General features: G+C 68.9%; 405 protein-coding genes and 4 pseudogenes (2 of these 409 cut by a window edge). 210 read left to right on the forward strand and 199 right to left on the reverse strand.

All coding sequences use genetic code 11. The features are described 5' to 3' along the window. A protein-coding gene (locus MKD38_RS03960; protein WP_252674760.1) for a DUF2950 domain-containing protein crosses the window boundary here: on the reverse strand, positions 1–93 show its beginning. The gene continues 825 nt to the left of window position 1, outside the view; only the first 93 of its 918 coding nucleotides appear in the window; it begins with the start codon at positions 91–93; the stop codon falls past the left edge of the window. Between the two features lie 18 nt (positions 94–111). Then, positions 112–1,467, reverse strand: coding sequence for a DUF3300 domain-containing protein (locus MKD38_RS03965; protein ID WP_252674761.1), 1,356 nt, complete (start codon positions 1,465–1,467; stop codon positions 112–114). A 337-nt stretch (positions 1,468–1,804) separates the two neighbouring features. Between MKD38_RS03965 and ppk2 the strand changes: the two genes are divergently transcribed. Beyond that, a complete protein-coding gene (gene ppk2, locus MKD38_RS03970) occupies positions 1,805–2,716 on the forward strand; it encodes a polyphosphate kinase 2 (RefSeq protein WP_252674762.1) in 912 nt (303 codons plus the stop codon). Between the two features lie 33 nt (positions 2,717–2,749). Here ppk2 and MKD38_RS03975 read toward each other — a convergent pair whose 3' ends face one another. Together MKD38_RS03975 and MKD38_RS03980 are read right to left on the reverse strand one after the other, a co-directional pair. After that, on the reverse strand, positions 2,750–3,136 hold the full coding sequence (locus MKD38_RS03975) for a hypothetical protein (protein ID WP_252674763.1): 387 nt from the start codon (positions 3,134–3,136) through the stop codon (positions 2,750–2,752). Positions 3,137–3,145: 9 nt separating this feature from the next. Continuing rightward, complete coding sequence (locus MKD38_RS03980; RefSeq protein WP_252674764.1) at positions 3,146–3,400, reverse strand: cytochrome c-type biogenesis protein; 255 nt, start codon at positions 3,398–3,400, stop codon at positions 3,146–3,148. Between MKD38_RS03980 and MKD38_RS03985 the strand changes: the two genes are divergently transcribed. Both MKD38_RS03985 and MKD38_RS03990 read left to right on the forward strand, forming a co-directional pair. Next, entirely contained in the window at positions 3,399–3,554 is a 156-nt protein-coding gene (locus MKD38_RS03985) for a hypothetical protein (protein ID WP_181461127.1), read from the forward strand. The genes MKD38_RS03980 and MKD38_RS03985 overlap by 2 nt on opposite strands. A gap of 150 nt (positions 3,555–3,704) precedes the next feature. Continuing rightward, on the forward strand, positions 3,705–4,730 hold the full coding sequence (locus tag MKD38_RS03990) for a hypothetical protein (protein WP_252674765.1): 1,026 nt from the start codon (positions 3,705–3,707) through the stop codon (positions 4,728–4,730). Positions 4,731–4,750: 20 nt separating this feature from the next. On the opposite strand, the gene MKD38_RS03995 is transcribed toward MKD38_RS03990, so the two are convergent. From MKD38_RS03995 to MKD38_RS04005, 3 genes are all read right to left on the reverse strand, one after another. Further along, positions 4,751–5,263 carry a GAF domain-containing protein gene (locus tag MKD38_RS03995; protein WP_252674766.1) on the reverse strand — a complete coding sequence of 171 codons (513 nt, stop codon included), beginning with the start codon at positions 5,261–5,263 and terminating at the stop codon, positions 4,751–4,753. Between the two features lies 1 nt (position 5,264). Continuing rightward, positions 5,265–6,233 (reverse strand): Bug family tripartite tricarboxylate transporter substrate binding protein, encoded by a 969-nt coding sequence (locus MKD38_RS04000; protein ID WP_371925643.1) that lies wholly within the window; start codon positions 6,231–6,233, stop codon positions 5,265–5,267. Between the two features lie 66 nt (positions 6,234–6,299). After that, complete coding sequence (locus MKD38_RS04005; RefSeq protein WP_252674768.1) at positions 6,300–8,129, reverse strand: gamma-glutamyltransferase family protein; 1,830 nt, start codon at positions 8,127–8,129, stop codon at positions 6,300–6,302. Positions 8,130–8,256: 127 nt separating this feature from the next. Here MKD38_RS04005 and MKD38_RS04010 point away from each other — a divergent pair, with 127 nt between their 5' ends. Beyond that, positions 8,257–9,207: a LysR family transcriptional regulator gene (locus MKD38_RS04010; protein ID WP_252674769.1), complete on the forward strand. Its 951-nt coding sequence runs from the start codon at positions 8,257–8,259 to the stop codon at positions 9,205–9,207. Positions 9,208–9,244: 37 nt separating this feature from the next. Here the strand turns inward: MKD38_RS04010 and MKD38_RS04015 are convergent, their stop codons facing one another. Further along, positions 9,245–11,455 (reverse strand): amylo-alpha-1,6-glucosidase, encoded by a 2,211-nt coding sequence (locus MKD38_RS04015; RefSeq protein ID WP_252674770.1) that lies wholly within the window; start codon positions 11,453–11,455, stop codon positions 9,245–9,247. Between the two features lie 32 nt (positions 11,456–11,487). Then, positions 11,488–12,567: a glycosyltransferase family 4 protein gene (locus MKD38_RS04020; RefSeq protein WP_252674771.1), complete on the reverse strand. Its 1,080-nt coding sequence runs from the start codon at positions 12,565–12,567 to the stop codon at positions 11,488–11,490. Positions 12,568–12,940: 373 nt separating this feature from the next. On the opposite strand from MKD38_RS04020, the gene MKD38_RS04025 reads away from it, so the two are divergent. The 6 genes from MKD38_RS04025 to MKD38_RS04050 all read left to right on the forward strand — a co-directional run bounded on the left by MKD38_RS04025 (position 12,941) and on the right by MKD38_RS04050 (position 17,849). After that, positions 12,941–13,084: a hypothetical protein gene (locus MKD38_RS04025; RefSeq protein ID WP_252674772.1), complete on the forward strand. Its 144-nt coding sequence runs from the start codon at positions 12,941–12,943 to the stop codon at positions 13,082–13,084. Positions 13,085–13,195: 111 nt separating this feature from the next. Next, a complete protein-coding gene (locus tag MKD38_RS04030; RefSeq protein WP_252674773.1) occupies positions 13,196–14,059 on the forward strand; it encodes a branched-chain amino acid ABC transporter permease in 864 nt (287 codons plus the stop codon). A 10-nt stretch (positions 14,060–14,069) separates the two neighbouring features. Continuing rightward, on the forward strand, positions 14,070–15,101 hold the full coding sequence (locus MKD38_RS04035; protein ID WP_252674774.1) for a branched-chain amino acid ABC transporter permease: 1,032 nt from the start codon (positions 14,070–14,072) through the stop codon (positions 15,099–15,101). Then, the gene (locus MKD38_RS04040; protein WP_252674775.1) at positions 15,094–15,858 is read left to right on the forward strand and encodes an ABC transporter ATP-binding protein; all 765 of its coding nucleotides are present in this window, start codon (positions 15,094–15,096) and stop codon (positions 15,856–15,858) included. Before MKD38_RS04035 ends, MKD38_RS04040 begins: the two co-directional genes overlap by 8 nt. Then, positions 15,845–16,552 carry an ABC transporter ATP-binding protein gene (locus MKD38_RS04045; protein ID WP_252674776.1) on the forward strand — a complete coding sequence of 236 codons (708 nt, stop codon included), beginning with the start codon at positions 15,845–15,847 and terminating at the stop codon, positions 16,550–16,552. The genes MKD38_RS04040 and MKD38_RS04045 overlap by 14 nt, the downstream gene beginning before the upstream one ends. A gap of 124 nt (positions 16,553–16,676) precedes the next feature. Beyond that, a complete protein-coding gene (locus tag MKD38_RS04050; protein ID WP_252674777.1) occupies positions 16,677–17,849 on the forward strand; it encodes an ABC transporter substrate-binding protein in 1,173 nt (390 codons plus the stop codon). 87 nt (positions 17,850–17,936) lie between these two features. Here the strand turns inward: MKD38_RS04050 and MKD38_RS04055 are convergent, their stop codons facing one another. Together MKD38_RS04055 and MKD38_RS04060 are read right to left on the reverse strand one after the other, a co-directional pair. Then, positions 17,937–20,630 carry a DUF6600 domain-containing protein gene (locus tag MKD38_RS04055; RefSeq protein WP_252674778.1) on the reverse strand — a complete coding sequence of 898 codons (2,694 nt, stop codon included), beginning with the start codon at positions 20,628–20,630 and terminating at the stop codon, positions 17,937–17,939. A 284-nt stretch (positions 20,631–20,914) separates the two neighbouring features. Next, positions 20,915–22,243: a putative bifunctional diguanylate cyclase/phosphodiesterase gene (locus tag MKD38_RS04060; RefSeq protein ID WP_252675324.1), complete on the reverse strand. Its 1,329-nt coding sequence runs from the start codon at positions 22,241–22,243 to the stop codon at positions 20,915–20,917. Between the two features lie 287 nt (positions 22,244–22,530). Here MKD38_RS04060 and MKD38_RS04065 point away from each other — a divergent pair, with 287 nt between their 5' ends. From MKD38_RS04065 to MKD38_RS04100, 8 genes are all read left to right on the forward strand, one after another. Then, positions 22,531–24,147, forward strand: a complete 1,617-nt coding sequence (locus MKD38_RS04065) for a methyl-accepting chemotaxis protein (RefSeq protein WP_252674779.1) — start codon at positions 22,531–22,533, stop codon at positions 24,145–24,147. A 49-nt stretch (positions 24,148–24,196) separates the two neighbouring features. Further along, positions 24,197–24,670: a chemotaxis protein CheW gene (locus MKD38_RS04070; RefSeq protein ID WP_252674780.1), complete on the forward strand. Its 474-nt coding sequence runs from the start codon at positions 24,197–24,199 to the stop codon at positions 24,668–24,670. Continuing rightward, a complete protein-coding gene (locus MKD38_RS04075; RefSeq protein ID WP_252674781.1) occupies positions 24,667–25,962 on the forward strand; it encodes a CheR family methyltransferase in 1,296 nt (431 codons plus the stop codon). Before MKD38_RS04070 ends, MKD38_RS04075 begins: the two co-directional genes overlap by 4 nt. Continuing rightward, positions 25,955–26,665, forward strand: a complete 711-nt coding sequence (locus tag MKD38_RS04080) for a chemotaxis protein CheW (RefSeq protein ID WP_252674782.1) — start codon at positions 25,955–25,957, stop codon at positions 26,663–26,665. The genes MKD38_RS04075 and MKD38_RS04080 overlap by 8 nt, the downstream gene beginning before the upstream one ends. Then, the gene (locus MKD38_RS04085; protein ID WP_252674783.1) at positions 26,662–28,971 is read left to right on the forward strand and encodes a hybrid sensor histidine kinase/response regulator; all 2,310 of its coding nucleotides are present in this window, start codon (positions 26,662–26,664) and stop codon (positions 28,969–28,971) included. Before MKD38_RS04080 ends, MKD38_RS04085 begins: the two co-directional genes overlap by 4 nt. Next, positions 28,968–30,005, forward strand: a complete 1,038-nt coding sequence (locus tag MKD38_RS04090) for a chemotaxis response regulator protein-glutamate methylesterase (protein ID WP_252674784.1) — start codon at positions 28,968–28,970, stop codon at positions 30,003–30,005. The genes MKD38_RS04085 and MKD38_RS04090 overlap by 4 nt, the downstream gene beginning before the upstream one ends. Before the next feature lie 53 nt (positions 30,006–30,058). Next, complete coding sequence (locus tag MKD38_RS04095; RefSeq protein ID WP_305882506.1) at positions 30,059–31,093, forward strand: diguanylate cyclase; 1,035 nt, start codon at positions 30,059–30,061, stop codon at positions 31,091–31,093. A gap of 316 nt (positions 31,094–31,409) precedes the next feature. Continuing rightward, entirely contained in the window at positions 31,410–32,192 is a 783-nt protein-coding gene (locus MKD38_RS04100) for a DUF4397 domain-containing protein (RefSeq protein ID WP_252674785.1), read from the forward strand. Between the two features lie 76 nt (positions 32,193–32,268). Here the strand turns inward: MKD38_RS04100 and MKD38_RS04105 are convergent, their stop codons facing one another. From MKD38_RS04105 to MKD38_RS04120, 4 genes are all read right to left on the reverse strand, one after another. Continuing rightward, positions 32,269–32,595, reverse strand: a complete 327-nt coding sequence (locus MKD38_RS04105; RefSeq protein WP_252674786.1) for a helix-turn-helix transcriptional regulator — start codon at positions 32,593–32,595, stop codon at positions 32,269–32,271. Between the two features lie 219 nt (positions 32,596–32,814). Further along, positions 32,815–34,317: a tripartite tricarboxylate transporter permease gene (locus MKD38_RS04110; protein WP_092310851.1), complete on the reverse strand. Its 1,503-nt coding sequence runs from the start codon at positions 34,315–34,317 to the stop codon at positions 32,815–32,817. A gap of 13 nt (positions 34,318–34,330) precedes the next feature. Then, complete coding sequence (locus MKD38_RS04115; protein WP_115713725.1) at positions 34,331–34,792, reverse strand: tripartite tricarboxylate transporter TctB family protein; 462 nt, start codon at positions 34,790–34,792, stop codon at positions 34,331–34,333. 438 nt (positions 34,793–35,230) lie between these two features. After that, a complete protein-coding gene (locus MKD38_RS04120; protein ID WP_252674787.1) occupies positions 35,231–36,721 on the reverse strand; it encodes an MATE family efflux transporter in 1,491 nt (496 codons plus the stop codon). A gap of 259 nt (positions 36,722–36,980) precedes the next feature. On the opposite strand from MKD38_RS04120, the gene MKD38_RS04125 reads away from it, so the two are divergent. Together MKD38_RS04125 and MKD38_RS04130 are read left to right on the forward strand one after the other, a co-directional pair. After that, a complete protein-coding gene (locus MKD38_RS04125) occupies positions 36,981–37,769 on the forward strand; it encodes an MHYT domain-containing protein (protein WP_252674788.1) in 789 nt (262 codons plus the stop codon). Positions 37,770–37,890: 121 nt separating this feature from the next. Beyond that, on the forward strand, positions 37,891–39,318 hold the full coding sequence (locus MKD38_RS04130; protein WP_252674789.1) for an NAD-dependent succinate-semialdehyde dehydrogenase: 1,428 nt from the start codon (positions 37,891–37,893) through the stop codon (positions 39,316–39,318). A 50-nt stretch (positions 39,319–39,368) separates the two neighbouring features. Here MKD38_RS04130 and MKD38_RS04135 read toward each other — a convergent pair whose 3' ends face one another. The 6 genes from MKD38_RS04135 to MKD38_RS04160 form a co-directional block, all read right to left on the reverse strand. After that, positions 39,369–39,743 (reverse strand): cytochrome C oxidase subunit IV family protein, encoded by a 375-nt coding sequence (locus MKD38_RS04135; RefSeq protein WP_111516868.1) that lies wholly within the window; start codon positions 39,741–39,743, stop codon positions 39,369–39,371. 8 nt (positions 39,744–39,751) lie between these two features. Then, positions 39,752–40,456, reverse strand: coding sequence for a heme-copper oxidase subunit III family protein (locus tag MKD38_RS04140; protein ID WP_252674790.1), 705 nt, complete (start codon positions 40,454–40,456; stop codon positions 39,752–39,754). Positions 40,457–40,479: 23 nt separating this feature from the next. Next, entirely contained in the window at positions 40,480–41,127 is a 648-nt protein-coding gene (locus MKD38_RS04145; protein ID WP_092310872.1) for a cytochrome c oxidase subunit 3 family protein, read from the reverse strand. Continuing rightward, a complete protein-coding gene (ctaD, locus tag MKD38_RS04150) occupies positions 41,124–42,881 on the reverse strand; it encodes a cytochrome c oxidase subunit I (RefSeq protein ID WP_252674791.1) in 1,758 nt (585 codons plus the stop codon). Before ctaD ends, MKD38_RS04145 begins: the two co-directional genes overlap by 4 nt. Positions 42,882–42,891: 10 nt before the next feature. After that, positions 42,892–44,250 (reverse strand): cytochrome c oxidase subunit II, encoded by a 1,359-nt coding sequence (locus MKD38_RS04155; RefSeq protein ID WP_252674792.1) that lies wholly within the window; start codon positions 44,248–44,250, stop codon positions 42,892–42,894. A 213-nt stretch (positions 44,251–44,463) separates the two neighbouring features. After that, complete coding sequence (locus tag MKD38_RS04160) at positions 44,464–44,967, reverse strand: hypothetical protein (RefSeq protein ID WP_111516864.1); 504 nt, start codon at positions 44,965–44,967, stop codon at positions 44,464–44,466. Between the two features lie 284 nt (positions 44,968–45,251). Between MKD38_RS04160 and MKD38_RS04165 the strand changes: the two genes are divergently transcribed. Further along, the gene (locus tag MKD38_RS04165; RefSeq protein ID WP_041228702.1) at positions 45,252–45,431 is read left to right on the forward strand and encodes a hypothetical protein; all 180 of its coding nucleotides are present in this window, start codon (positions 45,252–45,254) and stop codon (positions 45,429–45,431) included. Between the two features lie 43 nt (positions 45,432–45,474). Next, positions 45,475–45,639: a hypothetical protein gene (locus MKD38_RS04170; protein ID WP_252674793.1), complete on the forward strand. Its 165-nt coding sequence runs from the start codon at positions 45,475–45,477 to the stop codon at positions 45,637–45,639. A 59-nt stretch (positions 45,640–45,698) separates the two neighbouring features. On the opposite strand, the gene MKD38_RS04175 is transcribed toward MKD38_RS04170, so the two are convergent. Then, a complete protein-coding gene (locus MKD38_RS04175) occupies positions 45,699–45,896 on the reverse strand; it encodes a rubredoxin (RefSeq protein ID WP_018008339.1) in 198 nt (65 codons plus the stop codon). 106 nt (positions 45,897–46,002) lie between these two features. Then, entirely contained in the window at positions 46,003–49,965 is a 3,963-nt protein-coding gene (locus MKD38_RS04180) for a DUF748 domain-containing protein (RefSeq protein ID WP_252674794.1), read from the reverse strand. A gap of 239 nt (positions 49,966–50,204) precedes the next feature. Between MKD38_RS04180 and MKD38_RS04185 the strand changes: the two genes are divergently transcribed. Further along, complete coding sequence (locus MKD38_RS04185; RefSeq protein ID WP_252674795.1) at positions 50,205–51,131, forward strand: transcriptional regulator GcvA; 927 nt, start codon at positions 50,205–50,207, stop codon at positions 51,129–51,131. A 34-nt stretch (positions 51,132–51,165) separates the two neighbouring features. Here the strand turns inward: MKD38_RS04185 and MKD38_RS04190 are convergent, their stop codons facing one another. The 5 genes from MKD38_RS04190 to MKD38_RS04210 form a co-directional block, all read right to left on the reverse strand. Continuing rightward, positions 51,166–51,576, reverse strand: a complete 411-nt coding sequence (locus tag MKD38_RS04190) for a thioesterase family protein (protein ID WP_252674796.1) — start codon at positions 51,574–51,576, stop codon at positions 51,166–51,168. An 87-nt stretch (positions 51,577–51,663) separates the two neighbouring features. Next, positions 51,664–52,593 (reverse strand): amidohydrolase family protein, encoded by a 930-nt coding sequence (locus MKD38_RS04195; RefSeq protein WP_252674797.1) that lies wholly within the window; start codon positions 52,591–52,593, stop codon positions 51,664–51,666. Positions 52,594–52,597: 4 nt separating this feature from the next. Next, positions 52,598–53,578: a Bug family tripartite tricarboxylate transporter substrate binding protein gene (locus MKD38_RS04200; protein WP_252674798.1), complete on the reverse strand. Its 981-nt coding sequence runs from the start codon at positions 53,576–53,578 to the stop codon at positions 52,598–52,600. A gap of 46 nt (positions 53,579–53,624) precedes the next feature. After that, the gene (locus MKD38_RS04205; protein WP_252674799.1) at positions 53,625–54,857 is read right to left on the reverse strand and encodes a CaiB/BaiF CoA transferase family protein; all 1,233 of its coding nucleotides are present in this window, start codon (positions 54,855–54,857) and stop codon (positions 53,625–53,627) included. A 69-nt stretch (positions 54,858–54,926) separates the two neighbouring features. Then, the gene (locus MKD38_RS04210; protein WP_252674800.1) at positions 54,927–55,706 is read right to left on the reverse strand and encodes an enoyl-CoA hydratase-related protein; all 780 of its coding nucleotides are present in this window, start codon (positions 55,704–55,706) and stop codon (positions 54,927–54,929) included. A gap of 281 nt (positions 55,707–55,987) precedes the next feature. Between MKD38_RS04210 and gbd the strand changes: the two genes are divergently transcribed. The 9 genes from gbd (at position 55,988) to MKD38_RS04255 (ending at position 65,014) form a co-directional block, all read left to right on the forward strand. Further along, a complete protein-coding gene (gene gbd / locus MKD38_RS04215) occupies positions 55,988–57,127 on the forward strand; it encodes a 4-hydroxybutyrate dehydrogenase (RefSeq protein WP_252674801.1) in 1,140 nt (379 codons plus the stop codon). A 39-nt stretch (positions 57,128–57,166) separates the two neighbouring features. Further along, positions 57,167–58,132: a Bug family tripartite tricarboxylate transporter substrate binding protein gene (locus MKD38_RS04220; RefSeq protein ID WP_252674802.1), complete on the forward strand. Its 966-nt coding sequence runs from the start codon at positions 57,167–57,169 to the stop codon at positions 58,130–58,132. A 1-nt stretch (position 58,133) separates the two neighbouring features. Next, positions 58,134–59,324 carry a fumarylacetoacetate hydrolase family protein gene (locus MKD38_RS04225; protein WP_252674803.1) on the forward strand — a complete coding sequence of 397 codons (1,191 nt, stop codon included), beginning with the start codon at positions 58,134–58,136 and terminating at the stop codon, positions 59,322–59,324. A gap of 74 nt (positions 59,325–59,398) precedes the next feature. Further along, positions 59,399–60,391, forward strand: a complete 993-nt coding sequence (locus tag MKD38_RS04230; RefSeq protein WP_252674804.1) for a DctP family TRAP transporter solute-binding subunit — start codon at positions 59,399–59,401, stop codon at positions 60,389–60,391. 9 nt (positions 60,392–60,400) lie between these two features. Continuing rightward, positions 60,401–61,333 carry an amidohydrolase family protein gene (locus tag MKD38_RS04235; RefSeq protein ID WP_252674805.1) on the forward strand — a complete coding sequence of 311 codons (933 nt, stop codon included), beginning with the start codon at positions 60,401–60,403 and terminating at the stop codon, positions 61,331–61,333. A gap of 28 nt (positions 61,334–61,361) precedes the next feature. After that, positions 61,362–61,862, forward strand: coding sequence for a TRAP transporter small permease (locus tag MKD38_RS04240; RefSeq protein ID WP_252674806.1), 501 nt, complete (start codon positions 61,362–61,364; stop codon positions 61,860–61,862). 16 nt (positions 61,863–61,878) lie between these two features. Beyond that, positions 61,879–63,156: a TRAP transporter large permease gene (locus MKD38_RS04245; protein WP_252674807.1), complete on the forward strand. Its 1,278-nt coding sequence runs from the start codon at positions 61,879–61,881 to the stop codon at positions 63,154–63,156. Between the two features lie 40 nt (positions 63,157–63,196). Beyond that, complete coding sequence (locus MKD38_RS04250) at positions 63,197–64,354, forward strand: alpha-hydroxy acid oxidase (protein ID WP_252674808.1); 1,158 nt, start codon at positions 63,197–63,199, stop codon at positions 64,352–64,354. 54 nt (positions 64,355–64,408) lie between these two features. After that, positions 64,409–65,014 carry a PPC domain-containing DNA-binding protein gene (locus tag MKD38_RS04255; protein WP_252674809.1) on the forward strand — a complete coding sequence of 202 codons (606 nt, stop codon included), beginning with the start codon at positions 64,409–64,411 and terminating at the stop codon, positions 65,012–65,014. Positions 65,015–65,141: 127 nt separating this feature from the next. Here MKD38_RS04255 and MKD38_RS04260 read toward each other — a convergent pair whose 3' ends face one another. The 5 genes from MKD38_RS04260 to MKD38_RS04280 are packed head-to-tail and all read right to left on the reverse strand — an operon-like array spanning position 65,142 to position 71,276. Continuing rightward, complete coding sequence (locus MKD38_RS04260) at positions 65,142–65,960, reverse strand: enoyl-CoA hydratase (RefSeq protein WP_252674810.1); 819 nt, start codon at positions 65,958–65,960, stop codon at positions 65,142–65,144. A gap of 36 nt (positions 65,961–65,996) precedes the next feature. Then, positions 65,997–67,427: an aldehyde dehydrogenase family protein gene (locus MKD38_RS04265; protein WP_252674811.1), complete on the reverse strand. Its 1,431-nt coding sequence runs from the start codon at positions 67,425–67,427 to the stop codon at positions 65,997–65,999. Next, positions 67,424–68,194, reverse strand: a complete 771-nt coding sequence (locus MKD38_RS04270; protein WP_252674812.1) for an enoyl-CoA hydratase/isomerase family protein — start codon at positions 68,192–68,194, stop codon at positions 67,424–67,426. Before MKD38_RS04270 ends, MKD38_RS04265 begins: the two co-directional genes overlap by 4 nt. A 3-nt stretch (positions 68,195–68,197) precedes the next feature. Further along, entirely contained in the window at positions 68,198–70,279 is a 2,082-nt protein-coding gene (locus MKD38_RS04275; protein WP_252674813.1) for an acetate--CoA ligase family protein, read from the reverse strand. Next, positions 70,272–71,276 carry a Bug family tripartite tricarboxylate transporter substrate binding protein gene (locus MKD38_RS04280; RefSeq protein ID WP_252674814.1) on the reverse strand — a complete coding sequence of 335 codons (1,005 nt, stop codon included), beginning with the start codon at positions 71,274–71,276 and terminating at the stop codon, positions 70,272–70,274. The genes MKD38_RS04275 and MKD38_RS04280 overlap by 8 nt, the downstream gene beginning before the upstream one ends. A gap of 125 nt (positions 71,277–71,401) precedes the next feature. On the opposite strand from MKD38_RS04280, the gene MKD38_RS04285 reads away from it, so the two are divergent. Continuing rightward, positions 71,402–72,307, forward strand: coding sequence for a LysR family transcriptional regulator (locus tag MKD38_RS04285; RefSeq protein WP_252674815.1), 906 nt, complete (start codon positions 71,402–71,404; stop codon positions 72,305–72,307). Between the two features lie 207 nt (positions 72,308–72,514). Here MKD38_RS04285 and aac(3) read toward each other — a convergent pair whose 3' ends face one another. From aac(3) to MKD38_RS04315, 6 genes are all read right to left on the reverse strand, one after another. Further along, positions 72,515–73,342, reverse strand: a complete 828-nt coding sequence (gene aac(3), locus MKD38_RS04290; protein ID WP_252674816.1) for an aminoglycoside 3-N-acetyltransferase — start codon at positions 73,340–73,342, stop codon at positions 72,515–72,517. Positions 73,343–73,425: 83 nt separating this feature from the next. Next, positions 73,426–74,514: an extracellular catalytic domain type 1 short-chain-length polyhydroxyalkanoate depolymerase gene (locus MKD38_RS04295; protein ID WP_252674817.1), complete on the reverse strand. Its 1,089-nt coding sequence runs from the start codon at positions 74,512–74,514 to the stop codon at positions 73,426–73,428. A 178-nt stretch (positions 74,515–74,692) separates the two neighbouring features. Then, positions 74,693–75,571 (reverse strand): DUF2950 domain-containing protein, encoded by an 879-nt coding sequence (locus tag MKD38_RS04300; protein ID WP_252674818.1) that lies wholly within the window; start codon positions 75,569–75,571, stop codon positions 74,693–74,695. A 3-nt stretch (positions 75,572–75,574) separates the two neighbouring features. Next, positions 75,575–76,921: a DUF3300 domain-containing protein gene (locus MKD38_RS04305; protein WP_252674819.1), complete on the reverse strand. Its 1,347-nt coding sequence runs from the start codon at positions 76,919–76,921 to the stop codon at positions 75,575–75,577. A gap of 55 nt (positions 76,922–76,976) precedes the next feature. Then, on the reverse strand, positions 76,977–77,351 hold the full coding sequence (locus tag MKD38_RS04310; RefSeq protein WP_252674820.1) for a hypothetical protein: 375 nt from the start codon (positions 77,349–77,351) through the stop codon (positions 76,977–76,979). Between the two features lie 67 nt (positions 77,352–77,418). Beyond that, a complete protein-coding gene (locus tag MKD38_RS04315; protein WP_252674821.1) occupies positions 77,419–77,709 on the reverse strand; it encodes a transposase in 291 nt (96 codons plus the stop codon). A gap of 794 nt (positions 77,710–78,503) precedes the next feature. Here MKD38_RS04315 and MKD38_RS04320 point away from each other — a divergent pair. Beyond that, on the forward strand, positions 78,504–79,463 hold the full coding sequence (locus MKD38_RS04320) for a LysR substrate-binding domain-containing protein (protein ID WP_252674822.1): 960 nt from the start codon (positions 78,504–78,506) through the stop codon (positions 79,461–79,463). A gap of 419 nt (positions 79,464–79,882) precedes the next feature. Beyond that, a complete protein-coding gene (locus MKD38_RS04325; protein WP_252674823.1) occupies positions 79,883–80,548 on the forward strand; it encodes a response regulator in 666 nt (221 codons plus the stop codon). Positions 80,549–80,584: 36 nt separating this feature from the next. On the opposite strand, the gene MKD38_RS04330 is transcribed toward MKD38_RS04325, so the two are convergent. The 6 genes from MKD38_RS04330 to MKD38_RS04355 form a co-directional block, all read right to left on the reverse strand. After that, positions 80,585–81,046, reverse strand: a complete 462-nt coding sequence (locus tag MKD38_RS04330) for a MarR family winged helix-turn-helix transcriptional regulator (protein WP_062803497.1) — start codon at positions 81,044–81,046, stop codon at positions 80,585–80,587. 32 nt (positions 81,047–81,078) lie between these two features. Further along, a complete protein-coding gene (locus MKD38_RS04335) occupies positions 81,079–82,674 on the reverse strand; it encodes an MFS transporter (RefSeq protein ID WP_252674824.1) in 1,596 nt (531 codons plus the stop codon). Positions 82,675–82,797: 123 nt separating this feature from the next. Continuing rightward, on the reverse strand, positions 82,798–83,589 hold the full coding sequence (locus MKD38_RS04340) for a DUF2182 domain-containing protein (RefSeq protein WP_252674825.1): 792 nt from the start codon (positions 83,587–83,589) through the stop codon (positions 82,798–82,800). Continuing rightward, entirely contained in the window at positions 83,586–84,230 is a 645-nt protein-coding gene (locus MKD38_RS04345) for a DUF1326 domain-containing protein (RefSeq protein ID WP_252674826.1), read from the reverse strand. The genes MKD38_RS04340 and MKD38_RS04345 overlap by 4 nt, the downstream gene beginning before the upstream one ends. 223 nt (positions 84,231–84,453) lie before the next feature. After that, complete coding sequence (locus MKD38_RS04350; RefSeq protein ID WP_252674827.1) at positions 84,454–85,422, reverse strand: tripartite tricarboxylate transporter substrate binding protein; 969 nt, start codon at positions 85,420–85,422, stop codon at positions 84,454–84,456. 26 nt (positions 85,423–85,448) lie between these two features. Then, positions 85,449–86,621, reverse strand: coding sequence for a pyridoxal-phosphate dependent enzyme (locus tag MKD38_RS04355; RefSeq protein ID WP_252674828.1), 1,173 nt, complete (start codon positions 86,619–86,621; stop codon positions 85,449–85,451). Between the two features lie 160 nt (positions 86,622–86,781). Between MKD38_RS04355 and MKD38_RS04360 the strand changes: the two are divergent. Beyond that, positions 86,782–87,246, forward strand: a pseudogene (locus MKD38_RS04360) (LysR family transcriptional regulator); the annotation flags it as partial. On the opposite strand, the gene MKD38_RS31095 reads toward MKD38_RS04360, so the two are convergent. The 9 genes from MKD38_RS31095 to MKD38_RS04405 all read right to left on the reverse strand — a co-directional run bounded on the left by MKD38_RS31095 (position 87,225) and on the right by MKD38_RS04405 (position 101,293). Further along, positions 87,225–89,396, reverse strand: a complete 2,172-nt coding sequence (locus tag MKD38_RS31095) for a sensor histidine kinase (RefSeq protein WP_371925625.1) — start codon at positions 89,394–89,396, stop codon at positions 87,225–87,227. The pseudogene MKD38_RS04360 and the gene MKD38_RS31095 overlap by 22 nt on opposite strands. Positions 89,397–89,449: 53 nt before the next feature. Next, complete coding sequence (locus MKD38_RS04370; protein ID WP_111516846.1) at positions 89,450–90,106, reverse strand: response regulator transcription factor; 657 nt, start codon at positions 90,104–90,106, stop codon at positions 89,450–89,452. A 266-nt stretch (positions 90,107–90,372) separates the two neighbouring features. Then, positions 90,373–91,014 (reverse strand): response regulator, encoded by a 642-nt coding sequence (locus tag MKD38_RS04375; protein ID WP_111516845.1) that lies wholly within the window; start codon positions 91,012–91,014, stop codon positions 90,373–90,375. 132 nt (positions 91,015–91,146) lie between these two features. Then, positions 91,147–94,440: an ATP-binding protein gene (locus tag MKD38_RS04380; RefSeq protein ID WP_252674829.1), complete on the reverse strand. Its 3,294-nt coding sequence runs from the start codon at positions 94,438–94,440 to the stop codon at positions 91,147–91,149. A gap of 269 nt (positions 94,441–94,709) precedes the next feature. Beyond that, complete coding sequence (locus MKD38_RS04385; RefSeq protein WP_252674830.1) at positions 94,710–97,295, reverse strand: fimbria/pilus outer membrane usher protein; 2,586 nt, start codon at positions 97,293–97,295, stop codon at positions 94,710–94,712. A gap of 133 nt (positions 97,296–97,428) precedes the next feature. Continuing rightward, on the reverse strand, positions 97,429–98,187 hold the full coding sequence (locus MKD38_RS04390; RefSeq protein ID WP_252674831.1) for a fimbria/pilus periplasmic chaperone: 759 nt from the start codon (positions 98,185–98,187) through the stop codon (positions 97,429–97,431). 135 nt (positions 98,188–98,322) lie between these two features. After that, complete coding sequence (locus MKD38_RS04395; protein WP_115713751.1) at positions 98,323–98,871, reverse strand: fimbrial protein; 549 nt, start codon at positions 98,869–98,871, stop codon at positions 98,323–98,325. A 296-nt stretch (positions 98,872–99,167) separates the two neighbouring features. After that, positions 99,168–100,577 (reverse strand): ATP-binding protein, encoded by a 1,410-nt coding sequence (locus tag MKD38_RS04400; protein ID WP_252674832.1) that lies wholly within the window; start codon positions 100,575–100,577, stop codon positions 99,168–99,170. Next, positions 100,574–101,293 carry a response regulator transcription factor gene (locus MKD38_RS04405; RefSeq protein WP_252674833.1) on the reverse strand — a complete coding sequence of 240 codons (720 nt, stop codon included), beginning with the start codon at positions 101,291–101,293 and terminating at the stop codon, positions 100,574–100,576. Before MKD38_RS04405 ends, MKD38_RS04400 begins: the two co-directional genes overlap by 4 nt. Positions 101,294–101,538: 245 nt before the next feature. On the opposite strand from MKD38_RS04405, the gene MKD38_RS04410 reads away from it, so the two are divergent. After that, the gene (locus MKD38_RS04410) at positions 101,539–103,527 is read left to right on the forward strand and encodes a ligand-gated channel protein (protein ID WP_305882507.1); all 1,989 of its coding nucleotides are present in this window, start codon (positions 101,539–101,541) and stop codon (positions 103,525–103,527) included. A 34-nt stretch (positions 103,528–103,561) separates the two neighbouring features. Here MKD38_RS04410 and treF read toward each other — a convergent pair whose 3' ends face one another. The 3 genes from treF to MKD38_RS04425 form a co-directional block, all read right to left on the reverse strand. Beyond that, complete coding sequence (treF, locus tag MKD38_RS04415; RefSeq protein WP_252674835.1) at positions 103,562–105,355, reverse strand: alpha,alpha-trehalase TreF; 1,794 nt, start codon at positions 105,353–105,355, stop codon at positions 103,562–103,564. 109 nt (positions 105,356–105,464) lie between these two features. Beyond that, positions 105,465–106,889 (reverse strand): multidrug transporter subunit MdtD, encoded by a 1,425-nt coding sequence (gene mdtD, locus MKD38_RS04420; protein ID WP_252674836.1) that lies wholly within the window; start codon positions 106,887–106,889, stop codon positions 105,465–105,467. A gap of 101 nt (positions 106,890–106,990) precedes the next feature. After that, positions 106,991–109,180 carry a TonB-dependent receptor family protein gene (locus tag MKD38_RS04425; protein ID WP_252674837.1) on the reverse strand — a complete coding sequence of 730 codons (2,190 nt, stop codon included), beginning with the start codon at positions 109,178–109,180 and terminating at the stop codon, positions 106,991–106,993. A 303-nt stretch (positions 109,181–109,483) separates the two neighbouring features. On the opposite strand from MKD38_RS04425, the pseudogene MKD38_RS04430 reads away from it, so the two are divergent. Next, positions 109,484–109,852: pseudogene (locus MKD38_RS04430) on the forward strand (flavodoxin family protein); the annotation flags it as partial. Positions 109,853–109,859: 7 nt separating this feature from the next. Here the strand turns inward: MKD38_RS04430 and MKD38_RS04435 are convergent. The 5 genes from MKD38_RS04435 to MKD38_RS04455 all read right to left on the reverse strand — a co-directional run bounded on the left by MKD38_RS04435 (position 109,860) and on the right by MKD38_RS04455 (position 116,034). Further along, positions 109,860–111,260, reverse strand: a complete 1,401-nt coding sequence (locus MKD38_RS04435; protein WP_252674839.1) for a DUF3526 domain-containing protein — start codon at positions 111,258–111,260, stop codon at positions 109,860–109,862. Then, positions 111,257–112,675 (reverse strand): DUF3526 domain-containing protein, encoded by a 1,419-nt coding sequence (locus MKD38_RS04440; protein ID WP_252674840.1) that lies wholly within the window; start codon positions 112,673–112,675, stop codon positions 111,257–111,259. Before MKD38_RS04440 ends, MKD38_RS04435 begins: the two co-directional genes overlap by 4 nt. Further along, positions 112,672–113,388: an ABC transporter ATP-binding protein gene (locus MKD38_RS04445; protein WP_111516832.1), complete on the reverse strand. Its 717-nt coding sequence runs from the start codon at positions 113,386–113,388 to the stop codon at positions 112,672–112,674. The genes MKD38_RS04440 and MKD38_RS04445 overlap by 4 nt, the downstream gene beginning before the upstream one ends. Positions 113,389–113,408: 20 nt before the next feature. Further along, positions 113,409–115,520, reverse strand: coding sequence for a TonB-dependent receptor (locus tag MKD38_RS04450; RefSeq protein ID WP_252674841.1), 2,112 nt, complete (start codon positions 115,518–115,520; stop codon positions 113,409–113,411). Positions 115,521–115,653: 133 nt separating this feature from the next. Continuing rightward, positions 115,654–116,034, reverse strand: a complete 381-nt coding sequence (locus MKD38_RS04455; protein ID WP_252674842.1) for a DUF2946 family protein — start codon at positions 116,032–116,034, stop codon at positions 115,654–115,656. 169 nt (positions 116,035–116,203) lie between these two features. Here MKD38_RS04455 and MKD38_RS04460 point away from each other — a divergent pair, with 169 nt between their 5' ends. Further along, positions 116,204–117,295 carry a methyl-accepting chemotaxis protein gene (locus MKD38_RS04460; protein WP_252674843.1) on the forward strand — a complete coding sequence of 364 codons (1,092 nt, stop codon included), beginning with the start codon at positions 116,204–116,206 and terminating at the stop codon, positions 117,293–117,295. A 21-nt stretch (positions 117,296–117,316) separates the two neighbouring features. On the opposite strand, the gene MKD38_RS04465 is transcribed toward MKD38_RS04460, so the two are convergent. The 10 genes from MKD38_RS04465 to MKD38_RS04510 form a co-directional block, all read right to left on the reverse strand. Next, complete coding sequence (locus tag MKD38_RS04465) at positions 117,317–117,610, reverse strand: hypothetical protein (protein ID WP_252674844.1); 294 nt, start codon at positions 117,608–117,610, stop codon at positions 117,317–117,319. 3 nt (positions 117,611–117,613) lie between these two features. Continuing rightward, the gene (locus MKD38_RS04470) at positions 117,614–118,171 is read right to left on the reverse strand and encodes a DUF4105 domain-containing protein (RefSeq protein ID WP_252674845.1); all 558 of its coding nucleotides are present in this window, start codon (positions 118,169–118,171) and stop codon (positions 117,614–117,616) included. Next, the gene (locus MKD38_RS04475) at positions 118,171–118,695 is read right to left on the reverse strand and encodes a PAAR domain-containing protein (protein ID WP_252674846.1); all 525 of its coding nucleotides are present in this window, start codon (positions 118,693–118,695) and stop codon (positions 118,171–118,173) included. The genes MKD38_RS04470 and MKD38_RS04475 overlap by 1 nt, the downstream gene beginning before the upstream one ends. A gap of 200 nt (positions 118,696–118,895) precedes the next feature. Next, complete coding sequence (locus tag MKD38_RS04480; protein ID WP_252674847.1) at positions 118,896–120,233, reverse strand: aspartate aminotransferase family protein; 1,338 nt, start codon at positions 120,231–120,233, stop codon at positions 118,896–118,898. After that, positions 120,230–121,741, reverse strand: a complete 1,512-nt coding sequence (locus MKD38_RS04485) for an N-acyl-D-amino-acid deacylase family protein (protein WP_252674848.1) — start codon at positions 121,739–121,741, stop codon at positions 120,230–120,232. Before MKD38_RS04485 ends, MKD38_RS04480 begins: the two co-directional genes overlap by 4 nt. A 27-nt stretch (positions 121,742–121,768) precedes the next feature. Next, the gene (locus MKD38_RS04490; RefSeq protein WP_252674849.1) at positions 121,769–122,758 is read right to left on the reverse strand and encodes a Bug family tripartite tricarboxylate transporter substrate binding protein; all 990 of its coding nucleotides are present in this window, start codon (positions 122,756–122,758) and stop codon (positions 121,769–121,771) included. A gap of 174 nt (positions 122,759–122,932) precedes the next feature. Next, positions 122,933–124,279, reverse strand: a complete 1,347-nt coding sequence (locus MKD38_RS04495; protein WP_252674850.1) for an AtzE family amidohydrolase — start codon at positions 124,277–124,279, stop codon at positions 122,933–122,935. After that, positions 124,269–124,448, reverse strand: a complete 180-nt coding sequence (locus tag MKD38_RS04500; protein ID WP_252674851.1) for a hypothetical protein — start codon at positions 124,446–124,448, stop codon at positions 124,269–124,271. The genes MKD38_RS04495 and MKD38_RS04500 overlap by 11 nt, the downstream gene beginning before the upstream one ends. 3 nt (positions 124,449–124,451) lie before the next feature. After that, entirely contained in the window at positions 124,452–125,777 is a 1,326-nt protein-coding gene (locus tag MKD38_RS04505) for an MFS transporter (RefSeq protein ID WP_252674852.1), read from the reverse strand. A 216-nt stretch (positions 125,778–125,993) separates the two neighbouring features. Then, positions 125,994–127,010, reverse strand: a complete 1,017-nt coding sequence (locus MKD38_RS04510) for a PAS domain-containing protein (protein ID WP_252674853.1) — start codon at positions 127,008–127,010, stop codon at positions 125,994–125,996. Positions 127,011–127,245: 235 nt separating this feature from the next. On the opposite strand from MKD38_RS04510, the gene MKD38_RS04515 reads away from it, so the two are divergent. From MKD38_RS04515 to MKD38_RS04585, 15 genes are all read left to right on the forward strand, one after another. Beyond that, on the forward strand, positions 127,246–128,364 hold the full coding sequence (locus MKD38_RS04515; RefSeq protein WP_252674854.1) for an aromatic ring-hydroxylating oxygenase subunit alpha: 1,119 nt from the start codon (positions 127,246–127,248) through the stop codon (positions 128,362–128,364). A 28-nt stretch (positions 128,365–128,392) separates the two neighbouring features. Continuing rightward, positions 128,393–129,859, forward strand: a complete 1,467-nt coding sequence (locus tag MKD38_RS04520; RefSeq protein WP_252674855.1) for an aldehyde dehydrogenase family protein — start codon at positions 128,393–128,395, stop codon at positions 129,857–129,859. Positions 129,860–129,946: 87 nt separating this feature from the next. After that, positions 129,947–131,677 carry a choline dehydrogenase gene (betA, locus tag MKD38_RS04525; protein ID WP_252674856.1) on the forward strand — a complete coding sequence of 577 codons (1,731 nt, stop codon included), beginning with the start codon at positions 129,947–129,949 and terminating at the stop codon, positions 131,675–131,677. Between the two features lie 178 nt (positions 131,678–131,855). Then, the gene (locus MKD38_RS04530; RefSeq protein ID WP_252674857.1) at positions 131,856–132,743 is read left to right on the forward strand and encodes a TorF family putative porin; all 888 of its coding nucleotides are present in this window, start codon (positions 131,856–131,858) and stop codon (positions 132,741–132,743) included. Between the two features lie 46 nt (positions 132,744–132,789). Next, positions 132,790–133,101, forward strand: coding sequence for a CBU_0592 family membrane protein (locus tag MKD38_RS04535; RefSeq protein WP_252674858.1), 312 nt, complete (start codon positions 132,790–132,792; stop codon positions 133,099–133,101). Between the two features lie 337 nt (positions 133,102–133,438). Then, the gene (locus MKD38_RS04540) at positions 133,439–135,097 is read left to right on the forward strand and encodes a trimethylamine N-oxide permease (protein WP_371925629.1); all 1,659 of its coding nucleotides are present in this window, start codon (positions 133,439–133,441) and stop codon (positions 135,095–135,097) included. Between the two features lie 88 nt (positions 135,098–135,185). After that, positions 135,186–136,139, forward strand: coding sequence for a PDR/VanB family oxidoreductase (locus MKD38_RS04545; protein ID WP_252674859.1), 954 nt, complete (start codon positions 135,186–135,188; stop codon positions 136,137–136,139). Positions 136,140–136,240: 101 nt separating this feature from the next. Beyond that, the gene (locus tag MKD38_RS04550) at positions 136,241–136,705 is read left to right on the forward strand and encodes an SRPBCC family protein (RefSeq protein WP_252674860.1); all 465 of its coding nucleotides are present in this window, start codon (positions 136,241–136,243) and stop codon (positions 136,703–136,705) included. Then, positions 136,686–137,045 (forward strand): ArsR/SmtB family transcription factor, encoded by a 360-nt coding sequence (locus MKD38_RS04555; RefSeq protein WP_252674861.1) that lies wholly within the window; start codon positions 136,686–136,688, stop codon positions 137,043–137,045. Before MKD38_RS04550 ends, MKD38_RS04555 begins: the two co-directional genes overlap by 20 nt. Before the next feature lie 135 nt (positions 137,046–137,180). Next, positions 137,181–138,395, forward strand: coding sequence for an efflux RND transporter periplasmic adaptor subunit (locus tag MKD38_RS04560; RefSeq protein WP_252674862.1), 1,215 nt, complete (start codon positions 137,181–137,183; stop codon positions 138,393–138,395). Positions 138,396–138,406: 11 nt separating this feature from the next. Then, positions 138,407–139,099: an ABC transporter ATP-binding protein gene (locus MKD38_RS04565; RefSeq protein ID WP_092311041.1), complete on the forward strand. Its 693-nt coding sequence runs from the start codon at positions 138,407–138,409 to the stop codon at positions 139,097–139,099. Positions 139,100–139,111: 12 nt separating this feature from the next. Then, complete coding sequence (locus MKD38_RS04570) at positions 139,112–140,266, forward strand: ABC transporter permease (RefSeq protein WP_111516808.1); 1,155 nt, start codon at positions 139,112–139,114, stop codon at positions 140,264–140,266. 16 nt (positions 140,267–140,282) lie between these two features. Then, on the forward strand, positions 140,283–141,449 hold the full coding sequence (locus tag MKD38_RS04575; protein WP_252674863.1) for an ABC transporter permease: 1,167 nt from the start codon (positions 140,283–140,285) through the stop codon (positions 141,447–141,449). A gap of 114 nt (positions 141,450–141,563) precedes the next feature. Continuing rightward, positions 141,564–142,754, forward strand: coding sequence for a sodium/glutamate symporter (gene gltS, locus MKD38_RS04580; RefSeq protein ID WP_252674864.1), 1,191 nt, complete (start codon positions 141,564–141,566; stop codon positions 142,752–142,754). Position 142,755: 1 nt separating this feature from the next. Next, on the forward strand, positions 142,756–144,318 hold the full coding sequence (locus MKD38_RS04585; protein ID WP_252674865.1) for a TAXI family TRAP transporter solute-binding subunit: 1,563 nt from the start codon (positions 142,756–142,758) through the stop codon (positions 144,316–144,318). A gap of 17 nt (positions 144,319–144,335) precedes the next feature. Here the strand turns inward: MKD38_RS04585 and MKD38_RS04590 are convergent, their stop codons facing one another. Then, complete coding sequence (locus MKD38_RS04590) at positions 144,336–144,569, reverse strand: hypothetical protein (protein ID WP_062803537.1); 234 nt, start codon at positions 144,567–144,569, stop codon at positions 144,336–144,338. Positions 144,570–144,731: 162 nt separating this feature from the next. On the opposite strand from MKD38_RS04590, the gene MKD38_RS04595 reads away from it, so the two are divergent. After that, positions 144,732–145,205, forward strand: a complete 474-nt coding sequence (locus tag MKD38_RS04595; protein ID WP_252674866.1) for a DM13 domain-containing protein — start codon at positions 144,732–144,734, stop codon at positions 145,203–145,205. Between the two features lie 189 nt (positions 145,206–145,394). On the opposite strand, the gene MKD38_RS04600 is transcribed toward MKD38_RS04595, so the two are convergent. Then, the gene (locus tag MKD38_RS04600; protein ID WP_252674867.1) at positions 145,395–146,462 is read right to left on the reverse strand and encodes a porin; all 1,068 of its coding nucleotides are present in this window, start codon (positions 146,460–146,462) and stop codon (positions 145,395–145,397) included. A gap of 331 nt (positions 146,463–146,793) precedes the next feature. Here MKD38_RS04600 and MKD38_RS04605 point away from each other — a divergent pair, with 331 nt between their 5' ends. Next, entirely contained in the window at positions 146,794–149,409 is a 2,616-nt protein-coding gene (locus MKD38_RS04605; protein WP_252674868.1) for a penicillin-binding protein 1A, read from the forward strand. 36 nt (positions 149,410–149,445) lie between these two features. On the opposite strand, the gene MKD38_RS04610 is transcribed toward MKD38_RS04605, so the two are convergent. Next, complete coding sequence (locus MKD38_RS04610; protein WP_252674869.1) at positions 149,446–150,777, reverse strand: DUF1501 domain-containing protein; 1,332 nt, start codon at positions 150,775–150,777, stop codon at positions 149,446–149,448. 17 nt (positions 150,778–150,794) lie between these two features. Next, on the reverse strand, positions 150,795–152,396 hold the full coding sequence (locus tag MKD38_RS04615) for a DUF1800 domain-containing protein (RefSeq protein ID WP_252674870.1): 1,602 nt from the start codon (positions 152,394–152,396) through the stop codon (positions 150,795–150,797). 197 nt (positions 152,397–152,593) lie between these two features. On the opposite strand from MKD38_RS04615, the gene MKD38_RS04620 reads away from it, so the two are divergent. Next, entirely contained in the window at positions 152,594–153,517 is a 924-nt protein-coding gene (locus MKD38_RS04620; RefSeq protein WP_252674871.1) for a DMT family transporter, read from the forward strand. Then, positions 153,501–154,265: a helix-turn-helix transcriptional regulator gene (locus MKD38_RS04625; RefSeq protein ID WP_252674872.1), complete on the forward strand. Its 765-nt coding sequence runs from the start codon at positions 153,501–153,503 to the stop codon at positions 154,263–154,265. The genes MKD38_RS04620 and MKD38_RS04625 overlap by 17 nt, the downstream gene beginning before the upstream one ends. Positions 154,266–154,296: 31 nt before the next feature. On the opposite strand, the gene MKD38_RS04630 is transcribed toward MKD38_RS04625, so the two are convergent. After that, on the reverse strand, positions 154,297–154,746 hold the full coding sequence (locus MKD38_RS04630; protein ID WP_252674873.1) for a group I truncated hemoglobin: 450 nt from the start codon (positions 154,744–154,746) through the stop codon (positions 154,297–154,299). 215 nt (positions 154,747–154,961) lie between these two features. On the opposite strand from MKD38_RS04630, the gene MKD38_RS04635 reads away from it, so the two are divergent. Beyond that, positions 154,962–155,765, forward strand: coding sequence for a BPL-N domain-containing protein (locus tag MKD38_RS04635; protein ID WP_252674874.1), 804 nt, complete (start codon positions 154,962–154,964; stop codon positions 155,763–155,765). Positions 155,766–155,777: 12 nt separating this feature from the next. Here MKD38_RS04635 and MKD38_RS04640 read toward each other — a convergent pair whose 3' ends face one another. Then, positions 155,778–156,926 carry a hypothetical protein gene (locus tag MKD38_RS04640; RefSeq protein ID WP_252674875.1) on the reverse strand — a complete coding sequence of 383 codons (1,149 nt, stop codon included), beginning with the start codon at positions 156,924–156,926 and terminating at the stop codon, positions 155,778–155,780. A 190-nt stretch (positions 156,927–157,116) separates the two neighbouring features. Between MKD38_RS04640 and MKD38_RS04645 the strand changes: the two genes are divergently transcribed. Then, on the forward strand, positions 157,117–157,431 hold the full coding sequence (locus MKD38_RS04645; RefSeq protein WP_116296858.1) for a DMT family transporter: 315 nt from the start codon (positions 157,117–157,119) through the stop codon (positions 157,429–157,431). Positions 157,432–157,563: 132 nt separating this feature from the next. After that, complete coding sequence (locus MKD38_RS04650) at positions 157,564–159,420, forward strand: ABC transporter ATP-binding protein (protein ID WP_252674876.1); 1,857 nt, start codon at positions 157,564–157,566, stop codon at positions 159,418–159,420. A gap of 32 nt (positions 159,421–159,452) precedes the next feature. On the opposite strand, the gene MKD38_RS04655 is transcribed toward MKD38_RS04650, so the two are convergent. The 4 genes from MKD38_RS04655 to MKD38_RS04670 form a co-directional block, all read right to left on the reverse strand. Then, a complete protein-coding gene (locus tag MKD38_RS04655; protein ID WP_252674877.1) occupies positions 159,453–160,259 on the reverse strand; it encodes a sterol desaturase family protein in 807 nt (268 codons plus the stop codon). A 139-nt stretch (positions 160,260–160,398) separates the two neighbouring features. After that, positions 160,399–161,778 carry an MFS transporter gene (locus tag MKD38_RS04660; protein WP_252674878.1) on the reverse strand — a complete coding sequence of 460 codons (1,380 nt, stop codon included), beginning with the start codon at positions 161,776–161,778 and terminating at the stop codon, positions 160,399–160,401. A 159-nt stretch (positions 161,779–161,937) separates the two neighbouring features. Continuing rightward, complete coding sequence (locus tag MKD38_RS04665) at positions 161,938–163,212, reverse strand: iron-containing alcohol dehydrogenase (protein ID WP_252674879.1); 1,275 nt, start codon at positions 163,210–163,212, stop codon at positions 161,938–161,940. 36 nt (positions 163,213–163,248) lie between these two features. Then, positions 163,249–163,974: an alpha/beta fold hydrolase gene (locus MKD38_RS04670; RefSeq protein ID WP_252674880.1), complete on the reverse strand. Its 726-nt coding sequence runs from the start codon at positions 163,972–163,974 to the stop codon at positions 163,249–163,251. A 136-nt stretch (positions 163,975–164,110) separates the two neighbouring features. Here MKD38_RS04670 and MKD38_RS04675 point away from each other — a divergent pair, with 136 nt between their 5' ends. Further along, positions 164,111–164,824 carry a GntR family transcriptional regulator gene (locus tag MKD38_RS04675; RefSeq protein WP_252674881.1) on the forward strand — a complete coding sequence of 238 codons (714 nt, stop codon included), beginning with the start codon at positions 164,111–164,113 and terminating at the stop codon, positions 164,822–164,824. A 111-nt stretch (positions 164,825–164,935) separates the two neighbouring features. On the opposite strand, the gene MKD38_RS04680 is transcribed toward MKD38_RS04675, so the two are convergent. Continuing rightward, complete coding sequence (locus tag MKD38_RS04680) at positions 164,936–165,262, reverse strand: hypothetical protein (RefSeq protein ID WP_252674882.1); 327 nt, start codon at positions 165,260–165,262, stop codon at positions 164,936–164,938. A gap of 32 nt (positions 165,263–165,294) precedes the next feature. After that, positions 165,295–166,176 (reverse strand): helix-turn-helix domain-containing protein, encoded by an 882-nt coding sequence (locus MKD38_RS04685; RefSeq protein ID WP_252674883.1) that lies wholly within the window; start codon positions 166,174–166,176, stop codon positions 165,295–165,297. Between the two features lie 241 nt (positions 166,177–166,417). Here MKD38_RS04685 and MKD38_RS04690 point away from each other — a divergent pair, with 241 nt between their 5' ends. From MKD38_RS04690 to MKD38_RS04735, 10 genes and pseudogenes are all read left to right on the forward strand, one after another. After that, positions 166,418–167,656: an MFS transporter gene (locus tag MKD38_RS04690; RefSeq protein WP_252674884.1), complete on the forward strand. Its 1,239-nt coding sequence runs from the start codon at positions 166,418–166,420 to the stop codon at positions 167,654–167,656. Positions 167,657–167,727: 71 nt separating this feature from the next. Further along, on the forward strand, positions 167,728–168,576 hold the full coding sequence (locus MKD38_RS04695; protein ID WP_252674885.1) for a dihydroorotate dehydrogenase electron transfer subunit: 849 nt from the start codon (positions 167,728–167,730) through the stop codon (positions 168,574–168,576). Next, a complete protein-coding gene (locus tag MKD38_RS04700; protein ID WP_252674886.1) occupies positions 168,569–169,519 on the forward strand; it encodes a dihydroorotate dehydrogenase in 951 nt (316 codons plus the stop codon). Before MKD38_RS04695 ends, MKD38_RS04700 begins: the two co-directional genes overlap by 8 nt. Before the next feature lie 16 nt (positions 169,520–169,535). Then, on the forward strand, positions 169,536–170,807 hold the full coding sequence (locus tag MKD38_RS04705) for a hydantoinase/carbamoylase family amidase (protein ID WP_252674887.1): 1,272 nt from the start codon (positions 169,536–169,538) through the stop codon (positions 170,805–170,807). Beyond that, positions 170,804–171,847: a dihydroorotase gene (gene pyrC / locus MKD38_RS04710; protein ID WP_252674888.1), complete on the forward strand. Its 1,044-nt coding sequence runs from the start codon at positions 170,804–170,806 to the stop codon at positions 171,845–171,847. The genes MKD38_RS04705 and pyrC overlap by 4 nt, the downstream gene beginning before the upstream one ends. Positions 171,848–171,878: 31 nt before the next feature. Then, positions 171,879–173,300 (forward strand): aspartate ammonia-lyase, encoded by a 1,422-nt coding sequence (gene aspA / locus MKD38_RS04715; protein WP_252674889.1) that lies wholly within the window; start codon positions 171,879–171,881, stop codon positions 173,298–173,300. Between the two features lie 123 nt (positions 173,301–173,423). Then, a pseudogene (locus tag MKD38_RS04720) lies at positions 173,424–174,686 on the forward strand (malic enzyme-like NAD(P)-binding protein); the annotation flags it as partial. 60 nt (positions 174,687–174,746) lie between these two features. Next, positions 174,747–175,814 carry a porin gene (locus MKD38_RS04725; protein ID WP_252674890.1) on the forward strand — a complete coding sequence of 356 codons (1,068 nt, stop codon included), beginning with the start codon at positions 174,747–174,749 and terminating at the stop codon, positions 175,812–175,814. Positions 175,815–176,002: 188 nt separating this feature from the next. Then, positions 176,003–176,563 (forward strand): dihydrofolate reductase family protein, encoded by a 561-nt coding sequence (locus MKD38_RS04730; protein ID WP_252674891.1) that lies wholly within the window; start codon positions 176,003–176,005, stop codon positions 176,561–176,563. Between the two features lie 284 nt (positions 176,564–176,847). Then, positions 176,848–177,792 (forward strand): DUF808 domain-containing protein, encoded by a 945-nt coding sequence (locus tag MKD38_RS04735; protein WP_252674892.1) that lies wholly within the window; start codon positions 176,848–176,850, stop codon positions 177,790–177,792. A gap of 186 nt (positions 177,793–177,978) precedes the next feature. Here the strand turns inward: MKD38_RS04735 and MKD38_RS04740 are convergent, their stop codons facing one another. The 5 genes from MKD38_RS04740 to MKD38_RS04760 form a co-directional block, all read right to left on the reverse strand. Further along, positions 177,979–178,902: an SMP-30/gluconolactonase/LRE family protein gene (locus MKD38_RS04740; RefSeq protein ID WP_252674893.1), complete on the reverse strand. Its 924-nt coding sequence runs from the start codon at positions 178,900–178,902 to the stop codon at positions 177,979–177,981. Between the two features lie 14 nt (positions 178,903–178,916). Further along, positions 178,917–179,888 (reverse strand): Bug family tripartite tricarboxylate transporter substrate binding protein, encoded by a 972-nt coding sequence (locus tag MKD38_RS04745; RefSeq protein WP_252674894.1) that lies wholly within the window; start codon positions 179,886–179,888, stop codon positions 178,917–178,919. A gap of 94 nt (positions 179,889–179,982) precedes the next feature. Continuing rightward, positions 179,983–180,918: a hydroxyacid dehydrogenase gene (locus MKD38_RS04750; RefSeq protein WP_252674895.1), complete on the reverse strand. Its 936-nt coding sequence runs from the start codon at positions 180,916–180,918 to the stop codon at positions 179,983–179,985. Continuing rightward, on the reverse strand, positions 180,915–181,598 hold the full coding sequence (locus MKD38_RS04755; protein ID WP_252674896.1) for an RraA family protein: 684 nt from the start codon (positions 181,596–181,598) through the stop codon (positions 180,915–180,917). The genes MKD38_RS04750 and MKD38_RS04755 overlap by 4 nt, the downstream gene beginning before the upstream one ends. 42 nt (positions 181,599–181,640) lie before the next feature. Beyond that, entirely contained in the window at positions 181,641–182,618 is a 978-nt protein-coding gene (locus MKD38_RS04760; RefSeq protein ID WP_252674897.1) for a Bug family tripartite tricarboxylate transporter substrate binding protein, read from the reverse strand. Between the two features lie 96 nt (positions 182,619–182,714). Between MKD38_RS04760 and MKD38_RS04765 the strand changes: the two genes are divergently transcribed. Together MKD38_RS04765 and MKD38_RS04770 are read left to right on the forward strand one after the other, a co-directional pair. After that, entirely contained in the window at positions 182,715–183,488 is a 774-nt protein-coding gene (locus tag MKD38_RS04765) for an IclR family transcriptional regulator (RefSeq protein ID WP_252674898.1), read from the forward strand. 272 nt (positions 183,489–183,760) lie between these two features. After that, positions 183,761–185,140, forward strand: coding sequence for an amino acid permease (locus MKD38_RS04770; RefSeq protein ID WP_111516757.1), 1,380 nt, complete (start codon positions 183,761–183,763; stop codon positions 185,138–185,140). A 37-nt stretch (positions 185,141–185,177) separates the two neighbouring features. Here MKD38_RS04770 and MKD38_RS04775 read toward each other — a convergent pair whose 3' ends face one another. Further along, complete coding sequence (locus MKD38_RS04775) at positions 185,178–185,876, reverse strand: Crp/Fnr family transcriptional regulator (RefSeq protein ID WP_252674899.1); 699 nt, start codon at positions 185,874–185,876, stop codon at positions 185,178–185,180. A gap of 312 nt (positions 185,877–186,188) precedes the next feature. Between MKD38_RS04775 and MKD38_RS04780 the strand changes: the two genes are divergently transcribed. From MKD38_RS04780 to MKD38_RS04795, 4 genes are all read left to right on the forward strand, one after another. Beyond that, positions 186,189–187,526 carry an MFS transporter gene (locus MKD38_RS04780; protein ID WP_252674900.1) on the forward strand — a complete coding sequence of 446 codons (1,338 nt, stop codon included), beginning with the start codon at positions 186,189–186,191 and terminating at the stop codon, positions 187,524–187,526. A 31-nt stretch (positions 187,527–187,557) separates the two neighbouring features. Beyond that, a complete protein-coding gene (locus tag MKD38_RS04785) occupies positions 187,558–188,316 on the forward strand; it encodes a class II aldolase/adducin family protein (RefSeq protein ID WP_252674901.1) in 759 nt (252 codons plus the stop codon). Between the two features lie 30 nt (positions 188,317–188,346). Beyond that, positions 188,347–189,462 (forward strand): M14 family metallopeptidase, encoded by a 1,116-nt coding sequence (locus MKD38_RS04790; RefSeq protein ID WP_252674902.1) that lies wholly within the window; start codon positions 188,347–188,349, stop codon positions 189,460–189,462. Between the two features lie 96 nt (positions 189,463–189,558). Beyond that, entirely contained in the window at positions 189,559–190,701 is a 1,143-nt protein-coding gene (locus MKD38_RS04795; RefSeq protein WP_252674903.1) for a glycosyltransferase, read from the forward strand. 9 nt (positions 190,702–190,710) lie between these two features. On the opposite strand, the gene hpnA is transcribed toward MKD38_RS04795, so the two are convergent. Further along, on the reverse strand, positions 190,711–191,718 hold the full coding sequence (hpnA, locus tag MKD38_RS04800; protein ID WP_252674904.1) for a hopanoid-associated sugar epimerase: 1,008 nt from the start codon (positions 191,716–191,718) through the stop codon (positions 190,711–190,713). Positions 191,719–191,937: 219 nt separating this feature from the next. On the opposite strand from hpnA, the gene ispH reads away from it, so the two are divergent. The 6 genes from ispH to MKD38_RS04830 are packed head-to-tail and all read left to right on the forward strand — an operon-like array spanning position 191,938 to position 198,610. Continuing rightward, complete coding sequence (ispH, locus tag MKD38_RS04805) at positions 191,938–192,945, forward strand: 4-hydroxy-3-methylbut-2-enyl diphosphate reductase (RefSeq protein WP_252674905.1); 1,008 nt, start codon at positions 191,938–191,940, stop codon at positions 192,943–192,945. A 20-nt stretch (positions 192,946–192,965) separates the two neighbouring features. Beyond that, positions 192,966–194,138 carry an adenosyl-hopene transferase HpnH gene (gene hpnH, locus MKD38_RS04810; protein ID WP_252674906.1) on the forward strand — a complete coding sequence of 391 codons (1,173 nt, stop codon included), beginning with the start codon at positions 192,966–192,968 and terminating at the stop codon, positions 194,136–194,138. A gap of 10 nt (positions 194,139–194,148) precedes the next feature. Continuing rightward, positions 194,149–195,309 (forward strand): bacteriohopanetetrol glucosamine biosynthesis glycosyltransferase HpnI, encoded by a 1,161-nt coding sequence (gene hpnI, locus MKD38_RS04815; protein ID WP_252674907.1) that lies wholly within the window; start codon positions 194,149–194,151, stop codon positions 195,307–195,309. After that, complete coding sequence (gene hpnJ, locus MKD38_RS04820) at positions 195,306–196,730, forward strand: hopanoid biosynthesis associated radical SAM protein HpnJ (protein WP_252674908.1); 1,425 nt, start codon at positions 195,306–195,308, stop codon at positions 196,728–196,730. The genes hpnI and hpnJ overlap by 4 nt, the downstream gene beginning before the upstream one ends. Before the next feature lie 50 nt (positions 196,731–196,780). Beyond that, positions 196,781–197,596: a hopanoid biosynthesis-associated protein HpnK gene (gene hpnK, locus MKD38_RS04825; protein WP_252675328.1), complete on the forward strand. Its 816-nt coding sequence runs from the start codon at positions 196,781–196,783 to the stop codon at positions 197,594–197,596. A 9-nt stretch (positions 197,597–197,605) separates the two neighbouring features. Continuing rightward, positions 197,606–198,610, forward strand: a complete 1,005-nt coding sequence (locus MKD38_RS04830; protein WP_252674909.1) for a lysylphosphatidylglycerol synthase domain-containing protein — start codon at positions 197,606–197,608, stop codon at positions 198,608–198,610. A gap of 22 nt (positions 198,611–198,632) precedes the next feature. On the opposite strand, the gene MKD38_RS04835 is transcribed toward MKD38_RS04830, so the two are convergent. Then, complete coding sequence (locus tag MKD38_RS04835) at positions 198,633–199,277, reverse strand: MlaC/ttg2D family ABC transporter substrate-binding protein (RefSeq protein ID WP_252674910.1); 645 nt, start codon at positions 199,275–199,277, stop codon at positions 198,633–198,635. Between the two features lie 196 nt (positions 199,278–199,473). Between MKD38_RS04835 and hpnN the strand changes: the two genes are divergently transcribed. Both hpnN and MKD38_RS04845 read left to right on the forward strand, forming a co-directional pair. Continuing rightward, positions 199,474–202,110: a hopanoid transporter HpnN gene (hpnN, locus tag MKD38_RS04840; RefSeq protein WP_252674911.1), complete on the forward strand. Its 2,637-nt coding sequence runs from the start codon at positions 199,474–199,476 to the stop codon at positions 202,108–202,110. A 35-nt stretch (positions 202,111–202,145) separates the two neighbouring features. Beyond that, positions 202,146–202,943: an MlaA family lipoprotein gene (locus MKD38_RS04845; protein ID WP_252674912.1), complete on the forward strand. Its 798-nt coding sequence runs from the start codon at positions 202,146–202,148 to the stop codon at positions 202,941–202,943. A 5-nt stretch (positions 202,944–202,948) separates the two neighbouring features. Here MKD38_RS04845 and MKD38_RS04850 read toward each other — a convergent pair whose 3' ends face one another. Further along, positions 202,949–203,401, reverse strand: coding sequence for an FKBP-type peptidyl-prolyl cis-trans isomerase (locus MKD38_RS04850; protein WP_252674913.1), 453 nt, complete (start codon positions 203,399–203,401; stop codon positions 202,949–202,951). 208 nt (positions 203,402–203,609) lie between these two features. On the opposite strand from MKD38_RS04850, the gene MKD38_RS04855 reads away from it, so the two are divergent. From MKD38_RS04855 to MKD38_RS04865, 3 genes are all read left to right on the forward strand, one after another. Beyond that, a complete protein-coding gene (locus MKD38_RS04855; RefSeq protein WP_252674914.1) occupies positions 203,610–204,944 on the forward strand; it encodes a tetratricopeptide repeat protein in 1,335 nt (444 codons plus the stop codon). 91 nt (positions 204,945–205,035) lie between these two features. Then, the gene (locus MKD38_RS04860) at positions 205,036–205,416 is read left to right on the forward strand and encodes a DUF6152 family protein (protein ID WP_252674915.1); all 381 of its coding nucleotides are present in this window, start codon (positions 205,036–205,038) and stop codon (positions 205,414–205,416) included. Positions 205,417–205,429: 13 nt separating this feature from the next. Then, positions 205,430–205,942 (forward strand): DUF6644 family protein, encoded by a 513-nt coding sequence (locus tag MKD38_RS04865; protein WP_252674916.1) that lies wholly within the window; start codon positions 205,430–205,432, stop codon positions 205,940–205,942. 60 nt (positions 205,943–206,002) lie between these two features. Here the strand turns inward: MKD38_RS04865 and copD are convergent, their stop codons facing one another. Genes copD through MKD38_RS04885 form a run of 4 tightly spaced genes read right to left on the reverse strand, consistent with a single transcriptional unit; the run spans position 206,003 to position 210,343 of the window. Further along, positions 206,003–206,950: a copper homeostasis membrane protein CopD gene (copD, locus tag MKD38_RS04870; protein WP_252674917.1), complete on the reverse strand. Its 948-nt coding sequence runs from the start codon at positions 206,948–206,950 to the stop codon at positions 206,003–206,005. Further along, positions 206,951–207,337 carry a copper homeostasis periplasmic binding protein CopC gene (gene copC / locus MKD38_RS04875; RefSeq protein WP_305882509.1) on the reverse strand — a complete coding sequence of 129 codons (387 nt, stop codon included), beginning with the start codon at positions 207,335–207,337 and terminating at the stop codon, positions 206,951–206,953. 49 nt (positions 207,338–207,386) lie between these two features. Then, positions 207,387–208,442, reverse strand: a complete 1,056-nt coding sequence (locus MKD38_RS04880; protein WP_252674918.1) for a copper resistance protein B — start codon at positions 208,440–208,442, stop codon at positions 207,387–207,389. Next, entirely contained in the window at positions 208,442–210,343 is a 1,902-nt protein-coding gene (locus MKD38_RS04885) for a copper resistance system multicopper oxidase (protein WP_252674919.1), read from the reverse strand. The genes MKD38_RS04880 and MKD38_RS04885 overlap by 1 nt, the downstream gene beginning before the upstream one ends. Before the next feature lie 179 nt (positions 210,344–210,522). On the opposite strand from MKD38_RS04885, the gene MKD38_RS04890 reads away from it, so the two are divergent. Then, positions 210,523–211,248 (forward strand): heavy metal response regulator transcription factor, encoded by a 726-nt coding sequence (locus tag MKD38_RS04890; protein ID WP_252674920.1) that lies wholly within the window; start codon positions 210,523–210,525, stop codon positions 211,246–211,248. Further along, positions 211,245–212,642: a heavy metal sensor histidine kinase gene (locus MKD38_RS04895; RefSeq protein ID WP_252674921.1), complete on the forward strand. Its 1,398-nt coding sequence runs from the start codon at positions 211,245–211,247 to the stop codon at positions 212,640–212,642. The genes MKD38_RS04890 and MKD38_RS04895 overlap by 4 nt, the downstream gene beginning before the upstream one ends. 217 nt (positions 212,643–212,859) lie before the next feature. Here MKD38_RS04895 and MKD38_RS04900 read toward each other — a convergent pair whose 3' ends face one another. The 10 genes from MKD38_RS04900 to MKD38_RS04945 all read right to left on the reverse strand — a co-directional run bounded on the left by MKD38_RS04900 (position 212,860) and on the right by MKD38_RS04945 (position 230,862). Continuing rightward, positions 212,860–215,340: a CHASE2 domain-containing protein gene (locus tag MKD38_RS04900; RefSeq protein ID WP_252674922.1), complete on the reverse strand. Its 2,481-nt coding sequence runs from the start codon at positions 215,338–215,340 to the stop codon at positions 212,860–212,862. Further along, entirely contained in the window at positions 215,312–217,009 is a 1,698-nt protein-coding gene (locus MKD38_RS04905; protein ID WP_252674923.1) for a FecR domain-containing protein, read from the reverse strand. Before MKD38_RS04905 ends, MKD38_RS04900 begins: the two co-directional genes overlap by 29 nt. Then, positions 217,002–217,727, reverse strand: a complete 726-nt coding sequence (locus tag MKD38_RS04910; RefSeq protein WP_252674924.1) for a response regulator transcription factor — start codon at positions 217,725–217,727, stop codon at positions 217,002–217,004. Before MKD38_RS04910 ends, MKD38_RS04905 begins: the two co-directional genes overlap by 8 nt. 247 nt (positions 217,728–217,974) lie before the next feature. Beyond that, positions 217,975–219,345 carry an exopolysaccharide Pel transporter PelG gene (gene pelG / locus MKD38_RS04915; protein ID WP_252674925.1) on the reverse strand — a complete coding sequence of 457 codons (1,371 nt, stop codon included), beginning with the start codon at positions 219,343–219,345 and terminating at the stop codon, positions 217,975–217,977. Positions 219,346–219,347: 2 nt separating this feature from the next. After that, positions 219,348–220,940 (reverse strand): GT4 family glycosyltransferase PelF, encoded by a 1,593-nt coding sequence (gene pelF, locus MKD38_RS04920; protein WP_252674926.1) that lies wholly within the window; start codon positions 220,938–220,940, stop codon positions 219,348–219,350. Next, positions 220,937–221,923 (reverse strand): tetratricopeptide repeat protein, encoded by a 987-nt coding sequence (locus tag MKD38_RS04925; protein ID WP_252674927.1) that lies wholly within the window; start codon positions 221,921–221,923, stop codon positions 220,937–220,939. Before MKD38_RS04925 ends, pelF begins: the two co-directional genes overlap by 4 nt. Then, the gene (locus MKD38_RS04930) at positions 221,916–223,355 is read right to left on the reverse strand and encodes a PelD GGDEF domain-containing protein (protein ID WP_252674928.1); all 1,440 of its coding nucleotides are present in this window, start codon (positions 223,353–223,355) and stop codon (positions 221,916–221,918) included. Before MKD38_RS04930 ends, MKD38_RS04925 begins: the two co-directional genes overlap by 8 nt. Before the next feature lie 65 nt (positions 223,356–223,420). Beyond that, the gene (locus tag MKD38_RS04935; protein WP_371925632.1) at positions 223,421–223,987 is read right to left on the reverse strand and encodes a penicillin-binding protein activator LpoB; all 567 of its coding nucleotides are present in this window, start codon (positions 223,985–223,987) and stop codon (positions 223,421–223,423) included. A gap of 67 nt (positions 223,988–224,054) precedes the next feature. Beyond that, positions 224,055–228,134, reverse strand: a complete 4,080-nt coding sequence (locus MKD38_RS04940) for a tetratricopeptide repeat protein (protein WP_252674929.1) — start codon at positions 228,132–228,134, stop codon at positions 224,055–224,057. Beyond that, positions 228,097–230,862, reverse strand: a complete 2,766-nt coding sequence (locus MKD38_RS04945) for a bifunctional glycoside hydrolase/polysaccharide deacetylase family protein (RefSeq protein ID WP_252674930.1) — start codon at positions 230,860–230,862, stop codon at positions 228,097–228,099. Before MKD38_RS04945 ends, MKD38_RS04940 begins: the two co-directional genes overlap by 38 nt. Before the next feature lie 1,108 nt (positions 230,863–231,970). On the opposite strand from MKD38_RS04945, the gene MKD38_RS04950 reads away from it, so the two are divergent. The 4 genes from MKD38_RS04950 (at position 231,971) to MKD38_RS04965 (ending at position 236,058) form a co-directional block, all read left to right on the forward strand. Continuing rightward, positions 231,971–232,174 carry a cold-shock protein gene (locus tag MKD38_RS04950; protein ID WP_010810931.1) on the forward strand — a complete coding sequence of 68 codons (204 nt, stop codon included), beginning with the start codon at positions 231,971–231,973 and terminating at the stop codon, positions 232,172–232,174. A gap of 223 nt (positions 232,175–232,397) precedes the next feature. Continuing rightward, the gene (gene hpnD, locus MKD38_RS04955) at positions 232,398–233,261 is read left to right on the forward strand and encodes a presqualene diphosphate synthase HpnD (RefSeq protein ID WP_252674931.1); all 864 of its coding nucleotides are present in this window, start codon (positions 232,398–232,400) and stop codon (positions 233,259–233,261) included. Positions 233,262–233,317: 56 nt separating this feature from the next. Then, positions 233,318–235,369 carry a squalene--hopene cyclase gene (gene shc / locus MKD38_RS04960; protein ID WP_252674932.1) on the forward strand — a complete coding sequence of 684 codons (2,052 nt, stop codon included), beginning with the start codon at positions 233,318–233,320 and terminating at the stop codon, positions 235,367–235,369. Then, positions 235,366–236,058: a phosphorylase gene (locus MKD38_RS04965; protein WP_252675330.1), complete on the forward strand. Its 693-nt coding sequence runs from the start codon at positions 235,366–235,368 to the stop codon at positions 236,056–236,058. Before shc ends, MKD38_RS04965 begins: the two co-directional genes overlap by 4 nt. A gap of 56 nt (positions 236,059–236,114) precedes the next feature. Here the strand turns inward: MKD38_RS04965 and MKD38_RS04970 are convergent, their stop codons facing one another. Further along, positions 236,115–237,380, reverse strand: coding sequence for an Hsp70 family protein (locus MKD38_RS04970; protein ID WP_252674933.1), 1,266 nt, complete (start codon positions 237,378–237,380; stop codon positions 236,115–236,117). A gap of 231 nt (positions 237,381–237,611) precedes the next feature. Between MKD38_RS04970 and MKD38_RS04975 the strand changes: the two genes are divergently transcribed. Beyond that, positions 237,612–238,811 carry a CaiB/BaiF CoA transferase family protein gene (locus tag MKD38_RS04975; protein WP_252674934.1) on the forward strand — a complete coding sequence of 400 codons (1,200 nt, stop codon included), beginning with the start codon at positions 237,612–237,614 and terminating at the stop codon, positions 238,809–238,811. After that, positions 238,808–239,671, forward strand: a complete 864-nt coding sequence (locus MKD38_RS04980) for a citryl-CoA lyase (RefSeq protein ID WP_252674935.1) — start codon at positions 238,808–238,810, stop codon at positions 239,669–239,671. Before MKD38_RS04975 ends, MKD38_RS04980 begins: the two co-directional genes overlap by 4 nt. A gap of 48 nt (positions 239,672–239,719) precedes the next feature. Here MKD38_RS04980 and MKD38_RS04985 read toward each other — a convergent pair whose 3' ends face one another. Next, the gene (locus MKD38_RS04985) at positions 239,720–240,967 is read right to left on the reverse strand and encodes a GGDEF domain-containing protein (protein ID WP_252674936.1); all 1,248 of its coding nucleotides are present in this window, start codon (positions 240,965–240,967) and stop codon (positions 239,720–239,722) included. A gap of 211 nt (positions 240,968–241,178) precedes the next feature. Further along, positions 241,179–241,928: an IclR family transcriptional regulator gene (locus MKD38_RS04990; RefSeq protein WP_252674937.1), complete on the reverse strand. Its 750-nt coding sequence runs from the start codon at positions 241,926–241,928 to the stop codon at positions 241,179–241,181. 414 nt (positions 241,929–242,342) lie between these two features. Between MKD38_RS04990 and MKD38_RS04995 the strand changes: the two genes are divergently transcribed. Together MKD38_RS04995 and MKD38_RS05000 are read left to right on the forward strand one after the other, a co-directional pair. Beyond that, a complete protein-coding gene (locus tag MKD38_RS04995) occupies positions 242,343–242,576 on the forward strand; it encodes an IclR family transcriptional regulator (protein ID WP_252674938.1) in 234 nt (77 codons plus the stop codon). Positions 242,577–242,738: 162 nt separating this feature from the next. Continuing rightward, a complete protein-coding gene (locus tag MKD38_RS05000; RefSeq protein ID WP_252674939.1) occupies positions 242,739–243,104 on the forward strand; it encodes a helix-turn-helix domain-containing protein in 366 nt (121 codons plus the stop codon). A 2-nt stretch (positions 243,105–243,106) separates the two neighbouring features. Here MKD38_RS05000 and MKD38_RS05005 read toward each other — a convergent pair whose 3' ends face one another. The 7 genes from MKD38_RS05005 to soxC all read right to left on the reverse strand — a co-directional run bounded on the left by MKD38_RS05005 (position 243,107) and on the right by soxC (position 249,662). Then, the gene (locus tag MKD38_RS05005) at positions 243,107–243,877 is read right to left on the reverse strand and encodes a class I SAM-dependent methyltransferase (protein ID WP_252674940.1); all 771 of its coding nucleotides are present in this window, start codon (positions 243,875–243,877) and stop codon (positions 243,107–243,109) included. Between the two features lie 61 nt (positions 243,878–243,938). Next, complete coding sequence (locus MKD38_RS05010) at positions 243,939–244,820, reverse strand: ABC transporter permease (protein WP_252674941.1); 882 nt, start codon at positions 244,818–244,820, stop codon at positions 243,939–243,941. Between the two features lie 16 nt (positions 244,821–244,836). Continuing rightward, positions 244,837–245,673, reverse strand: a complete 837-nt coding sequence (locus tag MKD38_RS05015; protein WP_252674942.1) for an ABC transporter ATP-binding protein — start codon at positions 245,671–245,673, stop codon at positions 244,837–244,839. A 2-nt stretch (positions 245,674–245,675) separates the two neighbouring features. After that, entirely contained in the window at positions 245,676–246,686 is a 1,011-nt protein-coding gene (locus tag MKD38_RS05020) for an ABC transporter substrate-binding protein (RefSeq protein WP_252674943.1), read from the reverse strand. A gap of 79 nt (positions 246,687–246,765) precedes the next feature. Next, positions 246,766–247,695: a TauD/TfdA dioxygenase family protein gene (locus MKD38_RS05025; protein WP_252674944.1), complete on the reverse strand. Its 930-nt coding sequence runs from the start codon at positions 247,693–247,695 to the stop codon at positions 246,766–246,768. A gap of 151 nt (positions 247,696–247,846) precedes the next feature. Then, the gene (locus MKD38_RS05030) at positions 247,847–248,434 is read right to left on the reverse strand and encodes a c-type cytochrome (protein ID WP_252674945.1); all 588 of its coding nucleotides are present in this window, start codon (positions 248,432–248,434) and stop codon (positions 247,847–247,849) included. Further along, on the reverse strand, positions 248,421–249,662 hold the full coding sequence (gene soxC, locus MKD38_RS05035; protein ID WP_252674946.1) for a sulfite dehydrogenase: 1,242 nt from the start codon (positions 249,660–249,662) through the stop codon (positions 248,421–248,423). The genes MKD38_RS05030 and soxC overlap by 14 nt, the downstream gene beginning before the upstream one ends. Before the next feature lie 215 nt (positions 249,663–249,877). On the opposite strand from soxC, the gene MKD38_RS05040 reads away from it, so the two are divergent. The 7 genes from MKD38_RS05040 (at position 249,878) to MKD38_RS05070 (ending at position 257,383) form a co-directional block, all read left to right on the forward strand. Next, the gene (locus MKD38_RS05040; RefSeq protein ID WP_111516707.1) at positions 249,878–251,008 is read left to right on the forward strand and encodes an ABC transporter substrate-binding protein; all 1,131 of its coding nucleotides are present in this window, start codon (positions 249,878–249,880) and stop codon (positions 251,006–251,008) included. A gap of 4 nt (positions 251,009–251,012) precedes the next feature. After that, the gene (locus MKD38_RS05045; protein ID WP_252674947.1) at positions 251,013–251,849 is read left to right on the forward strand and encodes an ABC transporter permease; all 837 of its coding nucleotides are present in this window, start codon (positions 251,013–251,015) and stop codon (positions 251,847–251,849) included. Positions 251,850–251,861: 12 nt separating this feature from the next. Next, a complete protein-coding gene (locus MKD38_RS05050) occupies positions 251,862–252,659 on the forward strand; it encodes an ABC transporter permease (protein WP_115713923.1) in 798 nt (265 codons plus the stop codon). A 33-nt stretch (positions 252,660–252,692) separates the two neighbouring features. Next, a complete protein-coding gene (locus MKD38_RS05055; RefSeq protein ID WP_252674948.1) occupies positions 252,693–253,487 on the forward strand; it encodes an ABC transporter ATP-binding protein in 795 nt (264 codons plus the stop codon). Between the two features lie 30 nt (positions 253,488–253,517). Then, positions 253,518–254,480 carry a TauD/TfdA dioxygenase family protein gene (locus MKD38_RS05060; RefSeq protein WP_252674949.1) on the forward strand — a complete coding sequence of 321 codons (963 nt, stop codon included), beginning with the start codon at positions 253,518–253,520 and terminating at the stop codon, positions 254,478–254,480. A 31-nt stretch (positions 254,481–254,511) separates the two neighbouring features. Next, positions 254,512–255,885 carry an LLM class flavin-dependent oxidoreductase gene (locus MKD38_RS05065; protein ID WP_252674950.1) on the forward strand — a complete coding sequence of 458 codons (1,374 nt, stop codon included), beginning with the start codon at positions 254,512–254,514 and terminating at the stop codon, positions 255,883–255,885. A 223-nt stretch (positions 255,886–256,108) separates the two neighbouring features. Next, the gene (locus tag MKD38_RS05070; protein WP_252674951.1) at positions 256,109–257,383 is read left to right on the forward strand and encodes an O-acetylhomoserine aminocarboxypropyltransferase/cysteine synthase family protein; all 1,275 of its coding nucleotides are present in this window, start codon (positions 256,109–256,111) and stop codon (positions 257,381–257,383) included. Positions 257,384–257,474: 91 nt separating this feature from the next. On the opposite strand, the gene MKD38_RS05075 is transcribed toward MKD38_RS05070, so the two are convergent. From MKD38_RS05075 to MKD38_RS05085, 3 genes are read right to left on the reverse strand one after another with little or no spacing between them, the layout of a single operon-like run. Next, positions 257,475–258,446, reverse strand: coding sequence for a lysylphosphatidylglycerol synthase domain-containing protein (locus MKD38_RS05075; protein WP_252674952.1), 972 nt, complete (start codon positions 258,444–258,446; stop codon positions 257,475–257,477). Continuing rightward, complete coding sequence (clsB, locus tag MKD38_RS05080; RefSeq protein ID WP_252674953.1) at positions 258,443–259,678, reverse strand: cardiolipin synthase ClsB; 1,236 nt, start codon at positions 259,676–259,678, stop codon at positions 258,443–258,445. The genes MKD38_RS05075 and clsB overlap by 4 nt, the downstream gene beginning before the upstream one ends. A gap of 54 nt (positions 259,679–259,732) precedes the next feature. Then, positions 259,733–260,089, reverse strand: a complete 357-nt coding sequence (locus MKD38_RS05085; protein ID WP_252674954.1) for a hypothetical protein — start codon at positions 260,087–260,089, stop codon at positions 259,733–259,735. A 184-nt stretch (positions 260,090–260,273) separates the two neighbouring features. On the opposite strand from MKD38_RS05085, the gene MKD38_RS05090 reads away from it, so the two are divergent. The 7 genes from MKD38_RS05090 to MKD38_RS05120 all read left to right on the forward strand — a co-directional run bounded on the left by MKD38_RS05090 (position 260,274) and on the right by MKD38_RS05120 (position 266,826). Continuing rightward, complete coding sequence (locus MKD38_RS05090) at positions 260,274–261,095, forward strand: MetQ/NlpA family ABC transporter substrate-binding protein (RefSeq protein WP_252674955.1); 822 nt, start codon at positions 260,274–260,276, stop codon at positions 261,093–261,095. Between the two features lie 119 nt (positions 261,096–261,214). Beyond that, entirely contained in the window at positions 261,215–261,988 is a 774-nt protein-coding gene (locus tag MKD38_RS05095; protein ID WP_252674956.1) for an SDR family oxidoreductase, read from the forward strand. A 66-nt stretch (positions 261,989–262,054) separates the two neighbouring features. After that, positions 262,055–262,963, forward strand: a complete 909-nt coding sequence (locus MKD38_RS05100; protein ID WP_252674957.1) for a LysR family transcriptional regulator — start codon at positions 262,055–262,057, stop codon at positions 262,961–262,963. A 211-nt stretch (positions 262,964–263,174) separates the two neighbouring features. After that, the gene (gene pdhA / locus MKD38_RS05105) at positions 263,175–264,260 is read left to right on the forward strand and encodes a pyruvate dehydrogenase (acetyl-transferring) E1 component subunit alpha (protein WP_252674958.1); all 1,086 of its coding nucleotides are present in this window, start codon (positions 263,175–263,177) and stop codon (positions 264,258–264,260) included. 61 nt (positions 264,261–264,321) lie between these two features. Beyond that, positions 264,322–265,299, forward strand: coding sequence for an alpha-ketoacid dehydrogenase subunit beta (locus MKD38_RS05110; RefSeq protein ID WP_252674959.1), 978 nt, complete (start codon positions 264,322–264,324; stop codon positions 265,297–265,299). 45 nt (positions 265,300–265,344) lie between these two features. Then, a complete protein-coding gene (locus MKD38_RS05115) occupies positions 265,345–266,463 on the forward strand; it encodes a dihydrolipoamide acetyltransferase family protein (protein ID WP_252674960.1) in 1,119 nt (372 codons plus the stop codon). A gap of 168 nt (positions 266,464–266,631) precedes the next feature. Then, entirely contained in the window at positions 266,632–266,826 is a 195-nt protein-coding gene (locus MKD38_RS05120; RefSeq protein ID WP_018006421.1) for a ribbon-helix-helix protein, read from the forward strand. Between the two features lies 1 nt (position 266,827). On the opposite strand, the gene MKD38_RS05125 is transcribed toward MKD38_RS05120, so the two are convergent. Continuing rightward, positions 266,828–268,513, reverse strand: a complete 1,686-nt coding sequence (locus MKD38_RS05125; RefSeq protein WP_252674961.1) for a SulP family inorganic anion transporter — start codon at positions 268,511–268,513, stop codon at positions 266,828–266,830. A gap of 225 nt (positions 268,514–268,738) precedes the next feature. Here MKD38_RS05125 and MKD38_RS05130 point away from each other — a divergent pair, with 225 nt between their 5' ends. Further along, positions 268,739–269,176: a universal stress protein gene (locus MKD38_RS05130; RefSeq protein ID WP_252674962.1), complete on the forward strand. Its 438-nt coding sequence runs from the start codon at positions 268,739–268,741 to the stop codon at positions 269,174–269,176. Between the two features lie 92 nt (positions 269,177–269,268). Then, on the forward strand, positions 269,269–269,925 hold the full coding sequence (locus MKD38_RS05135; RefSeq protein ID WP_252674963.1) for a peroxiredoxin: 657 nt from the start codon (positions 269,269–269,271) through the stop codon (positions 269,923–269,925). A 327-nt stretch (positions 269,926–270,252) separates the two neighbouring features. Here MKD38_RS05135 and MKD38_RS05140 read toward each other — a convergent pair whose 3' ends face one another. The 3 genes from MKD38_RS05140 to MKD38_RS05150 form a co-directional block, all read right to left on the reverse strand. Then, complete coding sequence (locus tag MKD38_RS05140) at positions 270,253–271,239, reverse strand: chemotaxis protein (protein WP_252674964.1); 987 nt, start codon at positions 271,237–271,239, stop codon at positions 270,253–270,255. Between the two features lie 141 nt (positions 271,240–271,380). Then, the gene (locus tag MKD38_RS05145; protein WP_116296932.1) at positions 271,381–271,641 is read right to left on the reverse strand and encodes a MoaD/ThiS family protein; all 261 of its coding nucleotides are present in this window, start codon (positions 271,639–271,641) and stop codon (positions 271,381–271,383) included. A gap of 28 nt (positions 271,642–271,669) precedes the next feature. After that, positions 271,670–272,827 (reverse strand): beta propeller repeat protein, encoded by a 1,158-nt coding sequence (locus MKD38_RS05150; protein ID WP_252674965.1) that lies wholly within the window; start codon positions 272,825–272,827, stop codon positions 271,670–271,672. A gap of 579 nt (positions 272,828–273,406) precedes the next feature. Here MKD38_RS05150 and MKD38_RS05155 point away from each other — a divergent pair. Next, complete coding sequence (locus MKD38_RS05155; RefSeq protein WP_252674966.1) at positions 273,407–274,030, forward strand: N-acetyltransferase; 624 nt, start codon at positions 273,407–273,409, stop codon at positions 274,028–274,030. Between the two features lie 17 nt (positions 274,031–274,047). Here the strand turns inward: MKD38_RS05155 and MKD38_RS05160 are convergent, their stop codons facing one another. Then, positions 274,048–274,257: a hypothetical protein gene (locus MKD38_RS05160; RefSeq protein WP_252674967.1), complete on the reverse strand. Its 210-nt coding sequence runs from the start codon at positions 274,255–274,257 to the stop codon at positions 274,048–274,050. 467 nt (positions 274,258–274,724) lie between these two features. Here MKD38_RS05160 and MKD38_RS05165 point away from each other — a divergent pair, with 467 nt between their 5' ends. Then, a complete protein-coding gene (locus MKD38_RS05165; RefSeq protein WP_252674968.1) occupies positions 274,725–276,128 on the forward strand; it encodes an NCS2 family permease in 1,404 nt (467 codons plus the stop codon). A 146-nt stretch (positions 276,129–276,274) separates the two neighbouring features. On the opposite strand, the gene MKD38_RS05170 is transcribed toward MKD38_RS05165, so the two are convergent. Further along, positions 276,275–276,685, reverse strand: a complete 411-nt coding sequence (locus tag MKD38_RS05170) for a VOC family protein (protein WP_252674969.1) — start codon at positions 276,683–276,685, stop codon at positions 276,275–276,277. Between the two features lie 329 nt (positions 276,686–277,014). On the opposite strand from MKD38_RS05170, the gene MKD38_RS05175 reads away from it, so the two are divergent. Further along, positions 277,015–277,323 (forward strand): H-NS histone family protein, encoded by a 309-nt coding sequence (locus MKD38_RS05175; protein WP_252674970.1) that lies wholly within the window; start codon positions 277,015–277,017, stop codon positions 277,321–277,323. 86 nt (positions 277,324–277,409) lie between these two features. Here MKD38_RS05175 and MKD38_RS05180 read toward each other — a convergent pair whose 3' ends face one another. Continuing rightward, complete coding sequence (locus MKD38_RS05180) at positions 277,410–277,943, reverse strand: hypothetical protein (protein WP_252674971.1); 534 nt, start codon at positions 277,941–277,943, stop codon at positions 277,410–277,412. A gap of 134 nt (positions 277,944–278,077) precedes the next feature. On the opposite strand from MKD38_RS05180, the gene MKD38_RS05185 reads away from it, so the two are divergent. Together MKD38_RS05185 and MKD38_RS05190 are read left to right on the forward strand one after the other, a co-directional pair. Beyond that, complete coding sequence (locus MKD38_RS05185; RefSeq protein WP_252674972.1) at positions 278,078–278,311, forward strand: hypothetical protein; 234 nt, start codon at positions 278,078–278,080, stop codon at positions 278,309–278,311. Between the two features lie 213 nt (positions 278,312–278,524). Next, positions 278,525–279,553 (forward strand): AraC family transcriptional regulator, encoded by a 1,029-nt coding sequence (locus MKD38_RS05190; RefSeq protein WP_252674973.1) that lies wholly within the window; start codon positions 278,525–278,527, stop codon positions 279,551–279,553. Between the two features lie 13 nt (positions 279,554–279,566). On the opposite strand, the gene MKD38_RS05195 is transcribed toward MKD38_RS05190, so the two are convergent. Continuing rightward, positions 279,567–280,487, reverse strand: a complete 921-nt coding sequence (locus tag MKD38_RS05195; protein WP_252674974.1) for a LysR family transcriptional regulator — start codon at positions 280,485–280,487, stop codon at positions 279,567–279,569. Positions 280,488–280,593: 106 nt separating this feature from the next. On the opposite strand from MKD38_RS05195, the gene MKD38_RS05200 reads away from it, so the two are divergent. Further along, the gene (locus MKD38_RS05200; protein ID WP_252674975.1) at positions 280,594–281,820 is read left to right on the forward strand and encodes an MFS transporter; all 1,227 of its coding nucleotides are present in this window, start codon (positions 280,594–280,596) and stop codon (positions 281,818–281,820) included. 30 nt (positions 281,821–281,850) lie between these two features. Here the strand turns inward: MKD38_RS05200 and MKD38_RS05205 are convergent, their stop codons facing one another. Beyond that, positions 281,851–283,080, reverse strand: a complete 1,230-nt coding sequence (locus MKD38_RS05205; protein ID WP_252674976.1) for an NnrS family protein — start codon at positions 283,078–283,080, stop codon at positions 281,851–281,853. A 244-nt stretch (positions 283,081–283,324) separates the two neighbouring features. Between MKD38_RS05205 and MKD38_RS05210 the strand changes: the two genes are divergently transcribed. The 9 genes from MKD38_RS05210 to mobB all read left to right on the forward strand — a co-directional run bounded on the left by MKD38_RS05210 (position 283,325) and on the right by mobB (position 295,131). Beyond that, a complete protein-coding gene (locus MKD38_RS05210; RefSeq protein ID WP_252674977.1) occupies positions 283,325–284,605 on the forward strand; it encodes an MFS transporter in 1,281 nt (426 codons plus the stop codon). Positions 284,606–284,661: 56 nt separating this feature from the next. Next, complete coding sequence (locus MKD38_RS05215; RefSeq protein WP_252674978.1) at positions 284,662–286,047, forward strand: NarK family nitrate/nitrite MFS transporter; 1,386 nt, start codon at positions 284,662–284,664, stop codon at positions 286,045–286,047. Positions 286,048–286,236: 189 nt separating this feature from the next. Next, positions 286,237–289,977 carry a nitrate reductase subunit alpha gene (locus MKD38_RS05220; protein WP_252674979.1) on the forward strand — a complete coding sequence of 1,247 codons (3,741 nt, stop codon included), beginning with the start codon at positions 286,237–286,239 and terminating at the stop codon, positions 289,975–289,977. Continuing rightward, complete coding sequence (narH, locus tag MKD38_RS05225) at positions 289,974–291,524, forward strand: nitrate reductase subunit beta (RefSeq protein ID WP_252674980.1); 1,551 nt, start codon at positions 289,974–289,976, stop codon at positions 291,522–291,524. The genes MKD38_RS05220 and narH overlap by 4 nt, the downstream gene beginning before the upstream one ends. A 27-nt stretch (positions 291,525–291,551) precedes the next feature. After that, a complete protein-coding gene (gene narJ, locus MKD38_RS05230) occupies positions 291,552–292,217 on the forward strand; it encodes a nitrate reductase molybdenum cofactor assembly chaperone (protein ID WP_252674981.1) in 666 nt (221 codons plus the stop codon). A gap of 169 nt (positions 292,218–292,386) precedes the next feature. Further along, complete coding sequence (gene narI / locus MKD38_RS05235) at positions 292,387–293,070, forward strand: respiratory nitrate reductase subunit gamma (protein WP_252674982.1); 684 nt, start codon at positions 292,387–292,389, stop codon at positions 293,068–293,070. 26 nt (positions 293,071–293,096) lie between these two features. Continuing rightward, on the forward strand, positions 293,097–293,849 hold the full coding sequence (locus MKD38_RS05240) for a peptidylprolyl isomerase (protein WP_252674983.1): 753 nt from the start codon (positions 293,097–293,099) through the stop codon (positions 293,847–293,849). Between the two features lie 15 nt (positions 293,850–293,864). Next, a complete protein-coding gene (locus MKD38_RS05245) occupies positions 293,865–294,572 on the forward strand; it encodes a carbonic anhydrase (RefSeq protein ID WP_252674985.1) in 708 nt (235 codons plus the stop codon). Positions 294,573–294,576: 4 nt separating this feature from the next. Further along, the gene (gene mobB, locus MKD38_RS05250) at positions 294,577–295,131 is read left to right on the forward strand and encodes a molybdopterin-guanine dinucleotide biosynthesis protein B (RefSeq protein ID WP_252674987.1); all 555 of its coding nucleotides are present in this window, start codon (positions 294,577–294,579) and stop codon (positions 295,129–295,131) included. A 30-nt stretch (positions 295,132–295,161) separates the two neighbouring features. Here the strand turns inward: mobB and MKD38_RS05255 are convergent, their stop codons facing one another. Then, the gene (locus MKD38_RS05255; protein WP_252674989.1) at positions 295,162–296,091 is read right to left on the reverse strand and encodes a LysR family transcriptional regulator; all 930 of its coding nucleotides are present in this window, start codon (positions 296,089–296,091) and stop codon (positions 295,162–295,164) included. A gap of 102 nt (positions 296,092–296,193) precedes the next feature. Here MKD38_RS05255 and MKD38_RS05260 point away from each other — a divergent pair, with 102 nt between their 5' ends. The 13 genes and pseudogenes from MKD38_RS05260 to cobA all read left to right on the forward strand — a co-directional run bounded on the left by MKD38_RS05260 (position 296,194) and on the right by cobA (position 308,606). After that, positions 296,194–297,156, forward strand: a complete 963-nt coding sequence (locus tag MKD38_RS05260; RefSeq protein WP_252674991.1) for a tripartite tricarboxylate transporter substrate binding protein — start codon at positions 296,194–296,196, stop codon at positions 297,154–297,156. A gap of 20 nt (positions 297,157–297,176) precedes the next feature. Then, entirely contained in the window at positions 297,177–298,595 is a 1,419-nt protein-coding gene (gene leuC / locus MKD38_RS05265) for a 3-isopropylmalate dehydratase large subunit (protein WP_252674998.1), read from the forward strand. Then, entirely contained in the window at positions 298,588–299,232 is a 645-nt protein-coding gene (leuD, locus tag MKD38_RS05270; protein ID WP_252675000.1) for a 3-isopropylmalate dehydratase small subunit, read from the forward strand. The genes leuC and leuD overlap by 8 nt, the downstream gene beginning before the upstream one ends. A 369-nt stretch (positions 299,233–299,601) precedes the next feature. Next, positions 299,602–301,143: pseudogene (locus MKD38_RS05275) on the forward strand (cytochrome D1 domain-containing protein); the annotation flags it as partial. A gap of 75 nt (positions 301,144–301,218) precedes the next feature. Further along, a complete protein-coding gene (locus MKD38_RS05280; protein WP_252675002.1) occupies positions 301,219–301,542 on the forward strand; it encodes a c-type cytochrome in 324 nt (107 codons plus the stop codon). Beyond that, complete coding sequence (locus tag MKD38_RS05285) at positions 301,524–301,904, forward strand: c-type cytochrome (protein WP_252675003.1); 381 nt, start codon at positions 301,524–301,526, stop codon at positions 301,902–301,904. The genes MKD38_RS05280 and MKD38_RS05285 overlap by 19 nt, the downstream gene beginning before the upstream one ends. Further along, a complete protein-coding gene (locus MKD38_RS05290) occupies positions 301,904–303,079 on the forward strand; it encodes a cytochrome D1 domain-containing protein (RefSeq protein ID WP_252675005.1) in 1,176 nt (391 codons plus the stop codon). The genes MKD38_RS05285 and MKD38_RS05290 overlap by 1 nt, the downstream gene beginning before the upstream one ends. Before the next feature lie 8 nt (positions 303,080–303,087). Then, positions 303,088–304,077 carry a siroheme decarboxylase subunit beta gene (gene ahbB, locus MKD38_RS05295; protein WP_252675009.1) on the forward strand — a complete coding sequence of 330 codons (990 nt, stop codon included), beginning with the start codon at positions 303,088–303,090 and terminating at the stop codon, positions 304,075–304,077. After that, positions 304,074–304,574: an Lrp/AsnC family transcriptional regulator gene (locus MKD38_RS05300; RefSeq protein ID WP_252675011.1), complete on the forward strand. Its 501-nt coding sequence runs from the start codon at positions 304,074–304,076 to the stop codon at positions 304,572–304,574. Before ahbB (MKD38_RS05295) ends, MKD38_RS05300 begins: the two co-directional genes overlap by 4 nt. Beyond that, a complete protein-coding gene (gene ahbB, locus MKD38_RS05305; protein ID WP_252675012.1) occupies positions 304,574–305,104 on the forward strand; it encodes a siroheme decarboxylase subunit beta in 531 nt (176 codons plus the stop codon). Before MKD38_RS05300 ends, ahbB (MKD38_RS05305) begins: the two co-directional genes overlap by 1 nt. A 24-nt stretch (positions 305,105–305,128) precedes the next feature. Continuing rightward, positions 305,129–306,292: a heme d1 biosynthesis radical SAM protein NirJ gene (nirJ, locus tag MKD38_RS05310; RefSeq protein ID WP_252675014.1), complete on the forward strand. Its 1,164-nt coding sequence runs from the start codon at positions 305,129–305,131 to the stop codon at positions 306,290–306,292. After that, on the forward strand, positions 306,289–307,797 hold the full coding sequence (locus MKD38_RS05315; protein WP_252675016.1) for a nitrite reductase: 1,509 nt from the start codon (positions 306,289–306,291) through the stop codon (positions 307,795–307,797). Before nirJ ends, MKD38_RS05315 begins: the two co-directional genes overlap by 4 nt. Positions 307,798–307,829: 32 nt before the next feature. Beyond that, positions 307,830–308,606 (forward strand): uroporphyrinogen-III C-methyltransferase, encoded by a 777-nt coding sequence (cobA, locus tag MKD38_RS05320; protein WP_252675017.1) that lies wholly within the window; start codon positions 307,830–307,832, stop codon positions 308,604–308,606. On the opposite strand, the gene pobA is transcribed toward cobA, so the two are convergent. After that, positions 308,600–309,769 carry a 4-hydroxybenzoate 3-monooxygenase gene (pobA, locus tag MKD38_RS05325; protein ID WP_252675018.1) on the reverse strand — a complete coding sequence of 390 codons (1,170 nt, stop codon included), beginning with the start codon at positions 309,767–309,769 and terminating at the stop codon, positions 308,600–308,602. The two genes, cobA and pobA, sit on opposite strands and share 7 nt — an antisense overlap. A 126-nt stretch (positions 309,770–309,895) precedes the next feature. Here pobA and MKD38_RS05330 point away from each other — a divergent pair, with 126 nt between their 5' ends. Continuing rightward, entirely contained in the window at positions 309,896–310,783 is an 888-nt protein-coding gene (locus MKD38_RS05330; RefSeq protein WP_252675331.1) for a helix-turn-helix domain-containing protein, read from the forward strand. 8 nt (positions 310,784–310,791) lie between these two features. On the opposite strand, the gene pcaDC is transcribed toward MKD38_RS05330, so the two are convergent. The 4 genes from pcaDC to pcaH all read right to left on the reverse strand — a co-directional run bounded on the left by pcaDC (position 310,792) and on the right by pcaH (position 314,740). Next, positions 310,792–311,967 (reverse strand): bifunctional 3-oxoadipate enol-lactonase/4-carboxymuconolactone decarboxylase PcaDC, encoded by a 1,176-nt coding sequence (pcaDC, locus tag MKD38_RS05335; protein WP_252675020.1) that lies wholly within the window; start codon positions 311,965–311,967, stop codon positions 310,792–310,794. A 19-nt stretch (positions 311,968–311,986) separates the two neighbouring features. Continuing rightward, positions 311,987–313,384, reverse strand: a complete 1,398-nt coding sequence (locus tag MKD38_RS05340) for a 3-carboxy-cis,cis-muconate cycloisomerase (protein WP_256504682.1) — start codon at positions 313,382–313,384, stop codon at positions 311,987–311,989. 68 nt (positions 313,385–313,452) lie between these two features. After that, positions 313,453–314,034: a protocatechuate 3,4-dioxygenase subunit alpha gene (gene pcaG, locus MKD38_RS05345; RefSeq protein ID WP_252675021.1), complete on the reverse strand. Its 582-nt coding sequence runs from the start codon at positions 314,032–314,034 to the stop codon at positions 313,453–313,455. A gap of 4 nt (positions 314,035–314,038) precedes the next feature. Further along, positions 314,039–314,740 (reverse strand): protocatechuate 3,4-dioxygenase subunit beta, encoded by a 702-nt coding sequence (pcaH, locus tag MKD38_RS05350; RefSeq protein WP_252675022.1) that lies wholly within the window; start codon positions 314,738–314,740, stop codon positions 314,039–314,041. A gap of 94 nt (positions 314,741–314,834) precedes the next feature. On the opposite strand from pcaH, the gene MKD38_RS05355 reads away from it, so the two are divergent. After that, a complete protein-coding gene (locus tag MKD38_RS05355; protein ID WP_252675023.1) occupies positions 314,835–315,788 on the forward strand; it encodes a LysR substrate-binding domain-containing protein in 954 nt (317 codons plus the stop codon). A gap of 26 nt (positions 315,789–315,814) precedes the next feature. Here the strand turns inward: MKD38_RS05355 and MKD38_RS05360 are convergent, their stop codons facing one another. Then, positions 315,815–317,194 (reverse strand): MFS transporter, encoded by a 1,380-nt coding sequence (locus MKD38_RS05360; RefSeq protein WP_252675028.1) that lies wholly within the window; start codon positions 317,192–317,194, stop codon positions 315,815–315,817. Positions 317,195–317,646: 452 nt separating this feature from the next. Here MKD38_RS05360 and MKD38_RS05365 point away from each other — a divergent pair, with 452 nt between their 5' ends. After that, the gene (locus tag MKD38_RS05365; RefSeq protein WP_252675030.1) at positions 317,647–317,856 is read left to right on the forward strand and encodes a DUF2905 domain-containing protein; all 210 of its coding nucleotides are present in this window, start codon (positions 317,647–317,649) and stop codon (positions 317,854–317,856) included. 10 nt (positions 317,857–317,866) lie between these two features. Here MKD38_RS05365 and MKD38_RS05370 read toward each other — a convergent pair whose 3' ends face one another. From MKD38_RS05370 to MKD38_RS05380, 3 genes are all read right to left on the reverse strand, one after another. Further along, on the reverse strand, positions 317,867–319,819 hold the full coding sequence (locus MKD38_RS05370) for a methyl-accepting chemotaxis protein (protein WP_252675032.1): 1,953 nt from the start codon (positions 319,817–319,819) through the stop codon (positions 317,867–317,869). 188 nt (positions 319,820–320,007) lie between these two features. Next, the gene (locus MKD38_RS05375) at positions 320,008–321,270 is read right to left on the reverse strand and encodes a phospholipase D-like domain-containing protein (protein WP_252675033.1); all 1,263 of its coding nucleotides are present in this window, start codon (positions 321,268–321,270) and stop codon (positions 320,008–320,010) included. Between the two features lie 109 nt (positions 321,271–321,379). Further along, the gene (locus tag MKD38_RS05380) at positions 321,380–322,399 is read right to left on the reverse strand and encodes a LysR family transcriptional regulator (protein ID WP_252675034.1); all 1,020 of its coding nucleotides are present in this window, start codon (positions 322,397–322,399) and stop codon (positions 321,380–321,382) included. A gap of 106 nt (positions 322,400–322,505) precedes the next feature. Here MKD38_RS05380 and MKD38_RS05385 point away from each other — a divergent pair, with 106 nt between their 5' ends. Beyond that, entirely contained in the window at positions 322,506–323,726 is a 1,221-nt protein-coding gene (locus tag MKD38_RS05385; RefSeq protein ID WP_252675035.1) for an MFS transporter, read from the forward strand. Between the two features lie 13 nt (positions 323,727–323,739). On the opposite strand, the gene MKD38_RS05390 is transcribed toward MKD38_RS05385, so the two are convergent. Together MKD38_RS05390 and MKD38_RS05395 are read right to left on the reverse strand one after the other, a co-directional pair. Beyond that, positions 323,740–325,617 carry a sensor histidine kinase gene (locus tag MKD38_RS05390; protein ID WP_252675037.1) on the reverse strand — a complete coding sequence of 626 codons (1,878 nt, stop codon included), beginning with the start codon at positions 325,615–325,617 and terminating at the stop codon, positions 323,740–323,742. Between the two features lie 7 nt (positions 325,618–325,624). Then, positions 325,625–326,320 carry a response regulator transcription factor gene (locus tag MKD38_RS05395; protein ID WP_252675039.1) on the reverse strand — a complete coding sequence of 232 codons (696 nt, stop codon included), beginning with the start codon at positions 326,318–326,320 and terminating at the stop codon, positions 325,625–325,627. A 320-nt stretch (positions 326,321–326,640) separates the two neighbouring features. Here MKD38_RS05395 and MKD38_RS05400 point away from each other — a divergent pair, with 320 nt between their 5' ends. The 7 genes from MKD38_RS05400 to xth all read left to right on the forward strand — a co-directional run bounded on the left by MKD38_RS05400 (position 326,641) and on the right by xth (position 333,108). After that, a complete protein-coding gene (locus MKD38_RS05400; protein WP_252675040.1) occupies positions 326,641–327,363 on the forward strand; it encodes a penicillin-binding protein activator LpoB in 723 nt (240 codons plus the stop codon). After that, positions 327,347–327,832 carry a hypothetical protein gene (locus MKD38_RS05405; protein WP_252675041.1) on the forward strand — a complete coding sequence of 162 codons (486 nt, stop codon included), beginning with the start codon at positions 327,347–327,349 and terminating at the stop codon, positions 327,830–327,832. Before MKD38_RS05400 ends, MKD38_RS05405 begins: the two co-directional genes overlap by 17 nt. Before the next feature lie 64 nt (positions 327,833–327,896). Then, on the forward strand, positions 327,897–328,718 hold the full coding sequence (locus MKD38_RS05410) for a hypothetical protein (protein ID WP_252675044.1): 822 nt from the start codon (positions 327,897–327,899) through the stop codon (positions 328,716–328,718). Between the two features lie 9 nt (positions 328,719–328,727). Continuing rightward, complete coding sequence (locus tag MKD38_RS05415) at positions 328,728–330,110, forward strand: hypothetical protein (protein ID WP_252675046.1); 1,383 nt, start codon at positions 328,728–328,730, stop codon at positions 330,108–330,110. A 144-nt stretch (positions 330,111–330,254) separates the two neighbouring features. Then, positions 330,255–330,842: an OB-fold protein gene (locus MKD38_RS05420; RefSeq protein WP_252675047.1), complete on the forward strand. Its 588-nt coding sequence runs from the start codon at positions 330,255–330,257 to the stop codon at positions 330,840–330,842. 291 nt (positions 330,843–331,133) lie between these two features. Continuing rightward, positions 331,134–332,222 (forward strand): BON domain-containing protein, encoded by a 1,089-nt coding sequence (locus MKD38_RS05425; protein ID WP_252675048.1) that lies wholly within the window; start codon positions 331,134–331,136, stop codon positions 332,220–332,222. A gap of 73 nt (positions 332,223–332,295) precedes the next feature. After that, positions 332,296–333,108, forward strand: a complete 813-nt coding sequence (xth, locus tag MKD38_RS05430; RefSeq protein ID WP_252675050.1) for an exodeoxyribonuclease III — start codon at positions 332,296–332,298, stop codon at positions 333,106–333,108. Here the strand turns inward: xth and MKD38_RS05435 are convergent. Further along, entirely contained in the window at positions 333,105–334,022 is a 918-nt protein-coding gene (locus tag MKD38_RS05435) for a LysR family transcriptional regulator (protein WP_252675051.1), read from the reverse strand. The two genes, xth and MKD38_RS05435, sit on opposite strands and share 4 nt — an antisense overlap. A 118-nt stretch (positions 334,023–334,140) precedes the next feature. Here MKD38_RS05435 and MKD38_RS05440 point away from each other — a divergent pair, with 118 nt between their 5' ends. After that, a complete protein-coding gene (locus MKD38_RS05440; protein ID WP_252675052.1) occupies positions 334,141–335,607 on the forward strand; it encodes an amidase in 1,467 nt (488 codons plus the stop codon). 61 nt (positions 335,608–335,668) lie between these two features. Then, positions 335,669–336,652: a Bug family tripartite tricarboxylate transporter substrate binding protein gene (locus MKD38_RS05445; RefSeq protein ID WP_252675058.1), complete on the forward strand. Its 984-nt coding sequence runs from the start codon at positions 335,669–335,671 to the stop codon at positions 336,650–336,652. A 16-nt stretch (positions 336,653–336,668) separates the two neighbouring features. Here the strand turns inward: MKD38_RS05445 and MKD38_RS05450 are convergent, their stop codons facing one another. After that, complete coding sequence (locus MKD38_RS05450; protein WP_252675059.1) at positions 336,669–337,457, reverse strand: NAD(P)H-dependent oxidoreductase; 789 nt, start codon at positions 337,455–337,457, stop codon at positions 336,669–336,671. A gap of 87 nt (positions 337,458–337,544) precedes the next feature. Between MKD38_RS05450 and MKD38_RS05455 the strand changes: the two genes are divergently transcribed. After that, on the forward strand, positions 337,545–338,450 hold the full coding sequence (locus tag MKD38_RS05455) for a LysR family transcriptional regulator (RefSeq protein WP_252675060.1): 906 nt from the start codon (positions 337,545–337,547) through the stop codon (positions 338,448–338,450). A gap of 102 nt (positions 338,451–338,552) precedes the next feature. After that, positions 338,553–338,939 (forward strand): nuclear transport factor 2 family protein, encoded by a 387-nt coding sequence (locus tag MKD38_RS05460; protein ID WP_252675062.1) that lies wholly within the window; start codon positions 338,553–338,555, stop codon positions 338,937–338,939. Positions 338,940–338,970: 31 nt separating this feature from the next. Here MKD38_RS05460 and MKD38_RS05465 read toward each other — a convergent pair whose 3' ends face one another. After that, positions 338,971–339,423: a RidA family protein gene (locus MKD38_RS05465; RefSeq protein WP_371925644.1), complete on the reverse strand. Its 453-nt coding sequence runs from the start codon at positions 339,421–339,423 to the stop codon at positions 338,971–338,973. A 178-nt stretch (positions 339,424–339,601) separates the two neighbouring features. Here MKD38_RS05465 and soxR point away from each other — a divergent pair, with 178 nt between their 5' ends. After that, complete coding sequence (gene soxR / locus MKD38_RS05470) at positions 339,602–340,084, forward strand: redox-sensitive transcriptional activator SoxR (RefSeq protein WP_252675064.1); 483 nt, start codon at positions 339,602–339,604, stop codon at positions 340,082–340,084. Positions 340,085–340,110: 26 nt separating this feature from the next. On the opposite strand, the gene MKD38_RS05475 is transcribed toward soxR, so the two are convergent. Next, positions 340,111–340,500: a c-type cytochrome gene (locus MKD38_RS05475; RefSeq protein ID WP_252675069.1), complete on the reverse strand. Its 390-nt coding sequence runs from the start codon at positions 340,498–340,500 to the stop codon at positions 340,111–340,113. Positions 340,501–340,673: 173 nt separating this feature from the next. On the opposite strand from MKD38_RS05475, the gene MKD38_RS05480 reads away from it, so the two are divergent. Together MKD38_RS05480 and MKD38_RS05485 are read left to right on the forward strand one after the other, a co-directional pair. After that, the gene (locus MKD38_RS05480) at positions 340,674–341,093 is read left to right on the forward strand and encodes a hypothetical protein (protein WP_252675070.1); all 420 of its coding nucleotides are present in this window, start codon (positions 340,674–340,676) and stop codon (positions 341,091–341,093) included. A 141-nt stretch (positions 341,094–341,234) separates the two neighbouring features. Beyond that, complete coding sequence (locus MKD38_RS05485) at positions 341,235–341,891, forward strand: DsbA family oxidoreductase (RefSeq protein ID WP_252675071.1); 657 nt, start codon at positions 341,235–341,237, stop codon at positions 341,889–341,891. Positions 341,892–341,969: 78 nt separating this feature from the next. On the opposite strand, the gene MKD38_RS05490 is transcribed toward MKD38_RS05485, so the two are convergent. Continuing rightward, entirely contained in the window at positions 341,970–344,258 is a 2,289-nt protein-coding gene (locus MKD38_RS05490; RefSeq protein ID WP_252675073.1) for a nitric-oxide reductase large subunit, read from the reverse strand. 34 nt (positions 344,259–344,292) lie between these two features. Continuing rightward, positions 344,293–345,021: an iron-sulfur cluster repair protein YtfE gene (gene ytfE / locus MKD38_RS05495; RefSeq protein ID WP_252675074.1), complete on the reverse strand. Its 729-nt coding sequence runs from the start codon at positions 345,019–345,021 to the stop codon at positions 344,293–344,295. Positions 345,022–345,174: 153 nt separating this feature from the next. On the opposite strand from ytfE, the gene norR reads away from it, so the two are divergent. The 3 genes from norR to MKD38_RS05510 all read left to right on the forward strand — a co-directional run bounded on the left by norR (position 345,175) and on the right by MKD38_RS05510 (position 349,104). After that, on the forward strand, positions 345,175–346,737 hold the full coding sequence (norR, locus tag MKD38_RS05500; RefSeq protein WP_252675078.1) for a nitric oxide reductase transcriptional regulator NorR: 1,563 nt from the start codon (positions 345,175–345,177) through the stop codon (positions 346,735–346,737). 152 nt (positions 346,738–346,889) lie between these two features. After that, positions 346,890–347,318: a polyhydroxyalkanoate granule-associated phasin gene (locus MKD38_RS05505; RefSeq protein WP_252675333.1), complete on the forward strand. Its 429-nt coding sequence runs from the start codon at positions 346,890–346,892 to the stop codon at positions 347,316–347,318. A 199-nt stretch (positions 347,319–347,517) separates the two neighbouring features. Then, complete coding sequence (locus MKD38_RS05510) at positions 347,518–349,104, forward strand: histidine kinase N-terminal 7TM domain-containing protein (protein WP_252675084.1); 1,587 nt, start codon at positions 347,518–347,520, stop codon at positions 349,102–349,104. A gap of 6 nt (positions 349,105–349,110) precedes the next feature. On the opposite strand, the gene ubiT is transcribed toward MKD38_RS05510, so the two are convergent. The 3 genes from ubiT to ubiU all read right to left on the reverse strand — a co-directional run bounded on the left by ubiT (position 349,111) and on the right by ubiU (position 351,627). Continuing rightward, positions 349,111–349,575, reverse strand: coding sequence for a ubiquinone anaerobic biosynthesis accessory factor UbiT (gene ubiT, locus MKD38_RS05515; RefSeq protein WP_115702221.1), 465 nt, complete (start codon positions 349,573–349,575; stop codon positions 349,111–349,113). After that, positions 349,572–350,504 carry a U32 family peptidase gene (locus MKD38_RS05520; RefSeq protein ID WP_252675086.1) on the reverse strand — a complete coding sequence of 311 codons (933 nt, stop codon included), beginning with the start codon at positions 350,502–350,504 and terminating at the stop codon, positions 349,572–349,574. Before MKD38_RS05520 ends, ubiT begins: the two co-directional genes overlap by 4 nt. Positions 350,505–350,568: 64 nt before the next feature. Then, the gene (gene ubiU, locus MKD38_RS05525; RefSeq protein ID WP_252675088.1) at positions 350,569–351,627 is read right to left on the reverse strand and encodes a ubiquinone anaerobic biosynthesis protein UbiU; all 1,059 of its coding nucleotides are present in this window, start codon (positions 351,625–351,627) and stop codon (positions 350,569–350,571) included. Between the two features lie 272 nt (positions 351,628–351,899). Between ubiU and MKD38_RS05530 the strand changes: the two genes are divergently transcribed. After that, positions 351,900–353,057: an NAD(P)H-dependent flavin oxidoreductase gene (locus MKD38_RS05530; RefSeq protein WP_252675096.1), complete on the forward strand. Its 1,158-nt coding sequence runs from the start codon at positions 351,900–351,902 to the stop codon at positions 353,055–353,057. Between the two features lie 86 nt (positions 353,058–353,143). On the opposite strand, the gene MKD38_RS05535 is transcribed toward MKD38_RS05530, so the two are convergent. After that, positions 353,144–354,517, reverse strand: a complete 1,374-nt coding sequence (locus MKD38_RS05535; RefSeq protein WP_252675098.1) for a hypothetical protein — start codon at positions 354,515–354,517, stop codon at positions 353,144–353,146. A gap of 334 nt (positions 354,518–354,851) precedes the next feature. On the opposite strand from MKD38_RS05535, the gene MKD38_RS05540 reads away from it, so the two are divergent. The 4 genes from MKD38_RS05540 to MKD38_RS05555 all read left to right on the forward strand — a co-directional run bounded on the left by MKD38_RS05540 (position 354,852) and on the right by MKD38_RS05555 (position 358,224). After that, complete coding sequence (locus MKD38_RS05540; protein WP_252675100.1) at positions 354,852–356,870, forward strand: type IV pili methyl-accepting chemotaxis transducer N-terminal domain-containing protein; 2,019 nt, start codon at positions 354,852–354,854, stop codon at positions 356,868–356,870. Further along, complete coding sequence (locus tag MKD38_RS05545) at positions 356,867–357,520, forward strand: response regulator (protein WP_116296998.1); 654 nt, start codon at positions 356,867–356,869, stop codon at positions 357,518–357,520. The genes MKD38_RS05540 and MKD38_RS05545 overlap by 4 nt, the downstream gene beginning before the upstream one ends. Before the next feature lie 196 nt (positions 357,521–357,716). Further along, the gene (locus tag MKD38_RS05550; protein WP_012356889.1) at positions 357,717–357,875 is read left to right on the forward strand and encodes a DUF3309 family protein; all 159 of its coding nucleotides are present in this window, start codon (positions 357,717–357,719) and stop codon (positions 357,873–357,875) included. Between the two features lie 160 nt (positions 357,876–358,035). Further along, a complete protein-coding gene (locus MKD38_RS05555; protein WP_012356890.1) occupies positions 358,036–358,224 on the forward strand; it encodes a DUF3008 family protein in 189 nt (62 codons plus the stop codon). A gap of 125 nt (positions 358,225–358,349) precedes the next feature. Here MKD38_RS05555 and MKD38_RS05560 read toward each other — a convergent pair whose 3' ends face one another. From MKD38_RS05560 to MKD38_RS05570, 3 genes are all read right to left on the reverse strand, one after another. Further along, a complete protein-coding gene (locus MKD38_RS05560; RefSeq protein ID WP_256504685.1) occupies positions 358,350–359,084 on the reverse strand; it encodes a ParB-like protein in 735 nt (244 codons plus the stop codon). After that, positions 359,077–359,529 carry a hypothetical protein gene (locus MKD38_RS05565; RefSeq protein WP_252675104.1) on the reverse strand — a complete coding sequence of 151 codons (453 nt, stop codon included), beginning with the start codon at positions 359,527–359,529 and terminating at the stop codon, positions 359,077–359,079. Before MKD38_RS05565 ends, MKD38_RS05560 begins: the two co-directional genes overlap by 8 nt. A gap of 166 nt (positions 359,530–359,695) precedes the next feature. Further along, positions 359,696–360,553 (reverse strand): SDR family oxidoreductase, encoded by an 858-nt coding sequence (locus MKD38_RS05570; protein ID WP_252675105.1) that lies wholly within the window; start codon positions 360,551–360,553, stop codon positions 359,696–359,698. 347 nt (positions 360,554–360,900) lie between these two features. Here MKD38_RS05570 and MKD38_RS05575 point away from each other — a divergent pair, with 347 nt between their 5' ends. Beyond that, the gene (locus MKD38_RS05575; RefSeq protein ID WP_252675107.1) at positions 360,901–362,133 is read left to right on the forward strand and encodes a BON domain-containing protein; all 1,233 of its coding nucleotides are present in this window, start codon (positions 360,901–360,903) and stop codon (positions 362,131–362,133) included. Between the two features lie 84 nt (positions 362,134–362,217). After that, entirely contained in the window at positions 362,218–362,811 is a 594-nt protein-coding gene (locus MKD38_RS05580) for a ParB-like protein (RefSeq protein WP_252675334.1), read from the forward strand. A gap of 17 nt (positions 362,812–362,828) precedes the next feature. Here the strand turns inward: MKD38_RS05580 and MKD38_RS05585 are convergent, their stop codons facing one another. The 4 genes from MKD38_RS05585 to MKD38_RS05600 form a co-directional block, all read right to left on the reverse strand. Beyond that, positions 362,829–363,914, reverse strand: a complete 1,086-nt coding sequence (locus MKD38_RS05585; protein ID WP_252675108.1) for a DNA topoisomerase IB — start codon at positions 363,912–363,914, stop codon at positions 362,829–362,831. Between the two features lie 12 nt (positions 363,915–363,926). Continuing rightward, positions 363,927–364,784 (reverse strand): alpha/beta hydrolase family protein, encoded by an 858-nt coding sequence (locus MKD38_RS05590; RefSeq protein ID WP_115702244.1) that lies wholly within the window; start codon positions 364,782–364,784, stop codon positions 363,927–363,929. Then, a complete protein-coding gene (locus MKD38_RS05595; RefSeq protein WP_252675113.1) occupies positions 364,771–365,976 on the reverse strand; it encodes a DUF3182 family protein in 1,206 nt (401 codons plus the stop codon). Before MKD38_RS05595 ends, MKD38_RS05590 begins: the two co-directional genes overlap by 14 nt. Before the next feature lie 61 nt (positions 365,977–366,037). Then, the gene (locus tag MKD38_RS05600; protein ID WP_252675114.1) at positions 366,038–366,607 is read right to left on the reverse strand and encodes a low affinity iron permease family protein; all 570 of its coding nucleotides are present in this window, start codon (positions 366,605–366,607) and stop codon (positions 366,038–366,040) included. A 365-nt stretch (positions 366,608–366,972) separates the two neighbouring features. Between MKD38_RS05600 and MKD38_RS05605 the strand changes: the two genes are divergently transcribed. Together MKD38_RS05605 and MKD38_RS05610 are read left to right on the forward strand one after the other, a co-directional pair. Then, positions 366,973–367,440 (forward strand): CBS domain-containing protein, encoded by a 468-nt coding sequence (locus MKD38_RS05605; protein ID WP_252675116.1) that lies wholly within the window; start codon positions 366,973–366,975, stop codon positions 367,438–367,440. Positions 367,441–367,463: 23 nt separating this feature from the next. Further along, complete coding sequence (locus MKD38_RS05610; protein WP_252675117.1) at positions 367,464–367,790, forward strand: BON domain-containing protein; 327 nt, start codon at positions 367,464–367,466, stop codon at positions 367,788–367,790. A gap of 109 nt (positions 367,791–367,899) precedes the next feature. On the opposite strand, the gene MKD38_RS05615 is transcribed toward MKD38_RS05610, so the two are convergent. From MKD38_RS05615 to MKD38_RS05635, 5 genes are all read right to left on the reverse strand, one after another. Further along, positions 367,900–368,361: a PRC-barrel domain-containing protein gene (locus MKD38_RS05615; protein WP_018005539.1), complete on the reverse strand. Its 462-nt coding sequence runs from the start codon at positions 368,359–368,361 to the stop codon at positions 367,900–367,902. Positions 368,362–368,420: 59 nt separating this feature from the next. Beyond that, positions 368,421–369,011, reverse strand: a complete 591-nt coding sequence (locus MKD38_RS05620) for a DUF6861 domain-containing protein (protein ID WP_252675122.1) — start codon at positions 369,009–369,011, stop codon at positions 368,421–368,423. 107 nt (positions 369,012–369,118) lie between these two features. Next, on the reverse strand, positions 369,119–369,850 hold the full coding sequence (locus MKD38_RS05625) for a hypothetical protein (protein ID WP_252675124.1): 732 nt from the start codon (positions 369,848–369,850) through the stop codon (positions 369,119–369,121). 217 nt (positions 369,851–370,067) lie between these two features. After that, complete coding sequence (locus tag MKD38_RS05630) at positions 370,068–370,991, reverse strand: sensor histidine kinase (RefSeq protein WP_252675129.1); 924 nt, start codon at positions 370,989–370,991, stop codon at positions 370,068–370,070. 159 nt (positions 370,992–371,150) lie between these two features. After that, positions 371,151–372,551, reverse strand: a complete 1,401-nt coding sequence (locus tag MKD38_RS05635) for a sigma-54-dependent transcriptional regulator (RefSeq protein ID WP_018005543.1) — start codon at positions 372,549–372,551, stop codon at positions 371,151–371,153. Between the two features lie 383 nt (positions 372,552–372,934). On the opposite strand from MKD38_RS05635, the gene MKD38_RS05640 reads away from it, so the two are divergent. After that, entirely contained in the window at positions 372,935–373,993 is a 1,059-nt protein-coding gene (locus MKD38_RS05640; protein WP_252675131.1) for a sigma-54 interaction domain-containing protein, read from the forward strand. Here the strand turns inward: MKD38_RS05640 and MKD38_RS05645 are convergent. Further along, entirely contained in the window at positions 373,978–375,933 is a 1,956-nt protein-coding gene (locus tag MKD38_RS05645; protein ID WP_252675132.1) for a hybrid sensor histidine kinase/response regulator, read from the reverse strand. The two genes, MKD38_RS05640 and MKD38_RS05645, sit on opposite strands and share 16 nt — an antisense overlap. Before the next feature lie 309 nt (positions 375,934–376,242). Continuing rightward, positions 376,243–377,247: an SDR family oxidoreductase gene (locus tag MKD38_RS05650; RefSeq protein ID WP_252675137.1), complete on the reverse strand. Its 1,005-nt coding sequence runs from the start codon at positions 377,245–377,247 to the stop codon at positions 376,243–376,245. A 290-nt stretch (positions 377,248–377,537) separates the two neighbouring features. Between MKD38_RS05650 and ligD the strand changes: the two genes are divergently transcribed. The 4 genes from ligD (at position 377,538) to ku (ending at position 384,505) form a co-directional block, all read left to right on the forward strand. Next, positions 377,538–380,348 carry a DNA ligase D gene (gene ligD / locus MKD38_RS05655; RefSeq protein WP_252675139.1) on the forward strand — a complete coding sequence of 937 codons (2,811 nt, stop codon included), beginning with the start codon at positions 377,538–377,540 and terminating at the stop codon, positions 380,346–380,348. Positions 380,349–380,477: 129 nt separating this feature from the next. Beyond that, complete coding sequence (locus MKD38_RS05660; protein ID WP_252675141.1) at positions 380,478–380,879, forward strand: hypothetical protein; 402 nt, start codon at positions 380,478–380,480, stop codon at positions 380,877–380,879. 313 nt (positions 380,880–381,192) lie between these two features. Beyond that, a complete protein-coding gene (locus MKD38_RS05665; RefSeq protein ID WP_252675143.1) occupies positions 381,193–383,223 on the forward strand; it encodes a hybrid sensor histidine kinase/response regulator in 2,031 nt (676 codons plus the stop codon). 214 nt (positions 383,224–383,437) lie between these two features. Further along, positions 383,438–384,505 (forward strand): non-homologous end joining protein Ku, encoded by a 1,068-nt coding sequence (gene ku, locus MKD38_RS05670; protein WP_252675145.1) that lies wholly within the window; start codon positions 383,438–383,440, stop codon positions 384,503–384,505. A gap of 122 nt (positions 384,506–384,627) precedes the next feature. Here the strand turns inward: ku and MKD38_RS05675 are convergent, their stop codons facing one another. Next, positions 384,628–385,314: a BON domain-containing protein gene (locus tag MKD38_RS05675; RefSeq protein ID WP_252675147.1), complete on the reverse strand. Its 687-nt coding sequence runs from the start codon at positions 385,312–385,314 to the stop codon at positions 384,628–384,630. 29 nt (positions 385,315–385,343) lie between these two features. Continuing rightward, positions 385,344–385,622, reverse strand: a complete 279-nt coding sequence (locus MKD38_RS05680; RefSeq protein ID WP_252675148.1) for a hypothetical protein — start codon at positions 385,620–385,622, stop codon at positions 385,344–385,346. A 240-nt stretch (positions 385,623–385,862) separates the two neighbouring features. Here MKD38_RS05680 and MKD38_RS05685 point away from each other — a divergent pair, with 240 nt between their 5' ends. The 9 genes from MKD38_RS05685 (at position 385,863) to MKD38_RS05725 (ending at position 393,980) form a co-directional block, all read left to right on the forward strand. Then, on the forward strand, positions 385,863–386,819 hold the full coding sequence (locus MKD38_RS05685) for an oxygenase MpaB family protein (protein ID WP_252675155.1): 957 nt from the start codon (positions 385,863–385,865) through the stop codon (positions 386,817–386,819). An 848-nt stretch (positions 386,820–387,667) separates the two neighbouring features. Further along, positions 387,668–387,994, forward strand: coding sequence for an RNA chaperone Hfq (locus tag MKD38_RS05690; protein WP_252675156.1), 327 nt, complete (start codon positions 387,668–387,670; stop codon positions 387,992–387,994). Between the two features lie 226 nt (positions 387,995–388,220). Next, a complete protein-coding gene (locus MKD38_RS05695) occupies positions 388,221–389,513 on the forward strand; it encodes a FliC/FljB family flagellin (RefSeq protein ID WP_252675163.1) in 1,293 nt (430 codons plus the stop codon). Positions 389,514–389,659: 146 nt separating this feature from the next. Next, positions 389,660–390,016 carry a flagellar protein FlaG gene (locus tag MKD38_RS05700; protein ID WP_252675164.1) on the forward strand — a complete coding sequence of 119 codons (357 nt, stop codon included), beginning with the start codon at positions 389,660–389,662 and terminating at the stop codon, positions 390,014–390,016. Positions 390,017–390,051: 35 nt separating this feature from the next. After that, on the forward strand, positions 390,052–391,458 hold the full coding sequence (gene fliD, locus MKD38_RS05705; protein ID WP_252675165.1) for a flagellar filament capping protein FliD: 1,407 nt from the start codon (positions 390,052–390,054) through the stop codon (positions 391,456–391,458). A 34-nt stretch (positions 391,459–391,492) separates the two neighbouring features. Beyond that, positions 391,493–391,918, forward strand: a complete 426-nt coding sequence (gene fliS, locus MKD38_RS05710) for a flagellar export chaperone FliS (protein ID WP_115702278.1) — start codon at positions 391,493–391,495, stop codon at positions 391,916–391,918. A gap of 1 nt (position 391,919) precedes the next feature. After that, the gene (locus MKD38_RS05715) at positions 391,920–392,285 is read left to right on the forward strand and encodes a flagellar protein FliT (RefSeq protein WP_252675166.1); all 366 of its coding nucleotides are present in this window, start codon (positions 391,920–391,922) and stop codon (positions 392,283–392,285) included. Between the two features lie 73 nt (positions 392,286–392,358). Next, a complete protein-coding gene (fliK, locus tag MKD38_RS05720; RefSeq protein WP_252675167.1) occupies positions 392,359–393,690 on the forward strand; it encodes a flagellar hook-length control protein FliK in 1,332 nt (443 codons plus the stop codon). Continuing rightward, positions 393,687–393,980 (forward strand): EscU/YscU/HrcU family type III secretion system export apparatus switch protein, encoded by a 294-nt coding sequence (locus tag MKD38_RS05725; protein ID WP_252675168.1) that lies wholly within the window; start codon positions 393,687–393,689, stop codon positions 393,978–393,980. The genes fliK and MKD38_RS05725 overlap by 4 nt, the downstream gene beginning before the upstream one ends. 75 nt (positions 393,981–394,055) lie before the next feature. Here the strand turns inward: MKD38_RS05725 and fliE are convergent, their stop codons facing one another. Next, positions 394,056–394,379, reverse strand: a complete 324-nt coding sequence (gene fliE, locus MKD38_RS05730; RefSeq protein ID WP_115702286.1) for a flagellar hook-basal body complex protein FliE — start codon at positions 394,377–394,379, stop codon at positions 394,056–394,058. Between the two features lie 425 nt (positions 394,380–394,804). On the opposite strand from fliE, the gene fliF reads away from it, so the two are divergent. The 10 genes from fliF (at position 394,805) to MKD38_RS05780 (ending at position 403,801) form a co-directional block, all read left to right on the forward strand. Beyond that, complete coding sequence (gene fliF, locus MKD38_RS05735) at positions 394,805–396,526, forward strand: flagellar basal-body MS-ring/collar protein FliF (RefSeq protein ID WP_252675169.1); 1,722 nt, start codon at positions 394,805–394,807, stop codon at positions 396,524–396,526. Further along, positions 396,513–397,523 carry a flagellar motor switch protein FliG gene (gene fliG / locus MKD38_RS05740; protein ID WP_062803757.1) on the forward strand — a complete coding sequence of 337 codons (1,011 nt, stop codon included), beginning with the start codon at positions 396,513–396,515 and terminating at the stop codon, positions 397,521–397,523. The genes fliF and fliG overlap by 14 nt, the downstream gene beginning before the upstream one ends. Continuing rightward, positions 397,510–398,307, forward strand: a complete 798-nt coding sequence (gene fliH, locus MKD38_RS05745) for a flagellar assembly protein FliH (protein ID WP_252675170.1) — start codon at positions 397,510–397,512, stop codon at positions 398,305–398,307. Before fliG ends, fliH begins: the two co-directional genes overlap by 14 nt. Further along, positions 398,300–399,796 carry a flagellar protein export ATPase FliI gene (gene fliI / locus MKD38_RS05750; protein WP_252675171.1) on the forward strand — a complete coding sequence of 499 codons (1,497 nt, stop codon included), beginning with the start codon at positions 398,300–398,302 and terminating at the stop codon, positions 399,794–399,796. Before fliH ends, fliI begins: the two co-directional genes overlap by 8 nt. Further along, positions 399,762–400,220, forward strand: a complete 459-nt coding sequence (gene fliJ, locus MKD38_RS05755; RefSeq protein ID WP_252675172.1) for a flagellar export protein FliJ — start codon at positions 399,762–399,764, stop codon at positions 400,218–400,220. The genes fliI and fliJ overlap by 35 nt, the downstream gene beginning before the upstream one ends. A gap of 50 nt (positions 400,221–400,270) precedes the next feature. After that, on the forward strand, positions 400,271–401,704 hold the full coding sequence (locus MKD38_RS05760) for a flagellar hook-length control protein FliK (protein ID WP_252675173.1): 1,434 nt from the start codon (positions 400,271–400,273) through the stop codon (positions 401,702–401,704). Between the two features lie 193 nt (positions 401,705–401,897). Further along, positions 401,898–402,074, forward strand: a complete 177-nt coding sequence (locus MKD38_RS05765; RefSeq protein WP_111516587.1) for a type II toxin-antitoxin system HicA family toxin — start codon at positions 401,898–401,900, stop codon at positions 402,072–402,074. A gap of 43 nt (positions 402,075–402,117) precedes the next feature. Then, on the forward strand, positions 402,118–402,534 hold the full coding sequence (locus MKD38_RS05770) for a type II toxin-antitoxin system HicB family antitoxin (protein WP_252675174.1): 417 nt from the start codon (positions 402,118–402,120) through the stop codon (positions 402,532–402,534). Positions 402,535–402,566: 32 nt separating this feature from the next. Continuing rightward, positions 402,567–403,232 carry a DNA oxidative demethylase AlkB gene (alkB, locus tag MKD38_RS05775; RefSeq protein WP_252675175.1) on the forward strand — a complete coding sequence of 222 codons (666 nt, stop codon included), beginning with the start codon at positions 402,567–402,569 and terminating at the stop codon, positions 403,230–403,232. 80 nt (positions 403,233–403,312) lie between these two features. Beyond that, entirely contained in the window at positions 403,313–403,801 is a 489-nt protein-coding gene (locus tag MKD38_RS05780; RefSeq protein WP_252675176.1) for a GFA family protein, read from the forward strand. 61 nt (positions 403,802–403,862) lie between these two features. Here the strand turns inward: MKD38_RS05780 and cysK are convergent, their stop codons facing one another. Continuing rightward, positions 403,863–404,780, reverse strand: a complete 918-nt coding sequence (cysK, locus tag MKD38_RS05785) for a cysteine synthase A (RefSeq protein ID WP_252675177.1) — start codon at positions 404,778–404,780, stop codon at positions 403,863–403,865. A 186-nt stretch (positions 404,781–404,966) separates the two neighbouring features. On the opposite strand from cysK, the gene MKD38_RS05790 reads away from it, so the two are divergent. After that, the gene (locus tag MKD38_RS05790; RefSeq protein WP_252675178.1) at positions 404,967–405,731 is read left to right on the forward strand and encodes a sulfite exporter TauE/SafE family protein; all 765 of its coding nucleotides are present in this window, start codon (positions 404,967–404,969) and stop codon (positions 405,729–405,731) included. Positions 405,732–405,748: 17 nt separating this feature from the next. Here MKD38_RS05790 and MKD38_RS05795 read toward each other — a convergent pair whose 3' ends face one another. From MKD38_RS05795 to MKD38_RS05805, 3 genes are all read right to left on the reverse strand, one after another. Then, the gene (locus tag MKD38_RS05795) at positions 405,749–406,366 is read right to left on the reverse strand and encodes a DUF938 domain-containing protein (protein WP_252675179.1); all 618 of its coding nucleotides are present in this window, start codon (positions 406,364–406,366) and stop codon (positions 405,749–405,751) included. A gap of 98 nt (positions 406,367–406,464) precedes the next feature. Then, complete coding sequence (locus MKD38_RS05800) at positions 406,465–407,925, reverse strand: alpha/beta hydrolase family protein (protein WP_252675180.1); 1,461 nt, start codon at positions 407,923–407,925, stop codon at positions 406,465–406,467. A 277-nt stretch (positions 407,926–408,202) separates the two neighbouring features. Beyond that, the gene (locus MKD38_RS05805; protein ID WP_252675181.1) at positions 408,203–410,197 is read right to left on the reverse strand and encodes a PhoX family protein; all 1,995 of its coding nucleotides are present in this window, start codon (positions 410,195–410,197) and stop codon (positions 408,203–408,205) included. 269 nt (positions 410,198–410,466) lie between these two features. Here MKD38_RS05805 and MKD38_RS05810 point away from each other — a divergent pair, with 269 nt between their 5' ends. After that, the gene (locus MKD38_RS05810) at positions 410,467–411,084 is read left to right on the forward strand and encodes an IMPACT family protein (protein WP_252675335.1); all 618 of its coding nucleotides are present in this window, start codon (positions 410,467–410,469) and stop codon (positions 411,082–411,084) included. Next, positions 411,077–411,385: a 2Fe-2S iron-sulfur cluster-binding protein gene (locus MKD38_RS05815; RefSeq protein ID WP_252675182.1), complete on the forward strand. Its 309-nt coding sequence runs from the start codon at positions 411,077–411,079 to the stop codon at positions 411,383–411,385. The genes MKD38_RS05810 and MKD38_RS05815 overlap by 8 nt, the downstream gene beginning before the upstream one ends. A 26-nt stretch (positions 411,386–411,411) precedes the next feature. Here MKD38_RS05815 and MKD38_RS05820 read toward each other — a convergent pair whose 3' ends face one another. Both MKD38_RS05820 and MKD38_RS05825 read right to left on the reverse strand, forming a co-directional pair. After that, entirely contained in the window at positions 411,412–411,609 is a 198-nt protein-coding gene (locus MKD38_RS05820) for a type II toxin-antitoxin system Phd/YefM family antitoxin (RefSeq protein ID WP_252675183.1), read from the reverse strand. Between the two features lie 78 nt (positions 411,610–411,687). Next, positions 411,688–412,785 (reverse strand): extracellular catalytic domain type 1 short-chain-length polyhydroxyalkanoate depolymerase, encoded by a 1,098-nt coding sequence (locus MKD38_RS05825; protein WP_252675184.1) that lies wholly within the window; start codon positions 412,783–412,785, stop codon positions 411,688–411,690. A 132-nt stretch (positions 412,786–412,917) separates the two neighbouring features. Here MKD38_RS05825 and MKD38_RS05830 point away from each other — a divergent pair, with 132 nt between their 5' ends. After that, positions 412,918–413,115 carry a DUF3606 domain-containing protein gene (locus MKD38_RS05830; protein WP_115702313.1) on the forward strand — a complete coding sequence of 66 codons (198 nt, stop codon included), beginning with the start codon at positions 412,918–412,920 and terminating at the stop codon, positions 413,113–413,115. A 55-nt stretch (positions 413,116–413,170) separates the two neighbouring features. On the opposite strand, the gene MKD38_RS05835 is transcribed toward MKD38_RS05830, so the two are convergent. Then, positions 413,171–415,684: an esterase-like activity of phytase family protein gene (locus MKD38_RS05835; RefSeq protein WP_252675185.1), complete on the reverse strand. Its 2,514-nt coding sequence runs from the start codon at positions 415,682–415,684 to the stop codon at positions 413,171–413,173. A 287-nt stretch (positions 415,685–415,971) separates the two neighbouring features. Between MKD38_RS05835 and MKD38_RS05840 the strand changes: the two genes are divergently transcribed. Further along, on the forward strand, positions 415,972–416,721 hold the full coding sequence (locus MKD38_RS05840) for a carbonic anhydrase (protein WP_252675186.1): 750 nt from the start codon (positions 415,972–415,974) through the stop codon (positions 416,719–416,721). 103 nt (positions 416,722–416,824) lie between these two features. Here the strand turns inward: MKD38_RS05840 and MKD38_RS05845 are convergent, their stop codons facing one another. The 3 genes from MKD38_RS05845 to MKD38_RS05855 are packed head-to-tail and all read right to left on the reverse strand — an operon-like array spanning position 416,825 to position 419,118. Beyond that, positions 416,825–417,580 (reverse strand): sulfite exporter TauE/SafE family protein, encoded by a 756-nt coding sequence (locus MKD38_RS05845; RefSeq protein WP_252675187.1) that lies wholly within the window; start codon positions 417,578–417,580, stop codon positions 416,825–416,827. 10 nt (positions 417,581–417,590) lie between these two features. Further along, positions 417,591–417,947 (reverse strand): antibiotic biosynthesis monooxygenase family protein, encoded by a 357-nt coding sequence (locus MKD38_RS05850; RefSeq protein WP_252675188.1) that lies wholly within the window; start codon positions 417,945–417,947, stop codon positions 417,591–417,593. Positions 417,948–417,963: 16 nt separating this feature from the next. Further along, positions 417,964–419,118: a cytochrome P450 family protein gene (locus MKD38_RS05855; RefSeq protein WP_252675189.1), complete on the reverse strand. Its 1,155-nt coding sequence runs from the start codon at positions 419,116–419,118 to the stop codon at positions 417,964–417,966. Between the two features lie 207 nt (positions 419,119–419,325). Between MKD38_RS05855 and MKD38_RS05860 the strand changes: the two genes are divergently transcribed. Beyond that, positions 419,326–419,745 carry a hypothetical protein gene (locus MKD38_RS05860; RefSeq protein ID WP_252675190.1) on the forward strand — a complete coding sequence of 140 codons (420 nt, stop codon included), beginning with the start codon at positions 419,326–419,328 and terminating at the stop codon, positions 419,743–419,745. A 17-nt stretch (positions 419,746–419,762) separates the two neighbouring features. On the opposite strand, the gene MKD38_RS05865 is transcribed toward MKD38_RS05860, so the two are convergent. The 4 genes from MKD38_RS05865 to czcI form a co-directional block, all read right to left on the reverse strand. Beyond that, positions 419,763–422,933, reverse strand: coding sequence for a CusA/CzcA family heavy metal efflux RND transporter (locus MKD38_RS05865; RefSeq protein WP_252675191.1), 3,171 nt, complete (start codon positions 422,931–422,933; stop codon positions 419,763–419,765). 13 nt (positions 422,934–422,946) lie between these two features. Next, entirely contained in the window at positions 422,947–424,254 is a 1,308-nt protein-coding gene (locus MKD38_RS05870; protein WP_252675192.1) for an efflux RND transporter periplasmic adaptor subunit, read from the reverse strand. Between the two features lie 16 nt (positions 424,255–424,270). Then, positions 424,271–425,548, reverse strand: coding sequence for a TolC family protein (locus tag MKD38_RS05875; protein WP_252675193.1), 1,278 nt, complete (start codon positions 425,546–425,548; stop codon positions 424,271–424,273). Between the two features lie 116 nt (positions 425,549–425,664). Further along, positions 425,665–426,039 (reverse strand): cation efflux protein, CzcI family, encoded by a 375-nt coding sequence (czcI, locus tag MKD38_RS05880; RefSeq protein WP_252675194.1) that lies wholly within the window; start codon positions 426,037–426,039, stop codon positions 425,665–425,667. Positions 426,040–426,314: 275 nt separating this feature from the next. Here czcI and MKD38_RS05885 point away from each other — a divergent pair, with 275 nt between their 5' ends. After that, positions 426,315–426,695 carry a hypothetical protein gene (locus tag MKD38_RS05885; RefSeq protein ID WP_252675195.1) on the forward strand — a complete coding sequence of 127 codons (381 nt, stop codon included), beginning with the start codon at positions 426,315–426,317 and terminating at the stop codon, positions 426,693–426,695. 66 nt (positions 426,696–426,761) lie between these two features. Here MKD38_RS05885 and MKD38_RS05890 read toward each other — a convergent pair whose 3' ends face one another. The 11 genes from MKD38_RS05890 to MKD38_RS05940 form a co-directional block, all read right to left on the reverse strand. Further along, positions 426,762–426,977, reverse strand: coding sequence for a zf-HC2 domain-containing protein (locus MKD38_RS05890; RefSeq protein ID WP_092314587.1), 216 nt, complete (start codon positions 426,975–426,977; stop codon positions 426,762–426,764). A 40-nt stretch (positions 426,978–427,017) separates the two neighbouring features. Beyond that, complete coding sequence (locus MKD38_RS05895) at positions 427,018–427,611, reverse strand: sigma-70 family RNA polymerase sigma factor (RefSeq protein ID WP_252675196.1); 594 nt, start codon at positions 427,609–427,611, stop codon at positions 427,018–427,020. Between the two features lie 76 nt (positions 427,612–427,687). Then, complete coding sequence (locus tag MKD38_RS05900; RefSeq protein ID WP_252675197.1) at positions 427,688–429,310, reverse strand: ATP-binding protein; 1,623 nt, start codon at positions 429,308–429,310, stop codon at positions 427,688–427,690. 52 nt (positions 429,311–429,362) lie between these two features. Continuing rightward, entirely contained in the window at positions 429,363–430,037 is a 675-nt protein-coding gene (locus tag MKD38_RS05905; RefSeq protein WP_252675198.1) for an alpha/beta hydrolase, read from the reverse strand. A gap of 114 nt (positions 430,038–430,151) precedes the next feature. After that, the gene (locus MKD38_RS05910; RefSeq protein ID WP_252675199.1) at positions 430,152–430,955 is read right to left on the reverse strand and encodes an IclR family transcriptional regulator; all 804 of its coding nucleotides are present in this window, start codon (positions 430,953–430,955) and stop codon (positions 430,152–430,154) included. Positions 430,956–431,081: 126 nt separating this feature from the next. Further along, positions 431,082–432,416, reverse strand: coding sequence for an MmgE/PrpD family protein (locus tag MKD38_RS05915; protein WP_252675200.1), 1,335 nt, complete (start codon positions 432,414–432,416; stop codon positions 431,082–431,084). A 12-nt stretch (positions 432,417–432,428) separates the two neighbouring features. Then, on the reverse strand, positions 432,429–433,292 hold the full coding sequence (locus MKD38_RS05920) for an alpha/beta fold hydrolase (RefSeq protein ID WP_252675201.1): 864 nt from the start codon (positions 433,290–433,292) through the stop codon (positions 432,429–432,431). Further along, a complete protein-coding gene (locus MKD38_RS05925; protein ID WP_252675202.1) occupies positions 433,289–435,391 on the reverse strand; it encodes an acetate--CoA ligase family protein in 2,103 nt (700 codons plus the stop codon). Before MKD38_RS05925 ends, MKD38_RS05920 begins: the two co-directional genes overlap by 4 nt. Before the next feature lie 4 nt (positions 435,392–435,395). Continuing rightward, positions 435,396–436,193 (reverse strand): enoyl-CoA hydratase/isomerase family protein, encoded by a 798-nt coding sequence (locus MKD38_RS05930; protein WP_252675203.1) that lies wholly within the window; start codon positions 436,191–436,193, stop codon positions 435,396–435,398. Between the two features lie 69 nt (positions 436,194–436,262). After that, positions 436,263–437,258: a tripartite tricarboxylate transporter substrate binding protein gene (locus tag MKD38_RS05935; protein ID WP_252675204.1), complete on the reverse strand. Its 996-nt coding sequence runs from the start codon at positions 437,256–437,258 to the stop codon at positions 436,263–436,265. Between the two features lie 326 nt (positions 437,259–437,584). Beyond that, positions 437,585–438,580, reverse strand: a complete 996-nt coding sequence (locus MKD38_RS05940; RefSeq protein WP_252675205.1) for a Bug family tripartite tricarboxylate transporter substrate binding protein — start codon at positions 438,578–438,580, stop codon at positions 437,585–437,587. A 257-nt stretch (positions 438,581–438,837) separates the two neighbouring features. Between MKD38_RS05940 and MKD38_RS05945 the strand changes: the two genes are divergently transcribed. The 3 genes from MKD38_RS05945 (at position 438,838) to MKD38_RS05955 (ending at position 445,377) form a co-directional block, all read left to right on the forward strand. Further along, positions 438,838–444,057 (forward strand): trifunctional serine/threonine-protein kinase/ATP-binding protein/sensor histidine kinase, encoded by a 5,220-nt coding sequence (locus MKD38_RS05945; protein WP_252675206.1) that lies wholly within the window; start codon positions 438,838–438,840, stop codon positions 444,055–444,057. A 97-nt stretch (positions 444,058–444,154) separates the two neighbouring features. Beyond that, complete coding sequence (locus MKD38_RS05950) at positions 444,155–444,844, forward strand: ArsR/SmtB family transcription factor (protein ID WP_252675207.1); 690 nt, start codon at positions 444,155–444,157, stop codon at positions 444,842–444,844. A 26-nt stretch (positions 444,845–444,870) separates the two neighbouring features. Continuing rightward, complete coding sequence (locus tag MKD38_RS05955) at positions 444,871–445,377, forward strand: DUF6630 family protein (protein WP_252675208.1); 507 nt, start codon at positions 444,871–444,873, stop codon at positions 445,375–445,377. 47 nt (positions 445,378–445,424) lie between these two features. Here MKD38_RS05955 and MKD38_RS05960 read toward each other — a convergent pair whose 3' ends face one another. Continuing rightward, positions 445,425–446,510: a Zn-dependent alcohol dehydrogenase gene (locus MKD38_RS05960; RefSeq protein WP_252675209.1), complete on the reverse strand. Its 1,086-nt coding sequence runs from the start codon at positions 446,508–446,510 to the stop codon at positions 445,425–445,427. 89 nt (positions 446,511–446,599) lie between these two features. Further along, positions 446,600–448,276 carry a phospholipase D family protein gene (locus MKD38_RS05965; RefSeq protein ID WP_252675210.1) on the reverse strand — a complete coding sequence of 559 codons (1,677 nt, stop codon included), beginning with the start codon at positions 448,274–448,276 and terminating at the stop codon, positions 446,600–446,602. A 471-nt stretch (positions 448,277–448,747) separates the two neighbouring features. Here MKD38_RS05965 and MKD38_RS05970 point away from each other — a divergent pair, with 471 nt between their 5' ends. Together MKD38_RS05970 and MKD38_RS05975 are read left to right on the forward strand one after the other, a co-directional pair. After that, complete coding sequence (locus MKD38_RS05970; protein ID WP_252675211.1) at positions 448,748–450,280, forward strand: amino acid permease; 1,533 nt, start codon at positions 448,748–448,750, stop codon at positions 450,278–450,280. A 68-nt stretch (positions 450,281–450,348) separates the two neighbouring features. Further along, entirely contained in the window at positions 450,349–452,025 is a 1,677-nt protein-coding gene (locus MKD38_RS05975; protein WP_252675212.1) for an amidohydrolase, read from the forward strand. A gap of 96 nt (positions 452,026–452,121) precedes the next feature. Here the strand turns inward: MKD38_RS05975 and MKD38_RS05980 are convergent, their stop codons facing one another. The 4 genes from MKD38_RS05980 to MKD38_RS05995 all read right to left on the reverse strand — a co-directional run bounded on the left by MKD38_RS05980 (position 452,122) and on the right by MKD38_RS05995 (position 455,220). Beyond that, the gene (locus MKD38_RS05980) at positions 452,122–452,547 is read right to left on the reverse strand and encodes a cupin domain-containing protein (RefSeq protein WP_252675213.1); all 426 of its coding nucleotides are present in this window, start codon (positions 452,545–452,547) and stop codon (positions 452,122–452,124) included. A 77-nt stretch (positions 452,548–452,624) separates the two neighbouring features. Then, entirely contained in the window at positions 452,625–453,452 is an 828-nt protein-coding gene (locus MKD38_RS05985; protein ID WP_252675214.1) for an AraC family transcriptional regulator, read from the reverse strand. 166 nt (positions 453,453–453,618) lie between these two features. After that, a complete protein-coding gene (locus MKD38_RS05990) occupies positions 453,619–454,539 on the reverse strand; it encodes a dioxygenase family protein (protein WP_252675215.1) in 921 nt (306 codons plus the stop codon). Positions 454,540–454,665: 126 nt separating this feature from the next. After that, positions 454,666–455,220 (reverse strand): cupin domain-containing protein, encoded by a 555-nt coding sequence (locus MKD38_RS05995; RefSeq protein ID WP_252675216.1) that lies wholly within the window; start codon positions 455,218–455,220, stop codon positions 454,666–454,668. A gap of 378 nt (positions 455,221–455,598) precedes the next feature. Between MKD38_RS05995 and MKD38_RS06000 the strand changes: the two genes are divergently transcribed. Next, positions 455,599–457,150, forward strand: the 5' portion of a protein-coding gene (locus tag MKD38_RS06000) for a TonB-dependent siderophore receptor (RefSeq protein ID WP_252675217.1). The gene runs 611 nt beyond the window's last position; 1,552 of the gene's 2,163 nt are visible here — the first part of the coding sequence; its start codon is at positions 455,599–455,601; the stop codon falls past the right edge of the window.

Genomic DNA, 457,150 nt, shown 5'->3' on the forward strand with positions numbered 1-457,150 from the left:
CCCGTACGCCATGGCGAGCACGAGGAACAGGCCGGGCAGCCAGGCCAAATACCGGACCGGATGGCGCAAGGCAAGCGCGAGAGGTGAGGTCATGATCGAGGCTCCCTGCACTTAGCGCCTGCCGCCGCGGCCACCGCCACCGCCGCCAAAGCCGCCGCCGCGGCCGCCACCACCGCCGCCAAAGCCGCCGCCGCCACGGTGCCCGCCGGCTGACTGCATGCTGGACCGGCCGCGGTCGAAGTCGCGCTGCGCAGCAGCGCCACCGCCCACGCCCTGGAAGGCGTTGTCGCGCCCGCCTCCGGCCCCGCCGCCGCGGGAGCGGTCGGAAGCCCCTGCGCGGTCGGAGACGCCGGCGCGGTCGGAGACGCCGGCGCGGTCGGACGCGCCGCCCCGGTCGCCACCGCCGGGACGATCCGACAAGGCCGCGCGCTCGCCGCCGCCAGTACGGTCGAGCCCGCCGGTGCGATCGCGCTGACCACGATCGGCGACCTCGCCGCGGCCGCCGGCTCCGCCTTCGCGGCCCCGAAAATCATTGCGGCGGTCCGCGCCCGGCACATCGCGCGAGAATTTCTCGCGCGTGGCGTTGTCCCGGTAGGCCACGCCCTGGCGGTGGCTGGCGTCGTGCTGCCAGCGTCCGCCGGACTGCACCTTGGTGCGGTCGAAATTGCGGTCGATATTGGTGGCGCGGTTGACGTTGATATTCACGTCGCCCCCGCCCCAGTTGCAATTGCCGAAGATGGCGCCGGCCGCGGCCAGCCCGACGCCCCAGGCCAGGCCGGTGGCCAGCGCCGCGCCCGGATAGTAGGCGGGATACGGCGGCCAGTAATACGGCGGGTAGGCCGGATAGCTCCAGGCGCCGTAGACCACCGTGGGGTTGTAGGCCGGCACGTAGATCACCTGCGGGTCGGCCGGCTCGATGCGCACCACGCTCTGCGTGCCGGTGGCGCTGCTGGTGGCGGGCTCGACGATGACCTTCTGCTGCTCGGTGCTCTTGAGGTTGCCAGATTGCTGCGCCCGCGCGCGCAGGCGCTGCACCGCGGCAAGCACGTCCTTTTCCTGCGCCAGGAAGGCATCGCCCAGCTTCTGGGTCCAGTCGAGCTTGTCGTTCATGGGCTCGAGTGCCTGCGGAAACGCCACCAGGGACTTCACGCTGACATCCCATGGCTGGTCGGCCACCGCCTTGACCGCGGCATCGCCCTTCATGCCGGGATTGGCCTTGAGCCAGCGCGCAGCGTGAACGATCTCCAGCGGATAGGTGGAGGCCATCAGCACCTGCGACAGCACCGAGTCGGGATACAGCGCGATCGGCGCGACCAGCGCCTCGATCTCCTCGGGCTTGAAGGCAGGGGTCTGTCCCTGGCCGCCGGCCGGCGCGCCCTGCGCGCTGGCGCCGGCTGCCACGGCCATCAGCGCCGCCAGCAGCCATGCCCGGCCGGAACCAAGCAGCCGTTTCACCAGAAAGGCCATATTCCCTCCTCGCGACCGGGTGCGGCGCTTGTGCGGCATGGGCGCGCGGCGCATGCCGTTTTCGAATGCGATGGGTGCGGGCTGCCGATGCGCGCCGATTGACGCGCGCGTTCATGCTGAATACGCGATATGAAGGTAGTACGACATTTATGGGATTTCAACCGATTTACGGCGCGCACCGCCATTACCGGAAATTTGTACATAAAATTGTTTCGCGTCAGATTCCGTTGACGCCTGGCTTCCATTGCGAAAACGATCCGCCATCCCGCGCCGGATGACCACGCGCGCGGCGGCATGGCGGAAACAGAAAGTGGCATTGCAAGGCGGAGGAAAAACCATGGCCAAAGGCAAGGGCAAGGGCAAGCACCACGACAAGCACGACATCGACGAGCCGTTGCGCGATACCGATAGGGACAACACCGCGACCGGCGGGAACGAAGCCACGGAGGAGCCTGCCGAGCCAGGCAAGCAGAGCGGGCGGCTGTCCGAGAAGCAATACCGCAAGCAGCTGTTTGCGCTGCATGTCGAGCTGGTCAAGCTGCAACAGTGGGTGCAGGCGCGCGGCATCAAGGTGTGCATCGTGTTCGAAGGGCGCGATGGTGCCGGCAAGGGCGGCACCATCAAGGCGCTCACGGAGCGCGTCAGCCCGCGCGTGTTCCGCGTGGTCGCCCTGCCCGCGCCTACCGAGCGCGAAAAGACCCAGATGTATGTACAACGCTATCTGCCCCACCTGCCCGCGGCCGGTGAGGTCGTGATCTTCGACCGCAGCTGGTACAACCGCGCCGGCGTCGAGCGCGTGATGGGGTTCTGCACCGAAACCCAGGCCGAGGAATTCCTGCGCGCCGTGCCACTGGTCGAGCGCGCCATCGTGAATTCCGGCATCATCCTGATCAAGTACTGGCTCGAGGTCAGCCAGGAGGAGCAGACGCGACGGCTACAGGCGCGCATCCACGACGGGCGCAAGCTGTGGAAGCTAACCGACATGGACCTGCGCTCGTACAGCCGCTGGTACGACTATTCGCGCGCGCGCGACGCCATGTTTGCCGCCACCGATACCGACTACGCGCCGTGGCACGTGGCCAATTCCAATGACAAGCGGCGCGCCCGGCTGAACCTCATCACACACTTGCTGGCGCAGATCCCGTACGAGCAGATCCCGCGCAAGGCGGTCAAGCTGCCTGCCAGGCAGAAAGCCGGCGGCTACCGCGAGCCGAACTACCCATACCGCTACGTGGAGGAACGGTACTAGCCACGCGCGCCCCGGGGCGGGCCCGGGCCAGCGCTAGTCCGGCAGCTTGCGCGACTTCCAGCCGCCCTGCTCCTTGCAATACCACCCGGTCCACGATTCCGACTGCCCGGCGCGACGGAATTCGCTGCGCACCTGGCGACAGGCGTCGCCGCGATCCGTGCGCGTCTGCAACGGCGTGAACGATCCTTCCACCGCGCGGTGCCGCTGGTCGGCCGGCAAGCTGAACGCAACGCTTGCGCCGTCGGCGGACTGGTCCAGGGTCTTGCCAAAGACGCCCCATGCGGAATTCAATTGGGCCTGGCCCAGCGTGCCGACGATGGTGCCGGACAGGTAGTGGTCAAAGTAGCCCCAGGCCGGCCACGCCGACACGGCCGCGGCGAGCCCGGCGGCAGCGGCTAAGCGCCGGCAGCGAATGGCCATGGCGCCCCCCTACTCGAAGCGCTCGGCCAGCACCATGGCGTCGACCTTGCGCTGCTTCCAGAAAATATGGTTGATACGCGGCACCAGTCCGCGCAACGTGCCGGCATCGACTTCATTGAAATGCAGCGTCACGGCCGGCCGCGAGCCATCGCCCTCCACGCGGCTGATGTCGTCGAATGCCGGCAGTCCGTAGCGCACCAGAAAGTCGCGGATTTCGTCATCGGTGGTTCCCGCCTCGATATTCACCAGCATCATTGAACTCATGGCCTTCTCCTTGGCGTTGCGCAACCGCTGCCGCACCGGTCTGCCCGACGATATGCCGGGACGGATCGGCCGGCGCACATTGATGCGTGAAAAACCAGAGCCGTGCGTACGCATCGTCATCAAATTCCTGGCGCACTGCGTCAATGAATCATAGATTGAACAGGCAGGCAAGCAAGGCACGGCATCGCCGCATGACCCCCTGCCAACGGAGGGGTACCCGCGGCTGCCACGACGTGTTGGCCAACCGGACCACCGGCACCAGACCGCGCGAGCGGCATGGGCGGGACAATGCAGGAGCATGCTGATGGGCTTCCTGGGGTGGATGCGCCGGCGCAAAACGCAGGTCCCCGCACGCGAATCGCGGGAGATTGCCGAACTGACGGAACGCGTGACCCGTCTCAGTCCGCGCCTGCGGCTGTTGCCACGCTACCAACAGCGGGTCCGGCCCGCGCTGGAACAGGCACTGGACTATGTGCGGGGACTGGTCCAGGACCTTCCCGCCCCGCGCGACGCCAGCAAGGAAGCCTGGGCCAGCGACCCTTATATTCACGCCTTTTTCGGCACGCCCCATGACGTGGAACTGGGATTCAGCCGGTCTCCCGAATTGCGCGAGTTCTTTGCGCAGTCGCCCGATTCGGCGCTGGCCTACGCTGTGCTCGGCATGGCAATGGCCGAGCGGCGCACGCTAGGTGTGGCGCTGGAAGGCGATGTCATGCGCTCGGACGTGCCCCAGACCGTGATCAGTTTCAGCGATCACAAGGTCAGGATCATTGCCTGCACCGAGGCGGCCCTGCGCGAGGAAATCGTGCGGCGGCTGTTCGACCAGTTGGCCATGGAGAGCCTGGCCCGCGTCGCAGCCGGCAAGTCGCGCCGCAACGTGCTCGAGCGCGAGCAGGCGCTGCTCGTGGCGCGCCTGCGCCTGCTCGAGCGGCAAGGCACCGGCATGCGCTCGGTGCTCGGCGGCGATGGCGATGGCGACGGCGGACCCGGCGAGCAGGCCAAGCTACGCGAACAGGTCGCGCAGAACGACCGGGAACTGGCGCAACTCGGCAAGGATGCCGGGGCGCTTGAACGCCAGCTTGAATGCCTGGCCGAGGTATTGACGAACGCGCGCGCCTTCCTGTCCATTGAGCCTAGACACCTGCGGCTCAGCGCAATGAACGTGCTGCTGGCACCGGAAAGCACGGCGCCGGCGCACGAGATCGAGCTTCTTACCGCACGCGTCCCGGGGGATCCGCCGCTGGTGCGATCCTTTGCGCTGGTGCGCTTCGCCCGTGGCGACATGCTGTCATCCGGCGCCCTGCTCGATGAGGCGGCACGGCAGCTCTGAAGGCGATCAGATGGCCGCGTTCATGCCCGCGCCTCCAGGCAGTCCCGTACGGCGGAACCGGACAGCGCCGCCAGCACACGCAACGCTGCCACCTCCGCCGGCGACCATGCGGAGCGATCCGCCAGATAGTTGAAGGTCCCGATCACGCGCGACTGCCAGCACAGCGGCACATTGACCACCGCCGTGCAGCCAAGCGCGCGGATGACCTGCACGTCATCGAACACCGCCGCCAGCGCGGCATCGCCCTCGCCGACAAAGGTTTCTCCGCGCTCGAGCAACTGGCGCCGCCACGGACTGTCGCCCTTCTGCTTGCGGCCGCCGACCGGATAAGCGGTTGGGTGGGACGACCACAGCCGTTCGATCTGGGCCGGCCCGGCATGCCAGGCGTTGATGGTCAGCAGGCCGGGGCCCAGCGCCTGCAGGGTGGCGGCGCCGATCGCGTCGAACGCGGCACCGGGATCGCGGGCCTGCTGCAGCTGGTCGCACAGCCCATTGGCCGCGGCCACCAGCGAGGCGGTGCGCAGCAGGCTCATGTCATTCCCCCTTGATGCCGAGTTCGCGGATCAGCTTGCCGTAGCGGTCGGCATCGCGCTGCAGGATGGTGCCGAACTGCTGCGGCGTGGAGGTCGCGGTCTCGACGCCGATGGCGTTCATCTTGGACTTGACCTCGGGCAGCGACATCACCGCGTTGATCTCGCGGTTCAGGCGCGCGGCCAGCTCTGCCGGCATGCCTTTTGGGCCGAAGGCACCGTACCAGACCGCCAGTTCATAGCCGGGCACGGTTTCGGCCACGGTCGGCACATTGGGCAGCAATGGCGAGCGTTTGCTCTCGGTAACGGCGAGCAGCCGCAGTTTGCCGCCCTTCACGTGCGGCAGCGTCTGGGTGCCCGCCGAGAACAGCAGCTGGGTCTGGCCCGCGACGGTATCGACCACCGCGGGCGCACCGCCCTTGTACGGCACGTGCAGCATCTGCACGCCGGCCATCTTCTCGAACAGCACCGCGCTCAGGTGATTGGTTGAGCCGGGCCCGGCGCTGGCATACGCCAGCTTGCCCGGATTGGCCTTGGCGTAGGCGATCAGCTCCTTGACATTGTTCGCCGGCACGGACGGGTGCACCACCATCGTGTTGGTCACATAAGCCAGCAGGCCCAGCGGCGTGAAGTCCTCCACGCCGCGGAACGGCATGTTCGGCATCAGCGCCGGGTTCATCGCGTGGGTGCTCATCGAACCGACCAGCAGCGTGTAGCCATCGGGCCTGGCACGCGCCACCATGGCCGAGCCGATATTGCCGGAGGCGCCGGGCTTGTTGTCGACGATCACCGGCTGGCCGAGTGAGCGGGTCAGGTGTTCCGACAGCACGCGCGCCAGGATATCGGTCGAGCCGCCGGCAGCCCAAGGCACGATCAGCGTGATCGGCTTCTGCGGCCAGTTGTCGGCGGCGCTTGCGGCGCCGCCCAGGCACATCGCCAGTGCGGCCATGCCGCCCAGCAGGGTCTTGGTCATCCATCGCATGGTGTTACTCCTCCGTCTTCGTTTCTGTCTGTCTATTGGGTGGAACCGGTTGGATCGTCAGCGTCCGGCGGCATAGCCCTGCATGCCGCGCGGATTGGCACCGGCGCGCAGCACCAGCCGGCCGCGGGCGTCGAACTCGCGCGAGCAGGCCGACATGCGGCCCTCGGACCATGGCTCGCCCACGCGCACGTCGTGGCCGCGCTCGCGCAGGGTCGCGAGCGTGCTGTCCGGGAAGCGCGATTCGATGCTGATGCGGTTGAGCACGGTCTGGCGCGGCCAGAACGAAGCCGGGAAGTGGTCGACATGCCAGGCCGGCGCGTCGATCGCCTCCTGCAGGTTCATGCCATGCACGGCATGCCGCAGGAAGAATGCCAGCGACCACTGGTCCTGCTGGTCGCCGCCGGGCGTGCCGAACACCATGTAGGGTTCGCCATCGCGCAGCGCCAGCGATGGCGACAGCGTGGTGCAGGGCCGCTTGCCGGGCGCCAGGGTATTGGGCAGGCCGGGTTCCAGCCATGTCATCTGCAGGCGGGTATTGAGCGCGAAGCCGAGCGCCGGGATGGTCGGGCTCGACGACAGCCAGCCGCCCGACGGCGTGGCCGCGACCATGTTGCCGTGGCGGTCGATCACGTCGATATGGCAGGTATCGCCGACAAAGATCTCCTGTTCGGCCCACTCGGCCACCGGCGGCAGTTCGGCAAAGGTGGGCTCGCCCACGCCGAAGCGCACGTCGGCGCGCTGCAGCGTGCGCGTGGCCGCGGCCAGGTCGGGCAGGCGCGGCGCGATGCCGTTGACGGTGCCGGGCTCGAGCGACAGCGCCGCCTGCGCGCCGATGCGCTGCGCGCGCGCGGCCAGGTAGCCATCGTCCAGCAAAGCCGCCAGCGGGCTCGCGGCGAAACGGGGATCGCCGTACCACGCCAGGCGGTCGGCCATGGCCAGCTTGGCGGCCTCGGCAATGCGGTGCACGAACTCGGGTGAGTCCACCGCGTGCTGTTCCAGGCCGGCATGACGCAGCATGCCGAGCTGCTGCAGGAACACCGGCCCCTGGCTCCAGATGCCGCACTTGGCCACGGTATAGCGGCCAAAGTCCAGGGTCACGGGCGCCTCGATCTCCGGGGTCCAGCTTGCCATGTCTTCACGGCGCAGCAGGCCGGCGTGCTTGTCGCCGGTGGTGTCGCGCACCGGCGTACTGCGGCAGTACGCATCGATTTCCTGCGCGACGAAGCCACGGTACCAGCAGTCCAGCGCCGCATCGATCTGGCCGGTGCGGGTCTCGCTGCGGCGCTGGGCTTCTTCGACGACGCGGGTGTAGGTGGCCGCCAGCACCGGCAGCGTGTGCAGGCTGCCGGGGCGCGGCACCTTGCCGTCGGGCAGCCAGGTCTGCGCCGAGCTGTGCCATTCGTCGCGGAACAGCGCCTGCACCGCCAGGATCGCGCGCGCGATGCGCGGCACCAGCGGGAAGCCGTCGCGCGCATAGCCGATGGCGGGCGCCAGCACCTCGGCGAGGGTCCAGCTGCCATGCTCGCGCAGCATCGTCAGCCATGCGCCGAAGGCACCGGGCACGGCGGCCGGTATCAGGCCGATGCCGGGCACCAGGTCCAGGCCCATGGCGCGCAGCGCGGCGGGATCGGCCAGCGCCGGCGCCGGGCCCTGCCCGCATACCGAGCGCATGGCGCGCTCGCGCTCGCTCCAGTACAGGATCGGCACTTCGCCGCCGGGGCCGTTCAGGTGCGGCTCGACCACCTGCAGCACAAAGCCCGCGGCGACCGCGGCATCGAAGGCGTTGCCGCCGCGCTCCAGCACGCCCATGGCGGTCTGCGTGGCCAGCCAGTGCGTCGACGCCGCAACGCCAAAGGTGCCAACGATTTCGGGACGGGTGGTGAACATGGGGAAGGCTCCTGTGATGCCGGCCAGTATAGGGTTGCGGAATAACCACCTTCGCCTGTTTGGTTATTGCTGTATTACCATCTGGTAATACCGTCATCGCGCCCGCCCCCGGCGCGGCAAGCCCCCCGTGTCCATCGCCCCCGACAAGCTGGTCCACAACCTGGTATCGCGGCTGCGCCTGCGCCACCTGCCACTGCTGCTCGCGCTGGCGCGGCAGCGTTCGGTGTCACGCGTCGCGGCCGAACTCAACCTGTCGCAGCCCGCCGTGACCAAGGCCCTGCGCGAGATCGAAGACATCTTCATGGTGCCGCTGTTCACCCGCACCCGGCGCGGACTGGAGCCCACCTCCACCGGCCTGGCGGTGCTGGCGCACGCCCGTCTGACACTGGCCGATGCCGATGCGCTGGGGCGCGAACTGGCGGCGATCGAAGCCGGGCTGTCCGGCCGGCTGCGCCTCGGCGTGATTCCGTACATCAGCCGCGGCGTGCTCGATACGGCCTGCACCTTCGGCCTGGCGCAGACCCCGCGGGTGTCGGTGCTGGTGCGCGAAGGCACCACCGACGAGCTGGTCGGCGCACTGCGCGAGCATGAACTGGACTGCGTCATCGCGCGCACCTTCTTTGCGCCGGGCGCGGACATCGTGCAGCAGCCGCTGTATCGCGAAGAGCCGGCGCTGGTCGTGCCCACCGCGGCCGCGGCGCGGCTGGCGCGCGGCGCGCTCGACTGGCACCGGCTGGCCGAACGCGACTGGATCCTGCCGCCGCCCAACACGCCGATCCGACGCACCATCAACACCATCTTCGCGGTGGCGGGCGTGGCGCAGCCGACGCCGATGGTCGAAACCTACTCGATCAAGACCATGGCCACGCTGATGCGCAGGCATCCGGCGGCAACGACCATCGTACCTAAGGCCGTTGCCAGCGAACTGGTCGAGGCCAGGGGCGCGGTGGTGCTGCCGCATGCGCTGAGCTGGGACCTGCCGCCGGTGGGCGTGATGTGGCGGCGCCAGCCGGTGGAGGACGATGTGGTCGCGGCGCTGGTGGCGTGCCTGCGCGCGCTGCCGGCAGACCTCGCGTAGCCTGCGGCACAGGCCCGCACCCGCCCGCGACCAGGCATCAGTTCCGCGTCAGCACCCGCACCGGCCCGCGCCGCTCGAGCACGTCGACCACCACGCGCTCGCCCGAACGCCGCACCGCGACGTCGGCGCTGCCGCCGCCGACGCCGAGGTTGCGGAACACCACCTCGTCCAGGAACGGCGGCAGCGACGGGTTCTCGAACGTGATCGCCGGCTCCTGCGTGTCGAAATCCAGCCCCAGGCAGGCCTGCAGCATCAGCAGCGGCGCGGCCGCGGCCCAGGCCTGCGGCGCGCACGCCACCGGATAGAAGGTCGGCCCCTGGCTGCGCTGGCGCGCAAAGCCGCAGAACAGCTCGGGCAGGCGGCGCAGGTCGATATAGCTCGATGCCGCGAACAGGCCCTCGAAGATGCGGCTGGCTTCGGGGTGGTAGCCGTAGCGCGCCATGCCCGCCGCGATCAGGGCATTGTCGTGCGGCCAGACCGAGCCGTTGTGGTAGCTCATCGGGTTGAAGCGCGCCGCGTCCGCGGCAACAGTGCGGATACCCCAGCCGCAGAACGACGTACTCTGCATCAGCGTGCCCACGACCGAGGGCGCGCGCTCCGGCAGCGCGATGCCGGTAAACAGCGTATGGCCCGCGTTGGAGGCGCGGATGCGGCACGGCTGCTTCTTGCCATCCAGCGCCAGCACATAAGTGCCCAGCACGGGGTCATAGAAGTGCTTGTCGAAGGCGTCGCGCAGCACTTCCGCCCTGGCGGCATAGCGGGCCGCGCCCTCGCTGTCGTCCAGCGCCGCGCGGATCTGCGCCGCGGCCTGCCAGGCGCCGTAGGTGTAGGCCTGGACCTCGGCCAGCGCGATCGGGCCGGCGGCAAGCCGTCCGTCCTCATGGAACACCGAGTCGCGGCTGTCTTTCCAGCCCTGGTTGATCAGGCCCTCCGGCGACTGCCGGCCGTATTCGACGAACCCGTCGCCGTCGCGGTCGCCGTATTCGCTGATCCAGTCCAGCGCGGCCTGCAGCCTGGGCCACAGCGCGCGCACGGTGTCGACATCGCCGGTGCGCCGCAGGTAGGCGCCGGCCAGCAGCACGAACAGCGGCGTGGCGTCGACGCTGCCGTAGTAGAGCGCGAACGGCACCTCGCCGAGGCGCGCCATTTCGCCATGGCGCATCTCGTGCAGGATCTTGCCGGGCTCGGCATCCGCGCCGGGGTCGACGGTCTCGGCCTGCATCGCGGCAAGATACTGCAGCACGCCGCGCGCGATCTCGGGATCCAGCCATAGCGTCTGCAACGCGGTGATCAGCGCATCCCGGCCGAATACCGTGCTGAACCACGGGATGCCGGCATACGGGTAAGGTCCGTGCACGGTGTTGGTCAGCAGCATGTACAGGTCGGAGAGGCTGCGCCGCGCGACTTCGGTGAACAGCTCGTTCGAGGTGGTGATCGACGCCGCGCGCCCGGACGAGCGCCGCAACTCGCGCCGTGACTGCAGCAGCGCGCCGAGGAAGGACTGGGCCTCGTGCTCCTCATGATCCACCGACTTGCAGCGGATCTCCATGCGCAGCAGCTGCATGCACGACGGCTTGAGCAGCAGCGTGAAGCTGGCACGGCTGCCGCTCAGCTCCTGCGGCTGCGGATCGAACGAGAGCCGGGTTTCGCGCCGCGCCTGGTCCAGGCCGGTATAGCTCAGCGTGACCGCGGCGCCGTCGACTTGCGGCGGGTGCAAGGTGCCGCGCCGCAGCCGCTGCGTGCCGCGCACTTCGAACAGGTCGGCAAAGTCCGCATCGAAGGCGATATCGATGCACACGCGCCGCGGCCGGTCGTCGAAGTTGCGCACGCTCAGGCGTTCATAGCAGGCGCCGTTCCACAGGAAGCGCGAGCGGCGCAGGTGGATCAGGTCGTGCTCGAGCCACAGCGCGCCCTCCTGGTCGAACAGGTCCGGATTGGTCAGGTCGCAGGTCAGCGCGGCATTGTCGTCGCGCAGCGTCGACGACAGCAGCATCGGGCGCTGCCCTTCCACCGTCAGCCGCAGGAAGGACAAGTGGCGCGTGTCGAAATGGAACAGCCCCTCGGGGCTGCCCGGCGCACCGATCGCATCGCCGTTATGGTCGAACAGCGCGAAGGTGTCGCCATGCTTGAGCGTGCGCGGGCGCCGCTCCTGCAGCGACGCCGCCGCGGGAATATAGAACTGCGCGACTTCGCCGGCGCCGGCGACCGCCACCGAGCGGTGGGGATGTTCCGTGGATTCTGCAGGCATGAGGGGGTCTCTCCAGCAGTGGTCGTGTGCGGTTATGCGAGCGCCATTCCGTCGGCCTCGCCATGTGCCTGGCCCGCGTCGCCGGGGTGCGGCAAGCCCTGGTAGATGCGTACGTAGTCGCGCGCCATCCGCGCCGCGGTAAAGCGCGCGTCGAACGCGGCACGCACGCCGGCGCGCGGCAGCGTGGCCACGCTGGCGACGGCGGCCACCGCTTCATCGACGCTGTGCACGATATAGCCGCTGAGGCCCGGCTCGATCACCTCCGGCACCGAACCGCAGTCGAACGCAATCACCGGCGTGCCGCAGGCCATGGCCTCGATCATCACCAGGCCGAACGGCTCGGGCCACGCGATCGGGAACAGCAGCGCGCGCGCATTGCCGAGGAACGCGGACTTCGCCGACTCGTCGATTTCACCGATGTATTCGACTTCGGCATGCGCCGCCACCAGCGGACGAATCACTTCCTGCCAGTAGGTGCGGTCGACCCGGTCGACCTTGGCCGCCATCTTCAGCGGCAAACCCGCGCGCGCGGCCACCTCGATGGCATGGTCGGGGCGCTTCTCCGGCGAGATGCGGCCAAGGAATGCCAGGTAGTCGCCCGCCGGACTGGCGCAGTAGTCCAGCAGCGTCGCCGGGATGCCATGGTGCACCGTGCCCACCCAGTTCACCGGCGGCATCGGCGCGCGCTGCGCGTCGGAGACCGACACCAGCGGAAATTGCGGGAAATGCGCATAGAAGGGCTGCAGCTCCGGCAGGTCCAGCCGGCCGTGCAAGGTAGTCAGTGCGCGCACCGGCAGGCGCCGCAGCAGCGGGCATTGCAGCATGTCGATATGGAAATGCAGGACATCGAAGCGCGCGGCGGCAGCCATCACGCGGTCCAGCATCATCACGTAGTAAGGCAGATGGTCGCCGACGTCCGCATCGAGGCGCAGTGCCATGTCGCAGCACGGCACCAGTTCGGCGCCGGTGACCGAGTCGCCGCTGGCGAACAGCGTGACCTCGTGCCCTTGGCGCACCAGTTCTTCCGTCAGGTACGAAACGATGCGCTCGGTGCCGCCATAAAGGCTGGGCGGGCAGCGTTCGGCGAGTGGTGCAATCTGCGCAATCTTCATCGGCTCTCCCCCCTGGTCATCAGCAAACTGCAGGGTGGATTGCCGCGACAGTGCCTGGGGCTGATGAAGGCACCATAGAAAGCGGCGGGGGCTTTTTCAAGCTGGTCCGGACCATGCAGGCGCGGCATGGAAACCATGTAGCGCAGCGATGATGGCGACCCTGTCCGTCAGGGCTTACCCGGAGGCGCGGCCGCCGCTATTTCGCGGTGCGGAATAGCAGGCCGCTTTCCTTGACGGTGCCCGCGCGCCTATGCAAAAGTCGGCGAAAACGAACGATCGTGCGGGAACACTTTCCCGACACGGCGTCACCGGGCGGCAACGCTGTCCGGCTTGCCGGGCGGCCATCGCGCCGCATCGCACAGGAGACACCGCCATGCAGCATCCGCAGCACCGCATTGCGCACCGCCATTGCCTGGTCCCGCACATGGAGCCAGCGCCCCCGCGCAACGACGCACGCACCACCGCACGCACCGTCGCACGCATTCCGGCACGACAGCCCGCGCTGCCGCCGGCCTGACCCACTGCGCCCGAGTTTCAACTGCGCGGCCGCGCCTGGCGCCGCCGCGCCGGAACACGCACGGCCATTGCCGGCGCGTGCCTGCTTTCCCGAAACGTAAGAGGTACCCCCGTGGCATTGTTCCTTCAACAGTTCCTGAACGGCCTGACGCTGGGCGGCGTGTACAGCCTGGTGGCGCTGGGCCTGACGCTGGTCTACGGCATCCTGCACGTGCCCAATTTCGCGCACGGCGCCTTCTACATGGCCGGCGCCTACGTGTCGTACTACCTGATGACCGCGCTGGGCGTGAACTACTGGCTGGCGATGCTGGGCGCGGCACTGGTGGTGGCGGTGCTGTCGATGCTGGCCGACCGGCTGGTGTTCCATCCGCTGCGCAACTCGCCCGAGCTGCACGACATGATCGCCGCCATCGGCATCCTGCTGTTCCTGGAAGCGGGCGCGCAGGCGCTGTGGGGCGCTGACTTTCACCGCATGCCCACGCCCTATGGCCAGATCGTCAACGTGTTCGGCCTGACCGCGCCGCTGCAGCGCCTGCTGATCATCGGCGCCGCCTTTGCGCTGATGGTGCTGCTGCACCTGTTCCTCACGCGCACCATGACCGGCGCCACCATCATGGCGATGGCGCAGAACCGCGAAGGCGCGGCGCTGGTCGGCATCGACGCCACGCGCGTCACGCTGCTGGTGTTCGCCATCTCCGGCGCGCTGGCCGCGATCGCCGCCACGCTGTACGCGCCGATCAACCTGGTCTACCCCAGCATGGGCAACCTGGTGATCACCAAGGCCTTCGTCATCATCATCCTCGGCGGCATGGGCAGCATCCCCGGCGCCATCGTCGGCGGACTGATCATCGGCATGGCCGAGAGCTTCGGCGGCTTCTACGTTTCCACCGACTACAAGGACATCATCGCCTTCGTGCTGCTGGTGGTGATCCTGTCGATCCGGCCGCAGGGCCTGTTTGCCGGCAAGGCAGCCTGAGGAGCAAGACATGAAAGCACTGCAAGGAAAGACCGGCTGGATGCTGCTGCTGGCACTGGCCATCGCCTTCCCGCTGGTCACGCCCAACAGCTACTACCTGACCGTGATGACGCTGGCCTTCATCTATGCCATCGCCACGCTCGGACTGAACCTGATCACCGGCTATACCGGCCAGCTGAACCTGGCGCACGGGGGCTTCATGGCCATCGGCGCCTATACGCTGGGGATCCTGACCGTGGACTACCAGGTGCCGTTCTGGCTGGCGTTCGTGCTGGCCGGGGTGCTGTGCATGGTGCTGGGCTATGTGGTCGGGGTGGTGTCGCTGCGCCTGAAGGGCCATTATTTCTCGATCTTCACCATGTGCGTGGGCTACATCATCTACCTGCTGATCGAGAAGTGGGAAAGCCTGACGCACGGCACCGTGGGCCTGATCGGCATTCCGGTGCCGGCGGCGATCGGCCCGCTCGGCTTCGACAGCGTGCCGGCGCAGTATTACCTGGTGCTGGCCTTCCTGGCGCTCGGCGTCTTCCTGATGCACCGCATCGTCACCTCGCTGCTGGGGCGCAGCTTCATGGCCGTGCGCAACAGCGACGCGCTGGCCGAGGCGCTTGGCATCAACCTGATGCGCACCAAGGTGCTGTCGTTCGTGCTGTCGGTGGGCTATGCCGGCTTTGCGGGCGCGCTGTACGCCGGGCAGGTGCGCTTCCTGGGCCCGGACATCGCCCGCACCGACCTGACCTTCGACATGGTGATGTCGATGCTGGTGGGCGGCATCGGCACGCTGTTCGGGCCGCTGCTGGGTGCGGTGCTGGTGCCGTGGATCACGCAGTCGCTGCAGTTCATGCAGGACTACCGCATGCTGGTGTTCGGCCCGGTGCTGGTGCTGCTGATCATCTTCGTGCCCGACGGCATCGTCGGCTCTTACCTGAAGAAGCAGGCGCGCAAGGCCGCCGCCGAGCGCCGCGGCAAGCTGGCCCAGCCCGCTGCCGCGAGCAACACCGCCGCTGTACCGACCACCCGCGCCGGAGCCGACCATGCTTGAGATCCGCAACCTGACCAAGAAATTCGGCGGCCTGACCGCGGTGCACGAGGTCTCGGTGACCTTCGAGCAGGGCCATATCAACGCCATCATCGGCCCCAACGGCGCCGGCAAGACCACCTTCTTCAACCTGGTCGCGGGCACCCATGCGCCCTCCTCCGGCCAGATCCTGTTCAAGGGCCAGGACGTGGCCGGCCTGCGCGCCGACCAGATCGCGCGCCTAGGCGTGGCGCGCACCTTCCAGGCCACCGCGCTGTTCGACCGCGCCACCGTGCTCGACAACCTGATCGTCGGCCACCGCCTGCGCACCCGCTCCGGCCTGGGCGACGTGCTGTTCAACACCCGCCGCCTGCGCGAGGAAGAGCGGCTGTGCCGCGACAAGGCCGAGGCCGCGCTGGACTTCGTCGGCCTGTCGCACCTGGCGCACGAGGTCGCCGCCGACATCACGCAGGAGGCGCGCAAGCGCGTGGCGTTCGCGCTGGCGCTGGCGACGGACCCGGAACTACTGCTGCTCGACGAGCCCGCCGGCGGTGTCAACCCGGAAGAGACCGTCGGCCTGGCCGAACTGATCCGCAAGATGGTGCGCCATGGCAAGACCGTCTGCCTGATCGAACACAAGATGGACATGATCATGCGGCTGGCCGACAAGATCATGGTGCTGAACTACGGCGAGAAGATCGCCGAAGGCACGCCCGCGCAGATCCAGCAGGATCCGCATGTCATCGAGGCCTACCTGGGAGCCGACCATGTTGCAGCTTGAACGCGTCTCGCTGTCGTACGGCAGCTTCCGCGCCCTCGACAACATCACCCTGCACGCCGGCGCCGGCGAGCTGGTGGTGCTGCTCGGCGCCAACGGCGCCGGCAAGAGCTCGATCTTCCTGGCGATGAGCGCGATCCACCGCATCAGCGGCGGCAGCATGCGCTTCGACGGGCGCGAACTGTCCGGCATGAAGCCGTCGCAGATCGTGCAGGCCGGGCTGGTGCATTGCCCGGAGGGACGCAAGCTGTTCCCGGCCATGAGCGTGGAGAAGAACCTGGTGCTGGGCGCGTATGTGCACCGGCGCGACGGCGCGGGCATCCGCAAGACGCTGGACGAGGTCTATGAACTGTTCCCGATCCTGCGGCAGAAGAAGGACGACGCGGCCGGCTCGCTGTCCGGCGGGCAGCAGCAGATGGTGGCGCTGGGACGCGCGCTGATGAGCCGCCCGCGCGCGCTGCTGCTCGACGAACCGTCGCTGGGACTGGCGCCGCTGGTGGTCAAGCAGATGTTCGAGATCATCCAGCGCATCAACCGCGCGGGTACCACGGTGCTGCTGGCGGAGCAGAACGCCTATGCGGCGCTGGGCATCGCGCATCGCGCCTATGTGATCGAGAGCGGCAAGATCGTGATGGAGGGGGATCGCGATGCGCTGTTGAAGGATGAGGGGATACGCAAGGCGTATATCGGGGGTTAAGGGACCAAAGGCATCAACTACCGATTGTGTACTCCCTCTCCCGCTTGCGGGAGAGGGGAGAAAACAAGCGGTCGACCAGGGGCCGCGGAACAAACAAAGCGCAGTACTTTCAGGAGACAACACCATGCAATACAACCTCATGCGCCGCATCTTCCCGCTGGCCGCCACCGCCGTGGCCGCGATGCTGGCCTCGGGCGCCGCGCTGGCGCAGGAAGTGGTCAAGATCGGCTACACCGGCCCGCTTTCCGGCGGCGCCGCGCTGTATGGCAAGAACGTGCTGTCGGGCGTGCAGATGGCGGTGGACGAGATCAATGCCTCGGGCCTGGAGGTCAAGGGCAAGAAGGTCAAGCTGGAGGTAGTGGCGCTGGACGACAAGTACTCGCCCGCCGAGGCCGCCATCAACGGGCGCCGCCTGGTGCAGCAGCACAAGACCCCGGCGGTGTTCGTGCCGCATTCGGGCGGCATCTTCGCGCTGCAGGCCTTCAACGAGCAGGAGAAATTCCTGGTGATGGCCTATTCCAGCGTGCCGCGCATCACCGATGCCGGCAACAAGCTGACCATCCGCATCCCGCCGGCCTATACCGGCTATATCGAGCCGTTCATCAAGGCGCAGATGAAGCGCTATGGCAAGAACGTAGCGCTGGCCCCGGCCGACCACGACTACGCCAAGGCCTGGGTGCAGGCCTTCCTGCCGGCGTGGGAAGCCGCCGGCGGCAAGGTGGTGGCGAACAACCCGATGTCGTACACCAAGGCCACCGACTTCTACAGCGGCGTGTCGCGCGCCATCAGCGAGAAGCCCGACGTGATGTTCGTCGGCGGCCCGTCGGAGCCGACCGCGCTGGTGGTCAAGCAGGCGCGCGAGCTGGGCTTCAAGGGCGGCTTTATCGTGATGGACCAGGCCAAGATGGACGAGATGGCCCGCGTCACCAACGGCCTGGGCATGCTGGAAGGCTCGATCGGCGTGCTGCCGCTGGTCAACGACAGCCGCCCCGCCACGCAAGCCTTCAACGCCCGGTACAAGAAGCTGCACGACGGGCGCGACGCCACCACCGAGATGTCGCTGAACTACACCATGGTGTATGCGCTGGCCGGGGCGATGAAGCTGGCCGGCACCACCAGCGACGCCGCGGCGATCCGCGCGAAGATGCCGGATGCGGTCAAGGGCCTGGCCAAGGAGGTCAATCCCAACGAAGTCGACGGCATCGACGCCAAGGGCGGCTCGATGGCCGACACCGTGGTGGGCTGGGTGCAGAACGGCAAGATCTCGCAGGTCCGCTTGTCCGAACTGGCGAAGTAAAGCGGGACACGCGGCCGGTACCGCGAGCACAAACCCCGGCATGCCGCGAGGCATGCCGGGGTTTTTCATTGCGGCGGTCAAGCGCAACTAGCGGCGATCGCCGTCGCGGCCCTGGCGCGCCTCCATCTGGCCACGCTCCTGCTGCGCGCGCTGCTGCTGCATTTGCCGCTGCTGGTCCATTTGCTGGCGCTGGCGCTCCTGCATCTGCCGCTGCTGCTCGTGCATCTGCCGTTGCTGCTGTTCGGCCTGGCGCTGCATCGCCTGCTGGCGCTGCTGCTCATGCATCGCCCGCTGCTGTTCCTGCATCGCGCGTTGCTGCTCTTGCATATGGCGCTGCTGCTCGGCCTGCCGCTGCATGGCTTGCTGGCGCTGCTGCTCCTGCACCGCGCGCTGCTGGTCCTGCATCTGGCGCTGCTGATCCGCGTGCCGCTGCATGGCCTGCTGGCGCTGCTGCTCTTGCACCGCGCGCTGCTGCTCCTGCATCTGGCGCTGCTGGTCCGCGTGCCGCTGCATGGCCTGCTGCCGTTGCTGCTCCTGCGCCGCGCGCTGCTGATCCTGCATCTGGCGCTGCTGCTCGGCTTGCCGCTGCATGGCTTGCTGGCGCTGCTGCTCCTGCACCGCGCGCTGCTGATCCTGCATCTGGCGCTGCTGCTCGGCTTGCCGCTGCATGGCTTGCTGGCGCTGCTGCTCCTGCACCGCGCGCTGCTGTTCCTGCATCTGCCGCGGCTGCTGTTCGGCCTGGCGCTGCTGCGCTTCCTGCATCTGGCGCTGCTGCTCGAAGCGCTGGCGCTGCATCTCCTGCGATTGCCGCGCCGGATCCGGGCGTTCCTGCCCGTCGGCCCACTGGCGCGGCGGCATGCGCTGCTGGCGTTGCTCTTCCAGCTGCCGTTGCTGCTCGCGCAGCGCGCGCTGCTGCTCGAACTGCTGCTCGATCTGCTGGCGCTGCTGTTCGCGCTGCGTCGCCTGTTGCTGCCGCTGGGCGTCGCCGGGCCCGCCCGGCTGCCCGGCAAAGCCGCGCGCCTCGTCGGGCCGGGTGCTCTGGCCGCGGCCAGGGCCGCGCCACGGCTCGCCGCGGGCCTGCGCATCGTTGCGATCCGCGCGGCCGTCGCCGTCGGCATCGATACGCCCGGGGCGCGGCTGGACCGGAGCGTGGTCGCGCGAGGCGATCGCGGCCTGGCTCATGCGCACGTCCGGCACCGGCCGTGCGTCGCGGCCGGGCCGGCGCTCGTTGCCACCGCGCCAGGCCGGGCCAGCCCCGGGCACGACCCCGCCCTCGCGCGCAAAGCGCCGCGCCAGGTCTTCCGTGGCCGGGCGCCCCGGCGCGCGCGCGGCGATGGCCTGGCGTTCGAAGCCATGGCGCGCCTGCGGCGGCAGCGGCCGCATCGGCGCCGCACCCACCAGGCTGCCCTTGACCGGCGCCACCGGCGGCGCGCCGTGGGCCTCGCCCGTCGGCAGGTTGCGCCATTCGGGGCGGTGCAGGCCGCGCGCCGGCCGTCCTTCGACAAAGTTGCGCGCCGGCATGCCGGTGATGGCGCCCGGCACGCTGCGGTTGGCGTAAGGCGGCGGGCGGCGGTCGCCCATCACGAAGTTGTTGACCGTAACCCGGTTGATGCGGGCGACATAGGTCGGGCTGGCGCGATAGACCGGCCGGTAGGCGTCGCGCGGTCCCAGCGGATACCAGGCCACGCCCGGTCCGCTGCCCACGCGCACGCTCCAGCCCGGCCCGGCGGCGCCGACGAAGGCGACCAGTGCCGGCGCATAGCACGGCCGCACGCGCGGGCCGGGCACCCAGCCCCAGCGCGAACCCACATAAGCCCAGCGGCCGTAATGCGACGGCGCGAAGCCCCACGGCGCGTCGTCGATCCAGGTCCAGCCCCACGGCGCGATCCAGGCCCAGTGGCCGGCGCTGTACGGCACCCATCCCGCGCTGACCACGCGCGGGAACCAGATCGCGCCGTAGCCAGGGTCTTCCTGCCAGTCGCCATAGCCGTCCAGCGCGGCGTAGCCCGGCATCTCGCGCGGCACATAGCGCGCCGACTGCGAAGCGTCCTCGCGCGCGTCGCGCGCCGCGGTCCAGCGGTCGAATGCGTCTTCGGGCACCGCGCCGCCGCCGGCATCGGCCAGGTCGGTGCCGGCAAAGCGCATGCGGTCGCCGCGCTGCAGCTCGATCGTGCGGCTGTCGCCGTAGACCACCGCGCTGCCATGGCGCATGGTCACGGTGGTGGTGCTGCCGTCGGGCGCCACGTCCAGCCGATAGTCGCCGGGCTCGCGCGGCACGAAGGCCAGGTTGGGGGTATCAACCTCGACGGTCTGGCCCGGCGCCAACGCACGCACGCGCACCTGCAGCGTGCCCTGGGTCAGCTTGACCTGGGTGGTGCTGTCGTCCAGGTTCAGGATGCTGGCGGCGGTGGCGCCGCCCATGCGCAGCGCCACCGTGCCGGCGTGAAGTTCGGCGCGTCCGCCCGGGTCCAGCCAGAGCCGGTCGCCGGTGGTGACCGGCCGGTTCAGCCCGGCCGCGGCCCAGGCGTCCGAGCCGGCGGGCGCAAAGCTGAGGTTGCCGTCGACCGCGGTCAGCGTGGCGATGCGCGAGGAAGGATCGGCCTGCTGCTGCGCGGCGTCGGCCACCGGGGCATCGAGGTAGGGTTCGCCCGGCGCGGCGGGCACCTGCGCCAGTGCAGCAGCCGCCACTGCGAGGCCGGCTGCGGCCGCCAGCGCGGTCAGCGCCAGCCGGCCGCCAAGGCGACCTGGATAGCGGCCAGCGGATTGGAAAGGATCAGACATGGAAGGGCAGGAGCGGGACCCGACATGGGTCGGCGGGCAGGCCGGCCCACGCCGGCGGCCACCCTATTGTCACCATACATGGCCGCGGATGCCGCGGCGCGTCCGGCGCGGCACAGTTTGTAAGCTCGTATTTCGCCTTGCGCCCGGGCCGCGCGACCCTGCCGGTGCGCGCGGCAGGCTGCGGGCGGGCCGGCGGGCGGCACCGCCGTGGCGAGGGCCCGTTGGCAGTCAAAGGTGGAAACAACTTCGGTGCGCCGGGCGGACGGGCCCGGACCGGATGCCGCTCAGCCGGCGGCTTGCTGGCGCAGCATCTCGGTCAGGCGCTCGGCCGGCATCGGGCGCCCGTACAGGTAGCCCTGCGCCTCATGGCAGCCGTTGGCCAGCAGGAAATCGCGCTGTTCGGGGGTTTCCACGCCTTCGGCCACCACGCCGATGTTCAGGCTGGCGCCCACGTTGATCACCGAGCGCACGATCGCCGCGTCGACCGGGTCTTCGGTCACGTTGCGGATAAATGACTGGTCGATCTTGAGCCGGTCCACCGGGAACGACTTGAGGAAGCTGAGCGAGGCATAGCCCGTGCCGAAGTCATCGCAGGTCAGCGTGATGCCGTCGCGGCGCAGCGCCTGCAGCTGGTCCGAGACCTCGTCGCCCTGGTGCAGGGCGATGGTCTCGGTGATCTCGATCTCGAGGCAGTCGGGCGCCAGCTCCAGCGCCCGCAGCACGTGCCGGACCTCGGTCAGCAGCCGGCTTTCGGACAGCTGAGCCGCGAACAGGTTGATCGCAACGCGTGGCGGCCGCGGAAACGCCAGCGCCCAGGCACGGGCCTGGGCACAGGCAGTCTGCAGCAGCCACATGCCGACATCGCTGGCGATGCTGCTGCCGGCGAGCGCGTCGATGAAGGCGGCGGGCGACAGCAGCCCGCGGGTGGGATGGCGCCAGCGCATCAGCGCCTCGGCGCCATGGACACGGCCGTCGCGCAGGTCGACCTGGGGCTGGTACAGCAACTCGAACTGGCGCTGGGCATAGGCCTCGTGCAGGGCCTGCACCAGCGACAGCCGCGTGGTCACGTCCGAGCGCATCTGCGGCTTGAAAAAGCGGATGGTGCGGCCGCCGTCGTGCTTGGCCCGCGCCAGTGCCAGGCTGGCCGCCGCCAGCATGTCCGAGGCCTGTTCGCCGGCCGCGGGCGCGACGCACGCGCCGATGCTGGCCAGCACGTGATGGCGGCGCCCGGCATGTTCGTGGGGAGAGGACAGCATCGACAGGATCGCGGCGCTGACGTGGCGCACCAGCGTGGGATCGGCAATGGAGGGCAGCAGCACGCCGAACTCGTCGCTGCCGATGCGGCCGATGACGGCGTCGCGGGGCGAGGCGTCGCGCAGGCGGCGGGCCACGCGCTGCAGGATGATGTCGCCTTCGGCATGGCCATGCATATCGTTGAAGGCGCGGAAGTCGTCAATGCCGATCAGCAGCAATGCGCAGCGCGGCACAGCCTCGCTATGCAGGCGTGCCTCCAACCGCTTAAGAAAGCCCTGGCGATTGTCAACGCCGGTCAGCGGATCGAGATCCGAGCCTGGCGAGGCGCCAGCCGACTTCGCCCCCGACTTGGCCACCATCCCTGCCCCATCTGTAATTGTCGACATTGTTACCCGCTAGCAATTTAGCAAGTGTGACGAAAACTTGGAAAAAATCAAGCAGTTCCGATACACGCCAAAACCCCTAGGCGCCGGCGCAACGCCGGCCCGGCCGGGACCCTGCCGCGCGTTGAATCGGGCGGCCGCATACAGTACCCTACCGCGCATCGGGGCGCCCCCCGCCCGCCGCATGGTCCCGTGCCGCCCTCGCGGCCCTCCTTGCCGGCACCGGCTATGCCCTGAACAAGAACAATCACCGGGATCTCACCGTGAATGAATGGACCATCCGCACGCGCATCCTGGCAAGCTTTTCGCTGATCCTGCTGGTCATGGCACTGATGGGCGTGGTCGCCTATACCCGCCTGGTCGCGATCGAACGCGAAACCGCGCTGATGCTGCATGACGCGCTGCCCGGACTGAACCACAGCACCGGCATCCGCGGCGTCTGGGGCGAGCGCTACGTGCTGGCCTGGCAGACCATCAACGCCACCAGCGAGGCCGAGCGGCGCCGCTTCCAGCAGCAGGGCCAGGAGGCGGCCGGCCGCCTGGACAAGCTCGAGCAGCAGTACGAAGCCTCGATCACGCGTGACGACGACCGCGCTGCCTTCAAGGCCTATCGCGAGCTGCGCGCGCACTATGAAGCGGCGGCCCAGGTCCTGTCGGGCCAGGCCGACTGGAACGGCGCCACCGCCGCGGCGGCGCTGCGCGGCGAGGCCCATGACCGCTGGCTCGAGGCGCGCAAGGCCACCCAGCGCCTGGTGGAGGACAACAGCGCGGTCAACGCGCGCGCCGCGCAGGGCATCGACGATGCCGTCAATGCGGCGAAGCTTGGCATCGAAGCGGCGCTGATCGTGGCAGCGGTGGTGGCGCTGGTCTGCGGCTACCTGCTGCTGCGCGCGATCACGGTGCCGATGCAGTCGATCGTCGGCCTGCTGGCCGGCATCCGCGCCGGCGACCTGCGCCTGCGCATGGCGCTGCGGCGCAAGGATGAATTCCAGGAAGTGGAAGAAGGCTTCAACCAGATGACCGGCGAGCTGACCTCGCTGGTGGGCCAGGCCCAGCGCACCGCGATCCAGGTCACCACCTCGGTCAACGAGATCGCCGCCACCGCACGCCAGCAGCAGGCCACCGCCACCGAAACCGCCGCCACCACCACGCAGATCGGCGCGACCTCGCGCGAGATCTCGGCCACCGCGCGCGACCTGGTGCGCACCATCCACGAAGTCTCGAGCGCCGCCGAGCAGGCCGCGGGGCTGGCGGGCACCGGGCAGGTCGGGCTGTCGCGCATGGAAGGCACCATGCAGCATGTGATGGAGGCTGCCGGCTCGGTCAACGCCAAGCTGGCCACGCTCAACGAGAAGGCCGGCAATATCAACCAGGTGGTGACCACCATCGCCAAGGTGGCCGACCAGACCAACCTGCTGTCGCTGAACGCCGCGATCGAGGCCGAGAAGGCCGGCGAATACGGCCGCGGCTTTGCCGTGGTGGCCACCGAGATCCGCCGCCTGGCCGACCAGACCGCGGTGGCCACCTACGACATCGAGCAGATGGTGCGCGAGATCCAGTCGGCGGTGTCGGCCGGCGTGATGGGCATGGACAAGTTCTCGGAGGAAGTGCGCCGCGGCATGTCCGAGGTCACCCAGGTGGGCGACCAGCTGTCGCAGATCATCGCCCAGGTGCAGTCGCTCGCGCCGCGCGTGCAGATGGTCAATGAAGGCATGCAGGCCCAGGCCGGCGGCGCCGAACAGATCAACCAGGCGCTGATGCAGTTGTCCGAGGCCGCGCAGCAGACCGTGGAATCGCTGCGCCAGTCGAGCCAGGCGATCGACGAGCTGACGCTGGTCGCCAACGACCTGCGCAGCGGCGTGTCGCGCTTCAAGGTCTAGGCTGCCGTTTCCTCCCGTTTCCCGCACCGGGCCGTTGCACGCCGCCGCCATGAAACTCTTCCTGCTGTTCCGCCTCGGCGCCGACCACTACGCGCTCGATGCCGCCGAGGTGGCCGAGGTGCTGCCGCTGACGCGGCTGAAGCAGATTCCCGGCGCGCCGGCCTGGGTGGCGGGACTGATGCAGCGGCGCGGCCAGCCGGTGCCGGTGATCGACCTGCCCGCGCTGGCCACCGGCGTGCCCGCGGCGCTGCGCACCAGCACGCGCACGGTGCTGGTCCATTACCGCCGCGATGAAAGCGAGCCGGTGCGGCTGCTCGGCCTGCGCCTGGAGGCGGCCACCCAGACCCTGCGCTGCCCGGCGGAATCGTTCGTCGATGCCGGCATCGCCGGCGCCAGCCCGCGCTATCTCGGTCCGGTGCGGCATGACGCGCGCGGGCTGGTGCAATGGGTCAGGGTCGGCGCGCTGCTGCCGGACGACGTCCACGACATGCTGTTCGCCGGTGCCACCGGGGAGGCCGCGTGAGCACCGCCGCGCATATCGAGGCCCTGCTCAAGGCCCGCATCGGGCTCGATGCCGGCGCCATCGGCAGCGGCGCGGTGGCGCGCGCCGTGCGCGAGCGCCAGCAGGCGCGGCAGGCGCCCGATACCGAGGCCTACTGGCATCTGCTGCAGGGCACCGCCGACGAATTCCAGGCGCTGATCGAGGCCGTGGTGGTGCCCGAGACCTGGTTCTTCCGGCACCGCGAAGCCTTGCTGGCGCTGGGCCGCTTTGCCGCCGAGCGCGCCTTTGCCGACGGCCGGCGCACGCTGCGGCTGCTGAGCCTGCCCTGCTCCACCGGCGAAGAGCCGTATTCGATCGCCATGGCGCTGCTCGATGCGGGCGTGGCGCCCGGGCGCTTCTATATCGACGCGGTCGACATCAGCGCATGCGCGCTGGCGCGCGCGCGCCAGGCGCAATACGGTCCCAATGCCTTTCGCAGCGCGCCGCTCGACTTCCGCGACCGCTATTTCACCGCCACGCCGACCGGCTACGTGCTGGACCCGCGCGTGCGCGCGCAAGTGCGGCTGCTGCAGGGCAACCTGGTCGAGCCCGGCCTGCTGGCGGGCGAAGCGCCCTATGACTTCGTGTTCTGCCGCAACCTGCTGATCTACTTCGACGCCGCCGGACAACGGCAGGCGGTGCAGACGCTGGTGCGACTGACCATGGCCGACGGCCTGCTCTTCGTCGGGCCGGCCGAGGCCAGCGTGCTGAGCGCGCAGGGGCTGGAGCCGGTCGGCATCCCGCTGTCCTTTGCCTTCCGCAAGCCGGCGGCCGCAGTGCCGCGCGCCCGGGCCCCGTCCCACCCGCCGGTCCACGCCACCCAGCCGCCCCGCATGGCCGCGCCGCCGCGGCTGCCGCGCCCGCCAGCGACCCTGCGTCCGCCGGTGGTGCGCGCGCCCGCGCCGGCCGCAGCACCGGCCGCAAGGCCTGCGGCCGGCGCGCATGCGGACGCGCTGGCCGCCATCGCCGCCATGGCCGACCGCGGCGAACTGGATGCGGCCACCGCCGCCTGCCTGGGGCTGCTCGACCGTGCCGCGCCCGATGCCGATGGCACCGCGCTGGCCGATGCCTATGGCATGCTCGGCGTGCTGCACGACGCCGCCGGCCGCACCGCCCAGGCGCACGCGGCCTACCGCAAGGCGCTGTACCTGGATCCGTCGCACCAGGAAAGCCTGTATCACCTGGCCGCGCTGCTCGACACCGAAGGCGACCACGACGGCGCCATCCGCCTGCGCCAGCGCGCGCAGCGCCACACCCGCAAGCACCATGGCTGAGACCCAGGCCCATCCCTTTGCCACCGTGGTGCGCGCCGCGGGCGTGGACGACTGCTGGCGGCGCATCGGCGTGCGCGGCGACGGCAGCTGCCCGGCGCTGGCCGAGCACGCCCACTGCCGCAACTGCCCGACTTACGCGCAGGCCGCCGCAATGTTGCTTGACGCGCAGCAGCTCGACCAGGCCCTGCAAGAACTGCCGGATGCTGCCGACGACAGCGGCAACGACAGCAGCGACGACCATGCGCAGGACGCCAGCGCGCTGGCCTGCCTGGTGTTCCGCATCGGCGATGAATGGCTGGCGCTGCCCACCACCGCGCTGGGCGAAGTCACCGCGCCATGCCCGGTGCATTCGCTGCCGCACCGGCGCGATGCCGCGGTGCTGGGGCTGGCCGCGGTGCGCGGCAACCTGCTGGCCTGCCTGTCGCTGGCGCACCTGTTCGACCCGGGCGCGGCCCGGGCCGAGCTCGATGCCGCGGGCAGCCGTTTCCTCATCCTCGGACAAGGCCGCGCCGCGATCGCCCTGCCGGTGGCCGAGATCGCCGGCATCGTGCGCGTGCGGCGCGCCGCGCTGCAGCCGCTGCCGGCCACGCTGGCACGGGGCTCGGCCCGCTATGCGCAGGCGCTGTTTCTCCACCAGGGCCGCAGCGTCGGCCTGCTCGACGCCGCCCAGGTCCGCCAGGCGCTGGCACGGAGCCTGGCATGAATCCCGAACAACTGCGCGACGCCTCGCTGCTGGAGCTGTTTGCGCTCGAAGCCGACGCCCAGGCCGAGGTCCTCAACGCCGGCCTGCTGGCGCTGGAGCGCACCCCGGGCGCGCCCGCGCAGCTGGAGGCGTGCATGCGCGCGGCCCACTCGCTCAAGGGCGCGGCCCGCATCGTCGGGCTCGATGGCGGCGTGCGGCTGGCGCATGCGATGGAAGACTGCCTGGTCGCCGCGCAGGGCGGCATGCCGCTGGCCGCCGCGCATATCGATGCGCTGCTGCAAGGCACCGACCTGCTGCTGCGCATCGGCCATCCGCCGGGCGGCGACCCGGACTGGTCCGAGCAGGCCGGCCGCGCCGAGATCGACGCGGTGATACAACGACTGAGTTCGCTCGATGACGGCGGCGCGCCGGCGCAGCCGACTTCAACGCATGCGCCCGCTCCTGCAGCGGCGCCTGCCAGTCCTCCCGCCCCTCGGCCTGCCTTCGACGCCGAACCGGCGCCCTCTGCGCCGATTGCCGCGCACGCCGCGGACGGCCACGAGCGCATGCTGCGCATCAATGCCGAGGCGCTGGACCAGCTGCTGGCGCTGTCGGGCGAGGCCATGGTCGAATCGCACTGGCTGCGGCCGTTCGGCGCATCGCTGCAGAAGGCGCGGCGCCAGCAGGCGCGCGCGCTGCGCGCGGCCGACACGCTGCAGCAAGCCTTGCGCGAAACGCAGGATGGCGACGGCGCGCATGCATTGTCGGCGGCCCAGGCGGCGCTGGCCGAACTGCGCCAGCTGCTCGACGATGGTCACCAGCAACTGGCGGCGCGGCTGGACGAGTTCGAGCAGTACGACCATCGCGCCACGCGGCTCGCGCGCCGGCTCTACGACAGCGCGCTGGCCTCGCGCATGCGCCCGCTGTCCGATGGCCTGGCCGGCTACGCGCGCATGGTGCGCGACCTGGGCCGCGCGCTGGGCAAGTCCGTGCACCTGGAACTGTCCGGTGCCGGCACGCAGGTGGACCGCGACATCCTCGAGGCGCTCGATGCGCCGCTGGCCCACCTGCTGCGCAATGCCGTCGACCATGGCATCGAGGCGCCGGCGGTGCGCGCGGCGCAGGGCAAGCCGCCCGAGGGCGTCGTCACGCTGCACGCGCGCCACAACGCCGGCCGGCTGCAGATCGAGATCTGCGACGACGGCGCCGGGGTCGACCTGGAAGCGCTGCGGCGCGCCATCGTGCGGCGGCGGCTGGCCTCCGAAGACACGGCGGCGCGGCTGTCGCAGGCAGAGCTGCTCGACTTCCTGCTGCTGCCCGGCTTCAGCATGCGCGACACCGTCTCCGAAGTGTCCGGGCGCGGCGTCGGCCTCGACGCGGTGCAGGAGATGGTGCGCCGCGTGCGCGGCAGCCTGCGCCTGACGCAGCAGCCGGGCCACGGCCTGCACTTCAGCCTGGAGCTGCCGCTGACGCTGTCGGTGGTGCGCACGCTGCTGGTGGACGTGGCCGGCGAAGCCTATGCGTTCCCGCTGGGCCGCGTGCTGCGCGCCACCTCGGTGGCGCGCGGCGAGATCGAACAGACCGAAGGCCACCAGCACTTCCGCCACGAGGGCCGCGCCATCGGGCTGGTCAGCGCGGCGCAGGTGCTGCAGCGGCCCGGCGCCGACGCGCCGGCGCGCGCGCAGGTGCCGGTGGTGGTCATCGGCGAGGGCGAGCGCACCTATGGCATCGCGGTCGACCGCATGCTGGGCGAACGCCTGCTGGTGGTGCAGCCGCTGCCCGCGGCGCTGGGCAAGATCCGCGACATCGCCGCCGGCAGCCTGACCGACGACGGCACGCCAGTGCTGATCTTCGATGTCGAGGACATGATCCGCTCGGTCGAGAAGCTGGTCTCCGAAGGCCGCATCGAAGGCGTGCGCCAGGGCGCCGCGGCTAGCGTGCAGGCGCGCGCGCGCCGGGTGCTGGTGGTGGACGACTCGCTGACGGTGCGCGAGCTGCAGCGCAAGCTGCTGGCCGGACGCGGCTATGACGTGACGGTGGCGGTCGACGGCATGGACGGCTGGAACGTGCTGCGCGCCGAGCCCGTCGACCTGGTCATCACCGACATCGACATGCCGCGCATGGACGGAATCGAGCTGGTGCGCAGGATCCGCCAGGACGCTGCGCTGCGCCAGCTGCCGGTGATGGTGGTGTCGTACAAGGACCGCGAACAGGACCGCCAGCGCGGCCTGGAGGCCGGCGCGGACTATTATCTGGCCAAGGGCAGTTTCCACGACGCCGCGTTGCTCGACGCGGTCCAGGACCTGATCGGCGAGGCACGTCCATGAAAATCGGCATCGTCAATGATTCCGCGCTCGCGGTGGCCGCGCTGCGCCGCGCGCTGGCGCTGGACCCGTCGTTCGAGATCGCATGGATCGCCGGCGACGGCGCCCAGGCGGTGCAGATGGCCGCGCACCAGACCCCGGACCTGATCCTGATGGACCTGCTGATGCCGGTCATGGACGGGGTCGAGGCCACGCGCCGGATCATGGCCGCGACGCCGTGCGCCATCGTGGTGGTGACCATGGACCTGGGCCGCAACGCCACGCAGGTGTTCGACGCCATGGGCCATGGCGCCATTGACGCCGTCGACACCCCGACGCTGGCCGAGGCCGACGCGCAGCTGGCCGCGGGGCCGCTGCTGCGCAAGCTGCGCAACATCGCGCGCCTGCTGGCGGGCCGGGTGGCGCCGCAGCACGCGCTGGCGGTGGCGCCGCGCGCCGTCAGCGCGGCGCGGCTGGTGGCGATCGGCGCCTCGGCCGGCGGCCCGGCCGCGCTGGCCGCGCTGCTGGGCGCCCTGCCGGCGGACTTCGGCGCCGCGGTGGTCACCGTGCAGCATGTCGACGAGGCCTTTGCCGCCGGCATGGCCGACTGGCTCGACGGACAGTGCGCGCTGCCGGTGCGCATCGCCCGCGCCGGCGAGACCCCGCAGGCCGGCATCGTGCTGCTGGCCGGCACCAACGACCACCTGCGCCTGGCCAGCCCGAGCCGGCTGGCCTATACCGAACAACCCTGCGATTACCTTTACCGCCCCTCCATCGATGTGTTCTTCGAAAGCGTGGTGGAACACTGGCGCGGCGACGTGATCGGCGTGCTGCTCACCGGCATGGGGCGCGACGGCGCGCTGGGCCTGAAGGCCATGCGCGACCGCGGCTTCCTGACCATCGCCCAGGACCGCGCCACCAGCGCCGTGTACGGCATGCCCAAGGCTGCCGCCGCGCTCGGCGCCGCCGCCGAGATCCTGCCGCTGCCGCGCATCGCGCCGCGGCTGGTGCAGGCGTGCGGCCCGGCGGCGCTGTCCTGGCCCGCGCCCCCCGTCTGAAAGAATGCAACCGGTCCCAGGCCGCGCCGGGACCGAGAGAACAGGAATTGAACATGCAAACCGAATCCTCCAACCCCTCTGCCGTGTCCGCGCCGGCGTCCGCCACCGACAAGCAGGAATACCTGGCCATGGTGCTGCTGGTGGACGACCAGGCCATGGTCGGCGAAGCGGTGCGCCGCGCGCTCGCGACCGAGCCAGATATCGACTTCCATTACTGCTCGCAGCCCGAAGAAGCAGTGGCCGTGGCGCAGCGCACCAAGCCCACCGTGATCCTGCAGGACCTGGTGATGCCGGGCATGGACGGCCTGACGCTGGTGCAGCGCTACCGCGACAACCCGGCCACGCGCGATATCCCGATCATCGTGCTGTCGACCAAGGAAGAAGCCGCGACCAAGGGCGCGGCCTTTGCCGCCAGCGCCAACGACTACCTGGTCAAGCTGCCCGACAGCATCGAGCTGATCGCGCGCATCCGCTATCACTCGCGCTCTTACCTGAACCAGCTGCAGCGCGACGAAGCGTACCGCGCGCTGCGCCAGAGCCAGCAGCAGCTGCTGGAGACCAACCTCGAGCTGCAGCGCCTGACCAACTCGGACGGGCTGACCGGCTTGTCCAACCGGCGCTATTTCGACGAATACCTGGGCGCGGAATGGCGCCGGGCGCTGCGCGAGCAGACCGAGCTGGCGCTGCTGATGATCGATGTCGACGCCTTCAAGGCCTTTAACGACACCTATGGCCACGTTGCCGGCGACGACGTGCTGCGCCGCGTCGCCGCGGTGATCCGCGACAATTGCGCGCGCGCCACCGACCTGCCCGCGCGCTTTGGCGGCGAAGAGTTTGCCATGGTGCTGCCGGGCACCTCGCCCGGCGGCGTGCGGCTGCTGGCCGAAAAGGTGCGGCGCGCGGTGCAGGGGCTGGCCATCGCCCACAGCGGCTCGCCCGCACTCGACTGCGTCACCGTCAGTATCGGCGGCGCGGTGCTGGTGCCACAGCCCGACGCGCAGCCAAGCCAGCTGGTGAAAGCGGCCGATGCGGGCCTGTACCAGGCCAAGCGCAATGGCCGCAACCAGGTCATGATGTCGCCCGCCTGAGGCACGGCGGCAACAACCGGTTACACATCTGCACTGGCGACATGGCGGCCAGCGGCCGCGCCCCGTCGCGCCGCCGCGCTTGCGCTGCCAAGGCGCGCCGCCTGCCAGGCCCGCGCAGGCATCACTTCCTGTCGGAATCGTCCGACACTGAATTCGGAGCGTCGCGCCTGTCTGGCCTACGGCTTCAAACCTATCGTTGCATCACGGCAAGCGTGATCCCGCGCCTGCATACCAGATAGCAACTGGCCACGCGGCCGCCGCGATCCGCGCCGGCATGGGCCAGCTCGTCTCTGACTCTAACAGCAAGAGGTGACCCATGCTTCGATCCAAGACCCTTTTCCTCGGCCTCGCGCTGGCCGCGACCGCGGTGCTGACAGCGTGCGGCGGCGGCGATGACGGCATCGACGACCGCATCGGCCTGAGCAAGCCGAGCGTGCGCGTGATCCACGCCGTCACCGGCGGCCCCAATGTCGACGTGCTGCAGAACGGTGCGCTCACCAGCATGGTCAACAGGCCCTACAAGTTCGTCTCGACCTACTTCAACGTTGAAACCGGCAACCAGCTGATCTCGTTCAACACCGCCGGCACGCAGACCGAACTGGCCCGCGCCAGCCTGGTGGCGGCCACCGGCCACAAGTACACCGTGGTGGCGCTGCCTGGGGCGGCCACCGCGGAAACGGTGACGATCGACGATCCGTTCGGCAAGGGCCTGCTGTCGAACAAGGCGCGCGTTCGCTCGCTGAACGCATCGTTCAACGCGCAGAACATCGACATCTACGTGACCCTGCCCGCGATCGACCTGAACTCGGTCGCGCCGACCTTTGCCGCGGTGGGCTACAAGCAGGCTTCGCCGGCATCGGGCCAGGATTCGATCGACCTGGACGGCAACACCACCTACCGCCTGCGCATCACCCCGGCCGGCACCAAGACCGTGATCTTCGACTCGGGCGCGCTGACGCTGGCGAACAACGCCGACTGGCTGATCACCACCATCCCGTCGGATGGCATCGCCGGCCTGACGCCGAACAAGATCAAGGTGCTGGTGGCGCGTGGCGACGACGAGTCGCAAGCCGGCCTGGAACTGGTGACGACGCAATAACCGCTGTCGCGGTTGCCCGTGGCAGGCGGGCAGCAAGCGGGAGGCCGGTCCGGAGGGACCGGCCTCTTTTTTTGTCTTAAGGCTGGTCGTCGCGCCGCGCCGACGTTTCGTCGGCAGGTTCCAGTTCCGCCTTCAGCACGGCCAGGTGCGAGATATACGACTCCAGTTCGGCCCGCCCCTGCGCGGTGATGCAATACACGCGCCCACTGCCTTCGACCAGCTCGGCGGTGATGGCGCGCGCCATCATCAGGCTGCGAAGAATTGGCCGCAGCGAGCGGATGTTCTTGTCGATGCCGCGCTCGCGCAGCCGGTCGACCAGACTGAGCACCGTCGACGGGCTCGACTGGACCAGCTTGAGTACATAGATTCGTGAGAAAAACCGGTCAAGGGTAGGCGGTTTCATGGGCGCTGTCGGCGCACCCGATGGTGCGGGAATCCTGATCATCATGCGCAGCCCATGACTGCTGCCGCAGTCGGGCACTCTCTGGGAACAAGGCGGGTGAACGCGCGGCGCACGGCGCGCCCGCGAAAGAAAACGGGGTGCGCGAAGGCACCCCGAAAGCTTGCGTTGCTGGCGCCGGCCGCTTGCGGGGCCGGGGCCATTCCGGGGCGCTCGCTGGCGCTAGTCTTCCTGGAACGCTTCCTCGCGCTTGGCCTTGATCGACGGCAACGCCACCACTGCCACCAGCGCGGCGGCCGCGATCAGCAGGCCCACCGACAGCGGCCGGGTCACGAACACACTGAAGTCACCACGCGACAGCAGCAGCGTGCGGCGGAAGTTTTCTTCCATCATCGGACCCAGCACGAAACCGAGCAGCAGCGGTGCCGGTTCGCACTTCAGCTTCAGGAACAGGTAGCCGATCACGCCGAAGCCCGCGGCCATGAACACGTCGAAGGTCTGGTTGTTGACCGAGTACACGCCGATGCCGCAGAACACCAGGATCGCCGGGTACAGGAAGCGGTACGGCACGGTCAGCAGCTTCACCCAGATGCCGATCATCGGCAGGTTCAGGATGATCAGCATCAGGTTACCGATCCACATCGAGGCGATCAGGCCCCAGAACAGCGACGGGTTGCTGGTCATCACCTGCGGGCCGGGCTGGATGTTGTGGATGGTCATCGCCCCCACCATCAGCGCCATCACCGCATTGGGCGGAATGCCCAGCGTCAGCAGCGGGATGAACGAGGTCTGCGCCGCGGCGTTGTTGGCCGATTCCGGACCGGCCACGCCCTCGATCGCGCCCTTGCCGAACTCATGCGCGTTCTTGGAAGTCTTCTTCTCCAGCGAGTACGCCGCGAACGAAGCCAGCGAGGCACCGCCGCCCGGCAGGATGCCCAGCGCCGAGCCCAGCGCGGTGCCGCGCAGCACGGCTGGGATCATGCGCTTGAAGTCCTCCCTGGTCGGGAACAGGTTGGTGACCTTGTTGGTGAAGGTCTCGCGGGCTTCCTTCTGCTCCAGGTTGGCGATGATCTCGGCAAAGCCGAACATGCCCATCGCCAGTGCGACGAAGTCGATGCCGTCGGTCAGCTCCGGCACATCGAACGAGAAGCGCGCGGCGCCCGAGTTGACGTCGGTGCCGATCAGCCCCAGCAGCAGGCCCAGCACGATCATCGCGATCGCCTTGGGCAGCGAGCCGGAAGCCAGCACCACGGCGCCGATCAGGCCCAGCACCATCAGCGAGAAATACTCGGCCGGACCGAACTTGAAGGCGATCTCCGACAGCGGCGTGGCGAACGCGGCCAGGATCAGCGTGGCCACGCAGCCGGCGAAGAACGAGCCCAGGCCCGCGGTGGCCAGCGCCACCCCTGCCCTTCCTCGTCTTGCCATCTGGTAGCCGTCGATGGTGGTCACCACCGACGACGATTCGCCCGGCAGGTTCACCAGGATGGCGGTGGTCGAGCCGCCGTACTGCGCGCCGTAGTAGATGCCGGCCAGCATGATCAGCGCGGCCACCGGCGGCAGCGTGTAGGTGATCGGCAGCAGCATGGCGATGGTGGCCAGCGGCCCCAGGCCCGGCAGCACGCCGATCAGCGTGCCCAGCACGCAGCCCAGGAAGGCGTAGGCCAGGTTCTGCAGCGACAGCGCGGTGGAGAAACCCAGCGCGAGATGTTCAAACAATTCCATGATGCGGCGCTCCTTAACCGGTGATGAAGGCCGGCCACACCGGCATCTGCAGGTTGATGCCGTACACGAAGGCGCCCAGGCTGATCAGCACCAGCACCACCGCGTTGAGCAGCGCCCCCTTCCAGCTGAACTCGTGGCTGGCCATCGACGACACCAGCACCAGCACGAACACCGACAGCACCATGCCCAGCGGCTTGAGCAGCAGGCCGAACAACACCACCGAGCCGAGGATCCACAGCAACGTCTTCAGGTCCCAGCGGGCCAGGTGGTCCTGCTCGCCCTTGGGCGACAGCGAGGCCAGCAGCACCACCGCCCCCAGCACCGCGAGCACCAGGCCCAGCAGGAATGGAAAGTATCCGGGTCCCATCTTGGCGGCCGTCCCCATGGAATAGCCGCGAGCGACCCAGGAAAAGCCCAGCCCGACCAGAATGAACATCAGGCCGGAGGCAAAGTCCTTTTGGCTGCGTATGCGCAAAACGATTCTCCTCAAAGTTCACGAAATGCCGTGCCGGGGACGCACCGGCTCAGGTGCGCGAAGACATGCTCCCCGACGGTTGACCCGAACCTTAGAGACGTGATCTTTCAGGTGCCTTTCATTTGTCCTGTTTTAGGGGTATTTACCAATGACCCCTTAAAACAAGGCAAATCCAGTCGCATGGCGCGAGCAAATACATCACAACGTGATGTATTTTTCCAATCAGACAAAGGAGGGAAATCGGACAGGAACGTCAGGCCAACAAGACGGCGCGCGCACTTGCATCAAGGCAAGGCGCGGCCGCGAAGACGCGCATCGCTGCCGTGCCGGGCAGCCCGCGCGTATGCTGGGAGGGAGAGCCAGCAATGACACGATGACACATCGGTCTTTCGAAAGGCTTTCAATGCCAGGCCTTCTGCGCGGGGACGTTCGATGCCATCAGCGCGCGGCTTCGGTCGCAGGTGTTGCGGCGCCGGCCGGCTCGACGACCTCGCCGGCGTCTTCGCACGGTGTGCCCATGCTGGTATCGGGCGCCTGCCCCACGGCCTCCGCCGGATGCGGCGCGACGGGCAGGATCTGGCTGCCGCGCCAGTTGCCGTAGCGGTAGTAGCTAATCGCCAGCCCCAGCGACACCACCGAGCCGAGCGGAAAGCTCCACCAGATCGCGTCGGCGCCGAGGCGCGGGCCCAGCGCCCAGGCGAACGGCAGCCGGATCACCCACATCGACAGGAACAGGATCACCAGCGGCGCCATCACCGCGCCGGTGGCGCGCACCGTGCCGAAGATGACGATGGTGAAGCCGAACAGGATGAACGACCACAGCACCACCACGTTGATATGCTGCGCGATGCCGATGGCGACGCCATCGGTGCCGAGGAACAGGCCCAGCGAATGGCGGTTGAACAGGTAGATCAGCGCCACCAGCGCCCCTGTCATCGCCACGTTGAACAGCAGCCCCATGCGCGTGATGCGCGCCACGCGCTGCCACAGCCCGGCGCCGACGTTCTGCGCCACCATCGACGATACGCTCGCGCCCACCGCCAGCGCGGGCATCTGCACATAGGTCCACAGCTGCGACGCCACGCCGTAGGCGGCGGTGGTCTGCGAGCCATAGGCGTTGACCAGCGCCATCATCACGATCGCGGACGACGAGATCACCACCATCTGCAGCCCCATCGGCAGGCCCCTGACCACCAGCGCGCGCAGGATCGCCGGGTCCGGCAGCAGCAGCGCCAGCTGGCCACGGTGCAGCAGCAGGAAATGCCGGCGCCGGTACAACAGCGCCATCATCGCCGCCAGGCTCGCCAGCTGGGCGATCAGCGTGGCCAGCGCCGAGCCGGCGATACCCATGGCGGGGATCGGGCCCACGCCGAAGATCAGCACCGGGTTGAGCGCGACGTCCAGCACCACCGACAGCAGCATGAACCAGAACGGCGTGCGCGAATCGCCGGCGCCGCGCAGCGTCATCATCACGAAGTTGTAGAAGTACATGAACGGCAGCGCCAGGAAGATGATGCGCAGGTAGGCCACCGCCAGCGGCGCGGCATCGGGCGGGGTACGCATCGCCGCGAGGATGTCGGGGGTGTAGAAGTAGCCAAGCGCCGACGCCAGCACCGACAGCGCGACGAAGAAGGTGGTGCTGGTGCCGACCACGCGCCGCGCCTCGTCGATGTCGCGCGCGCCGACGGCCTGGCCGACCATGATGGTGTTGGCCATGCTGATGCCGAACACCACGCCCAGCAGGAAGAACAGGATGATGTTGGCGTTGGAGGTGGCGGTCAGCGCGGCCTCGCCCAGGAAGCGCCCGACCCAGACCGAATTGATCGACGCGTTAAGCGACTGCAGGATGTTGCTGCCGAGCACCGGCAGCGAGAACAGCAGCAAGGTCCGGCCGATCGGGCCGGTGGTCAGTCTGGCATCGGGCTTCATGGGGCGTCGCGAGGCGGAAATCCGGCCAGTCTATTCCTGCCCCCGGGGCGCATACAAGTCTGCGCAGACGCGCAAGCCCTCCGCCCTCGCCCGCCTTTTTACCTGAATGAGTTATTTCCGGCCGATGGCCGGCGACGCATACTCCGGCTGGGACCAGCGCGTCCCGGGCCGGCTGCCGGACGGGTGGTTATCCGGGCTTATCCGGATGGATCCGGCATGCGAGCGCCTTCCGCCGCAGTCAAAACAAGGAGGTGGGGTCATGTTTGTCGGATTCGAGCCTGTTGCCGGCGCCCTGGTGCCGTTTGCCTATGACTGGCCGATGGTGGGCCTGTCGTTCCTGATCTCGGTGTGCGGCGCCTATGTCGGCCTGCGCTGGTCGCGCCGGGTGCGCCTGCCCGACGGGCGCCTGGACGTCGACCGGCTGCTGTGCGCCAGCGTGGCGCTGGGCGGCGGCGCGGTCTGGTCGATGCATTTCATCGGCATGGTGGCCTACCAGACCCCGACCCACCGCGAGTTCGGGCTGTTCACCACGCTGGCCTCGCTGCTGGTGGTGATGGTGCTGGCCGGGGCCGGCCTGGCGCTCGCGTCGCGCCCGCGCGGCAGCCGCAGCGCCAATGTGGTCCAGGGCGGCGTGCTGACCGGGCTGGGCGTGGTGGCGATGCACTACACCGGCATGGCCGCGATCCGCTCCAACACCCGCTTCGACTGGGATCTCGCCATCATCGGGCTGTCGGTGGTGATCGCCGTGGTGGTGTCGGTGGTGGCACTGTGGCTGGCGATCACGGTGAAGACCGGCGGCAAGCAGCTGGCGGCGGCCGTGGTGATGGGGGTGGCAGTCTGCGGCATGCACTACACCGGCATGTCGGCCGGCACCATGATCTGCACCAGCCCGACCTACGCGCCCAGTCTGTTTGCGATCGAGGGCGACAGCATCGGCTATGCGGTGTTCGGGCTGACGCTGATTACGCTGCTGGTGATCCTGGTGGTCGAGGCCACCCGCAGCGGCGCCGATGCCATGGCGGTGGCAAGGACGCGCGACACCGCCTGAGCCCGACGCTCCCCCGGCGGGGCCATTCCCGCACATTCCTGCTGGGCCAGCACCCGGCGCGCTGCATGAACGCGGCGGCCGGGTTAAGCTTGCGCTTTCACCGCCCACCAGGAGAACACGCATGTACCAGGATCTCGCCCTCTATATCGACGGGGAATTCATCAAGGGAGGCGACCGGCGCGAGCAGGAGGTCATCAACCCGGCCACGCAGGAAGTGCTGGGCCAGCTGCCGCACGCCACGCGCGCCGACCTGGACCGCGCCCTGGCCGCCGCGCAGCGCGCCTTCGAAAGCTGGAAGAAGACCTCGCCGCTGGAGCGCGGCAAGATCCTGCGCCGCGTCGGCGAACTCGCGCGCGAGCGCGCCCGCGACATCGGCCGCAATATCACGCTGGACCAGGGCAAGCCGCTGGCCGAGGCGGTCGGCGAGATCATGGTCTGCGCCGAGCACGCCGACTGGCACGCCGAGGAATGCCGCCGCATCTACGGTCGCGTGATCCCGCCGCGCCAGCCCAATGTGCGCCAGCTGGTGGTGCGCGAGCCGATCGGCGTCTGCGCCGCGTTCACGCCGTGGAACTTCCCCTTCAACCAGGCCATCCGCAAGATCGTCGCCGCGGTGGGCGCGGGCTGCACGCTGATCCTGAAGGGACCCGAGGACTCGCCCAGCGCGGTGGTGGCGCTGGCGCAGCTGTTCCACGACGCCGGCCTGCCGCCGGGCGTGCTCAACATCGTCTGGGGCGTGCCCGCCGAGGTCTCGACCTACCTGATCGAATCGCCGATCGTGCGCAAGATCTCGTTCACCGGCTCGGTGCCGGTGGGCAAGCAGCTGGCGGCGCTGGCCGGCGCGCACATGAAGCGCGTGACCATGGAGCTGGGCGGGCATTCGCCGGTGCTGGTGTTCGACGATGCCGACATCGACCCGGCCGCCGAGATGCTGGCGCGCTTCAAGCTGCGCAATGCCGGCCAGGTATGCGTGTCGCCCACGCGCTTCTACGTCCAGGAGAAGGCCTATGAACGCTTCCTGGCGCGCTTCACCGAGGTGATCGGCTCGATCAAGGTTGGCAACGGCCTGGAAGACGGCACCCAGATGGGCCCGCTGGCGCACGAGCGCCGGGTCCTGTCGATGGAGCAGTTCCTGGACGATGCCAGCCAGCGCGGCGGCAAGGTGGTGGCGGGCGGCTCGCGCCTGGGCGACAAGGGCTACTTCTTCGCGCCGACCGTGGTCACCGACCTGCCCGATGACGCGCGCCTGATGACCGACGAACCCTTCGGCCCGGTGGCGCCGGTGACGCGCTTCAAGGACACCGCCGAGGTACTGCGTCGCGCCAACAGCCTGCCCTTCGGCCTGGCGTCCTACGTGTTCACCAACTCGCTGAAGACCGCGACCGAGGTATCCAACGGCCTGGAGGCCGGCATGGTCAACATCAACCACTTCGGCATGGCGCTGGCCGAAACTCCGTTCGGCGGCATCAAGGATTCGGGCATCGGCAGCGAAGGCGGCCTGGAGACCTTCGACGGTTACCTGGTGACGAAGTTCATCACCCAGGTCTGAGCAAGGCGGCCTGCCGCCGGCGCCCTCCCGGGCCCGGCGGCGCCTCCCCGTCAGCGGAAGAAGATGCCGCGCGTCAGGAACGTATGATTCGCTTCTTCCGCCATCAGCCAGACCAGCACCAGCAGGCATAGCGGCGGGATCAGGATGGCGCAGATCAGCGCCATGCGCTCCCATGCCATGTGCATGAACACCGCCACGATCAGCCCCGCCTTCAGGCTCATGAACAGCAGGATCAGGGTCCAGCGCAGGTAGCCGCTGACATGGAAGTAATCGACCATGTAGGACAGCGCGGACAGCACGAACAGCAGCAGCCAGATCTTCAGGTACAGCCCGATCGGATGCTGCTGGCCGTGGTGCGCGGCGTCCGCGCCAGTGGCATGCGGGGGCGTTGCCGGCGCCGCGGGGGTTGCAGGGTTCGATGCCATGGCCACCCTCACCAGAGATAGAACAGCGCAAAGATAAACACCCACACCAGGTCGACGAAGTGCCAGTACAGGCCGGCAATCTCGACGATCTGGTAGTTGCCGGTGGCCTCGTAGCGCCCGCGCAGCACGCGCATGGCCACCACCAGCAGGTAGATCACGCCGCACGACACGTGCAGGCCGTGGAAGCCCGTGATCATGAAGAAGGTCGAGCCGAACTGCGCCGCCCCCATCGGGTTGCCCCAGGGCCGCACGCCCTCGTCGACGATCAGCTTGGTCCATTCGAACGCCTGCATGCCGACGAACAGCGCGCCGAACGCCGCGGTGACGAACATCAGCGTCGCGCATTCGCGCCGTGCGCGCCGGTAGGCGAAGTTGACCGCCATCGCCATGGTGCCGCTGCTGGTGATCAGCACGAAGGTCATGATCGCGATCAGCAGCAGCGGGATGTCGGCGCCGCCCACATGCAGCGCGAACACCTCGCTCGGGTTGGGCCACGGCACCGTGGTCGACATGCGCACGGTCATGTAGCCGGTCAGGAAGCAGCTGAAGACGAAGGTGTCGGACAGCAGGAAGATCCACATCATCGCCTTGCCCCACGACACCTTGAAGGCCTGCTGGTCCGACGACCAGTCGGCCAGCATGCCGCGCACGCCGCTGACCGGTGGCGCGGGCGCCGCGGGGGCGGCCGATGGTGAAGACAGTTGCGTGGACATGCCGGTCCTCCTTGCCGCCGGCGCTAGGCCGTGCCGCAGATGTAGCGCACCAGTTCGGGCGTGAGCCATCCCAGCGCCGCCAGCAGCACCGCCCACACCGCCAGCAGGAAATGCCAGTAGCGCGCGCACAGCCGCAGGCGCAGCACCGCGGCCTCGCCGCTGCCGCGTGCCGTCATGGCGAAGCCCCAGCCCGCCAGGCCGCCCAGCACGTGCAGCCCGTGCATCGCCGTCAGCAGGTAGAAGAAGCTGCCGGCCGGATTGCCAGCCGGCATCACCTGCATCGCGCCCAGCGCCTGCCAGGCCCACAGCTGCGACGCGACAAAAGCGGCCGCCCCCAGCCCGCCCAGGCGCAACGCGCGCCGTGCCGCGGCCATCTCGCCCCGGCCCGCCGCGCGCGAGGCCACCGCCATCGCCACGCTGCCCGCGGCCAGCAGCGCGGTCGACAGCCATACCTGCCACGGCAGCGCGATGCGGTGCCAGTCAGGGCTGTCCATGCGCAGCGCGTAGGCGGTCAGGAACAGCGCGAACAGCGACGTGACCACGCCCATGAATACCCACAGGCCGATACTGGCCGGCGCACGGCGCTGCGGATGGCGGTTGGCGGCGTTCTCGCCCGAGGGGTTGCCGCCGAAGTCGTCGCGGCTGACCTTGTAGACGGCGTCGGCGTTCATGCTACGGCTCCACGGCTGGCGTGCGGCTCAGGCTCGGCACCGCCCTGCTCGGGCGGCGCGTTCTGCGCGATAAAGTCGTCGCGCGCGCCCGGCACGCTGTAGGCATAGGCCCAGCGGTACACCACCGGCAGGTGCGGGCCCCAGTTGCCGTGCGCGGGCGGGGTCTGCGGCGTCTGCCACTCCAGCGAGGCTGCGCGCCACGGGTTGCCGTCGGCCTTGCGCCCGTGCCGCAGGCTCCAGAACAGGTTGAAGACAAAGATCAGCTGCGCCGTGGCGACAACGAACGCCGCCACCGAGATATACATGTTCATCACGTGCGCCGATTCCGGGATAAAGGCGTAGTTCTCGTAGGCGTAGTAGCGCCGCGGCATGCCCAGCACGCCGAGGTAGTGCATCGGGAAGAAGATGGCATAGGTGCCGACGAAGGTGACCCAGAAGTGGATGCGGCCCATGCTGTCGTCCAGCATCCGCCCGGTCACCTTGGGATACCAGTGGTAGAGCCCGCCGAACACCACCAGGATCGGCGACACGCCCATCACCATGTGGAAATGCGCCACCACGAAGTAGGTATTCGACAGCGGGATGTCGACGCTGACGTTGCCCAGGAACAGCCCGGTCAGCCCGCCGATGATGAAGGTGCTGATGAAGGCGATGGCGAACAGCATCGGCACGGTGAAGTGGATATCGCCGCGCCATAGCGTGATGACCCAGTTGTAGACCTTGATCGCGGTCGGGATCGCGATGATCAGGGTGGTGGTGGCGAAGAAGAAGCCGAAGTACGGGTTCATGCCGCTGACGAACATATGGTGCGCCCACACCACCACCGACAGCACGCCGATCGCCAGGATCGCCCAGACCATGGTGCGGTAGCCGAAGATGCTCTTGCGCGAATGCACGCTGATCAGGTCCGAGACGATGCCGAACGCCGGCAGTGCGACGATATAGACCTCGGGATGGCCGAAGAACCAGAACAGGTGCTGGAACAGCAGCGGGCTGCCGCCCTTGTACTGCAGTTGCTGCCCCATCGACACCATCGCCGGCATGAAGAAGCTGGTGCCCATGGTCTTGTCGAGCAGCATCATCACCGCCGACACGAACAGCGCCGGAAACGCCAGCAGCGCCAGGATGGTGGCCATGAAGATGCCCCACACCGACAGCGGCATGCGCAGCAGCGTCATGCCCTCGGTGCGCGCCTGCAGCACCGTGGTGACGTAGTTCAGCCCGCCCATCGTGGCGGCGACGATGAAGATCGCCAGCGACACCAGCATCAGGATGATGCCCCAGTCGTGCCCTGGGGTGCCGGGCAGGATGGCCTGCGGCGGGTATAGCGTCCAGCCCGCGCCGGTGGGTCCGCCGGGCACGAAGAAACTGGCCAGCAGCACGATCACCGACAGCAGGTAGACCCAGAAGCTGAGCATGTTGAGGAACGGGAACACCATGTCGCGCGCCCCCACCATCAGCGGGATCAGGTAGTTGCCGAAACCGCCCAGGAACAGCGCGGTCAGCAGGTAGATCACCATGATCATGCCGTGCATGGTGACGAACTGGTAGTAGCGGTTGGCGTCGATGAACTCGAAGCGGCCGGGGAAGCCCAGCTGCATGCGCATCAGGTTAGACAGCGCCACGCCCACCAGGCCCACCACGATCGCCACGATGGTGTATTGCACGGCGATGACCTTGTGGTCCTGGCTCCAGACATAGCGCGTCCAGAAGCTCTGCGGCGCGTGATGGGCGGCGTCATCGGCATAGGCCATGCAGGTCTCCTTACTGGCGCGGCGGCGCGGGCGCGGCCGTGGGCGGCACCGCGACGGCCGTCGAAGTCGTATAGCTGCCTGACGCGGCGCCGGCCGTGGCCGCGGGCGCTGCCGAACCGGCGGCCGCCGTGGTCGCGGCGCTGGTGGTGGCGGCCGCTCCGGCGGGCACGTCGGTCGGCGCCACCGGCGCCACCATGCCGGCGTCCGCCGCACCGCTGCCAACGGACTTGATATACGCGGTCAGCGCCGCGACCTCGTCGTCGCTGATCGGCACCTTCGGCATCACCGGCCCGTAGCCCTTGACCAGCCGCGCATGCGGGTCGGCGATCTCCTTGTGCAGGAAGGCATCGTCCACCTTGGCGCTGCTGCCGTCGGCAAAGCTCTCGGTCTTGCCGTACAGGCCCTTCCAGGTCGGGCCCACGCCGGGATTGCCGTCGATGCTGTGGCAGCCGACGCAGCCCTTGCTCTGCGCCAGCGCGCGGCCCTTCTCGATGGTGCCGGCCGCACCCGCGGCACCGGGCGCTGCCGCGGCCATCGCCGCAGGCGGCGCCGCGGCCTTCGCCAGCGTCATGGCAAAGGTCTGCTGCTTCGCCAGCCACGCCTCGAACGCGGCCGGCTCTTCCACCACCACGGTGCCGCGCATGTTGTAATGCCCCACGCCGCACAACTGCGCGCACAGGATGTCAAAGCGTCCCGCCTGCGTCGGCGTGAACCAGAATGACGTCACCATGCCCGGCACCATGTTCATGCGCGCGCGGAACGGCGGCACGTAGAAGTCATGCAGCACGTCCTTGGAACGCAGCAGCACCTTGACCGGCTGGTTCAGCGGCAGGTGCACCTCCGGGCCGACGATGACGATGTTGTCGAGCCCGCGCGGATCGTCCGGGTCCAGCCCGAGCGGATTCGCGCCGGTGACGAAGCGCGCATCGGACGCGCCCAGCTGCCCGCTCCTGCCGGGAAAGCGGAAGGCCCAGGACCACTGCTGCCCGACCACCTCCATCACCATCGCCTCGCGCGGCGGGCGCACGTAGTCGGCGTAGACGAACAGGCCCGGCGCCAGCAGCAAGATCACGCCCAGCGTGGTGCCGCCGATCAGCCACAGTTCCAGCCTGCCGTTCTCGGGGTGGTAGGACGCGCGGTGACCGCTGCCGCCGTTGGGATGCGGCGCATCATGGCGGAAGCGCCAGACGACGTAGCCGACGAACAGGTTGATGCCGATAAAGAAGATGCCGGTGATGACGAGCGTAATGGTCAGCGTGTCGTCCATCTGTTTCCAGTTGGACGCCAGCGGCGTTGCCCACCACGGGCTCAGGAAATGGAAGAGCACCGAAGCGGCAACCATGACGACGAGTGCGATGGCCATCGCCATATCCACCCTCCTCCTCGCACGCGGCGAGGGATGCGCAAGTCACGCAGGTAGAGATAAGACTAGTGCATGTCGTCAGGTCACTGCAAGGCGACACGCCGGAGCATTGGTGTCGCACTGCACAAGTGCGCCGCACAAGGAAAAAGCGGCGGCGGGAACCCGTAGTCCCCGCCGCCGCAGCGCTGTTTTGCCCGCGCGTGTACAGCCGGCGCCAGCTCAGTGCGAGACGTCCTTGCTTTCCAGTTTCCAGTAGCACGCCGCCGCCGCGATGCCGAAGATCAGGTGGCCGACGAAGGTATGCCAGCCGCGCACCTCGACAAACCACGGGAACGCCCGCGTCATTACGTAGAAGTTGAAGACGTAGACCAGCACCCCGAACACGGCGCCCGCCAGCATGGCCAGGCCCAGGCTGGAGTCGAGCGTGAACGGCGCCAGGATCGCCGCGAGGATCATGCCGAGCACCGCGCCCAGCACGAAGTGGATCACCAGTGCCGCGGCCACCGTGCCGACGCTGAACAGCGAGGTCTGCAGCACCTCCGGCCCCATCACGATCGCCGCGATCATGCGCGTGGCCACCCACGGGTTGACGCCCGACACCATCGACGACCAGAACAGTTCCAGCACCAGCAGCAACGCGCCCGCCGCCAGCCCCGACACCGCTGCCGCGGTCCAGTCCGGCAGTCGTCGCACGTAGTGGTGCGATTGCATGTGAAGTTCCATAGCCACCTCCGTCTCTCTCGTCGGCGGGGCATCGCACGAAAGGGGAAACACGCCCCGCGTCTCTGCTCAGCATAGGACACGCGTTTCCCGCTTCGGGGGCGGCAAGCCGAAAAAAGGCTCGCAATGCGTACGTCGCGCAACGGCCGGGTCCGGGCAAGTGCGGCCGCCGATACGCGCGCGCGCCGGCACAAGCGCCGTATCGGGGACAATCCCGATGCGCACACCGTCCATACCGCACACACTGCCTATACTGGAATCACAAAAGAGAGAGACAGGAGACCGCCATGCACTTCACCGCGCATGATCTTGTATTCCTGATTCCGATGGCGCTGGTAGGCGTGATCGCCATGGGCTCGATCCCGGTGACCGCCAAGTTCCTGCGCATCAGTTGCCGCACCATGGGCGCGCTGATCGGCGCACTGGTCGCGGTGCTGGTGCTGGAGGCATTACCGCTGCTGATCTGACTCCCGCCGGAATCCGGTCCACGCGTAGTGGAGGAGGACCGCCATGTCGGTCGGCCTGCTTGCAGCCATCATGGTGGCGTTGTTGTGCATCACCGTGTGGCGCGCGCTGTGGCGCTGCAGTCATCCGTACCGGATGCGGTATCGGCGGTGCGAGGTGCAGCGGCAGCGGGCGGGGCTTTGCCGGCACGCGTCGCGCAGGCACGGCTGAAGGCCACGTATCGCCTGAATCACTTGGTTGACAAAACTGCGCCAGAAGTGCCTGCAGCGTTACAGCTCGATCATCGCGAATTCGCCCTTGCCGACGTCGCATTCCGGGCAGCGCCAGTCATCGGGAATGTCCTCCCAGCGCGTGCCGGGGGCGATGCCGTCTTCCGGCCAGCCCTGCTCTTCGTCGTACACCCAGCCGCAGATCACGCACACCCACGTCTTGTAGGCGACGGCGGCTTCCATTGGCTCCTGCTGCAAAATTCACTCCTGATTCGGCGATGGAACGGATTGTCCGGGCCGAATCATACCGGTTTTCCAGGTCGGGGCCGTGGCGGCGCCGCGCGGTGCGGCGCCTCCACCCGCGCTATCCGCGGATGGAAAAGTCCACGCGGTTGGGCGTGCCCTTGTCCTTGATGCCTTCGGCGCTGAGCTTGGGCGCGGTCAGGAACAGCCGGCTCTCGGGCACCTTGCCTTCGCGTTCGAGCGACTGCTTGACCACCAGCGCACGCTGCTCGGCCAGGCGCTTGAGGTCGGCGTCGGTCACAGTGGCGTTGGCCATCAGCAGCTTCTCCATCTCCTCGGGCGGCAGGGTCTTGGCAAAGCCGACGAAGTTGCGCGGCTTCTTCATCGAGGTGCGCTTGTAGACCTGCTCCAGGTACTTCGGGTACTCGGCCTTCGACACCTTGACCTCGGCGCCCTGCTCGCCGGCCTCGTCGTCGCCCGCTGCGGCACCGGCCTGCGCGTTGTCGCGCAGGTCGCGCCGCTTCTGCTCGGCCACGCGCGCATCCAGCCAGGCGCGGCGCGCGCCGGCCTCATCGGTGGCGGGATCGATGCGGCCGCTGATTTCCAGCCGCAGCGAGGGCCGGTCATTGAGCGCCTGGCCCAGCTTGGCGATCTTGTCCTTCGCCGCCGCGGTCAGCGTGGCGGTGCCGGGCGCGAACTCGACATAGCCCAGTTCTTCGCCGCTGCCGCCGAAGGCCGAGGCGATCAGCGAGAACGGCGAGGTGATCGCCTTGGTCAGCAGGTTGACGATCACGCGCACGATCACGCCGCCGATGCTGAACTCCGGATCCGACAGCGAGCCCGACACCGGCAGGTTCACATCGATCACGCCATTGCGATCCTTGAGCAGCGACACCGCCAGCAGCACCGGCAGCTTGGTCGCATCGGGGCTGTCGACGCGCTCGCCGAAGGTGAGCTGGTCGAGGAACAGGTGGTTGCGCGCATCGAGCCTGCCGTTCTCGATCTTGTAGGCCACGTCCACCGTCAGCTTGCCCTTGGTGATGGGGTAGCCGGCGTACTTGGCGGCATACGGCGTGAGCCGGGTCAGCTCGACGCCCGCGGCCTTGGCGGCAATGTCGAGGAACAGCTGCTCGCCCAGCGGATTGAGCTTGCCGCTGATATTGACCGGCGCGTCGTCGTCGATGCGGCCATCCAGCACCAGGTCGGCCGGGGTGGGATCGCCCGACGACACCCTGGACACCGAGCCCTTCATGCCGGTCAGGTTGGCGGTGTAGTTGGGCTTGACGAAGAAGTCCGAGAAATTGATATTGCCCTTGTCGACCGAGACCCCGCCGATGCGGATCTGCGGCTTGGGCCCGCCCGGCTTCTGCTCGACCTGCGCAGTGCGCGTGTCGCTGGCCTGCACCGGCGGCGCGGCCGGCGCCGAGGCCGGGTTGGCTTGAGTCAGGCTGGTGGACGGCGCGGCCTCGCCTTTCTCCGCGCCGCCGGCCAGCACGTCCTGCAGGTTCAGGCGGCCGTTGGCGTTCAGGATCACGCGGGCGTAGAAGTCCGACAGCGCGATATTGCCCAGGGTGACGCGCATCGGCCCCTTGCTCTCGTCCATCGCAAAGTCGATGCCCGACACCGCCAGCGAGCGCCAGCGCAGGAAGTCGTCGCCGCTGACGCGGTCCACCGTGCGCACGTTGCCGGTCTGCACATTGCCGTTGAAATGCGCGGCGAGCGGCTTGCCGGCCGGCGCATCGACATTGAGCCTGCCCTTGACCGTGAGCGTGCCGCTGCGCAGCGCGGCGTTGAAGCGGTCAGCCAGGTAAGGCTGCAGCGGGCTCACGTCGACCTGGCGCAGGTCCAGCTGCAGCCGGCTGGCCGGCAGCGCTGGCAACACCGTGCCATCGATGCCGATCACGCCACGGCGGCCGGCTTCGGCATGCAGCTTGACCAGCACCGCCGCCGGCGTCAGCGGCCAGGCCACGGCGCCGGTGCTCAGGCCGATATTGCGGAACTGGTGGATCACCGGGCGGCCGCGGTTGGCCTGCGCCGGCTGGTAGTCCGCGAGACGGGCGCTGCCGCCTTCGACCACGACCTTGCCGATATTGGCCTTCCAGCCGCCACTGGCAGCGGCGCCGTTGGCACCATTGCCGCTGGCCGTGCGCCGTGGCGCGGCGCGCGCCTGCTGCGCGGATTCGCTCGCCCACAGCCGCGCCATCTCGAGCAGCTCGCCGCGATGGTCACGCGTGGCGGCGATCTGCGGCTGCGCCAGCGTCACCTGGCTGGTGGCAAAGGTCTGTTTGGCGAGGTCGAACTGGATATCGTCCAGTACCAGCTTCTGCGCCTGCAGCAGCGGCAGCGCGGCGCCATCCCGGTCACTGCCGCGGGCGGCGGTGCGATCGCGCGTGCGGCGGCCGGTGCCCTGTGTTTTGTCCGCGGCATGCGCATCGGCTGCGCTAGCGCGCGATGCGGCGGTCGCCGGCATCACCACCGGGTCGCGCGTGGCGACGTACAGCGGCGCCAGTTCCAGCCGCGATTTCTCCAGCACGAACTGGAACTGCGGTGTGCCCCACACCATGCGGTAATGCAGTTCCGCATTGACCGCGGTGGTGCCGAACTGGCTGCGCAGCTCGCGCGGCCACCAGGCGGCAAACCCCTGCGGCCGCAAGCCGGTGGTTTCCAGCGTGCCGGCCATCGAGCCGTCGCGCAGCAGCAGGTCGCCGGTATGGTGCAGGGTCTGGCCCTCGGCCACGGTCAGCGTGGCCTCGACACGCACCGGCTTGTCACCGTCGGTGCCGGCAAAGCCCTTGACCTCGGCATCGAGCGGCCCGAGCGCGAGCTTGCCCGGGCCCGATGGCGCCAGCGCATCTTCGAATCCGACCCGGGCCTGCCTGACGACGATGCGATCGACCGCATAGCGCCACGGCACTTCCTTGGCCGCGGCCGTCGCCGGGGCTGCCGGAGCAGCCGAGGCGGCGACGGGGGCCGAGGCCGGCGCCGGTGCCGGCGCCACGCCATCGGTGGACCGGCTCACCGCCTGCGGCAGGAATGCCGTGGCCAGGTTCAGCGAGCCATCCGCGCGCCGTGCCGCCTCCAGCGCCAGCCCTTCGATCTCGACGCTGCGCAGTTGCGCGCGATGCGCCAACGGCTCCAGCCTGGCGATATCGACCGCCAGCTTGCCGCTGCGGACGAGCGGCTGGCCGGCGCGCGTGCGCACGTCGGCATCGCGCAGCGCGGCGGTGCCCAGCACCACCATCTCCTGCGTGTCCTGCTGCTGGCGGAACGCCACCGTCAGCCGCGTATCGAGCTTGCCGGACTTGACCTCGGCATCGCGCAACGGTGGCGCGAACGCCATCATCCGCGCCACCTCCAGCCCGTCGAGATTGATGTTGAGCCGGGTCTGGCGTGAATCGGCGAACGGCAGCACCTCGCCGTCCAACGCCAGCGGCGTGCCGTTGACCTGCGCGCTCAGCGTGGGCCGGGTCACGATCTCGACGTCGTGCGGCAGGTTGGACAGGAACGGCAGCGTCAGCGTCAGGTTGTCGACGCGCAGGGAGGTATCGAGCAGCTTGTCGTCATAGCGCAGGCTGCTGCCGGTCACCGCGATGTTGTTCACCGAGAAGCGCGCCGGCCTGGCATCGGCAGGCTTGGGTGGCAGCGCCGCGAACTTCTCCTGCACATCGGCAAAGCTCATGCGGCCGTCGGCGCCGCGCACCACGTGCACTGCCAGGCGATCGACATGCAGGTTGTCCACCACCGGCGCCAGGTGCCAGACCGAGGCCAGCGAGGTATTGGCCTGCGCCTCGCCCAGTGTCAGCGCCGGCGTCTTGCCATCGCGCTCGTAGATGGTCAGGTCGGTCAGCGTGGCCGCCAGCTCGAACGGCCGCACATGGGCCTGCCCCAGCGTGACCTTGCGCCCGAGCGCCTCGGTCGCGTTCTTTTCGACCAGGTACTTGATCAGCGGCGGCCCGCCGAAATACCCCGCCAGCCCGAACACCGCCAGCGCCGCCGCCACGCCGCCCGCAATGCGCACGGCCAGCCGGCCGCGCGGCGTGGCAGCCACCGTGGCTGCCAACTGGATGGATTGCTTGAATGCCATGACGTTCCAGATATTCCGACCCCGCAACCCGGCGCTGCACGCTTCTTTGTGCCCCGGATTTCACATTTTTCGACATTATGGCAACGGTTAAGGACAAAGCAAAGAAATTGGGCCCGGCGCGGGCACTACATGACGACGGCCCTATTCCCATGCAGTGGCACGAATGCTATCGTGCAGCGGCTTGCCGGTGCCCTCTCCCCCACGTCGGCAAGGCGTCTACAGGATTTCGTATCACCCATATGTCGAGACAGATCCCCCCACTCAACCCGCTCAGGGCGTTCGAAGTGGCTGCCCGGCATCTGAGCTTCACGCGCGCCGCGGAGGAACTGTTCGTCACGCCGTCGGCGGTCAGCCACCAGATCAAGGCCCTGGAAGAAAGCCTTGGCGTGCAGCTGTTTATCCGCGAGGCCAAGGCCCTGGTGCTGACACCGGCCGGCAACGCCTACCTGCCCAGCGTGCAGCTGGCCTTCAAGCAGCTCGCCGATGCCACCCACCGCCTGCACAGCAAGGACCGCCCGGCGCTGAAGGTCAACATGCCGCCCACCTTCGCGGTCAAATGGCTGATCCCGCGCATGGACCGCTTCATGAAGGCGAATCCGGATATCGACCTGAAGGTGTCGACCTCGAACCATCGCATCGACTTCGAGCGCGACGATTTCGACATGGCGATCCGCTATGGCCGCGGCGATTATCCCGGCCTGCACTGCGAGCTGTGCATGGCGGTGGAAGTCATTCCCGTGTGCAGCCCGGCGCTGCTGCAAGGTCCGGAGCCGCTCGAAACGCCGTCCGACCTGAAGCACCATACGCTGCTGCACGACGACAGCACCTATACGGACGTAAGCAACCCCGACTGGGCGATGTGGCTGGAGCATGCCGGCGTGACCGATGTCGATGCCAGCCGCGGGCCGTCGTTCTGGCCGAGCCACCTGGTCATCAACGCCGCGCTCAATGGCCTGGGCGTGGCGCTGGTCAAGAAGAACTGGATCGAGCAGGACCTGGCCGAAGGCCGGCTGGTGCGGCTGTTCGAATCGATCCGGCTGCCGGTCGAATTCTCTTACTTCGTGGTGTTTCCGAAGGAGCGGCTGGAGGATCGCCGCATCCGCTGCTTCACTGACTGGATCCGCGCGGAAGTGTCGGCGGACCAGCGGCAGCCGGCCCCCGTCTGAGGGCGGCTTGCGGGGCGCGTCCCGCTGCGCGGCTTCAGACCGCGGCGGGCATCGATGCCGCCTTCTTCTGCACGCGTGCGCGCAAGCGCTCGACATCGACCACGAAGCGCCGATGCGTGCCGCTGCAAACCCGCTCCGCCGCATCGTCGGCAGTCACGCTGAAGGTGACACTGCGGCCATCGATGGCCGTGATCTCGGCGTGGATGCGCACCTCGCCGCCCAGGGGGGTGGCCCCGGTGTGTTGCACCGACACTTCCGCGCCCACCGAGCTCTCGCCGTCATCGAGAAAGCCTTGCAGGAAATCGAGGCAGGTCTGTTCGATATCGCGCACCAGCTCGGGCGTGGCGTAGATGCGCAGGCTTTCGCCGAGAAAATCGATGGTGCGCTGGCGGTCGACCGTCAGCGTGCGCGCGCAGGCGGCGCCGGGTTGCAATCCGTTCTTCATCATGGGTTCCTTTCAAGTCTTGGGGCGAAGCCGTCCGCCCCGCCCCGGCGCGAGCCGGGTGGGTGGCGGATCGTTGTCGATGCGTTGCTACAGGCGATAGAAGCGCGCCGCGTTGTCGTGCCACAGCGCGCGCTGCTGTTCGGGCGGATAGACGGCGATGGCGGCGCGGAAGCCCGCCACGATGGTGCCGTAGCTGGCCACCAGGCTGTCCACCGGGTAGTTGCTGGCGAACATGCAGCGCTCCGTGCCGAAGATGGCGATGGCGTCGCGGATGACCGGCACGTTGTCGGCCTGCGTCCACGGCTTGCCCGGTAATCCCAGGCCAGAGATCTTCACGGCGACATTGGGTTGCGCGGCCAGGGCGGCCAGCGCGGCGCGCCACCCGGCCAGGCCGGCCTCGCTGCGGTCGGCGGGCAGCCCGGTATGGTTCAGGATCAGTTGCGTGGCCGGAAAATCCCGCGCCAGCGCAACCGCCTGGTCCAGGTTCCACCACGGCGCCTGCAGGTCGAAGGACATGCCATGGCGGGCCAGCAAGGCGTAGCCTTGCCGCCAGCGTTCGTCGTCCATCGAGCCCGCCACGCCGCGCCGTGCGTCTTCGCGCCGCGCCGCGGTCACCGGCTTGTTGCGGATGCCGCGCATCATCGCGTAGCCGGCATGGCCCGCCAGCACTTCCCCGACATCGCCCCGGTCAAGCTGCGCATGGCCGACGATCGCCGTGGGCCGCCCCGTCCGCGCGGCGAGCTGCGTCAGCCATGCGGTCTCGTCGACCGGATTGGCGCGCGCCCATTCGGCTTCGACATGCACGGTCTTCACCGGCGCGCAGCCTTCCGTATCGCGTGCAAGGTCCTCCGGAAGGTAATTCCGGCGCAGCGCCGAGTAATCGCCATAGCGGAAGTTCGGCACCGTTTCGTCCTGAAGCCAGGGGTAGGGGTTTCTCGCCAGGTCCCAGAAATGCTGGTGCGCATCGATAAAGGGCCCGACGGACGCCGCGCCTTCCGCGGGTGTGTCATCGCGCATGGACCTACTCCTTGACGCTGATGCGGCTGGCCAGTTGCTTGAACTGCGCCGACTCCTTCACCATGGCGGCCTGCAGCGTCACGTCATCGGCATAGGTATCGGTGCTGAAGTGCAGCTTCTCCAGCGTCTGGCGCATCACCGGCTCCTGCACCGATTTCGCGATCGCCGTCTTCAGGACCGCGATCACCTCGGGCGGCGTGCCCTTCGGCGCCGAGATGCCGCGCCAGATTCCCATCGACAGGTCGATCTTGCGTTCCTTCAGCGTTGGCACGTTGTCGAAGCCGCTGACCCGCTTGTCGGCCATCACCGCCAGCACCTTGAGCTTGCCCGCGGCGACATGCGTGAAGACCTCCGCCGTACTGACCGTGACCGCATCGATATGCCCGCCCAGCAGCGCGAGCGTGGCGGGAGCGCCGCCGGCATACGGGATATGGTTGAACTTCGCGCCGGTCTTGTCGGCCAGCGCGGCGGCTGCCATATGCCAAGCGGAGCCCTGCCCTGCGTTACCCACGCGGATATTGGCGTCCGGCTTGCGCGCATCGGCGACAAACTGCTCGATCGAGGTCCACGGCGCATCGGCCCTTACCGCCACGGCGGCCGGGTCCGCGTTCAGGCGTGCGATGGGGATCAGGTCCTGGTAGGTAAACTTGGCCAGCCCGAGATAGTTCAGGAAGGTCAGCTCGCTGGACGACAGCACCAGCTTGTAGCCGTCCGGCTTCGCGTTGACCACTTCGCCCAGGCCTACCGAGCCGCTGGCGCCCGGCTTGTTGATGACGACGATCGGTTGCGGCAGGTGTTTTGCGGCCGCGGTGGACAGCGCGCGCGCCACCACATCGGCCCCGCCGCCTGCCTGCCACGGCACGATCAGTTCGATGCGCCGGCTGGGGTAGGTTTCCGCACTCGCCGTGGCCGCGCCGCCCAGCATCCCCAGCACTACGGCCGCCGGCATCGCCCAGCGCCGCATCAGCGAACGTGAAATCGTCATGGTTGTCTCCTGTCTTTTATCGGTATAGATGATGAACGCGGCGCGCTCAGGCGGCGCCGCGTTCCGGTTCCTGTGTGCGGGCCGGCGCGCCGAACGCCCCCTGCGCACGCAGCCGCGTGACGGTGGCTGCGTCCAGGCCGAACTCGCCCAGCACCTCTTCGGTATGCTGCCCCAGCAACGGCGCCGGATAGCGCACCTGCTGCGGCGTGCCGCTCAGCTTGACCGGGAAGCCCAGCGCCTTGACCCGCCCTTCGACCGGGTGGTCGATCTCCAGCACCATGTCCCGCGCCACCGCCTGTTCGCTGGCCAGCGCTTCGTCGTAGGTGAAGATCGGTGCCGCCGGCACACCAGCCGCCAGCAGCGCATCGACCCACTCCGCCGCCGGCTTGCGCGCGAATTCTGCCTCAATTTCAGGAATCAGCGCGGCGCGGTTGCGGATGCGGGCGGCGTTGTCGGTAAAGCGCGGATCGGCAAGCAGGTCAGGCCGCCCGATCACCTCGCACAGCGCGGCCCACAGCTTGGGGTTGGCCGCGCCGATCACAAAGTGCCGGTCCGCCGCACGCACCGCCTGGTACGGCGCGCTCATGCGGTTGGCGCTGCCGATCGGCACCGGCACGTCGCCGGTGCCCCAGTACTCGGCCGACTCCCATACCGACAGCCCCAGCGCCGTCTCGAACAGCGACGCATCCACATATTGCCCCTGCCCGGTATGCTCGCGCCCCATCAGCGCGCTGAGGACGCCATAGGCGGTAAACAGCCCGGCGCCCAGGTCGGCGATCGGCACGCTGGCCTTGACGGGCGGCGCGTCCGGATGGCCCATCACGCTCATCACGCCCGACATGGCCTGCGCGATCAGATCCAGCCCCGGGCGCCGCGACCACGGCCCGGTCTGGCCAAAGCCGGAGATGCTGGCATAGACCAGCCGCGGATTGATCTCGCGCAGCACCGCATAGTCGATCTTCAGGCGCGCGGCCACGCCCGGACGGTTGTTCTCCACCAGCACGTCGGCGCCGCGCACCAGTTCATAGAAGGCCTCGAGGCCGGCCGGGTTCTTCAGGTCGATCTCGACACTGCGCTTGTTGCGGTTCAGCGCCAGGAAACCGCCGCTGTCATCGCCCTTGAGCCGGAAGCCCATCGACTTGCGGGTCTGGTCGCCGGCACCCGGCGCTTCGACCTTGATGACGTCGGCGCCCATGTCGCCCAGCAGCATGCAGCAGAACGGACCGGCCATGATCTGGCTGACGTCCAGGACCTTGATTTTCGATAACGGCAAATTCATGGATACCACCTGTGGTTGGGGCGGCCGCATTGGCTTGGCGGCGCCGCGGTGTCTGGAACTAGGGTGCTGTCAACGGCCCACGAATTGCGGCCGGGTCTTGTCGAGAAAGGCGCGGTGGCCGATACGGAAATCCTCGGTATCGAAGCAGGCATAGGACTCGGCATGCTCTTCCGGGCGCAGCGGCGCGGGATCGAGCAGCCTGCGCACGAACTGCTTGTGCCAGCGCGCCACCAGCGGCGCGCCGGCGGCGATGCGCCGTGCCGCCGCATAGGCCTCGTCGGGCACGGCCTCGTCCGCCACCACGCGGTTGACCAGGCGCTTGTGCAGGGCCTCGTCGGCTTCGAACACGCGGCCTTCCAGGACGATCTCGAGCGCGGTCGCCGGCCCCGCCAGCGCCACCAGCCCGCCCAGTTCGCCAAACGACATCACCAGCCCGAGCCGGTTGACCGGCACGCCGAAGCGGCTCGACTTGCCGCAGATGCGCAGGTCGCACATCGACGCGATCTCCAGCCCGCCGCCGACGCAGGCGCCCTGGATCAGCGCGACGGTCGGATGCCGGCATTCGGCGATGGCGCGCATGGTGGCGTTGGTGATCTCGCCATACTGCTGCGCCTGCGCGGCGTTGGCGCGCATGGTGTCGAACTCGGCGATGTCGGCGCCGGCGGCGAAGGCCTTGTCGCCGGCGCCGCGCAGCACCACGCAGCGCAGCGTGTCGTCGGCCGACAGGGCCTGGATGGCGTCGGTCAGGCCCTGCCACATGGCCAGGTCCATGGCATTGAGCTTGTCCGGGTTGTTCAGCGTGATGGTGGCGACCTGCGCGTCGCGCTCGATCAGGATCGGTTGTCTCATGGTTGTCGTTGGTGTGTAGGAGGCCCGGCAGCGGGCAGTGGTCCGGAATCCGGCTGGTCTGCGCCAGTCTAGGGCCCGCGCCGCGCGCCGCAAAACGAGAAAATCTCAGCGCCGCTTCAAGAAAAACTAGGCGTTCGCTGATGTGAGTTTTTCTTGGGCTGCCTTCAAGTAATTCCACGTTGTGACCCGCGGGCCTTGTTCCTAGACTTCGTCACCAATGCAGCCGGCCTGCCCCGCAGATCCCGCGGCATCCGGCACACCCCACACAGCATGGAGACAAGATGGCCCTGATCAACTACATCACCCAGATCCAGATCGACTTCGGCGCGATCGGGCTGCTGGCCCAGGAATGCGAGCGTATCGGCATCACGCGCCCGCTGGTGGTCACCGACGCCGGCGTCAAGGCCGCCGGCATCGTGCAGCGGGTGCTGGAGCAACTGCGGCCCGGCTGCGAGGCGGTGATCTTCGACGGCACGCCGTCCAACCCGACCGAGGCTGCCATGCGCGAGGCCATGCGCCTCTATGGCGAGTATCGTTGCGACGGCATCATCGCGGTGGGCGGCGGCTCGCCGATCGACCTGGCCAAGGGAGTGGCGGTCTGTGCCACGCACGACGGCCCGCTGCGCCAGTTCGCCGCGATCGAGGGCGGCGTGGCGCGGATCACGGCTGCCACCGCGCCGGTAATCGCAATCCCCACCACCGCCGGCACCGGCAGCGAGGTCGGCCGCGGCGCCGTGCTGATCCTCGACGACGGCCGCAAGGTCGGCGTGCTGTCGCCCTACCTGGTGCCCCGCGTCGCGATCTGCGACCCGGAGCTGACGCTGGGCCTGCCGCCGATGCTGACCGCGGCCACCGGCATGGATGCCATCGCGCATTGCCTGGAAACCTTCATGGCCCCGGCCTTCAATCCGCCCGCCGACGGCATCGCGCTCGATGGCCTGCGCCGCGCCTGGCTGCATATCGAGCGCGCGCGCCGCGATCCGCAGGACCGTGCCGCGCGCCTGGCGATGATGAGCGCATCCATGCAGGGCGCGCTCGCATTCCAGAAGGGGCTGGGCTGCGTGCACAGCCTGAGCCATGCGCTCGGCGGGCTGATGCCGACGCTGCACCATGGCACGCTGAACGCCGTGCTGCTGCCCGCGGTGATCCGCTTCAACGCCGAGGCGCCGTCGATGCGCGCCGACGACAAGCTGGCCCGCATCGCGCAGGCGATGGGACTGGCCGATGCGGATGCTGTCGCTCCGGCCATCACCCACATGAACCGGCGCCTGGGCCTGCCCGCGGGCCTGCGCGAGATGGGCGTCGATGCGGCCCTGTTCCCGCGCGTCATCGACTACGCGCTGGCCGACCACTGCCACAAGACCAACCCGCGCGAGGCCAGCGCCGAGGACTACCTCGCGCTGCTCGAGGCCTCGCTGTAATACCGGCACATTCCGAACAACAACATCAGGAGACAACACATGCGACGTCGCACCTTCCTGTGCGCGGGCGCGGCCACCTTGGCCACGCCGCTGGCAGCCTGGTCCCAGGCACTGCCGACCGGCCCGATCCGCATCATCGTGGGCTTCCCGCCCGGCGGCGGCACCGACGTGATGGCGCGCGTGATCGCACAGCAGCTGTCGGCGCTGTGGCGGGTGTCGGTCATCGTCGAGAACCGGCCCGCCGCCGCCGGCGTGGTCGCCGCCGAGTACACCGCGCGCCAGGCGCCGGACGGCGCCACGCTGCTGATGACCAACATCAGCAACCATGCCATCGCGCCCAGCCTGTACCCGAAGCTGGGCTACTCGGTGGAGAAGGACTTCACGCCGGTCATGCTGGTCGGCGTCACGCCCAACCTGCTGATCTGCCACACCGGCGGGCGCGCGCGCTCGGTGGCCGACGTGGTCGCGCTGTGCCGCAGCCAGCCGGGCAAGATCACCTTCGGCTCGTCCGGCGCCGGCGCGGCGCAGCACCTGGCGCTGGAGATGTTCAAGCTGCGTGCCGGCGTGGAGGCGCTGCACGTGCCGTATCGCGGCTCGGCGCCGATGCTGACCGACCTGATCGGCGGCCAGATCGACTTCAGCTTCGAGACCATGACCTCCGCCACGCCGCAGATCCAGGGCGGCAAGGTGGTGGCGATCGCGCAGACGCGCCCGCGCCGCGCGGCCAGCTATCCCAATGTGCCGACGCTGGCCGAATCGGGCTTTCCCGGCTTCGATGCCGGCACCTGGTACGGGCTGGTCGGCCCCGCCGGGCTGCCCGCGCCCATGGTCCAGCGCATGAACGCGGACCTGAACAAGGTGCTGGCGCTGCCCGACGTGGCGGGCAAGCTCGCCGGCTTCGGTGCCGAGGACGGCGGCGGCAGCGCGGCGCGCTTCGCGCAGTTCATCGCCACGGAGCGCGCCAAGTGGGCGCGCGTGGTCAAGGACGCCAACGTCAAGGTGTGACATGACACGACGCATCTCGGTTGAGGAAACCCTGCCGCGCGACGCGGATCGCGCCTTGCTGGTGGGACGCGCATGGCTGCCCGGCCCGCATGGCGGCCCCGTGACGGTGGTGGTGCGCGGCGCGGAACTGTTCGATATCACGGCCACCGCGCCAACCATTGCCGGCCTGCTGGCGCTGCCTGACTGCGCCGAGCGCGTGCGGCAGGCCACCGGGCCTTCGCTGGGGCCGCTGCAGGACTGGCTCGACGCGACCTGCGCGCATGGGCCGGACCCGGAACACCGCCACCTGCTGGCGCCGAACGACCTGCAGGTGGTCAAGGCCGCCGGCGTGACCTTTGCCGCCAGCCTGGTCGAGCGCGTGATCGAGGAGCGCGCGCGCGGCGACGCGGCCAGCGCCGCGGCGGTGCGCGAGAGCGTCGGCGCCATCGTCGGGACGGGCTTTGCCGCCATCCGCCCCGGCTCGCCCGAGGCCATGCGCATCAAGGATGTGCTGGTCGCGCAGGGGTTGTGGTCGCAGTACCTGGAAGTCGGCATCGGCCCGGACGCCGAGATCTTCACCAAGGCGGCTCCGCTGTCATCGGTGGGCACCGGCGTGGGTGTCGGCCTGCATCCGGCCTCGACCTGGAACAACCCCGAGCCGGAGGTGGTGCTGGCAGTCTCGCCGCGCGGCGAGACCGTCGGCGCGGCGCTGGGCAACGACGTCAACCTGCGCGACTTCGAAGGCCGCAGCGCGCTGCTGCTGGGCAAGGCCAAGGACAACAACGCGTCCTGCGGCATCGGCCCGTGGATCCGGCTGTGCGATGCGCATTTCGGCATCGACGAGATCGCGCGCACCGAGATCGGCCTGACCATCGAAGGCGAGGATGGCTTCGTGCTGCATGGCGCCAGCGCGATGACGCAGATCAGCCGTTCGCCGCAGGAACTGGTGGCGCATGCGATGGGCGCGCACCACCAGTATCCCGACGGCATGATGCTGTTCTGCGGCACGCTGTTCGCGCCGGTGCAGGACCGCGACGCACCCGGCGCCGGCTTTACCCATCACCTCGGCGACCGCGTCAGCATCTCCGCGCCGCGCCTCGGCGGCCTGGTGAACTGGGTCGGCACCAGCGACGCGCTGCCGCCGTGGACCTTCGGCATCGGCGCGCTGATGGCCAGCCTGGCCCGGCGCGGGCTGCTGCCTCCGCCACCCTGATATCGGCCCCACACGGGGCACCCCCAGAGCCCGGCACACATCGACCGGGCCGCATCACAAACCCAGGAGACACCATGAAACACGTTATCCCGCATATCGTGCTGGCAGCGCTATTGTCCGTTGCCGGCGTGGCACAGGCACACGCACAGGCACCGGCCCCGGTGAAGCTGCGCTTCGCCCATACCGTTCCGGAAACCGACTCGCAGCACCAGGCCGCGCTCGCCTTCAGCAAGAAGGTCAGGGAGCGCACCCAGGGCGGCGTCGAGATCCAGGTCTTCGCCAACAGCCAGCTCGGCAACGACACCACGCTGGTCACGGGCGTGCGCAGCGGCACCATCGACATCGGCGCCACCGGCAATCCCTTTGTCACCGGGCTGGCGCCACGGCTGAACGTGCTCGACCTGCCCTACCAGTTCGAGGACGGACCCTCGGCCTACAAGGTGCTGGACGGCCCGGTCGGCCGTTCATTGCTGGAAGAACTGGGCGCCCACCGCATCAAGGGCCTGGCCTTCTGGGAGATCGGCTTCCGCAGCCTGGGCAACAACAAGCGCCCGGTCAACAAGGCCGAGGACATCCGCGGCCTGAAGATCCGCACCACGCCCAACCCGTCGCACATCAAGGCCTTCCAGCTGCTGGGCGCGAGCCCGCAGCCGATGCCGTTCGCCGAGGTCTTCGGCGCGCTGGAATCCGGCGCGGTCGACGGCCAGGAGAATCCGCCCACGCTGATGGTCTCGGCCAAGATGTACGAGGTGCAGAAGTACGTGTCGATGACGCGCCATGCCTATACCGCGCTGGTGGTGCTGATGAACAAGGCGAAGTTCGACGCGCTCAGGCCCGAGTACCAGAAGGTGCTGCTGGAAGAGGCCGCTGCCGCCGCCACCTACCAGCGCAAGCTCAACGCCGACAACGAGGCCGCGGCCATCGCCACGCTGCGGGCCAGGGGCGTACAGGTCAACGAGCATCCCGACAACGCCGGCATCCGCAAGGTGGTGCGCGAGGAGACGCGCCAGCTGTTCGTGCAGAAGAACGGCGACGCCGTGCTGCGCGCCATGGACGCCCAGCGCTAGGAGCACGCGATGCCTGCCATGCCCGCCGCCATCGTCGATGCCCACCACCATCTGTGGCGGCTCGGCTGCGCGCGCCATCCCTGGCTGCAGGAAGGGTACGACCCTGCCGCCTTCTTCCTCGGCGACTACGCCGCGCTGCGGCAAGACTTCGATCCCGCCGACTACCTGCGCCAGTGGGACGGGCTGCCGCTCGCCGCCAGCGTCCACGTGGAAGCCGAACGTCATGCCGACGAGTCGGTGGCCGAGACCGCGTGGCTGCACCAGGTCCACGCGCGCCATGGCTTTCCCAACGCGGTGGTGGCGCATGCCGATTTCAACAGCGACACGCTGGCGGACCAGCTGCGCGCGCACCAGGCCTTCCCGCTGGTGCGGGGCGTGCGATGCAAGCCGCGCACCAGCCGGACCGCGGCTGGCAGCGTGCGCGGCCAGCCCGGCACGCTGCAGGATCCGCGCTGGCGGTCCGGCCTGCAGCGGCTGGCCGAGCACGGCCTGGCGTGGGACCTGCGGGTGCCATGGTGGCACCTGGAGGAAGCCGCCGAGGCGATCGCGGCGGTGCCCGGCCTGGCCGTGGTGGTCGAACACACCGGCCTGCCGTGGGATCGCACCGAAGCGGGCCTGTCCGGCTGGCGCCGCGGGCTGGCGGCCCTGGCCAGCCTGCCCGGGGTGCACCTGAAGCTGTCCGAGTTCGGCTTGCCGGGCGCGGCATGGGATCGCGCCGGCAATGTCGCCGTCATCCGACAGGCGCTGGAGATCTTCGGCTGGCAGCGCTGCATGTTTGCCAGCAACCTGCCTGTGTCGGGGCTGCGCGCGTCGCTGCATGAAATCGTCAATACCGTCGCCGCCGCGCTCGAAGGCCTGCCCGACGCCGCCGCGCAGGCGGTGTGGCACGACAACGCCATGCGCTTTTACCGGATCGGGGCCGCCGTGCCACGCCTGTGCTGAACCCCGATCCCTCCAGGAGTTCCGAATCATGAACCGAATTACGCTGCGCCTGATCCACGGCGCGATGGTCGCCATGATGGCCACCATGATCGTGCTGGTCTTTGGCAACGTGGTCCTGCGCTACGTCTTCAATTCCGGCATTGCCTTCTCCGAGGAAGCCTCGCGCTTCGTCTTCATGTGGCTGACGCTGACCGGCGCCCTGCTGGTCATGCATGACAAGGCCCACCTGGGCATGTCCACCGTGGTATCGCGCCTGGGCGGGAACGGCCAGCGTGCCTGCCGCCTGCTCGCCGACGCGGGCGCGCTGGGCTGCTGCCTGCTGCTGGCCCATGGCGCGTGGCAACTGGTGGCGATCGGCATGGACGACCGCGCGCCCGTCACCGGCGTGCCGCTCGGCGTGGTCTATGCCTGCCTGCTGGTTTGCAGCGTGGGCATGGCGGCGATGCTGCTGCACGGGCTGTGGCGCCTCGCCAGCGGCCGCATGGCGCAGCATGAACTGGTGCCGCAGTCCGGCACCTCCGGCGAATAAGCGCAGGGAGCTCGTCATGACCATCTTTGTCTTTGTCGGCTCGCTGCTGGGCGCGATGTCGCTCGGCATGCCCATCGCCTTTGCGCTGCTGGCTTCCGGGGTTGCGCTGATGCTGCACCTGGGCAATTTCGATACGCAGATCCTCGCGCAGAACATGCTCGAGGGCGTCAACAACTATCCGCTGATGGCGGTGCCGTTCTTCATGCTGGCGGGCGAGCTGATGAACGCCGGCGGGCTGTCACGGCGCATCGTGCGCGTCGCCGACGCTGCGGTCGGGCACGTCCGCGGCGGGCTGGGCTACGTGGCAATCATCGCCGCGACGGTGGTGGCCAGCATCTCCGGCTCCGCGGTGGCCGATACCGCCGCGGTCGCCGCGCTGCTGATCCCGATGATGCGCAATGCCGGCTACAACGTGCCGCGCGCGGCGGGCCTGATCGCGGCGGGCGGCATCATCGCGCCGGTGATACCGCCGTCGATCGCCATCGTGGTGTTCGGCGTGGTGGCGCAGGTGTCGATCACCAAGCTGTTCCTCGCCGGCATCGCCCCCGGCGCGATGATGGCGCTGACGCTCGCCGTCACCTGGCACTTCTGCGCACGCAAGGAAAAGCTCGCGCCCACCGAGCCGTTCAATGCCCGCCGCCTGGCCCGGGCCGCGCTCGACGGCGTGTGGGCCCTGGTGCTGCCGGTGGTGATCATCGGCGGCATGAAGATCGGCGCCTTCACGCCGACCGAGGCAGCGGTGGTGGCGGTGGTCTACGCCATGGTGGTGGGCCGCTTCGTCTACGGCGAACTGAAGCTGCGCGCGCTGCCGGAACTGATCGTCACCGCGGCCAAGACTTCCAGCACGGTGCTGTTCCTGGTGGCCTGCGCGCTGGTGTCGGCATGGCTCATCACCATCGCCAATATCCCGGCGCAGGTGACCGACCTGCTCGAACCCTTCATCGACAACAAGATCCTGCTGATGCTGGTCATCATGGTCCTGGTGATCGTGGTGGGCACCGCGCTCGACCTGATGCCGACGGTGCTGATCATGACGCCGATCCTGATGCCTGTAATCACCAAGGCGGGCATCGACCCGGTGTATTTCGGCGTGATGTTCGTGCTCAACAACGCCATCGGCCTGCTGACGCCGCCGGTGGGAACGGTGCTCAACGTCGTGGCGGGCACTTCGCGCTGCAGCCTGGACAGCGTGATCGGCGGGGTCTGGCCGTTCCTGCTGAGCCTGACCGCGCTGATGTTCCTGTTCGTGCTGTTCCCGCAGCTGATCCTGGTGCCGGCCGCATGGCTGCACTGAGGCCAGGCGCGCTCCGTCTTTCTACCTTGCAGGACACAAGATGTCATCCATCAACGAGATCGAGGACCTGCGCCGGCTCGCCCGGCGGCGGGTGCCGCGCATGTTCTATGAGTACGCCGACTCCGGTTCGTGGACCGAGTCCACCTACCGCGCCAACCAGCGCGAGTTCGGCCGCATCCTGCTGCGCCAGCGCGTGGCCGTGGATATCGGCGAGCGCTGCGTCGCCACGCGCATGCTGGGCCAGGACGTGGCCATGCCGGTGGCGCTCGCGCCGACCGGGCTGGCCGGCATGCAGCATGCCGACGGCGAGATCCTGGCCGCCCGCGCCGCGCGCGATTTCGGCGTGCCGTTCACCCTGTCCACGGTCAGCATCTGCTCGATCGAGGACGTGGCCGAGGCCACCGGCGGGCATCCGTTCTGGTTCCAGCTCTATGTGATGCGCGACCGCGCCTTCGTCGAACGCCTGATGGACCGCGCCCGCGCCGCGGGCTGCCCGGCGCTGGTGCTGACGCTGGACCTGCCGGTCAGCGCGCAGCGCCACAAGGACCTGCGCAACGGCCTGTCCGCGCCGCCGCGCCTGACGCCGTGGAACCTGCTCAACATGATGGGCAAGCCGCGCTGGTGCCTGGGCATGCTGGGCACGCGCCGCCGCACCTTCGGCAACATCATCGGCCATGTGCAGGGCGTAGACGACATGACCTCGCTGGCTGACTGGTCGAGCCGCCAGTACGACCCGACGCTGGACTGGGACGACGTGGCATGGATCCGCCGTCGCTGGTCCGGCAAGCTGGTGCTCAAGGGCATCCAGGACGTCGAGGATGCGCGGCTGGCGTGCCAGTCGGGCGCGGATGCGCTGATCGTGTCCAACCACGGCGGCCGCCAGCTCGATGGCGCGCCAGCGTCGATCCGCGCCTTGCCCGCCATTGCCGAAGCCGTGGGCGACCGCATCGAAGTCCATATGGACGGCGGCATCCGTTCCGGGCAGGACGTGCTCAAGGCGGTCGCCCTTGGCGCCACAGGCGTCTATATCGGCCGGCCCATGCTGTATGGACTGGGCGCCATGGGACAGGCCGGCGTGACGCGCGCGCTGGAGATCATCCGCAAGGAACTCGACCTGACCATGGCCTTCTGCGGCCACACCGACATCCGCGCGGTCGGCCGGGACATCCTGCTGCCGCCGCATCCGCCCGCTTCGTAATTTTTCAGCCGTAGCCACCAACCCACCAGCAAACAACCCATCAGGAGACAACCGATGATCCACCGCACCACCTGCCGTGCCCGCCAGGCGTTCGCCATGCTGGCAGCCGGCGCCGCCTTCGCGGTCGCAGTCATGCCCGCCCCCGCCGCGGCGCAGACCTCTGCCTCGGCGGAATGCAAGGCGGCGCTCGATGCCCGGGCCCAAAACCCCAACTACCCGCGCGACAGCGTGCCGCGCTACATCAAGACCCCCACCGGTTACCTGCTGGTGCTGCGCATGGGCGACAACGTGTTCGAGCAGATCGAGGCCTTTGCCATCTGCGAGAAGATCCCCAGCGCGAGCCTGTCGGCGATCGGCTTCGCCAATGTCACGTTCGGCTTCTGGGATGCCGGGAAGAAGCAGTTCAACCCGCGCACCTTCCGCAACGTGGAGATGGCCAGCATCGTCGGCAGCCTGGCATGGAAGGAAGGCAAGCCGTCGATCCATGCGCACGGCGTTGCCGGCGACAGCAGTTTCGACACCTACGGCGGCCATATCCTGTCGATGGAAGTCGGCACCGGATCGCTGGAGGTAACGGTCATCGCGCATCCCCAGCTACTTGAACGTGGCACCGATCCGCGTATCGGTGCCAATGTGCTTGGGCTGCGCGATACGCACTGAGTATCCTTCTCTGGGGCTTGGCAGGTGCAAATTGCATGTCTGCCAACCAAGAGCTCTGGCAGACGGTGCGCGAGCACACAGTAGCGGGCAAGCCAACGTCCGGATTGACGTTGACTTGTGCTGCTGTCTACTTGCCAGTGAAGTTCGCTTGCCGCCTCTCAATAAAGTGAGCGACGCCTTCCCTGAAGTCCTCGCTCTGGATGCTGTCGAACATCTCGGCGTTGGCCATGCGCGTCGCCTCCGCCAACGACTGGAAGGGCTGCTCCCACATCTGACGCTTCATCACGCGGATGGAACGGGGCGAGACATTGCGGGCAAGATCGTCGGCATAGTCCAGCGTCTGGTCCAACAGATCGTCTGGTTCGAACACACGGTCGACCAGGCCAATGCGCAACGCCTCGTCGGCCAGCACCTTGCGCGCAGAGTACAGCAGGTCCGCCGCATGACCGGGGCCGACCACGCGCGGCAGCAGCCACGAGATGCCGTGTTCGGCAATGAGGCCGCGGCGGGCGAAGGCCGTGCTGAACGCGGTGCTGCTGCTGGCAAAGCGCATGTCGCTGTAGAGGGCAAACACCAGCCCCAAACCCGCTGCCGCGCCGTTGATGGCTGCGATCACGGGCTTGCGCATGGCCGGAAAGTAGCCATAGCGCGTCTGGTAGTCGGCGCGCCGGTTCATGTCGAACGGCCGCATCCACTGCGCCCCGCGAATATCATCCGGCGGCAGCACCTCGAGTTCGTTGATGTCCATGCCTGCGCAGAAGCCCTTGCCTGCCCCGGTCAGCACCACCACGCGGATACTGTCGTCGCGGTCGACGGCTTCCATGGTCTCGCGCAATTGCGCCTCCATGACCTTGGTCAGCGCATTCAACTTGTCGGGGCGGTTCATGGTCACGACGGCGATGTGCTCGCCCTTGCCTGCGCGGGTAAAAGTAATCTGATTTTCCATGTCGGACTTCCTTTGTGCTTGCTTCGGGTTGCCTGCTTATGCCTGGAGGGCGGAGGCGGGCAGCTGGATCGATTTCGGCTCCAGGAACTCTTCGAGCCCGTAGATGCCGCCCTCGCGTCCCACGCCGGACATGCCGAAGCCTCCGAACGGCGCCGCCGGGTTGAAACGGGCGCCATTGACGTCGACCTGCCCAGCCCGCAGCGCATTGGCGACGTCAAGTGCCGTCGCGTCAGGCCCCCAGACAGTAGCCGCAAGCCCGTAGGCAGTGCCGTTGGCAAGCGCGATCGCTTCGTCGACGGTGTCGTAGCTCAATACCGCCAGCACTGGACCGAAGACTTCCTCATTTGCCAGGCGGCTGTCGGGCGCGACGTTGCCGAAGATGGTCGGGGCAACAAAATACCCTGAAGTGGGCACCGGCGCCTCGGAGCCACCGGCAATCCGGTCGAAGCCGGCACGCTCCGCCTCGGCGATGTGGGTCAGCACGCGTTCACGTTGCTGTGCCGACAATAGTGGGCCGATGCGGGTTCCGGGTTCGGCGGGATCGCCCGGCGTCATGGCGGCAGCGGCATCGGCAAGCAGTTGCCGGCATTGCGCATAGGTTTCGCGCGCCACGATGAGCCGGGTCGTCGCGCTGCAAGTCTGGCCTGAATTGAGGAAGCACGAACTGACAGTCGCTTTGACCGCTTGCCCGAGATCCGCGCCGGGCAGCACCACAGCGGCAGACTTGCCGCCCAACTCCATCGACAGCCGCTTCATGTCACCGGCCGCCGCTGCCGCCACCTTGCGGCCCACCGCCGTTGAGCCGGTGAACGAGACCATTCGGACCTCCGGATGCGACACTAGCGCTTCACCTACCGCCGCACCGCCGGAAACAATATTGACGACGCCGGGCGGGACACCGGCGGCTTCGCAGGCGGCCATCAGCCGCACGGTTGCGGACGGGGCCAACTCGGATGGCTTCAGCACCACCGTGCAGCCCGCCAGCAGCGCCGGGGCCAGTTTGGCCGTGATCTGGTGCAGGGGGTAGTTCCACGGCGTGATCGCTGCGACCACGCCCACAGGCACCATGGTCACGCGAGAGTTACCGACGTCGCTGACAAACCGGAACGTCTCGGCAAGCGCCGCGGTAGCGCGCCACGCCGCGATCGGCATGTCGACCTGGATGCGTTGTGACAGCTTGAGGGGCATGCCGACTTCGCGCGAAATCTCATTCGCGAGATCCGTCGCGCAGTCCTCCAGCGCCGCCGCGATGCCGAGCAGATACGATGCCCGCCCGGCGGCACCGATATGCTGCCAGCCCGCTAGCGCTTGCTGCGCCGCCAGCACGGCGTCAGCGACATCGCTGGCATCGCCGAGATGGACCTGCGCCAGTGGCGCCTCGGTCGCTGAGTCGCGCACGAGAATCGTTTCTTTATGGCGAACTGTGCGCCGCGCGCCGCCAATATAGTGTTCGTTCAGTTGTTTCACTGTGACTCCCTGGTTTTTCGTTGGCTCAGGAACCCGGCCATCACGCGCTGCGGCTCACCATCGGCGTAGCATTCCAGCTGGGCGCGAATGCCGGCGACGCAGGCCTCGTCGAAACCCGCTTGCGTCATGGCGCGGAAACGTTGCTTGGAAAGGCGCACGGCCGTCGGCGGCAGCGCGGCCAGGGTCCGGGCTCGCTCCACGGCGTTCGACATCAGGTCCGCTTCGCTGCACAGCGCGGTCACCAGTCCGACGTCGAAGGCGCGCTGCCCGTTGATCAGTTCACCCGACAGCGACATCTGCACGTTATGGGTATGGCCGACGTGCAGTGTCATCAGGTACGACCCGACGATGCTCGCCAGCCCCGCCTTGACCTCAGGCTGGCCCCAACGGCTGTCCGGCGTGGCCAGCCGCCAGTCCGCGCACAAGGCAAGCTGGAAGCCCGCGCCTGCGGCCACGCCGCGCACGGCGGCCACGCAAGGCTTGTCCAGCTCGCGCACGGCCTGGTACATCGCCCGTTGCCGGTTCAGCCAGGGAACGATCTGCTGCCACGTCACCGCGGCCGCTTCGTCAAGATCCTGTCCGGCGCAGAATGCGCGCTCGCCAGAGCCAGTCAGTACGATGGCGCGTACCGAGGACCGGGCATTGAGACGGCCGAGCGCATCGATCAACTGCCCGCGCAACTCGTCATTGACAGCGTTCATCCGCGCCGGCCGGTTCAGCGTGACGATCGCGATGTCGTCATCCTGTTTGACTTGTATGGCTTCCATGTTTCAGTGTTCCTGCAGTTCCATGACGGCATCGACCGCCACCGCACCTTCACCGGCAGCCATCACCATCAGCGGGTTGATGTCGACCGATTTCAGCGCGGTCCGGTGACGCAGCGCCCAGTTGCCCAGCGCCACGGCGGCTGTCGCCATCGCATCCAGATCGAGTGCCGGGATATCGCGATAGCCCTTAAAGAGCGGCGCCAGGCGCAGCCGTGCGCAGGCCGCCTTCACGTCCTCGGCGGTAAAGGGCGCCAGCAGCGTGACGATGTCCTTGCGCAATTCGAGCAACGTACCGCCCTCACCGATCATCACCAGCGGTCCGAACACGGGATCGACCGAGACGCCCAGCGCGAATTCGTGGCGGCCCTTGACCATCGCCGCGACCACCACGCACCGCGACGCCACACCAAGCCGCTGCAGTTTTTCGAAGCAATCCTGCGCGGCCCTTGCTGCGCCTGCTGCATCGGTGAGGCGCAGATGCACCAGACCGTGTTCGCTCTTGTGCGGCACTTCGGCCGCACAGCCCTTGACCACCACGGGAACGCCTCCGAGCGCCCCGAATGCAGCCACCGCCTCCTCGACACTGGTGCACAGGCGATATGGCACCACCGGTAGGCCGGCTTCGGCGAGCAGCGCCAGGCTGCGTGCCTCGTCCTGCAAGCCGCTGCCAGCAAGCGGGGCGGTGCGGGGCCAGCCCGCGTTGACAGCGGCCGCTTCCAGGCGATGGTGCGCGGCATACTGGGCCAGCGCCGCGACGGCATCGGCCTCGGTCACGAACACAGGCACGCCGTGCCTGACAAACACCTCGCGCACGGTCTGTTGCGGTGCGCTGGCCACCAGCGGCTTGCCCTGCGCCGTGCTGAATGACGCGGCATCGCGGGCCAGCGCCTCGACGTCGTAGCCGGGGCCAGCCACCGGTATGCCGACCATCACCATGTCGGCTTGCGGGTCGGCGCCCAGCGCGTGGAGCACGCGGGGGAACATGTCCCCCTTGCCCAGCAGCGCCGCCGTCATGTCGAGCGGGTTGCTGGCGGTGCCGAATTCCGGAAGGATCGCGCCCAGTTCACCGAGCGTTGCGGGCTGCAGTTCCGCCAGCGGCAGCGCATGCCGCTCTGCCAGGTCGGCCGCCATCACACCGACGGCGCCGCTATGGCTCATCACGACCGTCCTGCCCTGCCCCGCCGCGTGCCCTTGCAGGTACAGCGGCACGGCCCGGACCAGTTCGCCGATATCGCCGGCGCGCCAGATACCGTGGCGGGCCAGAAACGCATCGATCGCCGCGTCGTTGCCCACCAGCGCGCCGGTATGCGAGGCCGCCGCCTGCGCGCCGCGCTGGCTGTTGCCGGCCTTGATCGCCACAATGCTGGCGCCGCGTGCCCGCGCCAGCTCAGCCGCCTGGGCAAGTTGCGCCGGGTCCGAGATCGATTCGAGATAGACCAGGATCAGCCGCACGTCTGCGTCGGTGGCCACCGCTGCCGCCAGCGCGCAGGCATCGAGATCGGCGTCGTTGCCGGTGGCGACCAGGTAGCGCACGCCGTAACCGGACTGCCGCAACAACGCGTAGGGCATGACGCTGGCTGCACCGCTTTGGCTGATGATTGCGATCGGGCCGTCCTGCGGCGCGACTTCCATGAACATCGTGGAAAAGTTCAGTACCGCCCCGCTGGCGAAGTTAGCGGTACCCTGCGCGTTGGGGCCTACCAGCCGCATCCCGCTTGCGTTAGCCACACTAACCAGCTCCTGCTGGCGTTGCCGGCCCGCCGCGCCGGTTTCGGCAAACCCCGACGCCATGATCACCGCAGCCTTGACTCCTGCCTCGGCACATCGCCGCACCTGCTCAAGCGCGGCTTCGCCCGACACGGCGATCACCGCAGCATCCGGCGCCTTGCCGATCGCGCCGAGATCGGGATAGGCGCGATACCCCTGGATGGTCGAGCGCGCCGGGTTCACCGGGAAGACTTCACCCTGGTAGCCGAAGGTACGCATGTAGTGGATCGGCCGGCCACCCACCTTGTTGCGATTGTCCGAGGCGCCGATCACGGCGACCGATGCGGGCGAAAATAGCGATTTGAAAGTCTCAGTCAAGGGTCGCTCCCGATGCCTTGACCACCGACGACCATTTGCCTGCGTCGTGCTGGATCAATTTCGAAAAATCGGCGGGGGTGCCGGGCAGCGGTCGCGCGCCGAGTGCGGCAAGCTGGCTCTGAACTTGCGTCTGAGCAAGCATCTTCTGCAGTTCACTGTTCAGGCGGTGGATTACGTCAGGCGTGGTCCCCTTCGGCGCGGACAGGCCGAACCAGATCGTCACGTCAAAGCCTGGCAGGCCTGCCTCGGCAATGGTCGGCACCTTCGGCAACGCTTCCGAGCGGCGGGCGCCCGTGACGCCCAGCGCCTTGACCTTGCCGCTGCTGATGTACTGGACCTGGCTCGATACCGTATCGAACATCATCGAGATGCGGCCACCGAGCAGATCGGTAAAGGCGGCCCCCGACCCTTTGTATGGCACATGAACGATATCGATCCCGGCCATCGACTTGAACAGTTCGCCCGACAGATGGTTGGAACTGCCATTACCGGCCGAGCCGAATGTCAGCGTGCCGGGCTTTTGTTTGGCCAGCGCAACCAGCTCCTTGACGTTGCTGACCGACAAGCTATTGGGGACCACCAACACATTGACCGTCGAGGCCACCGATCCCACTGCATCAAACGATTTGAGTGGGTCCACCTTCAGCGACCGGTAGAGCGCAGGATTGATCGCCATCGTGCCAGTGGTGGAAAAAAACAGCGTGTAGCCGTCCGGTGCCGCTTGGGCTACCGCTTCGGTGGCAATGGTGCCGCCCGCGCCGCCGCGGTTGTCGATTACCACGGGCTGACCCAGCTGCTGTGATAGGTGCTGGCCAATGAGGCGCGCCATCGCGTCGGTCGGCCCACCTGCTGGAAAGGGCACGACCAGGCGAAGCGGCTTGGACGGATAACCTGTTGCGGCGCTGGCCGTGGCGCAAAAGGCAAACGGGGCTGCGGTGAGGATTAAAGCGCACACCGGCGACCGGATTGCGCGGAATACAGCAGAAAACTGCGGCATTGTCGTCTCCATATATCTGTCTTCCTTCTCTCTTACCGGAAGAAGTGGTTGGAGTGTATGGAGTCCCGCGTCAATCCAACAGAGTAGAATCTTCGATATCAGATATCCACTTTCTGGATGGTTCCGTGAATTTAAAGCAACTGGAAACCGTAGTCCTGGTGGCGGAAATGGGTTCCCTCTCCCGCGCAGCGCGGACGCTGGGAATCGCACAATCTTTGGTGAGTCGCGGCATCGCCCAGATCGAGGCCGAATGGGGAGACCGGCTGTTCGACCGGACCGGTCGTGGCGTGGTGCTGTCGGAATTCGGCAAGCGGATCCTTCCGCAGATCGAATTGCTGCTTGCCCAATCCGAGCGACTCAATGATGAAATACGGAACGCAGCCGGGATCCCGTTCGGACTGGTCTGCATCGGAGTCCTGCCGTCGATGACCCGCCGGCTCGTCCCCGCCTTGTTCGAAGACCTGCGCGCCACGGCACCCGGGGTACGCCTGCGAGTCGTCGAGGGCTTCAGCGGGCAACTCGATGAGCAGTTGGAATCCGGTCAACTGGATCTCGCAGTCATCAACCGGTATGGCCCCGGACCGCGGCAGGATGAGGAGATCCTTGCCACCGTTGCCACCTACCTCGTCTGCCCGCCCGGGCATGCGTTGGCAAGCGAGCGCACGGTCGCCTTCCACCGCCTCGGCGGCGTGCCGCTGGTTTTGCCGCCGACACCGAATGGCCTTCGCCTTGTCCTTGACCAGCATGCCCGCCAGCAAAACATTGCGCTGGATGTCGCGCTTGAGGTGGAGTCGCTGAACACCATGAAGGAAGTCGCGTTGTGCGGCCACGCGATGACCATACTGCCGTTGCTTGCCGTCGACGAGGAAATAAGAAACGGCCGGCTGGCCGCTGTCGAGATCGTTGAACCGGGACTGCCCCGGTCGATAGCGTTGGGCGTTACCCATCACCATCCGATGTCGCGAGCGGCAAAGCTAGTGCTTTCCCGGCTTCGCGCACTGGTGCCGCGCGTTGCCAGCGGCGGTAGATGAAGGCACGCACCAAACGACCAGTTAGCAGCACATGCCGGGCCTGGTACAAGAGGAGAGCCATCGAGTCCCTGAACCGCGAGTTCAAGATTCAATTTACTTCGCGCCGCCTACAGCGCCGACTCTCAGTAGTCGCTCGCGGGGTGATGACGCCATCGCGCCAGATAAAGCGGGAGGGCTGGCGCCCTCCCTTGGCAGAAGCGGCGTCGATCAGCGCCCCGGTTTCGCGGACGGCGCGAAATACTGCTGTTCCAGGTAGCTGACGCCGAACGCCACGATATCCCGGGCATCGAACAGATAGCAGTGCGCACACCCCACCTGGCCTTCGGTGTGCCGGCCTAAGGGAACATAGGCCCTGGCGATGGTTTCTACCCCGTCCGGCTGGCCTTCGATGGCAAAGCAATCCAGAATCCCGTTCGAGTCAAAGTCCTCTACGGCCTCCCACACGGTCTGTCCGTCCGCGCCCTGCAGGGGCATCTCATATGTGACGCGGCGCTTGCCAGGGATCTTGGCAATGGCCTCGGCGTAGTGAAGGACGGTCAGAGCATCGAGGCCAGCGCCAAGCAACAGCACTTTGCCGCGCTCGTTAACAAAGCGCTCGATTGGAGAGCACTTGCCAAAGGCTTGACCAAGCCGATGTGGCTCGATCAGGAATCTTGCGCGCGGCCCGAGCGCGACCATGGAGGCGTCAGGATGGCCGCTTCGCAAGGCGCCCGGGGATGTGGCGAGGTAATGGTTGAGCAAACCGAAGCCGCGATACGTGCCTGCCGTTGCAGGATCGAAAGGCGGCCAGTTGCGCCGCTGCTGTTCATCCATCTTCGCACCCTGCAGCGTCTCTTCGTAGGGAGACCGGTCCCATGAGGCATAACCTAGCAGCGTGCCTTCCGGCCCAACGGCGTCGCGAAGTGCTGCCACAAGGGCAACAGCGCCTCCCTCGATAGAACCTATGGCCTTTAGCGAGGCATGTACCATCACAAGGTCGCCGGCATGGACTCCGAGCGAGCGAAGTTCGCAGGCAATAGTGGTTTGGCTTCGCATGTTCCGCTTTCCATGTGCTGATCGGTGCGACGCCGTGCGAGTCTTTGCCAGCACAAACTCAGGCGTCTACCACGCACACCGCCTCAGCGCCGATACTGCCGAAAAAACTCCCACATCATCCCGCTCGCATCCGGCCCGATTTCACTGTGATAACTGTAGCGGTCGTCGCCGCCGCTCCAGGCATGCCCCAGACCCTCCACCTCGACCAGCGTCACCAGGTCGCGCTGCCAGCGGCCGAAGCGGTATTCATGCGAGCGGCCCGGCATGTCGCCTTCCGGATCGAAGCGCGCGGGGCGGCCGGCGAGGCGGTCTTCCAGGCCGTTGTAGGCGAGGAACTGCCGCGCCAGCAGGCGCCCGTTGACCGGATGCACCGCGTCGTCTGCCAAACCATGGATCACCAGTGCGGGAATCTCGGGCCCGCCCGGCGTTACGCCGGCGGCATCGAGCAGCCAGGCGGGCTCGGCGTCGGAGCCTTCCTGCATCGCGCGCAGGCCGGCGCGCGGGTTGCCGGCCGCGCCGATGACCACGCCGGAATGGAGCGCCACGGCGGCCACCTTGTCCGGGTAGCGCAGCGCCACCACCGCGGCCATGGCCGCGCCGGCGGACATGCCCGCCAGGTAGATCTCGCGCTCGCGCACGTCCTGGCGCGCCGCCAGTGCGTCGACCAGCGCGGCCACGGCCTGCGCCTCGCGTCCGCCGTCGGCCGCGCCGAGGTCGAACCATTGCCAGCAGCGCTGCACCTGGCGGCGCAATGGCTGTTGCGGGTAGGCGACGATAAAGCCTTCGCGTTCGGCCAGTGCATTGAGGCGCGTACCCGCGGCCAGCTCGTCCGGCGTCTGGCGACAGCCGTGCAGCACCACCACCACGGGTAGCGGGCCACGATGGGCCTTCGACGGGATGTAGAGGTGATAAGACAGTTGCGGCACCAGTTCGCCCGGCATGGGTGCCAGGCGCAGCCGGTGCGCCTGCCAGGTGCCGGGCAGGATGCCGGGATCGGCGACCGGGCGCGCGGGCCGGGCAGGCCGGGGCGATTCGGGCAGGCGCGCCGGTGTAAGCGGATTGAGCGAATCCATGCGCCGGAGCCAGGATTTCACCTGGGCTTCCGTGCGGGTCTGCACGCGGCTCAAACGCCGCATGCGGGCATGCCAGTCTGCTGCAAGGCTCTTCGTCATGAGGACTCCTGTGTGACGGAATCTCCCCCTATGCCTTTATTGTTGCGTTGCAGCATACCACAGGCGTGAGTTGCCCACCCGCCATTGGCGAGCATGCGTCGGGAAAACGAAACGAAACTTTGACGGTGCCAGAAGCCTCGGCGGCCCATGACTGCGGCGCCAGCGCAAGTAGAAGATGTCAGCGATCGGCCACCCGCTTCCAGCCTTCGGGCGAGAAACTGCGCATGGCCCGGGCGCGCGATGCCGTGCCGGGCCCCAAGTCCCGTTCGTAGAACACGCGGTCGCTGCCAAGCAGGAAGGTATGGACGCCGGTATCGCCGTAGCGCGCCGGCCATGCGACCAGACCGTAGCCGCCGTCGCTTCCCGGGGCGGCCGGCAGGATGCGGTAGTGATAGCCGTAGAAGGCGTCGGCGGCAGGCGTTTCCGGACCCATCGCCAGTGCGTCGGGACCGAGCGGACTGGCGTCCTGCTCGCTGGCGGCGGGCCAGTAGAGTCCGTCGGTCTTGCCGGGCGCGCTGACCAGCCGCCTGGCGTAGCGGCCCTGGCCCACTTGCTCGGCATAGCGCTGCTGGGCGTCCGCCAGCTGCAGCAGGGTTTCCATGGTGACCAGCTCGTTGCGTCCGAGGCGGCGGCGGTGTACCTCTTGCTGGCCAGCGGGCAAGTCGAACTGCCAGCCGCCCCTCTGGCGGGCCAGCGGTACGGGAAAAGTCCACCCGCTCTCTCCCACCGCAATGCGTGCGCGGCTGTCGCCTTCGGCCTGCACGGCATGGTGACGCGCCCATGCGCCCAGGAAGTCATAGACGTCGCCCTGGTCAATCGAGCCTTGCGGCACCAGCAACTGGTATCGCTTGCCAAGCACACGCTGCAGCGCGTCGCCATCGCTGCGTGCGATGGCGTCGCCGAGCGCGTCGGCTGCCGCTTGCGGACTCGGGAAGACCTGTTGCGCGGCCGCGGGGACGGCCAGGGAGAGGGTTAGGGTCGCAGCCACCAGCGGCAACACCCGCGCACCGCGAAGTAAGGCGACGGCGGCAATCAGGTTACCGGTCTTGCGCATCATGCATTACCTCCGGCCATGGCCAATATGTTCACCGCCGCCGAGCCGGCCTCCACCCCCTGGTCCACCGCCGTGGCGCATGCCGCCCTGGTTGAACCCGGCCGGACGCACCGGTGCCGCCTGGTGCTGGGACAACCCGGCGCGCTGCGTCTGCTGGCGCATGCGATCGCCGTTGCCGGCGTCGCGCAGGGCGTTGTCGCGATTGGCATTGCGCGCGCGGTCGCGCGCCGCGGCCTGGTCGGCGCGCTGGTGCTCGGCACCGGCGGGATGCGGACTACGCGTGCCGGCACCGCCTGCGCCGGGCCGCGCGCCCTCGGCGCGACCGGCCACGCCGCCGGCATGGCCGGGAATCGCCTGGCCGGTACGGCCTTCGAACGAACGCGCGGCGCGATCGCGCGCCTGGTCGCGTGCCGACGGCTCGCGCTGCACGGCGCCGGCGCCGCCGACGTGTTGGCCTGGCTGCACGCCCGCCTGGCGATTGGCCAGGCCAGCCTGGCGCTGCTGGTCATAGCGGCCGCGCACCGCCGCGTTGTTGTAGGGCACATCGCCGCGCCGGGCCGGGTCGTGCTGCCAGTTCACGTTGGCGCGGTTCACGTCCAGGCGCTGGTTGACATTGATGTTGTTGTAGCGGTTCACGTTGATGTTGACATCGTGGTCATGCCAGTCGAATCCGCCCCACATCGCATCGACCGCGGCCACCCCCAGCCCGAAGCCGATGCCCGACACCAGCGCCGTGGCGAACACCGAGCCCGGCGGCGGCGGGTAATACGCCGGCGGATAGGCGGGATACGGCCAGGCGCCGTAGACCGTGGTCGGGTTATAGGCCGGCACGTAGACCACTTGCGGATTGGCCGGCTCGATCTGCACGATGGTGGTGCCACCGGAACCCTGGGTCACCACCTTCTGCTGTTCGGTGGTCTTGAGCGTGCCCGCCTTCTGCGCCTGCAAGCGCAAGCGCTGCACCGAGTCCATCACGTCATTGGGCTGCGCCAGGAACGCATCGCCGATCGACTGCACCCACTGCGGCTGGCGTCCCATCATGTCGAGCACCGACGGGAAAGCGGCCAGCGACTGCACGCTGGGGTCCCAGTTCTGGCTGGCCACCGCCTTGGTCGCGGCGTCGCCTGACAGGCTGGGATTGGCCTTGGACCATTGCGCCGCCGCGGCCACGTCGGCCGGATAGGTGGCGGCCATCAGCACCTGGGACAGCAGCGCATCCGGATACAGCGCCACTGGCGCGGTCAGCTGGTCCAGCTGCGCCTGGCTCAGCGTGGTCTGCGCCAGCGCGGGCTGCAAGGGCGCCATCAGCATCAGTGCCAGGCACCATGCGAAAAGCTGTTGAAGACGATGCATGTTGACGCTCCACAAGTCCGCAAGTGACCGCCGGCCGCCCCCAAAGGTGCACCGCTCAGCGGCGCTCCTGCGCGCACTCCTGGCGATACGCTTCTTCCAGGCGCTTGCGATCCGCCTGGCGTTCCAGTGTCGGGTAGGTGCGCCCGTCAGCCGTGGTGACCGAACCTTTGCCGGTGGACCATTGCGGTCCGCCGGGCAGTGCGTTGATCTGGTCGAGCAAGCCCTGGCAGTGCTGCCGCTGCGATGCCGAGAGCGTGCCGCCGGGCCCTTCCACCACCGCCGTGGCCTCATCCAGGATCCGCGGCGGTGGCGGCGCCACCATCGGCGTTGCAGCGGCCGCAGCCGCGCTGGCATTACCAGCCGCCCACAACGGGGCAGCCACCATGGCGGTGCATGCCAGCATGCCCGCCTTGATCAGAAACTTCGTCAAACCCATTACTCCAGAGCCGTCCACGGCGAGTCTTAGGCCGTGGATATGTTGCAGAAACCGCCCGTCGCTAGCGGTCCTTGCCGTTGCCGCCGCGGCGGCCGGTGCGGTTGCGCATCAACTCAAGCTTGAGCAGCGCGTCCGCAAGCATACTCTTCAGCCTGGCGTTCTCTTCCTGCAGTTCGCGCAGCTTGCGCCCATCGCGCGCCTCACCGGTGCCCGGCTGGCCGTAGCGGCTGCGCCATCCGTAGAACGATGCATCGCTGAAGCCATAGCGCGCGCACAGATCGCGCACCGGCACGCCGCTGGCTGCCTCGGCCAGATAACCGCGGATCTGTTCTTCCGAATACCGTCTGTTCACGAATCTCTCCGCTTCGCAACGGCGGGGCCCAGGCGTCGCACAGCCGCGACGCCAACCGTGCCGACTCTCGCCGTAAGTTAGCCCACGGCCGCCGCATAAGGCAATTCAGTGTCTTCGCAATGCGAGTTAAGAAAATTATCGCGGCGCACCGGTGACAGCCATTGGCATGTGCAACCAAATTTCGTTATTCCAATTTGGAAATTGCATGGACTGATTGCATGCAAATGTCACCCAAGCGGGGGATGAAATACCGTCACCAGAACTGGTATTTGACGCCAGCATTGCCCGCAAACGCTGACAGCAAGCCATGTCTGCGGCGCGATACATAAACCTGGAAAAAGATTTGTCAGGTCTGTCATCAATTCAAGTTTCTATGACTTTTTCTAAGCATGTATTAAGCTTCCTCGGCATAACTAAATTTCACACGCCTTCGCACGGGGCCTATGCGGCGCCGGCAGAAGCGCGGTCCGGCAGCGCACCACCCGGAAGTCGCCCCGCATGCCGATACCTATCCCGCACGTCGGCATGCGCTGACTTGGTGAGTCGCTACGCTGTGGATCCAAGCTACATAGACACTGGCGTGTCACGCGTGTACTGAAACATCCTGCCAGAGCCTTGCATGCAGGACTTCATACTGGCCCGCTTGGCTCGCGCGGCGTGGCGCCGATAGCGAGCCACCGTGGCGAATGCGACCGGTGCGCCCTGGTTTCATGCGCGCCATCACTGGCGCATCGCTGTTTGCATCAGACCGACAATGAAGAAGAAAGCGAAGTCATGTATCGGGAGAAGTCGGAATGCGTCATGTCAGCACGAAGTTGTTGCATGTCTTTGTTCTGGTCATGGAGTACCGTGACCTGAGTGCGGTTGCGGCTTGCACCCAGGGGCGCGTGCCCACCGTGGCCTACAGCCTGGCACGCTTGCGCGAGATCACCGGCGACCCATTGTTCGTCAAGCGCAACGGCATGCTCGAGCCCACGCCGCACGCGCTGCGCCTGGAACAGACGGCGCGCCAGATCCTGGCGAAATGGAATCACCTGGTGCGGCCCGGCGAGCCTGGCCTGAGCAAACGCCGCGAAGGCGGCAGGCGCGTCTCCATCGGCTTTTCGTCATCGATCGGCGACCCCGTCATCACCGAGATCCTGACCGCGCTGTGCGAGCAGTTTCCGCAAGACAGCTTTGTCACGCGTCCGGTGATTGCCGACGCCGCCCTCGCCGGACAACTGAGCGACGGCGAACTCGATTGCGCCTTCGTCGTCGACAGCGGGCATGATCCCGAACGCGTGCGCCAGCACAACATCATGGCCACGCCGCGCCGGCTGGTCAGCGCCACGCGCGGCGGGAGCCAGGATGAAAGCGAGAGTGCGTGGATCCTGTTGCAGGAAGACAGCGAGGCCGGCAGCCCGCTGCGTGCCTTCCTGAGCCGGCAAGCCAGCACGCCCGGCCATCGCGAGACCGTGGTGCCGTCCTGGCATACGCAGATCACGCTGCTGCATTCCGCCGGCGGCATCTGCCCGGTGCTGGATTTCAACGTGCCGCTGGTCACGCGCGAGCGCAAGACCCGGCTGCTGGCACCGCCAAGCAGCTTCCCTGAATGGGCCGCCCTGCATTTCTGGGGACAGGAGCGCAGCCGCGACCAGGGCGTGCTGCGCGATGTCATGGAAGTCGGCAGCGCCGTGCTGCGCGACCCGCTCAAGGCCATCGACGGGCGCCGCAACGGGCGTCCCGCCGTCCCGGCCGAAGTCGCAACGACCTGACGCCAGGCGCGACACCAACGTGCAAACGGGCGCTGTCCACCGCAAGGCGGCAGCGCCCTTTCTTGTCACGGACCGTTGTCACGGATCTGTGACAGCCGCGCCGTTGATCACATTCCCGAGATCGATTTTTGAACTGCCGGCCCGCGCTGCACTTGCGCGCGCTGGATGGCGCAAGGATCTTTTCGGGCCATGATTTACGAATCCTCCTAGTTCCGCCGCACTGACTCGCCGCTATGCTGCCATGGCATTGCCGCAGTCCGGCCGTCTCCCGTCTGGCCCGGGCCGGCGGTAATGCGAGCAGTTGTCCGGCGCCTCTATGTCTGGCGTCATTTTTGCGCCGCACGTCGCCCAGGCGTGCGGCGTTTTCTTGACGTTTGCCGAAGGCTGCGCCGCCTGACCAAGAATCGAGGAGCAACCCGATGGCATTGAGGATCCTGCTTGCCGACGACCACCCGCTGGTCTCGGCGGCCGTCGCCGACCGCTTGCACACCCAGACCGGCTGGGAGGTCTGCGGCAGCGTGACCAGCGCGACGGCGCTGCTCAACAGCATCGACAGCCTGCGCCCCGATGTCGTCATCACGGACTACCACATGCCCGCACAGGGCGAACGCAACAGCGACGGACTGCGACTGCTGGCAAGCCTGCGGCGGCGGCATCCGTCGATGGCGGTGATCGTGCTGACCATGATCACCAACCCGCTGGTGCTGCGCTCGATCCTCGACACCCAGGTGCACGGGCTGGTGCTGAAGGACGCCCCGCTGACCGAACTGGTCACGGTGGTATACCGCATCCAGCGCGGCTTTCATTACATCGGCAAGTCGGCCATGGAAGTGCTGTCGCAGGCTGGCCCGGGCAGCCTGGCGGGAGCCGGTCGGGCTGGCGCGGAACGCCTGTCGCGGCGTGAAATGGAAGTACTGCGGCTATACCTGACCGGGCGCTCGGTCAGCGAGATCGCGATCCAGCTGTGCCGCAGCGTCAAGACCATCAGCCGGCAGAAGAACTGCGCCATGCAGAAGCTCGGCGTCAGCAACGACCGCGAGCTGTTCGAGTTTGCCGCGCTCAACGGCCTGCTGCTGAGCGGTTGAGCGCAGCGCCGCCGCATGGCATGCGGTGCCGCGGCATCAGGCCGCGTCGGCCTGCTCCGCCGCGCGCGCCTGCGCGTGGGCAATACCCGCCTCCAGGCGCGCCAGGCCGCGCGACAGTTCGCGCATGGTCGTAGGCGAGACCTCGGACAGCACGTCTTCGAGGAAGGCCGAGCGCAGCGGCATGGCGCGCGCCACCACCTCGCGTCCGGCCGGCGACAGCGTGACATGGGTCACGCGGTTATCGCGTTCGGACGTGGTGCGCTCGACCCAGCCCAGTTCCTGCATGGCCTTGAGCTGGCGCGTCAGCGCACCGGGGTCCATGACGACGAGGTCGGCCAGCGCCTTCTGGCCGATGGCGCCCTCCTGGTGATGCAGCGCATGCAGGATGCGCCAGCGCGGCAAGGGTAGTCCCATGCGCTGCTCGAACGCCCCCGCATAGGCGCGGTAGGTTCGGCCGAACTGCTGCAATACGGCCACGCTCTGTCGCTCCAGTTCCATCCGTTCTCCTCAGGGTAAGTTGCCGCCGTGCTTCAGTCCGCCGCCATCGCCGGCGCGGGGCCGCGGGTCAGCTTGATTGACGGCACCTGGCGCGCGCACCACACGCCCAGCGCGGCCGCCGCCCCCGCCACTACCAGGCCGAGGTGGATGGACCCCACCAGCGACACGCGCGCCTGCTCCAGCAGCAAAGCGCCATTGTGCCCGGCCTGCTCTAGCTGGCCGAGCAGCGCCAGCTGCGAAGCCTTGTCGATCAGCACCTGCGGGTCCGCCATGCGCGATGCCCACTGGGTGGCATTGGCGCCGGACAGCGCCTGCTCAACGCCGCCGGTGTAGCTGCGCGTCACCAACGTGCCCACGATTGCCGTGCCGACCATGCCGCCTACCATGCGCAGCGACTGCAGCATGGCCGTGGCGATGCCAAGGTGCTCGCGCCCAGCGGTCTGCTGCGCGAACACCGTCAGATTGGGCATGATAAAGCCAAGACCCAGGCCGCCGACCAGCATGATGGCCATCAGCACGCCATGCGGCATGCCGCGCGTGGCCTGCGACAGCCCCAGGCACGACAGCGCCAGCATGCCAAAGCCGGCATAGAGCATGGTGTTCGGCCGGCGGATGCGCGTCACGATGCGGCCGTTCAGGATGCTGCCGACAGTGATGCAGACCACCAGCGGCGTGATCAATACCCCCGCCTCCTTCGGCGAGTAGCCGAAGCCGCCCTGGAACAGCAGCGGCGCATACAGCAGCAGCGCAAACATGGTGAAACCCGCGAACACCGAGAGCTTGAACAACGGTGCCAGCCCTGGATCGCGAAACATCTCGACCGGCAGGATCGGATTGGCGCAGCGTCGCTCCCACTGCCATAGCGCCGCCAGCACCACTGCCGCCAGCACCAGCAGGCCCGCGGTATAGGCATCAAGGCCCCGCACCGGCAACAACTCCACGCTCATCTGCAAGCTGCCGAGCCCCGCCGCGATCAGCAGCGCCCCCAGCCAGTCCACGCGGATCGGCCCGCGATGCGCCTGCTGGCGCAGATGCGGCAGGTAGCGCCAGGCGAACCACAGTCCCAGCACGCCCACCGGCAGGTTGACGTAGAACACCGCGCGCCAGCCGTACCACTCCGTCAGCAGGCCGCCCAGCGACGGTCCGACCGCATTGGCAATGCCGAACGCCGCGCTCAGCATCACCTGCCAGCGCAGCCGCACGTGCGAATCCGGAAACAGGTCGGCGATGCAGGCAAAGGCCGTACCGACCAGCATGCCGCCGCCGATGCCCTGCAGCGCGCGCGCCGCCACCAGGAACGGCATGCTCGGCGCCATGCCGCACAGCGCCGAGGCCACCGAGAACACCACAATCGAGGCCAGCACGAAGGGCTTGCGGCCGTAGTAGTCCCCCAGGCGGCCGAACACCGGCACGGTGATCACCGAGGTCAGCAGATAGGCCGTGGCGACCCATGCGTAGTACTCGAACCCCTGAAGTTCCGCCACCACCGTGGGCAGTGCCGTGCCGACCACGGTCTGGTCCAGCGCCACCAGCATCACCACGAAGGCCACGCCCAGCATGGCCAGCAGCGATTCGCGAAACGGCAGGACCTGGCCGGCCGGCTGGGGACTATGTGGTTCCGCGGTCATTTTATTGCTCGATCAATCGTTGCATTGTCAAGAATTATAGGACAACTTCCGCTGTCTTGCCTTGCTCTCTCGCGGCATGGTTGCCATGCCGGCGCGCCCTGCCATGAGTTGGTGGAAGCCCCGCTACACCAACAACGTGGCACCCGCCCAGACGATCAACAGGACACCCAGCACACGGCCGGCGCGCTCGCCGCCGGGCAGGACTTTTTCAACGAAGACCACCAGGGACAGCGCGCCGATCCACACGATGTTCATGATGCCGCCGACGAACAGTAAAGCCATCAGCACCCAGCAGCAGCCCACGCAGTAGGCACCATGGCGCAGGCCGAGCAGGAAGCTGCCGGCGGCGCCGGGACGCCAATGCGCGACCAGGAATGCTGCCGGCGCGCGGCACTGTGCCAGGCAGGCGCGCTTGAGCGGCGAAAACTGATAGACGCCCGCGGCAAGCAGCACGCTCGCGGAAAGGAGGGCGCTCTTCGACCACAGCATCATTGCCGAAATGAGGCCGGTCGGTTGCAGCGCCAGCTGCAACCATGCCGCACCGATGGCGAACCCGAGCCATGCGGTAAGGTAGCCGGCCAGCAGAAGCATCGACGTAGCAACTGACCCGCCCCCGGAGGGGTCGTGATGCCGCAATACCCGCCGATACAGCAAGACGACCGGCGCCGCGCTGGGCGTCATCATTGCGATCATCATCACCCACCACATCAGGATCACGGTGGACAACGGCGTATCCATGCCACCCATGCCAGCAGGCAGCCGATGCGGGAAAAGCGTGACGGCCGTCATGTCGAGCGCGGACATGCCCGTGCCCGCCCCCGTCCACAGATAGGCCCACGACAACGCGACAATGACGGCGATGCCGAGCGACGTGATGGAGCGCTCGCGTCCGAGGACGTTCTCGAGACTTCTCATGCGGCAGGGCGATGCCGGATCAGTCCCTTGTTGTTCATGTGCAATCGCGCGAACTGCGCGTAGGTGCCGTTGAGATCCAGTGCGATATTGCCTTGCGAGCGGCTGGTGCCGGAGCCGATCTCGGCAAGCTCGTACTCGAAGCCGTGCGGCAGATCGATGCGGGCGCGATGATCGGCGCCCGTCACCGGGTTGCGGATCGGTTCGCCGACGGTGTCGAACACGCCTTCGACATGGATGCGGCCGCGGCGGGCGTCGACATCGACGTCGAAGTCAATCTTCGTGAAGATCGGATCGAAGGCTTGCTCGAGCGTCGACGCGAATACCGCGAACATGGTCGCGAACGGCTCGGTGTCCTGCCCGGTCATGATCTTCAGGACGGCTTCGCGCTGGTCCGGGGTGGCCCGTTCGTCGACGATGGGCTGACACTTTCCTCTCCCTTCGTGGATCGGGCCGGGCCACTGGAACACCACCGCGATGTTGAGGCCGTCGAGTCGCACGTCGCCGTAATAGCCGTCGCTGATCGAGATCGCGCCCATTGCTTCGCAGAAGCCCTTGCTTGGCAGCGCGTTGAATTGGCATGGGCATCCGTACGAGCAATTGCAGTTGATCAGCTCGGTGCCTTGGATTTCCCAGGGGGTCATGGCAGTCCTCCTTGCGCTTGAGTCTTGAGCGCCTGCTTATCGTCCCCGCACGATGGGCAGTCTGGCTTGAATCTAGTGTGCAGCAGGGGGAAGTCAAGACGGGAACTGCGCCAGCATGTGGGTTCGGCTACCCATGGCGTTTGTGATGTGCCCGCCCCAAGCGATGTCCTTACCGCATACGACTTAAATTCGCATGCGATTGGCCGGCGCCCAGGCTCTTGCACTATTCAGGCTGAATACCCGCCTGCTTCACCAGATTCCCCCACCGGTCCACCTCCGTGCGCAGCCGGTCGCCCAGTTGGGCAGGCGTCGACGCTTTCAGTTCGATGCCCTGGCTGTCAAGCCGGGCCCTGGTCTGCGGGCTCGCCAGCGCCGCGCGGACTTCGTCAGCAAGCCGGTTCACCACCGCCGTCGGTGTCCGCGCCGGCGCAACCAGGGCCCACCACTGGCTGACCTGCATGCCGGGCAGTCTGGCCTCGGCGGCGGTCGGCACGCCGGGAAGCGCGGGCACGCGCACCGGCCCCGTCACCATCAGCGCCGAGATCTTGTTGCCGCCAAGCAGGCTGCTGCCGCTTGCCAGCGTAGCGAAATGCCCCTTGACCAGTTGCGCGGAGACATCGGTCAGCGCCGGCGCCGAGCCGCGGTACGGCACGGAGTCGACCGTGATACCCGCCTGGCTTTCCAGCATCTTGGCGGCCAGGTGGCTGATCGAGCCGTTACCACTGGTAGCGAGCTGCAGCGGCGTTCCCGCCTTGCGCGAGTCCGCCAGGAAGCGCTGGATCTCCCCGGCGCGGTACTGCGTACTGTCTGCGAACAGGACCAGCGGCGCCTCGCCGAGCAGTGAGACCGGCGTGAAGTCGCGCAACACATCGTAGGGCATCTGGCGGAACACGGACGGTGCAACGGTGTGCGCCAGTTCGATCACGCCCAGCGTGTAGCCATCCGGTGCCGACTTGGCCAGCGTGTCGGCGCCGATGCGGCCGGAGGCACCGGCGCGGTTGTCGACCACCACGGGCTGGCCCATCGATTCGCTCATGCGCTGCGCGACCGCTCGCGCCAGCGCATCGGTACTGCCGCCGGCGGCCCACGGCACGATCAGCCGGATCGATTTTTCCGGATAGGCGGCCAGCGCCGGCGGCATATGGGCCGCGAGGCAGCAGGTGATGGCGGTCAGCAGGTAACGCAGCTTCATGAGTGTCTCCCCAAGGTGTATGAAATTCATGCCTGGCCTGGATCGCGGTCGCCGCGCGCGGTCAGCATCAGCATCACGGCTTCCGTCCGGTCGATGCGCCCGTCGGCGCGTAGTGCCTGCGCCGCGGCCAGGCCGGCGCCGGCGCACAGTTCGACCCAGAATCCCGCGGCAGCGAGATGGCGGGTGCCGTCGCGTGCCGCCGCGTCGTCGATGACCACCGCGCCGCCGCCCGAGCGCCTGACGGCAAGGACCTGCTGCGCGGTCACGGTGGAGCCGGCCGTGGAGAACTGCAGGGTCGTGCCGGCGAAGTCGGACTGCTGCGACGCGCCGGCCAGCACCCGCGACAGCCGCGGGAACGGCTCGACCGCCCAGAGTCGCGGCAGTTTCGGCAGGTGCCCCAGCGCGATGAGGTCCCGCAGCGCGCTGTAGATGCCCCACAACAGATCGCCGCGCGCGGTGGGAACGATGACATGGTCGGGCCGGCACCCTTGCGCCACCCACTCCAGCGCGACAGCCCGATACCCTTCCACCCCGAATACCGGGCTGCCCACCGCCGGCACGCTGTAGTTGGTCAGCGCGAAGGCACCGTCGTCCCGGACGCGCCGGCGCACATGCGCCCAGCGCGCATGACCGCTATCGCAAACGACACGCCGTGCGCTGTAATGGCGCAACGCCGCGTCGAACACGGCGGGCAGCGCCTGGTAGGTCGCGACTTCGCAGTCCAGCCCCGCGGCGGCGCAATAGGCCGCGGCCGAAACCGCGGCGTTGCCGCTGGATGCCAGCACCACCTCGCGCGCGCCGATATCGAGGGCCCGACTGATGGCCTGCGCCGACATGCGGTCCTTGTGCGAGCCGGTCGGGTTCGCGCCTTCGTTCTTGATCCAGACCGACGCCACGTCGGCCAGCGACGCCAGCGCCGGCACCGGAACGCATGGCGTGGCGCCCTCCCCCAGGGACACGCCGTCCAGGTAGGGCTGCCAGTGCCCCCATGTATAACTTCCGCTTTTCGGTGCAAAATCCTGTGCCTGGGCGTCGTAGACCGCTTCAAGGCTGCTTGGTTGACCGGCGGCGGCGCAGGCCGGGCAGCCTTCCGGCATGTCGTCGAGCGGATAACGGGCGTCGCAGGTGATGCATCGCAGCGCCTGCATGGCCGGGTTGATGAGCGGTAGGGTCGGAGGCGGATTGCCGCTGGCGCGCATGGTAAAGGCCGGAGTGAAAGTGGCTCGAGTCTATGCCAGGCCACGATCCCTTTGCGCAGGCGCGCCGATGATCGAATTAAGTAAAACTTATAGAGTAGAGATGGAGACAGCCGCCGATTCAGGTATCAGTGCCCGCCAGGTCGAGGTGTTCCGCATGGTCATGCGCCTGGGATCGGCGCGCCGTGCCGCCGAAGCCCTGCATATCAGCCAGCCCGCCGTAACACAGATCGTGCTGCAGCTTGAAAAGGCAGCGCGGCTAAGGCTGTTCGACCGCAGCAAGGGGCGCATGGTGCCAACGCCCGAGGCGGCGTCCCTGATGGATGAAGTCGAACGTGTCTATGTCGGCCTCGACGCCGTGCAACGCCGGATCGATCAATTGCGCGCGCATGAGGATACGGTGCTGCGAGTGGGGGTGTTGCACGCCATGGCGTCCAGCGTGATGCCGGCGGCGGTGGCGGACTTCGTCCACAACTATCCGCGCGTTCGTTGCCAGCTGGAGGTCGACAGCTCCCGCGGCCTGCGCGAGCGCTTGCTGCAGCGCGAACTCGATATCGCCTTCATGGGCGATGAAGCGGACACCAGCGGCCTGACGGCTTCCGAGTTCTACGCGGTGCAGGCCGTCTGCGTCGCGCCGGCGACGCATCCGTTTGCGGCGCGCGCAAAGGTCGGCATCGAGGACCTGGTCGAGATCGGCCAGGCGCTGGCGGCACAGGCTGACGAACTGCTGTGCAGCGGTCGATTATCGACCACGCGGATCTCGACGCCTTCGGCGCCGCCGCCCTGGGCAGACCGCATGCGCCTGGCCGCGACGATCACCTTGCCCTGCTCGGTGAACTTGACCGCGTTGCTGACCAGGTTGTTCAGGATCTGCTCCAGCTTGACCACGTCGGCCATCACCGGTTCGGACAGCGACGGATCGATGATGCACAGCAGGCGCAGGTGCTTGCGCGCGGCTTCGGCGGCAAAGCCCCGGGTCACTTCCTCGATCACCTCGTCGAGGCGGCACGGCCGCGGCTGCAGCGACATTTGCCCGGCCTCGATCTTGCTGAAGTCGAGCACGTCGTTGATGATGTCGATCAGCGATTGCGAGGCGTGCTGCATTACGGCCAGCTGGTCGCGCTGGCGCGGCTCGAGCCGGGTCAGGCTCAGCAGTTCGATGCTGCCCAGCATGCCGTTGAGGGGCGTGCGGATTTCATGGCTCATGGTGGCCAGGAACGCAGACTTGGCGCGGTTGGCGGCATCGGCCGCACGGATCGCCTCGCGCAGGCGCGCCTCGCCGCGCCGCGCCTCGGTAACGTCATTGAGCGCGCACAGCAGTGTCGCGCGGACCTCGTAGGTGATCTGCACCAGGCGCACTTCCAGGTAGCGCGTCTCGCCGTTGCTGCAGGCCATGTCGACATCGAAGCAAGGCAGCACCTGCGGCGGCCCTTCGGCGCTGGCACCGCAGCTGGCCAGGCGCGCTTCGCAGGCTTCCTGCAACTGCGCCAGCCCGGCGGGCGTGGCCTGGTCGATCAGCGACTGGGCCGCGGCATTGGACAGCAGCACCTGGCGCGTACTGCGCTCGACGATCATCAGGCCCACCCCCGCCACCTCGATCACGAAGCGGCCCAGCGCATCGCTCTCCTGCAGGCGCTGGGACTGGCGCTGCGCCGGGCGCATGATGCGCCGGTCGATCAGCCAGATCCACGCGAAGATCAGCAGCGACAGGGAACCGGTCAGCGCCAGCATCCACAAGGTGTTCTCGCGGAACTGCCGCCACACGCGGCCGACCTCGATCACGGCCACGGTGCGCCAGCCCCAGGCGTCGAGCGGATACTCCAGCACCACCTCATGCTGCAGCAGCCCGTGCCGCACCAGCGATGATCGCACCGTGCCCGGCCGCGCGCCCGCGGCGGCAAGCGCCGCGGCCACGGGCGCCGCGAGCGGGCCGGCCGGCATGCCGTCGGCCCCAAGCACCATGCCGGCATCGGTCAGCAGCATGAAGTCGCCATCCACGGCTTCGCCGTCGGGCAGCATCGGTGACAGCGGGAACTCCATCGCCAGCACCGCTGCCGGCTCGCCGCCGTCCTGCACCAGGGTGGCGAAGGTGACCGTGCGGATGCCGCTGATCCAGTCCTGTGCCGGTGCCAGCATCACCGCCTGGCCCGGGTATGCGCGCAGGCGCGCCACCAGCGCATCGCCGCGCAGCCGCAACAGGCTATCGCGCAGGAACACCTGGCGCGCGTCATCGCGCTGCAACAGCATGCGCGCCGGATTCAGCCGGCGCGGAATGACGTACAGCTGGTCGGCCTGCAGGTCGATCAGGTACGCGTTCTGCACGTCGCGGTACTGCAGGTTGTTGACGCGGAAGGTGAACGTCATGACGTCGGCCAGGTCCTTCAGCCGCTTGCGCGGCAGGCCGGCGCTCGCGGGCGGCACCAGCAGTGCGATGTAGGGCCGGTCGCCGCGGCGCTGCAGGCGCTCGGTCCATTGCGCGTCGCGGACCGCCGCGACGTCGTCGGCAAGGCCGATATCGGACAGCCGCGCCAGCGATCCCTGCGCGCGCACGGTCAGCGCCTCGGCCCGGTGCAGCGTGGACTCCAGCTGCTCGGACTGCGCGCGCAGCACCATACCCTGCCGGTCGATCGCCTCGCGCAGGCGGTAATGGATCAGCACGCCCCAGGACAATACGGTCAGGCCTACCACGCAGGCCGAGAACAGGTAGACCAGATAGCGGATCTGGCGAATGCTCAACGGCAATGCGGCGCTGCTGTCGGCCAGCATCAGCCTCTTCATCGCTTACCTCGTATTCACGTCGAACGGCCCGGGCGAGCGTTGCGCCCGGCTTCTCACAACATGCCGCGCTGGATGGCGAAGGCGGCGAGCTCGACGTCGTTGTCGGCGCCGACCTTGCGCATGACGCTCTGCTTCTGCGTACTGATGGTCTTGACGGTGCGCCCGGTCCGCACCGCGATTTCGGTCACGGACAGGCCGGACAGATAGAGCCGCAGCACTTCGCTTTCGCGGGTGGTGAGCAGTTCGGCCCAGTCGTCGAAGTCGCCAAGGCCGCGGCAGCGCCGGCCCCAGATCAGGTCACACGCGATTTCCGACACCGAGGCGAGATCCAGGTGTGCCATCCGCACCGCCTTCACGACCTCGTCGGCGTGGTCGCGGGCGGTCACGACATTGCGGCAGCCATCCTTGATCAGCTGCAGCACGCCGGCGCGGTCCGCGATATTGGCGATGGCGACCACGCGTTGCCGGCCCAGCGAGGCCAGCCGCGCACCCAGGCGCGCATAGCTGCCGGCACGCGCATCGTTGCCGGTGCCGAGCGGGAACCGCAGCGCCACCACATCGCAAACGCCTTGCCCCAGCGCCTGCACCAGGCCGCGCTCGTCGGCGACCAGGCCTGCCAGTTCGATGCAGGCGCTGGCCGCGAGCCGCCGGCCCAACAGCCGCCGCATCCCAGATTGCGAGTCCGCGACGATCACCCGGATCTTTTCCATGGCCGCTTTATGCTCCAGCGTTGTCCCGGTTTCAGGATGGGCCATGCGCCTGGCTTTCGAAATCAGCCAAGCCTGAAATGTCTGCGGTATTTTCTGATCAGCGGCTGCCGAGGGAACGCGTGGTGGAGCGCAGGCCGGCAATAACGTCGCGGGTCAGCGCCCGCGCGGAAATCGGCGGTGAAAAAGAGAAGGAGAAGGAAGGGAAGCTGAAACCCGGGCGCTCACGCAGCCGCGGCCACTATGTGGCTACTTTGCGGCCGCGATTATCACGCGCCGCCAAGCAAACCGTTGGTGCGGGCATATTCGTAAAGCTCATAATCGTTTGCCAGGCCCAGCTTTTTCATGGCGATGCTTTTTTGCGCGCTGATGGTCTTGCTGCTGCGATTGGCCTGGCGCGCAATCTCGATGACCGGCACGCCGGCCGCGCATTGGCGGATCACTTCAAGTTCCCGGCGCGTCAGGATCGGGCGGCGCGACAGTTCATCGAGCCCGCCCGAGGCGAGGATGGCGCGCACCGAGGCCGGCTGGTAGCTCAGGCCGCTGAACGCTGCGCGCACCGCGGGAATCAGTTCCTGCACCGGATCGGTCTTGTTGAGGATTACCGAAATGCCGACCTTCTGGATATTGCGAATCAGCGCCGGATTATCCAGCATGGTCATGACCACGATGCGCGTGGTGGGATAGCGGCGCCGCAGCATCTGCAGCATCGGCAGGCCATCGCCAAACTGCCCGCCGGGCATGGAGTAATCGGTGACGATGACGTCGCAGTCGGTGCTTTCAAGCAACGCCACCAGTTGCGTCGAATTGGTGGCGCTGCCGACGACCTGCATGCCCACTTCGAGGGCCAGCACACGACTCATTCCGTCAAGGACGACGGGGTGGTCATCGGCGATGATGATTTTGATCATTCTTACCCCCTATTTTTCGGTTCCATGGGCCACGCACCGGTGCGCCTGGGAACTGAGCCGGTATTCAATACCGGTCATCTTCGCTGACTTGAATATTAGGAGTCTTCCGAAAAACCCGAATTAAGGTATTCCTTAAATAGTACTCCGCCAATCGCCAGGATGGCCGTTCCGGCTGCCGCTGTTGCTGCCGTTCTGGCTTCCCTTCTGTTCGCTTGCCGGATCGTCGGGCTCGTCGAAGTACGCGGCAAGATACAAGGCCAGGTTGTCGACATGGGCCTGCACGGCCTCCTGCGCCTGGGCCACGTCAAGCTCCAGTTCCCGGCACAACGCGACGATTTCTTCGCCGTCTTCGGCCAGCGCCATGGCGCCGCGCATGCGATGGGCGTGGTGGCGCAGCGCCTTCCATTCGCCGCTGCGCGCGGCGGCGGACAGCGCCGCGAAATCGTCGCGCATGGTATGCGCCAGCAGCGCCAGGCCGGCGGCGCTGTCGGGAATCCGCGGCACCCCGGCTTCGTCTTCAGCTGGTCGCACCGGCGCGGCCGCATGCTCCGGCAGCACCGCCCTCAGGCATTCGGCCAGGGGACCGAGCAGGACGGGCTTGGACAGGTAACGGTCCATGCCCGCTTCCAGGCAGCGTTCCGCCTCGCCCTGCGCGATGCTCGCGGTCAGCCCGACGATCGGCACGGTCACCCCTTGCGCGCGCAGCCTGCGGCAAAGTTCGTTGCCGTCCATGCCGGGCATGTGGACATCGGTAAGCACCAGGTCGAAGCTGCGCTGCTGCCACAGCGCCAGCGCTTCTTCACCACCGGTGGCCAGCGTGGCGCGGCAGCCCAGGCGGTCGAGCTGCTGCTGCATCAGCAACCGGTTGTAGGGGTGATCGTCGACCACCAGGATCTCCAGGCCCAGCTGGGGCACGGGATCGGCGGCCGTCGCCGCTGGCGGCGCGCTCGCCGGCGTCATGCCGGCGGCCAGGCATAGCGCGCGCAAGATGCCGGCCTGGTGATAGGCGCTGACCAGCCAGCTGCCGCCGACGAGTTGCGGTTCCGCCGGACCATCGGCACGTCCGAACACCACGCCGGCATAGCCTTGCGGAATCGCTGCGATACGGCGGGTGGCGACGAACAGCACCATGCCGGGTTGCGGCGCAGGCCCATCGCAGGCGATCGCCTCGCACCCTGTCGCGCGCAGGGTCTCGATGGCATGGTTGCGGATCTCGTCGTCCTCGGTCAGCACAGCCACCGGCGGCAGCACCGGCTCCAGCGCCGTGCGCGGCCCCGCCTGCGGCAGCCGCAGCAAGACCCGGAACACGCTGCCCTTGCCGGGCTCGCTGTGCACGGAAACGCTGCCATTCATCAGCGCGGCCAGCCGCCGGCAGATCGACAAGCCCAGGCCCGTGCCGCCATAGCGCCTGGCGGTGGACGGGTCGGCCTGCACGAACGGCTCGAACAGTTTTTCCTGAACTTCGGGCGCGATGCCCGGCCCGGTATCCGCCACCTCGAGCTGGATCGTGATCGTGCCTGCAGTGTCGGCAGCCTCTGGCACAGCGGCCACCTCACCGCGCGGCGCGCGCCCCAGGCGCACGATGACATGGCCTGTGGCGGTGAACTTCAGCGCATTGCCGATCAGGTTGCCGATGATCTGACGCACGCGCACGGGGTCCCCGGCCAGGCACGGCAGGCCCGGCTCCGGATAGCACGACAGCGCAATCCCCTTTTGCAGCGCGATCGGCGCGTGCGCCCGCACCGTCGACTCGAGCAGGTCGACCGGATCGAACGGCATGCTGTCCAGTTGCATCTGGCCCGCTTCCGCGCGCGAGTAGTCAAGCAGGTCGTCCAGGATCTGCAGCAGCACCTGCGACGAAGACTGGATGGTCGACAGCATCTCGCGCTGGCTGTGCGCCAGGCCTGTCAGCGACAGCAGTTCCAGCGTGCCCAGCATGCCGTACAACGGCGTGCGGATTTCATGGCTCATGGTGGCCAGGAAGCGCAGCTTGGCGGCGCTGGCCTCGTCCGCAAGCTGGCGCGCGCGGGCCAGCTTGCGGTTCGCCTCGCGTTCTTCCGTGACATCATGGATCGCGCACAGCAACACGTCCTCGCCCTCGAAGCGGGTACGGCGGCCGACTACCAGCACGTCGCGTGCGCCGCCGGCGCCCGCCGGCACCCGCACCTCCAGCCGCACGGGCGTTTCGCCGCGCCGCGCCAGGATCGCGTCCAGCCATGGCCGGCCTTGCGTGCGTGCATCGAGCGGCAGCCATTGCGCGGCCAGCGCGTTCTCGGCGCGCACATGCGCGTCGGCGGTGCGCACCACCCGCAGGCCCACCGGCGCGGCCTGCATCACGGTGCGGTTGAAGCGCTCGCTGTCCTCGATGCGCTCGGCGTTGCGCTGCATCGGCACCAGGACCCGGCGCCGGACCATGCGCGCGCCTTGCAGCACCGCGGCGATGCCGAGCCCGTACAGCAACAGCGCCACCCCCAGTGCGAGCCCGTGGTCGGCCAGGCCTTGCGACAGCGGGTAGGCGTAGGCCGCGCGCCAGCCCTGGTCGCGCGCCATGCTGCCGATCATCAGGCTGCCTTGCTCGAACCAGTAGGCCACGCCCTGCTCGCCGCCGTTCAGCTCGCGCGCGACCCGCTCGTTCAGGGCCTGCGTGCGCAACCAGCCGGCATCGCGGCCCTGGAACAGCAGCTTGCCACGCTCATCGAAGAACACCGCGCGCTTGCCCGATACCCGCTGCGCCGCTGGCGTGGCCCCCGGCAGGCTGACATCGCCCATCAGGGCACGGATCGGAATGGCGGTCGCGGTATAGCCGAGCAGCGTTCCCGTGGCGCTGCGAACCGGGAGGAAGCAACTCAACATCGCTTCCTGGCCGACGAGGCCCGGATAGGGGCCGCCCCACAGCGGCGTGCCTGCCGGCGTCGAGGCCCGCGCCTCGCGGGACCGGCGCGCCAGCGCCTTGGCCCAGTTGCTGACGGCATCGGCAACCAGCGGCCCGCTGAGCGGCAGCGCCGCCGGCAGCGCGGGGGTCACCAGCGCCTCGCTGCCGTCAGCCATCAGGAACACCGAGCGCACGCCCTGCGGCGCCGTGCCCCAGTACGCGCGCTCGAAGATGGCAAAGCGAATGATGTGCGACACCGCCGCGGACCGGTCCGCGCCCGGCACCGGCGCGCCGCGCATCAGGGTCGCGGGATTGATCAGCCCGGGCAAGTCGACGGCGCGCGCACTGCCCGCGGGCACGGCCATCAGCGTGGCTTCCAGCTGGGTCGCGGGCCGGTCGCTGCGCACCAGCCGGTACTCGGGCCCGGTGATCTCGGCCATGCGCCGGATAAAGTACTCATGGGTGGCCTTGGCCGCCAGCACGGCGCCAAAGTGCTGGCGCGCGGCCCATGCCTGTTCCCATACGACGCGCTGGAACCGGCTGTGCAGAAACAAGGCGAGGCACCCGCTGATGACCACGATCAGCAGGGCGGCAACGACGGCGAGAAGGCGACCGGGAAACTGCCTGTTTGCGCGAGACAGCCAATTGGGCATTGGCGAAGCTCCTTCTCAGCAACCTGCCTGACGCTACTCGGGGACCGGGCATCACCCGTGCCCGCTGGCTGGGGAATTGCCTACGGATTATGCACCAACATCCCGGCTCTTCCTGGCACGCCGCCGTGTCGCGACGGCTGGCGCGCCATGGCCGATGTCATGGTCGCAGGTCAGCGCGCCGCCGATGCCACGCACGCCGCGTCAAGCACCGCTAACGGGTTGGCCGGGCGCGCCGTTTCCGGCGGGAGCGCATAGCGCAGCGCGCACGAGGATTTCGCATCGCTGCCCCATTTCACCAGCAGTTCGCCGCTGTCCTGCTTCAGCCCGCGCACGATGATGCGCCCGCCCTGCCCCACGGTGCCGGCCGCCTGGCCCTGCGCGTCGGTGACCTCGGCCCCGAACGGCAGCGGCGCCCCATCCGGTCCCATGACCCGCAGGATCGCGGCGCGCCCGGGGTTCTCGGTCTCGAACTTCATCTTCACGATGGCGCCAGCGGTGGGCGCCGTGTTCTGCTGCGTGGTCTTCAGCGCCACGCTGATCGGCAGCCCCTTGGGATCGATCTCGATCTGGTTGCGCGAGAACGGGGTCAGGCTCGGCACGAGGGCGTGGCCCCACGGATCCACGCGCAGGCCGCTGCCATTGGTCACGCGCGCGCCGGCGGCATCCGCGGCCTCGACGATGGCCATGGTGTCGCCCGGCATCGGCGTGAACGCCACGCCGCCGGCATAGGCGACGATGCCGCCGCTGATGCCGAAGCCGGCCTGCGAGTAGTTGCGCCCCTTGCTGGCGCTGGCGGTGACGGTGGCAAAGGGCGACACATAGCCGACGTTGGCGCCCACGTTGGCGGTGTCGGTGCTGTTGCCGCCGCCGGTGTAGCCGGCATTGATGCCGTAGGTGAAGGCGTTGTCGTCGCCGAGCGTCCCGGTCACCGATTCCTGCAGCGCGGTGCCGCCGCTGGAGTCATGGGAAACGCTGGTCATCGAGTACGGCGCATGCTGGCCCTTGCCCAGCGGGATGCCCACTGTGAGCATCCCCCGGTTATCCCATTTTCCGGCGTTGATGTTGAACTGGCGCGATGCCGAAATGCCGTAGTTGATGCGCTTGTAGCTGTTGTTGTAGCCGGCCTGGAACTGGGTGTCGCTGCCGCTGCGGTTCCAGTAGTTCTGCGTGGACCCGGTCAGGTAAAACGAGCCGTAGCCCTGCGGCAGCATCTGGTTGATGGTCACCTGCAGCCGGCCGCGCTGGATCCCGCCCATGAACATGCCCGCGGCCATGCCGCGCTGTTCCAGGTCGCGCAGCGCCATGGCATCGGCCATGCTAAGGTAGCCGCTGCTGGAGTAGCGGTACGCGGCCAGCGTCAGGTTGGTATTGGTCGGCGCCACCAGCTTGCTGTACGACAGCCGCACGCTCTGGCCGTCGCGGCCGCCCGCGTCCTGCAGCGTGGTCCAGGCTTGCGTGATGTCGGCACCGAAGGCGCCCAGGTCCGTGTTCAGCGCGCCGCCGCCCATCACCGCGGTGTAGTCCTGCGCCACGATAAAGCCGCCGTAGCCCGTCACCATATTGTTGATGCCGTGCTGGACCGTGCCCTGCATCATCATCGGCCGGCTGTTGAGCGACACATTACGGTACTGCCCCACGGTAATGCTGTAGCGCGTGATGCCCGGGCGCAGCGCATTGACGGCCGCGGCAAAGGGCAGGCGCGAGGTGCGCACGCTGCCGTCGGCTTCGGTGATCACCAGTTCCAGGTCGCCCCCGTATCCGGTCGGATAGAGATCGGTGATCTCGAACGCGCCGGGCGCGACCGTGGTTTCGTAGATGATGTTGCCGCTCTGGCGCACCTGCACCCGGGCATTGCTGTTGGCAATGCCGCGCACGACCGGCGCATAGCCGCGTTGCGATTCCGGGTACATGCGGTCGTCGCTGGCAATCTGCACGCCGCGGAACCCAAAGCTGTCGAACAGCGCCCCGTCGGTATAGGCCTCGCCGATGACCAGCTGGCTGCGGATCGGCGCCAGCGAGCGCTGCAGGCTGGTCTGCACGCTCTGGTAGCGGCTGCCCTCGAAATCGCCATGGGTCAGGTTGCCCACATGACGGAAGCGCCAGCCGCCGAAGTTTAAGCCGGCATTCAGGCCGACGTAGCTCTGCGTGGTCGAGAACCCGGCCGCATCCGAGTGGTAGACGTTGGCGTTGTACTGCAGCCGCGCCGCGGTGACGCCCTCGTCCCAGTACTTGGGATCGACATAGCCGCGGGCCGTGCGCGACATGGCAATCTGCGGCACCGACACGTCCAGCCGCTGCTCGCCGTTGTCGAAGCTGGCGGTGGCATCGGGCACCAGTTCCGGCAGCGCCACGCAGCCTGCCACCAGTTTTGCCGAGGCCTCGGGCGACAGTTTCGACAGGTCGATGCCGATGCGCTCGATTCCGGCGCGGTCGAAGCAGGGCTGCACATTGCGCGTATCGTCCCCGACCTGGCGCAGCGTCGCCTCGGTCCGGCCCAGCCAGACGTCGTTCACGTAGAGCTCTGCGCGATAGCTTCCCGGCAAGGCCACGTTGCCCTTGTTGAAGCGGCTGACGTCGATGCGGACGCCGCCCGGCTGTTGCAGGAAGGTGTCGTTGAACTCGACTTCGGCGAGCATGGTCGAAGCGCCGGAACCGGCGGGCGCGCCCCACGCATTCACGCTGGCAAACAAGGACAACACCACCGCGCTGGCCGGACGCAGCCGCGACGGGAACGACGAGGTCTTCTGGGTTTTCATGGGTCTAGCCGGATAACTGGCACTGCGCGGGCAAGACTTGCCCCTGCCGCCTGCGCGGCATCGTCAATCGAAGGCATTCAGCCTGGAAGATCGCCGGGAGCGGCCCGGCGCTAGGTCAGCGCGAAATTCAGCGCTAAAGGGCCGGGGCGGTGCCGCTGTCGAGCGCGGCTTCGCCGCGTGTGGAGCCGCCGTAGTCATTGATGGTGTTGAAGCGGACCCTGGCGTCGGGGCCCTGCGCCACCTCGCCGGTCAGCGGGAAGCTCCTGGTTTCGCCCGGCCCGATCATGCCGCCGTCTTCAAAGCGGGCAGTCCTGCCACCGCCGACCAGTTCGATCCTGGAGAAGGAAACGTGATACCCGCTCGGGTTGCTGCCTTCCAGGGCAGGCTTGCCGCCGGCCTGGACCACGCGCCAGCGGATCATGGCCGGGGCTTCCTCGGCCGTGCCCTTCAGGCCGGCAGGACGGAAGAACAGCTTGATGCGCGAGCGAAACGCCAGTTGCAGCTTGTTGGTATCGGCCTGGTCCGCGCCCGGCTTGGGCGGGATCTCGAGCACGTTGAGCCAGAACACGGATTCGCGGTCCTGCGCCAGCGGCTCGCCGGTGTAGAGGATGCGCAGCGTCTGGCCCTTGCCCGGGTCGATGCGCGACACCGGCGGCGTCACGGTGAACGGCACCTCGATGGCGGCGGGCGCGGCCTTGGGATCGCCTTTGTCGATCCACGCCTGCGTCAATGCGGGTGTCTTGCCTTCGTTGGTCAGCTTGATGGTGGTCTCGCTCTCCTGCGCGCGATAGATGACCCGGGTGCCGGCGATGACCACGGAGGCCTGCGCTTGCACTGCACTCAGGAGCCCCAGCGCAACAACGCCGGCGGAAATCAGGGACTTGATCGTCATGTTCTTGCTGGCAGCGGGCGACGGCTCGGGTGAACCGGCTGCCGGATGGGCCGCCAAAATGGTTTACCGGCGCGACGTCAGTTGGTGAAGGCGCGGAGCGCGCCGGTATCACGCTCCGCACCTGCGGCGCTGGGTTTACTCGTAGGAGATTGAGTACATCACGCTGGAGTTGGCGGCACCGGCCGTGGCCTGCCCAGTCGCGTAGTACTGCGCGTAGTACCACAGCGTGGCCGCGCCGTTGACGAGCGCCACCGCGTTCGAGTTTTGCGACAGATTGGTGTAGCCGGCCTTGATCGGAGTGTTGGCGGTGCCGCCATTCAGCAGCCGGATCTGCACGTTCGTGGCGCCGCCCGCATCCACGATCAGGTTGCCGGTGGTGGCATCGGTAGTCGGGCCGGCCTCGAAGAACGTATGGACGTTGCCGGTATCCGGAGTGCAATCGGTCAGCGCGATGTTGAACGGCGTCTGGCCGGCAACGTCGCCGAGCTGCTTCAGGGTCGAGGCGGAGACCGTCGGCAGCCGCACAGTAAAGTCGCTGAAGGTGGTGCCGTTGCCGTTGATCTTGCAGGTCTGGGCGGTGATGTTGCCATTGAAAGTAATGGTGCCATCGACGGCATGGGCAGACTGCGCGCCCATGGCGGTACCGGCAACGATCAGAGCGGCGAGAAGCTTGTTATTAGTCATGATGGGTGATTCAGAGGTTGGTAGGTCAATGGCTTGCGGATCCGGCGGATCCCGCCCTGCCCCGTGCCGCGTGCAACTGTCGATCAGCTTGTGCAGTTGCCGGCCGCCCCGGGGACAAGGTGGAATATAGGGATGGGGCTTAATGCCACCAATCAGGCAAGCCTTAGATCTTGTTCGGAATTTTCCCTTTGACATGGGCAGGGTCACCCCATGATGCGTCGGCACCACCAGCGGCTGGCGTGGCGGCCAGCCAGCTCCCTGCAGGCCGCCCTGTTGCAGGGCCGGCGCCGCGCCCGTCAGGCCGGGCGCGGCAGGCGCACCGATACCGCCAGCCCGCGCGGCTGCGCATGATGGGCGGATACCGTGCCGCCATGCGCGGCGATACCCGCATGCGCGATGCTGAGCCCAAGCCCGGCGCCGGCCGGATGGTCCGGGTCGCTGCGCACGCGATAGAACGGTTCGAACAGGCTTGCCAGCGCTTCGGCCGGTACGCCGGGGCCACCGTCGACGATATCGAGGCGAATCGCTTCCGCATCGGCCTGCAGCGTCACGCTCACCGGCGCGGCCGGATCGGTGTAGCGGATGGCGTTGCGCAGGATGTTCTCGATGGCGCTGCCCAGCGCCGCGGCATCCGCGTCCAGGATCAGTTCGTCCGGCGCGGTCCAGTGGATCGCCACGCCGCGGGCCGCGGCCTCGAAACGCGCATCGGCGACGATCACGTCGACCAGTCCGGCGACGTCGATGGCGCTGCGCACCGGCGCCATCGCATGCAGCCGCGCCAGCTGCAGCGTGCGCTCGACCAGGGCATCGAGCCGCTCGGTCTCGCGCTCGATGCGATCGAACTGCAGTGCGAGCGTGGCATCGCGGCGGCGCGCCAGCTCCAGCGACAGGCGCAGCCGCCCCAGCGGCGAGCGCAGCTCATGCGCAATATTGCGCAGCAGCTGCTCGCGCCAGTCCACCAGGCGCTGCAGCTGATCGGCCATGGCGTCGAAATCTCGCGCGAGCTGGCCAAGCTCGTCGGCGCGGCGGGCCAGCACCGGCGGCGTGCGCGTGGCCAGCTCGCCGTCGGCGAGTGCCTGCGTCGCTTCGCGCAGGCGCCGCACCGGGCCGGCCACGTGCCGCGTCAGGGCCCAGCACAGCGGCGCCGACACCGCCAGCGCGAACAGGCCGAGCGCCAGCGCCACCGGCGACAGGTGCAGCACCTCCCAGCGCGACGAGTCGAACGGCAGGAACAGCATCAGCACCTCGCTGCCGTCCGGCAGCGCGATCGGTTGCGGGTCCCACCACGACACGCGCGCGCCGGGCCGCGGCACGTGCTCGACCGCATGGCCGATCATGCCCGCGCGCCACATCGGCACGATGCGGTCGGCCACATGGTTACGCAGCCGCGTCGGCAGTTGCCGGCCCAGCATGTCCCGCAGCGCGTCGTCGACGATATAGACGTCCAGCGCCGAGTCATGCGAATCCATCGCCCGCAGCCAGCGCCGCAGGCCTGGACGCCCCTGGGTCCGCGCCACCTCGAGCGCGTCTTCGGTGAGCGCGGCGGGGCTCAGGCCGTCAAGCGCCTCGAAGCGGTACCAGGCCACCGCGGCCGTCAGCGCCATGCCAATGCCGACGATCGCGGCCATGCCCAGCCAGAACGCCAGGAAGTTGCGCCAGAACAGCGGCAGCGGGAACAGCGCGCGCATGCGGCGCCAGCCGTTCACGGCGCCTGCACCAGCAGGTAGCCCTGGCCGCGCAGGTTACGGATCCGCAGCGGCGACGAGGAGGCGTCGAGCGCCAGCTTGCGGCGCAGCGCGCTGACGTGGGTGTCGAGGCTGCGGTCGTAGCGCTCGGGAGCGCGTCCCAGCGCGAAGCGCCCGATTTCTTCACGCGTCACTACCCGGCCGGCCGAGCGCATCAGGATTTCCAGCACGCGCTGCTCGGCGCCGGTCAGCTTTGCCTGCGCCGCTCCGTGCATGGCTTCGCCCGAGGCCAGGTTCAGCCGTAGCGCGCCGGCCTCAAGCCACGGGCTGGCGCCGCTGGCCGGCGTGGCGCACTGGAACCGGCGCAGCACCGCGTGCATGCGCGCGCGCAGTTCGCGCGGGCTGAAGGGCTTGCTCAGGTAGTCGTCGGCACCGAGTTCCAGCCCGAGCACGCGGTCGGTCTCGTCGCCATGCGCGGTAAACATGATCACCGGGCGCTGCGAGCGCGCGCGGTGCCGCCGCAGCAGCTCCAGGCCGTTGCCGTCGGGCAGCATCAGGTCCAGCAGCGCGACATCGAAGTCATTGCGGGCGAGCAAGGTCTCGCCCTGCTCGCGGGTGTGCGCCAGCGTGACGGTGCAGTGGTCGGGCTCCAGGTATTCGCGCAGCATCTGCGCCAGTTCCAGGTCGTCGTCGATCAGCAGCACGCGCGCGGGCGGCGTGTGAGAGCACATCAGCATGCAGCTTGCCGGGGCCCTGGCGGGCCAGGAGCGGGCCGCCAGCCTCCGGTTCCGTCAAGAAACGTCAAGAAAACAAAAGCTTTCCAAAGTGACTGGTTAGCAATTTGCATCCCCGATTCTAATATGAGAATGATTGTTATTTGCATACAGCGGGGAAAATAATGAAGGACAGGCAGGCCGCCGGAAGCGGTTGGGCATGGAAGGCGGCAGCACGGGCAGTGGTTGGGACGGCAGCAACGGAGCGCATGCCGCGGGGTCAATGGACGAAAAGGCTGGCGGCGGTCTGCGCGGCTTCGGGCATGACCGGGGCCTGGGCCCAGGCGCAGGAACCCAGGGCGGACGCCACCCTGGCCACCGTGGTGGTGACCGCGGCGGGCAGCGCCCAGGATATCCGCGATGCGCCGGCGTCGATCAGCGTGGTCACGCGTTCGGAGCTGGAAAACAAGGCTTACCGCGACATCAACGACGCGCTGGTCGAAGTGCCGGGCGTGATCGTCAGCGGCGGTGGCGACCGCACCGATATCAGCCTGCGCGGCATGGGCGCCAAGTACACCCAGGTGCTGATCGACGGCAAGCGCCAGAGTTCGCGCGAGACCCGCACCAACTCCGACTCGTCCGGCGTCGAGAGCAGCTGGACCCCGCCGCTGGCCGCGATCGAGCGCATCGAGGTGGTGCGCGGCCCGATGTCGTCGCTGTATGGCTCCGATGCCATGGGTGGCGTGGTCAACATCATCACGCGCAAGGTGCCGAAGCAATGGACCGGCGAGCTGCGCGGCGATGCCACGCTGCAGCAGCACAGGGACTCGGGCAACCAGTACCAGGGCAACTTCTACCTGGCCGGGCCGCTCAAGAGCGACCTGCTCGGGCTGCAGCTGTACGGCCAGAGCACGCACCGTGTCGAGGACGAGATCGACCACGGCTTGCGCGGCCGCCGCGCCGAGAGCCTGACCGCCAAGCTGGCGCTGACGCCCACGCGCCAGCACGACATCGTGTTCGAAGCCACCGGCATGCGCCAGCAACGCAGCGAGACCGTGGGCAAGACCGTGCCGCCGCTGCCGCCCGGCACGCCATGCCCGCGCACCGGCTGCCCTACCTCGTCCGAGACCGACTACCGCAGCGAGAAATACGCGTTGTCGCACACCGGCCGCTGGGGCTTCGGCGTCTCCGACAGCTATATCCAGCAGGAGGAGTTCGACAACCGCAGCCGCCGGATGAAGATCAAGAACCTGGATGCGCGCACCAGCTGGGCCATGCCGCTGGGCAACCACATGTTGTCGGTCGGCGCCGAATACCTGAACCAGCGCCTGAACGACCAGACCGGCAACCAGATCGCGGGCGGCCCGAACCGGGTCGAGCGCTACCAATGGGCGCTCTTTGCCGAGGACGAATGGCGCCTGGCGCGGAGCTTTGCGCTAACCGGCGGCGTGCGCATGGACCATGACCAGAACTTCGGCCAGCACTACAGCCCGCGCCTGTACGGCGTCTGGCACGCGGCCGAGCGCTGGACCGTCAAGGGCGGCGTCTCCACCGGCTTCCGCGCGCCGGACCTGCGCCAGACCGTGGCCGGCTGGGGCCAGACCAGCCGCGGCGGCAATATGTACGGCAACCCGGACCTGAAGCCCGAGACCATGGTGTCGCAGGAACTGGGCCTGCTCTACGACAAGGGCAACGGCCTGCAGGCCGGCGTGACGCTGTTCAACAATGACTTCAAGGACAAGATCACGCGCGTGGCCTGCCCGCTCACGCAATGCACCGACGGTCCGAACCAGTTCGGCGCCGCCCCGACCACGTACATGAACGTGGACCGCGCCTACTCGCGCGGCGTGGAAGCGAGCCTGCGCTGGCCCATCGCGCAGGCGTGGTCGCTGACCGGCAGCTATACCTACACCCGCTCGGAACAGAAAAGCGGCCAGTACCAGGGCCAGCCGCTGAACCAGCTGCCGATGCACCTGCTGGTGGCCACGCTGAACTGGCGCCCGTCGGAAAAGATCAACGCCTGGGCCCGCGTCAACTACCGCGGCAAGGAAAGCCAGCCGATCACCGGGCCGTCGTCCAGCACCGTGGTGGCACCGTCATACACCTTTGTCGACCTGGGCGCGACCTACGCGGTGACCAGGAACGTGTCGGTGTTCGCCGGCATCTACAACCTGTTCGACAAGCAGGTGAACTACACCGACTACGGCTATGTCGAGGACGGCCGGCGCTACTGGATGAGCGTGGCGGTGAAGTTTTGAAGGATGGGGTTTTGGGGTTGAGGGCACGGTCCGCTCACCTCGAAGCCACCACATCATCCGCGCGGCACGTTGCCGGCACCTCGCCGTAGCGCGCCATCAACGCACCAGCAACCGCATTGGTCCACCCAAACCCGTCCTGCAGCGGATACTCGCCGCCGCCCCCGCCGTGGGCGGCGCCTTCGATGCGCCGGATGCGGTATTTCTCGACCAGCTTGCATTCGTGGGTGTACAGGCTGGCCACGGTGGCCAGCCAGCGTTGCGCGATCTCGCGCGCGAGCGCATCGTGGCCATAGCGCTCCAGGCCGCATACCGCCAGCCACTGTAGCGGCGCCCAGCCGTTGGGATGGTCCCATTGCTGGCCCGAGCTGCACTCTGTCGTGGCCAGGCCGCCGTCGACCAGCAGCCGCTCCTGCACCGCCTGCGCCACCGCTTGCGCCTGCGCGGGAGTGGCCAGGCCGAGATAGAGCGGCATCACGGTGGCCGCGGTGAGGTACCGGCGCGGCGCGCCGCGGCACCAGTCGTAGTCGACGAAGACACCCGCGGCGCCGTCCCACAGGTATTGCAGGATGGCCGCCTCGCGCCGCTGCGCCGCGGCGCGGTAGGTCTGCGCCGCGGCATCGCCGGCCTGCTCGCACAGCGCGGCAAGCCGCGTTTCCAGGTGCCACAGCAGCGCATTGAGGTCGACCGCCAGCATCGCCGTGGTGCGGATAGTGGCCAGGTCCGCGGGCTGGCCGGCCGGCAGCTCGGGCGCGTCGAGCCAGCGCGAACTGAAGTCCCAGCCCGACTCCGCCGCGGCGCGCAGGTCGCGGAACACCACATGGTGCGGGCGGCCGCTGCGCAGCGCGGTCTCCATGTCTTCCAGGAAGGCCTCCTCGCGCGGCCATGGGCGGTCGTCCCAGTAGCGATTGAGCAGCGCGCCGCCGGGCAGGCAGACCACGCGGCGGTGCGCATGGCCGGGACACAGGCCGTCGGCGCCGTCCATCCAGAACGCGTATTCGCGGCGCAGCTGCGGCAGGAAGTCGAGCGCGCCGGCCAGTTGCTCGCGCTCGAGCAGGTCCACCATCAGCGCGAACACCGGCGGCTGCGAGCGGCTCAGGTAGTAGTTGCGGGTGCCGTTCGGCACCAGCCCGTAGGTATCGATCAGGTAGGCAAAATTCCGCGTCATCTCCACCATCAGGTCGCCGTGCCCGCTGCGGGCCAGCCCCTGCATGGTGAAGTAGGAATCCCAGTAATAGAGTTCACCGAAGCGCCCACCCGGCACCACGTAGCGGTGCGGCAGCGGCAACAGCGACGACAGCGGCGGATGGGCCACGGGCGCGCGCGTCAGCACCGGCCACAGGCCGTCGATATGCTCGCGCAGAGTGCTGGCCGGGTCGGACACGTAGTGGCTGTCCGGCACGGTGGCGCGGGTGAAATACGCCTGCACGAAATCCGCCAGCGAGAAGCCGGGCGTGTCGCGGGTCTCGCGATAGCGCGCCACGATCAGGTCCGGGTCGCAATTGGGAATGCAGTCCGGGAAGGTCTTGCTGTCGGCGAACAGGCCGCTGTGCTGGACGTCGACGAACAGCTCGCAATAGCGCGCCGCGGGCGACAGCATGTCGGCGCACGCGCAGCCCGGCAGCGCGTGGGGCGGCGGGCAGTCGCGGTGCGTGATCAGATCCGGCTGCGCCGCCGCATGGATCTTGCCGGGCGCCGCGGCCGGCCCGGCCACTGCGCCGGCACCGTCGGGCGTGGCCGGGGCGGTGCGCGGCACCGTGCTGCCGCTTGCGGCGGTGCCGGGCGACGGCGGCACCGCGGATTCTGGATCGGGCTTGCCGGTTGACCGCATGGACGCCTCCTCGTACCGGATAGAAATAGGAGCCGCGCCGCGCGCGGTAAGTTCGCCGCCGCGCCGCAAAGCGGCGCATGTGCCACGCCAGCACTAGCCCAGGCGCGCGCTACACCTCCTTCTCGCCATGCTGCACCGGGATCGCCGGCGCGGCCTCGCGCACACCCAGCTGCATGAAGATCCAGGCCGACGCGCAGGTGATCAGCCCCATGCAGATAAAGGTGGCATGGAAAGCCGGCAGCACCGCGGCGGGATCGCCGCCAAAGCGGTGCTGGAACGTTGCCAGCAACGCCCCCGCGGCCGTCACGGCCAGGCTCATCGACAGCATCTGCACCATCGACAGCATGCTGTTGCCGCTGCTGGCACCGGCGCCGCTGAGGTCCTTCAGCGTGACCGTGTTCATCGCCGTGAACTGGATCGAATTGACCATGCCGAACAACGCCAGCAGCGGCACCAGCAGCCACAGCGGCAGCTGCGGCGTGATCAGCGCAAAGGCTGCCATCACCACGCCCACCACGAAGGTGTTCGACACCAGCACGCGCCGGTAGCCATGGCGCTGGATCAACCGCGTGGCAAGCCGCTTGGAGGCCATGCCGGCCGCGGTGACCGGCAGCATCATCAGGCCGGCGTCGAGCGGTGCATAGCCCAGGCTGACCTGCAGCGTCAGCGGGATCAGGAACGGCATCGAGCCGTTGCCGATGCGCGCGAACAGATTGCCCAGCAGCCCGACGCTGAAGCTGTGGATGCGGAACAGCCGCAACGGGAACAGCGGCTGCTTGCGGCGGTTGGCATGCAGCCCGTAGGCGGTCAGCGCGGCCATGCTGGCGATCAGCAGCATCAGCACGGTGGCGTGCTGGAAGCCCAGCCCGGCCAGGCCGTCGAGCGAGAACGACAGCGCCAGCATGGCGGTGGCCAGCAGCAGGTAGCCCGCGATGTCGAAGCGGCCGACGCCGGCCAGCCGCGCATTGGGCATGTAGCGCACGGTGGCGAGCGCGCCCAGCACGCCGACCGGCACGTTGATCAGGAAGATCCAGTGCCAGGACAGCGCCTGGGTCAGCCAGCCCCCCAGAGTGGGCCCGATCAGCGGACCGATCATGCCGGGGATGGCGACGAAGCTCAGCGCCTGCAGGTACTGCTCGCGCGGGAAGGTGCGCAGCACCGAGAGCCGCCCCACCGGCAGCAGCATCGCGCCGCCCACGCCCTGCACCACGCGCGCGCCGATCAGGAAGTTCAGCGTCGGCGCGTAGGCGCACAGCAGCGAGCCGGCCACGAACAGCGCGATCGCGGCCTGGAAGATGGTGCGGGTGCCGAAGCGGTCGGCCAGCCAGCCCGAGGCCGGGATGATCACCGCCATCGTCAGCGAGTAGGCGATCACCACCGACTGCATCCGCAGCGGGCTCTCACCCAGGCTATGCGCCATCGACGGCAGCGCGGTGTTGACGATGGTCGAATCCAGCGTCTGCATGAAAAAGCCGACCGCCACCACCCACAGCATGATGCGGCGGGTGCGGTCGTCGGGCGCGGGCGAGGTCATGGTACGGCTCCGGGTCCGGCCAGCGCCGCGGTGACCCGGTGCGCGCCGGCCAAAGCCAACACCTTAAAGGGCAACGAAGGCCGAGGCAATCGGCGCCACGCTTACAGCGCGGCGCGCAGCCCGATAAAGAAGCGCCGGCCCGGTGCCGGCTCGAAGTAGCGCCCGTTGGCCTCGTTGACGATGACCGAGCCGAGGTAGCGCCGGTCGGCCAGGTTGTCGATGCGGCCGAACAGGTAGAGGCGCGTCGGGCCGATGCGCAATGCATAGCCGGCGCGCAGGTTGATCACGGCATAGCCCGGCGCCGCCTGGGTGTTGAGGTCGTCGGCATAGACCCGGCTGTCGACACGCAGCTCGGCCCCCAGCGTCAGCGGCGCGAGCGGCCGCCACGACAGGTCGGCGGCCAGGCTATGGCGCGCGGTGCCGGGCAGGCGGTTGCCGGCCGCCACCGCCTGCCCCTGCGCGTTGATAAAGCCATCACCGAAGTACGCGTCGAGCCAGGTGTAGGCCAGCCCAGCCTCGATCCGGCTGCCGCCGTCCTGGCCCGGCGTGCCGACCTGATCGAGAAAGCCGCCGCGCCAGCCCAGCTCCAGCCCGCGCCGGCGCACGCCGCTGACATTCTGGTAGACGGTGCGGCCGGCATTGTTCGATTGCGGCACCACCTCGTCATGGCTGTCGGCATCGAACAGCGCCGCTTCCAGGCGCTGCGCCGACCCTTGCCACTTGATGCCGATCTCGCCCTGGCGGCTGGTCGATGCCTGCAGGCCCAGGTTGCTGCCGACGCCGCCGGGGCCGTAGGCGACCTCGGTCAGCGTCGGCGTCTCGAAGCCGCGGCCGAGGTTGGCGTAGACGTTGAGGGAATCCAGCGCATGCCAGACCACGCCGAGCACCGGGCTGACATTGCTGTAGCTGGCGTTGCCGCTGTCGTCAGGACTGGCCGCGGTGATGAAATGGTCGTCGATCCCCAGCCGCACCCGGCTGGCGCGCGCCCCGCCCACCAGTTGCCAGGCCGGATGGAAGCTCCAGTCGAACTGCGCGAAGGCGCCGAGGTCGGTTGCGGTATTGGTTTCATCGCGGCGCAGCGCCCCCTGGGTGCCGTCCTGGTTGACGTAGCCGTTACGGCCATCCCGCATGCCGTTGGCTTCGAGCCCGGCGCTCCACAGCAACGGCAGACCCGCGGCCGTGGTGGTGCGCCGGCTCCAGGACAGCGCGGCACCCCCGAACGTGCGGTCAAGGTCGACGATGCCGCCGGACGAGGTCGGCGCGGCGCCGCTGAAGCCCAGCCGCTGGTACAGGTTGCGCGTGCCGCCGTACAGCCGTGCCGACAGGCTGTCGGTGCCGCTGACCTGGTGGTCCACCACCACCCCGGCCTGCGCCTGCTCGACGGTCTTGCCGGTATCGAACTGGCTGGCCGCGGCCACCGCCTGGCGCGGGTTGGCATCGGCCTGCGCGCGGGTCAGGCCGAGCGGGTCCTGCGCCAGCGGCTGGTTGAAGTAATTGAACTGGCCGGTCACGCGCGTGCCGCTGGCGGGCTGCGCCACCACCCTGGCATTGAGCTGGTAGCGGCGCGCCGCGCTGTGCTCGCGATAGCCGTCGGTCTGGTAGGTCCACGCATCGAGCGAGCCGCCGAGCCGCTCATTGCCGCCGGCCAGCGCCACGCCGGCCTGCCACTGGCCGTCGGCGCCGAAGCCGGTCGAAACGCGCCCGGTAAACCCATCCTTGGGCGGATCGGGCGTGAACACCTGCACCACCCCGCCCGAGGCATTGCCATACAGCTGCGCAAACGGGCCGCGCAGCACCTCGACCCGGCTGGCATTGGCGAGATCCGCCGTCGATGCCTGCCCCTGCCCATCTGGCATGGTGGCGGGAATGCCGTCGACATACAGCCGCACGCCGCGCACGCCGAAGGTCGAACGCGTGCCGAAGCCGCGCACCGCCAACTGCAGGTCCTGCGAATAGTTCTGCCGGTCGCGCACCGCCACGCCCGGCACGCCGGCCAGCACCTCCGACAGGTTCACCAGCGGCGTGGCGCTGCGCAGCGGGTCCACCGGCACGCTGTCGATCGCGGCGGGCGCGTCGAAGCGGCGTTGCTCGCTGCGGGTGGCGCTGACCACCACGTCGGGCAGGGTCTCGCCGGTCGCTGCGGCAACGGCCGTGCCGGGCGCATCGGCTGCTCGCGCGGCGGCGCTGGCCAGCATCAGCACCGCGCACGCCAGCGTAGAAAGCGCCGGGAAACGATGAAGGGAGCGGCGCAGCTGCCGCATTGCCGGGATCTGCCTGCCGCCTGGGTTCATGGGAATCGGAAGCGGTTGGGGGCGCGAAGTCGGGCAGCGCCGGGGCGTGGGTGGATATGGCGCAACTTTATCCCGGACGTGGCCCGATGGCTACGCGCCGAGGCGCGGGGAAAACCCGTGGACCGGCGCCCGGGCCACCTTCCCAATCAAAGTTCAGAAATTTTCAACAACTTATTGCGGAACCACCCCCGCTGGCGCTGCTTCGCCACCCTACACTTTCCTCACCAGCCGCTGCTGCCCGCAAACTTCCCCCCAGGCAATGCAGCATAACGATATTCAGATTTTCGAAATCAAAAGGATCGATTGTTCGCCAAAGGCGGCAAGTGGGCGAACAAGGTCGCCGCCGGCTTTACCAACGCGGCCTCGCGCTCCGGCGACAAGCTGGCGACGCTGCAGCAGATCGCCATCTTCGCGGCACAGCACGGCATGCACTGGGTCAACCTGGGGCTGCCCCCGGGCCACAACAATTCCAAGTCGACCGAGGATTCGCTGAATCGCCATGGCTTCTTCCTGGGCGCGGCCGCGCAGTCGGATGCCGATGTAAGCGCCGAGGTGGCACCGCCGCCGGCCGACCTGCGCACCGCCGAACACCTGGGTGCGCGCGTGGCCGAAGTCGCGCAGCAACTGGTCGCGGGGCGGCAGGCGCTGGCGGCGCTGAAAGAAGCGGCCTGAGGCCGGGTCAGGGCCGGGCCAGCCGGGCCCGGCACCGCCACAGCAGGCCCAGCAACGCCGCGGCCAGTGCCAGTTGCTGCAGCCCGGCGCGCCACACCGCACGCCATGGGTGGCTGTCCGTCCAGGCGAAGCGCGGCGCGTCGGCGTAGTCCAGCGGCAGCACGCCGCGATAGCTCATGATGCGCGGCACGAAGAAGGCGCGCCACTCGGCTTCGAAGCGGTTCACCTGCGCCATGTAGCGGGCGTAGCGCGGGGCGTCGTGCCCTGCCAGCCGGTCGGCCGCGAGCAGCAGCGACAGCGGCGGCGACAGCCACGCCCAACGTTCCGCGTGCTCGAAGCGCTGCGCGCGCACGCGCTCGAATTCGGCGGCGATCGGCTCGATCCGCGCGGCCTGGTCGAGATAGCGCGGCATGAATGAAACCGGCCAGCTGTGCTGGCGCGGCGCTGCCGGCGCCCATTGCGGATTGGCGCGGTACCACGCCCGCACCAGGTCCGCCGCGACGGCTTCGGCGTCCTGCTGGGCGGCGCGCATCTGCACGATCGCAGCCAGGCGCGACGGCATCGGCGCCATGCGGTCGGTCGCCGCCGCAATCATGGCCGGTGCGCCGAAGGTGACCACGGCCCACAGGCCCAGGCCGGCCAGCACCGCCGTGGCGGCGGAACCAGGCAGCAGGTTCAGCCATGCGCTCGCCGCACTCCAGAACAAGACGAACGCGCTCAGGCAGAACACCCAAGCGCCGAAGGCGCGCAGCGTCGCCGCCGGATCCAGCAGGAACGCCAGCAGCGAAGCCAACACCGCCACCAGCCACACCGCGCCCACCCGCACCGCCAGCGCGGCAAGCAGCAGGCGCCAGCCAGCCGCGCCCTGCGCCAGCGACATCCGCCACGTGCCGTGCTCGCGCTCGCCCTGGACCATGCCCGCGCACAGGCACACCAGCAGCAGCGGCACCAGCAACGCCAGCGCCGTCGCCAGGTCCGCCATGCCGTAGCGCTGCAACAGCGGATTGCCCAGCTTCTCCTCGTTGCGCGCGTCGGTATGGCGGCTTTCCACGGTGACGCGGATGGCAGGCGGCAGCAGCTCAAGCATGCCGCTGGCCAGCGCGCGGCCGCCGGCGGCGGGCAGCAGCGCCGCGGGCGCGTGCGCACGGGCAAAACGGAACGCCGCCATGGCGGCCTGGTCCCCCGCGGCAGGCAAAGCCTGCGCGCCGGCCTGGCGCAACGCTTGCTGAGCGCCGGCTTCCAGCTGCTGGAACTTGCCATGCCAGGCGCGCGCGCCCAGCCCCGATGCCACCGCGCAGGCGCACAGCGCGGCAGCGCACAGCAGCAGCGCCCAGCGGGCGCCACGCGCGCCCCACAGCGCGCGCCATTGAACCGCCAGCAGGCGCGCGGTCTGTCCGATCTGATTCATGGCCGCATCCTCCGCAGGCAGCCGTACAGCCCGGCCAGGGCCACCGCGCACCACCACAGCAGGCAGGCGATCTCGGGCCACGCCGCGCGCAGCGCGAAGCCCGCCGGCGGCATGATGTAGGCAAAGGGCGGGATCGCGCGCCACAGCGATGCACCCGCATATTTGTCGTCGAACGAGGTCAGGCCGCGCGTATGGCTGGCATCCCAGGTATCGATGGCGGTATTGACGGCCTGCCGATAGCGTTCCGCGGCGGTCTCGTAGTGGCGCTGGTGCGCCAGGTCGGTGCCGGCCATCTTCATGGCGAAATTGCGCATCGCCAGCGTCGGGCTCAGCAGCGCGGCCGCGCGCATCACGTTCTCCTGCGCCGCGTAGCGCTGCCACAGCGCGTCGAAATGCAGGGCATGGACGCGGTCGGCGTAAGCGTCGCGCTGCAGCCTGCGCAGCGGCGCGGCGCCCACCGGCAGGTCCGCCAGGCGCGTCACGCCGTAGCGCGCCAGCAGCGCCGCGTCATGGCGCGCGGTGCGGGTGGCCAGGTTGCCGTCGCCAGGCAGCCCTTCCACGTAGTCGTGCTGGATCCCGGCCCAGAAGGCCTGCGCCGATGGCAGCGGCACGGCATGCCGCGCCAGCGCCGCGCCGGCGCCGGGGATGACGAAGACAAAGGCCAGCCACAGCCCGGCCAGCGCCAGCAACGCGCTCCTGCCGTCGGCCATCCACGCCGACACCGCCAGCCCCAGGCCCGCCAGCACGCCGGTGTAGAGCAGGTAGCCGGCACCCAGGCCGGCGGCGCGCCACCACACCCCGGCATCGAGCGAGCCCTGCGCATGGCTGGCCGCCACCGGTGCCAGCGCCAGCGCGAGCGCAAAGCCGGCGAAGGCCGCGGCCAGCGCGAGGAACTTGCCCGCCAGCAGGCTGGCCGGGGCCATGCCGGCACCATGCAGCATGCGCAGCGTGCCGCGCTGGCGCTCGCCGCTGACGGCATCGAAGCTGACCGCCAGCACCAGCAGCGGCAACAGCGCCGCGAACACGAAGCCGGCGCTCAGGTCGCCAAAGCGCGCGGAGGGCAGCGCGTCCTGCGCCGGCTCGAAGCGCGCGAGATTGCGCCGGTGCGGCTCCAGCCACAGCGCCTGGCCGAAGTAATCGCCCAGTCCCGGCTCGATCGCCGCCAGCGCCGAGGCCGACCGGAACGCATACAGGCCGAAGTGCGCGCCGCGGTGCGGATGCTTGTCGCCCTGTTCGTCCCACTGCTGGCGCGTGGCGGCGGCGGCCTGCGCCATCTCGCCGGCGACCGTGGCATGCCGCTGCAGCGACACTAGCACGGCGATGGCCAGCACCACGGCACCAATGCCCAGCAGCGCCACGGCCCGCCCTTCCCTGACCATCGCCTTGAGTTCCTTGCGCAGCACGGCCCTGATCATGATGCGGCCCCCGCTGCGCGCGCATGCGCCAGGTAGGCGGCGGTAAGCGCCTGGTGGTCGAGCGTGGACGCGTCGAACTCGGCCACCAGCACGCCGGCACGCAGGATGCCGATGCGGTCGGCCAGCTGCCTGGCGTTGAACAGGTCATGGGTGGCCATCAGCACCGCCATGCCGGCATCGGCGGCCGCGCGCACGCTGCGCGCCATGTCGTCCGCGGCGGCCGGGTCCAGCCCCGATGTCGGTTCGTCGAGCAGCAGCAGCGACGCCGACCTGGCCTGTGCGATCGCCAGCCCGACCTTCTGCCGCATGCCCTTCGAATAGCCGCGCACGCGCCGGCCCTGCGCCTCGCGGGCCAGCCCGGCGCGGTCCAGCAGCGCGGCGGCGTCGGCGCGCGACAGCGCAATCCCCGCCATCGTGCAGAAGTAGTCCAGGTTTTCCACGCCGGACAGGTAGGGATACAGCGCGACATTCTCGGGCAGGTACGCCACGCGCCGCCTGACCGCCACCGCATCGTCTGCCGGCGACAGCCCGTCCACGCGCACCATGCCGCCGGCCGCCGGGACAAAGCCCAGGATCGCGTCGATGGTGGTGGTCTTGCCCGCGCCGTTGCCGCCCAGCAGGGCATAGACACAGCCCGCGGGCACGCAGAGCCGCAGGCCGTCGACCACGCGACGGCCGTCGCGCAGGACCACCAGGTCACGGATTTCAAGCATCGGGTATCTCCGTCAGGCAGTCAGAAGAAGTAGCGTGCCGCCATGCCGAACTGCCATTTCGGCTGCGGCGACACCAGCAACCCGGCCGCCGAGCCATAGGCGGCCTCGGTCGAGAACCGGTGCGGCTGCAGCACCGCAAACAGCGACAGCTGGTATTGCTTCCAGTCCAGCACCCCGCGCAGGTCGAAGCGCGTGTAGGCCGGCATGAAGCGCAGCTGCGTCTGCGGCGTTCCCATGTAGTACGGGATGCCGGTGGTCAGGTAGGCGTCGGCATTGACGGTCAGCTGCACGCCCTGCAGCCGCTGCCGGTACTCCGCGCCGACCTTGAGCTGGTGGCGCGGGACCGACAGCCTGGCGCCGGTGTTGGGCAGCGGGTTGTTGGCTTCGGCCTGGATGATGTGGCCGTAGCTGGCATAGAGCGAAACCGGACGCACTGGCCGCCAGCGCGCCTCGATCTCATAGCCCTTGCGGGTGGTGTCGCCCACCGAGCGGAACGACCCGTCCGCCTGCCCGACGATCTCGTCCTCGTTGAGGGTGTAATAGGCCGCCGCGGTGACCGTCAGGTTGCGGGCCGGGGTCGCGGTGAAGCCCACGTCGTAGGACTTCACCTTCGACGGCGATACGTCGTAGACCGTCCCGCCGGGCGCGCCCAGCGGCCCGGGCGCGCCGCTGCTGCTGATCTGCTCGGCGGCCGGCGAACGGAAGCCCTGGGCGACATTGGCGAACAGGTCTAACCCGGGCAGCACGGCCCAGGCCGCGCCGAACTTCGGCGTGGTCACCCCCTTGAAATAGTCCGTGCTTGCTGCCGGCAGCTTGCGGTTGACGATGTCGTAGTCGAACCAGTCGCGCCGCAGGCCGGCACTCAGCTTGACCGAATCGACCGGCTTGAACTGCCCCTGCACGAAGAGCCCGTAGGTCAGCAGGGTCAGCCGCTGCGCGTTGACATAGTTGGCGGTAGGCACGCCGCGCAGCCAGATCTGGCGCTGCGCATCGCCGTGGTCGCGGCGCACTTCCAGGCCGGCCATCAGCGCGGCACGGTCGCCGAAGGTAACGTTGCCCGCCAGCCTGCCGCCGAAGATGTTGCGGTCGTCGGAGCCGACGGTATGCTGCACGCTGCTGGTGGCGATACCGCGCTCGCGCTCGAAGGCTTCGCCGTACAGCGTCGCGTACCAGCCTTCCTCGCCGTGCGCGGGCGCGCGGTTGAGCGCGAACATCGAGCGCGTGCCGCTGCCGAAGCCAGGCAGGCCGTACTGGGTCGAGCGCGGGTCCACCTTGCCCGACTGCAGGTCGCTCAGCAGCAGGTAGCCGGCCGCGGTCGATTCGGCGCGATAGTGATTCAGGCGCAGGCTGTAGAGACCTTCGCCGATCCGGGTCGACAGCTTCCAGAACAGGTTGTCGCGCTCGGTGCTGCCATCGTAGCGGTAGCTGTGGGTGCGGTACAGGTCCGCGACGAACAGCGACTGGATCGGTTCCGCCTCCGGCCGCAGCGCATGGCGGCCCGACAGCACCAGGGTGGCGCGCTTGCCGTCGTAGCGGTCCAGCCCGATGCCGAAGCTGGACGGCACCTCGCCGGACGGGGTCTGGATCGGCACCGCGCCGGCGCGGTTCTGGTCGCCGTACAGCGCCGACACCGGCCCCTTGATGACATCGATCTGCCCGATCATGTCCGGCGTCAGCCATTCCAGGAAGGCCGGACCGTGGCCTGCCCCCGCCTGGCTGGACGGCATGTTCTGCGGCACCCCGTCGACATAGACCGCGGTGTCGGCACCGTGCGTGCCCTGGGTGGCGAAGCCGCGCATGCGGAAGCCGTTGCCGGTATCGCCCTGGTCGATGTTGTTGGCGACCACGCCGGGCACGCGGCGGAACATGTTGGAGATGTCCCGGCCGATATTGATGGTGGCGAGTTCGTCGGCCGTGACTACCGACACCGCTGCCGGCAGGCCCGCGCTGTCGGTGGTGACGACGTTGCGCTGGTCGTGCGGCCGCTCGTCCTGCGAAGCCACCACGCTGACTTCCGGCAGCGTCGCATGACCGGCGTCGGCCGAGACGGCCGGACTGACGACGCCCGCCGCCAGCGGCAACAGCGCGCAAGCAAGGGCGCGCGCGGTACCCGTGTTTTCTTTGTTGTTCATGAACCCTTGCGGCGGCGCGACCGGCAACCGCTGTGGGCACCGGCGGGCCGTACCAAATCCAGACGTGAGCAAGCCGCCCGCCTGACCTGGCGGGCGCGGAATCAGATGTAAGCGGAAGGTGGCGCCGCGGCGATCAGCCGGCGGCGCGGAGCAGCGCTGGAGGCGCGCGCAAGGCAGGGGGAGAAAGGAAGCGGGTACGCCATGGCGGCGCGGCGACATCGACCGGCTGGCTGCGCGACAGCAAGCGCCGGATCACGCCCAGCAACTGGGCCGCGAACGCGATGCACAGGAACAGGTGCAGCCGGGGCGAACACCACAGGCAATCGCACTCGGTCTCGTCGTCGGCGGGCGTACGCTCGGAGCCGGTGGCCCCGCCGGCGTCGTACGGGTCCGAAGCCACGGCCGCGGCCGCGTTCGATGCGAGCGGCCGCGCTTCCGGCACCGCATGCACGTGCGTCACCGCGGCCCACGCCTGCACGAGAACGAGCAGGAGCACGGCCCAGGCGAGACGCACGAGGTTCGCATGCAGACGCATTGAAGGTGGCGCTGGCGGTTTCGACGGGCGCCATCATAACGCAACTCAATTGCAAATGTAAGCGGCGCCGCTCGCCAGAAGCTAAAGCCCTCGCCCATCCCGGCCGTTAAGCAATGGGGTCGCATTGGGACGGAAACGGGAGACGGAGATGCAGAACCTTGGCATTCGCATACGCCTGGGCGCGGCTTTTGGCGCCATGTGGTCGCTGATGGCGATCGGGACCGCGGTGGCCGTGCCGCGCATGCAGGACGCCGCCGATGCGCGGCGCCTGCTGATGGCGCTGGCCGCCGCAGGGCTATGCCTGGCGGTAGGCGCGGTCTGGGGCCTGTCGCGCAGCATCGAGGCGCCGCTGTCCGAAGCCGTCCACATCGCCGAAACCGTGGCCGCGGGCGACCTCAGCCAGGAGTTCGATACCGACCGCGGCGGCGAGTTCGGCCGGCTGCTCGGTGGGCTGGGCGAGATGGAAGACATGCTGACGGACCTGGTGACGCGCATCCGCACCGCCACCGACTCCATTACCGACGCTTCGCACCAGATCGCCGCCGGCAATACCGACCTGTCGCAGCGCACCGAAGAACAGGCCGCGGCGCTGCAGCAAACGGCATCGAGCATGGGCGAGCTGACCGCGATGGTGCAGCAGAACACCGAACGCGCGCGCGCCGCCAACGGCATGGCCGCCAGCGCCTCGGGCATCGCTGCGCGCGGCGGCGAAGTGGTCGGCAACGTGGTGCAGACCATGTCGGCGATCAGCGCCAGCTCGCGCAAGGTCACCGACATCATCGAGGTGATCGAAGGCATCGCCTTCCAGACCAATATCCTGGCGCTGAACGCCGCGGTCGAAGCGGCCCGCGCGGGCGAACAGGGCCGCGGCTTCGCCGTGGTCGCGGGCGAGGTGCGCACGCTGGCCCAGCGCAGCGCCGCCGCGGCGCGCGAGATCAAGCAGCTGATCGACAATTCGGTGCAGCAGGTCGACAGCGGCTCGGCCCTGGTCGGCCAGGCCGGCGCAACCATGCAGGAAATCGTCCAGGCGGTGGCCAGCGTCACCGGCCTGCTGGGCGAGATCACCGCGGCGTCGGAACAGCAAAGCGCCGGCATCGCCCAGGTCAACGAAGCCGTGGCGCAGATGGACACCGTCACACAGCAGAACGCGGCGCTGGTGGAGCAGGCCGCCAGCGCATCGCAGGCGCTGGCGGGGCGGGCGACGGAGTTGCAGCAGGTGGTGGGGGAGTTCCGGCTGTAGGGTTGAGGGCTGGCGCGTGCCCTATAGCGGGGGCTCAAACAAATTGAATTGCCGGACCCAGCCTTCAACGGCAGGATCATCGCAGCGTATTCGCACGGCGTTGTATTTGCTACCAATCTTGGTCAGATAGCACTTGGCATGAATAGGCAGTAGCCGGTAGTTGTCAGTGCGAGCGTTGGCATCGGCCTCGGTAGCGTAAAGCTTGACCGCGGTAATGGTGTAGCTCGGCGTAAAGCTGATGCGGATTCCGGAAAACCAGACATAGGCTGCCGACAGAACGACAAGCGACGTCAGGACGATAAGGAACTTTTTCATGGCTTACCAGTTCGCTGATTCGCCATGCTTCCATCCCTTTGGGTACTTCCGCGTTTCTACGAGGCGATTGGATTTGCTGACTACCGACAATAGCTCGGCGGGCGTCACGGGAGTCTGCAAGTTGCGAGGATCATGTGCCAGGATGCCGATATGCTCCAGAGCTTGGGCTGTGTTCGTCGAACATGAGTTGGAAAGCAGGCTATACCTCTTGCCTTCCTTTACGCGTCGCTCAAGTTCGGTTTGCAGCCGGTCCGCTTCCATTGGCGTCACCCAAAGGCGCAAGCCGATAATGTCGCGCGTCCCTACCTGCTCATACAGGTACAACAAGGACGGCTCGCGGTAATACCCGTTCAGCTGACGGTTGTAGGTGAAGCCACGCACTTCGATCGCCGCGTGCCCCATGACGGCAGCCGGGTCGCGCAGGACACTATCGAACACGAGTACCTCGATGAATTCACGCTCGAGATACACCGCCTTCGGTGCATCCGCCGGCAGCGGCGTGGTACGGCGCTGCGCGACGAGCGTAAGCGTCTTGCCGTTGGGGTGCTGAACGGTCGCCATCAGCGCAGCCCCTCGGCATAGACTTCTACCCCCTCCGCTTGCACAACGGTGCTCAGCATATGTGTCTGGCCATGCGCGTTGGTGCGGCCATACTCGATCTCGCCACTGGCGCGTCGAATGGCATAGTCCACATGCGGCATCGGCTCGCCCGTCGCTCGGTCGCGCAGCACGAAGAGATCGTTATGGGCCTCGCTGGTCAGCGTGGTCGCGGACGCCGCCGAATGCGTCATGTACGCGGTGAGCGGCGCGCCCGGCAGGGGATGCTCTGCAACGGTCAGCGCCGAGGATGCTAGCAATACCGCGCCGCAAGCCGTGCGCATGCCGTGCATTGCAACGGGCGTGCCGTCCACTGTCACCTGCGCGTGGCCTTCGATGATCGGGAACGTGCCCTTGCATCGCGGACAGACCACCAGGTGCCCGAGACCGGCCCATGGCCGGCCGTGGGCACTCTGGTTGGCAAAGCCCTCGATCACGGTGCCGCCGTGATCGGTTTTGTCCCCGCGGCAGATAATGCCTTTCATCATGATGGCTAAGCGAAGTGGTGATGATGCTTCGCTTATATCGAGCCATCTGGATTGCGCGATGCGGAAATTTCTACGCTTACTGCATGATCCGTCGAAGAGGGGTGACGAATTTTCTGCGTATCACGACGGATTGTTTGCTCCCCTCTCCCGCTTGCGGGAGAGGGGAGCAAACCACCAGCAAGCTGGTGCCTTTCAGTGAATCAAGCCGTAACGCTCACTGGTAGCACCGCCTCCACCGCCGCCACAAAGCGGTCGACGATATTGTCGATATCCCGCGGCGTGCAAATAAATGGCGGTGCGAACAGCACGTGGTCGCCATGCACACCATCCACCGTGCCGCCCATCGGATAAACCAGCAGCCCGTTCTGCATCGCCGCGGACTTCAGCCGCGCGTGCGTCTTCAGCGCGGGATCGAGCGTGGCCTTGCTGTCGCGATCCGCGACGAATTCCACGCCGACGAACAGGCCGCGCCCGCGCACATCGCCCAGGTTGGGGTGGTCGCCCAGCGCCTCGCGCAGCCGGGTGCGCAGTTGCTCGCCGCGGGCCAGCACGTTGGCCAGCAGCTTGTCTTCGGCGATGGTGCGCTGTACAGCCAGGGCCGCGGCGCAAGCCGTGGCATGCCCGATATAAGTGTGGCCGTGCTGGAAGAAGCCGCTGCCGCCGACGATGGCGTCATAGATCCGGCGCGTCGACAGCATCGCGCCGATGGGCTGGTAGCCGGCGCCCAGGCCCTTGGCGATGGTGACGATATCAGGCACCACGCCGTCCTCTTCGCACGCGAACAGGTAGCCAGTGCGGCCCATGCCTGACATCACTTCATCGAGGATCAGCAGCACGCCGTACTTGTCGCACACGGCGCGGATGCGCTTCAGGTAGTCGCCCACCGGCGGCACCGCGCCGGCGGTGGCGCCCACCACGGTTTCGGCGACGAACGCAGCGACGCTTTCGGGACCGAGGTCCACGATCTTCGCCTCCAGTTCGTCGGCAAGGCGCTGCGCGTATTGCGCATCGGTCTCGCCCGCCTGCCGGTCGCGGTAGGCATAGCAAGGCGACACGTGGTGCGCCGGCACCAGCAGCGGCAGGAACGGCTCGCGCCGCCAGGCATTGCCGCCGATCGCGAGCGCGCCGAGCGTATTGCCGTGATAGCTCTGGCGGCGCGCGATGAAGTGGCGGCGCGCGGGCTGCCCCACCTCGACAAAGTACTGGCGCGCCAGCTTCAGCGCCGATTCCACCGCCTCGGAGCCACCCGAGACGAAATAGACATGATCGAGATCGCCCGGCGCGGCCTGCGCCAGGGTCTGGGCCAGCGTCTCCGACACCTCGGTGGTGAAGAACGAAGTGTGCGCATAGGCGATGGTGTCGAGCTGCGCCTTGATCGCCTCGATCACGCGCGGATGGCCGTGCCCGAGGCACGACACGGCGGCGCCGCCGGAGGCGTCCAGGTAGCGCCGGCCGGTGCTGTCGATCAGTTCGATGCCCTGCCCGGCCACGGCAACGGGCAGCTGCTGGCGTGGATTGCGATGGAATACGTGGGTCATGATGGTGTGGTAGTGACAGTGTGGTCGGTGGCAACGCGGCGCAGCACGCGGCCGGAAAATGCGGGCAGCGCGCTGCCGGCGGCGTCCCCGGCCTGCGCGGATGGTTGCCAGACTTGCGCGCCGTTGACCCAGACGCCGTCGATGCCGGTGCTGAGCTGCAGCGGGTCTTCAAAGGTGGCGCGGTCCTGCACGCGCTGCGCATCGAACAGCACCAGGTCGGCGAACGCGCCCGGCGCGATCCGGCCGCGGTCTTGCAGGCCGTATTGCTGCGCGGCCAGCCCGGACATCTTGTGGATCGCGGCCTCGAGCGTCAGCAGCTGCTCTTCGCGCACCATGCGCGCGAGGATGCGTGGGAACGTGCCCCACTGGCGAGGATGCGGGCGTGGGTCGAACGGCAGGCCGTCGGAGCCGAACATGGTCAGCGGGAACTGCGCGATGCGCGCGACGTCGCGCTCGTCCATGATGAAGTAGATCGCCGCCGCGGGACGCAGCCTGGCAAGCAGCGCTTCCTCATCCAGCCCGAGTTCCTGCATGAGTTCATGGAAATCGCGGCCACCCGCCGCCGGATAGCCGGTGGACCACGTGATCAGCGTGCGCGTGGACTGGCGCACGCGGTCCAGCCGCAGCATGGTCGAGGTGGCGGGATACGGATGGCAGTCCAGGCACAACGGCTGCAGGCGCGCGGCCTCGGCCAGCAGGCCCAGCGTTTCGGCCGAGCGGCCATGGTTGCGCTTGCCCGCCACCTTGTGGTGCGAGAACACCACCGGGCAGTCCAGCGCGCGGCCGATGCGCAGTGCCTCCTCGATCGACGGCACGATGGCATCGGTCTCGTCGCGCAGATGGGTGGAGTAGAGTCCGCCATGGGTCCGGACCGGGTCGCATACGGCGATGATTTCCGCTTCAGTGGCGGCGGCTGCCGGCGGATAGAAGGTGCCGGTCGACACCCCGAAGGCACCCGCCTCCATCGCCAGCCTGACCTCCGCGCGCATCGCGGCGATCTCCGCATCATTGGCGGGACGGTCCAGTTCCGGCATTGCGCGCACGCGCAGCGTGGAATGCCCCAGCAGTGGCACCACGTTGACATTGGCGGGGGCCGCGCGCAGCGCGTCGAGCCACTGCGCGAAAGTATCGAAGCGGAACAGCGCGGCCGGGCCCAGCAGGTCCAGCGGCTGCGGCGGCGCGCCGCTGAGCAGCGGCGCCACGCTGATGCCGCAGTTGCCGGTCACCACCGTGGTGATGCCCTGCGACACCTTGGGCGTCATGTCCCGGTGCACCAGCAGGTAGCCATCGTCATGCGTATGCGCGTCGATAAAGCCCGGCGCCAGCACGCGGCCGCTGCAGTCCACGGTGTGGTCCGCGGCGATGCCGGCGCAGTCGCCTACAGCAACGATGCGGTCACCCGTGACCGCGACATCGGCGCTGCGGCGGGCTGCGCCGGTGCCGTCCACCACCGTGGCGTTGCGAAAGAGCAGGTCGGCGCGTCGGGGCGCCGGGGATTGCGTTGCCATTGTCAGTCCTTGTCTTGTCGGCGGGCCTTACTGCGGCGCGATGCCGGCCTGCCTGACCACGGCCGCCCATTTGTCGGTTTCCCGCGCGGCATAGCCGGCCAGCGCCTGCGGCGTGCCGCCGACCGGCTCGGCGCCCAGCGCGGCGAATTTCTCGCGGATGGCCGGCTCCGCCAGCGCGCGGTTGAAGGCGCCGTTGAGCCTGGCCACCACGTCGGCGGGGGTGCCCTGCGGCGCTACCAGGCCGCCCCACGCGACGCCCTCGAAGCCAGACACGCCGGATTCCGCGATGGTCGGCAGCGCCGGCAGCAGCGGCGAGCGTGCCAGGCTGGTCACGGCAAGCGGCTTGAGCTTGCCGGCCTTGATCAGCGGCAGGATGGTGGGCATGTTGTCGATCAGCACGTTGACCTGGCCGCCCACCACATCGGTTGCAGCCTGCGGACTGCCCTTGTAGCCGACATGGGTCCATGCGAGGCCCGCCTTGTCGGCCAGCAGCTGCCCGGTGAGGTGGCCGGAGGTGCCTTGCCCGGGCGAGGCGTAGGTGATCTTGTCCGGGTTGGCCTTGATATGGGCCACCAGCTCGGCAAAGGTCTTCACCGGCATGTCCGGCCGGACCGCGATCACGTTCGGCACCTTGAACAGCAGCACCACCGGCACGAAGGCATCGGGCCGGTACGGCAGCTTGCGGAAGGTGCTCTTGTTGATCGACAGCGTGACGTTGTTGGCGTAGCCGAGCGTGTAGCCGTCGGGCGCGGCGCGCTCCAGCTCCGAGATGCCGATCACGCCCGAAGCGCCGGGCTTGTTGTCGATCACGAAGGACTGGCCCAGCGACCTGGCGGCTTCCGCGCCCAGCGTGCGCATCAGCACGTCAGGGCTGCCGCCGGCCGCCGACGGCACCACCAGGCGGATCGGACGCGACGGATAGCTGTCCGCCACCGCCGGCCCAGCCAGGACGGTGGCGCCGAGCCACAACAGGGTGGCCAGCGACCGCCGTTTTTGTTGCTGCCTTTGCTTTTGCATCTCGATATCCCGTTCAGTAGCTGGCCCGGTCAGGCGTTTGCAGTATAGGGGCACATCCACAGCCCATACAACAAATGTTTCCATCATCGGAAAAACGAAACAGTTTGGAGCGCACTCACAACCAAAACGCTTTCTCTACGCCAGTTCTTTTCAATGAAACAATCGTTACGTGGATCATGGCAATGCGCGGCTGCACAGGCGTTGTGCCTCGAGAAAACGCCCTGCCGCCAGCGCCAGGTTTTCCCGCCACGGCGGTGCCACGATCTGGATGCCCACCGGCAAGCCTTCGCCCACGCAAGGCGCGGCCACCACCGGCAGGCCCGCCAGCGACAACGGCCGCGTCATGTGGCCGGCATCGGCGCGCGGCCGGTAGACGCGGCCGGCACCTTCGACGGTCTCGGCGCCGATCGGCGTTGCGGCATAGGGAGTCGAAGGCGCCAGCAGCAAGTCGACCTCATCGAACAGCGCCAGCAGCCGCTGCCGCCACGCCGACTGGTACTGGCACGCGACGTCATACCAGTCCCGCGGCATGGCCAGCCCGGCCAGGATGCGCTGGCGCACGAAGGCGCTGTAGCCGCCATGGCGCGCGGAGAAATCCATGGCCTCGTGGTTGCGTCCGACTTCATAGGCGGAGATCACCGATGCCGCATCGCGCGCGGCATCCGCGTCGGGCAGGTCGATGGTGCGCACCGTGCCGAAGGCCGATGCCGCGCGCAGCACGGCCGCCTGCACCGCGGGCTCGGCAAAATCGGCAAAGCCTCGGCCGAGCACGCCCACGCGCAGTGTCGCGACGCCGCGATCTTGCGCATTGACTGGCGCATCCATGCCGAGCATCGCCGCGTAGGCCAGCGCAAGATCGCCGGCACTACCCGCCATTGGCCCGACCGTATCCAGGCTTTGCGCATACGGCACGCATCCCCGCAGCGATAGCCGGCCAGTAGTCGGGCGCAGCCCCCAGATGCCGCAGAACGCGGCCGGTGCACGGATCGAGCCATTGGTGTCCGAGCCCAGCCCGAACGGCACCACCCCGGCCGCCACCAGCGCCGCCGTGCCCGCCGACGAACCGCCGGTGATGCGCGACCGGTCGAGCGGGTTGCGCACGGGGCCGCCGATCACGTTCTCGCCGGTGGCGCCGCACGCGTATTCGTCCATGGCCGCCAGCGCGACCGGCACCGCGCCCGCGGCCACCAGCGCCTCGACCGCATCCGCTTCGCGCTTGGCCGGCGGCTGCTGCGCGCGTGGCGCGGCACCGGCCAGGGTGGCGTGGCCGCGCACGTCCAGCAGGTTCTTCACCACGAACGGCACGCCGGCCAGCGCTGGCAGCGGCAGGCCGTGGGCGCGCCGGCGGTCCAGCGCCGCCGCCTGCGCCAGCGCGCGGTGCGCCAGCAGCGCCGAGCAGGCATTGAGCGGCGCCGCCGCTTCGGCGCGCCGCAAGGCGTCGCGCACCAGTTCGACGGCGGTGCGCGCGCCGCTGCGCACTTGCGCCGCCATGGCGGCAGCGGTCAAGGTGTCAGCGGTCATGCTGCGCCTCCTCCTGCGCCAGCGTCTGCCGCAAGCGCGCCACCATCGCCGCCATGCCAGCCAGCAGCGCGGCGGCCTGCTCGCAATCGTGCGGCGCAACCGGTAATTGCAGAGGTGCCGCGGCTTGCGCTACCAGGCGGGCCGGATCATCGCCATGACCTTGCACCATGGTTCAGCTCCGCGATTGCATCAGCTGGCGCGGGATCGCCAGCAGCAGCACCGCCGCGGCAAGCATCAGCCCGGCCAGCGCCAGCACGCCCAGCGAGATGCTGCCGGTGCTCTGCTTGATGCCGCCCATCAGCACCGGACCGATCAGGCCGGCCAGGCTGGCTGCGCTGTTGATCATGGCGATGCCGCCAGCCGCGGCGGTGCCGGCCAGCACGCGGCCCGGCAGGCCCCAGAACATCGACAGCGTGGACATCAGACCCGAAATGCCGATGGTCAGGAACACCATCGCCAGCACCGTGTTGTGCGGGAACAGCGTGCTGGCCCACATCCCCACCGCTGCCACCAGCAGCGGCAGCGCGGCGTGCAGGCGGCGCTCGCCGGTGCGCTCGGCGTGCGCGGCATTGAGGTTCATCGCCACGCACGCCACGGCATACGGAATCGCGGTCAGCATGGCGATCTCCAGCGGCGACGACATCCCGGTCGACTGGATGATGGTGGGCAGCCAGAACACCAGCCCGTAGTTGCCGATATTGAAGAGCAGGCAGATCGCCATCAGTACCCACAGGATCGGCGACTTCAGCGCGGCGCTGAAGCGCGTGTTCTTCTTCGCGTTCTCGGTGCCGAGCGTGCGGGTGATGGTGGCGGCTTCGGCCGGCGTCAGCCAGGGCGCGCTCTCCGGCGCTTCCGGCAGCATGCGCAACAGCAGCAGGCCCAGCAGGATGGCCGGCAGCGCCTCGATCAGGAACATCCATTGCCAGCCGTCGAGCCCGTGCAGGTCGTGCGTGGCCGACATCAGCGCGCCGGATATCGGCCCGCCCAGCACCATGCCCAGCGGCATCGCCAGGAACAGGATCGACATGATGCGCGACTGGCGGTCGGCCGGGTACCACTTGTTCAGGTACATCACCGCGGCCGGGAAGAAGCCGGCCTCGGTCACGCCCAGCAGGAAGCGCGCGGCGTAGAACTCCACCGGCGTGGTCACGAACATGGTGGCGGCCGAGACCAGCCCCCACAGGATCATGATGGCCGCCATGCAGCGGCGCATGCCGAAGCGGTAGATCAGCAGGCTGCACGGCACCTGGCACAGCATGTAGGCCCAGAAGAAGATGCCGGCGCCGAAGCCGTAGACCACGTCGCTGAGCCCGAGCGCCTGCTGCATCTGCAGCTTGGCGAAACCGACGTTGACCCGGTCGAGATAGCTGAAGAAGTAGCACAGCACGATAAACGGCACGATGCGGCGCGTGACCTTGGCGAACGCGGTATCGGCGGCATCCGGCAGCGCGCCGGCGTGGGCGGGCGCCTGGGGCATGGCTGGCTTGGCCAGGGACATGATGGTTTTCTCCTCCGTGGACAGGCGCGCGGGTGCCGGCGCCAGGAGATGCCATCATAATCGGCAGTGAAACAAACGTTCCAGCATGGTTTACACTGAAACAAACGATATTTCGACGTAGCCACGTGACGGCAACGTCCCGCTCCAACGAAAAAAGGGCGGCAACGCCGCCCTTCAATGACCCGGCCGCTGCCCGGCCAGCCTGCGCTACCAGCCCTATCCGGGCGTAACGTCCTGCGACGCCCCCACCATTGTCAGCGCGTTGCCGTGCTCGTCCAGCGTGACCTCGCCTTCCTCATGGATGTCGCGATGGCTGCCGTCCGGCAGCTGGATGCGGTAGTCGACGCGATACGGCGCCATGTCGACGATGGCGGCGCGGATCGCGGCCTGCACGCGCGGGCGGTCGGCCTCGACGATCGACGCCAGGTAGCGCTCCATGGTCACCTTGAACGCTTGCGGGGCCCAGCCGAAGATGCGGTAGGCCTCGTCGGTCCAGGCGCAGTCGTCGGTCTGGATGTTCCAGTACCAGCCGCCCAGGTGGGCGATCTGTTGCGCCTTGGCCAGCAGCGCCTCGCTCTGGCGCAGCGCGGCCTCGGCGCGGCGGCGCTCGGTGATGTCGAGGCTGACGCCGATCATCTTGACCGGGCGCTGGTCGAAATCGCGCACCAGCGTGGCCCGGGACGAGATCCAGCGCGTGTTGTCCTGATGCACCACGCGGAATTCCCACTCGTGCATCTCCTGCGCGCCCAGCGTGCGCGCCAGCACCTCCTTCAGCCGCGCCACGTCGCCGGGATGCACGCAGGCCCAGAAGTCGTCCATGTTGCGGATATGGCGGCCGAACAGCGAGACGTCGTTGGACGAATAGGTCAGGCCATCGGTCAGCACATTCCATTCCCAGGTGACGATGCCCGAGACCTCCTGCGCAAACTTCATCCGCGCCTCGCTCTCCATGATCTCGGCGAGATGCTTCTGCCGCAGCTCCTTGATATGCGGGTCGGACGCGGTGCTGGCCTCGAGGTCGGCGATGGCCTGCTCGCCGTAGCGCAGCCACAGCCAGTTGACGCCCAGGAAGCGGGCCAGCGCCAGCAGGCGCTCGTATTCGATCTCGCCGCCGCGCGTCCACTTGTGCACGGCCGACGGCGATACCGACAGGGCCTCGGCCACCTGCTTGAGCATGATCCTTTTGCCTTCCAGCACCCCCTTCAGGCGCGTGGCAAAAGTGTCTTCGGTCATGGGCGCTCCTCCGCTTTTTTTCAACCGATGGTGAATTGAGTAACTCGAACCTTACACCATCCCCGGATTTCGCGCGAATCAATAGCCAACCTCAATTCGCAGGAGGGATTTCATCGCTTTTTTGAATTGCAACAACCCGGCTCGCCTCACTAGACTTCTTCTCACATCACCAATGGTGATTTAATTTACTATTGGTAAATCGATAAAGCACCAAGACTAACGAGGAGACACCCCAATGCAAGAGACCGCCGCACCCGTCTGCACCACGCCGTCGCTCGCCTACACGCTGCCGGCCCACTACTACACCTCGCAGGAAGTCTTCGAGCATGAGAAGAAGACCATCTTCGCGCGCAGCTGGGTGTGCGTGATGCACAAGAGCCAGGTGGCCGAGAACAACCAGTACGCCACCGCCCAGGTGGCAGGCGAGAACATCTTCGTGGTGCGCGGCCGCGACGGCGTGCTGCGCGCGTTCTACAACGTCTGCCCGCACCGCGCGCACGAACTGTTCGCCGACGGCGCCGGCAAGGCGAAAAACGTGATCACCTGCCCGTACCACGCCTGGTCGTTCGGCCTGGACGGCAAGCTGATCCATGTGCGCAACGCCGAAAACGTGCCGGGCTTCTGCAAGGACAACGCCGGCCTGACGCCGGTGCGCGTGGAAGAGTTCTGCGGCCTGGTGTTCGTCAACCTGGACATGGACGCGAAGCCGCTGGCCGAACTGGCCACCGGGCTGAACGACGAGATCCGCGCGCGCTGCCCGGACGTCGACCAGCTGGTGCCGGCGCACAAGCTCAGCTACGAGATGAAGGCCAACTGGAAGGTGGTGGTCGACAACTACCTGGAATGCCTGCACTGCCAGACCGCGCACCCGGCGCTGGTGGAGTCGATCAGGATGGAGACCTACAAGCACGAAGTGCGCGGCCTCTACACCAGCCAGGTCGGCCAGACCCGCTCGGGCAGCGATGCCTTTACCTATGACAGCGACGCCCCCAACACCGACTTCGCCGCGTACTGGCTGTGGCCCAACGTCACGCTGAACGTGCTGCCGGGCGACGGCAACTACGGCGTGTTCTACATGTTCCCGGTGGACGCCGACACCACCATCCAGCACTTCGAGTTCTACTTCCGCGACGGCACGCCCACGGCCGAGCAGGAACAGCTGATCGAGTACTACAAGAACGTGCTCAAGCCCGAAGACCTGAGCATCGTCGAATCCGTGCAGCGCGGCCTGAAGTCGCGCGGCTACCGCAACGGGCAGGGCCCGCTGCTAGTCACCGACGACAAGACCTCCGCCATCGGCGAGCACGGCGTGCAGCACTTCCAGCAGATGGTGCTCGACGCCCTGGCCGCCTGAAACAACAAGACAACGAGGAACCGCAGCAATGATCCAGACCCAGCTCTACATCGACGGCCAGTGGCAGTCGCCCATCGACCGAGGCACGCGCGCCATCGTCTGCCCGGCCGACGAATCGGTGATCGCCCAGGCCGCCGAAGCCACCCGCGCCGACGCGCGCCTGGCGATCGCGGCCGCGCGCAAGGCCTTTGACGGCCCGTGGCGCCAGACCACGATCCGTGACCGCGCCAAACTGCTGAACAAGATTGCCGATCTGATCGACCGCGATGCCGAAAAGCTCGCCCATCTCGAATCGCTCAACACCGGCAAGACCCTGACCGAGAGCCGCACCGACATGGGCGATATCGCCGCCACCTTCCGCTACTTTGCCGGACTGGTGGCATCGGAATCGGGCGCCGTCAACGAAGCGCCGCACCACGTGATCAGCCGCACGCTGCGCGAGCCGGTCGGCGTGTGCGGCCTGATCACGCCGTGGAACTACCCGCTGCTGCAGGCCGCATGGAAGATCGCGCCCGCGCTGGGCGCCGGCAACACCGTGGTGATCAAGCCCAGCAACCTGACGCCGCTGACCACGCACCACTTCACGCAGCTGATCGCCGAGCTGGACCTGCCGCCGGGCGTGTTCAACCTGGTGACCGGGGGCGCCGAAGTGGGCGCGGAACTCGCCGAAAGCCTCGACGTGGACCTGGTCTCCTTCACCGGCGGCGCCTTTGCCGGCGAAAGCATCATGAAGGCCGCCACCGGCAACTTCAAGCGCATCGGCCTGGAGCTGGGCGGCAAGAACCCGAATATCGTCTTTGCCGATGCCGACCTCGATGCCGCGGTCGACTACGCGCTCAACGCCGCGTTCTTCCACGCCGGCCAGGTCTGCTCCGCCGGTTCGCGGCTGATGGTCGAGGACAGCATCTATGATGCATTCATCGGCCGGCTGGCCGAGCGCCTGCCGCGCATCGTGATCGGCAACGGCTTCCATGGCGAAACCCAGATGGGCCCGGTGCAGTCGGCGCAACAGCACGAGAAGATCCTCGGCATGGTGCAGGCCGGCATCGCCGAGGGCGCGCGCCTGGTCCACGGCGGCAAGCGGCCGGCCGGCGACGTGTACAAGCAGGGCTACTGGCTGGAACCGACGCTGCTGGCCGACGTGACGGCTGGGATGAAGATTGCGAAGGAGGAGATATTCGGGCCGGTAATCACCGCCGAGCGCTTCCGCTCCGAGGAAGAAGCGCTGCGTGCCGCCAACGACACGCCGTATGGGCTGGCCGCCGCGGTCTGGACCCGCGACCTGGACAAGGCCAACCGCATGTCGCGCGCGCTGCGCTTCGGCACGGTATGGGTCAACGACTACCACCCGTACTTCCCGGAAGCGCCGTGGGGCGGCTACAAGGCGAGCGGCATCGGCCGCGAGCTGGCCCGCATCGGCCTGGACGAGTACACCGAGCTCAAGCACAGCTATATCAACCTCGCCCCGAAGGCGATGGGCTGGTTCGGCGCCTGAGCGCAGCCGACTTCGCAATCGCGTGCGCGGCGGCGCCGCCCCCATGGGCTGCCACGCACGGCGTCACGCAAACAAGGAGATTGCACCATGCAGGCAATCCATGAGTACGACTACATCATCGTCGGCGCCGGCTCGGCGGGCTGCGTGCTGGCGGCGCGGCTGAGCGAGGACGCCGGTGTTTCGGTGCTGCTGCTGGAGGCAGGCGGCCCGGACTGGCGCCTGGACTGGCGCACGCAGATGCCGGCGGCGCTGGCGTATCCGCTGCAGGGCACCACCTACAACTGGGCCTATGTCACCGAGCCCGAGCCGCACATGAACAACCGGCGCATGACGCAGGGGCGCGGCAAGGGCCTGGGCGGGTCGTCGCTGATCAACGGCATGTGCTATATCCGCGGCAATGCGATGGACTACGACGGCTGGGCGGAAACCCGGTCGCTGGAGAACTGGAGCTACGCCGACTGCCTGCCCTACTTCCGCAAGGCCGAGACCTACGACAAGGGCGCCAACGTCTACCACGGCGGCAACGGCCCGCTGCACGTGACCACGCCCAAGGCCGGCATCAGCCCGCTGTTCGACGCCTTTATCAAGGCCGGCGAGCAGGCCGGCTACGGCCGCACCGATGACCTCAACGGCTTCCGGCAGGAAGGCTTCGGGCCGATGGACCGCACCACCACCGCGGGCGGGCGCCGCTGCAGCACGTCGCTGGCCTACCTCGACCAGGCCCGCGAACGTCCCAACCTGACCGTGCATACGCGTGCGCTGGCCGACCGCATCCTGTTCGCCGGCCAGCGCGCCATCGGCGTGTCGTACCTGCAGGGCGACCACGTGCGCGAAGCGCGCGCGCGCCGCGAGGTGATCGTCAGCAACGGCGCGATCGCGTCGCCGCAGCTGTTGCTGCGCTCAGGGGTGGGCAATGCCGACGAACTGCGCGCCTTCGGCATCGACACGGTAGCCGACCTGAAAGGCGTGGGCGAGAACCTGCAGGACCATCTCGAGATGTACCTGCAGTACGAATGCACCAGGCCGGTCTCGCTGTACCCGGCGCTGCAGTGGTGGAACAAGCCGGCGATCGGCATCGAGTGGTACCTGCGCGGCACCGGCACGGCGGCCTCCAACCACTTCGAGGCGGGCGGCTTTATCCGCAGCAGCGACGAGTTTGCCTGGCCCAACCTGCAGTACCACTTCATCCCGCTGGCGATGAACTACGACGGCAGCAACCCGGTGAAGTCGCACGGCTTCCAGTGCCACGTGGGCTCGATGCGCTCGCCCAGCACCGGCTTCGTCAAGCTGGCCAGCCGCGATCCGCGCGTCAAGCCGCGCTTGCTGTTCAACTACATGGCGCACGACGTCGACTGGCGCGAGTTCCGCGCCGCGGTGCGGCTGACGCGCGAGATCATCGGCCAGCAGGCGATGGACCAGTTCCGCGGCCGCGAGATCAAGCCCGGCATGATGGTGCAGAGCGATGCCGAGATCGACGCCTTCGTGCGCGAGCATGCCGAGACCGCGCTGCACCCGTCCTGCACCTGCAAGATGGGCGACGCCTCCGACCCGATGGCGGTGGTCGACCACCAGGGCCGCGTGCACGGGCTGTCGGGCCTGCGCGTGGTCGATGCGTCGATCATGCCGAAGATCGTCACCGGCAACCTGAACGCGCCCACCATCATGATGGCCGAGAAGCTCGCCGACGTGATCCGTGGCCGCGCGCCACTGCAGCGTTCGACGGCGCCTTACTACAAGGCCGCGCCCGCGCGCATGCAGACGGTGGCGGAGCGCGCGCAACCGCCTGCCGCGCGCATGCCCCTGCCGATGCCTGCCTGACCCCAGCGGCGCGGCGCGCGGGCCTACTGCCCGAAAACCTGACTGCGGCACCTGTGCTGCCGGGACCAGCGTCCCGGCGGGCAGCGTGCGCCCGGTCGGACGCGTCGCGCCTCCACCACCACCAAAGCCGGCAACCCAACACATAAATCCAGACCGGCTGCACGGAGGAGACACAACCATGCTGCGCAAATCCTTTGCCGCCAGACCATCGCTGTCCTGCGCCCTGCCCCTGCTGTTGTGCCAGGCGCTGCCGGCGCTGGCGCAGGCCGACGGCGACACCACGCTGGCGGTCGCGCCGGTGCCGCAGGTCACCGCTACCGTTCCGCCTGCGCAGACCACCGCGGCAACTTCGACCTGGAGCGCCAACATGACGCTGACGTCCCAGTACGTGTCGCGCGGCTTTCGCCAGACCTGGGGCAAGCCCGCGGTGCAGGGCGGCATCGACTACAGCCACCCGAGCGGCTTTTCCGCCGGCACCTGGATGTCGAGCATCAGCGACAAGTTCATCGAGGGCGGCACGGTCGAATGGGACCTGTACGCCGGCTATACCGGCAGCGTCGGCGACTTCGTCTACGCCGGGCAGGTTTATTACTACCTCTACCCGGGCGCGAAGCTGCAATACGCGCAGACCAAATACAACTACGGCGAGGCAGTCGCGTCGCTGACGTGGAAGTGGTTCAACGTCAAGTACTGGCTGACGTATACCCCCGACTACTTCGGCTACAACAGCGCCTCGCTGCTGTCCGGCAACGACCTGCACAGCCGCGGCTCCGGCTACCTGGACATCAACGGCACCTTCGACCTGGGCCACGGCATCACGCTGCTGCTGCACTACGGCCAGGAGCGCGTGCGCAACTTTGCCGCCTACAACTTCCGCGACGTGCGCGTGGCGCTGTCCAAGGCCTTCGAGGGCGGCTGGACCGTGACCGGCGCCTACACGCGCGGCTGGGGGCGCACCGACGTCTACGACAGGTACACCACCGGCGCGCTGGATTCCTCCGGCAACCCGTCCGTTTCCAATCCGCTGAAAAGCACGTTCCTGGTCTCGCTGACCAGGACGTTCTGACGGCCTTCATCAACCGCTGTACCACTGCCTTACGAAGCACACCACCATGGCCTCCCTGGGTCTTACCGACGCAACCGGACTTGTCGGCGTTGCCGCCTACGTTGCCGCGCATTTTGCCGTGCAGGTCCTGCACAAATCCCCGACCGGCCGGCTGGCCGTCGTCCTCAACGTGATCGGGCCGAGCTGCATCCTGATCTCGCTGGCGGGCGCGTTCAACCTGGCGTCGTTCCTGACCCAGTGCTTCTGGCTGGCGCTGACGTTGCTGGGCTGGTGGCGCAACCGTCGGAGGGGCCACAGCGGGCGGGCCGTGGTGGAAACCCTGGGCGCGCCGCGCCCCGGCCAGCCCGTGCAGCAATAGCCAGGTGGCGGCCGGGACGCTGGCAAGGGCGATACAAAACTCCCGTTGCCTTGGCTCCTCGCCGTTCCTATACTCACCGAAACACCGTGGGTTATCTATTTCACTTATAGTTAATCAAAGGAACCGGAACGCCGCGCACCTTGCGAAACGGGTGTCTGGCAACCCCGGGATGACAACAGGAGACAACCATGACCAAGGCCCCCAAAATCCTCCCCACACCTTCCCGACCGTCGTAACCCCGGCAGGCAGTACCGCAACGTACCCACCAGACCGCAGACGGCAGACCGTGACGGAGCCCCGCTCCGGCAACACGGCAACCGGGAAGCAAGGAGACATCGTGTATTCACAGAAAGACGTGCTGTCGCTCGGCGCGCAGGCGCCGCTCGCCCCCGCGCAGCAACCGCAGCAGCAAACCCAGCAACAAACCCCATCGCATGAGCTGCAGCGCACCCTGACCTGGAAGGACGCCTTCTGGGTTACCAGCGGCGTGCCCGCGGGCGTGCTCTTCACCATCGGCGGCGTGTCCGCCACCATCGGCAACCCGGCCTGGGTGATCTGGGTCCTCGCCATCCTGGTGGGCTTTGCCCAGTGCTTCGTCTACGCAGAGATCTCGGGCCTGTACCCGCACAAGTCGGGCGGCGCGTCGGTGTACGGCGCGATGGGCTGGGTCCGCTACAGCAAGTTCGTCGCACCGGTCTCGGTCTGGTGCAACTGGGTGGCGTGGTCGCCGATGCTCGCGCTCGGCACCAGCCTGGCGGCCGGCTATATGCTGAGCGCGCTGTTCCCGGCCGATTCCGTCATCAACACCTGGCAGCTGACGCTGGTGGACCTTGGCTTCGTCAGCAAGGGACTGACGCTGCGGGTGAATTCCACCTTCCTGCTCGCCACCGCGTTCCTGCTGATCACCTTCAAGCTGCAGCACAGCGGCGCCTCCGCGGCCGCGACCACGCAGCGCATCCTCGGCATCGCCTCGCTGACGCCGCTGGTGGTGATCGCGCTGGTGCCGCTGTTCACCGGCGACATGCCTTCGACCAGCTTCTTCCCGCTGCTGCCGCTGACGCATGACGCCTCCGGCGCCGCGGTGCTGGGCGGCTGGAACGCCGCGGGCATCAGCACGGCGATGGGCGCGATGTTCCTGGCGTGCTGGTCGACCTTCGGCTTCGAGACCGCGGTGTGCTACACCCGCGAGTTCAAGGACCCGCAGAAGGACACCTTCAAGGCGATCTTCTGGTCCGGCGTGCTGTGCCTGTTCATGTTCATCGCGGTGCCGATCGCCTTCCAGGGCTCGCTCGGGCTGCAGGGCATGCTGGCGCCGGAGATCATCGACGGCTCCGGCGTGGGCGCGGCAATGGCCAGGTTCGTCGGCGGCGGCGCCGTGGTGTTCAACGTGATCGTGGTGATGCTGGTGCTGGCGATCCTGCTGATCGTGATGACCTCGATGATGGGTTCGTCGCGCACGCTGTACCAGGCCTCGGTCGACGGCTGGCTGCCGCGCTACCTGTCGCATGTGAACGAGCACGGCTCGCCCACGCGCGCGATGTGGACGGACCTGCTGTTCAACCTGTTCCTGCTGCTGATGTCGAACTACATGGCAGTGCTGTCGATCAGCAACGTCTGCTACATGATCTTCGTGTTCCTGAACCTGCAGTCCGGGTGGATCCACCGCATGGATCGCCCGGACTGGCCACGGCCGTACAAGTGCAAGAACTGGCTGCTGGCGCTGGGCGCGTTCCTGGGCTTCTTCGACCTGGCCTTCGTCGGCGCCGGCGCCAACTTCCAGGGCGAACACACGCTGCGCAACGGCCTGATCGCCGCGCTGCTGATCGTGCCGGTGTTCATCTACCGCCACTACATCCAGGACAAGGGCCGCTTCCCCGAGTCGATGCGCCGCGACATGGAACTGCCCAACGCGCGCGCCGGCGTGCTGCCCTATGTGGCGCTGGTCGTCGGCGCCCTGGTGGTGTGGATTGCCGCCAGGCTGACGGTCATTACCTGATGGCCCGGGCGGGCCGGCGCGACGCCGGTCCGCCTTCCCTCCCGCATTTCTCGCGTCTCTAGCAATCCCTGAATTCCGAGGTACCGCCATGACTGACACGCTCCGCGTACGCGTCGGCCGCGTCGAGCCGCTGGCCGCCGGCATCAAGCGCTTCACCCTGCAACCCTGCGACGGCGCCGCGCTGCCCGCCTTCGACAGCGGCAGCCATGTCGTCGTCCACATGGACGGCGGCCGCCTGCGCAACGCCTACTCGCTGACCAGCACGCTGGACGAGCCCCGCCACTACCAGATCGCCGTGCGGCTGGAAGAAGCCTCGCGCGGCGGCTCGCGTTTCATGCACGAACAGGTGCGCGAAGGCGACGAACTGCATATCGGCGCGCCCGGCAACCTGTTCAGCCTGGACCACGGCGCCGGCCGCCACCTGCTGATCGCCGGCGGCATCGGCATCACGCCGTTCATGACACATATCCAGGCGCTGGCCGCGCGCAGCGCCGCCTTCGAGCTGCATTACTGCTTCCGCAATATCCAGTCCGCCGCCTTCCTCGACGTGCTGCCGGCCACGCTGCAGCCCGCCCAGCTGCACCTGTATGAGAGCGACAACGGCACACTGCTCGACATCGCCGCGCTGATCGCCGCACAGCCTGCGGGCACCCACGTCTACGTATGCGGCCCGGCCCCGCTCAACGATGCCGTGGTCAGCGCCGCGCGCGCCGCCGGCTGGGACGCCGCGCGCATCCACTTCGAGCAGTTCCGCAACGAAGTCGACGCCACCGGCGGCGCCTTCGAGGCCGTGCTGCAAAAGAGCGGCATGACGCTGCAGGTAGGCGCCGACGAATCGCTGCTGCGCGCGATCGAAAAGGCCGGGATCAAGGTGGACTGCATGTGCCGCGAGGGCATCTGCGGCTCGTGCGAGACCGCCATCCTCGAGGGCGAGGCAGATCATCGCGACCAGTACCTGTCCGACGCCGAGAAGGCGGCGCAGAAGACCATGATGCTGTGTGTGTCGCGCTGCAGGGGGCAGCGACTGGTGCTGGATCTGTGAGGGAATGGCAGAACTGCAACCTTTTGGTTGCATTTCACGGGCGGAGCTCCTACGATGCAACCATCGCGTTGCATGTTGACACCTGAACCAGGAGACCGCCCATGCCTTCCGACACCGACCGCATCGAACGCAGCATCCTGATTGAAGCCCCGGTTGCGCGCGTCTGGCACGCGCTGACCGATGCCGATACCTTCGGCAGCTGGTTCGGCGTGCGCTTCGACGGCGCGACCTTTGCTCCCGGCCAGCGCGTGGTGGGCAGCATCACCTATCCGGGTTACGAATACCTGAAGTTCGACGTCCACGTCGAACGCATGGAGCCGGAACGGCTGCTGTCGTGGCGCTGGCATCCGGCGCCGCTGGAGCGCGGGCGCGATTACTCGGCCGAGCCGGCCACGCTGGTGGAATTCACGCTGCGCGAGGTGGAAGGCGGGACCATGCTGACCGTGGTCGAGTCCGGCTTTGACCGGATCCCGCCCGAACGCCGCCAGGAAGCGTTCCGCATCAACAGCGGCGGCTGGGATGAGCAGGTCAAGAATATCCGCGAGCATGTTGCCGGCACCGCCTGAGGCGCTGGCGGACGCGCCGGAACTGCGGCAGTCCGCCGCGGTGTTTGCCGCGCTCGGCGACGAAACCCGGCTGCGGCTGGTGGCGGCGCTGTGCGCCGGCGGCGCGATGTCGATCGCGCAGCTGACCGCGGGCAGCGCGATGACGCGGCAGGCGGTGACCAAGCACCTGCAGGTGCTGGCGCAGGCCGGGCTGGTGCACGACAGCCGCGCCGGTCGCGAGCGCCGGTGGCAGTTCGAGCCCGGCCAGCTCGATGCCGCGCGCCGGTCGCTGGAAGCCATCGGGCGGCAATGGGAGTTTGCGCTGGGCAAGCTGAAGCTGGCGGTGGAAGGCGAGCATTAGCTGGTTTGCTCCTCCTTTCCCGCAAGCGGGAAAGGGAGCAAACCAGCGGTCGTTGGCAGCCGCGCAGGTCACGAATTCCCACCTTATCACCGCTATACTGACAGCCCCGCCCATTCCAGCGAGAGGAAGCGCGCAGTGGCTGACCACGACCTGTCCAGGCTAAAGATCGACCGACAAGCCGCCACGGCCGGCGTCCATATCCGCCCGCGGCGCCGGTGGTTGCGCTACGCGGTCGTCGCGGTGGTGCTGCTGGCGCTGGCCGGCATTGCCATCCGGCTGGCCGGCCCGCGGCCGGTGCAGACCGCCACCGTTACCTCCGCCTACCCCACGCAGAACTTCACGCTGCTGAACGCCACCGGCTATGTCGTGCCGCAGCGCAAGGCGGCGGTCGCGTCGAAGGCGCAGGGCCGGCTGGAATGGCTGGGCGTGCTCGAAGGCTCGCGCGTGAAGAAGGACGAAGTGATCGCGCGGCTGGAAAGCAAGGACGTGGCCGCGTCGTTCGCGCAGGCCCAGGCGCAGGTGCAGGTGGCGCAGGCCAACCTGGCGCTGCAGCAGGCCGAGCTGAAGGACGCGGAGGTGAACCTGCGCCGCTCCAGGATCCTGATCGTGCCGAACGCGATCTCGCGCACGCAGTACGATGCCGACGTGGCGCGCTTCGACAAGGCGCGGGCGTCGGTGAACAGTTCGCGCGCGTCGGTGGTGTCGGCGCAGGCCAATGCGCGCGCGGCCGAGGTGGCGGTCGAGCAGACCGTGGTGCGCGCGCCGTTCGACGGCGTGGTGCTGGTCAAGCATGCCAACGTGGGCGACAACATCACGCCCTTCTCCGCCGCGGCCGACACCAAGGGTGCGATCGTCACCATCGCCGACATGGAGACGCTGGAAGTCGAAGCCGACGTCGCCGAATCCAATATCGCCCGGATCCGCGTCGACCAGCCCTGCGAGCTGCTGCTCGACGCCCTGCCCGGCCTGCGCCTGGCCGGGCAGGTCGCGCGCATCGTGCCGACGGTGGACCGCTCCAAGGCCACGGTGCTGGTCAAGGTGCGCTTTGTCGACCGCGATGCGCGCGTGCTGCCCGACATGAGCGCCAAGATCGCCTTCCTGTCGCGCGCGGCTACCGCGCAGGACCGCCAGCCGGTGGTCGCGGTGCAGCCGGCCGCAATCGCCACGCGCGACGGCCGCCAGGTGGTCTACGTGGTCAGGGACGGCAAGGCGCACGAGATGACGGTCAAGGCCGGCGACAAGCTGGGCGAACTGGTGGCCGTGCAGGGCGTCAAGCCCGGCGACGTGGTGGTGCTGTCGCCCGGCGACCAGATCGGCGACGGCAGCCGCGTAACCACGGCCAAGCCATGAGCGAGGGCCGCATGAGCGCCGCGCCGCTGGTGCAGATCGACCACGTCGCCAAGTCGTACCGGCGCGGCGTGCAGACCGTGCCGGTGCTGACCGACATCTCGCTGGAGATCGGCGAAGGCGATTTCGTCGCGCTGATGGGCCCCTCGGGCTCGGGCAAGAGCACGCTGCTGAACCTGATTGCCGGCATCGACCGGCCCGACCGCGGCACGCTGCGCGTCGCCGGGCTGGACATCACGCAACTGCCGGAAGCGGCGCTGGCCGACTGGCGCGCCGCCAATGTCGGCTTTATCTTCCAGTTCTACAACCTGATGCCGGTGCTGACCGCGTTCGAGAACGTCGAACTGCCGCTGATGCTGACGCGCCTGCCGCGCGCGGAGCGGCGCGCGCGCGTGGAACTGGTGCTGGACATGGTCAACCTGGCCGACCGCATGAGCCACTATCCGTCGGAGCTGTCGGGCGGCCAGCAGCAGCGCGTGGCGATCGCGCGCGCGCTGATCACCGACCCCGCGCTGATCGTCGCCGACGAGCCCACCGGCGACCTCGACCGCACCTCGGCGGCCGAGATCCTGGCGATGATGCAGCGGCTCAACGCCGATGCCGGCAAGACCATCATCATGGTCACGCACGACGCGCACGCCGCCGCCGCGGCCGGCTCGCTGGTGCACCTGGAGAAGGGGGAACTGATCCGTGGCGAGCCGGCGTAGCCTCCATTCACCATGTACGCGCTCAAGCTGATCGCCCGCAATGCGCTGCGGCACAAGCTGCGCACCACGCTGACGGTGTTCGGGCTGGTGATCGCGGTGCTGGCGTTCGGGCTGCTGCAGACCGTGATCGATGCCTGGTATGCCGGCGCCTCGGCCGCCTCCAGCGCGCGGCTGGTGACGCGCAATGCGATCTCGCTGGTGTTTCCGCTGCCGCTCAGCTACGAAAGCCGCATCAAAGGGATCGACGGCGTAACCATGGTGGCGCGCTCCAACTGGTTCGGCGGAGTCTATCGCGATCCCAAGAACTTCTTCGCGCAGTTCGCGGTCTCCGACAACTACCTCGACCTTTATCCCGAATTCATCGTGCCGGACGCGCAGCGCGCCGACTACCAGCGCGACCGCAAGGGCGCACTGGTGGGACGCCAGCTCGCCGACCAGTTCGGCTTCAAGGTCGGCGACGTGATCCCGATCAAGGGCACCATCTACCCCGGCACCTGGGAATTCGTGGTGCGCGGCATCATGGACGGGCGCGACGAGAGCACCATCACGCGCCAGATGGTGTTCCACTGGGAATATCTGAACGAGACCGTGCGCAAGCGCACCCCGCGCCAGGCCGACCAGGTCGGCGTCTATATATTGGGCGTCGGCAACCCCGACAACACCGCCGCGATCTCGCGCCAGGTCGACGGCGTGTTCCGCAATTCCCTGGCCGAAACCCTGACCGAAACCGAGCAGGCCTTCCAGCTGGGCTTTGTCGCCATGTCCAACCAGATCATCGCGGCGATCCGCGTGGTCTCCTACGTGGTGATCGTGATCATCATGGCGGTGATGGCCAACGCCATGGCGATGAGCGCGCGCGAGCGCACCGTGGAATACGCCACGCTCAAGGCGCTGGGCTTCGGCCCCGGCTTCCTGGCGCTGCTGGTGTTCGGCGAATCGCTGGCCTTGTGCGTCGCCGGCGGCGCGCTCGGCATGCTGGCCACGCCGCCGGTGGCCACTGCCTTCAAGCAGGCGGTGGGCGGCGTGTTCCCGGTGTTCACGGTGTCGCCGCAGACCATGCAGTTGCAGGCGGCGTGCGCACTGGCGGTGGGCATCTTTGCCGGCATCGTGCCGGCGCTGCAGGCGGCGCGCGTGCGCATCGTCGAGGGCCTGCGGGCCATCGGCTAGCGCGACGGAGGCTGCCATGGCAATCCCGCTCTCGTACATCGCGCGCAATCTCTGGGCCCGGCGCCTGACCACTGCGCTGACCGCTGCCGGCCTGGGGCTGGTGGTGTTCGTCTTCGCCACCATGCTGATGCTCGATGCCGGGCTGAAGAAGACCCTGGTCACCACCGGCGAGCACGACAACGTGGTGGTGATCCGCAAGGGCGCCGAGACCGAGATCCAGAGCGCGGTCAACCGCGACCAGGCGAGCATCATCGAGATGCACCCGGCCGTGGCCATGAGCGGCGCCGGCCGGCCGCTGGCGTCGCGCGAGGCCGTGGTGCTGATCTCGCTGACCAAGGCCAGCACCGGCCAGCCGTCCAATGTGGTGATCCGCGGCATCTCGCCGGCGGGCATGGACCTGCGTCCGCAGGTGCGGCTGGTGGCCGGGCGCATGTTCCGGCCGGGCTCGTCCGAGATCATCGTCGGCAGCAGCATCGCCGGCGGCTTTGCCGGCGTGCAGATCGGCGAGCACCTGCGCTTTGCGCAACGCGACTGGACCGTGGTCGGCCACTTCGACGCCGGCGGCAGCGGCTTCGACTCCGAGATCTGGGGCGACGTCGACCAATTGATGCAATCGTTCCGGCGCAATGCGTATTCGTCGATGGTGGTCAGGCTGGCCGATTCCGCGCTGTTCGAGCGCTTTCGCGCCGATCTCGACGTCGATCCGCGCCTCGCCGACGAGGCCAAGCGCGAGCAGGCCTTCTACAGCGACCAGTCCAAGGCCCTGTCCGGCTTTATCAATATCCTGGGCTTTACGCTGTCCACCATCTTCTCGATCGCGGCGATGATCGGCGCCATGATCACCATGTACGCCTCGGTGGCCAACCGCGTGGCGGAGATCGGCACGCTGCGCGCGCTCGGATTCCAGCGCGCCAGCGTGCTGGCCGCGTTCCTGGCCGAAGCGGCGCTGCTGGGCCTGGTCGGCGGCGCCGCAGGGCTGGCCTGCGCGGCGCTGATGCAGTTTGCGTCGTTCTCGACCACCAACTTCCAGACCTTCGCCGACCTGTCGTTCCGCTTTATCCTGACCCCGGCGATTGCGCTGCAAACGCTGGCGTTCTCGATGGCGATGGGGCTGGTCGGGGGCTTCCTGCCGGCGGTGCGGGCGGCGCGGATGAATATTGTGGAGGCGTTGCGGGCGCGTTGAGCTGTGCGCGCTCCTGCCGGTTTGCTGCCCTCTGCCGCCCATCCTTTCCTTGCCTTCTCCCCGGCGTCCGTCTACAACCCGTAGTGATGCATGCTACGCGTCAGGACGCCCCCGATGAACCTTGACCTGCTGGCCTCATTGCTGACTGCCGTGGTGGTGCTGCTGATCGGTACGCTGGTCAACCGCAGCGTCGGCATGCTGTCGCGCTACAACATTCCCGATCCCGTCACCGGCGGCCTGCTGTTCGCGATCGTCGCGTCGACGGCGATGGCGGCGGTGAACTTCCGCGTGGTGATCGATCCCGGCATGAAGCCGGTGCTTCTGCTGATGTTCTTCGGGGGCGTCGGCCTCTGCGCCGACCTGCGCATGCTCCGGCGCGGCGGCAAGGCGCTGGTGATCTTCCTGGTCATCCTGCTGCCTTATATCGTGGTGCAGAACGTGGTGGGAGTGGCCATGGCGCGGGTGCTGGACCTGCATCCGATCTTCGGCCTGGTGAGCGGCTCCATCACGCTGGTGGGCGGGCACGGCACCGGCGCGGCCTATGCCGAGCGCTTTGCCGAGGTCAACAACCTGCAGGCGGTGATGGACCTGTCGATGACGGTGGCCACGGTCGGCCTGATCGTCGGCGGCATCATCGGCGGACCGGTGGCGCAATACCTGATCTCGCGCTACCGGCTGCGCTCGACCGCGCGCGAGGCCGGCGACACCGAGGAGGAAGCGGCGGCGGCCTCGCCCGTCACCACCGTGGGCGCGCTGGCGTCACTGGCCGGCATCCTGGCCGCGGTGATCGGCGGGCGCTGGATCGCCGCGCAGATGCCAACCGGCGCCATCACCATCCCGGGCTTCCTCTGGTGCATGATGCTCGGCATCGCCATCCGCAACCTGCTGCCCTTTGCCGGCATGCGCTTCGACGACCGTGCCACCGACCTGATCACCAATGTCTGCCTGTCGCTGTTCCTGGTGATGACGATGATGGCGCTGGACCTGGCCGACGTGGCGCTGTCCGCCGGTCCGTTCCTGCTGATCATCGCGATGCAGGTGGTGTTCATCGTCCTCTACGTGGTGCTGGTGTGCTTCCGCTTCATGGGGCGCGACTACGAGGCTGCGGTCAGCTCCGCCTCGTTCATCGGCTTCAACATGGGCTCGACCGCCACCGCCATGGCCAATATGCGCGCCATCACCGCGCGCTACGGCCCGGCGCCGACCAGCTACCTGATCACGCCGCTGGCCGGCGCGTTCTTCGTCGACCTGATGAACGCGTTCGTGCTCACCATGATGCTGGCGCTGCCGCTGATCGGAGGCTGAGATGGGGGCTGAGATGCGGCGCCGCGCCTTGCTGACCCTGCTGTTCGCCGTGCTGGCCAGCGTCTGGCTGGCGGGATGCGGCGGCGGCCCGTCCGGCGACGGCATCCGCGCCGGCGTCGAAGAACGGCTGGCGCTGGCGCTGCCGCCGGGCACGGTGCAGGTAGTGGAGCTGGAGCGCCGCGGCTCGCAGGCCGACACCAAGGCCCCGGCCGGCGAGATCCGCCGCATCGTCTATTTCGACGCGCGACTGAAGCTGCTGCGCGACTATGACTTCGGCGCCTGGGATTCGCCCGGCGTGGCCGGCCTGGTGTCGGCGCTGGGCGCGGGCCCGCGGGGCATCACCGGCATCACCAGCGGCGGCAACAAGGCCGGCGACGTCATCCGCGCCCACGGCACCGCGCTGTACCGGCGCGACGGCGAGCGCTGGGTCGGCGTGCTGCCGGCCGGCTACCGCCCCGCCGAGGCCCCGGCCGTCGCCACCAATGCCCAGACCGGCCCAGCGGCGATCCTTGACGCGATGCGCAAGGTGATCGACTCGGTGCAGAAAGATGCCTCGCCGGCGCAGCGCGCGGTGATCGAGCAGGAGCTGACCACCGCGCACGCCAATATCCGCGCGCGGCTGGCGCGGGTCAACGAAGGCTATGCCATCGCCGCCGGTGCCGAGCACGGCCAGTACTTGCGCTTTGCGCAGGCGCTGGTGGCCGGCACGCGCGTGCGCGCGATGCCGCTGGTCACGCACGGCGGCGAAGAGAACCTGCGCCTGCTGCGCGCGGGCAAGGTCTCGGTGGCACTGGCGCAGGGCGATGCCGCGCTGGATGCCTACGAGGGCAAGGACGCCTTCGCCGACGACGGCCCGCAGGCGTCGCTGCGCGCCATCGGCAGCCTCTATCCGGAGCCCGTGCACGTGCTGGTGCGCGAAGGCGATCCCGCGCGCTCGGTGTCGGACCTGCGCGGCAAGCGCATCGCGGTAGGCGAGCGCGGCTCGGCCTCGCGCGGCACCGCGCTGCGCGTGCTGGCCGCGCACGGGCTGGCGGACAAGGACTTCAAGGCCGAGGAAGTGGGGCTGGGCACCGGCCTGGTGGCGCTGCGCCAGAACCAGGTCGACGCCGTGATCCAGGTGATCGGCGTGCCTGCCGACAGCATCCGCGATGCGCTCGCGGAAATGCCGCTGCGGCTGCTGCCGCTCGATGAAAAGGCCATCGCCGCGCTGGTGGGCCGCAAGGCGGGCTATTTCCGCGCATCGATTGCGCCAGGCACCTATCCCGGCCTGAGCGCACCGGTGCGCACCATCGCCACCGCGGCCGTGCTGGTGACCGGACCGGACCTGTCCGACGCCGAGGTTGGCGACCTGACGCGGCTGGTCTACCGCAACGGACGGGACCTGGTCGCGCGCGGCAGCGCCCAGGGCGGACAGATCGCCGTGGCCACGGCGCGCCAGGGCCTGATGATTCCGCAGCATCTGGCGGCGGCCAAGGCGCTGGACGCCATGGGTCCGGCCGGCGCCGCGCCGGGCTCGGCAAGGCCCGCTCGGCCGCCGGCAGCGTCCGGGACGCAAGTCAGATAGGGATGCGCTGGCCGGCTTCAGCGCCGGCCCGATACGCCGTAGAACGTTCCTGCGCGTGGATTAGACACCACATAAGCGTGGCGCTGCGCCCAGAACTGTGCGGTACGGAAGGCTTCGGCCTCGCGCTCGCTCCAATCCGTTGCCAGCAACGGCAGGGCCTCGGCATCGGTGGTCAGGTAGACGCGCGCCTGGTAGCGCGCGGATTGCATGGTGCCGGTACGGATGGTGCGGATCGTGACGTGGAGGGTCATAGGCAGCTTCTCGACAGGGCAACTACCAGATCATAACCACTTCCATGTGTTGGATTGGTGAAACCGTTGCGAATGTGCCAAGGCCGCCAACATGCGACGGCGCTGTCAGGTTCCGGCGCCAGCGCCGACATATCGGCATCTTCGTGCCACCTGGAGCCAGACATGCCTGCCCGGCCCGCCATTCTCGTCGTGACCCATATCGCCATGCTGGCCGTCGGCTTCGCCGCCGGCATCTATGTGCTGCCGATCCTGACGGCGCAGCCTGGCGCCAGCGCCGGACAGGTGCAGGCGATATCGCAACAGGCGCGCTATTCAGGCACCTTCCGCAAGGACCTGGCCGGCAGCGACGCGCTGCACTGGGCCAGCGGCCGGCTTCATGTCTCGGCCAGCGCGCTCGCCTTCGAAGGCAGCGTGGCACCGGGGCCGGATTACAGGATCTACCTGGCGCCAACGTTCGTCGACAACAAGGAAGCCTTCCTGCGGATCAAGGACCAGTCCCTGCAGGTGAGCGAACTGAAGACCTTCGGCAATTTCACCGTGGACTTGCCGGCCGGGGTGGATCCGTCCCGATATGCGGCGGTGGTGATCTGGTGCGAGCGGTTCGGGCAGTTTATTGGGGCGGCGGGGTATCGGTAGGGACCGCGGGCAGACTGCGGAGTCATGGCGCCGATGGAGCAGCGGAGCACCCAGCCAAAGGAAAAAAGGGCCGATCAAGGCAACCGGCCCAACGAACCCCGCAAAACCAGCCGCAGGTGTCGATATGAGAGTCAAGCACCCGCCCGTGCAGGCATGGGCGCCTGCCGGGCGGGCATCAGGTGGTGAGACTCAGAAGCGGTGACGCAGGCCGATGGTGGCGCCGGTCTGGTTCTCGCCGGCAACCACGGTGCCCACGCCGTTCAGGCCCAGCGCCGAGCCCGACTTGTTCTTCGAGTAGCCCACGTTCAGATACACGTCGGTGCGCTTGGACAGCGAGTAGTCCGCCGACAGCACGAACATCCACGGATCCGCGTCGCTGTTGCGCGTGTCGTTGTAGTACGCCGCGCCGGTCAGCAGGAACGCCGGGGTGAAGCGGTACTGCGCGCCGGCCCAGTAGACATTGCTGCGGGTCGTGGCCGCGGTGGCGCTGGACACGCCGTCGTCGCGCAGCCAGCGGTAGCCCGCGAACACCTTGGCGCCGCCGAAGGCGTAGGCCGCGCCCACGGCCGCGCGCTTGGCGGCGCGGTCCTGCAGCGCCACCGTGCCGCCGTGGAACTGGTCATAGGCCGCGCCGACCGACAAGCCGCCCGCCGCATACGACAGGCCGCCGCCGAAGTTGCGCCCGACCTTGGTCTCGCCCGCGATTTCGTTGTTGTCGCGGCCGAAGCTGTAGAAGCCGGTGGCGGTCAGGCCGCCGAACTTGCCGGTGTACTTGACGGCGTTGTCGGCGCGGCCGTTGAAGGCCGAATCCACGCTGTTGAGCGAGTAGCGCGGGCCCACGCCCATCGGGTCGAAGGCACCGAACAGGTCGTACAGCGCGTTCTGCTGGCGGCCCAGCGTGACCGCGCCCCAGCCGCCCTGCAGGCCGACGTAGGCCTGGCGGCCGAACAGGCGGTTGCCCTGGCCCGAGGTGCCGGTGTCGACGTCGAAGCCGCTTTCCAGCACGAAGATACCCTTCAGGCCGCCGCCCAGGTCTTCGGTGCCACGCAGGCCCCAGCGCGAACCGGACAGGTTGCCCGAGTTCAGGCGCACGGCCGTGCCTTCGGCGCCGCCGCTGCCCGGCACGTTGCTGATCACTTCGACGCCGGCGTCGACGATGCCGTAGAGCGTCACGTTGGACGTGGACTGGGCCGACGCCACCCCGGATGCGGCCGACGCGGCCGCTGCTGCCGTCATTGCAAGGAGAGCTTTCTTCACTGTAGTTTCTCTGTGTTCTGTTTGAGGCACGACACCGCACCGGACCCAAGGCCCGATCGTCAAGGCGAGTCATGGCAAGTCATGACGATCGGGGCCAGCCGGGCAACCCGGCAACGGCGCGTCGTCCGCACAAGTGGCGGCCCCGGCATTGTGGCGGCGCAATATGAAAGCTTTGTGACCCATGCTTCGCAGCAGGAAGTGGCGCATCGCACCCGGCTGGGGGTTTTCCCTGTAACGGGCGGGAACGTTTTGGTAGGATGCAGGCTTTTCCGACGACGGTAATGCCAGTGTTCCGTGCCGCCCCGCGCCTGTGCCTCGGCCGCTTCGCCTCATGAAGCTGGCTGAGATCAAGACCCGGCTTGCCCCGCTGCTTGCCTCGTTCCCGGCTTCACTGCCTGCCCCCGTCCGGCATGGCCTGTCCCGACTGGCGGCGCGCACCGCGCGCGCCGGCCTGACCCGGCCCGGCACGCTGCGCCCCACCCGGCGCGGCCTGCTGTTCGGCCTGGCCGCGCTTCCGGCGGCGTTGCTGCTTTATGTGCTGGTGCTGATCCCGTTCACGCCAGGCATCAGCGATATCCGCAAGGCCAAGTCCGAGCAGCCGGCCCAGGTGCTGTCCGCCGACGGCAAGGAACTGGCGGTGTTCAAGTGGGCCAACCGCGACTGGGTGCCGCTCAAGCAGATCTCGCCCCACGTGGTGGCAGCGCTGATCTCCACCGAGGATCACCGCTTCTACCAGCACCACGGCCTGGACTGGCGCCGCATCGCCTCGGCCGCGCTGCATACGTTTTCCGGCGACCGCCAGGGCGGGTCCACCATCACCCAGCAGCTGGCGCGCAATCTCTATCCCGACGAGATCGGCCGCGCCCCCACGCTGACGCGCAAGCTCAAGGAAGCGATCACCGCGCTGAAGATCGAGGCGCTCTACACCAAGGACGAGATCCTCGAGACCTATCTCAACACGGTGCCGTTCCTGTACAACGCCTTCGGCATCGAGATGGCGGCGCGCACCTATTTCGACCGCCCGGCCCGCTCGCTCGATGTGCTGCAGAGCGCCACGCTGATCGGCATGCTCAAGGGCAACAGCTACTACAACCCGGTGCTCAACCCCGAGCGCGCGCTCGACCGGCGCAATACCGTGCTGGGGCAGATGGTCAAGCGCGGCAAGCTCGACGCGGCGCGCTACGAGCAGCTGAAGAAACGGCCGCTGCGCATCGACTTCGAGCGCCAGACCGAGCCGCCCGGCCCCGCACCGCACTTTGCGCAGCAGCTGCGCAAATGGCTGATCGGCTGGGCCGACCGCAACGGCTATGACATCTACGCCGACGGTCTGGTGGTCCACACCACCATCGACGCGCGCCTGCAGGCCATGGCCACGCAGGCCGTGGTGCAGCAGGGCAACCGGCTGCAGGCGGTGGCCAACGCCGCCTGGGCGCCGCGCGCTGGCTGGGCCGCCAACAAGCCGCTGGTGCAGGCCCTGGTGCGCGAGACCCCGGAGTACCGCACCGCGGTCGCCGCCGGCACCGCGCCGGACGAGGCGCTGCGCCACCTGATGGCCGACAGCGCCTTCCTGCGCGCGCTGCACCAGAACAAGACCCGGATCCAGGCCGGCTTCCTGGCCATCGACCCGCGCAACGGCGAGATCCGCGCCTGGGTCGGCAGCCGCGACTACACCCAGGATGCGTTCGACCACGTGCAGCAGGCGCGGCGCCAGCCGGGCTCGACCTTCAAGCCCTTCGTCTACGGCGCCGCCTTCGACGAGGGCAAGACGCCCGACGACACGCTGGTGGACCAGCCGGTGGAAATCGCGCTGTCCGGCGGCGAGGTCTGGCGTCCCAGCGACGAAGGCCGCCCCACCGGCCGCGCCATGACGCTGCGCGACGGGCTGGTCTATTCGCGCAACACCATCACCGCGCAGCTGATGCAGGAAGTGGGCCCTGCGCGCGTGGCGCGGCTGGCGCGCAACATGGGCGTGCGCGACAGCGAGCTCGACGTGGTGCCGTCGCTGGCGCTGGGCACCAGCCCGGTCACGCTGAAGGAAATGGTGGCTGCCTACGGCACCATCGCCAATGCCGGCGACTATATCGCGCCGACCATGGTGACGCGCATCGAAGACCGCCAGGGCAATGTGCTGCAGGTGTTCCGCCCCGCGCGCGCCGAGCACGCGCTGCCCGCCGCCGCCACGCAAACCCTGCTCGACGTGATGCGCGACGTGATCGACCGCGGCACCGGCGCTGGCATCCGCTCGCGCTTCGGCATCCGCGCCGACGTCGCCGGCAAGACCGGCACCACCCAGGACAATGCCGACGGCTGGTTCATCCTGATGCATCCGGAACTGGTGGCGGGCGCCTGGGTGGGCTTCAACGACAGCCGCATCACGCTGCGCAGCGACTACTGGGGCCAGGGCGCGCACAGCGCGCTGCCGATGGTCGGCGATTTCTACCAGCGCGCCCTGCGCGCGCGCATCATCGACGGCCGCGCGCGTTTTGCGGAGCACGAGGAAACGCATGTGTTCGCCTCGCTCGGCACGCAGCTGCGCGGCTGGTTCAGCCAGCTGTTCACGCGCGACAAGGCCAGCGAGACCCCGGCACCGCGCCCGGCGCCGCGCCGCCCGGCGTTGCCGGCGCAGGAAGCCGAGATCGCGCCGCCGGCAGGCGCGGCCTCGGCCGCGATGGCGGACGCAGACCACGATGAATCCAGCCTGGCGCTGGACCGGGGGGAGACGGTGATGGCGGTGCCACCCGCGGACGTCACCGCGGGAAGCGTGCCGGTTGCGCCGCCCCCGGCCAATGAACCGGCCCCTGCACCCACGCTGCCCCCCGCCTCGGCTCCGGCTCCAACGCCAGCACCAGCACCAGCACCAGCGCCAGCGCCAGCGCCAGCGCCAGCGCCAGCGCCACCGATCATGCCGCTCGCACCCACCATCATCACCCCGGCCGGCCAACGGTGATCGCTGAACCAGGTGTTCCGTCTGCCGGAGCGCGATTCACACCAACCCGATATCCCGCCCCGCCACCCCCGGAAACACCTGCGCCAGCCGCGCCGCATCCAGCCCGTACAACCTGCGGAACACCCCGCCCAGCAGCGCCCGGTACTCGTTGCGCACCGGCCAGTCCCGATCCTGGTTGAGCGTGGCCGCTTCCACCGCAACCTGCTCGCCGGCGATGCGCCCGCCGCGCACGGCGCCGCCCAGCACCCAGTAGACCGTGCCGTGACCGTGGTCGGTGCCGCGCGTGCCGTTCTCGCGGAAGGTGCGGCCGAACTCGGACAGCACCACCACAGTGGTCTTGCGCCATGCGGGACCCATCTCCGCGGCAAAGGCCGACAAAGCGCGGCCCAGGTTGTCGAGCAACCCGGCCAGCTGGCCTTGCGCGGCACCCTGGTTGACGTGGGTGTCCCAGCCACCCACGTCGATAAAGCCCAGGTTGAAGCGCTCGCGCATCAGCCCCGCCATGCGCCGGGCCTCGACCTCGAAGCCGCGCGCGCTGAGCGCGCGCCGGCTGGCGGCCTGCATTTCCTGCTGGCGCGACGCCATCGTGGCCGGGCCGGCGCCAGCCATGCCGCCCCTTGGCGCTTCCGCCTGCGCCTGGCGCGCGACGGTCTCGCGCAGCTCGAAGCCCTCTTCGATCAGTGACTCGAAGCGCGTGCCGCGATACATCTGCGCCAGCAGCCTGGCCTGGCGCGCATCGAACGGGGCGCGGCCGCTGCCCTTGAGCGAGACATTGGGCACGTCGCGCGGGCCGGACAGCACCAGCGGCAGTCCGTCGGTGAACGCCACCGGCGCGGCCTGGCCGCCCATGGCCTGGGCCAGCCGGTTGAGGAAGCCGCTGCCGCGCAGCGCCGCGGTGGCCTGGCGGCTTTCGTCATGCCCGGGCAGGCCAGCTTCGATGCCGTCCTGGGTCTCGAAGTGGCTGCGCGACAGGTCGTGCGTGCCGGCGAACGGCACGAAGGCCAGCTGGCCCTGCTGCCACAACGGCAGCAGGGTCGGGGCCAGGGCCGGGTGCAAGGCCCAGTCGCCGATGCCGCGCGCGGCGCTGTCGGCGCCAAAGGCGGAAGCCAGCGCCACAGCGGCATTGGGGTCGGCGTCGGCACCCGGCGCGGGCGGGCGGCGGATGGCGATATTGGGCCGCGCCGCGTAGTAGTAGTCGCTGCCGGCCGGCACCAGCACGCTGGCGGCGTCATAGCCGCCGCGCAGGAAGACCAGCAGGAAGCGCGCATCGGCCTGCGCGGGCAGCGCGTAGACGCGCGAGGCGATGGCCGGCAGCGCCAGCCCGAGCGCGGCGCCCCCCATCGTCTTGAGCCATTGTCGGCGTTGCATGGTGCTCTCCGTTGCCTTCAGCGCTGCATCCATTCGGGCGAGGCCAGCAGCAGGGTGTTCCATTCCGCCTGCGACTCGGCCTGGCTCAGCGCGGCGCGCGTGGCGGGGCCAAGGGCGGCTTCGATGGCGTCGTAGTAGAGCTTGTTGCCGATCGTCGGGAAGCGCGCGCCGCGCGGCGTGGTGCCATCGCCCGCGAACAATCCCGCCGGCCCCGAGCCGATCGCGCGCGCAATCTCGAAGCGCCGCACCATCTGCCCCGAACTGGCCCACGCGCTTTCCGCCAACGGGTAACCGTCCGGCGCCACGTGGCCATACAGCGGCTCGCCCAGCTGATTCAGCCAGTTCATCACCGGGCGCAGGTTGGCCATCTGCCGGCCTTCATACGCCAGCCGCAGCGACGACACCACATAGACCATCGGGTCCTTGAACTTGCGCGACGACGCGCCCGCCTGCCGGTCCAGTTCGGGCGCCAGCAGCATGGTGCGCAGCACCGCGGCGAGATCGCCGTCGGTGCGCGTGAAGGTCTGCGTCATGCGCTCGACCAGCGCGGGCGGCGGGTTGTCGGAAATGAAGTGAGCCGCCAGCCGGGCACTGACAAAGCGCGCCGTGGCCGGCTCGCGCGCAAGCATCGACACCGCGCGCGCCACTTCGTCGAAACCCGACGGCTCGATGCGCTGGCCCAGCAGCAGCTTGGCGCCAAAGTCGTGGCGCGCGGGATTGAACTCGAACAAGCCGTCGCCGCGGTACAAGCTTGCACGCGCGGGGGGCAGCCTCGGCGGCGGGGTGCCGCGCAGGTTCACGCCCACGCCGGTCAGCACGCGCGCCAGCTCCTGCACGTCCTGCTGCGTATAGCGCGATCCGCTGGGCCCGCCGGAGACGCCCAGCGTATGCAGTTCCATCAGCTCGCGCGCGTAGTTCTCATTGACGCGGTTGGCGCTGCTCTGGGCATTGTCGAGATAGACCAGCATCGCCGGCGCGGTCACCGTCGCCATCAGCAGGTCGCGGAAGCGGCCCAGCGCATGCGGCCGGATCGCGCGCTCTTCGTAATCGGCCAGCAGCAGCCCGACCTGGCCCTTGCCCGCATAGACGTTGAAATGGTTCATCCAGAACCATGTCATCTGCTCGCGCAGCTGCGCCGGCGAATACAGCGCGCGCAGCAGGTGGCGCCGCACCACATCGGCCACGATCTCGCGGCCCTGCATGTTGAGCGCCTGGCGCGCCTGCTGCCTGCTGGTGTCGTCAGGCAGTGCATCGATGCGCTGGCGCGCCTCGCGGGCGGCCCGGACCTGCGCCGCGGCGCCGTCGCGCAGGTTGGGCAAGGCGGCGATGGCGGCCGCCAGCTCGGGCGGATCGGCCAGCGGCAGCGCCAGTTGCTGTGCGAGGAAGTCCTTGCGGCCCAGCCGGCGCAGCGCGTCCAGCGAGGCCTGGTCGGCGCCGTAGGTGACGGTATTGAGCCAGCGCAGGTCGGCGGCCGCGGCGCCATGGCCGTCGCCGTGGCCCGGCCCCGCCTGCAGCTGCGCACAGCCTGCCAGGCACGCAGCCAGCGCCAGCGCCGCGGCGGCGCGCCAGGCGGCCACGCGGCCGCGGCCAGGTGGTCTTGGATGCAGCGCTGGACCCATGTGATTCACCTCTTTTTGTCCGATCCTCATCACCATGTTACGTGGCAAGCCCGGTCCGGTTGACGCGACGACGTCACACGAGTGTTACCAATGCTTTCAGTGCGAGATTGCCGGATTTGCCAAGACAGCGGCGCCACGCCTCGCTAGCCTTGCCGTTTTCTACCTTTTCCGCTCCCGGAGCGGAAACGCCTGACCGCATGTCGCGCCCCCTGTCCACTGTCGCCTGGCTGCCCGCCATGGCTTTCGTCCTGATCTGGTCCACCGGCTTTATCGTCGGCAAGGCGATCGTGCCGCTGGCCGACACCAGCCTGTTCCTGCTGGGCCGCTTTGCCGTGGCCGGGCTGATGTTCGTAGCCTGGTCACTGGCCGCGCGCGCGGCCTGGCCGCCGCTGCGCGAAGCGCCGCGCCACCTGCTGGCCGGGGCGCTGATGCAGGGCCTCTACCTGTGCGCCGGCTACGGCGCCGTCGCCAGCGGCCTGCCGCCGGCGATCATGGCCCTGCTGGGCGCGCTGCAGCCGCTGCTGACCGCGCTGCTTGCCATCCCCCTGCTGAAAGAGCTACCTTCCAGGCGGACCTGGCACGGCCTGGCGCTGGGTGCGCTCGGCGTTGCGCTGGTGGTCGCCCCCGCCCTGCAGGCCGGCCTGCACGGCGCGGCCAGCGCGGTATCGCCCGGGATCGTGCTGCTGGGCGTGCTGGCCATTGTCTCCATCACCATGGGAACCCTGTTGCAGAAGACTGCCATTGCCACCTGTGACCTGCGCGCCAGCTCGGCGTGGCAAAACCTGGGCGCCATGCTGGTCGCCGCCGCGATGGTGGCGATCCAGGCAGCCGGCGCGCCGCTGCACTGGCACGGCGGGCCGGCGCTGTGGGCCGGGCTGGCCTGGGCCGCGATCGGCCTGTCCGGGGCCGGCACCTGGCTGCTGGTCAGCCTGGTCCGGCGCGGCCAGGCCGCCAATGCCGCGGCGCTGATGTTCCTGGCGCCGCCGCTGGCCGCGCTGCAGGCCTGGCTGCTGTTCGGCGAGCGCCTCGGTGCAGTGCAGATGCTGGGCATGGCGGTGGCAGGGGCCGGCGTCTGGCTGTGCCATGCCCGTGGCAGGATGCGGCATGCCGAAGCCCGCTGAATCCCGGCCAGCGCCGCTGGTCGAGCACCGACGCTACCGTCTGCAGCCGGAGAGCCACCAGCACGGCTACCACCAGCTGCTGTTCGGCCTGGCCGGCGCCTCCGAGCTGGAACTCGACGGCCACCTCTACCGCGTCGACGACCGCACCGGCCTGATCGTGCCGGCCGGCAGCCATCATGACTACATGGGGTACCAGGGGAACCTGCAACTGGTGGCGGACTTTCCCGCGCAATCGGTGGCGCTGCCCGCGCGGCTGATGGCGCGTCCGCGCGCGTTCGCGCTGGACGGCGCCTTTGGCAACCGGGTGCGGGCGCTGGCGGCGGGGCGCACGGCGTTCGCGGCACGCGCACCGCAGGCAGACTGGCACCTTGCGGCAACCCTGGCCGCGACGCTGGCCGACAGCCTCGGCATGCCCGCCGACCGCGATGTCTTTCCGCTGATGGCCGTCGATGCCTACCTGCGCGCCAGCCTGGCCGCGCCGCTGCGCGTGCCGGAACTGGCCGCGCATTTCGGCTGGAGCGTGCGGCGCTTCCAGACCCTGTTCGCCGAGGCCTTCGGCGATACCCCGCACCGCTACCAGACCCGGCTGCGCCTGGACCGGGCGCTGCAGTGGCTGTCGAACTCGCGGCTGCCGCTGGCCGAGATCGCGCTGATGTCAGGCTATCCGGACCAGACCACGTTCACGCGCAGCTTCACGCGGCGCTTCGGGTTGCCACCGGGGGCATGGCGGGCGGCCGCGCGCGGCTGAGACCGACGGTGCTGCCCCCTTGCGCGACAGGTTACCGAGAGACAATATCCTGGCGCATCGGCCCCAGAATCCCCAGCAATTCCTTCTGCTCGCGCGCCGGCACCTTGAACTTGTTGAGCGATTTCACCAGGTCATCGACCAGCGCATCGAACTCGTCATTGCTGATGGCCATGCCGGCATGGGCGGTTTTCATATCGCGTCCCGAATAGGTGCAGGGCCCGCCCGTACCCGCGCAGATCTGTTCGACCAGCCGGGTCTTCAGCCGCGGCATATTGGCATTGGCAAACTTTGCCTGGATGCGCGGGTCGGTCGCCAGGTTGCCGGCAAAGTCGTCGACCACCGCGGTAATCGCCGGCATGCCGCCAAGCCGGTCGTATAACGACGAAGTCGTGGCAGGCTTGGCACGATCCGGCGTTGCGCAACCGGCAAGCCCAAGCACCACCGCCACGACAAAACCGCACAGAACAGGCGAGATACGCATGGCTGCCTCCTTCCTTTACCCGGTAGCTGCGGGATCGGAGCCAGTGCCGCCGCGGCGCAATTTGCATTGACCGCATGCGGGGATGGCGCCGACAGCGCCGGCTTCGGCTGTTTCAGCATAGCAGGTTGATTCGGCCTTGCTTTCATGCCGATGACGGCATGGCGTTTTCGATACCAAACGGCTAGAGTCGGAGACGACAAAACACGGATGCGGCCATGCCCAAGCCACAGATCCTTACCTATGTCGACGCCGGCGCGTCGGACTGGACCGCATGCCTGATGCGAACCATCGGCCATCAGCTGCCAGCCGGGGCCTATGAAATCCGCGCGGTGATGGCCAGCGAGATACGGCACGACGCCACGCTGTTCGACGATGCGGTGATGTTCGTCATGCCGGGCGGCGCCGACCTGCCCTATTGCGCCTTGCTGAACGGCGCGCCGAACGCGCGCATCCGGCAGTTTGTCGAACGGGGCGGCGTCTACCTGGGGATATGCGCGGGCGCCTACTACGCCTGCCGCGAACTGGCCTTCCATGCCGGCACCCGCGGCGCCATCTGCGGCCCGCGCGAACTGCGACTGGTGGATGCGGTGGCGGTCGGCTCGCTGCCTGAACTGACCGGCGGCAAGCTCTATGACGGCACCCCGCGCACCACGGCCGCGGTGGAACTGCGGACCACCGACAAGCTGACCGACGTCCCGCTGTCGGTCTACACGCATTACCACGGCGGCTGCCGCTTCGACTTCGCCGCTACCCCCGGCCCCGGGACCGAGGTGCTGGCTGTCTACGCAGGCATCGCCGGCACACCGCCCGCCATCGTCAGCGCGCAGGTTGGCCAGGGCCGCGCGCTGCTGACCGGAGTCCATCTGGAGATTTCGGAGCGGGAGTGCAAGGATGCGTTGCGCGGACACAGCGACATGTCCGAATACCTCCATGTGTGCGACCGGCTGGCGGAAACGGGCGATGCGCGGCTGGCTGTGTTTCGGCAGTTGCTGGCGCAGGGTGGGCTCGAGCTGGGCTGAAGGGGCGGCACCCTAGCGCGCCAACTTCCCCTCCGCATCCTCCGTAAAGTGGTAAAGGTGCGTATTGTCCGGCGCCTCGCTGACGCCCTCGCCGCTCGGACGGAATTCGATATGGCGCTGGAATTTTTCGCTGTCGGCCCGGGCATCGCGCTCGGCGGCCTGCAGCGCCTCGGCATAGGGCATCGGGTCCTTCGACTTCTCGATTTCCAGCAGCAAGGTCTGTTCGTTGACCCGCACACTGTACTTGCCGAGATGGAACAGCAGGTACATCGCCAGCAGGTTGTCATAGTCCTGGTAGGCGCCGGCTTCGCGGCGGAAGTCGAGCGACAGCACCGAAGGAAAGCGGTCGGGCAGGTCCTTGAAGGCGATCTTCTCTTCCTCTTGCGGATCGACATAGGTCGAGCCGCGGTACTTCTTGTACAGCACCACGTCCATGCCGTAGTGGCGCCGACCCCATTCCCGGATCAGCTTCATCGCCATCTCGGTCGGGATATTGGCGGTGGCTGCCGCCACCATGCGCTGCCCTGAAAACAGCGTCGCGCTAGTCACCTCCAGGTCGCGGTAGCCGGCGCCGAACTTGAAGGCGGCGCCGATGGTCTTGGCGCAGTTCAGGCGCAGGTAGTCGTAGCGGATCGGGCCGCGGTGATACTCGGTGTCGCTGCGTTGCTGTTGATAGTCGTCGTTGATGCGGCGGAAATATGCGGCCAGCGCCGCCTTGTCCGCCGCCGGCACGCCATAGACCCGCACCCCGATGACCGAGCGCTTGTAGATCTCGCCGAAGTCGAGCCCGAACGATGCGGTCTCGGCGACCGTGGATACGGTCTTGAACAGATATTCCTGCTTGGGGATGGCGACCATCAGATCGGTGGTGTAGCGCCCGCTCGCGTGCGCGGGGTCGCGGTCGGCGTAGAAGTTGGCCGAGTACACCGCCTCGTCACCCGCCGCATCGTCACGCAGCGCCAGCGCGATATGGCCGGCGGATCCGCCCTTGGAGGTGCCGAAGCTGATCAGCAGTTCCAGGTCATAGGGGTCCTCGCGCAGCCGTGCCGCGATCTGTTCGAGGTTGGCAGGTTCAGGCCCGCCCTTGCTGCCGAATTCGCTGGCCAGGGCCAACTGCGGCAAGAACAACGCGATCGCGACGAACCACAGCATCGACCTCATTCTCATTATTTCCCCCGACTTCTGGACGTCCCATGGCATGACCATGACATGCCGACGATACCATGCTGCACCTCGCCACGGCGCATGGCAGTTCCGGCGATCCGGTACAATGCGCCCCTTTTCGAGGACGACCTCGCCCGCACCGGGTATGAATGTCCGGGACGGCCCGGCTCTTGATCAAGGAGCCATCATGGCTTGGATATATCTCGTCATCGCAGGAGTGCTCGAAGTCCTTTGGGCGTACTCCATGAAGCTGTCCGAGGGCTTTTCGCGCCCCGGCTACTCGGCCATCACCATCGTGGCCATGATTGCCAGCTTCGCCCTGCTTTCCCTGTCCATGAAAAGCCTGCCGCTCGGCACGGCCTACACCATCTGGACCGGCATCGGTGCCGTGGGTGCGTTCCTGGTGGGGCTGTTCGTGCTGGGCGAACCCGCCAGCGCAGCCAGAATCCTGGCGGCGGGGCTGATCGTCAGTGGGCTCGTCATGATGAAGATGGCTTCCTGACGGTAGCGCAGGCCTGCCCTGGCGCCTGCACCGCCTAGCTTGCGGGGGTAGAATCTGCGCCTCGCACCGAAGAAGGCCGCCCGGTCCGCATGCCGGCTGGATCGCGGGCCTTCTGCCGTTTCGGAGGACCCCGTGCTGCGCGCGTTCGAACGTCTGCTTGATCCCTTCCCGCCCGACGAGGCACCGCCGCCCCCCAAGGGCCTGGCGGCCTTCCTGTGGGCCTGCACCCGCGGCACCCGCCGCTACTTCGTCGCGCTGGCGCTGCTGAGTGCCGGGGTGTCGATCTACGAAGCGTGGCTGTTCTCCTTCCTCGGGCAAGTGGTGGATCTGCTGGCGGCGTGGCAGGGTAACCGGGACGCTTCGGCACAGGAGCAACGCGTGCTGTGGGGGATCGGCATCGTGCTGGTGACCAGCATCGGCCTGGTGGCGCTGCGCACCATGGTGCAGCACCAGGTGCTGGCGATCAACCTGCCGCTACGGCTGCGCTGGGATTTCCATCGGCTGATGCTCAGGCAAAGCCTGTCCTTTTTCTCCGATGAATTCGCCGGGCGCGTCACCACCAAGGTCATGCAGACCGCGCTGGCCGTGCGCGAGGTGCTGTTCACCTTTATCGAGATCGTGCTCGCCATCGGCGTGTACTTCATCACCATCATCGCGCTGGCGGGCGGCTTCGATTTCCGGCTGATGCTGCCCTTCATCGGCTGGATCGCGCTGTTCGGCCTGGCCATGCTGTACTTCGTGCCGCGGTTGGGCAAGGTCGGTCAGGAGCAGGCCCATGCGCGCTCGTCGATGACCGGACGCGTCACCGACGCCTACACCAATATCACCACCGTCAAGCTGTTCTCGCACACCCGGCGCGAGGCGCACTTCGCGCGCGCGGCGATGGAGGATTTCAAGGAAACCGGGTTCCGGCAGATGCGTCTCGTCAGCCAGTTCGAGATCGTCAACCAGGCCCTGGTGGTGGCGCTGATCCTGGCGGCGGGCGGCTATGCGCTGTGGCTGTGGCATCGGGCCGAGATCGGCACCGGCGCGGTGGCCGCGGTCACGGCCATGGCGCTGCGCATCAACGGCATGTCGCACTGGATCATGTGGCAGATGGCCTCGTTGTTCGAGAACATCGGCACGGTGCAGGATGGCATTGCCACGCTGACGCACGTGGCCAAGGTGCAGGACGCACCGGGCGCGCCGGCGCTGCAGATCCGGCGCGGCGAAGTGGAATTCGACCAGGTCCGCTTCAACTACAACGGCGAACGGCAGGTGCTCGACGGCCTCAGCCTGACCGTGCGTCCGGGCGAGAAGATCGGGCTGGTGGGCCGCTCCGGCGCGGGCAAGTCCACGCTGATCAACCTGCTGCTGCGCTTCTACGACGTGGACAGCGGCCGCATCCGCATCGACGGGCAGGACATCGCCCGGGTGACGCAGGACAGCCTGCGCAGCGCCATCGGCATGGTCACGCAGGACACCTCGCTGCTGCATCGCTCGATCCGCGACAACATCGCCTACGGGCGCCCCAACGCCACCGAAGAAGAGATCCACCACGCCGCCGTGCACGCCCAGGCCGATGACTTCATCCGCCAGCTGAGCGACCAGCATGGCCACACCGGCTACGACACGCTCGTCGGCGAACGCGGCGTCAAGCTCTCAGGCGGCCAGCGCCAGCGCATCGCGATTGCGCGCGTGATGCTCAAGAACGCCCCCATCCTGCTGCTGGACGAAGCCACCAGCGCGCTCGACTCCGAAGTGGAGGCCGCCATCCAGGAAAGCCTCGACGAAATGATGGAGGGCAAGACCGTGATCGCGATCGCCCACCGCCTCTCGACCATCGCCGCCATGGACCGCCTGATCGTGATGGACCAGGGGCGCATCATCGAGCAGGGCACGCACGCCGAACTGCTGGCGAAGAATGGCACCTACGCGCGGCTGTGGCGGCACCAGAGCGGCGGCTTCCTCGGCGAAGAACAGGAGGAGGTGCCGGACTCGGTGGAGTAGCGCGGCGGGCGATCGTCTGGCACGCAGACCGGCTAGGCGGCCATGGCCCGGCGTTCGTCTTCATCGAGCACGGGCCCGTCCAGCGTCACGCGCGAGTGGTCGGTACGGAATTTCCGGATGATCGGCTTTAGTTCTTCCTTGACGTGCGCTTCGCTGTAGCCGTTGAACAGGTGCCCGAGCAGGCCGCGGCGCAGGTCCGACGTGCCCATGATGTAGTCGGCGATCGGGAAGGTGAGGTTCATGTTGTACTTCATCATGATGCCCATGTTGTGATGCGCGGTGTGGTGGCGCCGGATCGTGTTGATGAAGGGCATGTTGCGCACGAACCAGTTGTCGTGCACGTGGCAGCAATAGTGGAAGGTCTCGTAGACCAGGTACTGCGCCACCATGGTGATGAAGACAAAGTAGCCGGCGTTGGCGTTGAAGATCAGCGATGCCAGGTAGCCCAGGCCACCGCCGCCCACGCCGAGCGTCGCCAGCACGCGCCACGGGAAGAACACGATGCGGAATTCGCGCGTGGTGTCGATGGTGGGTTCCTGGTCGGTGAAGTACTGGTGGTGCTGGCGCGTGTGGCGCTCATAGATCGCGCGCAGCGCAAAGACGTCGATGCGGCGGTGCATGACATAGCTGTGCATGAACCATTCCACGAAGTTGCCGGCCAGGAATACCGGCAGGATCAGCGCCCACTCCCAGGTTACGTGGTGCAGCCGCTGGATGGCCCACCACAGCGCGCCGGTGCCGACGCCGTAGATCACGGCGATATGCAGCAAGCCGTTGTAGAGCGGGCTGATATCGGCCTTGTATTGCTCCCTGAACTTGCGTTGGCGTTCCGTCATCATGATTGCATCTCCGTAAATCCGCGCCGAACTAACATATCAGTTGGATATAAAAGTGCGACGACCCAAAAAATGCCCCTGGTGGCCAGGGGCGCCAATGCAGGCGCGGCAGGACGCCGCGCGGCGAACCCGTGTCGAACCGTTAATGCGAGACTTCCTCCAGCGCCTTGCCGCGGGTTTCGACGCCCAGCAGCAGGACCACCGCTGCCGCCACCGCAAAGGACAGGGCGCCAAGCGTGAAGACACCGCCCTGCCCCGCCACCGGCAGCAGCACGCCGACCAGGTAGGGCCCGGCCAGCGAGCCGATACGGCCAATCGACGAAGCAAAGCCAGAGCCGGTTGCGCGCGAGCGCGTGGGATACAGCTCCGGCGTATAGGCATAGAGCACGGACCACATGCCGAACAGGAAGAACTGCATGCACAAACCCGCGGCGATCAACTGCTCCACCGGCAGCCGGTGCACGGCCGCCTGGCCATAGGCATACGCGGCCACGGCGCTGCCGATCAGCATCAGCGCGCAGGTCGGCTTGCGGCCCCACTTTTCCAGCAGCCATGCCGAAAAGATGAACCCCGGGATGCCGGCCAGCGAGATATAGACCGTGTAGAGCACGGACTTTGTCACGGCATAGCCCGCTTGCTGCAGCAGCGCACCGAGCCACGTGGTCAGCCCGTAGTAGCCCAGCAGCGCAAAGAACCAGACCGACCACAGCATGATGGTGCGGCGCGCGTAGGGGCCGCTCCACAGCTCCATGAAGCGCGCCTTGCGGCTCGGCGCCTGCGTGCCGCCGAAGTTGGCGGACACCGCCGGCAGCGGACGGCCCGAGGCGCGTTCCACGCGCTGCTCGATGCCGGCCATCACCGTATCGGCCTCGGCCTTGCGGCCGACGTCCTCCAGCCAGCGCGGCGACTCGGGCACCATGCGGCGCACCACGAACACGAACACGGCCGGCACCGCCAGCGCGATAAAGATGCCGCGCCAGCCGATCACGGGCAGCAGCAGGTAGGTCAGCGCACCGGCCGCGATAAAACCGATCGGCCAGAAGCCCTCCAGGATCGCGACATACTTGCCGCGGCTCTTCGCGGGCACGATCTCCGACACCATCGACAGGCCGATCGGAAACTCCATGCCCATGCCGAAGCCGAGCAGCACGCGATAGATCATCAGCGAGGTCACGCTGTCCGCCAGCCCGCACATCAGGCTGCCCACGCCCCAGAAGATCATGCTGACCTGGAACGCCGGCTTGCGGCCGAAGCGATCAGCCAGCAGGCCGGCGATAGCAGCGCCCAGAAACATGCCGAGGAAGCTGGAACTGGCCAGCAGGCCGGCCTGCGCCGCGCTCAGGCCGAATTCCGCCTTGATCGAGCCCAGCACGAACGTCATCAGGCCCAGATCCATCGAATCGAAAAACCACGCCGTGGCGATGATGCCGAACAGCGAGCGCTGGTAGCCGGTCATCGGCAATCGTTCCAGCCGCGCCGCGATACCGGCCTCCAGCTTGAGGGCGCCTGCAGACATGTCCATGGTTGTCTCCTGTGTCAATGAGCCGCGCTCTGTGGTGGCGCGCTTCGTAATATATTAGTTGCACATTTCTGATGTGCAAGTAATGGTTTACCGCCAAGCCAAGCAACCGCCGGCGGCAAACGAGCCGGGAAAGTGTGGGAGCAGTCCCCTGTCAGCGCCCTACGCCACGCGGCGTTGCTGCGCCGGAGCGTGCGTTTCAGCGGCCAGCGTTCCCGCCCACGCATTGCGGACGATGGCGGCGTAGCGCGCGGGCACGTCCGGCACCGGGAAGGCCTTGGCCAGGCGCGTGACAGCCAATGCATCTCGCACCAGCGCATCGATGTCGCCCTGCTCTATGCCGCAAGCCTGGAGCGTGGTCGGCAAGCCAACGGCTGCGACCAGTTCGCGCACCACGCCGGGCACGCGTGCCACCGCGATATCGGGATCGCCGTCAGCGATGCCCAGCAGGCGCGCAATCGCCAGCAATTCCTCCCGGCGCACGTCGGCCAGCGCATCGAGCACGTACGGCAGCATCGCGGCGTTGGTGGTGCCATGCGACAGGTGCGTCAGGCCCGCGACTGCGTAGGCAATGCCATGCACGGCGTTGAGTCCGGCGCTGCCATATGACAGCGCCGCATAGATGCTGGCGTAGCTCATGCCGATGCGCGCTTCGCGGTCGCTTCCGTCCTGGCAAGTGCGCAACAGGTACTGGCCGCACAGGCGGATCGATTCGTGCGCAAACAGCATCGTCAGCGCGTTGCGGCCGCTGTAGCCAGGATCCGCTTCCCCGCCGCGCTCAAAGCTGGCGGAGTCGAGCGTCAGGTAAGACTCGATCGCATGGGTCAGCGCATCGATGCCGGCATCCGCGGTGACCCGTGGCGGACAGGTGTAGGTGAATTCGGGATCGACCAGCGCCACGGCCGGGCGCAGCCGGTTGTCCATGACCGCCACCTTGGTCGCGTTGTCCGGATCGACCAGGATCGCGCCGGGCGTTGCTTCCGAGCCCGTGCCGGCCGTGGTCGGCATCGCGACCAGCGGCAGGATGGGGGTGCCGGCATCGATGCTGCCAAGGAACGCGCGCACGGGCTTGCCGTCGGGCAGGGTCAGGCACAGCGCCTTGGCCAGGTCGATATTGCTGCCGCCGCCGAGCGCGATGACATGGTCGACCGGCACGCCGCCGAGGCGTTGGCGCACCGCCGCCGTGGCCGCGTCGCACAACGTGGTGGTCGGATCGGGCATGCCGCCGTCATGGACCAGCAGCTCGACGCCGTGCGCGCACGCGCCGGCGACGAGTTCATCCACCCACGGTGTGCCACCAGTGAAGAACGTGTCCGTCACCAGCAGGCCGCGGCGATAACCGAGCCGGCGCAGCAGCGCAGGCAGTTGCGTACGGCATCCAGCGCCCATGACGAGCCGCGCCGGCGCGCAGAAATATGCGAGGTCTTCCACTCTCATGCTGTCTCCTTTGGGGGGATTTCGGCTTGTTGGGCGCTATGCCGGCTGCGCCGGCCAGCGTGCACGCAGATGGCGGGCAATCTCCCGCATGCGTTGCGTCAGCACGCCATGGCCGGCGCCCTGGAGCACGAGCAGTTCGGCGTCGGCAATGCCATTGGCCAGCATTTCGCCGTGGGCGAGCGGGCAATCGTCGTCTTCGCTGCCGTGGATGACGAGGGTCCGGCAACGCACCCGGCCAAGGGCGTCACGCTGGTCGGTGTGGCGGATCGACTCCCAGGTCCACGCCACCGTGCGATGGTCTGCTGCCTCGTGCAGCCCCAGCCGCCGCTCGCGCATGGCAATGGCTTCGAGCAACGCCTGGCGGGGCGCGGCGTCGAACCATCGCACCGCGTTCAGCTGCGGCGTGCCGGAGACCAGCAACAGCTCTGCAGGCGCCGGCTGTTTCGGGTTCTTGCGCGCACCGGCAAGATAAGCCAGCGCCACCGATACGCCCAGGCTCCATCCGGCCAGCACGAACGGGCCGCGCACGAACTTGCGGAGCGTGCGGCGCAGCACTTCGGCGCCCGCATCGAGCGAGCAAGCCTGCGCATCGGCCGGTGGTAGCGCCTTGCCGCGCCCCGGCAGGTTGGGCAGGACGAAGGTGCAGCGATCGGCCAGCTGTTGCGCCAACGGCATCCACGCGCCCCGCGTGCCCTGGATGCCATGCATGGCGACCACCGTCACCGGGCCCTGCCCTAACACCAGCACGTCATCGTCTCCCATGCCGTCTCCGCACACATCTAATATATTAGTCGGATAATAGCAGAAAACAAGGCATGCGCAAGCCTGCGGCCCGCTGTGTACAAAAGCTGCGTATGGCTCATATACAATGGGCTTTCCGTGCTCCCAGACCTTGGCCATGAACGCAAGAACCGCCACCCGCCCGCGCACTGCGGCCGCACCCGAGCCTGAAGAGGCAGCCAGCCAGCGCGGCAAGCTGACCGACCTCGCCTACGAGCAGATCGAGGAAGCGATCGTGACGCTGCAGCTGGCGCCGGGCAGCTCGGTGTCAGAGCTGCAGCTGAGCGAAATGACCGGCATCGGGCGCACGCCCATTCGCGAAGCGATCCAGCGGCTGGCGCGCGAGCACCTGATCATGGTGCTGCCGCAGCGCGGCTTGCTGATCGCGCCGATCGACGTCGGCAGGCAGCTGCGCCTGCTCGAAACCCGGCGCGAGGTGGAACGCCTGATCTGCCGCAGCGCCGCGCGCCGCGCGACGCCCGAGCAGCGCGATCATTTCAAGCGGCTGGCCAGGGAATTCGAACAGTCCTCACGCAACGGCGACGATGTCGCCTTCGTCCGCGCCGATCGTGAATTCAACGAACTCTGCCTGGTGGCGGCGCGCAATGAATTCGCCGAGGGCGCCATGCGGCTGATGCACGGCCTGTCGCGGCGGTTCTGGTATCTGCACTACAAGGAAGCCGCGGACCTGCCCACCATGTCGAAGCTGCACGCCGCCGTGGCCTCGGCCATCGCGCGCGGCGAGGTCGACGGCGCCGGCGCTGCGCTCGACGCGCTGCTGGACAATATCGAGGAGTTCACGCGGGCGACGGTGTTGGGGGACTATCGATAGGTCGCAGGGCGGGCACTCATTTCCGCCCCAGCCACCGTAGCCGCACCGAAGAACTGGCTGGCGAAGTCAGCACTGCCCGGCCTCACCGTTGACAAGCCCCATCCGGCCAACTCAAAAGAGCTGGCGCCGGCCATCATAGTCGAGAACGATCCGGTTCATCGCGCCCAGCAGCGCCTGTTCCCCGCCGCTAAGCGACTGCTCGATCGAGCGCATATAGCCCAGCAACTGCGCCTGGGCGGCATTGGCCACATCGGTGGTAATCCCCTCGTCGTCATGCAGGATCACATACGACCGCGCAAAACCGTAGACCAGGAAGTAAGCGGCGGCGTGGTCCGGATCGGCGGACATCAGGGCCAGCGATTGCTCCTTGACCTTGAGGAATGCGTCCGTTCCCGGCACGCTGCTGGCAAACTGCTCTGTAACCGTCTTGAAGTCCATGGATAGTCTCTCAGGGGAAAAAAACGAACCGCTTAGACCTGCTGCAGCATGCGCCGCAACAGTCCGGCACCATCGGGGCCCTTGTAGGCGCGTTGCCAGAGTGCCTCGACCATGTTTGTGTAAAGCGATACCGCTTCCGGCGCGGCCGTGACCGAGGCGATGCCCGCCGAAATGTTGGGAAATTCGCCGAAACGGAACGGACTGATGGCCACATACGAGCCGGTTGGCCGCTCAAAGATCTGGAACGTCGCGTTGGGCATGCTCTCGTTGACGATGCCGATCTGCATCCCCGCATGCTGCTGTTCCAGCAACACCGCGATGCGCTCCACTTCCGCGCGCGCCGCCAGCGATCGCTCCATGCGGGTCGCGGGAGGCAGGTCCATCCGGCCGATCAGCCCGAAATGGACGAATCGTTCAAGCTCGCGCAATCCGATCAGGCTGAGGATCGGCGCCGGGTGCGATGCATACGATTCCTTGCGCTCGCGCAGCAAGGCCATGATGGCCTGGATGCGGCCGTCGTCGTTATCGCCGCTCTCCCTGAGCATCTGCTCCAGGAAGCGGTCATAGTCCGGCGAGGTCAGCAGGAACGAAATCGGCTCGAAGTGCGCAAGGATCCGGGTCGCGCCTTGCTCGAGCTGGCGCATGCGTTCGATATAGGCGATGGCTGACGGGTAGTATTCCGTGCCCGCGCCGAGCAGCGATTCCAGCGAGGTATCGAGGATGCCGGCCAGGCGCTCGAGCGTCTCGATCTTGACGATCTCGCCCTTCTCCATGCGATAGACCGCTGCGCGGGAAATGCCCAGCACCTCGGCAATCTGCTCGGCACGCAGTTGCGCACCCAGCCGATAGGCACGCAGCCGCGCGCCCAGTGCCTCGAAGTCGATCCCGCCGATGCCGGTGGCGCGACGTTCCATATCTGTCTCAATAATTAGATTGATGTCACTATAGCATGGTGCCGGCGCGGCGCACATCCGTCGCTGCGGGGTCTAGGGAAAAACCCGGAAACACCGGAAAAACGCTTGCCATGCCGCGCGAGGCCGCATAGTCTAAAAAAATAGATTTTCACTGATGCCACTCAGTTCCTTTGTGCCATACGCCACGAAGGTAGCGGCGTAGTGCTTTTTGAGACCCATTCAGTCTAAAAATGGAGACAGCATGACAAGCCAGCCCCTCACCCAACCGGTCGCCGCGACGGAGGCGCCGACTTCGCCGTACGCGTGGAAAGCCCTGGCCGGCTCCGCCATCGGCTACGCCATGGACGGGTTCGACCTTCTGATCCTGGGCTTCATGCTGCCGGCGATCAGTGCCTCGCTTCTGCTGACCACCGGCCAGTCCGGTGCGCTGGTCACGTGGACGCTGGTCGGGGCCGTGGCCGGCGGCATCATTTTTGGTGCGTTGAGCGACCGCTATGGCCGCGTCAGGGTGCTGACGTGGACCATCGTCTTGTTTGCGGTATTTACGGGCATGTGTGCCCTGGCCCAGGGCTTCTGGGACCTGCTGGTCTACCGGACCATAGCCGGCATCGGTCTCGGCGGCGAGTTCGGCATTGGCATGGCGCTGGCCGCCGAGGCGTGGCCGGCCAGCAAGCGCGCGCGCGTATCGTCCTATGTCGCGCTGGGCTGGCAATCGGGCGTGCTGATGGCGGCGTTGCTGACGCCGTTGCTGCTGCCGTTGGTGGGTTGGCGCGGCATGTTCGTGATCGGGGTGCTGCCGGCGCTGGTGGCATGGTTCATCCGCAACCGGCTGCATGAGCCCGAAGTGTTCGTGCGCAGCGCACGTACGGAGAAGAAGCCCAATGCATTCCGGCTGCTGGTCGCGGATGGCAAGACCACTCGCACCAGCCTGGGCATCGTGATCCTGTGCTCGGTCCAGAACTTCGGCTACTACGGCATCATGATCTGGCTGCCGACCTACCTGTCCAAGACCCTTGGCTTCTCGCTGACCAAGTCGGCCTTGTGGACCTCGGTAACCATCGTCGGCATGATGATCGGCGTCTATGTCTTTGGCCACCTGGCGGACCGCATCGGCCGCAAGCCGACCTTCCTGATCTTCCAGGCGGGCGCGGTGGCAATGGTGCTGGCCTATGCCAGGCTGTCCGATCCCATGACCATGCTGTGGGCCGGCGCCGTCATGGGCATGTTCGTCAACGGCATGATCGGCGGCTATGGCGCGCTGATTTCCGAAGCGTACCCGACCGCGGCCCGGGCCACCGCACAGAACGTGCTGTTCAACATCGGCCGCGCCGTCGGCGGGCTGGGGCCGATCGTAGTCGGCGCCATCGCCGCGGCGTACTCGTTCCAGCTGGCGATCGCACTGCTTGCGAGCATCTACGTGATCGACATGATCGCGACCGTCTTCCTGATCCCCGAACTGAAGGGCGTGGAACTGGAATAACGCCCGAACCACGCACCAGCCATTGCTCCGCTGCGCCGCCCGGCGCAGCGCCATCCTCAGGAGTCACCAACATGTGTGCCACCGTGTGTAGCGCGGATTCCGCGGCTACCGTAGCCTCCTATCGCTGTCGAATCGTTGAACACTACTGGGTCAACCAGCGCTACAAGTACATCCGGCTCGAATCGGAGGCCCCGATCGCGGCGATGACCCGGCCGGGACAGTTCTACCAGCTCAGCTGTCCCGCCACCGCCGATGCCCAGCCCTTCCTGCTGCGGCCGATGAGCGTCTATGGCGCCGGCCCGGAAAGCGGGCGCATCGAGTTCCTCTACAACGTGACCGGCGTTGGCACGCGCGCAATGGCCACGCTCCCGGTCGACGGCCATCTGGACATCGTCGGTCCGCTTGGCAACACGTTTACGTTCGAACCCTCGTTCCGGCGCATTCTCGTGGTCGCGCGCGGCGTCGGGCTCGCGACGATGGCGCCGCTGATCCGCCAGGCTGCCGACGCCGGCACGGCCATCACCGCGATCATGTCGGCGCGCACCTCGGGCGACCTGATGGAAAAAGAGTTCCTGCGCGGCGCCAGCGCAGAGGTGCACGCCGTGTTCGATGCCGACGGCACTTCCTCGGTCGAGGCGGTCGAGGCCCTGGCCCGCCGCCTGATCGAGACGCAACGGCCCGAGGCGGTCTACACCTGCGGCTCGCATCGCCTGCTGATGCTGCTGCAGCGCGTACTGGAGGACCACCCTGGCGTCCGGGGCGAGGTCGCGATGGAGCAGCGCATGGCCTGCGGCATGGGCGTGTGCCTGTCGTGCGTGCGGCTGTTCGATTGCGACGGCGACAAGCAATTCCTGCGCGTCTGCCGCGAAGGTCCCGTTTTCAAGATTCGCGAAGTGGTGGGGGAGGTGGAATTTGGCTGATCTGACTGTCCGGGTTGGCGACCTGACGTTGCGCAACCCCGTGATGCCCGCATCCGGCTGCTTCGCCATCGAGTACCGCGAGGCGATGGATCTCAACCGGCTGGGCGCGCTGGTCATCAAGAGCGTCTCGCCCAAGTCGCGGGCGGGCAACCCTACCCCGCGCGTGGCGGAAACGTTCAGCGGAATGCTGAATTCGATCGGCATTCCCAGCAAGGGACTCGACCACTACCGCAAGGAAGTCCTGCCCGCCTATACGCGATACGACACGCCCGTCGTGGTATCGATTTCCGCCGATACGGCCGAAGAGTTCGGCGCCGCGTGCGAAGAGATGTCGTTGCCGGAAGTCGACGTGATCGAGGCCAATATCTCCTGCCCCAACCTGGAAGCCGACGGCATGGCCTTTGCCATGTTGCCCGAGACCACCTACAAGGCCGTCTCCGCGATTCGGCGCCGCACCCGGCACCCGTTCTGGGTCAAGCTGACGCCTAACGCCGGCAATATCGCCGCGGTCGCGCGCGCGGCCGAGGAAGCCGGTGCCGATGCGATCGTGATGGGCAACACCGTGCTCGGCATGGCGATCGATATCCGCACGCGCAAGCCCAAGCTTGGCAATGTCATGGGCGGCCTGTCCGGGCCGGCGATCAAGCCGATTGCCCTGCGGCTGGTGCACCAGTGCTATCGCGCCGTGCGCATCCCCATCATCGGCTGCGGCGGCATCCAGAGCGCCGAGGACGCGATCGAGTTCATGCTGGCAGGCGCGTCGGCGATCCAGGTCGGCACCGCCTCGTTCCGGGATCCCGGCATCATGGCGAAGATCATCGCCGGGCTCGATGCGTACTGCGGGCAATCCGGCATCGCATCGATCCGCGACCTGACCGGGCAGGTGATCCTCGACCGCCAGCTCAGCGACCGCTGGCTGCGCTTCGCGCAGCAGTCGGGTTGAGCAACGGGACATGCCCATGGATATCCTTGAACTCAAGCCACTGGCGGAACAATTGTTCGCCGACATCGGCGCGCTGACGTTCGACGGCGTCGGCATTACCCGCGACAGCTATGGTGCCGGCGAATCGGCCGCGGCCGACTACCTGCGTCGCTTTGCCGGGCAGCACGGGCTGGACGTACAGAGCGATCGCGCGGCGAACCTCTTGTTCGCCCTGCCCGATGAAGATTCGCACGCGCCGGCCGCATGGGTCGGCTCGCATGTCGATTCTGTCCCACAAGGCGGCAACTTCGACGGCCTCGCGGGAATCGTCGCTGGCCTGCTGTGCCTGATCGCACGCAAGGCGCAGGGCGGGTGCGGCGCCGCGCCGCTGCGCGTGATCGCCTTTCGGGGCGAGGAAAGCGCCTGGTTCGGCAAGGCCTACCTGGGATCTGGCGCCGCGCTGGGCAAGCTTGGCCCGGACGACCTGGCGCTGAAGCACCGCAGTTCGGGCAAGACACTTGCCGATTGCATGGCCGCGGTCGGCGCCGACGTCGAGGCCATTGCGGCACAACAACCCTTGTTCGACCGCGCGGCAGCCGCGGCATACCTGGAATTGCATATTGAACAGGGCCCGGTGATGGTGGCCCGCAAGCTGCCGCTGGCGGTGGTGCCCGGTATTCGCGGGAACATCCGGCACAACCGCATTGCCTGCCTCGGCGAACCTGGCCATTCCGGTGCGGTGCCGCGCTGGCTGCGCAAGGATGCGATGTTCGCCGTGGCCGAGCTGATCACGCGGCTCGACGAACACTGGAAGGTGCTGCTCGAGCGCGACATGGACCTGGTGGTGACCACGGGTGTGGTGTCCACCGACCCCGCGGAGCATTCCATTTCACGGATTCCCGGCAAGGTTGAATTCAGCTTCGAGGTTCGCAGCAAAAGCGTGGACACGCTGGAAGGCTTCTACCAGTTGCTGCGCACGGAGTGCAAGGCCATCAGCCGCGACCGCGGCGTGCATTTCGAGTTCGACCGCCGTATCGAATCGGCACCGGCGACGATGGACCCGGCGCTGGCTGGCCTGCTGCACGACGCGTGCGCCGGCGCCGGACTCCCGATCGAAATGGTGCCGAGCGGCGCCGGACACGACGCCGCGCTGTTTGCCAATGCCGGCATCCCCACCGCCATGCTCTTTGTCCGCAACGAGCACGGCTCGCACAATCCGGACGAAGCGATGGACCTGGACGATTTCATGCTCGGCACTCAAGTCATGTATCGGGCACTCGAAGGCATCCGCGCCGGGAGGCAGCCATGACCGTGCAGGCCCTGACCATCCGCCGCCCGGACGACTGGCACCTGCACCTGCGCGACGGCGACCTTCTGCGCGCGGTGCTGCCGGCGTCCGCCAGCCAGTTCGGCCGCGCCGTGGTAATGCCCAACCTGAAACCGCCGGTCACCACCGCGCAAGCCGCCATCGCCTATCGTGAACGTATCGTTGGCGCATTGCCGCCGGGGTCCGCCTTCACGCCGTTGATGACCTGCTACCTGTGCGACACCACCACCGCGGCGGAGATCCGCGCCGGGTTCGACGCCGGTGCCTTTGCCGCCGCAAAGCTGTATCCCGCTGGCGCCACCACCCATTCCGAGTACGGCGTGACCTCGATTGACCGCATTGCGGGCGTGCTGGCCGTCATGCAGGACATCGGCATGCCGCTGCTGGTCCATGGCGAAAGCACCGATCCGGCGGTCGATGTCTTCGATCGCGAAGCCGCGTTCCTGCAGGCCACGCTGCGGCCCCTGCTCGCGCGCTATCCGCGCCTGAAGGTGGTACTGGAACACATCACCACCGCCGAAGCCGCCGATTTCGTCCTTTGCGACATCAGCGGCAGGCTGGCCGCCACCATCACGCCGCAGCACCTGATGTTCAACCGCAATGCCATGTTCGCGGGCGGCATCCGGCCGCACTACTACTGCCTGCCGGTATTGAAGCGCGAGCGACACCGGCTGGCGCTGCGCCGTGCCGCGACCTCGGGCTCGCCGGCGTTCTTTCTCGGCACCGACTCGGCGCCGCACGACACCGAAGCCAAGCAATCTGCCTGCGGTTGTGCAGGGATCTTCAGCGCGCCCGTCGCGTTGCAAGCCTACCTGACCGTGTTCGAGGAGGAGCACGCCCTGGATCGCTTCGAAGCTTTCGCCAGCGAAAACGGCGCGCGCTTCTACGGCATGCAGCCCAACCAGGAGACCGTCACCTTCCATCGCAGCCCCATGCACGTGCCGGAGCAGGTCGAACTGCCGGACGGCCGGCGCATCCGCCAGTTCCTCGCCGGCGAGACGCTGCCATGGATGCTGGCCTAGCCAACGCCAACCCTAATCGGATCGCATCACCATGACCAATACCTATCGCACCGAAGCCGACCTGCTTGGCGAACGCCACGTGCCGGCCGACGCCTACTACGGCGTCCACACGCTGCGGGCCTGGGAGAACTTCCAGATCAGCGGCACGCCCATCTCCTCGTGGCCCGAGCTGATCATTGCACTGGCATCGGTCAAGCAGGCTGCCGCCGAGGCCAACGCCGAGCTTGGCCTGCTGCCTGCGAACCTGCGCGACGCCATCCTGGCCGCCTGCCATGACGTGCGCGAGGGCATGCTGCACGACCAGTTCATTGTCGACACAATCCAGGGCGGAGCCGGCACGTCGACGAACATGAATGCCAATGAGGTCATCTGCAATCGGGCGCTCGAGCACATGGGTCACGGCAAGGGCGAATACCGGTTCCTGCACCCCAACGAGCACGTCAACATGGCGCAAAGCACCAATGACGTCTATCCGACCGCACTGCGCATTGCCACGTACTTTGCCATCGAGCACCTGCTCGAAGCGATGGAAGTCCTGCGCGCCGCCTTCGAACGCAAATCGACCGAGTTTTCCGGCCTGCTCAAGCTCGGCCGCACCCAGTTGCAGGATGCGGTGCCGATGACGCTGGGCCAGGAGTTCTCGACCTACGCGGTCATGCTCGAAGAAGACATGGCGCGCCTGCGCGAAACCGCCTTGCTGATCCGCGAGATCAACCTGGGCGCCACCGCGATCGGCACCGGCATCACCGCGCACCCTGACTATGCGCCGAAGGCCTTGTCCGCGCTGCGCCGCATCACCGGCATCGACCTGTGCCTCGCGCCCAACCTGGTGGAAGCCACGCAGGATTGCGGCGCCTTCGTGCAGATCTCCGGCGTGCTAAAGCGTATCGCCGTCAAGCTGTCCAAGACCTGCAACGACCTGCGGCTGCTGTCGAGCGGGCCGCGCGCCGGCTTTGGCGAGATCAACCTCCCGCCGATGCAGGCGGGCTCGTCGATCATGCCGGGCAAGGTCAACCCCGTCATTCCCGAGGTGGTCAACCAGATCGCCTTCGAAGTGTTCGGCAACGACACCACCATCACCTTTGCCGCCGAGGCCGGCCAGTTGCAGCTCAACGCCTTCGAGCCCGTGATTGCCGCCAGCCTGCTCCGCAGTTTCAGCCACCTGACCAACGGCTGCCTGACGCTGGCACACAAGTGCGTCGACGGCATTACCGCCAACCCCGAACGCCTGCGCGAGACCATCGAGCGCTCGATCGCGCTGGTCACGGCGCTCAATCCCGTGATCGGCTACAAGAACGCAACCTCGGTCGCCGCCGAGGCCCATGCCAGGGGCACCACCATCCGCGAAGTGGTGCTGGCACGCGGCCTGATGACCGCCGAGGCGCTCGACGAGGCGTTGCGCCCTGAAACCCTGATCCGCCCGCGTGCCGACAAGCTCGGCGGCAAGCCATGAACGGCAGGCACGGCAGGTACGGCGGCGGCGCCGCGTAGCCCTTAACAACAGATCCTTTCCCGGCCGCTCGCCCGTCATCACGGGCGGTGGCCCCCTTTTGCCCGAATTTTCCTCAAACCCACCATGGACGACGCCTTCAAGCAAAGCGCCCTCGCCTACCACTGCACCCCAACACCCGGCAAGATCTCGGTCACGCCGACCAAGCCCCTCGACAACCAGCACGACTTGGCGCTGGCCTATTCGCCTGGCGTGGCCGCCGCCTGCGAGGCCATCCACACCGAGCCTCTCAACGCCCGGCACTACACCGCCCGCAGCAACCTCGTCGGCGTGGTCACCAACGGCACGGCGGTGCTGGGACTGGGCAACCTCGGGCCGCTCGCGGCCAAGCCCGTCATGGAAGGCAAGGCCTGCCTGTTCAAGCTGTTCGCGGATATCGATGTCTTCGACCTGGAGCTGGCGGAGACGGACCCCGGCAAGCTGGTCGATGCCATCGCGATGCTTGAGCCGACCTTCGGCGGCATCAACCTCGAAGACATCAAGGCCCCGGAGTGCTTTCACGTCGAACAGGCCCTGCGCCAGCGGATGCAGATCCCGGTGTTCCACGACGACCAGCATGGCACCGCGATCATTGCCGCCGCGGCGATCCTGAACGGCCTCAAGGTGGCCGGCAAGTCCATCGACCGCGTCAGGCTGGTGTGCTCCGGGGCCGGCGCCGCCGCGCTGGCGTGCCTGGACCTGCTGGTCAGCCTTGGGCTGCCGCGCGGCCACATCGCCGTGCTCGATTCGCGCGGCGTCATCCTGACGGACCGGCAAGCGCTCGATCCCAGCAAGCGCCGCTTCGCGCAGGACCCCGCCATCTACGCGGCGCGAACCCTCGGCGAGGCACTGGAAGACGCCGACGTGTTCCTGGGTTGCTCCAGTGCGGGGGTGCTCAAGCCTGCCATGCTGCGCGGCATGCGCGAACGGCCGCTGATCCTGGCGCTGGCCAACCCCGAACCGGAAATCCGCCCGGAAGCGGCGCGCCAGGCGCGGCCGGACTGCCTGGTCGCGACCGGCCGCTCCGACTATCCCAACCAGGTCAACAACGTGCTGTGCTTCCCGTTCATATTCCGGGGCGCGCTCGACGTGGGTGCGACCACGATCACCGAATCGATGAAGCTGGCTTGCGTACACGCGCTGGCCGCACTGGCCGAAGAGGCGCCCGGGCCTGAAGTCGCCGCCGCCTACCCAGGCAAGTCATTGGCATTCGGCCCCGACTACCTGATTCCTACGCCATTCGATCCGCGCCTGATCACCCGCCTGGCACCGGCAGTGGCCCAGGCGGCCGCCGATGCCGGCGTGGCGCGACGTCCGATCGAAGACATGGCGGCCTATCGCGCGCAGCTCGCGGCGCGCCGCCGGCAAGTTTTTCCACACCACACCAACTGAAAACAAACGGAGGAGACCATGCATCTGAAACACCAGGCCGTGGCAGCGGCCGCCATGGCCGCGAGCCTTGCACAGCCGGCCCTGGCGCAATCCAGCGTCACCCTGTACGGCCAGGTCGACGCCTTCGTCGGCAGCATCCGCGCCTCTGGCGGCGAGCGCACGGCCATCGTCGGCGCCGGCGGCATGCAGACTTCCTACTGGGGCATGCGCGGCACCGAAGACCTCGGTGACGGGCTCAAGGCGATATTCGACCTGAACGGGTTCTACCGCGTCGACACGGGCCGCTTCGGCCGCTCCGATACCGACGGCTTCCTGACCCGCAGCGCCTATGTCGGGCTGCAATCCTCGAAGTACGGCACGGTGCGGCTCGGGCGCAATACCACGCCGTATTTCCTGTCGACGATCCTGTTCAACCCGCTGGTCGATTCCTACAATTTCGGCCCGTCGATTTTCCACACCTACAGGACGGCAACCGATGGACGCGTGTTCGATCCCGGCATCATCGGCGATTCCGGATGGTCGAACTCGGTCGTGTACTCGTCGCCAACCGCCGGCGGCCTGACGGTGAACCTGATCTATGCATTCGGCGAGCAGCCGGGCAGCAACGGCCAGAACAAATGGGGCGGCAACGTAACCTGGTTCAACGGCGCCTTCGCCGCGACGGCTGCATTCCAGCAGGTCAGGTTCAACGCCGTCCCCGGCGACGTGACTGCTCCCGCGGCCCTCGCCGGTTTCGACAAGCAGACAGCGGCGCAACTGGGCGTCTCCTATGACTTCGGTGTCGCCAAGCTGTTCGGGCAGGCACAATACATCCGTACCGCCATCAACGGCGCGCAGGGCGATATCCGGCACGCGAACGGACAAGTGGGCGCGTCGATTTCTGTCGGGGCGGGCAGTGTGTTGGCCTCCTACGCCTATGGCAACACTCGCAACGAGGTGGCCGGGATGGGCCGGCATACGGCCGCCATTGCCTATGACTACAACTTGTCAAAGCGGACCGATCTGTATGCCGCGTATTTCTATGACCGCGTAACAGGGCGGCCGCATGCCGAGACGATCGGTGCCGGCATGCGGCATCGGTTCTAGGGTCAGTACCGCCGGAGTGTTGGCCGTTACGCCGCCACGGACTCCCGTGCAAACGCTTGCCCGAGTCCCGGCCGTGATCAGCCATACAATGCGATGAACGCCTTCGGCTAATCGAAAACGTTCGCCGCGGCGAGGCATTTTTCGACAAGCGATATTCCACCGGACCGCACGACCCGGAGCAGACTCGCATGGGACTTCTAACCTTCAGCCTCAACATCACCCTGGACGGCTGCGTCGACCACCAGGAGGGTATCGCCGACGACGAGACGCACGCCTTCTTCACCCGCCTCATGGACGAGGCTGGGGCGATGCTGTGGGGCCGCACCACCTACGAGATGATGGAGAGCTACTGGCCCGCGGTCGCCCGTGGCGATGTGGAGGCGCCGCCGATGGTGCGCGAATGGGCGATCAAGCTGGAGACCAAGCCGAAGTACGTCGTGTCGTCGACGCGAACGGACTTCCCGTGGACCAACAGTCATCACATCGGCGGCGATCTGTGCTCGGGCGTGCAAAAGCTCAAGGACGCGACGCCGGCCGGCGTGCTCCTCTGTAGCGGTACGCTGGCGACCGAACTGGACCGGCTGGGTCTGATCGACGAGTACAAATTCCTCGTCCACCCCAGGATCGCCGGCCACGGCCCCACCCTGTACCAGAGCGGGCTGCCCGACACACGGCGGCTTGAGCTGGTCTCGGCGAAGCCGCTCAGCAACGGCGCGGTTGCCATGCACTACCGTCGCGCGCGCGACTGACCATCGTTGCGGCGGCCCGCTCGCCACAACAAGCTACCTCCAAGTCGAGATGCCTGCCGGTGCGGAACTGATCGCATGTTTTACAATCTCGCCGGCTGACCCTGAAACCCCGCGATACCGGCACATTCCCGAAGGCCAGGCCACCATTGACGATGCCGGCCGGCGCGATATGCAACGGCGGCCGGTACAAAACCTGCTTTAGCGGATCCACGACATCGAGGAGCATGACCGAATGACCAACCGGCTGCATCAGCGGCAGCTTTGCCGCGCGCGGAGGCCCTGACATGGCGGGTTCGAGCTTGCTGGTATTGATCGACGACATCGCCACCATCCTGGACGATGTCGCCGTCATGAGCAAAATGGCGGCCAAGAAGACCGCCGGCGTGCTGGGCGATGACCTGGCGTTGAACGCGCAACAGGTCAGCGGCGTGAAGGCGGAGCGCGAGCTGCCGGTGGTATGGGCCGTCGCGCTGGGGTCGATCCGCAACAAGGTGATCCTGGTGCCGGCGGCGCTGGCGATCAGCGCCTGGGCTCCGTGGGCCGTGGTGCCGTTGCTGATGATCGGCGGCGCGTTCCTTTGCTACGAAGGCTTTGAAAAACTGGCACACCGGTTCCTGCACAGCAAGGCCGAGGACGCCGTGCACCATGCGCGTGAAGTCCAGGCCGTGGCGGACCCCGCCGTCGACATGGTCGCCTTCGAGAAAGAGAAGATCAAGGGCGCGGTCCGCACCGACTTCATCCTGTCGGCGGAAATCATCGTGATCTCGCTCGGCACCGTCGCCAACGCGCCCTTCGGCCAGCGGCTCGCCGTCCTGTGCGCGATCGCGGTCATCATGACGGTCGGCGTCTATGGCCTGGTGGCGGGCATCGTCAAGCTCGATGATGCGGGCCTGTACCTGAGCAAGCAGGCATCGGCGGGGCTGCGCTGGCTGGGGCAGGGCCTGCTCCGGCTGGCGCCGCTGTTGATGAAGACCTTGTCGTTCGCGGGGACGGCGGCGATGTTCCTGGTGGGCGGCGGCATCCTGATGCATGGCATCCCGGCAATGCACCACGTGACCGAAGCCGCCGCACTGGCCGTGGCGTCGGTGCCCGCAATCGGCGGCGTGCTGGCGGTGCTGGCGCCGGTGGTGCTGGACGGCATTGCCGGCATCGTCGCCGGCGGGCTGGTGCTGGCGGTAGTGAGCGTGGTGAAGGCGGGGATGCGGGCGGTGCGGCCTTCGGCGCGCTAGGCGCCGGCGGGGCGAGTGCTGTCGGTCAGAGTTCTCATAGGCTTTCCCTGGCCTAATCAACCTGCGCTTAGCTACTCAGCCGCTTGTCGAAATACCCATGCCAGTAGAGACCGGCATGACGCCGCCCGAGGACAGGCCGGCTACGTACCGGCCCCAGGCGGGTCAAACCTGAGCGGCCGATGCCTGTCAACCCCCCATCCCACCATGCACCGGCGCGCCCCCTTCCGGTACCCTCGCACCCAGAATCGATCCCGTCGTGGATTCCGTCATCAGCAGCGTCTTGCCGTCATCGCCGCCGAAGCACAGGTTGGTCAGCGACGCGCCCACCGGCGTGCGAATGACTTCGACCGGCTCGGCGCGATGGTTCAGCACCCAGACATAGCCGAGCCCCGGATTGGCAACCAGCAGGAACCCGTCGGCACGCATGGCCAGCCCGTCCGGACCGCTCGGCCCGTATGACGTGAAGAACTGCCCCACCTTGCTGACGGAGCCGTCGGCCTGCAGCGGTACGCGCCACACGCAGTTGCCGCGCGTCATGGCGACATACAGCACCTTTTCGTCGGGCGACAGCACCAGGCCATTCGGGCTTGGCGCATTGTTCAGCAGCACATCGAGCTTGCCCTCGGGCGACAGGCGGTAGACGCGGCCAGTGGGGTCGTGCATGCCGGTCTGGCCCTGGTCCGTGAAGTACAGATTGCCCGCCGAATCGAAGGTCAGGTCGTTGACGCCGCGGAAGCGTTCCGAATTCCGGCGTTCCAGGAACGGCGTCACCGCCCCGGTCTGCGGGTTCAGCCGCATCAGCCCGTTGCGGTAGTCGGTCATCAGGAAGTCGCCGCCGGCCAGGCGCTTCATGCCGTTCGGCTCGCCGTCGTATTCGGTCACCAGTTCCCAGTCGCCCTGCAGCGATACGCGGAACACGCGGCCATAGGGGATATCGGTTACCCACAGGTGGCCGTCCGCCCAGACCGGGCCTTCGAGGAATGACTCCGTCACCGCGCCGCCGCGATTGGCCAGCGACCAGGCGTTGTCCCGGTCCTGCCGCCGAAACGATTCCGGCAGGCGGGTAAGCACCGTGGCGTCGCGGACGGTGGGTTGCTGAAGCAGCATCATCGTGGTCCTCGCTGTTACTGCTTTTCGATATTGGCCTTCTGTGCCACGGCCGCCCATTGCGCGGTTTCCCGCTGGATCAGCTGTGCGAACCCGCTGCTGTCCAGGCTGCCCGGCTGCGAACCCATTTGTGCCAGGAATTGCTTCATGTCAGGCGATAGTAGCGCTTTTTGAATTTCGGCCTGCAGACGGGTGATCACCTCGGCCGGCGTTCCCTTCGGCGCCGCCAGGCCCGACCAGTTGAACAGGTTGAACGTCGGCAGCCCGGCTTCCGCGAAGGTCGGCACATTGGGGAACACCTCGAGCCGGCTCTTGCCGCTGATGCCAAGCAGCCGCATCTGGTTGCCCTTGACCTGTGCCAGCGCGGTCGGCGTCGACACCACCAGCAGATCGACGCTGCCGCCCAGCAGGCCCACCATGGCTTCGCCGGCGCCCTTGTAGGGCACGTGCATCAGCTTGATCCCGGCGGCCTGCTGGAAGGCCTCGGCGGAAAAATGCGGCGAGCTGCCCGGGCCGCCGGTACCGAATGTCACTTCACCTGGATGCGCCTTCGCGTAACGGATCAGTGAGGCCAGGTCCTGGAAGCGTGAATCTACCTTGACCCCAACCACTACCGGCGAGAATGCGAACGGGGCGATCGGCACGAGCGCGGTCTGGTGATCCCAGCTCAGCTTCCTGAACACATAGGGCAGCGTGGTGTAGGAGTTGTCGTTGGCCAGCAGCGTATAGCCGTCGGCCGGCGCCTTGACGACCAGCGTGGTGCCGATGGTGCCGGAAGCGCCCGGCTTGTTCTCGACCACGAAACTCTGGCCGGTCTGCTCGGTCAGCTTCTGCGCCACCTTGCGCGTCACCACATCGACGGCGCCGCCCGGGGGATTCGGCACGACAATGCGCACAGGCTTGTCCGGGTAGGCCGCCAACGCCGGCGCCGCACTGGCAGCGGCAATCGCGGCGAGCACTGCAAACAGACCAAATTTACGATGAACCATCATTGTCTCCTGGCAGCCGCGGCCGATCCGGCTTGATGTCAGCCGGCCGCGCTGCCCGCATGTTTTATTGCCCAATGAAACGTCGAAGCCTCGCTCAGACCGCCGCGGCAGAGCCCTGCAGCACGGCAATCACATTCTTCGCGGCCCCCACCCCCATGTTCACGTAAGCCGCATCGCTGACGCCGCCGATATGCGGCGACAGGATGAGGTTCGGGATCTTCTGGAACGGGTGCGGCACGGCCATCGGCTCGACCGCGAAGCTGTCGAGGCCGGCTGCGTAGAGCCTGTCGTCGAGCGCCTCGGCCAGCGCCGGCTCGTCGATCAGGCCGCCGCGCGCGGTGTTGACCAGGATCGCGCCGGGCTTGAACAGCGCCAGCGTCTCGCGGTTGAGCATGCCGCGGTTTTCGTCGGTCAGCGGGCAGTGCAGCGACACCACGTCCGCTGCCTGGTAGAGCTGCGGCAGCTCGCTGACCAATGTGACACCTGCGGGCACTGCCTGCGCATAAGGATCGAAGGCGATTACGCGCATGCCCATGGCGAGGCCGGTCGCCGCAACGCGGCGGCCGATCTCGCCCAGGCCGACGATGCCCAGGGTGCGACCATTGAGCTCGATTGTCTTATGGATGGACTTGTCCCAATGGCCGGCGCGCATGCGCTCGTTCAATTGCGGCACCGACTTGGCACAGGCGAGGATCAGCGCCCAGGCATGTTCGGCCACCGCGGCGGCGTTGGCGCCGACCGCGGCCTTCACCGCGATGCCGCGCTCGGCCGCGGCCTTCTGGTCGATCACGTCGATGCCGCTGCCGTGCTTCGAGATCACCTTCAAGGCCGGCGCCGCATCCATGACCTCGGCCGTCACGCTGCCATAGCGCACGATGATGCCGACCGGGTTGTGCTGCCGCGCCAGCGCGACCAGCTCGGCGCTCTGCGGCTTCTTGCCCGCGAACACGATCTGGTAGTCGCCAAGCAGCGCGAGCGCTTCCGGTGCCAGGTCCGCACCCGTGACGATAATGACGTCCCTGCCGGTCACAGCGCTTCTCCCTGCTTCAGCACGCCGGCCGTCACCAGCGACGCCAGCAGCCAGGGCGCGGTGGTATTGCCCTCCTTGATCTGCGCGATGCGCATGGCTTCGGCCTCTTCCTTCTTCGCCGCGGCATCGAGCAGCGCTTCGATCTTGCCGCGCTCGACCACGACCAGGCCGTCGGCATCGCCGCAGATATAGTCGCCCGGGTTCACCGTGACGCCGCCGACCGAAATCGGATGCCCGATGCGGCCGCCGACTTCCTTGGTCGGGCCGTTGGGATTGGTGCCCACCGAAAACACCGGGAACTGCATGTCCTCCAGTTCCAGGCTGTCACGCACGGCGCCATCGATCACCACGCCGGCCAGCCCGCGCTGGCGCGCGGCATGCATCATGATGGTTCCCATCAGCGCGGAGGTCTGGTCGCCCTTGCCGTCCACCACCAGCACATCGCCGGGCTGCGCCAGCGCCAGCGCGGCGTGGATCATCAGGTTGTCGCCGGGACGGACTTCGACGGTGAAGGCGGGACCGGCGACCTTCATGGTCGGGCGCAGGGCGCGGATGCGGCCATGCAGGGCGCCGCGGCGTCCGCCGACATCCGACAGGATCGCCGGCTGGAAGCGGGCGGCACGCTCGATGATGGCGGCGGGTACGCGCTCGAACGATTTGATGATGTTGGGCAAGGTCATGGAAAACTCCAGCAAGATGAGAGGGATAGGGGTCGAAGTCGATCAGTCCAGCTTGGTGCCGGAGGCCTTGATGACCGCGGCCCAGCGTCCGATGTCCTGCCTGATCAGCGTGGTGAAGGTTTCCGGCGTGCCCACCAGCACCGCCGCGCCTTGCTCGTTGAGCTTCCTGGCGAGCGCCGGGGACTGCAGCGCCTTGTTGAACTCGGCATTGAGCCGCACGACGATGTCCTTCGGCGTCGCGGCCGGCGCGACGAAGCCGAACCAGGTCGCCGTTTCGAAGCCGGGATAGCCGGACTCGGCCACGGTCGGAACCTGGGGCAGGTCCGCCACGCGCTTCGCTGACGTCACCGCCAGCGGCCTCAGCTTGTTGTTCTTGATATGGCCGAGCAGGGTCGGCACGGACGCCATGTACAGGTCCACCTGTCCGCCCATCAGGTCGTTGACCGCCTGTGCCGCGCCCTTGTACGGGACATGGGTGAATCTGACTTTCGCGGTGCTTTGCAGCTGCTCGCCGCCAAGGTGGGCGACGGTGCCATTGCCGGGCGAGGCGAAATTCAGCGATGCCGGCTTGGCCCGGGCGGCCTGGATGACGTCCTTCATGGTCTTGTACGGCGAGTTGACGTGCGTCACCAGCACCAGCGGCGCGGAGGCAACCAGGCTGATCGGCGCCAGGTCCTTCAACGGGTCATATGGCAGCCGCTCGTACAGCGAGGCATTGATGGCCAGGTTGCTGGTCTGCCCCATGGCGATGGTGTAGCCATCGGCAGGCGCCTTGGCCGCCGCGTCGACGCCGAGGTTGCCGCCGGAACCCGGCTTGTTTTCCACGACAAAGACCCAGCCGGTCGACTTCGCGACGGTATTGGTCACCTCGCGCGCGATGATGTCGGTGCCGCCGCCGGCCGGGAACGGCACGATCACGCGGATGGGCTTGGCGGGATATGGCGACGCGGCATGGACGCTGGCGGATGCCATCAGCAGGCCGGCAAGGGCCAGGATGACGCGGCGGGATGTGGACTGCATGGATGTCTCCGAATCTGGTTTCGTTGTGATTCGGATTGTGGTGCATCGTTTCACGGCATACAATGCCGTTTCACACCGTGCACCGCATTTCGTGCCATGAACCTTAAAAGTGATTCCACCAACGCTTCAGCCGCTGACGAGGGCTCCGGCGCCGTGATCGCCGTGACGCGCGCACTGCGCGTGCTGGAAGCCTTCGGCGTCAACGACCCGCAGCTGTCGCTGGCCGAGCTGAGCCGGCGCACCGGCATCCACAAGACCACGGTGCTGCGGCTGGCGCGCACGCTGGCGGCGGACAACTACCTGGTGCAGAAGGAAGACGGCAGCTGGCGCCTTGGCCGCGCGGCCGGCTGGCTGGGCGCGTGCTACCAGGCCACCTTCAACGTGCAGGAAGTGGTCGAGCCGGTGCTGCGCGAACTGACGATCAAGACTGGTGAAAGCGCTTCGTTCTACGTGCGCGAGGGCCAGCAGCGAACCTGCCTGGTCCGAGTCGAAGGCCCGCAGGCGATCCGCCATCACGTCAGGATCGGCGCGGCGCTGCCGCTGGACAGCGGCTCGCCGGGGCGGGTGATCCTGGCGTTTTCCGGCGAGCCGGGGGAGCTTTACGAGATGATCCGACGCCGCGGCTTCCACCTGTCGCTCGGCGAGCGCGAGGCCGAAGTCTCCAGCGTGTCGGCGCCGGTGTTTGGATTGCACTGGCGCCTGCTGGGCTCGATGTGCATTTCCGGGCCGACTTCCCGGCTTGGCGAGGAACGGCTGCTGGAACTGGCGCAGACCGTGGTCGACGCCGCGAACAAGCTTTCCTATGCGATGGCGGGCAGTCAGCGGCCCGCGCTGCCAGGCGACAGGCAGCCGGCAACCTGGCATCCCTGACCGGCCCGCCTTGCATTCCCGGCCGGCCACCGTGCCGGCTCCCTGCGCGCCCTCCCCGAGCTTGCCATGTCATTGCGCGCGGCCGCCGACATCCCGCGGCGCCAGCAACTTTTCCTGCATTTCCGCACGAATTCAGCAACAAATATCCCCGCTATCTGATTAACCTGCCCGCTCTTTTCCGTTTGCGTGCGCCGCAAACGTAAAAGTTCTCTGCCCCGGCCAGCCCCACAAGGACTGGCGCGGCCATTCAGATCACACGGAGACAACGAAGAATGAGTGCAAGCGCAGAACATCTGCAACGCGGCCTGGGCGAACGCCATATCCGGCTGATGGCGCTGGGATCGGCCATCGGCGTAGGCCTGTTCCTGGGCGCGGGCAATGCCATCAAGATGGCCGGCCCGGCGATCATGCTGGCCTACCTGATCGGCGGCGCGGTGATCTTCCTGATCATGCGCGCGCTGGGCGAGATGGCCGTGCACAACCCGGTGGCCGGCTCGTTCTGCCGCTACGCGCAGGACCACATGGGCCCGCTGGCGGGCTACCTGACCGGCTGGAACTACTGGTTCCTGTGGCTGGTGACCTGCGTGGCCGAGATCACCGCCGTGGCCATCTACATGGGCATGTGGTTCCCCGATGTGCCGCGCTGGATCTGGGCGCTGGCCGCGCTGGCGGCGATGGGCTCGGTCAACCTGATGGCGGTCAAGGCCTATGGCGAGTTCGAGTTCTGGTTCGCCATGATCAAGATCGTCACCATCGTGCTGATGCTGATCGGCGGCGGCGCGATGATCGTGTTCGGCTTCGGCAATGGCGGCGTCGCCACCGGCATCTCCAACCTGTGGGCGCACGGCGGCTTCATGCCCAACGGCGCCTCGGGCGTGCTGATGTCGCTGCAGATGGTGATGTTCGCCTACCTCGGCGTCGAGATGATCGGTCTGACCGCCGGCGAGGCGCGCAACCCGAAGAAGTCGATTCCCGACGCGATCAACTCGGTGTTCTGGCGCATTCTGATCTTCTACGTCGGCGCGCTGTTCGTGATCCTGGCGCTGTACCCGTGGAACGAGATCGGCGCGCAGGGCAGCCCGTTCGTGCTGACCTTCGAGCGCCTGGGCATCAAGACCGCCGCCGGCATCATCAACTTCGTGGTGCTGACCGCGGCGCTGTCGTCGTGCAACGGTGGCATCTTCAGCACCGGGCGCATGCTGTACAACCTGTCGCTGCAGGGCCAGGCGCCGGCGGCCTTCGCCAGGGTCGACCGCAACGGCGTGCCGCGCCGCGCGCTGCTGGTGTCGATCGCCGCGCTTCTGGCCGGCGTGCTGCTCAACTACCTGGTGCCGGAAAAGGTCTTTGTCTGGGTGACCGCGATCTCCACCTTCGGCGCAGTCTGGACCTGGGCCATCATCCTGGTCACGCAGATCCAGTTCCGCCGCTCGCTCGCGCCGGCGGCGCGCAAGGCGCTGGCGTTCCGCATGCCGTTCTGGCCGTATGGCTCGTATATCGCGCTGGCGTTCCTGGCGCTGGTGGTGGCGCTGATGGCCTACTTCCCCGATACCCGCGTGGCGCTGTACGTGGGACCGGGCTGGCTGGTGCTGCTGACGATCTGCTACTACGCGCTCGACATGCGCTCGCGCGGGCCGGTGAGCTACCGCGCCTGATACAACCTGCGACGTGAAAGGCCGGCGCCCGCCGGCCTCAGCCCTGTGCCAGCCGCGCCAGCCGGCTGGCATCCCGTACCGTGACGCGCCCGTAGTGATGGGCGATCACGCCGTCCTTCTCCCAGGCACGGAGAATCTGGCTGACCCGCTGCCGGGTCACGCCGACCAGCTGGGACAACAGTTCCTGCGACAGGGCCAGCTCGATCTCGACGCCTTGTGCCGTCTCGCTCCCGTATTGCCGGGCCAGCTCCAGCAAGCGCAGCGCAAAGCGCTGCTCGCTCGGCTGCATCAGGAATGCCTCGACCCCGGCCAGCAGGGCACGCACGCGCGCGCTCTGCAGGTGCAGCAGGTGGCGCGCCAGCGCCGGGTGGGCATCGAGCAGCGCGTGGAAATCAACCGGCGCCACCTGCAGCAGCCGGGTGGCGCCGTGGGCGCAAGCGTCGTGCGCACGCGGCAGGCCATCGATCATCGACAGTTCGCCGAACCAGCTGCCCGGCTCCATCAGGCCGACCGTGGCCTCCTTGCCCGCCATCGACGTGCCGCTCAGGCGCACGGCCCCGTCCAGCACCCCGTACAGGCCATCGCCGCCGTCGCCGCGGCGATAGACCATGGCGCCGGCGGCCACTTCGCGCGGCCGGGCGCGCGCGGCGAGATCGCGCCGTACCGGCGCCGGCAACGCGGCAAACCAGGGGTTGGAAAGCAGGATCTGCTGCTGGGGCTGGCTGAGTTCAGGCATGTGAAGCGGGGCGGAAGGCGCTGACGGCGGCTGCGGCGGAACTGCAGCGCCGGAGACTGCAAATTCCTGACAGATTCGCGGGCGCATGGCGGGGCATGATGCCCCCACAACGACGGAGACACGATCATGCCCCAAATCCCCCGCACACACCACGGCGGCCGCTGACGGCGCGCATCCTGGCTGCCGCGCGATGGCAGCCTCTTTCTCGATCCCTGCACCGGCGCGGCGCGACACGCGCACCGCCATGTCCAGCCACCCGCGGCGCCCTCGCGCCGCGTTGGCGCGCCGCGCGCGCCCCTTCCGGGACCTTGCATGCATGCACCAGCCAGCCAGCTTGGCGGCGCGACCGAACTCGCGCCGCACGCCCTGTCCGCGGCACAGGCCGACGCGGTCTTTGCGCGGGTTTCGCGCCGCCTGATCCCGTTTCTGTTCCTGTGCTACCTCCTTAACTTCATCGACCGCGCCAACGTCGGCTACGCCCAGCTCCAGATGAAATCGTCGCTGGGCTTCAGCGACGCGGCGTACGGCATCGGCGCCACCATGTTCTTCGTTGGCTATGCGCTGTTCGAGGTGCCGAGCAACCTGCTGCTGCAGCGCATCGGCGCGCGCGCCACGCTGTTCCGCATCATGGTGCTGTGGGGGCTGGCGTCGGCCGGCACCATGCTGGTCAGCACACCCGCGCAGTTCTACGCGGTGCGGTTCCTGCTCGGCGTGTTCGAGGCCGGCTTCTTCCCCGGCGTGCTGCTGTACCTGACTTACTGGTTCCCGCCCGAGCGCCGCGCCCGCGCGATCGCGCTGATCCTGTCGGCCAGCGTGGCGGCCGGCCTGGTCTCGGGGCCTGTGTCCGGCTGGATCCTCAAGGCCATGGACGGCACGCACGGGCTGGCCGGCTGGCAGTGGATGTTCCTGCTCGAAGGGGCGCCGACCGTGCTGCTGGGCGCGCTGGTGTTCGCGGTGTTGCCCAACCGTCCCGACGACGCGGCCTGGCTCGACACCCGCGAGAAGGCGCTGATTCGCGCCATGGCCGGCGCCGCAAGCAACGCGCCGCAACGACACAGCCTGGTGCCCGTGCTGCGCGACCCGCGCATCTACCTGCTGGCCTTCGGCGCCTTCGTCAACGGCTGTGCCGGCTACTTCCTTGCGTTCTGGGTTCCGACCATGGTGCGCGAGCTGGGCGTCGAGGACCCGCAGGCGATCGGCCTGTACGCGGTGGTCCCCAACTTGTTCGGCCTGGTGGCGATGATCCTGTACAGCCGCCATGCCGACCGCCACAACGAGCAGCGCCGGCACTGGGGCCTTGCCTTCCTGGTGGCCGCGGCGGGCTTTGCCGCGCTGGGGGTGGCGGTGCCGCACGGCCTGCCATGGACGCTTGCCGCGGTCGCGTTCGGCGGCTCGGCCCTGGTGTCGTCGACGCCGGTGTTCTGGGCCATGGCGACGCGCTACCTGCCCGCGGCGCGGGCAGCGGCCGGCATTGCCTACATCAACTCGCTCGCCAGCCTGGCCGGCGCCACGCCCGCGGCGGTTGGCATCGCCAAGTCGTACACCGGCAGCCTGGCGTGGCCGAGCTGGACCATCGCCGCGCTGCTGCTGGCCGCCGCGCTGGCGGTCATGGCCGGCATGCGCAACGCGCTGCCGGACCATCGCGCCTGAAACTATTTCTTCCCTTTCTGCAAGGAATCCCATGTCCTCGTCCGCTGTACGCGCCAACGTGTCGCCCACCGAATGGCAAACCCGTGTCGATCTTGCCGCCGCCTACCGCCTGGTGGCGCTGTACGGCTGGGACGACCTGGTCTTCACGCATCTGTCGGCGCGCATCCCGGGCACCGAGAGCTTCCTGATCAATCCGTACGGCATGATGTTCGACGAGATCACCGCGTCGTCGCTGGTGAAGATCGACCTGGCCGGCAACAAGCTGGCGCCGTCGCCCTACGAAATCAACCCGGCCGGCTTCACCATCCACAGCGCGATCCATGCCGCGCGCGCGGACGCCGGCTGTGTCATGCATACGCACTCGCTCAATGGCATCGCGGTGTCGGCGCAGGCTGAGGGCCTGCTGCCGCTGTCGCAGCAATCGCAATTCATCCTGCCCGCCCTCGCCTATCACGACTACGAGGGCATCGCCGTCAATGCCGACGAGCAGCCGCGCCTGGTGCGCGACCTCGGCGGCAAGCACGTGATGCTGCTGCGCAACCATGGCCTGCTGACGCTCGGCACGACCATCGCCGATGCCTTCGTGGCGTTGTATTTCGCCGAAGCGGCCTGCGCGATCCAGGTGCGCGCGCAGGCCGGCGGTGGCGCGCTGCGGCCGATCCCCGGTGAAATCCAGCTGGGCATCGCCGCGCAGGCGCGCGTCACTACGCTCGACCTGGGGCCTGACCGCCTGGTCTGGCCGGGCCTGCTGCGCCGACTGGACCGCCGCAACCCCGGCTATGCGGACTGACCTGACCGACCCACCCGACCCAGAGCTCCCATGCACCCGTCCGCGCTGTTCTCCCAGACCTATGCCGAAGCCCGTTCCAAGTTTCTCTACGCCGCCCGCGACGCGGGGCTGCGGGTGGAAAGCACCGTCCACCCGCTGCGCGGCCGCCATGGCGAGGCCCTCGCCGTCGATGTCGCGCGCCATGGCCGCGGCGATGCCAGTCGGCTGCTGATCGTCAGCAGCGGCTGCCACGGCGTCGAAGGCTTTGCCGGCTCGGGCGTGCAGGCTGGCCTGCTGCTCGATGGCAGCTTCCACCGGCAGGCCAGCGCGGCGGATGTGGCGGTGCTGTATGTGCACGCCCTCAACCCGTGGGGCTTCTCCTGGTGGCGCCGCTGGACCGAGGACAACATCGACCTGAACCGCAATTTCCGCGACTTCGACGCGCCCGCGCCCGCCAACCCCGGCTATGCGCAACTGGCGCAGGCCCTGGTGCCCGAGCGCTGGCCCAGCGCCGAGGCCGACCAGGTGCTGTGGGACTATGTCGCCGCACATGGCATGCGCGCCATCGAAACCGCGGTCGCGGCCGGGCAATACAGCCATCCGGACGGGCTCTTCTTCGGCGGCGATGCGCCGACGTGGTCGCACCGCGCGCTGCTGGAGATCCTGCGCCAGCATGCCACGCAATGCCGCGAACTGGCCTGGCTCGACCTGCACACCGCGACCGGAGCGCAGGCGCAGGCGACGCCGGTGCTGATGTCGCCGGACGAGCCCGACGCGCTGGCACGGGCACGCGCATGGTGGGGCAGCGGCGTGGCGCAGCTGGAAGACGGCAACGGCCCGATGGTGCCGCGCCTGGGCACGCTGGCCGTAGGCGTGCGCCCCGTCTTTGCCCAGGCGGCATACACCAACCTGGTCCTGGAGTTCGGCACCGAGGCCGGCGAAGAGGTGCTCAACGCGCTGCGCGCGGCGCAATGGCTCGACCGCCAGCCGGACCCCGATGCGGCGGTGCGGGCGGCCATCGATCGCCGCATCCGGGATGCCTTCTACACCGACACCGACGCGTGGAAGCGGGCCACCCTGGCCCAGGGCCTCGATGCCGCCTGCCGGGCCGTGGCCGGACTGGCCAGCGGCATGAGCGTCGGGCGCGCCGCGCCCGGCCTGCCCTGACACTGCGCGGGCCGCGGTGATGCATGTGCCGGCGGCTCTCGCTAGAATGGCCCCGGACCATCCCACCGCAGGCTTGGTGAAATTAGGGGGCAATCCATGCGCATCGCCATGGCGCTGTCGCTGCTGTCGCTCACGATCTGGGGCGTGCTGCTGTTCGGGCGCGCCGGCTTCTGGCGCGTGCGCAGGCCACCGGCCGCGCCGGCGCCGGCGCATTGGCCACAGGTAGTCGCCATCATCCCCGCGCGCGACGAGGCCGAGGTCATCGGCAGCGCGGTGGCCGCAGTGCTGGGCCAGCGCTACCCGGGCCCGCTGGCGTTGGTGGTGGTGGACGACCACAGCAGCGACGGCACCGCCGATATCGCCCGCGCCGCCGCGGCCATCACCGCGCGCCCGCAGGCGCTCACCGTCATCAGTGCGCGCGAACTGCCGGCCGGCTGGAGCGGCAAGGTCTGGGCGCAGTCCGAGGGCCTGGCCGCCGCCGACCGCATCGCGCCGCAGGCACGCTATGTCTGGCTGACCGATGCCGACATCCGCCACGGGCCCGGCGTGCTGGCCGGCCTGGTCGCGCGCGCCGAGGCGGAGCGGCGCGACCTGGTCTCGCTGATGGTGCGGCTGCGCTGCGTCTCGATGTGGGAACGGCTGGTGGTGCCGGCCTTTGTCTTTTTCTTTGCCAAGCTCTATCCCTTTGCCCGCGTGCGCGATCCGCGCAGCCGCGTTGCCGCTGCGGCCGGCGGCTGCATGCTGGCGCGCCGGGCAGCGCTGGCGCGCATCGGCGGCTTTGCCGCGATCCGCGGCGAGCTGATCGACGACTGCAGCCTGGCCGCGCGCATCAAGCCCGGCGGCGCCATCCGGCTGGACCTGGCCGACGACAGCGCGTCGCTGCGCCCCTATGACGACTGGCGCAGCCTGTGGGACATGATCGCGCGCAGCGCCTACACGCAGCTGCGCCATTCGCCGCTGTGGCTGGCGGGCGCGGTCGCCGGCATGGTGCTGACCTACCTGGTGCCGCCGGTGCTGGCGCTGGGCTGGCGGGTGTGGCCGGCATGGCTGGCCTGGGCCGCGATGTCGCTGGCCTACCTGCCGATGCTGCGCGAGTACCGGCAGCCGTGGTGGCTGGCACCGCTGCTGCCGCTCACGGCGCTGTTCTACCTGGGCGCGACGCTCGACTCGGCACGGCGCTACCGGCTGCGGCGCGGCGGGCAGTGGAAGGGCCGCAGCCAGGCCCCGTTGCGCCCCTGAGCCGGCGGCTCAGGGATGGCCAAGGTATCCGTGCGCGCGGAACCACGCCAGCGCGTCGCGCAGCCCCTCCTGATAGGGGCGCGGCTGATACCCCAGTTCCCTGCGCGCCTTGTCCGAGGTAAAAAACATCCGGTAGCGGGACATATTGAGTCCATCGACAGTCAGCAACGGCTCCTTGCCGGTCAGCCGCGCCGCCGCTTCCGCGCCGTAGGCCAGCGGATACAGCGGCCAGCGCGGCAGCTGCAGGGTCGGCGGGCGCCGGCCGCACAGCTCGGCGATATCGCGCAGCATCTGTTGCAGCATCACGTCCTGGCCGCCCAGGATGTAGCGCTCGCCGGTGCGGCCGCGCTCCAGCGCCAGCAAATGCCCGTTGGCCACGTCGTCCACATGGGCCAGGTTCAGCCCGGTATCGACAAAGGCCGGGATCTTGCCGGTGGCGGCCTCGACGATGATGCGGCCGGTTGGCGTGGGCCGCACGTCGCGCGGGCCGATGGGGGTGGACGGGTTGACGATGACCGCCGGCAGGCCGTGTTCGGCGATCCGTTGCTCGACCACGCGCTCGGCCAAGACCTTGCTGCGCTTGTAGGCGCCGATGGCCTCATGCGGGCGCATCGCCGCGGTCTCGTCCACCGGTACCTGCGCGCCGGCGACGCGCAGCGTCGCCACGCTGCTGGTATAGACCACGCGCTCGACGCCGGCCCGCTGCGCGGCCTCCATCACCGCCAGCGTGCCATCGACATTGGTACGCACAATGTCTTCCGGATCGCGCGCCCACAGCCGGTAGTCGGCGGCGACATGGAACAGGTAGCGCACGCCCTGCAGCGCCGCGGCCACCGCGGCGGCATCGCGCATGTCGCCCTGGACCACAGTCACCGGCAGCCCCGCGAGATTGGTGCGGGGGCTCTGCGGGCGCACCAGCACGCGCACACGCCAGCCGCGCGCCAGCGCCTGGCGTGCCACCGCCGAGCCCAGGAAACCCGCTGCACCGGTCACCAGCACGTCATCGTTTTTGCTCATCAGCCCGTTTCCTCGCAAGGCGGCGTCGCCGGGACCGGCCCCGCGCCGATCATGGCGGCGCCAGACAAAGCCGGCGTGTCGGGTATATAGTAACCACCGTGCGAGGAAAATGTGATCCGCGGCGGATCTCCGGTGGGTCTGGCTGGATACCGGGCATCGTTTTCCGTTGCGCGATCCCAAACACTGAAACCCGTAGCAAAAGGGTCGGGGGCCTACTCCATGCAGGTGATTCTTGCTCAGCCCCGGGGCTTCTGTGCCGGCGTGGTGCGCGCGATCGAGATCGTCGACCGCGCCCTCGTGAAGCACGGTGCGCCGGTGTTCGTGCGGCATGAGATCGTGCATAACAAGCACGTGGTACAGGGACTGAAGGACAAGGGCGCGCGTTTCGTCGAAGAGCTGGACGAAGTGCCGGCCGGCGCGGTCACCATCTTCAGCGCGCACGGGGTGTCGCGCGAGGTCGTCGCCGATGCCCGCCAGCGCCAGCTGCATGCCATTGACGCCACCTGCCCGCTGGTGATCAAGGTCCACACCCAGGGTCGCCAGTACGCCGCCAGCGGCCGCATCGTGATCCTGATCGGCCATGCCGGCCACCCCGAGGTCGAAGGCACCATGGGGCAAATCCCCGGCAAGGTGATCCTGGTGCAGAACGAGGCCGACGTCGGCAAGCTCGACCTGCCCGACGACACCCCGGTCGCCTACGTCACCCAGACCACGCTGAGCGTGGACGACACCCGCAACATCATCGCCGCGCTCGGACGGCGCTTCAGCAACCTGGTCGGACCGGACACGCGCGATATCTGCTACGCCACGCAGAATCGCCAGAGCGCGGTGCGCGACCTGTGCAAGCTGGCCGACGTGATCCTGGTGATCGGCGCGACCAACAGTTCCAACTCCAACCGCCTGCGCGAGATCGGCACCGAGAGCGGCGTGCCCAGCTACCTGATCGCCGAGGGCAGCGAGCTCGACCCGGCCTGGGTGCGCGACGCCAATGTGGTCGGCATCACCGCCGGCGCCTCGGCCCCCGAGGCCATGGTCGAAGACGTGATCGCGGCGCTGCGCCGGCTGGGGCCGGTCGAGGTCAGCACCATGGCCGGGCGCGAAGAGCATGCCGAGTTCCGGCTGCCGGCCGAGCTGGCCGACGTCAAGCCGCCGGCGGCATCGCTGCAGTCCGGCACGGACGCCGCGCCCGACTGCAGCGATGCTGCCAACGAGAACATTGCAGGCTGAACCAACCAGAGGAAGCTGTCGTGGCCATTCCGCTCCTGCAGGTTGCCCGCGTGGGCGCCTATATCGTCGGCAAGCACCTGTCGCGGCAGAAACGCTATCCGCTTGCGCTGATGCTCGAACCGCTGTTCCGCTGCAACCTGGCGTGCTCCGGCTGCGGCAAGATCGACTACCCGGATCCCATCCTGAACCAGCGCCTGTCGGTGCAGCAATGCCTGGAGGCGGTGGACGAGTGCGGCGCGCCGGTGGTGTCGATTGCCGGCGGCGAGCCGCTGCTGCACAAGGACATGCCGCAGATCGTGCAAGGCATCATCCAGCGGCGCAAGTTCGTCTACCTGTGCACCAATGCGCTGTTGATGGAAAAGAAGCTGGACCAGTACCAGCCCAGCCCGTATTTCATCTGGTCGGTGCACCTGGACGGCGACCGCGAGATGCATGATCGCTCGGTGTGCCAGGAAGGCGTGTACGATCGCTGCGTCGAGGCGATCCGCGCCGCCAAGGCGCGCGGCTTCCGCGTCAATATCAATTGCACGCTGTTCAACGACGCGCAGCCCGAGCGTGTGGCCAGGTTCTTCGATTCGGTCAAGGCGCTGGGCGTCGATGGCATCACCGTGTCGCCGGGCTATGCCTATGAGCGCGCGCCGGACCAGCAGCACTTCCTGAACCGCGGCAAGACCCGCCAGCTGTTCCGCGACATCCTCGGCCGCGGCCGCGCGGGCAAGAACTGGGCGTTCAGCCAGTCGACGCTGTTCCTTGACTTCCTCGCCGGCAACCAGACCTACCACTGCACCCCGTGGGGCAACCCGGCGCGCACGGTATTCGGCTGGCAGCGCCCGTGCTACCTGGTCGGCGAAGGCTATGCCGCGACCTTCCGCGAACTGATGGACGAGACCGACTGGGACGCCTACGGCACCGGCAATTACGAGAAATGCGCCGACTGCATGGTGCACAGCGGCTACGAAGCCACCGCCGTGGCCGACACCTTTGCCCATCCGCTCAAGGCGCTCGGCGTAAGCCTGCGCGGCGTGCGCACCAGCGGCCCGATGGCGCCGGACATTGCGCTGGACCGGCAGCGGCCGGCCGAATACGTGTTCTCGCGCCACGTCGAGATCAAGCTCGAGGAAATCCAGCGCACCCGGCCGCCCGCGAAGCAGCCGCGGCCGGCCGAGGCGCCTGCCAGCGCCGCCACGCACTGAAGCCATTGCCATGGCCGCCGGACTTGCCAGCACCCTGCCCGGCGCAGCGCTGGTCTGCGTGGCGGCTGGCTATGCACTGGCCGCGGCCTGGCTGTCGCGACGCAAGCCTGCGCCACGCGGCGCCATGTCCGCCACGCCGGTCAGCGTGCTCAAGCCGCTGTGCGGCGCCGAACCCCGGCTCTACGCCAACCTGGCGACCTTCTGCCGGCAGCGGCATCCGTGCTTCCAGCTGGTATTCGGCGTGCGTGCCGCGGACGATCCCGCCATCGCGGTGGTGCAGCGGCTGCGGCGCGACTTCCCGGCCTGCGACATCGCACTGGTGATCGACCCGCGAGTGCATGGCAGCAACCTCAAGGCCAGCAACCTGATCAACCTGTCCGGCGCGGCCCGGCACGATGCGCTGGTCATCGCCGACAGCGACGTCGCGGTGGCGCCGGACTACCTGGCCCGCGTGACGGCGCCGCTTGTGCAGGCCGGCGTCGGCGTGGTCACCTGCCTGTACCGCGGCCACGCCATCGGTGGCTTCTGGTCGCGCCTCGGCGCGCAGTTCATCGACGACTGGTTTGTGCCAGCGGTGCGCATCGCCCATGCGGGCGGCTCGCGGCGCTTTGCCTTTGGCGCGACCATCGCGCTGCGCCGCGATGCGCTGGCGGCCATCGGCGGTTTCGAGGCCGTGCGCGACCGGCTGGCGGACGATTTCTGGCTGGGCGAGCTGACGCGGCGACTGGGCTTGCGCACGGTGTTGTCGGAGGTGGTGGTGACGACCGATATCACCGAGGACGGCTTCACGCTGCTGTGGCGGCATGAGTTGCGGTGGATGCGGACGATCGCGTCGCTGAATCCTGCGGGCTATGCGTTCAGCTTCGTCACCTTCACCTGGCCGATGCTGGCGCTGGGCATGTGGCTGGCGCCGCTGCCGCTGGTGACCGCCGCGGCAGCCGTCGGCGTGATGGCGCGCAGTGTGCTGGCGGGGAGCGCTGCGGCGGCACTGCGGGCGCCGTTGCGCGATGGCTTGTTGCTGGCGTGCTGGGCGCTGGCGTTGGCGGGCAAGCGGGTGTGGTGGCGGGAGCAGGTGCTGCCGGTAGGTGACAGGCAGCACTCCGGCGCCGCCACAGAGTCCTCACCCAACAGTGCACGTTTCACCGGCATCCATACCGAGAGGCCGCTATGAAAAAAACCCTGTTCCTGCAGGCCCCGTCCTTCGACGGCTTCGATGGCGGCGCCGGTTCGCGCTACCAGGCCAAGCGCGAGATCAAGTCGTTCTGGTATCCCACCTGGCTGGCCCAGCCGGCCGCGCTGGTGCCCGGCAGCCGCGTGCTCGATGCCCCGGCCGACGGCCTGAGCGTGCAGCAGGCGCTGGAGATTGCCGCGGATTATGAGCTGGTGATCATCCACACCAGCACGCCGTCGTTCCCCACCGACGCCAAGTTCGCCGAGGCGCTGAAGCAGCGCCATCCCGGCGTGATGATCGGTATGGTCGGCGCCAAGCCCGCGGTCGACCCCGGCGGCACGCTGGGGGCGAGCGACGCCATCGACTTCGTCTGCCGCGAGGAATTCGACTACACCTGCCAGGATGTGGCCGCCGGCAAACCGCTCAGGGACATCCTCGGGCTGTCCTATCGGCTGCCGGACGGCTCGTTCGAACACAACGGCCAGCGCCCGATGATCGAGGACATGGACGCGCTGCCGTTCGTGGCGCCGGTCTACCAGCGCGACCTCAAGATCGAGAACTACTTCATCGGCTACCTGAAGCATCCGTATGTGTCGATCTACACCGGCCGCGGCTGCCGTTCGCGCTGCACCTTCTGCCTGTGGCCGCAGACCGTGGGTGGGCACCGCTACCGCACGCGCTCGGCCGCAAGCGTGCTCGCCGAGGTGAAATGGATCAAGGAGAACATGCCCCAGGTCCGGGAGATCATGTTCGACGACGACACCTTCACCGACTTCAAGCCGCGCGTGGAAGAGATTGCGCGCGGGCTGGGCCAGCTGGGCGTGACGTGGTCGTGCAACGCCAAGGCCAACGTGCCGTACAGCACGCTCAAGATCATGAAGGAAAACGGGCTGCGCCTGCTGCTGGTGGGCTACGAGTCCGGCGACGACCAGATCCTGCTGAACATCAAGAAGGGCCTGCGCACCGACATCGCGCGCCGCTTTACCGAAGACTGCCGCAAGCTCGGCATCCAGATCCACGGCACCTTCATCCTGGGCCTGCCGGGCGAGACCCGCGAGACCATCGAGAAGACCATCGAGTACGCCAAGGAAATCAACCCGCACACCATCCAGGTCTCGCTCGCCGCGCCCTACCCCGGCACCGCGCTGTACCGCCAGGCGGTGGAGAACGGCTGGCTCGAGGAGAACAAGGTCATCAACCTGGTCAACGACCAGGGCGTGCAGCTAGCGGCGATCAGCTACCCGCACTTGTCGAAGGAGGACATCTACCACGGCGTCGAAACCTTCTACAAGCGCTTCTACTTCCGCCCCGGCAAGATCTGGGAGATCGTGCGCGAGATGCTGGGCAGCTGGGACATGATGAAGCGGCGCCTGCGCGAAGGCGTGGAGTTCTTCCGCTTCCTGCGCTCGCACGAGGCCTGATCCTGGCCCGGGCGCTTTCCGGTGCGGCACCCGCTGCGGCACACCGCGCGCTGATCGTCACCGCCGACGACTTCGGGCTACACCCGGCCGTCAACGAAGCGGTGGAGCTGGCTCATCGCGACGGCGTGCTCAACGCCGCCAGCCTGATGGTGGGCGCGCCCGCGGTGGCGGATGCGGTGGCGCGCGCGCGCCGGTTGCCCGCGCTGCGCGTGGGGCTGCACGTGGTGCTGGCCGATGGCCCGGCCATGCTGCCGCGCGCGCGCATCCCGGCGCTGGTCGATGCGCACGGCCGCTTCGGCTCGGCGATGGCGCGGGACGGTTGCCGCTTCTTCTTCCTGCCCGCGGTGCGCCGCCAGCTCGCCGCGGAAATCCGCGCGCAGTTCGAGGCCTTCGCCGCCACCGGCCTGGCGCTGGACCACGTCAATACGCACAAGCATTTCCACCTGCATCCGACCGTGCTGTCGCTGATCCTGTCGATCGGTCGCGAGTTCGGCCTGCGCGCGATGCGGCTCCCGCGCGAGGCGGGCGCGCCCTGGCTGCTGCGCCCGTGGCTGGCGTTGCTGCGCCGCCGGCTGGACCGCGCCGGCATTGCGCACAACGATTACGTGGTCGGCATCGCGCGCAGCGGCCAGATGGACGAGGCCGCGCTGCTGCAGGCGCTGGCGCGACTGCCCGCGGGCGTGGGCGAGATCTACCTGCATCCGGCAGTGGCGTCCGGCGCGGCCATCGCCCCGTCGATGCACGGCTACCGCCACGCCGACGAACTGGCTGCGCTGCTGTCGCCGCGCGTGCGCGCCGCGCTGGAGCAGGCGGCCCACCGGCGCGGCGGCTTTGCCGATGTGCTGGGCAGCAGGACCTTCCGCTGACGATTGCCGATGAAACGCCTGGCCTACCTGACCGGACTGCTCGGGCTGCTGGCGCTGACCGCGCTGGTGATCCACCAGGGCGCCGGCGATATCGCCGCCGTGATGGCCCGGGGCGGCTGGCCGCTGTTGCTGCTGGTGCCGCTGCACGCGCTGCCGCTGCTGCTCGACGCGCAGGGCTGGCGCGTGCTGCTGACCTCCGCCGATCCCGATGAACGTGCCGGCGTCGGCTTCCTGTGGTGGGTCGCCGCGGTGCGCGAGGCGGTGGGCCGCCTGCTGCCCACCGTGGGCGTGGGCGGCGAACTGGTCGGCATCCGCCTGACGCGGCTGCGCATCCACGACACCACCGCGGTCACCGCCAGCGTGGTGGTCGAAGTGATGGTGACGATGTTCTCGCAATACCTGTTCGCCGCCACCGGCGTGCTGATGCTGGTGGTCGCGCTGCAGCAGCGCGCCAGCGCGTGGATCATCCTGGCCGGCCTGCTGCTGTCGCTGCCGGTGCCGGTGCTGTTCGCGCTGTCGCTGCGCCACGCCGCCTTGTTCGAGAAGCTGGAAGGCGCGGCGCGCCGGCTGTTCGGCGCCGACCACCGCATCGTCGCGCTGATCGATGGCGCGCGCCTGGACGCGCATATCCGCGCGCTCAACCGGCGCCACCGCGAACTGGCCAAGGCCCTCGGCTGGCAACTGGCCGGGCTGCTCAGCGGCACGCTGGAGATCTGGCTGGCGCTGTGGCTGCTGGGCCATCCGGTGCCGTTCTGGCAGGCGCTGGCGATCGAGTCGCTGACGCAGGCCGCGCGCCACGTGGCGTTCTTCGTGCCGGCCGGGCTGGGCGTGCAGGAAGCGGTGGTGATGCTGCTGGGCCAGGTGCTGGGGATGAGCGCGGAGGTGGCGCTGGCGCTGGCGCTGGTCAAGCGCGCGCGCGAAATCCTGTTCGGGGTGCCAGCGCTGCTGTCATGGCAGTGGGTGGAACTGCGCCGCTGGCGGCGCAGCGTCGACGGCAGACAGCGAGCGCCCTAGCGCCACCACGGTGCGAGCCCGCTCAGATCTCCGACGCCTGGCGCGCGTTGTGCGTGGTCAGGTACTTCACCAGCCCGTCGACCCCGTTGCGCGCGACGATGTCGGCAAACTGCTTGCGGTACACCTCGATCAGCCACGCCCCCATCATGTTGATGTCATAGATCTTCCAGCCGGTCGCGGTGCGCTGCAGGCGGTAGTCGATCTGCATCTCGTCGGCATTGTTGATCACGCGCGTCTGCACCACCACGTCGGTGGCGCCGCTGGCGGCCTTGGCCGGCTGGTAGCGGAACCTGACGTTCTGCTCGCGCAGTTGCGCCAGCGAGACCGCATAGCTGCGCACCAGCAGGGTCTGGAACTGCTCGTAAAGTTGTTGCTGCTGCTCCGGCGTGGCCGTGCGCCAGGCGCCGCCCAGCGCCAGCCGCGTGGTGCGCTGGAAATCGGTGTACGGCAGGAATTGCTTCTGCACTACCGCGGTGATCTTCCCCAAGTCACCGGCGCGGGTCTCGGGCTGGGACTGGATGGTGCCGATCACGCCCTCCACCGCGGCCTGCACCAGCCGCTCGGGGCTGGCGCGCAGGTCGCCGGGCTGGACTGCCTGGGCGTGCACGACGGATGCCATGGCCATCGCCGCAAGCGGCGCCACGGAAAGCAAACGGTGAATCGTCATGGATGCAAGTGCGGGGAAATGACTGAAGACGGTGAAGCGGCGGCGCCGCGCTGCACGACGGCCCCGGCCGGCACCGGCTGACAGTGTATAGCGGATCCGCCCGCATCGCGGCGGCGCCCGCGCCGCATGGCGCATACCGCATACCGCACGGCGCCAGCCGATATACTCGCGGTTCGTGCTCCTTCCGGATCCGTCCATGCTGACCTCGCTGCTGACACGCATCGTCCGGCTTGCCACCGCCTGGCCGTGGCGCGTCATCCTGCTGGCGGCACTGCTGACGGCCGCCAGCGGCATCTACGTGGCCCGCAATTTCGCCATCAACACCGACATCGGCCGCCTGCTGGATTCCGACGCGCCCTGGGCCCAGCGCGACGAGGCCATCGCCAGGGCCTTTCCGCAGCGCGGCCAGATGATCCTGGCGGTGGTGCAGGCGCCGGCCGCGGAGCTGGCCGATGCCGCCGCCGATGCGCTGGCCGAAGCCTTGCGCCGGCAGCCGGCGCGTTTCACCGCGGTCAGCCAGCCCGGCGGCGGCGCCTTCTTTGCGCACAACGGCCTGCTGTTCGCCGGCACCGATGAGGTCCGCCAGCTGACGCAGCAGCTCATGCAGGCGCGTCCGCTGGTCAACGCCCTCGCACACGATCCGACGCTGCGCGGCCTGTCCGATGTGCTCACCACCACGCTGGCGCTGCCGCTGCAGATGGGGCAGGTCAAGCTGGGCGACATGGCCGGGCTGATGGGCAGCAGCGCGCGCACGCTGGACCAGGTGCTGGCCGGCAAGCCTGCCGCGCTGTCGTGGGCGGGGCTGCTCGACGACAGCCTCAAGCCCGGCCCCGACGGCCAGGTCTACCGCTATGTCGCGCTCAGCCCGGTGCTCGACTATAGCGACCTCAAAGCCGGCGCCGCGGCCGCGCGCGCGATCCGCCACGCCGCGGACGAACTGCAGCTGGCGCAGCGCTACCAGGCCTCGGTGCGCCTGACCGGCCCGCAGGCGCTGGCCGACGATGAGTTCGCCTCGGTCAGCGACGGTGCCGTGCTCAACGGCGTGCTGACAGTGCTGGCGGTAGTGCTGATCCTGTGGCTGGCGCTGCGTTCGGCGCGGCTGATCGTGGCGGTGCTGGCGAGCCTGCTCGCCGGGCTGCTGATCACCGCCGCGCTGGGGCTGGCCATGGTGGGCGCGCTGAACATGATCTCGGTGGCCTTCGCGGTGCTGTTCGTCGGCCTGGGCGTGGACTTCGGCATCCAGTTCGGCGTGCGCTACCGCGCCGAGCGCCATGGCCGCGACCATATCGTCGATGCGCTGGGCCTGGCCGCGCGCGCCGTCGGCGCGCCGCTGGCGCTGGCCGCCGCGGCCACGGCGGCGGCGTTCTTCTGCTTCCTGCCTACCGACTACCGCGGCGTGGCCGAGCTGGGCCTGATCGCCGGCGTCGGCATGGTGGTGGCGTTCGCCACCACCTTCACGCTGCTGCCAGCGCTGATCGCGGTGCTCCGGCCCGGCGGCGAATCCGCGTCGCCGGGCTTTGCCTGGCTGGCGCCGGCGGACCGCTTCTTTGACCGCTACCGCAAGCCGGTGCTGCTGGTGACGCTGCTCGCCATCCTCGCGGGCGCGCCGCTGCTGCCGCACCTGCGCTTCGACTTCGACCCGCTGCACCTGAAGGACCCGCAGTCCGAATCGATGGCCACGCTGCTGTCGCTCCAGGATGCGCCGCAGGCCGGCACCGACGATGTCAGCGTGCTGGCGCCGTCGCTGCCGGCCGCGCACGCGCTGGCGGGCCAGCTCGCGGCCCTGCCCGAAGTCGCGCGCGCGCTCACGCTGCAGAGCTTTATTCCCGAGGACCAGCCGCCCAAGCTGCAGGCCATCGGCCAGGCCTCGGCCGCGCTGATGCCGGCGCTGACGCAAGCCACCGCGGCGCCCGCCACCGACAGCGCGCGCGTCAATGCGCTGCGCAATGCCGCGCGGCAGCTGGCCATCGCCGCTGACGAGCATCCCGGTCCTGGCGCCGCCGAAGCGGCGCACCTTTCCGCCACGCTGAAAAAGCTGGCCGCGGCCGATGCGCCCACGCGCGACCGCGCCGAGCGCGCCATCGCCCTGCCGCTGCAGCTGGCACTGGCAAGACTGAAGCTGGCGCTGACGCCGCAGGCAGTCAGCCAGCAGACGCTGCCACCCGAGCTGGTGCGCGACTGGATCGCCCCGGACGGGCGCGCGCTGGTCAACGTCAGCCCGCGCCTGCCGCCCCCCGCCAGCGCGCAGCGAGAAGCCGCGCTGGCGCGCTTTATCGCCGCGGTGCAGCGCGTGGCGCCCGCCGCCACCGGCGGACCGATTTCAATCCGCGGCTCGGCCGATACCATCATGACCGCGTTTGCGCAGGCGGGTGCCTGGGCGGTGCTGTCGATCACCGTCCTGCTGTGGATCACGCTGCGCCGCTTCGCCGACGTGCTGCGCACGCTGATTCCGCTGCTGGTGTCGGCCATCGTCACGCTGGAGCTGTGCGTGGTGTTCGGCATTGCGCTGAACTTCGCCAACGTGATCGCGCTGCCGCTGCTGCTGGGCGTGGGCGTGGCCTTCAAGATCTACTACGTGATCGCCTGGCGGCACGGCAAGACCCAGCTGCTGCAGTCCAGCCTGACGCACGCCGTGCTGTACAGCGCCGCGACCACCGCGGTCGCCTTCGGCAGCCTGTGGCTGTCGCAGCATCCCGGCACCGCCAGCATGGGCAAGCTGCTGGCGCTGGCACTGGCCTGCACGCTGGTCGGCGCGGTCTTCTTCCAGCCGATCCTGATGGGCCGGCCGCGCGAAGGCAGCCATCACGAGCCGGAGCAGCCGGCCCGGCCCTGAACCGTTCTTCTCGCGCGACCGATCCTGTTGCCTCGATGCCTGTTCCGCTTCGCTTTACGACGCTCGCCACGACCGCCATCGCCGCAGCCGTGCTCGCAGGCTGCGCCACCGGCCCGCAAGCCAGTCCAACCGATCCGCTGGAGCCGATGAACCGCGCCATCTTCACCGTCAACGACAAGCTGGACCAGTATGTCGCGATGCCGGTGGCCAGGGGCTACCGGGCGGTCACGCCGCAGCCGGTGCGCGCGGCGGTCAGCCATTTCTATTCGAACCTCGCGGACATCGGCAACTTTGCCAACAACCTGCTGCAGGGCAAGGGCGTGGCGGCGGCGGAGAGCTTTATGCGGGTGGCGATGAATTCCGTGCTGGGCCTTGGTGGGCTGGTCGATATCGCCACGCCCGCCGGGCTGCCGAAGCACTCGCAGGATTTCGGGCTGACGCTGGGCACGTGGGGCGTGCCGTCAGGGCCCTACCTGGTGCTGCCGCTGTTCGGCCCCAGCTCGTTCCGCGACGGCGCGGGCCTGTATGTGAATTTCTGGTTCGATCCCACCACCTATGCCGAGCCGGCGGTGCGCAACTCGGTGTACGGGATGAACGTGGTCGACGTGCGCACCAACCTGCTGGGCGCGACCGACCTGCTCAAGCTGGCGGCGCTGGACAAGTACGCCTTTGTGCGCGACGCGTACCTGCAGCGGCGGCGCTACCTGCTCGGCGAGAACACCGCGTTGCCGGACTACGGGGATGACGAGGACGCCGGCGCGGAACCGGCGCCGGCAGCACCGGCAGCCCCCGCCGGAACGCCGGCGCCCGCGCAACCTCAGGCGCCCCGCTGAGGCATTTAGTTGCCGATACCCAGCAGCACCACCTCGAAGGTCAGCGTGGCGTTCGGCGGGATCGTGCCCGGCACGCCGCGCGCGCCGTAGGCGGTGCCCGGCGGGCAGGTCAGGCGCGCCTTGCCGCCCACCTGCATGGCCTGCACGCCCTCGGTCCAGCACGGGATCACGCGGTTGAGCGGAAACGAGATCGGCTGGCCGCGTTTGTACGAGCTGTCGAATTCGGTGCCATCCGCAAGTGTGCCGCGGTAGTGCACCTGTACCGTGTCGGTGGCCTTGGGCGAGGCGCCGGTGCCCTTGATCAGGTGCTGGATGGTCATGCCCGACGCCAGCGTCTGCGGCGCCGCGGCAGGGGCAGCAGGGGCGGCGGAGGCGGCAGGCGCCGAAGCGGCCGGCCCGGCAGCGCAGGCGGCGCCGGCAAGGGTCAGGGTGCCAAGGAAAAGCGCGAGTGTTTTCATGGAAGGCCTGCTCTCGAGGTCGTGATTGGGGATGCGGCAGTTTAACCGACGCGCGCCGCCGGTATGGCGGCGGCGGCATATCGGGCACCGCGGCCGCGCCGCCCGCAGGCATGGTGCGCCGCACCGCGCCGCACCCGTTACACCGGGCGTTTTGCCGTCTACGATGGTTCGTGACAGCCCGCTGCCGTGCGGGCGCACGGAGACGGTCATGGCACTGACGGATTCCAGGGACCTCGCGGTCTCGACCTTGAACACGCGCTCGGTGGCGCAGTACGAGACCGCCCTGCGCCTGCTGAACGGCTATTACGGCGACCCGCTCGCCGTGATCGACGCAGCGCTGGCCGACGACCCCGGCTTCGCCATGGGCCACGCGCTGCGCGCCGCGCTGATGGTGACCTCCGGCGACGGCACCGCCGAGCCCATGCTGCGCCAGAGCGTCGAGGCCGGCGAAGCGCTGCACGCCCGCGCCAACGAGCGCGAGCGCCGCCATATCGCCGCGGCGCGCGCCTGGCTCGACGGCGATTTCGAGCGCGCCGTGCGCTGCTATGGCGACATCGTGATCGATTATCCACGCGACCTGCTGGCGCTGCAGACCGCGCACCTGGGCGACTTCCTGCTGGGCCAGTCGACCATGCTGCGCGACCGCGTGGCGCAGGCGCTGCCGCACTGGGATGCCGGCATGCCCGGCTACGGCTACCTGCTCGGCATGCACGCGTTCGGCCTGGAAGAGACCCAGCTCTACGAGCGTGCCGAGGAAGCCGGACGGCGCGCGCTGGAATGCCAGCCGCGCGATCCGTGGGCCGTGCACGCGGTGGCGCACGTGATGGAGATGCAGGGTCGGACCGACGAGGGCATTGCCTGGCTGGAAGGCCGGCGCCAGGACTGGGCCGACGACAACATGCTGGCGGTGCATAACTGGTGGCACCTGGCGCTGTTCCTGCTGGAAGACGACCGCACCGGCGAGGTACTGGCGCTATACGACCGCGCCATCAGCCGGCCCGCGCCGGCGATCGCGCTGGACCTGGTCGATGCCTCGGCGCTGCTGTGGCGGCTGCACCTGCGCGGCGTGGACGTGGGCCGGCGCTGGCATGCGGTGGCGGATGACTGGCTCGGCCGCGGCGCGGCCGGCTATTACGCCTTCAACGACGTGCATGCGGTGATGGCCAGCCTGGGCGCGCAGCGCCCCGCCGCGGCCGACCAGGTGCGCGCCGCGCTGGAGCGGGCCGCGCTGGGCAACGGCACCAACGCGATGATGTCGCGCGACGTAGGGCTGCCGGTGGCCGATGCGCTGATCGCGTTCGCGCAGGGCGATTACGCCACCGCCATCGAACTGCTGATGCCGGTGCGCCTGGTGGCCCACCGCTTCGGCGGCAGCCACGCGCAGCGCGACGTGATCGGCCTGACGCTGGTCGAAGCGGCGCTGCGTAGCGGCAGCGGCAACCTGGCGCTCGCCCTTACCGCCGAGCGCGCCGCGCTCAAGCCGGTCAGCCCGAGCCTGCGCCGGCTGGTGCAGCGCGCCGACACCTGCCGCGCGCAACCCTGAGGCAGGGAGCGGGCGCGGCGGCAAGGGCGGCAAGGTCCGCAAGTTCGGGAATGGGCGCCTATACTGCACCTGTCCTGACCGGAGACCCGCCATGCCCAGCATCCGCGCCCTGTTTCGTCGTGCCCTGCTCCGCCCCATCCTTGGCGCCGCCGCCCTGGCGATGGCGGCCGTGCCGGCCCTCGCCCACCACGGCTGGTCCACCTATGACGAGACCAAACCCATGACGCTGACCGGCAAGATCGTCGAAAGCCATTACGAGAACCCGCACGCGCATATCCGCATCGACGCCGGCGGCAAGCGCTGGCTGGCGGTGCTGGCCCCCGTGTCGCGCATGGAAGCGCGCGGCGCCACCTCGGACAAGGTCGCGGTGGGCCGCGAAGTCACGCTGGTCGGCTACGCCAGCAAGGAAAAAGCGGACGAACTGCGCGCCGAGCGCATCACCGTGGACGGCAAGACGGTCGAGCTGCGCTGAGCCGGCACGCCGCATGCCGGCGCTCTTCACCACGTGGACGGAATGGGCCAGCACGCTGGCGCGGCTGCCGTTCGCGACGGCGCTGCGCAGTTCGGCGTGGGCCTATCCCGCGGTGGAGATTGTCCACCTTGCCGGCATGGCGCTGCTGTTCGGCTCCATCTTCGTGGTCGACATGCGGCTGGCGGGGCTGGGCCGGCGGCTGCCGGTCAGCCTGCTGCTGCGCCATGCGCTGCCCTTCACTGTCGGCGCCTTCATCGCCGTCGCGGCCAGCGGCGTGCTGCTGTTCGTGGCCCATGCCGACGAGCTGGCCGCCAACCCCGCATTCCTCGCCAAGCTGGGGCTGATCGTGCTGGCGCTGGGCAACGTGCTGTGGTTCCACGCCGGACCAGGCCGCAGCCTGCACGACCGCGAGCGCGGCTGGGACTCTGACGCAGCGCCGCCTGCCGGCGCACGCCTGAATGCGATCCTGTCCATTGCCGCCTGGCTGCTGGTGATCTGCGCCGGACGGCTGATCGCCTATGTCTGAAGCGGCACGCCGGCACGCAAGCATTGGCCGGCCCATGCCGCGAGCGCTAGCCCGCGGCCATCATGCCGGCGTCGGCGACTGCATCCCCAGCACCGCCACCAGCGCCAGCACCAGCGCGGCGGTGCCGGCTTCGAGCAGCAGGCTGCGCCGCAGCGCCTGGACTGCCTGCAGCGCCGGTCCCCGCTCGCCCGTGCGCGCAGCCGCTTCCAGGCGCGGCGCCAGCGCAAACCGGTTCGCCGCGGCCAGCCCGAGCATGGTGGCAAACAAGGCAAGCTTGGCGGCCAGAAGCCCGCCGTAGGACATCGGCGCGAATTCGGGCATCACCGGCCCGACGATGAGCCAGTAGTTCAGCACGCCGGTGATCACCAGCAAGGCCACGATACCGGTACCGATGCGCGCGAAGCCGTTGGCGGTGCGGCTCAGCAGCGCAAGGGCCTCGCCGTGCGGCGTCGCCCCGGGCCATGCCAGCAGCAGGAACGCCGCCAGCGCTCCCACCCATGCGCCCGCGGCGAGCAGGTGGGTCACGTCCGAGGCCAGGTGCAGGTAGCGCACCGCACCGTCGTGCATCGCGCCATGCCCGCCCCACGCCAGCGTGGCGAGCGCCACGCCGCCATACGCGGCCAGCACGGCGCACGGCGCGCGCAAGCGGTGCAAGCGGCCCAGGTTCATGCCGGCCAGCACGAACAACAGCAGCGCCGCCACGCGCACGCACCAGGCCACGCCGAAATCGGTGCCGGTGACGATCATCGCCAGCACATGGGCCTGCAGGGCGGCATAGTCCGACGCGCCCGTCATGGCGCGCGCCATCTCGACCAGGGCCAGCAGCGACAGCGCGATGCCCACGCCGGCGCCACCCAGCGCCAGCGCGCGGCAACGCCGCGCGAAGCGGCCGGCGCGTTCATCCCGTTGCAGTGCGTAGAGACCGAACAGCGGCAGCCCGAACACCAGCGCGAGGTCGAGATAAAGCGCCAGGCGCAGCCCGGCAGCCAGCCATTCCGGCTGCGCCAATTACTTCACCGTGAACGTGACGTTGCCATTGACGGGATGGGTGTCGGAAGAGACCGCGCGCCAGTCCACCCGGTAGCTGCCCGGCGGCAGCGGCTGCGTGGGGGTGATGACCATGGTCTTGGGGTCATCGCTGCCCGAGACCTTCACGGCCATCTTCATCGGCGCATGGTTGGCCATGCCCGGCATGCCGGTCATCACCAGGTTGGCGCCGGAAAACTGGGTGACGAGGTTTTCGGAAAAGCGCAGTTCGATCTTCTGCGGCGCGGGCACCTCGGCCTTGTCGGCGGGCGTCGACACTTCCAGCTTGGGATGCGCGAAGGCAAGGCTGCTGGCCAGCGCGGCGGTGGCCGCAATCATGGCGTGGATCAGGGGGCGATTGGCATGCATGTTGGTCTCCGCTGAGGGATGTAGAAGTGTGATGGTCAAGGCGACCGCATCAGAACCAGACACGGACGCCGGCGACGAAGCGCGTTTCGCCCGACTTGCCGCCGGCGGTGCGGATCATGTCGGCGGTATTGCCGAAGGTCTGGTAGCGCTCCACGCCGATATACGGGGCGAACTGCCGGCTGAACTCATAGCGCAGCCGCAGCCCCACGGTGCCGTTGGACAAGCCGCTGCCGATGCCCACTTCCGGATCGTTCTTGCCGTAGAGATTGGCCTCGATGCGCGGCTGCAGGATCAGGCGCTGCGTCAGCAGCAGCTCATATTCCGCCGACAGGCGCAGCGCGGTGCGGCCGCTGGTACCGACATAGGCAGTGGCATCGACCTCGAACCAGTACGGCGCCAGCCCCTGCACGCCGAACGCCAGCCAGTTGCGCGCCGGGCGCCCGCTGCCGGCGTCGTTGCGCAGGCCCAGTTGGGTGTCCCAGTAGCTGGCCACGGCGTGGCCCCACAGCAGCTCGGTGCGGGCTTCGTGCAGCTTGCCCCTGGAGGCCTCGCCCTCGGCCTTGAGCACCAGCTTGTCGAAGCTGTTGCCGAACCACGCCTGCGCCTCGTAGGCGGCGGCATTGTGGCCGTTGGCGTGGGCCCATTCCAGGCGGTCGACCAGCACCGAGGCGAACAGGTGCTCGTCGGCCATCACCAGCTGGCGCTTGTCGCCCAGCGCGTACTGGCCGACGCCGAGCTGGTAGCCGCCGGAATAGGCGTGCGGGTCGCGCGCGTCGGGCGGCGCGCTGCCGCCCTGCATCTTCATGTCGCCATGGTCCATGGCCGGGGCCGCCTCTTGCGGCGGCGCATTGGCGCCGTCCATGGTCTGGATCTCCGGCTGGTCCATGCCTTGCACCTGGCCGTGGTCCATCCCTTGCATCTGGCTATGGTCCATGCCCTGCATCGCGGCAGGCGCAGCCGGAGCGGCCTGTTGACCTTGGCCGTGCGCATGGCCGGCATGCGGGTCCTGCGCAAAGGCTGCGCCCATGGCGCCCAGCGCCAGCGCCGCGGCCAGCATGGGCTTCTTGTATCCGGGCATAAAAATCGAGAGTTCGGCTTGCTTCATCACGCCACCACCACTTCGCGGAACATGCCCGCATCCATATGCAGCATCAGGTGGCAATGCCAGGCCCAGCGCCCCAGGGCATCGGCAGTGACCAGGAAGCTGATGCGCTGCGCCGGCTGCACCGGGATGGTGTGGCGCCGCGCCTGGAAGCTGCCGTCGGGCGCCTCCAGTTCGCTCCACATGCCGTGCAGGTGCATGGGGTGGGTCATCATGGTGTCGTTGTGCAGGATCACGCGCAGCCGTTCGCCATGCTTGAAGTAGATCGGCGTGGACTTGCCGAACTCGACCCCGTCGAACGACCACGTATAGCGCTCCATGTTGCCGGTCAGGTGCAGCTCGACCTCGCGCCCCGGCCCGCGCGCATCCATGGCCCCGCCGACGGTGTGCTGGTCGGCCAGCGTCAGCACGCGCCTGCCGTTGTTGCGCAGGCCGATGCCGGGGTCGTCGAGGTTGGTGCGGGCCATGTCGACGCGCATGTCGGTGCCGGCGCCATATTCGGTGCGGGCATGGCGTGCGGTCTTGCTGGGCACCCGCAGCGCGTCGGCGGGCGCCATCGCGTGCTGGCTGTGGTCCATGCCGGCATGGTCCATGCCCGCCATCGGCATCGCACCATGGCCGGCGTGGGCACCGTGGCCGCCGTGGCCGCCATCTCCTCCATGGCCGCCATGGCCGGTCATCGCGCCCATCATGTCGGTCATGGTCAGCCATTCGGCCCGGTCCAGCGCGGGCACCGGCGCCGACAGGCCTTCGCGTACCGCCAGCGTGCCGCGTGCATAGCCGGTGCGGTCCATCGACTGCGCGAACAGGGTGTAGGCGTCGTCCTGCGGCGTCACGATGGCGTCGCAGGTCTCGCCCGGGCCGAAGCGGAATTCGTCGACGGTGACGGGCTCGATGTCCTGGCCGTCGACCTGCACCACGCGCAGCTGGAGCCCCGGAATGCGCACGTCGTAGAAGGTGTTGCCCGAGCCGTTGATAAAGCGCAGGCGCACAGTCTCGCCGCGGCGGAACAGGCCGGTCCAGTTGCCCGCCGGCGTGACGCCATTGGCCAGGTGGGTCAGGGTGGCACTGGACAGGTCCGCCAGGTCGGTCGGGCTCATCCGCATCTGGTTCCACATGCGGCGCTTGTCCAGCGCCTGCTTCAGGCCGTCGCGCGACACGTCGCGGAAGAAGTCGACCACCGTGGGCTGGTTGTAGTTGTAGTAGTCGCCCTGGATCTTGAGCTTGTTCAGCACCCGCATCGGGTCTTCGTCGGTCCAGTCCGACAGCAGTACGGTATGGTCGCGATCGGCGTGGGCGCGCTCGTGCCCGGAGACCGGATCGATGACGATGCCGCCATACACGCCGGTCATCTCCTGAAAGCCGGAGTGCGAGTGATACCAGTAGCTGCCGGTCTGCGTGACCTTGAAGCGGTAGGTAAAGGTCTCGCCGGGCGGGATGCCCGGGAAGCTGATGCCGGGCACGCCGTCCATCTGGTAAGGCAGGATGATGCCGTGCCAGTGGATCGAAGTGGCCTCGCGCAGGCGGTTGGTCACGCGGATGGTGACGGTGTCGCCCTCGCGCCAGCGCAGCGTCGGGCCGGGCAGCATGCCGTTGATGGTGGTGGCGATGGTCGGCTTGCCGGTGTAGTTGACCAGCGATTCGCCGATCACCAGGTCGAACTCGGTGCCGCGCAGCACCGGGCCGGCACCGCTGCCCGCCGGGGCGGGCTGCCCCTCGCGCGCGCCGCCGCCGTGCCCGGCATGCTGTGCCCAGGCGCTGCCACCCAGCCCGAGGCCGGCCACCACGCCGCCGGCGGCCAGCCCCTGCACGAAGCGGCGGCGCCGCAGGTCGGGCAAGCCGGAAAGCGGATCAGGCAGCAAATGGGGCAGCGCTAGGCGGCCGGGGCTTGGATGGCGTCGCATGTCACATCGGTTCGGTTAGTAGGCCTGCCAAGCGTAGCCAGCGCCACCCTACCGAGGTCTGACCGGAACATGACAATCCGGTAATCTTGCGGTCATGTTGGCGCCGGCAACGCCGGCGTAGAGTTGCCTGGCCGTAATAAGGAGCGATCGGCCGGCCCGATCGCATAAGGAAAGTGCTGATGAAACTGCTTGTGGTGGAGGACGAGTCCAAGACCGGCGAATACCTGCGCCAGGGGCTGACCGAGGCGGGCTTCGTCGTCGACCTGGTGCGCAACGGTCTGGACGGCCAGCACATGGCCATGACCGAGCCCTACGACCTGATCATCCTGGACGTGATGCTGCCGGACGTGGATGGCTGGCGCATCGTGCAGGCGCTGCGCGCGGGACAGAATGCGGTGCCAGTGCTGTTCCTGACCGCGCGCGACAGCGTGGCGGACCGCGTCAAGGGGTTGGAGCTGGGTGCCGACGATTACCTGGTCAAGCCGTTCGCCTTCTCCGAACTGCTGGCGCGCGTGCGCACGCTGCTGCGCCGCGGTACCGCGCAGATGGCGCTGGACCGTATCCAGGTGGCCGACCTGGTGCTGGACCTGACCCGCCGGCGCGCCACGCGCGCCGGGCGCCGCATCACGCTGACCAGCAAGGAGTTCGCGCTGCTGGAGCTGCTGGCGCGCCGCCGCGGCGAGGTGCTGCCGCGCTCGCTGATCGCCTCGCAGGTGTGGGACATGAACTTCGACAGCGACAGCAATGTCATCGACGTCGCGATCCGGCGCCTGCGCGCCAAGATCGACGACGGCTTCGAGGCCCGCCTGATCCAGACCGTGCGCGGCATGGGCTATGTGCTGGAGGCGCCCGAAGCCGCCGATGAAGCAGACGCGCCGCCGGCAAACGACGGGCAGCCCACATGAAACCCCGACTGTCGCTGACGGCACGGCTCACCATCCTGTTCTCGCTGTCGTCGGCGGCGGTGCTGCTGGGGCTGGGCGTGCTGATCTGGCTGGCGATCGACGATCATTTCGCCGACGAGGACTATGCGGTGCTGGCCGACAACGTGCGGCTGATCGAGAAGATCGCCGCCGACGGCCCGGCGGCGTCATTGCCGCAGCGCCTGGGGCCGGCGCTGGAACACCATGCCGGCTTCGTCGCCGAAGTGCGTGGCGCCAATGGCAAGCGCCTGTACGCCACGCGGGATTTCGATTTCCGCCCGGCGCTGGCCGCCGCCGCGCAGGCGCCGGCAGCCAACGACGCCTTTGCCTGGGAACAGCAGGGGCAGACCTACCGCGGGCTGCGTGCGCAGCTGGCGGTGGCGCATGCTGGTGCACAATCTGGCGGCGAGCCGGGCGCACTGCAGGTGCTGGTCGGCATGGACACGGCGCTGCATGACCATTTCCTGCACGCGTTCCGCAACACGCTAGCCTTCTACGGCACGCTGGCGGCGCTGGCGAGCGGGCTGCTGGGCTGGTGGGCGGCGCGCCGCGGACTGTCGCCGCTGCGCACCATGGCCTCGCGCGCGCGCACCGTGACCGCGCACAAGCTGGACGAGCGCATGCCGGTCGAGACCGTGCCGGTGGAAATGGCCGACCTGGCCGCCACCCTCAACGCGATGCTGGAGCGCTTGCAGCGCGACTTCGCGCGCCTGTCGGAATTCTCGTCGGACCTGGCGCACGAACTGCGCACGCCGATCACCAACCTGATGACGCAGACCCAGGTGGTGCTGTCGCAGCCGCGCGATGCGGCGCGCTACCGCGACGTGCTGGCCTCGAACGTGGAAGAGCTGCAGCGGCTGTCGCGCATGGTCTCGGACATGCTGTACCTGGCCAAGACCGAGCATGGCATCACGCTGCCCAGCGCGGAACCGATCGAGGTAGCGGATGAAGTCGAGGCGCTGTTCGATTTCTACGATGCGCTCGCCGAGGACAAGGGCGTGCGGCTCACGCTGCGCGGCCGCGGCCGCATCACCGGCGACCGGCTGATGCTGCGCCGGGCGCTGAGCAACCTGTTGTCGAATGCGCTGCGGCATACGCCCGCGGGCAAGGGCATCGTGGTGGAGATCACGCCGGGCGCCGACGCGGTGCAGGTGGTGGTCGAGAACGAAGGCGAAACCATCCGGCCCGAACTGCTCCCCGCGCTGTTCGACCGCTTCTTCCGCGCCGACAAGTCGCGCGCGCGGCCCGAGTCCGATGGCGCGGGACTGGGGCTGGGGCTGGCGATCACGCAGGCCATCGTCGCCGCGCACGGTGGCGCAATCGGCGTGTCGTCGGAGGCGGGCAAGACGCGCTTTACCCTGACGTTTCGCGCTTAGTTTCGCGCCTCGTTTCGCGCTTCGTTTCGCGCCTTGGGCAAAAAAAGCCGCCCACGCCAGTTACAGCCGTGGGGGAGCTGGCGTGGGCGTGAAGACCACCGGATGCGGCTCCAGCGGTGCTCCGATGCTACGCAAATCCCCCGTTTGCGACTGCCAACAATTGTGTCCGCGGCCGTAACAGGCAGTGCCCCGAAACGCGTCGCGGGCCGCGATCAGGTCATACCGAGGCAGGCTGCGAGCTCGGGGAAAACGGCAGCTCGATGCGGAACACGGCACCCATGCCGGGCTGGCTGCGCACGCTGGCCTGGCCGCCATGCCGCTCGGCCACGGCGCGCACCAGCACCAGACCCAGCCCGGTCCCTTCCGGCGCGCCCTGCTGGCCCTCGTGCAGCCGCGCAAACGGCTCGAACAGCCGGGCCTGGTCGGCCTCGGCAATGCCCGGCCCATGGTCCTGCACGGCCACCACGAAGCGCTGCGCCGCGCGCGTCAGCGACACCGTCACGGTCGCGCCCGCGGGGCTGAACTTGATCGCATTGCTGACCAGGTTGGCGATGGCGCGCACCAGCAATGCGGGTTCGCCCTGCAGCACCGCGGGGTCGTCGGGCAGGTCGATCTGCAAGGACACCTCGCGTGCCTTGGCCAGCGCCCACAGCTGGTCGGTGGCGTCGAGCACCAGCCCGCCGAGCTCCACTTCCATGAACGCCAGCGTCTTCGACTCCGCGCGCGCCACGCTGATGAAATCGTCGGCCAGCGTCAGGGTGCGGCGTGCATGCGCCGCGATGCGGGCCAGCACGCCGCTGTCCGCGGCGGCATCGCCCGGGCTGGTGCCGACGCTGGTGCCCGCCTGATGCGCGCGACGCTGTTCCAGTTCGATCAGCGCCAGGATCGACGCCTGCGGCGAGCGCATGTCGTGCGACAGGAAGCGCAGCATCTGCTCGCGCTGGCGCTCCGCCAGGCGGATCGCTGTGATGTCGATCACACTGACGATCAGGCCTGCCACGGCGCCGGATTCGCCATGCAGCGGCGCGCCATGCAGCAGGTAGCGGCGGTCACCGCGCCCGGACACTTCGATGCCGCCCTCGGGCACCGGCGCCGGCGTCCGCGCCGCGGGTGCGCCGGCATGGCGGTCATGCAGCGCCTGCCAGTACGCCAGCGCCGGTGCCGGCGCCGGGCACACCGCCTCGATCAGCGCGCGGATGCCGGGGCGCGGCACGCCCGGCTCCGCTGGCCCCTCGGGTACGCGCGCCAGCACCGCCGGGGCCAGCGCCACGCAGCGCCGGTTGGCCAGCAGCACGCCGCCGTCCAGGTCGCAGATGGCGGTGGCATCGGGCAGGCTTTCGATCCCGTCGGAGAGGAAACGGCGCAGGCCGCGCAGCTGCGCGCTGACGCCGTAGACCGCGCGCATGCGGCTGTCGAGCGTGGCGCCGGCGTGCCGCGGCGCGGGCATCACGCCGGGCTCGCGCTCCAGCCGCGCCAGCTCGTCGCTGAGGAAACGCAGCGCCGCTTCCTGGCGCAGCCAGCTCCACAACGGATAGAACAGCACGCAGCCCAGCACCGCGGCGGCCGGCGCGAACCATAGCCGCGCCAATGCCAGCAGCGCCAGCGAGCCCAGCAGCAGGCCCGCCAGCAGCAGCCCGGTGGCGACCAGCGCGCCGCGCGGCGGCAGCCGCAGCGCCGCCAGCGCGGCCAGCAGCACCGCCAGCAGCGTGCCGCCGGCCTGCCATGCCGGCGACACCGCGACAATGGCATCGCCGTCGCTCACCGCCTGCACGGTGTTGGCCAGGATCTCGACGCCGCTCATGCCACGGCCATCGCGCGAGACCGGCGTCGGCAGCACGTCGCCCATGCCGGTGGCGAGCGCGCCGATCAGCACCGCCTTGCCGGCAAACCTGGCCGGATCGATGCGGCCTTCGAGCACGTCGCGCACTGACACGCGGGCAAAGGTGCCGGGCGGGCCGGCGTACGGAATGCGCAGGCGGCCGCTGCGTTCCCAGCCATTGGCTTCGGCGACCACGGCCGGCTCGTGGCGCACGCCTTCGGGCAGCGCGCCGGCGCGGCCGAAGCCAGCCATCACCGCGGCAAGGTGCGGCACGCCGGCGGCGGCGACCGGGTGCGGGCCTTCGCGCAGATAGACCTGGCGCGCCACGCCGTCGGTATCGACCACCATGTTGATATGGCCGACGGCGGCGCCCAGCCCGGCCAACGGGTAGCGCACCAGCATGCCGGCGGGGCCGGGCTCGGCCAGCACCGGCAGCACCACGTTGCCGGCCAGCGCCATGCTGCGCGCCAGCACGGCGTCGTCTTGCGGATATCTGGTATCGCGCTCGGACAGGATCACGTCGACGCCGATCACGCGCGGGCCGCCGGCGCCGATGCGTTCGATCAGCTGCGCCAGCACCGCGCGGCGCCACGGCCAGCGGCCGATGGCGGTGATGCTGGCGTCGTCGATGCCGACGATGACGATGTCGTCGCGGGCGGGATGGTGCTGGGCGCCGATGGCGATGTCGTAGGCGGCCAGGTCGGCGCGTTCGGTCCAGCCCTGGCGCGCCGCCAGCATCACCAGCGCCAGCACCGCGGCGGCCAGCAGGCACCATTCGACCAGCGTGCGCTGGCCGAAGGCGCGCCCCGCCGCGCGCGGCTCCGCGCGCGCGTGCGGCGCGCGGTTTGCGTCAGCGGAGCCGGATGCGGCCACCGCCATCCGGCCGGTCGCCCGAACCGATTGCGCCGCCCTGCCCGTCGCGCAGCATGGCGATGACTTCAATGCGCTGCGGCGCCGAGAACGCGGCCGGGTCGGGCGCCACGCCGGGCGCGGCGCGCGCCACACGGATGAAATAGACGCCCGGCGCGGGGCGCGGCAGGTCGATGGCGTTGGTGGCGGTGTGTTCGTCCGCCAGCAGCGTGGCGAAGCCCGCCTCGGCCGCCAGCTGCACCCGGTAGCCAGGGCCGCCGCCGCCATCGGGCCAGCCGATGTGCAGCGCGCCGCCGTCGTCCTGCAGGGTCGGCACCGGCGGCTTGGGCTCGACGCGGAACGGCACCGCGTCCGACCACGGGCCCGGCAGGCCCGCCGCATCGACGCTGCGCACGCGCCACCACCAGCGGCCCGGCGCCAGCGCCCGCGCGGCGGGCGACGCGGCGGCGCCGTGGACGGCGGCGTCGCGGGTAAAGGCGGCATCGGTGGCGAGCGCCAGCTCGTAGCTGGCCGCAGCCGGCACCGTGGCCCATTCGAAGCTGACGGCATCGGCATAGCGCACCGCATCCGCGGCGGGCTGCTGCGTGAACGGTGCCGGCGGGTTCAGCCGCACCGAGACCGGCGCCTGCGCATCATGGCCGGTCAGCTGGTGCCGGTCGATGGCGCTGACGCTCAGGTACAGCGTGCCTTCCGGCAGGCCTTCGACCCGCACCCGGGCGGCATCGGCGCCGCTGGCGGTGCCGGTCCAGACCAGCTCGCTCAGCGCCGCATCGCGCGCCACCCGCACGCGGTAGGCCACGGCGCCCGGCACCGGTTGCCAGGCCGCCTCGAACGACGGCCCCAGCACGGTTTGATCAGGCGGCAGCAAGGCCGGCGCCGGCAGCAGCGCCACCGGTTGCGACAGCCTGCCGCCGGCCGACACGGCGATGCCGTAGCCGGCCTCGAGCGACGCCGCCGCGGTCATGGCGCGCTGCGGTGCCGCTGCGGTTGCCGCTGCCATTCTTGCGCGCGCGGCGCTGACGCCGACCCGGCCTTGCAGCACCTCACTGCGGCTGCCGCCGGCATCGGCCGAAACGCGGTAGCGGGTGCCGCGCACGCCGGTCACCATCATCGGCGTATGCATCTCGAAGCGGCCGACGCCGCCGCCCTCGGGCGCCACGCGGGTCTCGGCCGCGCCCTGGTCGATACGGATCACGGTGTCGACCAGGCCGCTGCGCGTGAAGGTTCGCAGCCGGTTCACCGCCACCGTGGTCGCGGGCGGCAGCGTGACGCGGGTGCGGTCCGGCAGCTCGAGCGTGGCCGAGCCGCCGGCCGGGGTCTCGATGCGCGCGGCCTCGTCCAGGGTCATGCCGACCTGCACCGGCCGGCCGTTGGCGCGCACCCCGCCGCTGACGTAGACCACGCGCGCCGACGCCGCCTGTTCCGGGATCTGGGCGAGCGGGATGCGCACGCGCGACCCCGGCACCAGCCGGTATGGATCGGCCACGCCGTTCAGGCGCTGCAGCGTGCGCCAGCCCTGCTCGGATGCCATGTAGCGCGAAGCCAGCCCGATCAGCGTATCGCCCGGTTCCACCACGTAGATAAAGTCGGCGCCCTGCGCGCCCGCGGGCCCGGCCTGCGCGGGCACTGCCGCACCGGCCAGCAGGGCCAACGCGATACCACGCACGACCCTACGCATCGCGGTCCTCGTCCGCCTGCGCTTCGGCCGCGGAAATCTCTTCGAAACGATAGCCGTGCGAATACACCGAGGTCAGCCGCACGCCGTTCTCGGGGCGCAGCGCCAGCTTCAGGCGCAAGCGGGAAATATGCGTGTCGAGCGTGCGCGAGCCCGCCCCCATGGCGCGACCCCACACCGCCTGCTCCATCACCTCGCGCGCCAGCAGGCGCCCGGTATTGCGGAACAGGAACAGGGCCAGCTCATATTCGCGCGGCGACAGCACCGCGGCTTCGCCGCCGACGGCGATGGTGCGCGCGTGGGTATCGACGGTGTAGTTGCCGCGCCGGATCAGCTCGACTTCCTGCGCGGCCTCCGGATAGGCGCGGCGCAGCAGCGAGCGCACGCGCGCGACCAGCTCGCCGGCGCGGATGGGCTTGAGCATGTAGTCGTCGGCGCCCACCGTCAGCCCGTCAACGATATCGGCTTCGGCGGTGCGGCTGGTGACGAACAGGATCGGCGGCATGTTGCCGGACTTCTGCCGCACCCAGCTGACCAGTTCATAGCCGCTGGTGCCCGGCAGCTGCCAGTCGACCAGCAGCAGGTCGTAGGCGCGTTCGCGCAGCGCGCGCAGCAAGTCGGAACCGTTGGCGAAGGATTCGCATTCGAAACCGGCTTCGCCCAAAATCTGCCGGATCAGTTCGGCCTGATCCGGATCATCCTCCACGGATGCAATTCGCATACCTCTACACCCTTCTGCCAGCTTCCGACTGCAACTGCGGTCTCTGCCACGGCGTGTCGACGGCCCGGCCGGCAAGTCATTCTTTGTATTTCACCCTGGCAAGGGGGGCGCGGCCGTCGATCTGAACCGGCGGGCCAGGCCGAAGCCCGCCGGCTGCCGCAATGTTACCCAATCGCGGCCCATTCCGTCGAGACGCCCCGACGAGGGGTGCGCCGGCGTGCCCACCGGGCACCATCGCTGCCACGCGCTATTGCAGCATGTAGGTCTCGTACTCCAGCCGCTCGAGCTTGTGGTCGAGCATGGCCAGCGCCAGCGCCACCACCACCAGCAGCGACACCGCGAAGCCATAGCCGTACCAGGCCGGTCCCAGCTGCAGCGTCACCAGCGTCAGGGCGCAGTTCAGCACCACGAACAGCGCGGTCAGCAGCAGCACCTCGCGGCGCCGGTCCAGGTAGAAGTAGATGTTGAGCACGCCCAGCAGCACCACCTGCAGGCTGGCGCCGATCACATCGACGTACAGCAGCGGCAGGTACAGCTCGGAAATACCCAGCAGCCGCAGCACCCAAGTGCCCACCGCGAACAGCAGCAGCGCGGCGATGGCCTGTACCTTGACGATCTCGTACAGGCCCAGCCGGATGGTCTGGACCATGGTGTTGCGCATGTCCTCGATATGCTCCAGCGAACTGCCGCCGCGCACCGCATCGTAGAACGCGTCGTAGTACTCGACGAAATCGGTCTCGATGCGCACCAGGAACACCGCCATGCCGGGAATGATGGCGAGGTACGCCAGGAACACCGGGATGTCGTAGATGATCGACGCGCGCAGCGGGCCGATCACCTGGTGGCCGGTAGATGGCGCATACCAGAACATGAACTTGTCGATCCAGATGCCCAGGTTGTAGAGCAGCCCGATCGCCACCAGGCTGGGGTAGGCATAGCGGTGCCGGAACACCTCGAACGAGATGAACTGGCGGCTGGTGTAGTTGCGGTAGATCAGCGTCACCATGCCGGTCAGCAGGCACAGCTGGCCCGCGACGAACCCGCCCAGCAGCCCTTCCATGCCGAAGCCGCGCAGCCCCAGCGCGGCCGCCACCGAGACCGCGTAGCCCAGCAGGAAGGTCCAGACGATGGCCTTGTACTGCTTCATGCTCGACAGGAAGATCGCGGCGATCCAGATATTGCTCAGCGCCACGAAACCCGCCACCATCAGCAGCCGGTACAGCACCGACTGCGCGCCGAAGCTGAACACCGCGCACGCCACGGCGATGCCGCCCGACAGCACCGTGGCCAGCAGCGCCACCGCGTGGTAGTTGCTGAGGATCAGGTGGTCGCGCTTTTCGAACAGCCGGTCGGAGGTAAAGCGCGTGAACGACAGCTGCATCGGCCCGGTCAGGATCAGGCTGCCCGCGATCAGGTAGGTCACCGAGACCTGGAACTGCGTGATCAGCGTGCCCGGCACCACGAACGGCAGGCTCAGCATGCCGATCAGCAGGATGCCGACGATCGACAGGATCCACGGCCCCGAGCTGATGATGCCGGCATACGCATAGGCGCTCAGCATGCCGGACAGGTTGTCCCGCCGCAGCATCTTGCGCAGCTCGAATCCAATGCCCGCCATGCTCAGGCTCCTCCGTGGACCGGGCAGCGCGCAGGATTGCCGCCGTGCCGGGCTGCGTCGGGCGCGGCGCCATCGGCCCGCGCCATCAGCCGTTGATACAATTCGCGGTAGCTGCCGACCATGCGCTCCTGGGTGTAGTAGCGCTCCACGCGCGCCACGCCGGCGGCCTGCGCCGCCTGCCAGCGCGCCGGCTCGCGCAGCAGCCCGAGCGCAGCCGCGGCCAGCGCGGCGGGATCGGCGATGCGCACCACCTCGCCAGCCGGCCCCAGCGCGGCGTCCTCGCCGGGCAGGCCGAACAGCAGCTCGCGGCACGAGCCCACGTCCGTGGTCACGCACGGCACGCCGGCGGCAAAGCCTTCCAGCACCACCAGCGGCAGCGCTTCGCTGATCGAACTGAGCACCAGCACGCCCACCTGCGGCAGCAGCGCGTCGATGCGCTGGAAGCCGAGGAATTTCACCTTCTTGCCCAGGCCCAGGCTTTCGGCCAGGCTGCGGCATTCGCGCGCGTATTCGGGGTCTTCGTCCTCCGGGCCGGCGATCCAGCCTTCGGCCTCGGGGTATTCGCGCACCACTGTCAGCATCGCGCGGATAAAGGTCTTGACGTCCTTGATCGGCACCACCCGGCCGATCAGGCACAGCACCGGCGGCACCCCGGGCTGGCGCCGCGCGCGCAGCGGCGCCAGGCGCGGGAGGTCGATGCCGTTGGGGATGCTGCGCGTGCGTGCCTCGGGCGCGCCGTCCTGCACCTGGCGGCGGCGGTTGCCCTCGTACAGCGCGACGATATCGTCGCCGGCGTCATAGCAGACCCGGCCCAGGGTTTCGAAAAAGCGCACCCACAGCTCGCGGAAATAGCTGATCTGGGAGATGTCGCGCTCGAACACATTGCGGTTGTCACGGATCCACTGGCTCTGGAACAGGTCAATCTTGCGTTCCTTGGTATAGATGCCGTGCTCCGACACCAGCAGCGGGCGCTGGTTGCGGTGGCGCAGCAGCGCGCCGAGAAAGCCCGCATAGCCGGTGGAGACCGTATGGTAGATGCGCGCCGGGATCAGCCCGTCGGCAATCCGCACCAGCTGCCACAGCGGCTTGTGCATGATACGCACGGTCCAGAAGTAATCGGTGAAGGACGGGTCGGTGCAGAAGCGCCGGTATTGGTCGGTGATGGTCTGCCAGGCACGGCGGCTGTACAGGAACGCGTCCTCGCCCAGCGCGCCGCCCTCGCGCAGCGCCGGCATCAGGTCGCGGATCATCGCGCCGGCCTCGGCCTCGCGGCCGGGCTCGCGCAGCATCTCGTGCAGCCGGTCGGCGGCATCGAACGCCTTCGCGTCGCCGCCGCGGCCCTGCGCCAGCGGTGGCGGCGGAAAGTCATAGAGGTAGTGCGTTTCCAGGTGCACCACGTTGGCCGGCAGCTGGTAGGCCATGTCGCCATAGTCCTCGCGCCGGCTGCCGATGAAGACGATGCCGAAGCGCAGCTCCGGAAACGCGCGGATCATCTGGTTGACCCAGCTCGACACGCCGCCGCTGACGTACGGGAAGGTGCCTTCGAGCAGCAGCATGACATCGGCGGACGCCGCTTTCAACAGGATCTCGCTCATGATTGCCAGTACCGCAGCAGGGGCCGCACCAGTGGGAGCGGCGAGGGGCTGTCAAAGGATGCCATCAGCTGGCGCACCGCGGCGTAGTCGCGTTCCAGGTAGGCTGCTTCGGCCAGGTGCGGCAGCACGCGCTCGCGCGCGAAACCAAGCGCCTCGGCGCGCTGCAGCCAGGCGCGCGCCTCGCGCGGGGCGTTGCGCGCCAGCGCCAGGCGTCCGCGCATGTACCACAGCGACGCAATGCTGTCGTCATGCGACAGCGCCGCGCTGGCGTAGCGCTCGACCTGGCTGGCGGTATAGCGGTAGACGTCGCCCTGCACCAGGTTCTGGTAGATCAGTTCCCAGTACAGGTCGGCCAGGCGCTTGCTGATCTCGGCGCGCTCGCCCGGGCTGTAGGCGGTTTCCAGCCGCGGCAGCTCGGCCAGGATCTGCTGGGTCAGCTGCTTCTCGGCACCGTCCAGCATGCCGTAGGCCAGCAGCCGGATATCGTCGGCGCTGTCGGCCAGCAGCTCGCGCAGCACCGGGCTGACGGTGCGCGCCGGCATCGACTGCATCGCCACCAGCGCGGTCATGCGCTCCGGCAGCGGCGCGCGCGCATTGCCTAATTGCGCCCGCAGCCGCGCGCCGCCGCCATGCGTGACGCGCGACATCAGGTGCGTGACGAATTCGGGCAGGCCGACGGTGCCGATGCCGCTGGTGTCGATGCCGCGCGGGAACAGCTTCGACAGCAGGTAGCTGCCCACGCACACCAGCGCGCCGCCGAGCGGCACGAAGAAGCAGAACAGCGCCAGGAAGCCATAGCTCCACGCGAACGGCACGCGCAAGCGCCGCGGCAGCAGGCGCCACAGCAGCAGCGCCGTCAGCGCCGCGGCCACCGCCTGCGTGCCCAGGAACGCCAGCAGCAGCGCGGTGCTGTTGCCGGCGCGCGCCAGCAGCGCCAGCGCGGCGATCTGGGCGGCCAGGCCGCCGGCGCCGAGCTTAAACATGGGGCGCTTTCCCGGCTGCCGGTGCCGGCCGCGCCGTCGTGCCGTCCACCTGGGCCCGGCGCAGCAGCTTGACCAGCGCCTCTTCGGCACCGCTCGCGGGCACCGCCAGCGAGTAGACGCCGATGCCGGCGCGGGTGAAATCGGTGCCGAACTGCGCGCGCAGCATGTCTTCGATGCGCACCAGGTAGGCCGCCACGGCCTGCGCATCGGACAGCGGCATCAGCGTCAGCATGGCGCGATGGTGGGGATTGACCAGCGGCCAGGCCACGTCGAGCGCGCGCCGGCTGCGCACCACCTGCTCGAACAGCGCATCGCGCTCGGGATCGGTGTCGAACACCAGCGCCACCACCGAGCTGTCGATGCCGGTCTCGCGCTGCAGCCGCGACAGGCGAGCATAGTCCAGCGCAAACGGATACGGGCACGCCGGCAGCGCCGCCAGGATGGAGCGGGTGGCGCCGGCATGCTCGACCCCGTCGGCGTAGTAGCCCAGCAGCACCATCAGCATCTGCAGGTTCTCGTAGTTCAGCGACAGGAACGGCATGCGCTCCACCACCAGCAGGCCGATCAGGTGGTCGGAGCCTGCCAGCACCGGCGCCACCGCCACGTAGCGGGTGCGGGCATCGTGCTGCAGGCCGTCGGCGCGCAGGTGCGCGAGCTGGCGCGTGTCCAGGCAGTGGCGCACCAGCGGATCGGTGGGGTCGAGCGTGAAGGCCGGGCCGATGCTGGCCGCGGGCTCGGCCTCGACGCGCTCGCCATCGCAGGCGTAGAGCGCGGCCGCCTCGACCTGGCAGGCCTGCGCCACCACCTGCAGCACCGGCTGCGCGCCGGCCAGCACGTGGCCGCCGCGGGCGGCCTGTTCCAGCGCCACGCCGCGCAGCTGCGACAGGGTGTCGCGCAGCGTGGTGGGCCGCGCCAGCAGGTCGTTTTCCAGCCGCGAGTGGGAGATGCGCAGCAGGTAGTGGTTCTTGGTCAGCGCCGCCAGGCGCTCGTCCAGGTAGCGGTTCACGGCGCGCGCGCGCGCCAGGCGCGTGCCCCAGATATCGCCGAACTGCCCCGCCACCAGCACCAGCAGCAGGCCGCCCAGGAAAAACAGGCGCGGGAACGGGCCGGGCATCACGCCGGTCTGGTGGTACACATACCAGGCGCCCAGCAGCATCAGCACGCTGCCCACGCCGATCAGCGTACCGTAGCGCAGCGCCAGGATCACCGGCAGCAGCCAGGCCCACGGAAAACCCATGCCCAGCAGCAACGGGTTCTGCGGCAGCACCAGCCAGGCCAGTCCCAGCGCGGCCAGCATCGCCACCACCAGTTCCACCACGGCGGCCGGTCCGGTGACCGCGGGCGCGAGCAGGCGCGCATAGCGCCCGCCCAGGCCGATGCCCTGTCCCTGCCGCGCGCGATAGGTGTTGTCAGCCGTCTTGGCCACGCTCATCCCCTTGCTTCAACCATCCATCGCCGCGCTGGCGCGGCGCCGTGCCGATCAACGCCATCCTCACCTCAGCCCTGCATCAGCGGCGCCAGCAGGCGGCGCAGCAGCTTCTGCGCGGTGCCCGACAGCGAGGCGCGGCTCCAGCCGCTGTCGCTGCCGGTGGCGGACCACACCACTTCGCCGCTGTTTACGTCGAGCAGCTGCAGCGAGATGCCGACCGCCGGCTCGCCGTCCACGCCCACCTTGTAGCGCCATTCCTGCACCGCGCCGGTCAGCGCATAGCGGGCCTTCTCCGCGCGCGCCCATTCCAGCGCCTTGCCCACCGCCTCGCGCTCGGCCGGCTCGAACAGCGTTTCCGGGTTCAGCGCGGCCGGATAGCGCTTCAGGCTGGCCACGCCGCCGGTCTTGAGCAGGCTCTCGGCGATGGCTTCGGCGCGCAGGCCGGCCTGCGGCGTCTCGGTGTAGTTGACGATCGGCAGCACCGCGATGGTCTCGCCGCGCGCCAGCGCCGGCGCGCGCCCGACGTCCGTCACCGCGCAGCCCGCCAGCCACAGCGCCGCGCCCAGCGCGCCGCACCATGCCGCCAGCCGCCTCGCCACCGTCTTGCCCGTCATGCCCGTGCCTTGCTTGTTCATGTTCATCCCCTTTTTCGGTATTGCCATATCTGTTGATGCCCCGCCTGTCCTGCCATGCACCGCGCGCTCAGTACAGCCAGCGGTAGCGCAATCCCAGTTCCGTCATCGGCCGCCCGCCATTGCGCGCCGCGGTCTCGTGCGAGACATAGAGCGCCAGGTGGTCGTTGCCGAACACCGAGCCCGCCACGCCGCCCTGCACGCGGAAGTTCTGCCGCGCGCGGGTGTCGTGCAACAGTCCGATCTCGCCGAACGGCCGCCACTTGCGGGTGTATTCGTCCAGCAACTCGGTGCCGAAGCCCAACAGCACGCCAGCCTGCGTGAAGCCCTGCGGCATGTAGAACGCCGGCGTCGCGGCATCGCCGGCCGGCACCAGCGTGGCCTGGCGCGGCGTCAGACTGCCGCCCTGCGTGCTGTAGCTGGCATGCGTCGCGACCACGCGCACGGTGTAGTCCGGATACGCGGTGCGGATCTTGTAGCCAGCCTCGACGTCATACACCATGCCGTGGCCCAGCGTGCTGCGATCCTGGCCGCGAAAGCGGCTGTACTCGATGCGCGCGCCGACGAACTCGCGCAGGCTGAAGCGCCACGTCGCGCCCAGCCCGAGCACGTCCTTGGCGCCGCCCACGCGCAGCGGCGCGGACTCTTCGGCCGGCTGGTTGAGCCCCGCCAGCGTGCTGAACTGCAGCCGCCCCTGCTGGTTCCACTCGCCGAAGAAGCGCGCCGTGGCCATGGTGTCGAGGCCCTCGCGGTAGCCCGCGGTGGCGCGCCAGCGCTGATTGTTGTCGCGGTAGCCCAGCGACAGGTCGGCGCGCCGGTCCGACGACGGCACGTTGGCGAGCTGCCGCGGATCGGTGCTGCGCTGGTCGCGCCAGGTGCCGCGCAGATTCAGGTCATAGCCATCCCACAACCGCACGCCGCCGGCCAGGCTGCCTTCGGTGAACTCCAGCGGCTTCTGGTGCAGGAAGCGCACGCGCGGCTCGATCGCCTGGGCGTTGAACAGCAGCGTCTCGCGCAGGGTTTCCTGCAGCGCGTCGTCGGAGCGCGCGCGCTCCTGGGCCTCGAAGGCCAGCGTCTGCGCCGCACCCAGGCGGTCCAGGCGCTGGTTGGCCTCGATCTGGCTCGCCACCGGCACGCGGCCCGCCTGGCGCTCGAGGATGCGGTCCAGGCTGTTCAGGTCCTGCCGGTCCAGCGCGATCGCCAACTCGGCATACGCCGGGCGCTGCAGCCGGCTCGCGTACTGGCGTGCCAGCCAGCCGCGCGCCAGTTCGTTCGATTCGGCCGACATCGCCCACGCCAGCGCGGCATCGCGTCCGGCGGCCGACAGCGCGGCCTCGCGCCGCGCCGCGTCGCGCACGATCTCGGCGGGGACGGGCTCGCGCAACGGCGGCAGTCCTTCGATCTCGCCCAGCTGCGACGGCGCGTCCGCGTCGGGCGGGCTCAGTTCGCGCGCCGCCGTGGAAGCGCGGTCGGCGCGCAGCATCTGGATCACCAGCGCGCGCGAGACCTCGCCCGAGGCAAAGATCTGCCCCAGCGCCACGGTCTGGCGGCGCAGGTCCGCGCGCGACGGCGCGCCCGAGGCGTTCTCGCGCTCCTCGTCGCCATCGGCATGGTCCGGGCGCATGCGCGCGGCGCCAGCGCCGCGCCGGGCCCAGCCACGATGCAGGTCGATCCACGCCTGCCGGCGCACGCGCCAGGCCATGTCGGTCTGGCCGACGGCTTCATAGGCATCGGCCAGCAGGCTGAGCCAGAGCGGATCGGCGCTCTGGCCGTCGTTGAGCCTGCGCAGGTAATGCAGCGCCGCGCGCCCGTCATGGAAGCGCATATGTCCCGCGGCGAAGGCGCCCCACAGGTCGGGATTGTCCTCGGCCTGGTCCTGCAGGCGGCGCATTACCGCGCGCACCTCGGTATCGGTGCCCTGGTCGACCAGCGTCCACAGCAGCGCCGCCAGCGTTTCGCTGTCGGCGTCCGGCAGGCCCGCGGCATGGCGCAGGTCGGCCAGGGCCTGCTCGCGCTGGCCCGTCACGCGGTAGTACTCGGCGCGCCGCATCAGGAAGCGGCTCGACTGCCGCGCGGCGCGGCGCTGCTCCGCACTCATGTCCTGCAGCAGCCGCTCGATGCGGCGGTAGGCGTGGGCGCGCGTGTAGTAGTACAGCGCCAGCTCCAGCGAGGCCGGGCTGGCGCTGCGGCGCCAGTCGGTCTCGGCGATGCGGCCGGCGTCGATCGGGGTCTTGTCGTAATAGGCGATCAGGTTGGAGAAGTCCGCTTGCTGCGTGGCGCGGACCTCGGCCATGCAGTCGTTGCGCGCCGGGCCCTCCGGCAACTGCCGGCAGTGCTCGTCGCGCGTCTGCGCGGTCGCCATCATCAGGTGCCGATAGCCGTCCTGCAGCAGGTCGTCGCGCTGGTTGAGCCGCGCCAGCTGGGTGAACGTGCGCCAGAACAGCTGGTCGCTCGGACCCGTCGCGGCGCGCGCCGGCAGCATCGCGTCCAGCGCCTGCGGCAGCCGGCCGCGCACATAGAGCAGGTTGGCCAGCTTGAGCGCGTAGGCCGGGCGCGGGCCGAAGCGCTGCTGCAGCTGCGTATAGAGCTGGAAGGCGCGCTCGTCCTTGCCGGCGCGTTCGGCCAGCGCGGCGTGGCGTTCCATGATATCGCGCGCCTTCGGGCCACGGCTCAGGCCTTCGAGGAAGCGCATGGCCTCTTCCGGCTCGCCCAGGCGTTCGTAGGTGGCCACCACCTCGTCCACCGTCTTCAGGTCCGAGCCGCCCGCGCGGTGGCGCAGCGCGGCCAGGTAGGCGCGATCGTCGGACAGCCCCGGCGCCAGCCGCATCACCGCGTCCCACGCGCGCTCGTCATTGGTGGCGCGGGCATAGTCGAGCCAGCTCTTCAGCGCCACGGCCGGCTGGCGGTTCCATTCCGCCACCTGCGCCAGCCGCTCGCGCCAGACCGGCTCGCCCGGCAGCCGGCGCACCGCGGTCTCGGCCACGCGCTGGGCCTGGTCGAGCTTGCCCGCGGCCAGGAACACGCGATAGGCCAGCTCGTAGTCGTCGGCATTGAACTTCGTGTCCTCCGGCTGCGCGGGCGCGGCCTGCTGCGTCGCGATCCTGCGCACGCCGAGCTGGCCGGAAGCGGCCAGCGCCTCGCGCAGCGCCAGGCCGCGCGGCCCGTCGAGAAACACCACGCCGCGCTCGCGCCACGGCTGGCTGGCGGCGATGCGCCGCACCCCGGCCTCATGCGCGGCCAGCGCGGCCGGCTCCGCATGGCCGGTGCCGCGCAGCCGCGCCGACACCTTCAGCAGCCGCTCGACATAACGGCTGGCCTGCTCGGGCTTGTTGGCCGCCAGCGCCAGCCGGGTCAGGTAACGCAGCACCTCGGGGTCGTCGAGCAGCTTGCCGCCGTGGCGCTCGGCCTGCGCCAGCGCCTCGTCCAGCAGGTTGCCGGACTGCAGGGTCTGCACCGCCTTCAGGAACAGCGCGCGCCGCTCGGCCAGCGTGGTCGCGGCCGCCTGCTGCGCGAACAGTGCGTTGGCGGCGTCGCGGTAGTCGCCGCCGGCAATCGCCATTTCCGCCAGCTGGCGGTTCCAGAACGCCGCGTTGTTGCGGTCCTGGCTCGCCAGCGCCGCATAGAAGCGGCGCATCGCCCCATCCGCGCCGGCCTGGCGCGCCTGCGTCGCCAGTGCCTGCAGCTCCGCCACGCTCCAGCGGCGGCCGGCGGCCTGCTCCAGCAGGCGGCGTAGCTGCACCAGGTTCTGTTCGCGTTCGGCCGTTTCCGGCAGCGCGGCCCAGGCGCGTTGCTGCGCGATCTCGATGCGCGTGCGCAGCACCTGACCCGACAGGTCGGTGCCCTGCACCGCCTGCATCCGCTCCAGCATCGCCTGCGCGTCTTCCAGGCGACCGGTGCGCGCGTACTGCTCGGCCAGCACGCCCATGAAGGCGGGATCGTCGGGCGTGACCTTCCACCAGGCTTCCAGGTAGGCCATGGTCAGCCCGTCGATGGTGCGGCCCTGCCCCAGCAGCCGATCGCGCAGGGTTTCGCGCGGGAACATCAGCGCCAGGCCGATGCCGACGATGGCGGTAAAGGTCAGCACCAGCGTCGGCGGCAGCAGCCGCTCGCGCTCAGCCGGCGCAGCGGACTTCGACTTGTTGCCTGACATGATTGGGGTCGGTCACGGGTGCGGTATCGACGCGCAGCGTGTTGCGTTCGCGCACGGCCGCCACGGCCTTGCCATCGACGCTGACGCGGCAGTGGCCGGCGTTGGCCAGGCGGAAGAACGGCTTGAAGTAGCCACTGAAGGCAAAACGGGTGACGCCGTCGCGCTGCGACCAGTCGCGCACGATGCCGCTGGCTTCCGCCAGCTGCGGCGTGGCCGGCGCCGGGGCCGCGGCCTCGCGCACGTCAAAGCGCGCGTCGCCGCCGTCCAGGTGCAGGTAGACGCCGCCACCGGGCGCCGGCGAGGTTCCGGTCACGCCCTTCGCCGCGGCAACGTCGGGCAAGCCCGTGCCGCTCCAGCGCAGGTTGCGCAGGTTGCCGTCGCCGCGCACGATCCATTGCGTGCCGCGACTGCCGGCGCTGCCGTCGCCCACTTCGCGCGCCACCGCCATCTCCTGCCAGTCGAGCACCTTGCGCACGTAATCGGTCGAATGCAGCGGCAGCAACGGCTGCGCCAGCACGTAGTCATAGACCTTGCGCAGCGCCTTCAGCGACGCCGCCTTGGTGCCGGAGTAGCTGTGGTAGTAGATGTTGACGGGCTTAAAGCGATACGGCCGGTCGGTCAGCTCGAAGGTCTCGATCACGCGCTCGAAGCCGTAGAACGGGCCGTGCCACAGGTTGGTGTAGACGTTCTCGTTCTGGTTGGGCGCGAACACCTGGAAGGTGCCGCCCGGCTTGTTGATGCCCAGCGGCGCGATCGCGGTCCAGCTGGGATTGCTGCGCGTGATCAGCGTGTCGCCGCCGTTCATGTTGAACACGCGCGCCTGGTCGGTCAGCCGCAGGGCCTCGGCCGGCGGCTGGCAGTCGCCCGACCACAGCAGCAGGCTGACCGGCTTGCCGGCCGGCGCCAGGCTGCGGTTGATGTAGTCGATGGAACCGCCGATCTCGCGGTTCAGGTCCATGGTGTAGCCAGGGATGTTCAGGTGGAAGGCCTCGTCGCCCCCGCCCGCCGCGGCGTTGCCGCCCTGCGCTGGAACCGTGCGCGCCCACGCGAACGGGTGCGAGAAGGTATGGCTGGCCACCTCGACATAGGGCTGGGCGAAGATCTTGCGCGCGATCGGCTCGAGCTGGGCACTGAGCTTCGGGTACATGCCGTCGCGGCTGATCTCGCCCTGGATCACCGACATGGTCATCGGCAGCCGGTAGCGATCGAAGATCTCGCGGAACAGCACCTCGCCGGAGAAGCCGCCGCCGGGAATCTCGGCGCGCGAGGCAAAGCCGTCGCCATCGATATGGATGGTCAGCAGCCGCCGGCCGTTCTCGGTGGTGACGTCGGGCACCGGCATCGCGGGCAAGCGCAGCGCCTCGCGCAGGAAGTCCAGCGGCTGCACCACCCAGCGGCTGTCGGCGGTGCCGATGCCGCTCTCGTGCACCGCATACGGCCCCAGCACATAGCCGCCCCACGGCGTGATGGCCGCGGCGTCATAGGTCAGCGTGCCCGAGCGCAGGCGCAGCAGCGTGCGGAAGCCGTCGCCGTCGGGCACCTGGATCGCCTCGGCCTGGTTGCGGTCGGGCGCCACCGGCATCTCGAAACCCATCATCGGGTCCTTGGCCAGCACCTCGACCGGCCCCGACACGCGCCCCCTGACCGCCTTCAGGCCGAAGCCGCGCGCCACCGCGCCACTGACGCTGGTGCCGAAGTCGTTCAGGAACACCACCGGCATGCCCTGCGCCATGCGCGCCTGCACCCAGGTGTGGAGGCGGCCCGGCTGCGCCGTGACCTTGCCCGTCAGGTACATCACCACGCCGGCATAGCGGTCCGGGCCGATCTCGGGCAGTTCCTCGCTGGTGTCGGCAAACTCGACGCGGTAGCCCAGGTAGTTGAGCGGCATCGAGACAAAGCGCACGCCCTCGGACTGGTCGATCGCCACGCCCGGGCCGCGCTCCTGCACCACCAGCACGCGCCGCGGCAGCACTTCGACCTTGCCGATGCCGATGGTCTGCAGACCGGGATCGGCCACATAGGGGGTGATGCCCAGCGCGCGGATGCGCCGCGCGGTGTCGCGCGCGCAGCGGCGGTCCGCCGGCGGGCAGTAGTCGATCGACACCACCGGCAGCCGGTATTGCTCGCGGATGGTGCGCGCCTGCGCCAGCAGCCAGTCGCGGTCGGCCTGCGGCACCTCGACATAGCGGCCCTGGGCCTGGTTCCAGCCGCGGAACAGCGACTCGAAGGCGACGGCATACGCCAGGCCGTGCAGCTGCGGCAGGATCTCGAAGCCGCGGTTGAAGATCAGCCGGGCGTCGGGGTAGCGCCCCTTGATCGCGCGCACCACGCGCACCAGGCCGGCTTCCTGCCGCGCGCGCTCGGCGTCGGTTTTGGCGGCGAGCTGGTACGAGTCCAGGGTATCGAGGAAGAAGCCGCGGAAACCCCGCGCCCACAGCGGCGCGATCACCTTGTCGACATAGAAGGCGGGCCAGCCGTCGGCCGCCTGGTCGATCACCGGCGCGTTCCACGCGTCGTTGCGGCCGACGAACCAGCTCTTGGGAATGTCCTTGAAATACGGGCGGCCTTCCAGCACCTCGCCCACGCTGACATAGGCAAACCAGGCGGTCGCGGGGGTGGCGACCCGGCGCGGGTCGAAGCCGCTGTCGGGTTCGACCACGGCGATATCGAAGGCCTGCAGCGCGTCGACCGGCGGCTTGGCGCCGTAGTGCAGCGCGATCGACGGCATTGCCGGAGCGCCTGCCGCAGCGCCGGACGCCGGCTGCGCCGCGGCGGCCCCGGCCGTTCCAAGGGCAAGCGCCAGCGCAGCGCGCTGCGCCAGATACGTAAGCCAGGCCAGCCATCCCGGCCGGCATGGCGTGCGGCCACCCCGGCCGCGCCGGCTGCCTTGCGCTTCCCCCAGTCGATTCACAGCTTGCTTCCTTTTATTTTTGCGCACCCGAAGTGCACGGTGCCAGACATTTTAGAGGCGGTTTGGGACCGCGCGGCGCCTGGTTCTGACCGTCAATTCGGAAAAGTCCGATGGTATCCGGCCTCCGCATGCTAGAGGAGTCGCCGGGCCCGTATTGTCAACAATTGTCCCGAAAAGGAGACAAGGAACTGGCTTGCACGTTAACGGTTGCCTTCCCGGACTGATGGTTGCGCCACCGGCACTGGCAGAAGCCCGGGAAGGATGGATTGGCGCTGGGCCCGGCGACGTCCGCTGTCCGTTACCGGATTTCCGGACAGCCCGGTTTGCCACTACATGAAATCTTTGCGTTCATTCTCTTATGTATGGACCCGCATGCAGGCCATTGACTCATGTATTGACATGGATAACCTGCCCGCTGTCACGGGTATTGTGGTTTATCCGCATAATGTTATATCCGGGCCGGACTGGCCTCACCCGAACGCGGTAGAACGGTGCCGTAAAAATTTGTAAAAAAGATGGCACCAGCTTGCAGCGGGCGGCAGCTCATTATGCACGACCACATGGCACGCGGCCCGGCTGCGGTGCACGCACAGGCAAACGCACCAATAAAAAATCAGGGAATTCACTGAACCGGTACTGAAGTAGAAAACGCTAATATCTCCTGTCGGAACCTCTCATCATGATTAGGCGCTTAGCCTGATTGACACACCGGGAAAATTCGGCAGAATGATTCCCACTTGTGCAGCGCCCATTCGGTGTGTCATTTGGTGTTGTCGTTCCCTGACGATTTCGGTTGTCACGACAGCGACATCTCGAAGTCATATGGAATGCGCTGGCGGGGAACATAAAGAGATCCGCTGGGTGCGTTGCACACGGTGTATAACGAGCGTTTTCGCTCATTTTGAAATTCAAGGTTGAGATAGACATGGAAACCGGTACCGTTAAGTGGTTCAACGACGCCAAGGGCTTCGGCTTCATCACGCCGGATGAAGGCGGCAACGATCTGTTCGCGCACTTCTCCGCAATTGAAGGCAATGGCTTCAAGTCGCTGAAGGAAGGCCAGAAGGTGCGCTACGTCAAGGCCATGGGCCAGAAGGGCGAGCAAGCCACCAAGATCCAGGCCCTCTGATACCGGTGAGGCCCGGGCTGGTCCCGACGGACCAGCCGGCACCAAAGCCCCGCAGCCTTGCGGGGCTTTTTGTTTTGGGGCGCGCCATACTGCAGCACGGTCGCGGCCGCGCCGTTGCAGGTGAAATTGCTATAATCGCCCGACCCACAACCACCTCCCGGGCCCATGCGCGCCAATGCCGCGCGGCCGGCGCGGGACGGTAAGCAGCGTGTCGAGGAGTTACGTGGCCGGTACTCAGATCGCAGCTTCAGACAGCCGTGCCGCCGTCGGCGGCCAGGCTGGTTCCGCCGCCTCGTCGGGCAGTTCCTTCCATGCCGCGCTGCGCATCCTGCCGGCCGCACAGCGCCAGGCCATGTTCGAGATCTATGCGTTCTGCCGCGCCGTCGACGATATCGCCGACGGCGATACGCCGCATGCCGAGCGCCTGGCCGCGCTCGACGCCTGGCGGCGCGACGTCGAGGCCTGCTACGCCGGCAACCCGCCCGCGCCGCTGCAGCCGCTGTGCGCGCAGATCCGCGCCTTCAATCTGCAGCAGGCCGACTTCGTCGCCGTGATCGACGGCATGACCATGGACGTGGTGCAGGATATCCGCGCCCCCGATGCCGCCACCCTCGACCTGTACTGCGACCGCGTGGCCAGCGCGGTGGGCCGGCTGGCGGTGCGCGTGTTCGGGATGGAGACGGATTGCGGCATTGCGCTGGCGCACCACCTGGGCCGTGCGCTGCAGCTGACCAATATCCTGCGCGATATCGACGAGGATGCCGCCATCGGGCGGCTCTACCTCCCGGCCGAGGCGCTGGCGGCGGCCGGCATCGCGGCCGCCACGCCCGCAGCCGTGGCCGCGCACCCGGCGCTGGGCCAGGCGTGCGCCGCCGTGGCGCGCGAGGCCCAGGCCCACTATGACCAGGCCGAGGCCATCATGGCGCGCTGCCCGGCACGCCAGGTGCGTTCGCCGCGCATCATGGCCGAGGTCTACCACCGCATCCTGGCGCGGCTGTGCGCGCAGGGCTGGCGGGCGCCGCGCCAGCGCGTGCGCCTGCCGCGCGCGCAATTGCTCTGGATCATGCTGCGCCACGCCATTGCCTGAGCGCGGCATGTCATATGCCGGTGCCCGCCACGCGTGCGCCGGCACAAGGAGGCTGCATGTCGATGAACGAGACCGCCTTTGCCAACGCCGCGCCGCAGGTGGATTCCGCGCAGCGTGAGACGGCCGGCCCGCAGCAAGCGCCGGCGACGCGCCTGACCGCGCCGGCACTCGACCATGGCATCGGCTGCGCCCTCGACGCCCTGCTGCACCAGCAGCGCCCCGACGGCCACTGGGTCTACGAACTCGAAGCCGACGCCACCATCCCCGCCGAATACGTGCTGATGGTGCACTACCTCGGCGAAGAGCCCGACCTCGACCTGGAAGCGCGCATGGCGCGCTACCTGCGCCGCATCCAGAACCCGGACGGCGGCTGGCCGCTGTTCCATCAGGGCCGCTCCGACGTCAGTGCCAGCGTCAAGGCATATTTCGCATTGAAGATGGCGGGCGACGATCCGCAATCGGCGCCAATGCAGCGCGCGCGCCAGGCGATCCATGCCATGGGCGGGGCCGAGGCCAGCAACGTGTTCACGCGCACGCTGCTGGCGCTGTACGGCGTGCTGCCATGGAAAGCGGTGCCGATGATGCCGGTCGAGATCATGCTGCTGCCGCGCTGGTTTCCGTTCCACCTGTCCAAGGTCTCGTACTGGGCCCGCACGGTGATCGTGCCGCTGCTGGTGCTCAACAGCCTGCGCCCGCAGGCGCGCAACCCGCGCGGGGTCGGCATCAACGAACTCTTCGTCGGCAACTGCCACACCGTGGGCCTGCCGCCGCGCGCGGCCCACCAGCATGCCGGCTGGTACACGGTGTTCCGCGGGCTCGATGCACTGCTGCGCGTGGCCGAGCCGCTGTTCCCGCGCACGCTGCGCCGGCGCGCCATTGCCGCGGCACAGCGCTTCGTGCGCGAGCGCCTCAACGGCGAGGACGGCCTGGGCGCGATCTTCCCGGCGATGGCCAACAGCGTGATGATGTTCGACGTGCTGGGCGTGCCGCCCGACGATCCGGCGCGCGCGGTGGCGCGGCGTTCGCTCGAGCGCCTGCTGGTCGAGCACGGCGACGAGGCCTATTGCCAGCCCTGCCTGTCGCCGGTCTGGGATACCGCGCTGGCCACGCACGCGCTGCTGGAAACCGGCGACGCGCGCGCGGCGCAGGCCGCCGGGCGGGCGCTGGACTGGCTCAGGCCGCTGCAGGTGCTGGACCTGCGCGGTGACTGGGCGGTGCGCCGCCCGCTGGTGCGTCCCGGCGGCTGGGCCTTCCAGTACGCCAACGCCTACTACCCCGACGTCGACGACACCGCGGTGGTGGCCGCCGCCATGGACCGCTTCATGCGCGCGCACCATGCGCCGGGGCGCTATGGCGACGCGGTCGCGCGCGCCACCGAGTGGATCGTCGGCATGCAGAGCGGCAACGGCGGCTGGGGCGCATTCGAGCCCGAGAACACGCACCTGTACCTGAACAACATTCCCTTCGCCGACCACGGCGCGCTGCTGGACCCGCCCTCCGCTGACGTGTCGGCACGCTGCCTGTCGATGCTGTGCCAGACCGGCGCCACCCCCGGCAAGAGCGAGCCCGCCGCGCGCGCGCTGCGCTACCTGCTGGCCGAGCAGATGCCCGACGGCAGCTGGTTCGGCCGCTGGGGCACCAACTACATCTACGGCACCTGGAGCGCGCTGTGCGCGCTGAACGCCGCCGGCCTGCCGCCCACAGCGCCCGAGTTGCAGCGCGCGGTGGCGTGGCTGGCGCGGATCCAGAACGCCGACGGCGGCTGGGGCGAGGACGGCAGCAGCTACCGGCTCGACTACCGCGGCTACGAGCCCGCGCCCAGCGTGGCCTCGCAAAGCGCGTGGGCGCTGCTGGCAATGATGGCGGCGGGCGCCGCGCAGCATCCGGCGGTGGCGCGCGGCATCGACTACCTGCTGCGCACGCAGCAGGCCGGCGGGCTGTGGCACGAGCCACGCTTTACCGCCGTGGGCTTCCCGCGCGTGTTCTACCTGCGCTATCACGGCTATGCGCGCTACTTCCCGTTGTGGGCGCTGGCGCGCTACCGCAACCTGCAGCGCGGCCAGATGGGCCAGATGGGCCAGCGCGGCCAGGTGTCGTGGGGTCTGTGACGGCGCCGTTCGTGCTGGTCGTCACCGGCATGGCGTTCGAGGCGCGCATCGCGGCCGGGCCGCACTGCCGCGTGGTGCACGGCGTGCGCGGCCTGGCGCTGGAGCAAGAGGTGTCGGCAATGGCCAGCCGGCACTGCATGGGCATCCTCAGCTTTGGCGTGGCGGGCGGGCTGGAGCCGACGCTGGCGCCGGGCGATGTGGTGCTGGCGGATGCTGTGTGTGCGCCCGGCGAGCGCTACGACACCGATACCACCTGGACGCGCGCCATGCACGCAGCGCTGCCGCACGCGCGCATCGGCACCGCGGCCGGAGCCGACCAGCCGGTCCTGACGGTGGCCGCCAAGGCCTCGCTGCACCGGGCCACGGGGGCGCTGTGCGTCGACATGGAATCGCACCTGGCCGCGCGCATGGCGGCGGCGTGCCGGCTGCCATTCGCGGCTTGCCGCGTGATCATCGATCCGGCTTCTCGTTCCGTGCCGGCGGCCGCCGCGGCTGGCATGGGCGATGACGGCAAGACCGATGTGGCCGCGGTGCTGGGCGGGCTGCTGCGCGCGCCGCGGGAACTACCGGCGCTGCTGCGCCTGGCCGGCGATGCCGCAGCCGCGCGGGGCGCGCTGCGGGCGGCAAGGCTGGCGCTGGGCGATGCCTTTGGCCTGCGCGACATGCGCTCGCGGCAAGCTGACTTTTGATGGGATACTCCCTCTCCCCGCTTGCGGAAGAGGGGAGCAAACCTAACCCCCTCCGCTCACCCAAACTTCCTCACCGCATCCAGCGCCAGCCCGCTGCCGATGCTGCCGAACCGGTCCCCTTCCACGCAGCGCGCCTCGGGCAGAAGCGCTGCCAGCCGCTGGCGCAGCAGCGGCACGCTGCTGGAACCGCCGGTAAAGAAGATGGTATCGACCGCGGCGCCGCGCACGCCGGCGTCGGCCAGCAGCTTGTGCACGGTCTGCTCGGTCTTTGTCACCAGCTTGTCGATCGAAGCATCGAACTCGTCGCGCGTGATGGTCAGCGACAGGCCCGGTTCCAGCCGGTGCAGGTCCACCTCGGTGCTGTCTGTGTCCGACAGCGCGATCTTGGCGCCTTCGACCTGGATCGCCAGCCAGTGCCCGGCGCGCTCGCGGATCAGCCGCACCAGGCGGTCGAGCTTGACCGTGTCGGCCGCGTCGCGATAGTTGTCCATCACCAGCGACCACGCCTTGCGTGTATAGAGCAGGTTGATGGTGTGCCAGCTGGCCAGGTCGAAATACTGGCTCGACGGCATCGCCTTGCCGTTGCGCAGCGCGCTGCCCAGGCCCAGCAGCGGCATTGCGCGCGCCAGGCTGAGCGCGCGGTCGAAGTCGGTGCCGCCAATGTGCACGCCGCCGTTGGCCAGGATGTCGTCGCGCCGGTCGCTGCGCGCGGCGCGCTCGGGCGACAGCCGCACCAGCGAAAAGTCCGAGGTGCCGCCGCCGATATCGACGACCAGCACCAGTTCCTCGCGCCTGATGCCGGCCTCGTAGTCGAAGGCCGCCGCGATCGGCTCATACTGGAACGCGATCTCGCTGAAGCCCGCGTTGCGCGCGATCCCGGCCAGCGTGTCTTCGGCCAGCTGGTCGGCCACCGGATCCTCGTCGATAAAGAACACCGGACGCCCCAGCACCGCGCGCGAGAAGCCGGTGCCGGCGGCCTGCTCGGCGCGCGTCTTCAGCTCGCCGATGAAATGCGCCAGCAGCTTGCGGAACGGCATGGCCTGGCCCATCACCTCGGTGCTGTCGTCCATCATCGAGGTGCCCAGCAGGCTCTTGAGCGACCGCATCAGCCGGCCCTCGTAGCCCGCCAGGTAGTCGCCCAGCGCGGCGCGGCCGTAGCTGACCAGCGGATCCTCGGCATGGAAAAAGATCACCGACGGCAGCGTCGCCTTGCCATCCTCCAGCGGCAGCAGCGCGGTCGCGCTGCCGGGGCGGCTCCAGCCCACCGTCGAGTTGGACGTGCCGAAATCCAGGCCGCATGCGTTTGACATCTTCGATTCCATTTTCCTGCCAGCAAAGTGGCCCGCGCGGCGCAAGGCACTCGCGGGCGGGGGCGCTATTGTAGGGCAGCGACCGGGTCCGTGCCCGTCGGGCTCCGCCCGCCATGCCAGGCGCACGGATGAGTCCAGCCTTGACAGAGATGCGAGGCGGCTCCTATGCTGCGTCTGTTCTTTATAAAAGATCGTTGTTCTGTTGTACGGAATACACTGTGCAACGGAGATCTTACCCGCGCCATGCAAAAACCGTTACGAAACGTCCGCGTGCTCGACCTCACCAATGTGCTGGCCGGGCCCTTTTGCTGCCACCAGCTGGCCCACCTCGGCGCCGAAGTGATCAAGGTCGAAACTCCCGGCAGCGGCGACCTGGCGCGCCAGCTCGGCGCCGACCCGGAGTTGAACCAGCGCCTGATGGGCGTGTCGTTCCTGGCGCAGAACCCGGGCAAGCAGTCGGTCACCCTGAACCTGAAGCACGCCAGGGGCAAGGCCGTGTTCCGCAAGCTGGTGCAAAGCGCCGACGTGGTGGTCGAGAACTTCCGGCCGGGCGTGATGGAACGCCTGGGACTGGGCTATGAAAGCCTGAAGCAGGACAACCCGCGGCTGATTTACTGTGCGATCTCGGGCTTCGGCCAGGACGGGCCGCTCGCGGGGCTGCCCGCCTATGACCAGATCATCCAGGGCATGGCCGGCGTGATGCAGATCACCGGCGACGCGCACAGCGCGCCGCTGCGGGTGGGCTATCCGGTGTCCGACACCATCGGCGGGCTGACCGCGGCGCTGGCGGTGTCGGCGGCGCTGGCCGACACCGGGCGCACCGAGGGCTATTTCATCGACGTTTCGATGCTCGAGGCGACGCTGGCCACGATGGGCTGGGCGGTATCCAACCACCTGATCGCGGGCCGGGCGCCCACGCCGATGGGCAACGAGAACATGACCGCGAGCCCGTCCGGCACCTTCCGCACCGCCGACGGCCTGCTCAATATCGCCGCCAACAAGCAGGAACAGTTCGAAGCGCTGTGCCGCGTGGTGGGCCACCCGGCACTGGCTGACGATGCGCGCTTCGCGCAGCGGCAGGCGCGGCTGGCCAACCGGGCCGCGCTGACGCAGGCGCTCGAAGCCGAACTGGCGACCCGGCCGGCCGCCGAGTGGTGGCCGCTGCTGACCGCGGCCGGCGTGCCGGCGGGGCCGGTGCTGGACGTGCCGCAGACGCTGGCCCATCCGCAGGTCAGCGAGCGCGGCATGATCGGCGACTTTGCCGATGCCCCCGGGGTGGGCCGCGACATCCGCGTGGTGCGCACCGGCTTCAAGCTCAACCGCGAAGCGCCGGCGGTCGACACGCCGCCGCCGCAACTGGGCCAGCACACGCGCCAGGTGCTGGGCAGCCTGGGCTACAGCGATGCGGACATCGATGCACTGAACCGGGAGGGTGCGATATGAGCGGCAGCCAGACACAGGACGACGGCATGGATGCGGGCCAGCAACTGTCGCAGGACTGGTGGCGCACCGGCATCATCGACATGCGCCCGGGCGAGATCCGCTACCGCGGCTACCCGATCGAGCAGCTGATCGGCCGGGTGTCGTTCGCGCAGATGATCTGGCTGATGCTGCGCGGCGAGCTGCCCGGGCCGGGCCAGGGCGAACTGCTGGACGCGGCGCTGATGGCCGCGGTCGACCATGGCCCGCAGGCGCCCAGCATCGCCATCGCGCGCATGGCCGCAACGTGCGGCGTGGGGCTGAACAATGCCATGGCGTCGGCCGTCAACGTGCTGGGCGACGTGCATGGCGGCGCGGGCGAGCAGGCGGTGGCGCTGTACCAGGACGTGGCGCAGCGGCTGGACGCCGGCAGCGCGATGGCGCTGGCGGTCGAAGACGCGCTGCGGCACTACCGCGACCTGCACGGCAGGTACGTCGGCGGCTTCGGCCACCGCTTCCATCCGGTCGATCCGCGCGCGCCGCGGCTGCTGGCGCTGGTCGCGCAGGCGGCGGAAGACGGCGTGGTGAGCGGCCGCTACGCGGGCATCGCGCGCGCGGTCGAGGCGGCGCTCGGCGCTGGGCGCGGCAAGCCGATCCCGATGAACATCGATGGCGCCACCGCGGTGATCTACGCCGAACTGGGCTTTGCCGCGCCGCTGGCGCGCGGGCTGTTCTGCCTGTCGCGCTCCGTCGGCATCCTCGCGCACGCGTGGGAGCAGCAGTGCGAGGGCGGGCGCAACAAGGGCCCGATGCCGCGCCAGTTCCTGTGGACCTATGACGGCGCGCCGCCGCGCGACGTGCCGGAGCCTGGCACCCGGCCCTGAGCAGCAAAAGGCCGAGGCAAGGCCTGGCGGCAAGACCTGCTTGCGCGCTCAGCCGGCCAGGTCCGGTTCCGGCTCGAGCAGCGGCACAGCCGCCGGGCTGGGCGCGGGCTCCGCCATCGACGATGCCAGCACATAACGGTCGCGCCCATGCGCCTTGGCGTGGTAGAGCGCGCGGTCGGCATCGGCGAACAGGGTCCGCCACAGCGCCTCACGGCTGCCCGCGCCGCCGCGCAGCTGCGCCACGCCGATGCTGACGCTGGCATGGCCGCGCCCGGCGGGCAAGGCGATCGCATGCACCTTGCGCAGCACGCGGTTGGCCAGTGCCGAGGCCTGCTGCTCGTCGGTATGCGGGCACAGCACGCAGAACTCTTCGCCGCCGTAGCGCCCGGCCACGTCCGAGGCGCGACGCGAGTTGTCCAGCGCCTGCGCCACTTCGCGCAGCACTGCATCGCCGGCGTGGTGGCCGCAGCTGTCGTTGACCTGCTTGAAATAGTCGATATCGATCACCAGGCACGACAGCGGCTGGCCGTCGCGCTGCCAGCGCGCCACCAGCGACAGCGCCGACATCTCCAGCGCGCCACGGTTGAGCAGCCCGGTCAGGGCGTCGATGCGCGCGCCGCTTTCGTTGTGCGCGACGATCTGCTCCATCGCCATCACGGTAAAGCCGAACAGCCCCAGCAGCGTGGCGATCAGCGGCGCCAGCACCCAGGCCGAACCGGCCGGGCCGGCGAAGAACAGGGTCAGCGGCGCCGCACCCGCACCGCCCGGCGGCAGGCTCATGGCATGGCTGAAGCCCGCCAGCTGCGTCGCCAGCTGCACCAGGCTGGCCACCAGCACCAGCGGCGCCCCGATGCTGCGGCGCCCGCGCCCGGCGCGCGCCAGCGTGGCGAAGGTGGCCAGCGACACCAGCGCCAGCACGCCATAGACGATGCGCAGCACCAGCTGCGGGCCTTCGGGCAGGCCGCTGGAGGCCGCCATCAGGCCGAGCACGATCGCGCCCGCCCCTGCCAGCGCGCCCGGATGCGCCGGCACGCCGTAGTAGACCCGCACGCCGCGGTAAATCAGCAGCCAGCCGGCGACGAAGGCGAATGCGCCCAGCGTGCCGAGCTGGCCGGTGCCGCTGGCCGCGCTGACCGCCAGCGCCAGGCCCGCGGCCGACACCAGCACATGGCCGAAGGCCCACAGCCGCCCCGCCGTACTCGCGCGCAGCGCGAACACCAGCCCCGCCGCGATGACCAGCGTGCCGCAGAAAAACACCATCATCACCACCGCAATGGTCTGCTGGTCCAGGTGCAAGGGATTTCCTCAAGGATGCCGTCCGCCTGCCGTCAATATCGATCGGCGGGCATCAGGCCACGGGGGCGCGACGCGAGGCATGCGGGCGCTGATTTCAACAGATGTGACGTGCGCTGTTTTTCATGCCAGCCGCATGATAGCCCGTGCCGGCGCTGGCTTGGCACCCCCTGCAAGCCGGGTCGGGTGCACTGCACCCCGCCGCGGTTTACGGTCAGTCCGGGACTGCCGATGCCGGGGTGGCCTGCGGCGCCGTGCCGCCGAGCGCGCGCGTCAGCGAGCGCGCTGCCTGCAGCACATCGTCGCGGAAAGCGTCGCGGTAGCGCACCGCCGGACAGGTCAGCGTCAGCGCGCCGGCCAGCACACCGCCCGGGCCGAATACCGGCGCGGACACGCCAGCCAGATCGGGGCTGCGGTCGCCGACCAGCGCCGCCACGCCGTCCTGCCGGATCCGGTCATAGAGCTCGCCGGGTTCGCCGGCAAAGGCGCGCAGCACGCGCGCGCCGGCGCCGCGGTCGCGCGGCAGCAACTCGCCCGCGCGCACGTGGTCGCGCACCGGCTGTGGCGAATCGACGCGGTACAGGCACAGCCGATGCTCGCCCTGTTCGACGTGAAAGGCCGCGCTCTCGCGCGTCGCGTTAACCAGTTCGCGCAGCGTCGGCATCACCACCGCCTCGAGCGAGAACGACGCCGCATAGACCGCGTGCAGCCGCGCCACCTGAGGCCCCAGCCCATAGCGGCCATCGGCATGGCGCAGCACCAGCCCGGCGTGTTCGAGCGATGCCAGCAGGCGCAGCAGCGTGCTCTTGTAGAGACCGCTGCGCTGCGCCAGTTCGGCCAGCGCCAACGCGCCATCTCCCAGGCGGAACACCGACAGCACGAACAGGGCACGGTCCACGGCGATGGCGCCGCCGGCGGCGGCGTGCTTGTCGGCTTCGGAAACCTGTGCGGCTTTGCGTGGCATGGCGGGCAGCGGGTGATGAACCCTGAAGGCGTTGGGTCAAAACGATGCGCCACCCTATAGAACGCTCCTGGGGTTGTCAATGCGCTCCGGGCGGGGCCATGTGCGGTGGCGTCGACGCACGCACGCTTGCCGGTGGCGTTTTTCTGCAACACCCATAAACGCTGTCCGGCCGGAGCGCGCGTTCGCGCAAGCGCCTTTTGCATCCGCTGGACCCCGCATGCGCCACATCGCTTGCCCCGCGCTTAGCCTATTCGCCACTCCTGGCTTTGCAAGCGGAATCAGCGGGGTAAATCCCCCTGGCTTTTGCTTTAGCGGCCGCTGCAGCGGATGGATAGAATCATGCGTTGCTCAACTTCGCACCATCCTGCTGTTTCCGCCGCAATGTCTCATCGCCGTGCTATTCCCGACCTTGGTATGACCGTTCCCGCACTCTCGCTTGGTGCCATCCTGGACGACCTGCGCAGCGCCCCGCGGCCGCTGACCTCCGCGGAATACACATACCTGGCCCAGCTGCGGCAACGCATCGTCACCGGCGACGCCGACCTGTGGACCACGCTCGAAACCGCGGGCGTGCCGTGCAGCGAACGCCGCCTGTCGCCGGACGTGGTGCTGGCATTGACCGCGATCGGCCAGTTGCCGATGCACTGACTGCGTCGCTGCCGCACGCCTCGCCGGAAGATTCCGCGCTGCATTTCTGAATCCGGCTGCTCACCTGCCCGGCGCCGCCCCGCTACGATCGATCCACTTCGATCCGCCGGGGACCCGTAGCAGCGCGCGAGCGCGACACCGCCCCCCGGCCATGACATGGGCATGGCTTACCGACTCATCAACCGGCGCGTCTCCTTTCTCTCCTTGCGTGTCTTTGTCGCGCTGATGCAGCATCGCGACGCCAGCCGCGCCGCGCAGGCGCTCGGCATCCAGCCGCAACGACTCCATTACCAGATCCGCCAGCTCGAGGCCGCGCTCGGCAGGCCGCTGTTCCAGACCTGCGGCACGAGCTGGCTGCCGACCGCGGCCGGGTTCAATGCCTTGCCCAAGATCCGCGCCATGCTCGAGATCTGGGAGCAGGTCCAGGCCAGCACCCGCGCGCGGCGCCGTGCGGAAGCGGAGCGGCAGCGCGAGCGCTGCGCGGTGCGCGTCGGCGCGGCATTCTGGGTGCGGCAGGCGACCATGTAGGCTCAGGCGAGCCGTTCGCAGTGATAGGTCTCGGTGCGGTACGGGAAGGCGACCTCGGCGCGGTCCGACAGCGCCGGATGCTGGTCGATGAGCGCGTGCAGGCGCGCACGCACGCGCGCTTGCTCCGGCTCGGGCAGCGACGCAATGAAACTGACCGACATGACGCGATCCACGATCACCTGCGGTGGCGGCCCCACATGCGCGTAGGGCAGGCTCTGCAGCGCCAGCGGCCCGAAGCCCTCGGCGGGAAACACCCGCTTCCAGTCACCCTTGTAGAAGCGCGGGGCGTCGCCTTCATACGGCGCCATGATGGCAGTCAGCTGCGCCACCCAGTCCACGCTTTCATCCCGGACGTTCCATACCAGTCCGAGCTGGCCACCGGGGCGCAGCACGCGGCGAATCTCCCCCAGCGCGCGCGCGTTGGCAAACCAGTGGAACGCCTGTGCGCAGACTACGGCGTCGACGCTGGCGTCTGGCAGTGGGATCGCCTCGGCGCTGCCCTCCAGGGCTTGCACCGGCGCCACCGCGTGCGCCAGCTGCGCACGCATCTGCGCCACCGGCTCCACCGCGATCACCGTGGCGCCGGTCTGCACCAGCCGGCGCGTGAACTTGCCGGTGCCAGCCCCGAGATCGAGCACGACGCGGCCGGCATGCAAACCCAGCGCATCGCGCAGCCAGGTGTCGATCTCGGCGGGGTAGTCGGGGCGTCCGAGCGCGTAGGTATCGGCCTGGCTGGCGAATCCCTGGGCGGCGGCTTGATGGATGGCGGTCATGGGCAGGCTCCGGTGCGTTACCGGAGCCGTAGCCTACGCGCCTGCGCGGCATCGGACAAGGCTATTGCTGCATGCCCCAGCGGCGCACCGTCAGCCGCTCCAGCGTGGTAAACACCAGGCCCTCGACCAGCAGCCCGATCAGGATTACCGCGGCCAGCCCCGCGAATACGCGGTCGGTATAGAGCTCATTGCGGTTCTGGAAGATGAACCAGCCCAGTCCGCCCTGCCCTGACGACGCGCCGAACACCAGTTCGGCGGCGATCAGCGTGCGCCAGGCAAAGGCCCAGCCGATCTTCAGGCCCGACAGGATCGCCGGCAGCGCCGCCGGCACCAGCACCAGCGCGACATAGCGCAGGCCGCGCAGGCCGTAGTTGCGCCCGGCCATGCGCAGCGTGGGGGGTACCGCGCGGAAGCCGGCGTACATGTTCAGCGCGAGCGGCCACAGCACCGAATGGATCAGCACGAACACCAGGCTGCCCGTGCCAAGCCCGAACCACAGCAGCGCCAGCGGCAACAGCGCAATCGCCGGCAACGGGTTGAACATGGCGGTAAGGGTGTCCAGCAGGTCGCGCCCCAGGCGCGTCGATACCGCCAGCGAGGTCAGCACGAACGCCAGCACGATGCCGGCGGCATAGCCGCGCAGCAGCACCGACAGCGAGATCGCCGCCTTGCCCGGCAGCTCGCCGCTGGCCACTGCCTCGGCAAAGGCTCGCATCGTGGCCAGACACGACGGCAGCAGCAGGTCGTTGTCCTGCACGCGCGCCACCAGTTCCCAGATCAGCCCGAGCGCCAGCAGGATCACCGCCTTGCGCAGCCAGCCGTGTTGCCACAGGCGCTGGTGCCACGGCAGCGCGCGCGCAAGCGGGGCCTCGGTGAATGGCTCGGGCTCGCGTTCGTATTCGGGCCGCAGCGTGTCGGCCAGTGTCAGTGTCGGTTGCGTCATGATGCGAGGTCCCGGTTCAGCGGCCCGACGCGCTGCGCGCACGCGGCGCGGCCTCGGCGGCGGGCTGGTCGAACAGCATGGTGTGGATGCGTTGCGCGGCGGCCTGGAATTCGGCGCCGCCCTGGCTGGCCAGGCTGAACTGGTGGCTGTTGAGCTCCGCGCGCACGCGGCCCGGGTGCGGCGACAGCAGCAGGATGCGGCTGCCCACCACCAGCGCCTCTTCGATCGAATGCGTAACGAACATCAAGGTGAAGGCCGCGTCGTCCCACAGCGCCAGCAGCTCTTCCTGCATGCGCCGGCGCGTGAGCGCGTCCAGCGCGGCAAAGGGCTCGTCCATCAGCAGCACCTTGGGGCGCATGGCCAGCGCGCGCGCGATCGCCACGCGCTGCTTCATGCCGCCCGACAGCGTATGCGGGTAGGCATCGGCAAAATCGGCCAGCCCGACCTTGTGCAGGCTGTCCAGCGCCAGCTCGCGCGCCTCCGCCCGCGACAGCTTGCGCGCCTGCCGCAGCGGAAACATCACGTTCTGCACCACCGTTTTCCACGGCGGCAGCTGGTCGAACTCCTGGAACACCACGATGCGGTCCGGGCCGGGCTGCAGCACCCGCCGGCCTTCGAGCCGGATCTCGCCCTCGCTGGGCGGAACGAATCCGGCAACCGCCTTCAGCAGCGTGGACTTGCCGCAGCCGGACGGGCCCAGCAGCACGAAGCGGTCGCCGGCATGCACGTCGAAGCTGACGCGATGGGTGGCGCGCACGATGCGCTCTGGCGTGCGGTACTCCAGCGACACGCCGTCGACCTGCAGCAACGGCGTGGCGCGCTCCGACACCACGCGCAGGTTATGCGTGGCCATGCTCAGCTCCCCTGCGCGGTGACCGGGTCCTGGAAGAAGTAGTCCTGCCAGGATTTGGGCTGGTTGCGGATCGCGCCCACGCGGTGCATGAAAGCGGCCAGCGCAAAGGTGTTCTGCGGCGCCACGCGGAACTGCACCTGCGGGTTCATCAGCACGCGCAGCAGTAGCGCGCGGTCGGTCCTGGCCTTGCTCTGGCGCAGGTAGATGTCGGCGGCCGCTTCCGGATTGGCGGTGGCAAAGGCCGCGGCCTCGGCCAGCGCGTCGACGAAGGCGCGATAGGTCTTGGGGTTGTCGCTGCGGAACTTCTCGGTCGCGTACAGCACCGTAGAAGAACTCGGACCGCCCAGCACGTCATACGAATTCAGCACGATGCGCGCGTTGGGGTTGCCCGCCAGTTCCTGCTCCTGGAACGGCGGATTGCCGAAGTGCCCGGTGATCTCGGTGCCGCCGGAAATGATCGCCGCGGCCGCATCCGGGTGCGGCACCGCCACGGTCCACTTGTCGAGGCGGTTGTATTCCTTGTCGCCCCACTGCTTTGCCGCAGCCAGTTGCAGCACGCGCGACTGCACCGATACGCCCACCGCCGGCAGCGCGATGCGGTCCTTCTCGGTGAAATCGGCAATCGACTTCACCTTGGGGTTGTTGCTGACCAGGTAGTACGGGAAGTTGCCCAGCGATGCCACGCCGCGCACGTTCTGCTTGCCGTGGGTGCGGTCCCACAGCGTCAGCAGCGGGCCCACGCCGGCGCCGGCGATATCGATGGCACCGGACAGCAGCGCGTCATTGACCGCGGCGCCGCCCGACAGTTGCGTCCATTCGACCTTGATGTCGACACCCTGCTGCTTGCCGTGCTTTTCAATCAGCTGCTGGTCGCGCGCCACGTTGAGCAGCAGGTAGACTACGCCGAACTGCTCGGCGATGCGCAGCTTGCCTTCGGCGTGCGCGGTGCCGGTGATGGCCAGGCCGGCGCTCAGTGCCAGCAGGCCGAGCCTGCGGGAAAAACGAGAAAACATGATTGAAACTCCAGGGAATACGTGGATGAGCGCTTGCCAGGGCAAGCGCGTGCGGTGACTAGCGATACCGCTGCCGCCTTCAGCGCGGCACGTCGCCTTCGATGGTGGTGCGGTACATCACGCGCCGCAGTTCCGGCGGACAGCCCGCGGCAAGATGCAGCAGCGAGCGGTTGTCCCAGAACACCAGGTCATGTGGCTGCCACTGGTGGCGGTAGATGTGGGCGGGCTTGACGCTGTGCGCGAACAACTGCTCCAGCAGGTCGCGGCTTTCCTGCTCGGGCAGGCCGACGATGCGGGTGGTGAAGTGCTCGCTGACAAAGAGCGCCTTGCGTCCCGTTTCCGGATGGGTGCGCACCACCGGCTGCAGCACCGGCCTGATCTGCGCGATCTGCTCCGGCGTCAGGTTGGGCCGCCACGGGCTGCGCTGCTGCAGCTCGGCGTAGCGCGCCAGGTAGGTGTGCTCGGCCTGCAGGCCATCGACGGCGCGCTGCAGCGCCGCCGGCAGCGTGTCCCAGGCCAGGTGCATGTTGGCGAACAACGTGTCGCCTCCCTCGGCGGGCAGCTCGCGCGCATGCAGCAGCGAACCGAGGCTGGGCTTTTCCTTGTACGACAGGTCCGAATGCCAGAAGTGGCCGGCATCGCCGAGCCCGATCGGCTTGCCGTTCTCGACCACGTTGGACACCACCAGCACTTGCGCATGACCCGGCAGCTGGAACTGGTGCAGCACGTGGATCTGCAACGGCCCGAAGCGGCGGCTGAAATCGACCTGCTGCGCAGGCGTGATCTGCTGGTCGCGGAACACCACCACGTGGTAGTCGAGGTGGGCGCGGTGGATGCGGACAAAATCCGCGTCGGACAGCGGCTGCGACAAGTCGAGTCCGATCACTTCCGCGCCCAGCGGCGCGTCCAGCGGACGGATCTCGAAGTTGCCCGCGTCTGCGGACAATGCGGTGGAAAGCGGTGCGCTCTGCTGGCGCGAAACACTGGCGTGGGCGGTTGCGGTCGTCATGGCAAGCTCTGGCACGGGGGAAGCCGATGCGGCATCCGGGATGCCGCGTACAAGCTTGCACTGTAGAGAGCCGGCCATTGCACGGTCAACGAATCATATTGCTGGCCCTTATCCGCTTATCGCATATCCATGTCTCGACATTGGCCAGCCATCAGGGCTTGCCGGGACAAGCGCTGCGGCACGGCACGTTGGCCGTATCCGGGCGCGCGTCGGCGACAAAGCCATCGCGGTTCGGCATCTGCACCTGCGGCAGCGTGCGCGCGTCCAGCACCGCATCCGCGGGCAGGATGCCGTTCTTGTGCAGCAGCCACGCGGTGACGGCATAGACCTCGTCCGGCGCCAGGCTCTGCGGCGCGTTGTAGGGCATGGCACGGTTGATGAAGTCGAATACCGTGGTCGCGTAGGGCCAGAAGCTGCCGATGGTCTTGACCGGGTCCTTGCTCCTGGCGGCGTCCTTCAGCGTGCCCTGCCCGCCCACCAGCGCATCGGCCGGCTTGCCTTCGCCATTGACGCCGTGACACGCGGCACAGTGCTGCGCATAGACCTGCTGGCCCCGCGCGACCGTGCCGCTGCCCGGCGGCAGGCCCGTGCCGTCCGGGGTCACGTCGATATTCCACGCGGCAAGGTCGCGCTCGCTGGCGGGGCGGCCTATGCCGTAGGTCTGGGCAAGGACCGTTTGGGCAGCGCAAGCCAGCGCCAGCACGGCGGCGGCACCACTGATTCGTTCAAGCGCGCGCATTGGCAATGCTCCCGTCCGCGGCCACGCGCCAGCGCTGGATCGCGTTGTAGTGATAGGTGGAAGCCACGCCGCGCGCGGCCACCAGCTGGTCCGGCGTGGGCTGGACGTTGCCGGCTTCGTCGATGGCGCGGCTCTCCAGCGAAGCTGGCCCGCCATCCCAGCGCCACGGCAGGCGGAAACGCACCAGGGCGCGGTCCAGCACCGGCTCCTGCAGCTGCGCCTCGCGCCAGCTGCGGCCGCCATCGGCCGACACCTCGACGCGGCGGATGCGCCCGTGGCCCGACCACGCCAGGCCCGAGATCTCATAGAACCCGCGCTCACGCAGTCTGTGGTCCGGCGCGGGGAAGGTGATCACGGACTTCACGTCCATCAGGAAGGTGAACTGCCGCGCGCTGCCGTCGGGCAAGGAGTCCGTGTACTTCGACGTCTCTTCGCGCGACATGAACGGCGCGCGCCCCAGCTTCAGGCGCCGAAGCCACTTGATGGACATGTTGCCCTCATAGCCCGGCAGGAACAGCCGCAGCGGATAGCCATGCTCGGGCCGCAGCATCTCGCCGTTCTGTGCATAGACCAGCAGTGCATCTTCCAGCGCCTTGGCCAGTGGCACGCTGCGCGTCATGGCTGCGCCATCGGCGCCTTCGGCCAGCACCCAGGCCGCATCCGGCGCCACGCCGACTTCGTCGAGCACCACGGACAACGGCACGCCGGTCCACTCACAGCAAGACAGCAGGCCGTGGCTGATCTGCACGGACTTGGCGCCGGGCGCCTTCCACTCGCGTCCGGTGTTGCCCGAGCACTCCAGGAAATGGATGCGCGATACCGACGGCAGGCGCACCAGGTCGTCCATGGTGAAGATGCGCGGGCGCGCCACCAGCCCGTGCACCGCCAGCCGGTGCTGCGCCGGGTCGATCAGCGGGATGCCGGCGTGATGGCGCTCGAACACCAGCCCGGTCGGCGTGATGATGCCGCGCAGGTCCTGCAGCGGCGTCATCGACGAGTTGGCGCCGGGCAGCGGCGCCGCGCTGCGGCTGCGCCGCACCACGTCTTTCTCGAACGGGGACGGCTGGCCGTAGGCATGCCACAGCACGGGCTCGCCCGGCGTGCGCGTCCACGGCGCAACCGTCAGGGGTTCAGCGCGCGCCGCAGTGGCGACGCCGGCCGCGGCGGCGCCCAGCACCGCCCCGCGCTGCAGGAAGCGCCGGCGGCCGGAACTCAGGTCATTGCTCATCGTGAGGGCGTGGTCAGTCTGGTAGCGATCAAAATGCGCAGACTGTAGGACAGCACCGGCACTTGGCCAACGAAGAAGAATGCATGCCGATATGCCAACGCCGCGCTGCGCGCCATATGCGGGGGGCCGATAACCAAAGCCGGAATCATTCGTTCTGGTCCGCGCGCAGCGCCGCTTATCGTGGAGCCGTCCTCAACTTCAAGAAGGTATGCACGATGACGACCCCGCGCCCCGATGCCACCGCTGCACCCACGCTGACCCGCCGCGAGCTGCTGCGCTGCGCGGCCTGGTCCGGGCTGGGCATGGCCGCGTCGCTGTCGCCGCTGTCCGCGTTCAGCGCCAGCCCGGCCGCGCGGCCCGACGTGATCCGCGTCGGCGTGGCCCAGCCCGCCACCGGCACCCCGCCCAGCTTTGCCGGCAGCTCGCTGGCAATTGCCCATGCGCGCGGCTGGCTCGAGGAATCGTTCAAGCCGACCGGCACGCGCGTGGAGTGGTTCTTCTTCAAGGGCGCCGGCCCCGCCGTCAACGAGGCGCTGGCCAACCGCCAGCTCGACTTCGCGCTGCAAGGCGACCTGCCGTCCATCGTGGCCCGCTCCGCCGGACTGAAGACGCGGCTGGTGCTGGCCACCGGCGTGCGCGCCAACATCTACGTGGGAGTGCCGCCCGATTCGCCGCTGAAGACGGTCAGCGACCTGCGCGGCAAGCGCGTGTCGCTGTTCAAGGGCACCAACATGCATCTGCCCGCGCTGCGCCTGCTGGAAGCGAACGGGCTGTCGGACAAGGACCTGCGCCTGCTGAACCTGGACACGGCCGGCTACCTGGCGGCGCTGTCCACGCGCGACATCGACGCGGCCATCGGTGCCATGGACATCCTGCGCCTGCGCGACAAGGGCGCGGTGCGCATCCTTTACTCCAGCAAGAACCAGTCGCCGATCTACACACGGCAAAGCCACGTACTGGTGAGCGACGAATTCGCCGGGCGCTATCCGGAGGCCACGCAGCACCTGGTGAAGGCCGCGGTCGAGGCGGCGCGGTGGGCCTCGGACGAGAGCCATCGCGAGGAGGTGCTGCGCACCTGGGCGCGTGCGGGCACGCCTTATGACCACTGGAAGGAGGACTTCGACGGCGAGCCGCTGCGGGTGCGGCTGAACCCGAATTTCGATCCCTTCCTGGTCAGCCGCTACAAGGACGCGGTCGAGCAGGCCTATCGCTTCAAGCTGAGCCGTGCGCGCTTTGACGTGGACCAGTGGATCGACCAGCGCTTCCTGAAGGCTGCGCTCAACGACCTGAGCCTGCAGAGCTACTGGCCCGTCTACCAACCCAACGGCAAGATCCTGGGAGCCTGACATCATGTCTGTCGCCGAATCGCTTTCACTGCCCGCCGCAGCAGCGCCGCGCGCGCCTTCCCCGCGCAAGCCACTGCGCTGGCAGGACGCCACATGCTGGCTGCTGGCCTGGCCGGTGCCGCTGGCGCTGCTGCTGGTGTGGTACGTGGCCGCCCGCAATGCCTGGATTCCGCCGCAGGTGCTGCCCGCACCCGAGGACGTCGCGCGCACGCTGGCCGACCTCTGGCAAAGCGGGGAACTGCAGGCCAACCTGGCCATCAGCGCGCTGCGCGTGGCCGGCGGCTTCGCCGTGGGGCTGGCCGGCGGCCTGGCGCTGGGCGCGGCCATGGGCCTGTCGCCAACGTTGCGCGAATACGTCTACCCGACCTTCAAGGCCTTCAGCCAGGTGCCGGTGCTGGGCTGGCTGCCGCTGCTGATGCAGCTGGTCGGCATCGACGAAGCGCTCAAGGTGATCCTGATCGCCAAGGCCGCCTTCGTGCCGGTGGCGCTGAACACGTACAAGGGCATCGGCAGCGTGCCGACCCGCTACCTGGAAGTGGCGCGGGTGCTGCAGCTCACGCGCTGGCAGACGCTGTCGCGCGTGGTGCTGCCCGCCGCGGCCGCGCCGGTGTGGAACGGCGTGCGCTACGGCCTGACGCACGCGTGGCTGGCGCTGGTGGTGGTGGAGCTGCTGGCCTCGTCCGAGGGGCTGGGCTACATGATCGTCTACGGGCGCCAGCTGTTCCAGCTCGACATGGTGCTGGCCGCCGTGGTGGTGGTGGGCGTGGTTGGCTTTGCGCTGGACAAGACGCTGGCGCTGGCTGAAGGCGCGGTGCTGCGCTGGCGCAAGCCGGGCTTCTGAGGCGAGGCCGCGATGACTACTTCTGCTATCCGCCCCCGTATTCGCCTGCCCCGCGCCTTGCGCGGCTGGGTGCTGCCGCTCGCGCTGCTCGCGCTGTGGTGGGCCGCCGTGCGCTTTGGCTGGACCACTTCGCCGCTGCTGGTGCCGGTATCCAGCGTCTGGGACACCGCGGTGCGCCAGGTGCAAAGCGGCGCGCTGGCCACGGCATTGGCCGCCAGCCTGTGGCGCGACCTGGCCGGCTTTGCCATCGGCGCCAGCGCCGGGCTGGTGTTCGGCACGGCGCTGGGCCTGTCGCGCCTGTTCGAACGCCTGGTCGGTCCGAGCTTTCACACGGTCAAGCAGATCTCGCTGTTTGCATGGATCCCGCTGATCTCGGTCTGGTTCGGGCTGGGCGATGCCGCCAAGGTGGTGTTCCTGTCGCTGGCCGCATTCTTCCCGGTGGTGCTGAACACCTTCGAAGGCATCCGCGCCGTGCCGGCCGACCTGCTCGAGGTGGCGCGTGTCCTGCGCTTCAACCGCACCCAGGTACTGTGGCGCGTGGTGCTGCCGTCGGCGGCGCCGTCGATCTTCGCCGGCATCCACCTGGCGCTGATCTATGCGTGGCTGGCGACGCTCGGCGCGGAGTACCTGCTGGTATCCGGCAAGGGCATCGGCAACACCATGACCGACGGCCGCGAAAACTTCTGGATGGACCTGGTGATCTTCGGCGTGATCGTGGTCGGCCTGGTCGGCTTCACGCTGAACTGGATTGCCAGCCGCATCGAATCCCGCCTGCTCGCCTGGCGCGGGCGCTCGGTGGCCGCGGGCTGAGCCGCGCTGCCCCTTATTGAACGGAGACCACAAATGCCACATGCCGGCACGCTAAGCATCGCGCACCTGCACAAGCAGTACGAAGTCGAGGGCCGCGGGCTGCCCGTGCTCGAGGACATCACCCTGACCATCGCCCCGGGCGAGTTCGTCAGCATCGTCGGCGCCAGCGGCTGCGGCAAGTCCACCCTGCTGCGGCTGGTGGTGGGGCTGGAACAGGATTATCGCGGCGAGATCCTTCTGGACGGCAAGCGCGTATCGGGCACCAGCCTGCAGCGCGGCATCGTGTTCCAGGAGCATCGTTTGTTCCCGTGGCTGACAGTCGAGCAGAACATCCGGCTGGCGCTGCTCAACACCCCAGGCAGCGACGCGGAGAAAGTCCGCAACGTTGGCGAGCATATCGCGCTGGTTGGCCTGCGCGGCTTCGAGCAGGCCTATCCGCACCAGCTCTCCGGCGGCATGTCGCAGCGCGTGGCGATTGCGCGGGCACTGGTGACGCGGCCCGAGATCCTGCTGCTCGACGAGCCCTTCGGCGCGCTCGATGCGATGACGCGGGCCTACCTGCAGCAGGAGCTGCAGCGCATCTGGCAGGCCGAGGGCATCACCATGATCCTGGTCACCCACGACGTCGAGGAAGCCGTCTTCCTGGGCGACCGCGTGGTGGTGATGGAACCCCGGCCCGGCCGCATCCGCCGCATCCTGCCGGTGGACCTGCCGCATCCACGCGAACGCGCCGGACTTCCCTTCGCGCGGGTGCGCGATGCCGTGCTACGCGAATTCGCCGGGCAGGAGCCTGTCGTGCAGCGGGCCCCCGAACCTGAACTCGCCTGACCCAACCCTGATCCCCTCCGGAGCTTCGTGATGACCCAAGCCAACGCCACGCAAGACCAGCCCGTCCAGCTCGACATCCACCCGGTTGCCGGCCGCATCGGCGCCGAGATCCGCGGCGTCGCGCTGCACGGCGACCTGCCGCCCGCTACCTTCGCCGCCATCCGCGCAGCCTTGCTCAGGCACAAGGTGCTGTTCTTCCGCGACCAGGTGCATCTGGACGATGCCGCACAGCAGAGCTTTGCGCGCCTGTTCGGCGACACCGTGCCGCACCCGACCGTGCCCTCGCGCGACGGCACGCAGCTGCTTGAGCTCGACTCGCAGCACGGCGGCCGCGCCAACTCCTGGCATACCGACGTGACCTTCGACCTGGCCTATCCCGCGGTCTCGGTGCTGCGCGCCGTGACCGTTCCCGCCGCCGGCGGCGATACGGTGTGGGCCAACACCGCCGCTGCTTACCAGGACCTGCCCGAGCCGCTGCGCGAACTGGCCGACAAGCTGTGGGCGCTGCACACCAACGACTACGACTACGCGGCCACGCGCGTCAATCCGAGCGACGAAGGACTGAAGCGCTACCGCGAGGTATTCACCTCGGCGCTCTACGAGACCGAGCACCCGGTGGTGCGCGTGCACCCGGAAACCGGTGAGCGCACGCTGGTGCTGGGGCACTTCGTCAAGAAGCTGCTGGACTACGCGTCGGCCGATTCGGCACACCTGATTGCCGTGCTGCAGGGCCATGTGCACCGGCTGGAGAACACCGTGCGCTGGCGCTGGCGCGCGGGCGACGTCGCGATCTGGGACAACCGCGCCACCCAGCACTACGCCATCAACGACTATGGTGACGCGCACCGCGTGGTGCGCCGCGCCACCGTGGCCGGCGACATTCCGGTCGGTGTAGATGGCCGCCGCAGCAAGGCGGTGAAGGCGGGCGTGCGCGGCGAGGGCGCGGCGCCGGCCAACCAGTCCGCCGGTGCCGCGCAACGGCAAGCGGCCTGATCCAGCCAGCTTCTTCCGGAGAGCACGATCGATGTCATCGCAAAAGCCGCCGCGCCAGCTGCATCTGGGCGCCTTTCTCCAGGCCACCGGGCACCATGTCGCCGGGTGGCGCCATCCCGGCGCGCAGGCCGATGCCGGGCGCAACCTGGCGCACTACATCGCACTGGCGCAGCGCGCCGAGGCCGCGGGGTTCGATGCGCTGTTCCTGGCGGACAGCGTCGCCATCCGCGGCATGGACGATGCCACCCTGCCGCGCACCGCGCGCGCCGCCACCTTCGAGCCGCTGACGCTGCTGTCGGCACTGGCGGCGGTGACGCAGCGCATCGGCCTGGTGGCGACCGTCTCCACCACCTACAACGAGCCCTTTCATGTGGCGCGCAAGTTCGCCTCGCTCGACCATCTCAGCGGCGGCCGCGCGGGCTGGAACGTGGTGACATCGTGGTCGGATGCCGAGGCGCGTACCTTCAGCCTCGAGCGTCATCCCGCGCACGCTGACCGCTACGCCCGTGCCGAGGAGTTCGTCGACGTGGTCACCGGGCTGTGGGACACCTGGGAGGATGATGCCTTCCTGTATGACAAGGACAGCGGCCGGCATTTCGATGCGGACAAGCTGCACACGCTGGACCATCGCAGCGCGCACTTCCAGGTGCGCGGGCCGCTCAACGTCGCGCGCCCGCCGCAGGGCCATCCGGTGATCGTGCAGGCCGGCTCGTCCGAGGCCGGGCAGGAGCTGGCCGCACGCACCGCCGAGGTCATCTTCACCGCGCAGCAGTCGCTGGCCGATGCGCAGGCCTTCTATCGCGGCCTGAAAGCGCGGCTCGCGCGCTATGGCCGCACGCCCGACCAGCTCAAGATCCTGCCGGGCGTGTTCCCGGTGGTGGGCCGCAGCGAGGCCGAGGCGCACGAGAAATTCGAAGCGCTGCAAAACCTGATCCATCCGTCGGTGGGGCTGGCCCTGCTGTCGCAGCACCTGGGCGGGATCGACCTGAGCGGCTATCCGCTGGACGGCCCGCTGCCCGACAACCTGGCCGAGCCGAACGGCGCCAAGAGCCGCTTCCAGCTGGTTACCGGCCTGGCCCGGCGCGAGGGGCTCACCATCCGCCAGCTGTGCCTGCGCGTGGCCACCGCGCGCGGCCACTGGTCGATCTACGGCACACCGCAGTCCGTCGCCGACCAGCTGCAGGCATGGTTCGAGGGCGAGGCCGCCGATGGCTTCAATGTCATGCCGCCCTGGCTGCCGGGCGGGCTCGATGATTTCATCGAACTGGTGCTGCCGGAGCTGCGCCGGCGCGGGCTGTTCCGCGAGCGCTATACGGGCACCACGCTGCGCGAGCACCTGGGGCTGCGCCGGCCGGAGAACCTGCGCTGGCAGCAGCTCGAACCGCCGCTCGCGGTCGGGGCATGACCGCGGCGCCGCGCATATCCAAATGCAATAAGCTTCCTTGCCTCGCGCGAGCGCCGTCGGCAACCATAGCAGCCACGCCGCAGGGGCGTGCGCGGGCCGGCTGGTACCATCGCACGGCCTGGTGCGCCCGTGCGGCGCACTGCTCGGCATGCCCGGCGCCAGGGCAGGCACTGCCCCCCGCGCGCCGGTCCGGCACCCAACAGCGAGAAGAAGAGAGAAGAAGATGAGACTCGAAACCCTGGCCGTCCATGGCGGCTATTCGCCAGATCCCACCACGCGCGCGGTGGCCGTGCCGATCTACCAGACCGTCGCCTACGCCTTCGACAACGCGCAGCATGGAGCGGACCTGTTCGACCTGAAGGTGGCCGGCAATATCTACAGCCGCATCATGAACCCGACCAACGACGTGCTCGAGCAGCGCCTGGCCGCGCTCGAGGGCGGCGTGGGGGCGCTGGCGCTGGCGTCCGGCATGGCGGCGATCACCTATGCGATCCAGACCATTGCCGAGGCCGGCGACAACATCGTCTCGTCCAGCCAGCTCTACGGCGGCACCTACAACCTGCTGGCGCACACGCTGCCGCAGTCGGGCATCGAGACCCGCTTTGCCGACGGCCGCAATCCGGCCAGCTTCGGCGACCTGATCGATGCGCGCACCAAGGCCGTGTTCGTCGAGTCGGTGGGCAATCCGCTCGGCAACGTGGTCGATATCGCCGCGATCGCGCGCGTCGCGCACAACCACGGCGTGCCGCTGATCGTCGATAACACGGTGCCGTCGCCCTACCTGTGCCGGCCGTTCGAGCATGGCGCCGATATCGTCGTGCATTCGCTGACGAAATACCTGGGCGGCCACGGCAACAGCGTCGGCGGCGCCATCGTCGACAGCGGCAAGTTCCCGTGGGCGCAGCACAAGGAGCGCTTCCGCCGCCTGAACGAGCCGGACGTGTCGTACCACGGCGTGGTCTATACGGAAGCGCTGGGGCCGGCCGCCTATATCGGCCGCGCGCGCGTGGTGCCGCTGCGCAATACCGGCGCCGCGCTGTCACCGTTCAACGCGTTCCTGATCCTGCAGGGCATCGAGACCCTGGCGCTGCGGCTGGACCGCATCACCGACAATGCGCTGGCGATCGCCCGCCACCTGCAGCAGCACGCCAAGGTGGCGTGGGTCAATTTTGCCGGCCTGCCGGATCACCCCGACCACGCGCTGGTGCAGCAATACCTGGGCGGCCGCGGGCCCGGCATCCTTTCGTTCGGGCTGAAGCAAGGTGGCCGCGAGGGCGGCGCGCGCTTCCTCGATGCGCTGCAGCTGTTCACGCGGCTGGTCAATATCGGCGATGCCAAGTCGCTGGCCACCCACCCGGCATCGACCACGCACCGCCAGCTCAACGCCGAAGAACTGCAGGCGGCGGGCGTCAGCGAGGACATGGTACGGCTGTCGATCGGCATCGAGCATATCGACGACCTGATCGAAGACCTGGACCGCGCGCTGGCAGCGGCCTGACCTCCAGCCATGCCCGCTACCGCTGGTTTGCTCCCCTCTCCCGCCCGCGGGAGAGGGGCCGGGGGAGAGGGTAGGCGCTCGCACTAGCCGATCACTTCACCGCTTCCTCGTCACCGCGCTTGCCCCGCGCCTCCAGCACGAAATAGCTCACTGATCCGATCATCAACGGAATCAGGTAATACAACGCCCGATACGCGATCAGCGCCGCGAGCAGCAGCCCGTGCGGCACCTGGTCGCCCAGCATGGTCAGGAACACGGTCTCGATCACGCCCAGCCCGCCGGGGATGCGCACTACCACCCCCGCCAGCCCGGACGCCAGCAGCACGCCAAGCACCGTGAAGTAGGTCGCATGCGTATGCAGCAGCGCGTACAGGATCGCGCCCATCGACATCCAGTGGGCCGCCGACAGCGCGCATTGCAACGCCGCGAAGCGCACCGTGGGCATATAGATGTCGTGGTCGCGCACGGTACGGTGGCGGCCGTGCCAGAGCGCGCACGCGGCCAGGTAAGCGGCCGGGAGGGCCAGCATCAGCATGCCCAGCACCCGCGTCAGTGCCGCGGGAATGCCCCACTCCGGCGGCAGCACCACCAGTTCGCCGGCGAGGATGGCGCCCGCCAGCACGGCATAGCCAAGCCAGTTGGTGGTGACCACCACCACGAACAGGCTCCAGATCTGCGGCGCGCTCAGCCCCGCGCGCGAGTACAGCCGGTAGCGCACGCCCGCGCCGCCCAGCGTGGCGCCCAGGTTGAGGCTGAGCGTGTAACTGACATAGGAGATCGCCATCACCCGGCGCAGCGGCAGCGGGTGCCCGGCATAGCGGCAGCCGAGCACGTCGAACTGGCTGTACAGCAGCCCGCTCAGTGCCACGAAGCCGGCCGCTGGCAGCAGCGTGCGCGCGTTAAAGCCGCGCAGCGCTTCCAGCACCGCGTTCCAGTCGATGGTGCCCAGCTTGCGCGCGATCAGCGCCAGCACGGCGGCAATGAAGAGGATGCCGATGGCACGGCGCCAGGCCGGCCAGTGCGCATGCTGGCGGATGGCGGTCAGGGCCTCGGCGCCCGTCATTCCGCGCCTCCGCGCAACACCACCACGCGCCGCGCGTTGCGCCGCCCGCCCGGCATCGGCTGCACCAGCCGGGGCGCGTGCGCCGGCAGCCAGCCCGCCCAGGCCGGGAAGCGCCGCAGGAAGTGGAACATCAGCGTCGCGCCCAGCGCATCGAGGCGGTTGCGCGGCGACTTCAGCCCCGGCGGCACCGCGCGGCAGCGCGCGCCGATCAGCGCTTCGAGCCGGCCGCGCAGGTGGCACGCGAAGGCTTCATCGCGGATCACGAGATTGGCCTCGAGGTTCAGCGACAGACTCAGCGGGTCGAGGTTGCTGGAGCCGACCGTGGCCCAGTTGTCGTCGACCACCGCGACCTTGCCGTGGAAAGGCCGCTCGACGTATTCGAGGATCTGCACGCCGGCGTCCTGCAGATGCGCGTAGAGCAGGCCGCCAGCGCGCGCCACCCACGGCATGTCGGGCTTGCCCTGCAGCAGCAGCCGCACCCGCACGCCGCGCGCGGCGGCCTCGCACAGCGCATGCAGCAGCCGGTAGCCCGGCAGGAAGTAAGCGTTGGCGATGATGACCTCGCGCCGCGCCGCGCGGATCGCGTCGAGGTAGGCAAATTCGATGTCGTTGCGGTGGCGGTGGTTGTCGCGCGTGACCAGGTTCACGCGTGCGTCGTAAGTGCGCGGATCCGGCCCCTCGCGTGCGGCCGCAGGCTTGGGCAAGGGCGGCAGCGGCGGACACGCGCCTGGCATCGCGCGCACCAGGAAGTCGTGCACCCGGCGTGCAAAGGGCCCGCGGATTTCCACCGCATAGTCCTGCTTGGCCAGCGGCCCGAACTGGTACAGGTGCTGCGCCGAGAAATTGAGACCGCCGACGAACGCCACCTCGGCATCGACGGCGATCAGCTTGCGGTGCATGCGCCGGAAGATGTGGGTGCGCACCCCGAACAGCCGCGGCCGCGGCGAAAATGTGCAGAACTGCACGCCTGCATCGACCAGCCCGGCAATAAAGGCCGGCGACAGGTCATGCGAGCCGAAGCCGTCCACCGTCAGCGCCACGCGCACGCCGCGGCGCGCCGCGGCCAGCAGTGCCGCGTGCAATTTGTGGCCTACCTCGTCTTCAAACAGGATAAAAGTTTCCAGCAGTACGCTTTCGCGCGCGTGCGCAATGGCGTCGAACACGCACGGAAAATACTCCTCGCCGTTCTCCAGCAGGCGGAAGTGGTCGGAAGCGGACGGAAGCGGTGTCATGGCCGGGGAATCGCCGCAAACACCATGCCAGCGACAACCGCACGCCAGCCGCAACTAACCTCGGCGACGGCCGCGCCGCCAGCGCGCCAGCACTGCGGCGGCCAGCGCACCGGCTACCAGTCCCGCAAAAAAGATCGCCGCCGCCATGCCACTCCATGCGCCCGCGCCAGCATCTTCGGCGCCGCCCCGCGCCAGCGGCGCCAGCGACTGCCAGTCGGCGGCGGTGAACTGCGTCATCGCGGGCGCGCCATCCAGGCCATACACGCAGACCTCGCCGCCCGGCAGCTTGCAAAAGCGCGCCGGCGGACAACTGCGCAGGATGGCCTGGGTCTCGCCTTCACCGCAGCGGGCGCCGGCGCTGCGCAGCACCTGGATGGTGACGTCGGGATGCTTGGTCAGTTGTTCGGGCATGGCGGCCTCCCATGGCTTGCAGACGCAGAGACGCGTGACGCGTTCCTACAGCGTAGGCCTTATACCGCGCGGGCATATCGCCATGCGTAAACGCTCGTTCGTCCATTGGCTGCTTTTCCATACAATGGCCCGATGCCACGGCGCGACGCCGCGGCCACACCACCACATCAAAGGGGAGCATCCGATGCAATACGGGAAATCCGGCCTGGCCGCGCGGCTGGCGGCAGTCGTGCTAGCGCTGGGCGTGGTGCAAGGCGCCGGCGCGGCCGATCCGGACAAGAAGGAAATCCGCTTCGGCGCCAGCGCCGGCCCCTATGCCGACCAGATCCGCTATGGCATCAAGCCGGTGCTGGAACAGCGCGGCTACAAGGTCACCATCGTCGAGTTCAGCGACTATGTGCAGCCGAACCTGGCGCTGGCTGACGGCGCCATCGACGCCAACGCCTTCCAGCACGTGGCCTACCTGAAGAAGTTCTCGGCCGACCGCAAGCTAGCGCTGAGCGACGTGATCCAGGTGCCAACCGCGCCGATCGGCATCTACAGCCGCAAGCACAAGGCACTGGCCGAGGTGAAGCCGGGCAACACCGTGTCGCTGCCGAACGACCCGACCAACCTGGCGCGCGCCATCGCCATCCTGCAGCAGATCGGCTGGGTCACGCTCAAGCCCGGCACCGATCCGATCCGCGCCAGCGAACGCGATATCGACGCCAACCCGCACAAGCTCAAGCTGATCCAGCTGGAGGCCGCGCAGCTGCCGCGCTCGCTCGACGATGTCGACTATGCCTTCGTCAACGGCAACTATGCGCTGGCCTCGGGCCTGAAGCTGACCTCGGCGCTGGCGCTGGAGAAGATTCCGGACTACTACATGAACCTGGTCGCGGTGAAGACCGCCGACCTGAACAAGCCCTTCGTCAGGGACATCCGCGAGGCCTACCAGTCCGCCCAGTTCAAGGCGGTGACGCAACAGCGCTTTGCCGGCTTCGTGCCGCCGCCGTACCAGCGCTGAGCCCCCCTGCGCGCATTGTTCTGGTTTCCTGGATGATCTATCCAGTCCCCGCCGATTTATTCCGCAGTCCCGGCCGCCTAAGCTGAAGCCTCCTTCGACGCATCCACAGGAGAGTTTCCATGGCTGACCATTCCATCCGCGGCAAGGTCGCGCTGATCGCCGGCGGCGCCAAGAACCTGGGCGGGCTGATCGCGCGCGACCTGGCCGCCCAGGGCGCGCGCGCCATCGCCATCCACTACAACAGCGCGGCCTCGCGCGCCGACGCCGAGACCACGGTCCGGGCGCTCCAGGCAAGCGGTGCACAGGCGGTGGCGCTGCAGGCGGACCTCACCAGCGCGAGCGCGGTCGAGCGGCTGTTTGCCGATGCCGTGGCCGCGGTGGGCCGCCCCGATATCGCCATCAACACGGTGGGCAAGGTACTGAAGAAGCCGTTCGCCGAGATCAGCGAGGCCGAGTACGACGAGATGTCGGCCGTCAACGCCAAGAGCGCGTTCTTCTTCCTGAAGGAAGCCGGCCGCCACGTCAACGACCACGGCAAGATCGTGACGCTGGTGACCTCGCTGCTGGGCGCGTTCACGCCCTTCTATGCCGCCTATGCCGGCACCAAGGCGCCGGTTGAACACTTTACCCGCGCCGCGGCCAAGGAGTTCGGCGCGCGCGGCATCTCGGTGACGGCGGTGGGGCCGGGTCCGATGGACACGCCGTTCTTCTACGGCCAGGAAGGCGACGATGCCGTGGCCTATCACAAGAGCGCGGCCGCGCTGTCGCCGTTCTCGCCGACGGGACTGACGCATATCGAGGATGTGGTGCCCTTTATCCGCCATCTGGTCAGCGACGGCTGGTGGATCACCGGCCAGACCATGCTGATCAACGGCGGGTACACGACCAAGTAAGCCGCCGCGCCGCTCTGGTGCGCGCACGCATTGCAGGTATGCTTGCGCCATCGACAAGCGAGACGTATGGACAGATTCGACCAGTACCGCGTATTCCTGCAGGTGGCCGAGATGGGCAGCTTCATCAAGGCCGCGCATGCGCTGGGGCTGCCGCGCGCGTCGGTGTCGGCGGCGGTGCAGGACCTGGAGGCCCAGGTCGGCACGCGCCTGCTGCACCGGACCACGCGGCAGGTGCGGCTGAGCGCCGACGGCGCGCAATTGCTCGAACGATTGCGCCCGCTGCTGGCCGAGGTCGAGGATATCGACCAGTTGTTCCACGCCGGCCAGCGCCAGGCCAGCGGCCGTCTCAACGTCGATATGCCGAGCCGCATCGCGCGCCGGCTGGTGGCACCGGCACTGCCCGCACTGTTGCGGCGCCATCCGCGGCTGCAGCTGTCGCTTGGTTCCAGCGACCGCGCCATCGACCTGGTGCAGGAGGGCGTCGACTGCGCGGTGCGCTTCGGCGTGCTGGCCGACAGCAGCCTGGTGGTGCGGCCGCTGGGCCGGATCGCGCTGGTCAACTGCGCCAGTCCGGCTTATCTGCGCGAACACGGCGAGCCCCGTGATCCGGCCGATCTGCGCCGCGGCCACCTCGCGGTGGGCTACGCCAGTCCGCGCACCGGCCGCGACCTGCCGTGGGAATTCCTGGATGCCGATGGCAGCGCGCGTGCGGCCGATGTGGCAACGCGCGTCTCCGTCAACAATGCCGAAAGCTATATCGCCTGCTGCCTCGCCGGCATCGGGATGATCCAGATCCCGCGCTTCGACGTGCAGCACCTGCTCGACAGCGGACAATTGCTGGAAATCATGCCCGACTGGCGCCCGCCCACCATGCCGGTGTCGCTGCTTTATCCGCACCGCCGCCAGCGCTCGGCACGGCTCGCGGTGTTCCTGGAGTGGTTCCGCGCGCTGATGCAGCCGCACCTGCAAGGCTGAGCGGCGGCCCGCGCGGGCATCGCCGCATTGTGCGCAGCAAGACAATTTCGCGCCGCGCCGGCCGCGCAAATGCCCTACACTCAAGCTCAAGTCCCCCGCGCCCAAAAAGCACGGCAGGGATCACAACGCGATCATTGCCGCGGAGGGCTGCGAAGATCCTCGCCCCGGTCCGCGCGGATCCTGTCGAGACAACCGCATCGAGAGACCTGCCATGTCCACGGTTGCGCGCTTTGAGATCGGCCATACCCGCTACCTTGCCCCACCGGGCGACACCACTCCCACCACCGCTTCCCCTCCCCCGTTCGCGAGCGATCCTGACGCACTGGTGCCGCTGTACCAGGCGATGGTGCTGACGCGCCAGTTCGACCTGAAGGCAATCGCGCTGCAGCGCACCGGCAAGATCGGCACCTTCGCCTCGGCGCTGGGCCAGGAGGCGATCGGCGTGGGCGTGGCCTACGCCATGCGGCCGGAGGATGTGCTGGTGCCCTCGTACCGCGACCACGCCGCGCAGTTTGTGCGCGGTGTCACGATGACCGAGAGCCTGCTGTACTGGGGTGGCGACGAGCGCGGCAGCGGCTTTGGCGCGGCGCCGCATGACTTTGCCAACTGCGTGCCGATCGGCACCCAGGTGTGCCACGCAGCCGGCGCCGCCTACGCGTTCCAGCTGCGTCGCGAGCCGCGCGTGGCGGTCTGCCTGCTGGGCGACGGCGGCACCTCCAAGGGCGACTTCTATGAAGGCATGAACATGGCCGGCGCCTGGCGCGCGCCGCTGGTGATCGTGATCAACAACAACCAGTGGGCGATCTCGATGCCGCGCAGCGGCCAGACCGCGGCGCAGACGCTGGCGCAGAAGGCCATTGCCGCGGGCATCCCGGGCGAGCAGGTCGACGGCAACGACGTGGTCGCAGTGCGCCACCGCGTCGGTGAAGCCATCGCGCGCGCGCGCGACGGCGGCGGCCCCGCGCTGATCGAGGCCATCACCTACCGGCTGGGCGACCACACCACCGCCGACGATGCCTCGCGCTACCGCGACGAGGCCAGCGTCAAGGCGCACTGGCAGCACGAGCCGCTGCTGCGGCTGCGCACCCACCTGCTGGCGCTGCATGCCTGGGATGCGGCGCGCGAGGAGGCGCTGGTCAGGGCGTGTTCGCAGCAGGTGGCGCAGGCGGTCGAAGCCTACCTGGCGATGCCGCCGCCGGACCCGGCCGCGATGTTCGACTGCCTGTACGCGGCCATGCCGGCCGAACTGCAGGCGCAACTGGAGATCGCGCGGCGCTTCCCGGGGCAGCACGGCTAGCCGCCGCTGCACGGGCACTCGTCCGCACTCCTCCATCGAACCGGCCCACAGCGAGCGAACCATGGCGGAAATCAATCTGGTCGAAGCAGTCAACCTGGCGCTGGCCCATGCGCTGGAGCACGATCCCGATGTGCTGCTGCTGGGCGAGGACATCGGCGTCAACGGCGGCGTGTTCCGCGCCACTGTGGGCCTGCAGGCGCGCTTCGGCGCCGCGCGCGTCATGGATACGCCGCTGGCCGAAGGCGGCATCGTCGGCGCGGCCATCGGCATGGCGGCGATGGGGCTCAAACCCGTGGCCGAGATCCAGTTCACCGGCTTCATCTACCCGGCGGTCGATCACATCATCAACCACGCCGCGCGCATGCGGCACCGCACGCGCGGGCGCCTGGCCTGCCCGCTGGTGGTGCGCTCGCCGTGCGGCGCGGGCATCCACGCGCCCGAGCACCATTCCGAAAGCCCGGAGGCGATGTTCGCGCATATGCCGGGCATCCGCGTGGTAGTGCCGTCATCGCCCGCGCGCGCGTACGGGCTGCTGCTGGCCGCGATTGCCGACCCCGATCCGGTGATCTTCCTCGAGCCCACGCGGCTGTACCGGCTGTTCCGACAGGAAGTGGCCGACGACGGCGCCGCGCTGCCGCTCGATACCTGCTTCACGCTGCGCGAAGGCAGCGACCTTACGCTGGTGAGCTGGGGCGCGATGGTGCAGGAGACGCTGGCCGCCGCCGACGCGCTGGCCGCCGAAGGCGTGACCGCGACCGTTATCGACGTGGCCACGCTCAAGCCGCTCGACATGCAGACCATCCTGGACGCGGTCACGCGCACCGGCCGCTGCGTGATCGTGCACGAGGCCCCGCGCACCGCCGGCTTCGGCGCCGAGATCGCGGCGCAACTGGCCGATGCGGGACTGTACTCGCTGGCCGCGCCGGTGCAGCGCGTGACCGGCTTCGATACCGTGGTGCCGCTGGCGCGGCTGGAATACACGTACCTGCCCGGCGTCGCGCGCATCGTCGATGCCGCGCGCAGGGCGCTGGCGGCGTAGGCGCCAGCCAGTGCGCGCAATGTTCAAGCCTGCCAAGGAGGACCGATGAGAGTCTTCAAACTGCCCGACCTGGGCGAAGGCCTGCAGGAGGCCGAGATCGTGGCCTGGCACGTCAAGACCGGCGATACCGTGGCCGCGGACCAGCCGCTGCTGTCGGTGGAGACCGCCAAGGCGATCGTCGAGATCCCGTCGCCTTATGCGGGCAGCATCGGCAAGCTGTTCGCGCAGCCGGGCGACATCGTGCACCTGGGCGCGCCGCTGGTCGCCTTCGAGGGTGCCGGCGACGATGCCGACGCCGGCACCGTGGTGGGCTCGGTCCAGGTCGGCACGCACGTGGCCAGCGAAGCAGCGCCACCCGGCACCGCGGCGCCCGCGGCGGGCATGGCCGCGCGCGTCAAGGCCACACCCGCGGTGCGCGCGCTGGCGCGCCGGCTTGGCGTCGACCTGGCGATGGCCACCGCCTCGGGGCCGGAAGGGGTGGTCACCGCGGCCGACGTGGAACGCGTCGCCAGCACGCTGGCCGAGCTGGGTGCGCCCGAGGAACTGCGCGGCGTGCGCCGCGCGATGGCGCAGAACATGGCGCGCGCGCAGGCGGAAGTGGCCGCCGCCACCGTGATGGACGACGCCGACATCCACGCCTGGCACGCCGGCGCCGACGTCACCATCCGGCTGGTGCGCGCGCTGGTGGCCGGCTGCCGCGCCGAGCCCGGGCTCAATGCCTGGTATGAAGGGCAAACCGGGCGCCGCCACGTGCTGAAGAAGATCGACGTCGGCATTGCCGCGGACCTGCCCGAGGGCCTGTTCGTGCCGGTGCTGCGCGACGTCGGCAACCGCGACGCCGCCGACCTGCGCCACGGCCTCGACCGCATGCGCGCCGACATCCGCGCGCGCACCATCGCCCCCGAGGAAATGCGCGGCAACACCATCACGCTGTCCAACTTCGGCATGATCGCGGGGCGCTATGCCGCGCCCATCGTGGTGCCGCCCACCGTGGCGATCCTGGGCGCGGGACGCGTGCGCGACGAAGTGGTCGCGGCCGCCGGCGCGCCCGCGGTGCACCGGGTGATGCCGCTGAGCCTGACCTTCGACCATCGCGTGGTCACGGGCGGGGAAGCCGCGCGCTTCCTGGCGGCGGTGATCGCGGATCTGGAGATGGCGGAGTAAGGAAGACTACTGGTTTTGCCAGTACCAGCTGTGTGCTCCCTCTCCCGCAAGCGGGAGAGAGGAGCAAACCGTCCGCGTGCCAGCCGCCCTCGGTTGCCGCGGCAGCGCTGTATATAATGCCCTTCCCATCGCCGCCGCCATCACCGGCCCGGACCGCCGCACACCCTCATGGAATCCAAGACCGCCCGCCTGACCATCCTGATCGACCCGGTCAAGAAGAAGGCCTTTGAAACACTGTGCGCCGCGCAGGACCTGACGCCGTCGCAGGTGGTGCGCCAGCTGATCCGCGATTACCTGGCGCAGCACGGCGTGGATTACGCCACCAAGCCGAAGCCGGCGGGCAGCACGCGCCAGAAGAAGTAACTCAGCGCGTGGCGGTGCCCTCGCCTGGCTTGTCCTCGGCCAGCGCGGCGCAGCGCTGTGCCGCCTGCGCCAGCGAATCCGCGTAGTTGCCCTCGCCCAGCGCCGCCAGCACGCCGGCGCGCGCCAGCTTTTCCCTGACTCTTGGGTTGGCTTCGGCCAGCACCACCGCGACGCCGCGCTTCTGCAGCGTGACGATCACCGCCTCGAGCGTCTGCAGGCCGGTCATGTCCATGAAGGGCACGCGGCCCAGGCGGATCAGCAGCACGCGCGGCTCGGTATGGGTCTGCACCAGCGCACGCTCGCACGCTTCGACGGCACCGAAGAAGAACGGGCCGTCGATGACATAGACCAGCACGCCCGACGGCATTGCCGCCGCCGCGCCGGTGCCGGCATCGCCCAGTTCGCGCGCCACCGCCTCGGCGGCCTGGGGTGCCACCTCCACCGACGCCGACATGCGCCGCAGAAACTGCAGCATGGCCAGGATCACGCCGATATTGACTGCCACCACCAGGTCGGTCAGCACCGTCAGCGTAAAGGTTATCAGCAGGATCGCGACATCGGCGCGCGGCGCGCGCCGGACCATGCGGGCGAACTGGCGCATCTCGCTCATGTTGTAGGCCACCACGAACAGGATCGCGGCCAGCGCGGCCAGCGGCACGCTGGCCGCGAGCGGCGCCAGGAACAGCAGCACCAGCACCAGCGTGAGCGCGTGCACCACGCCGGCCAGCGGGCTGTTGCCGCCATTGCGGATATTGGTGGCGGTGCGCGCGATCGCACCCGTGGCGGCAAAGCCGCCGAACAGCGGCGCCAGCACATTGGCGATGCCCTGGCCGACCAGCTCCTGGTTGGAATCATGCCGGGTGCCGGCCATGCCGTCGGCCACCACCGCGGACAGCAAGGACTCGATCGCGCCAAGCATGGCAATGGTGAAGGCAGGCCCGGCCAGCTCCAGCACCCGCGCCAGCGTGATGTCCGGCATGGCCGGCACGGGCAGGCCGCGCGGCAGGCCACCGAAGGCGGTGCCGATGGTGGCCACGCCGTCGAAGCGGAACAGCGCCTGCACCGCGGTGGCCACCACCAGCGCCACCAGCGGCCCCGGCACGCGCCGCAGCCAGCGTACGCGCGGCGCGCCTACCACCAGCGCCAGGCTGCCCAGCGCCAGCGCGGTGGTGGCCGGGTGCCATTGCGGCAGCGCCTGCAGCAGGTGCCAGAGCTTTTCATGGAAATGCGTGCCGGCCACCGGCGGCAGCCCGAAGAAATCGCGCCACTGGCCGACAAAGATGATCACGCCGATGCCGGCGGTAAAGCCGACGATCACCGGCGCGGGAATGTAGCGGATCACGCTGCCCAGGCGTGTCAGCCCCATCGCCAGCAGGATCAGGCCGGCCATCAGCGTAGCGATCTGCAGCCCGTCTATTCCGTGGCGCGCCGTCACCGCCGCCAGCACCACGATAAAGGCGCCGGTGGGCCCGGCGATCTGCAGCCGGCTGCCGCCGAACAGCGACACCGCCAGGCCGGCGACGATGGCGGTGTACAAGCCCTGCTCCGGCTTCGCCCCCGAGGCAATCGCGAACGCCATCGCCAGCGGCAGCGCCACCACCCCCACGATCACGCCCGACACCAGGTTCGGTAGCCAGTTGCCGCGGCGGAACAATCCGGCCAGCCAAGCTTCGCGCAGCGCAATCATGCGTCGGTTCCTTCCGTCGGTGCGGGGGTACAGGTGCATCGGATGATAACAGCATGTTAATGTCCGGCCGCGCCGCCGGCTTGCCTGCCGACGGTGGTGCGTCGCGCTGGTGTGCTGTTCCTTGCTGTTCCTTATGCCGCGCAATTCCTATACTGGATTGGCTCGCCCGCCGGTGCGCGGACGCGCCGGGCAGGCGCGGTATCTCTCTGCAAGCGGAGGCTCATCATGTACAGGCACCTCCTAGTACCGACCGATGGCTCTGCGCGCGCCGATGCCATGGCGGGCCGCGCGATGGCATTCGCCAGCCGCATCGGCGCCCGCGTGACCGGGCTCCATGTGCTTCCCGAGTACCACGTGCTGACCTACCGGCTGACCAGCCTGCAAGACACCAAGAGCAACTTCGCCGCCGAAGCCGCGCGCCACGCCGACACCTTCCTGGCCGCGCTCAGCCACACCGCGGCGCAGGCCGGCGTGCCGTGCGACACCATCACCGCCACCGATGACCATCCCTGGCAGGCCATCATCGCCTGCGCGCAGCAGCGCGATTGCGACCTGATCGTGATGTCGTCGCATGGCAAGCGCGGGCTGCAGGCGCTGCTGATCGGCAGCGAGACACACAAGGTGCTGACCCATAGCACGATCCCGGTGCTGGTCTTCCGCTAGCGGCGGAGCGATGGCGGGATAGCGGACATTAGCGGGCAAGCGTGCGCGGCGACGCGCGATTCCAAACCAAGCCAACTGCAAGGAGCGCAACCATGGCGATTCGACTGGGCGAGCAAGCCCCTGATTTCACCGCCGAGACCACGGAAGGCCAGATCAGCTTCCACGAGTGGATCGGCGACGGCTGGGCCATCCTGTTCTCGCATCCCAAGGACTTCACGCCGGTGTGCACCACCGAGCTGGGCTACATGGCCCGGCTCAAGCCCGAGTTCGACAAGCGCAATACCAAGATCATCGGACTGAGCATCGATCCGGTGGGCGACCACCAGCGCTGGGTCAAGGACATCGAGGAAACGCAGGGCTGTACCGTCAACTACCCGATGATCGGCGATGCCGACCTGAAGGTGGCCAAGCTCTACGACATGATCCACCCCGAGGCCAGCGGCGGCGGCCCGCGCACCGCGGTCGACAACGCCACCATCCGCTCGGTGTTCATCATCGGCCCGGACAAGAAGGTGAAGGCGATGCTGGTGTACCCGATGAGCGCGGGGCGCAATTTCGACGAGGTGCTGCGGCTGCTGGATTCGCTGCAGCTCAATGCGAAGCACACCGTGGCCACGCCGGTGAACTGGAAGCCGGGCGAGGACGTCATCATCCCGACCTCGGTCTCGGACGAGGAAGCGAACAAGAAATACCCGCAGGGCTTCAAGACGCTGAAGCCGTACCTGCGCACGGTGGCACAGCCCAAATAGCGCAACGGCACAGGACGGGCGGGGAAACAGGGAGAGCGAGGAGCGGCGGCGCCAGGGAGCGCGGCGGCGCGGGAGCCCGCGCCAGGCCGCGGTCGGGGCTTCCCGGCCGGCATCGCCTGATGCCGGCCGGGAGCGCACCGGCGAGCCCGATTTGTCCACAAAAAATATCCACAGGAACAGTGGATATCCCCCCTCTTGACAACCGCGAAGGGCGCGCCCGCGCTGGAACGTGCTGGAGTGCCCGTTTTATAGGCAACCAGCCGGCGTACGGGAATGGTTGCGGGCGCTTGCATTTTGTGCCTGCCGCTGAGCCCCGTGACGGCGTGCTTAACGGGTCAGCACCGCGCGGATGGTGTCGGCCAGTTCCTTGGCGACGAACTTGGCCACGTAGGCATCGGCGCCCACCTTGCGCACATGCTCTTCGCTGGCCTCCCCCGACAGTGATGAGTGGATCACCACCGGCAGCGATTTCAGCCGGCTGTCGGCCTTGATCTTGCGGGTCAGCGTAAAGCCGTCCATCTCGGGCATTTCCAGGTCGGTCAGCACCAGCGCCACCTCGTCCTGGAGCGGGCGGCCGTGGCTGGCGGCCTCGGCCGCGATGCGGTCGAGCAGTTCCCAGGCTTCCTTGCCCGACTTGGTCATCACCACTGGCGCGCCCAGGGCCTTCAGGCCCTGCTCGATCAGGCCGCGCGCCAGCGCCGAGTCGTCCGCGGCAATCACTTTGGCGCCGGGGCGCAGTTGCAGCTGCGGTCCGACCTCGCCCGGATCCACGTCAGGCTGGCGCGTCGGCAGCACGTCGCGCAGGATCTGCTCGACGTCCAGCACCTGCACCAGGCGTGCCGCTTCCGGGTTGCCATCGGCGCCCTCGGCCCCGTCCGCACCGCCGTCCAGCTTGGCGATGCTGGTCACATGGCCCGTGCGCACGCTGGCCTCGGCCGAATGCACCTGGTTCCATTCCAGCCGCACGATCTCCTCGACGGCTTCGACCGCGAAGCCCTGGGTCGAGCGCGCGTATTCCGTCACCAGCAGGATGCCCAGGCCGCCGCGCGGCTTGCAGCCCACCAGCCGCGGCAGGTCGATCACCGGGATCACCTGGCCGCGGATATCGGCCATGCCCAGGATCGACGGGTCGGCGCCGACCACGGTCGTCACCGGCGGCATCACCAGGATCTCGCGCACCTTGAAGACGTTGATGCCGAACAGCTCCGACTGGCCGGAATGTTCCGCCTCGCCGAGCCGGAACAGCAGCAGCTCGAACTGGTTGTTGTTGGTGAGGTTAGTCCGTTCGTCGATGTCCCTCATGGAACTGCTCATGCGTCGCTCCCGTGCCGTGCGTGTGGTGTGTTGCCGCCATCGTTGTCATCTGCCTGCGGCCGCGGCGGATGGCGCACGGCAGGGTTCATGACTGGATATCGGCCGGGGGCACGGGGAGTTGAGCGGCGCCGCGGCCGGGCGCTAGCCCCCGGCCAGTGCCTGCAGGATATGGACCTCGTCGGTCTCCCGCAGCGGCGCATCGAGCCGCATCAGCTGGGTGCGGTTGACGAACACGCGGATATACGGGCGCAGCTTGCCCTGCTCGTCGACGATGCGAAAACGCATGCCGGGAAACTGGCGCTCGAGGTCGTCGAGCAGCTCGGCAATGCTGGCGCCGCGGGCCTCGACATATTCGCGCTGTCCGGTATAGGAGAACAGCGGCGTGGCGATACGGACCTGCATGGTGAGTCCTCCGGCGCGGCGGCGGCGCTCAGGCCGGACGCGCCACGCTGACCGCGTAGATCTGCGGCAGGTTGCGGGCGATGCATTGCCAGGCCGCGCCTTCGTCCGCGCTGGCCCACAGCTCGCCGCCGGTGGTGCCGAAGTACACGCCCACCGGTTCGTGGCCGTCGGTGGCCATGGCCTGCCGCTTGACCGTGAACCAGCTCTGTTCGGCGGGCAGGCCGCGGTCCTGCCGCTGCCAGGTCTCGCCGCCGTCGCGCGTGACATAGGCGGCGGGGCGGCCGCCCGGGCTGACGCGCGGCCACACATCGCTGCCATCCATCGGGAACACCCACACCGTGCGCGGGTCGCGGCGGTGCGCCACGATCGGGAAACCGATGTCGCCCACTTCGGCCGGCATCGCCTCGCCGATCCGCTTCCACACGCCCTCGCGGCGGTCCATCCGGTAGATGCCGCAATGGTTCTGCTGGTACAGGATGTCCGGGTTGGCGGGATGCTGCAGCATGCAGTGCGGGTCCTGGCCGTATTCCGGGTTGGGGTCGGGCAGGAAATTGGCGATGCTGCCGCGGTTCAGCGGCTTCCAGTCGGCGCCGGCGTCGGTGCTCTCGAATACGCCGCCGCTGGACATGCCGATATACAGGTGGCGCGCATCGCGCGGATCGACCAGCACGGAATGCAGCTTGGGGCCGTCAGGGGTGCCGTCCTGCTCGCCGCCGGTCCAGGCGCGCCACATCGGATGGTCGTTGAAGCCGGACACCGGCTCCCAGCTCGCGCCATGGTCGGCACTGCGGAACAGTCCTTGCGGCGAGGTGCCGGCGTACCAGGTGCCAGGCTCGCTGGCATGGCCGGGGGTGAGCCAGAACACGTGGTCGACCACGCGGCCGGTCTCGCCCTCGGGCACCTTGTCGAACGCGGGCGGGCGCGCCGCCTCGGTCCAGTTGCGGCCGCCGTCGGTGGAGCGGAACACGGTCGGGCCCAGGTGACCGGTGCGGGCCGCCATCAGCAGGCGCGACGGCTCGCGCGGGTCCTGCACGATGTGGTGGATGGTATGGCCGAGGAAGGTCGGGCCGTCGATCTGCCAGCTGCGGCGCGCGCCGTCGCTGGTCAGGTACCAGGCGCCCTTGGTGGTGGCGACCAGCAGCCGGACCGGGCCGGTATCCGTTTCGGGGGTGGGGGAAGTCGTCATCTTGGCTCCTGCAAGAAGGCCGGGTGAACGATGTTTCCGAGTCTAGTACATGTAGACAGTGTTCACAATGAACGATGACGATGGCTGCTGCCGGCCCCCTCGCACCCGGCCGCGAGCACCCGAAGTAAAACGACGTTCACCGCGGAAGCCGGCAACTTGACTGGACATTCCCGATGAAGTGTGGCATAAGCAATGTTCCTTCGCACCATTGCGCCCCCAGCCTCCATGCCTTGCTTCGCCCGTTTCGCCACCCTGAACCGCCCGGCCCAGCCGGCGGCAGGCGTGCGCGTACGCGCCGCGCAGCAAGGCCTTGCCCCTGACTTGGCCAGGCACTTTCCCGCCTGCAACCCGGTCCGCCGCGCCGTGCTTTTCCTGGCCGTGCGGGCAGTTCGGGGCGCCACCCTCCAGCCCTGAGCTTTCCCGCACGGCCCATGTCGCGGATGCCATCCGGCACCCGCTCGATCATGCAGCCAGGAGAAAGCCAGACATGTCACCGCTCTACCGCCACACCTTTTGCGCCATGGTGGCGCTCGCCGCCCTCTACCTGCTCCTCAATTCCTGAGCGGATCGGAGACTGCCATGGTGAATTTCCATGCCCTGCGCCTGCCGGCGCCGGCGCTGCCGCGCGCGCTCGAGCTGCGCATCGACGTTGAACTGGCCCCCGCCGAGATCGAGCGCGAACTCGACGCCCTGCACGGCCGCATCGACCGGCCGGGCGACCGCCTCCATGCCATGCCCGCCCTGCCGGCGGGCGCGCCGGGCCTGCGCCTGCGCTACCGCGAGGCGGACGGCGAGTACTACGTGTATGTGGAAGATGTGATGCAGCGCCGGCTGGCCGGTTATACCGTCTTCAACCGGCTGAGCGAGGTCGGCCGCAGGGCCGATCCGTGGGTGCGGGCGCCGCATAGCAAGTTTGCGCCCGCTTACCAGCGCCGCGGCCTGGCGCGGGCGCTCTATCGCTGGGCGCTGGACGGCGGGCTATGCCTGCTGAGCGGCGCGCGGCAGTCGGCCGGCGCCCACGCCTTGTGGCAGGCACTGGCCCCCGACTACGCCATGGGCTATGTGGATTTGCGCAGCAAGACGCTGACGTGGCTGGGCGATACCATCGATGCCGCCACGCGCGAGGGGCTGCATACGCGCATGCTGCTGCTCGGGCGCGGCTGGACGCTGGAGGCGTTCATGGCCCGCACCGGCATGTACTGAAGCAGCGCGCGCTGCTTTTACAGCCAGCGGATCGGCGCGGCCTCGCGGGCATTGGCCGCGTACAGCGTCCAGCCCTGTGCAAAGTAGGCGCGCACGCGCGCCGCCAGCGACAGACCGCCGCCCATGCGGGCGTAATAGGCGACATCGCGCCCCGGCTCCGCTGCGGCGGGCCTGGCAGCCTTGGACTTGGCGGGCTGGCGATAAAGGGTGTCGGCGAGTGCTTGCATAGCGATTCTTCCTTTCCGGTGGGAAACAGGTTTAGTGCCTCATGAAGCACTTATGGCCGGGATTCGGCCCGGATCACGAGACGACTCAGGGTTATCCCTAGTATAGAGAAGTCGACCCTCGGGCATCCGGGTCATTCCCTATAGGCCGTATAAGCGTCGCCTGATAATGGCAGCCGCCGAAAACGCCACCCGGAGCGGCGTCGCCGCCTAGAGATACTCAGGCATCACATTCGATATTCCCCGTCGCACATGCCGCGCATTGAGCGCCGGTGATGATGGCTGGCGCCGCCTCACCTAGCCTTCAGCCTTGCCCGGATCACGCCCACAGAAGGCACCGACAAGCGGCACACCGATAACAGCGGGGTTGGCCAGGATTTCCGCCTCCAGCCCAGACCAGAACCACGTGAGACCGCCTGACGACGTTCCGCACGACGGACGTTGCAGCGCCCGCAAGGAGACAGCTCATCATGATCGAACAACCCTATCCGTCGTCCGCGGCGGAGGCCGATCCCGCACGCCCCCACGCCCCCCACGTTCCGGAAGTCAAAGGCCGGCTCGACGCGTTCTTCGAGATCACCGCGCGCGGCAGCACCCAGCGCCAGGAAGTGGTGGCCGGCGTCACCACCTTCATGGCGATGGTCTACGCCGTCTTCGTCGTGCCGGGCATGCTGGGCAAGGCCGGCTTCGACACCAGCGCGGTCTTTGTCGCGGTGTGCCTGACCACGGCCTTCGGCTCGCTGCTGATGGGCCTGTGGGCCAAGCTGCCGATCGCCATCGGCTGCGCCATCTCGCTGACCGCGTTCATGGCCTTCGGCCTGGTGCTGGGTCAGGGCCTGTCGCCGGCGGTCGCGCTCGGCGCGGTGTTCCTGATGGGCCTGATCTTCACCGCGATCTCGGTCACCGGCGTGCGCAGCTGGATCCTGCGCAATTTGCCGGCCGGCGTGGCGCACGGCACCGGCATCGGTATCGGCCTGTTCCTGCTGCTGATCGCCTCGAATGAAGTCGGGCTGGTGGTCAAGAACACGCATGCCGGCCTGCCGGTGGCGCTGGGCAAGATCACCTCGTTCCCGGTGGTGATGTCGGTGCTGGGCCTGGCCGCGATCTTCGGTCTCGAGCGCCGCAAGGTGCCGGGCGGGATCCTGCTGGTGATCATCGCGATCTCCGCGCTGGGCCTGGCCTTCGACCCGGCGGTGAAGTTCACCGGCGTGTTCGCGCTGCCGTCGCTGAGCGCACCGGGCCACGAGTCGCTGATCGGCGCCATGGACGTGCGCGGCGCGCTGACGGCCGCCGTGCTGCCGAGCGTGCTGGCACTGGTGATGACCGCGGTGTTCGACGCCACCGGCACCATCCGTGCTGTCGCCGGGCAAGCCGGGCAGCTCAATGCCAACGGCCATATCCACAACGGCGGGCGCGCGCTGACCGCGGACTCGGTCAGCTCGATCTTTTCCGGCATGTTCGGCGGCGCCCCGGCCGCGGCCTATATCGAGTCGACCGTCGGCGTCGCCGCCGGCGCCAAGACCGGCCTGACCGCGGTGGTGGTGGGCCTGCTGTTCGTGGCGGTGATGTTCTTCTCGCCGCTGGCCGCGCTGGTGCCGTCGTACGCCACCGCGCCCGCGCTGATGTACGTCGGCCTGCTGATGCTGTCGAGCGTGAGCCGCCTGCACATGGACGACCTGGTCGATGCGCTGGCCGGGCTGGTCTGCGCCGTGTTCATCGTGCTGACCTGCAATATCGTCACCGGCATCATGCTCGGCTTCTGCACCCTGGTGGTGGGCCGCATCGTGGCCGGCGAATGGCGCAAGCTCAATCTCGGCACCGTGGCGATCGCGGTGGTGCTGGCGGCGTTCTACGCCGGCGGCTGGGCGATCTGACACCACCCTGCATGACCGCGTCCCGGATGCTGCCGGGACGCTGACAACCAGATGTCTCCTCCACCGCGATCCAGGTGGATTTCAAGCCCGGGCTTCCTGCTTTCCCGGGCTGTTTTTTTTGGCGCTGGCCCGGCGCGAGGGCGCGTTCACTGCGACGCCTGCATTGCCGCCATATCCATATACACCAGCTCCCAGACATGGCCATCCAGGTCCTGAAAGCCATGGCCGTACATGAAGCCCAGATCCATTGGCGGCTTGTAGGTATTGCCGCCCGCCAGCACCGCGGCATTGACCATTTCATCGACGCGGGCCCGGGTTTCCATCGACAGGCAAACCAGCACTTCGGTGGCTTTGCGCGCATCGCAGATGTCGTTGGGCGAGAAGCTGCGGAACTTGGCTTCGGTAAGCAGCATCACGAAAATATTGTCGCCGACGATCATGCAGGTCGCGGTATCGTCGGTAAATTGCGGATTGAAGGAAAAGCCCAGCTGCGTAAAGAAGTCAATCGACTTCGGCAGGTCGCGCACGGGTAAATTGACAAAGATCTGCTGACTCATACGGGGCTCCGGTAGTCGTGACGTGGCACTGCGCGGGGCGCAGACAAACAGTCTAGGCGCTAAAGCCGGGCGGCGCGCGTATTTCGATTGACCCTGAATGAGGGCAAGAAAATGGAAACCCGGCACAGCAAAACGACCATTGGCTGAAGCAATGTCGCGGCCATGGTTGCGGCAATCGTTTCCGCATTCGGCATGACCATGATGCCGACCAGCGCCCCGACAATCTGTCCGTGCAATCTGCGTTATTTTTTGTAAAATTTTTTCAGGTGCCCTGTCACCTGAATTTCTAGTACCATGCAGCGGCCTAATTGCAGAAAGGGGATATATAAATGGCGACATACAAGCAACTCCTGGCTGAGAAGGAAGCGCTGGAAGCCAAGCTGAATGAAGTGCGCGCGAACGAAGTGGCGGGCGTGATCGATAAAATCCGCGAACTGATGACCGAATATGGCCTGACCGCGGAAGACATCCTGCCCCCGCGCAAGCGCGGCCGTCCCGCCGGCAGCAGCGCGCGCAAGACTGCCGCCGCCCTGCCCCCGAAGTACATGGATCCCAAGACCGGCAAGACCTGGTCGGGCCGCGGCCGTGCGCCAGCCTGGCTGGGCAAGCGTCCGGAGCGCTTCCTGATCGAGCAGTAAGCAGGCCTGCCGCCGGGGCTCAGCTGGCCGCGCCGGTGGCCCGCTGCCCCGCCAACCCGTCCGCAGCCGGGGAGCCCGGACGGGTTTCACAAAGCCTGGCAGACATAATCCTTTCGTAGCGCCCTGAAACCCTGCTGCGTCGGCTCGGCCGTCAGGCGCGCGCCGCCGTCGGCCAGCGGCTGCAGGCGCAAGATCCGCGCCGAACACTGGCTGGCGGTCTCGTCCCGCTGGTATCGGATCTCATACTGCGCGCCGGCCACCGGCACGAATGACACGCCCGCGGCGCAGCGCATCTCGGGCAGCGGCGGCGCGGCGGCCGAGGTCACCGCCACATAGATGCGCCGGCCCGCTTCGACCAGCCGTTCACGCGTGCGCGCGGCCGGCTCCGGCGAACGCCCGGCCATGTCCAGGCTGCGCTCCCTTCCCATCGCCGACAACTGCCTGCCCATCCCCGCCAGCACCAGCGGCCGGGCCGGATCCGGGCATCTGGCCGGATCGACGATGGCGAACGAGGTGTTTTCATCGGTGCTGGTCACCAGCCGCACGCTGGCGGACGGCGCACCGGCAGGCACCCGGTATTGCGCCACGCAGCCCGACACCGCCACGGCGGCGGCAAGCATGGGCAACACGGCAAGGCGGGACGGGAAGGCGAACGACCGGTCATGGCGCATGGCGGCGGGCAGGTTGAGTCGCGAAAAAAAAGATGCCGGTTTCGTGCAGCGTTAGCCCAAGGATGACGAAAAATGAGCCATGGATGAGCCCCGATCGTGCTGTGACCGGCCAACCGTCGGCAACCACCGGTGCCGGAAAAGCGGCATCACGCGCCGTCAAAACTGTTCAGCATACGCGCTTCCCACGCCTGCCGGCAGCCGCACAAACCCATGTTGAAAACTCCGACGTGATATCCACAGAATCTGTGGATATCCTGCCGTTCCCCGTCCGAAAACCCCGGTCTGTGCGCCACCGCACCGGACTGCCCAAAATTTAAGCAACGGGTTGCAGCGACCCGCCAAGCCAGCAGCGACGCGGCCCTACCTGTCGCCTGGCATCCAAGGGTGCCTCCCCGCATGTCCGTTAAGCTGCCTGGCACACACTTCCGGCCGCCCCGCGCCCTTGAAGGGGCCATCGTCACCGCGTAATCTCTTTCGTACCGGGGGCTGCACTGGCGCATTTGCGCCACCTTGCCAGCCAGAAAACGACGATGCCACAACAAGAGCCTATCCAGGCCGGGCCGTTGCCTCGTGACCTGCTGCACGCGCTGCGTGAAGGCGGTTACGACGTATCGGCACTCGCGCCTGCCCCGGAATCCGACACCGAGTCCGACTCCTGCGACCACCAACCCGCCGCGCATGCGGCCGACCCGCAACAGGCCATCCACCTGCTGCTGGCCGTCTATCACGCCACCGGCGACCCCGCCATCGGCTTGTGGCTGGGCAGCCGGATGCCGCCCGACCTGCTCGGCCTGGCCGGCTTGCCCGCGATGGCCGGCCCGTCATTGGGCACGGCCCTGCGGCGCATTGCGCGCTACCAGAAGCTGCTGGCCGGCGACCGCGTCGAGCTGCGCCGCCAGGGCGACGAAGCCTGGGTCTGCATCCGCCCGAGCGATCCCGAGGCGCCCGACAGCCGGCCGCGCATCGACATGGAGCTGTGCTCGCTGCTGGCCTTCGGCCGGCGCTTCACGCGCAAGCCGCTGCATCCGCTGCGGGTATCGCTGCGCATCGGCCGGCCCGCCTGGCACCTGCGCTATACCGAGGCCTTCGACTGCCCTGTGCGCTTTGGCGAGCCCGAAGACGCGATCGTGTTCGGCCGCCGCGACCTGGCGCTGCGGCTGATGGCGCGCGACCGCTCCAGCCCGGCGGCGCCTGCCGCCAGCCGCGACCTGCGGCCGGCCGCGGCCTCGCTCTACGATGTGCGCAGCGCCCTGCAGCAGCTCGCCGGCGACCGCGCCCTGAGCCTGGCCGCGGTGGCGCGCCATCTCGACATCAGCGAGCGCACCCTGCAGCGCCGGCTGATGGCCGCCGGCACCAGCTTCCGCACGCTGTGCGAAGACGCGCGGCGCGAGCTGGCCGGCCACTACCTGAGCGAAGGCGCGCTGTCGCTCGGCGAGATCGCGTTCCGGCTCGGCTTCGACGATGCCAACTCGTTCTTCCGCGCGTTCCGCCGCTGGACCGGCATGACGCCGGGCGACTACCGGCGCCACGCCGCCCCCGCGCCGCAGCCGCCGGCCTAGCCAGGGGCTGGGCTCACCCGCCGCGGAGTTGCTCCCACGGCGGGTTGTCGCCAAAGCGCTCGGCCAGGAAATCGACGAAGGCGCGCACCCGCGGCGGCACCAGCCGCCGCTGCGGCATCACCGCGTAGATGCCGGTATCGGCCAGCGGGTAATCGGGCAGCACCTGCACCAGCCGGCCGGCCCGCAGGTCGGCGCAGACATGCCAGGCCGAATGCAGCGCGATGCCGAAGCCCGCCAGCGCTGCGTCGGACAGCAGCTCGCCGGTATTGGCCTCGATCCGGCCGCGCACGCGCACGGCAACCTCGCCGCCGGCGCCATCGCCCAGCCGCCACACATCCTGCCGCCCGTGACTGCCCACCAGCAGCAGGCAATCGTGCCGCGCCAGGTCCTGCGGCGTGCGCGGCGTGCCGCGCCGGCGCAGGTAGTCGGGCGACGCGCACAGCAGCCGCCGGTTGTTGGCCAGCCGGCGTGCGACCAGCGCCGAGTCGTCGAGCGCGCCGATGCGGATCGCCAGGTCGAAGCCCGCGCTGACCAGGTCCAGCACGTGGTCGCTCAGGTTGACGCTGAGCGATACCCCCGGATGGCGCACCAGGAATTCCGGCAGCAGCGGCGAGACGTAAAGCCGCCCGAACGACGACGACGTCGTCACCCGCAAGGTGCCGGTGATACCGGTGCCCGCCTGCCGCAGCGATGCCCCCAGCGCCTCCAGGTCGTCCACCAGCGCGCGCCCCTGCTCGGCCAGCACCGCGCCCTCCGGCGTGGCGTGCAGGCGCCGCGTGGTGCGATGCAGCAGGCGCACGCCCAGCTCGCGTTCCAGCCGCTGCAGCCGCTGGCTGGCCACTGCCACCGACAGGTCCAGGCTGCGCGCCGCGGCACTGATCGAGCCCAGGTCGAGCACCCGCAGAAACAGGCCGATATCGCCGATCCGGTCCATGACTCTCAATAATTTATTGAAACTGATTATGGATCATGCCGGTTTTTACTGAAGCCGGAAAGGGCCAGACTGCGCGCTTCGTCCTCCCTTGCGCCCCTTTCCGACCATGCCTTCCTCCTCCACCCTCGCCGCTCCCGCCCGGACCCGGCTGCCGACGGCGTTGTACGCGCTCACGGCCGGTTCCTTCGGCATCGGCTGCGCCGAATTCGTGATCATGGGCCTGCTGCTGCAGGTCGCCGCTGACCTGCAGGTAACCATCGCCGCCGCCGGCATGCTGGTGTCCGGCTACGCGCTGGGCGTGTTCGCCGGCGCGCCGGTGCTGACGCTGCTGACGCGCCGCATGCCGCGCAAGGCGGTGCTGCTGGCGCTGATGGTGATCTATACCGTGGGCAACGCCGCCTGCGCACTGGCGCCCGACTACATCACGCTGATGATCGCGCGCGTGCTGACCTCGCTCACGCATGGCACCTTCTTCGGCGTCGGCGCCGTGGTCGCGACCGGGCTGGTGCCGGAAGACCGCCGTGCCTCGGCGATTTCCGTGATGTTCTCGGGCCTGACCCTGGCCACGCTGCTGGGCATGCCCGCCGGCGCCTGGCTGGGCCTGCACCTGGGCTGGCGCTCGACCTTCTGGGCCATGACTCTGGTCGGGCTGCTGTCGCTGGCGGTGATCGCGCTGCTGGTGCAGAAGAGCCAGGACCACGGGGCACGCGTCGCGCTGCGCGACGAACTGGCCACCATCGGCCGCCCGCAGGTGCTGCTGGGGCTGTTGATGACGGTACTGCAGTCGATGGGCATCTTCGCCGTGATCACCTACGTGCAGCCGCTGCTGACGCGCGTGTCCGGTTTTGGCGAGGCGGCGGTATCGCCGATCCTGCTGCTGTTCGGTGCCGGCATGATCGTCGGCAACGTGCTGGGCGGCCGCTTTGCCGACCGCGCCCCGACGCGCGCGGTGCTGGCCACGCTGGCAGCGCTGACGCTGGTGCTGGCGGCGATGACGCTGGCCATCCACAGCCAGGTGCTGGTGGTGGCCTTCGTCGGCATCCTCGGCGTCGCGGCCTTTGCCACGGTGTCGCCGCTGCAGTTGCGCGTGCTGCGCCACGCCCACGGCGCCGGCGAGAACCTGGCCTCGAGCTTCAATATCGCCGCGTTCAACCTGGGCAACGGCCTGGGCGCGTGGATGGGCGGGGTGGTGGTCGATCACGGCGCGGGGCTGACGGCGTTGCCCTGGGTTGCGGCACTGGCGCCGATGGCGGCGCTGGCGGTGGCGTGGCTGAGCGTGAAGATGGAACAAGGCGCGCGCGCCCGCGCGCCGATGGCGCAGGCCTGCCCCTGAGCGCCCGCGCGGCTTTCTTGCGCCTGCGATTCAGCCCGGCTTGCCGTCCACGCGCGGACGCGCCAGCCGTGGCGCATACGTCAGCGCATAGAGCCCGAAGCCGGCCACCCAGCACGCCCCCGCGCCCCATATCCAATGCAGGTAGCCGGCCGGCCAGACCATCGGCCCGAACACGCGCAACACCGCCGCCGCGGCCACCAGCCAGTACGCCGCGGTCTCGGCGCGGCCGGCCACCAGCATGCGACCGGTGTGGCCCAGCGCGGTGCGGGTGATCATGGCGATGATCGCCACGCCGAGTACACCCACCGTGAATGCGTGCGTCGCCAGCCCGGCCATCACCAGGCCCAGCGCACCGAGCGCCTGCAGCAGCAGCGCCAGCGGCAGCCACGCGTAGGCGAGGTGCAGCACCCACAGGATCGGCCGGTTGCCGACCGCGTAACCGCGCCACCCCGACACGCGCGCGCCCAGCACCAGCGCCGCCAGCAATGACAGCGCCGCCGTCAGCCATGCGGGCACGGGCAGCAGCCCGGCCGCCAGCCCGAGCACCGCAGTCGGAATCACCAGCCGATCCACCTGCCGGTACTGGCGCAAGCGGAAGCCGGGAATCGCATTGGTGGTGAACATCGGAATCACGCGCCCGCCGATCACCACCACGAACAGCGTCACCAGCGCCACGCCGGCACGGCAGGCCAGCATCGCACCGGCGTCATGGCCGCGCGCCTGCAGCCACAGGCTGGCGATATCGGCCAGCGCCAGCAGCCAGAGCGCGAGCGCCAGCGGATAGTTGCGGCGATTGCCGCCGCGCACCAGCGTGCGCGTGAAGGCCAGCGCCGCCAGCGGCAGGAACGCGGCTTCGACGGCGAAGGCCAAGGTGCCCGGCGCCACCCACAGGCCCACGCGTCCGGCCAGCCACAGCCCGAACAGCACGGCCAGCGCCGCGCCGGTCGGCGTGGGTTGCCCGGTCCAGGCACGTCCCGCCGTGAACAGGAAACCCACCACGATCGCCGCGGCAAAGCCGAACACCATCTCGTGCGCATGCCAGAACATCCCGGGCAGCACTGGTGCCGGACCGACCGATTGCATGCCCGCCAGCATTGCCGACCAGGCCGCAATCGCCAGCGCGGCAAACACCGCGCCGCCCAGATAGAACGGCCGGAAGCCCAGCGCAAACAGGGCAAAGCCACGTGGCGGCGGGCCCGGCGGCGGGGCCTTGCCGGAGGGCGGCGTGCGCCGCGCGGGAAGAATGGGGATGGTGTCCATGTCAGGAAGGGCAAGGAGGATGCGGAGCGGGTGCGGCGCGGCGTTGGCCGCGGCGGCACCACGCACTGCGCCGCAAGTCGTCGCCACGATAGCACCGCCACCGCGCCGGCGACCTCCCCCGGTAGAACTACTTCCAAAGGCAGTCAGCGCCCGCCCGCGCGCTGTGCTGCCGGCGAATAGGCAGCACCAACGCCCGCCCCTACTCTGGCATCACCCCCGCCAAAGTTGACACAGGAGCATGGCCATGGCCACCCAACCCCGCGCGCCGGAGCCGATCCCGCCCGGCGCCGCAATAACACTGGCGTCCAGTACTTTTGCCTTCACCATCTGTTTTGCCGTGTGGATGCTGTTCGCGGTCCTCGGCATCCCACTCAAGCAACAGCTCGGCCTGAACGACACCGAATTCGGCCTGCTCGCCGCCACCCCGGTGCTGAGCGGCTCGCTGATCCGCGTGCCGCTGGGGCTGTGGACCGACCGCTTCGGCGGCCGCATCGTGTTCTTCGTGCTGATGCTGGCCACCGTGATCCCGATCTGGCTGATCTCGTACGCAACCACGCTGTGGCAGCTGCTGGTGCTGGGCCTGTTCGTCGGCCTGGCGGGCGGTTCGTTCTCGGTGGGCACGCCCTACGTGGCGCGCTGGTTCCCGCGCTCGCGCCAGGGGCTGGCGATGGGCATCTTCGGCGCCGGCAACTCGGGCGCGGCGCTGACCAAGTTCGTCGCGCCGGCGCTGATCCTGGCGGCCGGCACCTGGACCGTCGTGCCGCGCGTGTATTCGGTGGCGATGCTGGCCACCGCGCTGCTGTTCTGGGTGTTTTCGCGCAGCGATCCCGCGCACATGGTCAAGTCCGGCGTCGGCTGGCGCGAGCAGCTGGCGGTGATGCGCGATCCGCGCGTGTGGCGCTACTCGCAGTACTACTCGGTGGTGTTCGGCGGCTATGTCGGCCTGTCGCTGTGGATGACCAAGTACTACATCGGCGAATACGGCTTCGACATCAAGACCGCCGCCTTCCTGGCCGCCTGCTTCTCGCTGCCGGGCGGCGTGCTGCGCGCGATCGGCGGCTGGATCTCGGACCGCTACGGTGCACATCGCACCACCTGGTGGGTGATGTGGGTGAGCTGGGTCGGCTTCTTCCTGCTGAGCTATCCGCAGACCGATTTCATCGTCCAGACCACCAGCGGCCCGCAGGGCTTCCGCATCGCGCTGACGCCCACGCTCTTCACCATCCTGCTGTTCGTGGTCGGCATCGCCTTCGCCATCGGCAAGGCCTCGGTGTTCAAGTTCATCTCCAACGACTTCACCCACAACATCGGCGCGGTTTCCGGCGTGGTCGGCCTGGCCGGCGGACTGGGCGGCTTCGTGCTGCCGATCCTGTTCGGCATGCTGGCCGACCTGACCGGCATCCGCAGCAGCTGCTTCATGCTGATGTACGGCACGGTGTGCGTGAGCCTGGTGTGGATGCACTACAGCCACCGCGCCGAACGCCAGCGCAAGGCCCAGGCCGTCGGCCTGACCCAGCCGGCCTGATGCGGCACTGACCCACCCGCGCGCCTCCGCGCATTCTTCATCAAGGCACACTGATCATGACCTCATCCGTACTGACCCGCTGGGAGCCCGAGAACGCGGCGTTCTGGCAAAGCGAGGGCGAGCGCATCGCCTACCGCAACCTGTGGATCTCGATCCCGGCGCTGATGCTGGCCTTCGTGGTCTGGATGCTGTGGAGCGTGGTCGCGGTCAACCTCGACCGCGCCGGCTTCCAGTTCACCAAGAACCAGCTGTTCTGGCTGACCGCGCTGCCCGCGCTGTCGGGCGCCACGCTGCGCATCTTCTATTCGTTCCTGGTGCCGGTATTCGGCGGGCGCCGCTTCACCGCGATTTCCACCGCGCTGCTGCTGATCCCGGCGCTGGGCATGGGCTTCGCGCTGCGCGACCCGTCCACCGGCTATCCCACGCTGCTGGTGCTGGCGCTGCTGTGCGGGCTGGGCGGCGCCAACTTCAGTTCGTCGATGGCCAATATCAGCTTCTTCTTTCCCAAGGCGAAGAAGGGACTGGCCACCGGGCTGAATGCCGGCATCGGCAACCTGGGCGTGTCGGTGGTGCAGTTCATCACCCCGCTGGTGGTGTCGCTGGCGGTGTTCGGCGCGCTCGGCGGCGAGCCGCAGCAATACCAGGCCGATGGCGCCACGCAGAACCTTTGGCTGCAGAACGCCGGATTCATCTGGGTGCCGTTCATCGTGGTGTCGGCGCTGGCGGCGTGGTTCGGCATGCATGACATCGCCGATGCCAAGGCCTCGTTCGCCGAACAGGCCGTGATCTTCAAGCGCAAGCACAACTGGCTGATGTGCTGGCTGTATGTCGGCACCTTTGGCTCGTTCATCGGCTTCTCGGCCGGGCTGGCGCTGCTGACCAAGTCGCAGTTCCCGGGCGTGAACCCCACCGCCTACGCCTTCCTGGGTCCGCTGGTCGGTGCGCTGACGCGTCCCGTGGGCGGCTGGATCTCTGACAAGCTCGGCGGCGCGCGCGTCACGCTGTGGACCTTCGTCGGCATGATCGCGGCGGTGTTCGCGGTGCTGGCGGCGCTGCCGCACGACGGCGCCGGCGGCAACTTCACCTGGTTCCTCGCGGCCTTCATCGCGCTGTTCGCGCTGACCGGCATCGGCAACGGCTCGACCTTCCGCATGATCCCGGTGATCTTCCTGACCGAGCGCCAGCGCGCCGCCAAGGGCCAGGGCGACGCCGCGCAACGCCAGGCGCTGCAGGATGCCGGCAAGGAATCCGCCGCGGTGCTGGGCTTCTCCGGCGCGATCGGCGCCTACGGCGGCTTCTTTATCCCCAAGAGCTTCGGCACCTCGCTCGAGCTGACCGGTGCCCCCGACGCCGCGCTGTATTGCTTTATCGCCTTCTACCTCAGCTGCGTGCTGGTGACGTGGTGGTACTACGCGCGCCGCAACGCCCCCATGCCCTGCTGAACGCCTTGCCGGCCGGACTAGTTCTTCGGAACTAGGCCCGCGCCGGCCACCTCCCCCGATCGCCATCCGGCGGCTGTTCCACCAGCGAATTGGCCGCCGCCCCGCTCCCCCATAAGCTCGAGGTGTCCCTGCAAATGCTCCCGGGCAACCGTCGGAGCCCCGCAGAATAGCCTCGCGGAGAACAAGCAAATGAGTCATTTCCTGGATCGACTGAAGTTCATGTCGCGCGTCAAGTCCACCTATGCGGACGGCCACGGCGCGGTGGTGAACGAAGACCGCAAGTGGGAAGACGGCTACCGCAGCCGCTGGCAGCACGACAAGATCGTGCGCTCCACCCACGGCGTGAACTGCACCGGTTCGTGCTCCTGGAAGGTCTACGTCAAGAATGGCCTGATCACCTGGGAAACGCAGCAGACCGACTACCCACGCACGCGCCCGGACCTGCCCAACCATGAGCCGCGCGGCTGCCCGCGCGGCGCCTCGTACAGCTGGTACGTCTACTCCGCGCAGCGCGTCAAGTACCCGATGATCCGCGGCCGGCTGATGGAGATGTGGCGCGAGGCCCGCAAGACCATGGACCCGATCGCCGCCTGGGAATCGATCAGCCAGGACCCGAAGAAGGCGGCGCGCTACAAGAGCGTGCGCGGCCAGGGCGGCTTCGTGCGCGCCGACTGGAACACCGCCACCGAGATGATTGCCGCGGCCAACGCCTTCACCGTGAAGAAGTTCGGCCCGGACCGCGTGATCGGCTTCTCGCCGATCCCGGCGATGTCGATGGTGTCGTACGCCGCCGGCGCGCGCTATCTGAGCCTGCTCGGCGGCGCCTGCCTGTCGTTCTACGACTGGTACTGCGACCTGCCGCCGGCCAGCCCGCAGGTCTGGGGCGAACAGACCGACGTGCCCGAATCGGCCGACTGGTACAACTCCACTTACCTGATGGTATGGGGCTCCAACGTGCCGCAGACGCGCACGCCCGACGCCCACTTCTACACCGAAGTCCGCTACAAGGGCACCAAGACCGTCGCGGTCTCGTCCGACTTCGGCGAGATGGTCAAGTTCGGCGATATCTGGCTGGCGCCGAAGCAGGGCACCGATGCCGCGCTGGCGATGGCGATGGGCCATGTGGTGCTGAAGGAATTCCACGCCAGCGGCAAGTCCGCCTACTTCCGCGACTATGTAAAGCAGTACACCGACATGCCCATGCTGGTCTTGCTGCGCGAGCATGGCGACACGCTGGTGCCCGACCACTTCCTGCGCGCCTCGCACCTGGCCGACAACCTCGGCGAAGCCAACCATCCGGAATGGAAGACGCTGCTGGTCGACGACGCCACCGGCGAGATCGTCGCGCCCAATGGCTCGATCGGTTTCCGCTGGGGCGAGGCCGCGCACAACGGCGGCGCGAAGGTCGGCCGCTGGAACCTGGAACTGAAGGACGGCGGCAGCGGCCGCGCGGTCGAGCCGCGCCTGTCGCTGCTCGGCCACGGCGACGAAGTGGTCGAGGTCGGCTTCCCCTACTTCGGTGGCGAACACGACGAGCTGCTGCGCCGCCGCGTGCCGGCGCGCCGCATCACGCTGGCCGACGGCAGCAGCGCGCTGGTGGCGACCGTCTATGACCTGCAGATGGCCAACTACGGTGTCGACCAGGGCCTCGGCGGCCCCAACGTGGCGGCGTCGTATGAAGACGACGTGCCCTACACCCCCGCCTGGCAGGAGAAGCACACCTCGGTGCCGGCGCGCCTGGTGACCCAGGTGGCGCGCGAGTTCGCCGACAACGCCGACCGCACGCAAGGCAAGAGCATGGTGATCGTCGGTGCCGCGCTGAACCACTGGTACCACAACGACATGATCTACCGCGGCATCATCAACCTGCTGATGATGTGCGGCTGCATCGGCAAGAGCGGCGGCGGCTGGGCCCACTACGTCGGCCAGGAAAAGCTGCGCCCGCAGTTCGGCTGGGCCCCGCTGGCATTCGGCCTGGACTGGTCGCGCCCGCCGCGCCAGATGAACGGCACCTCGTTCTTCTACAACCACACCAGCCAGTGGCGCCACGAAAAGCTGGGCGTCGACGAAATCCTGTCGCCGACCGCCGACCGCAAGCGCTACGACGGCATGTCGCTGCTGGATCTGAACGCAAAGTCCGAGCGCATGGGCTGGCTGCCCTCGGCGCCGCAGCTCGGCGCCAATCCGCTCGACGTGGTCGATGCGGCCGAGCAGGCCGGCAAGGACCCGGTCGCCTATACCGTCGAGCAACTGAAGTCGGGCGCGCTGCATTTTGCCTGCGACGATCCCGACAACCCGGCCAACTTCCCGCGCAATATGTTCGTGTGGCGCTCCAACATCCTGGGCAGCTCGGGCAAGGGGCATGAGTATTTCCTGAAGTACCTGCTCGGCACGCAGAACGCCGTGTTCGGCGACGAGAACGACGCGATCACGCCGAGCGAAGTCAACGTGCGCCCGGCCGCCGAAGGCAAGCTCGACCTGCTGACCGTGCTGGACTTCCGCATGAGCACCACCTGCCTGTACGGCGACATCGTGCTGCCGACGGCAACCTGGTACGAGAAGGACGACCTCAACACGTCCGACATGCATCCCTTCATCCACCCGCTGTCCGAAGCCGTGCAGCCGCTGTGGGAAAGCAAGACCGACTGGGAGATCTACAAGACCATCGCCAAGAAGTTCAGCGAGATCGCCGGCCCGTACCTGGGCACGCGCAAGGACCTGGTGTGCACGCCGCTGCTGCACGACACCCCGGGCGAGCTGGGCCAGCCGTTCGAGCCGAAGGACTGGAAGGCCGGCGAGTGCGACCTGATCCCGGGCAAGACCGCGCCGTCGATGATGGTGGTCGAGCGCAACTACGCGGATATCTACAAGAAATTCACCTCGATCGGCCCGCTGCTCGACAAGCTCGGCAATGGCGGCAAGGGCATCAACTGGAACACCCAGCATGAGGTGAAGGAAATCGGCGAGCTGAGCCATACGGTGACGGAACCCGGCGTGAGCCAGGGCCGCCCGAAGCTGGAGACCGCGATCGACGCCGCCGAGATGATCCTGACCTTCGCCCCCGAAACCAACGGCCACGTCGCCGTCAAGGCCTGGGAAGCGCTGTCGAAGATCACCGGCCGCGACCACACCCACCTGGCCGAGGGGCGCGAGCACGACAAGATCCGCTTCCGCGACGTGCAGGCGCAGCCGCGCAAGATCATCTCCGCGCCGACGTGGTCGGGGCTGGAATCGGAAGAGGTCAGCTACAACGCCGGCTACACCAACGTGCACGAGCTGATCCCCTGGCGCACGCTGACCGGCCGCCAGCAGTTCTGGCAGGACCACCGCTGGATGCTGGACTTCGGCGAAGGCGCGTGCGTGTACAAGCCGGCCATCGACACCAAAACCGTCGCGCCGATGCTGGGCAAGAAGCCAAACGGCAACCCGGAGCTGGTGCTGAACTGGATCACGCCGCACCAAAAGTGGGGCATCCACTCCACCTACTCCGACAACCTGCGCATGCTGACGCTGTCGCGCGGCGGCCCGCACGTATGGATCTCGGAAGCCGAGGCCAAGGCCAACGGCATCCGCGACAACGACTGGGTCGAAGTGTTCAACGTCAACGGCACGCTGACCGCGCGCGTGGTGGTGTCGCAGCGCGTACCCAAGGGCATGTGCCTGATGTACCACGCCCAGGAAAAGATCGTGAACGTGCCCGGCGCCGAGACCAGCGGCATGCGCGGCGGCATCCATAACTCGGTCACGCGCGCGGTGACCAAGCCCACGCACATGATCGGCGGCTACGCGCAGCTGGCCTATGGCTTCAACTACTACGGCACCGTGGGCAGCAACCGCGATGAGTTCGTGATCCTGCGCAAGATGAAGAAGGTCGACTGGCTCGAAGGGCCGCTCGTGGAAAAGACTGAGAAGGAAGGAGCCTCGCAATGAAGATCCGTGCCCAGGTGGCCATGGTGCTGAACCTCGACAAGTGCATCGGCTGCCATACCTGCTCCGTGACCTGCAAGAATGTCTGGACCAGCCGCGACGGCGTCGAGTACGCGTGGTTCAACAACGTCGAGACCAAGCCCGGCATCGGCTATCCCAAGGAATGGGAAAACCAGGACAAGTGGCAGGGCGGCTGGAAGCGCAACCCCGACGGCACGCTCGAGCCGCGCCAGGGCGGCAAGCTGAAGATCCTGGCGAACCTGTTCGCCAATCCCAACCTGCCGGCGATCGACGAGTACTACGAGCCCTTCACCTACGACTACGAGCACCTGCAGAAGGCGCCGCTGTCGCAGACCCCGCCCACTGCGCGCCCGGTCTCGGTGCTGACCGGCCGCAAGATGGAAAAGATCGAGTGGGGCCCGAACTGGGAGGACGACCTCGGCGGCGAGTTCAGCTCGCGCGGCCGCGACAAGCTGTTCGACGACGTGCAGAAGGAGATGTACTCGACCTTCGAGAACACCTTCATGATGTACCTGCCGCGCCTGTGCGAGCACTGCCTGAACCCGGCGTGCGTGGCCTCGTGCCCGTCGGGCTCGATCTACAAGCGCGAGGACGACGGCATCGTGCTGGTCGACCAGGACAAGTGCCGCGGCTGGCGCATGTGCATCTCGGGCTGCCCGTACAAGAAGATCTATTTCAACTGGCAGAGCGGCAAGGCCGAGAAATGCCTGTTCTGCTATCCGCGCATCGAGGCCGGACAGCCCACGGTCTGCTCCGAGACCTGCGTCGGCCGCATCCGCTACCTCGGCGTCATGCTGTACGACGCCGACCGTATCGAGCAGGCCGCGTCGGTGGCCGACGAGCGCGACCTGTACCAGGCGCAGCTCGACGTCTTCCTCGACCCGCATAATCCCAAGGTCCAGGCCGAGGCGCTGCACCAGGGCATTCCGCAAGGCTGGCTCGAGGCCGCGCGCAAGTCGCCGGTCTACAAGATGGCGTGCGAGTGGAAGATCGCCTTCCCGCTGCACCCGGAATACCGCACGCTGCCGATGGTCTGGTACGTCCCGCCGCTGTCGCCGATCCAGTCGGCGGCCGAGGCCGGCCACATGGGCATGAACGGCATCATCCCCGACGTCAAGAGCCTGCGCATCCCGGTCAAGTACCTGGCCAACCTGCTGACCGCGGGCGACGTGATGCCGGTGCTGTCGGCGCTGGACCGGATGCTGGCGATGCGTGCCTACAAGCGCTCGCAGGTGGTCGACGGCGTGCAGGACCTCGATGTGCTCAAGCAAGTGGGCCTGACGCCGGCGCAGGTCGAGGACATGTACAAGACCATGGCCATCGCCAACTACGAGGACCGCTTCGTGATCCCGTCGTCGCACAAGGAAATGGTCGAGGACAGCTTCAACGACAAGGCCAGCTGCGGCTTCACCTTCGGCAACGGCTGCTCTGGCGGCACTTCGGAGGGCGCGCTGTTCGGCAAGAAGCCGCAGGGCAGCGTGCATTTCGTCGACATGCCCAGGTCGCGCAAGAAGGCCGTGATGAGCTGAGCGCCAGCGAACGAACCGGAGAACCACATGCCCCTCTATCCCATCCTCAGCGCGCTGCTCGGCTATCCCGAGCAGGAACTGCTCGACGCGCTGCCCGAGATTGACGCCGCGCTGGGCGAATGGCCGCAGGCGCGCCAGCTGCTGGCGCCAGTGACCGACATGCTGCGCAGCGAGACGCTGATCACGCTGCAGGAAAACTATGTCGCCACCTTCGACCGCAACCCGGCGCACTCGCTGCACCTGTTCGAGCACGTCCACGGCGAAAGCCGCGACCGCGGCCAGGCCATGGTCGACCTGATCGACGAGTACCGGCGCGAAGGCTTCGAGCCCGCGGCATCCGAGTTGCCCGACTACGTGCCGCTGTTCCTGGAGTTCCTCGGCGCGCTCGCGGCCGACGGCAACGAGGCGCGCGCCGAACAGCTGCTGGGCGAAGCCATCCACGTGCTGGCCGCGATCGGCGACCGGCTCGCGCGCAACCAGAGTCCCTACGCCAGCGTGTTCGCGGTGCTGCGCACGCTCACCGACGTGCAGCCGCAACCGCAGCAGGAGCCGCCGGTGCGGGACATGGACGAGGCGCTGGAAACCTTCGGCCCGGGCGCCGATGGCGTGGAGCCGCTGCTGGGCCCGCAAACCGGGCCGCAGGCGGTGAAGTTCTATCCGCGCGGCACCGCGCCGGTGCCCGCGACCTGCTGACATGCCATCGCCAACCGCCGGCTTTCTCCCTCTCCGGCTTGCGGGAGAGGGGCGGGGGAGAGGGCAGGAGCTTCCACCAAGCGCCAGTGCTTAAACCACCCCTCACCCTGAACACAGTCGGCACAGACGGCCGCCAAGGCAGCCCAAATCCTCTTGAAGAGCTAACACCATGGCAACCCTCCACCAATTCCTCTTCGGCATCTACCCGTACATCGCGCTTGCCATTTTCCTGTTCGGCAGCCTGGCCCGCTTCGAGCGCGAGCAATACACCTGGAAGAGCGACAGCTCGCAAGTGCTGTACCGCGGCAACCTGCGCACCGGCAACATCCTGTTCCATGTCGGCATCCTCGGCCTGTTCTTCGGGCACCTGGTGGGCCTGCTGACCCCGGTGGCGGTGTGGGACGCGCTGGGCGTCTCGCACGGCTTCAAGCAGGGGGTGGCGATGGCCGCCGGCGGCGTGATGGGCACCATGTGCCTGGCCGGCCTGCTGATCCTGCTGCACCGCCGCCTGACCAATACCCGCGTGTCCGCGGTGACCCGCACCGGCGACAAGGTGCTGCTGCTGTGGCTGCTGGTGACGCTGCTGCTGGGCCTGTCCACCATCTTCGAATCGGCCAGCCATATGGACGGCCACATGATGGTGCAGCTGATGAACTGGGCGCAGCACATCGTCACGCTGCGCGGGGACGCCGCGGGCTTTATCGCCGACGCGCCGTTGCTGTTCAAGGCGCACCTGTTCATGGGCATGACCCTGTTCGTGATCTTCCCGTTCACGCGGCTGGTGCATGTGTGGAGCGGCTTTGCCTCGCTCGGCTACCTCGGCCGCGCGTGGCAGCTGGTGCGCAGCCGCTGAGCGCCCCAACGCAAAAGGAGAACCCGATGCCTGTCACCGTCAACGGCGTGGAACTGCGCGACGCCGATATCGAACGCGAACTCGACCACCATCACGACGCCGCCAACCCGGCGCGGCTGGCCACCATCTCGGCAATCCTGCGCCTGCTGATGCGGGCCGAAGCCGCGCGCATCGGCCTGGACGCCGAAGCCATGGACGACGACGCGCTGGCGCAGGCGCTGCTGGCGCGCGAGGCGGCCACGCCCGAAGCCGACGAAGCCAGCTGCCGCCGCCACTACGACAGCCACCCCGAGCGCTTCCGCGAAGGCGAATGGGTGGAAGCCGACCATATCCTGTTCCAGGTCACGCCCCGTGTGCCGCTGGACGCGCTGCGCGAGATCGCGGCGCAGACGCTGGCACTGGTGCGCGGCGATCCCGCGAGCTTTGCGCATCATGCCAGCGCACTGTCCAACTGCCCCAGCGGCGCCAACGGCGGCCGGCTGGGCCGCGTGTTCCGCGGCGAGACCGCGCCGGAGTTCGAGCGCGCCCTGTTCACGGCCCAGCACGACGGCGTGCTGCCGCAACTGGTGCAGACCCGTTTTGGCCTGCATATCGTGCGCATCCTCGAACGTTGCCCGGGCACGCGCCTGCCGTTCGAGGCGGTGCGCGGCGAGATTGCGCGCGCCCTCGGCGCCGCCGCGCGCGACCGCGCCTGGAAGCAGTACGCCAGCCTGCTGATCGGCCGCGCGCGCATCGAAGGCATCGAGCTCGAGGGCGCCGACAGCCCGCTGGTGCAGTAGCGAGCGGAGGCGGCCGTGCATCACATCGAACATCTGCTCAAGGGCTTCGAACGCTTCCAGCAACGCTATTTCGACGACGAGCCCGGGCTGTTCGACACCCTGCGCACCGGCCAGCGTCCGCCGACGCTGCTGATCGGCTGCAGCGACTCGCGCGTCGACCCCGGCCTGCTGCTCGGCTGCGATCCGGGCGAGCTGTTTACCGTGCGCAATATCGGCAACCTGGTGCCGCCCTGCACCGGCCGCCACGAGGGTAGCCTGCACGGCGTATCCGCGGCGATCCAGTTCGCGGTGCAGCAGCTGCGCGTGGCCCGCATCATCGTGATGGGCCACGGCGGCTGCGGCGGCATCCGCGCACTGCTGGCGCAGCCGGCCGACGCCGGCGACCATGCGCCCGACGAAGGCCAGGATCCCGACTACCTCGGTGCCTGGGTCCGCATCGCGGCGCCGGCGCGGCGGCAGGTGGAGGAAACCCTGGCCGGGGCCAGCGCCGCGCAGCGCCAGCGCGCCTGCGAGCAGGCGGCGATCCTGGTGTCGCTGCGCAACCTGCAGACCTTTCCCTTCGTGCGGCGTGCGCTGGAAGCCGGCTCGCTGACGCTGCACGGCTGGTATTTCGATCTCCAGGCCGGCGCGCTGCTGGCCTATTCGCAGCGCGCCGACAGCTTCCTGCCGCTGGTGTGCCCGCTGCCCGCCCAATCAGAAACCTGCGAACCCTGCGAACGCTGACCCCATGCATCCCTTCATCCTTGGCATCACCGGCACGTCCGGCAGCGGCAAGACCACGCTGATCACGGCGCTGCTGCCGTGGTTCCGCGCCCAGGGCCTGACCGTCAACGTGGTCAAGCACAGCCACCACCCGCTCGAGCTCGAGCCGCCGGGCAAGGACAGCGCGCGCTTTCGCGCTGCCGGCGCGGCCGAGGTGATGGTGGCCTCGCCCTATCGCTACGCCATCGTGCGCGAACTGGCCGACGAGGCCGAGCCGACGCTGGCCGAACAGGTGGCGCGCCTGCGCCCGGCCGACATCACGCTGGTCGAAGGCTTCCGCCGCGAGGCGATCCCGCGCATCGAGGTCTACCGGCCCGCGCACGGGCGCGCGCCCTACTATCCGGCCGATCCGTCGATCATCGCGCTGGCCACCGACACGCGCATGGACACCGTGCTGCCATGCATAGCGCTGGACGATATCGCGCAGGTCGGCGGCTTTATCCTGGCCCTGCGCGACCAGGCCGCCGCCATCCCGGGCGCGGGCGCCGGCGCTGCCCGTGCCCCGGAACTGGCGCTGTAGTGCCTGAAGCCGCCTGAAGCCGGCCGCGGCCTACCAGGCGCTGGCGCCGTTGTTGCCGCCACCCGCGGCGCGATGGCCGGCAAAGTGCTCCAGCAGGAAATCCACCAGCGCCCGCACTTTGTCCGGACGAAGATTGCGGGCCGGGAACACCAGGTGGATGTCCGCCGGCGCGAACTGCCACTGCGGCAACACCCGGCGCAGCGCACCGCTGCGCAGGTGCTCCGCCGCGTCCCACTCCGAGCGCACGATCAGTCCCTGGCCGTCGAGCGCCCACGCCAGCGCCGACTCCCCGTCATTGGTACTCATGGTGCCGCGCACCTTGACGGTCTCCTGCTGCGCACCGTAACGCAGATGCCAGGTGCCAAAGGTCTCGTCGGCCTCGCGGATGAAGATGCAGTTGTGCCGCGCCAGTTCACGCGGGCTTGACGGCTCGCCATGCGCCGCCAGGTACGACGGCGCCGCACACAGCAGCCGGCGGTTGTTGGCGAGCAGGCGCGCGCTCAGCCGCACGTCCGGCATCTCGCCGAAGTGGATCATGGCGTCGAGGCCCTGCTCGACCAGGTTCAGGGGCCGGTCGCTCAGGTACAGCTGGACCTCGATGTTCGGGTAGCGGCGCGCAAACCGGGCCAGCGCGGGCGCGATATGCCGGCGCCCGAATCCCAGCGTGGCGCCGATCTTCAGCAAGCCGTGCGGGGTGCTGCCGGTGCCCGCGAGGGCGCGTTCCAGCGCTTCCATCTCGGCCAGGATGCGCGCGCCTTCCACCAGGTAGCTTTCGCCTTCCGGCGTCAGGCTGATGCGGCGTGTGGTCCGGTGCAGCAGGCGCACGCGCAGCCGCGCTTCGAGCGCGGCCAGGCGCTTGCTGACCGCGGGCGGCGTCACGCCCAGCTGCTGCGCCGCGCCGGCGAGGCTGCCGTGCTGGTTGATACAGGCAAAGAACGCGACATCGGAGAGCTGGTCCATTGGTGAATCAAAGGAAATAAAGAAGTAACCGAGTTTGAATTATGTGCCTCCAGGTGAATGATACGATGACTTCCATAACAAGTCATCGCCACAGGAGACACCATGAAAGTAGCCCGCCTCACCGCCTTGCTGCTGTGCGCCGCGTCGATCGGCACCGCCGCGGCGCAGAACTATCCCCAGCGCCCGGTGCGCCTGGTCGTGCCCTACGCCCCGGGCGGCAGCGCCGACATCGCCGCGCGGCTGGTCTCGGAGGCATGGGCCAAAAGCCTGGGCGGCACCATCGTGGTCGAAAACCGCGCCGGCGCCGGCGGCAATATCGGCGTCGACGCCGTCGCCAAGGCCGCCGCCGACGGCTACACCATCGGCCTGCAGACCGTGTCGCTGGCGATCAACCCGGGCCTGTTCCCGCGCATGCCGTACGACACCCTCAAGGACCTCGCGCCGATCGGCATGGTGGCCAGTTCGCAGCATGTGCTGGTGGTCAACAACAACGTGTCTGCCACCAACCTGCAGGAGCTGATCGCGGCGGCCAAGGCCGCGCCCGGCAAGCTGACCTACGGCTCCGCCGGCAACGGCAGCACCTTCCATATGTCGGCCGAACTGTTCAAGTCGGTGGCGAACGTCGCCATCGTCCACGTGCCGTATCGCGGCGGCGGCCCCGCGCTGGTCGACACCATCGCAGGCCAGGTCGACATGAGCTTCCCGGTCATCTCCGCGGCCCAGCAGCATGTGCAGGGCGGCAAGCTCAAGGCGCTCGCCGTCACCGGCCCGCGGCGCTCGGCGCAGCTGCCGAACGTGCCGACCGCGGCCGAGGCGGGCCTGCCCGGCTATGCCTTCGAGACCTGGTTCATGGTGTTCGCCCCGGCCGGCACGCCGCTGCCCGTGATCGACAAGCTCAACGCCGCCCTCAACACCGCACTGGCATCGCCCGCAACGCGCGAGCGCATGGTCAGGGAAGGCTTCGAGCCCACGCCGACCACGCCCGAAGCGGCACGCCAGCGCCTGGAAAAGGAAATGCCGGTGTGGGCCAGGCTGATCAAGCAGCGCGGCATCACCGCCGAATAACCCCTGACAAGGCAGGTCCCATGCCCCCCAAGACGCTATACCAGAAGCTGGTCGACGCGCACACCGTCGCCACGATCGACGACGACAACGTGCTGCTGTACTGCGATCTGCACCTGATGAACGAGTACACCAGCCCGCAAGCCTTCGCCGGGCTGCACGAACAGCAGCGCGGCGTGATGGTGCCAGGCCAGAACGTTGCGGTGGTCAGCCATATCATCCCCACCCATCCCGGCGCGATCCGCGTGATCGCGGACCCGGCCTCGGCGCTGCAGGCCACCAACCTGCACGCCAACTGCGCGCGCCATGGCATCCCGCTGTTCGACACCGACGATGCGCTGCAGGGCATCGAGCACGTGGTCGGCCCCGAGCACGGCATGATCCGTCCCGGCATGGTGGTGATCTGCGGCGACAGCCACACCACCACCTACGGCGCGCTGGGCGCGCTGGGCTTCGGCATCGGCACCTCCGAGGTCGAGCACGTGCTGGCCACGCAGACGCTGGTCTACCGCATGGCGCGCACCATGCGCATCCGTGTCGACGGCACGCTGCCCGCCGGCACCACCGCCAAGGACCTGATCCTGAAGATCATCGGCGCGATCGGCGCGCAAGGCGCACGCGGCTATGTGGTGGAGTTCTGCGGCACGGCGATTCGCGCGCTGAGTGTCGAGGCCCGCTTCACGCTGTGCAACATGACGGTCGAGGCGGCGGCACGCGGCGCGCTGATCGCACCGGACGCGGCGGCGACCGACTACGTGCTGCGGCGCGCGCCGGACATCGCGGGCCCGCAGCGCGACGCCGCGCTTGCCTACTGGGCCACGCTGCACAGCGACGCCGACGCGGCGTTCGACCTGGAGTTTGCCTTCGATGCCGGCGAGGTCGAGCCGTACGTGACCTGGGGCACCAGCCCGGACCAGGTGCTGCCGGTCTCCGGCACGATCCCGTTTGCCGAAGACCAGATCGACGAGGCCGGGCAGCGCTCGGTCGAGCGGGCGCTGGCGTACACGCGCCTGCAGCCGGGCGCGGCGCTGGCCGGCACCGCGATCCAGCATGTCTTCATCGGCTCGTGCACCAACGGCCGTATCGAAGACCTGCGCGCGGTAGCGCAGGTGGTGCGTGGCCGCAAGGTGGCCGCGGGAGTCAGGGCCATGGTGGTGCCCGGCTCGGGTGCGGTCAGGGCCCAGGCCGAACGCGAAGGGCTGGCCGGCATCCTGATCGAGGCCGGCTTCGAATGGCGGCAACCGGGCTGCTCGATGTGCCTGGCCATGAACGACGACGTGCTCGGCGACGGCGTGCGCTGCGCCTCCACCACCAACCGCAACTTCGAGGGCCGCCAGGGACGCGGCGCCATCACCCACCTGATGAGCCCGGCCATGGCGGCTGCCGCAGCCGTGACCGGCGCCATCACCGACGTGCGCCAGCTGGAGATTTCCCATGCCTGAAACCAACTGCATCGCCGGCAAGGCGGCCGCGATCCGCTTCGAGAACCTCGATACCGATCAGATCATTCCCAAGCAGTTCCTGCGCGGCATCGACAAGTCCGGGCTGGCGCAGGGCATCCTGCATGACCATCGCTTCGACGCCAGCGGCGCCCCGCGCGCGGACTTCGTGCTGAACCGGCCCGAATATGCCGGCACCAGCATCCTGGTGGGCGGCGCCAACTTCGGCTGCGGCTCCAGCCGCGAGCATGCCGTCTGGGGCTTGCAGCAGTTCGGCATCCGCGCCGTGATCGCGCCGAGCTTCGGCGAGATCTTCTATTCCAATGCGATGAACAACCGGCTGCTGCTGGTGATGCTGCCGCGCCAAGTCATCGAGGCATTGATGGACGCGGTGGACGCGGACAGCCGCAACACCGTCAGCATCGATCTCGACGCCATGCGCGTGCGCACGCCTGCGGGCGATGATGCCTTCGAACTGTCGGCGCGCCATCGCCGCATGTTTACCGAAGGGCTCGACATGATCGGCCTGTCGCTGCGTCAGCACGGCGAGATCGAGCAGTTCATGGCGCAGTACTGGTCCGCGTTTCCGTGGACCCAGAACGTGGCCGCGCGCACGCGCGCACGACTCGGCCGCACCTGAGCCACACCGCCTCGAGCGTGTCGCCGCCACGGCGACACGCTGCCCGCCGGGAACGAAGGTCACCACCTTCCGCATTTCGTTCCCAACCTCCCCGCTTCGTTTGATGCCAGTCAATCCCATGTCGGCAGTGTGTGCGCATGATCGCCACATGACGACAGGTCCAGGCAAACACCAGCCTGCGCACCGCGCAATCGCTTTCCCACCGCTGATCCACGGCACCCCATGAAAGCAAAAAACTGGCTGTATCCGGCAATCGCGGCATTGCCACTCTCGCTCTGGCTTGGCCTGCCTCACGCTGCCACCAAGGCCGACGCCAAGACCGCCCAGAAGGCTGAACACAAGGCTGAACAGAAGGCGGCCATCCCCACCCTGACCACTGCTGAATTCGACCACGCGCGGCAGATCTACTTCGAACGCTGCGCCGGCTGCCACGGCGTGCTGCGCAAGGGTGCCACCGGCAAGGCGCTGACGCCGGACATCACCCGCGCGCGCGGCACCGAATACCTGAAGACCTTCATCAAGTACGGCAGCCCCGCCGGCATGCCAAACTGGGGTACCTCGGGCGACCTCACCGACAAGGAAGTCGACCTGATGGCGCGCTACATCCAGCTCGACCCGCCGACGCCGCCCGAGTTCTCGCTCGCCGATATCGAGAAAAGCCGCAAGGACATCGTGCCGGTGGCCAAGCGCCCGACGCAGAAGATGAACCAGTACAACCTGGACAACCTGTTCTCGGTCACGCTGCGCGACGCCGGCGAGGTCGCGCTGATCGACGGCGACAGCAAGCAGATCATCAACATCGTCAAGACCGGCTATGCGGTGCATATCTCGCGGATGTCGGCGTCCGGGCGCTACCTGTACGTGATCGGCCGCGACGCGCGGCTGGACCTGATCGACCTGTGGCTGCCCAAGCCCGATATCGTCGCCGAGGTGAAGATCGGCATGGAGGCACGCTCGGTCGAGACCTCCAAGTACAAGGGCTACGAAGACAAGTACGCGGTGGCCGGCTCGTACTGGCCGCCGCAGTACGTGATCATGGAGGGCGACACGCTCAAGCCACTCAAGGTGGTATCCACGCGCGGCATGACCGTGGACAACGAATACCACCCCGAGCCGCGCGTGGCGTCGATCGTGGCCAGCCACTTCCATCCGGAGTTCGTGATCAACGCCAAGGAGACCGGCAAGATCCTGATGGTCAACTATTCGGACCTGGCCAACCTGAAGACCACCACCATCGACTCGGCCAAGTTCCTGCATGACGGCGGCTTCGATTCGACCGGGCGCTACTTCCTGGTGGCCGCCAACGCCTCGGACAAAATCGCCGTGGTCGACACCAAGGAAGACAAGCTGGCTGCGCTGGTCAACGTGGGCAAGACCCCGCATCCGGGCCGCGGCGCCAACTTCACGCATCCCCAGTTTGGCCCGGTCTGGGCCACCAGCCACCTGGGCGACGAGACCATCAGCCTGATCGGCACCGACCCCGCCGGCCACCCCGCGCAGGCGTGGAAGGTGGTGCAGACGGTCAAGGGCCAGGGCGGTGGTTCGCTCTTCATCAAGACCCATCCCAAGTCGTCCAACCTGTGGGTCGATACGCCGCTGAACCCGGATGCCAAGCTCAACCAGTCGGTCGCGGTATTCGACACGCGCAATCTCGAGGCCGGCTTCAAGGTGCTGCCGATCGCCGAGTGGGCCGACCTGAAGGGCAGCGGCGCCAAGCGCGTGGTGCAGGCCGAATACAACAAGGCCGGCGACGAGGTCTGGTTCTCGGTGTGGGGCACCAAGGATGGTGAATCCGCGCTGGTGGTGGTCGACGACAAGACCCGTACGCTCAAGACCGTGATCAAGGACAAGCGCCTGATCACGCCGACCGGCAAGTTCAACGCCTACAACACGCAGCACGACGTCTACTGAGCCCGCGCCCTCGCTGCGCCCAAGCGCGGCGAGGGCCGCCGACGTCCCCGCATTCCCTCCATGGAGAAAACCATCATGCGAACACAACCCGCGCTGCCTGCGCTGCTGGCAGCGTTCGGCTGCCTGCTGGCATTCGGCGCCACCATGCCGGCCCACGCCAGCCAGGCCCTGGCGTCGAGCAAGGCCTGCCTGGCGTGCCATGCCATCGACAAGAAGATGGCCGGCCCCGCCTTCCAGGACATCAAGGGCAAGTACACCGGCAGGAAGGACGCGCAGGCGCAGATGGTCCAGTCCATCCTGAAGGGCAGCAGCGGCCGCTGGGGCCCGGTGCCGATGCCGGCCAACGCCGTCAGCGCGGCAGACGCCAACACGCTGGCCAAATGGATCCTTTCCCTCTGAATCGCATTGCGCGGCGCCGCGCCGCGGTCGCGATGCTGATCGCCACAGCCTGCGCCAGCGCGCTCGCCGCGGCACAGCCGCCCCAACCCGCGCCGGCGCGGCAGGCGCAACTGGCGCACTGGCTGCGCGATGACTGCGGCGCCTGCCACGGCATGACCCTGCGCGGCGGGCTGGGTCCGCCGCTGACGCCCGCCAGCCTGGCAGGCAAGCCGCCTGACGGCCTAGTGGCCACCGTGTTGTACGGCCGGCCCGGCACGGCGATGCCGCCGTGGCAACCTTTCATGACGCAGGATGAAGCCCGATGGCTGATCGATCGACTCCAGGCCGGCCAGCCGCCGGCCGTCACGCCGCAAGGCAACTGATGCGCGGCGTGGCCGCGGCGGCATGCGCTGCGCTCGTCGCCGTGCTCGGCGCCGGTTGCGCCGGCACCATGCGCGGCACCGGCGACCTCGGCGTGGTGGTGGAGCGCGCCGCGGGCCGGCTGCAGATCGTCGAGACCACCGGCATGACACGGCTGGCCACGGTCGAAGGGCTGGGCGACCTGTCCCATGCCAGCGTGGTGTTCTCGCGCGATGCGCGCTACGCCTATGTGTTCGGCCGCGACGGCGGCCTGACGCGCGTGGACCTGCTTGGCGCGCGCATTACCCACCGCGTGCTGCAGGCCGGCAACAGCATCGGCGGCGCCATCTCGCAGGACGGCCGCGTGGTCGCCGCGCAGAACTATGCGCCGGGCGGCATCCGGCTGTTCGACGCGCAGACGCTGGCGCCGCTGGCAGACCTGCCCGCGATCGGCAGCGACGGGCGCCGCGCCAAGGTGGTCGGGCTGGCCGACCTGCCCGGCCGGCGCTTTGCCGCGAGCCTGTTCGAATCCGGCGAAATCTGGATCATCGACGCCAGCGATCCACGCCAGCCGCAGGTAACGCGCCTGCCCGCCGGGCGCGAGCCCTACGACGGGCTGGTCACGCCCGACGGCCGCTGGTACCTGGCCGGCCTGTTCGGCGAAGACGGCCTGGCGCTGGTCGACCTGTGGCAGGCGCCGCCGCAGGCGCGCCGCATCCTGTCCGGCTATGGCCGCGGCAATGCGCCGCTGCCGGTCTACAAGATGCCGCACCTGCGCGGCTGGGCCATGGCGCAGGGCATGGCGTGGCTGCCGGCGATCGGCCGTCATGAAGTGCTGGTCGCCGACCCCGCCAACGGCTGGCGCGAGGCGGCGCGCGTGGCGCTGGCGGGCCAGCCGGTGTTCGCCATGGCGCGGCCCGACGGGCGCCAGGTGTGGGTCAATTTCGCCTTTCCGCACAACGACACCGTGCAGGTGATCGACACCGCTACGCGCCAGGTGGTGCGCACGCTGCGCCCCTGTCGCGGCGTGCTGCACATGGAATTCACGCCAAAGGGCGAGGCGTTGTGGCTGTCCTGCCGCGACGACAACCGCGTCGAGGTCTACGACACCGCCACCCTGGAACGCGTGGCCACGCTGCCGGCCGACAATCCCAGCGGCATCTTCTTCACCGCGCGCGCGCAGCGCTTCGGCATGTAGGGCACGCCATGTTGAACGAGCAAAGCCTCTACGACCAGCTGCAGCGCGGCTTCCCGCTGCAGCCCCGGCCCTACCAGGCGCTGGCCGCGAAAGCCGGACTGTGCGAGCACGCGCTGCTGACCCTGCTGGCGCGCGATCTCGGCAGCGGCCGCATCAGCCGCGTCGGCGCCGTGTTCGCGCCCAACGTAATCGGCGTCAGCACACTGGGCGCCTTGTCGGTGCCGCCGGCGCAGCTGGACCGCGTGGCGGCGCGCGTCAGCGCCTGCGCGGCGGTCAGCCACAACTACGCGCGCAGCGGCCATCGGTACAACCTGTGGTTTGTCGCGGGCGCGCGCGAGCGCGTCACGCTCGATGCCACGCTGGCGTCGATCAGCGACCTCACCGGCCTGGCGCCGCTGGACCTGCCGATGGCGCGCGAGTACCACATCGACCTGGGCTTTCCGCTGGCGCGCCAGCACGGCGTCCGCTCGCGCCGGCGCGCGGGGCTGGCAGCGCCGGCGCGAGCGGTGGCGCTGGACGAAGATGACTGGCGCCTGGTCGCGGCGCTTGAAGCCGGGCTGCCGCTGACGCCGCGCCCGTTCCATGCACTGGCCCGGCAGGCGCGCCTGGGCGTGCCGCAGGTGCTCGAGCGGCTGGCGCAATGGTCGGCGCAGGGCGTGATCCGGCGCCTGGGAGTGGTGCTGCGCCACGGGCGCTTCGGCTACCGCCACAACGCCATGTGCGTGTGGGACGTGGCCGACGGCCGCGTCGACGCCATCGGCCTGCGGCTGGCGCGGCAGCCGCGTGTGACGCTGTGCTACCGCCGCGAGCGCCGGCTGCCGGACTGGCCCTACAACCTGTTCGCGATGATCCATGCCCGCAGCGCACAGGAACTGCAACCCGCGCTGGCGCAGGTCCGCGCCGCCGCCGGCCTGGAGCAGGTGCCGGGCTCGGTGCTGGTCGGCACGCATTGCTACAAGCAGCGCGGCACGCGCTATGCCATCCAGGTGCCGGCATGAACGGCGCCGCCGCGTCCTGCGACGCCATCGATCCAACCGATCGTCCCGAACCTCTCGATGCGCTCGACCGCCGCATCATCAACACCCTGCAGCGCGGCCTGCCACTGGTGCCGCGCCCATACGCCGAAGCCGCCGCGGCGCTCGGCATCACGGAGGCCGTGCTGCTGGAACGGCTGCGCGCGCTGCTCGCCGCCGGCGTGCTGACGCGCTTCGGCCCGCTGTACCAGGTCGAGCGCGCGGGCGGCCGCTTCGTGCTGTGCGCCTGCCATGCGCCGGCGGCGCGCATGGAAGCGGTCATCGCCGCCATCAACGCCCACCCCGAAGTCGCGCACCACTACGCGCGCACCCATCACCTGAACCTGTGGTTCGTGCTGGCGGTGGCGCGGCCGGAGCAGGTCGCGCCGGCGCTCGCGCGCATCGCGGCGGCGGCCGGGATCGAGGTGTTGCCGTTTCCCAAGGAACGCGAGTTCTTCGTCAATCTCTATCTGCCCGCCTGATGCCAAACGCTGCCGACGCTGCCGATCCCACTGACCTGGCGCTGATCCGCGCCACCCAGGCCGGCCTGCCGCTGGTATCGGCGCCGTACGCCGCGGTCGCGGCGGAACTTGGCCTGACCGAAGCGGAAGTCATCGCACGCCTGGCGGCGATGCAGGCGCGCGGCGTGCTGCGCCGCATCGCCGCCGTGCCCAACCACTACCGGCTCGGCTGGCGTGCCAACGGCATGACCGTGTGGGACATCGACGACGCCCGCATCGATGCGCTGGGCGCGTGCGTCGGCGCCCTGCCCTTTGTCAGCCATTGCTATCGGCGTCCGCGCCGCTTGCCGCACTGGCCCTACAACCTGTTCGCGATGGTCCACGCCCGCTCGCGCGAAGAGGCCGCGCCCCAGGTCGCCGCGATCGCGGCACTGCTGGGCGACGCCTGCCGCGCGCACGACGTGCTGTGGTCCACACGCGTGCTGAAGAAAACCGGGCTGCGGCTGCCGCCAGCCGGCGCACACGCAAGCCCTGCCCCGAGCCTCGACTGAGAAACCCGATAGGAAGCCCCACCCATGTTCCGCCTGTCCCGCTTCATGGAAGCCCTGCGCGATGACGGCCCGGTGCCGCCGCCGCGCCCGCCCGCCGGCCCGGTGGTGATCTGGAACCTGATCCGCCGCTGCAACCTGAACTGCCGGCACTGCTACGCCACCTCGGCCGACACCGACTTCAAGGGCGAACTCGATACCGCCGAAGCGCTGAACGTGCTCGGCCAGTTGTGCGCGGCGCGCGTGCCGGCGCTGATCCTGTCCGGCGGCGAGCCGCTGCTGCGGCCTGACCTGTACGAGATTGCCGGGCACGCGCGCGCGCTCGGCTTCCATCTGTCGCTGTCGTCCAACGGCACGCTGCTCGATGCCGGCCACGCGGCACGGCTGGCGGCGGCGGGCTTCGACTACGTCGGCGTCAGCCTAGACGGCCTGCCCGCCACGCACGACCGTTTCCGCCGCAGCGACGGCGCCTTCGCGCAGGCGCTGGCGGGCCTGCGCACGGCACGCGCGGCCGGGCTGCGCGTGGGCGTGCGCATGACGCTGACCGAAGCCAACGCGGCGCAGCTGCCCGAGCTGGTGGCGCTGGCCGAGCGCGAAGGCATCGACAAGTTCTACCTGTCGCACTTCAACTATGCCGGGCGCGCGCGCAGCCACCGCACCGACGACGCACGCCATGCCTGCACCCGCGCCGCGCTGGACTGGCTCTTCGACCACGTCTGGCAGCGCGCGCGCCAGGGGCATGCGGGGGACTTCGTCACCGGCAACAACGACGCCGACGGCGTGTACCTGCTGTACTGGATCGCCAGCCGTTTTCCGCACCGCGTCGCCGACATGCGCCAGCGGCTGGAGCGCTGGGGCGGCAACGCCACCGGCGTCGGCGTGGCCAATATCGACAATCTCGGCAACGTCCATCCCGACACGATGTGGTGGCACGTGACGCTGGGCAATGTGCGCCAGCGGCCGTTCGGCGAGATCTGGGCCGACCGCGCCGATCCGCTGATGGCGGGCCTGGCCAGCACGCCGCGTCCGCTGCAGGGGCGCTGCGCGGGCTGCGCGCACCGCGCCATCTGCAACGGGAACACGCGCGTGCGCGCCTTTGCGCTGACGGGCAACCCGTGGGCCGAGGACCCGGGGTGCTACCTGAGCGATGCCGAGATCGCGCACGCGCCAGGGGCGGAGGTCGCGGCATGACAGCGCTGATCCGATGGCTGGCCGTGCTGGCGCTCGCCTGCCTCGCGCCAGCCGCAGCCGCCGCCGACCCGGCCGCACTCTACGGCCAGCACTGCGCCGCCTGCCATGGCGCCGACCGCCTCGGCGCCATGGGCCCGGCGCTGCTGCCGGAAAGCCTGGAGCGCCTGCGTGCCGGCGAGCTCGACGCGGTCCTGCGCGACGGCCGCGCCGCCACGCAGATGCCCCCGTTCGCGGACACACTCGCCGCTGCCGAGCTGCAGGCGCTGGCACGCTGGCTGCGCACCGCGCCCGCCGCCGCGCCGCAGTGGGACGCCCAGGCCATCCGCGCCAGCCATATCGTCCACCACTTGCCCGGTAGCCTGCCGGCGCGGCCGGTGTTCAGCGCCGACCCGCAGAACCTGTTCGTCGTAGTCGAGGCGGGCAGCCATCACATGACCGTGCTCGACGGCGACCGGCTGGCGCCAATCCATCGCTTTGCCACGCGATTCGCGCTGCATGGCGGGCCCAAGTTCAGCCGCGACGGCCGCTATGTCTATATGGCCAGCCGCGACGGCTGGGTCAGCAAGTACGACCTGTGGAACCTGGCGTATGTGGCCGAGATTCGGGTCGGCGTGAACACGCGCAATGTGGCCGTCAGCGATGACGGGCGCTGGGTGCTGGCAGGCAACACGCTGCCGCGCACGCTGGTGCTGCTGCATGCCGACGATCTGTCGCTGGCGCGGGTGATCGACGTCGCCGGGCGCAGCGGCGAGCGCTCGCGCGTCTCCGCGGTCTACGATGCCGCGCCGCGCCACAGCTTTATCGCCGCGCTGAAGGACATCCCCGAGGTCTGGGAGATTCCGTATGCCGACGCCGCGGGCGCGCCGCTGCCGCCTTCGGCCCTCCTGGCACCGCGCGCTATCGTGCTGGACGAGGTGCTCGACGACTTCTTCTTCGACCAGCCGTACCGCCATATCCTGGGCGCCTCGCGCCAGGGTGGCGGCCAGGTGATCGACCTGCAGCAGGGCCGCAAGGTGGCGTCGCTGGCGCTGGGCGGCATGCCGCACCTGGGCAGCGGCATCACCTGGCAGCGCGATGGCCGTGAGGTGATGGCCTCGCCCGACCTCGGCCAGGGGCGCATCACTGTGATCGACATGCAGGACTGGCACACCGTCGCCACCGTGCCGACCAACGGTCCGGGCTTTTTCCTGCGCAGCCACGAGCGCACGCCCTACGCCTGGGCCGACGCCATGATGAGCCCCAGACGCGACACCCTGCAGGTCATCGACAAGCAAAGCCTGCGCGTGGTCGGCAGCGTCACCCCCAGCCCGGGGCGCACCGCCGCGCACGTCGAGTTCACGCGCGACGGGCGCTACGCGCTGGTCAGCCTGATGGAGCGCGACGGCGCCATCGTGGTGTATGACGCCGCCACCTTGCAGGAAGTCAGGCGCCTGCCGATGGACAAGCCCATCGGCAAGTACAACGTCTTCAACAAGACCACGCGCTCGGCCGGCACCAGCCACTGAGCGCGTGGCGAGATCCATTGCAGGAGTTCAACATGCAAGCACCGCTGAAGCCCGGCAAGGTCTGGCTGGTCGGCGTCGGCCCCGGCAGCCCGGACCTGGTCACGATGCGCGCCATGCGCGCGCTGGCCGCGGCCGAGGTCTGGCTGGTCGATGACCTGGTGTCGCCGGAAATGGCCGGTTATGCCAGCCCGGGCACCCATGTGGAGTGGGTCGGCAAGCGCGGCGGGCGCTGCTCGGTGAGCCAGCAGCGCATCCAGCAGCTGACCCTGCAGCATGCGCTGGCCGGCCGCGCGGTGGCGCGCGTCAAGGGCGGCGATCCGCTGCTGTTCGGGCGCGGCGGCGAAGAAGCCGCGTTCCTGCGCAGCCACGGGCTGCAGGTCGAGATCGTCAACGGCATCAGCAGCGGCATGGCCGCCGCGCAGGCGCTGGGCATTGCGCTGACGCATCGCGCGCACTGCCACGGCGTGACCTTCGTCACCGGCCATACCAGTGCCGACGGCTCGCCCGACTGGCAGGCGCTGGTGCGTGGCGGCACTACTCTCGTGATCTACATGGGCATGAGCCGCCTCGCCGCGATCCGCGACGGCCTGCTCGCCGCCGGCATGGCGGCCGGCACGCCGGCGGCGGTAGTGATGCACGCCGGCAGCGAGCACGCGCGCAGCTGGACCGGTTCGCTTGGCACGCTCGCCGAATCGCTCGCCGCGGGCATGGCGAGTCCAGCAGTGGTGCTGGTCGGCGGGGTGGTTGCGGACGCGCTGCCCGCAGTGGCGGCGCTGGCGGCGGTGGCTTCCCCTCAGCCCTGTCAGTAGGGCAACCCCACATAGTTCTCCGCCAGCACGCGGCACGCCGCTTCCGACCCCACCAGGTAATCGAGCTCGGCCCGCTGCATGCGCAACGAAAACGGATCCGCATCCGGGAAGCGATGCATCAGCGAAGTCAGCCACCATGAAAAGCGCTCGGCCTTCCAAATGCGGCGCAGGCAACGCGCCGAGTAGGCGTCCAGTTCGCGCTTGTCGTCATGGCGGTATGCATCGATCAGTCCGTCGGCCAGGGTCAGCACGTCGCTGGCGGCCAGGTTCAGCCCCTTGGCGCCGGTGGGCGGCACGATATGCGCGGCATCGCCGGCCAGGAACAGGTTGCCGAAGCGCATCGGCTCGCACACAAAGCTGCGCAGCGGCGCGATGCTTTTCTCGATGCTCGCGCCCGTCACCAGCGACTGCGCCGACTGCGGATCGAGGCGGCGGCGCAGTTCGTCCCAGAAGCGTTCATCGGACCAGTCCTGCACCCGCTCGCTCGACGGCACCTGTACGTAGTAGCGGCTACGCGTGCGCGAGCGCATGCTGCACAGCGCAAAGCCGCGTTCGTGGCTGGCGTAGATCAGTTCGTCCGCTAACGGCGGTGTGTCCGAGAGAACGCCAAGCCAGCCGAACGGATAGACGCGCTCGAACAGTTGCGTGGCGGCACCCGGCACGCTCTGACGGCTGACGCCGTGAAAGCCGTCGCAGCCGGCGATGTAGTCGCAGTGGATCTCGTGCGCGACGCCGTCCTTGCGGTAACGGACCAGCGGCCTGGCGCCATCGAAGTCGTGCAGGCTGACCTCCTGCGCGTCATAGACCGTGGTGATGCCCGCTTCCTGCCGTGCCGCCATCAGGTCGCGCGTAACCTCGGTCTGGCCGTAGACGGTCACGCTGCGGCCGACCAGCGCGTGCAGGTCGATGCGATGCCGCTGGCCATCGAACGACAGCTCGATGCCGTCGTGCACCAGCCCTTCGTCATGCAGCCGCGCCGCCACGCCCGCGCGGTCCAGCGCATCGACGGTCACGCTCTCGAGGATGCCGGCGCGGATGCGCCCGAGCACGTATTCCGGACTGCGTTGCTCGACGATGATATTGTCGATGCCCGCCCTGGCGAGCAACTGTCCGAGCAACAGGCCGGCGGGGCCGGCGCCGATGATGGCAACCTGGGTGCGCATGTCTTGTCTCCTTTTGCGTATCGATCTGGTGGCGCTAACGATAGTTGCCGAACGCCCGCCACGGAATGGACAGACCGAACCAAGGACTGGACAATCGGAACATTGCTGGTAAACACTGACGCCCCCGTGATACCTGTCCCGACCTACTCCCTGTACGGCGTGAATTCGTCCGAGCTGCTGTCCGACCAGCTGCATTTCGAGTCCATCGCCGCGCGCAGCCGCCTGCATGGGTGGGAGATCAAACCCCACCGGCATGAGCGCTTCCTGCAAATTCTGTACATCCATGCGGGTGGCGGCGAAGCCCTGCTCGAAGAGCGCCGCGAGCCGCTGCGAAGCGGCTCGCTGGTGACGATGCCGCCGCGGCATATCCACGGCTTCGTGTTTGCGCCGGACACCGACGGCATGGTCGTCACCATGACCGACAGCCACCTGCGCACGCTGCTGGCCGGTGTGCCGGATGCGCTGCCGCTGTTCGAACACCCGCGTCATGACCGCGTGCGGCGCGGCCACGTGCTGGCGGGTGCGCTGGCGCTGTTTCGGGGAGAGATGGAAGCCGTGTCCGCCTGGCGCGGGGCGTCGCTGTCGGCGCTGCTGACGCTGGTGCTGATCGGCATTGCGCGGCTGGCCAATACCGACCAGCCGGCGGCCGCGCGCAGCAGCAGCCGGCCAGCGCGGCACTTCCAGCACTTCCAGCAGCTCCTTGAATCGGACTACCGCGAGCAGAAGGAGATCGGCTACTACGCCGGCGCGATCGGCATCACCGCCACGCAGCTCAACCGCGTGTGCCGCCAGGCGTCAGGGCAGTCCGCCCTGCAGCTGATCCACGCGCGCGTGCTCGCCGAAGCGCAGCGCGACCTGCTCTTCAGCGACCTGGAAATCAAGCACATCGCGCTGTCGCTAGGGTTCTCCGATGCGGCGTACTTCTCGCGCTTCTTCGCCCGGCTGGTGGGACAGGCACCCACGGAGTTCCGGCAATCGGGGCGAGCGCGCCTGCCGGCGTTCGCGGTGCGTTGATCGATCGGTCAGGCTGGCTTGTCCATGCCGGCGAAGATTTCCTCGGCCATGTGGAAGGCCGAATTCGCCGCCGGCACACCGCAATAGATCGCGGTCTGCAACAGCACTTCCTTGATCTCGTCGCGCGTCACGCCGTTGTTGGCAGCTGCGCGCAGATGCAGCTTCAGTTCTTCCGGGCGGTTCAGCGCCACCATCATGGCGATGGTCAGCAGGCTGCGCGTATGGCGCGGCAGGCCCTCGCGCGTCCAGATCTCGCCCCAGGCATAACGCGTGATCAGGTTCTGGAATTCCTCGTTGAGCGGCGTCAGCCGCGCCAGCGAACGATCGACATGCGCGCTGCCAAGCACCTCGCGCCGCACCGAGAGGCCGGCCTCATAGCGCGCGTGGTCGTCGGTGACGGGCAGGCGCCCTTGCACGAAATCGATCAGTGCGGCAGTAAAACGGCCGGGCTGCTCGAAGCTCGAGATATGCGCGGCAGGCAATTCGATAAAACGCGCACCGGGAATTGCGTCGGCCAGCGTGCGGCCCTCCTGCGCGCTGGTCGACGGATCCTGGCTGCCGGCGACGACCAGCACCGGTACCGTGATCGACGACACCGCCTCGCGGAAATCTGCGTCTCGCACCGCCGCGCAGTTGGCCGCATAGCCACGCGGATCGAGTCCTGCCAGCACGCTGCGCAGGCCGTCCAGCGCGCGGTCCGAGGTGGCGGCAAACCCCGGCGTGAACCAACGTTCGATCGATGGCGCGACCATCACGCCCATGCCGTCGCGCAGCACGGTGTCGATGCGCGCGTTCCATGCCTCAGCGTTGCCGATCTTTGCCGCGGTATTGGCCAGCACGATGCGGCAGAACCGCTCGGGCGCATGGATGCCGAGCCACATCCCGGTCAGGCCGCCCATCGACAGGCCACAGAACACGGCCTGGCCGATGCCCAATGCGTCGAGGATGGCGATCACATCCTGACCGAGTTGTTCAACCGTGAAGGCATCGCCGGCTGCGGTCGAGCGGCCGTGGCCGCGCGTGTCGTAGCGCACCACGCGGAAACGCCCGGCCAGCGCGGCGGCCTGCGGCTCCCACATGGTGTGGTCGGTGCCGAGCGAGTTGGAGAAGACGATGGCCGGTGCCGATTCGGGGCCGTCGACGGTGTAGAAGAGCCGGGCACCGGCGTGATCGAGATAGGGCAATGCAGTCTCCTGAGAGTCTTCAGGCCAGTCCGCGTGCGACGCGTTCGGCAAGCGCGGATTGCCAGGCCTGCACGGCTGCATCCGCGAAGGCCGATGACTGGCCCGCGTAGTTGGCGGGGTTGGCAAGGCGGTCGAGCGTGGCGTCGTCGAGCAGACCCGCATGGGCAGGATCCTGCTGCAACGTGAGGGCCAGCGCATCGCGCAGGCTGGTGCCGTCGGCCACGGCGCGCCGCGAGGCGCGCTCCACCACCTGGTGCGCCTGCAGTCGCCCGATCCGGCCGCCGAGTTCCAGCATCGCGGCCTCGCCGAGAATCAGCCCGTGCGTGAGATCGAGGTTGGCACGCATGCTCGCCGCATCGACCTGCAGCCCCGCCACCACCTCGCCCATCTGGCGCAGCGCGCCCGCGGCCAGCGTGACGATCTGCGGCAGCGTGTCCCATTCCGCCTGCCAGCCGCCGAGCGCGCGCTCGTGTTCCTGCACCATGCCGGACAACATGGTGGCCACCAGCGGCGGCACCCGCACCGCTGCCGTCAGCACCGCCGCGCAACCGACCGGATTGCGCTTGTGCGGCATGGTGCTGGAACCGCCGCGGCCTGGGCCGGTGGGCTCGGCCACTTCCGCCACCTCGGTCTGCATCAGCAGCGAGAGGTCGCGTGCCATCTTGCCGAGCGTGCCGGTCAGCATGCCGAGCGTGGTGGCGACTTCGACCATGCGGTCACGATGCGCATGCCACGGCAGCACCGGTGCGGCCAGGTCCAGTTCACAGGCCAGTGCGGCGACTACGCCGGGCGCGGCGTCGCCGAGGCTGGCGAGCGTGCCCGCGGCGCCGCCGAACTGCAGCGCGCGGGCCTGCGCGCGCGCTGCGTCAAGACGAACCAGGTCGCGGCGCAGCGCGTCGAGCCAGCCGGCGACCTTGCAGCCAAAGCTGGTCGGCAGTGCATGCTGCAGCCAGGTGCGCGCCACCATCGGCGTCGCGCGATGCGCGCTGGCCAGCGTGGCACAGTGTTCGCCCAGGCGTACCAGGTCAGTATCGAGCCAGCGCAGCGCCTCCACGAGCTGGAGCACCAGCGCGGTGTCGATGATGTCCTGGCTGGTGGCGCCCCAGTGCACGAAGCGCGCCGCATCGGCATCGCGCGCCGCCACCGCGGCGGTCAGCTGCCTGACGAAGGGAATGGCGAGATTGCCGGCAGCGACCGCGGCCTGCGCCAGCGCGTCGCGGTCGATGGCGTCGAGGTCGCGGCAGACCTCGGTGATGACTGTCGCGGCAGCGGCCGGGATCACGCCGCATTGCGCTTCGGCGCGCGCGAGCGCGGCCTCGACCGCAAGCATGCGTTGCACGGTGCCGGCGTCGGAAAAGATGTCCAGCATTGCGGGACTGCCGAACATGGGGTCGGTGAGACGCGTGACGGTTGGCATGGGGGCGATCGATAGGGGTCGTGGCGATGACGACCAACGGATTATGCGTCTGTCGCCAGCGGCGCGGGTCAGATATCGAAGAACACCGTCTCCCCTGGACCTTGCAGCACGATATCCCAGCGCAGCATGCCGTTGCCGCCATCGTTGCCGGAATGCTTGCCAACGAGCGTGCCGCGCCGCCCGGCCGGCACCAGCGCCAGCACCGGATCGGCTGCATTGGCCGCGGCCTCGTCCGGGAAGTACATGCGCGTGGCGACATGCCTGACCAGTCCGCGCATGAACACCGACACCATGATGTGCGGCGCCTGCGGGCGGCAGTCAGCACCCGGCACGGCGCCCGGCTTGACGGTGACGAAGCGGAACGAGCCGTCGGCCTCGGTCGGCACGCGGCCGAAGCCGGTAAAGCCGGGCACCAGCGGCAGTTCGCGCGTGTCTTCGGCGTGGCGGTAGCGGCCGGCGGGATTGGCCTGCCAGATCTCGACCATGCCGTCCGGCACGGGTTCGCCATTGCCGTCGGTAACGCGGCCTTCGATCACGATGCGCTGGCCGGCCAGTGCCGGCGCGCTGGCGGTCAGGTCGGCGCAGTCAAGCCCGCTCAGGCCGATATGGAGGTAGGGGCCGACGGTCTGGGATGCGGTGGCATAAAGCATGGTCTTACTCCATCGGCGTGGCATCGCGGCCACGCAGCACGATATCGAAACGGTAGCCGAGCGCGTATTCGGGCCGGGTGGTCTCCCAGTCGAGGCTGGCGATGAGCCGGTCGCGCGCCTTCTGGTCCGGCACGCAGTTGAAGATCGGGTCGAACGGCAGCAGCGGATCGCCGGGGAAGTACATCTGCGTGACGAGGCGCGTGGCATAGGCGTTGCCGAACAGCGAGAAGTGGATATGCTGCGGCCGCCAGGCGTTGTGGTGGTTGCGCCAGGGATAGGCGCCGGGCTTGATGGTCTTGAACCGGTAATGCCCGTTGGCGTCGGTGACGGTGCGGCCCGCGCCGGAGAAGTGCGGGTCGAGCGGCGCGTCATGCTGATCGCGCTTGTGCACGTAGCGGCCGGCGGCGTTGGCCTGCCACACCTCGATCAGCGCGTTCGGCACTGGCCGGCCATTTTCGTCCAGCACGCGGCCGGTCACGAGGATGCGCTCGCCGATGGGCTCGCCGCCGTGGCCGATGGTGAGATCGTTGTCCCCCTCACGGACGAACTCGGCGCCGAAGGCGGGACCGGTCACTTCGGACAACGACTGCGGCAGCGCAATCAGCGGCTGGCCGGGCGCGCGCTTCTCCGTGGAAGCATAGGGATCGAAGCGGTATTCGGGCTGCGTGTCCCAGTAGGGACGGCGATATTGGGCAAGGCGGGTCATGGCGCAGTCTCCTTGTCGTTGGAATGGCACGACTTTAGGCAACACATAAAGTCATGTAAATTAAGTTTTATGAGAATTACGATAACTTTCAGACATGAAACCCACCGCCCGGCCCCCGCTCGAAATCTTCCGCAACCGCGTGCGGCTGCGACACCTCTACTGCTTCGTGGCGGTGTCGCAGACCCAGCACCTGGGCCGCGCCGCCGACCGTCTGGGGCTGACGCAGCCAGCCGTGTCCAAGACCCTGAGCGAGCTGGAGGAGCTGACCGGCACACGCCTGCTGGTGCGGCAGCGCGCGGGCACGGAACTGACCACGGCCGGCACGCGCTTCCTGCGCCACGCGCTGCGCATTCTTGCGGATATCGACGCGGCGGCCGACAGCATGGCCGGCGAGCAGGCGCAGCCCCGGGAGCGCATCCGGCTGGGCGCACTGCCCAGCATTGTGCCGGCGGTGCTGACCGATGCCTTGCTGCGCTTTCGTGCCGCGCACCCGGAGGTCGGGCTGGCCGTGCAGACCGGCATGAACCGCGGCCTGATCGACCAGCTCAAGGCCGACGTGCTGGATCTGGTCATTGGCCGGATGGATGACCCGGTGGCCATGGAAAGCCTGTGGTTCGAATCGCTGGGCCCGGACTCGCTGGCGCTAGCGGTGCGTCCCGCACACCCTCTTGCCGCCGTATCGCGGCCGACCTTGCTTGACGTGCTGGCATGGCCGCTGGTGATCCCCGCCGCGGGCTCGATCCCCCGCCACAACACCGAAAGCCTGCTCGCCCGCCATGGCCTGCCGCTGCCGGGCGGATGCGTGGAAACGTCGGATGCCTACCTCGGACGGCTGCTGGCCCGCCACAGCGATTGCGTGTGGGCGGCGCCGCTGTCCGCCGTGCAGCGCGCGGTGGCCGAGGACGAGCTGGTCCTGCTGCCACTCGACACGCAGGGCACCGAGGAACCGATCGGGCTGCTGCGGCACGGCGACCGCACGCTCAGCCCGATGGCCGAAGCGCTGGCCGACTGCATCCGCGCCGCGGCCAGGCCGCTTGCCGCTCAGTGAAGGCTCAATGAGGGGTCAGTAAGGCCTCAGTGAACGGCCACGCCTGCGCTGCCGGCAGCGTCGGCACCCGGCGCACGGCCGCCGCCGAGATGCTTGACCACGAGCGCACCGGCGGCCAGGAATGCCGGCACGGCGAGCAACGTAAAGATGGTGTCGAAGCCGAGCTGCAGGCGCAGCAGTTCGGCACCCAGCAACGCCCCGGTGATGCCGCCGAAGCGGCCGATGCCAAGCATCCACGCCACCCCGGTGGCCCGGCCCTGCGTCGGGTAGAACGCCGCCGCCAGCGAAGGCATCGACGACTGCGCGCCGTTCATCGCGGTGCCGGCGAGGAAGATCAGCACGCCAAGCAGCACCTGGCTGCCGGTGCCCTGGCCCACCGCGTAGATCAGCACCCCAGTAGCGGCGTAGGTGATGGCGATCACCTTGTTCGGATTGAAGCGGTCCATGAACCAGCCGGCCGCGATGGTGCCGATGCCGCCGCCAAGCGGGAACAGCGCCGTCAGGAATGACGCGTGCTGGATCGAGAAGCCGGCGTCCTTCATCAGCGTGGGCATCCAGCTCGTCAGCAGGTAGAAGATGACCAGGCCCATGAAGTAGGTGCACCACAACATCGCCGAACCGAGGCGATAGCCGGGCGCCAGCACGGTGCCGACGCCGGAGCGGCCCGCGGGCGCCGGTTCGCCGATGATGAAGGTATTGGCTGCGCCCACGTCCGCGCCGGTCACGCGCCGCAGCAACCGGCGGATCTGCTCGGCCGGATAGTTGCGCACCACCATGTAGCGCACCGACTCGGGCAGCAGCACCACCAGCAGCAGCGCGAGCGCAAGCGGCACGATGCCGCCGAGCAGCAGCACGCTGTGCCAGCCGAAGTGCGGGATCATCGCGGCGGCGACAAAGCCGCCGGCGGCGGAGCCGAGCGGAAAGCCGCAGAACATGGTGTTGACCAGCACCGCGCGGCGGCGTTGCGGCGCGAACTCGGCGGTAAGGGTCACGGCGTTGGGCATGGCAGCGCCCAGACCCAGGCCGGTCAGGAAGCGCAGCACCGTCAGCCAGCCCAGCGTGGGCGCGAAGGCCGTGGCCAGGCTGCAGGCGCCAAAGAAGAACACCGACAACACCAGCACCTTCTTGCGGCCGATGCGGTCGGCCAGCGGGCCGGCAAAGATCGCGCCGAAGGCGAGGCCGAACAGCGCCGCGCTCATGACGGGCCCGAGGGCCGATTTCTCGATCCCCCACTCCTGCACCAGCGCCGGTGCGATATAGCCGATGGCGGCGGTATCGAAGCCGTCGACGGCTACCACCAGGAAGCAAAGCACAAGAATGAGCCACTGGTAGCCAGTGAATCGCTGTCCGTCGATCAGGGCCTGGACGTCCGCGACGCCAGCTTTGGTGTGGAGGGATTGAGGCACTGTTGTCTCCGTCTGCCGTGGAAATCGCGCGGTCCACCTGCAAGCAGGCACGACTGGCGCTACGCCATTGTTCTAATAGCGAACTAACGTTCTCTAATTGAACGCATCTTAGGCAACGGGCATCGGGGCCAAGAATTGGCGTTAACCCGGCAAAAGGCGCCGGGGCTTCGGCGCCGCGATTCACCAGCAGTTCGGTGTTCCCCGGCTCTCGATCTGCTACAAGACCTGTTCGCAGATATTTTCTTCCACGGATTTATGTAGCCGTGAAATTTTCCACCTGACACGTGGATTTGAATAAGGAAATTTCATATCAAAAGCGCCAGCCTTCAATTTACATTCCAGGCATCTGTAAAATCCGGCGAGTCTGGCCAGCTGGCGCGGGCGGCAGGCTGGAATCAACGCGTCAACCCAGCGGTCAAATGCTCAAGTTGGCCTCACGCTCTCCCATCCCAATGCAACGCCTGCTCCTCATCCTGGGCGCCACGCTGCTTGCCGCCGGTGCCGCCTGGCCCTGGCTGTCGAAGTTGCCGTTCGACCGCCTTGGCCGCCTGCCCGGCGACATCCATATCGTCCGCGACGGCTTCAGCTTCTACCTGCCGATCACGACCTGCATCCTGGTGTCGGTGGTGGTGTCCGTGGTGATCTGGTTGCTGCGGCGCTGACCCCGCGCCATCAGTCCGCCGGCACTCCGGTGCGGAACACCGCCACCGCCCGTTGCATCTGCAGTGCCTGCTCGCGCAATGACTGCGCCGCGGCCGCGGCCTGTTCCACCAGCGCGGCGTTCTGCTGCGTGACCTGGTCCATCTGCGCCACCGCCTGGTTGACCTGGCCGATGCCGCTGCTCTGCTCCCGCGAGGCCTGGCTGATCTCGTCCATCATCGCCGTGACCCGGCCGATGGCCGCGACGGTGCCGGCCATGGTCGCGGCAACGTCCAGCGCCAGCGTATTGCCGGTGGCCACGCGCTCGCCGGATTGCGAGATCAGCATGCGGATCTCCTTGGCCGAGGCGCCGGCGCGCTGCGCCAGCCCGCGCACTTCGCTGGCCACCACCGCGAAGCCGCGGCCGGCCTCGCCGGCGCGCGCCGCTTCCACCGCCGCATTCAACGCCAGGATATTGGTCTGGAAGGCAATGCCGTCGATCACCGCGATGATGTCGGCGATGCGCCTCGAGTCGGCGTCGATCGCCTGCATGGTCTGCTGCATGCGGCCGACCGCGTCGCCGCCGGCGCGCGCCGCGGCCGAGGCTTCGCGCGCCAGCGCGCTGGCCTGCGCGGCATTGCCGGCGTTCTGCTGCACGGTGGCGGTCAGCTGCTCCATGCTGGCCGCGGTCTGCTCCAGCGACGACGCCTGCTGCTCGGTGCGCTGCGACAGGTCGATATTGCCCTGCGCGATCTCGCCCGCCGCGGCCAGCACGTTGTGCGCGCCGGCCTTGGTGTCGCCGATCAGCGTGCGCCAGCCAGCCGCCAGTGCCAGCAGGTGCCGCTTGATTTCACTGAGCTCGTCGCGGCCGCGCACCGCAAGCCCCGCGGTCAGGTCGCCGGCATTGATGCGCGCGACCATCGCGGCGACCTCGCGCACGTCGGTGCGCATGGCGCGGCTGAAGCCGATGAACAGGTAGAACGCGGCGCCCACCGTCAACAGCGCAATGCCGGCCAGCCACGCGATCTGCCGGGCCTGCGCCGCGGCACGCTGTGCCAGCATCCCGCTGGCGATCGCGGCGAATTCGCGGCTGGCTTCCGCCACGCCTTCAATGGCGGCGGTGGCTTCGTCGAAATAGGCCCTGGCCTCGATGTCGATGCCGGCCGCGCCCAGCATGCGCATCTGCAGCGTGCGATGGAAACGGTCCATCGCGTCCAGCCGTGCCAGCGCGGCATCGATGCGCGAGCGGTAAGCAGGTGCGGCCTTGCCGACGCGCGCGATATCGCGCCGTATCGTGTCCAGCCCTGCGCGGATCTGTTCGGCCAGGGCCCCGATCGCCGCCTGCTGCGCGGCATCGGCATAGCCCCCCTGCGCGATGATGCCGGCGCCGCGGCCGCGCGCCAGCGCGCTCTGTTCGGCAAGTTGCGGCATCGGTCCCGTCAGCAGGCTGACCAGGTAGTACGAGCCGGCCTCGCTGTCCAGCGCCAGTTGCGAGCGCTCGGCCACGTCGGCGATGTACGCCTGCGTCTGCCGCACCAGCGCGCTGTGGCGCTCGAACAGCGGCCCTGCCGTGGTGTCCAGGCCCGACCCGCGCAATTGCTGCCAGTCCTGCTCCAGCTGGCGCATGCCGGCCGCGAGTTCAAAGCCGGGATTCTGCGCGATGCTGCGCACCAGTGCGGTAAGGCTGGCCGCCGCCTTTTCGTCGGCCTTGTCGAAGGTGGCGCGGAAAGCGGTATTGCCCGACAGCACCGCATGCGCGGCGCCACGCCGGACCTGGGTCTCGCGCATGAAGTCGAGCGCGTGCCCGACCACCCCGAGCCCCCGTATTTCCTGGCTGGTGGTGTCGCGCGCTTGCGCCGCGTCGCGCAGCGCCACGGACAGCGCGCCGACCAGGGGCACCAGGAACAGCACGGCAATCAATGCCAGCTTGCGTCGGATATTCAGGCGCGCCATCAGGCGCTCGGCGGGAAGGAACAGGGCGGGCATGGATCGTCGCAGAGGGGCTTGGTTTCCCCTGCTATCGGCCCGGTTTGGCGGTGCTGAAGCGCAAATGTCCGGGTTTTTGACGATGCGCAAATCCGGTGCGGCAAAAGCGCTGAAGTGGGGCAAACGGCGCGCCAGTCAGGGGCATGGCGCCCTGTTGGAGGGCCGTCTTTTCGTCATTGCCGGCCCGCTCACAGCTGTGCGCCGATCAGCGAAGCCAGTCGGTCGCGCAATCGTTCCTGCCATGGACGGTTGAGCCACGCCTCATAGGTCATCGGCCGCGACAGCTTCAGGTCTTCCTCGAAGATCCGCGTCTGCTGCGCGGCAAACGCCGCGTCGAGGATATTGAGCGTGGCCTCGTCATTGAGGCGGAACGAGCGGTTGTCGAAGTTGGTCGATCCCACCGAGACCAGCAGGTCGTCGACGATCAGTACCTTGCAGTGGTACATGGTCGGTGCGTACTCGGCGATCAGCGCGCCGGCCTTCAGCAGTTCGCCCCAGCGTGCGCGCGAGGCGGAGCGCACGGTTTCGGAGTCGATATGCTCGCCCGGCACGATCACCCGCACCCTGACGCCTCTTGCCAGCGCCGCCAGCAGGGCCTTCTCGGTGAGCGCGTCGGGAACGAAATACGCCGCGGACAAATCGATGGTGCGCGCCGCCGCGGTGATCGCCAGGTGGTACATCAGCGCCATGCTCTCGCTGCCGCCCGTCGGCGAACTGCTGAACATCTGCGCCCGGCCATTGCCGACCGGCGGCAGCTCGGGAAAGTAGTCGGGGCCGTGCGGCACCGCGCCGCTGACCTTGATCCAGTTATCCAGGAACACCGACTGCATCTGGCCGACCACCGGGCCCTCCACCTCGAAATGCGTATCGCGCCAGTGCCCGGGATCCTGCGCATGGCCGGTCCACTCCGGCGCGATGCCGACGCCGCCGGTAAAGCCGATGCGGCCGTCGACCACCAGCACCTTGCGGTGGGTGCGGTTGTTGAGCTTGCCGATGGTGTACCAGCGCACCGGATGGTAGCGCCGCACATCGACGCCGGCACGGGTCATCAGTTCGAGCGCGCCCTTGTCGATCTTGGAACTGCCGACCGCGTCCAGCAACACCTTGACGCTGACGCCGGCCCTGGCGCGCTCGGCCAGTGCCTGCGCGAACTCATGGCCGATATCGCCCGACCAGTAGATATACGACTCGAAGTTGATGGTCTTTTGCGCGGCGCGGATCGCGCCCAGCATCGCCGGGAAGATCTCGTCGCCGTTCCTGAGCACGCGGTAGCGGTTGCCGTCGACCACCGGCGGCCCCAGTAACACGCCCAGTTCGCGCGCGAACTGCGGGTCTTCCAGGCTGTAAAGGCGGTCGAGGCGGCGCTCGATGCGCTTCTCGCCGCCGACCAGGTTGTAGGCGACGATGCCCGCCAGGGCAAGCAACACGACGGCGGCGGCAAACGCGAACATGCGGCCCCTTGTCCGAAACCTGGGAAAGACGCGGCGGATCACGCAGGCACCATGATGTGGGGGCGCGGGGTTGCCCGCGGCGGAGGAAGTGGCCGATACAGGATAGGCGTTATCGGCGCGCTTGTGGCATCCGGCCCGCGCCGCGCTCGCGCGGCACGCGCGCCCGTTCAACCATGCCGGCGGTCGGAATGGCCTGCCGCATCGCGTCGGCGAACAAGCGCAGCCTGGCCGGATAGAAGCGCGCATGCGGATAGACCAGGTAGATCGGCAACGGATCGGCCTGCCATTGCGGCAGCAGGTGCAACAGCCGGCCGCTGGCGATGTCGTCGGCAAAGATCCACGACGAGCCGACGGCCACGCCCAGCCCCAGCCGGGCCGCCGCATGCAGTGCGTACAGGCTGTCCGTGCTCATGCGCGGCGCGAACGACAGGCCGTGACTTGCGTCGGTTTGCAGATTCCGCAGCACGATCTCGTTGCGGTAGAAGGTGCGCAGCGCCAGCCAGGGCAGGCCTTCCAGGTCCTGCGGGCGGCGCGGCAGCGGCTTGCCGTCGAACAGCGACGGCGCGGCGATGACCGCGCGCGGCACTTCCGCCAGGCGCACGGCCACCAGCCCGGGTTCATGCACCTCGCCCACATGGATCGCGCAATCGATCGCTTCGGCGATGAAGTCCGGGGTGCGGTCGTGCAGCAGCCATTCCACCGCGACCTGCGGATATCGCCGCAGGTAGTCCGCCAGCGGGCCCACCAGCACCTCCTGCCCGAACGCGTGCGGCACCACCACGCGCAGCGTGCCGCTGGGGGCGTGGCCCACGCCGCGCACGTCGGCCTCGAAGCGGGCCCAGTCGGCCACCAGTTCGCGCGCGCGCTCATAGCAGCGCGCGCCGTCCTCGGTCAGCTTCATCGCATGCGTGGACCGCTGCAGCAGGCGCACGCCCAGCAGCCGCTCCAGCGTCTGCAGGCGCCGGCTGATGGTGGGCTGGGTGGTCTGCAGCTGCGCGGCGGCCAGCGACAGGCTGCCGGCCTCGACGATGCGCACGAAGGTCTGCATCAGGTCGATGCGGTCGGCGCCGGGCGCGCCGCGGGTAGCGGCAGCGGCGGCGCTCGGGTTGGTGGCTGGCTGGCCTTTCATACGCGTCTCGTATAGCCATTGTTCACCCCGCACGTCTACCAGATTCGGCGCGCGTGGACAACACTTCGGGCCATCCCAACCTCTTTGCGAACCGCGCAAACCCGCTATGTCCCCTGTTCCCGCAACCTCGCCCGCCGCCACGCTGGCCAGCCCTGCCGTGCCAGCGCGCCTGGTCCTGCTGCTTGCCACCGGCGCCGGCCTGGCGGTGGCTTCGCTGTACTACAGCCAGCCCATGCTCGGCGTGATGGCCCCCGACCTGCACGCCAGCGACGCCACCGCCGGTGCCATCCCCACCCTGACGCAGCTCGGCTATGCGCTGGGCATCCTGCTGCTGGCGCCGCTGGGCGACCGCTATGACCGCCGCCATATCATCGTGGCCAAGGCGGTGGCGCTGGTCGGCGCGCTGCTGCTGGCGGGCCTGGCGCCGGGCATCGGCATGCTGCTGGTGTCGAGCCTGGTGGTGGGCCTGTCCGCGACGCTGGCGCAGGACATCGTGCCGGCTGCGGCGGCGCTGGCGCCGGCCGCGCAGCGCGGCAAGGTGGTCGGCACGGTGATGACGGGGCTGCTGCTCGGCATCCTGCTGTCGCGGGTGGTCAGCGGCTTCGTCGCCGCGCACTTCGGCTGGCGCACGATGTTCATGCTGGCGGCGGCCAGCATCGCCGCGGTCGCGCTGGTGGCGCGGCGCCAGCTGCCGCGCTTTACCCCGGCCACGACGCTGCCGTACCGCGCCCTGCTGGCCTCGCTGGCGGCGCTGTGGCAGGAGCATGGCGCGCTGCGCCGCGCGGCGCTGGCGCAGGGGCTGCTTGCGGTGGGCTTCAGCGCGTTCTGGTCGACGCTGGCGGTGATGCTGCATGGCGCGCCCTTCCACCTGGGCAGCGAGGCCGCCGGCGCGTTCGGCCTGGCCGGGGCCGCCGGCGCGCTCGGTGCGCCGCTGGCCGGCCGCCTGGCCGACCGCGGCGGCCCGGAACGGGTGACCCGCGCGGGCGCGGCGCTGGCGGCGCTGTCGTTTGCCGCCATGCTGCTGACTCCGCTGGTGCCGCCGCAGGCGCAGCTGTGGCTGATCGGCGCCAGCGCCATCGGCTTCGACCTGGGAGTGCAGGTGGCACTGGTCGCGCACCAGACCATCGTCTATGGCATCGACCCGGGCGCGCGCAGCCGCCTCAATGCGGTGCTGTTCGTCTGCATGTTCACCGGCATGGCCGCCGGCGCGGCGCTCGGCAGCCTGGTGCTGGCGCGCTTCGGCTGGACCGGCGTGGCCGCGCTGGCCACCGCCGCGGCGCTGTCGGCGCTGGCGGTGCGGCTGCTGCCGCAGCGCGCGGCGCAGTGAGCCGGAACCAGCCCTACGCCGCGGGCGCGACCCCTGCCCCGGGCGTGCCCGCCTCGTCGCCCGGCGCCGGCGCCAGCGGCACCTCCACCGTCAGCGCCGTGCCGCCGGGCGCCGAGCGGATCCGCAGGCGGCCGCCGATCGCCGCGGCGCGAACCTGCATATTGCGCAGCCCGCGTCCGCCGCGCGTGGCTTCGGCATCGAAGCCGCGGCCGTCGTCGGCCAGCGTGATGCGGATCGCCTGCGCGTCCGCCTGGGCGGTCACAGTCAGCGTGCGCGCCGCCGCGTGCTGCAGCACGTTGGTGATGCCTTCCAGCAGCAGGTATTGCAGCTCCTGCACCTTGCGCGCGGAGAAATGCGGCAGCGCCGGCAGGCGTTCGACCTCCCAGCGGATCTCCAGCCCGGCATCGGCGATGCGCGGCCCCAGCCGGTAACGCAGGTTGCCCAGCACCGCGGCCAGGTCGCCACCGGTGTCCTGCATGGCATCGATGGAAAGCTTGAGCGAATCCAGCGCATGCCGCACCTGCGTGGCCACCTCCGGGCCGCTGGCCTTGCCGGACTCCAGCATCGACAAGGTCGTGACCAGCTGGCTGCCCAGCCCGTCATGCATGTCGCGCAGGATGCGGCCGCGTTCGCGCAGCGCGGTTTCCTCGGCGGCAATCTTCTGCGTGCGCGCAAAGGCCGCGCGCAGTTGGGCCTCGCGCTGCGCGATGCGCTCGGTCAGCACCTGGTTGGCGTCCTGCAGGCTCTGCACCGCGCTGGTGTAGCGTTCCACCAGCATCCACGCCATCACCACGCTGAACGGCACCGAAACATAGCGGGTCATCGAATGGACCCAGTAATAGTCGCCGGTCAGCCAGACCTTGATCCAGTCCGCCAGGAACAGCACCGCCGACACGCCCACGGTGACGGCCAGCAACGTCGCCTCGCGGCTGGGCCGGCGCAACGCGCCCCACACCATCGCACCCGCCACGGTCAGGATGATGCCGACCTTGAGCAGCCAGCTCAGCGGAAACACCAGCGGATGGCTGGAGATGGCGGCCAGCGGCGCGATCACCGGCAGCGCCAGCCACAGGTAGGCGTTGAGGGTGCGATGCAGCCAGCGCCACGGCACCCGGATCACCAGCAGGCAGAACCTGGCGATGGCGCCCAGGAACACTTCGCGCGCGGCGGCGACGATATAGCCGCGCACTTCCGCCGGGATGGCGAGGTCATCGACGAAGTAGTCGAGCAGGCGCACGCTCCAGGCAACCTCGGCCAGCCCGTACAGGCCGAACAGCGGATCGCGCTGGCGCCACCAGATCAGCAGCGCCAGGCCGCCCAGCACGACGCTCAGCACCGCCGCGATCAGCGGGCCGACCACGCGCAGCAGGAAGGCCCGCTCATACTGCGCGCGCACCTCGGCGGCCGGACCCACCGTCACCGGAAGCAGGCCCGAGCGCGCATAGGCGCGCGCGGCCACGGTGATGCGCAGCTGGTTGCCGTGCGTGTTCGCCAGCTCAGGCGGCACGGCCACGTAATACGGGCGCTTGGCCAGCGCCGACGCCGGCGCGTCCAGGCGTCCGCCGGCGGCGATCAGCACGCCGTTGAGGCGCACCTCGTAGCTGCCGCCGGCCCATGGCACGAACAAGCCCCCGGGCGCCGCCGCCGGCCAGTTGCGATCGAAGCGCAGTTCATAGACTACGGTGCCGGACTTGCCCGGCATCACCCGGTCCCAGTAGTCGGGCAGCGTCAGCGGTTGCGCCGGCAGCACGGTGCCGTCGGCGAGCGTGGCCGAGCGCGTGGCCGCGGCCAGCGCCATCGTGTCCGCCGCCGCCATGCCGGGCAGCAGCAGGCTGGCGCACGCCAGCAGCACGGCAAGCACGGTGCGCAGAGAACGCGGCCAGGGCAGCATGGCGCGCTTACAGGGACTTGAGCAGGCCGAGCTTGGCCGCCTCGAACACGGCCTCGCCACGCGAGCGCACCGCCAGCTTGCCGTAGATATTCTTGATGTGCGATTGCACGGTATGCACGCTCAGCCCCAGGTAGCGGGCGGTTTCGGCGTAGGTATAGCCGCGCGAGATCAGGTCCAGGATCTCGTTCTCGCGCACCGACAGCGTTACCGCGCCGGAAGCCGGGCCGGAACCCGCGCCAGCGCCCGCATCGCGCGCCGCCGCCCCCGGCGGCGCGCCGCGCAGCCGGTTCACCACCTGGCGCGCGATCAGCGGGCTCATCGGCGAGCCGCCCGCACGCAGTTCGCCGATCGAGGCGGCGATGCGGTCGGTGGTTTCATCCTTGAGCAGGTAGCCGATGGCGCCGGCCTCGATGCTGGCCAGCACATGCTGGTCGTCGCCGAACACCGTCACGACCATGCATTCGCAGGCGGGATAGCGCTCGCGCGCGTTGCGGATCACGTCGATGCCGCTGCCGTCGGGCAGGCCAAGGTCGCACAGCAGCACGTCGGGCTGGTGCCGCGCCAGCCACGCCAGCGCCTCCGCCACGGTCGAGGCGCAGCCCGCCACCGCGGCATCCGCCGCATGCAGGTCGACGGCCTGCACCAGCCGGCGCAGCGCCAGGGGGTCGTCTTCGACGATGAGGACTCTTGTTGTGCTTGCCATGCCTGTTTTCCCGAGCCACGCCGCGATGCGAGCCCCTGCCCCCTGTGTTGCCGCGCGGTGCGCTGGCGGGGCAGGTTGCGCCGGCACGACGGCGGATTCTGACATATCCCGCCCGCACGCGGACGGCCCGGCGGATCCGTTCAGGGTAAACGCCGCCGCCCGTACCCATCGCACGGCCGCACGGTCTTGCCCATCCCATATTCAGGGGAGGCGGCGGGCCGGGCCCGCTCCTATGATCGCGGCAAAACAGCCCCGCCCGTCCGGATGACGGCCGGCAGCGCGGGCAACAACGCCATGACGGGAATACGGGGAGCATGACCGTGACAGACAAGACAGCCGGCACACCGGCCGCACGGGAAATCGGGGAAGCAGAGGGGAAAGCCGCGCGCGCCATCCCGCCAACGGCCGCGCTGCGGCTGGCTGGCGGGATGGCGGCATGCGGGCTGGTGGCGCTGCTGGCGGGATGCCTTGCCACCGCGCCGAACGCCGCCGGCGTGTCCGCCATGGAACTGGACACCGGCCGCAAGGGCGCGGTGTCCGGCGTGGGCCTGGAGGGCCACGATATCGTCGCCATGGCCGACCAGATGATGCGCGACATCCTGGCGCAGCCGCGCTTCGCGCCCGGCCGCGACGGCAAGCGCCCGCGCATTGCGCTGGACGGCGCCAACTTCGTCAACGACAGCGCCCAGCCGCTGGACCGCCAGCTGATCGTGGACCGTCTGCGCGTCAGCCTGAACCGCGCCGCGCAGGCGCGCATCCAGTTTGTCAGCACGCAGACCGCGCTGGTCGAGCGCGAACGCCAGGCCAAGCGCAGCGGCGCCACCGACGCCGGCACGCTGGGCCTGGCCCGCGCGCGCCTGGGCGCCGACTACAGCCTGTCGGGCCGGATCGGTTCGCTTGACAGCCGCAGCGCCGCCACCGGCATGGTGCAGCGCTATATGCAGATCTCGTTCGAGCTGGTCGAGGTGGAAACCGGCGAACTGGTCTGGAGCAACATCTATGCATTCCAGCGCGCCGCGGCCGACGATGTGGTCTATCGCTAGCCGCTGCGGCGCGCTCGCCGCGGCATCGCTGCTGGCCGGCTGCGCTGTCACGCCGCCCGCGCATACCGGCTGCACGCCGTGGCAGCAGCAGCGCGCGCGCCCGGCCCTGCCGGTCTCGTTCCTGTCGCCGGAACTCGCCGCCATGGTGGCGGTGCCGGAAGCCGGCGCCGCGCCCAGCGCCAGTGGACCGGGCGCGGTCCACGCCGGCCTGCACAACTGCACCGAATTCGACGTCGCGCTGCTGGTGCGCACGCGCTTTCGCGCGACGCAGCCGGGTGCCGCGACCGAGCCGCCCAGCGCCTGGCGCGCGCTGGTGCTGCCGCCCCGCACGCAGGCCGACTACGCCGAGCATGCCGTCATGGCCGGTTCGGTGCCGGCCGCGCTGGAAATCCTGGACGCCCAGCGCGCGCAGCAGCCCTACCGGCCGGGACAGCACTATCCGGTGCTGTCCGGGCCCGCGCGGCCATGACCGCCCCTGGCCGCCCCCTGGCCAGCCGCACAGACATCCTCTAACGCCTTTTCATGCCCCAGCCATGACCGTTGCCCACTTCATGCCACGCTTTGCTTCGCTCGCCACGCCGCTGGCCGCCTTGCTTGCCGCCCTTCTTGCCGCCGGCTGCGCCGCGCCGCCGATGGCGCTGAAATCCATCCGCACCGGCGGCGACAGCGCGCCCGTGGTGCGCGCCGACGTGGCCGGCAAGGCTGACTTGGCGGGCCTGAACGTCGGCGATACCGTCGCCGTTTCGCCGGGCAGCAACAAGGTCGTGGTGGCGTCGACCCCGCTGGTCTACACCCTGTATGAAGACGGCATGGTGACGCAGGCCGAGGTCAGGCGGCAGCAGCTCACGGTCAACCGCAAGGACGCGCCGCGCATCGAATTCATCAAGGGCGAACTGCACCGCGGCGACTTCATCCGCCGCGAGATCCTGCTGGACCTGCACAGCAAGGACCCGGACGAGTTCAACCGCACCATCCACTTCCTCGCCTTCAACCGCGGCGACAAGGCCTTCCGCGGCGACCTGACGGTCTATGACCTGCTGCCCGCCGAGCTGGACCTGGTGAAGCTCGGCAGCGCCAACAAGTACACCGACCAGACCATGGTCAAGGGCGTGCTGGGCGGACTGCCGTTCCTGTCGCTGGTGACGCTCGCCATGGACAACTATTCGCGCTCCGACGAAGCGGTGCCGATGCGGCATGAACGCCTGGACCAGGTGCAGAAGTTCAGCTTCCAGCGGCTGGTGCTGGAGCCCGGCCAGGCCGTCGGCTTCACCATGCACGTGCGCTACCAGTTGCCGGACGAAGCGGAACTGGCCGACCTGCGCGAAACCGCGGCGCCGCTGGCGCGGCAGCAGTAAGGAGCACCGGTGCGGTTTCGCGACACGGCCGCGGCATGGCGGCGCGCCGGCGCGGCGCTGTTGGCGCTGGCGCTGGCCGCGCCACTGTCCGGCGCGGCGGCCTGGTTCGGCAGCGACGGGAAGCGCCTCGCGGCCGAGGCGGACCGCTTTGTCGCCGACAAGCCCGCCGAGCTCCAGCGCATCCTGCATACGCTGTACATGGAGGGCGAATGGAATGCGGTGCTCAACCTCGACCTGCTCGGCCTGGCCGCGATCGAGGCCGGCCGGCCGCGCCTGGCCGAGCGCGCCTTCGACATGGCCGCGGCACGCATCCTGCGCGTCTATGCCGACGACCCCCATGCCCGGCAGGCGCGCTCGCTGTGGTCCGCCGAGAGCGTCAAGGACTGGAAGGGCGAGCCGTACGAACGCGCCATGACGTTCTACTACCGCGGCCTGCTCTACGCGCACGCCGGCGACTACCAGAACGCCCGCGCCGCCTTCCTGCAGGCCGATATCCAGAACGCCTTCGGGCAATACGAACAGCCTGACGGCGGCCACGGCAGCTTTGCGCTGATGGCATGGCTGGCGGCATGGGCCTCGCAATGCGCCGGCGACCCCGCGCGCGCGGCCGAACTGGCAGCCCGTGCGGCCGGTGCGGCCGAGCCGTTCTACGCGCAAACCCGTGGCGCGCTGCCGCGGCACCTGAGCCTGTTCGAGGCCGGCCTCGGGCCGGAGAAGGTCACGCTCGGCGAGACCAGGAGCCTGCTCGGCTTCCTGCCGCAAGGCGCGGCCCCGGGCGCGCCAAGGATCGGCTACGGCGCGCAGGTGAAGCCGCTGGCCGCGGGCACCGCCGCCAGCCTGGACCGGGTCGCGCTGACCCGTGGTGGGCGGCCAATCCAGGGCATCCTGGACGGCAAGGCGGTGTTCAAGGAAAGCACGGCCACGCTCGCGGACACCACCGGGGCGCTGTCGGCTGGCCTGGTGCAGGCGGCGTTGTCGGGCGCGAACAGCGGCAACGCCGGCCTGGCCCAGGGGTTCGGTGCCGCTGGCGCGGCCGGCTCGCTGCTCAGCCTCGCCGCCGGGGCGCTCTCCAGCGCGGCCAATGCCGAGGCCGATACCCGCTACTGGGCGTCCCTGCCCAAGACCGTCTACATCGAGGCGCTGGCGGCCCCGCTGGCTCAGCCGGCGGTACAGTTCAGCCCCGCTACTGGCGGCAAGCCGCGCGCGGCGCTGCTGCAAGGCCGCCAGGGCGACTGCTCGCTGGCCTGGGGCCGCGAACATTCCGCCTTCGACGGCGAGCACGGCGGCGTGGCCAACCCCTCGCCGTGGCCGGCCGAACCGGTCGAGTCCGGGCGCGAACGCGCCAACGCGGCGCTGCGCAACGAATTGCTGGCGCTGCCGTTCGCACCATAGCGCTCCAGACCCGTTCGGGGGATGCCAGCCTGATTTTCTCGACCGTTGCGGCGCTTTTGGCAGTTCTGTTGGATTTTGCAAGATGTACGCATACAATGCCCCGGCGTCAGCCGATAGAGCTGGCGGACCTGGAGAAGAAGCAAAATGCAGACGGGAAAACTGATGGCAGGGCTGGTCCTGGCCGGGATGCTGGCCGGTTGTGAATCGATGGATGGCGCGATGTCCTCCATCAGCGGCGTGCTCGACGGCACCGGCGACGTGCTCAGCGGCGACTTCCGCATGCTGGCCGACCCCAAGCCGGCTTCGCTGGGCGACATCTGGACGGACTGGAAGAAGAACGAAATCACGGCGAAGAAGAAGTGGGACGCGCAGGCCATCCTGGTGTCGGGCACGGTCTCGCGCATCACCAAGGTTGACGGCCTGAGCATCACGGACGACACCATCGCGGTCTACTTCAAGGATTCGGTCAATCCGCAGTGCACCGGCAAGGCGCTGATGCGCGATGCGATGCTGGTCAACCAGAAGAAGATCAGCAACCTGCAGACCGGGGACAAGATCAACGTGACCGGCGTGCTGGCGACCAGCGATGCCGAGTCGTACAACAGCAGCAACAAGGAATGCTACTTCGCCTTCGCCAAGTCGAAGATCGAGGCGGCGCCGGCGACCACGGCCGCCCCGACGAAGGCCGCCCCGAGCACCAAGGCAAAATCGACCAAGACCAGCAAGAAGTAAGCTGCAGGCGCGGGACGGGCGCCGGGGGCTGGCCGCCTCAAGCCGCCCGCGCCGCACGCCGGCTTGGCGCCCTGCGCAGCCAGCGCCACATCGTGCAGCTGCGGACTGCATCCCTTACACGCTCTGAAACCGTTGCACGGACTCCCGTCACCCGGGTCCCGGCCAGCCGGGGCCGCAAGGCCATCGGCCGCACGGTATGAATCTTGCCCCTTGCTTGATACCCGCCAGCGGTTGAACGGCGTGCCTTTGCGCCGCATTCCGCACATGGCGTTACCTTGTCAGGAAATCAGCATGGGCTACTACTACGATGAGCGTGAAGCGCGCGACCAGCGCGAGCGCCGCCAGGCATGGGACGACGATGACTGGCAGCCGGAATCGGAACGCGACCGCTGGCAAGCGCAGCGCCGACGCCAGCAAATGACCCCGGGCCAGACCAGCTACGGCGGCCCTGCCCGCCCGGGCCGGGAATTCAACGAGCAGTACGGCGCCAGCCGCTACCCCGACTATCCTCGCGAGGGGCGCTACGGCAGCGACCTGCGCTATGGCCTGAACGGCGGCTACGGATGGGAACGTGCCGGCGAGTGGCGCGACCCGCAGGCCTGGGAGCGCGACGACGAATACGCGGAACAGCAATGGCGCCAGAGCACCGAACGCGCCCGCGAGCCGCGCGAGCGTTATCAGTCGCGCGAGCGCTATGAGGGCCGCGGATCGTCCCGCGACGAGGGCCGCGAGCGCTACTTCAGCGATCTGCGCAGCGACCGCCGCTACTGGACCGACCCGGACGACGAAGAGGAAGAACACCGCTACACGGTGCAAAGCCACAGTCCGGGCTACCGCCAGCACGCACAGCGGCGTGGCTGGGAGACCGATGAAGACCGCGACGACGATCGCGACGACAACCGCGAGCACGGCATGCTCTACAACCTGGGCCGCCGTATCGGCGAAGTGGTGGGCGACTGGTTCGGCACGCCCGACGAGCGCGAACAGCGCGCCGGCCCGCGCGGCTACCAGCGCAGCGACGAGCGCATCCGCGACCAGATCTGCGAGCGGCTCAGCTACGCGCGCGGCGTCGACGTCAGCGATGTCAGCGTCGATGTCAACGAAGGCGTGGTCTCGCTGACCGGTACCGTGCGTGACCGCGGCCAGAAGTACTACATCGAGGACATGGCTGACGGCACCTACGGCGTCAAGGAAGTCAACAACGACATCCGCGTGCGCCGCGACAGCGAGCGCCACGGCGAGTCGTCCGGCGTTGCCCGCAGCGCGGGCAGCACAGGCAGCACCAGCAGCTCGGGCAGCTCGCCTGGCTCGGGCAGCGCTACCGCCACCACCGGCGGCAGCACCACCAGCACCACGACGGGCAGCACCTGGCGCGCATAATGGCCAGCAGCCGGCGGAAATCTTCCGCCGGCTTTTTTGTGGATACCGCCACCGCCCACACCGCCCGCACCGCATGTCCGCGTCCAGGCTGAAGATCGCAACCTTCAACATCAACGGCATCCGCAGCCGCGTGGGTGCGCTGTGCCACTGGCTCGCGCGCGAAGCGCCGGACATCGTCTGCCTGCAGGAACTGAAGACCGCCGACGAGAGCTTCCCGGCGCGCGAAATCCGCGACGCCGGCTATGGCGCGATCTGGCATGGGCAGAAGTCCTGGAACGGCGTCGCCATTCTGGCGCGCGGCGCGGAGCCGGTCGAAGTGCGGCGCGGACTGCCCGGCGATCCTGACGACAGCCACAGCCGCTACCTGGAGGCGGCGGTCTCCGGCATGCTGATCGGCTGCCTCTACCTGCCGAACGGCAATCCGCAGCCGGGACCGAAGTTCGACTACAAGCTGGCCTGGTTCGAACGGCTGATCGCGCATGCGCAGGAATTGTTCGACAGCGGTCACCCGGTGGTGCTGGCCGGTGACTACAACGTGGTGCCGACCGACCAGGACATCTACAACCCGCGCTCGTGGCGCAAGGATGCCCTGCTGCAGCCGGAAAGCCGCGAGGCCTATGCGCGCTTGCTGGCGCAGGGCTGGACCGATGCGCTGCGCCAGCACCATCCCGATGCGCCCATCTATACCTTCTGGGATTACTTCCGCCGGCACTGGCAGACCAACTCCGGCCTGCGCATCGACCACCTGCTGCTGAGCGCCGAGCTGGCGCCGCGGCTGCGCGACGCCGGCGTCGACCGCTGGGTGCGCGGCGAAGACCACCCCAGTGACCATGCGCCGGCGTGGGTGGTGCTGGGCCCGGCGGCGCGGCGCAAGCGCGCGGGCTAGCCCGCGGCCTCCGCCACCAGCCTGTCGCGGATAAAGCCCAGAAAGGCGCGCACGCCCTCCGGCAGCGTGCGGCCCGCCAGCGTCTGCAGTTCGATCGCACGGCTGCGCATGCCGCGTTCGCGGATGGTCGCGGCATGCAGCTCGCCGCGGCGCAAGCGGTCGCCCACGGTCACGCTGCCCGAGATCGACAGGCCGCCGCCGTGCAGCACGAAGCTGGTCAGGGTCTCGAAGTGGTTGGTCACCAGCACCGGCTCGAACACCATGCCGCGCTCGCCGCAGGCCAGGTCGAACAGCTGGCGCACCGTGTTGTCGCCCTCGGGCAGCGCCAGCGGGTACGGCTGCATCTGCGCCAGCGTGACGCTGCGAAAGCGCGCCAGCGGATGGTCCGGACGCATGATGGCGATCACCGGCGCCGCCTGCCGGTGGGCGATGCGGATGCCCTGCTCGGCGGCGCGGCTGTAGGTGATGCCGATATCCGCGTCGCCATGCAGCACGATGCCGGTCACATCCGCCGGCGGCGCCACGCGCACGTGGAACTGCAGGCCCGGATAGCGCTGGCGGAACTCGACGATGATGCGCGGCAGGAACTCGATCGCAAAGCCGGCGGAACTGGCCACGCGCACCCTGCCGCGGCGCAGGCCCTGCAGCGCGGCGATCTCGGACACCACGCGGTCGGCTTCCAGCGCGCCGCGCAGTGCATGGGCGGCGAGCAGCTCGCCGGCGGCGCTGGCCACCATGCCGCGCGGGCGGCGGTCGAACAACGGCACGCCGAGCAGGGCCTCGAGCGCGGCGACCTGCCGGCTCACCGCCGACACGGTGACATTGAGCCGTTGCGCCGCCTCGGTCAGCGAGCCGCTGCGGACCACTTCCAGGAAATAGCGCAGCGAGGTGTCCTGCAGGCGATGCGACAACATGGGGGGCGGGCTCCGGCCGGTTTGCGTTTTACGCAAGGATATTTGAAAAAAACGTCGATTGCGGGAAAGCACGGGTCGCCCGTATGCTTTTCCCACACATCACCGGAGACCTCGCGCCATGGCGACTGCCCAGACCCCCGCTACCTCCACCAACCCGATCACCGACCTCGATGCCGTCGCGCTGTCGCGCGCCATCCATGCGCGCGACGTCTCCTGCGTGGAAGTGCTCGATGCCTACCTCGGCCAGATCGACCGCCACAACCCGCGCGTCAACGCCATCGTCGCCGCGGTGGACCGCGACACGTTGCGCAGGCAGGCGCAAGGACTGGACGAGGAACTGGCGCGCGGCGCCAGCCGCGGCCCGCTGCACGGGTTCCCGCAGGCGCCCAAGGACATCAGCCCGGCCGCCGGCATGGTCACCACCAAGGGCTCGCCGATCTTCGCCGGCCAGGTCAGCGACGCCGATGCCGTGATCTTCGAGCGCATGCGCGCCGGCGGCGCGCTCTTCATCGGACGCACCAATTCGCCGGAATTCGGCCTCGGCGGCCATACCTATAACCCGGTCTATGGCACCACCCGCAATGCCTTCGACCCCACCCGCTCCGCCGGCGGCAGCAGCGGCGGCGCCGCGGTGGCGGTGGCGCTGCACATGCTGCCGGTGGCCGACGGCTCGGACATGATGGGGTCGCTGCGCACGCCTGCGGCGTTCAACCATGTGTACGGGCTGCGCACCTCGGTCGGCTGCGTGCCGCACGGCCCGGGCGACGAAGTGTTCTTCCAGCAGTTCAGCGTGGCCGGGCCGATGGCGCGCAACGTGCCGGACCTGGCCCTGCTGCTGTCGGTGCAGGCCGGCTTCGATGCACGGCTGCCGCTGACGCGCCGCAACGAGGCGCCCGGCACCTTTGCGCTGCCGCCCGAACGCGACTGGACCGGCGTGCGCATCGGCTGGCTCGGCGACCTGGGCGGGCACCTGCCCACCGAAGCGGGCCTGCTCGACACCTGCGTGCAGGCGCTGGCGCACCTGCGTACGCTCGGCTGCACCATCGACGTGGCGCTGCCGGACTTTGACCTGGAACGCCTGTGGCGCGCCTGGATCGATCTGCGCAGCTTCTCGGTGGCCGGCGCCAACGCGGCGCTGTACCACGACCCCGCCAAGCGCGCGCTGCTCAAGCCCGAGGCGGTCTGGGAGATCGAGCGCGGCCTGGCGCTGCCCGGCACGCGCTTGTATGAGGCCATGGCCGAACGCAGCGCGTGGTACCAGGCGCTGCGCGCGCTGTTCGAGCGCTTCGACTACCTGGTGCTGCCGGCCGCGCAAGTGTTCCCGTTCGATGCCGGCTGGGACTGGCCGCATGCCATCGACGGCCGCGACATGGACACCTACCACCGCTGGATGCAGGCGGTGGTGCCGGCCACCATGGCCGGGCTGCCGGCGCTGGCCGCGCCCGCCGGCTTCGGCCCGCAGGGGCTGCCCGCCGGTATCCAGATCATCGGCCCGGCGCAGGCCGACGCCGCGGTGCTGCAACTGGGCCATGCCTACGACCAGGCCGGCGGCTTCTCGCGCGTGCGCAGCCCCTGGCTGGGCTGAGCCCCGCTGCCCATCGATTCCGCTTGCCTCCCATTCCCATAACTGCCGCTGGAGTGCCACGATGACTGCATTGCCCCCGAAGCTGTTTCTCGCCTGCGCCACCGCCCTGGCGACGCTGTCCGCCGCGCCCGCCGCCCACGCGCAAACGTGGCCGGAGCGCCCGCTGCGGCTGGTGGTGCCGTTCGCTGCAGGCGGCGCCACCGACGTGCTCGGCCGCCTGCTGGCGGTCGGCCTCGGCGAAAGACTCGGCCAGCCGGTGGTGGTCGAGAACAAGCCCGGCGCCAGCACCGTGATCGGCGCCACCCAGGTGGCCAAGGCCGCGCCCGACGGCTACACGCTGCTGCTGGCGGCCAGCACCACGCTGACGCTGAACCCCGCGATCCGCCAGCAGCTGGGGTACGACCCGATCAAGAGCTTCACCCCGCTCGGCCTGATCGCCGACATGAGCCTGGTGCTGGTGGCCAACCCCGACACGTCGATCACGTCGCTCAAGGACCTGGTGACACAGGCCAAGGCCAACCCGGACAAGTTCTCCTATGGCTCGTTCGGCGCCGGCTCGTCGGTGCATTTCGGCGCGGAGATGCTCAAGGCCGCCACCGGCATCCGCATGGTGCACGTGCCGTTCAACGGCAGTGCCCCCAGCCTGACCGCGCTCGCGGGCGGGCAGGTACCGGTCGCCGTCGATACCGTGGTGGCCACCCTGCCGCTGATCAAGGGCGGCAAGATCCGGCCGCTGGCGGTGCTGTCGCCGCAACGCCTGCCGGCCTTGCCGCAAGTGCCGACCGTCGCCGAAAGCGGCTATCCCGGCTTCCAGATGGGTACCTGGTTCGCGCTGATGGCACCCGCGGGCCTGCCCGCGCCGGTGCAGCAGAAGCTGGAAAAGGCGCTGGCCGACGTCGCCAACGCGCCGGCCACCAAGGCGCGCATGGTCGAGCTGGCGTTGACGCCGGCTTATGGCAATGGGGCGGCGGTGAAGGCGCGGGTGGAGAAGGAGCTGCCGGAGATGCGGGCGGTGGCGGCGCGGGCGGATATTCGCGCGGAGTAGGCTCCTCCGCACGCCCTCAAGGCCGTACGTCCTCCATATGCGCCGCGAAGCCCACGGCTTGCGGCGCCACTTCCTCGCGCAGCGTGAGTTGCGGGATCAGGTAGTCCCCGCCGTTCTGCCGTCGGAACGGAATCGGTGCGGTCGTCCCCAGCGCATCCAGCCGCTCGCCCAGCTCCTCGCGAATCCGCGCAAAGCGCGCCGCATCAACCTTGCCGGTCCGATACACCAGGTATGGCGGCAGCACGTCAAACCCAGGGTAGTACAGGATGCCGTGGTGGATCGGGAACAAGATGTCGTCGATCGGGCCATTGATGCCGCGCGTGCTGTAGTGCGACTCCCAGCCGCCGGCGGTGACGATCAGCATCGCGCGCTTGCCGGCAAGCGTGCCTTCGCCATAGCGGTCGCCCCAGCGCTGGTCCGAGTGCTCGCCGACGCCGTAGGCAAAGCCATAGGCATAGACGCGCTCGACCCAGCCCTTCAGGATGGCCGGCATCGAGAACCACCACAACGGGAACTGCAGGATCACGGCGTCGGCCCAGCGCAGCTTGTCCTGCTCGCGCGCGATGTCATCGCTCTGCAGCCCGTTGTCGAAGGCATGCTTCGAATCCAGCGAGGGGTGGAACGGCGCGTCGGCCTTGGGAACCTTCGCATCCGAGGCATCTAGCTGCGGCTTCCATTGCATCGCATACAGGTCCGAGACCTGGACTTCGTGGCCGGCATCGCGCAAACGCTGCACGGCAAAGTCGCGGATGGCACCGTTGAGCGAGCGCGGTTCGGGGTGGGCATAGACCAGCAGTACTTTCATGTCGGTGGCTTCACAAGTGTTGGTGAAGCCAGCATAGGCCGCGGTCCGGTATATTAGAAATGAATATCCGATATTCCAGGTATTGTCATGAATAATTCCGCGGCCAGCCTCAGGCGGCTCGACCTGAACCTGCTGTTGACGCTCGACGTGCTGCTGTCCGAGCACAACGTGACCCGCGCGGCCGAGCGGCTGCATTTGTCGCAGCCCTCGGTCAGCGTCCACCTGGCCCGGCTGCGCGACCACTTCGGCGACCCGCTGCTGCTGCCCGGGCCGCGCGGCATGCGGCCCACCGCCAGGGCCGAAGCGCTGCGCGAGCCGTTGCGCGAAGCGCTGGCGGCACTGGCGCAGGCGGTTTCCGCCGACACCCCGTTCGATCCAGCCACGTCGGCCCATACCTGGCGCGTGGCCGCGACCGACTATGGCGAATCGACCATCGTGCTGCCCGCGCTGCAGGGGCTGCGCAAGGCCGCGCCTGGCGCGCGGCTGGCCGTGGTCGAAATGGTGCCGACGCGCATCGCCCGGCAGGCCGAGCGCGCCGAACTGGACTTGGCCTTCCACACCACCGACGGCTCGCCGCCGGCGCTGCACCGGCGCGCGCTGTTCACCGAGCGTTATGTGCTGGCGGGCCGCGCCGGCCATCCGCGGCTGAAGCGGCGGCCCACGCTGGCGCAGTTTTGCGCGCTCGAGCATGTGATGGTGTCTCCGGACGGCGGCGGCTTCCACGGCGTCACCGACGAGGCACTGGGCCGGGCCGGGATGCAGCGGCGGGTAGTGCTGTCGGTGCCGCACTTCCTGTTTGTCACGGCGGCACTGGCTAGCACCGACCTGGTGGCGATGCTGCCCGAGCGGCTGGTGCGCGGCGCTCCGGCACTGCGCGCGGTGGCACCGCCGGTCGAGGTGCCGGGCTACGAGATGTCGATGCTGTGGCCCGAGCGCGTGCACCGCGATCCGGCGCACCGCTGGCTGCGTGAACACATCGCCACATCGGTGTGAGCGTCGCTGTTAGCACGCTTTGCATACAAAACTGGAATACAATCAGCGCTTTCAACGTTGCGGCATGGCCAAGCCCTTGCCGTCCCAGTTTTGGAGGAGATCATGACGTTTTCGGAAACCGGCCTGACGTCCCGCCACGTGGCCGCGCTCGCGCCGATCGAGGACTACCTGCAGGGCCATATCACCGGCAAGGCCGAGTTCATGTACCAGGCCTTCGCCGCCGACGCGCGCATCGTCTCGTTCCGCGACGGCAAGCTGCATTCGCTGACGGTCGAGGAATTCGCCACGGCGCGCTGCCCCGGCCATCCGGCCGCGGATGAGGCGCAACGCAAGCGCTTCATCACGCAGTTCGACGTGGTCGGCAATGCCGGCGTGGCCAAGGTGGTGCTGGAATACCCGGGCGTGACCTTCACCGACTACATGACGCTGCTCGAAATCGATGGCGTCTGGAAGATCGTCAACAAGACCTTCAGCGCCGCGGCCCGCTGAGTCCGGACTTCAATTCCCGAACTGCCGCGGCTCAGGCCGGCAACACCGCTGTCGCTTCGATCTCGAACAGCATGTTGTCCAGCGCCAGCCGCGGCACCGGGATCAGCGTGCAGGCCGGCGTCGGCCGCTCGCCCCACATCTCGCGCAGCGCCGCGCCGAAAGTGCGCAGGCGGTCGTGCGAATGGTCCACCACCAGCACCGTGAGCTTGGCCACGTCGCCGACGTCGGCACCGGCCGCCTGCAGCGCAATGCGCAGGTTCTGCATGGCGCGCGCCACCTGGCGCGGAAAATCGAGCGGCAGGCAGCCCGCCGCATCCTCGCCGCCCTGCCCCGAGACATAGACGATGCGGACCGGGCCTTCGACCAGGGCCACGTGTGAATAGCCGTTGGGCCGCGGGTCGTACAGGCCGTCGGGATTGAGCAGGCTCAGCGAGTCATTGGGACGGGCGAAGGGCACGGCCGGCGTGACTGGCAATGCGGGCATGGCGGGCGAGCGCAGCGACGAGGGCGAGAACGGAAACATGGTCATCGGCTTGTGGAAGGCATCCGGGACAGAGGAGCCGCCAGTATCAAACCTCAAGTTAGGTTAAGGTCAAGCGCGGCCATGGTGGTAGCATGGGCATTCCTGCGTTCCAACGTTGCAGCACTGCCCGCCCTTCGCCATGGCTTCCAAGCAACCGCCCGCCACGCCGCGCCGGCGCCCCGCCGCGCCCGCGGAAGAACTGCTCTCCGTCGGTGAAGTCGCGGCGCGCACCGGCATTGCGGTGTCCGCCCTGCATTTCTATGAAGCCCGCGGCCTGATCGCCAGCACCCGCAGCGGCGGCAACCAGCGCCGCTATGCGCGCGCCGTGCTGCGGCGCCTGGCGGTGATCCGCGTGGCGCAGCGCATGGGGCTGCCGCTGGCGGTGATCGCCGACGCCATGCGCAAGCTGCCCGACGGCCGCGCGCCGACCGTGGCGGACTGGCGCAAGCTCTCCGCCAGCTGGCGCGATGATCTAAACGAACGGATCCGCACGCTGACGCAATTGCGTGACCAACTGGACGGGTGCATCGGCTGCGGCTGCCTGTCGCTGAAGGCGTGTCCGTTGCGCAATCCGCATGACGCGCTGGCGGGCGAAGGGCCGGGGCCGCATTTTGCGGAGTGAAGCTGCGCGGCCGAAGCCGTGTCGGCTTACCTGAAGGTCTCGAGGTACGCCAGCAGATCGGTGATCTGCTGCTCGTCGCCCAGTCCCCAGAACCGCATCTTCGTGCCCGGCACCACCTTGCCGGGCGAACGGACGAAAGCGCGCAGCGTGTCATGCGACCACACCACCTTCGAGGCGCGCATCGCGTCCGAATACTGGAAATCCGTCGTGCTGCCGGCGGTGCGGCCGAAGATGCCGTTCAGTTGCGGACCAAAGCCCGCGCGCGCGTTGCGCCCGACGTGGTGGCACGAGGCGCAGCGCGTCGCAAACAAAGCCTTGCCGGCCTGTAGATCGGCGGCGGCGGTGGCAGCGGTGGCTGCGATGGGGATGGCGGTGGAAACGGTCAGTGCCAGCAGGGTGGCGGCGGTACGGCGCATGTGCGGCTTGGATGGGAAATGCCTGGGCAGGGTTGGCATGATACAGGCCGCGCCGGCACGCGGCGGCGCGACCGGGGGTTACACCGCGTCACACTTGCAACACTTCGCGCGCCCCATATTACAGCCCGCCCCCCTACAGTGAGCCCATGTCCAACGCCCCTTGGGAGGCAGCCATGAAACGAATCATCGCAATGGCGGTAGCAGGTGGTGCAATGCTGGTGGCCAGCGCTGGTGCTTACGCCGGTGTGAATATCGATATCGGCATCGGCGTGCCTGGCGTGGTGGTGGCGCAGCCGGCGCCGGTCTACCATCCGGCCCCGGTCTATGCGCCAGCGCCGGTGTATGCACCCGCCCCCGTGGCCTACGCACCGCGCCCGGTCGTGGTGGCGCCGCGGCCCGTGGTGGTGGCACCGGTGCCGGTGCGCTACGACAATGACCGCGGCTATCGCCGCGCCTACTATCGCGGCTATTACCGCGAAGGCTACCGCGACGGCTACCACGAGCATCGCCGCGAATGGCGCGGGCGCGAGTGGGGGCACCGCCATGGCGACCACGGTGACCATGGCCGCGGCCACGGGCGCCGCTGGGACTGAGCCCCGCCATGGCGCGGCGGACGGGCGCGCGGCCACCGGCCGAAGCGTCCGCCTGCAAGGATTCGCCAGTCAGGCTACCCTGTCGGCAATTTCCAATCCGGGCCGGGGCCATGGCCTCGCCCGTCCAGCCCAGGAGCAGCCATGCCACAGCCCCTCAAGATCGACTTCGTCTCCGACATCGCCTGTCCCTGGTGCGCCATCGGCCTGTCTTCACTGCAACTGGCGCTGCAGCGCGTGGGCGATGCGGTCGATGCCGAGATCGTCGTGCATCCGTTCGAACTGAACCCCGGCATGCGCCCGGAAGGCGAAGCCATCGTCGACTATCTCGGCCGCAAGTACGGCCGCACCCCGGCGCAGATCGCCGAAACCCAGGCGATGATCCGCGAACGCGGCGCCGCCGTGGGCTTTGCCTTTGGCCCGCGCACCCATGTCTACAACACCTTCGACGCCCACCGCCTGCTGCATTGGGCCGGGCTGGAAGGCAAGCAGCTGCCGCTGAAGCAGGCGCTGCTGCGCGCCTACCATGGGGACGGCAAGGACCCGAGCAACCATGACGTGCTGGTCGACGCGGCCCGGTCCGTCGGCCTGGATGCCGCCACGGCGCGCAAGGTGATGGCGGGCGACGACTATGCCGATGCGGTGCGCGCGGAAATCGGCGAATACCAGCGCATGGGCATCCAGTCGGTGCCGTCGATCATCTTCAACGACCGCTACCTCGTCACCGGCGGCCAGCCGGTGGAGGCCTTCGAGCAGGCCATCCGCGAGATCGCTGCCGAAGCGCAGCAGGCGCAAGGCTAGCCTCCTGCCTTGCCCGCCAAGGCAAGTGGCCCGCCCGGTAAGCCGGGCGGGCCACTGTGCTTTCGGCGCACTGATCGTTTAGCGCGCCACGGGCTTCATCCCCACGGTGACGGCATCGGCCGCGCGCGGCGTGCGCGTGGCCAGACCCAGCACCACCTGCCACGCGAACGACACCGCGCCGGCGATAAACACCACGTCGCCGAAGGTGCGCACCCAGCGCAGCGTCTGCAGGATGGGCTGCTGCATGAAGGCCTCGCTGCGCGCGTACCAGGTGCCATGCTCGACGCTGGCCAGGAACTGGATGATGCCGATCGGCAGCAGGCTGGTGCCGATCATCAGCACCAGGCCGATATTCAGGCCCCAGAACGCGGTCTTCATCAGCGCCGGGCTGAGACGGTAGGCCGGACGCACGTAGCGCAGCACCAGCAGCGTGAAGCCCAGCGCCAGGAAGCCGTAGACGCCGAACAGCGCGGCATGGGCATGGACCGGCGTGGTGTTCTGGCCCTGGATGTAGTACAGCGCGATCGGCGGGTTGATCATGAAGCCGAACACGCCCGCGCCCAGCATGTTCCAGAACGCCACCGCGACAAAGCACATCAGCGGCCACTTCAGGTCGGCCATCCATGGCGCGCGCCGCTTCAGGCTCCAGTTTTCCCAGGCCTCGTGGCCCAGCACGATCAGCGGCACCACTTCCAGCGCGCTGAAGGCGGCGCCCACCGCCATCACCGGCGTGGTGGTGCCGGCAAAGTACAGGTGGTGGAAGGTGCCGGGAATCCCGCCCAGCATGAACAGCGACGCCGACGCCAGGCTGGCCGCGGTGGCCATCGGGCGCGACACCAGTCCCAGCGTGGAGAAGATAAAGGCCAGCGCCGTGGTGGCAAAGACCTCGAAGAAGCCCTCCACCCACAGGTGCACCACCCACCAGCGCCAGTACTCCATCACCGTCAGGCTGGTGCGCTCGCCATAGGCCAGGCCCGCGCCATAGAACAGGCCGATCGCCACTACCGACGAGGTCAGCAGCGCCAGCAGGTTGCGGTCGGTGCCGCGCGCGCGCAGCGCCGGCAGGATGCCGCGCATCATCAGCACCAGCCAGATCACGATGCCGGCGAACTTGCCGATCTGCCACAGCCGGCCCAGGTCGACATACTCGTAGCCCTGGTGGCCGAGCCAGAAGTTCAGGTGCGGCGGCAGCTTCTGCGCGATCGCCAGGTAGTTGCCGGCGAACGAGCCCACCACCACGACCACCAGCGCCCAGAACAGGACATCGACGCCCAGCCGCTGGAACTTCGGATCCTTGCCGCCGTTGATCAGCGGCGCCAGGAACAGGCCCGCGGCGAGGAAACCGGTGGCGATCCAGAACAGCGCGCTCTGGATATGCCAGGTGCGCACCAGCGCGTAAGGGAACCACTGCGACACGTCGATGCCGTAGAACTTCTGGCCTTCGACGGTGTAGTGCGCGGTGAAGCCGCCCAGGAACACCTGGAACACGAACAGCGCCACCACCAGGAACAGGTACTTGCCCAGCGCGCGTTGCGACGGCGTCAGCGCCACCGACAGCAGCGGGTCGCGCGCCGGCGCCTGCGGCGGCGTTTCTTCCTTGCCGCGCAGGAAGGCCCACGCCCACACCAGGAAGCCGACGCCGGCCAGCAGCACCACCACGCTGATCACCGACCACACCACGTTTTCGCTGGTGGGCTGGTTGCCGATCAGCGGCTCGTGCGGCCAGTTGTTGGTGTAGGTGGCCTCATGCCCCGGGCGCGCGGTCGATGCGGCCCACGCGGTCCAGAAGAAGAAGTGCGTCATCTGCTGGCGGCGCTCGGCGCTCGGCAGCGTGTTCTCCTTCATCGCGTAATGCTCTCGCGTGGTGTGCAGCGCCGGCGCATCGGAGAAGAGCTGGTCGTAGTAGGCGGCGGTGTCGGCGATGGCCTGCGCGCGGCGCTTCGACACGGTCAGCACGTTGCTGTCCGGATCGGTCGCATTGCCGCGGTACTCGGTGCGCAATTGCTCGCGCAGCGCGGCCTGTTCGGGCGCGGCCAGTTTGGCGTACGGACGGCCGTACGTGTCCTGAGCCGCCAGCTCCAGCCACGCGGTCAGTTCGCGGTGCAGCCAGTCGGCGGTCCAGTCCGGCGCCTGGTAGGCGCCGTGGCCCCAGATCGAGCCGAGCTGCATGCCGCCCACGGACTGCCATGCGGTCTGGCCGTCGAGGATGTCGTCGCCGCTGAACAGCGTGCGACCCTCGGTCGTGACCACCTTGGCCGGGATGGGTGGGGCCTGCCGGTACACCTCGACGCCGTAGTAGCCGAGCAGGGAGAAAGTGACCGCCAGCACGGCGATCAGCAGGAACCAGAGTTTGCGGTAGGGACCCATGATGCGAAGTCGTTGAGGGTGGTGTCGGGCGGGCTCAGGCGTGCGCCGAGCAGCCGCAGCCGTTGGCCTGCGCCGGTGCCGGCGCGGTCGCGGTGGCCGCCGCGGTTTCGAACAGCACGTTGTTTTCCAGGTGGATGTGTTCCATCAGGTCTTCGCGCAGCGCGCGCAGGCCCAGGTAGAGCGCGCGCCAGGTATTGCAGGCCGCGCGCGGCAGCGTGATGTCGTCGGTCAGCTCGGCCAGCCGCTGCAGGGCCACGCCGTGGTCGTCGTGCTCGGCGCGCATCACCGCGATCGGTCGGCTCGCGGCGGCATGCAGGCCGCGCAGCAGCATCGGGAACAGCACCTGCTCTTCCTTCTGCATGTGCGATTCCAGTTCGCCCAGCATCGCGCTCAGGTGGTCGGCCAGGCCCAGCGGACACTCCGACCGCTCGCCGTGGACCTGTTCGACGCGCCGCGCCAGGCGGATCAGTTCGGGCAACTGCTCGCGATGGCGGGCGTGGAAGCGCACCAGGATATGCTCGATCAGCGCCGCGGGCGCGGCCGTGTTCCAGTCTTGCGCCGACGGATCGGCCTCGTCCTGCAGCGCGCGCAGCTGTGCGACGATGGCGGCCACGGCGGCGGCATCGAGCCCCCTCTGCTGCCCGGCGTCGCGCAGACTCTGCTTGCCGCCGCAGCAGAAGTCGAGCCCGTGGTCGTGGAAGATGCGGGTGGCACCGGGAATCTGGCGGGCCAGCTGGCCCAGCGAATGGTCTTGCAACGTCATGGCGGTTTCTCCGTGTTGGAAGTGATGACCGCCTGACATACGCGAACAGCGTGCCAGTAAAAAACCTATGTAAATCAGGGTCTTGGAATATTAAGGGTATTAACTACCCTATACTTGTCGCGGTATTAACTACCCTTTACGGTGTTTTCCACCATGCTCCCAGCCGCCATGTACCCCGACCTGCTGGCCGACCTCGTCATCGATCTGCCGCACGCGGTGCGCCTGCAGCGGCTGGTCAGCGCGTTGCGCACGCATTTCCGCTGCGGCGCGGTGGCGCTGCTGCGGCTGGAGGAAGACCACCTGCGGCCGGTGGCGGTCGACGGCCTGGTGCGCGACGCGCTCGGCCGGCGCTTCGCGGTGGGTCTGCATCCGCGCCTGGCCGCGATCCTGGCGCGCCGCGGCGTGACCTGCTTCCATCACGACAGCATGCTGCCCGACCCGTACGACGGCCTGATCGACGAGCATGTGGGCGAGCCGCTGCCGGTGCATGACTGCATGGGCACCCGGCTGGAAGTGGATGGTCAGCCGTGGGGCGTGCTGACACTGGATGCGCTCACGGTCGGCACCTTCGACGGCGCGGCCCAGGCCGAATTGCAGCGGCTGACGGTGATCGTGGAGGCGGCCATCCGCACCACCCGGCTCGAGGGCGAGATCCGCGCGCTGCAGCTCGCGCGCGGCACCCCCGATGCCGAAGAAGGCGGGGCCCCGCACGACATCGGCGCCGAGATCATCGGCCAGAGCGAGGCCATCGCTAACCTGCTGCATGAACTGGAAGTGGTGGCCGACACCGACCTGCCGGTGCTGTTGCTGGGCGAGACCGGCGTGGGCAAGGAGCTGTTCGCGCACCGTCTGCATCGCCAGTCACGCCGGCGCGCGCAGCCGCTGGTGCATGTCAACTGCGCCGCGCTGCCCGAGTCGCTGGCCGAGAGCGAGCTGTTCGGCCATGCACGCGGCGCCTTTTCCGGCGCCACCGGCGAGCGCCCCGGGCGCTTCGAGGCCGCCGACGGCGGCACCCTGTTTCTCGACGAGGTGGGCGAGCTGCCGCTGGCGATCCAGGCCAAGCTGCTGCGCACGCTGCAGAACGGCGAGATCCAGCGGCTGGGCTCGGACCGCCCGCGCCGCGTCAACGTGCGCGTGATCGCCGCGACCAACCGCAACCTGCGCGAGCATGTACGCGACGGCTCGTTCCGCGCCGACCTGTACCACCGCCTGTCGGTCTACCCGATCCCGATCCCGCCGCTACGCGAGCGCGGCAACGACGTGCTGCTGCTGGCCGGGCGCTTCCTCGAGCTCAACCGTGCCCGCCTGGGGCTGCGCAGCCTGCGGCTGTCGGGCGGCGCGCAGGACGCGCTGCGCCACTACCGCTGGCCCGGCAACGTGCGCGAGCTGGAACACGTGATCAGCCGCGCCGCGCTGCGCGCGGTGAGCCGCGGCGCGGGCCGCAATGACATCGTGACGCTGGAGCCGGAACTGCTCGACCTCGACGGACTTGAGTTGCCGCAGGCCACGCAGGCCGGCACCGGCGCGGCCAGCCCGCCCGCCACGCCTGCGCCGGCCGCGGGCATCGCGCTGCGCGACGCGGTCGAGCACACCCAGCGTGCCTGCATTGCGCAGGCCCTGCACGACCACGGCGGCAACTGGGCGCAGGCCGCGCGCCAGCTCGGCATCGACGCCAGCAACCTGCACAAGCTGGCCAGGCGGCTGGGTTGCAAGTGAACGGAGTCCGGCTCCGGTGCCGCGGCATGGCAAGTCGCGCCATTACCGCATAAGCTGATCCGGATGCCCACGCTGGGCGTCATCGTCGTGTGCAGCAACTGCCGCCCACTGCGCCCACTGCGCGCACGGCCCGCCACTGGAGAATCCCCGTGATGATGACCGCAACGCAAATCTTCTGGCCGCCGGTGTTCTGGCCCTTCCCCACCGTCTACGCCGGCGCGCCGCAGCTCGAGGCCATGCAGGCCGACCTGGCCGGCACCTGGCGCCGCATGGCCGAACTCAACCTGGACTTCACCCGCACCCTGTTCGAGAACCTCCAGTTCGACGCCATGGGCACGATGATGGAGCCCGACCCCGAAGCCCGCTACGCGCGCGAAATCGCCAGCGAGCTGCCGTTGCTCGGCGGTTCGCTGCATTACGCCTCGGCCATGCTGGAGCTGTATGCCCGTGCCCAGCAGAAATGGATCGACGGCTGGGGCCACCTGCTGACGCGCGGCATGGGGTTCGAGTGGCCGGGCCTGCAGCAGGATGTTGTCGACATCCCCTTCTGGCTGGTGCGGGACACCCCGAGGCAGGCCTGAGCGGGTCCTGGTCCCGCCACGGCGCGCTTGACCGGGCGGCGGCCGCGCGGCCGCTGTTGCATCGGCGCACCCGCTGCCAAGCCAGCGATGCCGCCCGGTATCATGCTGGCTGACGAGATCGCGGAGCGCACGCAACCGGCGTGCGCCTGGCCGGGCGGCGGCACCAATGCCCGGGTCTCGAAGACGCGCGCCGCCTTCAATGCCCTCATATTCGCTGGTTCTCCTGCTTACCGTCGCCGTGGTTGCCTGCATCGGCATGGCCATCGCCACCTGGCCGCGGCGCGACGATCCGACCGTGCAGGCCTTCCTGGTGCTGGCCGCCGGCGCGGCCACCTGGAGCGGCGGCCGCCTGCTCGAGATCAGCTCGACCGACCTCGAGGGTCGCATCCTGTGGGCCAAGATCCAGTACCTCGGCATCGTCGCCGTGCCGATCGGCTGGCTGGTGGCGATGGTGCACCTGAGCCGCCCCCGCTACGTGGTGCCCTGGTCCAGGCTGTGGCTGCCGGTGCTGGCGGCGGTGGTCACCGTGGTGATGGTCTTTACCAACGAGCGCCACGGCCTGGTGTGGCCGCGCATCACGCTGATGCCGCCGGGCGTGCTGCCCGGCGCGGTGTTCGACCATGGCATCGGCTATGCCGTGGTGGCGGCGTGGTCGTACCTGCTGCTGGCGCTGAGCCTGTATTTCCTGGTCACGGCCGAGGTGCCCAACGGCGCCTTGTCGCGCCGCGGGCGCGCCATCCTGGGCGGGGGCCTGGCCCTGCCGCTGGTGGCCAATGTCGCCTATCTCAACCGCTGGACCGGGCCGCTGGGCGGTGACCTGACCCCGGCTACGTTTTCGCTGATGGCGGCGCTGGTGTGGTTCTGCGGGCTGCGCACGCATCTCGACGATATCGGCCACTACGCCCGGCTGCGCGTGTTCGATGCGCTCAGCGAGGGCTGCGTCATCGTCGACGGCCACGGCACCATCGTCGAATTCAATCCCGCCGCGGCGCAGCTGTGGCCGGCGCTGCGCCGCGGCGATCCGCTGCCCGACGGCTGGGACACGGCGCTGCGGCCGTCTCCTGCAAACGCTGAGGCCCACGCCGCGGACAGCGTTGCCGCGCCCTTCGTCCCGCCGGGCGCGCCGTTCGAGCTGAGCGGCGAACGCGTCGCGCGCCTGGACGGCAGGCAGATGGGCAGCCTGCTATTCCTGCGCGACATCAGCCGCTTCCAGTCGCGCGAGCTGGCGCTGAGCGCGCGGCTGGGCCAGACCGAAGAGCAGCTGTGGCAGGTGCAGGCGGACCTGGACATCGACGCCCTGACCGGTATCCGCAACCGCCGCTACTTCCAGCGCGAATCGATGGCCGCCGTGACGCGCGCTTGCGAGCGCGGCCAGCCGCTCGGGCTGCTGATCCTGGACGTGGACCAGTTCAAGCAATACAACGACCTGCATGGCCACATGGCCGGCGACGATTGCCTGCGGCAGATCGCCGGCGCCCTCAGCGGCGTGCTGCACGGCGAGCAGTTTTGCGTGCGGCTTGGCGGCGAGGAATTCGCCGCGGTGCTGCCCGGCGCGAGCCGGGACGAGACCCGCGAGCTCGGGCGCCGCATGGTGGCCGCGGTGCGCGAGCTGGGCATCGCGCACCAGGGCACGCCGGTGCAGCCGGTGGTGACCATCAGCGTGGGCGCGGTCTGGGCCGTGCCCGAAGCGCCGCGGCTGGAGCCGCTGCTGCACCGCGCCGACAGCGCGATGTACCGCGCCAAGCGCGCCGGCCGCAACCGCTTCATGCTGGACGGCGACGCCTGAGCCGGCTCAGGATGCGGCGCCGGCCCGTCCCGCGGCGGCGCCATGCAGCGCCACCAGCCGCGATGCGGCCTGGCTGACCCACGCCGGCCGCGGTGCGGCATCGAGCCAGTACTTGACCTCCAGCCCCAGCGCGGTATCGCCGCTGATGACCAGCCGGCGCTGGAAGAACAGCGTGTCGGTGTCGGCCTCGCCGCCCAGCAGGCGCAGGTAGTCCACCGCGCAGGCACGCAGCGTCAGCGCGGGCTCGGCGTCGGTGCTGCCGGCGCGGAAGCGCCCGCCTTCGCAGCGGAACGGCACGGCCAGCTCCAGGTCCTGCACCGTCAGCAGGAAGGCATGCCCGTCCAGCGCCGCGGGCGGCTCCAGCCAGCCGGCGCGGCGCGCCAGCTCCAGCGCGGCCACCAGCGGCAGCGCCCGCGCGCGTGCCGGCAGCCGCCGGTGCACGCCGGCCATCAGCTTGTGCAGCGCGCTCATGCCGGGGCCTCCCAGGCAATGCCGGCGCGACCGTGCCAGTAGCCGTTGCATGGCTGGGCACCGGCCGGCGCGATGCCGCTGGCAGCGGGCGCGCGTTGTCCGGCGCGGATCGCCGCCAGCTGCTGCACCACCGCGAGCGTGCCGGATGAATGCGGGCTGACGCGCAGCATCCCCACCCCCATCCGCGCCATTTCCGGCGCCTCGGCGCACAGGTCCAGGCAGGTGGCGCTCTGCGTCTGCACCCCGTTCAGCGTGAAGAACGCCTGCCCTTCGCCGGTCGCGGCGACCAGGCCATCGGGATAGTCCATGCAGCGGAATTCGCAGCTGTCCTTGCGCAGGCGATGGTGGCGCGCGGTAAAGCAGCGCGCCGAGAACGCCAGCGGCAGGCGGCCCCAGACAAAGGCTTCGAGCTGCATGCCGGCGGGCCGCGCCGCCGCCAGCGCGGCCAGCGTGGCGCCGTCCATTTCCACCGGCGCGACACAGCCCACCGCGCCCAGGCCGGCGAGCCACGCCAGCGTATCGGCGTGGTAGGCGTTCAAATGCGGGCCGCCGACGAAGGGCCGCCCCCCCATGCAACGCACCGCGCCGGGATCGTTGGCCTCGACCGGGTAGTCGTCCTGCGCGCACACGCGCCGCATCCAGGCGATATCGGTATCGGACTCGACCAGCACCGGCGTGGACAGCACCACCTCCTTGCCGGCATCGCGCAGCATCTGCGCAATCTCCAGCCACTGCGCATGGCGGATTTCATGGCGGCGGGTACAAACGGTTTCGCCCAGGTAGACGCGGTCGACCGGCGCCTCGGCGACCGACGCGTAGAACTGCAGCACAACCTCGCGCGGCCAGTAGTACAGCAGCGGACCCAGGGCGATGCCGAAGCCGGGCATCGCGGCGGCGTGCGGCATCGGGGCCGCGGCGGTGTGTGGCATGGAAAGCTCCATCGTGGCCGGCATGTCCCGCATGTCCGGATACAGGCAGGTGGATGTCATGGTGTCAGCGCCAGGGACGGTCGTAGGCGCCCTGCGTAACCTGGTCGCCTTCGGCATGGCGCCCCAGCGTGCCCTGCCACTCCTGGCGCGGCGCGAAGCGGGCCGGATCGGCGCAGGCGGCGTCGATCGCCGCGCGCAGCACGCCGACCACGTCGCCGACATAGCGCGGGCTGCGCTGGCGCCCTTCAATCTTGATCGCGGCAATGCCCATGTCGATCAGCGCCGGCAGCAGCGACAGCGCATTCAGGCTGGTCGGCTCCTCGAGCACGTAGCCGCGCTCGCCCTCGACCTCGAAGCGGCCCTTGCACAGCGTCGGATAGCCGGCCGGCTCGCCGGGCGCGTAGCTGTCGATCAGGATGCCCGACAGCCGCGCCTGCATGGTGCCGTCCTGCTCGGTCCAGCGCACCGCATGCGCGGGCGAGCACACCCCCTTGTTGTTGGGCGAATCGCCGGTGGCATACGACGACAGCAGGCAGCGCCCCTCGGCCATCACGCACAGGCTGCCGAAGCCGAACACCTCCAGCTCGACGCTGGTCTGGCGCACCAGCTTGCCGATCTGCGCCAGCGACAGCACGCGCGGCAGCACCACGCGGCGGATATTGAAGCGCTCGCGCATCAGTTCGATGGCATCGGCATGGGTGGCCGAGCCCTGCACGGACAAGTGCAGCCGCAGGTCCGGATGGCGCGCGCAGGCGTAGCCCATCAGGCCCGCGTCGGCCATGATCACGGCATCGGCGCCAAGGTCCGCGGCCGCATCGACGGCGCGGTGCCACTGCGCCACCGCGCCCATCTGGGCAAAGGTGTTGATGGCGAACAGCACCTCGGCGCCGCGCGCATGGGCTTCGGCGACGCCGGTGCGGATGTCGGCCTCGGTGAAGTTCAGGCCGCCGAAGTTGCGCGCGTTGGTGGCGTCGCGCAGGCCCAGGTAGACCGCGTCGGCGCCGCGCTGCAAGGCCACGCGCAGCGCCGCCAGCGAGCCGGCGGGCGCAACCAGCTGCGGGCGGCGCGGCGCGCACGCGGCGGCCGACGGGGCGTCGGATGGGGCGGGGGTGGAACTGGTCATCGGTGATGGCGCCGGCGGCGGCGCGGGGGAAGGAAGACAGCGGCCGATGCTAGCCAAGCGCCCGCGCCAGGGGCTTGACCGTGCGCAAACCCACGCCAACGGCACCCTGGCCGCGACGGGCTATGCCGGTCGGCGTAGGCCGATGGCAGGCCACCCGGCCAGGGTTGACCTGCGGCAAACGCGGGCCTGTGCCGCTGTGCCACGCTTCTCGCGTCATCCCTGCGCCGGGCTGCCATGCGGTCCGGCGCCCATCCTCTTCCGGAGACCCGTTTATGAATCACCCCTGGCTCAAGCTGGGCGGCCGCCGCCTGCTGCCGATCGTGCAGGGCGGCATGGGCATCGGCATCTCGGCCCACCGGCTGGCCGGCGCCGTCGCGCGCGAAAACGGCGTCGGCACCATCGCCAGCATCGACCTGCGCCACCACCACCCCGACCTGATGGCGCGTACCCGCGGCAACCGTGACAAGCCCGCCATCGAAGCCGCCAACCTCGAGGCGCTGGACCGCGAGATCCGCGCCGCGCGCGCCGCCTCCGAGGGCCGCGGCCTGATCGCCGTCAACGTGATGAAGGCGGTCGGCTCGCATGCGGCCCTGGTGCGGCAAGCCTGCGAAAGTGGCGCCGATGCCATCGTCATGGGCGCCGGGCTGCCGCTGGACCTGCCCGAACTGACCGCAGGCCACCCCAAGGTGGCATTGATCCCGATCCTGTCCGAGGCGCGCGGCATCGGCCTGGTGCTGCGCCGCTGGATGAAGAAGGGCCGGCTGCCCGACGCCATCGTGGTCGAACACCCTGCGCACGCCGGCGGCCACCTGGGTGCGGCAACCATCCAGGACTTGTCCGAGCCGCGCTTCTCGTTCTCGCGCGTGCTGGGCGAATGCCGCGAACTGTTCGCGCAGCTGGGACTGGCCTGGGACAGCATCCCGCTGATCCTGGCGGGCGGCATCGACAGCCACGCCAAGGTGCGCCACTGGCTGGGCGAAGGCGCCGCCGCGGTGCAGTTGGGCACGGCCTTCGCTGTGACCGAGGAATGCGATGCGCATCCGGCCTTCAAGCAAGTGCTGGCCACCGCGCGGCCGGAAACCCTGCGTGAATTCACCAGCGTCGCCGGCCTGCCCGCGCGCGCGGTGCTGACACCATGGCTGCAGCGCTACCTGTCGAGCGAAGCGCGCCTGCAGCGCCGCGCGCGCGTGCGCGAATGCCTGGAAGGATTCGATTGCCTGCAGGCCTGCGGGCTGCGCGACGGCATCGCGCGCATCGGCCAGTTCTGCATCGACCTGAAGCTGGCGCAGGCCGTGCGCGGCGACGTGGAACGCGGCCTGTTTTTCCGCGGCCGCGGCGCACTGCCGTTTGGCGAAGCCATCCGGCCGGTGGCCGAGCTGATCCACTATCTGCTGACGGGGGAAAAGCCGGCGGCGCTGGCGGCCGGCTGACCGCAGCGTCCCCATTGCCAACGCCGCCCGAACAAGGCTCCTCTCGCCCGCTTGCGGGAGAGGGGTGGGGGAGAGGGCCGGAGTCTCTACGAAGTCGGGCGCGTCGGTATGCCGGCGCCTGCTTTCTCCCTTTTTCGCTGTCCCGCAGGCCGCACGCCAATCCCCTCCACAACACGCGGCGGCAACCCACCACACCTGCGCATCTGCCGCATGCAGCGCAGCGCCGCCAGCAATTGCCATCCCAGCCACGCATTGGCACCCGCCAGCAGCAGCCCGCCGACGCGGGCCAGCAGCGCCGGCGCCAGCGGCAGCGCGAGCAGCGCGGCGTAAGCCGCCAGCAACAGCCACACCTGCCCGCGCTGCCGGCCCGGCGCGATGATCGCCTGCATCGCCGGCACGCGCGCCCTGGGCGGCAACAGCCGGCGCAGGTGCAGCCAGACCAGGAACGGCACGATCTTGCCCAGCATCGCCGTCACCGGCAGCACGCCCACGCCGACCAGCGCCATCGTGCCGGCCCACCACGCCAGCGGCAGCGCCACCCCGGGCAGGACCACCGCAGCCGCCCCCAGCACCGCCGCGCCGAGCATGCTGGCGCATGCCACCGGCCACAACCGCCACAGCGGATCGTGGCGCCGCCGCGCGCGCAGCGTGCCGGCCAGCCCGCATGCTCCCAGCACTGCCACGAATGACAGCCACACCACCAGCGCGGCCCGTGCCAGCACCGGTTCCCGGGGCCACAGCACCAGCGCTGCGCTGAACACTGCCAGCGGCCCCCAGTGCCCCAGCGGCAGCCAGGGCGCCAGCGTCGCCGGCGCGCGCGGCGTCTGCCAGAACATCGGCAGCACCGTGGCCGCGACCCCGCTGACCAGCGCCGCCAGCCAGCCGCCCAGCGCCCACGCCATATGCAGGCCAAGCGCCTGCGCCACCGGCACGCGCCACAGCCCGCCGAAGGTGCCTGCGAGCGCGATGCCGGCCAGCACCGCCGCCATCAGCGGCGCGCCGATGCCGGCCAGCGTGCGCGTGGTGGCGTCCACCGCGGCCACGCGCCGGCCCGCGGCGAGCAGCACCGCGCCCGTCAGCAGCAGCACCGCGCCCAGTGCGGCGGCAAGCCGCATGGCTGCCGGCTCGCCGCCCAGCAAGCCGAAGCCGAGCGCGGCCGCCGCCGCCGCGCCGGTCGCGGCCATGAACGGCGCCAGGCGCCCGGCAGCGGGAACGTTCACGCGCGCCACCACCGGCATCATCTGGAACAGCGCCCCGACCATCACCGGCAGCAGCATGCCCAGCGCCAGCGCATGCACCGCCGCCAGCGCCAGCGGCGCGAAGCGGTCTGGCAGGCCTGCCGCGGGCCCCGCTGCCAGCAGCAGCCCCGCGGCCGCGCCCAGCCACGGCGCCGGCATCAGGCAACCGAACACCAGCGCAGGCCGCGGCGCGCGCGCGTAGTCGAGATCCGCGCCATTCATGCGCGCCCCGTGGCGTGACGGCGGTGACGCCTGCGCGCGCCGATTGAAGTGGATATGGCCATCGCTTCTTCTCACCAGTCCTGACAAAAGGCCCGATGCTAGGCCGCCACGCCGCGCAGGGATTTGACCGGGGCCAAGTCCGGCGCCGGCTTCAAGTATCACGGCGTGATGGAAACCGCCTTGGCGCCACACGCCCTGCCCGCGATGCGCCGCTGCCGGCACATACTCGCGCCAAAGCCGGGTTTCCTTGATCTGGCGCAGGTAGCCCAGCCGGTCGCGCGGGGAAAATCGCTTCCGACTCCTTGCGTGACCCCTGGTAGCCCCCGATACCACCATGTCAGATACCGATCCTCCCGCCGCCTCCGCCACGGCGGCATCCGCCTTGCCGGCCCTGCGCCATCGCCTTTCCACGCGCATCATCTCGCTCTCGCTCGCTGTGCTGCTGGTGGTGCTGGGCATGATCTCCGGCACGCTGTGGCTGTCCTGGAAGCTGGAAGGCGCCGGCGCCGCCATCAACGATGCCGGCAGCCTGCGCATGCGCGCCAACCGCGTGGCGATCGAGCTGGCGCTGGCGCACGCGGGCCGCGCCAATGACCTGGCCGCGCAGATGCAGGCGCTGGACGCCACCCTGGCGCTGCTGAAGAAGGGCGATGCGGCGCGCCCGCTGTTCCTGCCGGACGAGCCCGCTATCCATACGCAGATGACCCGCGTCACCCATGACTGGCAACAGCGGCTGCGACCGCTGGCCGTGGCCGGCTCATCGCCCGCAGCATACATTGCCGCGCTGCCGGGTTTTGTCGCCCAGGCCGACCGCCTGGTCGGCATGATCGAACACGACAGCGCGCGCAAGACCGACCTGCTGCGCCTGTCGCAAACCGCCCTGGCGCTGATGGCCTGCATCGGCACGGTCGCCGTGATCTACCTGCTTTACCTGTGGATCATCCTGCCGGTGCTGCGCCTGCAGGACGGCTTGCGGCGCATGGCCGCGCGCGAATTCTCGCTGCGCCTGCCGGTGGAAAGCCGCGACGAGTTCGGCACGCTCAGCGAGGGCTTCAACCGCATGGCGGGCGAGCTGCAGAGCCTGTACCACGACCTCGAAGCGCGCGTGGCGCAGAAGACCGCGGAGCTGGAGCGCCACAACCGCGACCTGGAAACGCTGTACGAGATGGCCGCCTTCCTCAACCAGGCCGCCGACGCCGAAACCATGGCGCAGGGCTTCCTGGCGCGGGTGATGCGCCAGTTCGATGCCGACGGCGGCAGCGTGCGCGTGCTCGACAACCGCCACGGCCGCATGCACCTGCTGGCGGCCGCGGGCCTGCCGGCGGCGCTGGCCGAGGCCGATTCCTGCGCATCGGCCAACGGCTGCCATTGCGGCGATGCCACGCGCGAGGCCGTGATCGCCATCGTCGACCTGCGCGGCGCGGCGCGCGCCGGCGCGGCCGACGAAACGCCGTGCGGCCGCGACGGCTTCCAGTCGCTGGCGGCGTTCCGCATCGAAAGCCAGCGCGGCGCCACCGGCATGTTCGCGCTGCACTTCCGCGCGCCGCGCCGACTGCCGCCGTCGGACCGGCAACTGCTGCAGACGCTGGCGCAGCACCTGGGCACCGCGCTGGAACACCTGCGCCTGTCCGCCACCGCGCGCCAGCTGGCGGTGGTGGAAGAGCGCAACCTCGTCGCGCAGGGCCTGCACGACAGCATCGCCCAGGGACTGAACTACCTGAACCTGCAGGTGCAGCTGCTGGACGACGCGGTCGCGCGCGACGACCTGGCCGAGACCCGCGAACTGGTGCCGATGCTGCGCCACGGCGTGGAAGAGAGCTACCAGGACGTGCGCGAGCTGCTCAACAACTTCCGCTCGCGCCTGGGCACCGGCGAGTTGCGCCCCGCGGTGGAAGAGACCGTCGAACGCTTTCGCCGGCAATGCCGCACCGAGGCCACGCTGGCCATCGACGAACGCGGCGGTGCCTGGCCGCTATCGCCCGAGCAGCAGCTGCAGGTGCTGTTCATCCTGCAGGAGGCGCTTTCCAACGTGCGCAAGCACGCCATGGCGGCGCACGTGGCGGTGGCGCTCAGCCATGGCCGCGATTTCCGCCTGGTGGTGCAGGACGACGGCGAGGGCTTCGATCCCGACGAACTGGCCACCCGCGCCGACGCCCATATCGGCCTGAGCATCATGCGCGAGCGCGCCGCGCGGCTGGGGGCCCAGCTGCACGTGCAGGCCAGCCCTGGCAGCGGCGTGCGCATCGAGCTGGTGCTGCCCGCCGGCAGCCAGGGCGCCGCCCGGCGCGACCGCGGCGCCAGCCCCATGACCAGCCTTAGCCGCCTGACCCTCCCGAGCGAGACCCAGCCATGACCATCCGCATCCTGCTGATCGACGACCACACCCTGTTCCGCTCGGGCATCCGCGCGCTGCTGCAGCGCCAGGCCGACTTCGAGATCGTCGACGAAGCCGCCGACGGCGTGGAAGGCATCAAGCGCGCCAAGCAGCACCGCCCCGACGTGATCCTGCTCGACCTGAACATGCCGGGCCTGTCCGGGCTCGAAGCGCTGCAGCTGCTGGTCGAAGACCTGCCGCAGACTGCGGTGATCGTGCTGACGGTGTCCGAGGAGGCCGAGGAGCTGGCCGCCGCGCTGCGCGGCGGCGCGCGCGGCTACCTGATCAAGAATATCGAGACCGAGGCGCTGATCGCCGGCATTCGCCGCGCCGCCGCCGGCGAGCCGGTGATCTCCGACAGCATGACCGCCAAGCTGGTGGCCCAGTTCCGCGCGCCCGCGCCCGTGGCTGCGCCGCGCCAGGAAGAAGCGCCGCGGCTGACCGCGCGCGAGCGCGAGATCGTGCAGGGCCTGGCCCGCGGCGAAAGCAACAAGGAGATCGCGCGCGACCTGGGCGTGGCCGAAAGCACGGTGAAGATCCACGTGCAGAACATCCTGAAGAAGCTGAACCTGGCCAGCCGCGTGCAGGTGGCGGTCTATGCCGTGGAACACGGCCTGAACACGGCCTGATCACCGCCCGCGCTGGCCGCGCGGGTCGCCTTGCCCGCACTTGGGCGTCGTCCGATTCCTACATCGATATCAGTCCCTGCCCGGAGGGATGCCCGCACCCCTTGTTCTACGCTGAACGGTAAGCGGATGGCTCTGCGGAGCCGCCTCGGAGTCGGAAGCCGCGCGGCTTCCCCGATCCACGAACAAGGAGCACGCCATGGGCATCGGCACCATCCTTCTGATCATTCTCGTCCTGCTGCTGATCGGCGCTTTGCCGGCCTGGCCGTACAGTTCCGGCTGGGGCTACTGGCCGAGCGGCGGCCTGGGGCTGATCGTCCTGATCGTGGTGCTGCTGGTGGTGCTGGGCCGGATCTAGCGTCCGGCGGGCAGCGAACCGCGGCACGAAGCACGCAGGCAGTTTTGCGTGCCGGCCGCGCTTGTCGCGGCCGCGCCTGGCACCTATAACGAAGCGCGGGCACGCGCGTCTGCGTGCGCCCGGTCCTTTCAACCTTTTCACCTTTCGCAAGGAGACTCAGATGCCAGCAAAATCCAAGGCGCAACAGCAGGCCGCCGGAGCGGCGCTCTCCGCAAAGCGCGGCGAAAAGAAGGCCGGTTCGCTGAAGGGACCTTCCCGCTCGATGTACAAGTCGATGAGCGAGAAGGAACTCGACAAGATGGCTTCGACCAAGACCAAGGGCATGCCGAAGCACAAGTCGGAACGTTGACCGGTACGCGCCGGCCTCCTGCGGGAGGCCGGCCCGCGCTTGCAGCGCGGCAACACACCAATACAGGGCAGGCGCGCGCCTGCCCTGCTGCTATCCGGCCCTGCCGTTTTTGCCCGGGCCGGGCTTCACTTCAATGACTTGGCGGGCTTGCCCGTCTTGCCCTCCAGCGGTCCCCCACAATAGCCTGGCAGGTCCCTGGCGCGCGGGCTGCGGGCGAGCTTGATCGATTCCGCCAGCGCCAGCCCAAAGCCCGCAATGCTTTCCAGGTCTTGCTCCACCCGTTTGCGCAGGAACCCCGCCCAGCAGAAGTCGCCGTAGGCGCCGTCCGGCTTGCGGTACGCGCCCGCTTCGCGGACAAAGGCGGCCAGGCTGCGATACGGGTCGTCGCGCATGCTGCGCACGGTCGAGGGCAAGGCCTTGGGCCCCTGCCGCTTGCCGTGTTCATCGTAGGGATGGACATGGCCAAGCTGGTGCATGCGCTTCCAGAACGCGGCGCCGTCCAGATGGCTGAAGTCTTCCAGCACCCGCACCGGCGCGAGCTGATAGCCGAGGTCCAGCCACGCGCGCGCCCAGTGGTGGTGGTCGACGATATAAAGCTCTCCGCCCGGCCCCGCCACGGTCTTGATGCGATGCCGGCGCATGAAGCGCTGCAGCACCTCGCGGTCTTCCGGATCGGCGTGGCGCTGCGTAACTTCCATCTTGTGGTGGACGTGGATGTAGCCGAGCGTCAGCTGGGTCGGACGCAGCCGCGCCAGTTCGGCGATGGCCTTGCCGCGCGAGCAGCGTGGCGCCACCACCGGCGCGACGACCGGATCGGCGCCGGGGCCCCGGTCGGCCGGATCGGCGGGGCGTTCAGTCATGCTCGACACGTTTCTGGTTGACGAAGTGCTCGAGCTCGCTACCGGGGTCCTCATTGCCGGTGCTCTCCTCGGCGGTGGCGTCGCTGGCCAGCGGCCGCGGCCAGTACTCGCCCTCGCCCTCGCGCACCGGCTCGCCGGGCCGGGCCGGATCGAAATCGGTCCACTGCCCGCCTTCCCAGGTGCCCTGCGCGCGCTCCAACTGGCTGGCGCCGCTTTCGCGCAGCACGTCGATGACCACCGAACCCAGCCCGTTGTTGACGCACGCGGCCAGCATGACGTTGTCCGCCGGCTGCTGCGCGGCGGCATCGTCCTGCTGATCCCTGGCGGGGCCCCGCACTGACACGATGGATACATCCCACACCGAGAACCCGCGCGCGAACAGCGTGCGCGCGGCATCCTCGGCGCTGGCGAGCGAATCGAAACGTCCGGCGATGATCGATGACATGATGCCTCCCAGAGATTGGCGATGGCGGTCGGCTGATCTCACCCGTATTGCAAGAGCCACGCCTGCGCAGGATCTGCACGGCACGGCAGGGGGCGCGACCGCCGCATGCAATATTTGCAAAGACGCCCCCGAACTACATGCGCGCGCATGGCGCCAACCCGGTCGATCAGCCGTTCACGACCTCGCCGCCATTGATGTGCAGGATCTGTCCGGTGATATAGCTGGCCGCGTCGGAGGCGAGAAACACGTAGCCCCCGGCGACCTCGAACGGTTGCCCCGGGCGGCCCATGGGCGTCTTCTTGCCGAACTGCGCCACTTCTTCGGGGCTGAAGGTGGACGGAATCAGCGGCGTCCAGATCGGACCCGGGGCCACACCGTTGACGCGGATGCCGCGCTCCACCACCTGCAGCGCCAGCGAGCGCGTAAACGACACGATCGCACCCTTGGTCGCGGAATAGTCCAGCAGGTGCTTGCTGCCGCGATAGGCGGTGACCGAAGTGGTGTTGAGGATCGATGCACCAGCCTTCAGGTGCGGCAGCACCGCGCGCGTCAGGTGGAACATCGCAAACACGTTGGTGCGGAAGGTGGCCTCGACCTGGCTGGCGTCGACTTCCTCGAGCGATTCCTTGGGATGCTGCTCGGCGGCATTGTTGACCAGGATGTCGAGCTTGCCGTACTGCTGCAGCGTCTGCCGCGCGACCGCCTCGGCGTGCTCGCAGTCGGCGAGGTCGCCGGCGATGGCCAGGCATTTGCGCCCGGCCTGCTCGACCAGGTTGACGGTTTCGCGCGCGTCGGCGTGTTCGTCCAGATAGGCGATGGCGACATCGGCGCCTTCGCGCGCAAACGCCACCGCAATGGCGCGGCCGATGCCGCTGTCGCCGCCGGTGACCAGCGCCACGCGTCCGTTGAGCCGGCCGCTGCCGACGTAATCGTCCGCGCCGCTGTCCGGCTGCGGGCGCATCGGAGCTTCGAGGCCGGGCTGGCGCGACTGGTGCTGGGGCGGGACGCTCTTGGGTGTGGACATGGCAGTCTCCTGTCGGGGTGGCCGCGCCATGCGACGTCGGCGTGACGGCGCGCCGCGGCCATGCAAGATGCCAGGGTGGCGCGCAAGTTCCATGCCGCAAAGCGCAAGGCGCCGGCCCGCATGCCGCCACGCGCGGCGGCACCGGCCCGGCGGCGCTGCCCGTAACCCTTACATCGCACGGCAATCCTTACAGCGCGCCGCGTTATCACGCTGCGCCGCTTCGTCTACGCGCCGGGGCACGGATTTTGCGGCCTTCTCCATATCCGAAACGTCAACGGCTTCCGGCGCCTGCCGCACATGCCTGCGGGCAGTGCCGGCGCGCGGGGCCTCACCGCCAGGAGGCAGATATGTTCAACTTCCGCAATGACCGCGGCAACCGCGGCCGGCCCGAAGCGCAACGCCGCGACCGCGGCCCCGAGCAAAGGATGCGCGATGAGAGCGAGGGCCGCGGCTCGGAGGACTGGGGGCAGGAATGGGGCGAGGATTGGCGCGGCGAGAGCAGCCAGCGCCGGGGCGAGTATGGCGGCCATGGCTATGAAAGCCGCCAGCGCTTTGAAGAAAACCGCCGCGACGAACAGCGCAACGAGCGTCGCGACGAACAGCGCAACGAAGGCCGCGGCCAGGGCCGCAGCATGGGCAGCGAGCGCGAATCCTCGCGCCACGGCGGGCCTTGGTATCAGCAGGACACGCCCGCCGGCCAGCGGCGCGGCAGCTGGGGCGAGAGCGGCTATGGCGCCGCCGATGTCGGTGGCAGCGGCCATCCGTACAGCAGCGCCTATGGCGGCTACCGGCCATCGCAGCAGGACAGCGGCTACCGCAGCGAGGAACGCGAATCGGGCTACGGCTATCGCGACGAAGACCGCTTCGGCCCGCGCGGGCGCCGCAGCGAATCCAGCGGCCGCGGAGAACGCTATGAGCGCGATGAGCGCAGTGAACGCGGCAGCGAGCGCAATCAGCGCGGCCAGGGCGGCTGGGGCTCGGAGCGGGGCCGCAGCGAAGGCGGCCGCGCCATGCACTGGCAGGAAGGCAGCGAACGCGACCGCGCCCAGCGGGGCGGACAGCCCAGCTATGGCGGTGGCTACTTCGGCGATCCGGGCCGTGGCGGCCAGTCGTTCAGCGGCGGACAGCGCGTCTACCCGGACGACCCGGGCTATCGGCGCCGCACCCCGTTCGCGGGGCAGGCCAGCGCCTCCGGCACGCAGGGCGGGCAGCATGCCGGCCGCCGCGCCACCGGACCCAAGGGTTACCGGCGCTCCGACGAGCGCGTGCGAGAGGATGTGTGCGAACGCCTGGCGATGAACCCGTATATCGACGTCGGCGAGGTCAGCGTCGAGGTAGCGAATGGGGTCGTGACGCTGGACGGCACCGTCAGCGAGCGCCGCGAGAAATACGTGGTCGAGGAGATCGCCGACGCGGTGTTCGGCGTCACCGAGGTCGACAACCGCCTGCGCGTGCAGCGCCAGCAAGGCAGCTCGTGGGCGGCAGGCTCCGAAGTGGGCGGCGACACAACGAGCAGCAGCAGCAGCGGCACCGCGTCGACGGGCGGCACTTCGCCGGACCGCACGCTCAACAAGAGCTGAGCCTTGCCCTCCAGCCAGGCCCCCGCGCACACGGCGCCCGTCCCACGGCGGGCGCCGCGCAAGCTGGCGCCTGACAGCAAGCTGATGGTGCCGCTGGACGCGCTGCGCCCCACCCAGATCACGGTGGGCGGCTACCACGTGGCGCAAAAGATCCACGTCACGCGGCGGGTTGCGCCCGAGGCGCGCGCGGCGTTCCTGGACCGGCACCGCGTGCACCTGGTGATCGGGCCGGAGCAGGTGCTCTATGTGGTCGATCACCACCACTGGGTGCGCGCCTGGCATGACCTGGGACTGACCCATGTGCCCGGCATCGTGCGCGCCGACCTGAGCGACATGGACGTACCCGCGTTCTGGCGCCACATGGTCGCCAATCACCTGGTCCATCCCTACGACGAGCATGGCCGCCGGCGGCCCCTGACCGAACTTCCCGAGGCCATCCACGATATGCGCGACGACCCGTACCGCAGCCTGGAGGCCTTCGTGCAGCTGGCGGGCGGCTATCGCAAGGTCAAGACCGCCTACCTCGATTTCCGCTGGGCGGACTTCTTCCGGCGCCACGTGCCCGGGCCGTTCGACACGCCGCATCACTTTGCCTTCGCGGTGGCGAGCGCGTTCAGGCTGGCGCACTCGCGCGAGGCCAAGGACCTGCCCGGCTATATCGGCGCGCTGGGGTGCTGAGCGCCGGGCCGGGACGATTACCCGTTATTGCCCTTCTTGCCGTTTGCTGGATGTGCGTGGCTTGCTGCCAGCAACTGCAGCAGCCGCGCCTCGTCCGCGCGCAGCCGCGCCATGGCGGGCGCGCGGCCGCGCGCCTGCAGCACGCCGGCCAGGTAGGCATCGATGACGTCGGGGTGCACATAGCATTTGCGGCACACCGCGACGGTGTTGCGCAGCTGGTTCGCGACCTCGCGGATGGCATCGGTCACGGCCTTGCGGCGCGCAGTCTCGCTGGCCGCTTCCGGCAGCTTGCGCAGGATCGCCAGCGCATGCACGCTGCCGGCCCAGGTGCGGAAGTCCTTGGCGGTAAAGTCCCCGCCGGTCACTTCCTGCAGGTAGGCGTTGACATCGGCCGAGCCGATCTCGCGGATCTCGCCGTCGCTGTCGCGGTACTTGAACAGGCACTGGCCCGGCAGGTCGGCGCAGTTGCGCACGATGCGCGCGAGGCGCGGGTCGTTGACCGAGACGTCGTGCGTGATGCCGCTCTTGCCAGTGAACTGGAAGCGCAGCCGGCTGCCGCGCACGGTCACGTGGCGCCGCCGCAGCGTGGTCAGGCCGTAGGTGCGGTTCTGGCGCGCGTAGCGCGGCGAGCCGACCCGCACCAGCGTGGCGTCGAGCAGCAGCACCACCGCGCCCACCACCTTCTCGCGCGGCATGCCGTTGCGGCGCAGGTCGCGCGCCACGCGCGCGCGCAGGCGCGGCAGCGCGGCGCCGAACGCCGCCAGCCGCGCGTACTTGTCGGTATCGCGCAGCGTGGCCCATTGCGGGTGGTAGACGTACTGCTTGCGCCCGCGCGCATCGCGCCCGGTGGCCTGCAGGTGGCCGCGCGGATCGGGGCAGATCCACACCGACTCGTATGCCGGCGGGATCGCCAGCGTCGCGATGCGCGCCAGCGTGGCGGCATCGGTCACGCGCTTGCCGTCCGGGCCGGTATAGCTGAAGCCGCTGCCATGGCGCCGGCGCGTGATGCCCGCGATGCCGTCGTCGACATAGCGCAGCCCCGCGTCGCGCAGCACCGTGTCGAGCGCGGCGGGGGCGTCGGTGGCGGGCAGCGTGCTGTCCATGGGCGCGCCAGCTCAGGCGGCGCCCGGCGCGCTGGCCGACTCGGGCTGCGGGGTTTCGAGCCCGGCATCGGGTGCGGGCGGCGCGGGCTTTGGCGGCGCCGGTGGCACCGCGCGCTCGGCGGTAACCGGGCCGGCACGGGCCACGGTGACCATTTCACGCAGCCAGTTGACCAGCATGCTGCTGTAGGTGCGCTGGAATTCCTCGTCGCTCAGGCCATGGTCGGCGCCCTTGATCACGCGGTAAGTGAGCGAGTTGGCATGGATGCAGGAATCGACATAGCTCATCACCACGGCATGGGGCACGATCTGGTCGTGCTCGGATTCGATCACCAGCACGTCGCCGGTAAACGCGGTGCAGGCGCGCAGCGCGCGATTGCTCGCGGGCGGCACCATGCTGCGCCGGTAGGTCACCAGGTCCTGCTCGCGGTGCAGCTGGCGCTTGGGCAGGTCCCAGCCCGTGTCCATGTACAGCGCCGGGGCCCGGAACGCCAGCCAGCGCACCTGGCGCAGGCTGCTGAGCAGCGCGGCCAGGTAGCCGCCATAGCTGCTGCCCACCACCGCGATCGCGTTGCGGTCCACCTCCGGCTGGCGCACCAGCACATCGTAGGCCGCCACCACGTCGGCAAGGTTGCGCGTGCGGCTGACGGTTTCGTACTGCGCGCGCGTGCCGGCATGGCCGGTCAGGTCGAAGGTCAGGCAGACGCAGCCCAGCCCCGTTACCTTGCGCGCCCGCGCCAGGTATTGCTGCTGGCTGCCGCCCCAGCCGTGCACGAACAACACACCCGGCAATTTGGTTTCCGGGCTGATCAGGGTACCGGCAATGGTGCCGCCTTCGCTTTCGATCTGCAGCAGTTCTTCATGCGTTGCCATCGGATTCAGGCTCCAGTCGTGCGTACTTGGTCAGGGGGCCGACATGGCGGTCTTCGCCCTGGTAGTAGATCTCCGCGTCATCCGGCACGCGCACATCGTTGCCGTAGACTTCCCGCGTCGACGCCACCACGCGCGTGCGCGCGGGGTCGTCGCGCAGCGCCGCCAGCGCCACCAGTTCAGCACCGGTGGCGCCGCCCACGCGCCAGGACTGCTCCAGTACGCCGCCCAGCATCTGCCCGTCACTGGCGCCGCCGGCCGGCGCGCCGAAGGCGACGTCGTAGTTGCAGCGCGACAGCACCATGCCGCCGCCTTCGCCATAGCAGGCCAGCGCGGCCTCGTGGTACACCATCGCCGCGCGCACCGCGGCGAGGATGCGGGCGTCGAACGGGTGCTGCAGCAGCGCGTCAAAGTTTCCGCGCACCACGGTCAGGGTCGAGCCGCCGTAGACCTTCTGGCCCCGGTTGTTCTCGGTCAGCCCCTGCGTGCCGCAATAGCTCGCTTCCAGTCCCGCCAGCACGACCTTGCCGACGCTGAAGGTCTGCGGCGCGCGGAGGTCGCGCTCCACCACCAGGCCGTTTCGCTCCACCTCATCCGTGGCGAGCACGGCCAGCGCTTCCTCCAGCGCGGCTTCGCCGTCGACCACGCGCTGGCCCAGCCCGCCGACACCGCCGGTATCCTTCAGCCGCACCGGCCCCAGCGTCAGCAGCCGCAGCGCCGCGATGCGCGCATCGCCGAGGCTGAACGCGGTAAAGCCCGGCAGCGTGGCGCCCACCACGCGCCGCACGAAGGCCTCGGACCAGCCCCGCGGCGCCGCGGCACCGGGCTCGACCAGGCCGTGCGTGATCGCCTTGGTGGCGACGAACGCATACGGCACCACGCCGCCGAAGAGATCGCTCTCGCCCTGCACGCCCAGACTTGCCGCCAGTTCGTGGCCGACCAGCGTCTGCGCCGGCACCAGGTACGGCGCGGGCCGTCCCGCTGCAGGCGCGGCGTAGTCGCCGGCGAACCGCTGGCCGGCAATCCAGGCCACCTTGCGGGCAATATTGGCAAGGGTCATGCCATGGTGGCTGTCGGCCTGGTCCAGGGTCTCGCAGCCGTAGGCCATCACCGGGCGGCTGCCCTGCTGCGCGGCTGCCGGCGCTGCAACCGGCAGCCCCGGTTTTCGCTTGCTTGCGTTGCTGGATACGGTCACGGCCTGCTCCTGTTTCGGTTGGTCACATGGATCCTGCGCAAGGGAGCCGCTGGCCGGCAAGCTAGGAGGCGGCCGAGGCGGGCGTCGCGGGTGCGCCGCCGGCGGGCGCTTCGGGCCGATGCCCGCGCGCGGCCCGCGCGTCACGCTTGGCGGCGTGGTTTTCGCGCGCCTCGTCGAGCGAATGGCTGGCCTTGATGCCGTCTTCCTGGTCGGCCAGCTCGGCCAGCTGGCGATAAAAGCTGACCAGCTGGCGCAGTTCGTCCTCGTCCAGGTCTTCGATCGACACCAGCATGTTGCTGGCCTCGCGGTGCGAGGCCAGCAGTTCGTTGAGCTTCAGGTGGACCGCCACGGCATCCTTGTTCTGGCTCTGCTGGATCAGGAACACCATCAGGAAGGTGACGATGGTGGTGCCGGTGTTGATCACCAGCTGCCAGGTCTCGGAGTACCCGAACATCGGGCCGGTGAGGGCCCACGCCACCACCACGCCGACGGCGAGCACGAACGCGGTCGGCGACCCGGCATGGCGCGTGGCGCCGCCGGCAAAGCGGTCGAACAGGTGCAGCACGGTGGCACGTTTGCCGGCGCCGGGCCGATGGCCAACGCCGGGCAGGATGGGGCTGGATTTGCGCATCGTTGCACTCCCAGGGATAAGTCGCCGGATTGGCCGCCGAGACTGGTGAGGGCTTGGGCGGCATGCTGATTTCATTGTATGGAGCGCATGGCCAATGTGCAGCGGGCGCAGTCCTACAACGGGCGCAGCACTTGCCGCGCCCCGCACCTTTCGTTTCTACATCGGGTGATAAATGTTGCCGGCAGCGTGACCGAGTTCACGCGCGCGCGACGTGCGCGGGCGACGGGAACGCTTCTTGCGCCGCATGTCATGACGAAGCGGCGACTCCCGGTGCGCCGGTGGCTGCCGGTTCGCCGGAACGCCGCCCTGTTGACCAGGGCCCGATCCGCACCCGGTGTCGGTCCCACCAGCAAACGGAGCCAGCCATGTTCCAGTCCCCTGCCACGCAACCCCGCGCGCCGCGCCGCGTCGTCGACATCATGACGCGCCAGCCGGCCTATATCACCCCCGATGAAACCATCCAGCATGCCGCGCAGTTGATGGCGGACCTGCACGTCGGCTCGCTGCCGGTCTGCGACGGCCGGCGCCTGGTCGGCATGCTGACCGACCGCGATATCACCGTGCGCGCCACCGCCGGCGGCCAGCCGCCGCAGGCCACGCGCGTGGCCGACGCGATGTCGCCGCAAGTGGAATGGTGCCTCGAGGACGAATCGCTCGAAGATGCGCAGCACAAGATGGAAGCCGCGCAGGTGCGGCGCCTGCCGGTGCTCGATCACGACCATACCCTGGTGGGCATCGTGTCGCTGGGCGACCTCGCCAGCAAGGGTGCCGATACGCGCGATTCCGGCGAGACGCTGGCGTCGATCTCCACGCCTTCGGCGCCCGCGCGCTGAAGCCGCATCGACCAGGAGCCGCGATGAGCGCAACCCCTTCCGCCGCTGACGAAGCCCTGCGCGTGGCCGTACGCGCCGAAATTGCCGCGGCCTTCGATGGCCGCTTTCCCGACGGCGTGACGCTCGAGGTGGCCGACCGGCGCGTGACCGTGCGCGGCTGCGTGGAAGACGTAGACACCGCGCAGCGCGTGGAAAAGGCCGCGGCGGTCAGTCCCGGCGTGCTGGGCGTACATAACGCGCTGTCGACGCGACAGCCGCCCGCGCCCGAACCGCAGGGACAGCCCCCCGGCAGCGGCAGGCACGCCGACCCGGCCGACAAGCCGGCCGGGCAGGTGAACCACAAGGTCTGAACGCCAACGCTGAACGGCATCGCTGAACGACACGGCGCCGGAGGTTTGCTCCGGCGCCCTGGCGTTTACGAGGTGCTGATGGGAGTGCTAATGGCCCGATGAGTTGTGATCAACCCCAGGGGTCATAGCGGTCGGCTTCCCAGTATGGCGAGATGCCGTAGTACTGGTGGATGCTGGTGGCCCATTGCGAGTCGGCCATGGTCGGCCAGTGGTCCTTGTCGAAGCCCGGCGCGGCCTTGAGCCGGTCTTTCTCGACGCCGAGCACGAAGCACTTGCGCCGCGTGTCGAGCGTCAGCGCGGACCACGGCAGCGCGAACAGCTTTTCGCCAATGCCGAGGAAGCCGCCCATTGCCAGCACGGCATAGGCGACGCGGCCGCCGAGCACGTCGATCATGATGTGGTCGATGGTGCCGATGTCGTCGCCGGCCGGGTCAACCACCTTGTTGCCCTCGAGCGTGTCGGCCGCCATCACGAACGGGCCGGGTCCCGGGGAATTGCGGTCGATGCCGCCGACGATCGAGGCGCCGTGCGGATGTTCGGCGCCGGGCGTTTCAGGTTGGACTGGATTCATGGATACCTCCGTTTGGCTGCTCGGGTAGCGGGTTGGAGCGAAAAGCGTAGCGCGATGCGCTAGCGGCGTGCGCGCGTGTCGGCCGGCACCGGCGGTACCAGCGGATCGAAGTCGGCCCAGCGGCCATCGACCCACTGGCCGTCGGCGCGCTCGACATCCTTGGCGCCGCCCTGGCGCAACACGGTCGCGACCGTGTCCGCCGTGGCGGTGTCGGTGCCGGTCAGGTGCGCCGCCAGCACGACCCCGGCATTGCGCACCGGCGGCTGGCCGGTGCGCGGGTCGCGCCCGGCATGGCGCGCCAGCGCCAGCGCGCCCGCGAGCGAGCCCAGGTAGGCACCCAGCCCGACCGCGAACACCAGCACCAGGATCGACAGCGGTGGCGTCGCGCCCAGCGCGGCCACCAGCGCCGCACCGACCGCGGCGCCCACGGCGGCGCCGATCAGCACCCCGCTGATGGCGCCCACGCCCGCTTTGCGCGCGCCGGCGTCGGCGGCGTGGTCGCCGCCGATGGCATAGGCGGCGTGCTGCCCGGGCGGGTTCACGTAGAACAGGTTCAGGTCCTGGTCGACAAACCCCTGCGCGCGCAGCCGGCTTGCGGTGGTCTCGGCGGTGGCGAAGCTGTCGAAGCGGCCAGCGATGATGGCGGACATGGTGGCTCCTTTTCGTTCATCGATGTGTTCGGAACCGCGGCGAGGCTGGTGGCAGCCACGCCGCGGCGCTTGGACTCAAGGTGGACTAAAGGGGGCAGGCACGCTCCTCAGCGCTTGGCCGACTTGCCCGGCTTGGCGGACCTGGCCGCGGTCCTGGCCCCTGCCTTGCCCCCGGCCGCTGCTCCGGTCTTTGCGGCAGGCTTGGCTGCGCGCTTGGTAGCGGACTTCGTAGCGGGCTTGGCGGCAGGCTTGGCCGTCGCCGACCTGGCCATGGCGGACCCGGTCGTTGCGGACCTGGTCGTGGATTTGGCAGCAGTCCTGGTCGGCGACTTCGCGGCCGGCATGTCGCCTGCCTTCGAACCCGCCTTCGCGCTCGCCTTCGCGCCCATCTTCGCAGCGGGCTTGCTCGAGCGCCCCGACTCCGCGGCTGCGCCCTTGCGCTGGCCGGCCGGCTTCGCGCCTACCGGCTGCTCCTGGCTGCCCTCCCTGAGCTTCCAGTCGACGTCGTCGCGCGCGGTCTGCGTCTTCTTCTCGGCGTGCATGGCAGCGCTGGGCGAGATCGGATCGCTGGCCGGGAAGGTCATCTCCAGCGAATCGTCGACGGCGGCCTGGTAGGTCTTGGCTTCCTTGCCGCGCGGCCGGGTGCCCGCGGCCGGCTTGCCGGCTGCGCCCTTGCCCGCGGACGGGCCACTGCTGCGGGTGGCCGGCGCGGTGCCGGCACGCGCCGATGGCGTGGCCCTGGTGGACTGCGCGGACCGCGTAGCGGTCGCGGACTTCGCCCGGGACGGCTTCTGTGCAACCTGCTCGGCCTGGGCGGACTTGCGGCTGGCGTTGGGCATGGTTGTTCCCTCCTTGGTTTAGGGTGCTTGATCCATGCAAGGGGCGGGCCAGAAGCTGATCAGCGGCCCTGCACGCAGGCAGGCGCTTCAGCGCGCGTGTGAACGCTGCCGTACCATGGCGCGCGGCCAGCGCGCGATGGCGTCGCGGGCAAGTGGTACGCGTAGCGTTGGCGCCGGCCGGGTAAAAACTACATCGATAGCGGCAGCGGAGCCGCCTTCAGGCCTGGCGCATATGGCGCGGGAACCGGACCGCGATGCAGACGCTGACCTTGTCGCTGTCGCAGCCGTCGCTCTCCGCGCTCAGCACGGCGCCGTGCATTTCCACCATGCGCCGCGTCAGCAGCAGTGCGCTGCTTTGCCGGGACGGCGGCTCGCCGCCCTGCGGCGGACGGCGGCCGAAGAAGTCGGTCAGAGCCGCCAGCCGGCTGGCGCCGCGCTGCGAATCCAGCGGCGGGCTTTCGGTAATGCGCAGCTTGACGTAGTCGGGCTCGCTGAACAGGTGCACGCTGACCGCGCCGCCCGTGGGGGCGCGCCAGATGCAGTGCACCAGCAGGTGCCGCAGCAACGGCGCCAGCCGCATGGCATCCCCATCGATCCGGTAGGCGTCATCCGGCGCGTCCGGGACGGCGCCCGGCGCGGGGGATGCGGTGGATGCCGTCGCAGCGTCCGACCATATCGCCGACCCGTCCGCGCTCAGCGGCGACAGCAGAACGCCGCGCGCCTCGGCCGCATGGCGCCGGTCGGCGATGGCCTGCAGCGCCAGCGTACGCAGGTCAAGCTGCTGCCAGCGGGGCGGGGTTTCGTCGGCAAGCAGGCGCACCCCCTCTTCCATTTCCTCGATCAGCGCCAGCTGCTGCTGCATGCCCGAGCGGATGCCGTCGAGCGCGCGCTGCGCCGGCGCCGGCGTGGTATCGAAGGCGCGGTCCAGCACATAGGCCCAGCTCTGGATGGCGTTCAGCGACGAGCGCAGGTCATGCGCGGATTGCTCGATCAGCGTGCTGACCTCCTGCACGCTGCGCACCTGCTGGCCACTGCCGTTGCCGGCCGCGACCTGCGCGTTCGGCGCCTGCGCGTCCGACTGCTGCGCGGAACCTGGCTCTGGAGTGCCCGGCAAGCCGGACGGCGGAAATTGCTGCGTCATGTGCAAAGCGGCCGCAGTGGCCAGGGGACATGGCAGGCCGGATCGGCCGGAGACATTGCCCTGCTCGGAAGCAAGAAACGTGCTGCGCGTGCCCAGGCCGCCGCCGGGGCCGCCACACGCACCCGCCATCCCCGTGATCCCAAGCGATGGCCCACGCCGTCATCCGGTTGCGGACGGGCCCGAGTCGTTGCGCGAGGCGCGCAGCCACTCTGGCAATTCGCCACGGGCGGCATAATCTTCCAGCCGGTTGTACAAAGTCTTGAGGCTGATGCCGAGGATTTCCGCCGCGTGCTTCTTGACCCCCGCGCACTGCTCGAGCGTGGCGAAGATCAGCTGGCGGTCGGCGTCGGCCAGCGACATGCCCACCGGCACGGACACCACCGCCGCGCCCGGCGCCTGCGTGGCCGCGACCTGCAGCGGCACCTGCGCCTCCGTGATGAGATCGTCGTCGGCCATGATGAAGGCGCGCTGCACGAAGTTGCGCAGCTCGCGCACGTTGCCGGGCCACGCGTGCAGGCGCAGGCTGTCGAGCACATTGGGCGCGAAGCGACGTTGCACGCCCTGCTCGGCATTGAGCTGGTCCAGCATCATGTTGGCGATCTGGATGACATCGTCGCCGCGCGCGCGCAGCGGCGGCAGCTCCACCGGGAAGACATTGAGCCGGTGGAACAGGTCGGCGCGCAGCTTGCCGTCGGCGACCGCTTCCTCGGGGTTGCGGTTGGTGGCGGCCAGCACGCGCACGTCGGCATGGCATTCGCGGTTGGTGCCGACCCGCATGAAGGTGCCGGTCTCGAGCACCCGCAGCAGCTTGACCTGCAGTTCGGCAGGCATCTCGGTGATCTCGTCCAGGAACAGCGTGCCGCCGTCGGCGCGCTCGAAATAGCCCTTGTGCTGGCGATCTGCCCCGGTAAAGCTGCCGCGCTCGTGGCCGAACATCTCGCTTTCGATCAGCGTGGGCGAGATCGCGCCGCAGTTGACCGCCAGGAACGGCTGGCGCCGCCGCGCCGACAGCTCGTGCACGGTCTGCGCGGCCAGCTCCTTGCCGGTTCCGCTTTCGCCGATCAGCAGCACGGTGGCCTCGGTGGGCGCCACGCGCGCGAGCTGGTCGTAGACCGCCTGCATCACCTCGGAGCTGCCCATCAGGCGGCCGAAGCGGCCGTAGCGGCGCAATTCGCCACGCAGCGAATGGATCTCGGCGCGCAGCTCGCCGGTGGTGGCGAGGCGCTTGAGCACGGTCTGCAGCCGTGCGACGTTGATGGGCTTGACCAGGTAATCGGTGGCGCCGGCGCGCAGCGCTTCCACCGCGCTTTCCACGCTGGCGTAGCCGGTGGTCAGGATCACCTCGACGCCGGAGGCGCCGACCTCCTCGAACAGTTCCATGCCGTTGCCGTCGGGCAGGCGCAGGTCGGCCACGATGGCTTCCGGCATGCGCCAGCCGATCTGCAGCCGCGCTTCACGCAGCGTGCCGGCGGTGGCGGAGGTGAAGCCTTCCATGGCTACGATCTCGGCCAGGGCGGCGCATGCGTTTTCGTCGTCATCGACAATCAGGATGTGGGGCATACGATCCGTCAGTGAGACCTAATGGAAACTCAAGGCAAACCCCCGGGCGCTGCCTTCCGCAACCGCAACGCCGACCGGCACCGGGTCAGCGGAAATCCGCCGGCGCGCCTCATGCGTGGCGCGTACGGCAGCCATGGCAGGCACAGGAGGGTACGGCCCTGACTGCGGATTCTGGTCCGCGGGGGCGGGTCCACACTGCGTAATGCCAGTCTAAGCCCGGGCAGGCACGGTCGTTGCCGGTGTCCGTCTGACACAGCTGTCGGAAGTTGCCGCGCAGGCGCGCGCCGCTATGGCAAGCCCCCACGCCAAAGGCTAGCATAGGAACTTCTCCCGGCAACCCGCCACCTGCAACCCTCGATCGGCCGATTTCGGGCCAGCAACCCGTGCCAGTGACCGCCAGCACTTCGCGGCGCAGCAACGCCGCCTCCTCCAACCACGGCGCCAACCACGCCGCCGGCACCGCGCCGGCCAGCGAACCCGCGCCGCGCCGTGCCGTGCCGTCGCAGGTGTCGCTGCTGTGGGAGAGCACCGCGCCTGCAATGCAGCGCCTGCTGGCGCAGATCGAGCGCGTCGCGCCCACCGATGTCACCATGCTGGCCGTGGGGGAAAGCGGCTCGGGCAAGGAGGTGGTGGCACGCGCGGTGCATGAACGCAGCGCCCGCCGCAACGGCCCCTTCATTGCCGTCAACTGCGGCGCGATCCAGCCCACGCTGATCGAATCCGAACTGTTCGGCCATGAAAAAGGCGGCTTTACCGGCGCCATCGAGCAGAAGGCGGGCTACTTCGAGCAGGCCCAGGGCGGCACGCTGTTTCTCGACGAAGTCACCGAGATGCCGCTGGAGATGCAGATCAAGCTGCTGCGCGTGCTGGAGGGCCGCACCTTCCACCGCGTCGGCGGCGATACGCTGATCGCCACCGACGTGCGCATCCTCGCGGCCACCAACCGCGACCCGGTGGAAGCCGTGCGCGGCGGCCAGCTGCGCGAGGACCTGCTGTACCGGCTGGCGGTGTTCCCCTTGCATATCCCGCCGCTGCGCGAGCGGCCCGACGATATCGTGCCGCTGGCACGCCACTTCCTGGCCGAGTACAACGCCATGGAGCGCACCGACAAGAGCTTCTCGGCAGGTTCGCTGGACCGCCTGGTGCGCTACGACTGGCCCGGCAATGTGCGCGAGCTGAAGAACGCGGTCTACCGCGCCTTTATCCTCGCCGACAAGGTGGTGGAGATCGGCAACCCCAACCTCGCTTCGCAGGCGCCGCGGCCGACCACCGTCGACGGCGTGGTCAACGTGCGCGTCGGCACCACGCTGGCCGACACCCAGCGCGAGATCATCATGGCGACGCTGGCGCGCTTCGACGGCGACAAGCGCCAGGCCGCGCGCGCCCTTGGCATCAGCCTGAAGACCCTCTACAACCGGCTCGACGCCTACCGCTCCTTGTGAGGCGCCGCGGGTCTTGCCGGCACCGGCTCGGCCAGGGCCCGCGACAGGGTCTCGATCGACAGCGGCTTGGTCAGGTGCGCATCGAAGCCGGCCTGCCGGCTGCGGCGCTGGTCCTCGGCGGTGCCGCGCCCCGACAGCGCCAGGAACCGCACCGCTCGACCGCGCAGATCGTTGCGCAGCGCTTCCAGGACTTCATAGCCCGACATGTCGGGCATCTGCAGATCGAGCAGCACGCAGTCGGGCCGGAACGCCGCGGCCACGCCGACCGCCTGCTGGCCGCTGTGCACCGCCTGGGCCTCGTGGCCAAGCAGGGTCAGCAGTTCGGCCATGCTGTCGGCGGAGTCGGCATTGTCATCGACCACCAGCACGCGCCGGCGCGGCGCCCTGCCCCGCGCCAGCGAGGCGGGCTCGGCCGGACGCGCGCTGGCGCGCGGCAGGATCACGGTGAAGGTACTGCCCTTGCCCGCGCCCGCGCTGTCGGCCTGGATCGCGCCGCCATGCGCTTCGAGGATGGCCTTGGCCAGCGCCAGGCCGATGCCCAGCCCGCTGCGGCTGCCGGCATCGCTTTCCTGCGTGAACAGGTTGAAGATCCGGTCCAGTGCCGTGGGTTCCAGCCCGCGGCCGGTATCCGACACCGCGGTGATCACGCGCTCGGCCTCCACGCTGACATGCACGCTGACGGTTCCCCCGCGCGGCGTGTACTTGGCGGCGTTGCTGAGCAGGTTCAGCAGCACCTGCCCGAGCCGCGCGGCATCGGCCCGCACAAACGGCGAGACCTCCGGCAGCGCCACCACCAGTTGCTGGCCTGATGCTTCCAGCGTGGGACGGATCGCTTCCAGGCTGGTGGTGACCACCTCGTTGTATGACGACGGCGTCAGTTCCATCTTGAGCTTGCCGGCGGTCACGCGGCCCACGTCGAGCAGGTCGTTGACCAGCCGCTCCACCTGGCGCAGCTGGCGGTCGATGATCTCGGCGCAGCGGCGCACGCGCGGCCCGGTGTCGGGGGTCAGCACGATCACTTCGACGGCATTGCGCACCGGCGCCAGCGGGTTGCGCAGCTCGTGGGCGAGGATGGCGAGGAAGGACTGCAGGCGGCGATTGCCGGCATCGAGCATTTCCAGCCGCAGCGCATCGCTGAGGTCGCGCGCGGTCCACAGCAGGCCTTCGGGGCAACCGGCCGCGTCGCGCACCAGCACCATGCGCGTGGCGCAGCGCACCACCGAGCCGTCCTTGCGCGCCAGCCGTTCTTCGCCAGCCCACTGGCCGCAGGCCCGTGCCGCCTCCAGCGCGGCCTGCGGGCGGCCCGCGGCGACACCCTGGCGGGTATAGAGCCAGGCCAGCGGCTGGCCCGCTGCCTCTTCGGCGGTATGGCCGGCAAGCGCGCGCGCGCCCGCGTTCCAGCTGCGGATGGTGCCGTCGAGCGAGAGTTCGCAGACCGCGGTGCAGGGCAGGTTGTCGGTCAGCAGGCGCAGCTTGTCGCCGGCCAGGCGCGCGTGGTCGGCGGCGGCCTGCTGCACCGTGGTGTCGCGGCACGACACGATAAAGCCGGCGCCCGATGCCCCCTCGGCAAGCGCGCCTGCTCCGGCTGGCGCAGCGGCGGGCGCGTCGGCGGCGTCGAGGCGCCGCAGCTCGCAGCTGGCGTGCAGCAGGCTGCCGTCGCGGCGCACGCGCCAGCCTTCGTCGCGCGCCTGGCCGGCCTGCGCGGCCGCGTCGAGCCATCGCTGCGGCAGGCCGGCGGCAACGTCCTCGGGACGGTGCAGCCGCGACAGATGGCTGCCGGCGATCTCGGCGGCGCTGTAGCCGAACAGCCGGCGCGCCGGTTCGGGCCACGCCACGATCACGCCGTGCGCGTCGAGCTCGAACACAGCGCAGTCCTGCACCGCGTCGAGCAGACGCCGATACCGTTGCGCCAGTTGCGCAGCATCACCCTCCGTGGGCACGCCGCCAGAGGTTTCCAGGGGAGTCGAGCGAACTTCGGTTGCCGCTTGCAGCCCGGACATGAGCACCTTGGGTAGAGGTTGGATCGACGGCGACCTGGACGGCGCGGCATGCCGCCAGCGGCCCATGTCGCCGCACAGGGCCAAATGCCCGCGAGCGCGGGCATTCCAGTCAATGATAGGCGCTCGCGGCCCATGCGCCACCCGATATGGCGGCGCAGTGTGCGCGGCACCCGTTCTGGAGGAAGGGGATCGACGGCCGGCCGCACGCATGCCGTCTCTGGCAGCGCGCGGCGCGGGCGCCGGTGGGCGCTAGCGGCGGCGCAGCTGGACCATCGCCGCGAGAGCGGCCGAGGCCCCGACCACCAGCGCGGTGGTCAGCATGGGGTAGCGCGCGGTGGTGGTGTACGGGCAGGAATGCAGTGCGGCATGCGTGCCGGTGCGCTCCTGCAGGCCGCTGCCGCTGCCGTAGAGCGCGTTGTCCTCGAGCGGGCCGGCCGGATGGCGGGTCTGCTGGGCGCGGCCCATGAAGCGGCGCATGAAGCGGTCGAAGGTGTGCGGCGCATGGTACGCGGCGGCCGAGAAGGCCTTGGCCGCGGCACCCACGAACAGTTCGCGGCGCGGATTTTCCGCGGCGAACAGGATCGCGTCGGCGGCCAGGGCCGGGTCGTACAGCGGCGGCGGCAGGCGCGGCTCGACGTCGAGGAAGTTCTTGGCGTGCATGGCCAGCGGGGTTTCCAGGCCGGCGGGCTTGATCAGCGTCACGCTGACCGGGGCCTGCTCCTGCTCCAGCTCCAGCCGCAGCGAATCGGTGAAGCCCTTGATCGCATGCTGCGAGGCCGAGTAGGCGCTCTGCAGCGGCATCGGGCCGTCGGCGGCCTCGCTGCCCATGTTGATGATGGCGCCGCCATGCTCGCGCAGGTGCGCCGCGGCCGCCAGCGAGCCATGCACGGTGCCCCAGTAGTTGGTATCGAACAGCCGCCGCTGGTCCTCCAGCGGCACATCGCAATGGCGCCCGAAGATAGTCACGCCGGCGTTGTTGATCCAGGTGTCGAAGCCGCCGAAGCGCTCGATCGCGGCATGCGCCACCTTGCCGATCTCATCGTGCCGGCCGACATCCGCCACCACCGTGATCACTTCGGTGCCCTGCTCGCGCAGCTCTTCCGCCAGCTGGTGCAGCGACCCCTCGCTGCGCGCCACCAGCACCAGGCGTGCGCCCTGCTGCGCCGCCTTGCGCGCGGTGACCAGCCCAACGCCGCTGCTGGCGCCGGTCAGCACAATGACCTGCGAGCTGATTCTCTTCAAGGTGGGTTTCATCTGCCGCTTCCTCCAGGGGGAGGCCCGGCCCGGCGCCGGGCGTATCGGTGGGAAGTCGCAAGGAGCGTTCCCGTCGCGGACCCGCCGTGACCGCGGCGGCGGGGCATGGCGTCCACGGCAGATTTACAACGCCTGGTAAGAACCACATGGCGCCGGGGGCGCATCGCGGCGATGGCCGCTGCCGTTCAGTTCCTGGTGGCCCCGCTACGTGCGGTATGTAGGACGGGCGCCGATTTCAGCGCGGCCATGTGCTGCCTAAGCTGGATGCATCCACGCAACCGGCGACCGCCATGGCCAAGACCACTTCGCAGGACTCGCGCGCGCCGCGCGCCGCTGGCAAGCGTGCGGCGAAGCCTGCCGCCCGGACGGGCAGCAAGCCCGCCAGGACGACCTCGGCTAAGCCCGCCACCAAGCCCGGCACCAAGCGCACCGCAAGCGCCCGCCCCGCGGCGCGCGGCGCGGCATCGGCCCCAGGCACGCCCGTGGCGCTCGAAAAATACCGCCGCATGCGCGACTTCGGCGCCACACCCGAGCCCAGCGGCGCCGCTGACCGCGCCGCACCGCGCAAGCGCGCGGCGGCGTTGTCTTTCGTGATCCAGAAGCATGCGGCACGGCGGCTGCACTACGATTTCCGGCTCGAGCTGGGCGGCACGCTCAAGAGCTGGGCCGTGCCCAAGGGCCCCAGCCTGGACCCCGCCGACAAGCGCATGGCGGTCCATGTGGAAGACCATCCGATGGACTACGCTGGCTTCGAGGGCGTGATTCCCGCCGGGCACTATGGCGCCGGCACGGTGATCGTCTGGGACCGCGGCACCTGGGTTCCGGTGGGCGACCCGGAGGCCGGCTACCGCAGCGGCAAGCTCAAGTTCGAGCTGCGCGGCGAAAAGCTGCACGGGCACTGGACCCTGGTGCGCATGCACGGCAGCCGGCAGAAGGAGCAGGACGCCTGGCTGTTGATCAAGGAACGCGACGACGCCGCGGTGCCGGCGTCGGAGTTCGACGTGGTCGAGGCGTTGCCCGACAGCGTGCTGGGCGGCACCCAGCGCAAGCCCGCGGCCAGGCGCGCCGGCGCCGCCAAGGCGTCCGCGGCAGCCGCGGCGGCCGAAGCCCCTGCACCGGCAGCGCCTGATGCCATCCGCGCGTTGAAGCCGCCGCCCGGCGCAACGCGCGCCGCGCTGCCGCTGGCGCTGGCGCCGCAACTGGCGACGCTGGTCGAGAAACCGCCTCCCGACGCCGCGGCCTGGCGCTACGAGATCAAGTTTGACGGCTACCGGCTGCTGGCGCGTGTCGATGGCAAGGATGTGCGGCTGTTCACGCGCCAGGGCCACGACTGGACCAGCAAGCTGCGCGCGCTGGCCCGTGATGTCGGCGCGCTGGGCCTGCCCGACGGCTGGCTCGACGGCGAGATCGTGGTGCTCGGCAAGCACGGCGAGACCGACTTCCAGGCCTTGCAGAATGCCTTCGATACCTCGCGCGTCGAAGCCATCCAGTACTTTGTCTTCGACCTGCCCTACTTCGCCGGCCATGACCTGCGCAAGGTGCCGCTGGGGCAGCGCCGCGCGCTGCTGCGCCGGATCTTCGAGCACAACGCCTCGCCGCGCCTGCAGTTCAGCGAAGACTTCGAAGCCAGTGCCGGCGACATGCTGGACGCGGCGTGCCGCATGAAGCTGGAAGGCGTGATCGGCAAGCGCGCGGACTCTGGCTACGTCAGCGCGCGCAGCAATACGTGGATCAAGCTCAAATGCACCTTGCGCCAGGAATTCGTGGTGGCGGGCTTCACCGATCCCAAGGGCAGCCGCAATGGCATCGGCTCGCTGCTGCTGGGCGTGCACGACAGCGGCGGGCGCCTGCGCTACGCGGGCAATGTCGGCACCGGCTTCGACACCCGCACGCTCGACGAGCTGCGCGCGCAACTGGATGCGCTGCGTGCCGATGCGTCGCCCTTCCACACGGTGCCGGCTGGCGTGCGCGGGCATTGGGTCAAGCCCAAACTTGTGGCCGAAGTTTCCTTCGGTAGTTGGACCCGCGAAGGCCGGGTGCGCCATGCGGTGTTCCATGGCCTGCGCACCGACAAGCCCGCCGGCGCGGTCTCGGTGGAGCAGCCGGCGGCGCCCGCCGGCAAAGGCAAGGCGGCAGCCACGACGCGGGACCAGCCAGCAAGCAGGCCTGAGTCCAGGTCAAAGGCGGGTGCGGCCAAGCGCCAGACCGCGGTGGGCGGCAAGGTCTCGATCAGCCACGCCGAGCGCGTGATCGACGCCGAGTCGGGCCTGACCAAGGGCGAACTGGTGCGCTACTACGAACGCGCCGCGCCGCTGATGCTGCCGCACCTGCGCGGGCGCCCGATCGCGATGGTGCGCGCGCCCTCGGGGGTGGGCGGCGAGCAGTTCTTCCAGCGCCACAGCGACACGCTGCGCGTGGAGGGCCTCAATGTGCTGGACCCGGGCCTGTGGCCCGGACACCCCGCACTGCTGGAGATCGCCTCGGCCGAGGCGCTGGTCGCGGCGGCGCAGCTCAACGTGGTCGAATTCCACACCTGGAATGCGAGCAAGCGCAGCATCGACCGGCCCAACCGCATCATCTTCGACCTCGACCCCGGCGAGGGCGTACCCTGGGCGCAGGTGCAGGAAGCGGCCGCACTGATGAAGGCGCTGCTGGACGAGCTCGGGCTGGCCAGCTTCCTCAAGACCAGCGGCGGCAAGGGCCTGCACGTGGTGGTGCCGGTGACGCCGCGCGCGGGCTGGGACGAGCTGAAGGATTTCGCGCGCGACGTGGTGCTGCACGCGGCCGCGACGCTGCCGCAGCGCTTCGTCGCCAAGAGTGGCGCGCGCAACCGGATCGGCAAGATTTTCATCGATTACCTGCGCAACGGCATGGGCGCCACCACGGTGGCGGCATTCTCGGCGCGCGCACGGCCCGGGCTGGGGGTATCGATTCCGGTGGCGTGGGAGGAACTGGACGCACTGACCAGCGCCGCGCAGTGGACTGTCGCCAACGTCGAAGCGCGGCTGGACGCGCTCGAAGCGGCCGACCCGTGGGCGGACTACGCCGGCACCCGGCAGGCCATCACGCGCGCCGCGGCACGCCTGGCGCGCGCCGGATAGCCCCCTGCGCCGGGGGCTGTCGTGGCCCCTGGCCGGCGGCACATTTCTTGCCCCTTGGTGACGAGCGTGTCCCGGCGATTTCCATGTTGCGAAGCACGCCAGGACGGCAACACCCCACGGAGACAGACCATGGCCCCACTCAAGATTCTCGCCAACCTGCGCGCCGCCGGCAGCACCGGCGCGGCCTCGCGCAACCGCCGCGGCCTGCGCCGCCTGCTGGTGTCCTGCGCCATGCTGTCCTGCGCGGCCGCACCGGTGCAGGCCAAGCTGCCCCCGCCCACGCCCGAGCAGCAGCAGGCAGCCGAAGCCAAGAAGGCCAAGGAAGCCGAAACTGCCAAGCAACAGGCGGACGCGCTGGCCGTGGTGCAGGACCGCATTGCCGCGCGCTTTGGCAAGGGCACCGATTACAAGGGCTGGACCGAGCCGGGCAAGATTCCGCAGAAGGCCGCCGAAGCGCCTCGCTCCACCGGCCCGCAAGGCGGCACCTCACCCAGCGCCGAGGCCCACAGCGGCGAGGCGGCGCGCCGCTAGCCGCACGCACGCCGGTCCGGACGGCGGCATGCCGCCCGTGCCCGCCCCGCTGTCCGCAACGTTGCCCAGCCGGCACGCGTCTTGCCACTGCGAAGCGGAACGGCCCGCGCAAGACACCGCGGCCACGTTGATCAACAAGGGGGACGGCGATGATCTGGGGGATGGGGGATTGCAGGATTTTCAAAGGCAGTACGGGCCACCGTGGTAATCCTTACACGCGGTGCGCGCGGACCAGCGCGCTTTTACACGGCGCGGGCGCGCGGTGCTGCCCGTCATCGCGCGTTCGCGCCGGTGCGCCGCGCGGGGTGCAGCCATGAAGCCGCAAGCCAACCGCGCCCCGTTGATCCTGAACGTCGAGGATCGCGAAGGACCGCGCTACGTCAAGAGCCGCATCCTGCATCGCGGCGGCTTTTCCGTGATCGAGGCCGTCACCGGCCATTCGGCGTTGTCGCTGGTACGCCAGCACGCGCCGTCGCTGGTGCTGCTGTCGGCCAGGTTGCCGGACATCAGTGGCCTGGAAGTGTGCCGCCTGCTGAAAGAAGATCCTCAGACGGCGCGCACGCTGGTGCTGCTGACCTCGCCCGGGCTGGCCCAGTCGCGCCAGCGGGTGGAGGCGCTGAACTGCGGCGCCGACGGCTACCTGGTGGAACCCGCCGAACCCGAGGAACTGCTGTCCAGCATCCAGGCGCTGCTGCGCCTGCGCGGTGCCGAAGACGCCTTCCACCGTACCTCGCGCGCCCTGCACGAGCATGAAGACATGTTCCGCCAGCTCGCCGAATCGCTGGCCGACGTGGTGTGGATCCTGGATCCGTCGACGCGGCGGCTGCTGTTTGCCAGTTCGTCGCTGGTGACGGTGTGCGGGCACTCCGCTGAGCAGCTGATGGACAACCCGCGCCTGTGCCTGGAGCGCGTGGCCCCGTCCGACCGCGCACGCGTGGAAGCGGCTGTGGAAAGCATGCTGCGCGACGGCAGCATGGACATTGAGTTCGCACTGACCCTGCCCAGCGGCGAGCCGCGCGAAGTCCGCGCGCGCGCCTTCCCCATGCGCAGCCGCGGCGGCGCCGACGACAGCGACGGCGCTGCTGCCGGTGGTCCGCCGCTGCGCATTGCCGGGATCTGCCAGGACGTGACGCTGCAGAACCGCGCCGGGCGCACATTGCGCGACGAGGAACGGCGCAAGGACCAGTTCCTGGCGATGCTGGCGCATGAGCTGCGCAACCCGCTGGCGCCGCTGCGCAGCGCCGCCGACCTGCTGCAGCAGCTCGCGCCCACGCGCGAAGACATGTTCCGCGCGCGCGACATCATTGGACGGCAGGTGCATCACCTGACCCGGCTGGTCGACGAACTGCTCGATATCTCGCGCTTCAACCAGGGCCGCATCACGCTGCGGCAAGACCTGGTGGAGTTGCGCACCGCGCTCAATACCGCGGTGGAAGCGGTGCGTCCGGTGCTGGACGCTTACCGGCACACGCTGCGGCTGTCGCTGCCCGAACAGCCCCTGCCGGTGCGCGGCGACCTGGTGCGCCTGACGCAGATCTTCAGCAACCTGCTGCAGAACGCGGCTGCGTATACCCCGGCCGGCGGCGTGATCTCGGTCGAAGCCGGCTTCGACGACAGCGCGCGGGAGAACGTGCCGGACGCGGTCTCCGGCGGGCAGGTCACGGTACGCGTGCGCGACAACGGCACCGGCCTGTCCGTGGCGCTGCAGCGGCAACTGTTCGATCCGCTGGCCCCGCCCGGCCCGGCCCGCGACAGCGATGCCCCCACCGAGGCGCCGCACAGCGCCTTCCCGCATGACGGGCCGGGCATCGGCCTGACGCTGGTGCAAAAGCTGGTGCAGCTGCACGGCGGCACCATCCGCGCCTTCAGCGCCGGCCCCGGCCAGGGCAGCACCTTCACCGTGACGCTGCCGGTCGAGCCCTGGCAGAACTGGCATCCCGGTTCCGGCAAGGCCGACCCGCGGCGCAACGTGCCGCGCCGCATCCTGGTGGTGGACGACAACGTCGACGCGCTCGAGGCCATGACGATGGCGCTGCAGGCGATGGGGCATACGGTGGTGACCGCGCCCGACGGCCCCAGCGCGCTGGCGCGCGCCAGCGCTGCGCGCCCGGACCTGGTGCTGCTGGACCTCGGCATGCCGGCCATGGACGGCTTCGAAACCGTGCGCCGGCTGCGCGCGCTGCCCGAACTGCGCGGCGCCAGACTGGTCGCGCTGACCGGCTTCGGCCAGCCCGAGGACCGCCGCCGCGCACTGGCCGCGGGCTTCGACCAGCACCTGGTCAAGCCCGCCGACCTGGACGCGCTGACGCGGCTGCTGGATGAGCTGGACCAGGAGCGCGCCTAGCGCCCTGCCAGCGCCGGCCGGAGCCTTCACCCGAGGATTCAACAAGGAGCTATCCGTGCATACCACGCCCGATCCCGACATCCCGCCCCGCGAGCCCGAAGTCCCGCCGCCGGAGCCGCCGCCCGGCCCGCCCCAACCCGTGGAAGACCCGCCTCCGGGCGACATGCCGCCACCGCCGCCGCAACGCGCATGACCGCGGCAAAGGAGCGATCAAGTGCCTCGCACCATCTGGAAAGGCGCCATTGCCTTCGGCCTCGTCAACATCCCCGTGGTCCTGCGCCCCGCCTCGCGCAGCCAGTCGCTCGACCTCGACCTGCTCGACGTGCGCGACATGGCCCCGGTGGGCTACCAGCGCATCAACAAGAGCACCGGCAAGCCGGTCGACAAGGCGCATATCGCCAAGGGCTACCAGTACGCCAAGGACGAGTACGTGCTGCTCAGCGACGAGGACTTCCGCCGGGCCAATGTCGAGGCCACGCAGACCGTGGACATCGTCAGCTTTGTCGATGCCGAGAGCATTCCGCCGTATTACTTCGACACCCCGTACTACCTCGAGCCCGACAAGCGCGGCGAGCGCGGCTATGCGCTGCTGCACGAAACCATGCGCCGCACCGGCAAGGCCGCGCTGGCGCTGGTGGTGCTGCGCGCGCGCCAGCACCTGGCGGCGATGCTGGTGCATGACGATGCGCTGGTGCTGAACACCATGCGCTTCGCCGACGAGGTGCTGCCGATCGCCGAGCTGCGCCTGCCCAAGGTCGCCAGCGGCAAGGCCACCGGGGCGCGCGCGCGCGAGATCGAGATGGCGTCCAAGCTGGTCGAAGACATGACCGAAGACTGGGCCCCGGAGCAATACCGCGACACCTACCGCGACGACCTGATGGCGCGCATCGAGGAAAAGATCGAATCCGGCAAGACCCACCAGCTGACCCCGCCCGCGGAAGAGGAAGAAGCCCCGCGCCAGGGCGCCAAGGTCATCGACATGGTGGCGCTGCTGCGCCAGAGCCTGGGCAAGCGCGGCAAGGGCAAGCAGGAAGAGGAGAGCGAGGCCGAGGCCGAGGCCGAGACGGAAACCGAAGCTGAGCCCGCGCGCCGCAAGCCCTCCGCGCGGCACGCCGCCGCACGCAAGCAACCCGCGGCGAAGCGCGCCAGCGCGACGCCGGCCAAGCGCACGCGCAGTACAAAGTCAAAGACCGCTGGCACCAAGCGCGCCGCCAAGAGCGCATCGCACGCACCAGCCGCGCGCAAGAGCGCCGGCACGACGAGCAGGAAGCGCGCGGCCTGATCCGTTTCTGCGGGGACTCAAACGTGCCGCTTGGGTACTCCCTCTCCTGCCCGCGGGAGAGGGGCCGGGGTGAGGGCCAGCGTATCAACAAAGTTCAACCCGTCGAGCTTCCACCGCCCCCCTCACCGCGTCGACACCCTCAAATTATCATTCACCGACGTCACTCCCTCGACGCTGCGAATCGTCTTCAACGCCAGGTCGTGCTGCTGCTGCGTCGGCACGGTGCCGCTGACCTCCACCGCACCCTGCTGCGTCGTCACATGAATGCCGGTGGACTTGAGGTCCTTGGTGCCGAGCAGCCGGGTCTTGATCTTGGTGGTGATGGCGCTGTCCTCGACGCTGCGCTTGGCCTGATCGACGCCCGTCACCGCGCTGCTGTCCGGATCGGGCCGCCCGGGCATGCCCGGCGCCGAGTTGACCGGCGCCACCGGCGCATTGTCGGTCGCAATGAAGATCAACCCGCTCTTGTCGAGCGCCAGCGCGCTACCGGCAGCCGTCGCCAGCGCCGCGGCGCAGGCCATGCACACGGTGCGCGCGGTGGTTCGTGGAATTCGCATGGCTTCCTCCTTGACGGTCCAGCGCACGCCGCTGCCGGGCTGGCACGCGGCGCCACTGGCAAGGCATTTTTCAGCAAGCTCCATACCCACCATGGCGGGCCGGGCGGTGCCTGCGGCAGCGGGCCGGATGCTGTGTAAAACGGGCCACGCGTTGTAAAAGCGCCGCGGCGCGCGCGTGGCGCATCGCTCGCATCGCGCCGGCCCAGGCGGCGTGGCGGCGCTGTCGTGCTTGGCATGGCGATTGCGAAGCAAGGTCTGCGGCAGTTCGCCGCGTCAAGGAGCTAGCAATGGGACAGCAGCAACAGCCGGGTCAATCGCAGTCGGGCCAATCGCAATCGGGCCAGAAGCAGCAGGAACAATCGCAAACTGGCCAACGCGGCAGCCAGCAGCAACCTGGACAACAAGGCGGCGGGCAGATGGGTGACAAGGACCGCATGCAGGACCAACAGCAGCAGCAGGACCGCGGCAGCTCGCAGCCTGGCCAGCAAGGCGGCCAACGCAGCGGCCAGCAAAGCGGTCAGGGCGGGCAAGGTGGTCAGCAGGGCGGGCAAGGCGGACAAGGCGGACAACGCCAGCAATAACCCCAGCCGCTACAACGAGGCAGCTATCCGGGTATGTGCGTGAGCAACATGCGGTGCTGACGCAGGGGCATACGCCGGAGATTGGCAGGCCGGAACCCTGAACGGGGCTCCGGCCCTTTTTACGCCAAGGGCACGGTGAAGGGCTCACGCGCAGGTCGCCGCCATCCCGTGTATGCTGGCCCTGATTCAACCCCCCTAGCCTTCCAGGCAGTTCCCGCTGTGTCCAGCGTCACCGACCCCGCCCCGGGCAGCCCCACGCCGCAGCGCCGCGGCCCGCTGCATCAGCTCTCCACGAAGCTGCGTGAACAGGCCGGTGCGCACGTGCGCGCGCTGACCCGCAGCAACTCCGGCCTGCGCCTGGACTACGACAACCCGCCGGGCGACCCCGGCCTGTTCGGCCCGGAAGCGGTCTGCTGGCGCGTGCATGCGGATTTCCCGGCGATGCTGGCCGGCGGCGTCAGCGCGTTGCTGTTGCAGACGCTGCATCCGCTGGCATTGGCCGGGGTATGGGACCACTCCAGCTTCCGCACCGACATGCAAGGGCGCCTGGGCCGGACCGCGCAATTCATCGCCGGCACCACCTATGGCAGCCGCGCCGACGCGATGGCGCTGATCGAACGCGTGCGGCGCATCCATACCGGCGTGTCCGGCGTGGCGCCGGACGGGCGGCCCTACGCGGCGTCGGACCCGGCGTTGCTGACCTGGGTGCATGTGGCCGAGGTCTCGAGCTTCCTGGCGGGCTACCTGCGCTATGTCGGCCCGCTCGGTGCTGCCGAGCAGGATCGCTATTACGCCGAGGTGGCCCGCATCGCGCAGTTGCTGGGCGCGGCCGACGTGCCGCGCTCGCGCGCCGAAGTGGACGCCTATCTCGAATCCATGCGGCCCGCGCTGCTGGCCAGCGAGCGCACCCGCGAAGTGGTGCGTCTGGTCAGGAAGCTGCAGGTGGCCAATCCCTTGCTGCAGCCAGCGGTCAGCATCATGGCCGACGCGGGCATCGCGTTGCTGCCGCCCTGGGCGCGCCGTCAGCTCGACCTGGACGGACCCTCGATCCGCCGCTCCGCGGCACTGGCCGGCATGCATGTGCTGGCGCCGGCACTGCGCTGGGCGCTGGGCGCGGGCCTGGCCGCACGAGCCCGGCGGCGCGTGGCGCGCGGCATGGACGCTCAGACGGGCTAAGAGTGATGGAGGTCGGGCGGGCCGCGAACGGCGTGCGCGCGCCCGACACCGGCCGATCAGCGCACGCTTCTTGACGGCAAAACGGAATTAGCGCCGCAATCCCCCGCATTTCAGGGAATTGGGTGCAGGCGAAGTGGCGTTAAATGTGGCTCGGCATTCCGAACGGCCGGTCGGGTTATTCGACCGTCCGGCCACAGCGCCGCAGAGCGCGATTCAAACGACGCGGGCAAAAAAGAAGCCCACGCGCGGGGTGCTCGTAGGCTTTCCAGGACTGCTCGAGCCAAACAGCTCTTGTTACGAATATAAACGCGCTTACATGAGGTGTAAATCCCGCTTCTATCAGGGGATTCCCCTAGCCCAAAACTCGCGCTTTTGCGTATTTCTGGCACTTCTGCCCCTGAAATCATTTTCAGGCTACTTCTTACAGAGGCTGGCAAATCCCTGCCAGCCCAATCCCCGCCTGGCCTTGGCGGCTCGGGGCGCGCTTTCCCACGCCCCTCCGTGGCACACGGCCCTACCTCAATTGGCAAGCAAAAAGCAATCGATTCAGTAGAGCGTTGCCTCTAGACGACGAGCGGCGCGGCCCTCCGTCTACGCTTGTAAAACTTTGTTACTCTCACCCCTGAAGTATTCCCCTTCTCTTCTGGCAGCGCCGACCGCCGGGCATTGCGCGACATTCCGGGGTCCGCCCCCGCGGCCGGGTCCCGGCGCAATCCAGGCGGCCAGTCCGGTCGCCGTTACCGAGAGCGGATGTTTCCCCTGCCGCCCAGGCCGTGCCGCACCCCAAGGCGCCGGCCAACGGACCGTTATCAGCCGCCAGAACCCTTGCGGGCTCTTCCGGAGTCGTTGTGAAGAAGAAGGAAACCCGGCCCAAGCAGCCCAGCCGACGGCAACTGCAGTCCCAGCAATTCGCCGCGCACCGCATCACCCAGTCCCCGGTGATCGTGCACTTGTCCAACGGCGCCCGGCTGCACGGGCTGGTGCTGGCCGCCGACGATTTCGTACTGCTGCTCGGCCGGGGGCCCGACGACATCCAGCCCACCGTGGTCTACAAGCGCGCCATCTGCCTGGTCACGCCGGCCGGCGCGCCGGAGGTGGTGAGTGTCGAGCCGGAAACGGTGGCCGCTCCGGATTTCGTGCCGCTCTATATTCCGCGCACGCGCAAGCGCCGCTAGGCCAGCGCACGGCCCGACCCCCAATCCCACCCTCGCCCCACGTCGCCGTATGGCGCCGCCCCCGCCCTGCCGGCACCCCGCGGAACTATCGCGGAGATCACACTAAACCTTTGCCTTGCCCGGTCGATAACCCAAGCAACGGAGGCACTCTACGCCCTGCAAAGCAGGCCGCCAACGTTACGGCACTAGCCGGAATGCCCAAAACTTTGCATATAGGAGTCGTACCATGGCGCAAGTCATTAACACCAATTCGTTGTCTCTGATGACTCAGAACAACATGAACGCTTCGCAATCGTCGCTGAACACGGCGATCCAGCGCCTGTCGTCGGGCCTGCGCATCAACAGCGCCAAGGACGACGCCGCCGGCCAGGCCATTGCGAACCGCTTCACCGCCAACATCCGCGGCCTGACGCAAGCCCAGCGCAACGCCAACGACGGCATCTCGCTAGCGCAGACCACCGAAGGCGCGCTGACCGAAGTCAACAACAACCTGCAGCGTATCCGTGAACTGAGCGTCCAGGCCGCCAACGGCTCGAACTCGGCTTCGGACCTGAAGTCGATCCAGGACGAAATCTCGCAGCGCCTGTCGGAAATCGACCGCACCTCGCAGCAGACCGACTTCAACGGCGTGAAGGTGCTGTCGTCCAGCGCCAAGCCGCTGACGGTCCAGGTTGGTGCCAACGACGGTGAGACCATCACCATCGACCTGAAACAAATCGACTCCACCACTCTGGGCCTGACTGGTTTCACTGTGGCAAAGAGTAGCCTGAACGTTAGCGATGCCATTACGACGGTGGCTGCCGGCGGTGCTGCTGCTGCAGTCAATGTCGACCTCGATGCAGCCGCCTCGACCCTTGGCGTGGACGCCGGCAGCTTGTCTCTGCACAACGTCAACGGCACGGGCAACTACGTAGTCAAGAGCGGCAACGACTACTATGCGGCTTCCGTAGATGCCACCACTGGCAACGTGCAACTGAACACGGTGGACATCACCGTTGCCGACGCGGCCAACGGCAACGCCGCCGGTTCCGCTGTAACCGACATGCTGGTCAAGGTCGGCGCCGACACGACCGGTGTCGCCACCGGCTATATTACTGTTCAAAACAAGAACTACGCCGTCGCCAACACCGCATTGGCAGACGGGGGCGCCGGCGGGACGCTCAACGACGCCCAGACGGGTACGACCATCAACCTGAGCCAGAACGGCGGCACGGCAGCCACGGCCGAGTTCACCGGTGTTGCCACTGCCACCCCGCTGGCCAAGCTGGACGCTGCGTTGAAGGTGGTCGACGATCTGCGTAGTTCCTTGGGTGCCGTGCAGAACCGTTTCGATTCGACGATCTCGAATCTGGGCACCACGATCACCAACCTGTCCTCGTCGCGTTCGCGCATCCAGGACGCAGACTACGCCACGGAAGTGTCGAACATGACCCGCGCGCAGATCCTGCAACAGGCTGGCACCTCGGTCCTGTCGCAAGCCAACCAGACCACGCAGAGCGTGCTGTCGCTGCTGCGTTAATCGCATCCGCAGACTGGCATACGAGGCTGGGCCGCAAGGCCCGGCCTTTTTGCCAGGCAGCCGGAACGCGCTGGAGCGTTTCGCAGGCAGACCGCTGCCTGCCAAGCGTTTCAACCTGAACCCGCCACACGCCAACGGAGCCGAGCATGGCGCTTCCCCCTACCGTGAAACCGGCCGCAGTGCGCCTGCCATCCGATGTGCCGGCCCCCGGCACGATGGCGCCCCCCGCACGCGCCGGCTTGCGCGCGCCGGAGAAAGACACCGCGCGCGCCCCGGCGCAGGCCGTCGCCGCGTCCGCCGCGATCGGCGAGCTGGTGGATGCGTTCAAGACCACCTCGATCGGCCTGCGCTTCGAGATCGACGAGGCCACGCACCGTGTCGTCACCAAGGTGATCGACAAGGAGACCGGCGACCTGATCCGGCAGATGCCCACCGAAGAGGTGCTGCGCATCGCCCGCGCCATCGACAAGCTGCAGGGGCTGTTCGTCAGCCAGGCGGCCTGAAACCTGATCACCAGTTGAAGACGAGACAATAAGAAATGGCAACGATCTCCTCCATCGGCATCGGCTCCAACCTCGAGCTGAGCACCCTGCTGGACCAGCTGCAGAAGGCCGAGCAGGCACCCCTCGAGGCCATCAACACGCAGGCCAAGAGCTACCAGACCAGGCTGTCCGCCTACAGCCAGGTGCAGAGCGTGCTGGACGCCTACAAGGCCGCGGCCACGAAGCTGTCCAGCGCCGCCACTTTTGGCGCGGTCAAGGCCTCGGTCGGCACGCCGGACGTGATGTCGGTGACCACCGCGGCCAATGCCGTGCCCGGCAACTACACCATCACCGTCAACACGCTGGCCACTGCGCAATCGCTGGTCAGCGGCAACGTGGCCGACCAGAAGGCTGCGATCGGCGGCGGCGAACTGGTGTTCGACTTCGGCGAAGCGCTGGCCACCGGCGGCGCGCCCGCCAGCACCAAGAAGGTCACCATCCCGGCGGGCTCGTCGCTCGAAGGCATGCGCGATGCCATCAACAAGGCCGGCATCGGCGTGACCGCCAGCATCGTCAATGACGGCAGCGCCAGCCCCTATCGCCTGGTGCTGACCTCGGACAAGACCGGCACGCAGGCCACCATGCGCGTGTCGTCGACGGACCCGGCGCTGAACAACGTGGTTGCCTTCGACCCGGCCGCGGCGCCCGCCGCCAACAAGATGGAACAGAAGGTCCCGCCCGCCAACGCGACGCTGAAGATCAACGGCATCGACGTGGTCAGCCAGAGCAATGCGGTGGTGGATGCCGCCCAGGGCGTGACCATGAACCTGTCCAAGACCGGCACCACCTCGCTGGTGGTGACGCGCGACAACGACGCGATCAAGGCCTCGATCCAGGCCTTCGTCACCGCGTACAACAACATCCAGAGCACCGCCAAGTCGCTGACGGCGTTCGATGCCAAGGCCGGCACGTCGGCCGCGCTGACCGGCGACGGCACGCTGCGCTCGATCCAGTCGAGCCTGCGTTCGATGCTGGGCGGCGCCATGGACGACGGCAACGGCGGCACCATCACGCTGATCGACGTCGGCATCACGTTCCAGAAAGACGGCACCATGAAGCTGGACGATGCCAAGCTGACCAAGGCGCTGAACGACAACCTCGGCGGGGTCACGTCGCTGTTCTCCAGCACCACCGGCGACGGCGGCATCGGCAAGCGCGCCACTACCTATATCGAAGGCCTGAGCAAGACCGATGGCGCGCTGAAGGTGGCGCAGGACGGCATCACCAAGACGCTGGAGGACCTGGAGGACGACTATGACCGCGTCCAGGACCGCGTCACCGCCACCATCGACCGCTACAAGGCCCAGTTCACGCAGCTGGACCTGGTGGTGGCGCAGATGAACCGCACCAGCAGCTACCTGACGCAGCAGTTCAACGCGCTCAACAACAGCATCAAGAAGTAACCCGCCACATCCCACCGCCACGAGGAACCCAGCCATGTTCGCCCGCGCATCCGCCAACGCCTACGCCCAGGTCGGCGTCCAGACCGGTGCCATGAGCGCCAGCCCGCACAAGCTGATCGCCATGCTGTACGACGGCGCGCGCGCCGCGATCGCGCGGGCCAGGTTCCACCTGGAAGGCGGCAACATCGCCGAGCGCGGCAATGCCATCTCCAAGGCCATCGACATCATCGACAACGGCCTGCGCGCCGTGCTCGACCACGACGCCGGCGGCGAGATCTCGGCCAACCTCGAAGCGCTGTACGAATACATGGTGCGCCGGCTGATGCTGGCCAACCTGCGCAGCGACGCGGCGCTGCTGAGCGAGGTCGACGCGTTGCTGGAAAGCCTGGCCTCGGCCTGGGCGCAGATCGATGACGCGGCCGCCGGGGCCGAGCGGCAACCCGCCTTACAGGACAACTGACATGGCCTTCCCTCCAGTGTTTTCGCCGATCGTGGCCTGCTACGAGGAAATCCTCACCCTGTCCGCGCGCATGCACGAGGCGGCGCAGGGTGCCGACTGGGACACGGTCACCACCTTGCAGCAAGCCTACCTGGCCCAGGTGGAGCGCCTGCGCCTGCTCGACCACGACGCCCCCTTCTCCGATGCCGAGCGCATGCGGCGCTACCAGCTGCTGGACCGCATCCTGACCTACGACGCCCGCATCCGCGACCTGGCGCTGCCGCAGCTCAAGCGACTCGGCGACATGCTGACCAGCTCGCGCCGGCAATTCGAGCTGAGCGCCGCCTATGGTGCGACGGCAGGGGCCACGTCGGGCGCCACCACCTGAGGCGGCCTGGGCGCCGCTCCCCTCTTCCACCGGCAGGCTGCACCGGCCGCCGTCCCTGATCCATGCGACCCGTATGACCGGCATCCACCTGCCGCCAGGCCTGGCACCCGGTCAGGCCCCCGACCCCCAGACCCTGCGCACCGCCATCGCCCTCGACCAGGTCGCGGCCTTGCAGCCGGTGGCCGAGGCGACCGAGTCCAACGTCCAGAACGCCACCGGCCAGGCCATCCGCCACAGCGCGCTGGCAAGCGGCCCCAATGCCCTGGCCGGCCAGGGCGCCCTGCTGCCGGGCGCGTCGACGCAGGAATCGCTGAGTGCGGCGGCGCGGGCCATCCTGGCCGTGTTGGACGGTGCCGAGGCCCAGCCGGTGCGCAGTGCCGCCTCGCTGCTGCCGGCGGCGCCCACCGCAGCGTCGGCGCAGGCTACCGCCGCGGCGCTGGCCAATGCGGTCGGCCAGAGCGGCCTGTTCTATGAATCGCACCTGGCGCAGTGGGTGACCGGCGCGCGTGGGCTTGCCAGCCTGCGCCAGGAGCCGCAGGCGCAGGTTCCGCTGCCGGGCCGGCCCGCTGTCCCGGCCGGCGCAAGCCACGGCGCCGCTGCCACGCCGCCATCGCTGCAGCTGGCCTATGCCGGGAGCGGTGCAGGGGCGGAACCGGCGCGGCCGCCCATGCCATCCATGCCGCCGCTGCTGCCGGCCTCGCAGGTGCTGGCCGAAGCGCTGGCCTCGGCCGGCAATCCGCGCGTGGCCCACAGCCATGCGGCGGCCGAGCAGGCGTTGCGCCAAGGCACCGCGACCACGGCCGCCTACAGCCGCGGCGCCGCTGCCGAACCGGCCGCGCAGCGCCCCTCGGCGGCAACGCTGGCCACGCAGGCCTACCAATCGACGGCCGAGGCTGGCGCGCGCCTGGCGGCGCTGGACAGCCTGGCCAGCCAACCCGCGCGCGCATCGGATGGCGGTGTGCGGTCCGCTCCGGCCGATGCCAGCCGGCCACCGGCGGCCGCCAGCCCGGCCATCCATCCCGCCACCGAAGGCGTGGTCCGCCAGCAGCTGGAGTTGCTCGCCACGCAGCAGTTCCGCTTTGCCGGCGAAGCCTGGCCCGGCGTGCCGATCGAATGGGAACTGCTGCGCGCGGAGGCGGACGCCACGGCCACCCATGGCGAAGCCGCGCGGCCGTGGTCGAGCCGCCTGCGGCTGCAGCTGCCGAACCTGGGCGTGGTCGAAGCGGTGCTGACGCTGGGCCCCGCCGGTCTCGACGCCCGCGTGGCCACGCCCGAAACCGACGTGGCTGCGCGCTTCATCGCGGCGCGGCCGCAGTTGCGCAGCCAGCTCGAGGCCCATGGCATCGCGGTGCAGCGCCTGAGCGTGCAGACGCAGGACAGCCTGGCGCAAGGCGGGACGCAATGAGCGACGCAGCACAAGAACGCGGGGCAGCGATCGCGCTGTCGTACCAGCATATCGACAAGGCGCCGAGCGTGGTCGCCAAGGGCTATGGCGTGGTCGCCGAAGCCATCATCGCCCGCGCGCGCGAGGCTGGCGTCTACGTCCACGACTCGCCGACGCTGGTGAACCTGCTGATGCAGGTCGACCTCGACAGCCACGTGCCGCCGCAACTCTACGTGGCGGTGGCCGAGCTGCTGGCGTGGATCTATCGACTGGAATCCGGCCTGGATCCCGACGCGCCGGGCCCGGCCTGAGCGCCGGCCCGACGGCAAAAGCCCCCGGCCGCTTGCGCGCGCCAGGGGCTTTCCATTCCGGGCAAGGCATCCGCCTTACACCGGCATATTCATCATCTCCTGGTAAGCCGCCACCAGCCGGTTGCGCACCTGCACCCCGGTCTGGAACGACACGTTGGCCTTCTGCAGGTCGATCATCACGTCATTGAGCGCCACGCCGGGCTTGCCCAGTTCAAACGCCTCGGCCTGGCCGTAGGCGCGCTCCTGCGCGGCGTTGATGCGGCCGAGCGAGCGCTGCAGCTCGCCGGCGAAACCGCCGCCGACCGGCGCCGCGGCCTGCCCGGCGGAGTTGCCGGAGGCAACCTGGGACATCCCGCGCAGTTGCTGCAGCATGCCCTCGATGGAAGAGATAGTGGTCATGGGTCGTGATCGGCCGGATGTCCGGCCCGGTTGGTCGTAGGGCGCGCCGTTGGCGCCGGTTGGCCGGTTCCCGGCCTGCCACAGGCCCGCGCCAGGCGGATCCGCAGCCAGTTTCAGCCCTCGCAGCGTACCCGCCGCCACCCGCGCCCGATGGACCGAAATCGGCCGGAAAACCCGGTCTATTCACCGGATTGTCTCGCTCAAGTCTGGCCGATCATTGCCACCGTGCCGGAAGAGCGCGGACCGTGGTCCCGTGCGGGTGCCGGCAATCACCAGACAACCATCCATTCGGGAGTACGCGTGTTTTCTCTGCAGCGCAACGTGAGCAATGCGGTGAGCCGTGCCGTGAGCCGAGCCGACGACCAGGGCGGTGAGCATCGCCCGTGCCGTCGCGAGCGTCGCGGCACCGGATCCGGAGCACGCGCATGACCGCGGCAGTGGCACTGCCCGGGCGTCCGTCCGAAATGCTGGAGCGCCTGAAGGCCAACCCGAAGCTGCCGCTGATGCTGGGCGGCGCGGCCCTGGCCGCCGCGATCGCGGTGGGCGTGCTGTGGTCGCGCGGCCCGGACTACAAGGTGCTGTACAGCAACCTGTCCGAGCGCGACGGCGGCGCGGTGCTGCAGTCGCTGCAGCAGATGAACGTGCCGTACAAGTTCGCCGAAGGCGGCGGCGCCGTGATGGTGCCGGCCGAGAAGGTGCACGAGACGCGCCTGCGGCTGGCTTCGCAGGGCCTGCCCAAGAGCGGCACCGCCGGCATGGAGCTGATGGACAACCAGAAGTTCGGCATCAGCCAGTTTGCCGAACAGGTCAACTACCAGCGCGGGCTGGAAGGCGAGCTGGCGCGCTCGATCGAGTCGATCGCCGCGGTGCAGTCCGCGCGCGTGCACCTGGCCATTCCCAAGCCGACGCTGTTCGTGCGCGAACGCCAGAAGCCGACCGCCTCGATCGTGCTGCAGCTGTACCCGGGCCGCGCCATCGATGAAGGACAGGTCGCTGCGATCAGCCACCTGGTGTCGTCGAGCGTGCCGGAACTGACGCCCAAGTCGATCTCGATCGTCGACCAGCACGGCAACCTGCTGTCGAACACCGGCAACGAGCGCATGCTCGACGCCACCCAGCTCAAGTACGTGCAGGCGCTGGAGCAGAACTACCTGAAGCGCATCGAGGCGATCCTGACGCCGATCGTCGGCAAGGACAACGTGCGCGCGCAGGTCACCGCCGACGTGGACTTCTCCATCGTCGAGCACACCGACGAAAGCTACAAGCCCAACCAGGACCCGACCCGCACCGCGATCCGCAGCCAGCAGACCAGCGAATCGACCCAGCAGGGCGTAACGCCGCCGGGCGGCGTGCCCGGCGCGCTGTCGAACCAGCCGCCCGCTGCCGCCGCCGCACCCGTGACCACGCCCCAGACGCCGCGCGCGGGGCAGGCACCGGGCCAGGCCGGTGCGCCGGCCGCGGGTCAGGCCGGTCAGGCCGGCCAGGCCGGCCAGGCCGCGCAGGGCGCCACCACCGCCGCGTCCAGCGGCCCGAGCAGCAATCGCCGCGACTCCACCGTCAACTATGAGCTGGACCGCTCGGTGCGCCATGTGCAGCAGGCACCGGGCAGCGTGCGCCGGATGTCGGTAGCGGTGGTGGTCAACTACCGCCAGCAGGCCGATGCCAAGGGCAAGCTCGTCGCCGAGCCGCTGCCGCCGGCGCTGCTGGCGCAGATCCAGAACCTGACCAAGGAAGCGATGGGGTTCTCGGCCGAGCGCGGCGACTCCATCAACGTGGTCAATAGCCCCTTCACCGCCGAGCGCGAGAAGGCCGAGCCCGAACTGCCGCTGTGGAAGCAGCCCGACATGATTGCACTGGGCAAGAGCCTGTCCGGCTACCTGCTGCTGGCACTGCTGGCGCTGTTCGTGTGGTTCAAGGTGGCGCGGCCGATCCTGCGCCGCTACACCGCGCCGCCGTTGCCGGCGCCAGAGCCCAGGGACGAGACCGAGGCGGTGCTGCTGCCGCCGGAAGAGCCGGCCAATCCGGAAATCCTGCGGCTTGCCGCGAAGTATGAAAGCGACCTCGCGCTGGTGCGCGACGCCGCCCAGCGCGACCCCCGCCTGGTCGCCAGCGTGATCAAGAACTGGATTAGCAATGACAACCGCTAAGGGCATCTCTGAATCCGGCCTGCAGAAGAGCGCGGTGCTGATGATGGCGATCGGCGAGGATGCCGCGGCCGAGGTGTTCAAGCACCTGTCGCAGCGCGAGGTGCAGGAGCTGGGCTCGGCCATGGCCACGCTCAGCTCGGTCACCCGCGAGGAGATGGCCGAGGTGCTGGGCGAGTTCCGCGCCGAGACCGAGCAGTACCTGGCGCTGAACGTCGACTCCAGCGCGTTTATCCGCAGCGTGCTGAACAAGGCGCTGGGCGAGGAGCGTGCGCAGTCAGTGATCGAAGACATCCTGGAGTCGCGCGATCCGGGCGGCGGCATCGACTCGCTGAACTGGATGGACGCCACCGCCATCGCCGAGCTGATCCGCGACGAGCACCCGCAGATCATCGCCACCATCCTGATCCACCTGGACCGCCAGAAGTCGTCCGAAGTGCTGGGGCTGTTCACCGACCGGCTGCGCAACGACGTGATCCTGCGCATCGCCACCTTCGGCGGCGTGCAGCCGGGCGCGCTGCAGGAACTGACCGACGTGCTGACCAAGTTGCTGGCGGGCCAGAGCCTGAAGCGCAGCCGCATGGGCGGCGTGCGCACCGCGGCCGAGATCATCAACCTGATGAGCACCGCGCACGAGGAAGCGGTGATCGACGGCGTGCGCCTGCACGACGGCGACCTGGCGCAGAAGATCATCGACGAGATGTTCCTGTTCGAGAACCTGCTCGAGGTCGACGACCGCGGCATCCAGCGCGTGCTCAAGGAAATCGCCACCGAGTCGCTCATCGTCGCGCTCAAGGGCGCGCCGCAGGAGCTGCGCGACAAGTTCATCCGCAACATGTCCACCCGCGCCGGCGAGATGCTGCGCGAGGACCTGGACGCGCTGGGCCCGGTGCGCGTATCGCAGGTCGAGGCCGAGCAGAAGGCCATCCTGCAGGTGGTAAGACGCCTGGCGGATGCGGGCGAAGTGCAGATCGGCGGAGGCGACGATGCCTATGTCTGAAGCGGACCCCGAGCGCGGAGGCGCGCGCCGCGGGTTGGACGCGGATTCGTTCTCGTCCCTGGCCGGTACCGGCGGCTTCGCGCCGTTCGAGCCGCCGCGCCGCGCGCGTGGCGGCGGCGCCGGCTGGCAGCGCTGGCAGATGGGCTCGCTCGACCCCCGGCATGCCGAGCCGCTCGAGACGCTGGCCGCCATGCCGGCCGAGCCCGCGCCGCCGCCGATCGACTTCGCCGCGCTCGACGCGATGCGCGAAGGCGCGCGCAAGGAAGGCTATGCCCAAGGCTACACCCAGGGCCAGACCCAGGGCTACGGCGACGGCCATCGCGAAGGCTATGCGCGCGGCCTGGAAGCCGCCCGCAACGAGGCCGCGCAGCTGCAGGCGCTGGCCGGCAATTTCCGCAGCGCGCTGAGCAACGTCGACGACGCGGTCGCGCACGCGCTGGTGTCGCTGGCGCTGGACGTGGCGCGCCAGCTGGTGCGCACGACGCTGGCGCAGGACGCCGCGGCCCTGCTGCCGGCGGTGCGCGAGCTGCTGACCAGCGAACCGGCGCTGTCCGGATCGCCCAGCCTGCTGCTGCACCCCGACGACGTGGCGCTGGTCGAGACCCACCTGCAGGGCGAACTTGCCGCCGCCGGCTGGACCGTGCGCGCCGATCCGTCGGTGGCGCGCGGCGGCTGCATCGCCAGCGCCGCCAGCGGCGAGCGCGACGCCACGCTGCCCACGCGCTGGACCCGCGTGGTGCGCGCGCTGGGCCGCGACGATCCGTGGGAGCCGCCGCATGCCTGATACCGCGCCGGATACGCAAGCCGCCGCGTCAGTGCCGGACGCCGCGCAGGCCCACACGCAACGCTGGATCGGCGCGCTCAACGGCGCCGCGGCCGGCATCGCCGGGCTCGACAGCAAGCGCAGCTGCGGCCGCCTGACGCGCGCCGCCGGGCTGGTGCTGGAGGCCGTGGGCCTGCGCCTGCCGGTGGGCAGCGATTGCCTGATCGAGCTGCCCGCCGGGCAGTTCACCACCGACAGCAACGCCCCGCGCACCGCGGAGGCCGAAGTGGTCGGCTTCGGCGCCGACCGCCTCTACCTGATGCCGCAGTCCGACGTGGTCGGGCTGCTGCCGGGCGCGCGCGTCTATCCGCTGGAGCCGTCGCCGCAACCGGCCGGCACCAGCGCGCCGCGCGAGCCGGGCTCCAAGCGGCTGCCGGTCGGCGCGGGCCTGCTGGGCCGCGTGCTGGATGCGGCGGGCCGCCCGCTGGACGGGCTCGGCCCGCTCGCCGCGGCGATGGAAGTGCCGCTGGCCGGCGAGCAGATCAACCCGCTGATGCGGGCCCCGATCGAAACTGTGCTCGACACCGGCGTGCGCGCCATCAACGGCATGCTGACCGTCGGCCGCGGCCAGCGCATGGGCCTGTTCGCGGGCTCGGGCGTGGGCAAGAGCGTGCTGCTGGGCATGATGGCGCGCTACACCAGCGCCGACGTGATCGTGGTGGGCCTGATCGGCGAACGCGGCCGCGAGGTGAAGGAGTTCATCGAGAACATCCTGGGGCCCGAGGGCCGCCGCCGCTCCGTGGTGGTGGCAGCGCCGGCCGACTGCTCGCCGCTGCTGCGCATGCAGGGCGCCGCCTATGCGACGCGGCTGGCCGAATATTTCCGCGACCAGGGCCAGCATGTGCTGCTGATCATGGATTCGCTGACGCGCTATGCCATGGCCCAGCGCGAGATTGCGCTGGCGATCGGCGAGCCGCCCGCCACCAAGGGCTATCCGCCGTCGGTCTTCGCCAAGCTGCCGACGCTGGTCGAGCGCACCGGCAATGGACCCGAGGGCGGCGGCTCGATCACCGCGTTCTACACCGTGCTGACCGAAGGCGACGACCAGCAGGACCCGATCGCCGATTCCGCGCGCGCGATCCTGGACGGCCATATCGTGCTGTCGCGCAGCCTGGCCGAAGCCGGCCACTATCCGGCCATCGACGTCGAGGCCTCGATCAGCCGCGCCATGACCGCGCTGATCCCGCACCAGCAGTTCGGCTCGGTGCGCCGCTTCAAGCAGCTGATGTCGCGCTACCAGCGCAACCGCGACCTGATCAGCGTGGGCGCCTACGTGCCGGGCAACGACCCGGAACTGGACCTGGCGATCCAGCTGCATCCGCGCATGGAAGCCTTCCTGCAGCAGGACATCCACGAGCGCGCCGGCTACGCCGACGCCATCGCCGCGCTGCACAGCCTCTTCGACAGGAGTGAACATGCTCAAGCATTCACCGCTCAACACGCTGGCTGACCTGGCCCAGACCGACACCGACGCCGCCGCGCGCGAACTCGGCCGGCTGCAGGGCCTGCGCACGCAGGCGGAGCTGCAGCTCAACCAGCTCACGCAATACCGCCAGGAATACCGCGAGCGCATGCAGGTGGTGGCGGCGCAGGGCATCACCTCAAGCCGCTGGCAGGACTTCTCGCGCTTCCTCGATTCGCTGGACCAGGCCATCCGCCAGCAGGGCGCGGCCCTGGCCAAGGCCGAGGCCGACCTGCTGGCCGGCCACAACCGCTGGCAGCACCAGAAGCGCCGCCTGAACTCGTTCGACACGCTGATCGCCCGCGCGCAAGCGAAGCAGGATCAGGTGGCCGCGCGCCGCGAGCAGCGCGCCAACGATGAATACGCCGCCCGCCTGGCCCGCACCGCGGCCAGCCGCCTGAGCGAAGCCTGAACGATGCCCGGGCGGCAGCCACCCGCCGGGCCACACCGTAGCGAATCCCCATGATCGATATCAGCCAGATTGTCAGCAGCGCCGCCAACGCGGTGGAAGGCGCCCGACGCGCCAGCGCCGACACCGCCACCAACGGCTTCCGCGACGCGCTCTCGCAGGCCCGCGACAGCCACAAGGCCGCTGCACCGGCGCCCGCCGCCACGGAGACGGTCGCGCGCGACAAGCCCGCGGCGCGGCCGGCTGCCGCACAGGCCGACGCCGGCAAGCCGCAACACACCGCCGCCACCGGCAAGAAGGCCGCTGCCGGCGAGAAGGACCAGGACCAGGAAGACGCCGCGGCAGCAACGCCGACGGATGCAGCCGCCGCAGCCGCATTGGCGCTGATGCTTCCCGCCGCCGCGCCAGCGAACCCCGCGACCGTGCCAGCCGGCGCCGCAGGCGCCGCTGTCGCTGGCATGACCGACACCGGCAGTGCCGCGGCCTTGCAGGCGGCGCTCAGCAACACCGTGCCGAACGCCACCGCGCAAACCCAGGGTGATCCCGGCACCACGGCAGGCCTTGCCGACGGCACCGCATTGCCCGACCCGTTGCAGGCGGTCACCGCCGAAGCGCGACCGGCGCAGCCGTCGGTCGCCGACACGCTGGCCACTATCGCCTCGCAACGCGCGGCGCTGCAGCCGGGCGGCAGCGCCGGCACCGATGCAAAGGCCGGCGCCACGCAAGCCGTTGCCGCCGACGCGCTGGCGCTCCGGCAAGACCTGTCCGGCCAGGACGCCGGCGCCTCTGCAGGCGGATCGGGGCATCGCCCTGACAGCAGCCTCGGCCAGCAGCGCGCCAACCCACTCGCGGCCAATCCTGCCGCGCCGGATGCCCGCCCCGCCGCCGGCCAGTTCGCCGCTGCGCAAGCTGCCGCGCGCGCCGGCGAGACCGCCGCGATCACTCCCGACAGCACCCCTGCCGTGGCCCCCACGCTGGCCGCGCAACCCACCCCGGCCGCTGCCGCCGCAGCCGCCAGCCGGCCCGTGGTCGCCCCGCCGCTGTACGACAGCCAGTGGCCGCAGGCCCTCGGCCAGCAGATGATCCGCCTGGGTACGCAGGGCCAGCAAAGCGCCGAACTGCAGCTGAACCCGCCTGACCTGGGCCCGCTGAAGGTGGTGCTCAACGTGGTCAACGACCAGGCCCAGGCGCAATTCGTCTCGCCCCACCAGGCCGTGCGTGCCGCGGTCGAAGCCGCGCTGCCGCACCTGCGCACCGCGCTGTCGGAAAACGGCATCCAGCTAGGCCACACCTCGGTCGGCGCCGATGGCTTTGCCAGCCAGGCCGGCAATGGCAACGGGCAACAACAGCAAGCGCCGGGGCATGGGCGCGGGCAGGCCGGCATTGGTGGCACTGCGGTAGCGGCGGCCGAGCCGGGGCCAGGGGCCAGTGCTGCGGCACGGCCTGCGCGAGTGCTGGGGCGGGGGGAGATTGATACGTTTGCGTGAAGAACCCCGCCGCGCGGACTCGACCGCGCCCGCATGAAAGAGCAAGGCCGCCTCAAGGGCGGCCTTGTCATGTCGGCAGAAGCCAAGCGTGGAAGCTCGGACACGTTGGTGCAACAAGATTGGACGTATTGCTGCTAGAATACGTAAACATTTTTGCTTACCCTGAACACCACTGATCGGCAGGAGGTTTCGGGTGAAGCAAAGTGAATTTCGGCGATGGCTAGCCGGACAAGGCGCGACCTTCAGCGAAGGCGCCAAGCATGTCAGGGTGTATCTCAATGGCAGGCAGTCGACCTTGCCGCGGCATCCCAGCCATGAAATCGGCGAGGGGCTGCGCAAGGCGATCCTCAAGCAACTCGGCCTGTCGTGAGCCCGCAAGACGTACCCGCCCTTGTCGCCAAAGGAGTTTCAATATGCTTCGTTTTCCCGCCAACATCGTCCCCGACGGCGATGGCTTTGCGGTCTCGTTTCCCGATATCCCGGAAGCCCTGACCAGCGGCGCCACGATCGAGCAGGCCCAGGAGATGGCCGCCGATGCGCTTGCCACGGCCATGGAGTTCTATTTCGAGGATGGCCGCCCGGTGCCGCTGCCGTCGAAGGCCGGACGCGGCCAGCATCTGGTGGAGCTGCCGGCAAGCATGTCGGCAAAGGTGCTGCTGCTCAACGAGATGATCGCGCAGGGGGTCACGCAGGCGGAGTTGGCACGCCGCCTGCATACCCGCAAGCAGGAAGTCCAGCGCATCGTCAACCTGGATCATGCGACCAAGATCGACACGATCGAAGCTGCCTTCCGGGCGCTGGGCAAGCGGCTGGAACTGAAGGTCGCCTGAACCCGCCGGGCCACAGCAGCAACTTCCCCACCATGACGTTCGACCTGTTCGACGACCTGCCCGAAGAAGACAGCGCCGCCACCCCCGCCATCGAGCCCCTCGCCGACGGCGCCGTCGTACTGCGCGGCGCGGCACGGGCCAATGCCGAAGTGCTGCTCGCCGATGTGCAATCCATCGTGGCCCTGGCCCCCTGGCGGCACATGGTCACGCCCGGCGGGCTGAAGATGTCGGTGGCGATGACCAACTGCGGTGCGTGCGGCTGGGTCTCCGACGCGCGCGGCTATCGCTATGACGCGGTCGATCCGCTGAGCGGACAGGCGTGGCCCGACATGCCCGCGAGTTTCCGCGAGCTGGCCGCCGGCGCGGCGGCGCAGGCCGGCTACGCCGGTTTTGCGCCGGATGCCTGCCTGATCAACCGCTATGTGCCGGGCACCCGCCTGTCGCTGCACCAGGACCGCGACGAGCGCGATTTCACCGCGCCCATCGTCTCGGTGTCGCTGGGGCTGCCGGCGGTGTTCCTGTTTGGCGGCATGCGCCGTGCCGACAAGCCGCAGCGGATCCGGCTGGCGCATGGCGACGTGGTGGTGTGGGGCGGGCCGTCGCGGCTGGCGTTCCACGGCGTGGCGCCGCTGGCCGATGGCGATCATTCGCTGCTCGGGGCGCTGCGGGTCAACCTGACGTTCCGCAAGGCGCGATAGGCGCCCGGCCTTGGCACTTTGGCGGGGGTTTTCTACAGTCAATGGACTGTCCCGAACGCCACCGTGCAAAGGTCCTTCCCATGCATCTCGACGGCTCCTGCCATTGCGGCGCGGTCCACTTCTCGCTCGAGTCCGATTCGCCCTGCCCTTACATGCATTGCCATTGCTCGATCTGCCGCAAGACGGCGGGCGGTGGCGGCTATGCCATCAACATCGGCGGCGATGCCGCCACGCTGCGCGTGCGCGGGCGCAAGCACCTGGGCGTCTATCACGCCGTGCTGCGCGAGCCCGGCAAGCGCGCGCGGCGCTCGCCGGCGCAGCGGCATTTCTGCGTCAAGTGCGGCAGCGCGCTGTGGCTGTGGGATCCGCGCTGGCCCGAGCTGCTGTATCCCCATGCCTCGGCCATCGACACGCCGCTGCCGCGCCCGCCCGAGGTGGTGGAGGCCTCGCTGGACTCCGTCGCGCCCTGGGTCGACGTGCCGCGCGGCAAGGGCCATGTGCATTGCGACACGTGGCCGGAGGAATCGCTGGCCGACTGGCACAAGCGGCACGGCCTGTCGTCGCGCTGAATGGCGGGCAGGCGCGACAGGAACGGTTTCGTTCAAGCCGCGCGCACGCCGCCGACGTCCCTCAGGCGGGCAGGAAGCCTTCGACCGTCAGGTAGCGCTCGCCGGTGTCGTAGTTGAAGCCCAGCACGCGCGCGTTGGCGGGCAGGTCCGGCAGCTTCTGCGCGATCGCCGCCAGCGTGGCGCCCGACGAGATCCCGACCAGGATGCCTTCCTCGCGCGCGCAGCGGCGCGCCATCTCGCGCGCGGGCTCGGCGTCGACCTGGATCACGCCGTCGAGCAGCGCAGTGTCGAGGTTCTTCGGGATAAAGCCCGCGCCGATGCCCTGGATCGGGTGCGGCGCCGGCGCGCCGCCGGAGATCACCGGCGAGGCCACCGGCTCGACCCCGAACACCTTCAGCCGCGGCCATTTGTCCTTCAGCACCCGCGCGCAACCGGTCAGGTGACCGCCGGTGCCGACGCCGGTGATCAGCGCGTCTAGCCCCTCGGGGAAATCATTCAGGATTTCCTGCGCGGTGGTGCGCGCATGCACGTCGGCGTTGGCCGGGTTCTCGAACTGCTGCGGCATCCACGCGCCCGGGGTGGCGGCGACCAGCTCCTCGGCGCGCGCGATCGCGCCCTTCATGCCCTTCTCGCGCGGGGTCAGGTCGAAGGTGGCCCCATAGGCCAGCATCAGCCGGCGGCGCTCGACCGACATGCTGTCCGGCATCACCAGCACCAGCTGGTAGCCCTTGACCGCGGCCACCATCGCCAGGCCGATGCCGGTGTTGCCCGAGGTCGGCTCGATGATGGTGCCGCCGGGCTTGAGCACGCCACGGCGTTCGGCGTCTTCGACCATCGCCAGCGCGATGCGATCCTTGATCGAAGCCCCGGGGTTGCTGCGTTCGGACTTGATCCAGACCTCGTGGCCGTTGCCGAACAGCCGGTTGATGCGGATATGCGGGGTATTGCCGATCGTCTGCAGGATGTTCTGGACCTTCATGGTGTTCTCCGTGGCGGTTGCGATGCAGCGAGCCTGGCAAGCGCGTGCAGCGCAGGATCGAATGACCTGCCGATTTTAGTGCAAAGCGCCGGCGGGGCCGCTCGCGTATGATTGAGGCCGCCGCGCCTTGCCCCCGCTTTCTCCGGAATCCGGACCGAAATCCCCCGCATTGCCTCCCTTGCATCGATGCCTGACCACCTGCTGCTGTCCTCCCTGCTGATCTTCGGACTTGGTGGTTTGCTCGGCGCGGTGGGCGGGCTATTCGGCATCGGCGGCGGGCTGATCGCGATTCCGGCGCTGGGGCTGCTGTTCGGCATGGACCAGCAGCTAGCGCAGGGCACCGCGCTGGTGATGATCGCGCCCAATGTGCTGATCGGCTTCTGGCAATACCGCAAGCGCGCCGACATTGCGCTGCGCACGGCGGTGGTGCTGGGCTTGTCCGCGGTGCTGGCGACCTGGCTCTCCGCGCGCGCGGCCACCGCGATGGATGCGCAGCTGCTGCGGCGGATCTTCGCGCTATTCATGATCGGCATGGCGCTGTACTTCCTGTGGCGGCTGCTGCCGGGGCGCGCGGTGACGGCGCCGCAGGCGCGTGTTTCGGCGCGATGGATTCCGCTGGTGGGCGTGATCGGTGGCTTGTTCTCCGGCTTCTTCAGCGTGGGCGGCGGCGTGGTCGCCGCGCCGGCACTGGTCGGCCTGTTCGGGCTGCGCCAGGCCGCGGCGCAAGGCCTGGCGCTGGCGCTGGTGACGCCCGGCGCGGTGGTGGCGCTGGCCACCTATGCCCATGCCGGCCAGGTCGACTGGGCCAGCGGCATTCCGCTGTCGCTGGGCGGCATGCTGACCATCTCGTGGGGCGTGGCGCTGGCGCACCGGATGCCCGAGCGCCGACTGCGCGCCCTGTTCGCCGTGTGCCTGATCGCTACCGCGGTGGTGATGCTGGTGCGCGGCTGAGATCCGCGCACTAGGCGCTACTTGCGCAGCACCAGGCAGAAGTTGTTGGCCGGCATCGGCACCGGCTCGTCGCAGCGCAGGCCCTGCGCCGCGCCCAGCGCGATCACGGCCTCCATGTCGCGCACGCCCCAGTCGGGGTCGGTAGCGCGCAGCTGCGCGTCGAAGGCGGCGTTGCTGGGCGCGGTGTGCGCGCCGCCGCGACGGTAAGGGCCATACAGGAACAGCACGCCCCCCGACCCCAGCAGCTTGCCGGCGCCCGCGAACAGCGCCTCGGCCGCGGCCCAAGGGGCGATATGGATCATGTTGATGCAGACCACCGCATCCGCAGCATCGATGCCCCACGGCTCACTGCAGACATCCAGCGCCAGCGGCGCACGCACATTGGCCAGGCCCGCGTGCGCGGTCCAGGCCGCGATCGACGCGCGCGCGGCGGCGTCCGGATCGCTGGGCTGCCAGGTGATCCCCGGCAGCGCCGCGGCAAAGTGCACCGCGTGCTGCCCGGTGCCGCTGGCAATTTCCAGCACCGTGCCGCTGGCAGGCAGTACCTGGCGCAGCACGGCGAGGATGGGCTCGCGGTTGCGCTCGGTGGCGGGCGCCATGCGGCGCGCGTCGGGGTCGTGGGTCGGGCCGGTCATGATGGCATGCGCAAGCGGTAGCTGGGGAATGCGCCTAGCGTAGCAGAATTGGCGGGGGGCCCGCCGCGCGCCACTGCGCTACGCTGCCAAAGCGCCGCTCAGCCCGGCGCGCACGGGAACGCCTGCGCCACCGACGGCCGCAGCGCCGCCGTGGTCTGGCTTTCGTCGCCGCTCGCCAGCGTGTTGTCGGTGAACTTGCAGCCGTAGGCCGGGCTGGCCACGGTGGCGGCGTCCAGCACCTCGTCACCGGCCGGCTTCACGCCGTTCTGTTCCCAGTTGACCATGTCGTCGAAGGCCCTGGCCTCTTCCGCCACGGTGAAGTCGCAATGGCTGACGCCGCGGATGGCGCGTTGCACCAGCCATTGCGCGGTGCCGTTGGCATCGGCGCGGCGCTTGTAGATCTGCTCCATGCTGAACGGCACGTACATGTCGCCCAGCGTATGCAGCGTCACCACCGGCACGCCGATGCGCGCATTGGTCCTGGGGATCCAGCGCAGACCGTCGCTGCGCGCGCGGTTGGCCTCGGCGCTGCCGCTAACGCGGAAGATGCCCGCGTTGAACGACTGCTCCGCCACCGACTGCGCCGGGTCATTGTCGAACTGGAAGGTAATGCCGGTGGTGTTGACGACGTTCTGCGTCAGGATGCCGTTGACCGAGCCGTCCTGGCCAAAGGTGCTCCACACCGCGTCCTGCAGCCCCTGCGCGCCCGGGCCGCCGAAGCCCCAGTCGAACAGCGGCCGCTGCCCGCCGGTCAGGTTGCGCACGATCGCCTTGAGGGTATCGCCCTGCGCCGTGGTCTGGCCCGGATAAGTGATGAACAGCGCCGCGCGCACCGCCGGCGCGATCTGCGCCCAGTTGGCCGCCGGCCACGCCGTCACCGGATAGCCGGCCAGCTGCTGCGCGGCAGTCTGGTAGGCACCGAAGTAGTTGAACAGCTCGGTATCGCCGAGCACGCCGCACATCGGCACCGCGCCGTGGTAGCGCACCTTGTGGTTGGCGGCCTGGATGTTCTCTTCATCGACCGCCGCGGCCGAGATATGGCCGCCCATTGAATGGCCGACGATGTAGAGGCGCGCCGGAGCCGCCAGCGTGCGCCCGTTCTGCGCGGCAATGCGCGTGAAGGCCAGCGCCAGGGCGTTGGTGTCCTCCAGGCCGGCGCGCACGTCATAGTAGTTTTTGGCATAGCTGGACGCTGCCCAGGCGTAGCCGTTGGCCAGCAGGTGCCGGCGGATCCTGGGAGGTGTCACCGACAGCGCCGCGCCGGTGCCCGCGTAGCCGTGGGCATACATCACCAGCCGGCCGTTCCAGTTCTTCGGCACCTCGATGCGGTAGCCGGCGCCATCCTGCACGCCCCACCAGCGGTCGGCCTCGGGCGCGCCGGCCAGCGCCGCGAACGGCAGCGTGGCGGCTTCCACTGTGAAGGTGCGGTCGTCCTGCGGGCGCTTCTCTTCGACCTGCGGCGGTGGGTTCTGCGCCGGCTCATCGTCATCGCCGCCGCAGCCGTACAGCAGCGTGGCGGCGAAGCACAGCATCGCGGCTTTCCCGACAGCTCGTTTCATGCCTGGTCTCCTTGTTATGCGGTTCTTGTTGTCCTGGCGGATGGCGCCGGCAGCGAAGTGCCGTGACCGGCGCCCCCACCACTTTAGGACACGGTGGCGCAAGCCGCATGGAGGCCATCCTCGACGCGCCGGGGCCGTTGCAACGGATGCGGGTTAGCCCCGGCTCGCCTGAACCGGTGCCGCGTGTTAGCCGACCAGCAGGCCAGACGGCTGCACGCGCCACAATGCAAACGGCGGGCCGAAGCCCGCCGTTGTCATGCCCGCACGTCGCCGCGCGTCAGGCCTTGGCCAGCCTGACGCCGGTCGGGTCGCCGGTCAGGTAGCCGACCGCCGCGCCGAAACGGTCCTTGTAGCTGGCGCGCACCAGCGGATCGAGCTGCGCCTTGACCTTGTCGTGCAGCGGGGACTCCCAGTCGCCGACATGCTGGAAGTTGCTCATCACGTAGGTCCAGCCGTTGATCTCGTCCACCGCATGCAGGCCGGTGGATTCGGCGCCGGCCGGGCACGACAGCACGCGGCTGAGCACCCTGGTGTCGACGTTGTACGCCCACAGGAAGTTGTTGACGTGGGTGTTGCTGTCCTCGCCGACGAACAGCGTGCGCAGCTTTTCCGAAAACTTCAGGTTGTCCGGCGTGGCCACCTTGTCGGGGTTGGCGAAGTTGCCCAGCGCATCCTGCTGCTTCATCTTGCCGCCGCCGAGGTCTTCGCTGATCAGCGCCGGCACCGCGGCCATGTCGACCGGCACCCATTCGCTCGCCATCGCCGTGCCGCTCTTGTCAGCCTGGCCGCCCTTCAGGTTCAGTTCATAGACCGCGCCGGAGTACGGGCCTTCCACCTGGATGTCGCCGGCATTGGCGGCATTGCCCGCGAGCATGCTCGATTCGATGCGCGACATCGCCGAGTACGCCTTCTTGTCCTTGATGTTGACGGTGGTGCCTTCCATCTTGGTAAAGCCCAGGCTACCGCCGACCAGCGCGGCATAGCGGTGGGTTTCCAGGAACGCCGCGGCCTTTTCCATGCCGGGCACCAGCTTTACCCAGTTGGGCTTGCCGTTGTAGAGGATGCGGGTGTAGCTGCCGTCGGCCGGGTCGGCGGTCTTGACGTCCATGATGTCGGTCAGCCGGATGCCGCCGTCGACCAGCGCGCGGATCTCGGCGCTGGTGGCGTGGCCCAGCCGGGTCCATGACAGCGTGGCGCTGCCCGGGCCGGTGCCCGAGGTCTGGTGCCACTTGGCCACGTATAGCGTGCCGGCAGACAGGTCGCGCGCCTGGTCGGCGATAAACAGGAACAGGCCGCCGTTGGTGGCATCGTCGCCCATCAGCACGGTGCGCTCGTCCGGCATGACCTGCACCAGCTCGTGCGAGATGCGGCCCAGGCAATAGTGCTTCCTGATGGTGCCGGTGCCGTCCGGGTGCACCGTGACTTCCGGCAGGTGGCCGTAGTTGTAGGCGTTGGCGCGCGCCGGGTCGCCGTACAGGTTGCGGCTGTAGCCCTGCAGCTGCGCGACCGCGTTGGCGTCCATCAGGTCGGTCTCGTATTCCTCGCTCGACAGGTGCGTGTTCCACGGCGACAGGCTGGCGCCGCAGGTAATCCACAGGCCGTTGACGCCCGAGGTGTCGACGTTGTGGTACCTGACCGGGGTGAGCTTGCCGGTGGCCGGGTCCTGGTCCAGCGTCAGCACCGCGATCGGCGACGGCAGCAGCCCGTACATGCTGGCATTGCCCTGGTTGCGCGTGGTGTATTCGAACTGCAGCACCGCGAACACCGTGTTGCCCTTGACGCCCGGCACGGTCGGGTTGGCCAGCGTCAGCAGCGAGCTGCCGTCCGGTGCATCGGAAAAGAACTGGCGTTCCTTGCCGGCGACCGAGGTATCGATGATCGGCTGGTTGTTGATGTCGTAGTAGCCGCCCGCCACGAGGGTGCCGCCCTTGCCGTCGGACAGCGTGTCGCCGGTGACGAAGAAGGGCTGGTAGGCCAGCTTGTAGGTCTGGCTGCTGCCGTCGCTGAAGGAGACCTTGAGGCTGGAGCCGACCGTGGTGGTCGCCATGGCTTCTGGCGTGGCCAGCGTCGGCGCGCTCATCGGCACGAACTCGGCAGTGGTGAAGGTGGCGGCCGGGCCGGGCGCGGGAGCCGGGGCCGGCACCGGCGCGGCGTCATTGCCGCCGCCGCAGCCTGCCAGCAGGCTGGTGGAGGCGAGACCGAGCGGCAGCATGGGCGCGCCGGCCAATAGCTTCAGGGCCTTGCGGCGGCCAGCATTGGGTTGTTCAAGCATGTTTTCGATCCGGGGAAAGGAAAGGGATGGTTCACTGCGTGTTTGCGCCAGTCCCGGGGGCGGGACCAGGCACCTGTTGCACAGGCGGCGGCGGGCGTCATCGCGCACGTCCGGGGCGGATCGTAGGCCCCGTTTGTGACACCAAGTTGACGATGCAACACAAAGCGTTGCAGGCTTCGGGGGCAACCGGGTCCGCTGCGGTACACTGCCGCCTTGCATCCGCGGCCCGGCCGGCGCGGATTTCCGTACCAGTTCCGCGCCGCTTGCCCTTGCCCACCTACACGCTAGCCACCCCCGTCCACGCCGAGATCGAGATCCGCAAGAGCCGCTTTCTGGCGCTGGCGCTGCCGGTTGCCGACCGCGACGCCGCCATGGCCGCGCTGCAGGCGCTGCGGGCCGAGCACCCCACCGCCACCCACGTGTGCTGGGCGCTGTTGGCCGGCGGTGCCTCAGGCATGTCCGACGATGGCGAGCCCTCCGGCACCGCCGGCCGGCCGATCCTGGAAGTGCTGCGCCACCACGACCTCGACGGCGTGCTGGCGGCAGTGGTGCGCTACTACGGTGGCGTCAAGCTGGGTGCCGGCGGGTTGGTGCGCGCTTACACCGATGCCATCGCCGCGGCCCTGAAATCGGCCGAACGGGTCGAGCGCATCGCCTATGGCACGCTGGCCGTCGCGGTCGACTATGCCGACGAGCCGCGCGTGCGCCGCTGGCTTGACTACGAGGCGCCCGCTGGCTGCACGCTGGCCGAGACCGGCTACGGCGCCCTCGCCACGCTGGTGCTGCGCATGCCCGCGACCCGGCTCGACGCCGCGCGCGACGCATTGCGGGACGCCACCCACGGCCGCGCGCAGTTTCCGCAGGCGGAGGACGACAGCCATGGCTGACATGGAGCCTTCGGACGGAAGTGCCGAATTCACCGCACAGGTGCTGCCCGGCCCTGCCCGCTTCACCGCGCCGGCGGCGCTGAGCCTGCTGGAGGCGGCGTTGCTTGAAGGCGTGGCGTTGCCCAATTCGTGCCGCAACGGCACTTGCCGCGCCTGCGCCAGCCGGCTGCACGCGGGGACGATCCGCTACCGGGTCGAGTGGCCTGGGCTGAGTCCGGACGAGAAAGACGAGGGGCTGATACTGCCCTGCGTGGCTTGTCCGGAGAGTGATGTGGTGTTTGAGCCGGTCAGCTTGGGGTGAGGCTCCGAAGGGACTATTCGGCGCTTTTATCCGGGCCGGGCGTTGCCGTCGGGGGGAATCATGAATCCGAGGCGACGTTTCGCTGGTTGCGCGCTTGCAGTGAATGCGACTACCTTCACCAGCGGTACGCCCGCCTTGGCAATGATGAAGGGATCGCCGTTGGCGGCCTCCTCCACCAGTCGTGAAAGATGCTTTTTCGCATCTTTAATATCGATGATTCGCATGGCTCGACGCCAGAGAAAGTGCAGTAAATCGCGCGTCATCGCATGACAACGCGATCTCCCTAAGGCGTCAAGCCCGCCTTACCCTCCAACCGCCAGAAAAAACCGCAACGCCAGCTTCAACCCATCCGGCCCCGCCGGGTCCGAGAACGCGTGCCCGCCGGCGCCGCCGCTCCATGCGTGGCCCAGGCCTTCCACGCGCACCAGCCGCAGGTAGGGCGACCTGCCCTCGTACCAGTCGAACACATCGATGGCGTGGCGCATGCCGCGCTGGATGCGCCGCGACGGCACGCCGGCCAGCGGCGGTGTGCCTTCGGGCTGCAGGTGCAACCACATGCCGGCCGCGGCGGTGGCGTTGCCGAAGTCGACCACGTGGTCGCCATCGCCGTGCAGCAGCAGCAACGGCGGCGGGCGGCGTCCCGCCAGGCCGAAGCGCAGCGCCTGCATGGTCTTGGCGTCGGGCCCGCGCTGCCCGCGCATGGCGCGCGCGGCCTGCGCGGCATTGCTTGCGCTCCAGGGCACGGCGCCGGAGTGCGAGCCCACCGCGGCAAAGCGCGACGGATAGCGCAGCCCCAGCATCAGCGCCATCGCCCCGCCGGCGGACAGGCCCAGCACGCTGATGCGGTCCGCCGCCACCGGATGGCGTCGGCAGGCCTGGTCGATCAGCGTCATCAGCAGCCCGGCTTCGATGGCGCCTTGCGCGGCGGGCCGGAACCAGTTCCAGCAACGCTGCCCATTGGCCTGCGAGCTCTGCTCGGGCAGCAACACCACCCAGCCGGATTCACGCGCCACCGCGGCGGCGCGCGTGACCGCGGCAAAGCTTGCGGCGTCCTGGCCGCAGCCGTGCAGCAGCACCAGCATCGGCGCGCGGCGCGACGCGGTGGCGCCGGCCGGCACGAAAATGCGGTAGCGGCGCGGCGCCAGCGGCGCACCCCACGTGCCCTCTTCCCAGCGCCCGCTGCCACGGCTTTGCGGCGCCGCCACCGGCGACACCACGCCGGACAAGGCGCGCTGCGTCGCGGCCGTGACTGCAGCGGATTGCTTCACCGCGTTGCGCACGATGGCCTCGGTCATCGGCTTGGTCAGGTTCTTGTTGACGGCGCGCTGCATCTGGCGCGCGTGGCGGGATGCGGTCTTGTTCAGCGTGGACCAGAGTTTCGCGCCGGGTGAGCGGGGCATGCGGCTTCCTGTGCAAGGGATCACCGCCACATGATATGCGCTGCGGCCGGCGCAACTTGCATGCAACGCGCGCCTGATGTCTGCCTACAATGCAAGGACCGTGTCGCCCCCAGACACGAACCGGAGGCAAGCATGAGCGATGTGAGCGAGTTCAGGCCCCTGGATCCGGGCCGCATCAACCTGATGGATCCGCTCGAAGTGCAGTACTGGTGCAGGGAGCTCGGCTGCAGCACCAGTGACCTGGAAAACGCCGTCGACCACGCCGGCGATCATATCTCGGCGGTGCGCGCGCAGCTGGAACAGCAGCACGCGGGCGCCCGCTCCGGCTGACATCCCCAACCCCGGCGGGGATGCCAGCACGCAGCGTCTTGCGCAGCCTGGCGTCCTAGCCGCCCAGGTTGAGCGCCTTGGGCAGCCGGATCTGGATGAACTCGCTGTCATCCGGCATCTTGCTGCCGACATGCCGCCCCACGCTGAACGGGAAGTTGTTGTCGTCGATCACCAGCAGCGTGGTCGGGTCCAGCACCAGCACGTCTTCGATGGTATTGAACGGCATGCCGAACGGATCGCCCAGCGCCACGTCGCCCGGGGCACCGCCCGCACTGATGCCGGACGGGTCGCGCAGCGCCATCAGGTTGGCCAGTTCGGACTTGGCGACGTAGTCGCCCGGCTTGCCCAGCGTCACCTGGAACAGCTTCTTGAAGCCGTTCGGGTCGCCCTGCGAGCCGTCGCGCTCGATGACAATGCCCTCGCTGGCGTTGAACAGGATGAAATCGCCGATATTGGTGCCCTTGTCGTCGAGCCGGTACTTGTATTGCACCCCGGTGTACCGGCGCGTGGCGATATCGAACTCCGAGATCAGCAGCGTCTTGCCGTCGTGGCCGGCCAGCGGCAGTTCCAGCAGCGGATAGAGCTTGTTGCCGTCCGCGCTGATCGCCATGCCCTCGAAGCCGCCCGAGCGCTTCGCGCGCATGGGGTTCGACGTCACGGTGGCTCGGTACGGCCAGTACAGGCCCGCCATCCACGGCGTGTTGGCGCCGGCCTCGTCCTGCATGTTGGTGCCGTCATCGCTGTTGGCCGCGTCGCCATAGATCGGGAAGTCGCCGAACAGGTACACCGTGCGGATCGCCGGGAACTTTTCCTGCACGCGCAGCAGCGTGCGGAAATCGAAGCTCTGGATATCGGCGCGCTGGGCCATGCCGGCGGCGCTGATCACGCCCGCCAGCGTGTCGGCCATCGGCTCGGCGCCGACGGTGCGGTCCTTGTAGACGTTGCCCTTGCCGTCCTTGTCGCTGCGCGGGTTGAGCTTGGTCTCGAGATTGAAGCGCACCGCCTGCGCGTTCTTCACGCGCTGCGCCGCCTGCGCATGGCCCCGGCCCGCGCCGGTGCTGTAGTACGCGACATAGGCGCTGACCAGATCGAATACGTCCTGCGCGCGCGGCACCACGTAGGGGCTGGCATAGCCCTTGCCCGCCGCCATCGCCGCCGACACCGGCGACAGCGCGGCATCGTTGCGCTGGCTCGGGCCACGGAACAGCTTGTCGCAGATATAGGTGGACTGGATTTGCGCCGCGGTCAGGTTCTTGATCAGCACTTCGTCGGCGGTGCCGTAGGGCGCGCCGTCGGCGCGGCGGCACTTGACCGATTCGATATAGGGATCGTGCTTGAGCACCGCGACGCCGTCGGCGGTGATGCCGACATCGGTCTCCAGCGTGGTCATCAGGTTGTCCAGCGCGGCCTCCATCGCCGGCAGGGTGTTCTCCGGGCGCAGGTCGCGTGCGCCGCGGTGGCCCTGGGCGTCGAACCTGGCGGCATCGATCAGGCCATCAGCGGTCAGGTAGTCGCCGGCCTTGCCGTCGCCGTTGGCATCGTAGGCGGCGACGGCCGCGTAGAGCAGATCGGGACGGTCCGAGATGATGCCGTTAACGCCGGCCTTCAGCAGCTCGGTCATCTTGGCGCTGTCGTTGACGGTCCAGGTCACCACGCTGTAGCCGGCGGCCTTGACCGAGGCCACGTCGAGCGTGTCGGACACTGCCGGCACCAGCCCCGGCTGCGGATTGCTGCCGCGCGCGTAGTGCGCGTCGGGGCTCGACTTGACGCCGTTGACGTCGTACTTGAGCTGCACGTAATACGGCGCGAACACCGGCGCGCGCGTGCCGCCATGCGCGAAGGCATGCGCGCGCACCGCGTTCATGATGCGCACCGGCGTGGCTTCTTCGTTGAACGGGTTCTGCGGCGAGCGAATCTCCTTGCCGGCGTTCTCGAAATCCGGCAGCGGGATCGGCGCTTCCAGCAGCACGCCGTTGGCGTCGGTATGCAGCAGGAACGGGCCGAACTCATCGCCGAACCACAGCGTGCCGTCGCTGGCGCGCTGCATGCTCTCGATATCGAAGTCGGCGCCGGTCAGCACGCGCTCGCTGGTGAACTGGTTCGCGATCGCGAACTTCACATGCTTGTTGGGATCCTTCAGCTCGATAAAGCTGCGCACCGCGACGCTGCCCGCGCCGCCGGCCGCGGTCTTGAACGTGGGCGCCACCGTGTAGACGCGCAGGTTGAAGTCAGCCGAGTTCTCCAGCGAACCGTAGCCGTTGTCGGCCATCACCATGAAGCTGCCGTCCGGGTCGCGCAGCACCGCCGAGAAGCCCTGCACCGGCTGCGACGCGAACGGCGCAGTCTGCCCGTTGAGATCGCCGGTGACATAACGCCCCGACTGCGGCCCGCTGGCAAAGGTGGCGGCGGGCAGCACCGCGCGGCCCACCAGCGTGGGCGCGCTGACCGTAGGCGTGCCGTTGCCGCTGTCGTTATCGTCGCCGCCGCATGCCGCCAGCAGCGATGCCGCCACCGCGGCGCTGGCCAGTGCCGCGCGGGTCCGGCGCGAAGGGAAGACGCTCAGGCGCATTGCAGGTTCCTGGAGTTGGGCAAAGCGCCATGGTGGTGTGCCGATATGTCGGCTTGATGTCGCTTGCGTGACAGCATGAGCGACACGCATGAATCGCGCAGCGGCATGCAACCCTTACTCGCGTTAAGCGCAGTGCAGACCGGAATTCAGCAATGTCTTATTCGCCCGCCGGCAGTTTTGCTGCATGATTTCCGGCCCGGGCCCGGACCCGGCACTCAAGACTGGGACAGATCGATAACACCACGTCGGAGAACAAGGGGTTATCCAACACGAGGACGCATCGACACATGAACACCAAGCTGCCGCTTTACACCCTCTGCGCCGCCTTGCTCGCACCGGCCGCATGGGCCGGCAACGAATCGCACTGGAGCTACACCGGCCCCACCGGCACCAGCCACTGGGCCGAGCTGGACCAGGCCTACCAGACCTGCGCGCTGGGCAAGCACCAGTCGCCGATCGACATCCGCACCGGCAAGGCGCGCCCCGCCGACCTGAAGCCGATCGGCTTCGGCTACGCCGCGGCGCCCGGCACCGTGGTCAACAACGGCCATACCGTGCAGGTCAACCTGCCGTTGGCGGGGCAGATCGAACTGGACGGCGTGCCGTACAAGCTGTTGCAGTTCCACTTCCATACGCCCAGCGAAGAGAAGGTCAACGGCAAGACCTATCCGCTGGTGGCGCACCTGGTGCACCAGAACGCCGAAGGCAAGCTGGCGGTGGTGGCCGTGCTGTTCAAGTCCGGCCGCGAGAATGCAGCGCTCAAGCCAGTGTTCGCCAGCCTGCCGGCCAAGGCCGGCGAATCGCTTGAACTGGCTGCACCGCTGGACGTTGCGGCGCTGCTGCCGGCGCAGCAGGCCTATTGGTCCTTTACCGGTTCGCTGACGACGCCGCCATGCAGCGAGGACGTGCGCTGGCAGGTGCTGAAGACCCCGGTGGAAGTGTCGCCGGCACAATTGGCGGCGTTCCGAAAGCTCTATCCGATGAACGCGCGGCCGGTGCAGCCGCTGAATGGCAGGACGGTGCAGGCAAGCCGCTGAGATATTTCCAAGGCAGAGAAACTTCCAGCACCGCTTGGGTACTCCCTCTCCCGCTTGCGGGAGAGGGGAGCAAACCGCGGCAAGGAACAAGGCTCGACGCCCTTCACCCCAGCCCCCGCATCGCCAATTCCCCACCCAACACCAGCAACCCGCAAAAAAACAACTTGCGAAAACGCTCTGCACTGATGCGGTGGCGCAGCCACTGCCCCAGGAACATGCCGCCCAGCGCAGGCACCAGCGCCAGCGCCGACGCCCCAAGCACCGGCATATGCAGCAGCGCTCCGCCCAGCGCCAGGCTGACCGCCAGCGCCACGGTCGACACCGTGAACGACAGGCCCAGCGCCTGCACCAGGCTCTCCTTGTGCAGCCCCAGCCCCTGCAGGTAGGGCACGGCCGGAATCACGAACACACCCGTGACCGCGGTGATGCCGCCCGTGACCAGCCCGACCAGCGGCCCGAGCCAGCGTTCCGCGCCGGCCGGCACCGTCAGCTTTACCGCAGCCAAACCCACTACCGCGTACAGCACCAGCGCCACGCCCAGCGCGGAAGTCGCGTGCGTCATCATGCCGGCCGGCACCAATGCCGCGCACAGCCAGGTGCCGGCGCAGATCGCCGCCAGCATCGGCCACAGGCGCCGCACCAGCTGGCCGAAGCGCGGGCCGCTGAACAGCTGCACCACGTTGGTCACCATCGACGGCGCCACCAGCAGCGCCGCGGCTTGCGCGGGCGGCATCACCAGCCCCAGCATGCCCACCGCGACCGTGGGCAGGCCCAGCCCGACCACGCCCTTGACGAAACCCGCCAGCAGGAAGGTCAGGCCGATGAACGCGGCCTGCGTGCCGATCGACTCCATCGTCATCGCCGCGCCCTCAGCCCGCGTCGCGGTCGTGCACCGCGCGGCTGTCCGCCGGCGCCTGCTCGCGCGCAGCGAGCCCGTAGTCGCGCAGCACCTGCGCCACGCGCAGCCGGTAGCCGGCGAACACGCCGCCGCGCCCGGCGGCCTGCGCCTGGCGATGCGCCAGCGTATTGCGCCACGCAATCACCGCGGCCTCGTCGCGGAAGAACGACAGCGACAGCAGCTTGCCGGGATTGGTCAGGCTCTGGAAGCGCTCCACCGAGACAAAGCCATCGATGGCCTCGAGCTGCGGACGCAGGTGCGCGGCGATGTCGAGGTAGGTGTCCTGCCGGCCCGGTGCGGGCTCGACTTCGAAGATGACGGCGATCATGGTTGTCTCCGTGAGATCAAAGGAAATGCGGAATGCGCGCGTTCAGCGACGGACGATAACGGAATGCGCGCGCCAGCGCATCGGGATCGGCGCCGCGCGCACGCAGTGCCGCCACCGTCGCAGTGGCCAGCGCCTGCGCCAGCCGGTCACCGGGGCAAGCATGGCGGCCGTGGCCGAAGGTCCACGCCCGCGCATCGTCGGCAAGGCCGCTGCACGATGCCGCGGCCAGCAGCACCAGCACCGTGTCGCCGGCCTTGACGGCTTGGCCGCAAAGCTCGGTATCGGCAGCAAGAAATCGCCGCGTATTCTGTACCGGCGGATCGTCCTGCGCGGCGCGCGCCACCACGCCCTGCAACGGCATATCGCCGGCCGATGGATTGCGGCCCAGCCACAGCAGAGTATTGCCCGCGAGCCCGGCAGTCGCTTCGCAGGCCTGGACCAGCAGGCCGATGATATTGGCGGCGACCGCCTGCCCCTCGATGCCGGCGGCCTGTGCCGCGCGTTGCAGCGCCGGCAGCGGGCCGTCAGCCGCTACGCTGCTGGCGAGCGACGAGGCCAGCCACGTGTCCAGCCACCGCGCCGCCTCGGCGCCGGCGCGCACGGTGTCTGCGTCCGCCAGCGGCGACTGGGCGGCGGCAAACGCGGCAACCTGCTGCGCGACCTCGACCGCCGTGCCGCGGTCGCGCGCCACCGGCAGGCCGAGCACGGCTGCCACGGCGACGACCGGCAAGGCGAAGAGCCAGCGGTTGACCGATGCGGCCGGCATCGCAGCGTGCGCGTCCTCGCCCGTATCCATCATTCGCGCGATTGCAGCGATCCGTTGCGCCGCGACGCCCGGATCCACCGCCGCCAGCATCGGCATCAACAGCGCCTTGAGCGGCGCATGCGCGGGGCCATCATTCATCCGGATCAGCCGGCCGAACAGGTCTGCGGCGGCGGTGCCGGCCAGCGCGGGCGGCACCGGCTGCGCGAGCGGGCGCACGCGGCAGTCGGGATGGGCCAGCACGGCGGCGACTTCGCGCGGCCCGGCGGCCACCCACAGCCCCAGGCGTGGCTCGCGGAAGAACGGTCGGGTGGCGGCCAGTTCACGGTAGTAGGGATAGGGGTCGGGGTGCGTGACGGCGCTGAGGGGGTCGATCCCGGCGGAGCTGGCTGTGATGGTCTCTGGCATGGCGGCGCGAATCGCATGTGTTGGCTGGCTGCGCCGCAAGCTCGGGCGCACATCGGCATCATGCCGCCGCGGCCGCGCCGAAAGCTTCACGGTGTCGTGAAGGGTCGAATGCAGGGCCTGCGGCCCGGCGATTGGTTGTATGCTTTGAGCACGGCGTGCCGCGCGCCTTGGCGCGGCCACGCCTTACCAAGTACGGCGGGTGACGACATGAAGCGTGTTCACGCACTGGTTGTGGCCGGCCTCATGTTGGCGGCGTGCATCTCCACCGGCGTCGACGTGAGGCCCGAGCACATGTCGAACTTCCTGCCCGGCTTCTCCACGCTTGGCGACGTCACCACGCAGCTCGGCCCGCCTTCGTCGCAAGCGACGCTGCGCGACGGCTCGACCATCCTGGTCTACTCGTTCGCCACCTCCCAGCCCCACCCCGAGAGCTTCATCCCCTTCATCGGGCCGTTGTTTGCCGGCGGCGCGATCCGAGCTTCGACGGTGCTGTTCGAGTTCGACCAGAACGGTGTCCTGATGAGCCAGCGCCGCACCACCTCGAGCGGGGTCTCGGGAATGAGCGTGCTGACGCCCGGCGCGCTGCCCGGCGTGCCGCCCGGCACGCCGCCCGGCACACCGCGATAGGCCGCCGGGCACGCTTGTCACGTCTCCATCGTCGCTATCTGCCCATCGGCGCGCGCGGCCGCCAGCGCATCGTTGCGATGCGCCAGCCGGTACAGCACCGGCAGCACCAGCAGCGTCAGCGCCGTCGACGACAGGATGCCGCCGATCACCACCGTGGCCAGCGGCCGCTGCACCTCGGCACCGGTGCCGGTGGCCAGCGCCATCGGCACGAAGCCGAGCGAGGCCACCAGCGCCGTCATCAGCACCGGGCGCAGGCGCGTCAGCGCGCCTTCACGGATGGCGTGGTCGAGCCCATGCCCGGCCTCGCGCAACGAGCGGATGAACGACAGCATCACCAGCCCGTTGAGCACCGCCACGCCGCACAGCGCGATAAAGCCCACCGCCGCCGAGATCGACAACGGGATGCCGCGCAGCCACAACGCCAGGATGCCGCCGGTCAGCGCGAACGGAATGCCGGTAAAGACCAGCAGCCCGTCCTTGACGTTGCCGAACATGGCGAACAGCAGCACGAACACCAGCCCCAGCGCCAGCGGCACCACCACGCGCAGCCTTGCGGTGGCGGACTGCAATTGCTCGAAGGTGCCGCCCCAGCTGGTCCAGTAGCCGGCGGGGATCGCCACGCGCGCGCGGATGGCGGCCTCGGCCTCGGGCACGAAGCTGCCGATATCGCGCCCACGCACATTGGCGCTGACGACGATGCGGCGCTTGCCGTTCTCGCGCGAGACCTGGTTGGGGCCCGGCGCCATCTCCACGCTGGCGACCTCGCTCAGCGGGATATAGCTGGTGCGCGCACCGGCATCCTTTGGAAGCGCCACCGGCAGGCGCCGCAGCGCGTCGACGTCGGCACGCACGGACTCGGGCAGGCGCACCACGATATCGAAGCGCCGGTCGCCGCTGAAGAAGGTACCGGACACCTTGCCGCCGATGCCGATCGCCACCGCCTCCTGGATATCGCTCAGGTTCAACCCGTAGCGCGCGGCCTGGTTGCGGTCGATCTGCACCGTCAGCATCGGCAGGCCGGTGGTCTGCTCGACCTTGACCTCGGCCGCGCCGGGAATGCCCTGCAGCACCGCGGCGATGCGGTTGGCGGTCTGCTCCAGCACGGCGTTGTCGTCGCCGAACACCTTGACCGCCACGTCCGAGCGCACGCCCGAGATCAGCTCGTTGAAGCGCAGCTGGATCGGCTGCGAGAACTCGTAGTTGTTGCCCGGCAGCTTGCCCACTTCGGCGCGGATCGCGGCGATCAGCGCGTCGCGCGTGCGGCGCGGATCGGGCCATTGCGATTCGGGCTTGAGCATGATGTAGCCGTCGGAGATATTCGGCGGCATCGGGTCCGAGGCAATCTCCGCGGTGCCGGTGCGGGCAAAGATGCGCTCGATCTCCGGGAATTTGGCCTTCAGCGCGGTTTCCACCTGCTGCTGCATCGCCACCGACTGCGTCAGGCTGGTGCCGGGTATGCGCAGCGCCTGCACCGCGAGGTCGCCCTCGTTGAGGCTGGGCACGAATTCGCTGCCCAGGCGCGTGGCAATCGCCAGGCACAACACCACGGCAACGCCGGCGCCGGCCAGCACCACCGGCGTCGACGCCAGCACGCGCTCGAGCAGCACCGCGTAGCGGCGGCGCGCCCACGCCATCAGGCGGTTCTCGCGCTCGGCGACGCGGTTGCCGATAAACAGCGCCACCGCCGCGGGCACGAAGGTCACCGACAGCACCATCGCCCCCAGCAGCGCCAGCACCACGGTAAAGGCCATCGGATGGAACATCTTGCCTTCGACCCCCGTGAGCGCAAAGATCGGCAGGTACACCACCATGATGATCAGCTGGCCGTACAGCAGCGGCCGGCGCGCCTCGCGCGCGGCGGCAAAGACTTCGTGCAGGCGTTCGTCGCGCGTCAGCGCGCGGCCCTGGCTGGCCTGCGCATGCGCCAGCCGGCGCACGCAGTTCTCGACGATCACCACCGCGCCGTCGACGATGATGCCGAAGTCCAGCGCGCCCAGGCTCATCAGGTTGGCGCTGATGCGGTAGTGGACCATGCCGGTGAAGGTGAACAGCATCGACAGCGGGATCACCAGCGCGGTGATCAGCGCCGCGCGCAGGTTGCCCAGGAACAGGAACAGGATGGCGATCACCAGCACCGCGCCTTCAAGCAGGTTCTTCCTGACCGTGGCAATGGCCTTGTCGACCAGCGTGGTGCGGTCGTACACGGTGACGGCCTTCACCCCCGCCGGCAGCGTGCGATTGATCTCGGCCATCTTGCGGTCGGCCGCCTGCGACACCGCGCGGCTGTTCTCGCCGATCAGCATGAACACCGTGCCCAGCACCACCTCGCGGCCGTTCTCGGTGGCCGCGCCGGTGCGCAGCTCGCCGCCGGTCTGCACCGTGGCCACGTCGCGCACGCGGATCGGCTGGCCCTGCGCGCTGCCGACGATCACGTCGCCGATTTCGTCCAGCGAGCGCACCTGGCCCGGCACGCGCACCAGGTACTGCTCGCCGCGGCGCTCGATATAGCCGGCGCCGACGTTGTCGTTGTTCTTCTCCAGCGCGCTCACCACATCGGCCAGCGCCAGTCCGTACGAGGCCATGCGTGCCAGGTCGGGCGCGACCACATAGGCGCGCGCATGGCCGCCGATGGCGTTGACCTCGGTCACGCCCGGCACGTTGCGCAGCTGCGGCCGGATCACCCAGTCCTGGATCTCGCGCAGGTCGGATAGCGTGTAGGCAGTGCCATCGGGCTTGCGCGCACCGGGGTCGGCTTCGACCGTCCACAGGTAGATCTCGCCCAGCCCGGTCGAGATCGGTCCCATCGCGGGCGTGATGCCGGGCGGCAGCTGGTCGCGCGCTTCCTGGATGCGCTGGTTGACCAGCTGGCGCGCAAAGTGGATGTCGGTGCCATCGCGGAAGATCACCGTCACCTGCGACAGCCCGTAGCGCGACAGCGAGCGGGTCTGTTCCAGCCCGGGCAGCCCCGCCATCACGGTCTCAACGGGGTATGTGATGCGCTGCTCGGTCTCCAGCGGCGAATAGCCCGGTGCGGCGGTGTTGATCTGCACCTGCACGTTGGTGATGTCGGGCACCGCGTCGATCGGCAGCCGGGTATAGCTGTACAGGCCCAGCGCGGCCATGCCCAGCACCGCCAGCAGCACCAGCCAGCGTTGCGCAATGGCAAAGCGGATCAGGCGTTCGAACATGCGCGCCTCCCGCTCAGTGCTCATGCCCGGCGCTGGCTTTGCCCAGCTCGGACTTGAGGATGAAGCTGTTGGCCGCGGCGTAGCGCGCGCCGGCCTGCAGGCCCTGGGTCACCTCCACCAGCTTGCCGTCGGTGCGCCCGGTCTGGACCGGCTGCACCGCAAACCCGTCCGGCATCGCAACGAACACTACGCTCTGGCCATCGACCTGCTGCACCGCGTCGGCCGCCACCGTCACCGGCGCCTGAACCGGCGCGCCCAGCACGCTCACCGTGACGAACAGCCCGGGGCGCCACGCCGTGCCCGGATTGGCCAGCGTCACGCGCGCCTTGGCGGTGCGGGTCTGCTCGCCCAGCAAGGCGCCGACATAGGACACCTTGCCTTCGGCCTGCGTGTCGGAGGCGCTGGAGTGCACCGTGACCGCCTCGCCCACGCGCACCCGGTCCAGGTCGCGCGCGGACACCACGAACTCGGCCCATACCGAACTCAGATCCGAGACCGTGAAGACGCTCGCGTCTTCCTTGACCGCTTCGCCCAGCGACAGATGCTTCTCGACCACGATGCCGTCGAACGGCGCGCGCAGCACGAACTGGTTCAGCGCGCCGCCGGTGCCGCCGCGCTCGGCGGCGCCGATCGCGGTGAGCTTCTGGCGCGCGTTCTGCACCGCGATCTGCGCCTCTTCCAGCGCGGCGCGCGCCTGCTGGTAGTCCTGCTCGGCGGAGATCTTCTCCTGCCACAGCGTCTTCTCGCGCGCGTAGGTGGCCCGCGCCAGCGCCTCGCGCTTCTGCGCGGCCAGCAGTTCGCTGCGCTGCTCCGCCACCGAGGTGCTGGCAATCAGCGCCAGCACCTCGCCCTTGCGCACCGCCTGGCCCAGGTTGGCCGGCACCGCCTGCGCCACGCCCGCGACGCGCGGCACCACGTGCGCGGTGCGGTCATCGTTGAAGCGGATTTCGCCGGGGAAATCGACGCTGCTGCGCAGCGCCGCGGCGGCGGCGGTGGCCATGCCGATGCCGGCCTGTTCGATCTGCGCGGGCGTCAGTGCGATCACGTGCGGCTTGCCCTCGGCTTGCGGCTGCGCCGCGGGCGCGCTCGCGCCGGCATGTGCAGCGGCCTTTTGCCCTGCCTTGTCCTCCGCCTTGTCCTCCGCCTTCTTGCCGTCCTTGTCGTGCTCGTGCCCATGCTCGTCGCCATGTTCGGCATGCCCGTGCGCGGCCTCGCCGCTGGTGTTGCCGCCCTTGCCGGCGAACAGGATCGCCGCGCCGCCCAAAAGTCCCGCGGCCAGGATGGCCACCACGGCGGCCCGTTGTTGCTTGCTCATTGCCATGTCTGCAGCTTCCGTATCAGTGTCCGAGGATGCGATCGATGCTGGCGGCCGCGTCATAGGTGCGGGCCAGCACGTCCAGGTAGCGGATGCGCGCCTGGAACAGCGTGCGCTGGGCATCCAGCACGTCGAGGAAATTGAACTTGCCGGCCTCGAAGCCGCGCGAGGCGGCGGCGTAGGCCTGCTCGGCCGCCGGCAGCACCGAGGCCTGCAGCGTCTGCGCCGCGGCGCGCGACACCGACAGCTGCGTCGAAGCCTGCTGCAGTTCGCCCCGCAGGCGCACGCGCGCCGCGGCGTGGGCGTCCTGCGCGCCGTCGGCACGGCGCAGCGCCGCGTACAGGTTGCCCTGGTTGCGATCGAACAGCGGCAGTGGAATCGCCACGCCCAGCACCGCCATGTTGCGGTTGGCCTCGTTGTCGCGCTTGGCGCCCAGGCTCACGGTCACGTCGGGATACTGGCGGCTGCGCTGCACCGCCACTTCGGCACGGCGGCGCTCCGCCGCCAGGCGGCTGGCTTCGAGCAGCGGCGAGTCTTCCAGCGCCGCCTGCAACGCGGCCGGCGCGGGCCGCGACGGCAAGGCATCGAGATCGCCCTGCGCCTGCGCAAACCGCGGCACGCTGTCGCCCCACAGCGCCGCCAGCGACTGCCGCGCGGACTGCAGCACGCCGGTGGCCTCGGCCAGCTCCAGCTCGGCGTTGGCCTGCTCCACCCTGGCGCGCGTGGCTTCCAGCGGCGCCACCTTGCCCGCGGCCACGCGCCGGCCCGCGGCGTCGGCGGCCTGGCTGGCGATACCGACCGAGCCCTCGGCCAGGCGGACGCGCTCCTGCGCGACCAACACGCCGAAGAAGCGCGCGATCACCGCGGCGCGCAGCTCGGCCCGGGTGCTGCCCAGCTCGGCCTGCGCCAGCTCGCGCCCGCGCTCGGCCAGGCCGATGCGCGCGGCGCGCTTGCCGCCGAGTTCGATCGGCAGGTTGACCTGCCCGGTGGTCGAGCGCGAGGCCTTGCGCGTGTCTTCCATCGACACCGCCAGTTCCGGATTGGGGATCACGCGCGACTGGATCAGGTCGCCTTCGGTGGCGTCGAGCTCCTTGCCGGCAGCGGACAGCGTGAAGCTGCCGGCTTCAGCCAGCGCCAGCGCGGCATCGAGGGTCAGGGTCTGGGACGCGGCCAGCTGTGGTGCGCCGGGCGGCGCGGCAGCCGGTGGCAACGCCACGGCAGGGGGCGCCGTCTGCGCGACGCCGGGGAAAGGGCTGGATAGCACGGCCGCCAGCCCGAGCGGCAGCAAAAGTCTTCGCATCGAATTGCACCAGGAAAAAACCGGGGAAATTCGGCGAGACGTCTGGCGTCATGCGGTCATGACGCCAGGAAGCGATCGGAATGGATCGGGATAGCGGGGAAGCGTCGTCTCGCCGGCTAAGCGAGACGCGGCCACTGCGGGCGGTCGGGCGCGCGCGCGCTGTGCGAGGAGAAGCTGGGCTGCGGCACCGGCGGCGCCAGCTCCACCCGGCGCAGAGCAGGCACGTCCTGCGCATCGGCCGGCGCGAACGGCAGCGAGGCGATATGGCAGACGCCGCAGTCGGGATCGGCCAGGTTCAGCCTGGCCTTGTCCTGCGCAGGATCGGCTTGCTGGCCCTGCTTGCCGCTGCCGGCCTGGTGCCGGTGCTCGTGGTGGCCGAAATGCGCCTTGGCCGAGGCCGCGACCTCGTGCCCGCAATACGCGGCGGCTCCCGCCCAGGCGAACTGGAGCGGCAGGACGAGCGCAAGGAGGACGAGGAGGAGCCGTTGCATGAATGGTCAGATCTGCACTGCCGGCATGACAACCGGGCGCCGGCAGCGAGCCGCAAGTTTAACCGAGGCACGGCGGGCATTCGGGCAACGGGGTCATTACATTTGCGTCATGGCATTGGCGCGCGCCACCGGACGGCTTATTCAGTATTTTTGAATAACTCATCCGGCAAAGCACCCGCTTTGCTGACGGCTGGACTCCTATAGTTCCCTACATGAACGGCACGCACACAAAGCAACGCCTTCTGACAAATTCAACAAGCTAACGGAGAACCACCATGACCAAGACCACCCGCCTCGCTTCCGCCCTGCTGCTGACCCTGGCCGCGCTGGGCGCCGCCCAGGCCGCCACCGCCGCCGAAGCCCTGCCCGGCGACAAGTACGGCTACAGCTTCCGCAGCACCGTGCCGGGCGACAAGTATGGTTATGAATTCCGCAGCCACGACGCCTTCACCGACGGCGCCCGCGCCGGCAAGGCGGATCCGTTCACCGACGGCGCCCGCACCGGCAAGGCCGACCCCTTCACCGACGGCGCCCGCACCGTCGCCGGCCTGGACCGCAGCGGCGTGTCGGCATCGCCTGCCCGCAGCTTCGACACCTTTACCGAAGGCAGCCGCACCGGCAAGTTCGACCCCTACGGCGAATGCGCCCGCGCCTGAGCGGCCAACGCCTCACGCCAGCGAGAGAAAATCAGCAAGAAGGCCAGCGCCAGCGCTGGCCTTTTGTCATTCGTCGCGCCCCAGCCTGTGCATGGCCTCGCGCAGCGTGCGCATCTGCGCGCTGAAGCGGGTGCACGCATCGCAGATCGCCAGGTGCGAGCGCACGCGCAGCCGCTCCGTCCAGGACAGCGGCAGGTCCAGGCTTTTCATGGTCAGGTGGTGGACCTCTTCGCAGTCCGGCAGCAGCCGGCGCGGCGGGCGGGAGGGTGGGGTTTCCGGCATCTTGGTCCGTGACGGTTCGCTGGGGTGGGCGTTGGCGGGCTCAGCTCGCCTTGCCGGGGCGGCCGCGCTGGCCGAACCAGTGCAGTTCCAGGCATTCGCGCAGGCGCATGCGGGCCCGGTAGAGCATCGCCCAGGCATTGGTCGCGCTGATCTGCAAATGCTGACAGATTTCTTCGGTGTCCAGCTCCAGCCATTCCCGCATCATGAAGATGCGGCCGGTGCGCGCCGGCAGGCGGTCCACGCATAGCTGCAGGATCTCGAAAAACTCGCGGCGTTCGAACGCGCGCTCCGGATCGCCCCAGTCGGAGGGCGGGTCCTGGTAGTGGCCGTTGCGCGTGAACGGGGCGTCGAAGGCGTCGTCGTCGGACTGCGGCTGGCCATCGCCGTCGGTGGCAAGCGCCAGCCTGACCTCGCGCCTGCCGCTGCGCAGCGCGTCGATGATCTTGTGCTTGAGGATGCCGACCAGGTAGGTGCGCAGCGCCGACTGGCCGGCAAAGCGCTCCGGATGCTCGAGCGCGGCCAGCAGCGTTTCCGAGACGGCATCCTCGGCCACCGCCTCGTCGCGCAGCTGCAGGCGCGCGAAGCGCAACAGGTAGGGGCGTAGCGTCTGCAGTTCGGCGGGGTCAAGGCTCATCGGGGATCGGGGGCGGTTGCCTGGACGGATGCGCCATCATACCTGCGCCCTCCCCTTTGCCGGTATGCCCCAGTGGTCAGCCAATTCCGCGGAATTGCCCGCACAGGCGAAAAACGTCCATCGACAGCGGAATCTCCCTGGCCTTGCCGTAGCGCGTTGCCAGCTTCAGCAGTTCCTTGATGTCGCGCCCGCTCGCGGTGGGGTAGGCGTCGGTCAGCGCATCGATCAGCGCATCGTCCAGTTCCGCGCCGAACTGCGCCGCCTGCAGCCGCCACAGCCGCACGGCATCCTCGCGGCACGGCGTGGTGTAGTGGATGGTGGCGATGCAGCGCGACAGGATGGCATCGTCGACGTCGCCGATGCGGTTGGTGGTCATGAACAGCAGGCCGCTGAAGTACTCCAGCGTGCGCAGGAACTCGGCGACGATGGCGTTGTGCTCGAGGTCGTTGTCGCGGCGGCGGATATAGACGTCGGCTTCGTCCAGCAGCAGGATCGCGTTCCAGCGCATGGCGCGGCGCAGGATGGTCATCAGCGTGGCCCCCACCGACGCCGCGGTGGTGCCCAGCTGGCCTGAGTGCACGCGGTACAGCGGCTTGCCGACCACCTCGGCATAGACCTCGGCGGTCAGCGTCTTGCCCAGGCCGGGCGCGCCCTGGCACAGGATGGTAGTGCCGCCGGACTTGCCCGGCACGAAGTCCGGCGCCAGCATGTCCATGTGCGAGGTCAGGATGTCGATCAGGTCGCGGTGGTGCGCGGGCAGCACCAGCTTGTCGCGCAGCGCGGGCTGGTAGCGGTACTCGGCCAGGTGCTGCACGTGGACCCAGATATTGCGGTGCCACTCCAGGTGGAACAGGTGCACGTAGCCATGCAGCGGCACCCGCTCGAAGCCCTCCATGATGCCCGCCTCGCGCCAGAACGAGGGGTCGCAGGTCATCTCGAAACGGCGCTCCAGCCGCTCCTCGTCGTTCACGCAGCGCGCGCTCGTGCCATCGGCGATCGGGATCAGCTCCGCCGCGCCCTTGGCATCGACCGAGAACGCCGCGCGCGTCGCGACGAACTGCGCGCCGAAGCCGCGCTGGCAGCGCACGAAGCGCTGCGCGTGCTGTTCATATTCCTGGCGGAATTCCGCGCACTCCTTGTAGAAGCCGAATTCGGCCAGCAACTCCGGGATGGTGCGGTTGGCAATATCGTCGCGGGTGATCACCATCGAGGTGGTCATGCCGGAGCGGCGCAGGTGGTGGTCGGTCAGCGCGGAATTGGCCGACTGCATCGTATTGGCGAGCAGGTCCACCACCACGTAGGCCATGCCCTGCTCGGGCAATACATAACGCATGCGGCGCACCAGCCAGGGCAGCAGCACGCCGTCGCGGTTGCGCTGGTACAGCCAGCCGTCGATGGCATCGCGCGACAGGTAGGCGGCCAGCCCCGCCACCAGCTGGTCCAGCCCCGGAATCACCCGTGCCTGCGGCGCGTTGTAGATGTTGTCCAGCGCCAGCATCTGAAACATCAGCGCGCGCTCGTTCTGGGTCTTGCTGAGCGTATAGAGCGAACTGAGCGCATGCGCATCGAACAGCTTGCTCGATACCAGCATATTGCCGTGGCACACACCGTGTTGCTGCAGTTGCCGGGCCAGCGGCGAACCGGTTTCGATCATCGCCAGCAGGGGATGGATCAGCGCCTCCGGAATCTCGAAATCCATGTACCGCACTCCAGTTCAATGGCGTGGCCGCGCCCGGCCAGCGGCCAGGGTTTCACTGCAGGAAGAAATCGATCGCGCGCTCGACCACCGGCGCATGGATGACATGCGGCCCGTCGAACTCGACGTATTCCACGTCATAGCCCGCGGCGCGCAGCCTGGCCGCATGCGCGCGCCCGCTGGCAATCGGCAATTGCTCATCCGCCAGCCCGTGCGCGACAAATACCTTGGGAATGCCGGTCTGCATGAACACCGACATGAAACCGCCGGAGAATGCGATCACATGGCTGGCGATATCGCCGTTGGTAATGCCAAGCGACAGCGCATAGCTGGCGCCATCCGAGAATCCGGCAAAGGCCAGCCGTTGCGGATCGATCCGGTAGCGCGATGTCACCGCGCTCAGCGCCTGGTGCAGCCGCTGCAGGTCTGGCCCGTTGCCGCCAATGACGATGTCCCAGGTGGGATAAAGCGAATGCGGCGCCAGCACCAGGAAGCGGTGCCGCTGCGCATGGGCTTCGAGATGCGGCAGGACTTTTTCGGGAAAACCGCCGGCGCCGTGGAACATGACCATGAGGGGCACTGGGGCCTGGGCTGCCAGTCCTTCCGGGACGAACAGCACGGCATCGCGTTCCTCGGCTACGCCAAGCCGGTGCCGGCCGGCGTACAGCGGCCCGGCATGCGGCGTCGCGGCGGCAAAGGACAAGCGGCCGAACAGGGACGGGTCGAGCATGGCGTCTCCGGCGGGGCGGCTGCGTGGCCGCACCGATATGGTGATATTTTGTATATTACATACAAACACCACTCCGCGCTAGCCGATCCCGCAGGGCACAGAGGGATCGATGCCCTACGCTTCCCGCGCCACCCGCGCCTGTATCGCAGCGGCAAGCTTCATCAGCGGCACCGCCAGCGTGGCTTCGACAGCGGCGGGCTCCTGCGGCGTGGCGATGCTTACGTTGAGCACATGGACCGCATAGCCTTCGAAGCGCATCGGTGCCGCGATGGCTACGACCTGAGGCTGCCATGACGCGACGCAGTAGCCCTTCTCATGCACCGAGGCCACCGCGGCCTCGATCTGCCGGCGCAGTTCACCCCAGCCCCGGCCGCGGTTCTTGTCGGCCAGGACCCGCATCATCGCGCTGAAGGCTTCGGGGGACAGCGTTGCAAGGTGCGCGCGGCCGAGGGAGGTCAGCGCCATCGGGATGCGCTGTCCGCTCACCACCGTGCGCAGCGACTGGCGCCGGTTGTAGCGGAACGATTCCAGGTAGACCATCTCGTCGGCCTCGGCCACCGCCAGCCCGACATTGATGCGGTGCTGCATGGCGACCTCGACCATCATCGGCGTGGCCGCCTTGAGGACCTGCGAGCTGTCGCGCATCGCATGTGCCATGCAGAGGACCGGGACACCGAGGCGGTAGGCGCGGGATGTCGGGATGTACTCGAGCATGCCGGTCTCGACCAGCGATTGTGTCAGGCGGCTGACCGTCGAGCGCGACAGCCCGGTACGCTCGGCAATCTCGCCGTTGCCGAGCACGGAGGAGCCGGCACGGAAGGCACGCAGCACGGCAATGCCGCGTTCGAGCGAACGGTTGGGCGTGGCCTTGCCCTTGCCTGGCTTGATCCGTTCGGTATTGACGATGCTGTTTGCCATGACCCGGAGTTGCTGCTTGCCATCATGCGGTTGGAAGGCGGCATCCAGCGCCCAGCGCGACTATGCGTGCTGGCGACCCGCCGCATCGCTGGCACCGTAGCATATCCGCGCAGCTTGTCCGGGCCACTAGCCAAACAGCGTGACCGCCGGCGCCGTCTCGACGCTCCAGATCTGCTGCGCCAGCCGGCGCGCGCCATCTGCGCCGATCACCGGCGACGCCAGCTCCATCAGCTTGCCGTCGAGGTCGGCGTCGGTCAGCGGATCCTCCGGATCGCCCTTGCGGTTGGGCTGCAGGTAGTCTGCCGTGGCACCGTCCGTCGTTTCGAACTCGACCCTTGCCGCGCGCTTGCCAGGAAACCAGCCGTCGATGACGGGGTCGACCTCGACCGTCATGCAGTCCATCAGCCGGCGCGTCTCGCGGTCCCGCAACCGTTCCGGTGTATAAGCCGACAGCCGCACGCTGCCATGCACCAGCGCGGCGGCGACGATGAACCTGAGGCTGAACCTGGCTTCGTTCTCGCTGCTGGGGTCGAGATAGCAGGCGATATCCAGCGCCGGACGATAGGTGGCGACACGGATGCGGCGGATCTGGGCGGTTTCGATGCCCAGCCGCGCTTTCAGCGCCAGCGCGCCGTCGATGGCCGCGAAGGTATGGCCGCAGCCAATGTGGTTCTTGAAGGTCAGCCGGCAAATATGGAAGTCTTGCCCGAGCGTCGAGGCCAGCCCGTTCCAGTCGGGGCCATCCGACATCGCCCGCCCCATGCCGGTGTCACCGTCGAGCACATCGAGCGAACCTGTGATGCCGGCAACGGCGGCGCGGGCGGCAAGCAACCCGCCCTCCGCAGCCCGGCCCGCGTGCAGCGGCTTGGACATCGAGTCCATGCGGAACGCCTGCTGCAGTCCGGCGGCGAAGGTCGCCGCGGTGGCCAGCGCGTGGGCCAGCTGCGCCTCGCTTGCGCCATAAAGGAAGGCCGCGGCCGCCGCCGCGCCGAAAGTGCCGACGGTAGCAGTGCTGTGCCAGAAGCGATAGTGGGCCCGGCCCAGCACGACGCCGATGCGCGTTGACACTTCATAGCCCACCACGATGGCCTTGAGCAGCGTCTCGCCGCTGGCGCCCACGTCCTGCGACGCCGCCATGGCGGCGGCGATGGTCGCTGCGCCGGGGTGATACATCGCATCACGGAAACTGTCGTCGATCTCCGCCGCGTGGGCGGCAGCGCCATTGAGCAGCGCCGCAGCGCGCGCGGTGGCGCGTTGCCCCATCGGCAGCATGGCGTTGCCGCGGCCAAGCTCTTCTGCCAGCACGCCCTGCAGGCGCTGGACCGCCTCGGTGCCGATGCCGGGGAACAGCGCCGCGTGCCAGTCGACCAGCGCGCGCTTCGCATGATGCAGCACCTCGGGGGCTAGCGGCCCTGCCTTGATCGTACTGAAGAAGGGCCCGAAGGCTTCGGTTGCGTGCAAGATGGATCCTCCTCAGCCGGCCTGCGCCGGGATGCCTGCGGATTGCTGCAGCCAGGGCTGCAGCAATGTGTTGACTCGTGCGTGGGCCTCATACTGGACCCAATGCCCGGCGCCGGGCACCACGCTGACCCGGACTTGCGCTGCATCGGCCGATGTGCCGCGCGAGTCCCGGGCGATCGCGGCAAGCGCTTCGGGCGACATGGTGACATCGGCTTCGCCCCAGATCATCCATACCGGGCCGGGAAAGTGCGCAAGCGCCTGCTGCAATCCGCCCGCGCGCGAGATCGACTTGCTGTGGAAGCGCGTCGCGCGACACGCGCGCGTGTGGATGGCCACCGCTTCGCCATCGATGGCGGCCGGATTGTTAATCATGAAGGCTGCCAGGTTGTGGCGCATGGCCTCGGCAAGCGACTGCGGATCCGGACAGCGGCGCCAGTCGAGCAACTCCCGCGCCATCCGGCGCGGACCGCCGTGGCCGGCCGGCCCGAGCAACGCCAGCCGGCCGACTTCGACATCGCCACGGCCATCGCGGGTGGCGAGATGCGCCGCCACCAGCGCGCCGAAGGAAAATCCCACCACGTCGACGCGGCCCGGCGACAGCTGCGCCAGCGACCGGGCCAGCACCTCGACCAGTCCCGGCAGGTCGGCGCGCGGTGCCGCACCCGATTCGCCAAAGCCGGGCATGTCCGGCACCAGCAGCCGGCGGGTGCGGGACCACGGCCCGATATTGCGCGCCCAGTGCTGCCAGTTGCCATGGCCGCCATGTAGCAGCACGGTCGCCGGGCCTTCGCCAAAGCTGCGCCAGACGACGTCGCAGCCATCGACCGAAGTCGCCAGCACATCCTTGCGCTCGCTGCACATGGCCGTACCCGTCAAGGCTTGTCGTGGCCGGCCAGCACCGCCACGCCGTCGGCGGCCACCACGCCCTGCCCTGCGGGCAGCACGAAGACGGGATTGATCTCGGCCTCGACCAGCTGGTCGCCCAGCGTGGCGACCATGCGCGAGAAGGCGACGATCGCCTCGGCCAGCGCGTCCACATCCGCCTTCGGCCGGCCACGGAAGCCCTGCAGCAACGGGGTGGTCTTCAGGCGCCCGATCATCGCCAGCGCGGCGTCGCGGGTCAGTCCCCCCTCGCCAGGCAGCAGCCGCAGCGTGGTATCGCCGAACAGCTCCGCGGTCACGCCGCCCATGCCGAGCAGGATCGCAGTGCCGAGCGCGTCGCGGTGCATGCCGAGAATCACTTCGACGCCGCCCTTGACCATTTCCTGCACCAGGAAGCGTTGGGGCGCGATCCCCGTGGCCGACTGCACATCGCTCGCCATTCTTGCCAGCCGGCTTGCCACCTCTGCCGGCGGGACATTGACGGCCACGCCACCGACATCGCTCTTGTGGGTAATCTCGGCCGAAAGGATCTTCAGCACGACATTGCCGCTGAAGCCTTGCGCCGCCGCCGTGGCCTCGGCGCCATCGGCAACCACCACCTCCTTTGCGACCGGTACGCCGAAACCGGCGAACAAGGTCTTGGCCGCGGCTTCGTCGATCGAACCGGTGCCATAAGCGCCGAGATCCGGCAACGGCAGCGTGGGGGTGCCCGCTTCGTCAACCGCGCGGAGCTTGCCGGCACGCAGCATCGCATCGATCGCCACCGTGCACGCCTCCGGCGCGGAAAACGCCGGCACGCCACGACGATTCAGCAGCGACGCGACTTCGGGCGCATGCGGGCTCACGTAAGCAATCACCGGTTTGTCGCTGTCGGGCAGGCAGTCGCGAATGGCATTGGCCATCAGGTCCGGCATCGCCAGGCTGGACGAGCCGACGATCACTGCCACCGCGTCATAGCTCGGGCTCTCGAGCAAGATGCGGATCGCGGCGCGCAGCAGGTCAGGCTGTAGCCCGGCCAGGGTGACGTCGATCGGGTTGCGGTCGAGCGCGGCGTGGTCCCCCTGCTGCAGCGCGCGCAACTTCGCCGCGGTTGCCTCGTCCGGCGCCGGTGTCTCGAAGCCGGCCACGCCCAGGCTGTCAGAGACCAGCGTGCCGGCGCCGCCGGTCGAGGTCAGGATCGCCACACGGTTGCCGGTCAGCTTGCGCCCGGTGGCCAGGGCGGCGGGCATGTCGAGCAGGTCCGAGAAAGTCTGCGCGCGAATCACGCCAACCTGTTCGAACAGCGCGTCGTACATGCGATCCGCACCGGCCAGTGCGCCGGTATGCGACACCGCGGCGCGCGCGCCGCTTTCGGAGCGGCCGATCTTGAACGCCACCACCGGCTTGCCGGCGCGCGCGGCCTTCAGCGCAGCACGGCGGAATGTTTTCGGGTTGCGCACGCTTTCGACATACAGCGCGATCACGCGGGTAGCCTCGTCATCGGCGAGGTAATCGATAAAGTCGGCCAGATCCAGGTCGACTTCGTTGCTGGTCGAAACCAGCTTGGACAGCCCGATGCCGCGCGCCGCGGCGCGCGACAGCAAGGCGCCGAGGATGCCGCCGCTTTGCGACACCACGCCGATGCTGCCGGCCGGGAACTGGTCCATCTCCAGCGCGCCGCTGGCCGACAGCGGGATATTGTCGGTCAGGTTGACCAGGCCGATGGTATTGGGCCCCAGCAGGCGCATGCTGCCGGCCGCCTCGATCAGCTGGGCCTGGCGCCGCGCGCCCTCGGCGCCGGTCTCGGTATAGCCGCTCGCCAGCACGATCGCCGCGCCCGCGCCGCGCGCCGCCAGGTCGCGCACCGCCAGGTGGGCCCGTTCAGCGCCCAGCAGCACGATGCCGACGTCCGGCACTTCGGGCAGCGAGGCAATGTCGGGATAGCAGCGCAGCCCGTCGATCGACTCGACCTTGGGGTTGACCGGGTAGATCGCCCCGCTGAAGCCATGCTTGCGCAGGTAGGAAACCGGGCGGCCGGCGGTCTTGGCGGGATCGGCGGAAGCGCCGATCACGGCAACGCTGCGCGGCGTGACGAGTCGTTGGATCGCATTCATGGTGTCAGGCCCGGGCGGCAGCGGTCTTGTTCAGGAAAGCCAGCACCGACTCGCGATGCTCGGTGCTGGTGTAGCAGATGCCCTGCGCCTGGCTGCCCTGCGCGAAGACCTGGTCGGCGGGCAGTTCGAAGGACTGGTTCATGATGCTCTTGCCCAGCGCGATCGCGGTGGCCGAGCCCTGGCCCAGTTCCGCCGCCCAGGCCAGCGCGTCGTCGATCAGCGCTTCGGGCTGGCTCAGGCGGTCGGCGATGCCGAGGGCCTTGGCTTCCCGCGCCTCGACCTTGCGGCCCGTGAAGACCAGTTCCTTTGCCGTCGACAGCCCCACGCGGCGCGGCAGGAAATACATGCCGCCACCATCGGGGATCAGGCCCCGGTTGATATAGGACCAGGAGAACGACGCCGATTCGGACGCCAGCACGAAATCGCAGCACAGCGCGGTATCGGCACCCAGCCCGGCCGCGGCACCGTTGACCGCGGCGATGGTGGGCTTGGGCATGGTGTGGAGCAGCTTGACGGTGTGATGGACCCGCTGCTGGCGGCTCCAGCCGTTGAAACCCACCTCGCCCTGCGGCGCTTCCATGCGGCGTTGCATGCCGGCCACGTCGCCGCCGGCGCAGAAGCCCTTGCCGTTGCCGGTAAGCACCAGCGCGCGGATGGCCCGGTCCGCCGCCACGCGCTCGAGCGCGTCGATGAACTCCGAGCGCATGTCGTCGCTGATGGCATTGCGCTTGTCGGGGCGGTTGAAGGCAAGCAGCGCGATGCCGGCTTCGATCTTCAGTTCAATCAGGGAATAGTCATTCATGGTTGTGTCGGTTCCGTGCGTGTCCGTATGTGTGTGGTCGGTGCGATGTGTTCTGGACGCGTGCCGCGTTCAGTCGGCGGTGATGTTGGCTTCCTGGATCACCTTGCTCCAGCGCACGCTCTCGGCCTTGACGTAGCGGCCGAACTCGTCCGGCGTGCCGCCACCGATGGCTAGCCCCTCCTGCTCGGCGCGCTTGCGGAACGCCTCGGTATGCACGGCCTTCCTGGCCGCGGCGTTCAGCCGCGTGATCACCGCAGGTGGCGTGCCCGCGGGCACGAACAGGCCATACCAGCTATCCGCCGCGTAGTTCGGCACACCGCTTTCCGCGATCGTCGGCACCTGGCTCAATGCCGGCGCCTGCGAGCGCTGCGCGGTCGTGACCGCCACCGCGCGCAGCTTGCCGCTGTGCAGGTGCGGTGCGACCGCGGCCGCGGTGGCGAACATCACATCGACCTGCCCGCCAAGCAGGTCCGTGATCGCCGGGCCGGCGCCACGGTAAGGAATGTGGTTCATCTCGACCCTGGCCATCTTCTTGAACAACTCGCCGGCCAGATGCGCCGAAGTGCCGGGGCCTTGCGAGGCATAGTTCAGCTTGCCGGGACTGGCCTTGGCAGCCTTGACCAGGTCCTGCACGCTCTTGATGGGGCTATCCGGCTTCACCACCAGCACGTTGGGCGAGCGGCCCACCAGCATCACCGGCGCGAACGCCTTCTCCGTATCGAACGGCAGCTTCTTGTGGAGGCTGGGGTTGACCGCGTGCGCCATGGTCGCCATCACCAGCGTGTAGCCGTCGGGCGGACTCTTGGCCACCGCATCGGTGCCGATGATGGTGCCGCCGCCCGGCTTGTTCTCGACGACGACGGGCTGGCCCAGCGCCTCGCCCATGGTGACGCCCATCGCCCGCGCCACCAGGTCCGTGCCACCGCCGGCAGCGAACGGCACCACCAGGCGGATGGGCTTGTCGGGGAAGGCTGCGAGTGCGGGCAAGGGCGCCGCCGTGGCGATGAGGGATGGGATCGCTGCCGTGGCAAGCCAGCGGAAGAGCCCGGTACGGAACGGATGCATGCTGTGTCTCCTGGAACAAGTCGGAACGCCGCGGCCATCGGACTGCATGCACCGGGCGCGTTTCTTTGTTACAGGCAGCTTAGGTCGTGGCGGGCCGTTGCACAGCCCTGCAATTCCATTGCATGGAATTGTTGTTGCATTCGCATGCGGCAGAACGAAGACAGCTTGCGCACGCTGATGCCAGTGGGACAAATCAGGTTGTTACCGGTCCGGGATTCGGCCAGTACGGTGGTGGCAACAATTGCTTGGCGGCAACGAGCGCCACCCACCGAAATGCGTGATGATGCGAACGGATTTACCCCGCCCAGTCGGAGGGAATCCCTTCTTTACCGCCGAACATTGCCGGCGGCTCCCGACTTTCCACTGTCTGTCTCATCCGCCACCAGGTTGCGGTCAGCGACCAGCCTGCTCCAGCGTGCCAGCTCCTGTCGAATAAACCCTTGGAAGTCCGCAGGGCCCGCGTGCACGACCTTGAACCCGTAACCTGAAAGTACCTCGTTCTTCGACAAATCGGACAGGACATGCTTCACCGCCAGATCGAGTTTCTCGATTCTTTCCCGCGCGGTGCCCTTGGGAGCCAGAACGCCATACCACCCGGTGACCAGCATGTTCTGCAACCCTGCTTCCGCAAAGGTGGGCGTCTCGGGCGCGATTGGCAGACGCGTGTCGTTCGCAATCGCCAGTGCCCGCAACTTCCCGGATTTGACGTGCCTGAGACTATCGGCCCCCGCGAACACCGCGTCCACGTCACCGCTGATCGCTGCCGTGACCGCCTGGACGCCGCCGTGGTACGGCACATGGGTCACTTGAATCGCGGCGGATTGCGAGAGCAACTCGATGGCGAGATGGCTGGTATTTCCGTATCCGGACGATGCCACGGTTACCGGGCGGGACTTCGCGCGCACGATCAGGTCGGATACAGAAGTGATTTCCGAAGTGGCGCCCACATACAGAACCAAGGGTTGCTTTGCCAGCAGAGAAACTGGCTGGAAATCACTGACGGGGTCGTAGCCGGCCGACCGGCTCACGAGTGGCCCGATCGCGTAGGCAGCCAGGGCGAGCACAAGGGTATAGCCATCGTTCCTGGCGCGTTGTACGTGGCGCAAGGCGATCTGTCCGCCCGCGCCTGGCTTGTATTGAAGCACCACAGGCACGCCCAGCGCGGTCTGCAGTCCGTCGCCAAGCGGGCGCGCCATCAGATCCGCCGGCCCTCCCGGGGGATAAGGCACGACGATGGTGATGGGTTGATCCGGGTAGCCGGCCCACGCTGGCTGAACCGACGCGATCGTTGCTCCCACCACGAACCAGCCGCCGGATCGCATTATTGCTGCGAGTCTTTGCACAATCAAAACAGGTGAAAAATTAAGCCATTGTCGCCAGGCGATCGGGGCCGGCAGAGGTATTTAAGTATTTACTGGGCGGACTACGGAAGGCTGCCACGCGATCAATCCAACACCGCAGGCGCATGGGCGAGTGTCGATTATGTGTCGACATGGGCGATTTGGTAAGATGCGGCCTCCCGGCTGCGCCTGCAAGCTAGCCCTTTTTTTGCACATTGGTCCCGATATCGGTGCTTTCCATGTTTTTTCCGCAGGCGGGAGTACGCCTAGGCTTTGATTCCACATGGGAGGCAGGCGACCGGCTGTTCGGCCGCGGCTGGCTGATGCAGGACGATGGTTGCAAGGTGTCCGTGCTCGGTGTCTGGCCTGCCAACGATCCCTCCGCCCCGGCCGCGCTTGACCGGCTCGGTCACGAATATGCGCTTCGTGACACCATCGATGCGACCTGGGCCGCCCGCCCGCTAAGGCTCCTGCGCGAGCGCGATACGGCAGTGCTGCTGCTCGACGATCCCGGCGGTGAGCCACTCGCCCACCTGTTGGGTGGGCCGATGGACCCGGCGATGTTTCTCGACATTGCCGTGGCGGTAACCATGGCGGTCAGCCATCTCCATCAGCGCGGCCTGATCCACAAGGATTTGAAGCCCGCCCATGTTTTGGTGGCGCCGGACCGGCGCCAGGTCTGGTTGACGGGCTTCGGCATCGCGTCGCGAGTGCCGCGCGGCGCCCAGGCACGTGCGGACATCAGTGACATCTCCGGTACGCTGCCCTATATGGCGCCAGAACAGACGGGCCGGATGAATCGCGCTATCGACGCACGCAGCGACCTGTATGCCTTGGGTGTTACCCTTTACCAGATGCTTACCGGTGTGCTGCCCTTCGTCGCCAGTGAACCCCTGGACTGGGTCCATGCACACCTGGCGCGCTCGCCGTGGCCGCCGGCAGAGCGCAACCCAGCCGTGCCTGCGATGCTTTCGGCGCTTGTCATGAAGCTCCTGGCGAAAGCTCCCGAGGAACGCTACCAGACGGCCGCAGGCCTGGTGCGCGACCTGCAGCACTGCCGCCGGGCGTTGTCGGCGCAGGGGCAGATTGCATCGTTCGATCTGGGGCAGCGCGACCTTTCGGACGCCTGGGTCATCCCCGACCGCCTCTATGGTCGCGAGCAAGCCATGGCGACGCTGGTGGAAGCGTACGAGCGCGTGGCCTCCACCGGGCGCAGCGAAATCGTGATGGTTACCGGCCATTCTGGCGTAGGCAAGACGTCGCTGATGCGGTCGTTTGCTGGCGCGGTTGCCGGGCGCGGCGGGATCCATGCCGCCGGCAAGGCCGACGCGCCGGTTGACTTGGCGGCCGAGGCGCCCGTCGATGCGGGCGTACGGCTGCCCTATGCAACGCTCGCGCGCGCGCTCAGCGGCCTGTTGCGCATTGGACTGGCAGATCACGCGGCCGACATGGCTCCCTGGCGCACCGTCATCGCGCAGGCGCTGGGGCCGAACGCCGGTGCGCTGGTGCCCTTGCTGCCCGAACTGAAGACGCTGCTCGGTCCGGTACCGTGGATGCGAGAAACGCCGTCGCGCGAAACCGGGCCGCAGGTGCGGCTTGCGCTGCGCAACCTCGTGGCCGCTCTCGCGAGAACCGCGCGGCCGCTGACGCTGTGCCTCGACGACATCCAGTGGCTCGACGACGAAAGTGTCACGCTGCTGCACCAGATGCTGACCGATCCGGGCACGCCAGACCTGCTGGTGGTCTGCACCTGTCGCAGCCACGAAGGCGCAGACGACCAGAGCGCGATCCACGGTGTCGATGCGTTACGCGCGGACGGCGCCGCCGTGGTCCATGTCGAGCTGGGTTGTCTCGGCGAATCCGACCTGCGGCAGCTCGTCGCCGACGCGCTCCATTGCAATACCGACACGAGTGCGCCGCTTGCGCGACTGGTGATGGAGAAGACGGCAGGCAATGCGTTCTTCGCCACGCAGTTCATCAGCGAGCTGTTCCACGAGGGGTTGCTGCACTTCGATCACGGCGCGGCACGCTGGACCTGGGACCTCGACCAGCTCGCCGCCAAGGCGCTGACCGACAACGTGGTAGCGCTGATGGTGGGACGGATCGACCGGCTGGCGGCCGGCACGCGATCGGCGCTGGCCCTGCTTGCCTGCCTTGGCAACGACACCACGGTCGACACGCTGGCGCGCGGCTGGCCCGGCGACGCCCGCGAACTGGAGCCCGCGGTCGGGGAAGCCGTGCGCGCTGGGCTGGTCTCGTGCAGGGAGAACGTGCTGCGCTTCTCCCACGACCGAGTCCTCGAAGCGGCCTATTCGCGCATCGCCGAGCCAACGCGGCAGGCCTTCCATTTGCGTGTCGGCCGGCTGCTGCTCGAGCGCACGCCGTCCGACGAGATTGACGCGAACGTCTTTACCATCGTCGGACAGTTGAACCGCGCGACCGAGAGCATCGAGATACAGGAAGAGCGCGACAGGCTCGCGGAACTCAACCTGGTTGCCGCCTTGCGCGCCAAGTCCGCATGCGCCAACACCGCGGCGCTGCACTATCTGTCGATCGGACTCGCGCTGCTGGGCGAACACGGCTTCGCGCGGCACCAGGATCTCGCCTTCGCCTTGACGCTGCACATGGCCGAAAGCGAGTTTCTCACCGGGGATTCGGCGCGCGCAGAGCATCGGCTGGAGTCACTGGCCGCGCGGACCTCGTCGATCACCGCGCTAGCCGTCCTCACGCAACTCCAGCTGGGCCTTCTGATGACCGGCGGGCGCCGTGCCGAAGCGGTCACGGTTGGGCTGGCCTACCTGCGGCGTGCCGGGGTCGAATGGGCATCGCATCCGACTGCAACGGCATTGGCGCACGAGGAGGCGCTGTTCGCCCGCCACCTCGGCGAGCGCGAGATCGCCGAACTGGCTTCGCTGCCCCCGATGACGGACCCCGATGCGCTCGCGACGATGCGCGTGCTGATTGCGCTGGTGCAGCCGGCCTGGTACACCGACGATCAGTTGCGCAGGCTTGTGCTGCTGCGCATGGTCAACCTGAGCCTGGCGCATGGCAACAGCGACGAATCGGCCCTGGCCTATGCATGGGTGGCCATGCTGCACGTGGCCGCCTCCACCGATGAGCCGGCCGGCGCCGCGTTCGAGCGGCTGTCGCTCGAGGTTGCGGAACGGCGGGGCATCGATCGGATACGCGCACGGGTGTATCAAGTCGTTGGCGGGAATCTTCTGCACTGGTCCAAGCCGCTGCGCGTCGCGCGCGGCCTCGTGCGTCAGGCATTGGCGTTGACGCAGCAGATCGGCGACCTCACCTATGCCGCCTACATCCGCAGCAACCTGATGACGCATGCGCTGGCGATCGGAGATCCGCTCGCCAGCGTGCAACGCGATGCCGACTCGGGCAGCGTTTTCGCATGGGGGCCGCGCTTCACGCTGGTAGCAGACCGCCTTGCGCCCCAACGTCAGCTCGTCCGTACGCTGCGCGGATTGACGCCGGTGTTCGGTCGCTTCGACGCCAAGGATTTCAGCGAAGCCGCGTTCGAAGCCCGGTTGCGCGGCGACGTGGGCCTGCTGCTGGTGTCATGCTGGTACGGGATCCGCAAGCTGCAGGCTCGCTATCTGGCTGGCGCCGCGGCCGAGGCACTGGATGCGGCCGAGCAGGCGCGCCCGCTTCTGTGGACCTCGCCGGCCTATTTCGAGCAGGCCGAGTACCATTTTTACGCCGCGCTGGCACGCGCGGCGTGCTGCAATCCCGCCGTCGAGGGTGAACTCACCGCGCACCTTCCCGCCCTGGCAGGGCACCACTGGCAGTTGGCGCAATGGGCACGGCGCTGTCCGGCGACGTTTGCGCACCGGGCCACGCTGGTCCAGGCGGAGATTGCCCGGCTCGAAGGACGCGACATCGACGCGATGCGCGGCTACGAGTCGGCTATCGCCTTGGCACGCGAAAGCGACCTGATCCACATTCAGGCGCTGGCGAACGAACTGGCGGCGCGCTTTTATCTGGATCGTCGGCTCGATAACGTGGCGATGGTGTACTTGCGCCAGGCGCGTCACGGTTACCTGCGTTGGGGTGCAGACGCCAAGGTCTGGCAGCTCGATATGCAATATCCCGCGCTGGCAGCCGATGCGGGAGCCGCCCTTGCCTCCACGCCGTCGATGGGCACGATTGGCGCGCCGCTCCAGCATCTGGACCTGGCCACGGTGATCGCGATCTCGGAGGCGATTTCGGGCGAGACCGGGCTGGAACGGCTGCTGGCGACGCTGATCCGGACCGCAATCGAGCAGGCCGGCGCGACGCGGGGGCTGCTCATCTTGCCCGAAGGCGCCGAACATCACGTTGCAGCCGAGGCTGCCGTGCGGGAGGAAACGGTCATGGTGACATTGTCCGTGCGACCGCTCGATGCGGCCGATATGCCGGTGGCGATGATCGAGCACGTGCTGGAATCTCGCGAGCACGTGGTCATGAACGATGGATCCGCCAGCGGGGCCTTTTCCGCCGACCCCTTTGTTTGCCAACGCCGGGCACGTTCGATGCTGTGCCTGCCGCTGCTGAATCAAGGCAGGCTGACCGGAGTGCTTTATCTTGAAAACGCACTTGCGCCAGGCGTGTTCGTTCCGGCACGGATCGAGGTGATCAAGCTGCTGGCGTTCCAGGCGGCCAGTGCCATTGAGAACAGCCGGCTTTCTGAGCACCGCCGACGCGCAGATGAATCCCTGCGTCAGGCCCATGCAGAGTTGGCTCACGCAAGCCGCGTCACGACACTCAACGCGCTGACAGCGTCAATCGCCCATGAGGTGAGCCAGCCAATCGCGGCATTGACCATCGAGGCACGCGCCGCGCTACGGTGGCTCAATCGCAAGCAACCGGACCTCGAGCAGGCGGTCGCAGCCCTGGATGCCATTGTCGAGCAAGGAGAACGCGCTGGCAGCGTTATCGCGGGCATGCGCGCGATGCTGCGCAAGGCCGGGCCGCAAGCGCAGCGGATCAATCTCAACGAGATGATCGCCGAGACGCTGCCGCTCTTCGCCGGCGAACTGGATCGCACCCAGGTCATCCTGAAAACCGAACTGCTGCCGGCGCTACCCTTGGTGTGGGCTGACAAGATCCAGTTGCAGCAAGTGTTGCTGAATCTGGTGATCAATGCCGTCGAGGCAATGCGCGAGATCCTCGAGCATTCACGCGAACTCACTGTACGCACCGCAGTCAGCCCGGCGCATGAAGTCGTGGTCACGGTGCACGACGTCGGTGTCGGCCTGCCTGCCGATACGGAGCAGGTGTTCCAGCCTTTCTACACGACCAAGGCCGAAGGCCTGGGCATGGGCCTGTCGATCTGTCGCGCCATCCTCGAAGCGCATGGTGGGCGCCTGCACGCGTGGCCGAACCGGCCACGGGGCGCCGTATTCGAGTTCACATTACAGGCCACCGAAACCGCGCCCGAAGGGAACTGCGGCGTTCCGTCGTAATGGAAGGGAGGGGATGCGGAACTGGATTTGCATTGGCCACCCTTCTTGCCAGCCCCGTCCTATACTCCGCATCACACCCTTCACCCAAACCCAAACCATGGATTACACCCCCGGCATCAGCCACCTCGCCAGCCTGCTCGCCGATCCCGGCCGTGCCGCCATGCTATGGGCGCTGATGGACGGCAGCGCCCGGCCCGCCGGCGAGCTGGCGTTGATCGCCGGCCTGTCGGCGTCTTCGACCAGCGGGCACCTGGCGCGCTTGTCCGAAGGCGGCCTGCTGGTGGCGGAGACGCGCGGGCGCAACCGCTATTACCGGCTGGCGGCGCCGGAGATCGGGGTGGCGATCGAGGCGCTGGCGTCGGCGTCGCTGGCAAGCCAGCCGCCGCGGCTGCGGGCGGTGCCGGTGTCGCGCACGGCGCCGCCGGCGCTGCGCCAGGCGCGCACCTGCTATGACCACCTGGCGGGCGAGATGGCGGTGGGGCTGTTCGAGCGCATGACGCTGTCGCGCTGGCTGATGCTGGACGGGCCGCGCGTCGAGCTCAGCGGCGACGGCGCGCAGGCGCTGGCGCGGCTGGGCGTGGACGTGGATGCGGCGCGCCGCAAGCGGCGGCAGTTTGCCTGCACCTGTCCGGACTGGAGCGAGCGCAAGCCGCACCTGGGCGGCGCGCTGGGCGCGGCGCTGCTGGGCAGCCTGCTGGCGCGCGGCTGGATCGAGCCCACGCGCACCTCGCGCGCGCTGCGCGTGACACCGGCGGGCCAACGCGAGATCATCCGCATCGCGGCCTAGCGCGCCGCGGCAACCGGAGAAAAAAGATGGCCACACCGCTGGACGACGACACGCAGGACGCGATCGCGCGTTTCTTCGCCCTGATCAACCTCGGCGACAGCGCCCAGACCTCGGCACAGCAGGCGATGTTCGAGGATGCCCTGCTCGATGCCGAGGACGACGACACCGACGGGCCGGAACTGCTGTGGGTGATCCGCGAGGTGATCGACTGGCAGTCCGGGTTCTTTGTCGACTGGAAGGATGCGCAGTCCTTTATCGGCTGCCTGACCCAGCTGTGCGAGCGCATGGACCTGGAGCTCGACTGGGGCACCGACGACCCCGAGGACGAGGCCTTCCTGGAGAGCACCAGCGTGCCGGAACTGATGGAGCTGGCGCACAACCAGCTACGCGTGGCCGGCTATACGCTGTGGAACTGGGATACCGGCGGCGACGCCTACGCCGGCTGGATCACGCGCAGCGAGGATGACGAAGAGATGCTGGATCTGGCCGAAATCCTGCGCTTCGAGGTGCGGCCGGCGGACCAGCCTTATTGAACGCCGGCCGGCGGGCTTACCGGCCCCGCCCCGGCCGCGCCGTGCGCCTAGTCGAACAGGATCACCGAGCGCGCCAGTTCGCCGCGGCGCAGTTCGTCGAAGGCGTCGTTGATGCGTTCCAGCGGCAGCCGCTGCGCGATCAGGTCGTCCAGGTGCAGGCGGCCGGCCATGTAGAAATCGACCATGCGCGGCATGTCCACCGGGAAGCGGTTGGAGCCCATCAGCGAGCCCTGGATGCGCTTCTCGCCCAGGAAATCACTGCCCTTCAGCTCGATCTTGACGCCCGGCGCGATCATGCCGATGACCGTGGCAGTGCCGCCGCGGCGCAGCATGGCAAAGGCCTGCTCGGTGGTCTCCTTCAGGCCGATGGCCTCGAAGGCATGGTGCACGCCCCCGCCGGTAAGCGTGCGCACCGCATCCGGCACATTGCCCTCGCTGGCGTCGATCACGTCGGTTGCGCCGAACTTGCGGGCCAGCTCGCGCTTGCCGGGCACCCGGTCGATGGCGATGATGCGGCCCGCGCCGGCGATGGCGGCGCTGTTGACCGTGGCCAGCCCGATGCCGCCGCAGCCGATCACGGCGACGGTCTCGCCCGGCTGCACTCTGGCGGTATGGATCACGGCGCCCATGCCGGTGGTCACTGCGCAGCCGATCAGCGCGGCGCGGTCCAGCGGCATGTCGCGCCGGATCGCCACCAGCGCGTGCTCGTGGATCAGCATCTGCTCAGCGAAGGCGGACAAGTTCAGGAACTGGTGCATGGCGTGGCCATGCGCGGCCTGCAAGCGCGGCTCCTCCTCTTCGCGGCGTCGGGTATCGGGCTCGGCGCATAGCGACAGGTGGCCGGTCAGGCAATGCTCGCAATGGCCGCAGTAGGCCGACAGGCAGGTGATCACGTGGTCGCCGGGCTTGACCGTGCGAACTTCAGAGCCGACCTGCTCGACCACGCCTGCGGCCTCGTGGCCCGGGATGGTGGGGACGGGATGCGGGTAGGCGCCGTCCACGAAATGCAGGTCGGAGTGGCACACGCCGACGGCGGCGGTACGCACCAGCACTTCGCGCGGTCCCGGCTTGCCGATGGCCACGTCTTCGATCACCAGCGGCGTCCTGGGTTGATGCAGCACTGCAGCTTTCATGGAATTCCTCCGGACGGGAGCTACGGTGCCGGAAAAAATACCCCCAAACCGAGGTTCAGGAAAGCCGCGGTCCACCCGGAGGACCCGCTTTAAAGCTCTTCCTTGATCGGGAGCACACGCAGCACGCCGATCCCCAGATGTTGCAGCGGGCCCATGTCGGGCTCGCGGTCGTACACCACCAGCTGTCCCTTCTCGCGCGTGGTCCAGGTCAGGCGCGGATTGCCGCCGTCGCCATCGGTCTGCAGCCCGACGCGGTAAGCCATGTCGAGCAGGCCGTCTTCGGTGGACCGGGTCATGCGCTCGGCCAGCGCCGGGCTGTCGAGCACCACGCCCATCTCGGTATTCAGCTTGGCCGAGCGCGGGTCCATGTTGAGCGAGCCGATAAAGACCAGGCGCCGGTCGACGATGTAGTTCTTGGCGTGCAGGCTGGCGCGGCTGGACGACAGCCAGGCGCGCGAGCGTGAGCCGCGTGCGGCCTTGCCGCGGTTGGCCAGCTCGGCGTAGGCGCTGGGCTTGAGCTCGTACAGCTCCACGCCGGCGGCGACCAGCGCCCGGCGGTGCGGTGCGTAGCCCGCGTGCACCGGGCTGACATCGGTGGCGGCAAACGAGTTGGTCAGGATGCGCACGCGGATGCCGCGTCGCGCCAGCGCGATCAGCCAGGCTTCGCCGTCATCGTCGGGCACGAAGTAGGGCGAGATCAGCAACACCTCCTTCTGCGCGTTGCTGATCATCTTCTCCAGCCGGGCAGTGGCGTGGCCCGGATCGTCGTCGGTCTGGTGGGTGATCTTGGCCGCCTTGTCCGAGACCACCACGGCCTTGCCATAGTAGCCGGGCATATGGCCGCTCTCGATCCCCTTGGCCAGGCCAGAATCCAGCAACTCCTGCACGTAGGGGCTGGCCACGGCCTGGTCGCCGCGCGCCTCCAGCCGTTTGCGCAGGCTGCGCATTTCCACCGGCGCTTCCTTGCCTGCCGGGATCAGCGCCACCACGGGATAGGAAGACGCGTCATTCCAGTATTCGTCGAACACCGCCGACACCTGCGGCACCGCCGGCCCGGCCACCAGCACGTCGAGGTCGCTGAAGTCCATGTCGTTGCGCGCCGAGAAATACGCGTCGCCGACATTGCGCCCGCCCAGCAGCGTGATCTGGTTGTCCACCGTCATCGACTTGTTGTGCATGCGCCGGTCGAGGCGGTTGAATCCCACGAGCATTTCCAGCCAGCGCACGCTGCGGTTGGCAAACGGGTTGAACAGCCGCACTTCGATATTCGGATGCGAATCGATCGCCGACAGGACCTTGTCGAGTCCGCCGGTATGCAGGTCGTCGAGCAGCATGCGCACGCGCACGCCGCGGTCGGCCGCATCCAGGATGTCGCCCAGCACGGCCGCGCCGGTGCCGGTCGGCTCGAAGATATAGGTCTGCAGGTCCAGGCTGCGCTGCGCCGCGCGCGCCATCGCCAGGCGCGCGGCGAGCGCGTCGGGACCGGACTGCAGCGGGTAGAACAGCGACTCGCCCGGGCGCTTGGCCAGGCGCGGCGCCAGCACCTTGCCCAGCGGCGTGTCGCTGGTATTGGCCGGGGCAGTCGACGGGGTGCGCTCCGCCTGCGCCGGCAGGCTGGCGCAGCCGCCCAGCACCGCGATGCCAAACAGGCCGGCCAGCGCGATCGCGGCCAGCCGGGTCGCGCGCCGGCACCAGCCGGCGCCGGCACGCGCCGCGGCGATCGGCCGCCGGGCGTCGAACGGAACCTCGCTGTGCGTCTGGAACATCCGTCAGTCTCCCTGCGCCGGTGAATGAAGGAACGGGGATGGGCCGGTGGCCGGGTCCTCGCACCGGCCGGCGTGCAGCGCCTGCTACCTCGCAAGATATACCCCGCGCGCCGGCCCCGGCAGCGGTGCCATTCCTGTCCGCGCCGGGAGTTTGTCCTACACCGCAACGTGGCCAACGAGCGGGCCGGCGGGCAGGCCGGCATGCGGCGGCGAGGGCGGCACTTGACGCAGGGCACCCGTGCCAGGCGGGCGGCAGCGGCTTTCCCTGCACAGCGATTTCTCTTATGATGCCGCCCAATATACCGGCCGGTAGCACCGGGAGGAGGCCCTGCGGCATGTGTCGCCGCCCGCGCGGCTGGCGGCCTGGCGCAGCTTGCGGCCGCCCGGCGATGCCGGCATAGTTGCGCGCCTTCGCGCCCCTTTGCGTCCCTTCGTGGCTTGTACCGCACGGCGCGCCCAGACCGGATTCCGATGTCGACACAACCCTCCCAGCCCTCCTCCGCCGGCGCACCCGCGCCCACGCTGCGCCGCACGCTGCGCGCCCGCCATCTCACCATGATCGCCATCGGCGGCTCGATCGGCACCGGACTGTTCGTGGCCTCGGGTGCCACCATCGCGCAGGCCGGGCCCGGCGGCGCGCTCGCCGCCTATATCCTGATCGGCGCGATGGTCTATTTCCTGATGACCAGCCTGGGCGAACTGGCGGCCTATATGCCGGTGTCGGGCTCGTTCGCCACCTATGGCGCGCGCTATGTCGACGAGGGCTTCGGCTTCGCGCTGGGCTGGAACTACTGGTACAACTGGGCCGTGACCATCGCGGTGGAGCTGGCCGCGGCGCAGCTGGTGATGCAGTACTGGTTCCCCGACACGCCCGGCGTGCTGTGGAGCGCGCTGTTTCTGGGGCTGATGTTCGCGCTCAATGCGATCTCGGTGCGCGGCTTCGGCGAGGCCGAATACTGGTGCGCGCTGGTCAAGGTGGTGACGGTGGTGGCCTTTATCGGCATTGGCACGCTGATGATCTTCGGCATCCTGCGCGGCGACATGGCGGCCAGCCACGGCCTGGCCAACCTGACCACCGGCGATGCGCCCTTCGTCGGCGGGCTGCCCGCGCTGATCGGCGTGGCCATGATTGCCGGCTTCTCGTTCCAGGGCACCGAGCTGATCGGCGTCGCCGCCGGCGAATCGGCCGATCCGGCCAGGAACATCCCGCGCGCCGTGCGCCAGGTGTTCTGGCGCATCCTGCTGTTCTATGTGCTGGCGATCCTGATCATCGGCATCCTGATTCCCTACACCGACCCGAGCCTGCTCAAGAGCGACGTGCAGACCGTGGGCGTAAGCCCGTTCACGCTGGTGTTCCGCCATGCGGGCCTGGCCTTTGCCGCCGGCGTGATGAACGCGGTGATCCTGACCGCGGTGCTGTCGGCCGGCAACTCCGGCATGTATGCCTCGACCCGCATGCTGTACAACCTGGCCACCGAGGGCCGCGCGCCGCGCGTGTTTGCCCGGCTGACGCGCAACGGCGTGCCGCTGGTGGCGCTGCTGGCCACCACCGCGGTCGGTGCGCTGTGCTTCCTGACCTCGCTGTTCGAAAGCAAGTCGGTGTACCTGTGGCTGCTGAACCTGTCGGGCATGACCGGCTTCATTGCCTGGCTCGGCATCGCCGTCAGCCATTACCGCTTCCGCAAGGGCTTTGTCGCCCAGGGGCATGACCTGGACCGGCTGCCCTATCGCTCGCCGTTCTTCCCCTACGGGCCGATCTTTGCCTTCGGGCTGTGCCTGGTCGTGACGCTGGGCCAGAACTACCAGGCCTTTACCAGCGGCAAGATCGACTGGGTCAGCGTGACCGCCACCTATATCGGCATCCCGATCTTCCTGCTGATCTGGCTGGGCTACCGCATCGCGCGCAAGACGCGCTTCGTGCCCTATGCCGAGATGGAATTCCCCGCGCTGCCGGCCCGCGATGCCGCCATAACGTGCACCGCCGTGCCGGCGGCCGGTGAATAGGCGCCGTTCCCGGGCGCCTGGCAATCCGCAGTAACAAGCAAAAAAGCACAACAACAAGGAGCATCGCTTTGAAGAAAGCAATCCGCATCAGCCTGCTGGCGCTTGGCGCCGGCATGGCCCTGGGCCTGCCCGCGCACGCCGCGCCCACGCTGGTGGAATCGGTGCAGGGCTATACCCTGCAGCAGGACAAGGTCACCCGCTTCACCGGGCTGGTATTCGACCAGGGCAAGGTGCTGGCCACCGGCGACGCCGCCGCCCTGCGCGCGCAGTATCCGGGCGCGCAGCGCATCGACGGCCAGGGCAAGACCCTGCTGCCGGGCCTGATCGATGCCCACGGCCACGTGTTCCGCCTGGGCTTCAAGACCACCGAGATCTCGCTGTCGGGCACGCGCACGCTGGCCGAAGCGCAGGGCATGATCCGCGCCTATGGCGACAAGAACCCGCAGCGCAAGTGGCTGCTGGGCTATGGCTGGAACCAGGTGAACTGGAAGCTGGGCCGCTTCCCGACCGCCGCCGAGCTCGACGCCGCGGTGTCGGACCGCCCGGTGCGGCTGGTGCGCGTCGACGGCCACGCCGCGTGGTTGAACACCAAGGCGCTGCAGGCCGCCGGCATCACGCGCGACACCAGGGATCCGGCCGGCGGGCGCATCGAGCGCGATGCCAGCGGCAACCCCACCGGCGTGCTGGTCGACAAGGCCATGGCGCTGGTCAACAACGTGATCCCGCCGTACAGCGACGACGACCGACGCGCCGCGCTGGCCGCCGCGCTGGCCCACATGAACGCGCTCGGCCTGACCGCCGCCGGCGACGCCGGCGTGACCGTCGCCGAAGACCGGATCTACCGCGAGTTCGCCGACCAGGGCAAGCTGACCACCCGCATCTACGGCATGATCCGCGACACCGGCGACGACTTCAAGACGCTGTCGGCCAACGGTCCGCTGTCGGGCTACGGCAACGATCGCTACTACCTGCGCGCGGTCAAGCTGTACGGCGACGGCGCGCTCGGCAGCCGCGGCGCGGCGCTGATGGCACCGTACTCGGACGACCACGTGCACAGCGGCCTGCTGTTCATGAGCGATGCCGCGATGCAGGCCGCGGTCAAGACCGCGATCAAGGCCGGCTACCAGGTCAATATCCACGCCATCGGCGACGCCACCAACCACCAGGTGCTTGACGCCGTGGAAGCGGCGTACAAGGACGTGGGCGGGCGCGCACTACGCAACCGCGTCGAGCACGCACAGGTGATCGCGCTGCCGGACATCCCGCGCTTCAAGTCGCTGGACCTGATCGCATCGATGCAGCCCACGCACGCGACCAGCGACATGAACATGGCCGAAGACCGCGTCGGCAAGGACCGCATCAAGGGCGCCTACGCCTGGCAGACGCTGCTCAGGCAAGGCACCGTGATCGCGGGCGGTTCGGACTTTCCGGTGGAATCGGCCAACCCGTTCTACGGCCTGCACGCCGCGGTGACCCGCACCGACCATGAAGGCCGCCCGATCAAGGGCTGGCATGCAGAGGAAGCCATGACCCTGCCGCAGGCCTTCCGCGCCTTCACGCTGAACGCGGCCTACGCCCAGCACCAGGAGAAGACGCTGGGCTCGCTCGAGCCCGGCAAGTGGGCGGACTTTATCCTGGTCGACCAGGACGTGTTCAAGGTCAAGCCTGCCGATATCTGGAAGACGCAGGTGCTGCAGACGTGGGTGGCCGGCGAGCGCGTGTACGCGAAGGACGGCAAACGGTAATCACGCGGTAGTGCACCAGTGGCCTGCCCGTACGGGCAGGCTGCGGCGTGACAAGCGCGGCACCGTAAGGGTGCCGCTTTTTTTTTGAAGCGCGCCTCAAATCCACTGGTCGTTGTCGACCGTACGCTCGCCCGCCGGACCGTCGCCCGTGTTGACCACGCCGCGCGGCTCGATCAGCAGCAGCTTCACTTCCGCGTCAGCGCGGGGCTTGTGCTCGACGCCCTTCGGCACCACCGCCATCTGGCCGGGCCGCAGCACGATCGAACCGTCGCCCGCGGGCCCCTGCCGGAAATCGATGCGCAACTCGCCTTCGAGGACGATGAAGGTCTCGTCGGTGTCGGCATGCCGGTGCCACTCGAACTCGCCTTCGACCTTCACGACCTTGAACTGGTAGTCGTTCATTTCCGCGACGACGCGCGGTTGCCAGTGTCCGTCGATCTGCGCGATCTTGCGGACCAGGTCAATGCTCTGGCACTGGCCGCGGCCGGCCGGTGCGCGGGAATGGCTAGCGGATTGGGACATGGTTCTCTCCGTTCACAAGTTGACGGTTGAGGATACGCATGCGCATTGCGGTTGTATTGAACGATCGTGGGAGATTCTCAGGCGCCCCGGATGCTTCCCGCGACTTGCAGCCAGCGCCCCGGCGTCAGCCCGAAGGTCTTGGCGAAGTGCCGCGTCATGTGACTCTGGTCGGCGAAACCCGCCGCCGCGGCCGCGTCAGCCAGCGACCTGCCCGCGAGCAGCAGGTGGCGCACCGCATCGAGGCGGCGCATGGTCAGATAGCGATACGGGCTGGTGCCGTAGAACGTGCGGAAGTCGTGCGACAGGCTCCAGCGGTCGCGCCCCGTCGCGGCTTCGAGCTCGTCCAGCGTGACCACGCGCGTGCAGTTGGCATGCAGATACTCGCGTGCACGGCACGCGGCCAGATAGTCGCCCCGGGACCGCCGCGCGGGTGTGCCGGCGACGGCGGCCAGCGCATGCGCCAGGTCGGCCAGTGCATCGCTCTGCTCGAGCGGCTCGAGCGTGCAGCCGACATGCTGCAGCAGTGCCTCGGTGGCCGCCGCGAGGCGCGGGTCCGTCGTGACGCCGCCTTCGAGGAACGGCAGCGCGCGCCCGCCCAGCACGTTCTGGAACAGCACCGGCTCGACGTAGATCATCCGGTAGCGGAAGCCTTCGTCGGTGCCTGCCTGGCCATCGTGCGGTTCGTCGGGATGCAGCACGATGGTGTTGCCGGGCAGGCTGTCTCGCTGGCTGCGCCGATAGCTGAAACGCTGCACCCCAGCAAGCGTGCGACCGATCGCGTAGGTATCGTGGCGGTGCAGGGCATACGCCTTGCCGTGAAACCACGCTTCGATACGCTCGACGCCTTCCGTCGGCCTGGCGTGCCGCACCCAGTCGGAGCGTGAGAGGGAGGCTGGTCGGTTCATGGTGTAGGGCGTGGGTCGCTTGCGGGGTCCGCGCTGGCGCACGGATCATCGGTGCGGTGCAGGGCCGCCTGCGGCATTGTCGCACGGCACATGCGGCGAGCCGGCGACTTCGATGCCCCCCGTTACCGCTTTGTCAGCGGTCCTGCCCCGTCCGAAAGTACCGCCCTCACGGCAGCGGCGGCTTGGGCAGGCGCGTCTCGCCCGGCTCCAGCTTCAGCTCGACATCGAGGCGAAAGCCCCCGTTGCCGTCCGGCTCGAAATCGCGCAGCAGTGAACCGACCGCGCCGAACGCCGCGTCGCTGAAGGCATAAGGATCCAGCGCATCGAAGATCTGCGTGGTCAGCACCTTGTGCCCCGGCGCGATGGCGATGAAGTGCAGGTGCGCCGGGCGCATATGGTCGCGGTTCTGCAGCTTCAGCAGTTCGCCGCAGGGGCCGTCGATCGGCACGCCATATCCTGATGGCCGCACGCTGTCGAACCAGAAGCGTCCGTCGGCGTCGGTCTCGAACACGGCACGCAGGTTCATGTCTTCCTGGTGCTCGTCCTGGTTCTCGTACAGGCCGCTGGGCGCGGCCTGCCAGGTCTCGATGCGCGCGCCGGCGATGGGCGTGCCGTCGATCGACACGACGCGTCCCTGTACGAACAGCGGGTCGCCGGTGGTGTCGGGGGTGGCGATATGCGCGCCGTTGGGGCGGACCGGCTGGTTGGCGCGCCAGAACGGGCCGATCAGCGCGGGCTCGGTGCCGCCCGCGGCCAGCACGGCCTTGGCGTCCATCAGCAGCACCAGCGTGGCGAGCCCGAGGATATCCGCCAGCAGGATGCCCTCGTGCTTCTTCGGTCCGGTGGCCTGGCCAATGCGGACCATGAAGTCCAGGCCGGCGTGGAGTTCTTCATAGGTCAGCTGCACCTCGGCCGCGAACGCGTGCGCATGCCGGATCATGGCATCGAGAATGGTGCGGGTACGCGCGTCGGCGGTGCCGGCATTGGCCTTGAGCACGGCTTCCAGCAGCGCCTCGGGGGTGGCGGGAATCGATTGGGAAGCCGCCGCGGAAGCGGCGCTTGCGCGGGCTACGGAAGCAGAAGTCATGGTGTGGTCAGCTCCTGGGGGAAGTGGGGATGGAATCTGGCGCGGAGCGGGGCGTCGATGTGACGCCCCGCTGCATGCCGCAGGCGCCTGCTCGTTGACCACGCGTCCGGGGCGCCGCGGACGTTGTCAGCCTTCGGTGCGCGGCTGCGCCGTGTCTGCTCCGCCTTCCTTGATGTAGCCGTCGTCGCCGTAGACCAGGCCGGTGGATTCGGCCGCCTTGACCACGTCCGGGTGCCAGGCGATGCGGCCGCATTCTTCGTCGGTGCCGCCCACCACGGAGTAGACCACCAAAGCGTGGTCGTTGGGGTTGCGGAAGCCGCGCATCACGCCGATCGGGCACGAGATCACGTCCCACTGGTTCAGCATCAGCGAGTACTGGCCCTTCTCTCCCCAGATGACTTCCATCTGGCCGTTCAGCGGGCAGAACACTTCCTCGGTCTTGTGCGCATGCAGGCTGGCGCCCTGGCCGACCGGGATTTCGATGAAGGTCACGCCGAAACGGTGGTTGCCGGGGATCGCGGGCTCGACGCCTTTGTTCTCGAGCACGCCGCGATTCATGATCTTGTAGATGTTCTTCTTCATCCCGGGCAGGCGGCTTTCGATGAAGGTCTCGCCGTAAGGCTTGACCTTGCCCCAGCGCGCGATGCGGGTGGCTTCCATTTCCTGTGGGGTCGGATCCATATTGCTCCTCGGTGTCATGAAGTTGGGAAAACGAGAGGCGTTCGCCTCGGTTCGTGCCACTTTATGAACCGCCAACAGGCAAGTCCAACATCATTTTTCGCCGGGCGCCATAACAATCCGGTATCGGGTTTTGCGCAGGGAGACCGCGTGCGCCGGATCGCGATCCGGTCGCCCAACGCGCGCTGCGCGCGCAGCAACCGGGCACTGGCTGCGCCTGGAGCCGGCACCATCCGCCGTTGCTTTCACCACAAAGCCCAACCTTGCGCCTTGACGCCGCAGCCACGGGATAGGCATCATTCGGTTTTTTTCATAAATGCGAATTATTCGCATTTGTATTGACATTCACATACAGGCCCGCCTGTCTTCCTGCTGTTCCCTATGAGCCGCCAAGTCCTTCGCGCCGCGCGTGCGCGCGCACCCCAACCCCGCCACCTCGCCGTGCTGGCGCAACTTGCCGTGCTCGCCGGCTTTCCGGCGACGGCCGCGCTGGCGCAGCAAGCGGCGGCGCCGGCCGATGCGGCGTCGCTGCCGGCGGTGACGGTAAGCGCGTCGGCGGTGGACGATTCCGGCCTGCAGCTTGAGAAAAAGGCCAGCACCGGCGCGCTGGGTTCGCGCACGCAGCTGGACACGCCCTACTCCACCACCATCGTCACCGGCGAAGACCTGGCCGAGCGCCAGGTGGCCAAGCTCGGCGACGTGTTCACCATGGACGCGTCGGTCAGCGACAACGGCAACGGCTACAACAGCTGGTCCAGCTACCTGAGCGTGCGCGGCCTGCAGATCGACTGGCAGAACGGCTTCAAGATCAATGGCCTGCCGTTCGTGGCCTACGGCATCACGCTGCCGTACGAGCACATGGAGCAGGTGGAGCTGCTCAAGGGCCTGCCGGGGTTCATGTACGGCTTCGCCACGCCGGGCGGCATCGTCAACTACGTCACCAAGAAGCCGACCGACACCTTCACGGCGTCGTTCGAGCTGGGCTACCGCGCCGCCAATGTCTGGAGCGAGCACATCGACCTGGGCGGCCGCGCCGGCCCGGACAATATGTTCGGCTACCGCCTGAACGCGACGCACGAGGAAGGCACGCCCTACAACGCGCGCAATATCCGGCGCGACAGCGTGTCGCTGGGCCTGGACGCGCGCCTGACCAAGGACCTGACCTGGACCTTCGATTCGATCTACCAGGACCGCCGCGCCACCGGCCAGATGCCGTCGTTCAGCCTGTGGAGCTATGGCGATACGGCACTGCCGGGCGCGGTGTCCGGGCGCATCCGCAACTTCGCCGGCGCCGACCAGCACCTGAACACCAACCTGCAGCTGTACAGCACCGGCCTGCGCTACCAGATCAATCCGGACTGGGCGGTCAGCACCAGCTACAGCTTCACCAAGGTCAGCCGCAGCCGCAATGAAAGCACCTACAACCTGCTGAACCAGGCCGGCGACTACATCGACCAGCGCTACGACACCGCGCAGAACCAGCAGGTGGGGCAATGGCAGGCGATGCTGGAGGGCAAGTTCCGCACCGGCCCGTTCGGCCACCAGCTGGTCGCGGGCCTGTCGTGGCAGAAGCAGATCGACCGCTATGACAACAACGGCTTTGGCGCGGTCATCGGCACCGGCAATATCTTCGCGCCCAACACCAACACGTATTACAGCTCGACCGCCTTCAACAAGGTGTGCAACAGCGACATCACGCAGAAGTCGGTATTCGCCAGCGATACCGTGCAGCTGAGCGAGCGCTGGTCGGTGCTGGCCGGCCTGCGCGTGACCAACTTCGAGCAGAACGGCTATGTGCCGGTCACCTCCAGCTACAGCAAGAACGGCGTGGTCACGCCGACGCTGGCGCTGATGTTCAAGCCGGTGCCAACGGCCACGGTCTATGCCAGCTATGTCGAGGCGCTGGAGCCGGGCTCGATCGTGCCGGACGGCT

Source organism: Cupriavidus sp. WGlv3, from assembly GCF_023952475.1.
GTDB classification, from domain to species: Bacteria; Pseudomonadota; Gammaproteobacteria; order Burkholderiales; family Burkholderiaceae; genus Cupriavidus; species Cupriavidus phytorum.

Bases quoted from the DNA above. Each gene is read 5' to 3' on its own strand.
- MKD38_RS05480 (WP_252675070.1), top strand. From the start codon at position 340,674: ATGAAACGAATCATCGCAATGGCGGTAGCAGGTGGTGCAATGCTGGTG.
- MKD38_RS04575 (WP_252674863.1), top strand. From the start codon at position 140,283: ATGGCAATCCCGCTCTCGTACATCGCGCGCAATCTCTGGGCCCGGCGC.
- MKD38_RS05770 (WP_252675174.1), top strand. From the start codon at position 402,118: ATGCTTCGTTTTCCCGCCAACATCGTCCCCGACGGCGATGGCTTTGCG.
- clsB (WP_252674953.1), bottom strand. From the start codon at position 259,678: ATGACACCGCTTCCGTCCGCTTCCGACCACTTCCGCCTGCTGGAGAAC.
- MKD38_RS04120 (WP_252674787.1), bottom strand. From the start codon at position 36,721: ATGAAGCCCGATGCCAGACTGACCACCGGCCCGATCGGCCGGACCTTG.
- MKD38_RS05865 (WP_252675191.1), bottom strand. From the start codon at position 422,933: ATGTTCGAACGCCTGATCCGCTTTGCCATTGCGCAACGCTGGCTGGTG.
- fliH (WP_252675170.1), top strand. From the start codon at position 397,510: ATGCCTATGTCTGAAGCGGACCCCGAGCGCGGAGGCGCGCGCCGCGGG.
- MKD38_RS05620 (WP_252675122.1), bottom strand. From the start codon at position 369,011: ATGTCCGCCATCATCGCTGGCCGCTTCGACAGCTTCGCCACCGCCGAG.
- fliD (WP_252675165.1), top strand. From the start codon at position 390,052: ATGGCAACGATCTCCTCCATCGGCATCGGCTCCAACCTCGAGCTGAGC.
- MKD38_RS04255 (WP_252674809.1), top strand. From the start codon at position 64,409: ATGATCCACCGCACCACCTGCCGTGCCCGCCAGGCGTTCGCCATGCTG.
- MKD38_RS05000 (WP_252674939.1), top strand. From the start codon at position 242,739: ATGGCTTACCGACTCATCAACCGGCGCGTCTCCTTTCTCTCCTTGCGT.
- MKD38_RS04445 (WP_111516832.1), bottom strand. From the start codon at position 113,388: ATGCTTGAAATCCGTGACCTGGTGGTCCTGCGCGACGGCCGTCGCGTG.
- MKD38_RS05815 (WP_252675182.1), top strand. From the start codon at position 411,077: ATGGCTGACATGGAGCCTTCGGACGGAAGTGCCGAATTCACCGCACAG.
- leuC (WP_252674998.1), top strand. From the start codon at position 297,177: ATGCCCCCCAAGACGCTATACCAGAAGCTGGTCGACGCGCACACCGTC.
- alkB (WP_252675175.1), top strand. From the start codon at position 402,567: ATGACGTTCGACCTGTTCGACGACCTGCCCGAAGAAGACAGCGCCGCC.
- MKD38_RS04755 (WP_252674896.1), bottom strand. From the start codon at position 181,598: ATGACCTTGCCCAACATCATCAAATCGTTCGAGCGCGTACCCGCCGCC.
- MKD38_RS04745 (WP_252674894.1), bottom strand. From the start codon at position 179,888: ATGGTTCATCGTAAATTTGGTCTGTTTGCAGTGCTCGCCGCGATTGCC.
- MKD38_RS04160 (WP_111516864.1), bottom strand. From the start codon at position 44,967: ATGGAACTTCACATGCAATCGCACCACTACGTGCGACGACTGCCGGAC.
- MKD38_RS04550 (WP_252674860.1), top strand. From the start codon at position 136,241: ATGCCTTCCGACACCGACCGCATCGAACGCAGCATCCTGATTGAAGCC.
- MKD38_RS04900 (WP_252674922.1), bottom strand. From the start codon at position 215,340: ATGGCGGTGGCCGCATCCGGCTCCGCTGACGCAAACCGCGCGCCGCAC.
- MKD38_RS04435 (WP_252674839.1), bottom strand. From the start codon at position 111,260: ATGAATCAGATCGGACAGACCGCGCGCCTGCTGGCGGTTCAATGGCGC.
- MKD38_RS05780 (WP_252675176.1), top strand. From the start codon at position 403,313: ATGCATCTCGACGGCTCCTGCCATTGCGGCGCGGTCCACTTCTCGCTC.
- MKD38_RS04025 (WP_252674772.1), top strand. From the start codon at position 12,941: ATGCAGCATCCGCAGCACCGCATTGCGCACCGCCATTGCCTGGTCCCG.
- MKD38_RS31095 (WP_371925625.1), bottom strand. From the start codon at position 89,396: ATGAAGAGGCTGATGCTGGCCGACAGCAGCGCCGCATTGCCGTTGAGC.
- MKD38_RS04330 (WP_062803497.1), bottom strand. From the start codon at position 81,046: ATGGAACTGGAGCGACAGAGCGTGGCCGTATTGCAGCAGTTCGGCCGA.
- MKD38_RS05845 (WP_252675187.1), bottom strand. From the start codon at position 417,580: ATGACGATGGAGTCGATCGGCACGCAGGCCGCGTTCATCGGCCTGACC.
- MKD38_RS05210 (WP_252674977.1), top strand. From the start codon at position 283,325: ATGGCCACCCAACCCCGCGCGCCGGAGCCGATCCCGCCCGGCGCCGCA.
- MKD38_RS05260 (WP_252674991.1), top strand. From the start codon at position 296,194: ATGAAAGTAGCCCGCCTCACCGCCTTGCTGCTGTGCGCCGCGTCGATC.
- MKD38_RS05725 (WP_252675168.1), top strand. From the start codon at position 393,687: ATGAGCGACGCAGCACAAGAACGCGGGGCAGCGATCGCGCTGTCGTAC.
- MKD38_RS04270 (WP_252674812.1), bottom strand. From the start codon at position 68,194: ATGGAAGCCATACAAGTCAAACAGGATGACGACATCGCGATCGTCACG.
- MKD38_RS05340 (WP_256504682.1), bottom strand. From the start codon at position 313,384: ATGCCAACCGTCACGCGTCTCACCGACCCCATGTTCGGCAGTCCCGCA.
- MKD38_RS04645 (WP_116296858.1), top strand. From the start codon at position 157,117: ATGGCTTGGATATATCTCGTCATCGCAGGAGTGCTCGAAGTCCTTTGG.
- MKD38_RS04880 (WP_252674918.1), bottom strand. From the start codon at position 208,442: ATGAAGCAAGCCGAACTCTCGATTTTTATGCCCGGATACAAGAAGCCC.
- MKD38_RS05090 (WP_252674955.1), top strand. From the start codon at position 260,274: ATGCAATACGGGAAATCCGGCCTGGCCGCGCGGCTGGCGGCAGTCGTG.
- MKD38_RS04195 (WP_252674797.1), bottom strand. From the start codon at position 52,593: ATGCGCGATGACACACCCGCGGAAGGCGCGGCGTCCGTCGGGCCCTTT.
- MKD38_RS05185 (WP_252674972.1), top strand. From the start codon at position 278,078: ATGAGCCCCGATCGTGCTGTGACCGGCCAACCGTCGGCAACCACCGGT.
- MKD38_RS05875 (WP_252675193.1), bottom strand. From the start codon at position 425,548: ATGCGAAGACTTTTGCTGCCGCTCGGGCTGGCGGCCGTGCTATCCAGC.
- xth (WP_252675050.1), top strand. From the start codon at position 332,296: ATGTCCGCGTCCAGGCTGAAGATCGCAACCTTCAACATCAACGGCATC.
- MKD38_RS05040 (WP_111516707.1), top strand. From the start codon at position 249,878: ATGACGACCCCGCGCCCCGATGCCACCGCTGCACCCACGCTGACCCGC.
- MKD38_RS04125 (WP_252674788.1), top strand. From the start codon at position 36,981: ATGTTTGTCGGATTCGAGCCTGTTGCCGGCGCCCTGGTGCCGTTTGCC.
- MKD38_RS05395 (WP_252675039.1), bottom strand. From the start codon at position 326,320: ATGGCAAGCACAACAAGAGTCCTCATCGTCGAAGACGACCCCCTGGCG.
- MKD38_RS04385 (WP_252674830.1), bottom strand. From the start codon at position 97,295: ATGAAAACCCAGAAGACCTCGTCGTTCCCGTCGCGGCTGCGTCCGGCC.
- ligD (WP_252675139.1), top strand. From the start codon at position 377,538: ATGGCCAAGACCACTTCGCAGGACTCGCGCGCGCCGCGCGCCGCTGGC.
- MKD38_RS05935 (WP_252675204.1), bottom strand. From the start codon at position 437,258: ATGCATCCGTTCCGTACCGGGCTCTTCCGCTGGCTTGCCACGGCAGCG.
- MKD38_RS04080 (WP_252674782.1), top strand. From the start codon at position 25,955: ATGGCTGAGACCCAGGCCCATCCCTTTGCCACCGTGGTGCGCGCCGCG.
- MKD38_RS04405 (WP_252674833.1), bottom strand. From the start codon at position 101,293: ATGCTGATGTGCTCTCACACGCCGCCCGCGCGCGTGCTGCTGATCGAC.
- MKD38_RS04590 (WP_062803537.1), bottom strand. From the start codon at position 144,569: ATGACCCTCCACGTCACGATCCGCACCATCCGTACCGGCACCATGCAA.
- MKD38_RS04490 (WP_252674849.1), bottom strand. From the start codon at position 122,758: ATGCAAAAGCAAAGGCAGCAACAAAAACGGCGGTCGCTGGCCACCCTG.
- MKD38_RS04230 (WP_252674804.1), top strand. From the start codon at position 59,399: ATGAAACACGTTATCCCGCATATCGTGCTGGCAGCGCTATTGTCCGTT.
- MKD38_RS05660 (WP_252675141.1), top strand. From the start codon at position 380,478: ATGGCCCCACTCAAGATTCTCGCCAACCTGCGCGCCGCCGGCAGCACC.
- MKD38_RS04165 (WP_041228702.1), top strand. From the start codon at position 45,252: ATGCACTTCACCGCGCATGATCTTGTATTCCTGATTCCGATGGCGCTG.
- MKD38_RS04795 (WP_252674903.1), top strand. From the start codon at position 189,559: ATGCGCATCGCCATGGCGCTGTCGCTGCTGTCGCTCACGATCTGGGGC.
- MKD38_RS04355 (WP_252674828.1), bottom strand. From the start codon at position 86,621: ATGCGCGCCAGCGGCAATCCGCCTCCGACCCTACCGCTCATCAACCCG.
- MKD38_RS04170 (WP_252674793.1), top strand. From the start codon at position 45,475: ATGTCGGTCGGCCTGCTTGCAGCCATCATGGTGGCGTTGTTGTGCATC.
- pcaH (WP_252675022.1), bottom strand. From the start codon at position 314,740: ATGACCCGCCTTGCCCAATATCGCCGTCCCTACTGGGACACGCAGCCC.
- MKD38_RS04375 (WP_111516845.1), bottom strand. From the start codon at position 91,014: ATGATCAAAATCATCATCGCCGATGACCACCCCGTCGTCCTTGACGGA.
- MKD38_RS05990 (WP_252675215.1), bottom strand. From the start codon at position 454,539: ATGACTTCTGCTTCCGTAGCCCGCGCAAGCGCCGCTTCCGCGGCGGCT.
- MKD38_RS05055 (WP_252674948.1), top strand. From the start codon at position 252,693: ATGCCACATGCCGGCACGCTAAGCATCGCGCACCTGCACAAGCAGTAC.
- MKD38_RS04975 (WP_252674934.1), top strand. From the start codon at position 237,612: ATGCAAAAACCGTTACGAAACGTCCGCGTGCTCGACCTCACCAATGTG.
- MKD38_RS05370 (WP_252675032.1), bottom strand. From the start codon at position 319,819: ATGCCCGCCCTGTTCCTTCCCGCCGAGCGCCTGATGGCGCGCCTGAAT.
- betA (WP_252674856.1), top strand. From the start codon at position 129,947: ATGCAGGCAATCCATGAGTACGACTACATCATCGTCGGCGCCGGCTCG.
- MKD38_RS04105 (WP_252674786.1), bottom strand. From the start codon at position 32,595: ATGAAACCGCCTACCCTTGACCGGTTTTTCTCACGAATCTATGTACTC.
- MKD38_RS04040 (WP_252674775.1), top strand. From the start codon at position 15,094: ATGCTTGAGATCCGCAACCTGACCAAGAAATTCGGCGGCCTGACCGCG.
- MKD38_RS04070 (WP_252674780.1), top strand. From the start codon at position 24,197: ATGAAACTCTTCCTGCTGTTCCGCCTCGGCGCCGACCACTACGCGCTC.
- MKD38_RS05700 (WP_252675164.1), top strand. From the start codon at position 389,660: ATGGCGCTTCCCCCTACCGTGAAACCGGCCGCAGTGCGCCTGCCATCC.
- MKD38_RS04135 (WP_111516868.1), bottom strand. From the start codon at position 39,743: ATGGCATCGAACCCTGCAACCCCCGCGGCGCCGGCAACGCCCCCGCAT.
- MKD38_RS05145 (WP_116296932.1), bottom strand. From the start codon at position 271,641: ATGCAGGTCCGTATCGCCACGCCGCTGTTCTCCTATACCGGACAGCGC.
- MKD38_RS04100 (WP_252674785.1), top strand. From the start codon at position 31,410: ATGCTTCGATCCAAGACCCTTTTCCTCGGCCTCGCGCTGGCCGCGACC.
- MKD38_RS05830 (WP_115702313.1), top strand. From the start codon at position 412,918: ATGAGCGATGTGAGCGAGTTCAGGCCCCTGGATCCGGGCCGCATCAAC.
- mdtD (WP_252674836.1), bottom strand. From the start codon at position 106,889: ATGACCTCGCCCGCGCCCGACGACCGCACCCGCCGCATCATGCTGTGG.
- MKD38_RS04205 (WP_252674799.1), bottom strand. From the start codon at position 54,857: ATGAATTTGCCGTTATCGAAAATCAAGGTCCTGGACGTCAGCCAGATC.
- MKD38_RS04450 (WP_252674841.1), bottom strand. From the start codon at position 115,520: ATGAACAACAAAGAAAACACGGGTACCGCGCGCGCCCTTGCTTGCGCG.
- MKD38_RS04425 (WP_252674837.1), bottom strand. From the start codon at position 109,180: ATGAACCCAGGCGGCAGGCAGATCCCGGCAATGCGGCAGCTGCGCCGC.
- MKD38_RS05160 (WP_252674967.1), bottom strand. From the start codon at position 274,257: ATGCAAGCACTCGCCGACACCCTTTATCGCCAGCCCGCCAAGTCCAAG.
- MKD38_RS05980 (WP_252675213.1), bottom strand. From the start codon at position 452,547: ATGTCCCAATCCGCTAGCCATTCCCGCGCACCGGCCGGCCGCGGCCAG.
- MKD38_RS05420 (WP_252675047.1), top strand. From the start codon at position 330,255: ATGCAGACGGGAAAACTGATGGCAGGGCTGGTCCTGGCCGGGATGCTG.
- MKD38_RS05855 (WP_252675189.1), bottom strand. From the start codon at position 419,118: ATGCCAGAGACCATCACAGCCAGCTCCGCCGGGATCGACCCCCTCAGC.
- MKD38_RS04635 (WP_252674874.1), top strand. From the start codon at position 154,962: ATGCCCAAGCCACAGATCCTTACCTATGTCGACGCCGGCGCGTCGGAC.
- MKD38_RS05120 (WP_018006421.1), top strand. From the start codon at position 266,632: ATGGAATCCAAGACCGCCCGCCTGACCATCCTGATCGACCCGGTCAAG.
- MKD38_RS05215 (WP_252674978.1), top strand. From the start codon at position 284,662: ATGACCTCATCCGTACTGACCCGCTGGGAGCCCGAGAACGCGGCGTTC.
- MKD38_RS04520 (WP_252674855.1), top strand. From the start codon at position 128,393: ATGATCCAGACCCAGCTCTACATCGACGGCCAGTGGCAGTCGCCCATC.
- MKD38_RS04940 (WP_252674929.1), bottom strand. From the start codon at position 228,134: ATGTCAGGCAACAAGTCGAAGTCCGCTGCGCCGGCTGAGCGCGAGCGG.
- MKD38_RS04085 (WP_252674783.1), top strand. From the start codon at position 26,662: ATGAATCCCGAACAACTGCGCGACGCCTCGCTGCTGGAGCTGTTTGCG.
- MKD38_RS04660 (WP_252674878.1), bottom strand. From the start codon at position 161,778: ATGGACATGTCTGCAGGCGCCCTCAAGCTGGAGGCCGGTATCGCGGCG.
- MKD38_RS05540 (WP_252675100.1), top strand. From the start codon at position 354,852: ATGTCAGATACCGATCCTCCCGCCGCCTCCGCCACGGCGGCATCCGCC.
- ppk2 (WP_252674762.1), top strand. From the start codon at position 1,805: ATGGCCAAAGGCAAGGGCAAGGGCAAGCACCACGACAAGCACGACATC.
- MKD38_RS05910 (WP_252675199.1), bottom strand. From the start codon at position 430,955: ATGGCAAACAGCATCGTCAATACCGAACGGATCAAGCCAGGCAAGGGC.
- MKD38_RS04695 (WP_252674885.1), top strand. From the start codon at position 167,728: ATGTGTGCCACCGTGTGTAGCGCGGATTCCGCGGCTACCGTAGCCTCC.
- fliF (WP_252675169.1), top strand. From the start codon at position 394,805: ATGACCGCGGCAGTGGCACTGCCCGGGCGTCCGTCCGAAATGCTGGAG.
- MKD38_RS05615 (WP_018005539.1), bottom strand. From the start codon at position 368,361: ATGAATCCAGTCCAACCTGAAACGCCCGGCGCCGAACATCCGCACGGC.
- MKD38_RS05965 (WP_252675210.1), bottom strand. From the start codon at position 448,276: ATGTTCCAGACGCACAGCGAGGTTCCGTTCGACGCCCGGCGGCCGATC.
- nirJ (WP_252675014.1), top strand. From the start codon at position 305,129: ATGTTCCGCCTGTCCCGCTTCATGGAAGCCCTGCGCGATGACGGCCCG.
- MKD38_RS04110 (WP_092310851.1), bottom strand. From the start codon at position 34,317: ATGGAATTGTTTGAACATCTCGCGCTGGGTTTCTCCACCGCGCTGTCG.
- MKD38_RS05505 (WP_252675333.1), top strand. From the start codon at position 346,890: ATGATGACCGCAACGCAAATCTTCTGGCCGCCGGTGTTCTGGCCCTTC.
- MKD38_RS04705 (WP_252674887.1), top strand. From the start codon at position 169,536: ATGGATATCCTTGAACTCAAGCCACTGGCGGAACAATTGTTCGCCGAC.
- MKD38_RS03965 (WP_252674761.1), bottom strand. From the start codon at position 1,467: ATGGCCTTTCTGGTGAAACGGCTGCTTGGTTCCGGCCGGGCATGGCTG.
- MKD38_RS04625 (WP_252674872.1), top strand. From the start codon at position 153,501: ATGCCGAAGCCCGCTGAATCCCGGCCAGCGCCGCTGGTCGAGCACCGA.
- MKD38_RS04250 (WP_252674808.1), top strand. From the start codon at position 63,197: ATGTCATCCATCAACGAGATCGAGGACCTGCGCCGGCTCGCCCGGCGG.
- MKD38_RS05960 (WP_252675209.1), bottom strand. From the start codon at position 446,510: ATGAAAGCTGCAGTGCTGCATCAACCCAGGACGCCGCTGGTGATCGAA.
- MKD38_RS05930 (WP_252675203.1), bottom strand. From the start codon at position 436,193: ATGAATGACTATTCCCTGATTGAACTGAAGATCGAAGCCGGCATCGCG.
- MKD38_RS04020 (WP_252674771.1), bottom strand. From the start codon at position 12,567: ATGAAGATTGCGCAGATTGCACCACTCGCCGAACGCTGCCCGCCCAGC.
- MKD38_RS04565 (WP_092311041.1), top strand. From the start codon at position 138,407: ATGAGCGCCGCGCCGCTGGTGCAGATCGACCACGTCGCCAAGTCGTAC.
- narH (WP_252674980.1), top strand. From the start codon at position 289,974: ATGAAGATCCGTGCCCAGGTGGCCATGGTGCTGAACCTCGACAAGTGC.
- MKD38_RS05600 (WP_252675114.1), bottom strand. From the start codon at position 366,607: ATGCGCAAATCCAGCCCCATCCTGCCCGGCGTTGGCCATCGGCCCGGC.
- MKD38_RS05015 (WP_252674942.1), bottom strand. From the start codon at position 245,673: ATGGCCACGCATAACCTGCGCGTGGTGTCGGAGCGCGCCACGCCGTTG.
- MKD38_RS05895 (WP_252675196.1), bottom strand. From the start codon at position 427,611: ATGAGCCTTGACCCCGCCGAACTGCAGACGCTACGCCCCTACCTGTTG.
- fliK (WP_252675167.1), top strand. From the start codon at position 392,359: ATGACCGGCATCCACCTGCCGCCAGGCCTGGCACCCGGTCAGGCCCCC.
- MKD38_RS04850 (WP_252674913.1), bottom strand. From the start codon at position 203,401: ATGAAAACACTCGCGCTTTTCCTTGGCACCCTGACCCTTGCCGGCGCC.
- MKD38_RS05205 (WP_252674976.1), bottom strand. From the start codon at position 283,080: ATGGACACCATCCCCATTCTTCCCGCGCGGCGCACGCCGCCCTCCGGC.
- MKD38_RS04185 (WP_252674795.1), top strand. From the start codon at position 50,205: ATGTCGAGACAGATCCCCCCACTCAACCCGCTCAGGGCGTTCGAAGTG.
- MKD38_RS04305 (WP_252674819.1), bottom strand. From the start codon at position 76,921: ATGCATCGTCTTCAACAGCTTTTCGCATGGTGCCTGGCACTGATGCTG.
- MKD38_RS05575 (WP_252675107.1), top strand. From the start codon at position 360,901: ATGTTCAACTTCCGCAATGACCGCGGCAACCGCGGCCGGCCCGAAGCG.
- MKD38_RS04845 (WP_252674912.1), top strand. From the start codon at position 202,146: ATGCCTGTTCCGCTTCGCTTTACGACGCTCGCCACGACCGCCATCGCC.
- MKD38_RS05890 (WP_092314587.1), bottom strand. From the start codon at position 426,977: ATGCCGGAAACCCCACCCTCCCGCCCGCCGCGCCGGCTGCTGCCGGAC.
- MKD38_RS04000 (WP_371925643.1), bottom strand. From the start codon at position 6,233: ATGACCAAGACCCTGCTGGGCGGCATGGCCGCACTGGCGATGTGCCTG.
- aspA (WP_252674889.1), top strand. From the start codon at position 171,879: ATGACCAATACCTATCGCACCGAAGCCGACCTGCTTGGCGAACGCCAC.
- MKD38_RS05860 (WP_252675190.1), top strand. From the start codon at position 419,326: ATGAAGCGTGTTCACGCACTGGTTGTGGCCGGCCTCATGTTGGCGGCG.
- MKD38_RS04585 (WP_252674865.1), top strand. From the start codon at position 142,756: ATGGGGGCTGAGATGCGGCGCCGCGCCTTGCTGACCCTGCTGTTCGCC.
- MKD38_RS04015 (WP_252674770.1), bottom strand. From the start codon at position 11,455: ATGCCTGCAGAATCCACGGAACATCCCCACCGCTCGGTGGCGGTCGCC.
- pcaG (WP_252675021.1), bottom strand. From the start codon at position 314,034: ATGCTTTATGCCACCGCATCCCAGACCGTCGGCCCCTACCTCCATATC.
- MKD38_RS05695 (WP_252675163.1), top strand. From the start codon at position 388,221: ATGGCGCAAGTCATTAACACCAATTCGTTGTCTCTGATGACTCAGAAC.
- pyrC (WP_252674888.1), top strand. From the start codon at position 170,804: ATGACCGTGCAGGCCCTGACCATCCGCCGCCCGGACGACTGGCACCTG.
- MKD38_RS05165 (WP_252674968.1), top strand. From the start codon at position 274,725: ATGATCGAACAACCCTATCCGTCGTCCGCGGCGGAGGCCGATCCCGCA.
- MKD38_RS04060 (WP_252675324.1), bottom strand. From the start codon at position 22,243: ATGGTGGCCAAGTCGGGGGCGAAGTCGGCTGGCGCCTCGCCAGGCTCG.
- MKD38_RS05610 (WP_252675117.1), top strand. From the start codon at position 367,464: ATGAGCGCAACCCCTTCCGCCGCTGACGAAGCCCTGCGCGTGGCCGTA.
- hpnJ (WP_252674908.1), top strand. From the start codon at position 195,306: ATGAAAAAAACCCTGTTCCTGCAGGCCCCGTCCTTCGACGGCTTCGAT.
- czcI (WP_252675194.1), bottom strand. From the start codon at position 426,039: ATGCAACGGCTCCTCCTCGTCCTCCTTGCGCTCGTCCTGCCGCTCCAG.
- MKD38_RS04775 (WP_252674899.1), bottom strand. From the start codon at position 185,876: ATGCCTGAACTCAGCCAGCCCCAGCAGCAGATCCTGCTTTCCAACCCC.
- MKD38_RS04905 (WP_252674923.1), bottom strand. From the start codon at position 217,009: ATGCGTAGGGTCGTGCGTGGTATCGCGTTGGCCCTGCTGGCCGGTGCG.
- MKD38_RS05650 (WP_252675137.1), bottom strand. From the start codon at position 377,247: ATGAAACCCACCTTGAAGAGAATCAGCTCGCAGGTCATTGTGCTGACC.
- MKD38_RS04680 (WP_252674882.1), bottom strand. From the start codon at position 165,262: ATGGACTTCAAGACGGTTACAGAGCAGTTTGCCAGCAGCGTGCCGGGA.
- fliG (WP_062803757.1), top strand. From the start codon at position 396,513: ATGACAACCGCTAAGGGCATCTCTGAATCCGGCCTGCAGAAGAGCGCG.
- fliJ (WP_252675172.1), top strand. From the start codon at position 399,762: ATGCTCAAGCATTCACCGCTCAACACGCTGGCTGACCTGGCCCAGACC.
- MKD38_RS05050 (WP_115713923.1), top strand. From the start codon at position 251,862: ATGACTACTTCTGCTATCCGCCCCCGTATTCGCCTGCCCCGCGCCTTG.
- MKD38_RS04225 (WP_252674803.1), top strand. From the start codon at position 58,134: ATGACACGACGCATCTCGGTTGAGGAAACCCTGCCGCGCGACGCGGAT.
- MKD38_RS04480 (WP_252674847.1), bottom strand. From the start codon at position 120,233: ATGACCCACGTATTCCATCGCAATCCACGCCAGCAGCTGCCCGTTGCC.
- MKD38_RS05535 (WP_252675098.1), bottom strand. From the start codon at position 354,517: ATGAATGGCGCGGATCTCGACTACGCGCGCGCGCCGCGGCCTGCGCTG.
- MKD38_RS04860 (WP_252674915.1), top strand. From the start codon at position 205,036: ATGCCCAGCATCCGCGCCCTGTTTCGTCGTGCCCTGCTCCGCCCCATC.
- norR (WP_252675078.1), top strand. From the start codon at position 345,175: ATGCTCCCAGCCGCCATGTACCCCGACCTGCTGGCCGACCTCGTCATC.
- ubiU (WP_252675088.1), bottom strand. From the start codon at position 351,627: ATGACCAGTTCCACCCCCGCCCCATCCGACGCCCCGTCGGCCGCCGCG.
- MKD38_RS05555 (WP_012356890.1), top strand. From the start codon at position 358,036: ATGCCAGCAAAATCCAAGGCGCAACAGCAGGCCGCCGGAGCGGCGCTC.
- MKD38_RS04320 (WP_252674822.1), top strand. From the start codon at position 78,504: ATGCGTCATGTCAGCACGAAGTTGTTGCATGTCTTTGTTCTGGTCATG.
- MKD38_RS04885 (WP_252674919.1), bottom strand. From the start codon at position 210,343: ATGCGACGCCATCCAAGCCCCGGCCGCCTAGCGCTGCCCCATTTGCTG.
- ctaD (WP_252674791.1), bottom strand. From the start codon at position 42,881: ATGGCCTATGCCGATGACGCCGCCCATCACGCGCCGCAGAGCTTCTGG.
- MKD38_RS05905 (WP_252675198.1), bottom strand. From the start codon at position 430,037: ATGCTCGACCCGTCCCTGTTCGGCCGCTTGTCCTTTGCCGCCGCGACG.
- MKD38_RS04595 (WP_252674866.1), top strand. From the start codon at position 144,732: ATGCCTGCCCGGCCCGCCATTCTCGTCGTGACCCATATCGCCATGCTG.
- MKD38_RS04140 (WP_252674790.1), bottom strand. From the start codon at position 40,456: ATGTCCACGCAACTGTCTTCACCATCGGCCGCCCCCGCGGCGCCCGCG.
- MKD38_RS04665 (WP_252674879.1), bottom strand. From the start codon at position 163,212: ATGAGAGTGGAAGACCTCGCATATTTCTGCGCGCCGGCGCGGCTCGTC.
- MKD38_RS04950 (WP_010810931.1), top strand. From the start codon at position 231,971: ATGGAAACCGGTACCGTTAAGTGGTTCAACGACGCCAAGGGCTTCGGC.
- MKD38_RS04735 (WP_252674892.1), top strand. From the start codon at position 176,848: ATGGCGGGTTCGAGCTTGCTGGTATTGATCGACGACATCGCCACCATC.
- MKD38_RS05835 (WP_252675185.1), bottom strand. From the start codon at position 415,684: ATGCGCCTGAGCGTCTTCCCTTCGCGCCGGACCCGCGCGGCACTGGCC.
- MKD38_RS04765 (WP_252674898.1), top strand. From the start codon at position 182,715: ATGAACCTTAAAAGTGATTCCACCAACGCTTCAGCCGCTGACGAGGGC.
- MKD38_RS05045 (WP_252674947.1), top strand. From the start codon at position 251,013: ATGTCTGTCGCCGAATCGCTTTCACTGCCCGCCGCAGCAGCGCCGCGC.
- soxR (WP_252675064.1), top strand. From the start codon at position 339,602: ATGGCTTCCAAGCAACCGCCCGCCACGCCGCGCCGGCGCCCCGCCGCG.
- MKD38_RS04390 (WP_252674831.1), bottom strand. From the start codon at position 98,187: ATGACGATCAAGTCCCTGATTTCCGCCGGCGTTGTTGCGCTGGGGCTC.
- fliS (WP_115702278.1), top strand. From the start codon at position 391,493: ATGTTCGCCCGCGCATCCGCCAACGCCTACGCCCAGGTCGGCGTCCAG.
- MKD38_RS04470 (WP_252674845.1), bottom strand. From the start codon at position 118,171: ATGGCGACCGTTCAGCACCCCAACGGCAAGACGCTTACGCTCGTCGCG.
- soxC (WP_252674946.1), bottom strand. From the start codon at position 249,662: ATGAGCAATGACCTGAGTTCCGGCCGCCGGCGCTTCCTGCAGCGCGGG.
- MKD38_RS04740 (WP_252674893.1), bottom strand. From the start codon at position 178,902: ATGATGCTGCTTCAGCAACCCACCGTCCGCGACGCCACGGTGCTTACC.
- MKD38_RS05800 (WP_252675180.1), bottom strand. From the start codon at position 407,925: ATGAAACGAGCTGTCGGGAAAGCCGCGATGCTGTGCTTCGCCGCCACG.
- MKD38_RS03975 (WP_252674763.1), bottom strand. From the start codon at position 3,136: ATGGCCATTCGCTGCCGGCGCTTAGCCGCTGCCGCCGGGCTCGCCGCG.
- ispH (WP_252674905.1), top strand. From the start codon at position 191,938: ATGCAGGTGATTCTTGCTCAGCCCCGGGGCTTCTGTGCCGGCGTGGTG.
- MKD38_RS05630 (WP_252675129.1), bottom strand. From the start codon at position 370,991: ATGACGCAGCAATTTCCGCCGTCCGGCTTGCCGGGCACTCCAGAGCCA.
- MKD38_RS05580 (WP_252675334.1), top strand. From the start codon at position 362,218: ATGGTGCCGCTGGACGCGCTGCGCCCCACCCAGATCACGGTGGGCGGC.
- MKD38_RS05405 (WP_252675041.1), top strand. From the start codon at position 327,347: ATGTGGTCTATCGCTAGCCGCTGCGGCGCGCTCGCCGCGGCATCGCTG.
- MKD38_RS04685 (WP_252674883.1), bottom strand. From the start codon at position 166,176: ATGGAACGTCGCGCCACCGGCATCGGCGGGATCGACTTCGAGGCACTG.
- MKD38_RS04615 (WP_252674870.1), bottom strand. From the start codon at position 152,396: ATGGGTCCAGCGCTGCATCCAAGACCACCTGGCCGCGGCCGCGTGGCC.
- MKD38_RS05940 (WP_252675205.1), bottom strand. From the start codon at position 438,580: ATGCGATCCGGCGGCTGGTTCGTGGTGGGAGCAACGATCGCGTCGGTT.
- MKD38_RS05715 (WP_252675166.1), top strand. From the start codon at position 391,920: ATGGCCTTCCCTCCAGTGTTTTCGCCGATCGTGGCCTGCTACGAGGAA.
- MKD38_RS05100 (WP_252674957.1), top strand. From the start codon at position 262,055: ATGGACAGATTCGACCAGTACCGCGTATTCCTGCAGGTGGCCGAGATG.
- MKD38_RS05945 (WP_252675206.1), top strand. From the start codon at position 438,838: ATGTTTTTTCCGCAGGCGGGAGTACGCCTAGGCTTTGATTCCACATGG.
- MKD38_RS05190 (WP_252674973.1), top strand. From the start codon at position 278,525: ATGCCACAACAAGAGCCTATCCAGGCCGGGCCGTTGCCTCGTGACCTG.
- MKD38_RS05170 (WP_252674969.1), bottom strand. From the start codon at position 276,685: ATGAGTCAGCAGATCTTTGTCAATTTACCCGTGCGCGACCTGCCGAAG.
- MKD38_RS04865 (WP_252674916.1), top strand. From the start codon at position 205,430: ATGCCGGCGCTCTTCACCACGTGGACGGAATGGGCCAGCACGCTGGCG.
- MKD38_RS05820 (WP_252675183.1), bottom strand. From the start codon at position 411,609: ATGCGAATCATCGATATTAAAGATGCGAAAAAGCATCTTTCACGACTG.
- MKD38_RS05925 (WP_252675202.1), bottom strand. From the start codon at position 435,391: ATGAATGCGATCCAACGACTCGTCACGCCGCGCAGCGTTGCCGTGATC.
- gbd (WP_252674801.1), top strand. From the start codon at position 55,988: ATGGCCCTGATCAACTACATCACCCAGATCCAGATCGACTTCGGCGCG.
- MKD38_RS05760 (WP_252675173.1), top strand. From the start codon at position 400,271: ATGATCGATATCAGCCAGATTGTCAGCAGCGCCGCCAACGCGGTGGAA.
- MKD38_RS04725 (WP_252674890.1), top strand. From the start codon at position 174,747: ATGCATCTGAAACACCAGGCCGTGGCAGCGGCCGCCATGGCCGCGAGC.
- MKD38_RS04610 (WP_252674869.1), bottom strand. From the start codon at position 150,777: ATGCAACGCCGACAATGGCTCAAGACGATGGGGGGCGCCGCGCTCGGG.
- MKD38_RS04295 (WP_252674817.1), bottom strand. From the start codon at position 74,514: ATGACGAAGAGCCTTGCAGCAGACTGGCATGCCCGCATGCGGCGTTTG.
- MKD38_RS05450 (WP_252675059.1), bottom strand. From the start codon at position 337,457: ATGAAAGTACTGCTGGTCTATGCCCACCCCGAACCGCGCTCGCTCAAC.
- MKD38_RS04005 (WP_252674768.1), bottom strand. From the start codon at position 8,129: ATGTTCACCACCCGTCCCGAAATCGTTGGCACCTTTGGCGTTGCGGCG.
- MKD38_RS05155 (WP_252674966.1), top strand. From the start codon at position 273,407: ATGGTGAATTTCCATGCCCTGCGCCTGCCGGCGCCGGCGCTGCCGCGC.
- MKD38_RS05180 (WP_252674971.1), bottom strand. From the start codon at position 277,943: ATGCTTGCCGCCGCCGTGGCGGTGTCGGGCTGCGTGGCGCAATACCGG.
- MKD38_RS05545 (WP_116296998.1), top strand. From the start codon at position 356,867: ATGACCATCCGCATCCTGCTGATCGACGACCACACCCTGTTCCGCTCG.
- MKD38_RS05950 (WP_252675207.1), top strand. From the start codon at position 444,155: ATGGATTACACCCCCGGCATCAGCCACCTCGCCAGCCTGCTCGCCGAT.
- MKD38_RS05020 (WP_252674943.1), bottom strand. From the start codon at position 246,686: ATGTTTTCTCGTTTTTCCCGCAGGCTCGGCCTGCTGGCACTGAGCGCC.
- MKD38_RS04500 (WP_252674851.1), bottom strand. From the start codon at position 124,448: ATGGTGCAAGGTCATGGCGATGATCCGGCCCGCCTGGTAGCGCAAGCC.
- MKD38_RS03985 (WP_181461127.1), top strand. From the start codon at position 3,399: ATGGCCTTCTCCTTGGCGTTGCGCAACCGCTGCCGCACCGGTCTGCCC.
- MKD38_RS04935 (WP_371925632.1), bottom strand. From the start codon at position 223,987: ATGAACAAGCAAGGCACGGGCATGACGGGCAAGACGGTGGCGAGGCGG.
- MKD38_RS04045 (WP_252674776.1), top strand. From the start codon at position 15,845: ATGTTGCAGCTTGAACGCGTCTCGCTGTCGTACGGCAGCTTCCGCGCC.
- MKD38_RS04760 (WP_252674897.1), bottom strand. From the start codon at position 182,618: ATGCAGTCCACATCCCGCCGCGTCATCCTGGCCCTTGCCGGCCTGCTG.
- MKD38_RS05255 (WP_252674989.1), bottom strand. From the start codon at position 296,091: ATGGACCAGCTCTCCGATGTCGCGTTCTTTGCCTGTATCAACCAGCAC.
- MKD38_RS05460 (WP_252675062.1), top strand. From the start codon at position 338,553: ATGACGTTTTCGGAAACCGGCCTGACGTCCCGCCACGTGGCCGCGCTC.
- MKD38_RS05825 (WP_252675184.1), bottom strand. From the start codon at position 412,785: ATGCCCCGCTCACCCGGCGCGAAACTCTGGTCCACGCTGAACAAGACC.
- hpnA (WP_252674904.1), bottom strand. From the start codon at position 191,718: ATGAGCAAAAACGATGACGTGCTGGTGACCGGTGCAGCGGGTTTCCTG.
- MKD38_RS04350 (WP_252674827.1), bottom strand. From the start codon at position 85,422: ATGAAGCTGCGTTACCTGCTGACCGCCATCACCTGCTGCCTCGCGGCC.
- MKD38_RS04095 (WP_305882506.1), top strand. From the start codon at position 30,059: ATGCAAACCGAATCCTCCAACCCCTCTGCCGTGTCCGCGCCGGCGTCC.
- MKD38_RS04200 (WP_252674798.1), bottom strand. From the start codon at position 53,578: ATGACGATTTCACGTTCGCTGATGCGGCGCTGGGCGATGCCGGCGGCC.
- MKD38_RS04790 (WP_252674902.1), top strand. From the start codon at position 188,347: ATGCACCCGTCCGCGCTGTTCTCCCAGACCTATGCCGAAGCCCGTTCC.
- MKD38_RS05510 (WP_252675084.1), top strand. From the start codon at position 347,518: ATGCCCTCATATTCGCTGGTTCTCCTGCTTACCGTCGCCGTGGTTGCC.
- MKD38_RS04605 (WP_252674868.1), top strand. From the start codon at position 146,794: ATGAAGCTGGCTGAGATCAAGACCCGGCTTGCCCCGCTGCTTGCCTCG.
- MKD38_RS05060 (WP_252674949.1), top strand. From the start codon at position 253,518: ATGACCCAAGCCAACGCCACGCAAGACCAGCCCGTCCAGCTCGACATC.
- MKD38_RS04535 (WP_252674858.1), top strand. From the start codon at position 132,790: ATGGCCTCCCTGGGTCTTACCGACGCAACCGGACTTGTCGGCGTTGCC.
- MKD38_RS05805 (WP_252675181.1), bottom strand. From the start codon at position 410,197: ATGCTTGAACAACCCAATGCTGGCCGCCGCAAGGCCCTGAAGCTATTG.
- MKD38_RS05150 (WP_252674965.1), bottom strand. From the start codon at position 272,827: ATGACGACTTCCCCCACCCCCGAAACGGATACCGGCCCGGTCCGGCTG.
- hpnN (WP_252674911.1), top strand. From the start codon at position 199,474: ATGCTGACCTCGCTGCTGACACGCATCGTCCGGCTTGCCACCGCCTGG.
- gltS (WP_252674864.1), top strand. From the start codon at position 141,564: ATGAACCTTGACCTGCTGGCCTCATTGCTGACTGCCGTGGTGGTGCTG.
- MKD38_RS04235 (WP_252674805.1), top strand. From the start codon at position 60,401: ATGCCTGCCATGCCCGCCGCCATCGTCGATGCCCACCACCATCTGTGG.
- mobB (WP_252674987.1), top strand. From the start codon at position 294,577: ATGCATCCCTTCATCCTTGGCATCACCGGCACGTCCGGCAGCGGCAAG.
- pelF (WP_252674926.1), bottom strand. From the start codon at position 220,940: ATGAGCGAGATCCTGTTGAAAGCGGCGTCCGCCGATGTCATGCTGCTG.
- MKD38_RS05550 (WP_012356889.1), top strand. From the start codon at position 357,717: ATGGGCATCGGCACCATCCTTCTGATCATTCTCGTCCTGCTGCTGATC.
- MKD38_RS05995 (WP_252675216.1), bottom strand. From the start codon at position 455,220: ATGGATCCGACCCCACAGGAAATGGAAGCCACCCGCATCGCGCGCTGG.
- MKD38_RS04335 (WP_252674824.1), bottom strand. From the start codon at position 82,674: ATGACCGCGGAACCACATAGTCCCCAGCCGGCCGGCCAGGTCCTGCCG.
- MKD38_RS05425 (WP_252675048.1), top strand. From the start codon at position 331,134: ATGGGCTACTACTACGATGAGCGTGAAGCGCGCGACCAGCGCGAGCGC.
- MKD38_RS04495 (WP_252674850.1), bottom strand. From the start codon at position 124,279: ATGACCGCTGACACCTTGACCGCTGCCGCCATGGCGGCGCAAGTGCGC.
- MKD38_RS05220 (WP_252674979.1), top strand. From the start codon at position 286,237: ATGAGTCATTTCCTGGATCGACTGAAGTTCATGTCGCGCGTCAAGTCC.
- MKD38_RS05970 (WP_252675211.1), top strand. From the start codon at position 448,748: ATGTCGACACAACCCTCCCAGCCCTCCTCCGCCGGCGCACCCGCGCCC.
- shc (WP_252674932.1), top strand. From the start codon at position 233,318: ATGTCGATGAACGAGACCGCCTTTGCCAACGCCGCGCCGCAGGTGGAT.
- copC (WP_305882509.1), bottom strand. From the start codon at position 207,337: ATGCATGCCAATCGCCCCCTGATCCACGCCATGATTGCGGCCACCGCC.
- MKD38_RS05140 (WP_252674964.1), bottom strand. From the start codon at position 271,239: ATGAGCAGTTCCATGAGGGACATCGACGAACGGACTAACCTCACCAAC.
- MKD38_RS05665 (WP_252675143.1), top strand. From the start codon at position 381,193: ATGAAGCCGCAAGCCAACCGCGCCCCGTTGATCCTGAACGTCGAGGAT.
- MKD38_RS05385 (WP_252675035.1), top strand. From the start codon at position 322,506: ATGTCCCCTGTTCCCGCAACCTCGCCCGCCGCCACGCTGGCCAGCCCT.
- MKD38_RS04485 (WP_252674848.1), bottom strand. From the start codon at position 121,741: ATGGCAACGCAATCCCCGGCGCCCCGACGCGCCGACCTGCTCTTTCGC.
- MKD38_RS05795 (WP_252675179.1), bottom strand. From the start codon at position 406,366: ATGACCGGCCCGACCCACGACCCCGACGCGCGCCGCATGGCGCCCGCC.
- pobA (WP_252675018.1), bottom strand. From the start codon at position 309,769: ATGCGCACCCAGGTTGCCATCATCGGCGCCGGCCCCGCCGGCCTGTTG.
- MKD38_RS05840 (WP_252675186.1), top strand. From the start codon at position 415,972: ATGAACACCAAGCTGCCGCTTTACACCCTCTGCGCCGCCTTGCTCGCA.
- MKD38_RS04440 (WP_252674840.1), bottom strand. From the start codon at position 112,675: ATGATCAGGGCCGTGCTGCGCAAGGAACTCAAGGCGATGGTCAGGGAA.
- MKD38_RS05455 (WP_252675060.1), top strand. From the start codon at position 337,545: ATGAATAATTCCGCGGCCAGCCTCAGGCGGCTCGACCTGAACCTGCTG.
- narJ (WP_252674981.1), top strand. From the start codon at position 291,552: ATGCCCCTCTATCCCATCCTCAGCGCGCTGCTCGGCTATCCCGAGCAG.
- MKD38_RS04640 (WP_252674875.1), bottom strand. From the start codon at position 156,926: ATGAGGTCGATGCTGTGGTTCGTCGCGATCGCGTTGTTCTTGCCGCAG.
- MKD38_RS05590 (WP_115702244.1), bottom strand. From the start codon at position 364,784: ATGGCAACGCATGAAGAACTGCTGCAGATCGAAAGCGAAGGCGGCACC.
- MKD38_RS05095 (WP_252674956.1), top strand. From the start codon at position 261,215: ATGGCTGACCATTCCATCCGCGGCAAGGTCGCGCTGATCGCCGGCGGC.
- MKD38_RS05010 (WP_252674941.1), bottom strand. From the start codon at position 244,820: ATGACGCAACCGACACTGACACTGGCCGACACGCTGCGGCCCGAATAC.
- MKD38_RS05435 (WP_252675051.1), bottom strand. From the start codon at position 334,022: ATGTTGTCGCATCGCCTGCAGGACACCTCGCTGCGCTATTTCCTGGAA.
- MKD38_RS04620 (WP_252674871.1), top strand. From the start codon at position 152,594: ATGTCGCGCCCCCTGTCCACTGTCGCCTGGCTGCCCGCCATGGCTTTC.
- MKD38_RS04145 (WP_092310872.1), bottom strand. From the start codon at position 41,127: ATGAACGCCGACGCCGTCTACAAGGTCAGCCGCGACGACTTCGGCGGC.
- fliE (WP_115702286.1), bottom strand. From the start codon at position 394,379: ATGACCACTATCTCTTCCATCGAGGGCATGCTGCAGCAACTGCGCGGG.
- MKD38_RS05955 (WP_252675208.1), top strand. From the start codon at position 444,871: ATGGCCACACCGCTGGACGACGACACGCAGGACGCGATCGCGCGTTTC.
- MKD38_RS04670 (WP_252674880.1), bottom strand. From the start codon at position 163,974: ATGGGAGACGATGACGTGCTGGTGTTAGGGCAGGGCCCGGTGACGGTG.
- MKD38_RS05065 (WP_252674950.1), top strand. From the start codon at position 254,512: ATGTCATCGCAAAAGCCGCCGCGCCAGCTGCATCTGGGCGCCTTTCTC.
- MKD38_RS04035 (WP_252674774.1), top strand. From the start codon at position 14,070: ATGAAAGCACTGCAAGGAAAGACCGGCTGGATGCTGCTGCTGGCACTG.
- MKD38_RS05110 (WP_252674959.1), top strand. From the start codon at position 264,322: ATGGCGGAAATCAATCTGGTCGAAGCAGTCAACCTGGCGCTGGCCCAT.
- MKD38_RS05900 (WP_252675197.1), bottom strand. From the start codon at position 429,310: ATGGATTTCGAGATTCCGGAGGCGCTGATCCATCCCCTGCTGGCGATG.
- ahbB (WP_252675009.1), top strand. From the start codon at position 303,088: ATGTTGAACGAGCAAAGCCTCTACGACCAGCTGCAGCGCGGCTTCCCG.
- MKD38_RS04910 (WP_252674924.1), bottom strand. From the start codon at position 217,727: ATGCGAATTGCATCCGTGGAGGATGATCCGGATCAGGCCGAACTGATC.
- MKD38_RS04555 (WP_252674861.1), top strand. From the start codon at position 136,686: ATGTTGCCGGCACCGCCTGAGGCGCTGGCGGACGCGCCGGAACTGCGG.
- MKD38_RS05790 (WP_252675178.1), top strand. From the start codon at position 404,967: ATGCCTGACCACCTGCTGCTGTCCTCCCTGCTGATCTTCGGACTTGGT.
- MKD38_RS05125 (WP_252674961.1), bottom strand. From the start codon at position 268,513: ATGATTGCGCTGCGCGAAGCTTGGCTGGCCGGATTGTTCCGCCGCGGC.
- narI (WP_252674982.1), top strand. From the start codon at position 292,387: ATGGCAACCCTCCACCAATTCCTCTTCGGCATCTACCCGTACATCGCG.
- MKD38_RS04475 (WP_252674846.1), bottom strand. From the start codon at position 118,695: ATGATGAAAGGCATTATCTGCCGCGGGGACAAAACCGATCACGGCGGC.
- MKD38_RS05285 (WP_252675003.1), top strand. From the start codon at position 301,524: ATGGATCCTTTCCCTCTGAATCGCATTGCGCGGCGCCGCGCCGCGGTC.
- ytfE (WP_252675074.1), bottom strand. From the start codon at position 345,021: ATGACGTTGCAAGACCATTCGCTGGGCCAGCTGGCCCGCCAGATTCCC.
- treF (WP_252674835.1), bottom strand. From the start codon at position 105,355: ATGCGGTCAACCGGCAAGCCCGATCCAGAATCCGCGGTGCCGCCGTCG.
- MKD38_RS05410 (WP_252675044.1), top strand. From the start codon at position 327,897: ATGACCGTTGCCCACTTCATGCCACGCTTTGCTTCGCTCGCCACGCCG.
- MKD38_RS04570 (WP_111516808.1), top strand. From the start codon at position 139,112: ATGTACGCGCTCAAGCTGATCGCCCGCAATGCGCTGCGGCACAAGCTG.
- pdhA (WP_252674958.1), top strand. From the start codon at position 263,175: ATGTCCACGGTTGCGCGCTTTGAGATCGGCCATACCCGCTACCTTGCC.
- MKD38_RS04780 (WP_252674900.1), top strand. From the start codon at position 186,189: ATGCATGCACCAGCCAGCCAGCTTGGCGGCGCGACCGAACTCGCGCCG.
- MKD38_RS03995 (WP_252674766.1), bottom strand. From the start codon at position 5,263: ATGAGCCTGCTGCGCACCGCCTCGCTGGTGGCCGCGGCCAATGGGCTG.
- MKD38_RS05375 (WP_252675033.1), bottom strand. From the start codon at position 321,270: ATGTTCGCGTTTGCCGCCGCCGTCGTGTTGCTTGCCCTGGCGGGCATC.
- MKD38_RS05530 (WP_252675096.1), top strand. From the start codon at position 351,900: ATGAATCACCCCTGGCTCAAGCTGGGCGGCCGCCGCCTGCTGCCGATC.
- MKD38_RS05355 (WP_252675023.1), top strand. From the start codon at position 314,835: ATGAAACCCACCGCCCGGCCCCCGCTCGAAATCTTCCGCAACCGCGTG.
- MKD38_RS04370 (WP_111516846.1), bottom strand. From the start codon at position 90,106: ATGGAAAAGATCCGGGTGATCGTCGCGGACTCGCAATCTGGGATGCGG.
- MKD38_RS05445 (WP_252675058.1), top strand. From the start codon at position 335,669: ATGACTGCATTGCCCCCGAAGCTGTTTCTCGCCTGCGCCACCGCCCTG.
- MKD38_RS05280 (WP_252675002.1), top strand. From the start codon at position 301,219: ATGCGAACACAACCCGCGCTGCCTGCGCTGCTGGCAGCGTTCGGCTGC.
- MKD38_RS05570 (WP_252675105.1), bottom strand. From the start codon at position 360,553: ATGTCCACACCCAAGAGCGTCCCGCCCCAGCACCAGTCGCGCCAGCCC.
- MKD38_RS04515 (WP_252674854.1), top strand. From the start codon at position 127,246: ATGCAAGAGACCGCCGCACCCGTCTGCACCACGCCGTCGCTCGCCTAC.
- MKD38_RS04460 (WP_252674843.1), top strand. From the start codon at position 116,204: ATGCAGAACCTTGGCATTCGCATACGCCTGGGCGCGGCTTTTGGCGCC.
- MKD38_RS05490 (WP_252675073.1), bottom strand. From the start codon at position 344,258: ATGGGTCCCTACCGCAAACTCTGGTTCCTGCTGATCGCCGTGCTGGCG.
- MKD38_RS05315 (WP_252675016.1), top strand. From the start codon at position 306,289: ATGACAGCGCTGATCCGATGGCTGGCCGTGCTGGCGCTCGCCTGCCTC.
- leuD (WP_252675000.1), top strand. From the start codon at position 298,588: ATGCCTGAAACCAACTGCATCGCCGGCAAGGCGGCCGCGATCCGCTTC.
- MKD38_RS04180 (WP_252674794.1), bottom strand. From the start codon at position 49,965: ATGGCATTCAAGCAATCCATCCAGTTGGCAGCCACGGTGGCTGCCACG.
- MKD38_RS04830 (WP_252674909.1), top strand. From the start codon at position 197,606: ATGAAACGCCTGGCCTACCTGACCGGACTGCTCGGGCTGCTGGCGCTG.
- MKD38_RS05440 (WP_252675052.1), top strand. From the start codon at position 334,141: ATGGCGACTGCCCAGACCCCCGCTACCTCCACCAACCCGATCACCGAC.
- MKD38_RS04300 (WP_252674818.1), bottom strand. From the start codon at position 75,571: ATGATGCGCAAGACCGGTAACCTGATTGCCGCCGTCGCCTTACTTCGC.
- MKD38_RS04240 (WP_252674806.1), top strand. From the start codon at position 61,362: ATGAACCGAATTACGCTGCGCCTGATCCACGGCGCGATGGTCGCCATG.
- MKD38_RS04245 (WP_252674807.1), top strand. From the start codon at position 61,879: ATGACCATCTTTGTCTTTGTCGGCTCGCTGCTGGGCGCGATGTCGCTC.
- MKD38_RS04340 (WP_252674825.1), bottom strand. From the start codon at position 83,589: ATGAGAAGTCTCGAGAACGTCCTCGGACGCGAGCGCTCCATCACGTCG.
- MKD38_RS05605 (WP_252675116.1), top strand. From the start codon at position 366,973: ATGTTCCAGTCCCCTGCCACGCAACCCCGCGCGCCGCGCCGCGTCGTC.
- MKD38_RS04325 (WP_252674823.1), top strand. From the start codon at position 79,883: ATGGCATTGAGGATCCTGCTTGCCGACGACCACCCGCTGGTCTCGGCG.
- MKD38_RS04130 (WP_252674789.1), top strand. From the start codon at position 37,891: ATGTACCAGGATCTCGCCCTCTATATCGACGGGGAATTCATCAAGGGA.
- MKD38_RS04090 (WP_252674784.1), top strand. From the start codon at position 28,968: ATGAAAATCGGCATCGTCAATGATTCCGCGCTCGCGGTGGCCGCGCTG.
- MKD38_RS05115 (WP_252674960.1), top strand. From the start codon at position 265,345: ATGAGAGTCTTCAAACTGCCCGACCTGGGCGAAGGCCTGCAGGAGGCC.
- MKD38_RS04980 (WP_252674935.1), top strand. From the start codon at position 238,808: ATGAGCGGCAGCCAGACACAGGACGACGGCATGGATGCGGGCCAGCAA.
- MKD38_RS04970 (WP_252674933.1), bottom strand. From the start codon at position 237,380: ATGGAATCGAAGATGTCAAACGCATGCGGCCTGGATTTCGGCACGTCC.
- cysK (WP_252675177.1), bottom strand. From the start codon at position 404,780: ATGAAGGTCCAGAACATCCTGCAGACGATCGGCAATACCCCGCATATC.
- MKD38_RS05195 (WP_252674974.1), bottom strand. From the start codon at position 280,487: ATGGACCGGATCGGCGATATCGGCCTGTTTCTGCGGGTGCTCGACCTG.
- MKD38_RS04930 (WP_252674928.1), bottom strand. From the start codon at position 223,355: ATGAGCGTGGCCAAGACGGCTGACAACACCTATCGCGCGCGGCAGGGA.
- MKD38_RS04995 (WP_252674938.1), top strand. From the start codon at position 242,343: ATGACCGTTCCCGCACTCTCGCTTGGTGCCATCCTGGACGACCTGCGC.
- ahbB (WP_252675012.1), top strand. From the start codon at position 304,574: ATGCCAAACGCTGCCGACGCTGCCGATCCCACTGACCTGGCGCTGATC.
- MKD38_RS05200 (WP_252674975.1), top strand. From the start codon at position 280,594: ATGCCTTCCTCCTCCACCCTCGCCGCTCCCGCCCGGACCCGGCTGCCG.
- MKD38_RS04785 (WP_252674901.1), top strand. From the start codon at position 187,558: ATGTCCTCGTCCGCTGTACGCGCCAACGTGTCGCCCACCGAATGGCAA.
- MKD38_RS03980 (WP_252674764.1), bottom strand. From the start codon at position 3,400: ATGAGTTCAATGATGCTGGTGAATATCGAGGCGGGAACCACCGATGAC.
- MKD38_RS05005 (WP_252674940.1), bottom strand. From the start codon at position 243,877: ATGACCGCCATCCATCAAGCCGCCGCCCAGGGATTCGCCAGCCAGGCC.
- MKD38_RS05560 (WP_256504685.1), bottom strand. From the start codon at position 359,084: ATGACTGAACGCCCCGCCGATCCGGCCGACCGGGGCCCCGGCGCCGAT.
- MKD38_RS04260 (WP_252674810.1), bottom strand. From the start codon at position 65,960: ATGGAAAATCAGATTACTTTTACCCGCGCAGGCAAGGGCGAGCACATC.
- fliI (WP_252675171.1), top strand. From the start codon at position 398,300: ATGCCTGATACCGCGCCGGATACGCAAGCCGCCGCGTCAGTGCCGGAC.
- MKD38_RS05390 (WP_252675037.1), bottom strand. From the start codon at position 325,617: ATGCTGCCCTGGCCGCGTTCTCTGCGCACCGTGCTTGCCGTGCTGCTG.
- MKD38_RS04945 (WP_252674930.1), bottom strand. From the start codon at position 230,862: ATGCCGTCGATCGCGCTGCACTACGGCGCCAAGCCGCCGGTCGACGCG.
- MKD38_RS04395 (WP_115713751.1), bottom strand. From the start codon at position 98,871: ATGACTAATAACAAGCTTCTCGCCGCTCTGATCGTTGCCGGTACCGCC.
- MKD38_RS04210 (WP_252674800.1), bottom strand. From the start codon at position 55,706: ATGAGACAACCGATCCTGATCGAGCGCGACGCGCAGGTCGCCACCATC.
- MKD38_RS04895 (WP_252674921.1), top strand. From the start codon at position 211,245: ATGAAACCCCGACTGTCGCTGACGGCACGGCTCACCATCCTGTTCTCG.
- MKD38_RS05085 (WP_252674954.1), bottom strand. From the start codon at position 260,089: ATGCCCGAACAACTGACCAAGCATCCCGACGTCACCATCCAGGTGCTG.
- MKD38_RS05300 (WP_252675011.1), top strand. From the start codon at position 304,074: ATGAACGGCGCCGCCGCGTCCTGCGACGCCATCGATCCAACCGATCGT.
- MKD38_RS05365 (WP_252675030.1), top strand. From the start codon at position 317,647: ATGCAACGCCTGCTCCTCATCCTGGGCGCCACGCTGCTTGCCGCCGGT.
- MKD38_RS05565 (WP_252675104.1), bottom strand. From the start codon at position 359,529: ATGTCATCGATCATCGCCGGACGTTTCGATTCGCTCGCCAGCGCCGAG.
- MKD38_RS04530 (WP_252674857.1), top strand. From the start codon at position 131,856: ATGCTGCGCAAATCCTTTGCCGCCAGACCATCGCTGTCCTGCGCCCTG.
- MKD38_RS05135 (WP_252674963.1), top strand. From the start codon at position 269,269: ATGGCGATTCGACTGGGCGAGCAAGCCCCTGATTTCACCGCCGAGACC.
- hpnI (WP_252674907.1), top strand. From the start codon at position 194,149: ATGGCCGCCGGACTTGCCAGCACCCTGCCCGGCGCAGCGCTGGTCTGC.
- MKD38_RS03990 (WP_252674765.1), top strand. From the start codon at position 3,705: ATGGGCTTCCTGGGGTGGATGCGCCGGCGCAAAACGCAGGTCCCCGCA.
- MKD38_RS04990 (WP_252674937.1), bottom strand. From the start codon at position 241,928: ATGCCACGCAAAGCCGCACAGGTTTCCGAAGCCGACAAGCACGCCGCC.
- MKD38_RS05240 (WP_252674983.1), top strand. From the start codon at position 293,097: ATGCCTGTCACCGTCAACGGCGTGGAACTGCGCGACGCCGATATCGAA.
- MKD38_RS05380 (WP_252675034.1), bottom strand. From the start codon at position 322,399: ATGAAAGGCCAGCCAGCCACCAACCCGAGCGCCGCCGCTGCCGCTACC.
- MKD38_RS05885 (WP_252675195.1), top strand. From the start codon at position 426,315: ATGACCAAGACCACCCGCCTCGCTTCCGCCCTGCTGCTGACCCTGGCC.
- MKD38_RS05485 (WP_252675071.1), top strand. From the start codon at position 341,235: ATGCCACAGCCCCTCAAGATCGACTTCGTCTCCGACATCGCCTGTCCC.
- MKD38_RS05985 (WP_252675214.1), bottom strand. From the start codon at position 453,452: ATGAACCGACCAGCCTCCCTCTCACGCTCCGACTGGGTGCGGCACGCC.
- MKD38_RS05075 (WP_252674952.1), bottom strand. From the start codon at position 258,446: ATGACGGGCGCCGAGGCCCTGACCGCCATCCGCCAGCATGCGCACTGG.
- MKD38_RS04055 (WP_252674778.1), bottom strand. From the start codon at position 20,630: ATGTCTGATCCTTTCCAATCCGCTGGCCGCTATCCAGGTCGCCTTGGC.
- MKD38_RS05130 (WP_252674962.1), top strand. From the start codon at position 268,739: ATGTACAGGCACCTCCTAGTACCGACCGATGGCTCTGCGCGCGCCGAT.
- MKD38_RS04655 (WP_252674877.1), bottom strand. From the start codon at position 160,259: ATGATGACGGAACGCCAACGCAAGTTCAGGGAGCAATACAAGGCCGAT.
- MKD38_RS04050 (WP_252674777.1), top strand. From the start codon at position 16,677: ATGCAATACAACCTCATGCGCCGCATCTTCCCGCTGGCCGCCACCGCC.
- MKD38_RS05175 (WP_252674970.1), top strand. From the start codon at position 277,015: ATGGCGACATACAAGCAACTCCTGGCTGAGAAGGAAGCGCTGGAAGCC.
- MKD38_RS05025 (WP_252674944.1), bottom strand. From the start codon at position 247,695: ATGACGACCGCAACCGCCCACGCCAGTGTTTCGCGCCAGCAGAGCGCA.
- MKD38_RS05625 (WP_252675124.1), bottom strand. From the start codon at position 369,850: ATGCCCAACGCCAGCCGCAAGTCCGCCCAGGCCGAGCAGGTTGCACAG.
- MKD38_RS05030 (WP_252674945.1), bottom strand. From the start codon at position 248,434: ATGCGCGCGCTTGAACGAATCAGTGGTGCCGCCGCCGTGCTGGCGCTG.
- MKD38_RS04505 (WP_252674852.1), bottom strand. From the start codon at position 125,777: ATGTCCCTGGCCAAGCCAGCCATGCCCCAGGCGCCCGCCCACGCCGGC.
- MKD38_RS04280 (WP_252674814.1), bottom strand. From the start codon at position 71,276: ATGCCGCAGTTTTCTGCTGTATTCCGCGCAATCCGGTCGCCGGTGTGC.
- MKD38_RS04190 (WP_252674796.1), bottom strand. From the start codon at position 51,576: ATGAAGAACGGATTGCAACCCGGCGCCGCCTGCGCGCGCACGCTGACG.
- pelG (WP_252674925.1), bottom strand. From the start codon at position 219,345: ATGGCGGGCATTGGATTCGAGCTGCGCAAGATGCTGCGGCGGGACAAC.
- MKD38_RS05465 (WP_371925644.1), bottom strand. From the start codon at position 339,423: ATGCCCGCATTGCCAGTCACGCCGGCCGTGCCCTTCGCCCGTCCCAAT.
- MKD38_RS04730 (WP_252674891.1), top strand. From the start codon at position 176,003: ATGGGACTTCTAACCTTCAGCCTCAACATCACCCTGGACGGCTGCGTC.
- MKD38_RS05850 (WP_252675188.1), bottom strand. From the start codon at position 417,947: ATGATCGCCGTCATCTTCGAAGTCGAGCCCGCACCGGGCCGGCAGGAC.
- MKD38_RS04835 (WP_252674910.1), bottom strand. From the start codon at position 199,277: ATGACGATTCACCGTTTGCTTTCCGTGGCGCCGCTTGCGGCGATGGCC.
- MKD38_RS05520 (WP_252675086.1), bottom strand. From the start codon at position 350,504: ATGCCACACACCGCCGCGGCCCCGATGCCGCACGCCGCCGCGATGCCC.
- MKD38_RS04410 (WP_305882507.1), top strand. From the start codon at position 101,539: ATGCCGCGGGGTCAATGGACGAAAAGGCTGGCGGCGGTCTGCGCGGCT.
- MKD38_RS04770 (WP_111516757.1), top strand. From the start codon at position 183,761: ATGAGTGCAAGCGCAGAACATCTGCAACGCGGCCTGGGCGAACGCCAT.
- MKD38_RS05635 (WP_018005543.1), bottom strand. From the start codon at position 372,551: ATGCCCCACATCCTGATTGTCGATGACGACGAAAACGCATGCGCCGCC.
- MKD38_RS04220 (WP_252674802.1), top strand. From the start codon at position 57,167: ATGCGACGTCGCACCTTCCTGTGCGCGGGCGCGGCCACCTTGGCCACG.
- cobA (WP_252675017.1), top strand. From the start codon at position 307,830: ATGCAAGCACCGCTGAAGCCCGGCAAGGTCTGGCTGGTCGGCGTCGGC.
- MKD38_RS04630 (WP_252674873.1), bottom strand. From the start codon at position 154,746: ATGCGTATCTCGCCTGTTCTGTGCGGTTTTGTCGTGGCGGTGGTGCTT.
- MKD38_RS04465 (WP_252674844.1), bottom strand. From the start codon at position 117,610: ATGAAAAAGTTCCTTATCGTCCTGACGTCGCTTGTCGTTCTGTCGGCA.
- MKD38_RS04155 (WP_252674792.1), bottom strand. From the start codon at position 44,250: ATGGCGATGGCCATCGCACTCGTCGTCATGGTTGCCGCTTCGGTGCTC.
- MKD38_RS04675 (WP_252674881.1), top strand. From the start codon at position 164,111: ATGAACGCAAGAACCGCCACCCGCCCGCGCACTGCGGCCGCACCCGAG.
- ubiT (WP_115702221.1), bottom strand. From the start codon at position 349,575: ATGAGCGCGCTGCACAAGCTGATGGCCGGCGTGCACCGGCGGCTGCCG.
- MKD38_RS05475 (WP_252675069.1), bottom strand. From the start codon at position 340,500: ATGCGCCGTACCGCCGCCACCCTGCTGGCACTGACCGTTTCCACCGCC.
- MKD38_RS04545 (WP_252674859.1), top strand. From the start codon at position 135,186: ATGACTGACACGCTCCGCGTACGCGTCGGCCGCGTCGAGCCGCTGGCC.
- MKD38_RS05870 (WP_252675192.1), bottom strand. From the start codon at position 424,254: ATGGCAATGAGCAAGCAACAACGGGCCGCCGTGGTGGCCATCCTGGCC.
- MKD38_RS04855 (WP_252674914.1), top strand. From the start codon at position 203,610: ATGGCACTGACGGATTCCAGGGACCTCGCGGTCTCGACCTTGAACACG.
- MKD38_RS05290 (WP_252675005.1), top strand. From the start codon at position 301,904: ATGCGCGGCGTGGCCGCGGCGGCATGCGCTGCGCTCGTCGCCGTGCTC.
- MKD38_RS04345 (WP_252674826.1), bottom strand. From the start codon at position 84,230: ATGACCCCCTGGGAAATCCAAGGCACCGAGCTGATCAACTGCAATTGC.
- MKD38_RS05070 (WP_252674951.1), top strand. From the start codon at position 256,109: ATGAGACTCGAAACCCTGGCCGTCCATGGCGGCTATTCGCCAGATCCC.
- MKD38_RS04925 (WP_252674927.1), bottom strand. From the start codon at position 221,923: ATGTTTAAGCTCGGCGCCGGCGGCCTGGCCGCCCAGATCGCCGCGCTG.
- MKD38_RS05585 (WP_252675108.1), bottom strand. From the start codon at position 363,914: ATGGACAGCACGCTGCCCGCCACCGACGCCCCCGCCGCGCTCGACACG.
- MKD38_RS04890 (WP_252674920.1), top strand. From the start codon at position 210,523: ATGAAACTGCTTGTGGTGGAGGACGAGTCCAAGACCGGCGAATACCTG.
- MKD38_RS04690 (WP_252674884.1), top strand. From the start codon at position 166,418: ATGACAAGCCAGCCCCTCACCCAACCGGTCGCCGCGACGGAGGCGCCG.
- MKD38_RS04510 (WP_252674853.1), bottom strand. From the start codon at position 127,010: ATGACCGAAGACACTTTTGCCACGCGCCTGAAGGGGGTGCTGGAAGGC.